This window comes from Streptomyces sp. NPDC027185 (genome assembly GCF_055567035.1).
Genome location: NZ_JBVHRF010000003.1, coordinates 354,858 through 799,313 on the forward strand (window position 1 = coordinate 354,858; position 444,456 = coordinate 799,313).

370 protein-coding genes and 8 pseudogenes are annotated in these 444,456 nt (G+C 73.2%); 175 read left to right on the plus strand and 203 right to left on the minus strand.

Translation table 11 applies throughout. The features are described 5' to 3' along the window. Positions 1-114: 114 nt before the first annotated feature. Together ACZ4M8_RS11700 and ACZ4M8_RS11705 are read right to left on the minus strand one after the other, a co-directional pair. A complete protein-coding gene (locus tag ACZ4M8_RS11700; protein ID WP_467605847.1) occupies positions 115-765 on the minus strand; it encodes a GntR family transcriptional regulator in 651 nt (216 codons plus the stop codon). Positions 766-845: 80 nt separating this feature from the next. Beyond that, positions 846-2,135, minus strand: a complete 1,290-nt coding sequence (locus tag ACZ4M8_RS11705; protein ID WP_467605850.1) for an amidohydrolase family protein — start codon at positions 2,133-2,135, stop codon at positions 846-848. Positions 2,136-2,373: 238 nt separating this feature from the next. Here ACZ4M8_RS11705 and ACZ4M8_RS11710 point away from each other — a divergent pair, with 238 nt between their 5' ends. The 3 genes from ACZ4M8_RS11710 to ACZ4M8_RS11720 all read left to right on the plus strand — a co-directional run bounded on the left by ACZ4M8_RS11710 (position 2,374) and on the right by ACZ4M8_RS11720 (position 4,045). Beyond that, complete coding sequence (locus tag ACZ4M8_RS11710; protein ID WP_467605852.1) at positions 2,374-2,967, plus strand: carbonic anhydrase; 594 nt, start codon at positions 2,374-2,376, stop codon at positions 2,965-2,967. Between the two features lie 78 nt (positions 2,968-3,045). Further along, positions 3,046-3,516: a cyanase gene (cynS, locus tag ACZ4M8_RS11715; RefSeq protein ID WP_467605854.1), complete on the plus strand. Its 471-nt coding sequence runs from the start codon at positions 3,046-3,048 to the stop codon at positions 3,514-3,516. A gap of 31 nt (positions 3,517-3,547) precedes the next feature. Further along, positions 3,548-4,045 carry a nucleoside deaminase gene (locus tag ACZ4M8_RS11720; protein WP_467605855.1) on the plus strand — a complete coding sequence of 166 codons (498 nt, stop codon included), beginning with the start codon at positions 3,548-3,550 and terminating at the stop codon, positions 4,043-4,045. 88 nt (positions 4,046-4,133) lie between these two features. Here the strand turns inward: ACZ4M8_RS11720 and ACZ4M8_RS11725 are convergent, their stop codons facing one another. The 8 genes from ACZ4M8_RS11725 to ACZ4M8_RS11760 form a co-directional block, all read right to left on the minus strand. Beyond that, a complete protein-coding gene (locus ACZ4M8_RS11725; RefSeq protein WP_467605857.1) occupies positions 4,134-4,694 on the minus strand; it encodes a DinB family protein in 561 nt (186 codons plus the stop codon). A gap of 50 nt (positions 4,695-4,744) precedes the next feature. Then, the gene (locus ACZ4M8_RS11730; protein ID WP_467605859.1) at positions 4,745-5,869 is read right to left on the minus strand and encodes a hypothetical protein; all 1,125 of its coding nucleotides are present in this window, start codon (positions 5,867-5,869) and stop codon (positions 4,745-4,747) included. Between the two features lie 117 nt (positions 5,870-5,986). Beyond that, positions 5,987-6,391, minus strand: a complete 405-nt coding sequence (locus ACZ4M8_RS11735) for a VOC family protein (RefSeq protein ID WP_467605861.1) — start codon at positions 6,389-6,391, stop codon at positions 5,987-5,989. A 138-nt stretch (positions 6,392-6,529) separates the two neighbouring features. Next, complete coding sequence (locus ACZ4M8_RS11740) at positions 6,530-7,981, minus strand: MFS transporter (protein WP_467605863.1); 1,452 nt, start codon at positions 7,979-7,981, stop codon at positions 6,530-6,532. A 65-nt stretch (positions 7,982-8,046) separates the two neighbouring features. Continuing rightward, positions 8,047-9,270 (minus strand): amidohydrolase, encoded by a 1,224-nt coding sequence (locus tag ACZ4M8_RS11745; protein WP_467605865.1) that lies wholly within the window; start codon positions 9,268-9,270, stop codon positions 8,047-8,049. 178 nt (positions 9,271-9,448) lie between these two features. Then, a complete protein-coding gene (locus tag ACZ4M8_RS11750; protein ID WP_467605867.1) occupies positions 9,449-10,750 on the minus strand; it encodes an amidohydrolase family protein in 1,302 nt (433 codons plus the stop codon). A 456-nt stretch (positions 10,751-11,206) separates the two neighbouring features. After that, positions 11,207-11,845: a response regulator gene (locus ACZ4M8_RS11755; RefSeq protein ID WP_467605870.1), complete on the minus strand. Its 639-nt coding sequence runs from the start codon at positions 11,843-11,845 to the stop codon at positions 11,207-11,209. After that, positions 11,842-13,071, minus strand: a complete 1,230-nt coding sequence (locus ACZ4M8_RS11760) for a sensor histidine kinase (protein WP_467606531.1) — start codon at positions 13,069-13,071, stop codon at positions 11,842-11,844. Before ACZ4M8_RS11760 ends, ACZ4M8_RS11755 begins: the two co-directional genes overlap by 4 nt. A gap of 337 nt (positions 13,072-13,408) precedes the next feature. Between ACZ4M8_RS11760 and ACZ4M8_RS11765 the strand changes: the two genes are divergently transcribed. The 6 genes from ACZ4M8_RS11765 to ACZ4M8_RS11790 all read left to right on the plus strand — a co-directional run bounded on the left by ACZ4M8_RS11765 (position 13,409) and on the right by ACZ4M8_RS11790 (position 20,310). Beyond that, positions 13,409-13,963 carry a GlcG/HbpS family heme-binding protein gene (locus ACZ4M8_RS11765; protein WP_467605872.1) on the plus strand — a complete coding sequence of 185 codons (555 nt, stop codon included), beginning with the start codon at positions 13,409-13,411 and terminating at the stop codon, positions 13,961-13,963. A gap of 199 nt (positions 13,964-14,162) precedes the next feature. Then, the gene (locus tag ACZ4M8_RS11770; protein ID WP_467606533.1) at positions 14,163-14,759 is read left to right on the plus strand and encodes an ankyrin repeat domain-containing protein; all 597 of its coding nucleotides are present in this window, start codon (positions 14,163-14,165) and stop codon (positions 14,757-14,759) included. Continuing rightward, positions 14,756-15,853, plus strand: coding sequence for a YncE family protein (locus ACZ4M8_RS11775; RefSeq protein WP_467605874.1), 1,098 nt, complete (start codon positions 14,756-14,758; stop codon positions 15,851-15,853). Before ACZ4M8_RS11770 ends, ACZ4M8_RS11775 begins: the two co-directional genes overlap by 4 nt. A 221-nt stretch (positions 15,854-16,074) precedes the next feature. Continuing rightward, positions 16,075-17,520 carry a purine-cytosine permease family protein gene (locus ACZ4M8_RS11780; protein ID WP_467605876.1) on the plus strand — a complete coding sequence of 482 codons (1,446 nt, stop codon included), beginning with the start codon at positions 16,075-16,077 and terminating at the stop codon, positions 17,518-17,520. 43 nt (positions 17,521-17,563) lie between these two features. Then, positions 17,564-19,213 (plus strand): amidohydrolase, encoded by a 1,650-nt coding sequence (locus ACZ4M8_RS11785; protein ID WP_467605878.1) that lies wholly within the window; start codon positions 17,564-17,566, stop codon positions 19,211-19,213. After that, complete coding sequence (locus tag ACZ4M8_RS11790) at positions 19,210-20,310, plus strand: C45 family autoproteolytic acyltransferase/hydolase (protein WP_467605881.1); 1,101 nt, start codon at positions 19,210-19,212, stop codon at positions 20,308-20,310. Before ACZ4M8_RS11785 ends, ACZ4M8_RS11790 begins: the two co-directional genes overlap by 4 nt. Positions 20,311-20,426: 116 nt before the next feature. Here the strand turns inward: ACZ4M8_RS11790 and ACZ4M8_RS11795 are convergent, their stop codons facing one another. The 7 genes from ACZ4M8_RS11795 to ACZ4M8_RS11825 all read right to left on the minus strand — a co-directional run bounded on the left by ACZ4M8_RS11795 (position 20,427) and on the right by ACZ4M8_RS11825 (position 27,080). Beyond that, entirely contained in the window at positions 20,427-21,521 is a 1,095-nt protein-coding gene (locus ACZ4M8_RS11795) for a hypothetical protein (protein ID WP_467605883.1), read from the minus strand. Between the two features lie 66 nt (positions 21,522-21,587). Next, positions 21,588-21,860 (minus strand): DNA-binding protein, encoded by a 273-nt coding sequence (locus ACZ4M8_RS11800; RefSeq protein ID WP_467605885.1) that lies wholly within the window; start codon positions 21,858-21,860, stop codon positions 21,588-21,590. Next, positions 21,857-22,570, minus strand: a complete 714-nt coding sequence (locus ACZ4M8_RS11805; protein ID WP_467605887.1) for a hypothetical protein — start codon at positions 22,568-22,570, stop codon at positions 21,857-21,859. The genes ACZ4M8_RS11800 and ACZ4M8_RS11805 overlap by 4 nt, the downstream gene beginning before the upstream one ends. A 35-nt stretch (positions 22,571-22,605) precedes the next feature. After that, a complete protein-coding gene (locus tag ACZ4M8_RS11810) occupies positions 22,606-24,678 on the minus strand; it encodes a hypothetical protein (protein ID WP_467605889.1) in 2,073 nt (690 codons plus the stop codon). Further along, entirely contained in the window at positions 24,668-25,045 is a 378-nt protein-coding gene (locus ACZ4M8_RS11815; RefSeq protein ID WP_467605891.1) for a hypothetical protein, read from the minus strand. Before ACZ4M8_RS11815 ends, ACZ4M8_RS11810 begins: the two co-directional genes overlap by 11 nt. Before the next feature lie 315 nt (positions 25,046-25,360). Then, positions 25,361-26,020: a Crp/Fnr family transcriptional regulator gene (locus tag ACZ4M8_RS11820; protein WP_467605893.1), complete on the minus strand. Its 660-nt coding sequence runs from the start codon at positions 26,018-26,020 to the stop codon at positions 25,361-25,363. Positions 26,021-26,096: 76 nt separating this feature from the next. Then, a complete protein-coding gene (locus ACZ4M8_RS11825; protein ID WP_467605895.1) occupies positions 26,097-27,080 on the minus strand; it encodes a MerR family transcriptional regulator in 984 nt (327 codons plus the stop codon). A 238-nt stretch (positions 27,081-27,318) separates the two neighbouring features. Here ACZ4M8_RS11825 and ACZ4M8_RS11830 point away from each other — a divergent pair, with 238 nt between their 5' ends. The 3 genes from ACZ4M8_RS11830 to ACZ4M8_RS11840 all read left to right on the plus strand — a co-directional run bounded on the left by ACZ4M8_RS11830 (position 27,319) and on the right by ACZ4M8_RS11840 (position 29,235). After that, entirely contained in the window at positions 27,319-27,936 is a 618-nt protein-coding gene (locus ACZ4M8_RS11830; protein ID WP_467605897.1) for a DUF4232 domain-containing protein, read from the plus strand. A gap of 299 nt (positions 27,937-28,235) precedes the next feature. Next, positions 28,236-28,454 (plus strand): CbtB domain-containing protein, encoded by a 219-nt coding sequence (locus ACZ4M8_RS11835; protein WP_399082315.1) that lies wholly within the window; start codon positions 28,236-28,238, stop codon positions 28,452-28,454. A 22-nt stretch (positions 28,455-28,476) separates the two neighbouring features. Beyond that, a complete protein-coding gene (locus ACZ4M8_RS11840; RefSeq protein ID WP_467605898.1) occupies positions 28,477-29,235 on the plus strand; it encodes a CbtA family protein in 759 nt (252 codons plus the stop codon). Between the two features lie 157 nt (positions 29,236-29,392). Here the strand turns inward: ACZ4M8_RS11840 and ACZ4M8_RS11845 are convergent, their stop codons facing one another. Further along, on the minus strand, positions 29,393-29,968 hold the full coding sequence (locus tag ACZ4M8_RS11845; protein WP_467605900.1) for a histidine phosphatase family protein: 576 nt from the start codon (positions 29,966-29,968) through the stop codon (positions 29,393-29,395). 220 nt (positions 29,969-30,188) lie between these two features. Next, positions 30,189-31,463 (minus strand): tRNA uracil 4-sulfurtransferase ThiI, encoded by a 1,275-nt coding sequence (thiI, locus tag ACZ4M8_RS11850; RefSeq protein ID WP_467605901.1) that lies wholly within the window; start codon positions 31,461-31,463, stop codon positions 30,189-30,191. A gap of 956 nt (positions 31,464-32,419) precedes the next feature. On the opposite strand from thiI, the gene ACZ4M8_RS11855 reads away from it, so the two are divergent. Both ACZ4M8_RS11855 and ACZ4M8_RS11860 read left to right on the plus strand, forming a co-directional pair. Then, entirely contained in the window at positions 32,420-33,523 is a 1,104-nt protein-coding gene (locus ACZ4M8_RS11855; protein WP_467605903.1) for an LLM class flavin-dependent oxidoreductase, read from the plus strand. Between the two features lie 141 nt (positions 33,524-33,664). After that, entirely contained in the window at positions 33,665-34,657 is a 993-nt protein-coding gene (locus ACZ4M8_RS11860; protein WP_467605905.1) for a GNAT family N-acetyltransferase, read from the plus strand. A gap of 52 nt (positions 34,658-34,709) precedes the next feature. Here ACZ4M8_RS11860 and ACZ4M8_RS11865 read toward each other — a convergent pair whose 3' ends face one another. Further along, entirely contained in the window at positions 34,710-35,333 is a 624-nt protein-coding gene (locus tag ACZ4M8_RS11865; RefSeq protein WP_467605908.1) for an FMN reductase, read from the minus strand. A gap of 361 nt (positions 35,334-35,694) precedes the next feature. Further along, the gene (locus ACZ4M8_RS11870; protein ID WP_467605909.1) at positions 35,695-36,072 is read right to left on the minus strand and encodes a hypothetical protein; all 378 of its coding nucleotides are present in this window, start codon (positions 36,070-36,072) and stop codon (positions 35,695-35,697) included. Between the two features lie 811 nt (positions 36,073-36,883). Between ACZ4M8_RS11870 and ACZ4M8_RS11875 the strand changes: the two genes are divergently transcribed. Next, the gene (locus tag ACZ4M8_RS11875; protein WP_467605911.1) at positions 36,884-37,378 is read left to right on the plus strand and encodes a DUF3592 domain-containing protein; all 495 of its coding nucleotides are present in this window, start codon (positions 36,884-36,886) and stop codon (positions 37,376-37,378) included. Between the two features lie 95 nt (positions 37,379-37,473). On the opposite strand, the gene ACZ4M8_RS11880 is transcribed toward ACZ4M8_RS11875, so the two are convergent. The 4 genes from ACZ4M8_RS11880 to ACZ4M8_RS11895 form a co-directional block, all read right to left on the minus strand. After that, complete coding sequence (locus ACZ4M8_RS11880; RefSeq protein WP_467605913.1) at positions 37,474-38,094, minus strand: DUF4328 domain-containing protein; 621 nt, start codon at positions 38,092-38,094, stop codon at positions 37,474-37,476. A gap of 549 nt (positions 38,095-38,643) precedes the next feature. Then, positions 38,644-40,149 carry a transferase gene (locus tag ACZ4M8_RS11885; protein ID WP_467605914.1) on the minus strand — a complete coding sequence of 502 codons (1,506 nt, stop codon included), beginning with the start codon at positions 40,147-40,149 and terminating at the stop codon, positions 38,644-38,646. Between the two features lie 139 nt (positions 40,150-40,288). Beyond that, the gene (locus ACZ4M8_RS11890; protein ID WP_467605917.1) at positions 40,289-41,842 is read right to left on the minus strand and encodes a protein kinase domain-containing protein; all 1,554 of its coding nucleotides are present in this window, start codon (positions 41,840-41,842) and stop codon (positions 40,289-40,291) included. Positions 41,843-42,134: 292 nt separating this feature from the next. Further along, positions 42,135-42,719, minus strand: a complete 585-nt coding sequence (locus ACZ4M8_RS11895) for a helix-turn-helix domain-containing protein (RefSeq protein ID WP_467605918.1) — start codon at positions 42,717-42,719, stop codon at positions 42,135-42,137. A gap of 153 nt (positions 42,720-42,872) precedes the next feature. Between ACZ4M8_RS11895 and ACZ4M8_RS11900 the strand changes: the two genes are divergently transcribed. The 3 genes and pseudogenes from ACZ4M8_RS11900 to ACZ4M8_RS11910 form a co-directional block, all read left to right on the plus strand. After that, positions 42,873-43,706 (plus strand): EamA family transporter, encoded by an 834-nt coding sequence (locus ACZ4M8_RS11900; protein ID WP_467605919.1) that lies wholly within the window; start codon positions 42,873-42,875, stop codon positions 43,704-43,706. A gap of 73 nt (positions 43,707-43,779) precedes the next feature. Then, complete coding sequence (locus ACZ4M8_RS11905) at positions 43,780-44,493, plus strand: B3/B4 domain-containing protein (protein WP_467605921.1); 714 nt, start codon at positions 43,780-43,782, stop codon at positions 44,491-44,493. Positions 44,494-44,568: 75 nt separating this feature from the next. Continuing rightward, positions 44,569-44,921, plus strand: a pseudogene (locus ACZ4M8_RS11910) (cupin domain-containing protein); the annotation flags it as partial. Positions 44,922-44,997: 76 nt separating this feature from the next. On the opposite strand, the gene ACZ4M8_RS11915 reads toward ACZ4M8_RS11910, so the two are convergent. Both ACZ4M8_RS11915 and ACZ4M8_RS11920 read right to left on the minus strand, forming a co-directional pair. Further along, positions 44,998-45,921, minus strand: a complete 924-nt coding sequence (locus ACZ4M8_RS11915; RefSeq protein ID WP_467605923.1) for an RNA polymerase sigma-70 factor — start codon at positions 45,919-45,921, stop codon at positions 44,998-45,000. Next, positions 45,918-46,406, minus strand: a complete 489-nt coding sequence (locus ACZ4M8_RS11920) for a carboxymuconolactone decarboxylase family protein (protein ID WP_467605925.1) — start codon at positions 46,404-46,406, stop codon at positions 45,918-45,920. The genes ACZ4M8_RS11915 and ACZ4M8_RS11920 overlap by 4 nt, the downstream gene beginning before the upstream one ends. Before the next feature lie 194 nt (positions 46,407-46,600). On the opposite strand from ACZ4M8_RS11920, the gene ACZ4M8_RS11925 reads away from it, so the two are divergent. Together ACZ4M8_RS11925 and ACZ4M8_RS11930 are read left to right on the plus strand one after the other, a co-directional pair. Continuing rightward, the gene (locus ACZ4M8_RS11925; RefSeq protein ID WP_467606534.1) at positions 46,601-47,239 is read left to right on the plus strand and encodes a class I SAM-dependent DNA methyltransferase; all 639 of its coding nucleotides are present in this window, start codon (positions 46,601-46,603) and stop codon (positions 47,237-47,239) included. Positions 47,240-47,968: 729 nt separating this feature from the next. Then, entirely contained in the window at positions 47,969-48,730 is a 762-nt protein-coding gene (locus tag ACZ4M8_RS11930; RefSeq protein WP_467605926.1) for a chitinase, read from the plus strand. A 103-nt stretch (positions 48,731-48,833) separates the two neighbouring features. On the opposite strand, the gene ACZ4M8_RS11935 is transcribed toward ACZ4M8_RS11930, so the two are convergent. Both ACZ4M8_RS11935 and ACZ4M8_RS11940 read right to left on the minus strand, forming a co-directional pair. Beyond that, entirely contained in the window at positions 48,834-49,016 is a 183-nt protein-coding gene (locus ACZ4M8_RS11935; RefSeq protein WP_467605928.1) for a hypothetical protein, read from the minus strand. 77 nt (positions 49,017-49,093) lie between these two features. Further along, a complete protein-coding gene (locus ACZ4M8_RS11940; protein WP_467605930.1) occupies positions 49,094-50,602 on the minus strand; it encodes an arabinofuranosidase catalytic domain-containing protein in 1,509 nt (502 codons plus the stop codon). 436 nt (positions 50,603-51,038) lie between these two features. Here ACZ4M8_RS11940 and ACZ4M8_RS11945 point away from each other — a divergent pair, with 436 nt between their 5' ends. The 3 genes from ACZ4M8_RS11945 (at position 51,039) to ACZ4M8_RS11955 (ending at position 53,725) form a co-directional block, all read left to right on the plus strand. Next, positions 51,039-52,043 carry an LPXTG cell wall anchor domain-containing protein gene (locus ACZ4M8_RS11945; protein ID WP_467605932.1) on the plus strand — a complete coding sequence of 335 codons (1,005 nt, stop codon included), beginning with the start codon at positions 51,039-51,041 and terminating at the stop codon, positions 52,041-52,043. A gap of 99 nt (positions 52,044-52,142) precedes the next feature. Continuing rightward, complete coding sequence (locus tag ACZ4M8_RS11950) at positions 52,143-52,730, plus strand: hypothetical protein (RefSeq protein WP_467605934.1); 588 nt, start codon at positions 52,143-52,145, stop codon at positions 52,728-52,730. A 200-nt stretch (positions 52,731-52,930) separates the two neighbouring features. Then, positions 52,931-53,725, plus strand: a complete 795-nt coding sequence (locus tag ACZ4M8_RS11955; RefSeq protein ID WP_467605935.1) for an SDR family oxidoreductase — start codon at positions 52,931-52,933, stop codon at positions 53,723-53,725. A gap of 119 nt (positions 53,726-53,844) precedes the next feature. Here the strand turns inward: ACZ4M8_RS11955 and ACZ4M8_RS11960 are convergent, their stop codons facing one another. Continuing rightward, positions 53,845-54,543, minus strand: coding sequence for a nitroreductase (locus ACZ4M8_RS11960; RefSeq protein ID WP_467605938.1), 699 nt, complete (start codon positions 54,541-54,543; stop codon positions 53,845-53,847). A 105-nt stretch (positions 54,544-54,648) separates the two neighbouring features. On the opposite strand from ACZ4M8_RS11960, the gene ACZ4M8_RS11965 reads away from it, so the two are divergent. After that, complete coding sequence (locus ACZ4M8_RS11965; RefSeq protein ID WP_467605940.1) at positions 54,649-55,290, plus strand: TetR/AcrR family transcriptional regulator; 642 nt, start codon at positions 54,649-54,651, stop codon at positions 55,288-55,290. A 199-nt stretch (positions 55,291-55,489) separates the two neighbouring features. Here the strand turns inward: ACZ4M8_RS11965 and ACZ4M8_RS11970 are convergent, their stop codons facing one another. Together ACZ4M8_RS11970 and ACZ4M8_RS11975 are read right to left on the minus strand one after the other, a co-directional pair. Beyond that, a complete protein-coding gene (locus tag ACZ4M8_RS11970; protein WP_467605943.1) occupies positions 55,490-57,214 on the minus strand; it encodes a styrene monooxygenase/indole monooxygenase family protein in 1,725 nt (574 codons plus the stop codon). A 55-nt stretch (positions 57,215-57,269) separates the two neighbouring features. Then, a complete protein-coding gene (locus tag ACZ4M8_RS11975; protein ID WP_467605945.1) occupies positions 57,270-58,490 on the minus strand; it encodes a styrene monooxygenase/indole monooxygenase family protein in 1,221 nt (406 codons plus the stop codon). Positions 58,491-58,994: 504 nt separating this feature from the next. On the opposite strand from ACZ4M8_RS11975, the gene ACZ4M8_RS11980 reads away from it, so the two are divergent. The 3 genes from ACZ4M8_RS11980 to ACZ4M8_RS11990 all read left to right on the plus strand — a co-directional run bounded on the left by ACZ4M8_RS11980 (position 58,995) and on the right by ACZ4M8_RS11990 (position 62,455). Continuing rightward, positions 58,995-59,975 (plus strand): AraC family transcriptional regulator, encoded by a 981-nt coding sequence (locus ACZ4M8_RS11980; protein WP_467605946.1) that lies wholly within the window; start codon positions 58,995-58,997, stop codon positions 59,973-59,975. A 164-nt stretch (positions 59,976-60,139) separates the two neighbouring features. After that, a complete protein-coding gene (locus tag ACZ4M8_RS11985; RefSeq protein ID WP_467605947.1) occupies positions 60,140-60,673 on the plus strand; it encodes a GNAT family N-acetyltransferase in 534 nt (177 codons plus the stop codon). 252 nt (positions 60,674-60,925) lie between these two features. Further along, entirely contained in the window at positions 60,926-62,455 is a 1,530-nt protein-coding gene (locus tag ACZ4M8_RS11990) for an FMN-binding glutamate synthase family protein (RefSeq protein WP_467605949.1), read from the plus strand. A gap of 115 nt (positions 62,456-62,570) precedes the next feature. On the opposite strand, the gene ACZ4M8_RS11995 is transcribed toward ACZ4M8_RS11990, so the two are convergent. Further along, positions 62,571-63,476 carry a Rieske 2Fe-2S domain-containing protein gene (locus tag ACZ4M8_RS11995; RefSeq protein ID WP_467605950.1) on the minus strand — a complete coding sequence of 302 codons (906 nt, stop codon included), beginning with the start codon at positions 63,474-63,476 and terminating at the stop codon, positions 62,571-62,573. A gap of 640 nt (positions 63,477-64,116) precedes the next feature. Between ACZ4M8_RS11995 and ACZ4M8_RS12000 the strand changes: the two genes are divergently transcribed. Beyond that, positions 64,117-65,013 (plus strand): LmeA family phospholipid-binding protein, encoded by an 897-nt coding sequence (locus ACZ4M8_RS12000; protein WP_467605952.1) that lies wholly within the window; start codon positions 64,117-64,119, stop codon positions 65,011-65,013. A gap of 149 nt (positions 65,014-65,162) precedes the next feature. Here the strand turns inward: ACZ4M8_RS12000 and ACZ4M8_RS12005 are convergent, their stop codons facing one another. After that, on the minus strand, positions 65,163-65,852 hold the full coding sequence (locus ACZ4M8_RS12005) for a heparin lyase I family protein (RefSeq protein WP_467605954.1): 690 nt from the start codon (positions 65,850-65,852) through the stop codon (positions 65,163-65,165). Between the two features lie 589 nt (positions 65,853-66,441). On the opposite strand from ACZ4M8_RS12005, the gene rph reads away from it, so the two are divergent. Next, positions 66,442-69,039, plus strand: a complete 2,598-nt coding sequence (rph, locus tag ACZ4M8_RS12010; protein WP_467606536.1) for a rifamycin-inactivating phosphotransferase — start codon at positions 66,442-66,444, stop codon at positions 69,037-69,039. Between the two features lie 70 nt (positions 69,040-69,109). Here the strand turns inward: rph and ACZ4M8_RS12015 are convergent, their stop codons facing one another. Together ACZ4M8_RS12015 and ACZ4M8_RS12020 are read right to left on the minus strand one after the other, a co-directional pair. Next, positions 69,110-69,784 carry an HdeD family acid-resistance protein gene (locus ACZ4M8_RS12015; protein WP_467605955.1) on the minus strand — a complete coding sequence of 225 codons (675 nt, stop codon included), beginning with the start codon at positions 69,782-69,784 and terminating at the stop codon, positions 69,110-69,112. Between the two features lie 199 nt (positions 69,785-69,983). Next, positions 69,984-70,931, minus strand: coding sequence for a methionyl-tRNA formyltransferase (locus ACZ4M8_RS12020; RefSeq protein ID WP_467605956.1), 948 nt, complete (start codon positions 70,929-70,931; stop codon positions 69,984-69,986). A 257-nt stretch (positions 70,932-71,188) separates the two neighbouring features. Between ACZ4M8_RS12020 and ACZ4M8_RS12025 the strand changes: the two genes are divergently transcribed. From ACZ4M8_RS12025 to ACZ4M8_RS12060, 8 genes are all read left to right on the plus strand, one after another. Then, a complete protein-coding gene (locus ACZ4M8_RS12025) occupies positions 71,189-72,541 on the plus strand; it encodes a lysine N(6)-hydroxylase/L-ornithine N(5)-oxygenase family protein (RefSeq protein WP_467605957.1) in 1,353 nt (450 codons plus the stop codon). A gap of 225 nt (positions 72,542-72,766) precedes the next feature. Further along, positions 72,767-73,786: a FecCD family ABC transporter permease gene (locus ACZ4M8_RS12030; protein WP_467606538.1), complete on the plus strand. Its 1,020-nt coding sequence runs from the start codon at positions 72,767-72,769 to the stop codon at positions 73,784-73,786. Continuing rightward, entirely contained in the window at positions 73,783-74,850 is a 1,068-nt protein-coding gene (locus ACZ4M8_RS12035) for a FecCD family ABC transporter permease (RefSeq protein WP_467605960.1), read from the plus strand. The genes ACZ4M8_RS12030 and ACZ4M8_RS12035 overlap by 4 nt, the downstream gene beginning before the upstream one ends. Before the next feature lie 53 nt (positions 74,851-74,903). Continuing rightward, the gene (locus ACZ4M8_RS12040) at positions 74,904-75,770 is read left to right on the plus strand and encodes an ABC transporter ATP-binding protein (RefSeq protein ID WP_467605962.1); all 867 of its coding nucleotides are present in this window, start codon (positions 74,904-74,906) and stop codon (positions 75,768-75,770) included. Between the two features lie 86 nt (positions 75,771-75,856). Beyond that, complete coding sequence (locus ACZ4M8_RS12045) at positions 75,857-76,912, plus strand: iron-siderophore ABC transporter substrate-binding protein (protein ID WP_467605964.1); 1,056 nt, start codon at positions 75,857-75,859, stop codon at positions 76,910-76,912. Further along, complete coding sequence (locus tag ACZ4M8_RS12050; protein ID WP_467605967.1) at positions 76,909-78,696, plus strand: ABC transporter ATP-binding protein; 1,788 nt, start codon at positions 76,909-76,911, stop codon at positions 78,694-78,696. The genes ACZ4M8_RS12045 and ACZ4M8_RS12050 overlap by 4 nt, the downstream gene beginning before the upstream one ends. 58 nt (positions 78,697-78,754) lie before the next feature. Then, positions 78,755-89,683, plus strand: a complete 10,929-nt coding sequence (locus tag ACZ4M8_RS12055) for an amino acid adenylation domain-containing protein (protein ID WP_467605969.1) — start codon at positions 78,755-78,757, stop codon at positions 89,681-89,683. After that, positions 89,670-91,397 carry an ABC transporter ATP-binding protein gene (locus ACZ4M8_RS12060; RefSeq protein ID WP_467605971.1) on the plus strand — a complete coding sequence of 576 codons (1,728 nt, stop codon included), beginning with the start codon at positions 89,670-89,672 and terminating at the stop codon, positions 91,395-91,397. Before ACZ4M8_RS12055 ends, ACZ4M8_RS12060 begins: the two co-directional genes overlap by 14 nt. Before the next feature lie 78 nt (positions 91,398-91,475). On the opposite strand, the gene ACZ4M8_RS12065 is transcribed toward ACZ4M8_RS12060, so the two are convergent. Beyond that, positions 91,476-92,582: an alpha/beta hydrolase-fold protein gene (locus tag ACZ4M8_RS12065; RefSeq protein ID WP_467605973.1), complete on the minus strand. Its 1,107-nt coding sequence runs from the start codon at positions 92,580-92,582 to the stop codon at positions 91,476-91,478. Positions 92,583-92,819: 237 nt separating this feature from the next. Here ACZ4M8_RS12065 and ACZ4M8_RS12070 point away from each other — a divergent pair, with 237 nt between their 5' ends. Beyond that, the gene (locus tag ACZ4M8_RS12070) at positions 92,820-93,026 is read left to right on the plus strand and encodes an MbtH family protein (protein WP_467605975.1); all 207 of its coding nucleotides are present in this window, start codon (positions 92,820-92,822) and stop codon (positions 93,024-93,026) included. 132 nt (positions 93,027-93,158) lie between these two features. Next, entirely contained in the window at positions 93,159-93,680 is a 522-nt protein-coding gene (locus ACZ4M8_RS12075) for a GNAT family N-acetyltransferase (RefSeq protein WP_467605977.1), read from the plus strand. 61 nt (positions 93,681-93,741) lie between these two features. On the opposite strand, the gene ACZ4M8_RS12080 is transcribed toward ACZ4M8_RS12075, so the two are convergent. From ACZ4M8_RS12080 to ACZ4M8_RS12100, 5 genes are all read right to left on the minus strand, one after another. Then, positions 93,742-94,887 (minus strand): acetylornithine transaminase, encoded by a 1,146-nt coding sequence (locus ACZ4M8_RS12080; protein ID WP_467606541.1) that lies wholly within the window; start codon positions 94,885-94,887, stop codon positions 93,742-93,744. Positions 94,888-94,934: 47 nt separating this feature from the next. Continuing rightward, positions 94,935-95,861, minus strand: coding sequence for an acetylglutamate kinase (gene argB, locus ACZ4M8_RS12085; protein WP_467605978.1), 927 nt, complete (start codon positions 95,859-95,861; stop codon positions 94,935-94,937). Positions 95,862-95,872: 11 nt separating this feature from the next. Then, positions 95,873-97,024, minus strand: a complete 1,152-nt coding sequence (argJ, locus tag ACZ4M8_RS12090) for a bifunctional glutamate N-acetyltransferase/amino-acid acetyltransferase ArgJ (protein WP_467605979.1) — start codon at positions 97,022-97,024, stop codon at positions 95,873-95,875. Further along, positions 97,021-98,055, minus strand: a complete 1,035-nt coding sequence (gene argC / locus ACZ4M8_RS12095) for an N-acetyl-gamma-glutamyl-phosphate reductase (RefSeq protein ID WP_467605980.1) — start codon at positions 98,053-98,055, stop codon at positions 97,021-97,023. The genes argJ and argC overlap by 4 nt, the downstream gene beginning before the upstream one ends. A gap of 345 nt (positions 98,056-98,400) precedes the next feature. Continuing rightward, positions 98,401-99,162, minus strand: a complete 762-nt coding sequence (locus tag ACZ4M8_RS12100) for a bestrophin-like domain (RefSeq protein ID WP_467605983.1) — start codon at positions 99,160-99,162, stop codon at positions 98,401-98,403. Here ACZ4M8_RS12100 and ACZ4M8_RS12105 point away from each other — a divergent pair. Both ACZ4M8_RS12105 and ACZ4M8_RS12110 read left to right on the plus strand, forming a co-directional pair. Beyond that, positions 99,161-99,319 (plus strand): hypothetical protein, encoded by a 159-nt coding sequence (locus ACZ4M8_RS12105; RefSeq protein ID WP_467605984.1) that lies wholly within the window; start codon positions 99,161-99,163, stop codon positions 99,317-99,319. The two genes, ACZ4M8_RS12100 and ACZ4M8_RS12105, sit on opposite strands and share 2 nt — an antisense overlap. 950 nt (positions 99,320-100,269) lie before the next feature. Further along, complete coding sequence (locus ACZ4M8_RS12110) at positions 100,270-101,169, plus strand: CPBP family glutamic-type intramembrane protease (RefSeq protein WP_467605986.1); 900 nt, start codon at positions 100,270-100,272, stop codon at positions 101,167-101,169. Positions 101,170-101,202: 33 nt separating this feature from the next. Here ACZ4M8_RS12110 and ACZ4M8_RS12115 read toward each other — a convergent pair whose 3' ends face one another. Both ACZ4M8_RS12115 and ACZ4M8_RS12120 read right to left on the minus strand, forming a co-directional pair. Continuing rightward, positions 101,203-101,724 carry a hypothetical protein gene (locus ACZ4M8_RS12115; protein ID WP_467605988.1) on the minus strand — a complete coding sequence of 174 codons (522 nt, stop codon included), beginning with the start codon at positions 101,722-101,724 and terminating at the stop codon, positions 101,203-101,205. Between the two features lie 180 nt (positions 101,725-101,904). Continuing rightward, positions 101,905-103,950, minus strand: a complete 2,046-nt coding sequence (locus ACZ4M8_RS12120) for an AfsR/SARP family transcriptional regulator (RefSeq protein ID WP_467605990.1) — start codon at positions 103,948-103,950, stop codon at positions 101,905-101,907. Between ACZ4M8_RS12120 and ACZ4M8_RS12125 the strand changes: the two genes are divergently transcribed. The 4 genes from ACZ4M8_RS12125 (at position 103,949) to ACZ4M8_RS12140 (ending at position 108,012) form a co-directional block, all read left to right on the plus strand. Further along, positions 103,949-105,019: an iron-containing redox enzyme family protein gene (locus ACZ4M8_RS12125; protein WP_467605992.1), complete on the plus strand. Its 1,071-nt coding sequence runs from the start codon at positions 103,949-103,951 to the stop codon at positions 105,017-105,019. The two genes, ACZ4M8_RS12120 and ACZ4M8_RS12125, sit on opposite strands and share 2 nt — an antisense overlap. Before the next feature lie 97 nt (positions 105,020-105,116). Next, entirely contained in the window at positions 105,117-105,821 is a 705-nt protein-coding gene (locus ACZ4M8_RS12130) for a 2OG-Fe dioxygenase family protein (protein WP_467605994.1), read from the plus strand. Between the two features lie 137 nt (positions 105,822-105,958). Beyond that, positions 105,959-106,888, plus strand: a complete 930-nt coding sequence (gene dapF / locus ACZ4M8_RS12135; RefSeq protein WP_467605996.1) for a diaminopimelate epimerase — start codon at positions 105,959-105,961, stop codon at positions 106,886-106,888. Continuing rightward, complete coding sequence (locus tag ACZ4M8_RS12140; protein ID WP_467605999.1) at positions 106,885-108,012, plus strand: pyridoxal phosphate-dependent aminotransferase; 1,128 nt, start codon at positions 106,885-106,887, stop codon at positions 108,010-108,012. The genes dapF and ACZ4M8_RS12140 overlap by 4 nt, the downstream gene beginning before the upstream one ends. Positions 108,013-108,081: 69 nt before the next feature. Here the strand turns inward: ACZ4M8_RS12140 and ACZ4M8_RS12145 are convergent, their stop codons facing one another. Continuing rightward, on the minus strand, positions 108,082-109,077 hold the full coding sequence (locus ACZ4M8_RS12145) for a DMT family transporter (RefSeq protein WP_467606002.1): 996 nt from the start codon (positions 109,075-109,077) through the stop codon (positions 108,082-108,084). A gap of 46 nt (positions 109,078-109,123) precedes the next feature. Continuing rightward, a complete protein-coding gene (locus tag ACZ4M8_RS12150; protein WP_467606542.1) occupies positions 109,124-109,873 on the minus strand; it encodes a CTP synthase C-terminal region-related (seleno)protein in 750 nt (249 codons plus the stop codon). A gap of 77 nt (positions 109,874-109,950) precedes the next feature. Between ACZ4M8_RS12150 and ACZ4M8_RS12155 the strand changes: the two genes are divergently transcribed. Beyond that, a complete protein-coding gene (locus ACZ4M8_RS12155; protein ID WP_467606003.1) occupies positions 109,951-110,832 on the plus strand; it encodes a LysR family transcriptional regulator in 882 nt (293 codons plus the stop codon). 80 nt (positions 110,833-110,912) lie between these two features. On the opposite strand, the gene ACZ4M8_RS12160 is transcribed toward ACZ4M8_RS12155, so the two are convergent. Then, positions 110,913-114,776, minus strand: a complete 3,864-nt coding sequence (locus ACZ4M8_RS12160; protein ID WP_467606006.1) for an NACHT and WD repeat domain-containing protein — start codon at positions 114,774-114,776, stop codon at positions 110,913-110,915. Between the two features lie 917 nt (positions 114,777-115,693). On the opposite strand from ACZ4M8_RS12160, the gene ACZ4M8_RS12165 reads away from it, so the two are divergent. From ACZ4M8_RS12165 to ACZ4M8_RS12175, 3 genes are all read left to right on the plus strand, one after another. Then, a complete protein-coding gene (locus ACZ4M8_RS12165; protein WP_467606007.1) occupies positions 115,694-117,037 on the plus strand; it encodes an FAD-dependent oxidoreductase in 1,344 nt (447 codons plus the stop codon). A gap of 228 nt (positions 117,038-117,265) precedes the next feature. Next, positions 117,266-117,919 (plus strand): DNA alkylation repair protein, encoded by a 654-nt coding sequence (locus ACZ4M8_RS12170; protein ID WP_467606545.1) that lies wholly within the window; start codon positions 117,266-117,268, stop codon positions 117,917-117,919. A gap of 266 nt (positions 117,920-118,185) precedes the next feature. Then, the gene (locus ACZ4M8_RS12175) at positions 118,186-118,824 is read left to right on the plus strand and encodes a TetR/AcrR family transcriptional regulator (RefSeq protein ID WP_467606008.1); all 639 of its coding nucleotides are present in this window, start codon (positions 118,186-118,188) and stop codon (positions 118,822-118,824) included. 67 nt (positions 118,825-118,891) lie between these two features. Here the strand turns inward: ACZ4M8_RS12175 and ACZ4M8_RS12180 are convergent, their stop codons facing one another. Then, positions 118,892-120,181 (minus strand): glycoside hydrolase family 18 protein, encoded by a 1,290-nt coding sequence (locus ACZ4M8_RS12180; protein WP_467606011.1) that lies wholly within the window; start codon positions 120,179-120,181, stop codon positions 118,892-118,894. Between the two features lie 338 nt (positions 120,182-120,519). Between ACZ4M8_RS12180 and ACZ4M8_RS12185 the strand changes: the two genes are divergently transcribed. Beyond that, positions 120,520-121,692, plus strand: a complete 1,173-nt coding sequence (locus tag ACZ4M8_RS12185) for an acyl-CoA dehydrogenase family protein (protein ID WP_467606012.1) — start codon at positions 120,520-120,522, stop codon at positions 121,690-121,692. Between the two features lie 242 nt (positions 121,693-121,934). On the opposite strand, the gene ACZ4M8_RS12190 is transcribed toward ACZ4M8_RS12185, so the two are convergent. Then, positions 121,935-122,345, minus strand: coding sequence for a hypothetical protein (locus ACZ4M8_RS12190; protein ID WP_467606014.1), 411 nt, complete (start codon positions 122,343-122,345; stop codon positions 121,935-121,937). A gap of 218 nt (positions 122,346-122,563) precedes the next feature. Here ACZ4M8_RS12190 and ACZ4M8_RS12195 point away from each other — a divergent pair, with 218 nt between their 5' ends. The 5 genes from ACZ4M8_RS12195 to fxsA all read left to right on the plus strand — a co-directional run bounded on the left by ACZ4M8_RS12195 (position 122,564) and on the right by fxsA (position 128,395). Continuing rightward, positions 122,564-123,004, plus strand: a complete 441-nt coding sequence (locus ACZ4M8_RS12195) for an Lrp/AsnC family transcriptional regulator (RefSeq protein WP_030288641.1) — start codon at positions 122,564-122,566, stop codon at positions 123,002-123,004. Between the two features lie 140 nt (positions 123,005-123,144). After that, positions 123,145-124,785 (plus strand): amidohydrolase, encoded by a 1,641-nt coding sequence (locus ACZ4M8_RS12200; protein ID WP_467606016.1) that lies wholly within the window; start codon positions 123,145-123,147, stop codon positions 124,783-124,785. A gap of 554 nt (positions 124,786-125,339) precedes the next feature. Next, complete coding sequence (gene lnt, locus ACZ4M8_RS12205) at positions 125,340-127,007, plus strand: apolipoprotein N-acyltransferase (RefSeq protein ID WP_467606018.1); 1,668 nt, start codon at positions 125,340-125,342, stop codon at positions 127,005-127,007. Next, positions 127,004-127,762: a polyprenol monophosphomannose synthase gene (locus ACZ4M8_RS12210; protein WP_467606020.1), complete on the plus strand. Its 759-nt coding sequence runs from the start codon at positions 127,004-127,006 to the stop codon at positions 127,760-127,762. The genes lnt and ACZ4M8_RS12210 overlap by 4 nt, the downstream gene beginning before the upstream one ends. A gap of 72 nt (positions 127,763-127,834) precedes the next feature. Further along, a complete protein-coding gene (fxsA, locus tag ACZ4M8_RS12215; protein WP_467606022.1) occupies positions 127,835-128,395 on the plus strand; it encodes an FxsA family membrane protein in 561 nt (186 codons plus the stop codon). 195 nt (positions 128,396-128,590) lie between these two features. Here fxsA and ACZ4M8_RS12220 read toward each other — a convergent pair whose 3' ends face one another. The 4 genes from ACZ4M8_RS12220 to yczE all read right to left on the minus strand — a co-directional run bounded on the left by ACZ4M8_RS12220 (position 128,591) and on the right by yczE (position 132,221). Continuing rightward, the gene (locus ACZ4M8_RS12220; protein ID WP_026170122.1) at positions 128,591-128,968 is read right to left on the minus strand and encodes an RNA polymerase-binding protein RbpA; all 378 of its coding nucleotides are present in this window, start codon (positions 128,966-128,968) and stop codon (positions 128,591-128,593) included. 362 nt (positions 128,969-129,330) lie between these two features. Further along, the gene (locus ACZ4M8_RS12225; protein WP_467606024.1) at positions 129,331-130,674 is read right to left on the minus strand and encodes an MFS transporter; all 1,344 of its coding nucleotides are present in this window, start codon (positions 130,672-130,674) and stop codon (positions 129,331-129,333) included. Between the two features lie 66 nt (positions 130,675-130,740). Then, positions 130,741-131,541 (minus strand): glycerophosphodiester phosphodiesterase, encoded by an 801-nt coding sequence (locus ACZ4M8_RS12230; protein WP_467606027.1) that lies wholly within the window; start codon positions 131,539-131,541, stop codon positions 130,741-130,743. Continuing rightward, the gene (yczE, locus tag ACZ4M8_RS12235; RefSeq protein ID WP_467606029.1) at positions 131,538-132,221 is read right to left on the minus strand and encodes a membrane protein YczE; all 684 of its coding nucleotides are present in this window, start codon (positions 132,219-132,221) and stop codon (positions 131,538-131,540) included. The genes ACZ4M8_RS12230 and yczE overlap by 4 nt, the downstream gene beginning before the upstream one ends. A 100-nt stretch (positions 132,222-132,321) precedes the next feature. Here yczE and ACZ4M8_RS12240 point away from each other — a divergent pair, with 100 nt between their 5' ends. After that, the gene (locus tag ACZ4M8_RS12240; RefSeq protein ID WP_467606032.1) at positions 132,322-133,827 is read left to right on the plus strand and encodes an SCO1417 family PLP biosynthesis transcription factor; all 1,506 of its coding nucleotides are present in this window, start codon (positions 132,322-132,324) and stop codon (positions 133,825-133,827) included. Between the two features lie 86 nt (positions 133,828-133,913). On the opposite strand, the gene ACZ4M8_RS12245 is transcribed toward ACZ4M8_RS12240, so the two are convergent. From ACZ4M8_RS12245 to ACZ4M8_RS12255, 3 genes are all read right to left on the minus strand, one after another. Then, positions 133,914-135,794, minus strand: a complete 1,881-nt coding sequence (locus ACZ4M8_RS12245; RefSeq protein WP_467606035.1) for an ABC transporter ATP-binding protein — start codon at positions 135,792-135,794, stop codon at positions 133,914-133,916. A 266-nt stretch (positions 135,795-136,060) separates the two neighbouring features. After that, positions 136,061-136,237: a hypothetical protein gene (locus ACZ4M8_RS12250; RefSeq protein WP_467606037.1), complete on the minus strand. Its 177-nt coding sequence runs from the start codon at positions 136,235-136,237 to the stop codon at positions 136,061-136,063. A 511-nt stretch (positions 136,238-136,748) separates the two neighbouring features. After that, entirely contained in the window at positions 136,749-137,126 is a 378-nt protein-coding gene (locus ACZ4M8_RS12255; protein ID WP_399091591.1) for a nuclear transport factor 2 family protein, read from the minus strand. A 299-nt stretch (positions 137,127-137,425) separates the two neighbouring features. Here ACZ4M8_RS12255 and ACZ4M8_RS12260 point away from each other — a divergent pair, with 299 nt between their 5' ends. After that, a complete protein-coding gene (locus ACZ4M8_RS12260) occupies positions 137,426-137,626 on the plus strand; it encodes a hypothetical protein (RefSeq protein ID WP_467606039.1) in 201 nt (66 codons plus the stop codon). Between the two features lie 163 nt (positions 137,627-137,789). Here the strand turns inward: ACZ4M8_RS12260 and ACZ4M8_RS12265 are convergent, their stop codons facing one another. Beyond that, positions 137,790-139,475, minus strand: a complete 1,686-nt coding sequence (locus ACZ4M8_RS12265) for an FtsK/SpoIIIE domain-containing protein (protein WP_467606041.1) — start codon at positions 139,473-139,475, stop codon at positions 137,790-137,792. 222 nt (positions 139,476-139,697) lie between these two features. Next, positions 139,698-139,892 (minus strand): hypothetical protein, encoded by a 195-nt coding sequence (locus ACZ4M8_RS12270; RefSeq protein ID WP_345081089.1) that lies wholly within the window; start codon positions 139,890-139,892, stop codon positions 139,698-139,700. A gap of 225 nt (positions 139,893-140,117) precedes the next feature. Here ACZ4M8_RS12270 and ACZ4M8_RS12275 point away from each other — a divergent pair, with 225 nt between their 5' ends. After that, a complete protein-coding gene (locus tag ACZ4M8_RS12275) occupies positions 140,118-140,576 on the plus strand; it encodes a YchJ family protein (protein WP_467606043.1) in 459 nt (152 codons plus the stop codon). A gap of 13 nt (positions 140,577-140,589) precedes the next feature. Here ACZ4M8_RS12275 and ACZ4M8_RS12280 read toward each other — a convergent pair whose 3' ends face one another. Next, complete coding sequence (locus tag ACZ4M8_RS12280) at positions 140,590-140,964, minus strand: RNA-binding S4 domain-containing protein (protein WP_467606046.1); 375 nt, start codon at positions 140,962-140,964, stop codon at positions 140,590-140,592. 354 nt (positions 140,965-141,318) lie between these two features. Between ACZ4M8_RS12280 and ACZ4M8_RS12285 the strand changes: the two genes are divergently transcribed. Beyond that, on the plus strand, positions 141,319-141,609 hold the full coding sequence (locus ACZ4M8_RS12285) for a pentapeptide repeat-containing protein (RefSeq protein ID WP_467606546.1): 291 nt from the start codon (positions 141,319-141,321) through the stop codon (positions 141,607-141,609). Here the strand turns inward: ACZ4M8_RS12285 and ku are convergent. After that, positions 141,582-142,328: pseudogene (gene ku, locus ACZ4M8_RS12290) on the minus strand (non-homologous end joining protein Ku); the annotation flags it as partial. The gene ACZ4M8_RS12285 and the pseudogene ku overlap by 28 nt on opposite strands. A 27-nt stretch (positions 142,329-142,355) precedes the next feature. On the opposite strand from ku, the gene ligD (ACZ4M8_RS12295) reads away from it, so the two are divergent. Further along, positions 142,356-143,249, plus strand: coding sequence for a non-homologous end-joining DNA ligase (ligD, locus tag ACZ4M8_RS12295; protein WP_467606047.1), 894 nt, complete (start codon positions 142,356-142,358; stop codon positions 143,247-143,249). A 40-nt stretch (positions 143,250-143,289) separates the two neighbouring features. Here the strand turns inward: ligD (ACZ4M8_RS12295) and ligD (ACZ4M8_RS12300) are convergent, their stop codons facing one another. After that, entirely contained in the window at positions 143,290-144,267 is a 978-nt protein-coding gene (gene ligD, locus ACZ4M8_RS12300) for a non-homologous end-joining DNA ligase (RefSeq protein ID WP_467606049.1), read from the minus strand. Positions 144,268-144,581: 314 nt separating this feature from the next. On the opposite strand from ligD (ACZ4M8_RS12300), the gene murJ reads away from it, so the two are divergent. From murJ to ACZ4M8_RS12325, 5 genes are all read left to right on the plus strand, one after another. Continuing rightward, complete coding sequence (gene murJ / locus ACZ4M8_RS12305; RefSeq protein WP_467606549.1) at positions 144,582-146,138, plus strand: murein biosynthesis integral membrane protein MurJ; 1,557 nt, start codon at positions 144,582-144,584, stop codon at positions 146,136-146,138. A 364-nt stretch (positions 146,139-146,502) separates the two neighbouring features. Next, a complete protein-coding gene (locus ACZ4M8_RS12310; protein WP_467606551.1) occupies positions 146,503-147,309 on the plus strand; it encodes an endonuclease I family protein in 807 nt (268 codons plus the stop codon). A 143-nt stretch (positions 147,310-147,452) separates the two neighbouring features. After that, positions 147,453-148,709, plus strand: coding sequence for a D-alanyl-D-alanine carboxypeptidase family protein (locus tag ACZ4M8_RS12315; RefSeq protein WP_467606050.1), 1,257 nt, complete (start codon positions 147,453-147,455; stop codon positions 148,707-148,709). Positions 148,710-148,998: 289 nt separating this feature from the next. Then, the gene (locus tag ACZ4M8_RS12320) at positions 148,999-149,205 is read left to right on the plus strand and encodes a cold-shock protein (RefSeq protein ID WP_399095863.1); all 207 of its coding nucleotides are present in this window, start codon (positions 148,999-149,001) and stop codon (positions 149,203-149,205) included. Between the two features lie 370 nt (positions 149,206-149,575). Further along, on the plus strand, positions 149,576-149,935 hold the full coding sequence (locus ACZ4M8_RS12325; RefSeq protein WP_467606053.1) for a hypothetical protein: 360 nt from the start codon (positions 149,576-149,578) through the stop codon (positions 149,933-149,935). A 225-nt stretch (positions 149,936-150,160) separates the two neighbouring features. Here the strand turns inward: ACZ4M8_RS12325 and ACZ4M8_RS12330 are convergent, their stop codons facing one another. Beyond that, positions 150,161-150,352, minus strand: coding sequence for an antitoxin (locus ACZ4M8_RS12330; protein ID WP_467606056.1), 192 nt, complete (start codon positions 150,350-150,352; stop codon positions 150,161-150,163). 188 nt (positions 150,353-150,540) lie between these two features. Between ACZ4M8_RS12330 and ACZ4M8_RS12335 the strand changes: the two genes are divergently transcribed. Beyond that, entirely contained in the window at positions 150,541-150,756 is a 216-nt protein-coding gene (locus tag ACZ4M8_RS12335) for a hypothetical protein (RefSeq protein ID WP_467606058.1), read from the plus strand. A 62-nt stretch (positions 150,757-150,818) separates the two neighbouring features. On the opposite strand, the gene ACZ4M8_RS12340 is transcribed toward ACZ4M8_RS12335, so the two are convergent. Further along, the gene (locus ACZ4M8_RS12340; protein WP_467606060.1) at positions 150,819-152,150 is read right to left on the minus strand and encodes a glycoside hydrolase 5 family protein; all 1,332 of its coding nucleotides are present in this window, start codon (positions 152,148-152,150) and stop codon (positions 150,819-150,821) included. Between the two features lie 342 nt (positions 152,151-152,492). On the opposite strand from ACZ4M8_RS12340, the gene ACZ4M8_RS12345 reads away from it, so the two are divergent. Further along, positions 152,493-154,028, plus strand: coding sequence for an SDR family oxidoreductase (locus ACZ4M8_RS12345; RefSeq protein WP_467606062.1), 1,536 nt, complete (start codon positions 152,493-152,495; stop codon positions 154,026-154,028). A 62-nt stretch (positions 154,029-154,090) separates the two neighbouring features. Here the strand turns inward: ACZ4M8_RS12345 and ACZ4M8_RS12350 are convergent, their stop codons facing one another. From ACZ4M8_RS12350 to ACZ4M8_RS12360, 3 genes are all read right to left on the minus strand, one after another. Beyond that, complete coding sequence (locus ACZ4M8_RS12350; protein ID WP_467606064.1) at positions 154,091-154,546, minus strand: spore-associated protein A; 456 nt, start codon at positions 154,544-154,546, stop codon at positions 154,091-154,093. Positions 154,547-154,787: 241 nt separating this feature from the next. Beyond that, positions 154,788-155,699, minus strand: a complete 912-nt coding sequence (locus ACZ4M8_RS12355; protein WP_467606066.1) for a lysozyme — start codon at positions 155,697-155,699, stop codon at positions 154,788-154,790. 340 nt (positions 155,700-156,039) lie between these two features. Then, entirely contained in the window at positions 156,040-156,741 is a 702-nt protein-coding gene (locus ACZ4M8_RS12360) for a transglycosylase SLT domain-containing protein (RefSeq protein WP_467606069.1), read from the minus strand. Between the two features lie 523 nt (positions 156,742-157,264). Between ACZ4M8_RS12360 and ACZ4M8_RS12365 the strand changes: the two genes are divergently transcribed. Beyond that, positions 157,265-157,453 carry a hypothetical protein gene (locus ACZ4M8_RS12365; RefSeq protein ID WP_399095886.1) on the plus strand — a complete coding sequence of 63 codons (189 nt, stop codon included), beginning with the start codon at positions 157,265-157,267 and terminating at the stop codon, positions 157,451-157,453. A gap of 126 nt (positions 157,454-157,579) precedes the next feature. On the opposite strand, the gene ACZ4M8_RS12370 is transcribed toward ACZ4M8_RS12365, so the two are convergent. The 5 genes from ACZ4M8_RS12370 to ACZ4M8_RS12390 all read right to left on the minus strand — a co-directional run bounded on the left by ACZ4M8_RS12370 (position 157,580) and on the right by ACZ4M8_RS12390 (position 162,013). Next, positions 157,580-158,233 (minus strand): transglycosylase SLT domain-containing protein, encoded by a 654-nt coding sequence (locus ACZ4M8_RS12370; RefSeq protein ID WP_467606072.1) that lies wholly within the window; start codon positions 158,231-158,233, stop codon positions 157,580-157,582. A 594-nt stretch (positions 158,234-158,827) separates the two neighbouring features. After that, positions 158,828-159,739, minus strand: coding sequence for an alpha/beta fold hydrolase (locus ACZ4M8_RS12375; protein WP_467606075.1), 912 nt, complete (start codon positions 159,737-159,739; stop codon positions 158,828-158,830). A 43-nt stretch (positions 159,740-159,782) separates the two neighbouring features. After that, positions 159,783-161,021 carry a beta-ketoacyl-[acyl-carrier-protein] synthase family protein gene (locus tag ACZ4M8_RS12380; RefSeq protein WP_467606077.1) on the minus strand — a complete coding sequence of 413 codons (1,239 nt, stop codon included), beginning with the start codon at positions 161,019-161,021 and terminating at the stop codon, positions 159,783-159,785. Then, positions 161,018-161,251: an acyl carrier protein gene (locus tag ACZ4M8_RS12385; protein WP_467606080.1), complete on the minus strand. Its 234-nt coding sequence runs from the start codon at positions 161,249-161,251 to the stop codon at positions 161,018-161,020. The genes ACZ4M8_RS12380 and ACZ4M8_RS12385 overlap by 4 nt, the downstream gene beginning before the upstream one ends. A 282-nt stretch (positions 161,252-161,533) precedes the next feature. After that, the gene (locus ACZ4M8_RS12390; protein ID WP_467606082.1) at positions 161,534-162,013 is read right to left on the minus strand and encodes a MarR family winged helix-turn-helix transcriptional regulator; all 480 of its coding nucleotides are present in this window, start codon (positions 162,011-162,013) and stop codon (positions 161,534-161,536) included. Positions 162,014-162,134: 121 nt separating this feature from the next. Between ACZ4M8_RS12390 and ACZ4M8_RS12395 the strand changes: the two genes are divergently transcribed. Further along, positions 162,135-162,545 (plus strand): organic hydroperoxide resistance protein, encoded by a 411-nt coding sequence (locus tag ACZ4M8_RS12395; protein WP_467606083.1) that lies wholly within the window; start codon positions 162,135-162,137, stop codon positions 162,543-162,545. Positions 162,546-162,587: 42 nt separating this feature from the next. Here ACZ4M8_RS12395 and ACZ4M8_RS12400 read toward each other — a convergent pair whose 3' ends face one another. Next, positions 162,588-164,663 carry a S9 family peptidase gene (locus tag ACZ4M8_RS12400; protein ID WP_467606085.1) on the minus strand — a complete coding sequence of 692 codons (2,076 nt, stop codon included), beginning with the start codon at positions 164,661-164,663 and terminating at the stop codon, positions 162,588-162,590. Positions 164,664-165,048: 385 nt separating this feature from the next. Between ACZ4M8_RS12400 and ACZ4M8_RS12405 the strand changes: the two genes are divergently transcribed. The 5 genes from ACZ4M8_RS12405 (at position 165,049) to ACZ4M8_RS12425 (ending at position 170,496) form a co-directional block, all read left to right on the plus strand. Further along, positions 165,049-166,065, plus strand: a complete 1,017-nt coding sequence (locus ACZ4M8_RS12405) for a helix-turn-helix domain-containing protein (RefSeq protein ID WP_467606088.1) — start codon at positions 165,049-165,051, stop codon at positions 166,063-166,065. A gap of 257 nt (positions 166,066-166,322) precedes the next feature. Next, complete coding sequence (locus ACZ4M8_RS12410) at positions 166,323-166,544, plus strand: acyl-CoA carboxylase epsilon subunit (protein ID WP_467606089.1); 222 nt, start codon at positions 166,323-166,325, stop codon at positions 166,542-166,544. Between the two features lie 164 nt (positions 166,545-166,708). Further along, positions 166,709-168,352 carry an APC family permease gene (locus tag ACZ4M8_RS12415; RefSeq protein ID WP_467606091.1) on the plus strand — a complete coding sequence of 548 codons (1,644 nt, stop codon included), beginning with the start codon at positions 166,709-166,711 and terminating at the stop codon, positions 168,350-168,352. A 240-nt stretch (positions 168,353-168,592) separates the two neighbouring features. Beyond that, positions 168,593-169,429, plus strand: coding sequence for a PP2C family protein-serine/threonine phosphatase (locus tag ACZ4M8_RS12420; RefSeq protein WP_467606094.1), 837 nt, complete (start codon positions 168,593-168,595; stop codon positions 169,427-169,429). 62 nt (positions 169,430-169,491) lie between these two features. Then, a complete protein-coding gene (locus ACZ4M8_RS12425) occupies positions 169,492-170,496 on the plus strand; it encodes an MASE1 domain-containing protein (RefSeq protein WP_467606095.1) in 1,005 nt (334 codons plus the stop codon). A gap of 153 nt (positions 170,497-170,649) precedes the next feature. Here ACZ4M8_RS12425 and ACZ4M8_RS12430 read toward each other — a convergent pair whose 3' ends face one another. Beyond that, positions 170,650-171,432: a LysR family transcriptional regulator gene (locus ACZ4M8_RS12430; protein WP_467606098.1), complete on the minus strand. Its 783-nt coding sequence runs from the start codon at positions 171,430-171,432 to the stop codon at positions 170,650-170,652. 905 nt (positions 171,433-172,337) lie between these two features. Here ACZ4M8_RS12430 and ACZ4M8_RS12435 point away from each other — a divergent pair. The 4 genes from ACZ4M8_RS12435 (at position 172,338) to ACZ4M8_RS12450 (ending at position 174,698) form a co-directional block, all read left to right on the plus strand. Then, positions 172,338-172,541: a hypothetical protein gene (locus tag ACZ4M8_RS12435; protein ID WP_467606100.1), complete on the plus strand. Its 204-nt coding sequence runs from the start codon at positions 172,338-172,340 to the stop codon at positions 172,539-172,541. Continuing rightward, a complete protein-coding gene (locus tag ACZ4M8_RS12440; protein WP_467606101.1) occupies positions 172,538-173,107 on the plus strand; it encodes a sigma-70 family RNA polymerase sigma factor in 570 nt (189 codons plus the stop codon). The genes ACZ4M8_RS12435 and ACZ4M8_RS12440 overlap by 4 nt, the downstream gene beginning before the upstream one ends. Next, a complete protein-coding gene (locus tag ACZ4M8_RS12445) occupies positions 173,104-173,772 on the plus strand; it encodes a hypothetical protein (protein WP_467606104.1) in 669 nt (222 codons plus the stop codon). Before ACZ4M8_RS12440 ends, ACZ4M8_RS12445 begins: the two co-directional genes overlap by 4 nt. A 191-nt stretch (positions 173,773-173,963) precedes the next feature. Then, complete coding sequence (locus ACZ4M8_RS12450) at positions 173,964-174,698, plus strand: Mut7-C RNAse domain-containing protein (protein ID WP_467606105.1); 735 nt, start codon at positions 173,964-173,966, stop codon at positions 174,696-174,698. 146 nt (positions 174,699-174,844) lie between these two features. Here the strand turns inward: ACZ4M8_RS12450 and ACZ4M8_RS12455 are convergent, their stop codons facing one another. Further along, on the minus strand, positions 174,845-175,300 hold the full coding sequence (locus ACZ4M8_RS12455) for a cyclic nucleotide-binding domain-containing protein (RefSeq protein ID WP_467606107.1): 456 nt from the start codon (positions 175,298-175,300) through the stop codon (positions 174,845-174,847). A gap of 329 nt (positions 175,301-175,629) precedes the next feature. Beyond that, a complete protein-coding gene (locus ACZ4M8_RS12460; protein WP_467606108.1) occupies positions 175,630-176,823 on the minus strand; it encodes an MFS transporter in 1,194 nt (397 codons plus the stop codon). A 347-nt stretch (positions 176,824-177,170) separates the two neighbouring features. Between ACZ4M8_RS12460 and ACZ4M8_RS12465 the strand changes: the two genes are divergently transcribed. Next, positions 177,171-178,133: an SDR family NAD(P)-dependent oxidoreductase gene (locus ACZ4M8_RS12465; protein ID WP_467606110.1), complete on the plus strand. Its 963-nt coding sequence runs from the start codon at positions 177,171-177,173 to the stop codon at positions 178,131-178,133. 62 nt (positions 178,134-178,195) lie between these two features. On the opposite strand, the gene ACZ4M8_RS12470 is transcribed toward ACZ4M8_RS12465, so the two are convergent. The 3 genes from ACZ4M8_RS12470 to ACZ4M8_RS12480 form a co-directional block, all read right to left on the minus strand. After that, on the minus strand, positions 178,196-178,699 hold the full coding sequence (locus ACZ4M8_RS12470) for a hypothetical protein (protein WP_467606111.1): 504 nt from the start codon (positions 178,697-178,699) through the stop codon (positions 178,196-178,198). 327 nt (positions 178,700-179,026) lie between these two features. Next, positions 179,027-179,800: a 2OG-Fe dioxygenase family protein gene (locus ACZ4M8_RS12475; protein WP_467606113.1), complete on the minus strand. Its 774-nt coding sequence runs from the start codon at positions 179,798-179,800 to the stop codon at positions 179,027-179,029. A 69-nt stretch (positions 179,801-179,869) separates the two neighbouring features. Then, a complete protein-coding gene (locus ACZ4M8_RS12480; RefSeq protein ID WP_467606114.1) occupies positions 179,870-180,982 on the minus strand; it encodes an LCP family protein in 1,113 nt (370 codons plus the stop codon). Between the two features lie 898 nt (positions 180,983-181,880). On the opposite strand from ACZ4M8_RS12480, the gene ACZ4M8_RS12485 reads away from it, so the two are divergent. Together ACZ4M8_RS12485 and ACZ4M8_RS12490 are read left to right on the plus strand one after the other, a co-directional pair. Beyond that, positions 181,881-183,284, plus strand: coding sequence for a family 2B encapsulin nanocompartment shell protein (locus ACZ4M8_RS12485; protein WP_467606115.1), 1,404 nt, complete (start codon positions 181,881-181,883; stop codon positions 183,282-183,284). Between the two features lie 42 nt (positions 183,285-183,326). After that, positions 183,327-185,582: a family 2 encapsulin nanocompartment cargo protein terpene cyclase gene (locus ACZ4M8_RS12490; protein ID WP_467606118.1), complete on the plus strand. Its 2,256-nt coding sequence runs from the start codon at positions 183,327-183,329 to the stop codon at positions 185,580-185,582. On the opposite strand, the gene ACZ4M8_RS12495 is transcribed toward ACZ4M8_RS12490, so the two are convergent. The 5 genes from ACZ4M8_RS12495 to ACZ4M8_RS12515 all read right to left on the minus strand — a co-directional run bounded on the left by ACZ4M8_RS12495 (position 185,572) and on the right by ACZ4M8_RS12515 (position 190,630). Beyond that, positions 185,572-185,712: a hypothetical protein gene (locus tag ACZ4M8_RS12495; protein ID WP_467606119.1), complete on the minus strand. Its 141-nt coding sequence runs from the start codon at positions 185,710-185,712 to the stop codon at positions 185,572-185,574. The genes ACZ4M8_RS12490 and ACZ4M8_RS12495 overlap by 11 nt on opposite strands. Positions 185,713-185,929: 217 nt before the next feature. After that, entirely contained in the window at positions 185,930-186,841 is a 912-nt protein-coding gene (locus ACZ4M8_RS12500; protein WP_467606121.1) for a nitroreductase/quinone reductase family protein, read from the minus strand. A 457-nt stretch (positions 186,842-187,298) separates the two neighbouring features. Continuing rightward, positions 187,299-188,177, minus strand: coding sequence for an SAM-dependent methyltransferase (locus tag ACZ4M8_RS12505; RefSeq protein ID WP_467606123.1), 879 nt, complete (start codon positions 188,175-188,177; stop codon positions 187,299-187,301). 123 nt (positions 188,178-188,300) lie between these two features. Further along, on the minus strand, positions 188,301-189,656 hold the full coding sequence (locus ACZ4M8_RS12510; RefSeq protein ID WP_467606125.1) for an NAD(P)/FAD-dependent oxidoreductase: 1,356 nt from the start codon (positions 189,654-189,656) through the stop codon (positions 188,301-188,303). Beyond that, a complete protein-coding gene (locus ACZ4M8_RS12515) occupies positions 189,653-190,630 on the minus strand; it encodes a UbiA family prenyltransferase (RefSeq protein WP_467606127.1) in 978 nt (325 codons plus the stop codon). Before ACZ4M8_RS12515 ends, ACZ4M8_RS12510 begins: the two co-directional genes overlap by 4 nt. A gap of 506 nt (positions 190,631-191,136) precedes the next feature. Between ACZ4M8_RS12515 and ACZ4M8_RS12520 the strand changes: the two genes are divergently transcribed. The 7 genes from ACZ4M8_RS12520 to ACZ4M8_RS12550 all read left to right on the plus strand — a co-directional run bounded on the left by ACZ4M8_RS12520 (position 191,137) and on the right by ACZ4M8_RS12550 (position 197,585). Further along, complete coding sequence (locus ACZ4M8_RS12520) at positions 191,137-191,670, plus strand: EF-hand domain-containing protein (RefSeq protein ID WP_467606129.1); 534 nt, start codon at positions 191,137-191,139, stop codon at positions 191,668-191,670. 98 nt (positions 191,671-191,768) lie between these two features. Further along, a complete protein-coding gene (locus ACZ4M8_RS12525; protein ID WP_467606131.1) occupies positions 191,769-192,191 on the plus strand; it encodes a hypothetical protein in 423 nt (140 codons plus the stop codon). A gap of 25 nt (positions 192,192-192,216) precedes the next feature. After that, positions 192,217-192,747 carry an EF-hand domain-containing protein gene (locus ACZ4M8_RS12530; protein WP_467606133.1) on the plus strand — a complete coding sequence of 177 codons (531 nt, stop codon included), beginning with the start codon at positions 192,217-192,219 and terminating at the stop codon, positions 192,745-192,747. 92 nt (positions 192,748-192,839) lie between these two features. Further along, positions 192,840-194,039 carry a DegT/DnrJ/EryC1/StrS family aminotransferase gene (locus tag ACZ4M8_RS12535; protein ID WP_467606135.1) on the plus strand — a complete coding sequence of 400 codons (1,200 nt, stop codon included), beginning with the start codon at positions 192,840-192,842 and terminating at the stop codon, positions 194,037-194,039. Next, positions 194,036-195,160: a DegT/DnrJ/EryC1/StrS family aminotransferase gene (locus tag ACZ4M8_RS12540; RefSeq protein ID WP_467606137.1), complete on the plus strand. Its 1,125-nt coding sequence runs from the start codon at positions 194,036-194,038 to the stop codon at positions 195,158-195,160. Before ACZ4M8_RS12535 ends, ACZ4M8_RS12540 begins: the two co-directional genes overlap by 4 nt. Next, a complete protein-coding gene (locus ACZ4M8_RS12545) occupies positions 195,157-195,978 on the plus strand; it encodes a class I SAM-dependent methyltransferase (RefSeq protein WP_467606138.1) in 822 nt (273 codons plus the stop codon). The genes ACZ4M8_RS12540 and ACZ4M8_RS12545 overlap by 4 nt, the downstream gene beginning before the upstream one ends. Then, positions 195,975-197,585, plus strand: coding sequence for a class I adenylate-forming enzyme family protein (locus ACZ4M8_RS12550; RefSeq protein ID WP_467606140.1), 1,611 nt, complete (start codon positions 195,975-195,977; stop codon positions 197,583-197,585). The genes ACZ4M8_RS12545 and ACZ4M8_RS12550 overlap by 4 nt, the downstream gene beginning before the upstream one ends. Before the next feature lie 92 nt (positions 197,586-197,677). Here ACZ4M8_RS12550 and ACZ4M8_RS12555 read toward each other — a convergent pair whose 3' ends face one another. Beyond that, positions 197,678-198,937 carry a nucleotide sugar dehydrogenase gene (locus tag ACZ4M8_RS12555; RefSeq protein WP_467606141.1) on the minus strand — a complete coding sequence of 420 codons (1,260 nt, stop codon included), beginning with the start codon at positions 198,935-198,937 and terminating at the stop codon, positions 197,678-197,680. A 521-nt stretch (positions 198,938-199,458) separates the two neighbouring features. Between ACZ4M8_RS12555 and ACZ4M8_RS12560 the strand changes: the two genes are divergently transcribed. From ACZ4M8_RS12560 to ACZ4M8_RS12585, 6 genes are all read left to right on the plus strand, one after another. After that, positions 199,459-200,532: a Gfo/Idh/MocA family oxidoreductase gene (locus tag ACZ4M8_RS12560; RefSeq protein WP_467606143.1), complete on the plus strand. Its 1,074-nt coding sequence runs from the start codon at positions 199,459-199,461 to the stop codon at positions 200,530-200,532. After that, positions 200,522-201,460, plus strand: a complete 939-nt coding sequence (locus tag ACZ4M8_RS12565; protein WP_467606144.1) for a sugar phosphate isomerase/epimerase family protein — start codon at positions 200,522-200,524, stop codon at positions 201,458-201,460. Before ACZ4M8_RS12560 ends, ACZ4M8_RS12565 begins: the two co-directional genes overlap by 11 nt. Continuing rightward, on the plus strand, positions 201,457-202,755 hold the full coding sequence (locus ACZ4M8_RS12570) for a M20/M25/M40 family metallo-hydrolase (protein WP_467606147.1): 1,299 nt from the start codon (positions 201,457-201,459) through the stop codon (positions 202,753-202,755). Before ACZ4M8_RS12565 ends, ACZ4M8_RS12570 begins: the two co-directional genes overlap by 4 nt. Before the next feature lie 105 nt (positions 202,756-202,860). After that, on the plus strand, positions 202,861-204,030 hold the full coding sequence (locus ACZ4M8_RS12575; RefSeq protein WP_467606149.1) for an Ldh family oxidoreductase: 1,170 nt from the start codon (positions 202,861-202,863) through the stop codon (positions 204,028-204,030). Next, positions 204,027-204,959: a Gfo/Idh/MocA family protein gene (locus ACZ4M8_RS12580; RefSeq protein ID WP_467606151.1), complete on the plus strand. Its 933-nt coding sequence runs from the start codon at positions 204,027-204,029 to the stop codon at positions 204,957-204,959. The genes ACZ4M8_RS12575 and ACZ4M8_RS12580 overlap by 4 nt, the downstream gene beginning before the upstream one ends. Further along, positions 204,956-205,357, plus strand: coding sequence for a DUF6917 domain-containing protein (locus ACZ4M8_RS12585; RefSeq protein ID WP_467606152.1), 402 nt, complete (start codon positions 204,956-204,958; stop codon positions 205,355-205,357). The genes ACZ4M8_RS12580 and ACZ4M8_RS12585 overlap by 4 nt, the downstream gene beginning before the upstream one ends. A gap of 60 nt (positions 205,358-205,417) precedes the next feature. Here the strand turns inward: ACZ4M8_RS12585 and ACZ4M8_RS12590 are convergent, their stop codons facing one another. The 4 genes from ACZ4M8_RS12590 to ACZ4M8_RS12605 are packed head-to-tail and all read right to left on the minus strand — an operon-like array spanning position 205,418 to position 210,441. Next, on the minus strand, positions 205,418-206,035 hold the full coding sequence (locus ACZ4M8_RS12590) for a sarcosine oxidase subunit gamma (RefSeq protein ID WP_467606155.1): 618 nt from the start codon (positions 206,033-206,035) through the stop codon (positions 205,418-205,420). Beyond that, the gene (locus ACZ4M8_RS12595; protein WP_467606156.1) at positions 206,028-208,916 is read right to left on the minus strand and encodes an FAD-dependent oxidoreductase; all 2,889 of its coding nucleotides are present in this window, start codon (positions 208,914-208,916) and stop codon (positions 206,028-206,030) included. Before ACZ4M8_RS12595 ends, ACZ4M8_RS12590 begins: the two co-directional genes overlap by 8 nt. Further along, positions 208,913-209,212 carry a sarcosine oxidase subunit delta gene (locus ACZ4M8_RS12600; RefSeq protein WP_467606159.1) on the minus strand — a complete coding sequence of 100 codons (300 nt, stop codon included), beginning with the start codon at positions 209,210-209,212 and terminating at the stop codon, positions 208,913-208,915. The genes ACZ4M8_RS12595 and ACZ4M8_RS12600 overlap by 4 nt, the downstream gene beginning before the upstream one ends. An 11-nt stretch (positions 209,213-209,223) precedes the next feature. Continuing rightward, positions 209,224-210,441 carry a sarcosine oxidase subunit beta family protein gene (locus ACZ4M8_RS12605; protein ID WP_467606161.1) on the minus strand — a complete coding sequence of 406 codons (1,218 nt, stop codon included), beginning with the start codon at positions 210,439-210,441 and terminating at the stop codon, positions 209,224-209,226. A gap of 197 nt (positions 210,442-210,638) precedes the next feature. Between ACZ4M8_RS12605 and ACZ4M8_RS12610 the strand changes: the two genes are divergently transcribed. Next, a complete protein-coding gene (locus tag ACZ4M8_RS12610; protein WP_467606163.1) occupies positions 210,639-211,313 on the plus strand; it encodes a GntR family transcriptional regulator in 675 nt (224 codons plus the stop codon). 69 nt (positions 211,314-211,382) lie between these two features. Here the strand turns inward: ACZ4M8_RS12610 and ACZ4M8_RS12615 are convergent, their stop codons facing one another. From ACZ4M8_RS12615 to ACZ4M8_RS12640, 6 genes are all read right to left on the minus strand, one after another. Continuing rightward, the gene (locus ACZ4M8_RS12615) at positions 211,383-212,237 is read right to left on the minus strand and encodes an MIP/aquaporin family protein (protein WP_467606164.1); all 855 of its coding nucleotides are present in this window, start codon (positions 212,235-212,237) and stop codon (positions 211,383-211,385) included. A 438-nt stretch (positions 212,238-212,675) separates the two neighbouring features. Then, entirely contained in the window at positions 212,676-214,109 is a 1,434-nt protein-coding gene (locus tag ACZ4M8_RS12620) for a SpaA isopeptide-forming pilin-related protein (RefSeq protein ID WP_467606166.1), read from the minus strand. Between the two features lie 412 nt (positions 214,110-214,521). Continuing rightward, positions 214,522-214,839, minus strand: a complete 318-nt coding sequence (locus tag ACZ4M8_RS12625; protein ID WP_467606168.1) for a hypothetical protein — start codon at positions 214,837-214,839, stop codon at positions 214,522-214,524. Between the two features lie 68 nt (positions 214,840-214,907). Beyond that, entirely contained in the window at positions 214,908-215,063 is a 156-nt protein-coding gene (locus tag ACZ4M8_RS12630; protein WP_467606169.1) for a hypothetical protein, read from the minus strand. 154 nt (positions 215,064-215,217) lie between these two features. Beyond that, complete coding sequence (locus ACZ4M8_RS12635; protein ID WP_467606171.1) at positions 215,218-217,809, minus strand: ATP-dependent Clp protease ATP-binding subunit; 2,592 nt, start codon at positions 217,807-217,809, stop codon at positions 215,218-215,220. A gap of 209 nt (positions 217,810-218,018) precedes the next feature. After that, complete coding sequence (locus ACZ4M8_RS12640) at positions 218,019-218,774, minus strand: uracil-DNA glycosylase (RefSeq protein ID WP_467606173.1); 756 nt, start codon at positions 218,772-218,774, stop codon at positions 218,019-218,021. Positions 218,775-218,860: 86 nt separating this feature from the next. Between ACZ4M8_RS12640 and ACZ4M8_RS12645 the strand changes: the two genes are divergently transcribed. Beyond that, positions 218,861-219,481 (plus strand): L-threonylcarbamoyladenylate synthase, encoded by a 621-nt coding sequence (locus tag ACZ4M8_RS12645; RefSeq protein WP_399096050.1) that lies wholly within the window; start codon positions 218,861-218,863, stop codon positions 219,479-219,481. A gap of 143 nt (positions 219,482-219,624) precedes the next feature. Here the strand turns inward: ACZ4M8_RS12645 and cynR are convergent, their stop codons facing one another. From cynR to ACZ4M8_RS12660, 3 genes are all read right to left on the minus strand, one after another. Then, the gene (cynR, locus tag ACZ4M8_RS12650) at positions 219,625-220,533 is read right to left on the minus strand and encodes a transcriptional regulator CynR (RefSeq protein ID WP_467606176.1); all 909 of its coding nucleotides are present in this window, start codon (positions 220,531-220,533) and stop codon (positions 219,625-219,627) included. A 123-nt stretch (positions 220,534-220,656) separates the two neighbouring features. Next, on the minus strand, positions 220,657-221,835 hold the full coding sequence (locus tag ACZ4M8_RS12655; RefSeq protein ID WP_467606177.1) for a GDSL-type esterase/lipase family protein: 1,179 nt from the start codon (positions 221,833-221,835) through the stop codon (positions 220,657-220,659). A gap of 89 nt (positions 221,836-221,924) precedes the next feature. After that, entirely contained in the window at positions 221,925-222,494 is a 570-nt protein-coding gene (locus ACZ4M8_RS12660) for a TetR/AcrR family transcriptional regulator (protein WP_467606179.1), read from the minus strand. Between the two features lie 286 nt (positions 222,495-222,780). Between ACZ4M8_RS12660 and ACZ4M8_RS12665 the strand changes: the two genes are divergently transcribed. Next, positions 222,781-224,340, plus strand: coding sequence for an FMN-binding glutamate synthase family protein (locus ACZ4M8_RS12665; RefSeq protein ID WP_467606181.1), 1,560 nt, complete (start codon positions 222,781-222,783; stop codon positions 224,338-224,340). 121 nt (positions 224,341-224,461) lie between these two features. Here ACZ4M8_RS12665 and ACZ4M8_RS12670 read toward each other — a convergent pair whose 3' ends face one another. Next, positions 224,462-224,788, minus strand: coding sequence for a plasmid stabilization protein (locus ACZ4M8_RS12670; RefSeq protein WP_467606183.1), 327 nt, complete (start codon positions 224,786-224,788; stop codon positions 224,462-224,464). A 1,125-nt stretch (positions 224,789-225,913) separates the two neighbouring features. On the opposite strand from ACZ4M8_RS12670, the gene ACZ4M8_RS12675 reads away from it, so the two are divergent. Further along, on the plus strand, positions 225,914-228,295 hold the full coding sequence (locus tag ACZ4M8_RS12675) for a molybdopterin oxidoreductase family protein (protein ID WP_467606186.1): 2,382 nt from the start codon (positions 225,914-225,916) through the stop codon (positions 228,293-228,295). Further along, entirely contained in the window at positions 228,292-228,762 is a 471-nt protein-coding gene (locus ACZ4M8_RS12680; protein ID WP_467606187.1) for a hypothetical protein, read from the plus strand. The genes ACZ4M8_RS12675 and ACZ4M8_RS12680 overlap by 4 nt, the downstream gene beginning before the upstream one ends. A gap of 135 nt (positions 228,763-228,897) precedes the next feature. On the opposite strand, the gene ACZ4M8_RS12685 is transcribed toward ACZ4M8_RS12680, so the two are convergent. Next, complete coding sequence (locus ACZ4M8_RS12685) at positions 228,898-230,082, minus strand: zinc-dependent alcohol dehydrogenase (protein WP_467606190.1); 1,185 nt, start codon at positions 230,080-230,082, stop codon at positions 228,898-228,900. A 306-nt stretch (positions 230,083-230,388) separates the two neighbouring features. Between ACZ4M8_RS12685 and ACZ4M8_RS12690 the strand changes: the two genes are divergently transcribed. From ACZ4M8_RS12690 to ACZ4M8_RS12700, 3 genes are read left to right on the plus strand one after another with little or no spacing between them, the layout of a single operon-like run. Next, positions 230,389-231,063, plus strand: coding sequence for a HemK2/MTQ2 family protein methyltransferase (locus ACZ4M8_RS12690; protein WP_467606191.1), 675 nt, complete (start codon positions 230,389-230,391; stop codon positions 231,061-231,063). Next, the gene (locus ACZ4M8_RS12695) at positions 231,047-231,298 is read left to right on the plus strand and encodes a CDGSH iron-sulfur domain-containing protein (RefSeq protein ID WP_399096083.1); all 252 of its coding nucleotides are present in this window, start codon (positions 231,047-231,049) and stop codon (positions 231,296-231,298) included. Before ACZ4M8_RS12690 ends, ACZ4M8_RS12695 begins: the two co-directional genes overlap by 17 nt. Next, positions 231,295-232,359 carry an iron-containing redox enzyme family protein gene (locus tag ACZ4M8_RS12700; protein WP_467606192.1) on the plus strand — a complete coding sequence of 355 codons (1,065 nt, stop codon included), beginning with the start codon at positions 231,295-231,297 and terminating at the stop codon, positions 232,357-232,359. The genes ACZ4M8_RS12695 and ACZ4M8_RS12700 overlap by 4 nt, the downstream gene beginning before the upstream one ends. Here the strand turns inward: ACZ4M8_RS12700 and ACZ4M8_RS12705 are convergent. The 16 genes from ACZ4M8_RS12705 to ACZ4M8_RS12780 form a co-directional block, all read right to left on the minus strand. Then, a complete protein-coding gene (locus ACZ4M8_RS12705) occupies positions 232,308-233,285 on the minus strand; it encodes an SRPBCC family protein (RefSeq protein ID WP_467606194.1) in 978 nt (325 codons plus the stop codon). The genes ACZ4M8_RS12700 and ACZ4M8_RS12705 overlap by 52 nt on opposite strands. A gap of 5 nt (positions 233,286-233,290) precedes the next feature. Then, complete coding sequence (locus ACZ4M8_RS12710) at positions 233,291-233,851, minus strand: hypothetical protein (RefSeq protein ID WP_467606197.1); 561 nt, start codon at positions 233,849-233,851, stop codon at positions 233,291-233,293. Between the two features lie 128 nt (positions 233,852-233,979). After that, a complete protein-coding gene (locus tag ACZ4M8_RS12715) occupies positions 233,980-234,381 on the minus strand; it encodes a gas vesicle protein K (protein ID WP_467606200.1) in 402 nt (133 codons plus the stop codon). Next, complete coding sequence (locus ACZ4M8_RS12720; RefSeq protein WP_467606201.1) at positions 234,371-234,616, minus strand: gas vesicle protein; 246 nt, start codon at positions 234,614-234,616, stop codon at positions 234,371-234,373. Before ACZ4M8_RS12720 ends, ACZ4M8_RS12715 begins: the two co-directional genes overlap by 11 nt. Then, positions 234,613-235,425 (minus strand): GvpL/GvpF family gas vesicle protein, encoded by an 813-nt coding sequence (locus ACZ4M8_RS12725; protein ID WP_467606202.1) that lies wholly within the window; start codon positions 235,423-235,425, stop codon positions 234,613-234,615. The genes ACZ4M8_RS12720 and ACZ4M8_RS12725 overlap by 4 nt, the downstream gene beginning before the upstream one ends. Beyond that, positions 235,422-235,862 carry a gas vesicle protein gene (locus tag ACZ4M8_RS12730; protein WP_467606554.1) on the minus strand — a complete coding sequence of 147 codons (441 nt, stop codon included), beginning with the start codon at positions 235,860-235,862 and terminating at the stop codon, positions 235,422-235,424. The genes ACZ4M8_RS12725 and ACZ4M8_RS12730 overlap by 4 nt, the downstream gene beginning before the upstream one ends. Positions 235,863-235,893: 31 nt before the next feature. After that, positions 235,894-236,196 carry a gas vesicle protein GvpG gene (locus tag ACZ4M8_RS12735; RefSeq protein ID WP_467606205.1) on the minus strand — a complete coding sequence of 101 codons (303 nt, stop codon included), beginning with the start codon at positions 236,194-236,196 and terminating at the stop codon, positions 235,894-235,896. A gap of 9 nt (positions 236,197-236,205) precedes the next feature. Continuing rightward, a complete protein-coding gene (locus tag ACZ4M8_RS12740) occupies positions 236,206-236,919 on the minus strand; it encodes a GvpL/GvpF family gas vesicle protein (RefSeq protein ID WP_467606207.1) in 714 nt (237 codons plus the stop codon). Between the two features lie 3 nt (positions 236,920-236,922). Then, on the minus strand, positions 236,923-237,384 hold the full coding sequence (locus ACZ4M8_RS12745; RefSeq protein ID WP_467606208.1) for a gas vesicle structural protein GvpA: 462 nt from the start codon (positions 237,382-237,384) through the stop codon (positions 236,923-236,925). An 85-nt stretch (positions 237,385-237,469) separates the two neighbouring features. Beyond that, on the minus strand, positions 237,470-237,859 hold the full coding sequence (locus ACZ4M8_RS12750) for a gas vesicle protein GvpO (RefSeq protein ID WP_467606209.1): 390 nt from the start codon (positions 237,857-237,859) through the stop codon (positions 237,470-237,472). A 348-nt stretch (positions 237,860-238,207) separates the two neighbouring features. Continuing rightward, positions 238,208-238,723: a MarR family winged helix-turn-helix transcriptional regulator gene (locus tag ACZ4M8_RS12755; protein ID WP_467606211.1), complete on the minus strand. Its 516-nt coding sequence runs from the start codon at positions 238,721-238,723 to the stop codon at positions 238,208-238,210. Positions 238,724-238,823: 100 nt separating this feature from the next. After that, positions 238,824-239,564, minus strand: coding sequence for a respiratory nitrate reductase subunit gamma (gene narI, locus ACZ4M8_RS12760; RefSeq protein ID WP_467606213.1), 741 nt, complete (start codon positions 239,562-239,564; stop codon positions 238,824-238,826). Then, entirely contained in the window at positions 239,561-240,181 is a 621-nt protein-coding gene (gene narJ / locus ACZ4M8_RS12765; RefSeq protein WP_467606215.1) for a nitrate reductase molybdenum cofactor assembly chaperone, read from the minus strand. Before narJ ends, narI begins: the two co-directional genes overlap by 4 nt. Then, on the minus strand, positions 240,178-241,779 hold the full coding sequence (gene narH / locus ACZ4M8_RS12770; protein ID WP_467606555.1) for a nitrate reductase subunit beta: 1,602 nt from the start codon (positions 241,777-241,779) through the stop codon (positions 240,178-240,180). The genes narJ and narH overlap by 4 nt, the downstream gene beginning before the upstream one ends. 64 nt (positions 241,780-241,843) lie before the next feature. Continuing rightward, complete coding sequence (locus ACZ4M8_RS12775; RefSeq protein ID WP_467606558.1) at positions 241,844-245,521, minus strand: nitrate reductase subunit alpha; 3,678 nt, start codon at positions 245,519-245,521, stop codon at positions 241,844-241,846. Positions 245,522-245,860: 339 nt separating this feature from the next. Beyond that, positions 245,861-246,907: an isopenicillin N synthase family dioxygenase gene (locus tag ACZ4M8_RS12780; protein WP_467606216.1), complete on the minus strand. Its 1,047-nt coding sequence runs from the start codon at positions 246,905-246,907 to the stop codon at positions 245,861-245,863. 480 nt (positions 246,908-247,387) lie between these two features. On the opposite strand from ACZ4M8_RS12780, the gene ACZ4M8_RS12785 reads away from it, so the two are divergent. The 10 genes from ACZ4M8_RS12785 to ACZ4M8_RS12830 all read left to right on the plus strand — a co-directional run bounded on the left by ACZ4M8_RS12785 (position 247,388) and on the right by ACZ4M8_RS12830 (position 258,887). After that, the gene (locus ACZ4M8_RS12785; RefSeq protein WP_467606218.1) at positions 247,388-248,779 is read left to right on the plus strand and encodes an MFS transporter; all 1,392 of its coding nucleotides are present in this window, start codon (positions 247,388-247,390) and stop codon (positions 248,777-248,779) included. Between the two features lie 212 nt (positions 248,780-248,991). Then, positions 248,992-249,465 carry a hypothetical protein gene (locus ACZ4M8_RS12790; RefSeq protein WP_467606220.1) on the plus strand — a complete coding sequence of 158 codons (474 nt, stop codon included), beginning with the start codon at positions 248,992-248,994 and terminating at the stop codon, positions 249,463-249,465. A gap of 143 nt (positions 249,466-249,608) precedes the next feature. Next, complete coding sequence (gene fxsT, locus ACZ4M8_RS12795; RefSeq protein ID WP_467606222.1) at positions 249,609-251,900, plus strand: FxSxx-COOH system tetratricopeptide repeat protein; 2,292 nt, start codon at positions 249,609-249,611, stop codon at positions 251,898-251,900. A 262-nt stretch (positions 251,901-252,162) separates the two neighbouring features. Continuing rightward, the gene (locus ACZ4M8_RS12800; protein WP_467606225.1) at positions 252,163-252,735 is read left to right on the plus strand and encodes a GNAT family N-acetyltransferase; all 573 of its coding nucleotides are present in this window, start codon (positions 252,163-252,165) and stop codon (positions 252,733-252,735) included. Positions 252,736-253,145: 410 nt separating this feature from the next. Beyond that, on the plus strand, positions 253,146-253,382 hold the full coding sequence (locus ACZ4M8_RS12805) for an RHS repeat-associated core domain-containing protein (protein ID WP_467606226.1): 237 nt from the start codon (positions 253,146-253,148) through the stop codon (positions 253,380-253,382). A 581-nt stretch (positions 253,383-253,963) separates the two neighbouring features. Continuing rightward, positions 253,964-254,758 carry a PIG-L deacetylase family protein gene (locus tag ACZ4M8_RS12810; protein ID WP_467606229.1) on the plus strand — a complete coding sequence of 265 codons (795 nt, stop codon included), beginning with the start codon at positions 253,964-253,966 and terminating at the stop codon, positions 254,756-254,758. Between the two features lie 59 nt (positions 254,759-254,817). Then, entirely contained in the window at positions 254,818-255,903 is a 1,086-nt protein-coding gene (locus ACZ4M8_RS12815) for a hypothetical protein (protein ID WP_467606230.1), read from the plus strand. 331 nt (positions 255,904-256,234) lie between these two features. After that, positions 256,235-257,248 (plus strand): ABC transporter ATP-binding protein, encoded by a 1,014-nt coding sequence (locus ACZ4M8_RS12820; RefSeq protein ID WP_467606232.1) that lies wholly within the window; start codon positions 256,235-256,237, stop codon positions 257,246-257,248. After that, entirely contained in the window at positions 257,245-258,081 is an 837-nt protein-coding gene (locus tag ACZ4M8_RS12825; protein WP_467606233.1) for an ABC transporter permease, read from the plus strand. Before ACZ4M8_RS12820 ends, ACZ4M8_RS12825 begins: the two co-directional genes overlap by 4 nt. Further along, positions 258,081-258,887, plus strand: a complete 807-nt coding sequence (locus tag ACZ4M8_RS12830) for an ABC transporter permease (RefSeq protein ID WP_467606235.1) — start codon at positions 258,081-258,083, stop codon at positions 258,885-258,887. Before ACZ4M8_RS12825 ends, ACZ4M8_RS12830 begins: the two co-directional genes overlap by 1 nt. A 180-nt stretch (positions 258,888-259,067) precedes the next feature. On the opposite strand, the gene ACZ4M8_RS12835 is transcribed toward ACZ4M8_RS12830, so the two are convergent. Continuing rightward, the gene (locus tag ACZ4M8_RS12835) at positions 259,068-260,090 is read right to left on the minus strand and encodes a ParB N-terminal domain-containing protein (RefSeq protein WP_467606238.1); all 1,023 of its coding nucleotides are present in this window, start codon (positions 260,088-260,090) and stop codon (positions 259,068-259,070) included. 1,025 nt (positions 260,091-261,115) lie between these two features. Here ACZ4M8_RS12835 and ACZ4M8_RS12840 point away from each other — a divergent pair. The 6 genes from ACZ4M8_RS12840 (at position 261,116) to ACZ4M8_RS12865 (ending at position 268,043) form a co-directional block, all read left to right on the plus strand. Further along, the gene (locus tag ACZ4M8_RS12840; protein ID WP_467606241.1) at positions 261,116-262,096 is read left to right on the plus strand and encodes a TauD/TfdA family dioxygenase; all 981 of its coding nucleotides are present in this window, start codon (positions 261,116-261,118) and stop codon (positions 262,094-262,096) included. Between the two features lie 41 nt (positions 262,097-262,137). Next, positions 262,138-263,268, plus strand: a complete 1,131-nt coding sequence (locus ACZ4M8_RS12845) for an inosamine-phosphate amidinotransferase 1 (RefSeq protein WP_467606243.1) — start codon at positions 262,138-262,140, stop codon at positions 263,266-263,268. Positions 263,269-263,289: 21 nt separating this feature from the next. After that, positions 263,290-264,240: an ornithine carbamoyltransferase gene (locus ACZ4M8_RS12850; protein WP_467606245.1), complete on the plus strand. Its 951-nt coding sequence runs from the start codon at positions 263,290-263,292 to the stop codon at positions 264,238-264,240. After that, positions 264,237-265,484, plus strand: a complete 1,248-nt coding sequence (ectB, locus tag ACZ4M8_RS12855) for a diaminobutyrate--2-oxoglutarate transaminase (protein ID WP_467606247.1) — start codon at positions 264,237-264,239, stop codon at positions 265,482-265,484. Before ACZ4M8_RS12850 ends, ectB begins: the two co-directional genes overlap by 4 nt. A 94-nt stretch (positions 265,485-265,578) precedes the next feature. Further along, a complete protein-coding gene (locus ACZ4M8_RS12860; protein WP_467606249.1) occupies positions 265,579-266,547 on the plus strand; it encodes an NAD-dependent epimerase/dehydratase family protein in 969 nt (322 codons plus the stop codon). 269 nt (positions 266,548-266,816) lie between these two features. Further along, positions 266,817-268,043, plus strand: a complete 1,227-nt coding sequence (locus ACZ4M8_RS12865; RefSeq protein ID WP_467606252.1) for an MFS transporter — start codon at positions 266,817-266,819, stop codon at positions 268,041-268,043. A gap of 135 nt (positions 268,044-268,178) precedes the next feature. On the opposite strand, the gene ACZ4M8_RS12870 is transcribed toward ACZ4M8_RS12865, so the two are convergent. Further along, a complete protein-coding gene (locus ACZ4M8_RS12870) occupies positions 268,179-269,105 on the minus strand; it encodes a phosphotransferase family protein (RefSeq protein ID WP_467606253.1) in 927 nt (308 codons plus the stop codon). Between the two features lie 536 nt (positions 269,106-269,641). On the opposite strand from ACZ4M8_RS12870, the gene ACZ4M8_RS12875 reads away from it, so the two are divergent. From ACZ4M8_RS12875 to ACZ4M8_RS12895, 5 genes are all read left to right on the plus strand, one after another. Beyond that, positions 269,642-270,664 (plus strand): 3-oxoacyl-[acyl-carrier-protein] synthase III C-terminal domain-containing protein, encoded by a 1,023-nt coding sequence (locus ACZ4M8_RS12875; RefSeq protein ID WP_467606256.1) that lies wholly within the window; start codon positions 269,642-269,644, stop codon positions 270,662-270,664. 1 nt (position 270,665) lies between these two features. Further along, positions 270,666-271,379, plus strand: coding sequence for a SpoIIE family protein phosphatase (locus tag ACZ4M8_RS12880; protein WP_467606259.1), 714 nt, complete (start codon positions 270,666-270,668; stop codon positions 271,377-271,379). A gap of 232 nt (positions 271,380-271,611) precedes the next feature. After that, positions 271,612-273,246 carry a hypothetical protein gene (locus ACZ4M8_RS12885; protein ID WP_467606260.1) on the plus strand — a complete coding sequence of 545 codons (1,635 nt, stop codon included), beginning with the start codon at positions 271,612-271,614 and terminating at the stop codon, positions 273,244-273,246. Between the two features lie 68 nt (positions 273,247-273,314). Next, positions 273,315-274,811: a glycosyltransferase gene (locus tag ACZ4M8_RS12890; protein WP_467606263.1), complete on the plus strand. Its 1,497-nt coding sequence runs from the start codon at positions 273,315-273,317 to the stop codon at positions 274,809-274,811. Between the two features lie 308 nt (positions 274,812-275,119). Next, positions 275,120-276,166: an SAM-dependent methyltransferase gene (locus ACZ4M8_RS12895; RefSeq protein ID WP_467606264.1), complete on the plus strand. Its 1,047-nt coding sequence runs from the start codon at positions 275,120-275,122 to the stop codon at positions 276,164-276,166. A gap of 130 nt (positions 276,167-276,296) precedes the next feature. On the opposite strand, the gene ACZ4M8_RS12900 is transcribed toward ACZ4M8_RS12895, so the two are convergent. Beyond that, entirely contained in the window at positions 276,297-276,881 is a 585-nt protein-coding gene (locus ACZ4M8_RS12900) for a TetR/AcrR family transcriptional regulator (protein ID WP_467606266.1), read from the minus strand. Positions 276,882-277,093: 212 nt separating this feature from the next. Between ACZ4M8_RS12900 and ACZ4M8_RS12905 the strand changes: the two genes are divergently transcribed. After that, complete coding sequence (locus ACZ4M8_RS12905; RefSeq protein ID WP_467606267.1) at positions 277,094-278,032, plus strand: alpha/beta fold hydrolase; 939 nt, start codon at positions 277,094-277,096, stop codon at positions 278,030-278,032. A 58-nt stretch (positions 278,033-278,090) separates the two neighbouring features. On the opposite strand, the gene ACZ4M8_RS12910 is transcribed toward ACZ4M8_RS12905, so the two are convergent. Continuing rightward, on the minus strand, positions 278,091-279,038 hold the full coding sequence (locus ACZ4M8_RS12910) for a hypothetical protein (protein WP_467606268.1): 948 nt from the start codon (positions 279,036-279,038) through the stop codon (positions 278,091-278,093). Positions 279,039-279,754: 716 nt separating this feature from the next. Then, the gene (locus ACZ4M8_RS12915) at positions 279,755-280,291 is read right to left on the minus strand and encodes a hemerythrin domain-containing protein (protein ID WP_467606561.1); all 537 of its coding nucleotides are present in this window, start codon (positions 280,289-280,291) and stop codon (positions 279,755-279,757) included. A 356-nt stretch (positions 280,292-280,647) separates the two neighbouring features. On the opposite strand from ACZ4M8_RS12915, the gene ACZ4M8_RS12920 reads away from it, so the two are divergent. The 3 genes from ACZ4M8_RS12920 to ACZ4M8_RS12930 all read left to right on the plus strand — a co-directional run bounded on the left by ACZ4M8_RS12920 (position 280,648) and on the right by ACZ4M8_RS12930 (position 285,775). Beyond that, positions 280,648-281,760, plus strand: coding sequence for an enolase C-terminal domain-like protein (locus tag ACZ4M8_RS12920; protein WP_467606270.1), 1,113 nt, complete (start codon positions 280,648-280,650; stop codon positions 281,758-281,760). Positions 281,761-281,953: 193 nt separating this feature from the next. After that, positions 281,954-282,910 (plus strand): TIGR03557 family F420-dependent LLM class oxidoreductase, encoded by a 957-nt coding sequence (locus tag ACZ4M8_RS12925; RefSeq protein ID WP_467606564.1) that lies wholly within the window; start codon positions 281,954-281,956, stop codon positions 282,908-282,910. 33 nt (positions 282,911-282,943) lie between these two features. Next, complete coding sequence (locus ACZ4M8_RS12930) at positions 282,944-285,775, plus strand: FAD-binding and (Fe-S)-binding domain-containing protein (RefSeq protein WP_467606273.1); 2,832 nt, start codon at positions 282,944-282,946, stop codon at positions 285,773-285,775. A gap of 94 nt (positions 285,776-285,869) precedes the next feature. Here the strand turns inward: ACZ4M8_RS12930 and ACZ4M8_RS12935 are convergent. The 9 genes and pseudogenes from ACZ4M8_RS12935 to ACZ4M8_RS12975 all read right to left on the minus strand — a co-directional run. Further along, positions 285,870-286,688, minus strand: a pseudogene (locus ACZ4M8_RS12935) (PfkB family carbohydrate kinase); the annotation flags it as partial. Between the two features lie 40 nt (positions 286,689-286,728). Further along, positions 286,729-287,352, minus strand: a complete 624-nt coding sequence (locus tag ACZ4M8_RS12940) for a D-sedoheptulose-7-phosphate isomerase (protein ID WP_467606276.1) — start codon at positions 287,350-287,352, stop codon at positions 286,729-286,731. A gap of 85 nt (positions 287,353-287,437) precedes the next feature. After that, positions 287,438-288,676 carry a glycosyltransferase gene (locus ACZ4M8_RS12945; RefSeq protein ID WP_467606277.1) on the minus strand — a complete coding sequence of 413 codons (1,239 nt, stop codon included), beginning with the start codon at positions 288,674-288,676 and terminating at the stop codon, positions 287,438-287,440. After that, positions 288,673-289,638 (minus strand): glycosyltransferase, encoded by a 966-nt coding sequence (locus tag ACZ4M8_RS12950; RefSeq protein WP_467606280.1) that lies wholly within the window; start codon positions 289,636-289,638, stop codon positions 288,673-288,675. Before ACZ4M8_RS12950 ends, ACZ4M8_RS12945 begins: the two co-directional genes overlap by 4 nt. Next, complete coding sequence (locus ACZ4M8_RS12955) at positions 289,635-290,738, minus strand: glycosyltransferase family 9 protein (protein ID WP_467606283.1); 1,104 nt, start codon at positions 290,736-290,738, stop codon at positions 289,635-289,637. The genes ACZ4M8_RS12950 and ACZ4M8_RS12955 overlap by 4 nt, the downstream gene beginning before the upstream one ends. Further along, positions 290,735-291,358: a D-glycero-alpha-D-manno-heptose-1,7-bisphosphate 7-phosphatase gene (locus tag ACZ4M8_RS12960; RefSeq protein WP_467606285.1), complete on the minus strand. Its 624-nt coding sequence runs from the start codon at positions 291,356-291,358 to the stop codon at positions 290,735-290,737. The genes ACZ4M8_RS12955 and ACZ4M8_RS12960 overlap by 4 nt, the downstream gene beginning before the upstream one ends. Further along, a pseudogene (locus tag ACZ4M8_RS12965) lies at positions 291,355-292,425 on the minus strand (glycosyltransferase family 2 protein). Before ACZ4M8_RS12965 ends, ACZ4M8_RS12960 begins: the two are co-directional and overlap by 4 nt. Beyond that, positions 292,422-294,095 (minus strand): carbamoyltransferase family protein, encoded by a 1,674-nt coding sequence (locus ACZ4M8_RS12970; protein WP_467606287.1) that lies wholly within the window; start codon positions 294,093-294,095, stop codon positions 292,422-292,424. The pseudogene ACZ4M8_RS12965 and the gene ACZ4M8_RS12970 overlap by 4 nt, the downstream one beginning before the upstream one ends. A 70-nt stretch (positions 294,096-294,165) precedes the next feature. Then, a complete protein-coding gene (locus tag ACZ4M8_RS12975) occupies positions 294,166-295,113 on the minus strand; it encodes an NAD-dependent epimerase/dehydratase family protein (RefSeq protein ID WP_467606289.1) in 948 nt (315 codons plus the stop codon). A 593-nt stretch (positions 295,114-295,706) separates the two neighbouring features. Here ACZ4M8_RS12975 and ACZ4M8_RS12980 point away from each other — a divergent pair. Then, positions 295,707-295,937: a DUF6480 family protein gene (locus ACZ4M8_RS12980; protein ID WP_467606292.1), complete on the plus strand. Its 231-nt coding sequence runs from the start codon at positions 295,707-295,709 to the stop codon at positions 295,935-295,937. A gap of 43 nt (positions 295,938-295,980) precedes the next feature. Here ACZ4M8_RS12980 and ACZ4M8_RS12985 read toward each other — a convergent pair. From ACZ4M8_RS12985 to ACZ4M8_RS13010, 6 genes and pseudogenes are all read right to left on the minus strand, one after another. After that, positions 295,981-298,061, minus strand: a pseudogene (locus ACZ4M8_RS12985) (catalase). Between the two features lie 298 nt (positions 298,062-298,359). Further along, positions 298,360-299,001: a carbonic anhydrase gene (locus ACZ4M8_RS12990; RefSeq protein WP_467606294.1), complete on the minus strand. Its 642-nt coding sequence runs from the start codon at positions 298,999-299,001 to the stop codon at positions 298,360-298,362. Between the two features lie 152 nt (positions 299,002-299,153). Continuing rightward, positions 299,154-299,822 carry an HAD family hydrolase gene (locus ACZ4M8_RS12995; protein ID WP_467606296.1) on the minus strand — a complete coding sequence of 223 codons (669 nt, stop codon included), beginning with the start codon at positions 299,820-299,822 and terminating at the stop codon, positions 299,154-299,156. Between the two features lie 187 nt (positions 299,823-300,009). Continuing rightward, positions 300,010-300,987, minus strand: a complete 978-nt coding sequence (locus tag ACZ4M8_RS13000) for a TIGR03557 family F420-dependent LLM class oxidoreductase (protein WP_467606566.1) — start codon at positions 300,985-300,987, stop codon at positions 300,010-300,012. Between the two features lie 118 nt (positions 300,988-301,105). Continuing rightward, entirely contained in the window at positions 301,106-302,728 is a 1,623-nt protein-coding gene (locus tag ACZ4M8_RS13005; protein ID WP_467606298.1) for a phytoene desaturase family protein, read from the minus strand. A 28-nt stretch (positions 302,729-302,756) separates the two neighbouring features. Further along, positions 302,757-303,212, minus strand: a complete 456-nt coding sequence (locus tag ACZ4M8_RS13010; RefSeq protein ID WP_467606299.1) for an SRPBCC family protein — start codon at positions 303,210-303,212, stop codon at positions 302,757-302,759. 218 nt (positions 303,213-303,430) lie between these two features. Between ACZ4M8_RS13010 and ACZ4M8_RS13015 the strand changes: the two genes are divergently transcribed. Further along, entirely contained in the window at positions 303,431-304,321 is an 891-nt protein-coding gene (locus tag ACZ4M8_RS13015) for an SDR family oxidoreductase (RefSeq protein ID WP_467606302.1), read from the plus strand. 118 nt (positions 304,322-304,439) lie between these two features. On the opposite strand, the gene ACZ4M8_RS13020 is transcribed toward ACZ4M8_RS13015, so the two are convergent. Further along, entirely contained in the window at positions 304,440-305,192 is a 753-nt protein-coding gene (locus tag ACZ4M8_RS13020) for an SDR family NAD(P)-dependent oxidoreductase (RefSeq protein WP_467606569.1), read from the minus strand. Positions 305,193-305,577: 385 nt separating this feature from the next. Between ACZ4M8_RS13020 and ACZ4M8_RS13025 the strand changes: the two genes are divergently transcribed. Beyond that, positions 305,578-306,414, plus strand: a complete 837-nt coding sequence (locus ACZ4M8_RS13025; protein WP_467606304.1) for a LysR family transcriptional regulator — start codon at positions 305,578-305,580, stop codon at positions 306,412-306,414. Positions 306,415-306,502: 88 nt separating this feature from the next. Here ACZ4M8_RS13025 and ACZ4M8_RS13030 read toward each other — a convergent pair whose 3' ends face one another. The 3 genes from ACZ4M8_RS13030 to ACZ4M8_RS13040 all read right to left on the minus strand — a co-directional run bounded on the left by ACZ4M8_RS13030 (position 306,503) and on the right by ACZ4M8_RS13040 (position 308,558). After that, the gene (locus ACZ4M8_RS13030) at positions 306,503-306,994 is read right to left on the minus strand and encodes a GNAT family N-acetyltransferase (protein WP_467606305.1); all 492 of its coding nucleotides are present in this window, start codon (positions 306,992-306,994) and stop codon (positions 306,503-306,505) included. A 285-nt stretch (positions 306,995-307,279) separates the two neighbouring features. Continuing rightward, the gene (locus ACZ4M8_RS13035) at positions 307,280-308,032 is read right to left on the minus strand and encodes an SDR family NAD(P)-dependent oxidoreductase (protein WP_467606306.1); all 753 of its coding nucleotides are present in this window, start codon (positions 308,030-308,032) and stop codon (positions 307,280-307,282) included. Between the two features lie 94 nt (positions 308,033-308,126). After that, positions 308,127-308,558 carry an Rrf2 family transcriptional regulator gene (locus ACZ4M8_RS13040; protein ID WP_467606308.1) on the minus strand — a complete coding sequence of 144 codons (432 nt, stop codon included), beginning with the start codon at positions 308,556-308,558 and terminating at the stop codon, positions 308,127-308,129. Between the two features lie 340 nt (positions 308,559-308,898). Here ACZ4M8_RS13040 and ACZ4M8_RS13045 point away from each other — a divergent pair, with 340 nt between their 5' ends. From ACZ4M8_RS13045 to ACZ4M8_RS13070, 6 genes are read left to right on the plus strand one after another with little or no spacing between them, the layout of a single operon-like run. Then, positions 308,899-309,075, plus strand: a complete 177-nt coding sequence (locus tag ACZ4M8_RS13045; protein WP_467606310.1) for a hypothetical protein — start codon at positions 308,899-308,901, stop codon at positions 309,073-309,075. Next, positions 309,072-309,566 carry a monovalent cation/H+ antiporter complex subunit F gene (locus ACZ4M8_RS13050; protein ID WP_467606312.1) on the plus strand — a complete coding sequence of 165 codons (495 nt, stop codon included), beginning with the start codon at positions 309,072-309,074 and terminating at the stop codon, positions 309,564-309,566. The genes ACZ4M8_RS13045 and ACZ4M8_RS13050 overlap by 4 nt, the downstream gene beginning before the upstream one ends. Then, positions 309,559-309,828, plus strand: a complete 270-nt coding sequence (locus ACZ4M8_RS13055) for a hydrogenase subunit MbhD domain-containing protein (RefSeq protein WP_467606315.1) — start codon at positions 309,559-309,561, stop codon at positions 309,826-309,828. Before ACZ4M8_RS13050 ends, ACZ4M8_RS13055 begins: the two co-directional genes overlap by 8 nt. Positions 309,829-309,830: 2 nt before the next feature. Next, entirely contained in the window at positions 309,831-310,583 is a 753-nt protein-coding gene (locus ACZ4M8_RS13060; RefSeq protein ID WP_467606571.1) for an MnhB domain-containing protein, read from the plus strand. Further along, positions 310,580-310,927 (plus strand): sodium:proton antiporter, encoded by a 348-nt coding sequence (locus ACZ4M8_RS13065; RefSeq protein WP_467606317.1) that lies wholly within the window; start codon positions 310,580-310,582, stop codon positions 310,925-310,927. The genes ACZ4M8_RS13060 and ACZ4M8_RS13065 overlap by 4 nt, the downstream gene beginning before the upstream one ends. Beyond that, positions 310,924-312,729, plus strand: coding sequence for a complex I subunit 5 family protein (locus ACZ4M8_RS13070; RefSeq protein ID WP_467606320.1), 1,806 nt, complete (start codon positions 310,924-310,926; stop codon positions 312,727-312,729). Before ACZ4M8_RS13065 ends, ACZ4M8_RS13070 begins: the two co-directional genes overlap by 4 nt. A 156-nt stretch (positions 312,730-312,885) precedes the next feature. Here ACZ4M8_RS13070 and ACZ4M8_RS13075 read toward each other — a convergent pair whose 3' ends face one another. Further along, positions 312,886-314,283 (minus strand): isopeptide-forming domain-containing fimbrial protein, encoded by a 1,398-nt coding sequence (locus ACZ4M8_RS13075; RefSeq protein WP_467606323.1) that lies wholly within the window; start codon positions 314,281-314,283, stop codon positions 312,886-312,888. Positions 314,284-314,922: 639 nt separating this feature from the next. Here ACZ4M8_RS13075 and ACZ4M8_RS13080 point away from each other — a divergent pair. Next, complete coding sequence (locus ACZ4M8_RS13080; RefSeq protein WP_467606325.1) at positions 314,923-315,942, plus strand: SGNH/GDSL hydrolase family protein; 1,020 nt, start codon at positions 314,923-314,925, stop codon at positions 315,940-315,942. Positions 315,943-316,143: 201 nt separating this feature from the next. Here the strand turns inward: ACZ4M8_RS13080 and ACZ4M8_RS13085 are convergent, their stop codons facing one another. From ACZ4M8_RS13085 to ACZ4M8_RS13100, 4 genes are all read right to left on the minus strand, one after another. Further along, positions 316,144-316,833: an HNH endonuclease family protein gene (locus ACZ4M8_RS13085; RefSeq protein WP_467606326.1), complete on the minus strand. Its 690-nt coding sequence runs from the start codon at positions 316,831-316,833 to the stop codon at positions 316,144-316,146. 361 nt (positions 316,834-317,194) lie between these two features. Continuing rightward, entirely contained in the window at positions 317,195-317,746 is a 552-nt protein-coding gene (locus ACZ4M8_RS13090) for a transglycosylase SLT domain-containing protein (RefSeq protein WP_467606327.1), read from the minus strand. A 717-nt stretch (positions 317,747-318,463) separates the two neighbouring features. Next, on the minus strand, positions 318,464-319,375 hold the full coding sequence (locus ACZ4M8_RS13095; protein WP_467606329.1) for an SMP-30/gluconolactonase/LRE family protein: 912 nt from the start codon (positions 319,373-319,375) through the stop codon (positions 318,464-318,466). Between the two features lie 65 nt (positions 319,376-319,440). Next, the gene (locus ACZ4M8_RS13100; RefSeq protein WP_467606331.1) at positions 319,441-320,331 is read right to left on the minus strand and encodes a 3-hydroxyacyl-CoA dehydrogenase NAD-binding domain-containing protein; all 891 of its coding nucleotides are present in this window, start codon (positions 320,329-320,331) and stop codon (positions 319,441-319,443) included. A gap of 212 nt (positions 320,332-320,543) precedes the next feature. On the opposite strand from ACZ4M8_RS13100, the gene ACZ4M8_RS13105 reads away from it, so the two are divergent. Further along, positions 320,544-321,467, plus strand: a complete 924-nt coding sequence (locus ACZ4M8_RS13105) for a LysR family transcriptional regulator (RefSeq protein ID WP_467606333.1) — start codon at positions 320,544-320,546, stop codon at positions 321,465-321,467. Positions 321,468-321,669: 202 nt separating this feature from the next. Here the strand turns inward: ACZ4M8_RS13105 and ACZ4M8_RS13110 are convergent, their stop codons facing one another. After that, a complete protein-coding gene (locus tag ACZ4M8_RS13110) occupies positions 321,670-322,326 on the minus strand; it encodes a type III effector protein (protein ID WP_467606335.1) in 657 nt (218 codons plus the stop codon). A gap of 128 nt (positions 322,327-322,454) precedes the next feature. On the opposite strand from ACZ4M8_RS13110, the gene ACZ4M8_RS13115 reads away from it, so the two are divergent. The 4 genes from ACZ4M8_RS13115 (at position 322,455) to ACZ4M8_RS13130 (ending at position 324,710) form a co-directional block, all read left to right on the plus strand. Beyond that, the gene (locus ACZ4M8_RS13115; protein ID WP_467606337.1) at positions 322,455-322,886 is read left to right on the plus strand and encodes an Hsp20/alpha crystallin family protein; all 432 of its coding nucleotides are present in this window, start codon (positions 322,455-322,457) and stop codon (positions 322,884-322,886) included. 105 nt (positions 322,887-322,991) lie between these two features. Then, positions 322,992-323,387: a DUF2267 domain-containing protein gene (locus tag ACZ4M8_RS13120; protein WP_467606572.1), complete on the plus strand. Its 396-nt coding sequence runs from the start codon at positions 322,992-322,994 to the stop codon at positions 323,385-323,387. A 117-nt stretch (positions 323,388-323,504) separates the two neighbouring features. Beyond that, positions 323,505-323,900 carry a DUF2267 domain-containing protein gene (locus tag ACZ4M8_RS13125; RefSeq protein ID WP_467606339.1) on the plus strand — a complete coding sequence of 132 codons (396 nt, stop codon included), beginning with the start codon at positions 323,505-323,507 and terminating at the stop codon, positions 323,898-323,900. A gap of 267 nt (positions 323,901-324,167) precedes the next feature. Next, entirely contained in the window at positions 324,168-324,710 is a 543-nt protein-coding gene (locus ACZ4M8_RS13130; RefSeq protein WP_467606341.1) for a class I SAM-dependent DNA methyltransferase, read from the plus strand. 20 nt (positions 324,711-324,730) lie between these two features. Here ACZ4M8_RS13130 and ACZ4M8_RS13135 read toward each other — a convergent pair whose 3' ends face one another. The 5 genes from ACZ4M8_RS13135 to ACZ4M8_RS13155 form a co-directional block, all read right to left on the minus strand. Beyond that, entirely contained in the window at positions 324,731-325,468 is a 738-nt protein-coding gene (locus ACZ4M8_RS13135; protein WP_467606343.1) for a thioesterase II family protein, read from the minus strand. After that, positions 325,465-331,587 (minus strand): AMP-binding protein, encoded by a 6,123-nt coding sequence (locus tag ACZ4M8_RS13140; RefSeq protein ID WP_467606345.1) that lies wholly within the window; start codon positions 331,585-331,587, stop codon positions 325,465-325,467. Before ACZ4M8_RS13140 ends, ACZ4M8_RS13135 begins: the two co-directional genes overlap by 4 nt. Continuing rightward, positions 331,584-333,290 (minus strand): non-ribosomal peptide synthetase, encoded by a 1,707-nt coding sequence (locus ACZ4M8_RS13145; protein ID WP_467606347.1) that lies wholly within the window; start codon positions 333,288-333,290, stop codon positions 331,584-331,586. The genes ACZ4M8_RS13140 and ACZ4M8_RS13145 overlap by 4 nt, the downstream gene beginning before the upstream one ends. A gap of 74 nt (positions 333,291-333,364) precedes the next feature. Then, positions 333,365-333,964, minus strand: a complete 600-nt coding sequence (locus ACZ4M8_RS13150; protein ID WP_467606350.1) for a cysteine dioxygenase — start codon at positions 333,962-333,964, stop codon at positions 333,365-333,367. A gap of 500 nt (positions 333,965-334,464) precedes the next feature. After that, positions 334,465-335,346, minus strand: coding sequence for an SCO6745 family protein (locus tag ACZ4M8_RS13155; RefSeq protein ID WP_467606351.1), 882 nt, complete (start codon positions 335,344-335,346; stop codon positions 334,465-334,467). A gap of 304 nt (positions 335,347-335,650) precedes the next feature. On the opposite strand from ACZ4M8_RS13155, the gene ACZ4M8_RS13160 reads away from it, so the two are divergent. Next, complete coding sequence (locus ACZ4M8_RS13160) at positions 335,651-336,832, plus strand: FAD-dependent monooxygenase (RefSeq protein WP_467606575.1); 1,182 nt, start codon at positions 335,651-335,653, stop codon at positions 336,830-336,832. Positions 336,833-336,860: 28 nt separating this feature from the next. On the opposite strand, the gene ACZ4M8_RS13165 is transcribed toward ACZ4M8_RS13160, so the two are convergent. The 5 genes from ACZ4M8_RS13165 to ACZ4M8_RS13185 all read right to left on the minus strand — a co-directional run bounded on the left by ACZ4M8_RS13165 (position 336,861) and on the right by ACZ4M8_RS13185 (position 343,676). Continuing rightward, on the minus strand, positions 336,861-337,643 hold the full coding sequence (locus tag ACZ4M8_RS13165) for an SDR family NAD(P)-dependent oxidoreductase (protein WP_467606353.1): 783 nt from the start codon (positions 337,641-337,643) through the stop codon (positions 336,861-336,863). Between the two features lie 71 nt (positions 337,644-337,714). Further along, a complete protein-coding gene (locus ACZ4M8_RS13170) occupies positions 337,715-339,316 on the minus strand; it encodes an ABC-F family ATP-binding cassette domain-containing protein (protein WP_467606354.1) in 1,602 nt (533 codons plus the stop codon). A gap of 150 nt (positions 339,317-339,466) precedes the next feature. Next, positions 339,467-340,831: an MFS transporter gene (locus ACZ4M8_RS13175; protein ID WP_467606356.1), complete on the minus strand. Its 1,365-nt coding sequence runs from the start codon at positions 340,829-340,831 to the stop codon at positions 339,467-339,469. A 106-nt stretch (positions 340,832-340,937) separates the two neighbouring features. Beyond that, positions 340,938-342,359: an aldehyde dehydrogenase family protein gene (locus ACZ4M8_RS13180; RefSeq protein WP_467606357.1), complete on the minus strand. Its 1,422-nt coding sequence runs from the start codon at positions 342,357-342,359 to the stop codon at positions 340,938-340,940. A gap of 66 nt (positions 342,360-342,425) precedes the next feature. Beyond that, positions 342,426-343,676, minus strand: a complete 1,251-nt coding sequence (locus ACZ4M8_RS13185; protein WP_467606359.1) for a cytochrome P450 — start codon at positions 343,674-343,676, stop codon at positions 342,426-342,428. 855 nt (positions 343,677-344,531) lie between these two features. Between ACZ4M8_RS13185 and ACZ4M8_RS13190 the strand changes: the two genes are divergently transcribed. From ACZ4M8_RS13190 to mdlC, 7 genes are read left to right on the plus strand one after another with little or no spacing between them, the layout of a single operon-like run. Beyond that, positions 344,532-345,878 carry an aromatic ring-hydroxylating oxygenase subunit alpha gene (locus ACZ4M8_RS13190; RefSeq protein ID WP_467606361.1) on the plus strand — a complete coding sequence of 449 codons (1,347 nt, stop codon included), beginning with the start codon at positions 344,532-344,534 and terminating at the stop codon, positions 345,876-345,878. Then, a complete protein-coding gene (locus ACZ4M8_RS13195) occupies positions 345,875-346,462 on the plus strand; it encodes an aromatic-ring-hydroxylating dioxygenase subunit beta (RefSeq protein WP_467606362.1) in 588 nt (195 codons plus the stop codon). The genes ACZ4M8_RS13190 and ACZ4M8_RS13195 overlap by 4 nt, the downstream gene beginning before the upstream one ends. Then, positions 346,437-346,691 carry a hypothetical protein gene (locus ACZ4M8_RS13200; protein WP_399096442.1) on the plus strand — a complete coding sequence of 85 codons (255 nt, stop codon included), beginning with the start codon at positions 346,437-346,439 and terminating at the stop codon, positions 346,689-346,691. The genes ACZ4M8_RS13195 and ACZ4M8_RS13200 overlap by 26 nt, the downstream gene beginning before the upstream one ends. Further along, entirely contained in the window at positions 346,688-347,548 is an 861-nt protein-coding gene (locus ACZ4M8_RS13205; protein WP_467606365.1) for an FAD binding domain-containing protein, read from the plus strand. Before ACZ4M8_RS13200 ends, ACZ4M8_RS13205 begins: the two co-directional genes overlap by 4 nt. After that, positions 347,545-348,009, plus strand: a complete 465-nt coding sequence (locus ACZ4M8_RS13210) for a (2Fe-2S)-binding protein (protein ID WP_467606367.1) — start codon at positions 347,545-347,547, stop codon at positions 348,007-348,009. Before ACZ4M8_RS13205 ends, ACZ4M8_RS13210 begins: the two co-directional genes overlap by 4 nt. Continuing rightward, complete coding sequence (locus tag ACZ4M8_RS13215; RefSeq protein ID WP_467606369.1) at positions 348,006-350,390, plus strand: xanthine dehydrogenase family protein molybdopterin-binding subunit; 2,385 nt, start codon at positions 348,006-348,008, stop codon at positions 350,388-350,390. Before ACZ4M8_RS13210 ends, ACZ4M8_RS13215 begins: the two co-directional genes overlap by 4 nt. Then, on the plus strand, positions 350,387-351,967 hold the full coding sequence (gene mdlC, locus ACZ4M8_RS13220; protein WP_467606372.1) for a benzoylformate decarboxylase: 1,581 nt from the start codon (positions 350,387-350,389) through the stop codon (positions 351,965-351,967). The genes ACZ4M8_RS13215 and mdlC overlap by 4 nt, the downstream gene beginning before the upstream one ends. 77 nt (positions 351,968-352,044) lie before the next feature. Here mdlC and ACZ4M8_RS13225 read toward each other — a convergent pair whose 3' ends face one another. From ACZ4M8_RS13225 to ACZ4M8_RS13235, 3 genes are all read right to left on the minus strand, one after another. After that, positions 352,045-352,845, minus strand: a complete 801-nt coding sequence (locus tag ACZ4M8_RS13225; protein WP_467606374.1) for an SDR family oxidoreductase — start codon at positions 352,843-352,845, stop codon at positions 352,045-352,047. Between the two features lie 53 nt (positions 352,846-352,898). Next, positions 352,899-353,813, minus strand: coding sequence for a VOC family protein (locus ACZ4M8_RS13230; protein ID WP_467606376.1), 915 nt, complete (start codon positions 353,811-353,813; stop codon positions 352,899-352,901). 276 nt (positions 353,814-354,089) lie between these two features. Continuing rightward, positions 354,090-355,547, minus strand: a complete 1,458-nt coding sequence (locus tag ACZ4M8_RS13235) for a DHA2 family efflux MFS transporter permease subunit (RefSeq protein ID WP_467606377.1) — start codon at positions 355,545-355,547, stop codon at positions 354,090-354,092. A gap of 727 nt (positions 355,548-356,274) precedes the next feature. Here ACZ4M8_RS13235 and ACZ4M8_RS13240 point away from each other — a divergent pair. Then, positions 356,275-356,685, plus strand: coding sequence for a RidA family protein (locus ACZ4M8_RS13240; RefSeq protein WP_467606379.1), 411 nt, complete (start codon positions 356,275-356,277; stop codon positions 356,683-356,685). Between the two features lie 297 nt (positions 356,686-356,982). Next, the gene (locus ACZ4M8_RS13245) at positions 356,983-357,618 is read left to right on the plus strand and encodes a hypothetical protein (protein ID WP_467606380.1); all 636 of its coding nucleotides are present in this window, start codon (positions 356,983-356,985) and stop codon (positions 357,616-357,618) included. 87 nt (positions 357,619-357,705) lie between these two features. On the opposite strand, the gene ACZ4M8_RS13250 is transcribed toward ACZ4M8_RS13245, so the two are convergent. From ACZ4M8_RS13250 to ACZ4M8_RS13275, 6 genes are all read right to left on the minus strand, one after another. After that, on the minus strand, positions 357,706-359,397 hold the full coding sequence (locus ACZ4M8_RS13250; protein ID WP_467606383.1) for a flavin-containing monooxygenase: 1,692 nt from the start codon (positions 359,395-359,397) through the stop codon (positions 357,706-357,708). 200 nt (positions 359,398-359,597) lie between these two features. After that, the gene (locus tag ACZ4M8_RS13255; RefSeq protein ID WP_467606384.1) at positions 359,598-361,016 is read right to left on the minus strand and encodes a bactofilin family protein; all 1,419 of its coding nucleotides are present in this window, start codon (positions 361,014-361,016) and stop codon (positions 359,598-359,600) included. A 29-nt stretch (positions 361,017-361,045) separates the two neighbouring features. Further along, positions 361,046-364,645, minus strand: a complete 3,600-nt coding sequence (locus tag ACZ4M8_RS13260; RefSeq protein ID WP_467606385.1) for a hypothetical protein — start codon at positions 364,643-364,645, stop codon at positions 361,046-361,048. After that, positions 364,638-367,022 (minus strand): hypothetical protein, encoded by a 2,385-nt coding sequence (locus tag ACZ4M8_RS13265; protein WP_467606386.1) that lies wholly within the window; start codon positions 367,020-367,022, stop codon positions 364,638-364,640. The genes ACZ4M8_RS13260 and ACZ4M8_RS13265 overlap by 8 nt, the downstream gene beginning before the upstream one ends. Continuing rightward, entirely contained in the window at positions 367,022-371,137 is a 4,116-nt protein-coding gene (locus ACZ4M8_RS13270) for a DUF6603 domain-containing protein (RefSeq protein WP_467606388.1), read from the minus strand. Before ACZ4M8_RS13270 ends, ACZ4M8_RS13265 begins: the two co-directional genes overlap by 1 nt. Positions 371,138-371,369: 232 nt before the next feature. Then, positions 371,370-372,701, minus strand: a complete 1,332-nt coding sequence (locus ACZ4M8_RS13275) for a hypothetical protein (RefSeq protein ID WP_467606389.1) — start codon at positions 372,699-372,701, stop codon at positions 371,370-371,372. Between the two features lie 427 nt (positions 372,702-373,128). Here ACZ4M8_RS13275 and ACZ4M8_RS13280 point away from each other — a divergent pair, with 427 nt between their 5' ends. The 4 genes from ACZ4M8_RS13280 (at position 373,129) to ACZ4M8_RS13295 (ending at position 379,028) form a co-directional block, all read left to right on the plus strand. Next, positions 373,129-374,421: an Ig-like domain-containing protein gene (locus ACZ4M8_RS13280; protein WP_467606391.1), complete on the plus strand. Its 1,293-nt coding sequence runs from the start codon at positions 373,129-373,131 to the stop codon at positions 374,419-374,421. A 756-nt stretch (positions 374,422-375,177) separates the two neighbouring features. Beyond that, positions 375,178-375,840 (plus strand): (2Fe-2S)-binding protein, encoded by a 663-nt coding sequence (locus tag ACZ4M8_RS13285; RefSeq protein ID WP_467606392.1) that lies wholly within the window; start codon positions 375,178-375,180, stop codon positions 375,838-375,840. Positions 375,841-375,852: 12 nt separating this feature from the next. After that, positions 375,853-376,833, plus strand: coding sequence for an FAD binding domain-containing protein (locus ACZ4M8_RS13290; RefSeq protein ID WP_467606395.1), 981 nt, complete (start codon positions 375,853-375,855; stop codon positions 376,831-376,833). Further along, a complete protein-coding gene (locus ACZ4M8_RS13295) occupies positions 376,830-379,028 on the plus strand; it encodes a xanthine dehydrogenase family protein molybdopterin-binding subunit (protein WP_467606396.1) in 2,199 nt (732 codons plus the stop codon). The genes ACZ4M8_RS13290 and ACZ4M8_RS13295 overlap by 4 nt, the downstream gene beginning before the upstream one ends. Positions 379,029-379,250: 222 nt before the next feature. Here ACZ4M8_RS13295 and ACZ4M8_RS13300 read toward each other — a convergent pair. Continuing rightward, positions 379,251-379,421, minus strand: a pseudogene (locus ACZ4M8_RS13300) (peptidase E); the annotation flags it as partial. A gap of 377 nt (positions 379,422-379,798) precedes the next feature. Between ACZ4M8_RS13300 and dnaE the strand changes: the two are divergent. Together dnaE and ACZ4M8_RS13310 are read left to right on the plus strand one after the other, a co-directional pair. Further along, positions 379,799-383,293, plus strand: a complete 3,495-nt coding sequence (gene dnaE, locus ACZ4M8_RS13305; RefSeq protein ID WP_467606398.1) for a DNA polymerase III subunit alpha — start codon at positions 379,799-379,801, stop codon at positions 383,291-383,293. A gap of 6 nt (positions 383,294-383,299) precedes the next feature. Beyond that, positions 383,300-384,274 (plus strand): DNA polymerase Y family protein, encoded by a 975-nt coding sequence (locus tag ACZ4M8_RS13310; protein WP_467606400.1) that lies wholly within the window; start codon positions 383,300-383,302, stop codon positions 384,272-384,274. Between the two features lie 185 nt (positions 384,275-384,459). Here the strand turns inward: ACZ4M8_RS13310 and ACZ4M8_RS13315 are convergent, their stop codons facing one another. After that, complete coding sequence (locus ACZ4M8_RS13315) at positions 384,460-385,125, minus strand: DUF1345 domain-containing protein (RefSeq protein WP_467606403.1); 666 nt, start codon at positions 385,123-385,125, stop codon at positions 384,460-384,462. Positions 385,126-385,317: 192 nt separating this feature from the next. On the opposite strand from ACZ4M8_RS13315, the gene ACZ4M8_RS13320 reads away from it, so the two are divergent. Continuing rightward, positions 385,318-385,512, plus strand: a complete 195-nt coding sequence (locus ACZ4M8_RS13320; RefSeq protein ID WP_467606405.1) for a hypothetical protein — start codon at positions 385,318-385,320, stop codon at positions 385,510-385,512. A 130-nt stretch (positions 385,513-385,642) separates the two neighbouring features. Here ACZ4M8_RS13320 and ACZ4M8_RS13325 read toward each other — a convergent pair whose 3' ends face one another. The 4 genes from ACZ4M8_RS13325 to ACZ4M8_RS13340 form a co-directional block, all read right to left on the minus strand. After that, positions 385,643-386,050, minus strand: coding sequence for an FKBP-type peptidyl-prolyl cis-trans isomerase (locus ACZ4M8_RS13325; protein ID WP_467606407.1), 408 nt, complete (start codon positions 386,048-386,050; stop codon positions 385,643-385,645). A gap of 75 nt (positions 386,051-386,125) precedes the next feature. Next, complete coding sequence (locus ACZ4M8_RS13330) at positions 386,126-386,548, minus strand: FAD-dependent oxidoreductase (RefSeq protein ID WP_467606409.1); 423 nt, start codon at positions 386,546-386,548, stop codon at positions 386,126-386,128. 84 nt (positions 386,549-386,632) lie between these two features. Beyond that, on the minus strand, positions 386,633-387,364 hold the full coding sequence (locus ACZ4M8_RS13335) for a DUF6333 family protein (RefSeq protein WP_467606411.1): 732 nt from the start codon (positions 387,362-387,364) through the stop codon (positions 386,633-386,635). Positions 387,365-387,565: 201 nt separating this feature from the next. After that, positions 387,566-387,856, minus strand: coding sequence for a transposase (locus ACZ4M8_RS13340; protein WP_467606576.1), 291 nt, complete (start codon positions 387,854-387,856; stop codon positions 387,566-387,568). A gap of 104 nt (positions 387,857-387,960) precedes the next feature. Between ACZ4M8_RS13340 and ACZ4M8_RS13345 the strand changes: the two genes are divergently transcribed. After that, entirely contained in the window at positions 387,961-388,284 is a 324-nt protein-coding gene (locus ACZ4M8_RS13345; RefSeq protein WP_467606414.1) for a hypothetical protein, read from the plus strand. 128 nt (positions 388,285-388,412) lie between these two features. Here the strand turns inward: ACZ4M8_RS13345 and ACZ4M8_RS13350 are convergent, their stop codons facing one another. From ACZ4M8_RS13350 to ACZ4M8_RS13365, 4 genes are all read right to left on the minus strand, one after another. Continuing rightward, a complete protein-coding gene (locus ACZ4M8_RS13350; protein ID WP_467606416.1) occupies positions 388,413-391,142 on the minus strand; it encodes an NACHT domain-containing protein in 2,730 nt (909 codons plus the stop codon). Beyond that, entirely contained in the window at positions 391,139-391,549 is a 411-nt protein-coding gene (locus tag ACZ4M8_RS13355; protein ID WP_467606418.1) for a hypothetical protein, read from the minus strand. Before ACZ4M8_RS13355 ends, ACZ4M8_RS13350 begins: the two co-directional genes overlap by 4 nt. 130 nt (positions 391,550-391,679) lie before the next feature. Continuing rightward, on the minus strand, positions 391,680-393,017 hold the full coding sequence (locus ACZ4M8_RS13360; protein ID WP_467606420.1) for a DUF6801 domain-containing protein: 1,338 nt from the start codon (positions 393,015-393,017) through the stop codon (positions 391,680-391,682). A gap of 552 nt (positions 393,018-393,569) precedes the next feature. After that, positions 393,570-394,631: a zinc-binding dehydrogenase gene (locus tag ACZ4M8_RS13365; RefSeq protein ID WP_467606422.1), complete on the minus strand. Its 1,062-nt coding sequence runs from the start codon at positions 394,629-394,631 to the stop codon at positions 393,570-393,572. A 253-nt stretch (positions 394,632-394,884) separates the two neighbouring features. On the opposite strand from ACZ4M8_RS13365, the gene ACZ4M8_RS13370 reads away from it, so the two are divergent. Further along, positions 394,885-398,100 (plus strand): bifunctional cytochrome P450/NADPH--P450 reductase, encoded by a 3,216-nt coding sequence (locus tag ACZ4M8_RS13370; protein ID WP_467606425.1) that lies wholly within the window; start codon positions 394,885-394,887, stop codon positions 398,098-398,100. Between the two features lie 71 nt (positions 398,101-398,171). On the opposite strand, the gene ACZ4M8_RS13375 is transcribed toward ACZ4M8_RS13370, so the two are convergent. From ACZ4M8_RS13375 to ACZ4M8_RS13450, 16 genes and pseudogenes are all read right to left on the minus strand, one after another. After that, positions 398,172-398,798, minus strand: a complete 627-nt coding sequence (locus tag ACZ4M8_RS13375; RefSeq protein WP_467606426.1) for a TetR/AcrR family transcriptional regulator — start codon at positions 398,796-398,798, stop codon at positions 398,172-398,174. A 7-nt stretch (positions 398,799-398,805) separates the two neighbouring features. After that, a pseudogene (locus ACZ4M8_RS13380) lies at positions 398,806-399,338 on the minus strand (ATP-binding protein); the annotation flags it as partial. 62 nt (positions 399,339-399,400) lie between these two features. Then, positions 399,401-400,108 (minus strand): annotated as a pseudogene (locus tag ACZ4M8_RS13385) (RsbRD N-terminal domain-containing protein); the annotation flags it as partial. A gap of 239 nt (positions 400,109-400,347) precedes the next feature. Continuing rightward, the gene (locus tag ACZ4M8_RS13390) at positions 400,348-401,214 is read right to left on the minus strand and encodes a phytanoyl-CoA dioxygenase family protein (RefSeq protein ID WP_467606429.1); all 867 of its coding nucleotides are present in this window, start codon (positions 401,212-401,214) and stop codon (positions 400,348-400,350) included. A 252-nt stretch (positions 401,215-401,466) separates the two neighbouring features. After that, complete coding sequence (locus ACZ4M8_RS13395; RefSeq protein ID WP_467606431.1) at positions 401,467-401,730, minus strand: hypothetical protein; 264 nt, start codon at positions 401,728-401,730, stop codon at positions 401,467-401,469. Further along, positions 401,727-402,968: an acyl-CoA dehydrogenase family protein gene (locus tag ACZ4M8_RS13400; RefSeq protein WP_467606433.1), complete on the minus strand. Its 1,242-nt coding sequence runs from the start codon at positions 402,966-402,968 to the stop codon at positions 401,727-401,729. Before ACZ4M8_RS13400 ends, ACZ4M8_RS13395 begins: the two co-directional genes overlap by 4 nt. Before the next feature lie 28 nt (positions 402,969-402,996). After that, complete coding sequence (locus ACZ4M8_RS13405; protein WP_467606434.1) at positions 402,997-403,779, minus strand: SDR family oxidoreductase; 783 nt, start codon at positions 403,777-403,779, stop codon at positions 402,997-402,999. Positions 403,780-403,782: 3 nt separating this feature from the next. Then, positions 403,783-405,462 (minus strand): class I adenylate-forming enzyme family protein, encoded by a 1,680-nt coding sequence (locus ACZ4M8_RS13410; RefSeq protein WP_467606437.1) that lies wholly within the window; start codon positions 405,460-405,462, stop codon positions 403,783-403,785. A 42-nt stretch (positions 405,463-405,504) separates the two neighbouring features. Then, complete coding sequence (locus tag ACZ4M8_RS13415; RefSeq protein WP_467606439.1) at positions 405,505-405,945, minus strand: AMP-binding protein; 441 nt, start codon at positions 405,943-405,945, stop codon at positions 405,505-405,507. Positions 405,946-406,043: 98 nt separating this feature from the next. Next, positions 406,044-407,300, minus strand: coding sequence for an aspartate aminotransferase family protein (locus ACZ4M8_RS13420; RefSeq protein WP_467606441.1), 1,257 nt, complete (start codon positions 407,298-407,300; stop codon positions 406,044-406,046). Positions 407,301-407,317: 17 nt separating this feature from the next. Further along, positions 407,318-408,433: a Zn-dependent alcohol dehydrogenase gene (locus ACZ4M8_RS13425; RefSeq protein WP_467606444.1), complete on the minus strand. Its 1,116-nt coding sequence runs from the start codon at positions 408,431-408,433 to the stop codon at positions 407,318-407,320. Positions 408,434-408,462: 29 nt separating this feature from the next. Continuing rightward, positions 408,463-409,821, minus strand: coding sequence for an NAD-dependent succinate-semialdehyde dehydrogenase (locus ACZ4M8_RS13430; RefSeq protein WP_467606447.1), 1,359 nt, complete (start codon positions 409,819-409,821; stop codon positions 408,463-408,465). A gap of 26 nt (positions 409,822-409,847) precedes the next feature. Further along, entirely contained in the window at positions 409,848-410,552 is a 705-nt protein-coding gene (locus tag ACZ4M8_RS13435) for a transporter (protein WP_467606450.1), read from the minus strand. Then, complete coding sequence (locus tag ACZ4M8_RS13440) at positions 410,549-411,943, minus strand: flavin monoamine oxidase family protein (protein WP_467606452.1); 1,395 nt, start codon at positions 411,941-411,943, stop codon at positions 410,549-410,551. The genes ACZ4M8_RS13435 and ACZ4M8_RS13440 overlap by 4 nt, the downstream gene beginning before the upstream one ends. Further along, positions 411,927-412,862 (minus strand): alpha/beta fold hydrolase, encoded by a 936-nt coding sequence (locus ACZ4M8_RS13445; RefSeq protein WP_467606454.1) that lies wholly within the window; start codon positions 412,860-412,862, stop codon positions 411,927-411,929. Before ACZ4M8_RS13445 ends, ACZ4M8_RS13440 begins: the two co-directional genes overlap by 17 nt. Continuing rightward, positions 412,855-414,390: a flavin-containing monooxygenase gene (locus ACZ4M8_RS13450; protein WP_467606456.1), complete on the minus strand. Its 1,536-nt coding sequence runs from the start codon at positions 414,388-414,390 to the stop codon at positions 412,855-412,857. Before ACZ4M8_RS13450 ends, ACZ4M8_RS13445 begins: the two co-directional genes overlap by 8 nt. 536 nt (positions 414,391-414,926) lie before the next feature. Here ACZ4M8_RS13450 and ACZ4M8_RS13455 point away from each other — a divergent pair. The 3 genes from ACZ4M8_RS13455 (at position 414,927) to ACZ4M8_RS13465 (ending at position 419,253) form a co-directional block, all read left to right on the plus strand. Next, complete coding sequence (locus ACZ4M8_RS13455) at positions 414,927-416,375, plus strand: APC family permease (protein WP_467606459.1); 1,449 nt, start codon at positions 414,927-414,929, stop codon at positions 416,373-416,375. Positions 416,376-416,575: 200 nt separating this feature from the next. Beyond that, positions 416,576-417,640 carry a dihydrodipicolinate reductase gene (locus ACZ4M8_RS13460; protein ID WP_467606462.1) on the plus strand — a complete coding sequence of 355 codons (1,065 nt, stop codon included), beginning with the start codon at positions 416,576-416,578 and terminating at the stop codon, positions 417,638-417,640. A 179-nt stretch (positions 417,641-417,819) separates the two neighbouring features. Further along, entirely contained in the window at positions 417,820-419,253 is a 1,434-nt protein-coding gene (locus ACZ4M8_RS13465; protein ID WP_467606464.1) for an NAD(P)/FAD-dependent oxidoreductase, read from the plus strand. A gap of 27 nt (positions 419,254-419,280) precedes the next feature. On the opposite strand, the gene ACZ4M8_RS13470 is transcribed toward ACZ4M8_RS13465, so the two are convergent. Next, positions 419,281-419,889: a helix-turn-helix domain-containing protein gene (locus ACZ4M8_RS13470; RefSeq protein ID WP_467606467.1), complete on the minus strand. Its 609-nt coding sequence runs from the start codon at positions 419,887-419,889 to the stop codon at positions 419,281-419,283. 318 nt (positions 419,890-420,207) lie between these two features. On the opposite strand from ACZ4M8_RS13470, the gene ACZ4M8_RS13475 reads away from it, so the two are divergent. Together ACZ4M8_RS13475 and ACZ4M8_RS13480 are read left to right on the plus strand one after the other, a co-directional pair. Next, the gene (locus tag ACZ4M8_RS13475; protein WP_467606469.1) at positions 420,208-421,443 is read left to right on the plus strand and encodes a PucR family transcriptional regulator; all 1,236 of its coding nucleotides are present in this window, start codon (positions 420,208-420,210) and stop codon (positions 421,441-421,443) included. A 1,118-nt stretch (positions 421,444-422,561) separates the two neighbouring features. Next, positions 422,562-423,182, plus strand: a complete 621-nt coding sequence (locus ACZ4M8_RS13480; protein WP_467606472.1) for a flavin reductase family protein — start codon at positions 422,562-422,564, stop codon at positions 423,180-423,182. 187 nt (positions 423,183-423,369) lie between these two features. Here the strand turns inward: ACZ4M8_RS13480 and ACZ4M8_RS13485 are convergent, their stop codons facing one another. Beyond that, a complete protein-coding gene (locus tag ACZ4M8_RS13485) occupies positions 423,370-423,606 on the minus strand; it encodes a DUF2277 domain-containing protein (RefSeq protein ID WP_467606475.1) in 237 nt (78 codons plus the stop codon). Positions 423,607-423,688: 82 nt separating this feature from the next. Then, positions 423,689-424,384, minus strand: a complete 696-nt coding sequence (locus tag ACZ4M8_RS13490; RefSeq protein WP_467606579.1) for an alpha-ketoglutarate-dependent dioxygenase AlkB family protein — start codon at positions 424,382-424,384, stop codon at positions 423,689-423,691. A gap of 756 nt (positions 424,385-425,140) precedes the next feature. Here ACZ4M8_RS13490 and ACZ4M8_RS13495 point away from each other — a divergent pair. Further along, complete coding sequence (locus ACZ4M8_RS13495; RefSeq protein WP_467606477.1) at positions 425,141-425,884, plus strand: DUF4232 domain-containing protein; 744 nt, start codon at positions 425,141-425,143, stop codon at positions 425,882-425,884. Positions 425,885-426,208: 324 nt separating this feature from the next. Next, positions 426,209-426,982, plus strand: coding sequence for a glucose 1-dehydrogenase (locus ACZ4M8_RS13500; protein ID WP_467606479.1), 774 nt, complete (start codon positions 426,209-426,211; stop codon positions 426,980-426,982). A gap of 82 nt (positions 426,983-427,064) precedes the next feature. On the opposite strand, the gene ACZ4M8_RS13505 is transcribed toward ACZ4M8_RS13500, so the two are convergent. Continuing rightward, complete coding sequence (locus tag ACZ4M8_RS13505) at positions 427,065-428,003, minus strand: ScbA/BarX family gamma-butyrolactone biosynthesis protein (RefSeq protein WP_467606482.1); 939 nt, start codon at positions 428,001-428,003, stop codon at positions 427,065-427,067. A gap of 193 nt (positions 428,004-428,196) precedes the next feature. Between ACZ4M8_RS13505 and ACZ4M8_RS13510 the strand changes: the two genes are divergently transcribed. After that, the gene (locus tag ACZ4M8_RS13510) at positions 428,197-428,859 is read left to right on the plus strand and encodes a ScbR family autoregulator-binding transcription factor (protein ID WP_467606484.1); all 663 of its coding nucleotides are present in this window, start codon (positions 428,197-428,199) and stop codon (positions 428,857-428,859) included. A 23-nt stretch (positions 428,860-428,882) separates the two neighbouring features. Here ACZ4M8_RS13510 and ACZ4M8_RS13515 read toward each other — a convergent pair whose 3' ends face one another. The 4 genes from ACZ4M8_RS13515 to ACZ4M8_RS13530 all read right to left on the minus strand — a co-directional run bounded on the left by ACZ4M8_RS13515 (position 428,883) and on the right by ACZ4M8_RS13530 (position 432,177). Beyond that, a complete protein-coding gene (locus ACZ4M8_RS13515; RefSeq protein ID WP_467606486.1) occupies positions 428,883-429,551 on the minus strand; it encodes a ScbR family autoregulator-binding transcription factor in 669 nt (222 codons plus the stop codon). Between the two features lie 370 nt (positions 429,552-429,921). Further along, the gene (gene gntA / locus ACZ4M8_RS13520) at positions 429,922-430,590 is read right to left on the minus strand and encodes a guanitoxin biosynthesis heme-dependent pre-guanitoxin N-hydroxylase GntA (protein WP_467606489.1); all 669 of its coding nucleotides are present in this window, start codon (positions 430,588-430,590) and stop codon (positions 429,922-429,924) included. A 283-nt stretch (positions 430,591-430,873) separates the two neighbouring features. After that, positions 430,874-431,545: a DUF4232 domain-containing protein gene (locus tag ACZ4M8_RS13525; protein ID WP_467606492.1), complete on the minus strand. Its 672-nt coding sequence runs from the start codon at positions 431,543-431,545 to the stop codon at positions 430,874-430,876. Positions 431,546-431,967: 422 nt separating this feature from the next. Beyond that, entirely contained in the window at positions 431,968-432,177 is a 210-nt protein-coding gene (locus ACZ4M8_RS13530; protein ID WP_467606495.1) for a hypothetical protein, read from the minus strand. Between the two features lie 230 nt (positions 432,178-432,407). On the opposite strand from ACZ4M8_RS13530, the gene ACZ4M8_RS13535 reads away from it, so the two are divergent. Continuing rightward, positions 432,408-432,974, plus strand: coding sequence for a GNAT family N-acetyltransferase (locus ACZ4M8_RS13535; protein WP_467606497.1), 567 nt, complete (start codon positions 432,408-432,410; stop codon positions 432,972-432,974). A gap of 118 nt (positions 432,975-433,092) precedes the next feature. Here ACZ4M8_RS13535 and ACZ4M8_RS13540 read toward each other — a convergent pair whose 3' ends face one another. After that, complete coding sequence (locus ACZ4M8_RS13540) at positions 433,093-434,787, minus strand: DUF885 domain-containing protein (RefSeq protein ID WP_467606499.1); 1,695 nt, start codon at positions 434,785-434,787, stop codon at positions 433,093-433,095. Between the two features lie 542 nt (positions 434,788-435,329). On the opposite strand from ACZ4M8_RS13540, the gene ACZ4M8_RS13545 reads away from it, so the two are divergent. The 3 genes from ACZ4M8_RS13545 (at position 435,330) to ACZ4M8_RS13555 (ending at position 437,019) form a co-directional block, all read left to right on the plus strand. Next, positions 435,330-435,623 (plus strand): hypothetical protein, encoded by a 294-nt coding sequence (locus tag ACZ4M8_RS13545; protein WP_467606500.1) that lies wholly within the window; start codon positions 435,330-435,332, stop codon positions 435,621-435,623. An 11-nt stretch (positions 435,624-435,634) separates the two neighbouring features. Then, entirely contained in the window at positions 435,635-436,747 is a 1,113-nt protein-coding gene (locus ACZ4M8_RS13550) for a hypothetical protein (protein WP_467606501.1), read from the plus strand. A gap of 80 nt (positions 436,748-436,827) precedes the next feature. Then, the gene (locus ACZ4M8_RS13555; RefSeq protein ID WP_467606503.1) at positions 436,828-437,019 is read left to right on the plus strand and encodes a hypothetical protein; all 192 of its coding nucleotides are present in this window, start codon (positions 436,828-436,830) and stop codon (positions 437,017-437,019) included. A gap of 115 nt (positions 437,020-437,134) precedes the next feature. Here ACZ4M8_RS13555 and ACZ4M8_RS13560 read toward each other — a convergent pair whose 3' ends face one another. Then, the gene (locus ACZ4M8_RS13560; RefSeq protein WP_467606504.1) at positions 437,135-437,452 is read right to left on the minus strand and encodes a hypothetical protein; all 318 of its coding nucleotides are present in this window, start codon (positions 437,450-437,452) and stop codon (positions 437,135-437,137) included. Between the two features lie 333 nt (positions 437,453-437,785). Here ACZ4M8_RS13560 and ACZ4M8_RS13565 point away from each other — a divergent pair, with 333 nt between their 5' ends. Then, positions 437,786-439,270, plus strand: coding sequence for a carboxylesterase/lipase family protein (locus ACZ4M8_RS13565; protein ID WP_467606506.1), 1,485 nt, complete (start codon positions 437,786-437,788; stop codon positions 439,268-439,270). A gap of 262 nt (positions 439,271-439,532) precedes the next feature. Continuing rightward, on the plus strand, positions 439,533-440,519 hold the full coding sequence (locus ACZ4M8_RS13570; RefSeq protein WP_467606509.1) for a chitinase: 987 nt from the start codon (positions 439,533-439,535) through the stop codon (positions 440,517-440,519). A 287-nt stretch (positions 440,520-440,806) separates the two neighbouring features. On the opposite strand, the gene ACZ4M8_RS13575 is transcribed toward ACZ4M8_RS13570, so the two are convergent. From ACZ4M8_RS13575 to ACZ4M8_RS13585, 3 genes are all read right to left on the minus strand, one after another. Continuing rightward, complete coding sequence (locus tag ACZ4M8_RS13575; RefSeq protein WP_467606512.1) at positions 440,807-441,406, minus strand: snapalysin family zinc-dependent metalloprotease; 600 nt, start codon at positions 441,404-441,406, stop codon at positions 440,807-440,809. A 263-nt stretch (positions 441,407-441,669) separates the two neighbouring features. After that, positions 441,670-443,379, minus strand: coding sequence for a DUF885 domain-containing protein (locus ACZ4M8_RS13580; protein ID WP_467606514.1), 1,710 nt, complete (start codon positions 443,377-443,379; stop codon positions 441,670-441,672). Beyond that, complete coding sequence (locus ACZ4M8_RS13585) at positions 443,376-444,353, minus strand: EamA family transporter (RefSeq protein ID WP_467606515.1); 978 nt, start codon at positions 444,351-444,353, stop codon at positions 443,376-443,378. Before ACZ4M8_RS13585 ends, ACZ4M8_RS13580 begins: the two co-directional genes overlap by 4 nt. Positions 444,354-444,456: the final 103 nt, after the last annotated feature.

A 444,456-nucleotide genomic window follows, 5' to 3' on the forward strand; every position in this document is an offset into this window, starting at 1 on the left:
TGGAACGGCCGCGTGCCTGGAACGGCCGTGTGCCTGGAACGGCCGTGTGCCTGGAACGGCCGTGTGCCTGGAACGGCCGTGTGCCTGGAACGGCCGTGTGCCTGGAACGGCCGGTCAGTCGTCCTTGCGGGGTTGCCGGGCCGCGGCCGCGCGGTGGCTGGTGGCCAAATGATGGGCCGTCAGCTCCGCTACGCGGTCCGCGTCGCGGGCCAGAAGGGCGTCGTAGAGCGCCTCGTGTTCCTCGGCGATGGCGACCAGGTCGTCGTGCTGGCCCAGCAGCCACCGCATCCGGCTGCGCAGGGTGCGTTCCAGCTCGTTGAGGAGTTCGTTGTCGGCGAGCGAGATCACCGTCTCGTGGAAGTCGGCCGCCGCCCGCCGGGCCCGTACGGCGTCACCCGCGCGGGCCGCCGCCAGCTCGGCGTCGAGGTCGGCACGGAGGCGGGACAGTCCGGCGCGGGTGCGGCGCTGGGCGGCGAGGCGGAACGCCAGCGTCTCCAGCGCCGAGCGGACCTCTTCCAGATCGGCGAGGTCCGACGGCGTGAACTCCCGCACCACGGCCCATGTCCGGGGCCGCGGTGTCACCAGCCCCTCGGTCACCAGCGCCTTCAGGGCGTCCCGGATCGGCAGCCGGCTCACGCCCAGCTCCGCGGCGAGTTCCCGCTCGACGAGCTTGCTGCCCGGCGCGCGGACGCCGTCGATGATCTCGTCACGCAACTGCCGGGTGACCCGCTCCGATTCGGGCTCGAACTTCTCAGACGCTGTCATGCGGCCAATTCTCTCATCGGCGTACGCCGCGCCCGGCGCCGCGCATCCGGGGCGCGCGGCGCCCGCCGGGGCGGCCGGTGTCAGCGGCGGTCCTCCGGGGACGGAAGGGTGAGCCGCGGGTACGCGGTGCGGGGCGCGGGCCCGACGACGTGGCCGCCGTGCAGGACGAGCAGCCGCTCGGGGTGGGCGGCGACCGCCTCGGGGACACCGCCGGCGGCGATCACCACCAGGTCCGCGCGGTCGCCGGGTGCGAGTCCGTAGCCGGTCAGACCGAGGGCGGCGGCTGCCTCATCGGTGATCAGGGAGGCGGCCGCGTGCAGTTCCTCGTCGGTCATCAGGCCGCCCTGGAGGCCGATGACGGTGGCGCGTTCGAGCATGTCGGCGGTGCCGTAGGGCCACCAGGAGTCACGGATGTTGTCGGACCCGGCGAAGACCCGTACGCCGTGTTCGCGCAGCCGCAGGACCGGGGGCATGGTGTCGCGCGGCCCGTTCGTCATGATCGAGACTCCGGCGGCGGCCAACGCGGCGGCGGTGACGTCGAGTTCCGATCCCGCCACCTGGCCGAGGGCGTAGGCGTGGCTGACGGTGACCGTGCCGCCGAGCCCGAGGGCGGCGGTGCGCTCGGCGACGGCCCGCAGCTGGGCGGTGCCGCTCTCGCCGCCGTCGTGGAGATGGATGTCGATGCCCGCGCCGTGCCGTTCGGCGAGGCGGAAGACGATGTCGAGCTGGCCGTCCACGTCTCCGTCGAATCCGGCGGGGTCGAGCCCGCCGATCAGATCGGCGCCCTCGGCGAGCGCCGCGTCGAGCAGGTCCGCGACGCCCGGTGAGCTGATCACACCGCTCTGCGGGAAGGCGACCAGCTGGATGCCGAGCCGGCCTCGGAACTTCTCGCGGACGCCGAGCACCGCGTGCAGCCCGTCCAGTCCGACGTCCGGGTCCACATCGACGTGGGAGCGGACGTGGCCGGTGCCCAGGGAGATCATCCGCTCGGCGAGGGCGGTGGCGCGGGCGGCGACCGGCACCCCGATCGAGGCGCGCAGCTCCCGCTCGCCGGCGATCTGCTCGCGGAGCGTGGCGGTGGCCCGGTGCGGCTGCCACGCCGCGCCGAGCAGGGTCTTGTCCAGGTGGGTGTGGCCGTCGACGAACGCCGGGAGCAGCAGCGCGCCACCGAGGTCCACGGAGGTGGCGCCCCGTGCGGCGCCGTCGTCCGCCCGGTGGTCGGTGACGGCCGCGATCCGCCCCTCGTGCAGGGCGACGTCGGCACGGCGACCGTCGGGCAGGGTCACGTTCCGCAGGGCGGCGGGGGCGGACGGGATCGGCGGGGCGCCGACGGGGTGCGACACGGGGACCTCCAGGTGTGCGCGGCTCATCCGCCGCGCACCACCGGCAGCCGCGGCGGGGCATCGGCGGGGGACGGACGGGACGGCGGAATGGTATACCAAACTGTCCGACGGTCCGGGCGGGACGCTCCCGGGCGGCGGTCGCGGCTGGCGTATAGATGTCAGCAATGGCAAGCATCATCACCACGTCTTGGACGCTATAGGTACAGGTCGTGCAGGGTGGATCCCGTCGGCCCGCCAGGGGTCGCAGCCACTGAAGGGAGTGACCATGCCCGACCTCATGGACGGTGTCGCCAACTTCCGCCGGGACGTCTTCCCGGCGAAGGCCGGACTCTTCGCCCGGCTGGCCACCGAGCACCGGCCCACCACCTTGTTCATCGGCTGCTCCGATGCCCGGGTGGTGCCGGAGCTGATCACCCAGAGCGAGCCCGGGGAGCTGTTCGTCATCCGTACGGCGGGCAACCTCGTCCCCGCCCACAGCCCGGCGCCCGACGGCACCGCCGCCAGCATCGAGTTCGCGGTGGCCGTCCTCGGGGTCCGCGACATCATCGTCTGCGGCCACTCCGGCTGCGGCGCGATGACGGCGCTGGCCGAGGGCCACGACCTCAGCGGCGCACCCCAGGTCGCCACCTGGCTGCGCCACGCCGACGCCTCCCTCGCCCGCGCCACGGCCGGAGAAGGCGCCGGGGAGGTGACGGCCCTGGTGTGGGCGAACGTCTCCGCCCAGCTGCGGAACCTCACCACCCACCCCTCCGTGGCGCGGGCCCTCGCCGAGCAGCGCCTCACGCTGCACGGCTGGGTCTTCGACATCGGCTCCGGCTCGGTCGGCCGGCTCGAAACCCTCGATCGCGCCGGTGTCTGACCGGCCCCGCCGCCGGCCCGCTGATACCTGTACCGCACCGGGCGCACCCGCGCCCGGCCCTCCCGAAAGGAACACACCATGCCGCACGCCCAGTTCGACCCCGCCGCCCGTCAGGCCCTGGCGCTCGTCGCCGTCGAGTCCAAGACCCGTAAGGACCTGACCTGGCAGGAGATCGCGGACGCCGCCGGGCTGTCCGTCGCCTTCGTCACCGCCGCCGTCCTGGGGCAGCACGCCCTGCCGGAGAAGTCCGCCCAGGCGGTCGCCGCACTGCTGGACCTGGACGAGGACGCCGTACTGCTGCTCCAGACCATCCCGACCCGCGGTTCGATCCCCGGTGGCATCCCCACCGACCCGACGATCTACCGCTTCTACGAGATGCTCCAGGTCTACGGCACCACCCTCAAGGCGCTGATCCACGAGCAGTTCGGTGACGGCATCATCTCCGCGATCAACTTCAAGCTCGACGTGAAGAAGGTCGCCGACCCCGAGGGCGGCGAACGCGCCGTCGTGACCCTGGACGGCAAGTACCTGCCGACCAAGCCTTTCTGACCGCCGAACCGTCCCATCCACCGGAGGAACCATGGATTTCGCCCAGCGCACCATCGACCTCGCCCGGCGCAACGTCGAGGAGGGCGGCCGCCCCTTCGCCACCGTCATCGTCAAGGACGGCGAGGTCCTGGCGGAGAGCCCCAACCTCGTCGCCCAGACGTCGGACCCGACGGCGCACGCGGAGATCCTCGCCATCCGCGAGGCGTGCACCGAGCTCGGCACCGAGCACCTGACCGGCACCACCATCTACGTGCTGGCCCACCCGTGCCCCATGTGCCTGGGCTCGCTCTACTACTGCTCCCCGGACGAGGTCGTCTTCCTCACCACCCGGGACGCCTACGAGCCGCACTACGTCGACGACCGTAAGTACTTCGAACTCGCGACCTTCTACGGCGAGTTCGACAAGGAGTACCCCGAGCGCCGGCTGCCCATGACGTACGAGCCGCGGGAGGGTGCCGTCGACGTCTACCGCAGGTGGCAGGAGCGCAACGGCGGTGAGCGCCGCGTGGCCGGCACCCCCACCGCCTGACCTGCTCCGTACGCGGAACCGCCGAGAGCCGCACCCCGCCGTCCGGGGGTGCGGCCCTCGGCGCCGTACCCCGCCGGGAGCGCCCCGGCTACTGGCCCACCCGCCCGTCGACGCACTCGCGCAGCAGGTCGGCGTGGCCGCAGTGGCGGGCGTACTCCTCGATCCGGTGGATGAGCAGCTCACGGACCGATATGTGGTCCTTGCCCACCCGCTCGCCCAGATCCGGGTGGGCGGCCAGCGCCGCGTCGGTCGCCTCCTGCTCGCGCTCCAGATCGCGGTAGGCGGTGTCGACCACGGACCGCTCGCCGACGGCACCGTCGAAATCCGCGTCCCGCGCGCCGTACAGCTTCGCCGGCGGCGGCTCGTCGCCGATCCAGCCGCGCCAGTCCCGCTCCGTCTCGGCGAGATGCCGCACCAGCCCGAGCAGCGACATCGTCGACGGCGGTACGGAACGGCGCGCCAGCTGCTCCGGGGGCAGCCCCTCGCACTTCATCCGCAGGGTGAGCCGATAGCTCGTCAGATAGTCCTGGAGCGTGGCGAGTTCGCCCTCCGGTGCGGGGCCGGTGTGCTCGCGGGGGTCGTCGTCCGGGTCCGCCCACATGTCGGGGTGGACAGTGGACCGGGTCCAGCGTGCGGGTTCGTCACTCATGCGGGCATGGTGTCCCGCGGCGGACCGGACCGCCAGCGGTTTTCCGGGAGCTACGCGGCCGGGGCGGTGCTCTGCTCCGGCGCCGGGGCGGGCGCAGGGGCGGGCGGCGTGGAAGGCGTATGGAAGTGCTTCTCGATCTCTTTGTTCTTGCTCTTCACCAGGGAGACGTTCTCGACGAACAGCTGGAAGAGCAGATGGCTCGGGGTGGGGGCTTTCCGGTCTTTCTTGTTCACCGCCATGCCCAGGCTGAACGGGCCGTGCTGTTCGGGTTTCACGCCTATGTAGCCCGAATGTGTCCCCTCGCCCTGCTCCGCCTTCGGGTGGGATTTTTTCTCATCTTTGTGTGCGTGGCGGATCAGGGAGCTGTCGTACCCGTCGGCGAGGGCCATGTACTCCGGTTTGAACAGCTCCTCGTGGGCCCCTGGCTTCAGGGTGAATTTCACCTGCACCTCGTACGCCGGGCCTTGCCGCGCGTAGTAGATGTCGGCTTGTTCCTGGTCACCCAGGTGCCTGCCGAACACCATGCTCCGGTGAAGCTTGTTGAATTCCCCGCCCGTTCCCTGGCCGCCGGCAATGTAGTCCGTCAGTTTCTGCCGTTCCTCGGATTTCCCCCAATAGGTCAGGAGGTCTTTGGCTTCTTCGGCGGACATGGAGCGGAAGAGTTCCATCCTGCCGGCGTTCCGGGGTTTTTCGGCCAGCTGCCTCAGCAGTGCGGGGCCGGTCTCCTTGATGATGGTGTCTTTCGGGCGCCCCGGGGATTCCCTTTCCGGCTTGGCGCCCTTCTTTCCTTTGGTCTTCGGATGTGCCTGCTTCTTGTTGTCCAGATCGAGAAGTTTCGACTTCAGGTCGGTGTCCGCCGACCCGTCGGGCTTCGTCACCCCCGCCGCCCGCTCCCAGTACGCGGTACCCAGCATCTCCTGCGGATTCGCCGGGGCGGCGGGCGCGCGCTGGACGGCGGGGGTGGTGGCCGGTGCGGGACGGTGTTCCCGGTGCAGGGGGTGGTCCGTCCGGCCGAGGGCCCGGGTGACCGCCGCGTTGCCCGCGCTCCGTTGCAGCTGGGCCAGTTGCTGCGGGAGGGAGCGCCGCGGCTCCGGGTGCGCGGCGGGTGCCCTCCCGGCGGGGGTCTGCCGGGCCTTCGGCCCCCCGCCGGTCCTGTCGTACTCCGGTGTCCGCACGGCTCTCTCTTCCCTCGGGCGCCTCGGATCGGCGGCTGAGGTTCCTGGATACACCGGAGGGAGCCGCTTTCCCAGGTACCCGAGGGCAGCACCGAGGGGCCCGAGGGGCAGTTCAGGTCAGGCGGGTGCCTGGCCCGCGGGCCAGCCGCCGTACGGCACGGTCAGCAGCTCCATGAAGTGCCCCGCGGGGTCGCGGAAGTAGACGCCGCGTCCGCCGTCGTTGTGGTTGATCTCGCCGGGGCGTTCACCGCGCGGATCGGCGTGGTGCGCGATACCGCGGGCGGTGATCTTCGCGTACGCCGCGTCGAAGACCTCCTCGGACACGAGGAAGGCGTAGTGCTGCGGGGCGATGTCGCCGGCGGGGACGGTCGCGAAGTCCAGGGTGACGCCGTTGCCCAGCGCGACCGCGACGAACGGTCCCCATTCAGCGGTGATGTCGAGATCCAGCAGTTCCGTGAGGAACGCGGCGGAGGCCCGGTTGTCCCGGGCGTGAATGATGGTGTGGTTCAGTTCGACCTGCATGGAATGCCTCCGAAGGCATGTCCTGGCGCCTCCATGCCTCACCCGGACGGTGACCAGCACGCGATGCCGACGCGGACTGTAGCGGCCGCTGTTCCCGCCCGTCAACTTTGATTGACGTGCGGGAACAGGCGGCCCGGCTCACGCCGCCTGCTCCGCCGGGGCCGCCGCGCGCGGGGCGCGGACGAGGGCGGCGGTGACCGCGGCCGCGAGCAGCAGGACGCCCAGCGGGTACCGGACGGCGGTGGTGAAGCCGTGCAGGGTCGCCGCCGGGGCGGAGCCGGCGAAGCCGGTGGCCGCGCTCGCCGCGGCGGTGTTGAAGACCGCCGAACCGATCGAACCGCCCACCTGCTGAACGGAGTTGACGGCAGCCGAGGCGATACCGGAGTCCTGCGCCGGGACACCGGTGGTGGCGCCGTTCATGATGGCGAGGAAGCTGCCGCCCAGACCGACGCTGAACGTCGCGAGGGCCGGGAGCACCCGTGCCGCGTACGAGGAATCCGGGCCCAGCAGGGCCAGTTGGAAGAGCCCGCAGGCGGCCAGGGTCAGTCCGGCCGTCATCATCACGCGGGCGCCCAGCCGCGGCAGCAGACGGGTGCCGAGCTGGGTGGCGGTCGCCGTCGTCACCAGGCTGATCGGCAAGAACCCCAGCCCGGCGGCGAGGGCGGACCAGCCCAGCACCGTCTGGAGGTAGTACGTCAGGAACAGCGACACCGACAGCTGGGCCGTCATCAGCGCACCGCCCGCCAGCAGGGCCGACGCCCGGCCCCGGTCGCGTACCAGCGCCGGTGGCAGCAGCGGCAGCGCGACGCGCGTCTGCCACCGGGCGAACGCCGCCAGCAACGCGGCGCCGCCGCCCAGCGCGCCCAGGACCGAGGGCGACGTCCAGCCGGCCGCCTCGGCCCGGCTGCACCCGAAGACCAGCGCCGTCAGCCCGCCGCAGCCCAGCACGGCGCCGGCGACGTCGATCCGGCCCGTGACGCGCGGTGAGCGGTCGCGCGGCATCCACACCGCGCCGATCAGCGCCGCCAGCGCGATCGGGACGTTGACCAGCAGGCACCAGCGCCAGCCGAACCACTGGGTGAGGAGCCCGCCGAGGACGACGCCCAGCGAGGCGCCGGCACCGCCGAGCGCGCCGAAGACGGCTATGGCCCGGCGGCGTTCCCCCGGATCGGGAAAGGTCGTGGACACCAGGGCGAGCGCGGAGGCGGCGAGCAGCGCGGCGAACGCGCCCTGTACCGCGCGGGCGGCGAACAGCGAAGCGGCGGTCGGGGCGGCGCCCGCCCCCGCGGAGGCGACGGCGAAGCCGATCAGCCCGCAGCCGAACACCCGCCCCCGCCCCGCGTGGTCGGCGACCCGCCCGGCGAGCAGGAGGAGCCCGCCGAAGGCCACGGTGTAGGAGGTGACCACCCAGGGACGGTCGCCGTCGGCCATGTGCAGGTCGCTCTGGAGCGAGGGCATCGCCACGCTCACGATGGTGCTGTCCAGCAGGATCATCAGCTGCGCGAGGCCGAGCACGCACAGTGCCCACCAGCGCCGCGGATGCGGGGCGGGCGGGGCGGCGGAGGCGGGGGAGGTCGGTCGGGCGGTCATGGCCATTTCTCCGGACGGGGAGGAGGTGCGGGGGAGGGCCGCACCGCGGACGGCCCGGCTCTTCGTCAGACGAGCACACCGTCCCGGGCGACGACCCGGCCGCCGCGGACGACGAGGTCGCGGGCCGGCAGATCCACCACGATCTGCGGTACGCACTCGCCGTGGACCAGCAGGAAGTCGGCGGGGGAGCCGGGGGAGAGGTCGGCGCGGGGCAGGCCCGTCACGTCGGCGCCGCCGTGCGCCGCGGTCTCGTAACAGGACGTCAGTTCCGCGTCGAGGCGGTCGCCGCGGGCCTGGCCCAGCAGATGGGCGCGGTGCAGCAGGTCGGCGTTGCCGAAGGGGCTCCAGGAGTCGCGGACGCCGTCGGAGCCGAGGCCGACGCGGACGCCGTGCGCGGTGAGCCGGGCGATCGGCAGGACCAGGGCGCCGCTGGGCGCGACGGTGGTCAGCGCGATGTCCAGCTCGCGCAGCTCCGTGCCGATCGCCGCCAGCTCCGCCTCGGGCAGGCCCGGAAGACAGAAGACGTGACTGATCGTCACCTTGCCGTGCAGGGACAGCGCCCGGGTGCGGTCGAGGATGCGGCGCAGCGACGCCAGGCCCTGCTCGCCGCGTTCGTGCAGATGGAGGTCGAGCCCGACGCCGTAGCGGTCGGCGAGGCCGAAGACCAGGTCGAGCTGTTCCTCCGGCGCACCGTCGAAACCGGCCGGGTCGATCCCGCCGAGCAGGTCCACCACGCCGTCGCGCGCCGCCTGCGTCAGCAGCTGCGCCGTTCCGGGCGCCCGCAGGACACCGTGCTGCGGGAAGGCGACGATCTGCACGTCGAGGGCGTGCCGCAGCCGTTCGCGGGCCTGTGCGAGGCCCTCCGGCCCGGCCAGTCCGTACGCGGGGGCGACGTCGGCGTGCGCGCGCATCGCCCGGGTGCCGCGGGTGACGGCGTGCGCCATCAGCCCGTACGCCCGCTCGCCGACGGATCGGTCCTGACGGCGGAACAGCTCCGCGTCCTGCGCCGCGAACTCCGCGAGGGAGTGCGCCGCCCGGCGCGATTCCCAGGGCCCGCCCCACGTCGTCTTGTCGGGGTGGATGTGCGCGTCGACGAGGGTGGGCAGCGCGATCCGGCCGCCGCCGTCGATCACTTCGGCGCCCTCGGGCGCGGGGCGGTCGGTGATCAGGCCGCCGGCGACGGTGAGGTCCACCGGCTCCGGCGCCCCGTAGGGCCGGACGTTCCGGAAGACCACCGGGCGCTCGTGTCCGGCGCCGTGCCCGGACGGTTCGGTGGGCGGGGGTGTCATGGCAACTCCTCGACGGGTGCGGTGGGCCGGGCGGCCGGTGGGCCCCGGCCGGGGAGGGAGCCGGGGCCTGCGGGGGCGGTGCGCCCGGCCGGGGTGCGGGCGGCGGATCCGGAGCGGGCCGGAGGGATTCCTTCCGGCGGCGCCGGGGCGCCGCGCCGTCCGCCCGGCCCAGCTCCGCTCAGACCTTGACGGGCAGACCGGCGCGTACGACGTGCCGGGGCTCGCTGAGGACGGACAGGTCGGTGTGCGGGTCGCGGTCCACCACGAGGACGTCGCCCGCGAAGCCGCGGGCGAGCCGGCCCGCCGTGCGTTCCACACCGAGCAGCCGGGCGGCGCCGGTGGTGGCGGTGCGGATCGCGTCCAGCGCCGGCAGACCCGCCGCGCGCATCAGCTCCACCTCCCGGCCGATCGGCGTGACCTGGCCGCCGGACGAGTCGGTGCCCGCCGCCAGCGGTACGCCCAGCTCGTGCGCGGTGCGCACGGCCGCCTTGAGGATCGGCAGGTACGTCCGCCCGCGCTCGTCGAGCACCGGGTCGGCGTCGCCGATCATCCCGGCGATGGCGGTCATCGTCGGCGTGAAGTACGTGCCACGCCGCCGCATGTCGCGCAGGGTGCGCTCGCCGACGAAGACACCGTGCTCCAGCGAGCGGATGCCCGCCCGCACCGCGTCGTCGCAGCCGCGCTCGCTGTAGCTGTGGCACAGCACGCCCTTGCCGCCGCGCCGCGCCGCCGTCACGATCTCGGACAGCTGCTCGTACGAGTAGACCTGCGTCAGCGGGTCCTGCTCGGGCAGTCCGGCGCGCTCGTTGACCCGCGTCTTGACCACGTCGGCGCCGCGGGCGAGGTTGATCTCCACGACCCGGCGCAGCGCCTGTGCCGAGCGCACTCCGTCCGTCAGCCGCGCGAGCGGGGTGAGGTCGGGGTCGGCGAGGACGGTGTCACCGAGGTCGGGCGTGACGAAGATGCCCGCCGCCCGCAGCCGGGGCGCCTGCTCGGGCGCCTGCCGGGCCAACTCCCGTACGGCGATGTCCTGGTAGAAGTTGGTGGAGCCGCTGCGCGCGCCGGTGGCGCCCTTGCGGACCGCGTCCCGTGCCTCGGCGGCGGTGTTGAGGTGGATGTGCGCGTCGATCAGGCCCGGCAGCACCCAGCGGCCGTGCGCGTCCAGTCGCGGCAGGCCGTCCGGCACCTCGGTACGGGAGCGGGAGCCGGCGGCGCGCACCACACCGTCGCGGATGACGACGACGGCGTTCTCGGTGACCTCGCCGGTCGCCGGGTCGAGCAGGGTGCCGCCCTCGACGACGAGATCGCCGGTGGGTCCGCTGCCGGTGCCCGGCCGGTGGCCGGTGCCGCGTGCCGGGGCGGCGACGGCGCCCGGGGCGGCCGAGAGGGCGGCGGCCGTTCCGGCGAGGGCGGCGGCCCCGGCGAGCACGCCGCGGCGGGTGACCCGGCTGGACGGGGGCGGCACGTTCTCGACACACATGGCGGGCTCCTTCGGCATTTCTCCGGCCTGTGGCAGGGCGGCCGGTCAATGGATCGCCCAATTGGTATACCAAAATGGCCGGGCGCGACAAGGCCCGCCGCCCGGGAGGCCACCGTCACGGCCCGGAAGGCCCCTCCGGCCTCTCGGATCCGAGAGGCGGGCGGGAGCCGGGAGCGGCGGATCCGGTATGCCGGGGGAGGAGCGGGGCGCCGCGCTCGTGGGGCGCGCTTCCCGTCCCCGCCCGCGCCTGTCCGCAGGCGTCCGGCCGTGCCTTCCGTGCCCGCCTGCCCGGCGCTCGCAGTGGCGGACGGCCCGGCGCACCCGCACACGCGCCCGCGCGGCACGGCGGGCGGCGCGTCCCGTCACCGGGCGGGGAACCCTCGCGGACCGGCTCCTGACGGCGCGCCCGGACCCGGACTCCGGAGCCCGGATCGCAGTTCCCGGGCCCGGCGCACCTCACGGCAGCAGCCGCTGCTCCTTCGCCACCGCGACCGCCCCGGCGCGGGTGTCCACACCGAGCTTGCCGTAGATCCGGCCCAGGTGGGTCTTGACCGTCGCCTCGCTGATGAACAGCGCCTTGGCGATCGAGCGGTTGCCCAGCCCCTGGGCGAGCTGGGCCAGGATGTCCCGCTCCCGGTCGGTCAGTACGGGGCGCGGCCGCCGCATGTTGGCCATCACCCGGCCGGCGACCGGCGCCGACAGCGCGGTGCGGCCCTGCGCCGCCGCGCGGATCGCCGCGAACAGCTCCTCGGGCCGCTCCGCCTTCAGCAGATAGCCCGTCGCCCCCGCCTCGATGGCCCGGGTGATGTCCGCGTCCGTGTCGTACGTCGTCAGCACCAGCACATGCGGCGCGGATGCGGTGGCCGTCAGCCGGCGGGTGGTCTCCACACCGTCGATGCCGTCGCCGAGCTGGAGGTCCATCAAAACCACGTCGGGGCGGACCTTCGCGACGAGCGCGAGGGTCTCCTCGCCGGTGCCCGCCTCGCCGACGACCTCGATGCCCGGCGCGCTGTCCAGCAACGCCAGCAGCCCGGCCCGGACGACGGCGTGGTCGTCGCAGAGCAGGATCCGGACGGGGGAGGGGGCGGTGTTCACTGCGGCTGCTCCAGGGGGATCGCGGCGGTCAGGACGGCGCCCTCGCCGGGCGCCGATTCGATGGTGAGGGTCCCGCCGAGCTGGCGGACCCGGGCCCGGATCGCCGGGACGCCGTGGCCGCGTACCCCGGTCGGGGCATCGGGCAGCGCCGCCGGATCGAAACCGCGGCCGTCGTCGGCGACGTCCAGCACCACCTGATCGTCCAGGACGGTCAGGGTGAGCGCGGCGGTCCGCGCACCGGAGTGCTCCCGGACGTTGGCCAGCGCGCCCTGCGCGATCCGCAGCAGCGCCGCCCGCACCGGCTCCGGCAGCTCCGCCCCGCCCGCGTCGTCGATGTGCACCCGGACCGCGGGCCGGTCGTGGCCGCCGCGCTCCGCGAGCGCCCGCAGCGCCTGCGGCAGCCCGCCGCCGCGCGCCAGATCGGCGGGGGCCAGATCGTGGACGAAGCGCCGTGCCTCGGTGAGGTTGTGCTCGGCGATCGACGCGGCCGTACGGACGTGCCCGCGGGCCTTCGCCGCGTCCGCGTCCCAGGTGCGCTCCGCCGCCTGGAGCAGCATCCGCTGGCTGGACAGGCCCTGGGCCAGCGAGTCGTGGATCTCCATCGACAACCGCTGCCGCTCGGCGAGGGTGCCCGCCCGCCGCTCCGCCGCCGCCAGCTCCCGCCGGGTGCGGACCAGATCGTCGATCAGCGCCCGCTGCCGGGCCGCCTGCCGCTGCAGCTGGACGAAGATCGCCGTGGCGAACGCGGCGACCGCCGCCGGACCGATCACCAGATCCAGATCGAACCGCTTCGCCAGCGTCAACTGCGCGAGGATCACGAAGACGGTCAAGACCGCGACCAGCCCGTACGCGGCGGGCGGCGGCAGGGTGCGCAGCGCCGCGTAGAACAGCGGCACCGCCACCCAGCCGAAGCTCGGCGCCAGCTCCACCAGCACCGCCCACGCCACGACGACCGCGCCCAGCCACACCAGCCGCCGCACCGGCGGCCACGGCACCCGGGTGCCCGGCGGCAGCGACGGCACCGCGGGCCCGCCCCGACCGGCCCCGGCGACGTACAGCAGCGCCAGCGCCGCCGCCAGGGCCAGCACCCACGGCGCGTGCGCCTCCCCGGCGTGCCGCTGCACGAACCGCACCAGCGACGAACCGAGCAGCAGGAAGAACGTCAGATGCAGGACGGCCACCAGCCGCCGCGCTTCCGGTCCGTCGTCCGGCACCCGCTCACCCACGCTCACCGCGCACCGCCTCCCTGCCGCCGCCGGCGACCTCCGCGCCGGTCCGTATCCGCCCTGTGAGCTGCACGGACACGGGACGGCCCCTCCCATTGTTCCCCCGCCGCGGGCGGCGCGGGTCAACCGATCGGCCGACCCGCCCGTCCACCGACCCGCGCGCCGGGAGCAGCCGGTACGACGACGGGGGACGGCGGTGGGCGGTCCCAGGATGGATCACGGAAGCCGGGGGAGCGGCCCCGGCGGCACCGGCGACGACCGGAGCGCCACCGCGGCGCCCGCCCCCTTCCCGCCCGGCCTTGCCCCACCATCCCTGTGAATCCACGGAGTTGATCCCATGAAGCACCTCAAGCAGGTCTCCCGGCGTACCCGCGTCGTCACCGGTGGCGTGGCCGTCGCCCTCCTCGTCGGCGGCGCCGGCGCCTGGTCGGCCAGTGCCGCCGCCCCGGCGGGCGCGCCGGTCAAGGCCGCCGCGGCCGCCGGGAACCTCACGCAGTCCACCCATCTGACCGTCGACGCCGCCACCAAGGCGGCCCAGGCCACCCTGGACGCCGCGAAGAAGGCGAACCAGAAGGTCTCCGTCGCCGTCGTGGACCGCAACGGCAACACCATCGTCACCCTGCGCGGCGATGGCGCGGGCCCGCAGTCCTACGAGTCGGCGGTCAAGAAGGCGTACACCGCCGTCTCCTGGAACGCCCCCACCTCCGAGCTGGTCGAGCGCCTGGAGAGCGCCCCGACGCTGAAGGACATCCCCGGCACCCTCTTCCTCGCCGGCGGCGCCCCGGTCGCCGCCAAGGGCGCGCCGGTCGCCGGTATCGGTGTCGCCGGCGCCCCCTCCGGCGACCAGGACGAGACGTTCGCGCGGGCGGGCGTCGCCGCACTGGCCGGGTAGCGCCGATGCCCCCCGGCCGCACGGCCACCCGGACCCGGCGGCGCACCACACCCCCCGTACGGTGCGCCGCCGGTCCCCCTTCTCCGCCGCCCGGCTCCGCGCCGCCGTGCGCGCGGGGCCGGGCATCGCGGTCCGTACGAAGGCGGCGACCTTCCTGTCGGTGCTGCGCACCCGTATCCCCCGAGCGAGGAGCATCCCGATGAACGCCCCCGACCTCGCCCTGCTGGACGCCGCCGCCCGCGGCGACGCCGAGGGCGTCCGCGCGGCTCTCGGCGCGGGCGCCGCGGTGGACGTCCGCGACGCGCGCCGCCGCACCGCACTGCTGCCGGCCGCCCGGGGCGATCATGTCCCCGCCGCGGCGGCGCTGGTCGCGGCCGGTGCCGACCCCGACGCCCTCGACGACCGCCACGACACGCCCTGGCTGGTCACCGGCGTCACCGGCAGCGTCGCCATGCTGCGCACCCTGCTCCCGGCCGGACCGGACATGACGATCACCAACCGCTTCGGCGGCACCTCCCTCATCCCGGCGAGCGAACGCGGCCACGTCGACCACGTCCGCGCCGTGCTCCGCGCGACGGACACCGACGTCGACCACGTCAACCGGCTCGGCTGGACCGCCCTGCTGGAGGCCGTCATCCTCGGCGACGGCGGCCGCGCCCACCTGGAGATCGTCGAGCTGCTGCTCACCGCGGGCGCCACCGCGGACCTCGCCGACGCCGAGGGCGTCACCCCGCTCGCGCACGCCGAACGGAGCGGGGCCACCGGGATCGCCGCGTTGCTGCGGGCCGTCCGGTGAGGCGCGCCGCCCCGGCGCTGCTCGCCGCCGTTCTGCTGCTGGCCGGCTGCGCCTTCGAGGGGGTGAAGAGCGCCGCCCCGGAGGCCGGGCACTCGGCCTCCGCACCGTCCGGCCGCACCCCGCACGGCACCCTGCTCGTCACCGACTTCGGCGCCGACACGGTCACCTTCGTCGACCCGCGGCGCGGCGCCTTCGACTCGCTGCGGGTGGGCACCGCGCCCTACGGTCTCGCCGTCGGTGAGGACGGCCGGGCGTGGGTCGCGACCGCCGAGGGCGTCGCCGTCGTCGACACCGCCACCCGGAAGAGGATCACCCGTGTCCCGTACCGGACGAAGGGCATCGGCGCACCGGTACACGGCGAGTACCGCGGCGGCGGGATGGGCGTCGCCCTCGCCCCGGACGGCCGCCGGGTGTACGTCGGCGTCAACCGGCCCGGCACCACCGGCACCGTCGAGGTCATCGACACCCGCACCCTGAGATCCACCGGCGCCGCCGAGGTGGGCCGCCGCCCCTTCGACGTGGACGTCGCCGCCGACGGCCGCGCGGTCTACGTCACCGGCCACGACTCCTTCGACGTGACGGTGGTGACGCCCGGCTCGCTGCGCACCCGCCGGATCGAGGTCGCCCCCTACGGCACCGGGGGCGGGCTCGGCTCCTGGCTCAAGCCGCACTACGCGGCGGTCCGCCCGTCCGACGGGAAGCTGCTGCTGCCGTTCGAGGGGGAGCGGCTGGTCGTCCTCGATCCGGCGACGGGCCGCTCCCGTACCGAGCGGATGACGGCCGACACCCACCAGCACGGCGTCACGATCACCCCGGACGGCACACTGTTCGCGGTCGGCACCGGCCCGATCGACCCGGCGCGGGACAAGGGCCCGTCGCTGACGGTGCGCGCTCCCGGCGGCCGGGAGAGGGTGATCGCGCTGGACGGCCCGCACGAGAACGTCGCCGTCGCACCGGACGGCCGTACCGCCTATGTCACCGGCGGCTTCACCCGGGACGGCTACTGGAACGGCGTCTCCGTCGTCGACGTGGCCTCCGGCACCGTCCACCGCCGCGGCGCGGGACAGCGGCCGCTGGGCGTCGCCGTCCTGTGATCCGCCGCCCGCGCGCACGCGGCGCCCGTATCCCGCTCCCGGGGTGCGGGCGCCGCGCGCGTGGGCGAACCGCGTGCCGGGGGCGGCGCAACGGATTCCGTCGTCTGCCGGGTGTCTTACGGATGAACCCTTGACGTCGCGCCGTCCGGCGCTATTGGATCCCCCGTATTGGGCACGCAACCAATAGCGATGGTGCTGTTGGTGCTTCTTGGGAGGACGCGATGGCGACCAGAGACCTGACGGCCACCGCCGGGCAACCCGCGGCCACGACCGCGGACCGGGCCGGAAAGCCGGAAGCCCACGGCATCGACCACATACCCGACGGCGAACGCCACGGCCGCCCCCGGGAGCTGTTCGCGGTGTGGGCCGCCCCCAACGTCAGCTACCTCAGCCTCGTCGTGGGCGGCACGCTCGTCCTGATGGGCCTCACGCTCGGCCAGGCGCTCGCCGTCATCGCCACCGGCAACCTGCTCTGGCTCCTCACCGGCGTCCTCGCCGTCAGCGGCCCCGCCGCCGGCACCACCGGCTCGGTCATCTCCCGCGCCATGTACGGCATCGTCGGCAACAAGGTGATCATCGCCCTCACCGGCTGGCTGATCTCCGCCGCCTACCTGGCGCTCAACTGGTCCGCCGCCTCCGTCGCCGGCATCGGACTCGCCGGACAGCTCGGCCTCCCCGGCGGCCCGGTCACCGACGCCGTGATCATCTGCGCCATCGCCGCCGCCACCCTCGTCGTCGCCGTCTACGGACACGCCACCATCGTCCGGCTCTACACCGTCCTCAGCATCGCCCTGACCGTGGTGTTCGTGGTGGTCAGCGGATACGTCATCGGCCACACCGACTGGTCCTACCGGCCCGAGCACGCCCTGCACGGCGGCGCGCTGTGGGTGACCCTCGCCGGCGGCTTCGCGCTGATCGCCTCCACCCCGCTGTCGTACAGCAACAGCCCCGACCTCGCGCGCTACCTGCCGCGGGACAGCAGCCCGGTGGCGGTGGCCGGCTGGACCGCGCTCGGCGCCTACCTGCCCAGCGTGCTGTTCACCGCCGTCGGCGCGCTCGCCGCCACCAGCCTCGACATGAACGATCCGCAGCGGGCGCTGGAGGGCATCCTGCCCGCATGGTTCATCCCGGTTTTCGTCATCGCCGTCGTCGGCAACACCGTCGCCAACAACGGACTGACCGCCTACAGCGCCGGACTCACCCTCCAGTCGATCGGCGTCCGCCTCGGCCGCATCCCCGCCGTCCTCATCATCGGCGTGCTCGCCACCGCCGTGACACTCTGGGCCCTCCTCGTCTTCGACTTCCTGACCAGCGTCAACACCATGCTGGAACTGGTCGTGGTGGTCACCGGACCGGCCGTCGGCGTCTACGTCGCCGACATCCTCCTCCGCCGCAACCGCTACGATGGCCACGCCCTCCTCGACGAGAGCCGCACCAGCCCGTTCTGGTACGACGCGGGCGTCCACCGCGCGGGTGTGGCGGCGTTCCTCGCCGGCGCCGTCGCCGGGGTGCTCTGCGTCAGCACCAGCTTCTGGACCGGGCCCGTCGCCGCGCTGTGCGGCGGCGCCAACCTCTCCCTCCTCGCCGGACTGCTGGTCTCCGCCGCCGTCCACACCGCCTTCGGCCGCCCCCGGCACCCCGCCGCGCACGCCGACCCGGCCGCCTGACCCGGCCCGCGACCCCGTACCACCCACGAAGAAGAAGGCCCCCATGTACGCCGATGTCCTTGTCCGCGTGGCGCACGTCGAGACGTTCGCCGACACACCGGGCCCCGGCGCCGCCGGTGAGGCGGCCCCGCCCCGGGCCGTCGCCGTCCGCGACGGGCGCATCGTCGCCGTCGGCGGCGACGAGGTGGCCGCCGCGTACACCGGCCCCGCCACCGAGATCCACGACTTCCCCGGCGCCACCCTGCTGCCCGGCCTCACCGACGCCCACGCCCACCCGGTGTGGGGCTCCGTCGAGATCGGCAGCGGTATCGACCTCTCCGGCGCCGGCAGCCTGGCCGAGGTCCTCGACACCGTCGCCGCCGCCCTGCGCGACCGACCCGCCGACGCCTGGGTCACCGGCTACGACCTGGACCTCAACCACTTCCCCGGCGCCCCGCACGGCGCCGTGTTCGAAGAACGCTTCCCCGGCCGCGCCATCTCCCTGATGACCCGCGACGCCCACGCCCTCGTCGTCAGCCCGCGCGTGGTGGAACTGGCCGGACTCACCGGCCGCGAGACGTTCAGCGACAAGTCCTCCGTCGAGACCGGCCCCGACGGCCGCCCCACCGGCTACGTCCTCGAACTCCAGGCCATGGACCTGGTCTTCGCGCACTACCCCGAGGTCACCGTCGACGCCGCCGCCGGATACGTACGCCACCAACTCGCCCTGCTCGCCGCGAGCGGACTGACCGGGCTGCACGCCATGGACTTCACCGACCCCAGCGAAGCCGTCTACCGCCGGATCGAGGAGGACGGCGAACTGCCGCTGCGCATCCGCTGCTCCCCGCTGATCGCCGCCGACTCCGGACCCGACGTATGGGAGGACGCCGCCGCCCTCCAGGGGCGACGCGGCCGCCGCTGGCACGTCGAAGGCGTCAAGTTCATGCTCGACGGCACCGCCGACAACGGCACCGCGTGGTTCGACCACCCCGACACCCACGGCGAGAACGCCACCTCCCTCTGGCGCGACGTCGACGCCTACCGCCGCGCCGTGCGCTTCTTCGCCCGCCGCGACATCGCCACCGCCACCCACGCCATCGGCGACCGGGCCGTCCGCGTCGCCCTCGACGCCATCGAGGCGGCGGGCCCCGCCGCCCAGGGCCCGCACCGCATCGAGCACCTGGAGTCCGTCCCCGACGACCTCCTCGGCCGCTTCGCGGACCTCGGCGTCGTCGCCAGCCTCCAGCCGGTCCACGGCACCCGCCACACCCGCGCGGACGGCGACGACACCTGGTCACGGCGGATCGGCCCGGACCGCGCCGCCCGCGGCTGGCGCACCCGCGACCTGCTCACCCACGGCGCCGTCGTCGCCCTCGGCTCCGACTGGCCCATCGGCCCCGGCGACCCCCGCGTCGCCCTCGCCGACTGCCAGCTGCGCCGCCCCGTCGAATCCCCCGGCACCGCCCCCGTCCAGCCCGGCCAGGCGCTCACCGCCCGGGAGGCGTACGCGGGCATGACACGGGCCACCGCCGTCGCCGCCGGACGCCCCGGCGACCTCGGCCGGATCGCCCCCGGCCACCTCGCCGACCTCACCGTCTTCGCCGCCAACCCGCTCACCCTCGACCCCGCGGCCCAGGCCGCCAACCCGGTGCTCGCCACCGCCGTCGGCGGCCACCTGATCCACCACCCCACCCCCGCCGAAGGACGCCCGTGACCACGCCGATCGCCCGCCCCGAGAACCGCCTCCACGTCAACGCCGCCGCCCCCGACCCGTTCGAGCGCGGTCGCCTGCGCGGCGTCCGGCTGCGCGACACGCTCCCCGGCGGCGTAGCCGGGTACGACCGCTTCTTCCGGCTCGGCGGCATCTCCCCGCGGCAGGTCCGTGACGACGCCGCCCGCGCCCTCGACGTCGTCGACGCGTTCCGGCCCGCCGCCCGCGCCCAGATCGAGGGGATCGCCCACGGCGCGGGCACCGACCCGCTGACCGTCGCCGCCCTCAACGCCCGCACCGAGATCCTCGCCCGCAGCAACGCCGTACCGCCCGGCGAATGCTCCACCCTGGTCCGCCGCCTCACCGACCCGGCCACCGGCGCCCCGCGCACCTTCGGCATCCAGACCTGGGACTGGCACGTCGAGCTGAACCCGTACTGGCACACCCTGGAATCCCGCGGCGGACGTCACGACGTGGTGGGCCTGACCGAACACGGCATCCTCGGCAAGATCGGCGTCAACAGCGCCGGTCTCGCCCTGCACTTCAACATCCTCGGCCACCGCCGCGACGGCATCGGCGGCGTCCCCGTGCACGTCCTGGCCGCCGTCGTCCTGGAGGAGGCCGGCAGCGTCGCCGAAGCCGTAGAGATCATCCGCGGCGCCCCGCTCACCTCCTCGGGCTCCTTCACCCTCCTCGACCCGACCGACACCGCCCTCCTCGACCTCAGCCCCGACGGCGTCTTCCCCGTCGCACCGCAGGACGGCACCCACGTCCGCACCAACCACTTCCTCACCCCCGCCCTCGCCGCCCAGGAGAAGAGCTGGCTCTACCAGCCCGACTCCGGCGAGCGCTACGCCCTGCTCCGCACCCGCCTGGCCGAAACCGGACCCCCCACAACCCCCGCCGAGCTCCTCCCCTTCCTCGTCTCCGGCCCCGGCGAGGCCGCCCTCACCTGCCTCCCCGACATGACCCTCCCCGAAGGCCGACGCTGGGCGAGCCTCGCCACCGTCCTCCTCGAACCGGCCACCCGCACCGCCCGCGTCCTGGACGGCACACCGGCGGATGCGGGGGAGAGGGAGTGGCGGGAGCTGTACGCCTAGCCGCGGCCAGCCGCCCGACCGTGCCCGGCCGGACACCGCACTCCCGCTGAGCCGGGGCAGGGCCCGGATCCGGAACCGGTGCGGCCCGGGGCGTTCCCCGCCCCGGGCCGCACGGCTCAGCGTTCCTTCAGGGCCCTGGCCGTGACCTCCCATTCCTCGAACACGCCCACCCTGCCGAACAGCGTACGGAGCGACGCCCCGATCTTCCGGCTGGGACCACGCAGCCGGCGGCTGACACTTCCGAGCATCTCCAGCATCGGAAGGACCTCCCGCAGCCCGTCCGCCGCCCCCCGGATCTCCTGGCCCAGCGCGATCACCTGATCGAGCTGCTCGTCCACGCCCGGCGGCCACTCGTCGCGCGGCGTCTCACCGAACCACCGCAGGAACGCCCCCATCGCGCCGATCGCCACGTCCATCCGCGCGGCCATCGCCACCGCGGCCACCTGCAACTCGTCGGAAGGGCCCTCGATGGCCTTGGCGAACCGGTTGATGACCGTCAACTGGGCGCTCATCGGCTTGCCGGGCCGCGCGGCGAGGGCGAAATCCCCGCCGTACAGCTCGGAGATCGCGGCGAAATCGGCCATGGCCGCCTCCATGGCCGCCATGTCTCCGGTGACCGCCTCCATCTCCGCCTCGGCGGCGACGGCCAGATCGAAGTATCCCGGGGCGTCCGCCACCTCCTGGGGCCCGTCCTCCCCACGGTCCGCAGCGTCACCCCCGTCCGTCCCCGGACGCGGTGGCCATCCGGGCCCCGGGGCGGCACCGCCGGCCGGGCCGCCCACCGGAGCCGGCACCACCGCGGTCAGGGCCGCCGCCAGCTCCCGCCGCGCCGCGGGCGCCCCCGCGGACAGGGCCGGGAACTCAGCGGCCGGGAACAGCCCCGACGCGGACGGCGCCGTGCCCGCCTCCCGCAGTTGGACGGCGGGCCGCTCGACGGCGCGGCGGACACCGAGCGCGTACGCCACCTCGGGGCTGCTCCCGGTGAGGTCGGCGACGACGACGTCCGCCTCGACGAGATGCCGGAGCACGGCGTCGGTGGTCGCGCCGGACAGGGGGACGGCCGGCAGCAGGGCCAGCCCGAACTGCGCACAGACCGGGCGGACGACCTCCTCCCGGAACACCGCCGAGCGGGACGGCGCGGCCACCGCGCCCGACGGGCCGGGCGTGCCCGCCGGGTCCTGCGGGCCGATCACGAAGCAGGTGGGAACCATGTCTCTCCTTCAGGGAAAAGGGATCGCGCGGCGGGCGGCGCAACCGCCCGCCGCGTTCGGGACGGGTCAGTCGAAGAGCGTCAGGGCCACGCCGTCGGCGACCTCGTCCTCGAAGACGGGCCGCTCCTCGATGCCCAGGGCGCGCAGTAGCACGACGGTGACGACGCGGTGCCGGTGCCCCACGAGGACCGTCTCGCAAGGGAAGTTCTGGCGGGCGATGAGCCGGTAGCCGGTCTGCGGATGGATACCGAACGCCCGGCACGCGGTCTTCAGATCGACGCTGACCGGAAGGTCGAAGATCTCCCGGAACGTCAGAGGAGTGAGACGGCCCCCGCTCATCCGCGCCTCCTGCCGCCGCGCAGCGACAACGCCCCGACCGGGCGACCGCGGCGCAGCAGCCGGGCTTCGGTGGCCGTACCGGCCAGCCCCCATTCCTGGGCCAGCGCCCCGATCCGGATGCCCTCGGCGCGCTCCGCGGGCACGGTGATCCGTACGGACGCGGCCAACTCCCCGTCGCCGGAGGGCCAGGGCGCCTCGAACTCCGCCTGCCAGGCGCCGTCCGGGGCGTACCGCGCGGCGACGTCCACGTCCTCGACGGGCCGCTCCGGCAGCGTCCGCCGCGCCAGTTTCCACACCTGGCCGCAGACGGCCCGCAGCAGGACGTCGCCGGGGTCGGCGGTCGCCGGGCCGACCTCGGCCAGCGCCGCCAGAAAGCCGGTGACCAGCTCGGACGCGAGATCCTGCCGGTCGGTCCCGAAGCGCCGGGAGACCTTGAAGACGGTCCCGCGCAGACCGGGCAGGGCCAGCCAGACCGCGACCAGCCGCCAGCCGCTGCCGTCGGCATCCGCCCTGGCCCGCTCCGCGACCTGCCGCCACAGCGCGGCCCGTACCGCCGCGTCCGCCGACGGGTCGTACAGCACCGCCCGCGCCTCGGGCGGGGTGAGCGGACCGTCGTCGCCGTCGAGCGGCTGCCACGGTCCGCACCGTTCGTCCGCGAACCACCGCTCGATGGACCCGAACAGTCCGGACCACGGGGTGTACACCGTCATTGTTGTCTCCTCCATGCCGTCCCTCTTCCGGTGCGTCACGTGCTCCACGCGGTCTCCCGCGTCGGGTACCTGCGGCGCCATTCGGCCAGCGACCGCCGTGCCAGATCGGGGACGGGCATCGCGGTCCCGCCCCGTTCGAGCGACAGCAGCAGGCGCAACACCCCGGGCCGGCGGCCGTCGACGAGCCGGGCGAACAACTCCTCGGCCTGCGCCAGCCGTTCGGGCCGCTCCTGCGCCCAGTGGCACCACCCGAGAGCTGCGTCCCGCATCGCCGGATACGCCACGCCCTCGTCGAGTGCGTGACCGACGAGGCCGACCAGCCGGGCGGCCGTCCGCCGGCCCGCCGCGATCTCGGCGCCGAACCACGCGGGAGCACCGGAGAGCAGTGCGGGCATGCCGAGCGCGGCCAGCAGCGCCGGTACGTCCTCGGCCCCGGCCCACTCCGCCAGATGGCGCACCAGGCGGGCGCGGTCCCGCGTGCCGGCCGCCGTGAAGCGCCGCAGCACCGTCTCCCGGACCGCCAGAGCCACGGCCACCTCCGGGTCGCCGTCCCCGCGCCCCGACACCGCCCGGTGCAGCAGCGGCAGCGCCGTACCGACCGGGATGCCGCCGCCCCGCTCCGGGCGGCAGGCGTACGCCAGCGCGGTACGCGGCGCGGCCCCGCAGGCCCCGGCGCACTCCGCCAGCAACTGCCGTACGGCGTCGGCGACCGCCGGTGCCCCCGCCGCGACGCCCAGCGCCCAGCCTGCGACCTCGGTGCCCGGCCCGCTCTCCGCCAGCGCGAGCCGGCGGAGCAGCGGCAGTGTGCGGCCGCCGGTCCGGACCGCCAGGTCCGCCACCGTGCGTCCGGCGCGTTCGGCCGCCGCCTCGGTGAGGACGGCCCCGCCCAGCCAGCGGTGGAGCAGCGGCAGCAGAGCGGGGTACTCCCGGCACACCACGTCCCGGACGGCCTCACCGACGGCGGGCCACAGGAACGTGACGGGCCCCGCGTCCCCGCCCCGTGCCCCGATACGCGGCAGCAACTCGCCCAGCGGCGGCCGCCGTACCGCCGGCGCCGCGGGCCACCGCCACCGTTCCGGGCGCCGGTGGGCACCGGAACCGGCCGGCGGCGCGGCCCCGCACTCCTCCGCGAGCCCCGCCGCCAGCAGATCCGCGGCCTGCTCGGCGACGGCTGCCCCGTCCAGCCCGCCGTAGACGCACACCGCCAGCAGCACGGCCAGCATCTCCGGGGTGTCCGCCGCGCGTGCCAGCAGTTCCGGCGCCTCGGCCGCGGCCAGCCGGCCGAGCAACGCGGCACGCCCGGTCCCCGGAGCGGCCCGTGCCACGGCCTTGGCCACCTGCGCGGCGTACCCCGGCGGTAGCCCCTCGGGCAGCGCCTCGGCACGGAACCGCCTGCCGAGCGTCCGCAGCCGCCGGGCGCGCTCGTGCCCGTCCGGGCACAGCCCGCGCAGGTGCGCCGCGAACACGTCCGCCGGGCGCGGCGGTTCATGGCGCCTGACCTGGACCCCGAGATCCTGCGCCAGGAAACGCGCGAGGCCGGGCCGGTCCGACAGGACGAGGACCATCCGGGCCTGCGCGTCCGTCAACGCGCCCTCCAGACCGGCCAGTTCCCACGGCCGCAGCGCGTACGGGTCGCCGGGCTCCCGGACGAGATAGCCGTCCACCCCCTGCGGCCGGGGCCGCCACCGGGCGAAATCCACCGCCCCGTCGACCTGGACGATCGCGGGGTCCGCCCGGTCGCCGGCGAGCAGCCGCAGTGCCGCTGTGTGGCGTCCGGTGTCCGGTGCCCCGACGAGGGCGAGGAGCGCGGGGCCGTCCGGCGGCTCGGGGAGCGGCGTGAACCCGGGCGGCGCCGCGAACCGTTCCCGCACCACCGTCAGCTCCCGGGGGCGGACAGGCCCCTGCCGCATCGGCTCCGCGGGCCCGTGCCCGGTGACCGACTCGTGCCGCTGGTCGCCGTAGACCGGGCCGGTGTTGACATTGCCGCCGGGGGCCGAGAGGACGACCAAGTGGCTGCGGAGCATCGCCCGGTCGATGCCGAAGGCGTCGTCCTCGTCCGTGCGGTGCGGGGCGTCGCGCCCGCCGGACGGAGCGGTGTCAGCGCTCACCGCGCGACCCCCGGTCCCGGTCGCCGCCTCGCCGGGACGGCTGCTCCGCGCCGGAGCGGCCGCCGGTGACACGCTGTCCGCCGCGCACCGTCCCGGTGTTGAGGTTGCCCCGCTCGGCGCTGAGCAGCGTGAGGTGCGGGGTTTCGGGGGGAGCGACCGCCGAGGAGCTCGCCGCCCCCGACCGCGCGGACACCTCGTCGGCCACCCACCGGAGGGCGCCGAGGAATTCCGAAAGCGTCCCGGATTCCGCCCCGGAGCCGACAGCGCCCGCACCTCGCAACACCTCAAGGATTCCCGCCCCGAGGAGCGCCTGCGCCGCGCCGTCCTCCCACGTCTGACGCTCTTGCCGTTCTTCACTCTCTCGCATATGTCCTCCCGGACGGGTTCCGCCGGTCCCGTGGTGACCGGCATTTCCTGGCAGTCCGAGATTCCCGTACGGCGGATGCGTCGTCCGCTCCCGCAGTGCACGGAAGGCGTGGTCACCCCCACATTCCGAACGTGCGGCCCGTTCATCGAAAGGGTTGCGGGAAAACGATTCAGGGAGGAGAGAAGGCCCGGGTATTTCCGGAACGGAGAATTCCAGAGGAGGGGATTCCGGGGCGCGTTCCGCCGCCCAAAAACACGAAAAGGCGCCCCGCCCGGTGTCACAATTCACCGGCCGGAGCGCCTTTCGCGCGGAAAATCAGGGAGCCGACGCACACCCCGCCGCCACCCCGCGCAAACCACCCCCGTCGACCACATGGATCCGGGTCCGCTCGGCCCGTACCCGCTGCGGGCCGAAGCGGGTCAGCGCCTTGGTGACGGAGTTGCGGCTCACCCCGAGATGCTGGGCCAGGTCCTCGCGGGTGAGGGAGAGCGTGTCCGTCCCGCAGATCTCGACCAGGCGGAGCAGCGTCGCGGCGAGCCGCTGCTCGATGGCGCCCTCGGACGCCTGGGTCTGCTCGCGCAGCCGGTTCACCGCGTACGCGGCCAACTGCGTCGCCAGGTCGTACCGCTTGACGAAACGGTGGAAGGTGTCCGCGGGGACAACGGCGACTTCGCAGGCGCTAAGGGCCCGCACATCTGCCAGCCGGAGGCCGCCGGCCTGGACCGCCATCTCGCCCAGGACCTCGCCCGGACCGCGGAAGGCGAGCAGCCGCTCCCGTCCGTCGGCGTCGGTCCGCACCACCTTCACCATGCCGCCGAGCAGGGCGCAGACGTGTGTTCCGGTGTCACCCTGCCGCAGCAGGACCGCTCCGGCCGGATGGCGGCGGCGTGGATGGCCCGTCAGCGCCGCCCAGGCCGCCGGCGGGACGAGATCGCGCAGGACATGCGCCGGGGCGGCGCCGAACTGTTCGCTCATGCGATCACGCTAGAGCAACGCACGGCGCCGCTGGGGCGGAATCCGTGCTTCCCCCCACCGGCCGGGAAGCCACGTCCTACACGGCCCCCGGCCCGTCGCCGACCGCATCCGGACCGCCGGCCGGCAGGCCCGGGTCCGCGCCGCGCAGCGCCCGCAGGAACCAGGAGTGGACCGGCACCAACTGCGGCAGCACCGCCCACCCGTTGACGGTCCACACCAGCCGCCAGTACCGCTCGACGTCCGGATCGCACACCACCGCCAACTGCTCGGCCACCCCGGCGCGGAACTCCGCGTCCGGCGCGCGACCGCACGCCGCCGCCAACTGCCCTACGAGCGTGCCGGCGAGCGCCGCCCCCTTGGCACCGTACGGGTCCAGCTCAGCGTCCCGCGCCCCGGCGAGGGCGTCGTGGACCCGCCGCGTCACCTCCTCCCCGGCCAGCGCCTCGACGGGCAGCGGCTCTCCGGACGCCTGATGGCCGGCCGAACGCCGTATCCGCTCCCGGAAGTCCGCGTCGTCCAGCAGTCCGGCGATCTCGGTCCAGGCGGCGACCTGTTCGGCGGACGGGTCCTCGGGCAGGTCGGGCAGTGCGGTGCGCACCATCGCCGCGGCGACAGGGTCCTGGTCCGTACCGAACGTGGCATCCAGGAAGTCTTCGGCGATCCGGCGGCGTTCCGCCGCGGACAGCTGGGTGAGCCGGTGCATCAGTGAGGTCTCCTCGGGTCCGGTGCCGCGGGCGGCCGCGGCGCGCAGCACGCTCCGCCGCAGCCGCAGGGCACGGATCTGTACGTCGACGGCGTCGGCCTGCGCCCCCGCGACCTGCGCCATCGGCAGTTCCCGGCGGAGCACCCGGCGGATCGTCGCGAGGGAGATCCCCAGCTCCCGCAGGGAGCGGATGAGGTCCAGGCGCCGCAGGGCGTCGGGGGCATAGCGCCGGTGGCCGGCGTGGGTGCGGTCGGCGGGCGGGACCAGCCCCTCGTCGGAGTAGAACCGGATGGTGCGCACGGGTACGCCGGTGCGCCGGGAGAGTTCGCCGATCGAGTAGCGGGCCGTTCCGTCCATGGCGTCCATCGTGGAGTCTCCAGTGGGTGGAGAGGCAACCCGGACGGGCTGCCGGGGCGGTGCGGTGGTGCGCGTCCGGACATAGCCCGGTTTCTCGGCCACCGGCGCCGCCGCGTTTGTCAACGGAGTGTGGAGACAAGGGGGTCGGAGGCGGTGCGAACGCGGCGCCGTGGGAGTCTCGACGGGCACGTAAGGCTCACCGTCCACGGTCGAGCGGCACCACCCGCAAGGAGATTTGATGCGCGCCCACACCCTTCCTCTCGCCGGTCTGGCCCTCGTCGCCGGGCTCACGCTCACGGCCTGCGACGGCGGTGACGCCTCCACGGCGAGCGACGGCTCCTCCTCGCCCGCCGCCCAGGCTTCCCAGGGCTCGTCCCAGGGATCCTCCCAGGGCTCCGACGACGCCGCGGTCCCCGCCGAGAAGGGCAAGGAGCCGCGTCAGGACGCCGGCGCCGGCTCCGGTGACGCGTGCAAGACCGCGCAGCTGGACTTCAGCCTCTCCCACGGCATGAGCGAGAACACCTTCCTGGTCAACCTCAAGAACACCGGGTCCGCGCCGTGTTCGCTCCAGGGCTTCCCGGGCGTCGACCTCAAGGGCAAGGACGGCACCATCAGCGCCTCCCGCTCCCAGGAGGCCGGACCGAAGGTCGAGGTCAAGCCGGGCGAGGAGACCCGGTTCACGCTGCACGCCCCGGCGAACACCTCCGGCGGCAGCGGCGTGACCTTCACCTCGCTGGTCATCACCCCGCCCAACGAGACCCACTCGAAGTCGCTGCCCGCCGACATCAACCTCGCCGTCACCGACAAGTCCGACGGGTCGGGCGTCACGGTCGACCCGGTCGGCGTGGGCAAGTAGCGGCCGCGGCACGCCACCGATCCGGCCACCCCTCGCCGCTGACCTGGGACTCCAGGACACCGGCGCCCGACGGGGTGGCCGGTTCGCCGTGCGGCCCGGTCTTGGCCGGTCCTCCGCCACGCGGTACCTTCGGTCCGATATCGACGACGGCACGACGGAAGCCGGTGCAACTCCGGCACGGTCGCGCCACTGTGTGCACGCCGCCCCTCCTCACGGACGGGCGGCGTGTGAGTCAGACCCGTGGCCGTCGTCCTGTGCACCACCGAGACGGGACGCGAACTCCCAAAGGAGGCCATGCCATGGCGCACCATGTCGCCCAGCCGACCGCCACCCCTGCCATCCCCGCCAAGCTGCCGCTCAAGGCGGTCGCTCCCTGGGCGGTCTTCTTCGGCATCCTGATGCTGGTTCTGCTCTACTTCGTCGGCGCCGAGCAGGGCGCCACCTCCGTCTTCAACGGCGCGGGGGTCCATGAATGGGTGCACGACGCCCGCCACCTGCTCGGCTTCCCCTGCCACTGACGCAAGGGACGCCGCGACCTCCATGAACTCCACCACTGTCCGCGATCTGCTCGTGCGGGGCATGCTCGCCGGCCTCGGCGCCGGTGTGCTCGCCCTGATCGTGGCCTACTTCCTCGGCGAGCCGAACGTCAGCAGCGCCATCGGCTTCGAGGAGGCGGCCCACGCCGGGCACTCCCACAGCGACGAGGCCGAACTCGTCTCCCGTACCATGCAGTCCACCGCCGGTCTCGCCACCGGCATCCTCGTGTACGGCGTCGCCTTCGGCGGGATCGCCGCCCTCGGCTACTGCTTCGCCCTGGGCCGCGTGGGCCGCTTCGGTCCCCGTGCCACGGCGCTGCTGCTCTCCGGCTGCGCCCTGCTCGCGGTCTACGTCGTACCGTTCCTGAAGTACCCGGCGAACCCGCCCGCCGTCGGCGATCCCGACACCATCGGCAAGCGGACCGCCCTGTACTTCCTGATGATGCTCCTCAGCGTCCTCCTCGCCGTCGCCGCCACCCTCCTGGGCAGACAGCTCGCGCCCCGGATCGGCACCTGGTACGCGACGGTCGTGGCGGTGCTCGGCTTCGCCGTGGTCATCGGCCTGGCGTACGGGTTCCTGCCGGTGATCGACGAGGTGCCGGAGCACTTCCCGGCGGCGCTGCTGTGGCGCTTCCGGCTCTCCGCCCTCGGCATGCAGCTCACCCTGTGGGCCGGTTTCGGGCTGCTCTTCGGCGAGTTGGCCGAACGCCTGCTCCGTCCGGCACCGCCCGCACCCGCCGAGGCGGTACCGGCCGGTCCGTGAGACACCCGGGTACGCGACGGGCCCCCGGCAGCCGGCCGGGGGCCCGTCGCGTTACCGGGGCCGGGCCTCTCCCGCGCCCTCGGGGGCGTACGGGGCCGACCGTGGCAGGGCGGGGCGCCACGTTCGGCCGGGCCCGCCCCCCTGTCGGGACGCGCCCTCACTCCGCGGCGAGCGGCCCGCCGAGCCGGAGGTTCCAGCGTCCCGCCCGTCCGGTCAGTTCCGTGCGGGTCAGCGGGGGCACGTCGTACCGCCAGAACGCGGACGGGGGAGCGGCCGTCGCGTGAACGGCGGCCGCCCGCACCACCTCCGGCTCGACCACCGCCACGATCCGCCCGCCCGTCGGGCGCAGCGCGTCCAGCCAGCGCGCCACCCGCGCGCACACGTCCGCCACCGACTCACCGCCGGGCACCGCCGCCCCGGGGTCGGCCAGCCACCGCCCCACCGCCTCCGGCTCGGCCGCGCCGACCTCCTCCAGCGTCCGGCCGCGCCAGCGCCCGGCGTCCAGGGCGGCCAGCTCCGGCGGCGCGTCGTCCACGGTCAGTCCGAGCGCCTCGGCGGTCTCCCGGCAGCGCACGCTCGGCGAGACGGCCACCGCGTCCGCGGCCGGCAGCGAACCGGCCGCCGCTCGGGCCCGCGCCGCCCCCGAGGCGTCCAGCGGATCGCCGCCGTCGAACGCCGCACGCCGCAGCGAGGCGGTCATGGCCGGGGAGACGAGCAGGACACGGCTGGTCACGAGGGCTCCTTCACGGGGCGGGCGGGGTGCGCCACGGGGTACGGCGCGTGGCTGCGGCGACCCGGTCGACGGCGAGGCGTTCGCCCGCCGGGGCCGCGCCGCCCGCGAACCTAACATCCGCCCCGGACGCGTCTTCCGGGCATCCGCGGCTCCTGCCACGACGAGGAGCGGGCCACTCTGTGACGGAGCGTCAGGTAGGCAGGCCCCCGCATCAGGCCCGTCAGCTGTGCGCCGGGCACTTTCCGCCGCGCGCCGGCTCCGTCCCGTCCTCGCCGGGGCGCAGCACCTGGGCCGACGCCAGCAGCGCCTCGATCACCTCGTCCATCTCCAGCCGCCGCTCCACCGACCGCAGTCCCGGCAGCCCGGCCCGTGTGCTGACCTGCGGCGGGGCCAGCAGCGAGCAGCAGTCCTCATCCGGCAGGACCGACACCTCGGCCGTGCCGATCGTCCGCGCCTCGTCGATGATCTCCTGCTTCTCCCAGCCGATCAGCGGCCGCAGCACCGGCAGCTGCGCCGCCTCGTCCACCGCGACCATGTTCGCCAGCGTCTGGCTCGCCACCTGCCCCAGACTGTCGCCCGTCACCAGCGCCTGGGCCCCCGTCCGCGCCGCGAGCCGCGAGGCGGTACGCACCATCAGCCGCCGCTGCGCGACGACCTGGAGCCTGCCCGCCCCCGCCACCGCCAGCTGTTTCTGCGCCGAACCGAGCGCGACGACGTGCAGCGCCCCCGGCGGCTGGCTGCGGTTCAACTCCCGGGCCAGCGCGTAGGCCTTGTAAACGGACGCCGCGTTCGTGTACGGCGCCCCGCTGAAGTGGACGAAATCGCAGGCCAGCCCACGCCGCATGGCCCGGTGCGCGGCCACCGGCGAGTCGTACCCGCCGGACAGCAGCACCAGCGCCCGTCCGCTCGACCCCACCGGCAGCCCGCTCAGCCCCCGGTGCCGCTCCCACGACAGATACGTCTCCCGGTGGTCGATCTCCACCGAGAGCGTGACGTCCGGCGCCGACAGATCCACGGGCAGCTCCGGCACCGCCTCCTGGATCCGCGCCCCCAGATGCACCTCCATCTTCGACGAGGTCAACGGGAAGTCCTTGTTCCGCCGCCGCACCCGGACCGCGAAGCTGCGCACCCGCCGCGCCACGCACAGCGCACGCAGCGCCCCGACGGCCGCCGCGGTGACGTCCTCCCTCGTGGACGGCACCCGCACCGCGGGCTCGACGTAGTGGAACCCGACGACCCGCCGGACCCGCTCCACCAGCGCCTCCACCGGCACGTCACCGCCCACCACGGTGATGTTCTGCGCCCCCTTGATCCAGGTGGAGCCGCCGACACCGCGCAGCGCGATCCGCAGATTGCCGTGCAGCCGGTCGATGAACCGCTGCCGGTTACGCCCCTTGAGGAAGACCTCACCGTGCTTGAGCAGCACACAGGAGCCACCGGCCGCGGCCGCGGCGGAGGCGTCCCGGGGAGCCGGGACACAGGGGTTGCCGGTCATGTATGAACCTTTCGGAATGTCCCGGTCGGCGCCGGCGGTGTCCTCCGCCGCACCCACGAGAGGAACGAACTGAGCCGGAACGGACCCGGCACCGGCCGCACGCCGGGCCCACGGACCCGGCCACACCACGACGCCCGGCCCCCCCGGAACGCTGCCGAAGCCCCGGAACACCGAGACCCCCGGGCCCGCTCACCGCCCCTCCCGGCCCCGCGGCACTCCGGCACGCGCAGACGGAAAGGGGGAAAGCCCGGCGAACCACCGGCGCCGACAAGACTACGTCCGGGGGCGGGGTGCGCGGACGCGCCGGCCGGCGGCGGGCCGGACACCCCGGGGCCCACCGCCGGCCGATGCGGTGCCCCCGCCAGGAGCCCCCCGCCGAACGGGTGGCTCCGCCGGGCCAGCCGACCGGAGACGGAACGGCTTCCCCAGGCTGTGGCGGCGTGAGGGGCGGCGGTTCGGTGCCCGCCCCCCCGGCGACCCTCTCGCCGTGGGGCGGGGGAGCACCACCACTGGCCCTCGGCGGGCTTCGCCCGCCGGTTCGTCCGCTGCGTCTGCGCGGCCCGGCTCGGCGTCGGTGACGTCTTCGACTGGTGTGACCACCCGTTCACCGCGCCCCGCGAGCGCACCTTCGTCGCGCTCTGCCTCATCGAGTCCGGCCGGGACGCACCCGAGGTCCGCGCCGCCGCCCGGGTACCGGCCGCGGCCGTCGGTACGGAACGCCTGATCCGCTCCGACGGGGGGCGCCGGGCCCGCACACCGTTCGGCCTCGCCCGCGCCCCCGCTCCGGAATGCCGCCGTACGGGTGGCGTGGCACGCTGGCTGTGGCGTGGGCCCGGCGGCGCGGGGCCGGGGCGGGGGCCGTTCCGGTTCGGATACGGGCAGTGCGCCGCGGCGCCTGGGAGGTGGTCCGGCCAGCCCGGCCACTCCCGAGCACTCAACCGAACGAGGCGGTCACCATGGAGTTCGGCATCTTCACCGTCGGCGATGTGACGGCCGATCCGACCACCGGCCGGACGCCGAGCGAGCATGAACGCATCAAGGCCACGGTCGCCATCGCTCAGAAGGCCGAGGAGGCCGGGCTGGACGTGTTCGCCACCGGCGAGCACCACAACCCGCCGTTCGTCCCGTCGTCGCCCACCACGCTCCTGGGGTATCTGGCCGCCCGCACCGACCGGCTCACGCTGTCCACCTCCACGACGCTGATCACCACCAACGACCCGGTGAAGATCGCCGAGGACTTCGCCTACCTCCAGCACCTCGCCGACGGCCGCGTCGATCTGATGCTGGGCCGCGGCAACACCGGCCCCGTCTACCCGTGGTTCGGCCAGGACATCCGCCAGGGCATCCCGCTCGCCATCGAGAACTACGCACTGCTGCACCGGCTGTGGCGGGAGGACACCGTCGACTGGGAGGGCAAGTTCCGCAGTCCGCTCCAGGGGTTCACCGCCACGCCCCGCCCGCTGGACGGCGTCCCCCCGTTCGTCTGGCACGGCTCGATCCGCTCGCCGGAGATCGCCGAACAGGCCGCGTACTACGGCGACGGCTTCTTCCACAACAACATCTTCTGGCCCATGTCCCACACCCGGCGCATGATCCGCCTCTACCGGACGCGCTTCACCCACCACGGCCACGGCGCCCCCGACCAGGCCATCGTCGGCCTCGGCGGCCAGGCGTTCATCCGCCCCAACTCCCAGGACGCGGTACGTGAGTTCCGCCCGTACTTCGACAACGCCCCCGTCTACGGGCACGGGCCGTCCCTGGAGGAGTTCGCCGAGCAGACGCCGCTGACCGTCGGCTCACCCCAGCAGGTCATCGAGCGGACCCTCGGCTTCCGCGACGCCGTCGGCGACTACCAGCGCCAGCTGTTCTTGATGGACCACGCCGGACTGCCGCTGAAGACCGTCCTGGAACAGCTCGACCTGCTCGGCGGCGAGGTCGTCCCCGTCCTCCGCAAGGAGTTCGCCGCCCTCCGCCCGCCCGGCGTCCCCTCCTCCGCACCCCCGCACCCGGCCGTCGCCGCCCGGGAAACGGGCCCCGGCGCGGGCACGGACGCCACCTAGGGACTGCCGGGGCGGGCGGCGGATACGCCCGTCCGCCCCGGCACGCCACGCCGCCGCGGAAATCCGGTACCGCCGCCCGGCCGCCCGCCCTACGCTTCCGTGACCGACGAGAGCGCACCACCGACACCCCGGGGACCCGGCATGGACGTGACGAGCGGCGGCACCACCCCGCCGGACCGCTTCCCCGGCTACACCTTCCGCCCGTACCGAGGGCCCGGCGACCACGACGCGATGGCCGCCGTCCGCCTGGGCTGCGCGCGGCGGGACCGCACCGACGCCCGCTCGGTCATGGAAGGGCTCCCGACGGCCGCCGAGATCGCCGAGAGCACCGCCCGGCTCGACGATCCCCGCCACGACCAGCTCGTGGTCGAGCACGGCGGTGACGTCATCGGCTACGCGACGGTCCGGTGGTGGCGGGAGCGGGACGGGACTTGGCTGTACCTGCACCGCGGCCACCTGCTGCCCGCGCACCGCGGCCTGGGCCTCGGCACGGCCCTGCTGACCTGGGCGGAACGCCGTATCCACCGGCTCGCGCAGCGGCACGGAACGGTCGAGGCGGCGATGATCGGCGCCAACGCCACGGCCCGCGAACAGGACGCGACGGCGCTGCTGCTCAGCAGCGGCTACCGGCGCGTCTTCAGCCTGGTCGAGCTGGAACTCCCCGATCTGCGGCAGCTGCCCGGCGTACCGCCGCTGCCACCCGGCGTCCGCATCGGCCCCATCGGGCCGGACGATCACCACGCGGCCTGGCGTACGGTCGTCGACTCGTACGCGGACACCACCTTCACACCGGACTGGACGTTCGAGAGCTTCCGCGCCACCGCCGACCCGGCGTGCTGGCGCGCCGCCCGGGAGGGGAGGGAACTGGCCGGCGTCGCCCTCGGCTCCCTCCGCCGCCACGACCCGGCCGTGGGCGAGATCGAGGAGCTGAGCGTGCGGGCCCGCTCCAGGCGCCTGGGCCTCGGCCGGGCCCTGCTGCTGGCCGCCCTGCGCGCCCTGCACGAGCACGGCGCACGCTCCGCCCGCCTGTACACCGGTACCGCCAACCCGTACCGCTCCTACGACCTCTACGAGAGCGTCGGCTTCCGGCGCCGGAACGAGTACGTCCGGTACCGCCGGCCGCTCATGGACTGATCCGGCACGGTGACGGCACGGCTCCCGCCGGGCGCGGGACCCGGCCCGCGGGTCAGGAGGCCGCGCCGCCGCCCAGCAACTGCTCCATCGGTACGACGTCCTCGAACTCGTCCCGCCGTACCCGCGCCCCGCAGCCCTGCACCAGCCGGGCGTAGTCCGCCGCCGCGGCCTTGACCCGGCCTTGCAGCGCCGTGCCCTGCTGAGTGGTGTCCGCGCCGAAGTCGCTGGTAGCGGCGTAGACGCCCCGCGGGGAGACGACCGCGTGGAGATACGAGAACATCGGCCGCATCGCATGCTCCAGCACCAGCGAGTGCCGCTCCGTCCCGCCGGTGGCGGCCATCAGCACCGGCATGTCGGACAGCGTGTCCTCGGGCAGTACGTCGAAGAAGGACTTGAACAGCCCGCTGAACGAGGCGTTGAACGCGGGCGTCACCGCGATCACCCCGTCGGCCCGCGCCACCGTCTCGAACGCCTCCTCCAGCGGGCCGGTGGGGAAACCGGACAGCATCGCGTCCGTGATCGCCCGGCCCAGCGGCCGCAGCTCCACGAACGACGAGTCGACGTCCTGCCCCCGTGCCACCAGCTCCGCGCGGACCGCCGCCTCCAGCCGGTCGGCGAGCAGCCGGGTCGAGGACGGCTCCCGCAACCCGCCGCTGATGATCGCCAAGTTGGTCATCGCGCCACGACCCTCCGTCTCGGACGGCGCCGCACCGTATCCGCTACCCGCCACGCGACCGCGCACGGGCGCCCGTCCGCACGGCGCCGCCCGGTGCCTTTTCCTCAGGCTACGGTCCGCCGCCGCACCCGGCAGGTCCACGGCCACCGGTCCGTACGGGACGGCCGGCGGCCGTGGGGCCCGTCGGTTCAGCGGCCGTCCGGGGCCGGGCGCAGGACCAGCGTGAGGAAGCCGAAGGAGTCCCGGTAGCCGCGCAGCCACGCGGAGCGGCGGGTGGCCGCGGTGGCGAGCGCCTGCGCGCAACGCCCGGTCCGGGACCCGAAGGTCCGGACCGGGCGTGTGCTGTCGCCGTTCGGCGGTACTACGGCTTGACGAGGAGGATCGAGTTGATCGGGGTCAGGTCCTTGTCGATGTAGTAGCCGGCGCCGAGGTAGCCCTGGCAGTCGCCGGTGCCGTTGTAGCCCGTGCAGGTGCGGGCGGTGGCGCCGCCGGTCTGGTTGTTGAAGACGTAGTGCTGGCCGACCTGGTTGCTGAGGTTGTGGGCGCCGTAGCTGTAGTACACGAGCGACGGGCGGTCGTTGTTCCAGCCGGCGTTCTGCGGGTAGACGCAGACGGCGCCGGACGGGCAGCCGCGTACGGTGCCCGCGGCCTGGGCGGCGTTGGCGGTGGTGGTCAGGCCCGCCGTGGCGAGGGCGCCCGCCGCGAAGGTCAGGGCGACGGCCTTGGTGATCTTTCGCATGTTTCCCCCTTGAGGTCAGGTGAACGCGCCGCGCCACGGCCCCCACCGACCCGCGGTGCGGCGGGCGCCTCGGCGACGCACCGGAAATGTCGCATGAACGGCCGTGGGTACACCATCTCTTTCGACTTGGAGCGAAACCGGCTGTATGTCGTGATGGGGTGTGGTAAATGCCGCGTTCCTTACGGCGGTTGGAGGAACGCGGTCCGGCCGTGGCGCACGGGCCCGAGGCGGTACGGGGAAAGCGGGGCGCCGGACCGCTCCCCACCTCTGCCGCAGAGGCGGAGCGGCATGGAAATCCGCCCGCTGCGGGCCTTCGGAGGGTGTTCCGGCGTAGGCGGTGTCCTCGCCGTCCGCCGGATCCGCCCGGGGCCGGTCCGCCGACCTGCGTTCCCGGGGCGCACGGGCGCGCTCCGGTCGCCCGTCTCCCGGAGCGGGGTCTCTCCCCCTTCGCGGTAGAGGGCCGTCCGGTGTCCGCACGGGGCCCGGCGCCCGGCTCCGTCCGACGCGGTGCTTCGCGTCCACCGACGGGCGGCCGTCCGCCCGGGACCCGCCGCACCGGCCCCGCCCCGTCCGCCCGTTCCGTACCGCGTACGAAGACGGAGCCTTACCGGGCACGAAGACGGACCTTCCGCCGCATAGGGAGGGTCAGGGCGGGGACAACACCTCACAGGAGCACCGGCAGGGTGCGGGGCGGGCGGGGGCGGGCGTGGTGGACGGGCGGAAGCCGAGAGGTGTGCCGGGGCGGTGGCGCCGGCGGCGCGGCGCTGCGGGAACTGCCGGGAAGGCCCTGGTCGGGGTGGTGGTGGCGGCCTTGGCGTCGGTGCTCGCCGTCCTCGGATACGGGTTCGTGCGGCAAGGGATCGACGGTCTGGGGGAGGCGTCCGCGCTTGCCGCGCGGGGGCGTACGGCCGACGGGGTCGTGTTGGCGCGGAGCGAGCGGGCCGGGCCGCAGGGCAGCCGTACCGAGCGGATCGAGGTGAGGTTCACCGCGGGCGACGGGCGGGAGTACCGCTTCGAGCAAGGGGGCGACGCGGCGGTCGGTGACACGGTCCCCGTCCACTACGAGGCGGGGCGCCCCGGGACGGCGAGCCTCAACTCCCCCGCGACCGGCCGGTTTCTCTCCGGCATGCTGCTCTGTATCGGGCTCGCGCTCATGGTCCTGACGCCGGCGCTGCTGGTTTTGCCTGCCCGGACCGTTCTGCGTGGCGCCCTCCGCGCGGTACGGCGCCGCCGGTCGCCCGTCGGCCGGGACCGGCGGCGGGCGGCGCGCCCGGGGCGCGGAGGGCAGGCGGCCGCCCGGCGGTGAGGACCAACGGGCCGGGGCGGGCGGCGGCCGGCCGGAACCGGCCCGTCACCGCCTCGAATCCCAAGGCCCCGGCGGCCGCGGGCTCCGGCGTAGGCTCATGCCGTCCGCTGCTGTGACCTGCGGTTCTGCCAGATGGTGATGCGGGTGAGGAGGAGGATGACGAGGACGCCGGCGGCCACGTCGAGGGCGAGACAGACGGTGGAGAGCACCGCGGTGCTGCGCAGACCCGACTCGGTGATCTTCTTGGCCAGGTAGTACTGGGTCAGCGACCGGTCGAGTGCCTGCCCGACGACGTACGCCGCCCACCAGGCGGTCACCGGGCCGCGCGGGGCCGGGCGCCGTTCCGCGCTGGCCCGCCAGATGTCCGTCACGACGTGGTACGGGATCCACAGGTTGGCCACCGGCGTGAACCAGCCACCGATCGTCCACCCGCGGGCGCGGCGGTGCGCGGTACGGCCGCTCCACAGCTCGGTGTTGCACCGCGCCCGCCACAACCAGACGAGGAACACCACACCCGCGGCGGCGGACGCCACGACCGCAGGCAGCGACACCCACACCGAGAAGGTGTCGGCGGCCTCAAGGTCCGCGAGCGTCGCCGCGCCCGCCCGGAAGGCGCGGAAGACGGAGTAGTTCCGCCAGTCGGAGACCGCGTTCAGGGCGTCGCCCACGAGCACCGCGAGGATGAGCGACGCGGCGGCGAACGCGAGTCCCTTCACCGCCCTGAACCGTGGCGGGGGCACCGGGACGAAGAAGCCGCCAGGGGCCGCCGGACCTCCCGGAACCGCCGTCATTCCCTGGGGAGTCGGGGCCTCCGGGCCGCCGGGACCTGCTGCCTCCGCCGTACCTGCCGGGCCTCCCGGAACCGCCGGACACCACGCGCCGGCCGACCCTGCCCGGTCGACGGGGCCCGCCGTACCTGCCGGGCCTCCCCGGCTACCCGAAGGCGCCGGATGTACCCCGGCACCAGGAACGGCCGGGCCGGTCGGGGCCGCCGGGCCGCTCGGCCCCGCCGGACCATTCGGCCCTCCCGCGCCCGCGGTCCCGGGCGGCGGACCCGCCGCCCCGCCTCGCCCCGTATCCGCCGTCGTGTCCCGGCGCGCCTCGTCGTACGCGCCGCCACCTGCACCGTCCACGCGTTCCCCCGAAGACTCGTGTGGCCACCGGACGTTGTCCGGGGACGGAGAGCGTAGTGGGCGCGGGGGCGCCGCGTCCCGGGTCCGGCGGCGCCGGTGCGGTCCGGTGTACGGGGGCACCGCCGGGGCGGGTCAGCCGAGGAGGAACCGCAGTGTGCGGTACCCGAGCCAGGTGAACAGGCCCAGGGCTGTGACCAGGGTGAAGCCGCGCCACAGGGTGGCCTGGGCGACGAGGGTCGCCCGCCACGCCATCCGCCGGACGCGGATTCCCCTCTCCCCGAGCGCCTCCTGCAGGGTGCGGGCCAGATGATGTGTGGGGGTGCGGGGCAGCATCAATGCCAGGTAGAGGCGGCCGAGGCGGGCCATCCACCGGGTGAGCGGGCCGCGCCGCCGGGGGGCCGGCTCCGGGGTCACCGGGTGCAATCGCGGCGCCCATGTGTCGTCGAAGACGAGGACCGCGGAGGTCCAGGGGTCGGCCGGAACCACCGCGTCGAGACCGGACGGGGCGGACAGCAGGGCGTCCAGCCGCGCGGCCGTGCCCGGTTGGTTGCCGGAGGCCAGCAGGACGAGTTTCCGCGGGGGTTGCTTGCGGCGGGCCTGCTCGACCTCCCACCACAGTCCGTCGCCCGTTCCCAGACGCAACACGATGAGCTGGGAGAGCTCCATCAGCTCCAGGATCGCGGGCTGCCAGTCGTCGAGCGGCAGGTAGAACCGGGCCGCGCCCAGTCGCGGCAGCGGCTCCCCGGGCCGGCCGACCGTGATCACCGGGCCGACCGCGCCCAACGCCCCCGCGAGCTGTTCCTCACGCGAGTGCAGCTTGACGTAGGGACCGTCGTCGACCTCGGCCGCGGCGTCGTCGTCGGTGAAGCTGCGCAGGTACAGCACGGGGCGGCGGCCGTCGGCGCGCAGTGCTTGGGCGGCGCCGCGTACCACCCGCGGCCGGGTGTGACGCAGGAGCGGGACGGCGGCCCCCAGCGCGGCCAACCCGCAAAGCAGCAGCGTCAATTGCGCGGTCAGTGACAGCTTGTAGCCCTGCTGCTGTGCCGTCTGGGCGCCCAGGAGGCCCACCGCGAACAGGACGTACCCGAAGCCGTCGGCCACCAGGTACACCGGCCGCCGCCACCACGGCTGGCGCGGCGCCAGCCGGCCGACCACGGCGACGACGTCCGCCACACCCGCCCGCCGCCGCCGTCGCAGCCACAGCGCCGGAACGAGCAGCGCCACGGAGGGCACCGCCCAGCACAGTGCCGAGGTGCGGGACGCGGCGGCGTCCCGCACGAGGCGCGCCTGCTCGTGCCGGACCTCCGCCACCAGCCCTGCGGTCCGCTCCCGTGCCGCGGAACTCCGGCCCGCACCGGCGGCGTCCGCGGCGGCGAGGACCGCCGTCCGGGCCGGCCCGGACGGGGCGTGCTCCCGGAACCACGCGGCGCCGGTACGGACCCCGGCGGGCGGCGCGGCCCGGTCGGAGGACCGCTCCAGCGCGGCGGTGAACGCGGCGGCCCGCGCCGGGACGTCCCGGAAACGGTCCCGGGCGCGCAGGTCCTCGGCCGCGTCGAGCGCGAGGTGCAGGGTGACGTAGCAGACGATCAGTGTCGCCACGCCGAGCAGCCGGGCCCAGGCCCGTAACCGCGAAGACATTCCGGTACGCCCCCTCCGCCCGGTCCCGGATGCCGGGGTGCGGGCCGTGTCCCGCGCCGCCACCCCTCGGTCCGGGCGGCGCGCCGCCGTCACTCTTCCGCACCGTGGCGCGGAACGGAACCGCAGGAGCCGGGGCGGGTCAGGGCAGGGTGAACTTCTGGTCGGCGGAGCCGGTGCAGTCGCGCAGCAGCAGCCGGACGCCGTTGCGGGGCGTGCCGTCGGGCGCCAGGCAGCGGCCCGAACGCGCGTGGAAGAGGGAGCCGTCGGACCGCGGCGCCCACTTCTGCCCGTCGGCGCCGGTGCAGTCCTGCAACTCGACCGCCGTGTCGGGCGCCGCCTTGCCGCCCACCGGGCCCAGGCACCGCCGCAGCGTCTCCAGCGCTCCGTCGGGGCGCTGGGTCCAGAGCTGGCCGGCGGCCGAGGAGCGGCACCGTCCCAGTTCGGCGGCCGCGTGGTTGCCCCCGTCCGCCGTGCCGTGCACGTCGAGGCAGGTGTCGCCGGGGCCGGTGACCTGTCCCGGTTCGGCCGGGGCGGTCGCGGACGTGGTCACGGCGGGCGGCGGCTCGGACGGGCCGTCGTCCCCGGGGTGCGTCATCAGGAACGCGCCGACGGTCATGACGACGGTGAGCGACGAGACGCCGGCGAGGGTGACCGGCAGCCGCCCCGCACGCTTGCGGGCCGGGCCGTCGGAGGGGGGAGGCGGGAAGGCGCCGGCGGGGGAGTGCGGCGTGTGCGGTGGGAAGACGCTGCCGGCGGTGAGCGTCGCCCCGCCTGTGCCCGGGGAGGGGACGACGGCCGTGACGGCGGTCGTGTCGCCCGTGCGGGGCCGTCCGCCGTCCGCCGCACCGGTGGCGTCCGGTGTCCGGGGGCCCCGCCCGCCGCCGCGGAGCAGGGTGATGGCGGTGTCGATGCCGGGGCGCTGCTCCGGGTCCTTCGCCGTCAGCGCGGTGATCAGCTCCCGCAGTCCGCCGCGGGCCCGCTTCATCTCCGGGAGCGGGGCGAGCAGGACCGCGGAGAGCGTCGCGGTCCGTGAGTCGCGGCGGAACGCCGGATAGCCCTCGACCGCGTGGAACAGGGTCAGCCCGAGGGAGAACAGGTCCGAGGCCAGCCCGCCCGGACGGCCGTCGGCGCGCTCCGGCGAGGTGTACTCGAACGACCCGACGAAGGCGCCGGGCGCGGTGATCGTCTCGTCCCCGATGATCCGGGCGATCCCGAAATCCGCCAGCAGTACGCGTCCGTCGTCGGCCAGCAGGACGTTGCCGGGCTTGACGTCGCGGTGGACGAGGGCGGCGGCGTCCGCCGCGCGCAGGGCGGACAGCAGGGCGGCGGCGATGTGCGGGACGTGGTCGGGGTCGAGCGGCCCGTGCGTCAACTCCTGCCGCAGGGACCGGCCCCGCACCAGCTGCATGACCGTCCAGGGGACGCCGTCCTCGATCACCACGTCGTAGACGGTGACGACGTTGGGGTGATCGGCGAGGACGGCGGCGTTGCGGCCCTCGCGCTGCGCGCGGGTCAGTCCCTCGTCCCGCTCCTCGGGGGAGGTGGCGCGCAGCCGGACCTCTTTGACGGCCACCGGGCGGCCCAGCAGTTCGTCCTGGCCCTCCCAGACCCGCCCCATGCCGCCGGATCCGAGCTCGGCCGCCAGGCGGTACCGCCCCCCGATCAGCCGCCCCGGCGCGCCCTCCTGCGTCACAGCCCCACCCATTCGTCGCCGACCCCGTAAGTACCTGTCGTCGCCGACATCGTAGGAGTGTTGTCACATGAACTGTGCGGTGACGATACCGACTGGCTCCGGCCGCGGGGGGGCGGCGGCGCCGGGTTCCCGCACCTCCGGGTCTGTGACGCGGTGTCACGTCCGGCAACGGCCGTCTCCCGGCGGCCCGGTGAGCGCTCCGCGCCGGCCGTGCGTGACCGGGCCGGCCGTCCCGCCGGCGGCGTCCGTGGCGGAGGGGTGGTACCGCGTCCCGTGCGTACGGCGCAGGCCGTCAGGCGGGTGCTCCGCTCCCGGGCGGGAGGTGGACGGTCATGATCAGGTGGCAGGTCCCGGTGCCGGAGCCGCGGTAGGTGTGCGGGGCGTCGGCGTCGAAGGTGGCGGTCTGGCCTGCCGCGACGGGGTACTCGGTGCCGTCGACGACCAGGGTCATCCGGCCCGTGGTGACGCTGACGGTCTCGACGACCTGCGGCTGGTGCGGATGGCTGGGGTACTCCTCGCCGGGCTCCAGGCGCCAGCGCCAGACCTCGACCGGCGCGGGGCCGGAGGTCGTCAGCAGCAGCCGCGCCTCACCGCCGTGCGGTCCGGTCCACAGCGGGGTCACGGCGTCGGCGGACGCCACCCGCACCCGGTCCTCGGCGGGCCCCTCCAGCAGGGCGGAGACCGGGACGCCGAGGGTGTCGGCGAGCCGGACGAGGGTGGCGAAGTTCGGGTTGCCCTGGGCCTTCTCCAGGCCCACCAGGGCGCCCTTGCTCACCTGGGCCCGCCGTCCCAGCTCGTCCAGGGACAGACCGGCGCGGGTGCGCGCCGCCTTGACGTTCTGCGCGAGCGTCCGCAGGGCGGCCTCCGTCTCGGCCATCCGATCACCCTCCTCGTGGCCCCCGGTCTCCCCGGACGGGCCGCAGCCGGTCATGAGCGGAACGCCGTCCCGTATCGCGGTCGGTCGGTTGACACGCATCGGTCGTTTGGTTGTACGGTGCGGTCGTTCCGTTGACATAGTAAGGGAAGTACCGTGATCGCTCTGCTGCTGGCCCTGGGCAGCTCCCTCGCCTACGGCTGTGCCGACTTCCTCGGCGGTCTCGGCGCCCGCAAGGCCCATGTCCTGCGCACCGTGATGATCGCCGCCCCGGCCAGCCTCACCGTCGAACTGCTGCTGTGGCCGTTCCTCGGCGCCTCGTTCGGCCCGGCGGCCCTCGGCTGGGGCGCCGCCTCCGGCATCGCCTCGGCCGTCGCCTTCGCCCTGCTCTACCGCACCCTGGCGATCGGCCCGATGAACGTGCTGTCGCCGGTCACCGCCCTGGTCTCGGCCGCCCTGCCGGTCGGCGTGGGCCTGTTCCAGGGGGAGCGGCCGGGCACCGCCGCCCTCGTGGGACTGCCGCTCGCGCTGCTCGCGGTGGTGCTGGTCAGCGCCGGACACGGCGGCGGGGGCCGCCCGTCACGGACCGCGCTGCTGCTCGCCCTCGGCGCGGGCGGCGCCATCGCCCTCCAGCTGGTCTGCCTGCACCAGACGCCGTCCGGCAGCGGTGTCGCGCCGCTGATCGTCGGCCGGGCGGTCTCCTCGGCCCTCACCCTGACCGCGGCGGGACTGCTGCGCCACCGGCTCGGCACCGAGCGCCCCGCCTACGCGATGTCGGCGGGCGCGGGCGTCCTCGACTCGCTGGCGAACCTGCTCTTCCTCCTCGCCGCCCGCAGCGGCGACCTCACCGTCGTCGCCGTGATCACCGCCCTCTACCCGGCAGGCACCGTCCTGCTGGCCCGCGGGGTGCTCGCCGAACGCATCCACCGGGGCCAGCTCGTCGGCCTGGGCACCGCCGCCGTCGCCGTCGGACTCCTCGCCCTGACGTGACGGACCGCACCGCCCGGACCCCGCGCCCGCCGGCCCGGACCCCGAACCGCCTCCTACCGATCAGGAACCACCCATGACCGTCCTCCGCCTCGCCCCCGCCGTCGCGAACGCCTTCCCCGGCACGCTCCTCGCCCTGGTCACCGCCGCCGGACTGCGCGGCCGTACGCCGTGGCCCGGTACGGCCGCCGCACTGGACGAGCTGGAACGGAGCTGCGCCGAGGACGGCTGGCGGCCCGCCGATGAGAGCAACCCCCGCATCGCGGCATGGCACACCGCCTACCGCTCCTTCGGCACCAACCCGCGCCGGGTCCGCCCCAGCGTCGACGCGCTCGGCCGCCGCCTCGCCAAGAAGGGCGCCCTGCCGCGCATCAACCCGGCGGTCGACACGTACAACGCCGTCTCCGTCCGGCACGGACTGCCCGCGGGCGCCTTCGACCTGGAGCGCGTCACGGGCGACATCGACATCCGGTACGCGGACGGCACCGAGTCCTTCACCCCCCTCGGCGCCCCCGACGCGGTGGAGCACCCGGCGCCCGGCGAGATCGTCTACACGGACACCACCGGCGTCCTGACCCGCCACTGGAACCACCGGGACGCCCACCGCACCCGCGTCACCGAGGACTCCGCACACGTCCTCTTCGTCCTCGAAACCCTCCGCGCCCCGGACGACGGTCCCCTCGTCGAGACCGCCGCCGCCGAGCTGGCGAAGCTCCTCGCCCCGCACGCCGACCGGACCGCCGTGACGTATCTCGACCCGTCCCGGCCGCGGGCCGCCGTCCGGCTCTGACCCGTCCGGCGCCGGGACGGCCGTGCCCGCCCCGGCACGGGCACCGCCCTCACCCGTCCGCGCCGCTGCGCGCCCCTCGCCACCGCCGACGCGCCCCGCCGGGTCGACGTCGTCCGCGCCGGAGATGACCCCGGCCTGGACGGCGCCGCCCGCTGGTGCGGGGGCGTCAGCAGCTGCACGCGCTGGAGTTCACCGGCGACCACGACGGCAGCCGTGTCTTCCGGCACCGCAACGACGAGTTGCTGTACGTCGCCGACGGCAGCGCCGAGGTCGAGGCCGAGGGCCGCACCCACCACCTGGAGCGCGGCGACACCCTCTACCTCACCGGCGGGGTCCGCCACCGCTGGCGGGCGCGCGAGGAGGGCACCCGCGTCCTCGTCGTCGCCGTGGCCGACCACACCGAGATCGTGACGGATCCCGGCGCCTGACGGACCCGGCGCCTGACGGGCCCCGGCATCCGGCGGGCCGGCCGCCCGGGGCGCCGTGCGGGCGGCCGGCCCTTCGTCAGCTCTGTTGCCGGCGGAGCCGGCGCATCTCGCGGTCGACGCTCCAGGCGTCGGCGACCGGACCGAGATGGCGGAGCTTGTCCGGGTTGAGCACCCCGCGGACGGTCTGCACCCGCCCGTCGAGCACGTCCAGCACCAGCGTGTGGAGCACCTTGCCGTCCCCGGTGCGGAAGACCGCGCCCGGATGGCCGTTGATCTCGTGCGGTTCGAGGACCACCCCGACCCGGGACATCCAGGGGAAGACGGAGCCGAGCAGCCGGGCCACCTTCTCGGCGCCGATGACCGCGCGGGCCAGCTGCGGGGCCTTCCCCCCGCCGTCGCCGATCATCGTCACGTCCGTGGCGAGCAACCGCTGGAGACCGTCGACGTCCCCCTCCCGGAGCGCCGCGAAGAACCGGGACGCCAACTCCTCCTGCTCCGCGCGGACCGCGGCGAACCGCGGCCGCCCGTCCGCCATGTGCCGCCGCGCCCGCACCAGCAGCTGACGGCAGGCCGCGGGCGACCGCTCCACCGTGGCGGCCACCTCGTCGAACCCGAAGCCGAACACCTCCCGCAGTACGAACACCGCCCGCTCCAGCGGGCTGAGCCGCTCCAGCAGCAAGAGCGCCGCCATCGACAGCGAATCGGCCAGCTCCGCCGAGCGTTCCGGGTCCTGGTACGGATCGCTCAGCAGCGGCTCCGGGAACCACGGGCCCACATAGGCCTCTCGCCGTACCCGGGCCGACCGCAGCACATCGATGGCGATCCGCGTCACCGCCGCCGACAGATACGCCTTGACCGACGCGGGCCGGGTCGCCGCGCCGTCGAACCGCAGCCAGGTCTCCTGGACCGCGTCCTCCGCCTCCCCGACACTGCCCAGGATCCGGTAGGCGAGCGAGAAGAGCAGCGGCCGCAGCTCCTCGAACTCCTCGACCTTGTTCACACCGCGTCCTTCCCGTGGAGCTGCCCCGGTACGTAGTCACCGGCGGGCTGCCGGGTGAGGACGTTCAGCCGGTTCACCATGTTCATGAACGAGATCAGAACCACCAGGGCGGTGAGCTGTTCCTCGTCGTGGTGCGCGGCGGCCCGCTCCCACACCGCGTCACCGACCCCGCCGGCCGCGTCCGCGACCCGGGTGCCCTCCTCGGCCAGTTCCAGCGCGGCGCGTTCCGCCTCGGTGAAGACCGTCGCCTCCCGCCACGCCGCCACCAGCGCCAGCCGCACCGCGCTCTCCCCGGCGGCAGCCGCCTCCTTGGTGTGCATGTCGAGGCAGACCGCGCAGCCGTTGAGCTGGCTCACGCGCAGCGCCACCAACTCCTGTGTCGCGCGGGGCAACGGCCCCTCCCGCAGTGCCAGCCCCGCGGCCATCAGATGCCGGAAGGACCTCGGGGCGTCCGGGCCGGTCGTGAAGTTCAGGCGTGCGTCCATGGTGTGCTCCTCCGTACTCGTCGATCACTCCGTACCTGGGACGAGACGGTGCGGCCTCCTGTGACACGTACCGGTGTGAGCTGCGCCTCATCCGGCGGCGGTGGCCCGGACACGTGCCGCGGTGCCGGGGCCGGTCGCCCCGGGCGGCGGCCCCGGCGGGGGACACCCTAGGGTTCTCGCCTGTGACCGAATCTGTGACCGACTCCTCCCGCTACCTCGAAACGACGGCGGACGCCTACGACGCCGTCGCCGGGCTCTACGCCGACCTCGTCCGCGATTCGCTCGACGGGCTCCCGCTGGACCGCGCCGTGCTCGCCGCCTTCGCCGACCTCGCCCGGACCCCCGACCCCGGGCCCGTCGCGGAACTGGGGTGCGGTCCCGGCTACCTGACCGCGCACCTGCGGGACCTGGGGCTGGACGTCTTCGGCGTCGACCTGTCGCCGGCGATGATCGAACTGGCCCGGGAGACCTACCCGGACCTGCGGTTCGAGGTCGGCTCCATGGACGCCCTGGACCTGGCCGACGGCACGCTGCGCGCCCTCGTCTCCTGGTACTCGGTGATCCACACCCCGCCCCATGAACTGCCCCGGTACTTCGCCGAGTTCCGGCGGCTGCTGGCGCCGGGCGGCCATCTCCTGCTCGGCTTCTTCGAGTCGGAGGGCGGGCCGGTCACCCCGTTCGACCACAAGGTCACGACCGCCTACCGCTGGCCGATCGACGGTCTCGCGGAACTGGCCGACGGAGCCGGCTTCAGCGAAGTGGGCCGGATGCTGCGCGAACCGGGCGAGGGTGAACGGTTCCGCCGCGGCCATCTGCTGCTCCGCAAGGGCTGAGCCCGGACCGGGCGCCCGGCCCACCTGACCGGCGTACGGCACCGCGTGCCGTCCGGGGCCGGGCCCCGGGCCCTCCCGGGACGCTCAGCTCCCGCCCCTTCCACGGCCGTCCGGCCTGCCGTCTGCTTCCCGGCCGGACGGCCCGCCACCGCCTGTATCCCGACCGGATGGCCCACCACCCTCCCCGCCGGACGGCCCGCCGTCGCGCCCCGGGGCGAGGACGCTCCCGCGTGCACCGGCCGGGCCCACGCGTCCCCGCCCGCCCAGGCCGGGCCGGGGCGCCTGCCGGGCCGCACCGCCACGCCGGTCGACGGCCCCGACGTCGGTGAATTCCCTTACCTGGAAGCTGAGTTGTCCGGCCCGCGCGCCCGGTTCCGCGTCGCTCCGGGCCCCGTCGCCCCGGACGCGCTCCGCCGCGCGGCCTCCCTCGCTGCCGTCCGGGCTGCTTCCGTCACCCCGCCGCGCACGGGTTCGCGCTTCCCGGTGACGCGGTATGGACGCGCCGAGCGCCACAGCTCTAGCCTGAGGTTGGTCTAGACCGCAGCTGGTTCCGCGGTCCCTTTCGCGTGCCGTGGTGTTCCAACGGCCTGTGTGGCGGCGCCGCCCGACAGGCCCGCTCGGTAAGGCAATTCCCCCACAGCGGCTGTCCGCTGCCCGGTGTTCCGGCGTCCGGTGTGTCCGTCCGGCCCCGCCGCCCGGCGACGGCGCGGCCGCGCGAAGGAGTTCCGGATGAGATCACGTATCGCCGCCCTGCTCAGCGCCGCCACCCTGGCCGCGGGCGTGGCCGTACTGGCCCCCGCCGCCCCCGCGGGCGCCGCGCCCGGGTGCGCCCCGACCGCCCTCACCTGCACGAAAGCCGCCACCAAGGCCGAGGGATTCGTTGTCAGCGAGGCGCAGTTCAACCAGATGTTCCCGAACCGGAACGCGTTCTACACGTACCAGGGACTGACCGACGCGCTCAGCGCCTACCCGGCGTTCGCGAACACCGGGAGCGACACGGTGAAGCGGCAGGAGGCCGCGGCCTTCCTCGCGAACGTCAGCCATGAGACCGGCGGTCTCGTCCACGTCGTGGAGCAGAACACCGGCAACTACCCGCACTACTGCGACGCCACCCAGCCCTACGGCTGCCCCGCGGGCCAAGCCGCCTACTACGGACGCGGCCCGATCCAGCTGAGCTGGAACTTCAACTACAAGGCGGCCGGTGACGCGCTCGGCATCGACCTGCTGAACAACCCGTCGCTGGTGGAGAAGGACCCGGCCGTCGCCTGGAAGACCGCCCTTTGGTACTGGAACACGCAGAAGGGTCCGGGCACGATGACGCCGCACGACGCGATGGTCAACGGCGCCGGTTTCGGCGAGACGATCCGTGCCATCAACGGGACCCTCGAATGCGACGGCGGCAACCCCGATCAGGTGCAGAGCCGGATCAACAGCTACCGGAGCTTCGTCGAGATCCTGGGAACCGTGCCCGGCGACAAGCTGAGCTGCTGAGCGCGCGAGCGGCGCCGCCCAGGCGGTGAGCGGCCCGTGCGCCGGGCCGGGACCCGCAGGTCCCGGCCCGGCGCACGGACCCGCGGCATCCGCCGCTCTCCCGTCAACTCCCGCTGGATCCCGTTAACTTCACCGACAAGGCCGTGAAGTCGTACGCGCCCTGCGGCACGCTGCTGCACGTACCGGACGTCTTGCCGTTGTTGTCCGGCAGGGTGCACGGGCGGTTCCGGTTGACCGACCAGTTCGTCAGACGCGCCATACGGTGGGAGACCGCGAAGTCCAGCACCTTCTGGAAGTCCTTCCGGGTGAAGAGCGTCCGCCTCGCGGGCCCGTGCCCGTGCCCGCGCCCGTGAAAGCCTCTCCTCAGGATTTCGCCTCTCCCAGCCGGAACCTCTGTGCGGCGGAGCCGTCGCAGTCCGCGAGGTGTAGCCGGGTGCCGTTGGCGGTGGCGCCGCCGGGGGCCTCCAGGCAGCGGTCGGACCGCGGGTTGCGCAGCGAACCGTCGGCGCGCTGCTGCCAGACCTGCCCGCCGGCGCCGTTGCAGTCCCACAGCTGGACGGGGGTGCCGTCGGCCGTGCCGTCGCCCTCGATGTCCAGGCACCGGCCGATCGTGCTCAGCGAGCCGTTGTCGTGGTGGTGCCAGTGCTGGTCCTCGGCGTAGGTCTGGCAGTCCCAGAGCTGGACGGCGGCGCCGTTGGTGCCGGTGTCGTCCGCGGCCACGTCCACGCACCGGCGACCGGGACCGGTGATCGTGGACCGGGGGCCGTTGGGCTCGTCCGTCCGGCCCAAGTAGCCGACGGAGACGATGTTGGCCTGGACCGCCTTCTCGGCCGCGTCGGTCGGGTAGCCGGCGACCATCACGCCCTCGAAGAAGGTGCCCCGGTTCCCGTTGCTGTTGTCGCCGCCGGTGCCGAGGATGATGCCGCCCTCCTGCCGCATCGGTTTGTAGCCGCCGCGGTCGGGCAACGGCCCGTCCCACCAGGTCGACAGTGCGCCCTTCTGCGCGTCACCGCCCTTCAGGGCGTACGTGGTGTGCCCGTCGTTCTTCAGCACGGCCGTCACGAAGGGGCTCGCGTTCCCGGCGTTCGCGGGGTTGGAGCCGTTCGCGCCCTGGAGCATGCCGTTCTCCAGATCCGCCTCGACCCACGGGCCCACACCGCTGCACGGCGCGAAGTAGCAGGTCGTGGCGATGCTCACGGCGTCCATATGGCCGTTGCCGGTGTCCGCCGGGGTGGCCTCGGCGTTGCCGTAGTCGAAGCAGCAGGCGGACCCCACATGGGTGCCGCTGGCCACCATGTAGGCGCCTTCGGACTGCCCGTTGACGGCGGTGCCCGAGCCCGCGCCGTGGTTGCGGTAGCCGACACCCGGCGAGATCCAGATGCCGTAGACCTTGTGGCCGCCGGCCCGCACCGCGATCTCGTCGGCGTCGGCGCCGCGGTCGGGCCCCGTACCGGCGGTGCCCGCCGGCCCCGGATCGAGATCGTTGTGGCGCGCGGTCTGGTCGTAGACCCGGGTGATCGCACAGGTGGTGTCGGAGCAGAACGCGTCCTGGCGGGCGGCGTCGGCGTAACCGCCCCGGGACAGCGGACCGATGTCAAAGGTGGCGCCGTCCGACGCCCGGGTCACCTGGTAGAGCGGCCCGTCGTAGGACGCCAGCAGGGCGCGGGTGGTGCTGTGTGCGGCGACGCACGGCGTGCCGGTCCCGCCGTAGATGTCGCACGGCAGCGGGGCTGCCGCCTGCGACACCGACGGCAGCCCGATCAGCGCGACGACGATCCCCAGGGCCGCCAGCGCGGTCAGCAGATGCCGTCGGCGACTGCGCCCCGGCGGCCTGAGGAGGGTGTGCGGGGCGGCGGATTTCCTGGTGCGCATGGTGTCTCCCCGGTGAGCCGGTACGGAGTCGGAGCGCAACCAGCCTACGCAGCACGGGAGTTCACCGACCGCGCGATGTCGGCCGGAGTCACCGGCCGCCGTCCGTCACCCGTCCGGTCACGTGCGGTCCGGGCCTGCGGCCGGCGCCCGGGGGCCGCCCGTTGCGCACCGCCAGGAGTCACCGTGCGGCTCCCCGTTTCCGTAAGCCCGTGCCGGCGGCGGTCGGCGGTGTGGTGGCCGTGACCGCCGCGCGGCGGAAGGGCGGCGGCGTGGAACCGTTCCGTGGCGCGAGTGCTCATATAGGGGGAACGGGTGTGCGGATGCGGGCATGTCTGCATGCGTCCTCACGCACACCGCGAGTCATGCACGACCTGAACACGACGCACGTCAACTGGTGCCTTTTCTCACGGTACTTGGGATACGAAAGGTCTGCTCGATGAAGATTCGCCGTGCCCTGACGGCCGCCGCCGCGGCGGCCGTGATAGGGCCCGCAACCGTACTGGCCGCGCCCGCCGCGTCCGCCGCGGAACCGGTGTCCGGGGCCGGTCCCCGGACGACCGCCTCCCCCTCCCCGGACGGTGACGGGGCCGACCGGCCCGCCCCGGGGACGTCGCCGACCGCCACGCCGACCGCCGGGGAAACACCCGCGGGGAACGGCGGCGCGGGTGAGGACACCGGCTCCGGCGAGGACACCGGCGGTTCCGGAGGGACGGACCGGTCCTGCGCTTTCGAGTCCGACCAGCTGAAGGTGGCCGCCGAGGGGCTGCCGCGTGAACTGGTCGCGGGCGGCGCCTGGTCCTCCTTCACCCTGAAGGTCAGCAACACCACCGGCAAGGCCCTGGAACAGGTCCAGCCCTACCTGGAGATGGCCTCCTCCGAACAGGTCGACCGGCCGGCCTGGGAGATGGAGATCGAGTACCACGACGCCAGGACCGGGAAGTGGGAGTCCTTCCACGACAAGACCTCCGGGGAGGTGTTCGGCACCTTCGCCCTCGGTGCCCACAGCACCCGCACGCTCGAACTCCGCACCCACATGGTCAAGACCGCCAAGCCCGGCGCCGGATACGCGGTCGTCGCCGGTGACTTCCGCAACGGCGACGGCTCCTGCGGTTCGTCCAAGGAAGCCTGGTCCGACCTCAAGCTCCTGCCCGCGGGCACCGGGCCGACGCAGTCCCCGACCGGCAAGCCCGGAAACCCGGACGAGCCGGGCGCCACGGCCACCCCCGGCCAGGGCGCCGGTTCCGGCGGCGGGACGGGCGGCGGCTCCGGCTCCACCGGCGGCGGCCTCGGCGCACAGGGCGGCGGCCACCTCGCCGTGACCGGCTCCTCGTCCGCGCTCCCGCTCGCTCTCGCCGGCGCCGCCGCGGTGGCCGCCGGTACCGGCGCGGTCATCGCCGTACGCCGCCGCCGGGTCGCGTCCGCCCCGGGCGCCGCCGCGTAGCCCGACCGGGCACCGGACATCTGACAACCCGAGGACCTCACGGCCTTCCCCCGCACCGGAGGCGGAGGCCCGGGGCCCGACGAACGAGAAGAGAGCTTCATGAAACTGCGCCGCGCACTGCCGGCCACGGCCGCCACGGCCGCCCTGATCCCCGTGGTGCTCGCCGCCGCGCCCGCCTCCCAGGCGGCCCCGGCCGGGGAACTGCCGTCCTGCAACGAGGTCGGGAGGCCCTACGACAACTCCCTCGTGGGCCGCGCGTTCGGCATCCCCGCCCGGGTCGGTCTCGGCGAGTGGACGACGTACACCGCCACGGTCTCCAACTCCTCCGCGCGGGAGCTGAAGTCGTTCCAGCTCCAGGGCGACCTGGGCAGTTACGTCTACAACCCGGGCGAGCAGGACCTCACCAGGTACAGCGACATGCAGTACTGGGACACCTCGGAGAACGCCTGGAAGACCCTGCGCAAGGCCAACGGCGACGCCGGCGGCCCCATCCCGGGCCCGGCAACGCTGAAGCCCCGCGAGTCCGTCCACATGAAGCTGCGGTTCCGGGTGCACAAGGACCTGCCTCTGGACCACGCGTACGACGGGCACACCGCCCTCCAGGGCACGTTCGTCGAGAACTACAAGGGCACGGACTGCCAGGTCACCAGTGGTGCCGGCGGCGGCTTCTCGCCTCCCACCGCCTGATACCCGCGGGAGCCGCCGCCGTCAGGGCCGGGCGGCGGCTCCCCGGGGCGGAACGGGAGGCCGGGGCCGGGGCCGGTGCCGTCAGGCCGGGTTCCGCTTGCTTGAAGCGCACTTCAAGGTCATAGCGTTGCGAGGGCCGGACCGGAGATCCCACGCGTCGACGCGTCATTTCCGCACGACCAACTGAAAAAAGGGGGTAAGTGGTGGACAACCACTTCGCCACGAACGCAGAACTTTTCGATCTGAGGGGGAAACGCGCGCTCGTCACCGGTGGCACCCGAGGCATCGGAATGATGATCGCGCGTGGCCTTCTCCAGGCGGGCGCCCGCGTGGTCATCAGTTCACGCAACGCAGAAGCGTGCGCTCAGGCGCAGGAGCGGCTCGCCGCATTCGGTGAGGTGCGGGCCATCCCCGCCGACCTGTCCCGTCACGACGAGTGCCGGCGGCTGTCCGACCTCGTCACCGCCGACTCGGAGCGTCTCGACATCCTCGTCAACAACGCGGGCGCCATCTGGGACGAGCCGCTGGAGACATTCCCGGACGCGGCCTGGGACACGGTCGTCGACCTCAATCTGAAGGCGCCGTTCTGGCTGGTCCAGGCGCTGCTGCCCGCACTCCGCGAGGCGGGCACCGCCGACGATCCCGCGCGGATCATCAACATCGGCAGCATCGCCGCCATCCACATCCCCCAGCGGCCCAACTACTCGTACTCCAGCAGCAAGGCCGCACTGCACCAACTCACCAGAGTGCTCGCCAAGGAACTGGGACCGCAGCACGTCACCGTGAACGCCGTGGCGCCGGGACCGTTCCCGTCGGAGATGATGGCGGCAGTCCTCGACGAGTTCGGCGAGGCGATCGCGGAGTCGGCTCCACTGGGCCGGATCGGCCGCGACGACGACATGGCGGGTGTCGCCGTGTTCCTCGCCGGCCGGGCAGGCGCATACCTGACGGGCACCGTGATCCCCGTCGACGGCGGCATCGCCACCACCGCGTAGGCCGCCGAGGGTCTGTTGACGAGAGCTGACCCCGATCGTTGGTGATCACGCCCGGTGGGAGGCGAGGGCCTGACGGACGGCCAGTGGGCCGGCTCTGACCAGCACTTTCGCAACAGGCCCTAACCGTGGAAGGCGGTGGTCGACCTGAGCGGGGCCCGCTCGGTCCGCACCCGGTTCACCGGCGCCGCCTCGTCGGCGTACCCGAAGGAGACGCCGACGAGCAGCTTTCCTCCGGTGACGTCGAGTTCGGCGCGGACGGTGTCGGCGTAGAAGCTCAGCAGTCCCTGCGGGCAGCTGTCCACGCCGTACGCGGTCATCGCCAGGAGCAGCGTCTGGAGATAGGCGCCGGCGTCCGCGGCCAACCGGGCCTCTCCGTCACCGTGGACGAAGAGGAAAGCCGCGTGGGGAGCGCCGTAGAAGCGCAGGCTCTCCGCGTCGTAGGCCGCGCGTGCCGTGTGATCGTCGGGGCCGATGCCCAGCGCCCCGTACAGCTCGGCGCCGAACGCCGCCCGGCGTGCCCGGTGCACCGGCGCGTACATCCCCTCGGAGTACGGGAGGTCCACCGAGGTGCGCCGTTCGGCGTGGGCCGTCCGCAGCGCGCGGGCCAGGCGCCGGCGTGCCGCGCCGCTCACCACTTCCACCTGCCACGGCTGGGTGTTGGAGTTGGACGGCGCGGCCCCGGCCAGCGAGAAGATCGCGCGCATCGTGTCCTCGGGCACGGGCTCCGGACGGAACGCGCGGGTCGCGTGACGGCCGCGGATCAGCTTCTCCGCGCAGCCGCTCAGCTCGGTGGGGACGCATCTGCTCGATCCGCTCATGGCACTCCTCGGTGACGAAAGGCTCAGGTAAACGATGACGTTTACCTACGGAGTCACAGTAGCGCACCGTGCCGACCCGGGTAAACGGACCCGTATACTTACTTCATGAATACGACCGTGAGTACGGCGACCGCGGCGTCCCGGCGGCGAGGGCGCGGCGGACGGGAGCGCGTTCTGGCGGCCGCCGCCCGGCTGTTCGCGACCCAGGGCATCAGCGCGACCGGCATGGAACAGATCGCCGAGGAGGCGCCGGTGTCCAAGCGGACGCTCTACGCGCACTTCCGGACCAAGAACGATCTCGTCATCGCCCATCTGCGGGGCCTCGCACTGTCGGGGGCCACCCTGGAAGCCGTGCTGACCCGCGAGGGCATCCCGCCGCGCGACCGGATCCGCCGGTTGTTCGACCCGCCGGTGGCGGACGCGGCTCCGGTGCGCGGGTGTCCGTTCATCGACGCCGCCGCGGAGTTCCCCGACCCGGAGAGCGCGGTGCACTCCTACGCCCGGGAGCAGAAGCTGCGCATGGTACAGCTGATCGTCGCGGTGGTGACGGAACTGGGCTGCCGCGACCCCCTCCCGCTCGCCGAGCAACTGGCCACCCTCGCGGACGGGGCGGCCAGCCGCGCCATGGTGCTGGACGAAGCCGACTACGGCCGGCACGCGCGAGCGGCGGCGGAAGTCCTCCTCGACCAGGCCCTGACGGGAGACAGGGGAGAGGTGACAGAGGCAGGAGAGTCAGGAAAGGGCTGACGGGAAGGTGTTGCCGGCCCCGAGTGCTCCCGCCCGGGGGCCGGCGACACCTCTCAGCGCACCCCGAACGATGGATGCGGGCCGGACACGTCAGCCGCGTGGACGCGGGGAGGCCGGGTACTTGGCGAACACGCCACCCGGGGAGCCCGCGGTGGCGCTCCCCGTGAGCGTGCCCGCCAGGACCGGTGCGGGCGTCCGCTCACAGATCCGGATGCTTCGTCGCCACGTGGTAGTAGCCGGAGTGGAAGACCAGCGGGGCACCGCCGTCCGCCTCGTACTGCTCGACCTCGCCGAGGAAGATGACGTGGTCGCCGGCGTCGAGGCGCCGCACGGTGCGGCACTGGAAGCGGGCGACCGCACCGTCCAGCAGCGGGGTGCCGGCGAGGCCCGGGGTGGTGGGGACGCCGTGGAACTTGTCGTCGGCGGGGGTGGCGAACTGGCGGGAGAGATGGTGCTGGTCCGCGGCGAGGACGTGGACGGCGAAGTGGGTCGCGTCGGTGAAGTCCGGCAGGCTCGGGCTGTTCTTGCCGGGGCACCACAGGACGAGCGGCGGGTCCAGGGAGACCGAGGTGAAGGAGTTCGCCGTCATCCCGATGGCGCGGCCGTCGGGGGCGCGGGCCGTCACCACCGTCACGCCGGTGGCGTACTGGCCCAGCGCGCGGCGCAGTTCACGGGCGTCGAAGCGGGCGGCGTGCCGGGTGCGCCGCTCGGCGAGGAAGCGGTGGGCCTCGGCCTCCTCGAACCACCAGCGGTAGAGGGTGCGCGGATCGTCGAACCCGGCGGCGAGGGCGGACGCGACCGAGGGGATGCCGGCCGCCGCCGTCAGAAGCTCGCGGTGGTGCGGACGCAGGTCGGTCAGCAGGGAGTTGGTCCAGCCGACGGCCCACTGCGCCCAGCCGCGCCAGAAGGTGTCGAAAGTGCGCTGCATCCACTGCGGGGTGAACGCCGCGTCGCCGTGGCGGAGGATGCTGTCGAGGTAGTGGGCGGCGGCCTGCGCCGCGTTGTTCGCCCCCTGGCCGGTGACCGGATCGTTGAGGACGACGGCGTCGGCCATCCCGAGGACGTGCCGGCCGGACGCCAGCCGGGCGACGGGGTGCCGGACGGTCGGGGTGACCCGGCCCCGCAGCACCCCGCCCTCGTCGGTCAGCCGGGCGTGGCGGTGCCGCTCGTACGCGTCGGGGAAGAAGCGGTGGAGGAGCTCCAGCGAGCGGGCGAGGTGTTCCTCGGGGGTGCGGATGTCGTCCCAGCAGTCCATCGGGCCGCCGGGGACGCCCTCGAAGACCAGGATCTCGCAGGGGCCGGTGGTGGTGAGGGCGGGGAAGGAGAAGAACTCACCGATGCCGGGGACCATCCGGTAGTGGACGGCGGCCTCCGCCTCCCGCGGCGCCGACCCCGTGAGGTACGTCAGCGCCAGCGCGCGGCGCGGCCGGTCGTACGGGGAGTGCTCGGCGTCGCGCGGGAAGAGGCGGCTCAGCTCGCCCTTGCCGGTGGAGACCACGACGAGGTCGTGGGTACGGGCGTACCACTCCAGGTCGTGGACGCGTGCCTCGTGCAGGACGAGTTCGCCGCGGCCGTCCGCGGCGAACCGCTCCAGCCAGGCGGCGCACTTGACCCGCTGGTCGACGGAGCGGGCGGGGGCCTCCAGCGGCGCGTGCCAGGTGACGTCCGGTGTGCCGTGCGGGCCGATCAGGGAGAACGTGATGCCGCCGATGTCCGGGGCCCGGCCTTCCCAGTCGTGCAGGCCGAGTTCGCGCTCGCTCTGCAGCGCGGTGTCGAACATGCACTGACTGGACATGACCGGGCCGCGGCGTATCTCGTCGGGGCCGCGATCGGTGACCAGGGTGACGTCGTAGCCGTGTGCCTGGAGCCCGAGGGCCAGTTGGGCACCGGCCTGCCCGGCGCCGATCACCGCGATCCTTCTCATGTTCCGCTGTCCCGCTCTCGTTCCCCGGTGCCGTTGTGCTCGTTCCGGCGATCGCTCAGGAAGCCGTCTCCGCGAGGTAGCGCTGCGCCGCGGCCGGGTCCATGAACCAGTGGAAGAAGTCCCGCGGGTCGTCGAAGCCGTTGACGAAACGGGAGGCGACACGGGGGTTGGCGCTCGCCGCGCCGAACAGCTCCAGGACGTGCTGCGGCGGGGCGCCGAGCATCGCGTTGGTCCAGGCGGTCGAGGACTGCGCGTTGTCCCAGAAGCGGCCGAAGGCCAGCTCCATGAAGGCCGCGTCGTACGGGCGCTCGCCCTGGTCCAGGATGGCGGCGAGGTAGGCGGCCGCGCACTTGGCGGCGTTGTTGGACCCCTGGCCGGTCACCGGGTCGTTCAGGACGACGACGTCGGCGAGGCCGAGCACCCGCGCGCCGGAGGGCAGCGTGGCGACGGGCTTGCGGACGGTCGGGGCGAAGCGGCCCGCGAGGGTGCCGTTGGGGTCGGTGAGCGCGACGCCGGTGCAGCGCTCGGCCTCCCACGGGACGTAGGCGCGCAGCAGCTCCTGGAACGTCGCCAGCTGCTGTTCGGGGGCGAGCCCGCCGAAGCGGTCGAGCGGGCCGCCCGGGATGCCCTCGAAGAACATGATGTCGCAGGGGCCGCTGGTGGTCAGGCTGGGCATGGTGAAGTACTCGCCCGCGCCCGGCACGACGTTGAAGCTGACGCCGGGCCGGTCGGGCAGCGGCTCCATCCCGGTGACGTACGCCAGGGCCAGCGCGCGCTGCGGGGCGTCGTACGGGGAGCGGCGGGCGTCCCGCTCGAACAGCTTGGCGATCTCGCCCTTGCCGGCCGCGACGATCACCAGGTCGGACTCGGCGGCGTAGCGCTCCAGATCCGCGATGCCGGCCTCGCGGAATTCCAGCCGGCCGCCGCGGCGCGCGAACTCGCCCATCCAGAGCGGCATCTTGACCCGCTGGTCGACGGAGCGGGCGGTGGCGTCGAGGCGGGCGCTGAAGGACAGCGCCCGGCCGCCCTGTCCGTCGGCGATGTTCACGCCGAGTCCGGCGATCGGCGGGCAGGCGTCGCCCCAGAAGTCGAGGCCGAGGCTGCGCTCGTGGGCCAGCGCGGTGCCGAACATGGCCTGGCTGGACATGACCCGCCCCTCGCGGATCTGGTCCCCGGTGCGGTTCGAGACGAGGGTGACGTCGTAGCCGTGGGAGATCAGGCCGATGCCGAGCTGGAGACCGGCCTGACCGGCTCCGACGATGGTGATCTTGCGCATGAGGGGCCTCCGGGGCGGGGTGTGCGGTGGGACGGGGCCGCGCCGGGCGGGCGTGGCGGCGGTCGGGGACGGGATGCGGCTGCCCGCCGGAGGGGTGGGCGGGCAGCCGCGGGCGGCCGGGCGACCCGGGGGACCGGGGGGGACGGGCCCGGGGTGTCCGGCCGGTCGGCGGGGCTCACCGGCGTGGCGGTGCGGCCTCGGGTACGGGCGAGGTGCCGGGCGGGGGAGCGGCGTCGGGCGGTGGCGCGGCCCCGCCCGGGACGGCGGTCCGGGCGACGGCGGTGACGCGGGGCCCGCGGCGCGCGAGGGCGGCGGACCGCCCGCCGGGCGTGGTCCGGTCGCCGCGCGGGGCGGTCCGGCCCGGCACTGCCTGCATCGTTGCTTCCCTGCTTCTTCTCGGATCCGCGGCGGTCAGGGATCCACCTTGGTATGGCAAGATCATCGGCGCTATCCGGATTACGCGGGTCGCTGTCCCGAACGCGCATCTCGGCGGTGGAGGTCCACATGCCCGTTGCGGAGCCCCTGCTCGCAAACCATCAGCGTTTCCACACGGCGGACATATGGGAGGCGCGGGCCGAGGTCGGCCGCGCCTTCTGCCCGCACGAACTGCGCATCACGCAAGCCTCGGCGACGCTCGACGCCCGCCTGCACGGCACCTCCTTCGAACGCACCGGGCTGTACTACCTCGACTACGGGACCGAGGTCCGGATCACCCCGGGCGATCTGGAAAGCTTCTTCCTCGTCCAGATCCCGCTCGCCGGGTACGCCGAGATCACCTGCGGCCGCGAGGAGATCGTCTCCTCACCGGAACTCGCCTCCGTCCCCTCTCCGACCGGAAAGCTGGACATGCGGTGGGGGAGCGGAAACCCGCAGCTCATCGTCTGGTTCGACCGCACGGCCCTCGAAGCGCACCTGGGCAGCCTGCTCGGCCGCACCGTGCGCCGCCCGATCCGTTTCTCCCTCGGCATGGACCTCACCGCGGCGGGCTCCCGCTCCTGGCTCAACGTCGTCGACCTCATGCGCCGGGAGGCGGAGGGGCCCGGCGGGATGACGGACCAGCCCCTCGTGATGCGGCAGCTGGAGGCGCTGTTGATGACCCAGCTGCTGATGGCCCAGCCGCACACCTACACACCCGCGCTCCTCGGCGAGCAGCCGCGCGTCGCGCCGCTCGCGGTCCGCCGCGCCATGGAGGTCATCGAGGGGCACGCCGCCGAACCGCTCACCGTCGCGGAGATAGCGGAGTACGTCGGCGTCGGCGTCCGCGCCCTCCAGGACGGCTTCCGCCGCCACCTCGACACGACGCCCCTCGCCTATCTGCGCGAGGTCCGCCTCGACCGGGTACGCAAGGAACTCCTCGCCTCCGACCCGGGCACCACGACCGTCACCGCCGTCGCCTCCCGCTGGGGCTTCCTGCACCCGGGACGCTTCGCACTCGCCTACCGGCGGCAGTTCGGGGAGCCGCCGTCGGAGACGTTGCGTGCGTAGGGGCGCGCCGAGGGCCGGACGGAGCCGGGCACCCGGCGCCGGACCGCAACGGAAAGAATCACCTGCGACCGGTCCGGGGCCGATCGTCCCAGGAAGGGGGGCGACATGAGGACGCACAGCCGTACAACCGTGGCTCCGCCCCGCTGACCTGGAAGGACCGAACGATGGTGATCACCACCGAACGCCTCCGGCTGCGCCCGCTCACCTCCGCCGACGCCGACTGGTGGGTGCGGCTCCACGCCGACGAGGAGGTCAGCCGGTACGTCGGCAGCTACACCCCGGAACGGGCCGCCGCCCGGCTGCACGCCATCCAGCAGCAGTGGGAGCGGCGCGGCCACGGCCTCTGCGCCGTCGAACTGCGCGGCACCGGCCGACTCATCGGGCGCAGTGGCCTGAACTGGTGGGAAGAGTTCGACGAGACCGAGATCGGCTGGACCTTCGCCCGTGCCCACTGGGGACACGGCTACGCCACGGAAGCCGCCCGAGCGGTCCTCACCTGGGGTTTCACAACGCTGGGGCTCGACCGGATCACCGCCATGATCCACCACGGCAACACCGCCTCCGCCACCGTCGCCCGGCGCCTGGGCTTCACCCCGCGGCGCGAGGACACGGTCCTGGACCGCCCCTGCACCGTGTACGCCCTGGACCGCGACGCCTTCCCGGCACCGCCGCCCGGAGGCGCCCGTACCGGGACCTGACCGGCCCGCGCCGCCGTGACGGTGCGCCTCCCGGGAGGCGCGCGGCCGGGCGGCGGGTGCGGCGCGGTGGCCGGGTGCCGCCGCCCGGACTCCCGCCCCCGGCCCGCGGCCCGGCCTCTACTATCGTTCGATGTTTCGTCGGCGGGCGCCGGGCCCCAGGTGCCGGTGCCCGCCGCGCCACACCCACCGCCCGACCCACCACGACGACGTGCGCCGCACGGCGAGGGCCGGGCAACGAGGAGAGGAACGATCATGCGCGCCCGGAGCATCGGCGCGGCCGCCGCGACAGCATTGGCGCTGGTGGCTGCCCGAGACCTCGTCCAGAAGAAGCACGCACTGCTCAGGAACTTCCCGGTGATCGGGCACGCCCGGTACCTGCTGGAGACGATCGGGCCGGAGCTGCGGCAGTACATCGTGACCTCCAACGACGAGGAGCGCCCGTTCAGCCGCGATCAGCGCACCTGGATCTACGCGTCGGCGAAGGAGGAGAACAACTACTTCGGGTTCGGCACCGACAACGACGTCGAGCACGTCCAGGGCCACGCGTACCTCAAGCAGCGCACCTTCGCCGGCGACCTGCCCGATCTGCACGATCCGCTGGCCCCGCTGCCCTCGGCGAAGATATTGGGCGGGCCGCGCGGCCGCGCCAAGGCGTTCCGCCCGGCGAGCGTCGTCAACATCTCGGCGATGAGCTTCGGCTCGCTCTCCGGCGCGGCGATCACCGCGCTCAACGAGGGCGCGGCGCTCGCCGGAGTGATGCACAACACCGGCGAGGGCGGCCTCTCGCCGTACCACCGCAACGGCGGTGACCTCATCCTCCAGATCGGGACGTCGTACTTCGGCTGCCGCAACGAGGACGGGACCTTCAACCTCGACAAGCTGAAGGCCGTGGTCTCCGGCGCCCCGGTCAAGGCGATCGAGATCAAGCTGTCCCAGGGCGCCAAGCCCGGACTCGGCGGGATGCTGCCGGGCGCGAAGGTCACCCCGGAGATCGCCGGGATCCGCGGCATCCCGCTCGGCGAGGACTGCGCCTCCCCCTCGCGGCACACCGCCTTCCACGACGTCGACTCGATGCTCGACTTCGTCGAACTGCTCGCCACCGAGACCGGTCTGCCGGTCGGTATCAAGAGCGCGGTCGGTGAGCTGGACTTCTGGCAGGAGCTGGCCACGCTGATGGCGCGCGGTGACCGCGGCGTCGACTTCGTGACCGTCGACGGCGGTGAGGGCGGCACCGGCGCGGCGCCGCTGACCTTCGCCGACTCGGTGTCGCTGCCGTTCCGGATGGGCTTCTCCCGGGTCTACGGCACCTTCGCCGAACGGGGGCTGACCGATGACCTGACCTTCATCGGCTCCGGCAAGCTCGGTCTGCCCGAGAACGCCGCCGTCGCCTTCGCCCTGGGCGTCGACATGATCAACGTCGCCCGTGAGGCGATGCTCTCCATCGGCTGCATCCAGGCGCAGAAGTGCCACACCGACAAGTGCCCCACCGGCATCGCCACCCAGAACCCCTGGCTGGCCCGCGGCCTGGACCCGGCCTCGAAGGCCACCCGCGCCGCCGTCTACCTGCGCACCCTGCGCAAGGAACTGCTGAAGGTCTCATCGGCCGTCGGCGTCGCCCACCCGGCGCTCCTCACCGCCACCGACATCGAGATCATGAACGGTGACTACGAGGCCCGCACCCTGGCCGGCGTCTACGGCTACAAGGACGGCTGGGGCGCCCTCGGCCCGGACCTCGCCCGGGAGATCACCGAACTCCTCACCCGCAAGCCGGACGCCGCGTAACGCGTAGCGGGACCTGCCGGGCGCCGGCGGACCGGCCGTGACGTCCGGCCCGGTCCCCGGCGTGCTGCGCGGCCGCCGCCCGGCAGCCGCTCAGCGTCCCCGCTCCGCCCGCCGCTCACCCCGCGGCGGGCGGAGCCACGCACACCTCGCCGCCCGGACGGACCATGATCCGGAAGGACGGCTGCGGCGCGGTCGCGGGGCCGCGTACCACCGCGCCGTCCACGAGGCGGAACACGCTGGCGTGCCAGGGGCACTCCACACATCCGTCGAAGAGCCGCCCGCCCGACAGCGGTCCGGCCTGGTGGCTGCACCGGTCGGCCAGGGCCAGGATCCGGCCGTCCGCCTCCCGTACGACGAGGACGGGCACCTCGCCCGCCATCCGGCGCACCGCCTGCCCGACGGGGAAGTCCTCCAATTGCCCGACCGGATGCCAGCGGTCCGCCACGAGATCGGACACCGACGCGGTCTTGTTCGTGCCCGCGCCCAGCCGGTACGCCAGATGGCCGCCCAGCATGCCGCCCGCCCCGGCCGCCGCCAGCCCGAGGAAGCCGAGCGCCTTGCCCCGCACAGCGCGGCCACGGCCGCGCTGCACCCAGGAGGCCGCGTACAGACCGGTCGCCGCGGAGCCCGCCACGGCGTGCACCAGACCGGCGCGCCGCTGCTCCGTCTGGAGCTCCGCCCAGTCCAGCCAGCCCGCCACCGCCGCGGGCGCCGCGGCCAGGACCCCGGCCCCCACCAGGAACCGCGCCTCGCGCCGCGCACCGGGCAGGGAGTCCAGCGCCGCCGCGGACAGCCAGGCGCCGAGGGGCAGTTGGACCAGCGCGGGATGCAGCGGATGGCCGATCGGCAGTCCGTGCGCGACATCCCGGAAGCGCCCCAGCCCCACGGCTCGCACCACTCGCGCGAGCGGACCGGCGACCAGATCGAGGCGGCTCATCCGCCCCAGCCGGTCGAGGGACCGCACCACGGCCGCGGAGAGCGACGGATGTCCGGGCGCCTCCACCCTGTCGCCGGTATGCACGGGCCGGTCGTGCCGAACGCTCGTCCTGCGCACTGTCGCTCACCCCTTCCGCCACGGCGGCGGACCGGGCGGGCACCGGACGGCGCATCTCCCGGCCCCGTACGGTCGTCTTCTTCCACCATAAGGACGGGTGGGGCGGCCCGCACGCCTGGCGGTCCGCACGCCCCGGCGGGCGTGCGCCTGCCGCCGCGCCACCGGCCGCGGCTGTTCCCGCCGTGTTCCGGCGACCGGCCCCGCACCCGGTCGTGACGGAGCGGCCGGGGCGCCGGTGACCCGCCCACCGGGCGCCCGGCCCGCCGCGCGCCCGCGCCGGTGCGCCCGGAGCCCGGCGCCGCGCGGACGGCCCCCGGGAGACGCGACTTGGCCCGCGCCTGGGGCCTGTGGTCGCATGGTGGCGATGCTCTCCGACGAACCTTCCGCAGACCCCGAGGCCCGCATACCGGCGGGCCGCACCACCCCGCACGACCCGGCCACGGACCCGCCCGCTGACGTACCGTCACCCCGGGTCCCCGAAGAGCCGGACACCCCGCCGGCCCGGGAAGCCCCCGTCGACGCCCCGGCGGCTTCCGCCACGGGCGCCGGCGACGCAATGGTGCCCCCGCGGGCCGGTCGCCGACCGCGCCGCCTCGTGCGGAGAACCGTGAAGACGGCCGCCGCACTCGCCGTCGTCCTGGCGTTCCTCGCCCTCGGCGACCGGTGGGCCGTGCTCTACGCGGAGAACGTGGCCGCGCAGCAGGTGCAGAAGGCGCTGAACCTGCACGCCGCACCCGAAGTGCACATCGACAGCTTCCCGTTCGTCGGACAGGTCCTCACGGGCGACATCGACCACGTCGAGGTCAACGTCCCCCACGTCGACGCCGGGCCGGTCTCCGTCGCCCAGGTCAAGGGCACGGTGGACGGCATCCGGATCGTCGGCGGCCTGCCGTCCTCCGTGAAGGGCGCGGTGCTCGGCCGGGTGCGCGGCGACATCCTGCTGGACTTCGAGGACCTCGACCGCGAAGTGGGTGCCTCACAGCTCCACCTGACGCCCGGCCCCGGCAGGAACACCGTGCTGGCCGGCGGCGCCCTGCCCGTGGGCGGCACCCGGGCCCGGGTCGAGGGACGCGCACGTCTGGAGCGCACCGGGGACCGCGGTCTGCGCCTGACCGTCCAGGACACGCGCGTGGTGGTACCCGGCCTGCTCACGTACGTACCGGGCAAGGGCGGCGGCCTGCAACTGACCGCCCCCGTCGCCGACAGGATGGACGAGGACGAGCTGCGGCAGGCCGCCGGGAGGCCCGTCAGCCCGCGGCAGCGGATGACGGGCCACATGCTCGACACCCTCGTCGAGCATCCCTCGCTGCTGAAGCCCACCGGCATCGACCCCTCGCTCGTCCGGGGCCTGCGCAAACTCCGGGAGCCGAAGGTCGCGGAGCGGATGGAGTTCTCCGCCCGGCTGCCGGACGACCTGCCGGGCGACCTCCGGCTGCGCGCGCTCTCCGTGACGAAGGACGGCATCCGGGCCCAACTCACCGGCACGGACGTACCCGTGGGCTGACGGCGGCACGCCGAGGACACGGACCCGGCCACGCACACCCGGCGCCGGCGCGGCGGACCGGAACGGGGCGGTGGCACGGACGCGGACACGGCGTCCGTGCCACCGCTGTTCTCCGGCCGCCGCCCGCCGTGAGCGCCGTACCGGCCGGATCACGGGCCGGTCGCCACCGCCGTCGTGGTCATACGGGGCGAGGTGAACCAGTGCGTGGAGTCGCCGGTCGACAGATGGTAGGAGCCCCACTTGAGGTAGCTCCTGGTGCCGTCGTAGGTGGTGCCGGTGTACCGGGTACTGCCGTCGGCGAACTTCTGCTTCTTCCCGTCGAACCACAGCTCGACGGTGCCGTCGGTGCGGCCCTCGCGGAGTCTGAGGGTGTAGGAGTGCCAGGTGCCGTTCTCGACCGGCGCGGTCCACAGCGGCACCGCGGTGTGGTCGTGGGTCCACGCCTGGAGCCGGACGCGGGCCGAGGTGGCGTCCAGCTCCACCGGATGGTTCGCCGTGCCGCTGCTCGGACTGCACTTGAGCTGGAAGATGTACCGGTTCTTGCTGTCGCGGATGTCCGTCCTGGACGACCAGCTCAGCGAGAAGACGCTGCCGGGCTCCAGGTCCGGTCCGACCGCCTCGCACCGCTCCTGACCCCCGGGCTGCCGGGCGCGCCAGACCTTCCCCTCGGCCGGATCGCGCACCACCCCGAAGCTGCCTCCGGCGCACTGGACACCGGGGAACGCGGACGGTCCGGCCTCGATGTCCGGCGTCCACAGCACCCGGCGGGGCGCGGACTCCGCCGACGCCGACCCTCCCGGAAGGGCGGTGGCCGACAGCGCCATCAGCCCGGCCGTCACCGCCGTCGTCCATAACGGTGTGCGAAGTGAGCGGGCACGTGACATGGGAACTCCCCGGGGCCGGTGGACCGTACGGCAACGGCCGGAAGTGTGACGGGCGCCCCGGGGGATGTACACCCCGCGGTACGGATTCCGTGCCGGAGGTCCGGGCGGCGGCGTGAGCGACCCGCACCGAGGAGAGACCGGGGGAAGGGCGCGAAGAGAAGGGCCGAAGGGCCCGAAGGAAAGACCCCACCGAGGAGGCTCCAAAGAGAAAGGCAAGGAGAAACGTCTCCCTGCCAGTTTCAAGATATAGCGCACAGGGGGGCTTGCGGCAAGGCCCCGGGGATGCCGCACAATCGTCGGCCACGGCCATGACCTGCGCAAACAGCGGGTCGACGGGGTGGGCCACCGCCGGCGTCAGGGATGTACGGGACGCGGCGGTGAGCCACCGGTACGGCTGCGGGCGCGCGGTCCGGCCGGCGGCCGCGGGAGAACACGGGATGGGGACGAAGGCGTGCGTGACGGACGAGGCGACGCGGACAAAGGCGCCGGTGCGGCGAGCGGTGACGGCGGTGCGGCGCGGCGCGGCCGCCCCGGGGACGGCGCGATGACCGGGCGGTACGTGAGAGATCTCGCCGGGATCGACGAGACGCAGGTCGCGGTGGTCGGCGGCAAGGGCGCGCACCTCGGCGGGCTGGCGCGGATCGACGGGGTCCGGGTGCCACCGGGATTCTGCGTGACGACGGCCGCCTTCCGGCGGGTGCTCGCGGGAACACCGGAGGCCGGCGGTCTGCTCGACCAGCTCGCGCGGGTGGACGCCGACGACCGCGAGGCGGTCCGCGCGCTCGGCGCACGGCTGCGCCGGGCCGTCGAGGAAGCCGTCGTCCCGGACGAGGTCACGGCGGAGATCACCCGCGCGCTCGCCCCGCTCGGCGAGCGGGCCGCCTGCGCTGTGCGGTCCAGCGCGACCGCGGAGGACCTGCCGACGGCCTCCTTCGCCGGTCAGCAGGACACCTACCTGAACGTCGTGGGGACGGCGGAGATCCTCCGGCACATCGGCCGGTGCTGGGCCTCGCTCTTCACCGAGCGGGCCGTGCTGTACCGCCGGCGCAACGGCATCGACCACCGCACGGTCGAGATGGCCGTGGTCGTGCAGCGGATGGTTCACCCGGAGGCGTCCGGTGTCCTGTTCACGGCCGACCCCGTCACCGGCAACCGGCGCACCGCCACCGTGGACGCCGGGTTCGGTCTCGGCGAGGCCCTGGTCTCCGGGCTGGTGAACCCGGATGTCTTCACCGTGCGGGACGGTGAGGTCGTCGCCAGGAAGATCGCCGTCAAACGGCGCGCGGTGCACGCCCTGCCCGGCGGCGGCACCCGGGAGGTGACGGTCGACGCGCGGCGGCAGGAGCAGCCCGCGCTGACGGACGCGCAGGCCGTACGGCTCGTCCGGCTCGGGCGGCGGATCGAGGCGCGCTTCGGCGGCCCGCAGGACATCGAGTGGTGTCTGGTCGGCGAGGAGTTCCACATCGTCCAGAGCCGGCCGGTCACCACCCTGTTCCCCGTCCCCGAGGCCGATGACGGGGAGAACCATGTCTACGTCTCCGTCGGCCATCAGCAGATGATGACCGACCCCATGAAGCCCCTGGGGCTGTCCGTATGGCAGCTGACGGCCATGGCGCCGATGCACGAGGCCGGCGGGCGGCTGTTCGTCGACGTCACCCGGAGGCTGGCCTCGCCCGCGAGCCGTGCCGCTCTCCTGGACCTCATCGGACGGGGAGATCCGCTGGTCAGGGACGCTCTGGAGACCGTGATCGCCCGCGACGGCTTCGTCCCGTCGCTGCCGGACCCCGCTCCCGGCGGGGCGCCGGCCGGTGCCCCGCCCGCCCCGATCCCGACCGATCCGGCCCTCGTCACCGAACTGATCGCACGCAGCCGCGCCGCCAACGCCGCCCTGGAACGGGAGCTGGCGGCGCGGAGCGGACCGGCGCTCTTCGACTTCCTGCCGGAGGCGTTCGAGGAGCACAAACGGCTCCTCGGCGACCCGCTGAGCATGCAGGTGATCACGGCGGGGATGGAGGCCACCTGGTGGCTCAACGACACATTGGGGGAGTGGCTGGGCGAGAAGCACCCGGCCGACACGCTCACCCTGTCCGCGCCCGGCAACGTCACCTCCGAGATGGGCCTCGCGCTGCTGGACGTCGCCGATGTGATCCGGCCGTGGCCGGAGGTGGTGGCGTTCCTGGAGAACGCCGGGGACGACGGTTTCCTCGACGCGCTGGTGAAGCTCCCGGGCGGGGGCGAGGCGCGCGACGCCATCGAGGACTACCTCGACCGGTACGGCATGCGCTGTGTCGGCGAGATCGACCTCACCCGGCCGCGGTGGCGCGAGAACCCCGCCGCGCTCCTGCCCGCCCTCCTCGACAACGTCCGCAACTTCGGGCCGGGCGCCGCCGGGCGGCGCTTCGAGGAAGGGCGGCGAAAGGCGCTGGAGAAGGAACGGGACGTCCTGACGCGGCTGCGGGCGCTGCCGGACGGGGAGCGCAGGGCCGAGGAGACGAAGCGGATGATCGACCGGGTCCGCACCTTCATCGGGTACCGGGAGTACCCGAAGTACGGCCTCGTCAGCCGCTACTTCCTCTACAAGAAGGCCCTGCTCAAGGAGGCCGAGCGCCTCGCCGCGGCCGGGGTGCTCGCCGAGCCGGAGGACGCCTTCCACCTCACGTTCGAGGAGTTCGGCGAGGCCGTGCGCACGCGGCGGGCCGACGCCGGGCTCATCCGGCGCCGCAAGGAAGCGTTCCGCTCGTACCGGGCGCTCACCCCGCCACGGGTGCTCACCTCGGACGGCGAGGGGGTGTCCGGGGCGTACCGGCGCGACGGTGTACCGGACGGGGCCCTGGCAGGTCTGCCGGTCTCCGCCGGGACCGTCGAGGGGCGGGCCCGGGTGATCGGGGACGTCGCGGAGGCCACGCTGGAGCCGGGTGACATCCTCGTCACGGCCTTCACGGATCCCAGCTGGTCCCCGCTGTTCGTCGGGATCGCGGGCCTGGTCACCGAGGTGGGCGGGCTGATGACGCATGGCGCGGTGATCGCCCGGGAGTACGGTCTGCCCGCCGTCGTGGGCGTGGACGGTGCCACCCGGCTGATCCGGGACGGCCAACGGATCCGCGTGCACGGGGCCGACGGGTACGTGGAGATCCTGCCATGACCGCGCGCGGCGGTACCCGGCCGGCGGACGCCGGGGGTACCGCCGCGCACCGTCGGCGGGCGGCCCGCGGTCAGTGCTGCGGGTGGGGGCGCGGGTGGAACGCCGAGCGGCGGTGCCGGGTGGCGCTGCCGGTGCCCTTGGTGCCGTGGCCGAGGGCGAGGCGCAGCCGGACCGCGTTGATCATCTCTCCGATGCCCAGGACGATCGCCATGATGCCCGTGACCAGCGTGAGCGCGGCGAGCGAGCCGAACGGCGAGATGACCGTCACGATGCCGGCGAGCAGCGTGATGATGCCGAGGAAGAGTTGCCAGCCCCGCGCGGGGGTCTCCCGGGCCGAACCGGCCGCCGCGGTGATCATGATGCCGCGCACCAGCCAGCCGAAGCCGATCCAGAGGGCGAGCAGCAGGAGCGATTGCAGGGTGCCCCGGAAGCAGACGAGTCCGAGGAGCACGCTGATCGCGCCCGTGACGAAGTGCAGCGCCCGCAGATGCCCGGGGACATGGGCGCCGAAGGCACCGGCCAGTTGGAAGACGCCGCTGACCAACAGGTAGACACCGAAGGCGATCCCGACGACGAGCAGCGTCTTGCCCGGCCAGACCAGGACGATCACGCCCAGGGCCACCGAGGCCAACCCGATGGTGAACAGCGCCTGCCAGCCCAGGTTGGCCAGGGCGCCCAGCGGGTTGCTCTCCGCGGGGGCGCCCGGGGGCGGGCCGCCGTCCGAAGCCGTGGAAGGGGTCGTCATACCTGCCACCTCTCTCATGGACAGCACGGTCGGGTACGGACGCTTCCATCGTCACCCCATCGGACCAGTCCCGCTTGGGGAGAGCGCGGCCGTACGGGGAGGCGCCCGCCCCGCGCGGTGCGGGGCGGGCGCCTCCCGGCCCGTCCGGGACCGTCCGGAGCAGACCGGCGATCGGGCGGCGCCGAGGCGCCGCCCGGACTCAGGGGCGGGCCGTCAGGTAGCCGCCCATGGAGGTGAAGTACTCGGCGGCGGGCAGTTCACGGCCGTCCTCGGTACGGACGCGGGTGACGGCCAGACCGTGGTTGCGGCCGGTGCGGGCGTCGGCGCCGGCGACGATCACCACACCGTCGCCCTCGCGGTAGAAGATGCGGCCGGGAGTGCCGCCGTACACGCCTTCGGAGACGACGGCGGTCAGGATCTCCAGCCGCTTGCCCTTGTGGAAGGTGAAGGCGGCCGGGTAGGGGGCGGACTGGGCGCGGATCAGCCGCTGAAGGACCTCGGCGGGCCAGTCCCAGTTGATCCGGATGTCCTCCTCGGACCGCTTGTGGAAGAAGCTGGCCCGGGAGCGGTCCTGCTTGGTGAACTCGGTCTCGCCGGCGGCGATCCGGTCCAGCGCGCCGATGGTGACCGGGGCGATCAGGTCGACCGTCTTGTGGAAGAGGTCGGTGGCGGTGTCGGTCGGGCCGACCTCGACCGCGCGCTGGTCGACGATGTCACCGGCGTCGAGCACCTCGTCCATCAGGTGCGCGGTGACGCCCACCTCGGACTCGCCGTTGATGAGGGCCCAGATCAGCGGCGAGAAGCCGGCGTACTTGGGCAGCAGCGAGTCGTGGACGTTGAGGGTGCCGTGCGGCGGGAGGGAGTAGACGCGCGGCGGTATCCAGGTGCGCCAGTTGTTGGCGACGATGATGTCCGGGTCGGCTTCCTTGAGCCGCTGGAACAGCTCGTCGTCGTCCGGACGGTTGCGGATGACGACGGGGACGCCGTGCTCCTCCGCCAGCTCGGCGACCGAATCGCTCCAGATCTTCTCGTAGGCGTGCTCGCTCTTGGGGTGCGTCACGACCATCACGACGTCGTGTTCGGAGTCCAGGAGCGCCTTCAGGGTGCGATGGCCCCAGGTTTGGTAACCGAACATGACGACCCGCATCAGGGTTCCTCCTCAGAAGAGCGAAACGATCAGAGGTAAGTAAAGCAAGGCTTACCTAACATCGCAACGACCTCGATTCCGCGGTCAATTGACCGGGAGGGCGGCGTAATGCCCGTTTTGACTGGTCGACAGCCGGGCCAGATCAGGTTAGCTTTACCTAAGTTCCGCTCGGCTGCCGGTCACCGGCGCGCCCGGACCCTTCTTTTCCCCACTGACAGGCGCCTGGCAGGCGGCCGTCCCGCACGAATGGGAGTGACATGTCACAGCCTCTTCCTGGCGACGCACCACTGATCCACGATCTGATCGGCATCGGCTTCGGGCCGTCGAACGTGGCCATGGCGCTCGCGCTCACCGAGCACAACGCGCGCGTCGGACGGCAGGAGGCGGTCACCGCTCACTTCTTCGAGCAGCAGCCCGGCTTCGGATGGCACCGCGGCATGCTCATCGACGACGCGACGATGCAGGTGTCCTTCCTCAAGGACCTGGTGACGCTCCGGAACCCGACCAGCGAGTACTCCTTCCTCCAGTTCCTCCAGAGCAAGGGCCGCCTGATCGACTTCGTCAACCACAAGAACCTCTTCCCGCTCCGCGTGGAGTTCCACGAGTACTTCGAGTGGGCCGCGGCGAAGGTCGACGACATGGTCTCGTACGGACACCGGGTCGTCGCGGTCGAACCCGTCGTACGCGACGGCGTGATCGAGTACCTCGACGTGACCGCCCGCTGCGGGGACGAGACCGTCGTCCACCGCGCCCGCAACCTCGTCATCGGCACCGGACTGCGCCCGGTCATGCCGGAGGGCGTGGCGCGCACCGACCGCGTGTGGCACAACTCCGAGCTGCTGACGAAGGTTGACGGTCTGACGGACGCCGCCCCCGAGCGCTTCGTCGTCGTCGGCGCCGGTCAGAGCGCCGCCGAGAACGTCGCCTACCTGCACCGCCGCTTCCCGGACGCCGAGATCTGCGCCGTCTTCTCCCGCTACGGCTACAGCCCCGCGGACGACAGCGGCTTCGCCAACCGCATCTTCGACCCCCAGGCGGTCGACGACTACTTCAGCGCGCCGGAGGACGTCAAGCAGCGGCTGATGGACTACCACGGCAACACCAACTACTCCGTGGTGGACATCGACCTCATCGACGACCTGTACCGGCAGGCGTACCGGGAGAAGGTGCTCGGCGCCGAACGGCTGCGCTTTTTGAACGTCTCGCGCCTCACGGACGTCAAGGAGACGCCCGAAGGGGTACGCGCCACCGTCAAGTCCCTGGTCACCGGCGAGGAGACACTGCTCGACGCCGATGTCGTCGTCTGCGCCACCGGGTACCTGGAGGCCGACGGTCTCGGTCTGCTCGGTGAGGTCGCCGAGCAGTGCCACCGCGACGAGCGGGGCCGCGTCCGCGTCGGGCGCGACTACCGGGTGGCGACCGACCCGCGGCTGCGGTGCGGCATCTACCTCCAGGGCGGCACCGAGCACACCCACGGCATCACCTCCTCCCTGCTGTCCAACACCGCGATACGGGTCGGCGAGATCCTGGACTCGATCGTCGGCGGTGACGCCCCGGACCGCTCCGCCGAGCTCCGGCCGGTCGCGGACGCCCGCCAGCCGGCCGCCTGACCCGCCCTCGACCGCCGTGCCGGTGACGGACGTCCTCCGCCGCCGGTACGGCATCCGCCTGCCGCAGCTCCACGAGAAAGGAACGTCCGTGCCCTCTGGTATCCGGTGCCGCGCCGGTGCTCCGTCCGGCCGTCAGCGCGAGGTCCGCGAGTGACCCGGCGTCAGACGGCGGTCGTCCCCGCCGGTACGGGCACGGCGGCGCAGGCGCGTCCGGCGCTCGTCCGGATCGCGGCGGTGCGGCGGCGCCGGATCCTGGGGCTGGGCGCCGTGCTGGCGGTCCTGGTGGTCGCCGCGGTGCTCTCGCTCGTCGTCGGCGCCCGCGCGCTCGGCCCCGGCGAGGTGTGGCACGGGCTGTTCGCGGCGCCGGGCACCGACCGGGACGGCGCCGAGATCCGGCTCATCGTGCAGACCGTGCGGCTGCCCCGGACGGTGCTGGCGATCGTGGCCGGTATCGCCCTGGGCGTCGGCGGCGCGCTGATCCAGGGCTACACGCGCAATCCCATCGCGGACACCGGTCTGCTGGGGGTGAACACCGGCGCCTCGTTCGCCGTGGTGTCGGCGATCTCCCTGCTCGGGCTCGCCGACCCGTTCCAGTACGTCTGGTTCGCCTTCCTGGGCGCCGGGCTCGCCGGCGCCGTGGTGTTCGGGCTCGCCAGCATCGGGCGGGGCGCCGGCAATCCGCTGACGCTCGCGCTGGCCGGGCAGGGCGTCACGGTCTTCCTCGCCGCGATGACGACGGCGATCGCGCTGTCCGACAAGGCGGCGCTGAACGCCCTGCGGTTCTGGAACACCGGCTCGGTGGCCGGGGTCCCGTTCTCCGTCATCGGGCCGATGGCCCTGTTCGCCGGGGCCGGGCTGGTGCTGGCGCTGATCATGCTGCCGTACCTCAACCTGCTGAACCTGGGGGACGACGTGGCGCGGGGGCTGGGCGTCAACCTCACCGTGGTCCGGACCGTCGGCATCGTCGCCATCACGTTGCTGGCGGGCGCGGCCACCGCGGCGTGCGGTCCGATCGCGTTCCTGGGGCTGATGGTGGCGCACATCGCCCGGTATCTGACCGGGCCCGACTACCGGTGGCTGGTGCCGTACGCGGGTCTGCTCGGCGCGGTCACCCTTCTGATCTGCGACATCGTGGGGCGGTTGGTGGTACGGCCGGGGGAGCTGGACGCGGGCGTGCTCGTCGCTCTCCTGGGCGCGCCGTTCTTCGCAGCCATGGTGTGGCGGGGAAAGTTCAAGAGCGCATGAACGAAACAGCGGTGCCGCGTGAGGTGGTGCCAGGTGTCCGGCTCGGCCGGGTGTCTTTCGTCTGGCGGCCCAGGATTCTGCTGGTCACGCTGGTTCTGGCAGCGGTGGCCCTGCTGCTGTTCTGTCTCTCCATCTCCCTGGGGGACTTCCCGATCGGCCTGCCGAGGGTGCTCGCGACACTCTTCGGCCAGGGCGAACAGGTCGACGAGTTCGTGGTGATGGACCTCCGTCTGCCGAGAGCCGCGGCCGGTCTCGTCGTAGGGGTCGCGCTGGGCGTCTCCGGGGCGATCACCCAGTCCGTGGCCCGTAATCCGCTGGCCAGTCCGGACATCCTGGGGATCACCGGCGGTGCCAGTGCGGTGTCGGTGTTCTTGGTGACGGTGTCGGGCGGTGCCGCGGTCGCCGGCGTCCTCGGGCTCTCCGGGGCGGCGCTGGCGGGCGGTCTGGGCACGGGCCTGCTGGTGTACTTCCTGGCGTGGCGGCGCGGGGTGGACGGCTTCCGGCTCATCCTCATCGGCATCTCGGTGAGCGCCGTGACGGAGGCGCTCACGACCTGGATGCTGGCCACCGCCGACATCCGGGACGTGGCGCGGGCCCAGGCGTGGCTGGTGGGTTCGCTGGACAACCGGTCGTGGGACGAGGTCCGTCCGGCCCTGTGGGGCACGCTCGTCCTGCTGGCCGTGGTGACCGGTGCCGCCTTCCAGTTCAAGCCGCTGCACCTCGGCGACGACGTGGCCGCGGGCCTGGGCGTGCGGTACACCCGGGTGCGGGCGGTCCTGCTGCTGTGCGCGGTGCTGCTGGCCGCGGCGGCGGTGAGCGCGGCGGGGCCGGTCCCGTTCGTGGCGATGGTGGCGCCGCAGGTGGCGATGCGTCTGACGAGGTCCCCGACGCCGCCGGCCCCGGCGTCGGGCGCGGTGGGGGCCCTGCTGCTGCTCGGAGCGGATCTGGTGGCGCGTACGGCGCTGCCGGTCACCCTGCCGGTCACCCTGCCGGTCGGCGTCGTCACCGCCGCGATCGGCGGCCCTTTCCTCATCCACCTTCTGGTGCGGGCCAATCGCCGCTAGGGGCGCCGCCCCACGTGCGGAAAAGTTAGGTAAGTCTGAATTGAGGGGGAGTCATGATGGCTCAGCACACCATCGGGACCGAGGCCGGGGCCGGTGACGCCCCCCGGTTGGCCGCCAGGGGTGTCACGGTCGGATACGGCGAGCGGACCGTCATCGACACGCTGGACGTGACGGTTCCGCAAGGGGTGGTGACCACCATCATCGGCCCCAACGGCTGCGGGAAGTCCACCCTGTTGCGGACCCTCTCGCGGCTGCTGAAGCCGTCGAGCGGCTCGGTCGTCCTGGACGGTGACGACATCGGCCGGCTCAGGACCCGGGACGTGGCGAAGAAGCTCGGGCTGCTGCCCCAGTCACCGGTCGCGCCGGAGGGCCTGACCGTGGCCGATCTGGTCGCCCGGGGGCGCCATCCGCACCAGGGCTGGCTGCGGCAGTGGTCGTCGGACGACGCCTCCGTCGTGGAGCGGGCGCTGGAGATGACCGGGGTGGCCGACCTCGCCGACCGCGCCGTCGACACGCTCTCCGGCGGGCAGCGCCAGCGCGTCTGGATATCGATGACGCTGGCCCAGGGCACCGGTCTGCTGCTGCTCGACGAGCCCACCACCTATCTGGACCTGGCGCACGCCATCGATGTGCTCGACCTGGTCGACGATCTGCACGAGGCGGGCCGCACCGTGGTCATGGTGCTGCACGATCTCAACCTGGCCGCGCGCTACAGCGACAACCTGATCGTGATGAAGGCGGGTTCGGTCCTGGCCCAGGGGCATCCGCGCGACGTGATCACCGCCGAGCTGCTGGACGAGGCGTTCGGGCTGCGGGCCAAGGTCATCGACGATCCGGTGGGGGACCGTCCGCTCATCGTCCCCATCGGGCGGACGCACGCCGGGGGAACGGCAGTTCAGACGGCCGATGCTGCAATTTAGGCTAGGCTAACCTCACTTGCTCACGCTAAGGTCTGCCTGCCCTTACGTGGGCCCGTATGTGACAGCGCGACAGCAAGGGAACCCGGATGCTCCTCGACCGAACGACACGTACGAAGCCCTGGCGGCGGGTGGCGGCGGCGGTGTCCGCCGCGGCCCTCGGGGCGGGTCTCCTCGCGGGGTGCGGCGCCGGCTCGGCGGACGAGGGCGGAAAGGGCGGCGGCGCGGCCGCCTCCGGCGCGTTCCCGGTCACCGTGGAGCACGCGTTCGGGGCCACCACCGTCCCCAAGGCGCCCGAGCGGGTCGTGACCGTGGGCTACACCGACGACCAGGACGTCCTGGCCCTCGGCGTCAAGCCCGTCGGCATGGTCGACCAGTACCCGAACCCGGGCGGCAAGAGCCCCGACATCAACACCCAGTGGCCCTGGGTCAAGGACAAGTGGGGCGGTGCCCGGCCCGAGGTCGTCATGAACAACGGTGACTCCGGCCCCAACTACGAGAAGATCGCCGCCCTGCGGCCGGACCTGATCGTCGCGGTGTACTCCGAGATCGACAAGGACGCGTACGACAAGCTCTCCCGGATCGCGCCGACGGTGGCGCGCACCAAGGCCGAGAAGGAGCCGTTCAGCGCGGCGTGGCAGGACAACGCCCGCCATATCGCCAAGGCGCTCGGCAAGTCCGGCGAGGGCGACAAGATGATCGAGGACATCCAGGACAAGCTCGCCGGCGTCCGGAAGAAGCACCCGGAGTTCGCCCGGCAGAAGGCGGTCGCGCTCTCCTGGTACAAGGACGCCGTCGCGCCGTTCACCACCAAGGACGTCCGCGGGCAGCTCCTTACGGGCATGGGCTTCAAGGGGCAGGAGGAGATCGACAAGATCGCGGGCGGCAAGTTCTCCGTCCCGCTCTCGCCCGAGCGGATGGACCTCGTCGACGTGGACCGGGTATTCGTCATCAACGACAAGGCGGACACCGACGCGTTGAAGAAGTCCGCCCTCTTCAGCAACTTGAAGGTCGCCAGGAGCGGCAAGGTCGCGTACCTCCTCGACAGTGAGGGCCCGGCGGTCGGCGCGGCGATGTCGCAGGCCACGCTGCTCTCCCTGCCGTACGCCGTCGACCAGCTCGTGAAGTCGGCCGGCCGGGAGTGAGCGCCACGCAGACGCGCACCGCCCCGGCGGCCCTGCGCACGACGACGGGCCGGGAGGCGGCCCGGTGGGTCGCGGCGCACTGCCGCGAGATGCCGTGGCTGACCGCGGCGACCGTGCTCAGCACGGTCGCCGGGGCGGCGCTCCAGATGCTCCCGGTGCTGCTGCTCAGCCGGGTGGTGGACGGGGTGACCGGCGGGGAACCGGCCTCCGCGCTGGTCGTGATCGGCGCCTGGATGGCGGGGGCCGCACTGCTCGGCGCGGCGGCCACCGCGGTGTCGACCTACCTGATCGGACGGCTCGGCGCCGATCTCCTCGCGCGGCTGCGCGAGGGCGCCGTCCGGGCCGTGCTCGGCATGCCCAGCGCCCGGATCGAACAGGTGGGCCGCGGCGATGTGCTCTCCCGGGTCGGTGACGACGTCGCCGTCCTGTCGAAGGGCATCCGGCAGGCCATCCCCACGGTGTTCTCCGCCGGGGTGCTGGTGGCCATCGCCACCGTCGGCATGTTCGGCCTCGACTGGCGGCTCGGCCTGGCGGGCGCCTGCGCGTTGCCCGCCTACGGGTTCGCCCTGCGCTGGTACCTGCCGCGCTCCGCGCCGCTCTACCGCAAGCAGCGGGCGGCCCAGGCCGAGCGCGCGCAGGCGCTGATCAGCGGTCTGGACGGGATCGACACGGTGCGCGCCTACGGTCTGGAGGCGGACTTCCGCGAGCAGGTCGCCGGCGGCTCCCGGCGGGTGCGCGACCTCGGGATCGAGGTGTTCCGCCTCTTCGGCCGGTTCGTCGGGCGGGAGAACCGCGCGGAGTTCATCGGCCTGGTCCTGATCCTCCTGGTGGGCTTCGTCCTGCTGGAGACCGGCTCCGCCACCCTCGGCGCGGTGTCGGCGGCGCCGCTGGTGTTCCACCGGCTGTTCACCCCGCTGGGCGCCATCATGTTCACCTTCGACGAGGCGCAGAAGTCGGGCGCGAGTCTGACCCGGCTCGTCGGCGTGGTGTCGGAGTCCGCGGCGGAGCGCCTGGTGGGCGACGCGGACCCGGCTCCGGAGGACGGCGCCGGGTACCCGGTGACGGTGACGGGGCTGACGTTCGCCTATCCCGGGGCCGAGGAGCCGGTCCTGCGGGACGTCGATCTGACGATCCCGGCGGGCGGTTCGCTGGCGCTGGTGGGCGCGACGGGCGCCGGCAAGTCGACGCTGGCCGCCCTCATCGCCGGTATCGGGACCCCGCAGGCCGGATCGGTGCGGATCGGCACGGCCGACCTCGCCGGGCTGGACGGGGCCGGGGCGCGGGCGCTGGTCAGCATCCTGACGCAGGAGACGCATGTGTTCTCCGGCCCGCTCGCCGACGATCTGCGGCTGGCCGCGCCGGAGGCGAGCGACGCGGAGCTGTGGGACGCCCTGCGCACCGTGGGCGCCGCCGAGTGGGCCGAGGCGCTGCCCGACGGACTGGCCACCTCGGTCGGTGAGGGCGGGGAGCGGCTGGACAGCACGAAGGTCACCCATATCGCCCTGGCCCGGCTGGTGTTGGGCCGCGCGCCCGTCGTCGTGCTCGACGAGTCGACGGCGGAGGCGGGCAGTGAGGGCGCCGCCGAGCTGGAGCGGGCGGTGCTGGCCGCCTGTGCCGGGCGTACCACGCTGTTCGTGGCGCACCGGCTCACCCAGGCGGTGGCCGCCGACCGGATCGCCGTGCTGGACGCGGGCCGTGTCGTGGAACTGGGCACGCATGACGAGTTGGTGGCCCTCGGCGGCCGGTACGCGCGGCTCTGGCGCGCCTGGAGAGAGGGTAGTTAGGTCAGCCTTACTTAAGTTAGGCTGACCTTAGTACCTTAGAAGGGTGTTGAGTCTTCAAATGATGGAACCGAGCGCTCGTCTCGTGCTGATCCCCCTCGCCCGCCTGGCCGGCGTACGCCGCCGCCTCGGCGACCACACGGACCGGACCATCGCCGAGGCGTGCGCCATCGCGCTGGCCCACTGGGCCACCGGCCGCAGCCCGGCCGGCCTGGACCTCGCCCCGGTCACGCTCTTCGCGGACGTCCTCGGCTGGGCCGCCAACGGCGGTACGGCGCCCGAGGGTTGGGGGGTCCAGGATGCCGGCGCGGACGGGATGCGGATCACCGTCCCCGAGGACGCCCGGCTCCCCGGCATCCAGCTCGCGCTGGACGACCTGACGGACTTCCCCGACCGGCCCCTCGGCACCATCGCCGCGACCGGGGCGGCCGAACGCCTCGCCACCCTGGCCGCGTGGAACGACACCGCGGCCGACCGGGACCGGCCCACCCTCGTGGAACTGTTCCTCCGCCAGGCACGGACCCGCCCGGACGCCCTCGCCGTCGTGGACGAGCGCCGCTCCCTGACCTACCGTCAGGTGGCGGGCCTCTCCGCCCAGTTGGCCCACCACCTCATCGGACGCGGACTGAGCGCCGAGCAGATCGCCGGTATCTCGCTGGGCCGCTCCGCCGAGATGGTGATCGCCCTGCTCGCCGTCCTCCGGGCCGGCGGCGCGTTCGTCCCGCTCGACCCGGAGTGGCCCGCCGCGCGCCGCGCCGTCGTCATCGACGACGCGCGGGTCGCGGTACAGCTCAACGGCGACGGCGCGCACGACGCCACCGAACCGCCCGCCGTCGCCGTCGACCTCGACAACTGGGCGTACACCGCCGAGCCCACCGACGATCCCGGCGTCACCGTCCACGGCAACGCCCTCGCCTACGTGATCTTCACCTCCGGCTCCACCGGCCGCCCCAAGGGCGCGATGATCCGGCACGAGGCGATCAGCGAACGCCTGCTGTGGCAGTCCCGGGAGATCCTCGGCTTCGGCCCCGACGACGCCTCCCTGTTCAAGGCACCGCTCTCCTTCGACATCTCCCTCAACGAGATCTTCCTGCCCCTGGTGTGCGGCGGGAAGCTCGTCGTCCTGCGGCCCGGCGGCGAACGCGACCCGCACCACCTGCTCGGCGTCATCGCCGAACAGCGCGTCACCTTCACCTACCTCGTCTCGTCCATGCTCGACGTCCTGCTGGAGATCGACGGCGACTCCGGGCGCCTCGCGAGCCTGCGGCACGTCTGGTGCGGCGGCGAGGTCCTCACCCCGGAGCTGTACGAACGGTTCCGCACCAAGCTCGACATCCCGCTGTACCACGGCTACGGACCGGCCGAGGCCACCATCGGCGTCTCCCACGTCATCTACCGGGGCGAGGCCGAACGCCTGTCGACCTCCATCGGCAAGGCCAACCCCAACACCCAGCTCTACGTCCTCGACGACGAACTGCGCCCGGTCCCGGTCGGCGTCGGCGGCGAACTCTACGTCGGCGGCTTCCTCCTGGCCCGCGGCTACGTCAACGCCCCCGGCCTGACCGCCTCCCGGTTCGTGGCCAACCCCTTCGCCTCCGACGGCTCCCGGCTCTACCGCACCGGCGACCTCGCGCGCTTCGCCCCCGACGGTTCCCTGGACTTCCTCGGCCGCGCCGACAACCAGGTCAAGGTCCGCGGTATGCGGCTCGAACTGGAGGACGTCGAGGCCGGTCTCGCCGAACACCCCGGCGTACGCCACACCTGCGTCGTCGCGAGAAAGAACAGCGCGGGCGGCACCTCCCTCGCCGGCTACGTCATCCCCGCCGCCGGCAGCGAGGACCTGCGGGCCGAGGACGTCAAGGCGTGGGCCGCCGACCACATGGTCGCGTACATGGTCCCGGCACACCTCGTCGTCCTGCGGGAGTTCCCGCTCACCCCCAACGGCAAGATCGACCGCCGCGCGCTGCCCGAGCCGGAGCGGACCACCGGTCCGTTCGTCCGGCCCGCCACCGACGACGAACGCGCGGTCTGCGCAGCCGCCGCCTCGGTGCTGCGGCTGGAAGAGACCGGCGTCGACCAGGACTTCTTCGACCTCGGCGGGGACAGCATCCTCGCGATCTCGCTGCTCGGCGCGTTGCGCGCGGCGGGCCTCCACGTCACCGCACGGCAGATCTTCACCCACAGCCGCCTGGGCGCCCTGGCCGCCGTCGCCGACCGCGCGGAGACCGCCCCCGTGGACCACGACGACGTCGCCACCGGCCCCGTCACCGGCTCGCCGATCGTCCAGTGGCTCGGCGAGACCACGGACGCGATCGACGGCTTCGTCCAGTCGGTCGTCCTCACCACCCCCGCAACGCTCACCGCCGATGCCCTCGACGCCGTCCTGACCGCCGTCGTCTCCCGGCACCCCATGCTCCGCGCCCGGCTCGTCCGCGGCGACCGCTGGAGCTTCGACATCCCGGAGACGGCCCCGGCCACCACCTGCCCGCAGGAGAGCGACCGGCCGCTGGACGACTGCGTCGCCCTCGCCACCGAAGGGCTCGACCCCGAAAACGGCGTGATGCTGCGGGCCGTCTGGCGCCGCGCCGCCCGCCAACTGGTCCTCGTCGCCCACCACGTGGTGATCGACGGCGTGTCCTGGCGCGTCCTCATGGACGACCTCGCCACCGCCTGGCGCCGCCACACCGCGGGCGAGAGCCTCGAACTGCCCGCGGCCGGCACCTCGTTCCGCCGCTGGACCCAGCTCCTTCAGGACGCGCCCTTCGACGAGGACCGCGCCCACTACGCCCGCCCGCTGCCCGGTGAGGACGCCCCGCTGGGCAGGCGGCCGCTCACCGCCGCCGACACCGTCGCCCGGGAACGGCAGACCACCCTCACGACCGGACCCCGGGCCACGGCGGCGCTGCTCGGCGAGATACCCGCGAAGTTCCACGCGGGCGTCAACGACGTCCTGCTGACCGCGCTCGCCGTCGCCCTCGCCCGGTGGCGCCGCGACCGCGGCCAGGAGCAGACCTTCGCCCACATCGAGCTGGAGGGCCACGGCCGCGAGGCGCGCCACGTGACGGACGCCTCCGGCGCCGAACCGGACCTCTCGCGGACCGTCGGCTGGTTCACCACCCTCTTCCCGGTGACCGTCGACCCCGGCTCCGCGGACGCCCTCACCGACCCCGGCCACCTGGCCGCCGCCCTCAAGGCGGTCAAGGAGGACCTCGCCCGCGTCCCCCGCAACGGCCTCTCCTACGGCGTCCTGCGCCACCTCTCCGGCGTCGCCTTCCCGGCCCCCGCACCGCAGATCCTCTTCAACTACCTGGGCCGCTTCGACGCCGGCGCCGCCGGTGACTGGCAGCTCGCCGGCGCCACCGGACAGCTGGGCGAGAAGCGCGACCCGCGGATGCGGCTGCCGCGCGCCCTGGAGTTCAACGCCATCGCCGAGCCCGCCGCCGACGGTGCGTTGGCCCTCGTCACCACCGTCTCCTGGCCCGAGGGGATGTTCACCGAAACGGACATCGACACCCTCGGCGGCTACTACACCGAGGCGCTCGACGCGCTGGCCGCGCTCGACACCGGCGGCCACTCACCGAGCGACTTCCCGCTGGTGCGCCTGACGCAGGACGACGTCGACGCGCTGGACGGCCCCGGGCTGTACACCGTCCTGCCGCTCACCCCGCTCCAGGAGGGCCTGTACTTCCACTCGGTCTTCGACGACGACTCCGCGGGCAGCTACGTCGAACAGCAGCTGCTGACCCTGGCGGGCGACGTCGACACCGAACGGCTCGCCGCCGCGGCCACCCGGCTGCTGACCCTCTACCCGAACCTCGCCGCACGGTTCACCGCCCTCGCCGACGGCCGCGTCGTCTCCGTGCTCACCACCGGCACCGAGGCACCGTTCACCGTCCTCGACCGGCCCGGCATCACCGACGCCGAGCTGCGCGCCCACGCCGAGGCCGACCGCCGCGCCGGATTCGACCTGGCCACCGGCCCGCTGATGCGCTTCACCCTGATCCGCGACCCGGAAGCCGGCCGCACCGTCCTCGTCCAGACCGTGCACCACCTCATCGCCGACGGCTGGTCCGTCCCGCCGATGCTGCGCACGCTGCTCGCCGAGTACCACGCCCCGGGCACCGTCCACCCGACCGGCGGCTTCCCCGACTACGTCGCCTGGCTCGCCGCCCGCGACGAGGAGGAGAGCGACCGCGTCTGGGCCGCCGAACTCGCCGGACTGCCCGGCCCCTCCCTCGTCGCCGAGGGACACACCCCCTCCGACCGCTTCGCCGACACCGCCGCCGAGCCCGGGTACGACCTCGACGCCGCCGTCCGGTCGGCCGGCACCACCCTCAGCGTGGCCGTGCACACCGCCTGGGCACTGACCCTGGGCGGCATCCTCCACTCCGACGACGTGGTCTTCGGCTCCACCGTCTCCGGCCGCGACGCGGACGTGCCCGGCATCGACGGCATGGTCGGCCTGTTCATCAACACCGTGCCGCTGCGCGCCCGCTGGAGCGGCGACACCACGGCCCGCGACCTGCTCACCGCGGTACGCGAGCACCAGGGCGCGGTCCTGCCCCACCAGCACGTCTCCCTGGCCCGGACCGGCCGCGCGGCGGGCACCGGCACCCTCTTCGACACCCTCGTCGTCTTCGACGTGGCCACCGACGTCGCCGCCCTGCACCGCCCCGGCGACACCCTGACCGTCACCGGGCTGGTCAACGAGGGCGCCCCCCACTACCCGCTGACCCTGGTCGTCGAGCGCTCCCTCGACGGACACCCCCGCTTCAACCTCATCCACGACGGCGCCCTGCTCGACGAGCGCGGCGCCCGGGACATCCTGCGCCGGTTCACCTCCGCCCTGGACGCCCTCCTCACCCGGCCGGACGTCCCCGTCGCCGAGCTGACACCGCCGGCGGCCACCCGGAGCCCGGCGCCGGTCGCGCCGGTGACCCTCGGGACCCTCTTCGACACCGCCGCCGGACGCGCCCCGGAGGCCACCGCCGTCACCCAGTGCGCCCTCGACGGCACCACCCGGTCCCTGACCTACGGCGAACTGGCCCGGGAGAAGGACACACTGGCGGCCATGCTGCGGGCCGCCGGGGTCCGGCCGGGCCGCCGCGTCGCCGTGGCCGTACCGCGCTCCGTGGAACAGGTCACCGCGCTGATCGCCGTTGTCACGGCGGGCGGCGCCTACGTACCGCTGGACCTGGCCTATCCGGACGAGCGGCTGGAGTACCTCCTCGCCGACGCCGCGCCGCAGGCCGTCCTCGTCGCCCCGGACCAGCGCGCCCGCTTCACGTCGCTGCTGGAGCGCGCGGGCGTGAGTGCCCGGGTGCTGGTCCAGGGCGACGCCGCGCCGCAGGACGCCCCGGACACCGCGGCGGACGACGGGCCACGGCCGGACGACCCCGCGTACGTGATCTACACCTCCGGCTCGACCGGCCGGCCCAAGGGCGTCGTCGTCCCGCACTCCGCCGTGGTCACGCTGCTCGCCCGCACCCAACCGGACATGGGCTTCGGCCCGGACGACGTCTGGGTGCAGTTCCACTCGTACTCCTTCGACTTCGCGGTCTGGGAGCTGTGGGGCGCACTGGCGTACGGCGGGGAACTGCTCGTCCCCGACTACGGGCTGACGCGCTCCCCGGTCGACTTCCACCGGCTGGTGCGGGAGCGGGGCGTGACGGTCCTCAACCAGACGCCGTCCGCCTTCCACCAGTTCGCCGAGGCCGACCGGCTCGCCGGTGAACCCCTCACCGCGCTGCGCCGGATCATCTTCGGCGGCGAGGCGCTGGACCTCGGACGGCTGCGCGGCTGGGTCGGGCGGTACGGCACCGCCACGCCCGAACTGGTCAACATGTACGGCATCACCGAGACCACCGTGCACGTCACCCACCGGATCCTCACCGACGAGGACTTCGCCTCCGGCGACGACGTCAGCCCCATCGGCGGCCCGCTGCCCGGACTCGTCACCCACCTCCTCGACGACCGGCTGCGGCCGGTGCCGCCGGGCAAGGTCGGCGCCATCTACGTCGCCGGTGACCAGGTGTCCCTCGGCTACCTGGGACGGCCGGGGCTGACCGCCGGCCGGTTCGTGGCGAACCCGTTCACCGGCGACGGCTCCCGCATGTACCACACGGGCGACCTCGCCCGCCGCACCCTCGGCGGGGAGCTGGAGTTCGCCGGACGCGCCGACGACCAGGTGCAGCTCAAGGGGTTCCGCATCGAGCTGGGTGAGGTCGAGTCCGCGATCCGGGAACTCGACGGGGTGCCCGACGTGGCCGTCACCGTGGCGGACAGCGGGGACCACCTGGTCGCCCACGTCGTGGGCCGGCTGCCCGGCGAACTCTCCGTCCTGCTCGCCGGGAAGCTGCCCGTCCACATGGTGCCGGGCCGCGTCCTGCCGGTCGACGCCCTGCCGCTCACCGTCAACGGCAAGCTGGACCGGAAGGCCCTGAGCGCGCGGGCGGCGCGGGACGACGCGCCGGTGGCCGCCACCGGCGCCGCGCCCGACGGCTCCGCGCTGGACGCCCTGGTCGGCGTCTTCGCCGACACGCTCGCCCTCCCCGAGGCGGACGCCGACACCGACTTCTTCGCCGCCGGCGGGGACAGCATCGTCGCCATCACCGTCATCAACCGGGCCCGCGCCCTCGGCCTGCCGATCGCCCCGCGCGATGTGTTCGTCCACAAGACCCCGCGGGCCCTCGCCGCGTCCCTCACCGCCACCGCGCCCCGGACCGGGCAGCCGGCGCCGGTGCCCGAGCGGCGCGCGGACGGTCCGGTGCCGCCGACGCCGATCATCCTGCGCCAGCGGGAACTGGGCGGCTCGCTCGACCGGTTCGCGCAGGCCAGGGCGGTCGAGGTGCCCGAGAACACCGGGATCGCCGAGGTGGAGCGCGCCGCCACCGCCCTGCTGGCCGCCCACCCGGCCCTGCGGCTGCGGCTGCGGACCGAGCACGGCGTGTGGAGCCTCGTCACCGAACCGGCCCGCGGCGCCACCGTCGCCCGCGCGGAGACCGCCGACGCCACGGCCGCCGCGAACGAGGCCGCCGGAAAGCTCGACCCCGCCTCCGGCGAGGTCGCGGCCTTCACCTGGCTCGCCCCGGCCCGCACCCTGGTGGTCACCGTCCACCACCTCGCGGTCGACGCGGTGTCCTGGCGGATCCTGCTGGACGACCTCGCAGCCGCCCTGCGCGGCGCCCCTCTCGCCCCGGCGACCACCTCGTACGCCGAGTACGCCGAGGCCCTGACGCTGTGCGCCGCCGAAGGCGCCGACGCGCTCGGCCACTGGATCGACACCCTCCAGGCTCCGCCGCTGCTGCCCGCCGTCGGCGCGCTGCGCGAGAGGACCGTCGTCCTCGACGCGGACCAAAGCGACCTGGTGACGCGGACCGCGCCCGCCGCGCTCGGCGTCGCTCTGACCGAGCTGCTGTGCGGCGCGCTGCGCGCCGCGCTCACCCGCGTCCAGCTCTCGCCCGGCGATCTCGCCGTCGAGCTGGAGCGGCACGGCCGCGTCCCGGCGCGGGAGGGGCACGACTACACGCGGACGGTCGGCTGGTTCACCGCCATCGCGCCCGTCCGGCTCACCGCGCACACCGACCCGGTCGCCGCCGCCCGCGAACTGGCCGCACGCCAGCCGGACGAGGCCGGGCACGCCGCATACGGCCGCCTGCGGTACCTCAACCCGCAGACCGCGCCGCTGCTCACCGCCCGCCCGCAGGTCCTCTTCAACTACCTCGGCCGCGGCGGCGAGTCCCAGGCACTGCACCTCACCGGCGGCGATCAGCCGAGCCCGTACGCCGTGGAGGTCAACGCCTGGACCGACGACGCCACCGGCGCCCTGCACGCCGCGTTCACCCTCGCCGAGGAGATACCCGACGCGCTCACCACCCACTGGCGCCAGGCGCTGGAGAGCGTCGCCGAGGCCGCGACGACGGCCGAGCGCACCGCGCCGGTCACCCCGCTCCAGCGCGGTCTGTACTTCCAGGCCCAGCTGGCCGGCGCGGCCGGACACTACGTCGCGCAGAGCTACTTCGCCTTCGACCGGCGCCTGGACCCCGACGCCCTGGCCGAGGCCATGGGCTGTGTGATGGACCGGCACCCGGTCGTCGGCGCGGGCTTCACCACCGACGCCGACGGGAACCCCGTCCAGGTCCTCAGGGCGGGCCGCCGGACCGGCGTCCGCACGGTCGAGCTGTCGGCCGACGAGGAGATCGAGGCGCTGCGGACCGAGGACCGCGCCACCGGCTTCGACCCGGCCGAACCGCCGCTGATCCGGATGACCGTCATCCGGCGGCCCGACGGCCGCGACGGCCTCCTCCTCAGCTACCACCTGCTGCTCTGGGACGGCTGGTCCCGCGAGATCGTGCTCCGCGACCTCTTCGACGCCTACCGGACCGTGCTCGGTGGCCGGCGCCCGTCCGTCCTCCCCGCCAACCCCGGCTTCGAGGAGTACGCCCGGACGCTCGCGGCCAAGGACCCCGCCGTCTCCGAACGCTTCTGGGCGGAGCACCTCGCCCCGCTCAGCGGCCCGACACTGCTCGCCGGGCCCGCGCCCGAACTGGCGGACGGTCTGCCGCCCGCCCTGGTGCACACGCTGACCGCCGAGCGGTCCGACCGCCTCCGCGAGACGGCCAAGCGGCACGGCGTCACCCTCAACTCCGTCCTGACCGGCGCGTTCGGCCTGCTCCTCGGCGCGCACACCGGCCGCGGCGACGCGGTCTTCGGCGTGACCGTCTCCGGCCGTGAGAGCGCGGGCGCGGCGGACATCGTCGGCGTGCTGCTCAACACCGTCCCGATGTGGACCCGGCCCCGGCCGGACCACACGGTGCGGGAGTACCTGACGGCCGTGCAGGCGGACCGGGTCGCGGCGATGGACCACGAACACCTCGGCCTCGGCGAGATCCAGCGGGCCGCCGGCCACGACACCCTCTTCGACAACCTCTTCGTGCTCCAGAACTTCCTGGACATGGACGCCTTCGCGGAGATGAACGCCCGCCACGGCATCACCGAGGTCAGGTCGGACGACTCCACCCACTACCCGTTCACCTGGGTCGTCACCCCGGGGGAACGGCTCACCGTCAAGCTGGAGCACCGCCACGGCACCACCGCCGGCGCCCGTCGCCTCCTCGACGACTACGTACGGATCCTGGACGACCTCACCCGCGCGAGCGGACCGGTGGGCGCCCTGCCGGGGCTCGGCGCCGTACCGGAGCCGGGGGCCCGCACCGAGATCGGCACGGACACCGTGGTCGACCGGTTCGACCGGGCGGCGGACCGTTCCCCGGAGCGGACCGCGCTCGTCGCACACGGCCGCAGCATGACGTTCGCGCAGCTCAGGGACGACAGCCGACGGCTGGCGGGGGTGCTCGCCGGGCGGGGCATCGGCCCCGAGCGGACCGTGGGCCTGGCCATCCCGCGCTCCCTCGACTCGATCGTGGCGCTCTTCGCGGTGCTGCGCACCGGCGCCGCGTACGTGCCGCTGGAGCTGGACCACCCGGACGAGCGGATCGCCTCGATCGTTGCGGACGCCCGCCCGGACGTGATCCTCACCGTCGGCGCGGTGGCACCGCGGCTCTCCGGCGACCTCATCGCACTGGACGGTCCGCTCCCGGCGGCCGAGCCGTTCGTGACATTCGCGCCGGACGACCCGCGGCGGCTGCGCCACCCCGCGTACACGATCTACACCTCGGGCTCCACGGGGAAGCCCAAGGGCGTGGTCACCGAGTACGCCGGGCTCACCAACATGCTGATCAACCATCAGCGGCGGATCTTCGCACCGGTGCTCGCCGACCACGGCGACCGGGTGTTCCGGATCGCCCACACCGTGTCGTTCGCCTTCGACATGTCGTGGGAGGAACTGCTGTGGCTCGCCGACGGCCACGAGGTCCACATCTGCGACGAGGAACTGCGCCGCGACGCGCCCGCCCTGACCGCGTACTGCCGCGAGCACGCCATCGACGTCGTCAACGTCACGCCCACCTACGCGCAGCAGCTGGTGGCCGAGGGGCTGCTCGACACCCCCGGGCGGCGCCCCGCGCTGGTGCTGCTGGGCGGTGAGGCGGTCACCCCGGCGCTGTGGCAGCGGCTCGCGGACACCGAGGGGACGGTGGGCTACAACCTCTACGGGCCCACCGAATACACCATCAACACCCTCGGCGTCGGCACCTTCGAATGCCAGGACCCCGTGGTGGGCGTGGCCATCGACAACACCGAGGTGTACGTCCTGGACCCGTGGCTGCGGCCGCTCCCGGACGGCGTCCCCGGTGAGCTGTACGTCTCCGGCACCGGCATCGCCCGCGGCTACCTCGGGCAGCCCGCGCAGACCGCGCACCGCTTCGTCGCGTCCCCGTTCGGCGCGCCCGGCGAGCGGATGTACCGCACCGGCGACCTGGTGGTCCGGCGGCCCGACGGGAACCTGATGTACCTCGGCCGCACCGACCAGCAGGTCAAGATCCGCGGCCACCGGGTCGAACCGGGCGAGGTCGAGGCGGCGTTCGCGGCACATCCGGCGGTCCGCTTCGCCGCCGCGGTCGCCCAGCCCGATCCGCAGGTCGACGGCGCGTACCGGCTGGCCGCCTACCTCGTGCTGGACGGCGCGGACCTGGCGACGGTCGCCGCCGAGGCGGGCGCCGCACTGCCGGACTTCCTGCGCCCGACGCACTACGCCCAGGTCGACCGCATCCCGCTCACGGTCAACGGCAAGGCCGACACCAAGGCCCTGCCGGAACCCCGGCCGCTGGGCGCGCTGACCTCGTCGGGGGAGCGCGGCCCGGAGACGGAGACCGAGTCCGTGGTCTGCGAGTACTTCGCCGAGGCCCTGGACCTGGACGACGACGAGGTGAGCGCGGTGAGTGACTTCGTCTCCCTCGGGGGACACTCCATGCTGGCCGTCCGGCTCGCCGGACTGCTGCGCCGTGAATTCGGCCCCGTGATCACCATCCGTGATCTGTTCACCCTGCGAACCCCGGAAGCGATTGCCCGCCATCTCGATGACAACTCCTGACACCGCAGGGCCCCGCGGACCGGGCCCCGAAGCGGCACCCGAAACGGGCTCCGGAATCCTTGGGACCGCCGTCCGCCGCAACGCCGGCGCGATGTTCCGGGGCACCGTCCTCATGGGCCTGTACCAGGCGGGCGAGACCGCCTTCCCGATCGCGCTCGGCCTGATCGTCGAGCACACGATGCAAAACCGGAGCCTTGTGGCGCTGGCCCTGTCGATCGGCGCGCTGGCCGTGCTCATCACGGTCGTGTCGCTGTCGTGGCGGTTCGGCATGCGGATCCTGCAGAAGGCCAACACGACCGAGGCCCACCGCTGGAGGGTGCGGGTCGCGGCCTGCGGCCTCCAGCCGGTGGCCCGGGACGTCGACCTCAAGTCCGGCGAGGTCCTCACCATCGCCACCGAGGACGCCGACCAGACCGCCGACATCGTCGAGGTGGTGCCGATGCTGATCAGCTCCCTGCTCTCGGTGCTGATCGCGGCGGTCGCGCTGAGCATGGCGAGCCTCCGGCTCGGCGCGCTGGTCATCGCCGGGACGGTCGCCATCCTGTCGGTCCTGAGCGTGATGTCGAAGCGGATCGGCAGCAGCACCCGGGAGCAGCAGGCCCGGGTGGCGCGGGCGGGGGCGAAGGTCGCCGACCTGATCACGGGGTTGCGGCCGCTGCACGGCTTCGGCGGCAACCACGCGGCGTTCGGCTCCTACCGGCGGGTCAGCGCGGAGGCGAGGCGGCAGGCGATCACCGTCGCCCGGGTGAACGGCACCTACGCGGGCGCCGCGCTGGGCCTGAACGCCGTCCTCGCCGCCTCGGTGACGCTGACCGCCGGCTGGCTCGCCTACCAGGGGCGGATCACCATCGGCGAGCTGGTCATGGCCGTGGGCCTGGCGCAGTTCATCATGGAGCCGCTCAAGCTCTTCTCCGACATGCCCAAGTACGTGATGATGGCGCGCGCCTCGGCGGAGCGGATGGCCCTGGTGCTGTCCGCTCCGCCGGTGGCGGAGTCCGGGACGGAGCGCCCGGAGCCGGGCGGCTCCCTGGAGGTCGACCGCGTCCGGTACGGCTGCTTGCAAGGCGTCAAGTTCCACGTGCCGCCCGGTGAGTTCACCGCCGTCGCGGCCTACCAGCCGCGGGCGGCGGCCGAGTTGGCGGCCGTCCTGGCGGTGAACGTCCCGCCGGCCGCCTATGAGGGCGCGGTCCGGCTGGGCGGCCGGGAGCTGGTGGAACTGTCCTTCGAGGCGGTCCGCGCGCAGCTGCTGGTGAACCCGTCCGACGCGGAGATCTTCGGCGGTACGCTCCGCTCCAACATCGACCCGGCGGGGACGAGCCGGATGGTGCCCGAGGCGGTGGAGGCGTCGCTGCTGACCGATGTCGTCGCCCTGCACCGCGAGGGGCTGGAGTACGAGGTCCGCGACCGCGGCTCGAACCTCTCCGGGGGCCAGCGGCAGCGGTTGTCGCTGGCCCGCGCCCTGGCGGCGGACGCCGGGGTGCTGGTCCTGCACGATCCGACGACCGCGGTGGACGCCGTCACCGAGCAGCTCATCGCGCGCAACCTCGCGGCGCTGCGGCGGGGCCGGACGACCGTCGTCCTCACCAGCAGCCCGGCGCTGCTGGACGCCGCCGACCGCGTCCTGGTCCTGGACGACGGCGTCGTCACCGCCGAGGGCACCCACCGTCAGCTGCTCGCCCGCGACGAGGCGTACCGGCGCGCGGTGACCCGGTGACCACGTGATCCGGTGACCCTGCGCCGAGGGGCCCGGACGCACGGCATTCCGCCGTGGCGTCCGGGCCCCTCGGCCGTCTCACCCCAGAGCCCAGGCGACGTCCCTGAGCAGGGCCTGCCGCCAGCCCGCCCGGTCGTGGCCGGACGCCGACCGGGACGTCCGTACGGTGGCACCGGCCGCGGCGACCAGGGACTCGACGCGTTCGCAGTGCGGCCGCATCCGCCGCTCGTGCTCTCCCAGGTCGAACGCGATCCGCAGGCCCGGCGGGGCGGGGCGCTCCGCCAGCCGCGCGGCGAGGGCGCCGCCGACCGGACCGCCGAGCGGGTCCGCCGCCTCCGCTGCCCGCGGCGTCCACCAGAAGGAGCCCGACTGGCAGGCGACGCGGGAGACCAGTTCGGGGAACTCCACCGCCGCGTACAGCGCGCTCAGCCCGCCCAGGCTCTGCCCGGCGACCACCAGCCGCTCCGGGTCCGCCGGGACCCCGCTCTCCGCCACCAGCGGCAGCAGCTCGTCCCGTACCGCCTCCCACAGCTCGGGCCGGCAGCCGAACTCCGCCGCCCGGTCCTTGGCGGGCAGGAAGACCAGCGTGACCGGGGGCATCTCACCGGCGGCGTGCGCCGCCTCGAACGCGGTCATGGCGGGGTGCAGATGGAGCCAGTCGTCCCCGTCGAGCAGCAGGACCACCGGCCCGCCGCCGCCCACCGGGTGGATCCGGACGGTGCGGCGGCCCCCGAGCCGCCCGCCGGCCCAGCGGATCCGGGTCCGCGGCAGCGGCAGTACGTCGTCCGGGCCGAGCACCGGCCAGTGCGGCTGGGGCGGTGCGTCCGGTGTGGCGGCGAGGGAGCGGTCGCCGCCGGCGCCCGCCGGGTTGCGGGGATCGGCGTACGAGACGCCGCCGACGAGGAACCGGTAGGTCACGCGGAGCCGCGCGGGCATCCGCACCTCGGCGTACCAGCAGTCCGTCTCCCCCCACCGGACCAGCGGCACGGGCTCGGACCAGCTCTCGAACTCGGCCACCGCCGGGCCGCCGCGCCACCGGAACAGCGCGGTCCAGCCGCCGTCGCCGTCCGGGACGTACGTGGGGGAGGGCGCCGCCCAGAAGGCGTCGCTCCCGGGCGCGCCGGGGAGGCCGAAGGCGGTGAAGGGGTGGGCCGCGCCGGGGGCCGGAGTGCTCCGTGTCGTCATGGCCGAACTCCCCGGTGGCTCGCCGGAATCCGGGGGAGGGGGCCGGCGCCGTTCCCGGCCCGCGCCCGTTCGCGTGGAGGCATCGGTGCTCCTTGTGAGGGAGGAGGGGAGAAGTTAAGCTCTATAATTAGGCGAGCCTAACCTAAGTGTTGAACTCTCCTCGTTCCGCACCGCCTTCACCACCGAACCGCCCCGCGGGCCCGCCGGTCGCGGCCCGCCCCAGGAGGAACCCACCACATGAGCACCAACCCGTTCGACGACGCCGACGGCCGCTTCCTGGTCCTGGTCAACGACGAGGGCCAGCACTCCCTCTGGCCGTCCTTCGCCGAGGTGCCCGGCGGGTGGACGGTCGCCCTGGCGGAGACCGACCGCGCCGCCTGCCTGGAGTACATCGAGGCCAACTGGACGGATCTGCGCCCGCGTTCCCTCACGGCCGGCGCCTGAGCCGGGGCCGCCGCTCCGGCCGGACCGGGGCGCGGCGCGTGTCCGCTCCGGCGACAGCGGCCACACGCCGCCCCCGGAACCCGCCCGGAAGCCCCGCGCACCCCTGAACGGTGCGCCCCAGGAAGGAACGTCTTGACCACGGCCCCGCCGTCCCCCGCCCTTCTCGCCGCACCGCCCCGGACCGCCGTCGTCCGGGGGCGCCGCGCCCCCGGCTTCGCGGTGCGCCCGGCCCGCGAGGACGACGGACGGGCGCTCGCCTCCCTCTCCCGGCCGTTCGCCCGCAGCGGGGCGCTCCGCGCCCGTCCGCTCTCCCACTACCTGACCCGGACCGTGGACTTCCACGTCGCCGAGGCCCCCGACGGCACCCTCGAAGGCTGCCTCGGACTGCGCGAATACCCCGCCGCCGGCGTGCTGTACAACTTCTGCGTCGCCGGACACCGGCAGGGATCGGGCATGGGCGGCCGGCTGCTGCACGCGGCGCTCGCCCGCGCCCGCGCCCGCGCGTTGACGACCCTGTTCACCGCGACGACCGGCAGCGGCCGGCTCTTCCTCCGCCACGGCTTCGTCCCCGCCGACCCGGACCTGGCGCCGGCCGACTGGGCGCGCTCCCTCGACCCGCGCCGCAACGCCCGCGTCCTGGCCCGCGCCCTGTAGGAACCACGAAGGGGCGGACCCGCGCCGGGCCCGCCCCTTCGTGCCGTACGGCCGCCCGGCGTCAGGCGCCCCCGTCCCGCGCCGCGTCGAGGAGTGCCGGCACCGCCGCCACCAGGGCGTCGGCCCGCTCCTGCGGGAGGGTGAGCGCGGGGGCCAGCCGGATGACGTCCGCACCCGCGGCGTTCACCAGGAACCCGGCGTCCTGCGCCAGTTGCCGCACCCGCGCGGCGACCGGCGCCGTGAGGACGACGCCCACCAGCAGCCCCGCCCCGCGCACCTCGCGGACCAGGGGATGCCGCAGCGCCCCGATGCCGCCGCGCAGCCGCTCGCCGACCCGCGTGACATGGGCGAGGAGCCCGTCCCGCTCGATGGTCTCCAGGACCGCGAGTGCGGCCGCGCACGCGATCGGGTTGCCGCCGAACGTCGAACCGTGCTGACCGGGCGTCAGCAGCCGGGCCGCGTCGCCGAAGGCGACCGTGGCGCCGATCGGCAGCCCGCCGCCCAGCCCCTTGGCGAGCGTGACCACATCGGGGTCCGCGCCCGGCTCCGCCTGGTGCGCGAACCAGTGGCCGGTACGCCCGATCCCGGTCTGCACCTCGTCCAGGACCAGCAGACTGCCGGTGGCCCGGGTGATCTCCCGGGCGGCGCGCAGATATCCGGCGGGCGCGGGGACGACGCCCGCCTCGCCCTGGAGCGGTTCGAGGACGACCGCGGCGGTGCGTTCGGTGACCGCCGCGCGCAGGGCGGCCGTGTCGCCGTACGGCACATGCGTCACCTCCGCGGGCAGCGGCAGGAACGGATCGCGCTTGGCCGGCTGCCCGGTGAGGGCCAGCGCCGCCATGGTGCGGCCGTGGAACCCGCCCTCGGCGGCGACGAGATGCGGCCGTCCGGTCCGACGGGCGATCTTGAAGGCGGCCTCGACCGCCTCGGCGCCCGAGTTCGCGAAGAACACCCGCCCCGCCCTGCCCGCCAGCGCCGGCAGCCGTTCCGCGAGTGCGACGGGCGGCTCCGCGACGAACAGGTTCGACACATGCCCGAGCCGGGCCGCCTGCGCCCGTACCGCCTCGACCAGCGCCGGATGGGCGTGCCCGAGGGCGTTGACGGCGATGCCGCCGGTGAAGTCCGTGTAGGCGCGGCCGTCCTCGTCCCACACCGTGCTGCCCTCGCCCCTGACCAGGGCCAGCGGGGGAGTGCCGTACGTGTCCATCACCGCCGCGCGCCAGCGGTCGGTGAGCGGCGGTGTACCGGTGGCCGTCACGCGCCGTCCTCCTCGTCATCGGGGCCACCGGAACGGGGCCCGGGGTCCGGCACCACCGTGGTGCCGGGGCCGTCCTCGGTGAACACACCGCGCAGCAGCGCGTGCGGCACCCGGCCGTCGACGACCCGCGCCCGGCCGACGCCGCCGCGCACGGCCCGCAGACACCCCTCCATCTTGGGGAGCATGCCGCTCGCCAACCCCGGGAGCAGGGTGTCCAGTTCGGCGGCGGTCAGCCGGCCGATCACCTCGGCGCTGTGCGGCCAGTCGGCGTACAGACCCGCGACATCGGTCATGACCACGAGCCGGTCCGCGCCGAGCGCCGCGGCCAGGGCCGACGCCGCGAGGTCGGCGTTGACGTTGTACACCTGGCCGTCCGCGCCGCGCGCGACGGGCGAGACGACGGGGATCCGGCCCGATTCCAGCAGCGCGTCGAGGAGGGTGGTGTCCACGGCCACCACCTCGCCGACCTGGCCGAGGTCCACCGGGCGGCCGTCCACCCGCGCCGGGCGCCGCACGGCCGTCATGGTGTGCGCGTCCTCGCCCGACAGGCCCACCGCGAACGGCCCGTGGACGTTGACCGCCCCCACGAGCTGCCGCTGCACCTGGCCGGTCAGCACCATCCGGACCACGTCCATCGCCTCCGGCGTGGTCACCCGCAGCCCGGCCTCGAAGCGTGTCTCCAGTCCGAGCCGGTCGAGCAGCGCGCTGATCTGCGGCCCGCCGCCGTGCACCACGACGGGCCGCAGCCCCGCCTGCCGCAGCTCCACCACGTCCTGGGCGAACGTCCGGTGCAGCGCCGGGTCCACCATGGCGTTGCCGCCGAATTTGACGACGACCGTGCGGCCCTGGAGCTCCGCGCGCCACGGCAGGCCGGCCTCCCTGGGTATCGCGACCGGCGTCCGTACCGGTTGTACCGGTGTCATCCCCACCCCGCTCATGAGCGCTGCGCGCTGTTCTCGTGGACGTACGCGGCCGTCAGATCATTGGTCCACACGGTGGCCGCGGCGTCACCGGCGCGCAGATCCACGGTGACGACGATCCGGCGGCCGGACAGATCGGCCGCCTCCCGGGGCTCGCCCTCGGCGCCGTCGCGGCAGAGCCAGACGCCGTTGACCGCCACGTTCAGCCGGTCCGGGTCGAAGGCGGCGGAGGTCGTGCCGACCGCCGACAGCACCCGGCCCCAGTTCGGATCCTCGCCGTGCAGGGCGCACTTGAGGAGGTTGCTGCGGGCGACGGCGCGGCCCACCTCGACGGCGTCCGGCTCCGACGCCGCGCCGACGACCGCCACCGCGATCTCCTTGGTGGCGCCCTCCGCGTCGCCGATGAGCTGCCGGGCCAGATCCGCGCAGACGGCATGGACGGCGGCGGCGAGAGCGGCGGCGGGCGGGGTGACGCCGGAGGCGCCCGAGGCGAGCAGCAGCACGGTGTCGTTGGTGGACATACAGCCGTCCGAGTCCACCCGGTCGAAGGTGGCCGCCACCGCGTCGCGCAGGGCCGCGTCGAGGACGTCCGCGCCGGCGTCGGCGTCGGTGCTCAGGACGGCGAGCATGGTGGCGAGCCCCGGGGCGAGCATGCCCGCGCCCTTCGCCATCCCGCCGACCGTCCAGCCGTCGCCGCCGGCCACCGCCGTCTTGTGGACCGTGTCCGTCGTCCGGATCGCGACGGCCGCGTCCTCGCCGCCCTCGGAGGAGAGCCCCTGCGCCGCGGCGGCTATCCCGGCCGTCACCCGGTCCATCGGCAGCCGCACCCCGATCAGGCCGGTGGAGCACACCGCGACCTCGTCGGCGGGGGCGCCCACGGCTCGCGCCGTCAGGTCGGCCGTCGTCCGCGCGTCGTCGGCGCCGCCGGGGCCGGTGCAGGCGTTCGCGCCGCCGGAGTTGAGGACGACGGCGGAGAGCCGGCCGCCGGCGAGGACGGAGCGGGACCAGCGCACGGGCGCGGCCTGCACCCGGTTCGAGGTGAAGACCCCGGCGGCGGCGCGCGCCGGCCCCCGGTTCACGACCAGGGCCAGGTCGAGGTCGCCGGATTCCTTGATACCGGCGGGCACTCCGGCGGCGAGGAATCCCAGCGGTGCGGTCACACTCACGGGGCCACTCCATTCGTGGGCAGGCCCAGCCGTTCCGGCAGGCCGAGGGCGATGTTCATGCTCTGCACCGCGCCACCCGCGGTGCCCTTGGTGAGGTTGTCGACGGCGCTCACACAGATCAGCCGGCGGGCCTGCGCGTCCACGGCCAGCTGCACCTGCGCGGTGTTCGAGCCGAGGACGGCGCCGGTGGCGGGCCACCGCCCGGCGGGCAGCAGCCGGACGAACGGCTCCTCGGCGTACGCGTCGGCGTACACGGCGCGCACCGCCTCCTCCGCCGCCGCGACCTCGGGGCGCAGCCGCGCGGAGCAGGTCGCGAGGATGCCCCGGGGCATGGGCGCGAGGGTCGGGGTGAAGGAGACGGTGACGTACTCGCCGGCGACCCGGGACAGGTTCTGGACCAGCTCCGGGGTGTGCCGGTGGCCGCCCCCGACGCCGTACGGGCTCATGGAGCCCATCACCTCCGAGCCGAGGAACCGCGGGGTGACGGCGCGTCCGGCGCCGGAGGTCCCGGTGGCGGCGGTGATCACGGCCTCGGGCTCGACGAGCCCCGCGGCGTACGCGGGGAACAGCGCCAGGGTGATCGCGGTGGGGTAGCAGCCGGGGACCGCGATCCGGGTGGCGCCCCGCAGCTCCTCGCGCGCGCCGGGCAGTTCCGGCAGCCCGTACGGCCAGGTCCCGGCGTGGGCGGAGCCGTAGAAGCGCTGCCAGGCGGCCGCGGACCGCAGCCGGAAGTCGGCGCCGCAGTCCACCACCAGGGCGCCGGTGTCCAACTCCCCGGCGAGGGCGGCCGACTGCCCGTGGGGCAGGGCCAGGAACACCACGTCATGGCCGCGCAGGGCGGCGGCGGAGGTGTCCAGGAGCGGCCGGTCGGCGAGTTCGGGCAGGTGCGGCTGGACATCGCCCAGCGGCCGGCCGGCGCTGCTGTGCGCCGTCACCGCGCCGATCTCCACACCGGGATGCGAGGTCAGCAGGCGGAGCAGTTCCCCGCCGGCGTAGCCGCTGGCGCCGGCCACCGCGACCCGTACGGTCATGTTCTTCCGTTCTCTCGGTGTGCGTGGGGCGGGGCGGCGCGCCCGGGTGACGCCCGGTCGGGCGGCGGGTGCGCGCCACCGCTGCGGGCGGCCCACCGCAGGCCACTGCGACTTAGCTTAGCCTAACCTAATCACGACGTCGGTGAGGTGCGGTGTACGGGCCGCCGGAGGCCCCAGCAGGGCAACTGCCGCGCGTCGGAAGGCCGGTGAGCGTCTCCCGTACGGCGGGTCGCCCTCCCTCCCCGCGCCGCACCACCGGCCCGTGGGGCCCCGGCACGCCGAAAGGCGCCCGGCCTGAGCGGAAAGCCCAGGCCGGGCGCCTTGCGGAAGGGTGTCGCCGTGCGGTCAGCCCGCGTGCGGGAAGAGCGCGGTGAAGGAGTCGACCCCGGCGGCCAGCCCGCGGCTGAACGGCGCGTCGAGATCCCAGACCAGGAACAGCAAGAACGCGATCAGCGCACTGAACAGACCCGCCATCAGCAGCTCCTTGCCCGACCGCCGGATCTGCAGGGTGAAGATCAGCCCGACGGTCACCACGGCACCGGTGATCAGCCCGAACCACACGACGGACGGCAGGGTCGAACCGGCCGCGTCCGCACGGGCGTTACGCGCCCCGTCCGCCACCGCGACCTGATCGGTCAGCGGCTGGTAGGACTGCTCCTCGAAGGCGTCACGGGCCCGGTGATCGGTGACGTCGGCGCGGATCTTCCCCAGCAACGCGGTGCCGCGCTCGGTCACCTCACCCCGGTCGGCCATCACCGGCCACTCCTCGCGCACCACGTACGTGACATACCGGTCGACGTCCGTACGGATCCGGTCGCGCACCGCCGGTTCGTAGACCCGCGCCCGCTCGCTGATCTCGTGCAGGGCCTGCGCCTCGGTACGCACGGTGTCCTCCGCGGCGCCCCGGGCCTCCCAGACCCCGGCGATCGCCAGACCCAGGACGATCGCGTAGACGACGCCCACCATCATCGTCATGTACTCGATGACGTCAGGGGTTTCGGACGGGTCGTCGTCCTCACCGATGCGGCGCTGCTTGAGCACCGTGATGGCCAGGACGACGCCACAGGCAGCGGCCATGGCGATCGCCAGTACCAGCCATTGGGACATGGATATCTCCTACGAGGAACGGCGTCCGGCGGAACCGGACGAGGGGCGCGAACGGGGACGGAGCGCGACCCCGGCCAGCACGGCCGGGGTGGTGATCAGCAGCGTCCGGGTCACCATCGAGCTCCCGCCGGCGGACGCGTGCACCGCCGGTGCGTAACTGCGCGGAGGCGCCGGGGAGGCGGCCGGAGCCGGCGAGGGACGCTGAGGGTCGGGGGCGGGCGGCGCCGGACGGGGCGGTGCGGGCGGCGGCGGTGGTGCGGGCGGCCGCGCGGGCGCCCGGGTCGCGGGGGCGGGGCTCGGGGCGGACTTCGTCGGGCGGGGCCGCGGTGACGGCTCGTGCGGGGGAGTGGGTGTCGGCCGCGCACAGGGGAAGCGCCAGTCGGACGGCATCGGGAAGCCGGCCGGTATCCCGGCGGGCGGCCACGTCCCGGCGTAGGCGCAGCTGTCGCCGTCGGACGCGTACGCCCCGCCGTCCCCGGCGTGCGCGGTGGCGTCGCCGGAGGAGGCATGGGCGGAGTGGCGGCCGGTGGCGGCGTGTTCCCCGCCGTGCCCGGGGCCGCCCGACGTACGGTGCACAGCGTCGCCGCCGGTGGGACGTGTCTGATCAGCCGCCGCGGAGGAGACCAGGACCGGCACCGAGATGCCCCCGGCGAGCAGCAGGAAAGTGGTGAGGCCGGTTATCGACCGGGGTAATCCGTGGAGTTGGCACACGGGCAGAGTCTGCGCGACGCGCGGCCGCTCCAGCCGCGAAGATCAACGAGTTCCCTCAATGGTGGGAAAAGCGGATAGTGCACACGTCCGATCAGGGTACGTACGTGGGAACGGCCCGGCCCCGCAGCAGGTCGGCGCCCCGGCAGGCACGGCGCCGTCCGTGGTGTGACGGGTCGAACCCGCCGGTGCGGCAGGGGCGTTGGGCGCCGGTGATGGTGGGTGGAGAGGGCGACGGCACCGACCCGCGGGTAGAGGGACGAACGCGACGGCGAACGCGACGGGGACGAACGCGACAGGCGCCCCGCCGGGGCGCCCCTCCTACCGGAGGACGGATCCGCTCCGGTGTATCCCTCCAAGGACGGGTACCGGCGAAGGGCCGCTGCCGTGGAGCGTGGAGTGCGACGTCCGCACCTGATCGAGGAGACCGCCGTGGTCCTGACCGGCACCGCGTCACCGCCCCGCCCCGGGCCGCTGGTCCGCTCGCTCCGGAGGCGGCCGCTGCTCGGCTTCTTCGCGCTGGCCTTCGTCCCGGCCTGGAGCTACGAACTGGTCGGCATCCTCGTCCTGCGGCTCCCGCTGGTGCCGTGGATGTGCGCCGCGCCGTTCCTCGGCCCCTCTCTGGCGGCCTTCGTGGTGACCGCGGCCACCGGCGGCCGCACCGGCGTGCGGGCGCTCCTGCGCGACCTGACCCGTTGGCGCGCCGGAATCCGCTGGTACCTGCTGGTCCTGGCCGGGGTCCCGGCCCTGCTGATGCTCTGCGTGCTGCCCCTGCCCGGCGCGGCGGCGGCGTTCCGCCCCACGCCCGGGTTGCTGGGCGGGTTCGCCGCCGGGTTCGCCGCCGTGCTGCTGGTGGGCGGGCCGCTCGGGGAGGAGCCGGGATGGCGCTGCTTCGCCACACCGCGCCTGGAGGAGCGCTGCGGTCCGGCGCTCGGCACCTTCGTCCTGGGCCTGCTGTGGGGCCTGTGGCATCTGCCGCTGTTCTTGATCCGGGGCTACCACCACGCCGGATCCCGCCCGGCCGGGCTCCTCGTCCCCTACCTGGTCTTCCTCGTCTTCACGGTCGTCGTCTCGTACCTGTTCACCTGGGTCTACCACCACACGGACGGCAGCGGTCCCGTCGCCGTCCTGCTCCACACCTTCCTCAACGCCTCCCTCCTGCCGGTGCTCTTCCCCGGCGTCGCCGACTCCCTGCGGTACGAGGTCGTGCAGGACGCCGTCTTCGGGCTCCTGGCCGTCGTCCTGCTCCTGACGACGCGGGGGCGGCTGGGGTACCGGGGGCCGCTCGCCGGTCCGTGAGCCTCCCGGGCGCCCGGACGGGGGCGGGTCCGTTCAGTCCTCGCATCCGTCGATGTCGTCGTCGCAGCCGTCCACCTCGCCGGGGGCGAGGGCGCGCAGGCGCCAGGCGAGGAGTCCCGTGCCGTGCTCGTCGGGGTCGACGCGCGCGGTGAAGGGCTTGCCCGCCGGGAGGTGGAAATGATCCGCCTCGCGGTCCCGGCACTCCACCCCGTAGGGCTGCTCCTCCTCGCCCCGGGACAGCGTCAGGGTCAGCTCCACGACCCCGTCGGTGTCACAGGTGATCTCGAACCGGTACGACTGCCCGGCGTGCGCGGGGAAGGACCTCTCCAGACCGGAGCCGATGTAGGAGGTGCCCGAGTCGGCGATTTCCGCCTCCGTACCGTCGTCGGCGGCGGTGTCCAGCGCGCGATGGGCGCGCCGCAACGCGTCGTCCGGCTCCCAGGGGCGGGCGCTCCCGCCGGAGCCGCCGGCCCGTCCGTCCGCGCAGCCGGACAGCAGGACGGCCAGAGCGGTCAGGACGGTGGCGGACAGCGGACGGGTACGAGGCAGGCGCATGGGGCGATTCTCCCCGGGCGGTGTGGTCCGCCGGATCGCCGGGGGCCCGGCGGGGCGCCGTTCCGCCCGTTCAGCCGTGCTGTGCCGCCGCCGCCACGGCCGCGGGGAGCGCCGCGGGGGCCGCGCACGCGCGCGCGTCAGCGGCTGCCGGTCGGGCGCTCCGAGAGGCCGCCGCGGGGCTCACGGACCGTCCTGGCCGGCGGCGAACGCCTGGACCAGTTTGTGCAGCCGGTAGTGGCCGGGCGTCGGCTCCTGGAGGAGGTTGGCGTCGGCGAGGCTCTCCAGCAGGGGCTCGGCCTCCCGGGGCGTGATCCCGGCGAGCAGCGTGGCGGCCTTGATGTCGATGTCGGATTCCGGGCGCAGCGCGAGGAGATGCAGCATGCGCCGCTGCGGTACGGGCAGCCGCAGATACGACAGCTGGAGGGACCGGGCGACACCGTAGGCCCCGGCGGAAGGGCCCGAGGAGAGACGTTCCGCCAAGTGGCTCAGATTCCAGCCGGGGCGGGCCCGCAGCCGGGCGCCGGCGAGCTTGAGGGCCAGCGGCAGCCGCCCGCAGTGCTCGACGACCGACTCGACCAACTGGACCGGCTCGGCCTCGATACGGCACGCCCCGACGACCGCCGTGAACAGCTGGGACGCCTCGGCCTGGGCCAGGACGTCCAGGGTGATCAGCCGCGCGTGGTCCAGCCGGGCCAGCCGGCGGCGGCTGGTGACGATCACCCGGCAGCCGGGCGCGGTCGGCAGCAGGGGCTGGATCTGCGCCTCGTCCTCGGCGTCGTCCAGCACCAGCAACATCCGCCGGTCCCACATCAGGCTGCGGACCAGCGCGGCCCGCGCGCTCTCGTTCGGCGGCACCTCGGGACCGGGCACACCCAGCGAACGCAGCACGAGCTTCAGCACGGCGGCCGGTTGCACGGGCCGCTTGGGCTGCGCGAAACCCTGCAGATCGACGAAGAGCTGGCCGTCCGGGAAGTGCGGCGCCAGCTGATGGGCGAGGTGCACGGCGAAGGCGGTCTTGCCCACGCCCGCCATACCGTCCACCACGTGGACCGGCGCTCCGGTGAGCCGCCGCTCCTCGGTGGTCAGCAGCTCCTGCAGCCGGCTCAGCTGACCGAAGCGCCCGACGAAGGTGCAGATGTCCGCGGGAAGTTCATGGGGAACGGCGCCGGTGGGCGGCCGGGCGGGCACCGCCGGGGCGGCGCGGACGGACAGATCCAGCGCCGGGTCGTTGGTGAGGATCTGCTGGTGCAGTTGGCCCAGCTCCGCGCCGACGGCGATCCCGAGCTCGTTCCGCAGCCGTTCGCCGACCTGACGGAACGCGTCGAGCGCCTCGGCCTGGCGGCCCTGGCGGTAGAGCGCCAGCATCAGCTGCGCCCAGAAACGTTCCCGCCAGGGTGAGGTCCGCACCACGTCGTGGAGTTCGGCGACGACCTCACGGTGTGCCCCGCGTTCCAGGTCGAGGTCGATGCGCTGCTCCAGCGCGCTGTCGTGCTGCTCGGTGAGCCCCGGGACGAAATCGCGGTGCAGGGGGTCGGAGGGGACGTTCGACAGGGCGGGACCGTTCCACAGATCCAGCGCCTCGCGCAGCAGCGCGCTCCGGCGCACCTGATCGCCGTCGGCGCCCGCGCGCTGCGCCGCCGTCAGGGTGGAGCGGAAACGCAGCAGGTCGAGCTGGGAGTCGTCGGCGGTCACGAGATAGCCGCCGGACGCGGTCCGGATCAGCTCCAGCCGCTCGTCGGAGTTCTGACGCAGGACCCGGCGCAATCTCATGACATAGGAACGCAGCGTGATGTGAGCGCCTTTGGGCGGACTTTCGCCCCACAGGTGGGTGACCAGTTCATCCGCCGAAACCATGCGATTGGCCTGGAGCAGCAGCGAGGCCAGGATTATCCGTAACTTCGGGGCCGGCACGGGCACTTCCCGCCCTCTGTACAGCACGCGCAGCGGACCGAGCAAAAGGAATTCAAAACCTTCCCCTTGCGTCACCATTCGCGCCTCCTGTCGACGACTCTCCGTGATCGCGGCGTTCGGGCTCGTAGTGGCGAGAACTCGCGCCACCGCCCCGCAACGCAGATGCCACAAGCACCTGCGAGTCTTTATACATCCGGTGATCGCCAAGCGGTACAAGTCGATTTGCGGCCGTACCCCGTACGGCATGGATTTGGCCGTAAATCGCCGTGGATACCTTCCGTAACGTGCTGCACGAAACCGAAGGGTTGAGATCATGTACGACTCGTTCGCGCTGGTCGAGGAAATATCCGGCTGGCTGTCGAAGCCTGCCGACGAGGTGGACCGCGCATTCGCGGGGAAGGAGCGTGACCGAATACTGGCAGCGGTCACGGAACTCAACGAAAGGGCATTGTCCGGGGACGCGGAGAGCTTTTATCATCAGCAGCTTCTGTTGTCCCGTATGCACCACCTGATCCTGCGTATCCCGGACGCGCCGACCGCGGAGGGGTCCCTCGCGGTCCACGAGGTGACGCGCTCGCTGGAGCAGGCGACGCTGCGCGGTGAGGACCGTCAGCTGGACGCCGCGCTGCTGGACGACATGCCCGCGGAATCCGGCCAGTTCCTTTCCTGGCTCAAGCGGCAGGCACGCAGTCACCGGGTCTTCAAGCACCCGTACTACATGGATTTCATCCGTAATCACGCGACCGCGGCGGACGTACGCACGTACATGATCCAGGAGTCCGTGGTCGACGGCCGGTTCGACGATCTGCTGGCATTGATGCAGGTGGGAACCGCGGGGCCGGCGAAAATGGAGATCGCGGAAAACTTCTGGGACGAGATGGGGAACGGAAAGCCCGGTGAGGTCCACACCCACCTGTTCAACAAGATATTCGATGTCTTCGACGTCTCCGAGCAGGAACTGGAGGAGTCGCTGACCGCCACCGCTCTCCTCAGCGGAAATCTCGCGGTACTCCTCAGCCGGTACCGCCACCGGTATCCGGAGGCCGTCGGATTCCTGGGGATGACCGAATGGCTGGTGCCGGACCGTTTCGTGCAGGTGGTGGGCGCGTGGGAGCGCCTCGGCCTGCCGGACGTGGGAATCGTCTACCACCGTCTGCACATCACCGTCGACTCCCAGCACGCGGCGGGCTGGTTCCACAACATCGTGAAGCCGTCCGCACCGTCGGAGTACATGCGGCGGGGGATGGCCCGCGGAGCGCTGTGGCGGCTCAACTCCTCGGCCCGCTATCTCGACGAGCGGCTGGCCGAGGTCTCCGGGCGGATGTCCGGTGACACGGCGGGGGAGAACGGCGCCCGGGACGCCGTACCGCTGGGCAGCAGGTGACGCGCCACCACACCTGGACCGCCCGCCGGAAAAGACCGGCAAGGAAAGCCCCGGCAAGATCTCGCGGAACTCGTTCTACGGTAAGGAGTCGGCCCCGATGCCACTGACCGCTCAGCGTTTCTCCCTCATCGACATCCCGGCGGCGCAGCAGGACCTCCTGGACAGCTACGACAACTGCCCGGTCGACGATTACATGGGCAACGGCACCCGGTACAAGCGGTTCTCCCAGTACCGCATGAGCCATACGGAGAGCGCCGGCTGGTCCTTCGAACTCCTGCCGCACCGGGACTACACCGCGTACAAGAAGTTCAACAAGGTCGGCGGCGGTATCCGCCGGGAATATCTGCCGATCGAGGCGGACTTCACGCCGATCATCCGGGCCGGCGCCGAAGGTTTCCCGCTGGACACCGGCGACGACTGGCAGATCAACGTGCACCAGAACCGCACCCGGGCGACGGGAGAGAAGCCCGGCCCGCTGACCCCGGAGGGCGTCCACCACGACGGGCACGAATACGTGATGATCGCCGTCCTGCGGCGCAACAACGTCGCCGGCGGGCTGACCCGGCTCTGGCAGCCCGGCGCGGCCGAGCCGTTCTGGAACGGGACCCTGGAGGCCGGGCAGGCGGTGCTGCTGGACGACCGCGCGATCGCCCACGACGTCACCGACGTGCTCTCCGCCGACGGCGGTCCCGGGCACCGCGACATCGTCATCGTCGCCTTCTCCCGCTGGAGCGAGAAGTGGTACGGCGACGAGCACGACGAGTCGGCCCTGAAGGACGGGCCGGAGCCGTCGGCGAACTAGCCGCACCGTCCGCGGGAAGAACCGTTCGGGGCCGCACACCGCCACGCCGGTGTCCGGCCCCGAGCGCGGGACGGCACCCGGCCGGACACGGCCACGATCCCCGGAAGCCAGCAGCGACGAGCGGAAGCGGGTGGCACATGCACGACTTCGTGAAGTACCAGGCCCTGGGCAACGACTACCTGGTCGTCGATCCGCTGCGGAACGACCTGCCCGGTCCGCCCGCCACACCGGAGGCCGTGCGGCTGCTGTGCGACCGCCACTTCGGAGTCGGCGCCGACGGGGTGCTCCTGGGGCCGGCCGGCGCGGTGCGGGCCGGCGAGCCGGTCGTCCTGCGCACCTTCAACTCCGACGGCAGCGCCTGCGGCAAGAGCGCCAACGGCCTGCGGATCTTCGCCCTGTACTTATCCCGGTACCACGGAGGGGGACGGGACTTCGTCCTGCGCACGTCCGTCGGGGACACCGCGGTACGGATCGACGACCCGGACGCGGGCCTCGTCCGGGTGGACATGGGCAGGCCCACCTTCGAGGCCGCGGACGTCCCCGCCGAGGGCCTGGCCGGACCGGTCGTCGACCGGCCCCTGGACGTCGCCGGGCGCCGCCTGCGGGTCAGCTGTCTGAACAACGGCAACCCGCACACCGTCGTCCCGCTCCCGGAGGTGTCCGCCGCGTCGGCACAGGAACTGGGGCCGCTGATCGCGGGCCACCCGGCCTTCCCCGAGCGCACCAATGTGCACTTCCTGCACGTGCTCGACCGCCGCGAGGTGCGGATCGAGATCTGGGAGCGCGGGGCCGGCTACACCATGGCCTCGGGCGCCGGCGCCTGCGCCGCGGCGAGCGCGGCCCACGCCCTGGGCCTGGTGGACCGCGAGGTACGGGTGCACATGCCCGGCGGCGCCGTCGAGACGGCCATCGACCCGCGGGGCGCGGTCACCCTGGCCGGCACCGTGGAGGAGGTCGCCGCCGGGGACCTGGCACCGAGGTTCCGCGCCCGCCTCGGACTGCCACCCGCCCCGGACACGGCCCCCGCGAGGCCCGCCGCCGCGCCCGCGCACGGGGCCGCCGTATGACGCCCCCCGCCGCCACCGCGGCCGAGGTCCCCTACTCCATCGCCCGCTGGACGTTCGTCGACTCCGCGGGCCGCTACGACATCGACCTCGGCAACAGCTACGTACCGAGCCGCAGCCTCTCCGACCTGACCGTGCCCACCGCCCTCACGCTCGGCTACGGCAGCGACCGCGGCACCGTGGAACTGCGCGAGCGGATAGCCGGCCTGTACGGCGGGCGGCCCGAGTCGGTCACCGTCACCCACGGCGCGCAGGAGGCGCTGTTCCTGCTGTTCGACGTGTTGCTGCGCCCCGGCGACCAGGTGATCGCGTTCAACCCCGGCTGGCAGCCGCTCCTGGACCTGCCCGGCCGGCTCGGCGCGAGCGTGACCGTCCTGCCGTACGGACCGGACCTCGCCGTCGACGCCGCCGCCGTGACCGCCGCCGCCGGCGACAACCTCCGGCTGATCGCGCTGAACTCACCCTGCAACCCCACCGGCCGCCGGATCCCCGAGCCGCAACTGCGCGCCCTGGCCGCACTGGCCGCCCAGCGGGACGCCTACCTGCTGGTCGACGAGGAGTACGAGATCGACCTGGCGCGCTCCGCCGCCGTCGGCCAGGACCGGGTGGTCTCGGTCTCCGGCCTGTCCAAGACCTACGGCCTGGCGGGGCTGCGGACCGGCTGGGTGTACGGCGCGCCGGAGGTGGCGGCGGCGTGCGCGGAGCGCAAGTTCCTCACCTCGATAGCCAACTCCGTGCTCTGCGAGACCCTGGCCTGCTCGGCGCTGGACCGGCACGAGGAGTACGTACGCGAGTACCACCGGCTGTGCACCCCGGGCCGGCGGCTCGTCGAGGAGTGGGCGGCCCGGCACCCGGGGGCCGTCCGGCTCGTACCGCCGGAGGGGGCGCCGTTCGCCTGGGTGCGGCTGCGGACGGGCGAGCCGTCCCTGGCACTGTGCCGCCGGGCGCTGGAGGTCGGTGTCCTGCTGACCCCGGGGGAGACCATGGGCTCCGGTGAGGGCTTCCGGCTCGGCTTCGCCCGCGACACCGACACGGTGGCCGAGGGCCTGCGGCGGCTGGACACCGTCCTGCTGCCGGACGGTCCGGCGGCCGCTCCGCCGGACCGGGCCGCTGCGTCCACCGGATGAGAGCGGATGAGAGCGGTCCGGGCGGGACGCCTTTTGCGGGCGTCCCGCCCGGACCTTCGCACCGCCCGCTCAGGGCTTCGCCGGATCCACCTCCACGGACCGCGCCCCGTCGCCCGCGGGTTCCGGCCCGTCGGCCGGTTCGGGTGCGGGAGCCGGCCGGGACGGCGAGGTGCGGGTCAGCAGCACACCGCTGACGATCAGCAGGGCGCCCACCACGGTGTTCCACCCCAGCGACTCGTCGAGGAAGAACACCCCGACGATCGCCGCCCACAGCGGCGTCAGGTACGCGACGGTGGAGGCGACCGTCGAGCCGACGGCGCGGATCACCGACAGGTTCCACATGTACGCGAGGCCGGTGCCGATGCTGCCGAGCAGCACCATGGCGGCCAGCGCCCCCCAACCGCCCCAGTGGGGCGCGCCGTTCAGCAGCGGTGCGCACAGGGCGAGTTCGAGGGCCGCCCAGCCGACCTGGATGGCGGACAGGGTGATCGCGGGGACGTCCGCATGGGAGAGGAACCTGCGGGTGTAGGTGTAGCCCAGCCCGTACGAGGTGGTGGCGACCAGGCAGATCAGACTGCCCTTCAGCAGCGTGGACTGCCCGCTGTTCCACACCCCGAGCACCACCAGGGCACCGACCAGACCGGTGGCGATGCCGATGAGCCGCCGGAGCGTCGGCTTCTCGTCCGGCAGCATGATCAGCACCCAGGCCAGCGTGAACAGCGGGATGGTGGAGTTCCACACCCCGGCCGTGACCGAGCTGATGTACTGCTCGCCCCAGGCGAACAGGGTGAACGGGAAGGCGTTGAGCACCGTCCCCACCACCAGGGCGTGCCCCCAGAGCCGCCAGTCACGCGGGATGTCGAGCCGCCGTACCAGCACCAGGGCCCACAGCACCAGCGCGCCGAAGAAGCAGCGCCAGAAGGCGACCCAGCCCGGGGCGATCCCGGCCTGGACACCGATCTTGATGAGGGCGAATCCGGACCCCCAGATCATCGAGCAGACGACGAAATGCGGAACCCACGACTTGGCCGGCACGTCGGAAAGGGCTTTTGCGGAATTTGCCACTTGAGGTCCTCTCGGGTTGCGGGCGTGGTGCGGTGGGGCGGGCCGGTCACGGTCCGGAGCCGGACGCGGAGCCGTTCGCCGCGGCTGCCGCCGCCGCGGCGAAGGCGCGGACCAGCGGATGCGGCCGGGAGGTGTCGTCGGCCAGTTCGGGCTGGAAGAGCGTGCACAGGAAGAACGGGTGTCCCGGCAGTTCGGCCATCCGGGGCCGGCCCGCGTCGTCGTGCCCGGTGAAGCGCAGCCCGTGGTCGCGCAGGGTGCCCGCGTACCGGGGGTCGAGGGTGTGTGTGCACTGGTAGCGCTCCACCGTCGTCCGGGCGCCGAGCGCCTCCTCGGCCAGCGAGCCGGGCTCGATGTGCACGGTCGCCTCGTGGCCCGCGAGGCCGTACGGGAGCGGGACGATCAGCGGGCGTCCGCTGCCGGGGGCGTGTTCGGCGTGCGCGGCGTCGTCCATCGCGCAGACGTGGCGGGCGAATTCCAGCAGGGCGTGCAGGAAACCGCCGCAGGTCGCCAGCAGCGGCAGGTTCCGCTCCCGCGCGGTGCGCACCGCGGTCAGCGCCCCGGCCTCGCTCCGGTACGGGCTGCCCGGCACCAGCCAGACGCCGTCGAACCCGGCCAGATCCCGCGCGCCCGCCAACTCGGCGGTCGACATCCAGTACGCGTCGACCAGCAGCCGTTCCCGCCGCCAGAGCGCGTCCAGCATCGGGGTGTAACGGGTGTGGGCGGGCACGCCCGCCGACCGTTCGCCGACGAGCGCGATGCGGGCGGGCCGTACGGCGGGCGGGGCGGTGATCGTCAGCACGCTGGAATCATCCAGGGCACCCGGGAAAAGCTCAAACGATCGTTTCTGATTGCTTGATAAGCGATACTGATGCGATGGATCCGCGACTGCTCCAGACGTTCTCGGCCGTCGTCACCCAGGGCTCCTTCTCCAAGGCCGCCGGCCAACTGGGCTACACCCAGTCCGCGGTCTCCCAGCAGATCGCCTCGTTGGAGGCGGAGCTGGGCGTCGAACTGATCCGCCGCCGGCCGGTCGGCCCGACCGAGGCGGGCGCCCGGCTGCTGGACCACGTGGCCCCGATCCTGTTGCGCATCAACACCGCCCGCGCGGAGATCCAGCGGATGACGAGCGGACCCACCGGCCGACTGAGCATCGGCGTCTGTCCGCTGGCGGCCACCGCGCGGACGCTGCGGATCGCCGGCGAGGTGGCCCGGCGCGCCGGGGTCCACGCGTTCACGGTGCGCACCCTGCCCCGGCGGGCGGTCGCGGAGGGCGTCGCCACCGGCACCCTGGACCTGGGGCTGGTCGACGGCTTCGCCCTGCCGGACGACCCCCTGCGCCCGTTCCGGACGGCCCGGCTGCGCACCGTACCGGTCTGCCGGGAGCCGGTGGTGGTGGCCCTGCCGCCCGGCCACCCCCTGGCGCACCGCGCGGGCCTGCGGCTGACGGACCTGGTGGACGCCCGGTGGATCGACGCGCCGGACGTGAGCGCCCCCCTGGCGGATCTGCGCGCCGTGCTCGGGGACGGCCCGGAACTGCGCGTGGCCCTGCGCTACGACGGCCCCGACGTGCGGACGTACGCGGAACTGCTCGCCGGAGGACAGGGCCTGGGCCTCCTCCCGCGCTCCGTCCTCACCGGGCGGCAGGACCTGACCGGCGTCCCGCTGACGGCACCGGAACTGACCCACCGCGTCGAGGCGCTCCACCTCGCGGGCGGCCCCCCGGTCGTCGACGATCTGGTCGCGTCACTCAGGTGAGGCGCGCAGCGGCCCGCGCCCGCGCCGTCCGTGCCGCCGCGCACCTCCGGCAGGCCGCGTGCCGCGACCGCGCACCCGTATCAGCCGGCGCCGCAGGGGGGATCGTAGGGCAGGTCCGGTGAGACGTACTTCGTCCACCGGGCGGGGGTCAGGGCCTGGCGGGTGGCGGCGCACAGGGCGGTGCGGGCGTGCGCGGGGTCGGTCTGCCAGAGGCGTACGGTGCCGTCCTGGCCGCCGGTGATCAGCAGCCCGGCGCGGGGGCCGAACAGCAGCGCGCTGACCCTGCCGGAGTGGCCGGTGACGGGGTCCCCGTAGGCCGTGGCCCGGGACGGGTCGGCGGTGTCCCACAGACGGATCTGCCCATGGGCGGTGCCACCCGCGAGGAATCGGCCGGACGGGGCGAAGCCGACGCCGGTCACCATGGCGCCGGCGGCCAGCGGTTGCCCCACGGCGGCCGGGAAGCGTGGCCGCGACACGTCCCACAGCCGGACGGTGGCGTCGCCGTTGCCCGCCGCGAGCAGCGGCGCGCGCGGGGCGGCGGCGAGGGCGAAGATCTGCTGCCGGCCCGCGGCCCGGCCCATCAGGGCGGGCACCGTTCCCTCACCCGTGCGCCAGACACGGATGTTCCCGAAGTAGTCGCCGGTGTAGACGTACCCGCCGCGCGGCGCGGCGGCCGTGCCGAGGACCGGCAGGCGCTGATCGGGCAGTTCGCCGCCGCCGAGCGGCGCGGGGCGCTCCGGCCGCCGGACGTCCCAGGCGCGTACGCCGCCGTCGTAGCCGCCCTGGAAAACCGCCGACGCCGCGAGGAGGGTGTGCCCGCCGGCGGCGAAGGCCAGGGAGCCGACCGGCTTGTGCCCTCCGGGCAGCGCCCCGCCGATCGCCGCCGGGCGGGCCGGCGCCGAGACGTCCCACAGCCGCACGCCGCCGCCGGACTCACCGGTGGCCAGGACGGTCCTGCCGGCCGCTCCGGGCCGGAAGGCCAGCGCGTTCACGACCGTACGGAAGCGGGGGAGGGCGCCGAGGCGTCTCAGGCGCGTGGGGTCCGAGACGTCCCAGACGGTGACCTCGGTGCCGGCGGAGACCGCGAGCAGCCGTCCGTCGGCGGAGAGCGCCAGGACATCCGCGTTCAGCCCGCCGCCCGTGACGGCCAGGGTGGGCGGCAGCCGCCACAGCCGTGCCGTACCGTCGGCGCTGCCGCTGGCCAGCGTCGTTCCGGTGGCGTCGAAGGCCAGGCTGCTGATGATCGAGGTGTGGCCGCGCAGCGGGGGGCCGAGCGCCCGGGTCAGGGCCGGCGACCCGGCGTTCCAGAGGGTGATCTTCCCGCTCTGGTCCCCGGTGGCGAGGATGCGGCCGTCCGGGCTGAACGTGACCGCGTTGGCCGGGTCGTCGAAGGACAGCTGCCGCACCGTCCTCGGCCGGCGCGGATCCGACACGTCCTGGAGCAGGACCTTGTTGTCGGCGCCGGCGCTCGCCAGCACGTGCCCGGTCGGGCTGAACGCCACCTGGTTGACGATGCCGGTGTGGCCGCTGACCGGGCCGCCCAGCGCGGTCGGGCGGGCGGGGTCCGAGACGTCCCACAGCCGCAGCAGTGACGCGTCGCCGGTCCAGCCGACGGTGCCGCCGGAGGCGGCCAGCACGGCGCCGTCCGGGCTGAACGCGACGGACGAGACGCTCTGTTGCCGGACCGACAGCACGGTCGCCAGATGACGCGGGTGCCGCGGATCGGTGACGCTCCACAGCTGCACGGTGCTGGGGCCGGGATCGGTCAGGCCCCCGTAGGCGCTGACCGCCAGCGTCCGGCCGTCGGGGCTGAACCTCACCCCCGACACCGGGCCCCGTGCCACCGGCACCGGAGCCGAGAGCGCCGCCGGGTGCCGCGCGTCGGAGACGTCCAGGATCCGTACCGTGCCGTCCGAGCCGCCCCGGGCCAGCAGACCGCCCCGCGCGCTGTACGCGACCGGCCGCACCTCGACACCCTTCCCGGCACCGAGCGCGGGGGTCAGCGGGGCCGGCCGCGCCGGGTCCGCGCGGTCCCAGAACCGCAGCGTCCGCGCCCCGGTGGCCAGTTCGCCGCGGGGGCCGAAGGCGACCGCGTGGACGGTGCCGAACCGCTCCGGCAGCGTCGTGGGCTGCACGGCCCCCGCCTGGGTCGTCAGCCGGGTGCGCAGCGCGGCCGTCGGGCGCATCCGGTACGCGACGAGGTCGAGCTGGGCGGCGAGCGCGGGGTCGGCGTCGCGCTGCCGGTCCGCCTCGGCGGTGATCCGCTCGAAGACCGCGTTGTCCCGCTGTTCCAGGGCGCTGCGGCTGCGGTCGAGCGCGAACACCGCCAGCCCCGAGGCGAGCAGCGCCAATGCCGTCACGGCGACGACCGCGCCGCGGCCGAGCACCTGGGCACGGCGCTGCTGCCGCCCGGAGGCGTCGAGGAAGTCGGAGATCAGCGGGGTGAGGTCCTCCGGGGCGGCGTCCGCCGCCCAGGCGCGGGCCACCTCCAGCTTCGCCCCCCGGTGCAGCGCCGCCGCGTCCTTCCGCCCGCCGTGTTCCCAGGCGACGGCCGCCTCCTCCAGCTCCTGACGGACGGCCTCCCCGCCAGGGCCCGCGCCGGTCAGCGAGTGCCACAACCGGGGCCAGGCCCGCAGCAGCGCCTCGTGGGTGATCTCGACGGTGCCTTCGCCCCGCTCCACCCCCTGGGTGAGCAGCCGCGCCCGGGTGAACCGCTCGGTGACCTCCGGTACCGCCTCCGGGTCGGCGGCGGTCAGCAGCAGATCCCGGCGGGTGCGCCGGCGCCGGGTCACCTCACCGTTCTCATTGACCCTGGCGAGGCTGAGGAAGAGCCGCCGCGCCGCCCGCTGCGCGGCCGGGCCGAGCTTTTCGAACTCCTCCTCGGCGGTGGCCTTCACCGCACCGTCGATGCCCCCGGTGTCGCGGTAGCTGTCCACCGTCAAGGTGTCGCCCCTGCGCTCCCGCCAGGTGGCCCGCAGCGCGTGCGCGAGCAGCGGCAACCGGCCGGCCTCGTACGCACCCCCGTCCTGCCCGGCGCCGCCGCGCAGGTCGCGCAGGACGACATCGACCAGCCCTTTGCCCAGCGTCAGTCCGGCCCGCTGCGCCGGCCGGATCACGGCGTTGCGCACCTCGTCGTCGGTCATGGGGCCGATGAAGACCTGACGGCCGCTCAGCGCGTCGCGCAGGTGCGGGAAGGCGGCGCAGGAGCCGTAGAAGTCCGCGCGCAGCCCGTAGACGGCCAGGGCCACGGGCTCCTCGCCACCGGTGAGACCGTCGAGGAGGTCCACGAAGCGGCGGCGTCCGGACTCGTCCCGGGCGAGGGTGAACACCTCCTCCAGCTGGTCCACGACGAGCACCAGCCGGCCGTCCGGCGGCAGTGCGAGCCGCTCGCGCAGCAGCGCGTGGAGCGCGCCGGGGCCGGCCGCCGCGGCCTCCCGGACCGCCGTCCGGCCGGCTCCGGTCAGCGCGGCCAGCCCGGCGACGAGCGCCGCGGTCGGATCGGCGGTCGGGGTCAGCAGGAGCTGCGGCCAGCCACGGCTTCCGGGCAGGCGGCCCTCGGACAGGGCCGGGAGCAGGCCGGCGCGCAGCAGCGAGGACTTGCCCGCGCCGGAGGGCGCGACGACGGCCAGCGGGACGCCGTCGTCCAGGCACTCCTCGAACCGGTCCAGCACCTTGCTGACCAGCGCTTCCCGGCCGAAGAACCACGCGGCCTCATCCCTGCGGAACGGGCGGAGCCCCGGATAGGGACACGCGTCGTCCGAGGCGGGGGAGAGGCCGCGGTCGTACTCCTCGCCCCCGGAGTGATAGTGCTCATGACGGTGGATCACCCCGCCGTTGACGACGATCATGTTCTCCGCCGACTGGTACACGCTGCCGCGCTCCGTGGCCCAGGCGATCTGCGCGACGGTGCGCCTGTCCGGTCCCGGTTTCTGACGGCGTTTCACCGCATCCCGGTGCTCTTCCACGTATATCCCCCGAATCCGTCGAGCGCGGCCGGTGCGCGGCCCATGGTAGGCCGCGATGCCTTACGGGGAACGGGAGTTCGCCGGCAGGCCCCCGGCGCACGTGCGGGGACGGCGGTCGGCGCCGTGCGGCGACGGGTGGCGTCAACCCTGGCCGAAAAGTTACGGATGGGTGGACTGCCCCCGGGCCTCGTTCCCGGGGGAGTTGTGTTCCCTGACGGACGGTTCCCCTGGCTCAATTGTTGGCGTATTTTCGCCGTGTGGGACCGCGCACGGCTGGCAAGATCATCAACCGTGTTCGATTTCTTGATTGCGTGCTGCGATCGGCGCGGGCCAGCTGCCGCACGGAAGCGGCGGCCTGTGACCGGCAACGAGCAGCGGCGGTCGGAACGGGGAAAACGGCGATGACCTCAGCGGATGCTGCCGGCCGTTCGGACACGGCAAGGCTGTGGCGCTCCACCGAAGGGACCCTCGGGGCCTTCCGGAAGCGGAGCGCGCCGACCGCGCGTACGGGCCTCACGGTGAGGTCATGTAGGTGCGGTGGGAGTTCCACACCGGCGGGAGCAAACAGATCCGGCCGGTGCGCCGCGCGGCGGGCTGACGGACCGGTGGCGAGGAAGAGCCACCGGAGACCGCCGTGCGGACGGGCACGGCTCCGGAGGCGTGCCGCCTCTACGGGCTGAATCACGACAGCGGCACGGGCGCATCGGACCAGCGCCGCGGAGAACCCGCCGACCATCGGGACTTCGCCGCGGCGCCTTGCGGCCGGCCTTCTCCCCGCAACCGGCCGTTCACGGCCGGAGGGGACGCGCACAGCGGAAGAGTGGATCTTGCTGTGCGGTGGACATCGGAATCGACCTTCGACGTGTGTACTTCATGTGCGGAAAGGCAAGGCGGGGATGCTCACGCAGCGGTGGGGGCGTGCGGTAGTTGTCGGAAGCAGCATCGCCGGGCTGTTGGTGGCCAGGGTGCTCGGCGAGCACTTCCGGGAGGTGGTGCTCGTGGAGCGGGACCGGCTGCCGGAAGGGGACGGGCGCAGGCCGGGCACACCGCAGGCGCGGCACGTCCACGGACTGCTGGCCCGAGGGGCCGGCTACCTGGAGGAGTTCTTCCCCGGGCTGGGGGAGGAGCTCAGCGCGGCCGGGGCACCCCGGATCGACCACGGTCTCGGGGCCCGCACCCAGGTGGTGGCCGGCACCTTCCCCGCCACCGAGACCGGGATCACGGTCCAGACCGTGCACCGGGACACCCTGGAGGCCGCGGTACGCCGCCGGGTGACGGCCCTGGAACAGATCACCGTCCTGGACGGCACCCGGGTGGAAGGGCTGCTCTGGGACGCCGACGGCCGCCGGGTCACCGGTGTGCGGCTCAGCGGCGCCACCGCCGGGCGCCAGGCGCAGGTGGAGGGCGCCGACCTGGTGGTCGATGCCTCCGGGCGGTTCTCCCAGCTGCCGGAGTGGCTGGAGCGGGCCGGGTACCCCGCCCCGTCCCGGACGGTGGTGGACCCCCACCTCGCCTACGTGAGCCGCCTGATCGCCGTACCGCAGCCGTTCGAGGGCATACACGGCTTCCAGCAGATGTGCCAGGCTCCCGACGAGCCCGGTGGCGCCTACGCGGCCGATGTCGGCAACGGGCGCTGGCTGGTCACCCTCTTCGGAGCCGGGAACCAGCACCCGCCCACGGACGAGGCGGGCTGGCTCCGCTTCGCCGCGTCGCTGAAGAACGAGCACCTGGACACCCTGCTGAAGAACGCCACGCCACTGGCCCCGCTGCACCAGTTCAAGCAGACCCACAACCAGCGGTACGACTACGCCGCTCTGCGTCGCTGGCCGGACCGGCTGCTGGCGGTCGGGGACTCCGTGTGCGCGTTCAACCCGGTCTTCGGCCAGGGCATGGACATCGCCGTGCGCGAAGCCGTGGAGGTGGGCCGTGAGCTGACGAAGTGCCGGGAGCTGAACGGGACGACCCGCCGGCTGCAGCGCCGGATCGCCCGGCTCACCCGTATCCCCTGGGCCATGTCCACCAGCGAGGACTGGATGTGGCACTACGCGGTGCAGGGCCGGCGCGCCCCGCTGCCGCTGCGCGCCGCCGCCTGGTACAAGGCCCGGCTGCTGCGCCTGGCGGTCCACGACCCGGCCGTGGTGCGGGTGTTCGTACGGGTCTTCCACCGCCTGGCCTCCCCGGTGGCGCTGGCCCGCCCCAGCATTCTCGCCAAGGTGCTGCTGCGGCCGCGCGACGCGTAGCCACCCCGCACGCCAGGAATCCTGGTGCCCCCGGAGCGCCGCTTCGGGGGCACCGCGGCCACGGCCCGGTCCCGGCTGTCCGGCCGCCTCCCCGCCACCGCTGCCGTGCCTCCCGGCCCACCGCGGACGAACTGCGAGGCGCGGCGGGTGAACGTCGGCATAGGGTGCATTCCGTACGTACGTGACGGACGGGAGGCTGACGTGGCCGGGACGACACTCGCCGAGGTGATGGCCGAACTGGCCGAACTCGACGACCCGAAAACCCGCGCGGTGAACGCGAAACACGGCGACGACCACGGAGTGAACCTCGGCAAGCTCCGCGCGTTCGCGAAGCGGCTGAAGACACAGCAGGACCTCGCCCGCCGGCTGTGGGAGACGGACGACACCGCGGCGCGGCTGCTGGCCCTCCTGATCTGCCGCCCGAAGGCGTTCGGCCGCGACGAACTGGACGCCATGCTGCGCCAGGCCCGCACCCCCAAGGTGCAGGACTGGTTCGTGAACTACGTGGTGAAGAAGAGCCCGCACGCCGAGGAGCTGCGCCTGGTCTGGTCCGCCGACGCCGATCCGGTGGTGGCGAGCGCCGGTTGGGCGCTGACCGCCGAACGCGTCGTGAAGAAGCCCGAGGGCCTCGACCTTCCCGGACTGCTCGACGTCATCGAGGCGCGGATGGCGGACGCCCCCGACCGGCTCCAGTGGGCGATGAACACCTGCCTGGCCCATATCGGCATCGAGCACGCCGCCCACCGGCCACGCGCCCTCGCCATCGGCGAGCACCTGGGGGTCCTCAAGGACTACCCGACGTCCCCGGGCTGCACGTCTCCCTACGCACCCGTCTGGATCACCGAGGCGGTGCGCCGCCGAGGCGGTACGACACCGGCCTGACCTGCGAAGACGGCTGTCCGGGACGAAAGGGCCACCACGCACCCGGGCCCGGTTCGCCGACGCGCCGCGGGGGACCGTCCGCGCGGGGCCCGCCGCCTCCAGCCCTTGACGCCGGCGGCGAGGCTCCGGCGTCCCCGCGGCCTCCGTCCCGGCCCCGCCCACCGGCCCCGAAGCGCAGGTGACCGCACCCGTCACTCGCCCCGCCCGGTGAAGTGACGGAGTGTCATACTGCGGAAAAATAAGGCAGTTGGAGAAACAGGCAGACTTTGAACAGGACACAGCAGCGTGGGCGGAACGCTCGTGGCACCGAACGTTCGCAGGCGCGGCGGCGGGAACTCATAGCCATCGGGCGGACGTTGTTCGCCAACACCTCGTACGACGCCCTCTCCATGGACGACATCGCCCGGCACGCGGGCGTCGCCAAAGGATTGATCTACTACTACTTCACCAACAAACGCGGCTACTACCTCGCGATCATCGAGGACGCCGTCGCCCAGCTCGCCGAACGGGCCGACGCCACCCCCGGCCTGCCCACCTACGACCGCGTACGCCGCACCGTCGACGGCTATCTGCGCTACGCCCAGCACCACCAGGCCGCCTACCGGGCGATCATCACCGGCGGCGTCGGCTTCGACGCGGAGGTGCAGGCGCTCCGCGACACGGCCCGCGCCCGGATGCTCACCGCCTTCGCCCGCGGCGCCTGGGGCCGCGACGATCTGCCCGTCCTCGCCCGCACGGCGCTGATCGGCTGGCTGAGCGGCGTCGAGGGCGTCACCCTGCACTGGATCGAGGAGCAGCGGCTGCCCCGCGAGACGGTCTGCGCGCTGCTGGTGCGCGGGCTGGAGGACACCCTGCGCCTGATCGCGGAGCACGAGCCGGACTGCCCGGCGCCGCCCGCGGGCTGAACCCGGCGGAACGCGTGCGAAGGGCGGGAGGCCGCAGCCTCCCGCCCTCGTCCGTGCCCGGCGAGTCCTACTTGATCGCCTTGATCAGTTCGCCGTTCGCGGTGTCACCGCTCAGCTCCCAGAAGAACGTGCCGCCCATGCCCTGCTCGTTCTTGAAGGCCATCTTCCCGGCGATGGTCTCGGGGGTGTCGTAACTCCACCACTGGTCCCCGCACTTGGCGTACGCGGTACCGGCGACCTTGCCGGTGGCCGGGCAGCGCTCCTTGAGGACCTTGTAGTCGTCGATGCCCGCCTCGTACTTGCCCGGGGCGGCTCCGGTCGCGGTGCCGCCCGGCTTGTCGTCGCTGACGCCCTTCCAACCGCGGCCGTAGAACCCGATGCCCAGCAGCAGCTTGTCCGCCGGGACCCCGAGCTTCTTCAGCTTGGCGGTGGTGTCGGTCGTGTTGAAACCGGCCTTCGGGATGCCGTCGTACGAGGTCAGCGGGGAGTGCGGGGCGGTCGGCCCCTTGTCGTCCCACGCGCCGAAGTAGTCGTACGTCATCGGATTGTACCAGTCGACGTACTGGGCGGCTCCGGCGTAGTCGGCCTTGTCGAGCTTGCCGCCGTCCGAGGCGTCCGCGCTGATGGCCGCGGTCACCAGCTCGTCCTTGCCGAACTCCTCACGCAGCGCCTTCAGTACGTTGGTGAGGGCGTCCTTGCCGCTGGTGTCGCAGGTCAGGCCGCAGTCGTTGGGGTACTCCCAGTCGATGTCGATGCCGTCGAAGACATCGGCCCACCGGGGGTCCTCGACCATGTCGTGGCAGGACTTGGCGAACGCCGCCGGGTTCTTGGCCGCCTCGCCGAAGCCGCCGGACCAGGTCCAGCCGCCGAACGACCAGACCACCTTGAGGTTCGGGTGCAGCTTCTTCAGCTTGCGCAGCTGGTTGAAGTTGCCGCGCAGCGCACCGTCGTCCCAGGTGTCGGCCTTGCCGTCGACGCTCTGGTCGGCGGTGTACGCCTTGTCGTAGTCGGCGTAGGAGTCGCCGATGGCGCACTTGCCGCCGGTGACGTTGCCGAAGGCGTAGTTGATGTGCGTGAGCTTGTCGGCGGAGCCGGACGTCTCGATGTTCTTGACGTGGTAATTGCGGTCGTAGACACCCCAGTTGGTGAAGTATCCGACGACCTTGTCGCCTGCCGAGGTGGCGGGCTTCGCCGTCACCGTCTTCGCCGTGGCGGCCGCCGGGTGCGCGGCGGCGGGGGCGTCGGCCGGGGCGGCGAGGGCCTGGCCCGCGAGCAGGGAGCCGGAGAGCGCCACCGTACACAGGGCGGTGGTGACGCCGAGGGCTCGGCGTGATCGTCCACGGTGCGGTCTGAGCATGTCTTCTCCTCGGAGGGGGGACGAGGGACGGGATGCGACCTGCGTTCCGAACGGTCCAAAACGCGTGGGGCGTTGGGGAGAAGCTAGATGGACTAGACCAGTGCGTCAATGGTTCGGACCAATTTCGCGGCGGCTTCATCTTGCTCCGCGAAGATCGTTCCCCATCTGTCAACCCGTGACGCCTGGCCGCCGATCGGGCATACTCCTAGCGCCGCAGTCGCAGGTCATCGCGTTCCGAGACCCGGAAGGCAATCATCGGCTGGGCACCCGGAAGACGGCGCCGCCGCCCACCCCACGCGCGCGGTGCCGCCAGCGCCCGAGACGGAGGAGAGCGCCGCATGACCGAGCACGGCCCCCGCCCGGTGGACCGCAGTCTGCCCACCGAGGAAGCCCGCGATCTGCTGACACTCGTCAGGGATCTCGCCGATCGGGAGATCGCCCCGAGCGCCGCCGAGGAAGAGGAAGCCGGCCGCTTCCCGCGCGCCGCCTTCACCCTGCTCTCCGAATCCGGCCTGCTCTCCCTGCCGTACCCGGAGGAGTTCGGCGGCGGCGCCCAGCCGTACGAGGTCTACCTCCAGGTCGTGGAGGAGCTGGCCGCCGCCCGGCTGACCGTCGGCCTCGGCGTCAGCGTGCACACCCTTGCCTGTCATGCCCTCGCCGGGTTCGGGACCGACAAGCAGCGCGCCGAACATCTGCCGGCCATGCTCGGCGGCGGACTCCTCGGCGCCTACTGCCTCTCCGAACCCTCCTCGGGCTCGGACGCCGCCTCCTTGACCACCCGCGCCGTCCGCGACGGCGACGACTGGATCATCGACGGCACCAAGGCATGGATCACCCACGGCGGCATCGCCGACTTCTACACCGTCCTCGCCCGCACCGGCGACAGCGGCGCCCACGGCATCACCGCCTTCCTCGTCCCCGGCGACGCCGAGGGCCTGACCGCCGCCGCCCCCGAACGCAAGATGGGCATGAAGGGCTCACCCACCGCCCAGCTGCACTTCGACGGCGTACGGATCGGCGACGACCGGCGCCTGGGCGACGAGGGTCAGGGCTTCACCATCGCGCTCTCCGCCCTGGACTCCGGCCGCCTCGGCATCGCCGCCTGCGCCGTCGGCGTCGCCCAGGCGGCCTTGGACACCGCGCTCGGATACACCGCCGAGCGGCGGCAGTTCGGCCGCCCGATCGCCGACTTCCAGGGCCTGCGCTTCCTGCTCGCCGACATGGCCACCCAGATCGAGGCGGGGCGCGCGCTCTACCTCGCCGCGGCCCGGCTGCGCGACGCGGGCAAGCCGTTCTCCAAGGAGGCGGCGATGGCCAAGCTCTTCTGCACCGACGCCGCGATGCGGGTGACCACCGACGCCGTCCAGCTCCTGGGCGGCTACGGCTACACCCAGGACTTCCCCGCCGAGCGTTACCTGCGCGAGGCGAAGGTCCTCCAGATCGTCGAGGGCACCAACCAGATCCAGCGGATGGTCATCGCCCGCCACCTGGCCGGTCCGGAATCCCGCTGACCGGCCGGGCGGTGCTCCGGCCCCGCACCAGGCCGCATCGGCGAAGGAGAAGGCCCGTCCCGCGAAGGGCGGGCCTTCCCCGTACGAGCGGGGAGCGGCCCGTGCCCGCGGTGCGCCGGGCACGGAAGAACCCGGACCGGAAGAGCCCGGCCCGGGGCGGTGGGGGAGGAGCGGAGGGAGCGTCAGGCTCCCTCGCTCCGGGCGCCGTCGCGGCGGGCGCCGGTCGCCGTCGTACCGTTTCCTCAGGCGCGGCGCATCCGCGGGACCCGGGGCGCGTGGGCGCCCTCGCCGCCGATGTGGGAGAACGGCTGGCGGCGCCAGTCCAGGCTCTCCGGCAGCGTCAGCAGGACGGCGGCGTCCTGCTCGTGGGCGTCCAGCGCGTCCGGCGTCTGCGCGGCGTCGCTCACCGGGCGCCCCGAACCCTGACAGACCGTCAACCCGAAGGGGTTCCACGGCGAGGGGCACAGCGCGTGCTCGGGAAGACTGTCCTCCTCGGCGAGCAGCGCGATGGGCTGCCCGCAGTCCGGGCACGCGACCCGGAAGATGTCGTACGTCCCGAACTCGTCGGGATCGTCGTCCTCGACGAAGCCGGGACTGTCGCCGTCGGTGGTGCCGGCTCGGGTCACAGAGGTGTCCTGCTTGACGCGTCGCATGGTGTGTTCATCCCCCTCGGATGGGCCGCACGGCCGCCGCTCCTGGGGCGGGCGGTCCGGGCCACCACCAGCAATTCCCCTCATGCCGCGTGCATAATCGCCACCGCCCTCCGGACAGCGGAGCGCACCTGTGGCGTTCGTCACATGAACGGCGTGCGGAGGTGTCCACGATCCGGCGCGCGGTGCGCACGGACGCGTCGGCACAGTAAGTTGAACGCGTGGAGGAGTTGGACCGACGAATCGTGGATCTGCTCGTCAAGGACGGGCGGATGAGCTACACCGACCTGGGCAAGGCCACCGGCCTGTCCACTTCGGCGGTGCACCAGCGGGTGCGCCGTCTGGAGCAGCGCGGGGTGATCCGCGGCTATGCCGCGATCGTGGACCCGGAGGCGGTGGGGCTGCCGCTGACCGCCTTCATCTCCGTCAAACCCTTCGACCCCAGCGCCCCGGACGACATCGCCGAGCGTCTCGCGGACGTCCCCGAGCTGGAGGCGTGCCACAGCGTCGCGGGCGACGAGAACTACATCCTCAAGGTCCGCGTCGCCACCCCGCTGGAGCTGGAACACCTGCTCAGCCGCATCCGCAGCCTGGCCGGCGTCTCGACCCGCACCACCGTGGTCCTGTCCACCCCGTACGAGGCGCGGCCGCCCCGCATCTGAGGCGGGTGCCGGGGCGCGGGCGGACGGTCCGCTCCCGTGCCCCCGCCGTCCCCGTTCGGCCGGGGTGCTTCGCCCGCCACGCGGTGCCTTCGCCCACCCCGCGCGCCGACCACGGCCCGGCAGGGGCGAAACTGTCCGGTATGAGCGAGCGCATCCCCGATCCGGCCCGTCCCCGTACCGTCCTGCTGCGTGGCGGGGAGGTGCACAGTCCCGCCGACCCCTTCGCCACCGCGATGGTGGTGGAGGGCGACAGCATCGCGTGGGTGGGGGAGGAGGGCGCGGCCGACTCCTTCGCCGACGGCGTCGACGAGGTCGTCCACCTCGACGGCGCGCTCGTCACCCCGGCGTTCACTGACGCACATGTGCACACCACGGCCACCGGTCTCGCCCTCACCGGTCTCGACCTCGCCCCGGCCACCCGTCTCGCCGACGCGCTCGCCCGCGTCCGCGCCCACGCGGCGGCCCGCCCGCACGACCGGGTCCTCCTCGGCCACGGCTGGGACGCCACCGCCTGGCCCGAGGGCCGCCCGCCGTCCCGCGCCGAACTCGACGAGGCCACCGGCGGCCGTCCCCTCTATCTCACCCGCGTCGACGTGCACTCCGCAGTGGTCACCACCGCCCTGCTCGACCTTGTCCCCACCGTCCGTGACCTGGCCGGATTCCATCTGGACGCCCCGCTGACCGGCGACGCCCACCACGCCGTGCGCCGGGCCGCGTACGCCACACTCACCCCCGCGCAGCGCGCCGAGGCGCAGCGCGCCGCGCTCGCCCGCGCCGCCTCGCTCGGCATCGGCAGCGTCCACGAGTGCGCGGGTCCCGAGATCTCCGGCGAGGACGACTTCACCGCCCTGCTCGCGCTCGCCGCCGAAGGCGACGGCCCGCGCGTCGTCGGCTACTGGGCGGAACTGGTCGCATCCGCAAAGGAAGCCGACCGTATCCGCGAACTGGGCGCACTCGGCGCCGCGGGCGACCTCTTCGCCGACGGCTCCCTCGGCTCGCACACCGCCCACCTCCACGCGCCCTACGCCGACGCGGACCACACCGGCACCGCCCACCTCGACGCCGAGGCCGTCGCCGCCCATGTCGCGCACTGCACCGAGGCGGGACTCCAAGCCGGTTTCCACGCCATCGGTGACGCCGCCCTGACCACCGTCACCGACGGCATCCGGACCGCCGCCGACCGCGTCGGACTCGCCCGCGTCCGCGCCGCCCGCCACCGCGTCGAACACGCCGAGATGCTCGGCGAACGCACCCTCGCCGCCTTCGCCGAGCTGGCCCTGACCGCCTCCGTCCAGCCCGCCTTCGACGCGGCCTGGGGCGGTGGCGAGGGCATGTACGCGGCCCGCCTCGGCGCCGACCGCGCCCGTACCCTCAACCCGTACGCGGCGCTGCTCAAGGCCGGGGTGCCGCTCGCACTCGGCTCCGACAGCCCGGTCACCCCGCTCGACCCCTGGGGCACGGTCCGCGCCGCCGTCTTCCACCGCACCCGGGCGCACGGCATCTCCGCCCGCGCGGCCTTCACCGCCCACACCCGCGGCGGCTGGCGCGCCATCGGCCGCGACGACGCCGGGGTGCTGGTTCCGGGCGCCCCCGCCGACTACGCGGTCTGGCGCGCCGGGGAACTGGTCGTCCAGGCGCCCGACGAGCGCGTCGAGCGCTGGTCCACCGACCCCCGCTCCGGCACCCCGGGGCTGCCGGACCTCAGCCCCGGCCGTCCGCTGCCGGTCTGCCTGGCCACCGTCGTCGCCGGACGTACCGTTTTCGCGCGGCCGAACGAGTGACGTGGTGCGGCCGCCGCCGTGCGCGGCGGCCGCACCGTACGCCCCTGCCGTGACTGGGATCGGCGGCCACCGCCGCGGCGGGGCGGCGAAAAGCGCCCGGATGTGGCAGCTGTTGACAGCAGGCGGTCGGCGGCCGGTAGGTTCGGCCGAGTCCACCACAGGACGTCCGGCCGGGAGTTCCGCGCCGTCGTCGGCCGCGGCTGGGCCACGGGCGGTGTGCCGGGACCGGACGCCGTCACTGTGAGCCAGGTCCAGCACCAGCGGCACGAGACGCGGAAAGGTTCCGGCCGGAGGGTCCCTCCCGGCTCCCTGGAGAGCCGGGAGGACGGTGCGACCCCGCCAGGGGCCCGGACGCTCAGTAGACAACGGCTCTCGGTCGACCCGCAGCCAGCGGGTCCCAGGTCGGCCCGAAGGGCACCGGGCCCCTGTCCGCACCGCCCGGCCCGGCACACCCCGGCCCCGCCGCTGCCGCCGCCCCGGCCCCCGCACCCGCCGCCCCGGCCTTCCGATGTACGGTCAGCTCACCACCCCACGACCTGCAGGAAGGCGCGACCGTGCCCCCGGGCCCCTCCGACACCACCGAAGCCGCGGACGACCGCGACGCGGCCGGCGGCCCGGTGCCGCCGTCCGCACCGGACGCGCCGCCGCGCCCCGGCCGGTGGCGCCGCCTCGGCGCCCTCGTCCGGCGCGCCGCCCCGCGCACCGCGCTCGCCGCCTGCGCCGGCATCGCCCTCGGCCTCGCCTTCCCGCCGTACGACCTGTGGCCGCTCTCCCTCGTCGCGGTCGCCGCGCTGGCGCTGCTGGTCCGCGGCCGCAGCGCCGCCCAGGGCGCCTGGCTCGGCCTCGTCCTCGGGCTGCCGTTCTTCCTGCTGCTGCTGAAGTGGCTGCACGTCGTCGGCTGGGACGCGGTGGTGGGGCTCTCGCTGGCCGAGGCGCTGTTCCTGGCGCTGCTCGGCGCCGGGCTCGCCCGCGTCTCCCGGCTGCCGTGGTCGCCGCTGTGGGGCGCTTGCCTGTGGGTCGCCGAGGAGTGCGCCCGCGACCGGCTGCCGTTCGGCGGCTTCCCCTGGGGGCGGCTGGCGTTCGCGAACACCGGCTCGCCCTTCACACCGCTCGCCGCGCTGGGCGGCGCACCCCTGGTGACCTTCGTCGTCGCGCTGACCGGCGGACTGCTGGCGGTCTGCGCCGCCGGGCTGTGGCGGCTGCGCTCCGGCGGCACCCTGCGCCGCGCGCTGCCCGCCGTGGAGGCGTTCGGCCTCGCCGCCGCGCTCACCGCGGCCGGCGTCCTGGTCCCCGTACCGACGAAGGCGGACGACACCGTGGACATCGCGGTCGTCCAGGGCAACGTCCAGCAGCCCGGTATGGACTTCCTCGGCCGTCCGATGCAGATCCTCGACAACCACGCCCGCGCCACCGAGAAGCTCGCCGCCGACGTCCGCGCCGGCAAGGCGAGGAGGCCCGACCTGGTCATCTGGCCGGAGAACGCCTCCGACCTCGACCCCTTCCGCTTCCCGCAGGCCCGCGAGCGCATCGACGAGGCGGTCCGGGCCATCGGTGTGCCGGTGCTCGTCGGCGCCCTCGTCGACCATCCGACGAAGCCCGGGTACGTCTTCAACGAGGGCATCGTCTGGGACCCGGCCAAGGGCCCCGGCGCTTCGTACACCAAGCAGCATCCGGTGCCGTTCGGCGAGTACGTGCCGTTCCGGGAACAGCTCAGCAAGATCATCACGCGGTTCCAGCGGGTGCCGCGGGACTTCTACCCCGGCGACCACACCGGCGTTCTGAAGGTCGGCCCCGCCCGTCTCGGCGACGTCATCTGCTTCGAGGTCGCCTACGACCAGATCGTCCACGACACCGTGCGCGCCGGGGCCCGCGCCCTGGTGATCCAGACCAACAACGCGACCTACGGCCGCACCGGACAGCCCGAACAGCAGCTGGCGATGTCGAAGCTGCGCGCCGTCGAACACGGCCGGGCCGTCGTCACCGCCGCCACCAGCGGGATCAGCGCGGTGGTCGCCCCGGACGGCAAGATCGTCCAGAAGATCCCGGAATTCACCCAGGGCGTCGTCTCCGCGCGCATCCCGCTGCGCGACGGAACGACGCTCGCCGACCGCGCCGGTGCGACGCCCGAGTGGACGCTCGCTATCGTGGGCCTTCTGTCCTGCGCCGCGCCCTCTGCGATCGGCCGGCGCGGGCGACCGAAGGACGAGAAGGGGCAGCAGTGACAGACGGCGGTCAGCGGCAGTACGGTCCGCTCGGCACCACCTTGGTGATCATCCCGACGTACAACGAGGCGGAGAACGTCAAGCCGATCGTCGAGCGGGTACGGTCCGCCGTCCCCGAGGCGCACGTGCTCGTCGCGGACGACAACAGCCCGGACGGTACGGGCAAGCTCGCCGACGAACTCGCGGCGGCGGACGACCACGTCCACGTGCTGCACCGCAAGGGCAAGGAAGGGCTCGGCGCCGCCTACCTCGCCGGGTTCCGCTGGGGCGTCGAGCACGGCTACGGCGTCCTCGTCGAGATGGACGCCGACGGCTCCCACCAGCCGGAGGAGCTGCCGCGGCTGCTCACCGCGCTCAAGGGCGCCGACCTGGTGCTCGGCTCGCGCTGGGTGCCCGGCGGCCGGGTGGTGAACTGGCCCAGGTCCCGCGAGTTCCTCTCCCGCGGCGGCTCCACCTACTCCCGTCTCCTGCTCGACGTGCCGATCCGCGACGTCACCGGCGGCTTCCGCGCCTTCCGCGTCGAGGCCCTCGACCGGCTCGGTCTCGACGAGGTGGCCTCCCAGGGCTACTGCTTCCAGGTCGACCTCGCCCGCCGCGCGGTCAAGGCCGGGCTGCACGTCGTCGAGGTGCCGATCACCTTCGTCGAGCGCGAGCGCGGCGACTCCAAGATGAGCCGCGACATCGTCGTCGAGGCGCTGTGGCGCGTCACGGCCTGGGGCGTCGGCTCCCGCCTGGACAAGATCCGCGGGAAGTGACGCCCGCCCCGAGGTGATCGTCACGGCGACCCTCCGGGACGGTCCGGGCGGGCGGCCAGGCACACTTGAGGCATGACGTTCGGAGCCACGCCCACGCCACCGTCCCGCCCGCCCCGGCGCTCCGCCGCCCGCCGCATCCTGCCGCTCGCGGTGATCGTCTGGCTGGTCCTGGAGTTCTGGCTGCTACGGCTGGTGGCCGAGGCGGCGGGCGGCTGGACGGTCTTCCTGCTGCTGGTCGCCGGGGTCGTCGCCGGCGGTTACGTGATCAAGCGGGCGGGCCGCCGGGCCTGGCGCCGGCTGGCCGACTCCGTGCAGTCCGGTACGGCGCCCGAGCCCGCCAAGGATGGCGGCAACACGCTGCCGATGCTCGGCGGTCTGCTCCTGATCCTCCCCGGTATGGTCTCCGACGTGCTGGGCCTGCTCTGCCTCTTCCCGCCGACCGGCAAGTTGCTCCGCCGCCGCGCCGAGAAGCTGCTGACCCGCCGCGCCGCGCGTCCGGCGCCCGGCTCCCTCGGCGACGCCTTCCAGCAGGCGCGGATGCACCGCCCGGACGGCAAGGTCGTCCAGGGCGAGGTCATCCGCGACGACGAGCCGCCCCGCCCGCCCCGCCAGGATCCGCCGCTGACCCGCTGACCCGCTGACCCGCTGACCCGCTGACCCGCTGACCTGCGGCGGAGCGCCGTCGGGAGGACGGGTCACGGGGGAGCGGGCCCGGCCCGCACGGCGCCGGACGGCCGCCCGGACATGCGGAAGGGCCGGTGCCACCGTGGGGTGGCACCGGCCCTTCCGTGCTGCTGTGGTGCGGTACTGCGTCGGGAAGTCCGGTCGTCAGGCGGACTTGCGGTTGCTGTCGCGCGGATGCACGGCGATGTTCATGGTGCCGGAGCGCAGGACGGCCAGCCGCTCGGCCAGCACCTCCTCCAGCTCCTCGCGGGTGCGCCGCTCCATGAGCATGTCCCAGTGCGTACGCGCGGGCTTACCCTTCTTTTCCTCCGGGCCGTCGCCATCCACCAGAAGCGAGGGCGCGCCACATACCTTGCACTCCCACTCCGGCGGAATCTCGGCCTCAACCGAGAACGGCATCTCGAATCGATGTCCGTTCTGGCATGCGTACTCCACCGCCTGGCGCGGGGCCAGGTCGATGCCGCGGTCGGTCTCGTAGCTGGTCACCACGAGTCGCGTGCCGCGAAGAGCTCGCTCACTCATGAATCGTGCCTCCCGGGCTTGTCGCCCACAGGACAGGTGTCGCTGTCGTCGTCATCAGGTCAACGTCCGGTCGGCGGTGAAGATTCCCGAATCCGGGATGGATGCGCCCGCCCGTCACCGACCACCGTTCCTGACGGAGGCGCCGTACGCCGCTGCTCACCTTCACCTGTCGCCCACCACCGTCCTTGACGGAGGCGCTGCGCGCCGATGCCTACCTTCGTGCCGCCCCTTGTTGTACCCACCAGCGCCCGTTTTGTCACATCTGACAGGAGATGTCACCCAGCGCTCTCGCTTCGTGAACGCGCAGTAACGGTCCGCCTGGTGAGCCAAAGGCGTATACTACCGCGCCTCGTGCGCCGAACCTAAATCCGGTCCGGTACGGGGTTCCCGGCCGCCGCCACGGCCCGCCGCATCGGGACCCGCGCCAGCAGCACGAACCCCACCACGAAGAACACTCCCAGCGACGCGATGGCCAGCCGGTAGCTCCCCGACAGCTGGTAGGCCACCCCGAAGACCAGGGGCCCCAGCCAGCTCACGCCCCGGTCGCTGATCTCGTACGCGGAGAAGTACTCCGCCTCCTTGCCGCGCGGCACCACGTGCGAGAAGAGGGAGCGCGACAGCGCCTGACTGCCGCCCAGCACCAGGCCGATGGCCGCGGCCAGGACGTAGAACCACACCGGCGCACCGGCCGGGAGCACGCACCCCGCGGCGATCGTCGCGGTCCACGCCACCAGTGAGCCGAGGACCGTGCGCCGCGCGCCGTACCTGCGGGCCAGCCGCCCCATGACCAGCGCTCCGGCCGCCGCCAGCACCTGGACCAGCAGGACCGAGATGATCAGCGTCGTCTGGTCGAGGCCCAGCTCCTGGGAGCCGTAGACGGACGCCTGGGTGATGACCGTCTGCACGCCGTCGTTGTAGACGAGGTACGCCAGCAGGAAGGCGAGGGTGAGGGGATGGGCGCGCATGTCGCGCAGCGTCGCGCGGAGCTGGGCGAGGCCCTGACCGGGCGGCGCGGATCCCTCCGTACGGGGCCGGCCGGTCCACCGGTCCCGCAGGCGCCGCAGCGGAATGACCGAGAACAGGCCCCACCACAGGCCGGCTGACGCCAGGCAGATGCGGATCGCCGTGCCCTCGGAGAGGCCGAAGGAGGCGTGCGCGCCGTAGAGCACAAGATGGGCGATGAGCGCCAGACCGGCCGCCGCGTAGCCGAAGGCCCAGCCGCGCGTGGAGACCGCGTCCCGCTCCTCGGGGCCGGCGATCTGCGGCAGATAGGAGTTGTAGAGCATCATCGACACCACGAACGCGACGTTCGCGATGATCAGCAGCGCCCCGCCCAGCAGGTACCGCGTCCCCTCCAGCCAGAACATCCCGGCCGTCGCCACCGACCCCGTCACGGCGCAGAGGCCCAGCAGCGGCTTCTTCCGGCCCGTACGGTCGGCCAGCGCCCCGGCCGGCGGCATCGCCAGCACCGACAGCAGCAGCGACGCCGAGACGGTGTACGCGAAGAACGAGCCGGGGCGCACGGGTATCCCCAGCGGATGGACGAAACCGTCCGGACCCGCGGCCGCCTGCGCGATCGAGGTGAGGTACGGGCCGAGGAAGACGGTGAGCACGGTCGTCGAATAGACGCTGTTGGCCCAGTCGTACCAGTACCAGCCGCGCTGTTCGCGGCGGAGCGCGGCGAGCCGCGCGGGCTGATCGTCCACGGTCGGTGCGTGCACCGCCCACCCCCGTATTTCCCCCGCGGCGGCGTGAGCGGGCGTCCCCGGGGGTCAGATCCAGGCGTTCCGTCCGGTCAGCACCGCACGCAGTGTGTCGATGTGATCGGTCATGATGCCATCCACCCCAAGATCCAACAGAGTTGCCATCCGGCCGGGGTCGTTCACCGTCCACACATGTACCTGGAGGCCCAGCGCGTGTGCCGCGCGGACGAAGCGCCGGTCCGCCACCGGGATGCCCGACTGCCGCTCCGGGACCTGTACGCACACCGCGCTGCGCCGTACCGCCGCGCCCAGCAGCCGGTCCAGCGGCAGCGGCGCCGGGCCCAGCGAGCGCACCCGCAGTCCGGCCACGCCCCGGGTGCCCAGCGATGTCGCCAGCCGCGGACCGGCCCGCCGCTGCGCCCGCGCCACCCGTGCCTCGGAGAACGAGCCGACGCACACCCGGTCCCACGCGTCCGTCCGCCGCACCAGCTCCACCAGCGGCTCCAGCGCCGCCTCGGCCTTCAGGTCGACGTTCCAGCGCGCCTCGGGGAATTCGGCCAGCAACTCCTCGAAGAGCGGCAGCGGCTCGCGTCCGGCGACCTTGGCGGTGCGCACCGCCCGCCACGGCAGCTCCCCGATCGCGCCCCGCCCGTCGGTCACCCGCTCCAGCGTCGCGTCGTGGAAGGCGACCAGATGCCCGTCGGACGTGGCGTGGACGTCGGTCTCCAGATAGCGGTAGCCGCCGGCGACCGCGCGCCGGAACGCGGCGGCGGTGTTCTCCAGACCGTCCGCCGCCCCGCCGCGGTGGGCGAACGGCAGCGGCGCGGGGTGGTCGAGGTACGGGTGGCGGGGGCGTATCGCAGGGGTCACTCGGCCATTGTCGCCGGTGCGGACGGTGCGCCCTCGGCCGCCACCACCCGGGACGGCTCCGGCGGCAGCCCCTTGATCGCGAACCGGCGCAGGAAGAACTGCGCCAGCGGGCCGATCGCCAGCGCGTAGAGGACGGTGCCGACGCCGACCGAGCCGCCGAGGAGGAAGCCCGCGGCCAGTACGGTCACCTCGATGCAGGTCCGTACGAGCCGCAGCGGGCGTCCGGTACGCCGGTGCAGCCCGGTCATCAGGCCGTCGCGCGGTCCCGGGCCGAAGCGTGCCGAGATGTACAGACCCGTCGCCGTGCCGTTGAGGAGGACGGCGAGGAGCAGCAGCGGGATGCGGATCGCCAGGGCGTGCGGGACGGGGACGAGCGCCAGTGTCGCGTCCATGACCAGGCCCAGCACGATGACGTTGGAGACCGTGCCGAGGCCGGGGCGCTGGCGCAGCGGTATCCACAGCAGCAGGATCAGCGCGCCGGTGAGGATGGTGGCCGTCCCCATGGAGATGCCGGCGTGCAGCGAGATGCCCTGGTTGAGCACGCTCCACGGCTCCAGCCCGAGCCCGGCGCGGAGCTGGAGCCCCATGCTCACGCCGTAGAGGACCAGACCCGCGTAGAGCTGGGTGAGACGGCGCGGCAGAAAACGCCCCGGCGTCTTGTGCGTCTCGTCGATGGACAAGGTTCTTCCCTTTCCTGGCAGGATTGGACCGATGCCTGTCACCATGTGGCAGGTCGGTATCCATGATCGAGAGCCAATCCGGGAAAGGTGGACTGCCGTCATGGCGCAGTGGACTTCGGCGGTGGGTGCTCAGCAACTCGCCCGGCTCCTCCGCTCGCAGGACTCCGGAGGGGCCGAACCGGCGGCGGCCGGGCGCCGGTTGCCCGCCTACCGCACCCTCGCCGACGGCATCCGTCTCCTCGTCCTCGAAGGGCGCGTCCCGGTCGCCGCCCGGCTGCCCGCCGAGCGCGAACTGGCCGGTGCGCTCGGCGTCAGCCGTACCACCGTCGCCGCCGCCTACGAGGCGCTGCGCGCCGAAGGCTTCCTGGAGTCCCGCCGCGGCTCCGGCAGCTGGACCGTCGTACCGGCCGGGAGCCCGCTGCCCACCCGCGGGCTGGAGCCGCTGCCGCCGGAGGCCGGCGGCTCCATGATCGATCTGGGCTGTGCGTCGCTGCCGGCCCCGGAGCCGTGGCTGACCCGCGGCGTCCAGGGCGCCATGGCCGACCTGCCGCTCTACGCCCACACCCACGGTGACTACCCCGCGGGCCTGCCGGTGCTGCGCCAGGCACTCGCCGACCGTTACACCGCCCGCGGCATCCCCACCATGCCCGAGCAGATCATGGTCACCACCGGCGCGATGGGCGCCGTCGCCGCCATCTGCAAGCTCTGTACGAGCCCCGGCGAACGCGTCGCCGTCGACTCCCCGTCGTACGCCAACATCCTCCAGCTGATGCGGGACGCGGGCGCCCGGCTGGTGCCGGTGGCGCTCGCCGAGCGGCTGGGCGGATGGGACATCCCCGCCTGGCGCCAGGTGATGCGGGACGCGGCGCCGCGCATGGCGTACGTCGTCGCCGACTTCCACAACCCCACCGGCACCCTCGCCACCGAGGACCAGCGCCGCCGCATGGTGGACGTGGCGCGCGCGGCCGGCACGCTCCTCGTCGTCGACGAGACCATGACGGAGCTGCGGCTGGACGACGATCCGGAGCCGCCGCGACCGGTCTGCGCGTTCGACCCGGCGGGCAGCTCCGTCATCACCATCGGCTCGGCCAGCAAGGCGTTCTGGGCCGGGATGCGGATCGGCTGGGTGCGCGCCGCGCCCGAGCTGATCCGCAGTCTGGTCGCCGCCCGCGCCTACTCCGACCTGGGCTCACCCGTCCTCGAACAGCTCGCCATCGCCTCGTTGCTGGAGACCGGCGGCTGGGAGGAGGCGGTCGCCCTCCGCCGCGAGGAGGCCCGGCGCAACCGCGACGCGATCGTCGGGGCGCTCCGCCGCACGCTGCCCGACTGGGAGTTCACCGTCCCGCACGGCGGTCTCACCCTCTGGGTCCGCACCGGCGGCCTGTCCGGCTCCCGGATCGCCGAGACGGGCGAGCGGCTGGGCGTCCGGGTGCCGTCCGGGCCGCGCTTCGGGGTCGACGGTGCCTTCGAGGGGTACGTACGGGTGCCGTTCACGGTCGGCGGCGCCGTCGCCGAGGAGGCCGCCGACCGGTTGGCCCACGCGGCACGCCTGGTGGCCGGCGGCCGCACCGCCGGCGTGGAGGCGGTACGGACGCTGGTCGCCTGAGCCCGGTGCGGGCCGGGCCGGTTTCCCGGCCTCCGCGGAGGCCGTCCACGAAGGCCGGGGCCCGGCTGGTCACCGCCGTCACCCGCTCACGTCCGCCCTTCGAACAGCTCCGTGTAGAGCCCGCCGCGGGCGAGGAGCTGGGGGTGGGTGCCGGATTCGGTGAGGTGGCCGTCGTCGAGGACGAGGATGTGGTCGGCGGTGGTGGCCAGGTCCAGGTCGTGGGTGATGACGAGGGTGGTGCGGCCGGCGGCGAGATGGTGCAACGGGGCCAGGATGCGCTGGGCGGCGAGGGTGTCGAGACCGGTGGTGGGCTCGTCGAGGATGAGGACCGGGGCGTCGCGGAGCATGGCGCGGGCGATGGCGATGCGCTGGAGCTGGCCGCCGGAGAGGGCCGCGGTGGACGGGGCGATGACCGTGTCGTAACCGTCCGGGAGGGCGGTGACGAAGCCGTGCGCGTCGGCGGCGCGGGCGGCCCGGACGACCTCGTCGCGGGTGGGGACGGGAACCTCGCGGCCACAGGCGATGTTGCGCTCGATGGTGTCGTGGAGGACGAGGGTCTCCTGTGGGAGCAGGGTGATGTTGCGGCGCAGGTCGGCGAGGGAGAGCCGGTCGATGGGGATGCCGTCGAGGAAGAGGGCGCCGGCGTCCGGGTCGTAGAAGCGCAGGAGGAGGGCGGCGAGGGTGGACTTGCCGGCGCCGCTGGGGCCGGTGACGACCACGAACTCGCCGGGGTGTGCGGTGAACGTGAGCGAGTCGAGGGCGTTGTGGTGGGAGGAATGCGGGTAGCGGAACGTGACGTCGTCGACGCGGAGTTCGCCGTGTGCGCGGTGCGGGAGGGGGATGATCCGGGCCGGGGGCGGATCGGCGACTGCCGGGTGGGCGTCGAGGATCTCCAGCAGCCGGTCGGCGGCGGCGGTGGCGGCGGTGGCGGTGAGACCGAGGCGGCCCAGGGAGCGGATCGGCGGATAGAGGTAGCCGATGAAGGCGGCGAAGGCGAGGAGCTGTCCGAGGGTCAGCCGGCCCGCCGAGATCTCCCAGGCACCCAGGCCGATGATGGACAGCACACAGAGGGTTTCCAGGATCTCGATGAACTGGTCGTAGAGCGCGCCGAGGCGGGCGCTGGCGACGGAGGCGCGCAGCCATCGCTGAGCTTCTCTGACCAGGCGTTCCTCCTCGTCGCGCTGGCGGTTGTACGCCTGCGTGAGGACGACGTTGACCAGCGTCTCCTCGACGACGGAGGTGAGGGCGCCGTCGGCCGCCCGCTGGCGCCGGGTGACCTGGCGGATGCGTCCGGTGAAGCGGCGGGTGGCGAAGTAGAAGAGCGGGGCGGCGATGAAGGTGGCGAGGGCCAGCTCCCAGCGCAGCCAGAGGGCGGCCGCCCCGTAGAAGAGGGTGGAGAAGAGGGCCGTGGAGGCGCCCACCACGCCGCTGACGACGAGCCGTTCGATGGCGTCGATGTCGCCGGTCAGCCGCTCCACCAGGTCGCCACGGCGGTTGCGTTGGAAGAAGTGCGGCGGCAGCTTCTGGAGATGGGAGAACACCCGGGCCCGCAGGCGCAGCAGGAAGCGTTCCGCGGTCCACGCGGCGAGGGAGTTGCCGAGGTAGCCGACGGCGGCGCCGATCACGGCGACCGCGAGCCAGGTGGCGGCGGGGCTCCAGAAGGCGCTGACCGAGCCCTTCGCGAGGGCCTGATCGGTGAGTTGGGCGAAGAGGAGGATCGCGGCGGTCTCGGCGAGGGCGGCGATGATGGCGCATGCGATCACCGTCAGCAGCCAGCGGCGGTCGCCCCGGGTCAGCGGCCAGAAGCGGTGGAACGCCTCCGCGGCGCCGACGTGGCGCGTCAGGATGGGCGCGTTGACCGGGAGTTGGGTGCGCGGCGAGGACGGGGGAGGTGCCTCCGGGGGCGGGGTGAGGGGCGGGGCGGGGGAGGTGAGCGGGTCCGCTTCGGGCAGGCGGTCATGGGCCATTCGGCGCTCCTGGCCGTTGACGGTGTTCTTCCGGCCGTCGGGGGTCTTCGCCGCGCGATGACCGGCTCTCCTCCGGCCACGGCGGTCGTCGCGGGGACGCATGGTGGCCGCGTGCAGCACCGGGAACGGGTGACGGCAGTTCACGAGGCCGGCCCGCGCGGTGCGCGCGGGCCCGCCTCGGCCCGTGCCTCAGGCCCGTGGGCCCGAAGCACCTGTCACATGGTCGTCAACGGATATCGGGAAATCCGCGACGACGGATCGGATGGTCACCTGCGGAAGCCGCCGTGGCCTCCCCATCCGCCGTGGCCGTCGTGGTCGCGTCCGTAACGTCCGTCGCGTCCGCCGTAGTCGTCGTCGCGACCGCCGTGTCCGTAGTCGTCGTCACCGCGACCGTGGCCACCACGGTCGTTGCGGATGCGGGGGAAGAACACCTTGAAGGTCATCTCCGCCTCCAGTGATCGGATGCCGTCGCGGCTTTCCCGGACCGTGCTCTGGTGGCGATTCGGCGCGTCCGTCAGGACGTTTCTCTGCGGTTCGTCCCGACGGAACGTTTCCACCGCGACACTTCCGACAGTACGACGGACATCCGGCACCAACAAGTGCATTGCGTGAAAATTGGATAAACCGCGCATGTTGCTGTGGGTGTGCGGGTGGTTGCCCAGGGGGGGCGAGGGGGCGGTTTGCCCGCGCCTGCGCCGCGCCCGTGGCCCCCGCGGCCCGTTCCGGCCGCGTCCGGTGCCGTGACCGCGCTGGTTCGCCGGGGTGGCGGCGGTGACGGACGGACGCGTGGTGACGTCCGTCCGACCGCTGGAGCGCGGTGGGTCGAGCCTGTCCCGGTACGCGAATTGACCGACACGGACGGGGTGACCGACCGTGAACCGCGGCCCCGGAGCGGCCGAAACGGACAAGTCCGCGGGAAGGGCAGAGGCAGAAGGACAGTGGCAGGAGGACGGCTCAGGAGGCGGACGACTCGATCTCCCCCGCGAAGACGATGATTTGGTCGATGAGGCTCCGCCGCAGATGGACGACGTCCGTTCCCGCCAGGCGGGGGCCTCCGTCCGGTGTGGTGAAGACCCACTGGTAGCGGGCCCACTCGCCAGGCATGTCCACCGATGAGCAGCGCACCATCGTGCCGGTCCCCGCCGGGTGGTGCCGGATGTCCAGCACGAACCGCTCGACCGCCGCGATTCCTTCGCTGCGGCCCAACGGCCCCCAGAAGACCACGTCCGAGGTCAGGGCCTGGGAGAGCAGGGCAGTCACATAGCTGTCGTCCGAGGCGTTGAACGCGGAGATGAACGTGTCGATCGCGGAACGTGCCGTCTCTTCCTGCATGCCTCAGTAATACCAGCCGTTGCGCGTGCGTTCGTCCCGCGCACCGGCCCGATCTCGGTGGGCCTTCCCGGTCACAGCACCAGGCGGTGCCCTGGTCCGCGGTGGCGGGGCGGTCAAGGGCGCGGAGCCGGTGGTCACCCTTGACGCGTACGGGCGGTACGGGCCGGTGGGGCGGGAACCCGTTGCCAGAAGGAGAGTTGGAGCGGAACGCCGCCGTGGCGCGGGGGCTTGTCGTACCTCCGTCGTACAGTGGATTCGCCAGCATGTTTGAGTGTCACCACACAGGAAACGCGAGGGTCATGTTGTCGTTCCTGAGCAAACTGAAGCAGCAGCGCGCGGAGTTGCTGGAGCAGCGCCGTATGGAGGCCGCGATGGCGGCGGGCGCGCGGGGTGCCGGTCCGGAGGAGGCCAAGCGCGCCGGGGACCGGGCGGCGAGGCGCGGCACCGATGTCGCCATAGCGGCGTCGGCCGCGTCCGGCGCCGGAGCGGGCGGCTGCTGAACGGTCCGCACCGGGTGAGGTGACGGGCCTCGTCCCGGAGGCCGCCTCCCCGGGCGCGCGGGGCCGCCGCCGGTCCGCGCCGGTCCGGCCGCGCCGGGGTTCCCGGTCCGCACCGGTCCCGTCGCCACGGGCTCCCCTCGGACGGCGGGTGCCGGTGCGCCGGTCAGCTCTCCGCGCCCGCTGCCCGCACCGTGCCGTGCACCGTGATCGCGCCGCCCCCGGGGCCGGCTCCTTGCGCCGGGTCGGCGACGGCGGTGCGCCCGGGGAGCTGCTCGCCGGTCGCGGGCTCGGCGAAGCCCTTCGTCACCCGGACCGGCCGGCCGGCCGACCGCTCCCCGGCGGGGACGGTGCGCTCCGGCAGCAGCGCCAGCACCGCCCGCCGCTCGTCCGCGCCCATCGACTCGTCGTGCGGATCCGGCGTCGCCGGGACCTGGAGGCGCAGGACCGGGCCCGCGCCCAGCAGCGCGTAGCCGCGGCCGGGCGGCACCACCGGGGTCGGAGTGGTGTGCGGCTCGGCGCCCAGCACGGCTCGGACCTCGTCCGGCGTCGCCGGGCCCAGGACGACCCGGGCGCGGGTGGTGTGCACCCGGACCGGATCGCTCAGCAGACCGGCGTTGTCGAACTGCTCGGCCACCACCACCGTGACCTGCGCCGCGCGGCCGTGCCGCAGCGGCACCTGGAGCAGCCGCTGCGGATCGTCGTACCCCTCGGCGGTGGCCAGATGGGACAGTGCGGTGGGCCGGTCGGCGAGGATCCACAGCGGGCGGCGGGCGTCGTCGGGGGCCGGTTCGCCCGCCTGCCGGGCCCGGCTCGTGGCGAGGAGGCGCCGCTCGGTCTCCTGCGCCGCCCACGCCAGCGTCGCCAGCGCGCCCGCCGGACCGTTCTCCACCCCGAGCACCCCGCTGCGCCCGGCCAGCGCGCCGAACTCGCCGGTGCCGCCGCCGTCGATGATCAGCACATCGCCGTGGGCCAGCGCCTGGAGCGCCAGCGACCGCAGCAGGGTGGTGGTGCCGGAGCCGGGCTGCCCGAGGACCAGCAGGTGCGGTTCGGTGGAGCGCGGGCCGGTGCGCCAGATGACCGGCGGCTCGTCCCGTACCGTCTCGCCGACGGTCACCGGCAGGGTGCGCTGCACCGAATCCGCGTCGGTGAAGCCGAGCACCGTCTCGCCGGGCGCGGTCACGAACCGCTGCGCGGCGATGTCGGTGGGCAGCGCGTCCAGCACGGTCAGCGTCAGCGTGTTCGCCTCCTCGTCCCAGCCGAAGCGGTACTCCCGGCCGCGCCCCGACTTCGCGTGGAGCACCTGCTCGATCCGGGCGCGGGCCGCGGCCTCCCCGTCGGTGAAGTACGCCGGGTAGCGCAGCCGCAGCCGCACGATCCGGCTGCTGTCGTCGAAGGCGTACGCGTCGAACGCCGCCTCCCAGTCACCGCCGTACGTGTAGAGCGGATCCGGGTCGCCGTCCCCGCCGAAGTACGGGACGAGCGCCTCGTACAGCGCGCGGAGCCGGGCCGACTCCGCCTCGCCGGGGCCAGTGGGCGCGGGCGTGCGGTCCCGCCCGGTCCAGGCGGCCGCGCCCATCAGGGCGAGCAGTCCGATCAGCGGGCCGTACGGCGCCAGCGCCACGACCAGGACGCAGGCGCCGGTCAAAAAGCACATCGGGGCCCGCCGCTCCTGGGGCGTGGCGCGCCAGCGCTGCCCGGCGGAGACGGCGAGGCGGCGCAGCCCGCGGCCGAGGATCAGCAGCGGATGGAAGATGTCGCCGGCGCCGTCGGCAGCGGTGCGCGCCAGCTCACGGCCGCGAAGGAGCGGCGCGCGGTCGGTCAGGATGCGGGGCAGAGGACGCCGGGCCACATCGGTCTCCTGGGTGTCGTACGTGGCGGGGGCGGCCCGGCGGGGGAGCGGGGCCGGGGAACGGCGGGGCGGGGCGCCCGCCGTGGCGGGGGAGCGGTGCCGGGGGAGTGTGGTGCCGGGCGGGTGCCTGCGGCCGTACCCGGCGGCCGGTCGTGACCTTACGGACACCGGCCGGGCCCGGCGGGCGGACACGCCATGGAGGTCCGCCCGCCGGTGCCGGAGCTAGATCCGCAGACCTCCCAGGAGGCTGGCGAGGCTCGCGCCGCCAGCCTTGATGCTCGGGGCGATGGCGGAGCCCGCGAGGTAGAAGCCGAAGAGCGCGCACACCAGGGCGTGCGACGCCTTGAGGCCGTCCTTGCGGAAGAAGAGGAAGACGATGACACCGAGCAGGATCACGCCGGAAATGGACAGAATCATGAGGGTTCTCTCCTGGGGGGTGGGGACGGTCACCATGAGTTCTTCCAACCTCACAGGACGGCTCAAGCCAGGAAAAGCCGCAAAGGAGTGATTTGTCGTTGAATCCGTCCATATGGCCGCACTGAAAATCGGCCTGGTGACCGGGTCCGGTCCGCGTATCCAGATCCGCCCCGGACCGATGCCCCCGGGGGACGGCGCCGGACGCGGGACCTGCACAATCGAAGCGTGTCGAAGAAGTCCAGGAAGCCGAGGAGCGCGCCCCGCCGCGCCGCCGTCCGCCCCGCCCGCCCCGTCCTCGGCCCCGCCGACCCGTGCCCCTGCGGCCGGGACGCCACCTACGGCGACTGCTGTGCGCCGTTCCACCGGGGGGACGCCGCCGCCCCGACCGCCGAGCGGCTGATGCGCTCGCGCTACGCCGCCTTCGCCACCGGGGACACCGCCTACCTGCTGCGCACCTGGCACTCCTCGACCCGCCCCGCCGCGCTCGACCTCGACGCCGGGCGGCGGTGGACCGGTCTGGACATCCTCGCCACCACCGGTGGCAGCGCCTTCCACACCGAGGGCACGGTGGAGTTCCGCGCCCGCTCCACCTGGCGCGGCCGGGCCGACAGCCAGCACGAGAACAGCCGCTTCGTCCGCGAGGACGGCGCCTGGGTGTACGTGGACGCGCTCGACGGCCCGTGACGCCGGGCCCCGCTCAGCGGCCGCGCAACTGCTCGATCTCGCGGCGGTCCCGCTTGGTCGGGCGGCCCGTGCCCCGGTCGCGGACCGCGACGACCGGCGCCTGGGCGCGCGGCGGCTCCGGCGGGGTGTTGTCGACGTAGCACTCCACGGCGACGGGCGCGCCCACGCGCTTGCGCACCAGCCGCGAGACCACCACGATCCGCTCCCGCCCGGCGTACCGCAGCCGCACCTCGTCGCCGGCGCGCACGGCGTGGGCGGGCTTCACCCGCTCGCCGTTGACCCGGACGTGGCCCGCCCGGCAGGCGGCCGCCGCCAGCGACCGGGTCTTGGTGAGCCGGACCGACCAGATCCAGCTGTCGATGCGGGTGGTCCCCTCGTCTGAAGCCATGGTCCGACTCTAGAACGCCGCGGTGACAGCGGGCCGCCGTGGTACGCGCGACCCGGGGTGGGCGGGGCTCCGCGGGGTCCCGGGCGCCGTGCGGCCGGGGCCACCGCCGCTCACGCCGAGGTGCGCTTCGATGTCTTCCCGGCCGTGCTCTTCGAGCCGCCGGCGGAAGCGGTCCCGGTGCTCTTCCGTGCCGAGGTCTTCTTCGCGGCGGTCTTCTTCGCGGTGCTCTTCTTCGTCCCCGCGTCCGGGCCGCCCGACCCGTCGGCCTGTTTCGTCCGGCCGCTCGACGTCTTCGCCGCCGTCCGCTTCCGGCCGGAGGAATCGGAGGGGGCCGCGGCCGTTTTCCGGCCGGAGGTGCCGCCCGAGGACCCGGACTTCGACGACGCGGACTTCGACGACGCGGACTTCGACGGGGCGGACTTCGACGGGGCGGACTTCGACGGGGCGGACTTCGACGGGGCGGACTTCGAGGACGCGGATTTCTTCGTCCCCTCCGCGCCGCTCTTCGCGCTCTTGCGGCCCCGGATCGGTGTGACGGTGGCCTCCTCGTCCCCGGATTCCCCGGCCCCCTCCGGCTCCTCGCCGCGTCCCTCGCGGGCCGCCCGTACGCTGCTCTCCAACGCGGCCATCAGGTCGATCACCTGACCGCCGGAGGTGCCCGTGGACTCGGGGGCGGCCGGTTCGCCGCCCTCCAGTTTCGCGGCGACGAGGTTCTCGACCGCCTCGCGGTAGTCGTCGTGCAGTTCCTTCGGGTCGAGGTCCCCGAGGGAGTCCATCAGCGTTTCGGCCAGCGTCAGTTCACTGTCGCGGATCTCCACGTCGTCCGGCGCCACCCCGGCCGTCGAACGGATCTGGTCCGGCCACAGCAGGGCGTGCATCACGATCGCCCCGTCGTGCGCCCGCAGCATCGCGAGGGTCTCCCGCCCGTGCATCGCCACCTTCCCGACGGCGACCTTGCCGTGGTGCTCCAGCGCCTCCCGCAGCAGCGTGTACGGCTTGGCGGCGGTGGGGCCGTTGGGGCCCAGGTAGTACGCCCGGTCCATCTGGAGCGGATCGATCTCACCGGCGTCCAGGAACGCCAGGATGGTCAGCGTCTTCGTGGTGGGCAGCGGCAGATGGGACAGGTCCTCGTCGGTGACCTGCACGATCGTGTCGTCGGTGGCCCGGTAGCCCCGGCCGATCTCCTCGTTGGGGACCTCCTCGCCGTCCAGTTCGCAGACCTTGCGGTACTGGATGCGACCGCCGTCCTTCTCGTGGATCCGGACGAAGGAGACCGAGGTGCTGCGGTCGGTCGCGCTGTAGGTCTTCACGGGGATGCTGACCAGGCCGAACGAAATGGCGCCATTCCATACAGATCGCATCATTCATCCCTTGTGTGGGATTCTCATCGTATGTCGCCGATAACGGTCGTGGAGGGGCGGCGTCTTCCGCTCACCCGTCTCGACAAGGTGCTCTATCCGGAGACCGGCACCACCAAGGGCGAGGTGCTGCACTACGTCACCACCACGGCGGGCGCCCTCCTCGCCCACCTCCACGACCGGCCCGTCTCCTTCCTGCGCTACCCCGACGGGCCCGGCGGTCAGCGCTTCTTCACCAAGAACGTGCCACCCGGTACCCCCGCATGGGTGAAGACCTGCGAGGTGCCCTCCCGCGCCGCGAAATCCGGCCGCCAGGTGCTGCTCCAGGACCTCGCCTCCCTGGTGTGGGCCGCCAACCTCGTCGTCGAACTGCACGCCCCGCAGTGGACCCGCGACGCACCGGGTACCGCCGACCGCCTCGTCCTGGACCTCGACCCGGGCGCCCCCGCCACCCTCGTCGACTGCTGCGCCGTGGCCCTGTGGCTGCGTGACCGGCTCGCCGCCGACGGGCTCCTCTGCTGCGCCAAGACCAGCGGCTCCAAGGGGCTGCACCTGCTGACCCCCATCGAACCCACCCCGTCCGAGGACGCCACCGCCTACGCCCGCGCCCTCGCCACCGAAGCCGCCGCCGCCCTCCCGGACCTGGTCACCGCGCGGATGCGCAAGGACCTGCGCCCCGGCAAGGTCTTCCTCGACTACTCGCAGAACGCCGCCGCCAAGACCACCGCCTGCGCCTACACCCTCCGGGCCCGCGCCACGCCCACCGTCTCCACCCCCGTCACCTGGGACGAGGTCGCCGCCTGCACCGAACCGGCCCAACTCACCTTCCTCTTCGACGAGATCGCCGGCCGCCGGGCCCGCCACGGCGACCTCTTCGCCCCGCTGCTCAACCCGCACCGCGCACGTCCGCTGCCCCGCACCGGATGACCGTCAGGGCGTGATGGCGACGGCAGGACCGCGCCCGGCCTCAGCCCAGCCGGGTCAGGTCCGGCCGCAGCCGCCGCCACACCGGGTGCCGCAACCGCCCGGCGCCCGTCCACGACGCCGCCGTGACCTCGGCGACCAGCCGCGGCTCGACCCAGCGGGCGCCCGCCACCGCCACCGGGCCCGCGAACGGCGGATCCGTACGCGCCAGCACCTCCAGATATCCGGCCAGCTCCCGCCGCTCCCGCAGCGACAGTCCCGAACCGACCGCACCGGCGAACCGCAGCCCTTCGGGCGCGTCCGTGCCCACCAGCACCGCGCCCGGCAGCCCCCGCAGCCCGCCGTGCCCCGGCGTCCAGCCGCCGATCACCACGTCCAGCGTCTCCACCCGCTTCGTCTTCCGCCAGTCCGCCGATCGGACACCGGGCGTGTAGATGGAATCCAGCCGCTTGGCCACCACCCCCTCAAGCCCCGCCCGCACCACCGCGTCCCACGCCTCGGCGGAGTGTCCCGGCAGCGCCGCCGGAACCGACCAGGCCCGTCCGGACAGCTCCAGGGCGTGCAGCACCCGGCGCCGCTCCCGGTACGGCTCGGCCAGCAGCGGCTGGCCGTCCAGGTGCAGCACGTCGAAGAGGACCAGCCGCACCGGTGTCTCCCGCGCCAGCCGGGCCGCCCGCCGCGCGTCGGTCACCCCCATCCGGCGTTGCAGCAGCCCGAAGTCCGGCCGCCCCGCCGCGTCCGGGGCCACCACCTCACCGTCGAGGACGAGACTGTGCTCCCGCGCGCCGTCCGCCGGGACCAGCAGCTCCGGATAGGTCGCCGTCAGCTCGTTCCCGGCCCGCGACACCGGCCGTACGGTCCCGTCGTCCGCCACCGTCAGCGTGCACCGCACCCCGTCCCACTTGGCCTCGAAGGCCCAGCCGTCGTCCGGTACCGGCAGCGGTCCCGCCGTCGCCAGCATCGGCGCGATCACCGGCGGCGCACCGTCGATGGAGCGGCCGGAACCCGTGGAAGCTGCCATACCCCGATGGTCCGGCGCCCGGCCCCGGCCCGCAGGGCGGAGCGGAGTCGCGCCCGCGCGGCCCGATCCGCCCGGCCGCGGCCCCGGCCGGGCATAGGTTGACGTCCATGAACCAGGAGCGACCTGAGGACACCCTGCCGCTGCGGATACCGCCGGCCCCCGACGGAGCCCCGGCCCCGGCCGACCCGCCGAGCGGGGCGCGGTCCGCGGGCGCCGGGCGGTCCGCGGCCCCGGAACCGGGCGCCGAGCGGTCCGCGGCGCGCGCCCGCCACGCCGCCGCGCAACCCGGCGGCGCCCGGCGCTCCTCCGCGCTGATGGCCGCGGGCACCGCCGTCTCCCGGGCCACCGGCATGATCCGCCAGACCCTCCAGGCCGCCGCCCTCGGCACCGGGCTGCTCGCCACCACGTACACCACCGCGGGCGTCGTCCCGATGAGCGTCTACACCCTCCTCATCGGCGGCGCCCTCAACTCCGTCCTCGTCCCGCAGCTGGTCCGGGCCCGCGCCGAGCACCCGGACGGCGGCCACGCCCACGAGCAGCGGCTGGTCACCCTCGTACTGAGCGTCCTCGCCGTCGGCACGGTGCTCGCGGTGTGGGCGGCACCCCAGATCGTCGCGGTCTACGCGTCCGACGGCGCGGAGAGCCACGCGGCCTTCGAACTCACCGTCGTCTTCGCGCGTTTCCTGCTGCCGCAGATCTTCTTCCACGGTCTGTACTTCATCCTCGGACAACTGCTCAACGCCCGGCAGAAGTTCGGCGCGATGATGTGGACGCCGGTCCTCAACAACCTCGTCCTCATCGCGGTGTTCGGCCTCTACCTCACCCTGCTGACCGGCCCGGACGAGGTCGCCGACATCACCTCCGGCCAGGTGCGGCTGCTCGGCATCGGCACCACCGCGGGCATCGTCGTGCAGGCCCTGGCGCTCATCCCGTTCGTGCGGGCGTCCGGCTTCCGGTTCCGGCCGCGGTTCGACTGGCGCGGCGCCGGACTCCGCAAGAGCCTCGGCGCCGCCCGCTGGACCCTCCTCCTGGTGCTCGCCAACCTCACCGCGATGACCGTCGTCACTCATCTCGCGGGCGCCGCCGACCGGGAACTTCCCACTGCCGGGGTCGGGTTCACCGCGTACTCCTACGCCCAGACGATCTGGATGCTGCCGCAGTCCCTCGTCACCGTCTCGCTCGTGACCGCCCTGCTGCCCCGGATGAGCCGTGCGGTGGCCGAACGCCGGCTGGACGATCTGCGCGGCGACCTCTCCCGCGCCCTGCGGGTCAGCGGCGTGATCATCGTCCCGGCCGGGTTCTTCTTCCTCGTCTTCGGCCCGCAGACCGCCCAACTCCTCTTCGCCCACGGCGCGGCCGACGCCGCCTCCGCCGCCCCGGCCGGGCACATGCTCCAGGCGCTGGGCCTCGGCCTGATCCCGTTCTCCGCGCAGTACCTGCTGGTCCGCGGCTTCTACGCGTTCGAGGACACCCGGACACCCTTCTGGACCGCCGCCCAGATCGCCGTCGTCAACATCGCCCTCGCCCTCGCCTGTCATCTGCTGCTGCCGCCGAGCTGGGCGGTGACCGGGATGGCCGCCGCGTACGGCGTCGCCTACGGAGCCGGGCTGCTGCTCACCGCCGTCCGGCTGCGCCGCCGGCTGCACGGCAGGCTCGACGGCAGGCGCCTGTGCCGCACCTACGGGAAGCTGGCCGCCGCCGCGGGCACGGCCGCCCTCCTCGCCCTCGCGGTCACCGCCTTCGCCGGTATCCGGGCGCCCGCCGTCACCCTGCTGGCCGGCGGCCTCACCATGACGGCGGCCTTCTGGGCCCTGGCCCGGGTGCTGCGCATCGGCGAACTGCGTGCCCTGCCGGGGCTGCGGCGCGCCTGACCGTGCGTCGGGCGGCCGTTCTTCCGGACGTCCCACGGTCCGGAGGACGGCCGCCCGGTGGCGCACAACCGCCGTTCCGGGCACCCGGCGGGCGGACGACAATCGGGGCCGTCGGGCAGGAAATGCCCGGCCATCACGGCTTGCGCACATAACTCCCCCCTGGTGTTCACACTGAGGGATTTGTTGCGGTGGAAAGCTGCCCACCGGCCGTACACGCAACGGCCGGTACCGGCCGCACCCCCACAACCGGCGGTCCGGTACCACCATTCGGGGAGAGGACACTTTCGTGGACACCACCCGCGCGACCCGCAGAGGCCGCCGCCGTATCGCGCTCGCCGTGGCCGCCGTCGCCGCGACCGCCGCGATGGCCGGTCAGATCCCGGCCACCGCCTCGGCGACGACCCCCGCCACCCCCCACCCGGCGGCCGCCGCCCGGATATCCGGGCAAGCGGCGATACCCGGGGCGGCGCACACCGCCTACGACGACACGTACTACAAGGACGCCCTCGGCAAGACCGGGCCGGAGCTGAAGGCGAGCCTGCACAAGATCATCAGCACCACCCAGACCGGCAAGCTCTCGTACGACCAGGTCTGGGACGCCCTCAAGGACACCGACGAGGACCCGGACAACAAGTCCAACGTCATCCTGCTCTACACCGGCCGCTCCCAGAGCAAGGACTCCAACGGCGGCAGCCCGGACCAGTGGAACCGCGAGCACGTCTGGGCCAAGTCCCACGGCGACTTCGGCACCGCCACCGGCCCCGGCACCGACATCCACCACCTGCGGCCCGCCGATGTCTCCGTCAACAGCGACCGCGGCAACAAGGACTTCGACAACGGCGGCACCGAGATCGGCGAGGCGCCCGGCAACTTCACCGACGACGACTCCTTCGAGCCGCGCGACGCGGTCAAGGGCGACGTCGCCCGGATGATCCTCTACATGGCCGTCCGCTACGACGGCGACGACGGCTTCCCGGACCTGGAGCCCAACGACAAGGTCGACAACGGCTCCGCCCCGAACATCGGGAAGATCTCCGTCCTCAAGGCGTGGAGCCAGGCCGACCCGCCGGACGCCTTCGAGCAGCACCGCAATCAGGTGATCTTCGACAAGTACCAGCACAACCGGAACCCGTTCATCGACCACCCCGAGTGGGTCAACGAGATCTGGTGACCCCGTTCCGGGCCGGGTTGACGCGCGTCGACCCGGCCCGGTCCACGCGCGTCGACCCGACACGCCGGAGCGGTTCGTGCCGATGAACCGTATGGAGCACTCCAGACGGCGACGCGCCCGGGGCCGTTCCTAGCGTGGGCGTCATGTCGTCAGCGAATTGGCCCTCCGTCAAAGCCGGTGCCGCAGCGGCCGTTTGCGCCGCGACCGTCGCCGTCTCCGCCCTGCCCGCCGCCGCCCACACCCCCGGGGACGGCCCCCACACGGCCGGCGACGCGCCGGCCACCGTCTCCGCCGCCCGCCTCGACCGCCCCGGCGTCCAGGTGCGCTCCGCGCCCGACGTCGACGAACCTCCCGATGTCTCCGCCCTGTCCTGGATGGTCACCGACGCCGACGACGGCCGGGTGCTCGCCGCCAAGGACGCCCACCGTGAACTGCCGCCCGCCTCCACCCTCAAAACCCTCTTCGCCCTCGCCGTGCTCCCGAAATTCGGTCAGGAGACCGTGCACACCGTCTCCGAGGACGACCTGGCGGGCATCATCCCCGGCAGCTCCCTCGTCGGCATCAAGGAAGACCTCCGGTACACCGTCGCCGACCTGTGGCGCGGCGTCTTCCTCAACTCGGGCAGCGACGCGGTCCGCACCCTCGCCGCGATGAACGGCGGCTGGGAGGCGACCTTGGACGACATGCGTGCGATGGCCGACCGCCTCGGTGCCCGCGACACCGACGTCGAGTCCGCCGACGGCTTCGACACGCCCGGCCAGCACTCCTCCGCCTACGACCTCACCCTCTTCGCCAAGGCGGGGCTCACCAACCGGGACTTCGCCCGCTTCGCCCGAACCAAGGAGGCGCAGTTCCCCGAGGCGGGCGGCCCGGACTCGTTCGGTATCCAGAACACCAACCGGCTGCTGGTCGGCTCGCACGGGGTGGAGCCGTACCCCGGTCTGATCGGCGTCAAGAACGGCTACACCTCGCAGGCGGGTAACACCCTCGTCGCCGCCGCCCGCCACGACGGCCGGACCCTGCTGGTCACCGTCATGAACCCGCAGTCCGGCAAGAACAACGCGGTCTACGAGGAGGCCCGCTCGCTCCTGGACTGGGGCTTCGACGCCGCGCCCGACATCGCGCCGGTCGCCATGCTGCCGGACCGCGTGGGACCGCCCACCGCCTCCCCGAAGCCGCACGACGACGGCCCGGACCCCCGCGAACCCGCCGCCGACCGTGCCGACCGCGCCGCCCACCGCCGCGCCGCCGACCGGGCTGCCGTGCTGCGCGCCGCCGCCGTGGGCCGCGCCTCCGGTACGGCGGACGGCCCGGGGCCGGGCGTCTGGTGGCTCACCGGAGTCGGGGCGGTGCTGGTCACCGGCTTCACGGTGGTTGTGTACCGCCGCCGCCGGAGCTGAGCCACGACCCCGGCCGGGACACCCGTACGGACGTACGACCGGTCGGGGATTCGGTGGACCGCTGGGGCGTTCCGGCAGGCGAGCCGTGACGCGACTGCCGTAACGGTGATGACTGCCGGGCACCACGCGGTGTAGCGTCCCGATCAGCTGTCGTGGTTCCGAAGTGCCGGACGCCCGTGTCGCCTTCACGGGCGTTCTTTCTGTGCGATACCTCTCCGGACCAGGGCGATCACCTCCGGCTCCCGCACCGCGGGAGCCGATACGAGCCCCTTGAACGAAGGAGACGGATATGGCCAGCGGAACCGTGAAGTGGTTCAACTCGGAAAAGGGCTTCGGCTTCATCGCGCAGGACGGCGGTGGCGCCGACGTCTTCGCGCACTACTCGAACATCGACGCCCAGGGCTTCCGGGAGCTCCAGGAGGGCCAGAAGGTGACGTTCGAGGTCACCCAGGGCCAGAAGGGCCCGCAGGCGGAGAAGATCCGCGTCGAGGCCTGAGCCCGGCCCACCACGGCGCCCGCCCCGCACACGCGGGGCGGGCGCCGTCGTGTGCGCGGGCGTGGTTCGTGCAGCGGTCCGGGGGCCCGGGAGACCGCCGGACGTACTCACCGAATGGCACATCTGCCCGCACCGGCCCCTTGGCGGGCCCGGTGGTCGTCGTACGCCGCGTGCCGGACGCCGGGCCGCCTGACCCGGGGCGGGGCCGGGCGGGGCAGGGCCCCGAGCGCTCGGGGCACCGCGGCGCGGGCGTGGCCGGTCCGCCGGACCGTGCGGTGCCCTGGGTGGCCCGGGGCCCGGAGCGCGCCACCGAGCTGCGCCGCTGTGGATAACCGCGGGCACTGTCGGACGGGTGTGCGAGGATCACGGTATGGGGATCTTCAGCAGGCGCGGCGATGACGTACCGCCGCCGGTCACAGGGCCGTTCCGCTTCACCGTCGCGGAGGTCTTCGTCGTGCCCGTGCGCGGTGTGGTGTTCACCGGGCGGGTCACGTCCGGCGCGATACGGACCGGGCAGCGCGGGCGTCTGCCGCTGCCCACGGGGCCGCGCGAGGTGACGGTCGCGTCCATCGAGGTCCGCCGCCGTCGGCGCGATCACGCCGCCGAGGGCGAGGAAGCGGGTCTCCACCTCGACGGGGTCACCGCCGCGGACCTCCCCCGCGAACTCGCCGCGGGCGGCGCCGTCCTGGACACCCGGCCGCTGCGCGGGCTGGAGATCACGGGGGAGTAGAGGTCCGGCGGGGCCGGTGCCCGGTGTGCGCGCCCCCTCGGAGCGTACGTACGCCTCAGGGCGGGCCTGTGGTCGTCACGCACGGAACGGCTGTACACGCCCTCGGGTGTTCAGCAGCCCGGCGCGCGCAGACCACCGGATGGGTGCCGCCCCGGACGGCCGCGCCCGGGGCGCCCGCTCGGGGTCACGGAAGGGGCGGGCGCGGCGCCGGGCGCGGCTCAGGGGTCAGGACTGCGGCGGCTGGCCCTTGTCGCCCCCGCCGAACTCGTCCTTCAGGCGCTGACGGCCCTTGTCGATCTGACCGCTGTACTTGCCCTGGGTCTTCTTGTCGGCGTAGTCGCCGGCCTTGTCGACGCCCTTACCGGCCTGTTCCTCGTGGCCTTTGAGCATGGACTTGAGCTTGTCGAGCATGGACATGGGTCATCCTCCCTCACGACGATCCCCGTCGGCTCCAGCATCGCCCCGGCCCCGGCGCCCCGCATCCGCGCGGCCCACGGCGCCGGGAGCCGTATCCGTCACCCGGCCGGGCCACGGATACGGCCTGGGCGGCGCAGCGGCGCCCCGCCCGGCGGGCGACCGGCCCGGCACCGGCCCAGAATGCAGCGGTGACCGATGAACACCGCACGCCCGACGGGCCCGCGCCCCGCCGCATCACACGCGACGAGGAACGCCGGCGGGCCCGGTCCGCGCTGGCCGGCCGCGCCCGGGACGCGGGAGAGCTGTCCCTCCTGCTGGACATGCTCGACCTCGACCCCGGCCACGACGGCTACCCCGAGGAGGACGACCCCGCCCCGCCCCGGAACGACGGCCCCCCACCGTGACCCCGTCCCGGCGTCACCGGCAGGAGGGCGGACAGGCGCCACCGGCAGCAGGGCGGACCGCGTCACCCGTGGGCTGAGGGGGCCACGCCACCGGCGGAACCGCTGCCGGGCCGGCCGGAGTCACGGCCGGTCACCTCCGCCGGGGTCACCACCTCCGTGATGCCACGGGCCGCCAGCCGGGCCGGGTCACCGGTGTCCCGGTCCAGTACCAGCGCGGGCCGGGCCCCGTCGGCCGCCAGACGGGCCCATGCCTCGAAGACCGGGCCGCCCGGCGCGCACACCGAGCGGTGCGGTGCCGTCCCGGGGTCGCCCACGCCGACGACGAGCGCGGTGGTACGCGGCGCCGGGGCGGGCGGCCGGGCGCGCCACGCGGCGGCCCGTCCGGCGAGGGCGTGCGCCGCGGGTTTCGCCGTGCCGTCGGTGGTGAACAGCCCGAGCCCGTACTCCAGTTCCGGGAAGTCCGCCAGCGCCCGGTCCACGTCGTGCGAGCACCACCACGTCACGCCCCACACGTCCGCGCAGTCCAGCGCGGCGTCCACGGTGGCGGCGGTGAAGCGCGCGACGCCCTCCGGCGGGATGTGCGGCGCGGGGGCGCCCACCTCCTGGAGCCACACCGGGCGGTGCGGATCGTCGGCCCACGCCTTCGACAGCTCGATCAGGTAGGCCGCGTGCTGCTCCGTCGCGGTGCCGGTGGCGCCGTGCCGCTGCGCCGTCCCGTTGAACACCCAGGAGTGCACCGCCGTCACCGCGCCCAGCCGGGCGGCGTGCGCGGGTGTGAACGGGTGCCCGTCCTGGTACCAGGCCGCGTCGTACGCGGCGTGCAGATGGGTCCGCCCCGGCGCCCCGCGCTCGCACGCCGCCAGCATCAGCTCCAGCCATGCCCCGGCCCGCGCCGCGTCGATCCGGTCCGGGTCGGGGTGCGGGCCGTCCGCGAACTGGTTGACCTCGTTGCCGACCGTCATCCCGAGGAACGCCGACCGGTCGGCGAGCGCGGCGGCCAGCGTCCGCAGGTACTCCTGCTGCCCGGCGACCACGTCCGGATCGGTGAACAGGTTCCGCCGGTGCCAGGTCCGCGTCCAGGCGGGCAGGAAGTCGAAGCTCGACAGATGCCCCTGGAGGCCGTCGACGGCCACGTCCAGGCCGCGCTCGGCGGCGGCGTCCGCCAGCGCCACCAGCTGCTCCACCGCCCGCGGCCGGATCAACGTCCGGTTGGGCTGGAACAGCGGCCACAGCGGGAAGATGCGGACATGGTCGAGACCGAGCCCGGCGACGGCGTCCAGATCGGCGCGTACCGCGTCCAGGTCGAAATCGAGCCAGTGGTGGAACCACCCCTGCGACGGCGTGTAGTTGACGCCGAAACGCGGCGGGCGGCGATCGGTGTCCTGCTCGGGCATGACGGCTCCTACGGGTCGGGGTACCTGCGGACACGGCCGGACGGAGACCGGACGCCGCCCCGCCCGGCCGTGTCCGCAGCAGCGGACCGACCCGGCCGGACGGCCCCGGACCTCCTCCCGTGCCCGCACCCTCGCCCGCCCCGCCGCGTCGGAAACACACCGGTGCCGCGACGACCGGCCGCGACGACCGGGAAGCCGGCGCCGCGCGGGGACCGCCACGGACCTGTGCCGCCCCGTCCCGCCCTGCCGCCCGCCCCGCCCGGTGCCACACTGAGCCGGGTGGGGCGGCGCAGCCGTCGCCGCCGCACGGCCCGGAACTCGCCCCGTCAGGAGGCACGGCCCATGGCCGACACCGCAGCGTCCGGCCCCGACCCCGGCGTCCGCACCCCGCCGGCGCGCCCTCTCGCGCTCGTCACCGGCGCCACCGGATACATCGGCGGACGCCTCGTACCGGAGCTGCTGGACGCCGGATACGCGGTCCGGGCCCTGGCCCGCACCCCGCAGAAGCTGCGCGACCACCCCTGGGCCGGCCGCACCGAGATCTACGCGGGCGACATCACCGACGTCGCCTCCGTCCGCGGCGCGCTCGACGGGGTGGACACCGCCTACTACCTGGTGCACGCCCTCGGCACCGGCACCACCTTCGAGGAGACCGACCGGCGCGCCGCCCGGATCTTCGCCCAGGAGGCCCGCGCCGCCGGGCTCCGCCGCCTCGTCTACCTCGGCGGCCTCACCCCGCCCGGCGTCCCGCGCGAGAAACTCTCCCCGCATCTGCGCTCTCGCGCAGAGGTCGCCGACACCCTGCTCGCCTCCGGCGTCCCCACCGCCGTCCTGCGCGCCGCGGTGATCATCGGCTCCGGCTCCACCTCGTTCGAGATGCTCCGCTACCTCACCGAACGCCTCCCGGTGATGGTCACACCCAGCTGGGTCGCCACCCGCATCCAGCCCATCGCCGTCCGCGACGTCCTGCGCTACCTCGTCGGCTGCGCCGCCCTGCCCGACGACGTCTGCCGCTCCTTCGACATCGGCGGGCCGGACGTCCTCACCTACCGCGACATGATGCAGCGCTACGCCCGCGTCGCCGGGCTGCCCGGCCGCTTCATCGTCCCCGTCCCGATGCTCACCCCCAAACTCTCCAGCCACTGGGTCGGCCTGGTCACCCCGGTCCCGAGCGGTATCGCCCGGCCGCTCGCCGAATCGCTGCGTCACGAGGTCGTCTGCCGCGAACACGACATCGCCCGGTACGTCCCGGACCCGCCCGGCTGCCCGCTCCCGCTCGACGAGGCGCTGGCCCTGGCACTGCGCCGGATCAAGGAGGCCAAGGTCGCCACCCGCTGGACCGGCGCCGCGGTCCCCGGCGCCCCCGCCGAACCGCTGCCCACCGACCCCGACTGGGCGGGCGGCAGCCTCTACACGGACCGCCGCCGGCGCTTCGTGGCCGCCACCCCCGAGGCGCTCTGGCGGGTCGTGGAGGGCATCGGCGGCGAACACGGCTGGTACTCGTTCCCCGCCGCCTGGGCGCTGCGCGGACTCCTGGACCGGCTGGCCGGCGGCGTCGGGCTGCGCCGTGGCCGCCGCGACGCCGCCCGGTTGCGGGCCGGTGACTCCCTCGACTTCTGGCGCGTCGAGGAGATCGCCCCCGGGCGGCTGCTGCGGCTGCGTGCCGAGATGCGGCTGCCGGGTCTGGCCTGGCTGGAGATGACCGTCGGCCGGGACGCCCGGGGCCGTACCGTCTACGGCCAGCGCGCCCTTTTCCATCCGCGCGGACTGGCCGGGCACGCCTACTGGTGGTCCGTCGCGCCGTTCCATGCCGTGGTGTTCGGCGGTATGGCCCGTAATATCGCCCGCGCGGCGGAGAATTCCTCCGGCGCCGGATGACGGCACGGAAACGGGGGCGGCGGATTCCGGGCACCGGCCCCGGAATCCGCCGCCCGGCTCTTTCAGCTGTGGGTGACGATTCCGGGGGCGAGCTTCCCGCAATTCGTACCGTTGACATTGACGCTGACGTTCTCGATCGCGCCGCCCCAGTCCACGCAACGGCCCTTCGCCGCCAAATAGACCGGGCCTGCGTAACTGGTGAAGAGGCCGTCGTCGAAGACCGGCTCGGAACTGCCGTCGGACGGCCCGAGATAGGTGGAGATCTCGACCGGGCTGCCGGTGGTCGTGCGGACCGTCACCACGCAGTTCTTGCCGGTCTTGCCGCTGTAGGTGAGAAAGACGGTGCCTTTGCCGGTGATCTCCGCGGAATTCACGACGCTGTATCCGCTGCCGCAGGCACCGTTGTACGTGGCGCCTTTCACGGCGGGCGCCGCGGAAGCGGTTGTGGTGGCGGCCAGGGAAGTCAGTGAGGCCAGCGCCAGAACGGAAAATCCGGCCAGGACACGGGAACGCTGCATGGGAATACCCCCGTCGGGTGGTGGTTCCTTCGCGTGGTCATTTCGCAGAGTTGGACGCCGCGCACCGGAAAAGGGTTGTACCTCCCGCGGGTGAAGCCACCGCGTATTGTTCGAAGATGAGGGCTGACGTGCGCAAAGGCCTGGGAAAAAATCCGCGGCCACCGCCCGGACACGGCGGACGGCCGGCCCCGGCGCCGTCTCGGGCGCGGGAGCCGGCCGTCCGCCGTGTCCGGTGCGGGCGTCAGCCGTTGGCGAGCGCCTGGAGCCGGCTGAGGGAGCCGTTGAAGCGGTCGCGGTCACCGACCGTCTTCCCGCTGGAGGTGTACTGCCAGATGGTCTGGAACGTCCAGCCGGCCGGCAGCGCGCCCACGGACGAGCCGTACCGCGGGACCCAGAGCGGATTGGTCTTCCCGAACTTCTTGGAGTTCCCGGTGCACTGCTTCCACCAGTTGGTGGAGGTGTAGATGACGGCGTCCCGCTTGGTCGCGGCGCGGTAGGTCTTGGTGAAGTCCGCGATCCAGTCGACCATCGCGGCGGCGCTCTTGCCGTAACAGGTCGCCCCGTAGGGGTTGTACTCCAGGTCCAGCGCCCCGGGCAGCGTCCTGCCGTCCTTCGACCAGGCGCCGCCCTGCTTCGCGAAGTACTTCGCCTGCGCCGCGCCGCTGGAGTGGTCCGGCAGCGCGAAGTGGTACGCGCCGTGGATGATCTTCGCGTCGTACGCCCCCTTGTACTGCTGGGTGAAGTACGGGTTCTTGTACGTCGTCCCCTCGGTCGCCTTGACGTACGCGAAACGCACTCCGCCCTGCCGCAGCGCGGACCAGCCCACGTTGCCGTTGTGGCTGGAGACATCGACGCCCTCGACCGACGCGAGTGAGCTGGACTCCGACGTCCCCTGATCGTCCGTGTCCTGATCATCCGTATCCTGGCCGCCGGCCCGGTCACCCCCCTCGTGGGCGGCGATGGTGGAGCCCATCCAGTCCTGGTCGGGGTGGGCCGGTTCCTTGTCGCTCCCGGCGGCCGCGGTGTCGCCGCCGGTGGTGGCGGCCGCGGCGGCGGGCAGGGCGAGCGGCAGGGCGAGCGCGGTGAGGAGGGTGAGGGTCCCGGCCGTGGCGGGGAACGCACGGCGGGCGGGTCCGGAACTGCGCAAGGGCATCGGGTGCCTCCGAAAGCCATCGGTGAGGGTCGGCTCGGCAGACTGTGAGCAGATTCCTGCCGATAACAAGACGTATACGCTCATCTGCCCACGGTGAAGACCCGATGGCCCGTCAGTCCGCCATTCAGCCGGTCGCTCTCACCCGGCCGGCCGCCGCTGACGGCGTGTCGGCCGGTGCCGTGCGCCCCGGTGTGCCAACGCCGCAGCGGGCCCCGGTCGGTCGGGGCCCGCTGCGGGCTGCGGACGAGGCGCACGCGCCAGTCGCCTCGGTCCGCGGTCCCGTCCGCGCGGTCCGGCGCGGTGCCGGTCCCCGCGTGCGTCAGCGCGGTGTCACTCCGTGTCAGTAGGCGGAGTTGACGTTGTCGATGGAGCCGTAGCGGTGGGCGGCGTAGTTGGCTGCGGCGGTGATGTTGGCGACGGGGTCGGTGAGCTTATGGGCGGTGCCCTTGACGTGGTAGGTGTCGAAGGTGGGCTGGATGACCTGGAGGAGGCCCTTGGAGGGGATGCCGTTGATGGCGTTGATGTCCCAGTCGTTGACGGCGTTGGGGTTGCCGGAGGATTCGCGCATGATGTTGCGGTGCAGGCCCTCGTAGCTGCCGGGTATGCCCTTGTTCTTCATGATGTCGAGGGACTGGCGGATCCAGCCGTCGAGGTTGTTCGCGTACGGCTTCGGGGCCTTCGGGGCGGCCTTGGGTGCCGCCTTCGGTGCGAGGGAGGCGCGCTCCATGGAGCGGTTGGCGGCTTCCTGCGCGGCCCGGTCCTGCTTCGCGACGGCGGTGACCTTCAGGCCGTCGGCGACCGACGCGGCGACATCCGCGGGCTTGGCCTCGGCGGTCGTCGCCTCACCGGTGAGGACCTTCGGCAGGCCGTTGGCGCTCACGGGCTTGACGGCGGTCGGGGCGTGCGACGCGGCGGGCTGGGCGTGGCCGGGGGTCGCGGTGGCGGTCAGGGCGCCGGTGGCACCGGCGGCGACGAGCACGGCGGCGGCGACCTTCTGGGTGCGGGTGACGCGGGCGTTGCGGAGCAGGGCGAAACGGGACATGCGGTGGTGACCTCTTCCGAGTGGGGTGCGGGGGAGCGGCCTTCGGTGGCGCGTGGAGAACCGAGGGGCCGCGCTCGCTCACCGGGTCGGGAGGAGTTTCGTCGGCACGTTCTCGGTGCTTGCGGGATCCATGGTTAGCGCTGTCCGTCAACAGTGGCAATGATGTGACGTACTACCCCTCATAGTGAGATGCGGCGATATGTCCGATGTTGTGGTCCTTTTATCCCGCGCCGGCGGGGTGGTGCGGCCACTACCGGGCCTCGTAGGTGACGTGCGTCCTGTGCCCGGGGTCACCCGGCGCCCGCTCTCCGGGGCTCGGGTATGTGGCCTGGGCCACGGCCGCGGCGGGTCCGGATCCGAGAGGGCCGCGGGCCCCGGTGTCCCGCGTCGCGGCCGTGCGGGGCGCCCGATACGGCGGAGTCGGTGGGCCGTTCGCCGCAGCGCCCGGACTGTCGCGGCCGTGCGGGGCGCGCCCTTCGCCGAGGGTGGGGGCGACCCAGCCCCGCACCGTAAGGAAGCGCCCATGTTCCGTCGTCTGACCGCCCTGGCCGCCGCCGTCTGTGTCGCAGGTGTCCTGGCCGCCGGTACGGCCGCCGCGTCCCCCGCCGACGACCACGACCTCACGCCCAAGGAGAAGGCCGGTCTGGAGTTCGCCGGAGAGGTCGTCGGCTCGCTCCTCGGTATCGGGCCGCTGGGCAACCTCGTCCGGTAGGCGGCCGCGTACGACGACGAGGGCCCCGTCCGCGGGAAGCGGAGGGGGCCCTCGTCGGTGGTGCGACCGGTCCGTGCCGGTCGCCCGTGATGTCGCCGTCAGTGGTGACGGACGTCAACTTCCGTGTCAGTAGGCGGAGTTGACGTTGTCGATGGAGCCGTAGCGGTGGGCGGCGTAGTTGGCTGCGGCGGTGATGTTGGCGACGGGGTCGGTGAGCTTATGGGCGGTGCCCTTGACGTGGTAGGTGTCGAAGGTGGGCTGGATGACCTGGAGGAGGCCCTTGGAGGGGATGCCGTTGATGGCGTTGATGTCCCAGTCGTTGACGGCGTTGGGGTTGCCGGAGGATTCGCGCATGATGTTGCGGTGCAGGCCCTCGTAGGAGCCGGGTATGCCCTTGTTCTTCATGATGTCGAGGGACTGGCGGATCCAGCCGTCGAGGTTGTTCGCGTACGACTTCGGGGCCTGGCGCTCGGCGGAGCGGGTGGCGGCCTGCTTGGCGGCGTGCCCCTGCTTCTCGACGGCGGTGACCTTCAGGTGACCGGCGGCGGACACCGTGGCGGAGGCGGACCCGTCGCTCTCGGGGGCCACGGTCTTGGGCAGACCGTTGGCGCTCACGGGCTTGACGGCGGCCGGGGCGTGCGCGGAGGCGGCCGGCGCGGCCTGGCTCGGGGCGGCCGTCACGGCGAGGGCGGTGGTGGCGCCGGCGGCGGCCAGCACGGCGGTGGCGACCTTCTGGGTGCGGGTGATGCGGACGTTGCGGAGCAGGGCGAAACGGGACATGCGGTGGTGACCTCTTCTCAGGCGCTCGTGCGGGGGTGGCCTTCGGTGGCACGGGGGAACCGAGGGTCAGGCCGCGCTCACTCACCAGGGGAGGAGTCCGCCGGCACGTTCTCGGTGCTTGCGGGATCCATGGTTAGCGCCGTCCGGAAGCGGTGACAATGATGTGACGTACTACCCCTCGTAGTGATGTGAGGAGAGATGTCCGGAGTTATCCGTGTTTTTTGGAGTGCAGTGGGCCCCGGGAACGACTAACCGCCCTCGTACGTGACGTACGTCCTGTGCCTCGCCTCACTCCGCGGCGGCCGGAACGCACGGCGCGCAGGGCGCTGAAGTGGCCCGCGCCACAGGAGAAGAAGGGGTGCGGTCCGGACGGCCGGACGGGGCCCGCCCCGGTCGTCCGGACCGCGTCCGGCCTGCGGGACCGAGGTGCGTCCGCGCTGGTGGGAGGCGTGCGGCCCGGGGGAGCGGCGGCCGGGCGCCAAGGGTGCGGCAGGGCCGGGGCGCAACGGATGCGCCGCCGGGCCCGCCGCGGTCCGCGCTCGCACCCGGGCCGGGCCCGTACCGCGGCGCGGCGTACCGGCGTACCGGTCGGGCTCAGACGTACGCCGCCGCCCCGCCCGTCGGTTCGTCGTCGCGGGGGACCGGTGCCAGGGCCGGGGCTGAGGAGAGAGGGCGGCCGGTGAAGAAGCGGGCGGTGAGGTCGGCGACCGCCTGGGGGCGCTCCAGAACGACCCAGTGGTCGGCGTCCGGGATCACCAAAAAGCGGCTGCCGTCGATGGTGGCGGCGAAACGCCGCTGGTGGGCAGGGGTGGTCACGGTGTCGTGGGCGCCGCTGAACACCAGTGTCGGCACACCGGACAGCCCGCCGGAGAAGTCCGGGCGGTCGGTCACCGCACGGCACAGCGAGTCGAGCGCGTGCGGGGAGGTCCGGGCCGCCCGGAGCATCGACCGCCGGACGTAGCGGTAGGCCAGCCGCCGCCGCGTGACGTACCGCCCCTCGTCGAGGCAGAGCAGCCCGTCAGCGGCGAGCGTCGCGAAGGCGTCCACCTCGCCCCGCCGCAGCTCGGCGGCGGCGCGCTCCCAGTGGGCGTACTGCTCCGGGCCGATCCGGGACGGGACGCCGCCCAGCACCAGCCGGGCGATACGGGAGGGGAAGCGCCGGGCGCAGCCGAAGGCGAGTCCGGCGCCGTAGGAGAAGCCGAAGAGGTTGACGCGGGTCAGGCCCAGGTCGTCGAGGACGTGCTCGATCGCCCGGCACAGCAGGTCGGCGCTCGGGCCGGGCGGCAGCGGGTCGGCGCCCCCCATGCCCGGCAGATCGGCGGTGATCACGTTCGCCACCGGCTTCAGCCGCTCCTCCATCTGCGGCCATCCGAACATGCCCTGGAGGGCGCCGCCCAGCACCATGACGGGTTCGGTGAGCGTGTCCGGACGGTCCGGGTGGCGCAGCAGCCGGTAGGCGTAGGAGATCCCGTCCACCGACAGGGAGCGGATCGTTTCCTCGGGCATGACGGTTCCTTCTCGGGAGATCCGCGGGAGGGGGAGGTGTGCCTCAGGCACGGGCCAGGACGAGTGCGGCGTTGTGGCCGCCGAAGCCGAGCGACGTCTTGGCCGCCCAGTCGAAGGGCGCGGACCGTGCCGCGCCGCGCACGATCTCCAGGGGGATCCGGGGATCGGGCGTGTCCAGATTGGCGGTCGGCGGAACCAGCTGCGACTCCAGCGCGAGGACGGTGAGCGCGGTCTCGATACCGCCGGCCGCCCCCAGGGTGTGCCCGGTCATCGCCTTGGTGGAGGTGACCAGCGCGTCCTCGCCCAGGACCCGGCGGAGCATCGCCGCCTCGATCCGGTCGTTGACGACGGTCGAGGTGCCGTGCGCGTTGACATGGCCGATCTCGCGCGGGCCGACCCCGGCGTCGGCGAGCGCGGTGCGCAGCGCGCGTTCGATACCGCGGCCCTCCGGGTCCGGGGCGACCGCGGCGTACGCGTCGCTGGACGCGCCGTACCCGGCGACGTGGGCCCGGACCGTCGCCCCGCGGGCCCGCGCGTGCTCGGGGCGCTCCAGGACGAGCAGCCCGGCGCCCTCGCCGATGACGAAGCCGTCCCGGTCGGCGTCGAACGGGCGGCAGGCGGCCGCCGGATCCTGACGGCGGGTGGAGACCGCCTTCATCTGGCAGGCGCTGGCGATCAGCAGCCGGGAGCAGACCGATTCGGCGCCGCCCGCGACGGCGATGTCGCAGGCGCCGGAGCGGAGCAGCTGATGGGCGGTGCCCAGCGCGACGGTGCCCGAGGAGCAGGCGGTGGCCACGCCCAGGCTGGGGCCCTGCGCGCCGAGATCCATCGCGACGCTGCTGGCCGCGCTGTTGATGACGGAGAGCGGCGCGAGCTTGGGGGAGATCCGGCGGGCGCCGCGCTCCAGCAGCGTGGTGTGCTGCTCGTCGTAGAACGGCAGCCCGCCGTGGGCCGAGCCGATGACGACGGCGACGCGGGTGCCGTCCCAGTCCTCGTGGTCGATCCCGGCGTCGGCCAGCGCCTCCCGGGCGGCGACCACCGCGAGCTGCGCGAAGCGGTCCATCAGCCGCTGGGCGGCGACGCCCAGGACCTCGGTGGTGTCCAGATCGTCGACGCCGTACATGAAGTCGCAGGGCAGATCGGTCAGTTCGGGGCGATGGCGGACGCCGACGGGGGTGGTCTCGCCGGTGACGGTGTGCCAGGTGGCCTTGGCGCCGACGCCCGCGGCGGTGACCAGACCGACGCCCGTCACGGCCGCGGCGAACGGCGTGTGGGCCGTCACGCGGCGACTTCGCCGTCGATGGCCGCCACCAGCGCTCCCACGGTGTCCCGGGAGGTGAGCGTGACCTCGTCGAGGTCGACGTCGAGGCGGTCCTCGATGAGCAGCCGCAGCTCCTCCAGGGCGAGCGAGTCCATCCGCAGGTGCTGGAGCGAGGTCTCGGCGGTGACGGCGGCCGGATCGACCCCGAATCGCTGGACCAGCAGGGTGTTGACGACTTCTGCCGCGTTCACGTGGCACTCCTCCGCTTTCTTAGGCGCTGTTGCCAACCGCGTCCTGGCGGGGCTCGCCGGCGGCTCCGGCTGGTTCGGCGGCACCCTTTATACGTCTTCGTCCGGAAGACTCCCCAACGCCGTTCGCTCGATGGGGTGAGGGGCTCCGCAGGGGGCGCACGCGGGGTGCGCGCCCCTGCCCGTACGGCGCGGAAGGCACTCGCCCCGTCTAACGGCGCGGGGCGACGGGAGGGTACGGGGCGTGGCCGGATCGAGGGGGGTGCGGCGGCCGGTCCGCGCGGATCACGCCTCGTCGAGGGCGTGGGTCACCCGGCTCAACAGGCCGCGCAGGGTACGCAGTTCCGCCAGCTCCAGGCCGGTGGCGGCGAGCATCCGGTGGGGGACGGGCAGGGCGCGCTCGCGCAGGGCGGCGCCGGTGTCGGTGAGGTGGACGGTGACCGAGCGTTCGTCCTCCGTGCTCCGTTCGCGGCGTACCAGACCCGCCGTCTCCAGGCGCTTGAGGAGCGGGGAGAGGGTGCCGGAGTCGAGGCGCAGCCGCTCGCCGATGGATTTGACGGGGAGCGGGCCGTCCTCCCACAGCACGAGCATCACCAGGTACTGCGGGTACGTCAGTCCGAGGTCCTTGAGGGCGTCCCGGTAGACGGCGCCGAAGGCGCGTGAGGCGGCGTGCAGGGAGAAGCAGACCTGGTGGTCGAGGCGGAGCAGGTCGGCGTCGGAGAGCGGGGCGTCGGGGGAGCCGGTGGGGCTGGAGGAGGCGGCCATGGGTCCAGGTTAGCTCGACGCGGCATTGAATGGCACACCATTGAGTTGTGTACAACTCAATTGTGTGCCATTGTTCTCTGCGGCGGCCGGGACGCGGCCGCCGGAACCGGAGGGAAACCCCATGGACGCGCTCTACACCGCCGCCGCCACCGCCAACGGCCGCGAGGGCCGCGCCGTCAGCTCCGACGGACAGCTCGACCTCGCGCTCGCCATGCCGCCCGCACTCGGCGGCAACGGCGCGGGCACCAACCCCGAGCAGCTCTTCGCCGCCGGGTACGCCGCCTGCTTCGCCAGCGCGATGGCGCAGGTCGGACGCCAGATGAAGACCGACACCGCGGAGGTGTCGGTCACCGCCGAGGTCTCGATCGGCAAGGACGACACCGGCTTCGGCCTCGCCGTCGTCATGCGCGTCGAACTGCCCGAGGCTCTCGCGGGCGAGCGGGGACGAGAACTCGTCGAGGCCACCCACCGCTTCTGCCCGTACTCCAAGGCCACCCGCGGCAACATCGACGTCGAGCTGGTCATCGAGTGAGAAGTGGGGCGGGCGGCGCCGTCGCCCGCCCCTCCCGAGCCGTCACGCGGGGGTTTTGCGCCCGGTCCGGCCCAGGTGCCGCCACAGGAAATCGACCTGGTGGCGCAGGAGGTTCGCGAAGAGCGCCGGGTCGGTGGGCGCGTGGGCCGTGCCGGGCAGCGGCAGCACCTCGTGCGGGCGGCCGGCGGCCAGCAGCGCGGCGGAGAGCCGCAGGGTGTGGGCGGCGTGGACGTTGCCGTCCGCCAGCCCGTGCATCAGCAGCAGCGGCCGGGTCAGCAGCGGCGCCTCCCGCACCAGGTCGCACGCGTCGTACCGCTCGGGGTGCGCGTCCGGATGGCCGAGGAACCGCTCGCGCCAGTGGGTGTCGTACAGCCGCGGGTCGTAAGGGCCCGCGCCCGCGACCGCCGCGTGGAAGAGGTCGGGACGCCGCACCACCGCCGCCACGGCGAGCATCCCGGAGAACGACCAGCCGCGTACGGCGACCCGGCCCGGATCCAGCTCCGGGAACCGCCGCAGCACCTCCTCCAGCGCCGCCGCCTGATCCTCCAGCGCCGCCGACAGGACATCGCCGTGGACCGCGCGCTCCCAGTCCGGGGAGCGACCCGGCGTGCCGCGGCCGTCGGTCACCAGCACCGCGAAGCCCTGCTCGGCGAACCACTGCGAGACGAACATCATCGGCGCCTGGTCGTCGGTCACCCGCTGGAGCGCCGGTCCCGCGTACGGATCGACCAGCACCGGCAGCCGCCCGCCGCCCGGACGGTGCCACGACGGCAGCAGGAGCCGGCTGCGCAGCGCCCGCCCGGTGACCGTCAGCCGCCGCTCGCGCAGCGCCAGTACGGGCCGCTCGGCGTACGAGGCCACCGGCAGGTCCGGGCGCCCGGAGCGCGCCACCACCACCGTCGCGCCGGGCCGGTGCGGCTCCCGGGCGATCCGGACCAGCGTGGGGCCGCCGCGTACCCCGGTGTGCACGCCCGCGGTGGTGGTCAGCGGACGGGCGCCGTCCCGTGGCCGCCAGCTCCACAGCGCCTGCCCGGTCACGTCCGCACCCGCCGTGAACAGCACCTCCTCGCCGCTCACCCCGAGGACCTCCCGCACCTGGAGCCCGTCGGGGGTGACGGGCGTACCGCCGACGGTCAGCCGCCGGGTGCCGCCGGGACCCCCGGTGTCGTGGTGCGCCACCAGCGCACCGGACGCGGTACGCGCCGGGGTACCCGGCACCGGCGTCACCCAGCACCGGTCACGCACGTCGGCCAGGAGCGACGTCCGTCCGTCGGCCGGGTCGATCGCGTACGTCCGCAGGGTGCGCTGGTCCCGGCTCTGCACCGCGGCGAACGGACCGTGCGCGTCCCAGCCGGCCGCCGTCAGGTACGGGAACCGGGCCCGGTCGAGGGCGACTTCGGTGCGGGGGCCGCCCGCGGCCGGGACCAGCCACAGCGTCACCTCCGCGTTGGCGGTGCCCGCGGCCGGATACCGCACCGTGCGGGGCGGCCGGTCGGGGTGGGCCGGATCGGCGAGGTACCAGCGGGCGACGGCGCTCTCGTCGACGCGCGCCACCAGCAGGCGGGAGCCGTCCGGCGCCCACCAGTACCCCCGGTCGCGGCCGATCGAGGCGGTCGCCGCGTACTCGGCGGCGCCGAAGCGGACATCGGGCCCGTCCGGCACGGCGACGACGCGGTCCCCGGTGCCGTCCGCGCCGGTCACGCGCAGCGCGCCGGCCGCGAGATAGGCGATCCGGCGGCCCGCCGGATCGGGCCGCGGGTCCGACGGACACCCGGCGACGGGCACTCTCCGCACCCGGCCGGTCGCGGTCTCCACCGCCCACAGCGCCCCGCCGCACAGGCAGACGGCGAGCGTGCCCGCGGCGTCGGTGGCGTACGCCGTGACGCCGTCGCCGGGCGGGCCCGCGCCGTACGCCGGAGCGGCCGGATCGAACAGCGGCCGCTCCCGGCCCGTCGCGGTGTCCAGCGCCCACAGAGACCGCACCGGATCGTCGCCCGCGGCGCTGCGCAGGAAAAGGACGGTGGCGCCGTCGGGCGTGACGGTGAACCGGTCGGGGGCGCCCAGCGCGAAGCGGCGGGTGCGCAGGAACTGATGCGGAAGGCTCTCGGGCGGCTGCATGGCGGACAGGGTGAGGCGCCCCGGCCGCGGAGCCCTACTGTTTCGTCCCGGTACGAAAGGCGCGCGGGGCGGACGGAGCCGCCGGAGCGCCGGTGACCTGGGCGGATGAGGCGATGAGGGCGGTGGAGCGGGGACCGGCCGCGAGGTCCGGGGAGAGAGCCCGACGGGCGCCCTTCCTCGGCGGGACGGCATCCTGGGGCCTTCCCGGACGCGGTGAACGGTCCGGTGAGACCGGTGGGCCGGCGCTCGGCGCACCGGAAACCTCCGGGACGAAAGGACGCCTTCCGGCCACGTGGCCCGGCGCGGGAGGCGGACCGACGGCGTACCGGGCCGCGCGGCGGGTGCCGAGGGCGGCGGACAGCGGTCCGGCGGGGACACCGGCCGGGTGACGGACGAGGAAGGGCAGCACCGCATGGGGGAGTGGCTGGTCGACGCGGAGGTGCTGGCGCGGAGCCGGTTCGTGCTCTCCCCGCTGATCGAGACGGTCGCGACGCTCCGGACACTGACCGCGTGCCCGCTCCCCGCCCGGCGCGGCGGGCACCCGTCGGCCCCGGAGGCGTTGCGCGCGCGGCTCGCCGCCGATCCGTTCGTCCGTGCCTGGGCGGCGGCCGGGGTCGGTGTCCGCTGGACGCCCGACTTCCTCACCCGGCCCCCGCGCCACGACGCGCCCGCCTTCGCCGGGGAACTGGCCCGGGTCCGCGCCACCCCCGCCCCCGAGGCCCGCGCCGACCTCGCCACGGCCTGCGGCGGGCGGCTGCCCCGGGCGCTGGACGTACCCGACCCGGCGGGCCGCGCCGCCGACCTCCTCGACACGGTGTGGCAGCACCTCGTCCGCCCCGACTGGCCGCGCCGCCGCCGGGTGCTGGAGGCCGACGTCATCGGGCGGGCGCACCGGCTGAGCCGTCACGGCTGGGCCGCCGCCCTCGCCGACCTCGGCCCGCGCACCCGCTGGCTCGGCAACGGCCGCCTGCGCATCAACGGCGCCGACCGCCCCGCCCGCGACCTCACCGGCGCCGACCTCGTCCTCGTCCCCGTCGGCGGTCCGAACGGCTGGGTCGCCTGGGAACTGCCCGAGCGGTACGCGATGATCTACCCCGCGTCCGGCACGGCCCGCGCGGACGATCCGCGTGCCACGCCCGCCGCCCCGCCGCCCGTACCCGAACCGCTCGCCCGCCTCCTGGGAACCAACCGCGCCACCCTCCTGACCCTCCTCGGCCCGCCCCGGAGCACCAGTCAGCTCGCCGCCCTGACCGGCCTCGGCCTCGGCTCCGTCGGCGGGCATCTGAAGATCCTGCTCGACGCCGGGCTGGTGACCCGCCGCCGGGCCGGGGCCTCGGTCCTCTACCGCCGCACCCCGGTCGCCGACGCGCTCCTCGACGCCCCGGGCACCACCGGCGGCTGACCCGGGCCAGGATCGGGCGCCCCGCACACGCGAGGCCCGACCGGCTGCCCCCGCGCCCGCGCGTGCCTCGCCCGATCGGTCCGTACGGGCGCGACAGCCCCCACCGGCGCTCCTAGGGTCGGCCGTGTGACCGCCCTGACCAGCTCAGAAGCCCTGGGGGGCGTCCGCGAAGTCCCGCCCGGCCCGCTCTCGCGGCGGACGACGGTACCGCGCGGACGCCCCCTGCCCCCGCCCGCCAGGTCCCGCGGGGGACGGCCGTGACCGCCCCGCCCGGCGCGCCGCGCGACATCGGGCTGCGCATCGAGGGCGGTGTGGCCGAACCGGAGGAGCTGGCGGCGATCACCGTGATCCTCTACGCCCGGCTCGCCGCCGGCGTCGGCGCCGACGCCGCCGACTGGGTCGTCCCCCCGGACGATTCCGAACGCCACCACCACCCACCGCGCTCCGCCTGCTGGTCCGGCTGCTGGTGCTGCGGCTGACCTGCCCGCCCGGGAAGATTTGCGGCATCCGCTGACGAACCCGCCACACCCGGAGCCCCGTTCCGCGGTCGCTTGGGGAAAACCGGCCCGCGCCCGGCAGAATCCGTACCGGGCTCCGTGTGCACGGCGCCGTACAGCCGGAAGCGGAGCGGGAGGACCGATACGTGGTGGAGCATCAGGTGACGGGCGGGGGCGGGGGCGGGGAGCCGGAGGCGCCACCGGTGGCGGCGCAGGAGCGGCGGCTCCGCCGGGACCTGGGTTTCTGGGGCCTGACCGCGATCGGCTTCTCCAACATCGTCGGCTCCGGCTGGCTCTTCGCCGCCCTCTACGCCGCGCAGACCGCGGGCCCGGCCTCCCTGCTCTCCTGGGTGGGCGCCGGTCTGCTCTGCGCGCTGGTCGCCCTCGTCATGATCGAACTGGGCGCCTCCCGGCCCGAGGGCGGCGGCACCGTCCGTTGGCCGCTGCACGCCGGCGGCCCCCTCGTCGGCACGCTCGTCGGCTGGTCGGTACTGCTGTCGGTCGGCGGCACCGCGGCCGAGATCAGCGCGATCATGCAGTACGCCGCGCACTATCTGCCCGACCTCTACAACGGGAAGACGCTCTCCGCCTCAGGCGTGGCGCTCGCCGCCGGGCTCAGCGTGGTGCTGACCGTGCTGAACTGGTTCGCGGTGCGGATGTTCGCCCGGCTCAACAACCTCATCTCGGTCTTCAAGATCGTCGTGCCGGTGCTCACCGTGGCCGCCCTCCTCGCCTCCGGCTGGCACTCCGGCCGCCTCACCGACCACGGCGGCTTCGCCCCGTACGGCTACGCCGCCTGTCTGACCGCACTCGCCGGCGGCGGCATCGTCTACTCCGTCAACGGCTTCCAGGCGCCGCTGGACTTCTCCGGTGAGACCCGCAACCCGCGCCGCACCCTGCCCGCCGCCGTCCTCGCCGGGATCGGGCTGGCCGTGCTGATGTACCTCGCGCTCCAGGTGGCGTTCCTGTTCGCGGTGCCCGAGTCGCTGCTCGGCGGCGGCTGGCACGGCGTCTCCTTCGAATCGCCCTTCGGCCAGCTCGCCCTCATCCTCAACCTGCACTGGCTCTCCAGCCTGCTCTACGCCGACGCCGTCCTCTCACCCGGCGGCTCCGCGTACGTCGGCGTGGCCCTCGACGCCCGTCACACCTACGCGCTCGCCAAGAACGGCACCATCCCGCGCTACTTCATGAAGGTGGACGCCCGCTCCGGTGTGCCCCGCCGGGCCCTGGTCGTCAACCTCGCCGTGATCGTCCTCTTCCTGCTGCCGATCGGCGGCTGGCAGCAGATCGTGAGCGTGATGGGCGACATGTACCTGCTGATCTACGCGGCGTCGGCGGTGGCCGCCGCCGTCTTCCGCGCCGACCCGGGCACCGTCACCGCCGGCTGGGTGCCGGGGCTGCGCTGGCTGGCACCCGTGAGCTTCGTGGTGGCGAGCGAGTTCGTCTACTGGTCGGGCTGGGAGGCGCTGCACCTGGCGCTCCCGATGGTCCTCGGCGGACTGCTCCTCTTCCTCCTCATGCGGCGCCCCGGCAGTGTCCCCGCCCCCGGTGAGCCGCCCCGCCGCCCGCTCGCCGCCGAACTGCGCACCGGCGCCTGGCTGGTCTGCTACCTCGCCGCGCTGACCGTCCTGTCCAAGCTCGGCTCCTTCGGCGGCACCGGCCTGCTGCCCGCCCCGTACGACTCCCTCACCGTCGCCGCCCTGTCCCTGGCGCTGTTCGTCTGGGCGGTCCGCTCCGGCCTCCGCTACCTGGCGGCCGTACCGGCCCCGGCTCCGGTACCGGTGGACTGAGCGGTACGCAGCGGTACGCAGCGGGACCGGCGGCACGGGCGCGGGGCGGTCGTACGTCCCGCTCGCGCCGGGCCCCGGCGGCGCCACCGCCCGCCGGGCGGGAACGGGCATACCGGCCTATCCTGACGGGAGCTTCCGCACCGGCCCGCCCGGTCGGCCGGCGGGGGCACCAGGAGGCGGCAACCGAGCGCCGCGTGCGCCTCCCGCGGCGGACCCGAGACCCGCACCACGGAGGCGTCCATGTTCCGGCGGCGTCCCGCGCGGGAGGCGAGCGCCGACGATCTGCTGTCGACGCTCGGCCGGCTCACCGCCCAGGCCAGGGCCGGGGCCGAACTCCAGCGCGCCCGGGTCGAACTGGCCGAGGCGCTCCAACGGGAGATGCTGCCGGCCGTCCTGCCCGGCGTCCCCGGGGTACGGTCCGCCGCCGCGTACGCACCGGCCCGCAACGGCCTGGACATCGGCGGCGACTGGTACGACGGGTTCCCGCTGCCCGGCGGGCGGCTGGCGTTCTGCATCGGCGACGTCCAGGGGCACGACGTCGAGGCCGCCGCGTTCATGGGGCAGATCCGCATCGGGCTGCGCGCCGTGGCGGGCGGCGGCGCCGACCCGGGTGTCGTCCTCGCCCGCGCCAACGAACTGCTGCTCTCCGTGGACAGCCCGCTCTTCGCGACCTGCACCTTCCTCACTTTCGACCCGGTGACCTGGGAGGTGGCCGCCGCCCGCGCCGGTCACCCGCCGGGCGTGTGGGCCACCGGCGACGGCCGCTGCGGTATCGCCGAGGAGACCGGCGGCGCACCGCTGGGCGTCCTGCCCGGTGAGACGTACCCGGTCACCTACTGGCGGCTCGCCCCGCGCGGCGCCTTCGCGCTGCTGACCGACGGGGTGGTGGAGGGCCCGTCGTTCCCCATCGAGGCGGGCCTGGCGGAGGCGGTCCGGCGGGTGCGCGACCGCGCCCCGACCGGCGATCCGGCCGTCGTCGCCGCGGCGGTGATGGACGTCGCGGAACTCACCGGCCACACCGACGACGCCGCGGTCGTCGCCCTCTGCTACGACCGGGCGGACCGCGGCGACGGGTGACCGGCTGCGCCGTCCGTGGCGGTGGCCGAGCGGCGCCGGGGCCGATGTCCGATGCTGGGGGGATGCGCACCGGGAAAGTGCCCCCTCTCGCTGCCGACGTCCTGAAGATCCTCGCCCTGGCCGTCGCCTACTTCGCGGGCGCCCGGATCGGCCTGCTGGAACAGGTGGTCATCGACGGGACGGTGGTCACCCCGATGTGGCCGCCCACCGGCATCGCACTGGCCTGCCTCCTCGTCTTCGGGCTGCGCACCTGGCCGGGCATCCTGCTCGGCACCTTCTTCGTCATCGCGGACATCGGCCCGGTGGACGCCGGGATCCTCGGCAACCTCGCCGGGAACACCCTCGCCCCGGTCTGCGCCGCGCTGCTGCTGCGCCGGGCCGGGTTCCGTACCGAGCTGGACCGGCTGCGGGACGGGGTGGCGCTGGTGGTCCTCGGCGCGCTGGCCGGGATGCTGATCAGCGCGACGTTCGGCGCCGGGAACCAGGTGCTGATCGCCCACCTCCCGGCCGCGCAGTTCTGGCCCGCGTGGGCCGCCTGGTGGGCGGGCGACGCGATGGGCGTACTGATCGTCACCCCGCTGCTGCTGGTGGCGTGGCACGCCCGCCGGCCGCGCGGTGTCCGTCCGGCGCGCGCCGTGGAGGCGGTGGCGCTGCTGCTCGCCGCCGTCGGCGTCGCCCTGCTGTGCACCCGCAGCTCGATGTCGCTGCTCTTCCTGGTCTTCCCGCTGATCGTGTGGGCGGCGGTACGGTTCCAGCTGGCCGGGGCCGCGCCCGTCGCGCTGGTCGTCTCCGTCCTGGCGATCGTGGCGGCCAACGACCGGTCGGGGCCGTTCGCCGGGCACAGTTTCCTGCTGGTGATGGTCAACCTCCAGGCCCTGAACGGCGCGGCGGCGCTCACCGCGCTCCTCCTCGCCGCGCTCGTCGCCGAACAGAACGCCGTCCGCGCGAAGATCGAGGACGCCTGCCGGGAACTGGCCGAGGTGGTGGACCGCCTCGCCCCCGGCGAGGCCGCACACCGCTGGCCACCGGGCGCGACGGCCCCCCGCAGGCGTAAAAGGGGCCGCTGACCGGGTGCGACGCCCGGGGGACGGCATCCGCGCCACGGGTCGGTGCCCGCACCTAACCGGCGTGCCCGGCCCCGGAGCGCTCTCCCAGGTGCGCCGCGGCGGTCGCCGCCGGCGGGCGCAGCGCCGGGTGCCAGGGGCCGGTGCCGGGGCCGCTCAGGACGAGGCGGCGGGCGGGTCGAGCGGCAGCAGGACCAGGTCCGGTCCGAGCAGCGGCCGGGACGCCTCCGACAGCACGGTCACCCCGAGCCCCGCCTGCACCATGCTGATCAGCGTGGTCAGGTCGCGTACCCGCCGGGCGGGCGCGAACCGTACACCGGCCGGGGCGTGCAGCTCCCGCACCCGTTCCTCGCAGCCGTGCGGCGAGACCAGGAACGGGTCGTCGGCGAGGTCCGCGAGGGCGAGGCGTTCCGCACCGGCCAGCGGATGGTCGCGGGGGAGCAGGGCGCGGTAGCCGTCCGTGGTGAGGGGCAGGCCCGGTCCGGGCGGCGGGTCGACGAGGACGGCGGCGTCCGCCGTACCGTTCGCCGGCCAGTCGGCCAGGTCACCGCTGTCGCCCTCGAAGACCCGCACCGTGACGCCGGGCAGCTCCGCGCGCCAGTGCCGCAGCAGGTCCGGGAGGAGCCCCCGGCGGACGGTGGGGGTGGCCGCCAGCCGGACGGTGCCGCGCGGTGCCCCGGCGCCGTCGGCCGCGAGCCGCTCCGGCGAGCCGACCGCCGCCGGCGCGGCGCGGGCGTGCGGCAGTGCCCGCCGCCCGAGCACGGTGGGCCGCGCCGGAGCCGCCCGTACCAGGAGCGGACCGCCCAGCGCCCGCTCCAGGGCGGCGACCGCGTGCGAGACCGCCGACCGGCTCACCCCCAACTCGTCCGCCGCCGCACCGAACCCTCCCGTGTCCACGACCGCGAGAAAGGCTCTGAGCTGGGGAAGGTTCACGGACATGCGGCGGCCTCATGGAGCGATGACAGGGATGCGTGGCTTTCTGATGCCGGGCGGGTGAGGCTGGGCGCGTCCACGGCCGGGGCGGAGCCCGCCGGCCACCGCCTCCCCGGGAGAGCCATGCCGTACTTCCGTGTCACCGTCACCGACCCCGCACTGCCCGCCGGTACGTAACGCGCCCTGGCCGAGGGGCTGACCGACCTCGCCGTCCGCGTCCTGCGCGAGTCCGCCGCGCGCACCCTCGTCCACCTCGACCTCGACCTCGTCCCGCCCGGCCGCTACCACCTGGCCGGCGCCCCGCTGACCGGCGGCCGGGACGCGTACGTCGAGGGCAATCCGACGCGGGGGACGAACACCGCCGAGGAGCGGGCGGCGTTCATCGCCGCGGCGGGTGCGCCGCTCGCGGACGTCCTCGGCCCGCTGGCCCGGCGCGGCGTCGCACTCCACGAACCGGACCCGGACAGCTACGGCTACGGCGGCGAGACACAGCGCGTCCACTACCGCCGCCTCGGCCTGGAGCCCGTCGGCGCCTGAGTTGCCGGGCGATCCGGTTTCCGGTACCCGCCGGAATCATGCGGCGACGGTCAGTGATCTGCCTCACATGGCGAAGAGGTGGAGATGTCCGCGTCATGTGCCCGGCGGGCAGTCAACTTGCCAGCCCGTAGAGGCATTTGAAAGATCGCGCAGGTCGGCGTGGCGGCGGCCGTCCGCCCGGCGGCGGTCCGGGGGCGCATGCCCGGCCGTGGCGTGCGGACGCCCCCGGTCACCGGATGATCGCTTTCCGTATTTTTCCGCGCACCGCGTTGCACGTTTGCCCACCCCCTTCCGAAATCCTGCGGAGAGGACAGCGAACCCCGGTGTCCGCCGCACCGCCGTGGCGGACACCGGACCGGAAGGAGGACACAGACGTGACGCTCAACGACGCACTCGCCCTGCTCCTGCTGCTCACCGCGGTGCGCGTCTTCGCCCCGGACCTGCGCCATCTGACCCGGCGTCTGCTGCGGGCGGGAGTCCGCGTGGGCGCGGCGGCACTGGTCGAGGACCGCCCGCCCGCCCCCGGGTGGCACACCGACCGGGTACCTGCCGCCCGGGAAGAGGAGGTCTCCCCGTGAACGCCGACCTACCGCCGGTGCAGCACACCCTGCCGACGGCCCTGGAAGCCTTCCACGACCTGTACGTCAAGGCGTACCTCAACTACGCGTACACCATGCTCGGCGACAAGGACGCGGCCCAGGCGGTCGTCCGCCGCTGCTTCTCCCACCTCGCCCTCAACTGGGCCCACGTCATCCAGGAGGAGAGCCCCGAGGCGTACGCCTGGGCGCTGCTCAAGGTCCGCGTCGACACCCACCTCCGGCTCACCGGCGCCTCGTCGCGGATGGTGGAGACCACGGCCTTCCAGCGCACCGCGCGCGCCGCCCTCGAATCGGTCCGCCGCCAGTTCGAGGTCATGGAGACCTCGCTCGGCCTCTACGCGGCCATCGCCTCCCTCCCCGAGCGGCAGTACGACGTGATCGTGCTGCTGTACGTCCTCGGCTACCCCTCGGACCGGGTCGCCGACATCATGGGCGTCACCCGTGACACCGTCCGGTCCCACCGGTGCCTCGCCCGGCGCCGTATCGCCAGCAGACTCGGTCTGCCGCTGACCGCGGCCACCGGCGACGAGAAGGAAGAGGAGTGACCGTGCGGTCCTCGCGCAGCATCCACGAAGTCCTCGACGACGCCGCGATCCCCGACGCCTTCGCCGACTTCGACCTCGCCGCCTCCAAACGGCACCTGGCGTACGACCTCGCCGCCGCCGACGCGGTACGGCGGGACGCGGCCCCGTGCCCGTCCCGCCGCGCCCCGGCGCCGGTGACGCGCACGGCCCACGACCGGGCCGGGGCCGATCTGCGGGGCCTGTGCGCCCAGACGCTGCACCGCGGCGACGCCGCCGACCTCCTCGCCGAACTGGTCAACAGCCGCCGCATCGACCCCGACGGCGCCCTGTACTTCGGCTGCCTCCTCCATCTCGCCGGATTCCCCGAAGGCACCCAGTTCTGGTGGCAGTTCGCCGCCGGGGCGGGCAACGCCGCGGCCGCCTCCTGCCTGCACCTGCTCCACCTCGCCCGCGGGGAACTCCGCGACGCCGAACACTGGGCGGGACAGGCGGCCGCCCTCGCCGGCGGCCCGGCCGTGCTCACCCGCCCCCGCACCGCCCCGCTCCCCGCCGCCCGGCAGCCCCGCGCCGCCCTCCGCGCCGTGCTGGGGCTGCTCACCGTCGACGAGGACGACGAGTTCGGCCGGGTCCCGCACCCCGACCCCTGCCTCGCCGACCGCCTCAGAGAACTCGCCGACGCGCTCTGAGGAGCGGGCCGCCCCCGGGAACGGCGCACGCTGCCGACCGGCGCTCCCGGGGCCGGCCGCACCCGGGGCCGGTGCGGTCCCGCGGCGCACCGGGGCCTGCGGCCGACCGGCGCTCCCCGGCCCGGCCGCACCTGTCCCCACCAGCGGAAATTCCCTGGCTCACGGGGTGCGGCCGGTGCCATGCTGGAGAGGTGAACGGACCCGAGATCCCCTTCAGCTTCGCCCCCGCGCTGCACCTCTTCCTCCCGGCGGGCCGCTCCGGCGAGCACACCCGCGTCGTCACCGACGGCGCCGCCTCGCTCGGCCATGTCGTCGAGTCGCTGGGCGTCCCGCTCACCGAGGTCGGGGAACTGCGGGTGGACGGCGTCCCGGTCACCCCGGCGCATGTGCCGCACGCGGGGGAGCGCGTCACGGTGCACGCCGTCGCCCGCCCGCAGACCGTCCCCGGCGCACCGCTGCGCTTCCTCCTCGACGTCCATCTCGGCACCCTCGCCCGCCGGTTGCGGCTGCTGGGCATCGACGCCGCGTACACCGCCGAGGACCCGGGCGACGCCGCGCTGGCGGCACGCTCGGCGGCGGAGCGCCGGGTCCTGCTCACCCGCGACCGCGGTCTGCTGCACCGCCGCGAACTCTGGGCCGGCGCCTACGTCTACAGCCACCGCCCCGACGAACAACTCACCGATGTCCTCGGCCGGTTCGTCCCCGAGGCGGCGCCCTGGACCCGCTGCACCGCCTGCAACGGCCCGCTCACCGACGCCGGTAAGGACACCGTCGTCGAACGCCTCCACCACGGCACCCGCCGCACCTACGACGTCTTCGCCCGCTGCGCCGACTGCGACCGCGTCTACTGGCGCGGTGCCCACCACGCCCGCCTCCAGTCCCTCGTCGACCGCGCCCAGGACGCCCTCGCGGCCGCCCGGGGCTGAGGCCGGCGGCCGGTGTCTCCCCGGGAGGACCGGGACGTGCGGGGGCGGCGGGCCGGCGCCGCCGGGCTCCCCGCGCCGTGCGGCGCCCGGCTCCTGCGCGGTGCCCCGTACGGCGGGGCGACCCCAAGCGTGGCGGTGGCTCTACGTCACGTCGTCACCGAGTGCGGGACCGCGTACTGGTCGATCAGCTTCGCCCGGGTCGCCTCCAGCCGGTGGGCCAGAACCTGCGTGATGGTGCTGACCAGCGCCAGCCCGAGCGCCGGGTCCGCGTCGCACAGGGCCCGTACGCTGCGGGCGTCGAACTCGTGGGCGCGCACCGGGCTGAACGCCTCGGCGCCGAAATCCCATTCGTGCGGCGGGAAGAGCCAGGACCAGCCCAGCAGATCGCCGGGCCCGAGGGTCGCCACCGTCACCCGGCGGCGGCCCGGGACGCGCAGATCGAGCGTCACCGACCCCGAGCGCAGTACCCAGAACCGGTCGGCGCGGCCCCGTTCCTCGAAAATGCGGGTGTCCTGCTCGAACGACACCTCGCGCGCCAGCGCCATCAGCCGGTCACGGTACGCGCTGGGAAGTGCGGGCAGCAGCCGCGTCGCGATGGTCATCTCCGGTGCCCTCCTCGCCGTAGGCGGGTGCCCGCCCCCGCAGCGGCGCGGGCGTACGGCCGTTCTCCCTCCATTGGAACCGCGCCGGGCGACCACGGCACCCCGGGGCCGCAGACGCGGACCCGGGCACCCCGGCCCTCCGGGCTCGTGACGCCGGAACCGCGCCGGGCGTCGCGGCTCTCCCGGCTCGCCACGCCCGTGGAACCCGGAGCGCACCGCTCGGCCGGGCCCGGCCCGTCGGCCGCGGTCCGGCCCCGCCCTGCCCGTCCCGGCGGGCCCCGGCGGATCCCCCTCCCGGGCCGGTCGCCGCTCCGCCCGCCCCGCCGTCCTCAGCCTTCGCGCGGCGGGTGCCGCAGCACATAGCCGCCCACCAGCACCGCGACCACGATGACGCACCCGGCGAACACCAGCGCCGCGCCGCGCAGCCCCAGCGGCACGGTGAGCGCGCCGATGCCCACCACCGGCAGGGAGATGCCGACGTACGCCACGAGGAAGTACGCGGAGATCGTGCCGCCCCGGTGCGCGGGCGGCGCCGCCGCGCCCACCGACGTCAGCCCGGCGCGGAAGGCGAGCCCCTGCCCGGCGCCACCGCACACCGCCCCGGCGACCAGCAGCGGCAGCGACCGCACCACCAGCGACGCGCCCACCAGCAGCAGTCCGGCGACCAGCACCAGACATCCCGCGGGCAGCGCCCTTCGCACCCCCAGCCGCCCGGACAGCGTCTGCCCGGCCGTCGAGCCGAGGAAGACGGTGAAGACCACCGCGCCCGAGACGGCGAGATCCCGCACGCCCAGCGTCTGCCCGACGAAGCTCGGCGCCACCGCCGTGAACAGCCCCAGCAACGAGAACCCGGCGAACGCCGCGACCGCCGACGGCACGAACACCCCCCGCACCTCCGGCGGCGGCACCAACCGCCCCGGCCGCGGGCGCGACGGCCGTCCCGGCGCCGTCACCGTCTCCGGCAGCACCCGGACCACCAGGGCCGCCGCCACCGCCAGCAGCGCCAGATGCACCACGAACGGCAGCGTCAGCGGCCACGGCGCGTACTGCGCCAGCACCCCCGCCAGCAGCGGGCCGCACCCGAGCCCGCCCATGTTCGCCGCCGTCGCCGCGAATCCGGCCCACGCCTCACCACCGGGCCGCGCCAGCTCCAGCACCGCCGCCGTCGCCGCCCCGCTGAACAGCCCCGCCGCGAACCCCGAAAGCACCCGCCCCGACAACAGCAGCGGCAGTCCGCCCTCGGCCACGAAACACAGTGCGCTCGCCGCCGACAGGCCCAGCGCCACCAGCAGCACCGGCCGCCGCCCCACCTCGTCCGAGACGTTCCCGGCAAGGAGCAGCACCGTGATCACCCCCAGCGCGTACGCCGCGAAGACCACGGTCACCATCAGCTCCGACAGCCCCAGCTCACGCCGGTAGAGCCCGTACAGCGGCGTCGGCAGGGTGGTCCCCGCCATGCCGACGGCGAACACCGCGGCCGCCACGAGAGGCCCGGGGCGGCGGTCGGTACGTCCGGTGATCACGCTGGTCACGCTAGAGGGCGGCCGCCCGCTCTTCGAGGGCTCGGCCGCCGCGCTCCGCCGACCGGGCGGCGGAGCCCCGCACCGGTCGGGGCCGCCGCGCCCCGGTGGTCGCCCCGTCGGGCACCGCCCGCCCGAGGCAACCCGTCCCCGCGCCCGCAGGCGACTCGTCACGGACGGAGCGGCTCCAGCCTGCCCGCCCGGTCGCCGCGGCTCGTCCCCGCCCTGTCGGCGCCCTGTCGGCTTCGCCCCGTGCGGCCCGCGCCCCGTCGGCGGCCTGTCGGCGGCATCCGTGATCTTGGACGGACCGGTGCCCCCGTGGGTACGCCGCCGAGCCGAGGAGTTCCGTCATGCGTTCCGCCCCGTCCTCCGTCCCCCGTGGCCGTCCGTGGGACGTGCGTCGGCCGCCGTCCGCCGAGGGCCGGAACATCCTGGTCACCGGCGGTAACGCCGGGATCGGCTACTTCGTCGCGGAGCAGCTCGCCGCCGCCGGTGCCACGGTCGTGCTCGGCAGCCGGGACGCCGCGAAGGCCGCCGCCGCCCTGGACGCGCTCCGTACGCGCGTCCCCGGCGCCCGCGCGCGGCACCTGCCGCTGGACCTCGCCGACCTGCCGTCCCTCGAAACGGCCGTGGCCGGACTGGAGCTCGACCGGCTCGACGCGGTCGTCCACAACGCCGGGGTCGCCCTCGACCACCCGCCGCGCCGGGAGACCGCGGACGGCCACGAGCTGATGTTCGCCACCCAGCACCTCGGCCACTTCGCGCTCACCCGGTGGCTGGGCCCTCTGCTGTCCGCCGCCCCGGCGGGCCGCGTCGTGACGGTGGGGAGCTACGCGGCGCGCTCCGAACGGCTGGACGTGGACGATCTGCAATCCCGGCGCGACTACCGGCCCGCCCGCGCCTACGGCCGGTCGAAACTGGCACAGATGAGTTTCGGCTTCGCTCTCGACCGCCATCTGCGCGCCATCGGCAGCACCGTGCTCAGCGTGGTCGCCCACCCCGGTGGCGCCCTCGACGGCCTCACCCCCGCCCGGCCGCCGGTCCACACGCCCACCCCCGGCGCACGGCTGCGCGCCCTGCCCGCCGGAGTGCTCGTCCAGGGCAAGGAGGCCGGGGCGTGGCCCCTCGTCCGTGCCGTCCTCGACCTGGGGGTGGCGGGCGGTGACCTGTGGGGACCGAGGGTCTTCGGTCTGCGCGGCGTGCCCCGGCGCGAACCCGTGCCGCCGCACATGGCCGACCGCGCCGTCGCCGCCCGCCTGTGGGCCGAGAGCGCCGAGCTGACCGGCACCGACCCGCGCCTCGGCTTCGGCTGACCGCCGCGCCGGGGCCGTCCGTGCGCGGCGAAGGGCCGCCCGCGCACGGACGGCCCCGCACCTCACCCGCCCAACTGCTGGTACAGCGCCAGTGGCGTCACGTACCCCGGCCACCGGCCGTCGTCGAAGAGATGCACCCCGCCGTCCTGGTAGCACTGGTCGACGAGTTGGGAGCAGATCATGTGGCCGGTCGCCGCCACATAGCTCCGCAGCCCCGGCACCGGCAGCCGCAGCCGGTGCGTGGCGATGGCCAGATAGTCGAGGAAGCTGTACGGCACGCCCTCGTACGCGAGGGCCGCGGCGCAGATCCGGTCCCGGTCCGCGTCGGTCAGTCCGGACGGGCAGACGTACAGCACGTCCGCGCCCGCGTAGGAATCGAGGGGGACGATCCGCGCGCCGCCGGGCTCGGCCTCGATCAGCCGGTCACCGGGCAGGACGAGGAACGCGTGCTGGTAGTCGGCGAAGCCGTTGCCGTTCAGCCACTGGCCGAACCGGATCAACCGGCCCACGGTGCCGTTTATCTGAGTCAGACCTATGTCGCCGGGTTGCGGACGGGCTTGGATCATCTGCGGCTCCGGGAGACGCGAAGGAATGCCACCGGACCCCCGGCTGATACCCGCCCCGGACCCTGACGGACCGTCATCACCGATGACGGAAAGGGAAAAACGGGGGTACGCGGGCGCACCCGCCCGGCCCTCGCCCGTCCGCACGCCCCGCCCGTACCCCCACGCCCTGCGGATGCGCCCCCGAAGCCGCCGCGCCGCGCTCCCGCCACGGCCATCGGCAGGCGCCCCGGTCACGGGGTGCGGGAAAGCGCCGCGCGTACCGGCCCCCGAGGCGGAGGGCACGGCGCACGGCTTCGCCGGGGCCGTGGCCCCGGCGGCACGCTCCGCTCAGCGGGGCGCGAGGGTGGTGACGAGCACGTCCCGGCAGGCGGGGCGTGCGGCGTCCAGCGGGCGGACCGGCGACACCTCGTGCAGCGTCGCCCGGTCGTCCCCCAGGAGAAGGGTCCCGGGGCGGCTGAGCGTCGCCCTCATCGCCTCCGTACCGTCCGGGCTGTACACCGTGCTCTCGCCTCCCGCGGCGTTCACCCGGTCGATGAGCAGGGAGGTGACCAGGGTGACGCCGTCGCGGTGGCGGCCTTCAGGCGTGGGCTGTCCCGTGCCGCCGGCTTCGGCCACGACTCGGAAAGGGTGCACCTTCACGGTCCACTCGTCCGCCTCCTCCAGACAGGCGGCGATCCGGCCGAGCATACGGATCAACGACGCCAGGGCGGGGTCGGCCTCGAAAGCGACGGTCAGCGGTTCGAAACGGCGGTCCACCGCCACGTACAGCGGGTTGCTCTCCTCCGGCTGGACGAAGGACCCGACCGGCCTCGCCACGATCTCTCCCGTCCGGGACAGGGAGAAATGCCCGTACCGCCGCAGCCGCCGCGTCCCCGTTTCGGCCGCGTACGGATCCGGCACCAGATCCTCCCAGTGCCGGGCGAACCGCGGCCAGGACGCCTCCGCCACGCCCAGATGCCGCGCCACGGCGGCCGGCGGCATCAGACACGAGCCCGACGAGACGAGGGCCTCGCCGACCTCATCGAGCGATTCCCGCGTCCGGCCGGCCGCCCCGCGGCCGTCCCCGTCCCGGCCCGTCCCGGCGGCGCTTGCCTCATCCATGAGCCCATGCTCCGGCGTCGCGCGGCACTTTGCATCCGCTGCCCGGCCGGACCCCGTCCGGGAGCCCGCTCAGGACTGCGCCACCACCGGGGACGCGCCCTTGTCACCCACCGAGTCGCGCCCCGCGGACGCCGGTATCGGCCGGTCGTCCTTGAGCGCCCGCCACACCTGCGCGGACGCCGTCCGCAGCGGCACCACCCGGTCCGGGTTCCGCGGGTCGTAGGTGACCGGCATCGTCACCATCTTCATGTTCTTCGGGCCGATGCCCTTCAACTCCTCGGCCAGGCCCAGCAGCTTGCCGGTGGAGGCCAGCTGGGAGTCGGCGCGCACCGTCCGCGTCGCGGTGTCCGCGAGGGAGTACAGCTTCGCCGGGTTGCTCAGCCCGACATCGTCGATCCGGTGCGTGAGCGCCTTGACGAACGCCTGCTGCAACTGGATCCGCCCCAGATCGCTGCCGTCCCCGACACCGTGCCGGGTCCGGACCAGACTCAGCGCCTGCTCACCCTTGAGCGTGTGCTTCCCGGCCGGCAGGTCCAGCTTGCTGTGGACGTCCTTCACCGCCTGCTTGGTGGTGATGTCCACCCCGCCAAGCTCGTCGATGATCTTCTTGAAGCCGGTGAAGTCGACCTCCAGATAGTGATCCATCCGCACCCCGGACAGCGACTCCACCGTCTTCACCGTGCACCCCGGGCCGCCCACCTGGTACGACTCGTTGAACATCACCTGATGCGCGGCGGGCGCCGAACCGCCCCCCGGCTTCGGGCACACCGGCCGGTCCACCATCGTGTCCCGCGGAATGCTCACCACACTCGCCGTGCGGTGGTCCTTGTCGACGTGCAGCACCATCGTGGTGTCCGACCGCGCCCCGCTGATGCCCTTGCCGTACGCGCCGCCCGTCCCCGCCCGCGAGTCGGAGCCCAGCAGCAGGATGTTCATCGCGCCGTCCCGGGACCCGCCCGGCCGGTCCTTGCCGAGCGCCGCGTCGATGTCGACGCCCTGGAGATTGCCGTTCAGATGCGACCAGAGGTACGCGGTCCCGGCGCCGCCCACGGCCACCACACCCACCGCGGTCCACACGGCGATCCGCAGCCCCCGACGGCGGCGGCGCGGCGGCCGGGGCCCGGCCCCGTCCGCGGGGAGGTCCGCCGGATACGGCCCGTTGTTCCCGCTGTCCTGCGGCATCTGCACTCCGTCCTCCGCCCGCCCGGACACGGCTGCGCCCGGCGTGCGTCGTCGATGGCCCGGACACTCGCCCGCGGTCGGCGTACGCCGGACCGGCCGGGGGCCCACACGGGCCCGGCGCCCTGGCACGCGGGAGGACCGTCCGGCGCTCCCGCCCCGCCGGCGCGCTCCGTGCGCGCTCCGGCGGCCCGGTGGACGCGGCGGTCCGCCCGGGGCCCGACCATCCTGGGCGGCCGCCGCCTCGCGGGCAACGACGTCCCGTACTACCCCGCCGCGTAGACCTCCGGCTCCGGACCCCGCCGACCGCCCTGCGTATGAGGCCCGCGGCCCCGGCACGTCCACTAACCGGCGTCGTACGTGACGGAGGACCTATGGCCGGGGTCACAGCCGCCCCCGGGATCCCGCGTCCGCAAAATGCGCAATGCACTTTTTGTCGCGGGTCGGGTGGCGCGGCGCGCGGCCGCCCTCCGGCGCCGCGTTGCCGGAGCGCCCGACCTCCCGGCAGGGGCGGAACCTCACCCTCCGGCCGACAACAACACGCCATGATCGAGATGACCCGGCCGCCCGCACCCGCTCCGGGACAACGCTCACGAGGGCGCGGAAGGGGCCGCACCCCCGCATCGGCAGGGAGGAAAACCAGCCAGCCGAGGCCGGTCTCACGTTTGCCGGGCGCCCTGTCACTCGTCCGGGCGTACCGGGTCGGCCGGGCACCGGAATCGGCCTCCGCCCCCGCGACCCGGCCTTAGTGTGATCAACGGATCCCCCGAACGGCCCGGCCACCGTCCGCCCGACCGCTCCGGGGTCACCTTCCCCCACTCAATCCCCGCCCACCGACGCCGGGTTGCCGCACGCCCGGCGACCGCGCGGACCGGGCGTCCACCACGATGAGGAGCGCCGGATGACGATCGACGCCGGTACCGAGCAGAGCGCCGCCGCACAGCAGAGCCTGAGTACCGCCGCCGCGCGGAATCTCGCGAGCACCACCAAGTCCGCCCCCCAGATGCAGGGCATCACCTCCCGTTGGCTGCTGAAGACGCTCCCCTGGGTCGAGACGAAGGGCGGCGCCTACCGCGTCAACCGCCGCCTGACCTACACCGTCGGCGACGGCCGCATCGACTTCGACCAGACCGGCTCCCGCGTCGCCGTCATCCCCCAGGAACTGGGCGAACTCGCCCCGCTGCGCGGCTTCGCCGACACCGGCGTCCTCACCGCCCTCGCCGGCCGCTTCACCCAGCGCGAGGTCACCCCCGGCGAGGTCCTGGCCGAACAGGGCACCCCCGCCGACCAGGTCTTCCTGCTGGCCCACGGCCGCATCGCCCGTACCGCCGACGGCCGTTACGGACAGGCCGCCGGCCTCGACGCCCTCGCCGACGGCGACCACTTCGGCGCCGAGGCCCTGACCGACGCCGACGCCGTGTGGGAGTACACCGCCAAGGCCGAGACCGCCGGCACCGTCCTCGTCCTGACCCGCCGCGACTTCGCCACCGTCCTGGACACCGCGCCCGCCCTCCGCAGCCACCTCCAGGACTTCGCCGCCCTGCCCCAGCAGGCGCAGAACAAGCACGGCGAGGCCGAGATCGCCCTCGCCTCCGGCCACACCGGCGAGCCCACCCTCCCCGGCGCCTTCGTCGACTACGAGCTGAAGCCCCGCGAGTACGAACTGAGCGTCGCCCAGACCGTCCTGCGCATCCACACCCGCGTCGCCGACCTCTACAACGAGCCGATGGACCAGATCGAGCACCAGCTCCGGCTCACCATCGAGGCGCTGCGCGAACGCCAGGAACACGAGCTGATCAACAACCCCGAGTTCGGTCTGCTGCACAACGCCGACTACCGCCAGCGCCTCCAGACCCACTCCGGCCCGCCCACCCCGGACGACCTCGACGAGCTGATCAGCCGCCGGCGGGGCACGAAGTTCCTTCTCGCCCACCCGCGCACCATCGCCGCCATGGGCCGTGAGATGAACGCCCGCGGCCTCTACCCCGACCACGCCGACCTCGGCGGCCAGCAGGTCCCCGCCTGGCGCGGCGTCCCGATCCTGCCCTGCAACAAGATCCCGGTCACCAAGGAGCGCACCAGCTCGATCCTGGCGCTCCGCACCGGCGAGGACAACCAGGGCGTCATCGGCCTGCACCAGACCGGCCTGCCCGACGAGTACGAGCCGGGCCTGTCCGTCCGCTTCATGGGCATCGACGACAAGGCGATCATCTCGTACCTGGTCTCCACCTACTACTCCGCCGCCGTCCTGGTCCCCGACGCGCTCGGTGTACTGGAGAACGTCGAGATCGGCCGCCGGGACTGACCGGGAGCCGGACCGGACACGACGAGACGAGGTGAGGCGCAGATGACACAGCCCTTCGTACTTCCGGAGTTCTACGAGCCGTATCCCGCACGGCTCAACCCGCACCTGGAGGCGGTCCGTGACCACTCCAAGGCGTGGGCCCGCGAGATGGAGATGATCGAGGGGTCGGGGATCTGGGACGAGCGGGACTTCGACGCCCACGACTACGCCCTGCTCTGCGCCTACACCCACCCCGACGCCCCGGCCGCGGAACTGGCCACCGTCACCGACTGGTACGTATGGGTCTTCTTCTTCGACGACCACTTCCTGGAGAGCTTCAAACGCGGCCAGGACATGGCGGGCGCCAAGGCGTACCTCGACCGGCTGCCCGCCTTCATGCCGGTCGACCCGTCCGGACCGCCGCCCGAGCCGGTCAACGCCGTCGAGAAGGGCCTCGCCGACCTGTGGCGGCGCACCGTCCCGGCGATGTCCCGCGACTGGCGGCGCCGCTTCGCGGAGTACACCCAGCACCTCCTGGAGGAGTCGCTGTGGGAGCTGGCCAACATCAGCACCGGCCGCGTCGCCAACCCCGTCGAGTACATCGAGATGCGCCGCAAGGTCGGCGGCGCCCCCTGGTCCGCCGGGCTCGTCGAGTACGCCGCGGGCTCCGAGATCCCCGCGTCGGTGGCCACCAGCCGCCCGCTGCGGGTCCTCAAGGACACCTTCTCCGACGCCGTCCACCTGCGGAACGACCTCTTCTCCTACCAGCGTGAGATCGAGGAGGAGGGCGAACTCTCCAACGGCGTCCTGGTCTTCGAAACCTTCCTCGGCTGCACCACCCAGGAGGCCGCCGACTCCGTCAACGACCTCCTCACCTCCCGCCTCCACCAGTTCGAGCACACCGCGCTCACCGAGGTGCCCGCCCTCTGCGCCGAACACGGCCTCACCCCCTCCGAGTGCGCCGACATCGCCGCGTACGTCAAGGGGCTCCAGGACTGGCAGTCCGGCGGCCACGAATGGCATCTGCGCTCCAGCCGCTACATGAACGAGACCGCGGGCCGGGGCCACGGCGCCCTCGCCGCCGCGCCCGTCCTCGGCGGACCGACCGGCCTCGGCACCTCCGCCGCCCGCATCGCCGCCTCCCTGACGGCCACCCTCCCGGCCCGCGTCCGGCAGCACAGCCACGTCCCGTTCCAGGTCATCGAGGAGGTACGGCTCCCCGAGCTGTACCTGCCGTACACCACCCGCCTCTCCCCGCACCTGGCGGGCGCCCGGGAGCGGGTCGTCGCCTGGGCGCACCGGATGGGGATGCTGGAGCAGTCGCCGCGGCTGCCCGACGGCGCCGCCGCACCGACCGCCGTCTGGGACGAGCACAAGATCCGCGCCTTCGACCTGGCCCTGTGCGCCGCCGGAATCCACCCGGACGCCACCCCCGAAGCCCTCGACCTGACCACCGGCTGGCTGGCCTGGGGCACCTACGGCGACGACTACTACCCGGTGGTCTTCGGCCGCACCCGCGACGCGGTCGGCGCCAAGACCTGCACCGAACGGCTCGCGGCCTTCATGCCCGTCGAATCCGGCGCGGACACCCCCGAACCGCTGGGCCCGCTGGAGCGCGGTCTGGCCGATCTGTGGCGGCGCACCGCCGGCCCCATGACCCCCGCCGCCCGCCGCACCTTCCGCCGCACCATCGAGGACATGACCGGAAGCTGGCTGTGGGAGCTGGACAACCACTGGGCGAACCGCATCCCGGACCCGGTCGACTACATCGAGATGCGCCGGCAGACCTTCGGCGCGGACCTCACGATGAGCCTCTCCCGCCTCGGCCACGGCCGCTCCGTGCCGCCCGAGGTGTACCGCTCCCGCCCCGTCCAGGCCATGCAGAACGCGGCCGCGGACTACGCCGGACTCCTCAACGACCTGTTCTCCTACCGCAAGGAGATCCAGTTCGAGGGCGAGATCCACAACGCCGTCCTCGTCGTCCAGCACTTCTTCGGCGTCGGGGTCCAGGAGGGGCTGGAGATCGTCAACGATCTGATGACCTCCCGGATGCGGGAGTTCGAGCACGTTCTCGCCGTCGAACTCCCCGCTCTCTTCGACGAATTCGGCCTCGACGCGACCGCTCGTGCCACGCTCACCGGCTACGCGGAAGAGCTGAAGCGCTGGCTCGCCGGGATCCTCATCTGGCACGAGGGCTGCCGCCGCTACGACGAGGCGGAGCTGCGCCGTCCCGTCACCGTCCACGGCCGGCGTCTCGGCGGGCCCACGGGGCTGGGCACCGCCGCGGTCCGGCTGCGGCCCCGGGCTGTCACGGGGTGAGCGGCGCGGACGCCGGGCGCTCCACGGGGGCGTCCGGCGTCCGCGCGACGGCGGCCGACCAGGCCGCGAGCAACTGCTCGTACTCGGCCTGCTCCTCGGGACCGAGTGAACGCCCGGCCCGTGCCGTCATGAACGCCCTTATGGCGGCGTTCACCTCGGTCAGGGATCGGGCGTGAAACGCCCCAGGTGCAGAAGTTGAGCACATGATGTGCATGATATGTGCAGATGCGTCAGGTGCCCAGCGATTTCGCGTCGCCCGCTCGAAGGACCGACGTACCCTCCGCCGCCCCTGACCAGTCCCTGCGGCCCGGCAATGACCGGAAACCGGCTGCCACCGGCCGGGCCCGTCACCCCTTCCCGCCCGGCGGCGGCCACGCCACCTCCGCCAGCAGCGGCACGACCGTCTCCTCCTCGTACGCGAGATGGGCCAGCAACTCCGCCGACATCCGCTCCAGTTCGCCGCGGAACCGCTCCGGATCGGCCACCCCGGCACCGGCCAGCAGCGCCGCCAGCCGCTCCTGCACCCCGGCGATCACCCGGTGCTCCGCGCCCAGCCGCGCGAAGACTTCGGCCAGCTCCGGATGGTGCCCGGCCATCACCGGGAAGACATGGCCGTCCTCGCCGTCATGGTGGAACCGCAACGTCTGGCAGAACGCCAGGCACCGCTGCCGGATCTGCAACCCGAGCCCCGGAACCGGCGGCGCACCGTCACCGCGATGAGCGTCCCGCGCCGCGAAGTACGCCTCCGTCTCCGCCGCCACCTGCCGCAACTGCCCCCGCAGCCAGGCATGCACCTGAAGGATCTTATCGGCCAGCGTGCGGACCTCCCGCGGCCCGGCCCAGCCGTCGGGCTCCGCCGAAGCCAGCTCCACCACCGGCAACTCCCGCGCGGTGGCCGCCTGGTGATCGCCGTACCCGGGAGCCACCCGCACCACCTCCCGGAACAGCTCCGCCCGCCGCGCCCCCTCGGCGGGCACCGCCAGCGCCTCGAAGGCGTCGGCGCCGAGCTCCACCCGGACGAGAGGGCGAGCCAGCAGATCGCGGTACCAGGCCGGATGACGCGGCGCGCCCATGTTGGAGGCGACGACCAGGAGCGCGCCGCCGTGCCGGACGTAGCCGAGCGGCGTCGTCCGGGGCCGGCTCGAGCGGACGCCGGTGGTGGTCAACAGCAGCAGATCGGCCCCTGCGATGGGGCCACCGACGCGCCCGCCGTGGGCGCGGAACTCCTCGATGACGGACAGGTTGAAGGACGAGGACATACGGATGTGACTCCGGGGGAGTGGGCGGCTTCAGCCGCGGTGACGGAGACCGGGCGCCCCGGATCACAGCGGGGACGGACCGGCCGGGAACACGACGCGGCGGCATGGGACACGGCCCGTGCGGACGCGCCGCGGCGGAGAAGGAAGAGACGGCTCGACGCAGCGACCGCACGGCGGACACCGCGGAACGGTGCCGCCCGGCGGCGGTACTTACGTCACGGACAGGGCGCGGAGTACATGCTCACGGCAGGCCCCTCACGATCGGGGTGCACGCCCGGTCACCGGCCGGCCCACTGCTCTTTGGCCGGTGCCACGCGCCACCGGGCCTATTAACGGACAGCCGTCCGCCCGCTGTCAACGCGCGGCCTCCCGTCACCCGGCCGCACACGCCGACCGGCGCCGCCGCACAAGGCGACGACGCCGGCCGGAACGGGCCCGGCCCACCGGCCGGACCGGGTCAGCCCACCCGCTCACACCCGATCACCAGATAGTCCATGCTGCCCTCCCGGTAACCCTCCAGGAACGGCTTCTCGACCCCGGTCCGCCGCTCCGAGTGATCGCGCAGCTCCCAGTACGGGATCGCCTCGGCGGTGTGCCGCCCCACGTGGTACGGCACCAGCCCGTTGGCCGCCATCGCCTCGAAGTACGTACCGCGCCGGTGCATCCGGCTCACGTAGTGCTCATCGATCCGCCGGGAGGCGTCGGAGCGGTCCGCGACCGTCTCGTTGCGGCACCAGGTGACACAGACGTACCGGCCGCCGGGCCGCAGCAGTCGGGCGAACTCCGCGAAGAGGTCGTGCAGATCGACGTACATCGTCGTCTCGTTGCTGACGATGAAATCGAGGGAACGGTCGGCGAACGGCGTCTGGAGCATGTTCGCGTAGTGGAACTGCACCCGGTCGTCCCAGCCGCGCTCCTTGGCGACACGCTCCGCGAACGCGATGTGGTGGGCGCAGAAGTTCACCCCGTCCATCCGGCAGCCGAACCGCTCCGCGATCATGAACGAGGTGCCGCCGCGCCCCGAACCGGCGTCCATCCCGCGCGCCGAGGCCGGAATGTCACCCAGCGCGTCCAGGATCAGCTCCGTCTCGGCGTTCTCCATACGGTGCATCTCCCGCAGGATCAGCGCCTCGCGCCGCTCGGGCGGGGCGGCGAGCACGGCGGGGTCGTAGCCGCCGACGCCGTAGTGGTGGTGGTAGAGACCGTCCTCCGCGCCGAGGAGCAGATTGATGTCGTCGGTGGTCTTGGTGTCCCAGTAGGTCTGCAGCTGCTGCTCGTAGGAGCTGCGGATGACCGGGTTGTCTTCGCCGATGTTCGCTTCGACGGTGCTCGTCATGAAGGTCCCTCACATGGTGACGGTGGCGTCCGGCCGGCGGGAGCCGTGCGGCGGACGGGGCATCCGGCCCGGTGGCGTGCGCCGTCCGCCCGCCCCGGGCCGGAGCGGCGGGCACACGACGGATCAGCGGGTGCGGGAGCGGCCCGGCAGCGCGGGCGCGGTGCGCGGCAGCCGCGACAGGACCCGCGCCGCCGCCAACTCGGCGGACCGCACGGCCCCTTCGCTGCTGGGGCGGAGCATCAGCCAGTCACCCGCGTACTCGACGGGCGCGGCGGCGCGGCCGAGGAAGGCGTCGCGATGGGCCAGCGCCCGCGGGGTGGCCTCCGGGATGCCGTGCGGCCAGCGGTGCACGAAGGTGCGGAGGGTGGCCGCGCGCAGCTCCGGCAGATAGCGGGCGGCGGCGTCCCCGAGCCGGGCCAGGATCTCGCCCTCGGGCGCGTCCACCAGTTCCCGGGCGACGGCCGGCGCCGCCATCACCGACACCAGACCACGGCCCTCCGGCACTCGGCCGGCCTTGTTGTGCTCCATCATCAGACCGGCCAGCTCCGGCTCCCCGGCCGCCGGCAGCAGGACGCAGTACGCCGACTCGCCGGACCGCGGCGCCAGCGGTCGGTCGAGCGTGTAACTCACCTTCAGCCGCGGGACGTAGCCGCACGCGTCGAGGTACGGGACCTCGTCCTCCGGGGCGTTGACGTGCAGCCGCAGCGCCACCGGTGCCGGGACGCACAGCAGCACCGCGCGGGCGGTGAGCGTGCCGGTGTCCGTGACGACCCGGGCGTGGCCCGCGGCCGAGATCACCTCGCGGACGGTACAGCCGGTCGTCACGTCGCAGGCGCGCGCCAGCCGGCGGGCGAGGGTGTCCATCCCGTCGGCGTAGGTGCGCCAGCGGGTGGTGGAGCCGCAGGCCAGCATGTTGGTGACGAACGGCGCGGCGGCGGAGCGCGTGGTGTCCCAGCCGAAGAAACACCCGGCGATCGGCTGGAAGAGGAAGTCGTGCAGCTCGGACCGGTACCCGCGGGCGTACTCCGCCAGCGTCAGGGTGCCCAGCGGGGTGCGCTCGGGCAGATCCGGGTCGTACGCGCCCCGGCGGCGGCTCTCCGTCGCCAGGAAGCGGGCCAGCGCGGCGCGTCCGCGGAGCGAGAGGCCGCCGCCGCTGAGCAGCGCGCGCGACGCCCCGACATGCCGGTGCGCCCGGCCGTCCCGCCAGGCCGCGACGGGGTCCGGGATACGGACGGTGTCGGCCGGCCCCAGCCCGGTACGGCGGATCAGCCGCCAGGTCGCGTCGTATCCGGCGGTGGACAGCAACTCGGCGCCGGTGTCCATGACGTAGCCGTCCACCCGGTGGGAGCGCATCCGTCCGCCGACGGCGTCGGACGCCTCCAGCACCGTGACCGAGCGGCCCGCCCGCCGCAGCGTGTCCGCGGCGGCCAGGCCCGCTATCCCCGCTCCGACGACCACGACGTCATGGGCGGTGCTCACACCCCACCACCGGCAGCCGCGGTGAGCAGCACGTTGGTGACGACCAGCGCCACGACCGAGACACGGTGGGTGTACGTGCCGAGCTTGCGGGCCGTCAGGATCCGGCCGCGGACCACGCCCGTCACGAATTGCGTGGCACGCAGCGCGATGACCGGCAGCATCGCGAGCGGGAACCACCACGGCGCCAGACCGGTGGCGGTCGCCGCCGCGATCAGCACGCTCTCCAGGAGGGAGACCGCGCCGATGAAGACCTTGTTGCCGCGCTCGGAGGTCAGTACGGCCACCGTCGGACGGCCCACGGCGGCGTCCCCCGCCCGGTCGTTGGTGTTGGAGTAGACGCCGAACAGCATCGGCCCGAGGCCGAACAGCGTCCCCTGCACCAGCGCGAAGCCGGTGGCGTGGCCGTTGAGCAGCCCGTACGGGGCCACGACCAGGCCCAGGCCCAGAGCGACCATGAAGATCTCCTGCCACCCGTGGTAGCTGATCTTCAGGCCGTAGGAGTACTGCACCGAGGTGACCAGGCACAGTGCGGCGGTCAGCACCGCCCACCACGGCGCGTGCGGGGCGAGGGCCACGGCCGCACCCCACAGCAGCACACACCCGGCGGCGGTGGACCAGCCGAAGCGGATCGCCTCCCGCTCGGTGAGCGTGCCGGCGAGGAGGGGCTTGCGGCGGAGCTTGCGCAGCGGCGCGTCGGGGCCGTAGTTGGCCGCGTCGCTGCCGTCACGCAACCCCGTCACGTCGTCGAACGTGGTCATCGCGGCGACGAGACAGAGCATCCCGAGGCCGAAGAGCGCGAGCACCGCGAGGGCGGTGGAGTCCGCGCGCAGCGGCGCGGCCAGCAGGCTCCATGCCACGGCGAGGCTGAGGTAATAGTCGAAGATGTCGAGTTTGGCCAGTCTGCAATAGGCAGCGAATTTCCCCGAGGAGACGGGTGGCGCAATCGCTACGGCGCCATGGGAATCGTGGGTCACAGAACTCTCCCAGGTCACGGCGGGCCTCGAAAACGGCCCGCCGAATATCAATCGGGAGTGACCGTATGAGACGTGTCGAACCCACTGAGAGGCCAGTTGCGCATGTTCATCAGATCAGGTGATCGTTTTCAAGGCGCGGCCTCGAACGGCCCGCGCCACGCGGAGGGCCTCCGGGCGCCCAGGCCCTGCCCCGGCGGCCTGTTCGGAACGTTTCTCCAACCCATCCGCCCAGGTAAGTGACGGTGGCGGGAAACGGGTGCCGACGTCACTCGTACGGATCGTCCTTGCTCCATCCGGTGCATACCTCGGCCCGGCTGGGACATTCTTGGACTGCACGAAGCGCCGTGAGAGCGGTGGGTTTCCCAGAGGCGTCGTGCGTATCCACGACACCATCCCTTGCGTCAGCCATGCCTGTGGCGCAAGTTGTCCGCGAATTCTTATTGCGGCCGCATTTCCGGCGCCCTTCGTCGCACATTCCGCCCGTCACTCATTCCTCAAGGAGTGTCATGCCTAACACCAAGGACCTGCAGCAGGACCGCCTTCAGCAGCGCTTCGCCCTCTACGACACCGACGGCGACGGCCAGATCAGCCGCGAGGACCTGAAGAACGAGGCGCGCCGCATCGTCGAGGCGTTCGGCGAGACGGCCGACTCCCCCCGCGCACAGCTGCTGCTGCACGCCTACCCGATGCTGTTCGACTACCTCAGCGAGAAGGCCGGCGCCGGCGACACGCTGTCGAAGGAGCAGTTCCTTCAGGTGGCCGAGGAGCAGGTGCTCGCCGACGGGCCGGCCGGTTTCGCCCGCGTCCTGCAGCCCAGCATCCACGCGATGGTTCACCTGGCCGACACCGACGGCGACGGCCAGATCAGCCCGCCCGAGTTCGCGAAGTGGCTGAAGGCCATCAACGCCGACACCGACGCCGACGCCGCCTTCCGGGCCGTCGACACCAACGGCGACGGTCAGCTCTCCGTCCAGGAGATCGTCCACGCGGTCGGCCGCTACCACGCCGGTGACCTGGACGCCCCGCTGCTCGGCGCCTGACCTGGGTGGTGTTCCCATCCCGTGGTGCGGTCCGGTCCTTCCGGCCCGCACTGCGCGTGGGCCGTGGTGGCCCGCGGACGGCACGGACACGGGCGGCGTTGGTCCTCTCGGCCCTGGCCCAGGGCGTTCCGGGTGCGTGGGCGCTCCTGCTGCCCCACAGCTTCTTCCGGAACTTCCCGCTGCCCGGCCGGCATTGGGTCGCCGTCTTCGCCCCGTACAACGAGCATCTGGTCCGGGACTTCGGCTCGCTCGTGGTGGCGCTGGCGGCGGTGCTGCTCTGCGCCGCCCGCTCGCCGCACCCGCAGCTCGTACGGGCCGCGGCACTGGCCCAGCTCGTCTTCTCCGTGCCGCACCTCTTTTTCCACCTGTACCACCTCGGGATGTTCTCCCTCTTCGACGTCGTCGCGCAGTTGATCACGCTCGTACTGCCGGTCGTCGTCGCGCTGTACCTCCTGTGGGCTCCGGCCCGCGGTGGGGGCGACCACGGCACAGCCGTGCGGACGTCCGTCCCCTATCAATGACCCTCCCTTGAGAAGGAAGAAACTCATGACCAACGCCGTACAGCAAGAGCGACTCCAGCGCCGGTTCCAGCTGTGGGACCGGGACGGCGACGGCCGCATCGACCGCAGCGACTGGAACGAGGAGGCCCAGCGCATCCTCCGGGCCTTCGAGACCGCCCCGTCCTCGGAGAAGGGCGAGGCCGTGCTGAGCGCCTACCTCGGCATGTGGGACTACCTCGCCGGCCACGCCGGGATCGAGGAAGGCGGCTCGCTCGACTTCGCCCAGTTCGGTGAGCTGGCCGGCCGCCAGGTCCTCGACCGCGGTGCGGAAGGCTTCAACGAGGTGCTGCGCCCGACCATCAGCTCCATCGTCGGACTCTGCGACACCGACGGCGACGGCAAGGTCGACCCCAAGGAGTTCCGCTCCTGGATCCGCGCGATCGGCAGCCCCGAGGAGACCGCCGACACGGCGTTCGCGGCCATCGACGCCAACGGTGACGGCGTGCTGTCCGTCGAGGAACTCGTCCAGGCCGTGCACAAGTACCACGCGGGTGAGCTCGACGTCGCCCTGCTGTGACCCGCCCCGGGCCCCGCACCTCCGCCGACGGGTGCGGGGCCCGGCCCTTTCCCGCCGCCGGCCCGCCCCGCCGGCACCGACCCCGAGGACCCATGGACCACCACACCGCAACCGGCCGCACCGGGGCGCCGCCCCGCCCGGTGCCCTTCTTCACCCACGCCCGCTCCTTCGAGGAGCGCTGGCCCGCCATCCGCGACCGTCTCACCGAGGTGGCCGACGACGGCAAGTTCTCCCACGGCAGTCAAGTGGGCCGGTTCGAGCAGGCGTTGGCCGCCTGGACCGGCGCCCGCTTCGCCGTCGGCGTCAACAGCGGCACCGACGCCCTCGTCCTCGCCCTGCGCGCCTGCGGGCTGCGCCCCGGCGACGAGGTCGTCGTCCCCGCCTTCAGCTTCATGGCCACCGCGTCCTCCGTCGCCCTCGCCGGCGGCACCCCCGTCTTCGCCGACATCGACCCCGTCGGCTACGGCCTCGACCCCGCCGCCGCGGAGGCCGCCGTCACCGACCGCACCCGGATGCTGATGCCGGTGCACCTCTTCTGCCAGATGGCCGACATGGCGGGCCTGACCGGGGTCGCCGAACGGCACGGTCTGACCGTCCTGGAGGACAGCGCCGAGGCGATCGGCATGCGCTGGGGCGGTGTCCACGCCGGGCTCCTCGGCGCCGGCGGTGTGCTCTCCTTCTTCCCCACCAAGACTCTCGGCGCGCTCGGCGACGCCGGGGCTTTCCTCACCGACGATCCGCAACTTGCCGAAACCGTCGCGGCGTTGCGCCACCACGGACGCCACGGCCGCACTCTCGGCCACTTCCCGGGCATCAACCGCCCCACTGACCTCATCGGCGTCAACAGCAAGATGGACGACCTCCAGGCCGCCGTCCTCCTCGGCAAACTCCCCTCCCTCGCCGAGGACATCCGCCGCCGCGCCGCCCTCGCCGCCGCCTACACCGAACGGCTCCGCTCCACCCCCGGCGTCCTCTGCCTGCCCACCCTCGTGACGCACGCCGTCCCCACCGAACCGGTCTTCTACGTCTACCTGATCGAGGTGGAACGCCGCGACGCCCTCGTCTCCTACCTCGCCGAGCACGGCGTCGGCACCGAGACGTACTACCCCGTCCCGCTCCACCTCCAGCCCTGCTTCGCCCACCTCGGGTACCGCCGGGGGCAGTTCCCGCACGCCGAACGGGCCTGCGAGCGGACCGTCGCGCTGCCGCTCTACCCGGATCTGGGCACCGGCGACGTCGATCGCGTCTGCGACCTCATCCACCGCTTCGCCACCGGGAGGGCCGCCCGTTGATCCCGTTCTTCCCGCCGGACCTCTTCGAGCAGGACCGTGAGGTCCTCATCGACCTCGTCCACGAGATCGGCACCGCGTCCGACCAGAAGTTCATCCTCGGCACCCGCACCGCCACGTTCGAGGACGCGCTGCGCACCACCTACGGCACGGGCGACGCCATCGCCTGCTCCAGCGGCACCTCCGCCCTCACCCTCGTCCTGCGGGCCATGGACATCGGCCCCGGCGACGAGGTCGTCGTCCCCGCCTACGGCTGCGCGCCGCTCGCCAACACCGTCGCGGGGCTGGGCGCCACCCCGGTCTTCGCCGACATCGATCCCTGGACGATGGTGGCCGATCCGCAGGCGATGGCCGATGCGGTCACCGGCCGGACCAAGGCGCTGATGCCCGCCCACATGTTCTCCGTGATGGCCGACATGCCGGCGCTGCGCAAGCTCGCCGACGACCGCGGCGTGCGCCTCGTCGAGGACTCCGCCGTCGCCCAGGGCGGCGTTCTCGACGGCCGGCCCGCGGGCACCTGGGGCGACGCCGGAGTCTTCTCGTTCGTGCAGGTCAAGACGTTCGGCACGGCGGGGGAGGGCGGCGCGGTCCTCACCTCGGACCCGGTGCTGGCCCGCACCGTGCGGGCGCTGCGCAACCACGGCCAGGAAGGCCCGCGCTTCGTCCACCAGCGGCTGGGATACAACAGCCGCTTCGACGAGATCCTCGCCGCCTTCCAGCTGCACCGGTTGCCCGGACTCGCCGCCCGCCTGGAGCGCCGCGCCCGCATCGCCGCCTACTACACCGAGCGCTTCACCCCGCTGCGCGACGCCGGGGTGCTGCCCCCGCCGCCCGGACGCAACGGCCGCTGCTACTACGTCTACTCGCTCCTCGCCGAGCGGCGCGACGCCCTCCGCGACCACCTCGCCGGGCAGGGCGTGGCCTCGCACGTCTACTACCCGCAGCCGCTGCCGCACCAGCCGGCCTTCGCCCCGTACGCCCCGGCCGGACGGCGCTGGCCGCACGCCGAGCGCGCGGCGCAACGGCAGCTGGCCCTGCCGGTGTACCCGCATCTGACGGACACGCAGGTGGAGCACATCGCCGACGCGGTCTGCGCCTTCGCCACGGAAGGAGCGCTCCGGTGACCTCTGCCGACCGCTACGTCTTCGCCACCGCCTTCGCCCGCGAGGAGGAACGTCTCGCCCTGGGGGAGGCGCTCTGGGACCCGGGCACCCGCGAACGGCTCGCCGCCACCGGTGTCGGCGCCGGCTGGTCCTGCCTGGAGATCGGCGCCGGGCGCGGTTCCATCGCCGCCTGGCTGGCCGACCGGACCGGACCGACCGGCGAGGTGGTCGCCGCCGACCTCGACACCGAGCGCCTGAAGTGGCTGACCGGCCGCGGTGTGACCGTCCACCGCCACGACGTCGTCACCGACGAGCTGCCCGAGGCGCACTTCGACCTCATCCACGCCCGTCTCGTCCTCCAGCACGTCGGTGACCGGCAGCAGGCCGTGGACCGTCTCCACCGCGCCCTCAAGCCCGGCGGCCACCTCGTCCTGGAGGACACCGACACCGCCTCGCTCTTCAGCCACCCCGCGCACGGCGACTTCCTCAGCGACGTCAAACGCGCCGCCTACGAGGTGATGTGCGCGTCCGGATACCACCCGCGCTGCGGGCTGCTCGACGTGCAACTCGCCACCGACGCCGGGCTGGTGGACATCGTCGCCGAAGGCCGTTCGGCGGTGGTGCGCGGCGGCAGTGACGCGGCGCGGTGGTTCGCGCTGTGGCTGGAGCATCTGACGCCCGCGATGCTCGCCCGCGGCGCCGTCACCGAGGAACGGCTCGCCCGCGCCCAGGTGGAGCTGACCGACCCCGCCCACTGCTGGCTCTCCCAGGTGATGGTCACCGTCCACGGACGGCGCCCCGCCTCCGACACCTCCCGGAAGGGACACCCGGCACCGTGAAACCCCCCGCTCTCGGCACCCTCTTCGACGTCCTGGCCGACCGCGGCAGCCGCACCGCCGTCCACCTCAGCCGCCCCTTCGACCTGGCCCCGGAGGGTCCGACGGAGTACGGCATCGGGCAACTCGCGGATCTGGTGCGGCAGACCGCCGCCCGGCTGGCCGCCGCGGGCGTCCGCGCCGGCGACCGCGTGGCCGTCGTCAAACCCAACCACTGGGACACCGTGCTGCTGGCCTGCGCCGCGTCCCGCCTCGGCGCCGTCCCGGCGCTGCTCTCCCCGCGGCTGCGCGGGGACACCCTCCGTGACCTGCTACACCGGATCGACCCGGCGCTGCTGGTCACCACGGCCACCACCCTCACCGCCCGCCCCGGCACCGACCTCACCGCCTGCGCCGCGCGCACCCTCCTCGTCGGCGGTGTGCCGTACGACGGCCCCGCCGCCGGGGAGCTCCTCACCGCCGACGACGTCGACGGGCACACCGTCCCGCCGGTGGTCACGCGCGCGGTGGACGACACCATGATCATTCACCACACCTCCGGGACGACCGGGCTGCCGAAGCTGGTGGAGCACTCGACCCGGACGATGGTCCACCGCCTCGCCCACTTCGAGTGCCACCGCGTCCCGGTGCTCGCCAGCCGCCGCTCCGACACGGTGGCGAGCGCCGATCCGTTCACCCACGGCCGGGCCGTGCCCTGGTCGATCAGCGTGCTGCACCTGGAGCCGCGCGCCGTCGTCCTCCTCGCCGACCACGACCCGGAGACGGCGGAGCGGACACTGCTGCGTACCCCGCCCACCACGCTGGAGGCGGCCCCCGGCACCTTCGTCACCTGGCGTGAACTGGCCGCTCGCCGCAGCGACGCCTTCCGGGACGTCCGGCTCTACATCAGCACCTTCGACGCGGTCCACCCGCCGACCGTCCGCGGGTTCCTGGCGGCCTCCGGGCACCGGCAGCCGCGCTGGCTCCAGGGCTGGGGCCAGACCGAGACCGGTCCGCTGACCTTCCGGATGCTGACCCGCAAGTCCCTGGAGCGGAGTGGGGACCGTCACCCCACCACCCGTGACCTGGGGCGGCCGGTGCCGGGACGCACCCGGCTGAGGGTGGTCGACCCGAAGACGCTGCGCCCGGTGGGACGGGGCCGCTCCGGGTTGATCCTCGTCCGTACCAAGGCGCGGTGCGTGGGGTACGTGGGCGAGCCGGAGCGCTGGGCGGCGAAGGCCGACGGCCCGTGGTGGAACACCGGCGACATCGGGACGGTGACCCGCGGCGGCAGTCTGATCCTCACCGACCGGGAGGTGGACTCCGTCCCCGGCGCGAGCTGTGTGGAGCTGGAGGACGTGATCGAGGACCGGCTCGCCGATGTCGTCGAGTGCACCGTCCTGGGTGTCCCGGGGCCGGAGCTTTTGCCGGTGCTGGTGACCGCCGACGGCACGCTCGACGCGGAGGCGTGGGCCGCGGCGGTGGGTGATCTGCCGGCGATGGCGGAGCCGTTGGTGTGGGAGTGGGAGGAGATCCCGCGCACCGAGACGGGCAAGGTGCGCCGCCTCGAACTGCGCCGTCTGGTGCGCCCGCGCGGCGCGGAACCGCTGGGTACCGGCCGGTGGACGTGAGACCGGTCCACCGCGTACGGCCCGCGGGCGCTCCCCGGATGCGGATCCGGTGGAGCGCCCGCGGGCCGTACGGCCGACTCGGCGCGGCGGGCTCAGAGGGGCTGGGCGGTGGTGCCGCGGAGGCGGTCGCGGGTGTCGAGCAGCAGCGGCGCCCACCGCGGCAGTTCGTCGACGGGGATCACCCGGTGGTCCTGGAGCAGGATGGTCAGGTCCGCCTCTGTCGCGGCCCGGCGCAGATTCGGCGCGGCGGGGACGGCCGTGCCGTCCGGGGACCAGCCGTCGGCGAGCGGATCGTGGTACGTCACCCGGGCCCCGGCCTCGTCCAGCAGGCGGGCGAGCGGTGCGGCGGGTGTGGACCGCAGGTCGCGGCTGTCGCGCTTGTACGTCACGCCGACGAGCAGGACGTGGGAGCCGGCCAATTCCTTCCCGGCGCCGTTCAGAAGCTGTCCGGCGCGGTGGACGACATGGGAGGGCATGGCGGAATTGATGCGCTGGGCCAGTTCGACCAGCGGCAGCGGGGAGCCGATCTCGCGCGCCCAGTGCGTCAGATAGGCGGGGTCGACGGGAATGCAGTGGCCGCCCACGCCGGGGCCGGGGCGGAATTCCTGGAAACCGAAGGGTTTGCTGCTGGCGCAGTCGATGGCGTTGGAGACGTCGATTCCCCAGGCGCGGGCGGTCATCGCGATTTCGTTGACCAGGGCGATATTGACGCTGCGGTAGACGTTCTCCAGCAATTTGGACAGCTCCGCCTCGCGGGCGGAAGAGGCCCGTACCACGCGGTCGCACAATTTCCGGAAGAAAGCGAGGGCGGCTTCCGTGCAGGCCGGGGTGTGACCGCCGACCACGCGCGGGGTGTTGCGGACGCCGAAGTGTTCATTTCCGGGGTCGATACGCTCGGGTGAGAAGGCGAGGGAGAAATCCGGGCCGGCGGTGAGACCGGAGCATTCTTCCAGAATCGCGCGGACCGGACCGTCGGTGGTGCCGGGGAACGACGTGGATTCCAAAATGACGAGTGTGCCCGGTTTCAGATGGGTGCCCAGCGCCCGTGCCGCGTCCCGGACGTGCGTCAGATCCGGTCCGCCCGCGTCGTCCAGCGGTGTCGGGACGCAGAGGACGGCGACGGACGCCTCGGCGAGGACGCCGGGGTCGGTGGTGGCGTGGAAGCCGGCGGAGCGCATCGCCGCGATATCGGCTTCGGTGAGATCCGGCAGCGGTGAGCGGCCGGATTCCAGCGTCGCCGGCACGGCCGGATTCGTATCCACCCCGGTGACCTGCATTCCCGCGGCGCAGGCTTCGCGCGCCAGCGGGAGCCCTGTGTAACCGAGACCGATCACGGCCAGTCTTTCCACCATTTCTCCTCACGCTGCGTCCCTCGCAGGAATCCCGTACGATCCCCCGATTTTCGGCACAACCTTAAATGAGCGGAATCGTTCGAAGGGGCTTCGAGAAGAGCGGTTCACTCGGATTGGTGAAAGTGTTCAGGTTCGCTCGTGATCATTCTGAATTTGCCCGCAGGTGGTCACTGTCCGGCTTTTTTGATCGCCCTTCGTCGAATGTGATCAATTGTTTCGGTGCGGCAAGTCGCGGACGTGCGAGAGAGGTAACGTGACCGCTCGTCATGGAGTGACAACACGTTTTCCTTTCCGTCCGATGAGCTGGCCGATCCGGTGCGGATGCCGGTGCGGATTTGCGCCCTCCGGCCTTCCGGGCGGAGGTGTTCCGTCCTTCGGATCCTGGCTGAATTTCGCCGGGAAAAGGAGGGGCAAGCAGGACTTACCAGGAAAACGGCGATCGCCGGAAAAGGGAACGGCTCCGGGCTTCCTGGGCGCCGTCCGGCCGACACACCGAACATCACGAAGGAGGCACACCCACCGTGCTGCGCACCCTGCTCGTCGGGCTCGGCAGAGCCGGAACGGGGCTTCACCTGCCGGTCCTGCTGCGCGCCCGCGGAGCCGAGCCCGGTCTTCTCGCCGCGGAGCCGGTCGTGGGCGTGGACCCGGACCGGACGCCGGTCGCCCCGGACGGGCTCACCCTCGCCGCCGACCTCCGCGAGGCCCGCCGCCTCCTCGACCCCGAGCGGACCGTCGTCCACCTCTGCACCCCGCCCGCCGTCCGCGACGGCGTGCTGGAAGAGGTCGCGGCGCTCGGCTTCCGCCGCCTCGTCGTCGAGAAGCCACTGGCCGCCGACCGCACCGCACTCCACCGGGTACGTACCGCCGTCGACCGCCACCGTCTGGACGTCACCGTCGTCGCCCCCTGGCTGCACAGCGCGCTGACCGACCGTCTCGCCGCTCTCCTCGGCGACGGACACCTCGGGCCCGTCCGGCACATCGGCGTCACCCAGCACAAACCGCGCTTCCGCCGCTCCCTGACCACCGCCGGCCACAGCAGCGCCTTCGAGGTCGAGGTCCCGCACGCCGTCGGGGTGCTGCTGCGGCTGCTCGGCGACGCCCGCGCCGAGGACGCCGCCTGGAGCGATGTCCGTCTCGGCGACGCCGTCGCCCCCCGCCTGGGCACCGCCCGGCTACGCCTGGCCCACACCGCCGGCGCCCGCAGCGAGGTCCACTCCGACCTCACCTCGCCCGTCCGCCGCCGCCGTATCGTCATCGAGACCGACCGCGCCCGGCTGACCGGCGACTACCCGATCAGCGAGGACGACGACATCGCCCAGCTCCGCATCGAGCACCGGTCCGGCACCGGGCCCGCGGCCGTCACCCGGGAACTGCTCCCCGACGACGCCCTCACCCGCTGCCTGCTCCGCGCCTACCGCCACGCCGCGGGCCGCACCACCCCGGACGACGCCGCCCTCCCCGGCGGACCGGGCGCTCTCGACCTGCACATCCGCACCGTTGAACTCCTCGACGACGCCCGCCGGTTGGCCGCCGCGGCCCCGTCGCGGCCCACCCGCACCACCGACCGGAAAGAGGTGGCCGGACATGCCGGCTGAGTCCGCCCGACACACCCCCCACCCGCAGCCGGGGCCGGGCACCGGATGGGCCGCGCCCGGCATCCGCTACGCGGGCATCGGCGACGAGGCGGCGGCCGACGCCGAAGGGCAGCTCGCCGCGGTCCACGGTCTGGGCTGGCGCGCCGTCGAACTCCGCTCCGTCGACGGCACCGCCCTCGCCGACCTGCCCCCCGCCGCCTTCGACGCCCTCGCCGCACGCCTCGCCGACACCGGCACCGACGTCGTCTGCGTCGACTCCCGCATCGCCAACTGGAGCCGCCCGGCCACCGGCCCGTTCGCCCAGGACCTCGACGAACTGCGCGTCCTCGCCGCCCGCTGCGCCACCCTCGGCACCCGCCACGTCCGCGTGATGTCCTACCCCGACGGCGGACTGACCGACGACGAATGGCGCCGCCGCGTCCTCGACCGGATGACCACCCTCACCCGCTTCGCCGAGGACCACGGGCTCGTTCTGCTCCACGAGAACTGCCACGGCTGGGCCGGGACCCGCGCCGACCGGATGCTCGCCCTCCTCGACCACGTCGGCAGCCCCGCACTGCGCCTGCTGTTCGACATCGGCAACGGCGTCCCGCACGGCTACGACGCCCCCGCCCTCCTCGACGCCGTCATCGACCACGTCGCCCACGTCCACGTCAAGGACGCCACCGCCGGACCGGACGGCGACATCGTCTACACCCTCCCCGGCCACGGACAGTCCGGTGTTGCCGCCTGCCTCGCCACCCTGGCCCGCCGCGGTTGGCAGGGCACCTGGTCCATCGAGCCGCACACCCGGCTGCGCCCGCACGACGGCACCGACCACCGCGAACTGGACGGCATCGCCGCCTTCACCGCGTACGGCCGCGCCCTGGAACGCCTCGTGGAGCGCGAGGTCCGCACGGCGCCGGCGGAAGCGGGCGGCCACCCGTGACCGCACCCGCCCGCCTCCGGACCGCCGACCGCGACCTGCTGCTCCGCCTCCTCGACACGCCCACCGCCGGACCGCTGGAGAACGGCGGCGACACCACCGGCGTCCGCCTCTGGGACGCCGGACGCGCCTACGCCGCGGCGGCCGCCCCGCTCGGCCTCGCCACCGTGCGCCACGCCGCACCGCACCCGGACGAACTCGACCGGGACGACGTGCCGCTGACCGTCCGCGAGGCCGCCGCCGGGCGTCCCGACTTCCTCGCCTGCCAGCCCTCGCTCGTCCTGCGGCTGGGGCCGCCGCTGCCGCGCGCGGACACCGTCATGTTCAACGTCCACCTCGACACCGTCGGCGGCTGGTGGCCCGCCACCTTCGACGGCACCCGCTTCCACGGCCGCGGCGCCATCGACGCCAAGGGCCCGGCCGTCGCCCTCCTCGCCGGTATCCGCGCGGCCATGGCCCGCGACCCCGCCGTCGGCACCGACACCGCCGTCCTCGTCCAGGCGGTCGCGGGCGAGGAGGGCGGCGCCATGGGCACCTACGGCACCCGGCCGCTGGTCCGCGAGGGCCTGACCGGCGCGCTCAACCTCTTCTGCGAACCGACCCGGCACCGCTACCTGCCGCGCGCCACCGCCGCGATGACCGCCTGCGTCCAGGTCGACGGCGCCGACGCGGTCGACGACTGCCCGGCCGCCGGACACAACGCCACCGCCCTCCTCGGCCACCTCGCCCACCACCTCGCCACCGTCCTGCCCGGACGGGTTCCCGACGCCGGCGTCTGCGTCGCCGGACTCCACACCGGCGACCGCCACAACAAGGTCTACGGCACCGGCCGCCTGCTGCTGAACCTCTCCTACGGCAACCGCGCCACCGCCCGCGCCGCCGAAGCCGCGCTCCACACGGCCGTACGGGAGGGGATCGCCGCCTTCCGCGCCTCGGCCGCCGCCGAACCCACCCTCGCCCGCACCGTCGAGGACGCCGCCGCCCTCACCTCCGTCCGCTGGCACAAACGCGGCCTGCCGGCCCTGCACAGCCGCGCCGCCCTCGCCGACGACCTGCTGGGCAAGGACGCCGGACTCACCCGCTGGCCGGACGCCGAACCGGCCTTCACCTGCGACGCCATCTGGATGGCCGACGTCCCCGACAGCTGCACCGCCGTCCTCGGCCCCGGCGACCTCGGCGCCAACCGCGCCCACGCCGACGGCGAGTTCGCCGACCTCGCCGACCTGGACCGTTACGCCGAGGAGATCGCCCGCGTCCTGACCGCCTTCACCGCCCGGCGGCGCGCCCGCTCCGGATGAACGCCGCGCCGCCCGCCCCGGAACCCCAACGGGCGGGTGCGCCCCGGAGCCACCCCACCGCGCCCCGCCGACCGTCCCGCCCACACCGAGAGGAACCCCGCCACGATGCCCCCGACCCCCGCCGCACCGGCCACCGGCCGTGCCCCGGACACCGTCCCCGGCCCCGTCCCCGAGGTCCGCGTCCCGTACGACGCGCTGCTCGCCTTCACCGCCGGCGTGCTGCGCGCACGGGGCCTGCCCGGCGGGCGGGCCGCCACCGCCGCCGAGGCGCTGTGCCACGGCGACCTCACCGGCTTCACCACCCACGGCCTGACCAACCTCGCCCGGCTCTACCTGCCGCTCCTGGACTCCGGGCGCTGCGATCCGCACGCCGAACCGGAGACCGTCACCGACACCGGCGCCGCCGTCCTCCTCGACGCCCGCCGCGCCCTCGGACTCTGGGCCGCCGCCGAGGCGATGGACCTCGCCGTCGAACGGGCCCGCACCCACGGCATCGGCATGGTCTCGGTCCGCGGCGGCACCCACTTCGGCTGCGCCGGGTTCCACGCGCTGCGCGCCGTCGGACACGGCATGATCGGCCTCGCCGCCGCCAACTGCGGTCACCAGCGCCTCGTCCCGCCGCCCGGCGGCGCCGCCCCGATGCTCGGCACCAACCCGCTCGCCCTCGCCTCCCCGGCCGGCGATCACCCGCCGTTCACCCTCGACATGAGCACCAGCGTCGTCCCCACCGGCCGGATCCGCGCCGCCGCCCGCGCGGGCGGAACGATCCCGCCCGGCTGGCTGACCGACGCCACCGGAGGCGACGTCACCGACCCCGCGGCGTACGACCGCGGCGAGGCCCAGCTGCGGTGGCTGGGCGGTGACCCGGACCGCGGCGTCCACAAGGGCTTCGGGCTCGGGCTGCTCGTCGAGGTGCTGTCCGCGCTGGTCCCCGGCGCCGGGGTGGGCCCGCAGCCCGTCGCGGGCGGGCGGCCGACCTCCCGTCCGGACGACGACGTCGGCTACTTCCTGCTCGCCGTCGCCCCGGCCGCACTGCGCTCCCCGGACGCCTTCGCCACCGCCGCCACCGGCCTCTTCGGCGCGCTCCTCGACTGCCCGCCGCACGATCCGGACGACCCCGTCCGCTACCCGGGCTGGCACGAACAGCGCCGCAGCCGTGACCGGCGCGCCCACGGCGTCCCGCTGTCCGCCGCGCTCCACACCGAACTGCGCGCCGTCGCGGACGCCACCGGACTGCCGTTCCCCGGCGCCGTGGTGGCCGGAGGTACCGCATGACCCCGCTGCGGATCGGCATCATCGGGCTCGGTGTCATCTCCCGCTTCTACCTGGCCGCCCTCGAACGCTCCCCGGAGGCGGACCTCGTCGCGGTCTGCGACCCGGACACCGCCACCCACCGCGATCTGCCGCCGCACGTCGCCCGGTACACCGCCCACCGCGACCTGCTGGCCACCGCCGAGGTGGACGCCGTCATCGTCAACGTCCCCAACGACCTGCACTTCCCCGTCTGCCGCGACGCGCTCACCGCCGGGCGCGCGGTCTGTGTGGAGAAGCCGCTCGCCAACAGCGCCGAGGACGCCCGGCGCCTGGTCACCCTGGCGCGGGAGCGGGGCGCCGTGCTCTTCACCTCCTTCCACCGCCGCTACAACTCCGAGGTGCTCGCTCTCCGCGACCGGCTGCCCCGCGACGCGCACGTCACGGCCCTGACGGTGCGGTACGAGGAGCTGATCGAGGAGCACGCCGGGCGGGACCGCTGGTACCTCGACCCGGCGCGCTGCGGCGGCGGTTGCCTCGCCGACAACGGCCCCAACGCCCTCGACGTGGCCCGTCTCCTCCTCGGCGAGGTCCACGTCACCGGCGCGGAGCTGCACCTCGACGCCCGCGGTGTGGACCGCGCGGCGCAGCTCCAACTGGACACGCCCGCCGGGACCGCCGTCCGGATCGTGCTGGACTGGTCGTACCCGGGGGAGCGGAAGACCGTCGAGGTACGCCTCGCCGACGGCCGCACCGACCACGCCGACATGCTTGCCGGACACACCGCGTTCAAGGGCTCGCTCTGGCACGAGTACGAGGGCGTGCTGCGGGAGTTCACCCGTTCCGTACGCGCCGGCGTGAGCGGCGGTCCGACGGCGCCGGACGGCCTGGTCACCGCGGAACTCGTCGCCGACGCCTACGCCTGCGGCACCCGGCGGGAGGTCCGCGCGTGAACCCGGCGGAGGACGGCCCCAAGCGGGCGGTGCACGGACGGCTGGTGAAGGTCCTCACGCACCGCCGCGACGACCGGGGGATGACGCTGGAGCCGTTCGCCTCCCGCTGCGTCCGGGCGGGCGAGGTCCATGAGCTGGTCACCACCGACCACACCGGGACCGCGGCCGAGGGCCCCGTGGACCGGGTGGGGTTCCTGGGCTTCGTGGAGCTGGAGTGCGGCGGCGTCCTGGACCGCGGCGACACCGTCTGGGCCGACGGCCGCCGTATCGCCACCGTCCTCGGCTTCGACGCCTGCCACTTCCCCAACCACTACAACATCCTGCTGACGACACCGGCCCCCCGCACCGGCCCTGAGCTGGGCCTCGGCCCGGAGACGGAGATCGTCTTCACGCAGTGACGACGGGGGCCGGCACACCGTGGCCCGTGCGCCGGCCCCCGCGCCGGGCGGACTCGCCCCTCACCCCACCTCCGGCAGCCCGTACTCCGCCATCGCGTCCATCAGCCAGTGCGCCAGATGGTCGGCGAACGAGGAGCGGGGGAGCAGGCGGTAGGTGCCGGGGGCGGGGTGCCAGAGGAGGAGCGGGACGGTGCCGAGGGCGGTGGCCAGGGCCCGGCCCGGGGGGAAGGCGCGGGGGTGGAGGTCGAGGGCGCAGCCCTTCTCCAGGACGTCGCGGGAGGAGGGGCCGCGCAGTTCCAGGACGGTGCGTTGGGCGGAGACGTCCAGTACGTGACCGGGGGCGTCGTCCAGAGCCGTCGTCAGGGCGGCGAGCGGCGCCGGGGCGCCGTCCTCAGCGAGCAGCAGCCATTCGTCGGGTCCCAGCCAGAGCGCGGTGCCGTGGTCGCCGCGGGACGTGTCCCCGCACCGCGTGGGCAGCGGCGCGCCCAGCACCCGCGTCAGGCGGGCGGCGGCCGGGCCGTCGGGGGCGGCGCGCAGGGCGGTCATCGTCCGGCAGGGGAGTTCGCTCAGGGCCACCGCGCGCGGGCCGGTGACGGTCGCGGCGCGCAGGGCGCCGGTCAGGTGCGCCAGCGGGGAGCGGCGCAGCGCGGTGGGTTCCGGTGCGGTCGGTTCAGCCATCACGCCTGGTCCCTTCGGGGTCGTACAGCACGGGGGAGCACACCACGGCCGGTACCGGGGTGTCGCCGACGACAGCCACCACCTCGTCGCCGATCCGGGCGCGCCCGCCCGCGATCAGGGCCAGCGCGAACGGGTGGCCGAGCGCGGGGCTGTGGTAGCCGGAGGTGATGTGGCCCAGCATCGGGACCGGGCCGTTCTGCGGCGTCAGGGGGGTGCCCCGGTCGATGATCTGGGTGCCCTCCGGCAGCCGGGTGCGGCGGTCGGCGGGGACCAGGGCGACGAGTTGCCGGCGGTCCGCGCGGGCGGTGTCGGGGCGCGACAGCGACCGTTTGCCGATGAAGTCCTTGTGGGGGGAGATCACCCAGTCCATACCGGCGTCCAGCGGCGTGACGGTGCCGTCGGTGTCCTGACCGACGATGAGGAACCCCTTCTCGGCGCGGAGTACGTGCATCGCCTCCGTCCCGTACGGGGTGATGCCTTCGGGGCGGCCCGCCTCCTCGACGTGGTCCCACACGGCCTGGCCGTACCACGCCGCCACGTTGATCTCGTAGGCGAGTTCGCCGGAGAAGGAGATGCGGCAGATGCGGGCGGGGATGCCGGAGGCGAGGACGGTCTCGCGCAGGGTCATGAAGGGGAAGGCTTCCCGGCTCACGTCGAGTGCGGGGGCGAGGCGGGCGACGACGGCGCGGGAGCGGGGGCCGACGACGGCGACGGTGGCCCACTGTTCGGTGACGGAGACGCAGGTGACGTCCAGTTCGGGCCATTCGGTCTGGAGCCATTCCTCCAGCCGGTCGAGGACGGCGGCGGCGTTGCCGGTGGTCGTGGTCATGAAGTAGCGGTCGTCGGTGAGGCGGAGGGTGACACCGTCGTCGACGATCATTCCGTCCTCCCCGCACATCACGCCGTAGCGGGCGGAGCCGGGGCGCAGCTTCTTGAAGCCGTTGGTGTAGACGCGGTTCAGGAACTCCCCGGCGTCCGCGCCCCGGATCTCGATCTTGCCGAGCGTGGAGGCGTCCATGAAGGCGACGCCCTCCCGCGCGGCCCGGCACTCGCGCGCCACCGCCGCGTCCATGTCCTCACCGGGCCGCGGGTAGTAACGCGGTCGCTTCCACTGGCCGACGTCCTCGAAGACCGCGCCGCGTGCGAGGTGCCCCTCGTGCAGCGCGGTGCGGCGCGCGGGGTCGTAGAGCGCGCCGGTCTCCCGCCCGGCCAGCGCGGCGAACGCGACGGGGGTGTACGGCGCCCGGTAGGTGGTGGTGCCCAGCGCGGCCGGGGAATCCGCGCCGCGCAGCGCGGCGAGCACACCGAGCGCGGCGACGCCGGACGTCCGGCCCTGGTCGTTGGCGGTGCCCAGCGAGGTGTACCGCTTGAGGTGTTCGGCGCCACGCATCCCGGTGCCCGCCGCGCGGTACAGATCGGCGACGGTCACGTCCCGTTGGAGGTCGACGAAGTGGGTGTCCCAGGTGGCCGGGTCGCCGTCGTCGCCGGGGATCAGCCAGAGCGGCCGGACAGGGGAGGGGGGCTGCGGCCGGTGCGGCGGCGGGACGGTGGCCGCGAAGCCCGCGGCGGTCGCCGCCAGCGCCCCGGCGCGGGCGCCCTCGGCGAGACAGCCGGCGGTGTCGTACGTACCGCGCACCGCACCGGCCGTGTGCTGTCCGTCCACCGCCGCACCGGGCACGAACCCGGCGAGACCGGTGTCCCACCGCAGGGTGCCCTGCCGCTGGGAATGCAGGTGGACGACGGGGCTCCAGCCGCCCGAGACCGCCAGCAGATCGCAGGTCAGCGCCGTGCCGGGCCCGGCGGGCGCCCCCGCCGCGTCCAGCGGGCGGACGGTGACCCCGTCGACCCGTTCGGTCCCCGAGGCGGCGGTCACGGCGCTGCCGGTGCGCACCGGCACCCCGGTGCGGTCGCGGAACTCCCGTGCGGTGGCGGTCAGTTCGGGCCGGGAGTCGATGACGGCGGCGACCGCGCAGCCCGCCGCGGCCAGGGCCGAGGCGGTGGCGTACGCACTGTCGCCGGTGGTCGCCACCACCGCGCGGCGGCCGGGCAGCACCCCGTAGTGGTGCAGGTAGGTGCGTACCGCGTGGGCGAGCATGATGCCCGGCCGGTCGTTCCCGGCGAAGACCAGCGGCCGCTCGTGGGCGCCGGTCGCCAGCACCACCTGACGTGCGCGGATGTGCCACAGCCGCTGCCGGGAGACCCCGGCGGGCGCCGCCGGTCCCAGATGATCGGTGCGCCGCTGGAGCGCCAGTACGTAGTTGCCGTCGTACGCGCCGAAGGCGCAGGTGCGGGTCAGCACCCGGACGTCCGGCTCCGCCTCCAGCGCCGCGCGGGTGGCGGTGGCCCAGGTCAGGGCGGCCGCTTCCGGGCCGTCGCCGGGGGCGGCGGCGAGCAGCGCGCCGCCGGTCTCCGGCCGGTCCTCGACGAGCAGCACCCGCGCCCCGGAGCGGCCCGCGGCGGCCGCCGCGGCGAGACCGGCCGGTCCGCCGCCGATGACCAGGACGTCGGTGTGCACGTACTTCTTGTCGTACACCGCGGGGTCGGGCGTGGGGTCGAGGCGGCCGCGTCCGGAGAGGGCGGTGGCGCGCAGCCCGTCGTACAGCTCGACGGTGGTGGCGGGCAGCATGCTCTCCGCGCAGGGGCCCTCGACCCGCAGCAGGGCGTTCGGCTCCTCGACGCCCGCGGCCATGACGGCGCGCGGCCGTCCGCGGTAGAGGGACGGCGCGGCGCCGGGCAGACCGTGGGCGAGCAGCGCGGAGGCCACCGTGTCGCCCGGATGGCCGGTCAGCTCCCGGCCGTCGAGGGTGAAGCGGAGGGTGGTGGTGCGGTCGGTCCGGCCGCCGTGCGGCAGCCGGGCGGGCTGGTCGGGGCGACGGGTCATCGGGCCTCTCCGTCCGGTCGGGCGGCGGCGGGCCGCGGTTCGTCGGGGCGGTAGGTGGCGAGCACCGTGTAGCTGACGGTGTCCCGCACGGCGTGGAACCAGCGGCGGCAGCCCAGACTGTGCGCCCACCGCTCGGCGAACGGTCCGGCCGGGTTGTCGCGGAGGAAGAGGTACGCGGCCCACGCCTCGTCGTCGAGCGCCGCCGGGTCGGCGGGCCGGGCCACATGGGCCTGTCCGCCGTAGTGGAACTCGGTCTCGTCGCGCGGCCCGCACCACGGGCAGGTCAGCTGGAGCACCAGGTCTCCTCTCAGTGGGCCACGGCGGCGGCGCCGTGTTCGTCGATGAGCGCGCCGGTGGTGAACCGGTCGAGCGAGAACGGCGCGTTCAGCGGATGCGGCGCGCCGGTCGCCAGGGTGTGGGCGAAGGTCCACCCGGCGGCCGGGGTGGCCTTGAAACCGCCGGTGCCCCAGCCGCAGTTGACGAAGAGGTTCGCCAGCGGGGTGGCGCCGATGACGGGGGAGGCGTCGGGTGTGACGTCCACGATCCCGCCCCAGGTGCGCAGCACGTGCGCGCGGGCGAAGACCGGGAACAGCTCGACGGCGGCGGCCATCTGCCGCTCGATGATGTGGAAGGCGCCGCGCTGCCCGTAGCCGTTGTACGCGTCGACCCCGGCGCCCAGCACCAGTTCGCCCTTGTGCGCCTGGGAGACGTAGACGTGCACGTGGTTGGACATCACGACGGTGGGGTGGACCGGCTCGTGGAGTTCGGAGACGAGCGCCTGGAGCGGATGGGACTGCACCGGCAGCCGGAGTCCGGCCCGCGCGGCGAGGACGCCGCTGTGTCCGGCGACGGCGAGCCCCACCCGCCCGGCGCCGATCCGGCCGCGGGTGGTCGTCACGCCGGTGACCCGCCCGCCGTCGGTGGTGAAGCCGGTCACCTCGCAGCCCTGGATCAGATCGACGCCGTACGCGTCCGCGCTGCGGGCCAGTGCCCAGGCGACGTGATCGTGCTTGGCGATACCGGCGCGCGGCTGGTACGTGGCGCCGAGGACCGGGTAGCGGCTGTGCGGCGAGGTGTTGAGGATCGGGCAGACCTCGGCGACCTCGTCGGGCTCCAGCCAGTGCGAGTCGACGCCGTTGAGCCGGTTGGCGCCGACCCGGCGGGCACAGTCGCGGACGTCCTGGAGGGTGTGCGCGAGGTTGAGGACGCCGCGTTGGCTGAACATCACGTCGTAGTCCAGCTCGGCGGGGAGCGTCTCCCAGAGCTTCAGCGCGTACTCGTAGAGGGCGGTCGTCTCGTCCCAGAGGTAGTTGGACCGGATGATCGTGGTGTTGCGCGCCATGTTGCCGCCGCCCAGCCAGCCCTTCTCCAGGACGGCGACGTCCGTGATGCCGTGCACCGACGCGAGGTAGTGCGCGGTGGCCAGCCCGTGCCCGCCGCCGCCGACGATGACGACGTCGTACGAGGAGCGGGGCTCGGGGTTGCGCCACAGGTGCGCGGGGTGTTCCGGAAGGGGGGAGCTCATCCGGCGGTTCCCTTCGTGTCGCGGAGGCGGGCGGCGGGCGCGCCGGAAGCGGCCCCGGAACGCCCCGCGCACCCGCGCCGACCGCCCCGCACCTCTCCGACCTGCACGCCTTCCTGGAATGCGCTTGATGGGCAACTGATATATCAGTAGCCTGCGGTAACGTAAGGGGCCGATCGGGAGCAGGTCAAGGGGGCCGGATGACGCAGCACCGGGCGGCGGACGCCCACCCCGGAGCGGGGGAGCCCTCGCTCGCCGAACGCGCCTACCGCGCCCTGCGCGACCGGCTGATCATGCTGGAGATCCGCCCCGGCGCCCCCATCAGCGAGGACCAGCTCGCCCAGTCCCTCGGCGTCGGCCGCACCCCCGTCCGCGAGGCCCTCAAACGCCTCCAGTACGAGCGGCTGATCGCCGTCTACCCGCGCCGCGGCACCTTCGCCACCGAGGTCAACATCACCGACCTCGCCCACATCTCCGAGGTCCGGCGCGAGCTGGAGCCGATGGCCGCGGCGCAGGCCGCCCGCCGCGCCACCGACGCCCACCGCACCGCGCTCACCGCCCTCACCGCGGAGCTGGAGGGCGCCCCCGCCGCACCCCGCAGCCCCGGCGCGCTGATGCGCCTCGACCTCCAGGCCCACCGCGCCGTCTACGCCGCCACCCGCAACCCCTACCTCGAAGACACCCTCGTGCACTACGACAACCTCGCCACCCGCGTGTGGTGCCTCTTCGTCGACCGGCTGCCCGGGGTCGCCGGACACATCGGCGAGCACGGGCCGCTGCTGCGCGCGGTGGCCGGCGGGGACGCGGAGAAGGCCGCCGAACTGGCCGCCGCGCACGTCGAGGGCTTCGAACGCGCCATCCGCACGGCGCTCTGACCACCCCGCCGCGCCCGGTACGCGCCGCGGGCCCGGGGCGGCCGGTCGCCGTTCCGGACCCGCCGGGCCTCACGCCTCGTCGGTCGTGGGGATACGGCCGGGCGGCTCCGGCTCGGCCTCGATGCGATGCAGGAAGTCGCCGATGAGGAACTTGTAGACCGCGCCGCCGATCAGACCCCCGCAGAGCGGCGCGACGATCGGCACCCAGAAGTAGAAATTCCCCCACTGATCACGCCAGGCGCCCCGGTATCCGGTCAGGAAGCTGGCCAGCCGCGGACCGAAGTCGCGGGCCGGGTTGATGGCGTAGCCGGCGTCCGTGCCGAAGGCCATGCCGATCGCGACGACCACCAGGCCGATGACGAACGGCGCGAGGTTCGCGCCGGGCGGGGTGTTCAGCAGATCGGTCAGGGCGAAGATCAGGATCATCAGGACGGCGGTGCCGAGGATCTGATCCCGGAAGGCGCCCCACTCGTGGACCCCGGCGGCCGTCGAACCGTTCCCCGGCAGGGTGGAGAAGATCGTCTGGGTCTTGATGCTGTGCCCCGGATCGGCCCGCGCGATGACCTCGGTGTAGTTCCACCGCACCAGCAGCGCGGCGCAGAACGCGCCCACCGTCTGGGCCAGCGCGTACGGTGCCACCTTCGCCCACGAGAACCCCTTGAACGCGGCGAGCGCCACCGTCACCGCCGGGTTGAGGTGGGCGCCGGTCATCCGCGCCGCGACGTACGCGCCGAGGGTGACGCCGAGCCCCCAGGCCCAGGCGATGCTGTCGTGGCCGCCGAGCCCGCCCTTCGGGTCGGTCAGCGCGCCACCTGCGTTGACCTGCGCCACCACACCGCAGCCGAAAAGGATGAGCACCATCGTGCCGAGGAACTCCGCGAGGAGTTCGTGGATCAGCTTGGGCGTGCGAGGCGGTGCGCTCATCACGGCGTCTCCCCGGCGGTCGGCGGTCACGCCCCGCCGAAGTGGAACGGGACGTCGCCCGATCGTCATCAGCCCCCGGCCCTCCGCGCCACCCGGACCGCCACCCACCGCCCGGATGATGACCCGGACGGGTGAGACGCTGCTCCGTCCGGGCACGACGGCCCACGGGGCGACGGCACGGCTGCGGGGCTCACGCTCCGGGCCCGGGGCGGTGCCGCGCCGCGCACCACGACGAGGCGCTGCCGGGCCTCGCGGTGAGGCGTCTTCGTACGCGGACCGCGGCAGGCCCTGCGCGCCGCGGTCCGGCCCGTTCCCGTACGGGGCGACGGGCCCTCCGCCAGGCGCCCCGGCCCGTTCCCGGCCCCGTACGTGGCGACGGGGCGCGGCCCCTCGGGCCACGCCCCGCCACCCCGGGCTCGCGCCCCTCGATCCCGCAGGTCAGCGGCTGTCCGCCGGGCGGCGCCGCCGTGCGTACGCGACCGCGCCGCCGCCCGCCACGACCAGCGCCGCCGCGCCCGCCGCGAGATACGGCGTGCCGTCGGCGCCGGTGTGCGCCAGCGAGCCGCCGGTGACGCCCGCGGGCGCCGGACGGTTGGGCGTCGGCTGCTGCGGCGTCGCCGGGGCGGAGGGCGACGGCGACGGGCTGGGCACCGCGTTGTCCCACACCGTCACGGTCCGCCGCTCCCCGGACACCGCCTCGATCTTCCGCGGCTCCTTGTCGAGCTGGTACCCCTCGGGCGCCTTCGTCTCGACTATCCAGTACGTCCCGGCGGGCAGGTCGACCGCCTCGGACCTGCCGTCCTTCCCGGTCGTGACGGTGGTGACGACCTCGCCCGGCGCGCCCTTGTCGTCCGCCCGGATCTCGTACGTCGCCGGGGAGGTGACCGCCTCGCCCGTGGCGCGGTCCTTCTTCACCGCGATCACCACCGCGGCGGGCTGGAAGCGGATCTCACCGGACGCCGTGAGCGGCTTGCGCTCGGCCACGAAGTACACCAGCCGCTGCATCGGCTTGCCGTGCACCGTGCGGTCGGTGTGCCAGAACGTCGGCGAGTTCACCGACACCTCCGCGCCGAACGCGGCGCCCGCGTCCTTGCCCGGCTCGTCCGGCGTGAAGCGGAAGACCGCCCTGCCCCGCGCGTCGGTGGTGCCCACCGCGCCGGGCCGCGCCGGACGCGCGACGTTGGTCAGATCCGTGGTGTTCACCTCGACGCCCTCGGCGGGCTTCTTCCCCTGCGCGACCTTGACCGTCAGCTCCTTCTCCCGCGGGGTGCGCTCGTACGGGAAGGTCGTGCCGGAGCCCTCGACGCTCAGCGTGTACGGCGCCGCGTCGACCGTCAGGATCTCCTTGCGCAGCCGGTTGAACTGCGCGACGACCGGCGCGGTGTCCACCGACGCGTCGCCGCCGTAGCCCGCCACCGCGCCCTTCGGCATGCCCTTGTCCAGCCACTGCTGCCAGGGGATCTTCTCGCCGTTGTAGCCGCTCTCGTCGATGCCGTCGTGGGCGGCGAGCGCCCAGGTCACCAGCGCGGCGGCGGCCGAGGTGTTACGGCCCTCGACGGTGTCCGGCAGTGTGCCGTACCGCGAGGCCAGCTCCGCCAGCCGCGCCTTGGTGTCCTCGGAGAGCTGCTCGGGCGCGCCGGTGCGGGTGTAGCCGTTGTCCTTGCCGTCCGGGCCGTACAGCGCCAGGTCCAGGCAGAGCGCGTGGCTGCCGTCGTCCAGGACGTGGGTGCCGGTCCACATCGCGGTGTGCTTGCCGGTCCGCAGATGCCAGCCGACCGCCCGGCCCTCGTGCCCCTCCCGGTCGGCGGCCGACGCCACCGACGCCGGGAGCACCGCGCCCACCACCCCCACCACCACGGACACCGCGCCCATGGCCGAAAGTCTTCTCATCCGAGCTGTACGCATGAAAGTCGAGCCCCCTCGAAGTCCGGGCCGTCCGCGGCCCTCCCGCCCGCGCGGCCGCAGCGCGACGGGGCGGTGGCCGGCGGACCCGGCGCCACCCGGCTGCGGCGCGGACTGCCACAGAAAAGTACCGCCATCGCGGTCATGTCAAAGGAACTTGGCACAAACCCAGCACATCCCGGCCAGGGCGGGCACAACGCCGCGGCCCGCCGCGACCGGTCTCCCCGGCCCCGCGGGCCGTGGACCTCAGGTCATGCCGGGGCCGGCGCGTACCTCCGGTACGGCGCCGGGCACATGAGTGATGGCCAAATCCCCTTCTTCGTACGGGACGTGGCGTGCGGTCCGCCGTGGGCGGCTTGGCGGGAGCGGCGCCCGGGGCGGGTCAGCGGGGCGCGGTGCGGTGGCCGAAGAGGTGGCGGCGGTGCGGCTTCCCGGGTGCCGCGGGGCGGTCGTGCTGTTCGGTCCGCGCCCGCCGTGAGGAGCGGCCCGCCCCGGCCACCAGCAGTCCGAGGCCGAGTACGGCCACCCCGCCGACGATCACGCCGAAGAGGAAGAGCGCCCCGGCGGAGCCCGTCAGGTGGTAGCCGAACACCTTGAACGCCATGAGGAGTTCGTGTCCGGCACCGACGTTGCCGACGACCGCGGCGACACCGACGACGACTGCGGCGATCAGAAGGACGAGTCCGAGGAAGACGAACATGAGGTGCTCCGAAGCTGCGTTCCGCGTACGGACCGGACGGGCGGACCGCCGCCCGTCCGGGCCTTCGCCTACCAGTAGTGGCGCCGTCCGCCGACGCCCCGTCCCAGGAGGCCCAGGAGCCAGAGCGCGGCCCCGACGATCAGCAGAACGGCGCCGATGGTCCAGAGCACCGCGATGCCCGTCACCAGGCCGATGACGAGAAGGATGAGGCCGAGAATGATCACGCCAACCTCCCGGTGGCTCGTACCGGTCCGTGCCCCGTGCCCCTGTCGTACCCGGCGGCGCCAGCGACAAACAGGTCGATAACCGGGCGAATCGATGAGTTCCGGGGCGCCCGGAGGAGCGCCCTGAGGGCGCCGGCATCCGGCGCCCGGCCGCTCACCCGGCCGGCGGTCCCTCGTGGCTCCCGTCCGCCGTGGCGCCGCCCGGCGGTTCCGCGCCGGGGGCGGGCTCCTGGCCGGACGTGGTGCGGAACGCCGGGCGGTCGTCCTCGATCTCCACCCGGATCCGGTCACCTGGGGAGAGCGCCCCGTCGAGCACCAGCCGCGACAGTGAGTTGTCGATCTCCCGCTGGATGGTCCGCCGCAGCGGCCGCGCCCCGTACTCCGGACGGTGGCCGCGGCGGGTCAGCCAGTCGACCGCCTCCGGCGAGAACTCGATGGTCATGTCCTGCGCCCGCATCCGGCGGCTCGTCGCGTCCAGCAGCAGTGCGGTGATCTGCCGCAGCTGCGCGTCGGTGAGCTGCCGGAACACGATGATCTCGTCGAGCCGGTTGAGGAACTCCGGCCGGAAGTGCGTGCGCAGCGCCGCCATCGCGCGCTCGCGCGCCGCGTCGTCGCCGCCCGACGGGCCGAAGCCGAGCGTGCCCCGGCCGCCGCTGAGCGCCTCCGACCCCAGATTGCTGGTCATCACGACGACGGTGTTCTTGAAGTCGACGGTCCGGCCCTGCGCGTCGGTCAGATGCCCGTCGTCCAGCACCTGCAGCAGCATGTTGAAGACATCGGGGTGCGCCTTCTCCACCTCGTCCAGCAGCACCAGCGCGTACGGATGGCGGCGCACCGCCTCTGTCAGCTGCCCCGCGTCCTCGTGTCCGACGTATCCGGGCGGCGCCCCGACCAGCCGGCTCACCGTGTGCCGCTCCTGGTACTCGCTCATGTCGAGCCGCACCATCCGGTCCTCGCTGCCGAACAGCGCCTCCGCCAGCGCCCGCGCCAGCTCCGTCTTGCCCACCCCGGTCGGCCCCAGGAACAGGAAGCTGCCGATCGGGCGCTGCGGATCGGCCAGCCCGGCACGGGAGCGCAGCACCGCCTCCGCCACCGCGGCCACCGCGTCGTCCTGTCCGATGACCCGCGCGCTCAGCCGCTCCTGGAGGCCCAGCAGCCGCTCGCGCTCCTCCTCGGTGAGGTTGCTGACCGGGATGCCGGTCTGGCGGGAGATGATCTCCGCGATGTCCGCCGCGGTGACCTCCACGACCCGGCCGTCCCCCGTCGCCTCGCCCGCCCCCGCACCGATCCGCTCGGTCAGCGCCGTGATCCGGTCCCGCAGTTCGGTGGCGCGCTCGTACTGCTCCGCCGCCACCGCTTGGTCCTTGTCCCGCGTCAGCTGCTCGGCCTCCCGCTCCAGGTCCCGGACGCCCGCCGCCTTGGTGCCCGAGCGGAGCCGGACCCGGGCACCCGCCTGGTCGATCAGGTCGATCGCCTTGTCCGGCAGGAACCGGTCGGTCAGATACCGGTCGGACAGCTCCACCGCCGCCAGCAGCGCCTCGTCGGTGTACCGCACCTGGTGGTGGGCCTCGTACCGGTCCTGGAGCCCCCGCAGGATCTCCACCGCGTCCGCCACGTCCGGCTCCGGCACCAGCAGCGGCTGGAAACGGCGGGCCAGGGCGGCGTCCTTCTCGATGTACCGGCGGTACTCCTCCAGCGTCGTGGCGCCGATGATGTGCAGCTCACCGCGGGCGAGCGCCGGTTTGAGGATGTTGCCGGCGTCCATGCTGCCGCCGTCGGCGCCGCCGCCCGCGCCCACCACGGTGTGCAGTTCGTCGATGAAGACGATCAGCGTGTCCGAGTGCGCCCGTACCTCCTCGATGATGGCGTTCATCCGCTCCTCGAAATCGCCGCGGTAGCGGGTCCCGGCGACCACGCCCGTCATGTCGAGCGACACCACCCGCCGCCCCGCCAGCGTCTCCGGCACGTCCCCGTCGGCCATCCGCTGCGCGAGCCCCTCGACGATCGCGGTCTTGCCCACGCCCGCGTCGCCGACCAGCACCGGATTGTTCTTCCCGCGCCGCGACAGCACCTCGACGGTCTGCTCGATCTCCGTCTCCCGCCCGATCACCGGATCGATGCGCCCGGCCCGCGCCAGCTCCGTCAGATCACGGCTGTACTTGTCGAGCGTCGGCGTCTCGTGCCGGGGCGGCGCGCCCGGCTCCGGCGGAGCCGGCGGATGGCCCGGCGCCGCGCCCCGCTCCGCGTGCTGCGCGTCGATCCGGAAGACGTTGAGGATCCGCCCGGCGGCCGAGTCCGGATTGGCCGCCAGCGCCTCCAGGACGTGCTCCGGGCCGATGTACGACGCGCCGGAGCCCAGCGCCATGTCGTGCGCGCCCAGCAGCGCCCGCTTGACCGCCGGGGTCACCGCCACCCGCGCCTGCTGCGGGCCCGAGCCCGCGCTGCGGTCGATGTCCGCGGCGAGCGCGTCGGGGTCCGCGCCGGACTGCCGTACCAGGCTGCGGGTGGGCTCCGCGGTCAGCGAGGCCCGCAGCAGATGCTCGGTACCCAGCTCCGTACTGCCGTGGTCGGCGGCGTAGGTCGCCGCGGACGTCACCAGATCGCGGGCGCCGGCGCTCATCAGCCGGGCGATGTCCGCCTGCCGCGGCATCCGGCTGGAGCCGCCCGGACGGCCGAAGACGCGTCCCAGGAAGTCGCCGAACGGGTCCGGTTCGAAGCCTTCCGGGCCCATGAATCCGTCGCTCATCTGTGTCCGTTCCGCTGTCACGGTGCCGCGACTGCTGCCTGTCGGATCCGTTACCGGCCACCGCGGGCGCGCACACGCCGGACGGCGGCCCCCGCTTCAGGATCAGGGCCACCGCCGCGCTCCGCACGCGGACGGCCCGCCGCCCACCCGGCCACCGGCCCGCGCCGGCCCGGCGCCGTCCGGGATCGTGGCCGCACGCCGCCCGGCCCTCACCCCGTGCCGCCCCCGGCCAGCCGGGCGGCCCGCTCCAGGACCTCGGTGAGCATCGGCGCGGTCAGCCGCCCGGTGAAGACGTTGCGGCGGCTGGGGTGGTAGCACCCCAGGACGTGCAGCGGGCCCCGGCCGTTCGCGCCGGGCAGCGTCACCACGGCGCCGTGGCCGAACGCCGGGCGCGGGCGCGGCAGCCGCCACCCGGCCGCCGCCAGCACCGGCCACAGCGCCTGCCAGCCGAACGCCCCCAGCACCACCACCGCCCGCAGCCCAGGTGCCAGCAGCGCCAGCTCCGCCGCCAGCCACGGGCGGCAGGTGTCCCGCTCGGCCGGCGTCGGCCGGTTCTGCGGCGGCGCGCAGTGCACCGGCGAGGTGATCCGTACGCCGTACAGCTCCAGCCCGTCGCCGGGCCGCACCGCCGTCGGGCGGGAGGCGAGCCCGGCGGCGTACAACGCGGCGAACAGGAAGTCCCCGGCGTCGTCCCCGGTGAACATCCGCCCCGTACGGTTGCCGCCGTGCGCCGCCGGTGCCAGGCCCACCACCGCCAGCGACGCGTCGGCCGGACCGAACCCGGGCACCGGCCGCGCCCAGTACTCCTCGTCCCGGAACGCCGCCCGCCGTACCGCCGCGACCTCCTCCCGCCACGCCACCAGGCGCGGACAGGCCCGGCACCCGGTCACCGCCCCGTCCAGCTCCGCGACGCTCGCGCAACGCGCCGCCCGGTACGCCGGGAACCCCGCTTCGGCCTCGTCCATCCCCTCACCGTAGGACCGCCGGACGGCCCGCGCCGTCCGGCCCGCGCCGCCGGGGCCCGCGGCGCCGGGCCGCCTACACTCGCCGGATGGCGAAGTATTTCGATGTACACCCGGACAACCCCCAGCGCCGCACCCTCGGCACCGTCGCCGAACTGATCCGCTCCGACGGGCTCGTCGCGTACCCGACGGACTCCTGCTTCGCGCTGGGGTGCCGGATCGGCAGCCGGGACGGCGTCGCCCGGATCCGGTCGATCCGTCAGCTCGACGACCGGCACCACTTCACCCTCGTCTGCCGCGACTTCGCGCAGCTGGGCCAGCTCGTCCAGATCGACAACGACGTGTTCCGTACCCTCAAGGCGGCCACGCCCGGCAGCTACACCTTCATCCTCCCGGCGACCCGCGAGGTACCGCGCCAGCTCCAGCACCCCAAGAAGAAGACGGTCGGCGTCCGCATCCCCGACCACACCGTCGCGCAGGCGCTTCTGGACGAGTTGGGTGAGCCGATCCTCTCCAGCACCCTGCTGCTGCCCGACGAGGACGAGCCGCTGACCCAGGGCTGGGAGATCAAGGAGCGCCTCGACCACGTCCTCGACGCGGTCGTCGACTCCGGTGACTGCGGCACCGAACCCACCACCGTCGTCGACTTCTCCGGCGGCACTCCGGAGATCGTCCGCCACGGCGCGGGGGACCCGTCCCGCTTCGCGTAGGAACGAGCGGCATGCGCGGCGGAGCGAGCGGCAGGGGCACCGTCCGGCTCACCACATCTCCCGGACATCTCCTGGACCGGACGGGAACCCGCCCCACCCCGCCCCGGCCCCGCCGGCGGCTCTGGCCCGCGCCGTCCGGTGCGTCACGGAGCGGGCGTGTAGCCGCGGGCGCGGACGAGGTCGTGGGTGAGCCGGGTGAAGGCGCGGGCGGCGGCGCTGCGGTAGGCGCCCTCGCGGTGCAGCAGGGTCACCGTACGGGTGGGCAGCGGCGGGTCGAGGGGGACGGGCGTGAGGTGGGGGTGGTCGTCGGTGATGGCGTCGGGCAGGACGGTGGCCAGGCCGGTGCGCCGGACGATCTCGGTGAGCGCCTGGAGGGAGTTGGCCTCGACCGTGATGCGCGGGGTCGCCCGGTGGCGGGCGAAGTAGGAGTCGATATGGACGCGGGTGGCGAAGTCCGCGCTGAGCAGGGCGAGTTGCTCGTCGTTCAGGGTGTGGACCGGTACCGGGCCGGACGGGTTCCGGGTGTGCGGGGCGCCGGTGACGAGGCTGAGGGTCTCGGTGAACAGCGCGGTCGCGGTGATACCGGGCAGGTGGGTGCCGGCGAAGGCGATGCCCAGGTCCAGTTCGTCGGCGAGCAGCGCCGCCTCGGCCCGGTCCTGGGTCAGCTCCGTCAGGGTGAGGCGCACGCCGGGATGGCGGGCGTGCAGTTCGGCGGTGAGCGGGCCCACCAGATAGGCGGTGAAGGTGGGGGTGACGCCCAGGCGCAGATGGCCGCGGGAGAGGTCCTGCACGTCGTGGACGGCGCGTTCGGCGGTGGCGAGGTCGCGCAGGGCGCGCCGGGCGTGGTCGGTGTAGACGGCCCCGGCGTCGGTGAGCCGCACCGTCCGGCCGGTGCGGTCCAGCAACTGCACGCCCAGGCTCCGCTCCAACTGCTTGATCTGCTGGGACAGCGTGGGCTGCGAGATGTGCAGCTCCTCGGCGGCGCGGGTGAAGCTGCCCTGCTCGGCCACGGCGAGCAGATACCGCAGATGACGCAGTTCGACGGGGGCCATGAGGTCAAGCATAGGTACGGCCGATGAGCCCCGGGCCCGGCCTCTCGTACGCGCTGTACCTGCGGGTCACGCGGGAGAGGCCGGGGTGCCGGGGGTGCCCTCCAGCCGGTCGGGGCGTTCCTCTCAGCCGGTCGTGGCGGCGAAGGGGCCGCTGTGCGTGAACGCGAGCCGGGCGAAGTTCTCGCCGATGCGCCGGTGCGCCTCGGGGCTGGGGTGGATCCCGTCCGGCAGCGGGATCTCGTCGTGGTCGCGCTCGCCGTACAGGTCGAGTCCGTCCACGTAGTGCAGGTGCGGGTCCTCGGTGGACCGCTGTTCGGCGATCTCGGCCAGCACCTCGCGGATGATCGTGAGCGTCAGCCGCCCGGCGGCGGTCTCCGCGGGGTCGCCGGTGGCCTTGAACCGGAGCGTGCCGCCGGAGAAGTCCGGCATCAGGGGGCCGGGGGTGTGCTCCTGCGTCGGGCACAGCAGGGGGGAGACGAGGAGCAGCGGGGCCGTCGGGTGGCCGTCGCGGATCGTGTCGAGGAAACCGTGGACGGCCGGGGCGAAGGTGCGGCGGCGCATGGCGTCGCTGTTGGCGACGTTGAGACCGAGTTTGACGCTGATCAGGTCGGCGGGGGTGTCCCGCATCGCGCGCGCGGTGAACGGGTCCACCAGTGAGCTGCCGCCGAACCCGAGGTTGATCAGATCCACCCCGCCCGCGGCCGCGGCCAGGGCGGGCCAGGTGGCGCTGGGGGAGGCGGCGTTGGAGCCCTGGCTGGCGGAACTGCCGTGGTGCAGCCACACCCGGCGTCCGCCGGTCGGCGCCGGTTCGACGGGGGCGTCGGTGCGCAGCGCTATGACCTCGGTGATCTCCGTGTGCGGGAGCCAGATCTCGATGTTCTTCGGGCCCGCCGGGAGGCCGGTGAAGTGCGCGGTGCCCGCCGGTCCCGGGACGAACTCGGCGGCCTGGGTCCGCATATCGGTGATGGTGCGGAGGTTCCCGCCGTCCACGGTGGCCTGGGCGGTGAGCCGGCCGTCGACCAGCAGGTCGTACACGCCGTCCGGGAGGGGCGGGACACCCACGTAGGCGCGCTTGGTGGCCAGGGCGTCCAACGCGATGGTGGTGGCGCCGGTACGGAAGGCCAGCCGCACCCCGGAGGGCTGGGCCTCGGCCACGGCCAGCAGGTCGTCGGGGATCTGGCGGCGCGCCCGCGGCGGCAGCCGGTGCGGCAGCAGACCGTGCGCGGTCTGTTCCACGTCGAGGTGTCCGCGCAGGAATTCGGCGGTGATCGGGGTGGTGATCAGGGTCTGTTCGGTGCTCATGACTGCGAGCCTCCGGTCCGTTCGGGGGAGAGACGAGTGCGGGGGCGCGGGGCGGTATGGGGTGCGCCGGCCCGGGGGCGTGCGGAGGGTCAGGAGGCGGACCGGCTCCGCAGGGCGAGGTCGAGGGAGTCCAGGGTCCAGGCCCAGGACCGATCGGTGGCGACGTCCGTGTGGTCGAAGGCGCCGGACGCCTCCAGGGCGGCATAGCCGTGGAAGACGCTGCCCAGCATGCGGACCGCGTGCGTCTGGTCCGGCTCCGCGAGGTCGTAGCCGCGCAGGATCGCCCGTGTCATCTGCGCGTGCCGGACGCCGGCACTGGCCGCGGCGGTCTCCGGATCGAGCCGGTACCGGGCCGCTTCGTACCGGCCGGGGTGTGCGCGGGCGTAGTCCCGGTAGGCGTTGGCGAAGGCCGTCAGGGCGTCCTTGCCCGCGCGTCCGGCCACGGCGTCGGCGACCCGGTCGGCGAGTTCCTCCAGCGCGAAGAGCGCGATCCGCACCTTCAGCTCGTGGGAGTTCTTCAGGTGGGAGTACAGGCTCGCGGGCTTCACCCCGAAGCGCCGGGCGAGCGCTGACAGGGTCACCTGGCCGAAGCCGATCTCATCGGCGAGCTCCGCGCCGGCCAGCGTCAGCCGCTCCGGATTCAGTCCTGCCCGAACCACAACCATCACCTGCTCTCGATTTGCCTATTGAGAGTATGCATGTGCCTACGACCTATAGGCAAATGCCTGGGAGGGTGCGGCGCTGTCCGCGGTGACCTGCGCCGGGCGGGGCCGCGCGTGGCGGAGGGGACCCGTATGTGCGGGACCGGCCGGGCGGCCCGAGACGTGCCGGTCGGCGCGGGCGGCCCGCGCCGACCGGCACGGCAGGCCGAAGGGGCGGGAATTACGCCACCCGGTGGGGGACTTGCGATTGACTCGGCGGGTGTTCAGATTGATGAGCGTCGCGATGACCGTGTCGGCCGCGGTGGCGTCCGGAATCCTGGCTCTGGTGTTCTCGCCCTGGTGGTGGGTGCCTGCCGGACTGCTGTTGCCGCCCGCGCTGCTCGGCGTGGGAGATGTTCTGCAGCGCAAGCATTCGGTGCTGCGCAACTATCCGGTGCTGGGGCATCTGCGTTATCTGATGGAGTACATCCGCCCGGAAATGCAGCAGTATTTCATCGAGCGGAACTTCGACGGCCGCCCCTTCGACCGCGATGTCCGCAGCATCGTCTATCAGCGCGCCAAAGGCACCGAGGCCGAGGAGGCGTTCGGCACCGAACGCGATGTCTACCTCGCCGGATACGAATTCCTCGTCCCCTCGATGTCCCCGGTGCCCGTACCGCAGGAGAAGCCGGTGGTACGGATCGGAGGTCCGGACTGCACCCGCCCGTACGACATGGCGTTGCTCAACGTCTCCGCGATGAGCTTCGGCTCGCTCTCGGCGAAGGCGATCCTCGCGCTCAACCGCGGCGCGGCGCAGGGCGGATTCGCCCATGACACCGGCGAGGGCGGACTGTCGGAATACCACTTGCGGCACGGCGGTGACCTCATCTGGGAGATCGGCACCGGATATTTCGGCTGCCGCACCCCGGAAGGTGACTTCGACGCACAGGACTTCGCCGAAAAAGCGGCGTACGCCCAGGTGAAATGCGTGTCGCTGAAGCTCTCGCAGGGCGCCAAACCCGGTATCGGCGGAGTGCTCCCCGGCGGTAAGGTCAACGCCGAGATCGCCCGGGTACGCGAGGTTCCCGAGGGCCGCACCGTCATCTCGCCCCCGTACCACCGGGTCTTTCGCACACCCCGCGAACTCGTCCGGTTTCTCGCCCGGATGCGGCGGCTGGCGGACGGCAAACCCACCGGATTCAAACTCTGCGTCGGCTCCCGGCGGGAATTCCTCGCGGTCTGCAAGGCGATGTGCGAGGAGGAGATCACCCCCGATTTCATCGTCGTGGACGGCGCCGAGGGCGGCACCGGCGCGGCTCCCCTGGAGTACGCCGACCATCTGGGCACCCCGCTCACCGAAGGGCTGATCACCGTCCACAACGCCCTGGTGGGCACCGGACTGCGCGAACGCATCCGGATCGGCGCGAGCGGAAAGGTCGCCACCGGCGCCGATCTGGTCAAACGCCTGCTCCAGGGCGCCGACTACACCAACGCGGCGCGCGCCATGATGTTCGCCCTCGGGTGCATCCAGGCCCAGCGCTGCCACACCAACACCTGCCCCGTCGGCGTCACCACGCAGGACCCGTGGCGCACCCGCGCCCTCGACGTGGACGACAAGTCCGCACGGGTCCGCCGCTACCAGGAGGCCACGGTGCGCAGCGCCCTGCAGATCATGGCTTCCATGGGCGTGCGGAACCCCGGCGAACTCGCCCCGCACCAGCTGCGCCGCCGCCTGGACCCGCGCACCGTCCTGTCGTACGGGGAGCTGTACACCTGGCTCGAACCCGGGCAACTGCTCACCGGACCGCCGCCCGCGTGGCGCCGCGACTGGGAGGCGGCGGACCCGGACAGCTTCCGGGCGTGACGCGCCGCGGCGGATCGCCCGGAGGCCGGAGCGGGGGGAAGGAAGGGCGTCCCGCGCTGCGGTGCGCGGGACGTACGGCGAGGCCGCGCCCCGGTGCCGCGCTCCCGGCGGCGGCCCCGGGCTACTTTCCGACGGCCTTGCGCAGTTCGGCCTTGTTCATGTTCGAGCGGCCCTCGACGTTCTTGCGTTTCGCTTCCTCGTAGAGCTGGTCGCGCGTAGGCCCTTGCGCGCCCTTGTGCGACCGTTCGCCGCCGCGTTGGGGTGCGGATTTCGGGTCCTGGGTGGAGACCTTGCTCGCGGTCTTCGCCTCACCGGAGCGGGCGCGTTCCTTGTTGACGGTGCGCGCGGCGATCTCCTTGGCGCGCCGCGTCGAGGTGCCGCGCTCCTCGGCCTGCTCCTTGATGTGCTCGTACTGCCGCTCGCGCTTCTTGCTGGAGCCTGCGGGCATGGGTCCTCCTCGGTCGTGGGGGCGGGAACTCCTCGGTGCCGTCATCGCGTGGGGAGGCGACGGGCGCGGCGACCGGTCGCCCGGGGGCTCACGCGCCGGGCCGCGCGTGCCGCGCGTGTGCCGTGCCGGAGCCCGGCGGCGCGTTCCCGTGGTCGGGTCCGGGCGGCCGGGGCGCCTCCGGGTCGGGCGGGAAGAGCGGGCGCCGGGACGGCGGGGGCGCGCCCGGCGGCGGAGGCCGGGGCGCCTCGGGATCGGGTGGGAACGGCGGCTCGCGCGAGGGCGCGGGCCGGGAGGGCGGTTCCGGCCCGATGCCGCGCGGGGCCGGGCCGGGCGAGCCGAAACGCATGCGCATTCCTGTCCCTCGGGGGCGGTGGCAGGCACCGGACGGTGTCCGGTGTGCGGAATGTTCGGGGGCGAGGGCGGAGCGCCCGTCAAGGCGGCTCCCCGGCTCCCGGCGGTGGCTTCCGTGGCGGGAACCGACCCCTCTCCCACTCTGCGGCATCCGGCGGGCGGGCGCGACGGGGCCCGGCGCGCGTCGGGCCGGGGCCGCCGGAGCGGAGAGCGTCGGGCCGGAGGGCGGCGGCGCCCGCGGCTCCGCCCGAGGCCGGCAGCCGTGTCAGGCCCCGGGCCCGGTTGCCCCCGCCCGGGAGGGCGCCGACAGTGGAGAAGCCGGGCCGGGGCGCGGGGGAGCACAACGCCGCGGGCCCCTCACCAGCCCTACCGGGAGCCCGGCCCCGCGCACCGCGGCCCCGTCGCCGCCCGGCCGCGGACGCAGCGGGCACAACGCCGGGACCGCCGGGGACCGCCCCGCCCACGCGACGCGGAACCGTACGGCCGCGCCTCACACACCGCACCCGGGAGGGGATGTCGCCGTGCGCTGCGCCGCCTCCTTCCCGGCCCACGCGGTGCTCGTGCACCGGCGAGCGCGGGACAGGACCCGCCGGGGAGCCGCCGACCTGGCGGGTTCCGGGGCCGGATGCCCGTGCTCCGCCGTCTCCACCGGGTGGGCCGCCCCGCCCGCGAGCCGTCGACCGGCGGTGGCCCGGCCCGGCGAGGAGCCCGGCGTTCCTCCCCGGCGGCGCACCGGGGCGCCGCCGCCCCGCCCACGTCACGGAAGGACGACCGATGACCGACCGGATCGAGGACGTCTGGGGCGACCGGACGCCCTACCCCGCCGGCGGCGCCTGGCCGCTGCGCGCGGACGCCTGCCTGGCGGTGCCCCCGGAGCGCGTCGAACGCTGGGTGCCGTCCGCCTGCGTGCTCTGCTCCAACGGCTGCGGACTGGACATCGCCGTCGCCGACGGCCGCATCGTCGGGGTCCGGGGGCGCCCGGACGACCGCGTGAACCACGGGCGGCTCGGACCGAAGGGCCTGTACGGCTGGCAGGCGGGGAACGCCCCCGACCGGCTGCTGCACCCGCGGATGCGGATCGACGGGGAGCTGCGCCGCGTCGACTGGGACACCGCCATGGCAGCCGTCACCGCACGCTCGCGCCAGGCCCTCGCCGAGCACGGTCCGCTCGCCATGGCTTTCTACACCAGCGGCCAGCTACTCGCCGAGGAGTACTACACCCAGGCCGTGATCGCCCGCGGCGGCATCGGCACACCGCACCTCGACGGCAACACCCGGCTGTGCACCGCCACCGCCCAGTGGGCGCTGATCGAGAGCTTCGGCAGCGACGGCAACCCCGGCTCGTACACCGACATCGACCACTGCGACACGCTCTTCCTCGTCGGGCACAACGTCGCCGAGACACAGACGGTGCTGTGGGCCCGGATGCTCGACCGGCTGCACGGCCCGGACCGGCCCCGGCTGCTCGTCGCCGACCCGCGCCTGACACCGGCGGCGCGCGAGGCCGATGTCCACCTCGCCCTCCGGCCGGGCACCAACGTGGCCCTGCTCAACGGTCTGCTGCACGAGGTGATCCGCACCGACCGGCTCGACCACGCCTTCCTCGACGCCCACACCACCGGCTACCCGGAACTGGCCGCCACGGTCGCCGCGTACCCCGCCGAACGCGCCGCGGAGATCTGCGGCGTCCCCGCCCGCGACATCCGCCGCGCCGCCGAACTCCTCGGCGGCTCCCGGCGGCTGGTCTCCACCGTCCTCCAGGGCGTCTACCAGTCCCACCAGGCCACGGCCGCCGCCGTCCAGGTCAACAACCTGCACCTGCTGCGCGGCATGATCGGCCGGCCCGGCGCCACGGTCTTCCAGATGAACGGCCAGCCCACCGCCGAGAACACCCGGGAGACCGGCGCGGACGGCTCCCTGCCCGCCTACCTCAACTGGCAGAACCCCGACCACGTCCGGCGCCTGGCGGACCACTGGAACGTCGATCCGCAGCGCATCCCGCACTGGGCGCCGTCCACCCACGCCATGGAGATCTTCCGCCACTGCGCGGACGGCACGGTGACCTTCCTGTGGATCACCGGCACCAATCCGGCCGTCTCCCTCCCCGAACTCGCCCGGATCCGGCGCACCCTCGCCTCCGGCCGCCTCTTCCTGGTGGTGTCGGACGCCTTCCCCACCGAGACCACCGCCCTCGCCGATGTCGTGCTCCCGACCGCCCTGTGGGGCGAGAAGACCGGCTGCGCCACCAACGCCGACCGCACCGTCCACCTGACACACAAGGCCGTCGAACCGCCCGGGGAGGCCCGCAGCGACTTCGCGATCCTCCTCGACTACGCCCGCCGGATGGGCCTGACCGACCGCGACGGCCACCCGCTGCCGTCCTGGGAGCGCCCCGAGGACGCCTGGCACGACTTCATCGCCCTCACCGGCGGCCGCCCCTGCGACCAGTCCGGCCTCACCTACGCCCGCCTCCGCGACAGCGGCGGCACCCCCTGGCCGTACCCCGACGGCGCGGCCACCGGCACCGAACGCCTCTACACCGACCACACCTTCCCCACCTCCGCCGACCGCTGCGAGGACTACGGACACGACCTGACGACCGGCGCCCAGTACACCGCCGACGCCTACCGCGCACACGATCCCGCCGGGCGGGCGCGCATGCGGCCTGCGGAGTATCTGCCGCCCCACGAACCGCCGGACGAGACCTATCCGCTCCGCCTGACCACCGGCCGCCGCGTCCACCACTGGCACACCCGCACCAAGACCGCGCGGGTCCCCGAACTCGACGCCGCGGCGCCCGAGATGTGGGTGGAGCTGCACCCCGACGACGCCCGCGCCCGCGGTATCGCCGAGGGGGACACCGTGCGGGTCGTCTCCCGCCACGGCGCGGTCGAGGCACCCGCCGTCCTCCGCGGCCACCGGCCGGGCGTCGTCTTCGCCCCGTTCCACTACGGCTACGCCGACCGGCCGGAGACCACCCGCCACGAGCGGGCCGCCAACGAACTCACCCGCACCGAATGGGACCCGGTCTCCAAACAGCCCCTGTTCAAGCTCACCCCCGTACAGGTGCGCCCGATCACCGGCGCACCGCCGGACGGCCGGCCCTCCGGCGACGGCCCGCCCGCCCCTCCGGACCGCCTCCGGGAGCCGCGATGAACTCCGTCCACCCCCTCCTGCGCCACCTCCACGCCGACGTCACCGCGCTCGCGGCGGCCTACCGGGACGTCGCCGACCGCAGGGGGGACGACGCGGGGACGCACTATCCGGCCCGTACGGTCGCCGCGCAGTGCGACCGGCACACCGTGTGCCTCAGGACGTGGGCGGAGCGCTTCGGCCCCGCCCTCCCGCCGCCCGGGACCGCGCCGCCCGCCGGGCGGGAGACGGCCGGCGGGCGGACACCGCCACCGGACGGCGACCTTCTCGACGACCTGTACCTGCTCCACGCCAAGGCCCAGGCCGCGCACGTGCGGTGGACCGTTCTGGTCCAGGTCGCCCAGGCGCTGCGGGAGCCGGAGCTGCTGGCCGCGGCGACCGCCTGCCGCGACGAGACGGGCACTCAGATCGCGTGGCTCACCACCCGCGTCAAGGAGGCGGCGCCCCAGGTGGTCATCGTGGCCGGCTGAGCCGGGGACGCCCGGCCGTTCCCGCAGCGGGCCGTTCCCGCAGCGGGGCGCCGCCGCCGTCTGCTCCCGCACCCGCGGGGGCGCCGGACGAGAACGCCCGGCGCCCCCGGCCTCACGGCGTCAGGCGCCACCGCCTCACGGCGTCAGCAGCGTCTTGACCATGCCGTCCTGCTTGGCCTGGAACATCCGGTACGCCTCCGGGCCGTCCTCCAGCGGCAGCCGGTGGGTGGCGAAGCCTTCGACGCCCAGCGGGTCGCCGTCCGTGAGCAGCGGCAGGAGGGTGTCCGTCCAGCGCCGGACATTGGCCTGCCCCATGCGCACCGTGAGCTGCTTGTCGAACATCTTCAGCAGCGGCATCGGATCCACGGCGCCCCCGTAGACCCCGGCCACGGAGACCGTCCCGCCCCGCCGCACCACATCGACAGCGGTGTGCAGGGCGCCCATCCGGTCCACCCCCAGCCGCGTCATGAACCGTTCGGCCAGCGCGTCCGGCAACCGCCCGACGACGTCCTGTGCGGCCTTGACCAGCGGCGCGCCGTGCGCCTCCATCCCCACCGCCTCGACGACGGCGTCGGCCCCGCGCCCGCCGGTGAGGCGGCGGACCTCATCCGCCAACCCGTCGCCGAGGGCGTCCAGATCGAGGGCGTGGACCCCGCGCTCCCGGGCCCGCGCCAGCCGTTCGGGCACCAGATCCACACCGATCACCCGGCCCGCGCCGCGGTGCAGCGCCACCCGGGCGGCCATGTCCCCGATGGGGCCGAGCCCGAGGACGACCACACTGCCGCCCGGCGGCACATCGGCGTACTCGACGGCCTGCCACGCGGTCGGCAGCACGTCGGAGAGGTAGACGAACCGCTCGTCCGGCGGCCCGTGCGGGACCCGGACCGGGAGGGTGTCGCCGAACGGCACCCGGAGGAACTCGGCCTGCCCGCCGGGGACCTGACCGTAGAGCTTGGTGTAGCCGAAGAGGGCGGCTCCCATGCCGTGCTCGGTCACCTGGGAGGTCTCGCACTGGGAGTGCAGCCCCCGCTCGCACATCCAGCACGTACCGCACGAGACGTTGAACGGCACCACCACCCGGTCGCCGGGGGAGAGCGTGGTGACCTCCGGCCCGGTCGCCTCGACGATGCCCATCGGCTCGTGCCCGAGGATGTCCCCGGGCGCCATGAACGGCCCCAGCACCTCGTACAGATGCAGATCGGAGCCGCAGATACCGGTGGAGGTGATCCTCACCAGGATGTCGGCCGGTTTCTCGATCACCGGATCGGGGACGGTCTCCACCCGGACGTCCCGCTTGCCGTGCCATGTCAGTGCCCGCACGCTGATCGCCCCTTCGCGTGTCCGATGGTGCGGTGGGCGGCGCGGAGGGCCGTGAAGCCGCCGCGCCCTCACGATCGGGGAACCGCCCGGCGAGACGGCCGCGGGGCGCCCCCGGATCGGGCGCCGGCCGGAACGGCTCCCGGCCCCCGTACGGCCGTCCCCTCCACCATAGGGACCGGCCGCGACGCCCGCACGAACGGCCGAGTGGCCCGGGAGCGCGGCTGTCCGCACCATAGGAGGAGCGTGACCGCCGGACCGGCAGTCCTCCGGCGCAACTCTCCCCGGTCGCAGGACACGGAGGTGCAGATGAGCGCGGTGATCCGGTTTCCCTCCCTTCCGCTGGTGGCGCTGCCCGGCGTCTACACCCCCCAGGACGACACCCGCCTGCTGCTGCGGGCCCTGGACCGGGAAGGGGTACGCGCCGGGAGCACGGTGCTGGACCTGGGATCGGGCACGGGGGCGCTCGCGGTGGCGGCGGCGCGATACGGCGCCCGGGTCACCGCCGTCGACATCGCCTGGCCCGCGGTCCTCTCCACCCGCCTCAACGCCTTGCTGTGCCGCCGCCGCGTCCGCGTCCACCGCGGCGATCTGGCCACCGCGCTCCACGGCCGCACCTTCGACGTCCTCGTGACCAACCCGCCCTACGTCCCCGCGCCCGGCGGCCGGCCCGCCCGCGCCGCGGCCCGCGCCTGGGACGCCGGACGCGACGGGCGGCTGCACATCGACCGCATCTGTGACGCGGCCCCCCGCGTACTGCGCCCCGGCGGTGTCCTGCTGATGGTGCACTCCGCCCTCTGCGGCACCCCCGCGACGCTCGCCCGCCTGACCTCGGCGGGCCTTCGGGCCACGGCGGTCGACCGGACGGCGGTCCCGCTCGGCCCGGTGCTGCGCTCCCGGTACGCCTGGCTGCGCCGCGAGGGACTGCTCGGCCCCGCGCAGGAGACGGAGGAGTTGGTGATCATCCGTGCCGAACAGCGCTGAACGCCCCCGCCGCGTCACCCTCACCCGCAACGGCCCGGTCCTCGTGGAGGGCCCGGTCGAGGTGACCGGCGACGACGGGGAGGTGGCCGTCTCCGACCGCTTCACCGTCGCCCTGTGCACCTGCCGCCGCAGCCGCGACTACCCGTGGTGCGACACCAGCCACCGGCGGCAGCCGAAGCCGCCGCCCGGCACGGACCGCACCCCGCCGGCGGCGCCCGGGAGCGGCCCCCGATGACCGCCGACCCCGCCGCCCCGCCCCTGCCCCGGCCGCGCGGACCGCTGTCGGCCGCGGTCATCGCCCGCCTGCGCGAGGGACGCGGCCGCCTCCCGTCCGACGACGACAGCCGCCGCGCCGACCCTTACGGCGCCGATCCGCAGACCGCCCTGTACGTCCTCTACGAACTCCACTACCGCGGCTTCGACGGCGTCGACGACGACCTCGAATGGGAACCGGAACTCCTCGCCGTACGGCGAGGACTGGAGGAGACTTTCCTCGCGGCCCTGCGCGCCGACGTCCCCGCGACCGGCCTGTCCGCCGCACTCTCCACCCTGCTGACCGAACCGGCCACCGACGACGGCACCGACGTCTCCCGCCACCTCCACCGCCGGGGGGACCTCGGCCAGCTGCGGGAGTACGCGGCACTGCGCTCGCTGTACCACCTCAAGGAGGCGGACCCGCACGCCTGGGCGCTGCCGCGGCTGCGCGGACGGGCCAAAGCGGGCCTGGCGGCCATCGAGTTCGACGAGTTCGGCGCCGGCCGCGCCGAGGACATCCACGCCCGGCTCTTCGCCGGCCTCCTGACCGACCTCGGCCTGGCCACCCGCTACGGCCACTACGTCGATCTGGCCCCGGCGGAGGCGCTCACCACCGTCAACCTGATGTCCCTGCTGGGCCTGCACCGTTCGCTGCGCGGAGCGCTCGTCGGCCACTTCGCCACCGTGGAGATCACCTCACCGCCCGGCGCCCGCCGCCTCGCCGAGGCCATGCGCCGCACCGGCGCCGGGCCCGCCGCCGAGCATTTCTACGCCGAACACGTCGTGGCCGACGCCGTCCACGAGCAGGTGGTCCGGCGCGAGGTGATCGGCGGCCTGCTGCGGGAGGAACCCGCGCTCGAAGCCGATGTCGCCTTCGGCATCCACGCCACCGGACACGTCGAGGACCGGCTCGCCCGCCACCTCCTCACCGCCTGGCGGGCGGGCCGCAGCGCCCTGCGCGAGCCGCTGCCGCCCGCCGCGCGGCCACGTCACGACTCCTCGGAGCCGTCCCCGGTTTCACCCTCCTCTTCGTCGTCGTAGCCGGCCCCGTGGCCGCCGTCCGCCTCGGACGGCTCGTCGTCCTCCTCCGGCCCACCGGCCTCGCCGCCCTCGTCCCCCTCGTACTCCTCTTCCGCCTCTTCCTCGTCGTCCCGGAGTCCTTCCTCGTGGGTGCGGACGACCTCGCCGTCACGGATCTCGCCGCGCCAGCCCTCGGCCTCCCCGTCCCCGGCGAAGGTCACGTACCGCTGGAAGTGCTTGAGGTCCAGTCGCAGGCGGCGGCCCTGCGCGCGCCAGATGTTGCCGGTCTTCTCGAAGAATCCGGCGGGGGTGTATTCGACGACGGCGATGACCCGGGTCAAGGTCGGCGCGAGTTCATGGAAGCTGACGGCGCCGTGGGTCGTCCCCTTGGCGCCCTCGGAGGTCCACACGATCCGGTCATCGGGTATCTGCTCCGTGACCGTGGCCCGCCAACTGCGCTGGGAGAAAGCGATTTTGACCTTCCAGTCGCTGTCGGTCTCATCCTTCTGCGAAACGCCGGTGACCCCCTTGGTGAAGGAACTGAATTCCTCGATCTCGGTCCACCGGTCGTACACCGTCCGCAGGGGCACCCCGATATCGACGGACTCCACGATATTGGTCACCTTCGCATTCCCGGATTTTCCGCCACCGCCCCCGAAGGCGTTCTTGACCGAGTCCACCACCTTGTCCTTGACCGTGCCGGCCTTCTCCCCCACGAACGCCTTCACCGGATTCTCGCCACCGAGCACCCGTTTCCCGATCTCGACGAGATCACCCCCGCCGTCCCCGGCCGTGTCCTGGAGCCCCTGCGTGAGATCGGTCAGTTTCCCGGCGGCCGAATCGGCCATCCGCCGGCCCCGCGCCGTGAGATAGGCGGTCAACTGCTCCTTGAACTGATCCAGACCGGATACTTTCCCGTCCGTCGGGTTGCGCTCGTTCTTCGTCATGAGAGCTACCTCCTACGGCTGTGACGGGCCGGGGCCTTCTTCGCGGCCGGCTTTTTGGCGGCGGGCTCCCTTTCCGCGGACTTCTCCGCCGTCCCCTTCTCCGCAGCGGCCTTCCCCTTTTCACCGGCTTCGGTCCGCTTTTTCCGCGGACGTTTTCGAGCCTCCTGGGTCCTCCTCGCTCCGGCCTCCTCGCCGTTGTCCCCGGTCGTGTTCTCCGCCGCCGCCTCCTCTTTTGCGGCGTCGTCCTCCACCGGCTCCCGCAGGGCCTCGGTGCGCTGCTGCAACACGCCGGCGAGAGAAGCGAGACTGCGGTCCGCGGTGGCCGACAGGGCGGTGCGTCCGGCCTCCAGCACTTCGCCCCGGGCCTGTTCGATCAGCGGTGCGAACTGCGGGTTCTCTGCCAATTTCCGCATGCCCAGACCGACGGCCTCCCGTGGGTCGAGGGGAATGTGACGGCCCGCCACCAATGAGGCGAGGCCGATGGCCAGTTTTCCCTTCCTGGTCCTGCCCAGGAGATATCCGGCCGCGAGGGCGGCGGTGAGAGAGACTTTCGTACCGTTGTCCATGAGTGCCTCCCAAGAACGGAGGGAACGGCCTTGGGGCCTGGCGCACAGGGGCGTTCCGTCCGGCCCCGGCCCGGTTTCCGTATGCGTCCGGCCCTCCTTTCCCCGGCTGTTCCTGTGGTGGTCGCCGGCTATTCCTGCGGGGGCAGCAACGGACCGAGAGGCCCCAGATCCACATTGAGATCCCGCATCGACAGGCCGTACCGGTCGCAGAGTTCCGCCATGCGGCTGTGCAGAATCATCAGCGTCGAGCCCAGCCGTTCCTCCTGTTCCTCGGTGAGATCCCCGGCGTCCACCCGCCGCAGCGCCTGGCGCTCCATGAGCTGCCGCAGCAGTTCGACGAGGGTGAGGACGAGCCGGATCAGGTCCCGTTCGACGGTGTCGGGGTCGGCGCTGACCCGGTGGGCCGGGCGGCGCGTCCGGTCACCGGCGCCCGCGGTCTCCCCGGGCGCGGGCAGGAGCCGGAACGCGCGGGCCGCCGCGTCGGCGACATCGTCGAAGCGCTCCCGCGGACCGCGCCCTTCACCCCTCATGGCCGTCACGTACGGGCGGGAGGGGCGGCCACGGAACGGGGGTCTGTTCGCTGACGGAGGCGATCAGCGCGTTGAGCGAGACGCGGACCAGATCGATGCCGGCGATCGAGAGCACCAGATCGCCGGTGAGGACCACACCGCCGCTGAGCAGCCGGTCCAGCAGATCGATCAGCGCGACCTGCCGGTCGGGCAACGGCCCTTCCGAAGCGGTCGGCGTCCCGTCCACCGCCCTCATGGCGCCTCTCCCGCCTCCGGCCCGGCATCGGGCGAGGTGGCGAAGGAGTACGGGGCCCACGGCCCGGTGACCTCGACCCGGACGCCGGGCGCGCCTTCCGCGGCCCGCAGCACCTCGGCGGGGAAGACGTCCGCGGCCTCCCGGGGAACGAGATAGGCGTCGTTGACGACGTTCTCCCCGGGGCCGCGGGCCAGCTCGCCCTGCTGCGGCCGGTGCCGCGCCCGGCCGGCCGCGTGGCGGTGCGCGGCGGTTTCCACGTCCCGCGCCACCCGCTCGGCCTCCCGGTACGCGTCCTCACGGGCGTGCCGCTGGGCCCTGCGCCGGCTGAGGTAGGCGCGCCCCGGGCTCAGCTCCGCCCCGGCGGACGGCGCGGCGGCAGCGGCCTTGGCCGGGGCGTCGACGTAGATCTTGACGCCCCACTCGACCTGACCGGCCAGTTCGGACAGCCGCGCGGCGAACTCCTCCCGGCCGGCCGCCAGCATCAGCCGTACGCGCTCCTCGTCGAGGTAGACCGTGGCCAGCCGGAGCGGCAGGACGGTGTGCCGCAGGGCCAGCGCCTCGATGACGCGGTGGTGGGCGCGGGCGACCTCCTCCAGCCACGCCAGGTCCTCCAGACGGGCCCGGAGCGCCTCCTCGCGGAAGTCCCGGGCCGGCACCGGACTCACCGCGGCCACGGCGTCATCGCCCCGCACCGCCCGCACCAGCCGCACCGGCGCCTGAGCCACCCCCGTCACCCCGGCCAGTTCCGTCGCCAGTGTTCCGTCGGGACCCCGCGCGACGGCGTACGCGTACAGGAGGGACCCGGTCATGTCCCGCCCCGCCTTCTGCCGCGGGGCTCGGGCCCGGCCGCCCGCCGGCTGTGTGCGGCCCGGGACGGGAGCGCGTCGCGTTGCCGGGCGCGACGGCTCTCGGCGGGCTCGTCCGGCGGCAGCTCGGTCCTCTCCCGCAACGCCTCGACCTCGGCACGCAGCCGCGCGTTCTCGTCGGCGAGGGCCCGGGAGCCGCCGGAGGCCCGCGAGGAGAGCGCGGGATCGTGCTCCCACCAGTCGATGCCCATCTCCTTCGCCTTGTCCACCGAGGCGACCAGCAGGCGCAGTTTGATGGTGAGCAGTTCGATGTCGAGAAGGTTGATCTGGATGTCGCCCGCGATGACGATCCCCTTGTCGAGAACTCGCTCCAGGATGTCGGCGAGATTCGCCGACGACCCCTGTCCGTACGGGGCGGCCCGGGACGGGGATTCGCTCATCCTGCGGGGGACGGGGGCGGTCACGGCGGCATCACCCCGTATCGCGGTGCGGGTCGGCCCGGACCTGCGGATCGGTCCGGAAAGGGGCCGGGTCGGTCTGGAAATGGGCCCGGATCTCTTCGAGCCGGTCCAGCAGGTCGTCCTCACGCCGGTCGAATTCCGCCTCGTCGATCTCGCCCGCCAGGAGCTGTCGCTCCAGCGCGGCGAGTTCCCGCTCGACGGGCCCGGGGTCGTAGTAACGCTCCTCCGCGGCCTCGACCGCGCGTTCCACGACCCACACCACGCCGCGCACCGGCGCCAGCGGAAGGGTGGCGATCTGCGTCAACAGGCCCATGGGGGCTCCCTAGACGAAACTGTAGGCGGGCAGCGGGCCACGCAGCCGGAGCGCGACGTCGTCGCCCAGCTCGGCCGAGAGGTTCCGTACCGCGGTACGGAGGTCCTCCTCTTTCTCCCGGTCCACCAGGAAGGACACGCTCAGGAAGTCGTCGCCGGGCGGCGGTGAGACGTTCTCCTCGCGGGCGAGAGGACGCAGCGCCCCGAGCACGGTGGCGGCGAGCCGGTCCTGGCGCAGCCGCACCTCCCGGGCGACCAGTTCACCGAGGGCGAGCGGCAGGTCCGGGCCGCCCGTGCCGCTTCTGATCCGTTCGTTGAGCGCCCGCGCCTCGTCGGACTCCGCGAGCACCTCGCGCAGCAGCGCGTCCTCGTCCCGGGCGGCCTTGAGGTGGTACTCGACGCGGCCCTCCACCGCCCGCAGCCGTTCGGTGAACGTGTCGGCGTGTTCCCGGAGCACCGCGCGGACGGCCTCGTCGTCCTCGGCGGTGAAGCCGAACTGCAGGGGCAGGACCGGGCCTTCGGCCAGCAGGTGCTCCTGGACGTCCTGGTGCGCGGCGAGGTCGCGGCGTTTGGGGCGCAGGCCCTTTGGGGCGTCGCTGACCACGGCCGACAGTTCGCCGTCGCGCACCGTGCGCAGCGTGGCCGGCGGGTCACCCACCCCCGGCAGACCGTCCAGGCGCTGCGGATGCGCGGAGGCGACGACGGAGTAGACGTACACGGTCATGGTTCAGCCCCCTCGGCGCGGGCTCGGCCGGGGCGCCGGCCGGGAGCGCTTCCGTACGGGTTCCTTCTCCGGCTCCTCCTCGGCCTCCTCCTCGGGGTCCGCGCCGCCCTTCTTGAGGGCTCCGGTGATCGCTTCCGCGGCGCCGCTCAGGGCGCCTTTGGCCTTGCCGTGCGAGCCGCCCTCCGTGATGTCGCCGACGAGATCCGTCAGCTCCTGGGGCTTCTTGGCACCGGCCTCCAGATCGAGGCGGTTGCACGCCTCGGCGAAGCGCAGATAGGTGTCGACGCTGGCGACGACGACCCGGGCGTCGATCTTGAGGATCTCGATGCCCACCAGCGAGACGCGCACGAAGGCGTCGATGACCAGGCCACGGTCGAGGATCAGATCGAGAATGTCGTAGAGATTTCCGGAATTCGCTCCGCCTCCTCGCGCCACGGCTCCTCCGCTTTGCGGCACCACAGTCACGGTGGCTCCTTTCCGGGCCCCGTCTCCGGCCGCCCGGCGACGCCGCCCGTAGGCGTACGGATCGCCGCGGTGACCGGGCCGGGTCCTACATGTGCGGGTCGATCTGCCCTCGGGTGTAGCGGCGGACGCGCTCGTAGGCCACCAGTCCGCCCTCCTCGTCCAGCGCCACCCGGTAGCTGGCCAGCACGCTCGTGGTATCCGGCACCCGCTCCACCTCCACGACCTCCACGGCCGCCTCCCAGCCCTCCTCGGTCGGCTTGACCGTGGAGACACTTTCGGGGGCCCGCCCCAGCAGCTCCTGCAGCTGCTCGACCGCGTACCGCATGGCGCGTGCGGCCGTGACGCGGTGCGTCGTGCGGTTTTTGCCGGTGTCGTCCGCCCGCCGGCCGGCCGGAGCGTCGGCGGACTCCTCGGCGGCCCGTCCGCCGGTGGCGCGCCGGGTCCGCTCGGTCTCGTCCTCTTCTTCTGCGGCCATACTTTCCGCTCCGCTGTCGGAGACAACGGGATATTTCTCCCGTAAATGCGCAAAGCGCCATTCCATCGTACTCCGGCGTGCGCCCCGGTTCTCCGGCAGTACGATGCCGCGGGCCAGGAGCGATCTCCGTTGATTCACCGGCCAGTTCGGCACGCCCGGCATCCGCGCCGCGGGCGGCGAGCGTGATCATTTCCGACGTCTCCGGTACCGGCGGGGCCGCCCGCCAGGAGGCACGCCACAGCGGTACGGACCGGGGCGGCGGCAGGGCGCCGCGCGCCGGGGCGCGGGCGCGGAACCGGCCGCCGGTCCGCTCGACGCGGACGGGCCGGGGGAGGGGCGGAAGCGGACTCAGACCCCGCCCGCCGGGCCGGGTGCGGCGTCGGTGAGGGCGCGCAGGCCGCGGACCAGGCCGGCGCGGATGTCGGCGGGCAGCGTGCCCACCAGCGCGGCGATCTCACGGTGGCGGTACGCGAGGACCGCGCCGACCAGCTCGGTGCCGGTGTCGGTGAGGCGCAGGGCGACCTCGCGGCGGTTGTCCGGATTGATCCTGCGGTCGACGAAGCCGCCGGAGACCAGCCGGTCGATCATCCGCATCGCCGTGGAGGCGTTCACATCCAACGTGGCGGCCAGTTCGGCCAGTTTGACCGGCCCGCACTCGTCGAGGACGACGAGGGTCCGCAGCTGCGGGAGGGTGAGGGTGCTGCCCGCCCGTGCCAGGGCGCGGGCCGAGACCGCGACCAGGAGGCGGGAGGCGGCCATGACCGCCTCGGTGACCTCGTCCGCCTCCCGGGCGAGCGCCGCGCGGTCACCGCTCTCGCCGTCACCGGAAACGGCAGGCGTACGCCGCCCGGTCTCCCCGCCCATCGCTCGGCCCCCGCCCGTTCACGTCGCCGTCCCTGCCCTGACCGGCAACGTTACCGTGCGGAGGCCGCCGGCCCGTCGCGGCCGGGCGGCGGGCCCGGCGTCAGCGGCGCCGCCCGGGGCCCTTCCGGCGGACCCCGACGGCGGGGTGCCGGTAGGGGACGGCCGGGGTCCGGGAGCGGTAGACGATGTAGGGGCGGACGAGATAGCCGAGCGGTGCGGTGAAGGCGTGCACCAGACGGCTGAACGGCCAGAGCGCGAACAGCGCCATGGCGAGCAGGGCGTGCACCCGGTAGACGAGCGGGGCGTGGGCCATGGCGGCCACGTCCGGGTCGAGGGCGAAGAGGCTGCGGAACCAGACCGAGACGCCGACGCGGTAGTCGTAGGCGTGGGCGGACGCCCCGGTGGCGGTGGCCGTCAGCCCCGCCAGCAGCACCGTCGCCAGCAGCGGATACACGACCCGGTCGCTGCGGGTCGTCGCGGCCCGCACGGCCCGCACCCGCAGCCGGCGGTACAGGAGGACGGCGAGACCCGCGGCGGTGGCGAGCCCGGCGGCACCCCCGGCGAACAGCGCGTTCGCGTGGTACATCGCCTCGCTGACGTGCAGCCGCTCGGTCAGCCACTCCGGGACGAGCAGCCCGGCGACATGACCGGCGACGACGAACAGCAGCCCGTAGTGGAAGAGGGGCCCGCCGATACGGAGCAGGCGGCTCTCGTGCAACTGGCTGGAGCGGGTGGTGAAGCCGAACCGGTCGTAGTGATGACGCCAGGCCGTGCCGCCGATGAGCAGCGCCAGGGTGAGGTAGGGCAGGACGCCCCACAGGGCGATGCGGAGGTGGGTCACCGTCGGGCTCCTCGTTCGCTCGCTTCCGGCCGTGCGGGGAAGGGATCGAGGCCCACGGACTCGGCCGGCGGTCCGTTGCGGGTCAGCCGCCCGGCGGCCTCCCGGCTCGCGGCCGTATCGCCCGGCAGCCGGGCGCAGACGGCCCCGAGCAGGTCCGCGTAGGGGCTGCGGTGGGCGGTCAGGGCGTGCCGGAGGGTTTCGAGGGCGGGGCGGTGGGAGGTCAGCAGGGGGATGCCCGCACCGGGGACGCGGGCGGCGAACTCCAGCATCAGGGGCAGGAAGTCGGGGAGCTCGTCCTCCGGCGGCAGCCAGCCGTGATCGCGGTAGAGCGCCTTGAGCCGGGCGAGGGACGCGCCGCGGCGGCGGGTGTCGCCGTCCGTGTAGTACGTCAGGTACAGGCAGCGGCGCCGGCTGCGGTCGAAGGTGGTGACGTAGCGGGCGGCGAGGGTGAGCGGCGCCGTGCCGTCCGTCCGCGCGCAGAAGCCGAGCAGCAGCGGCGCCTCGGGCAGCGGCACGCGGGCGAGGGCGGCGCGGACCGCGCGTACCCGGTCCGGCCAGTCCTGTTCGGGATGGCCCAGGAGCAGCGCGACGGACTGGAAGAGGGCGGAGTCGGTCATCGCCGCCGCTCCCCGCCGCGCGGGAAGAGACCCTCGGGGCGTCCCACGCCGTTCCAGTTCAGGAGGTCGAGGCGGCCGCGCAGACCGCCGCTCGGGCCGGCGGGGGCGGTGGGCGGGGCGTGGAAGGCGCCCGCGTCGAAGCCGTCCGGCATCATCCCCGGACCGCCGTCGGTGTCGAGGCTGCATCCGCCGGGGGCACCGGCGTCGGGGACGGAGCCCTGGTAGCCGGTGGGGATGACGTAGCGCTCGTCGTACTTGGCGACGGCCAGCAGCCGGTACAGGTCGAGGACGTCGGTCTCCGTCATGCCGACGGCGGTGGCGATGGCCGGGTCCTGCTCCTCGCCGAGGTTGACGCGCCGCATGTGGGCGCGCATCGCGGCGAGCCGGCACAGGGCCGCCTCCACCGGCTGAGGGTCACCGGCCGTGAACAGGTGGGCGAGGTACTCCACCGGGATGCGCAGCGCGTCGATCGCGCCGAACAGCCCGGCCGGCTCCTCACCGTCGTGCCCGGTCGCGGTCAGCGCGTCCACCACCGGCGACAGCGGGGGAACGTACCAGACCATCGGCATCGTGCGGTACTCGGGATGCAGCGGCAGCGCCACCCGGAAACGGCTGATCAGGGCGTGGACGGGGGAGCGGCGGGCGGCCTCGATCCAGTCGTGCGGGATGCCCGACTCCTCGGCGTCGCGGGCGACTTCGGGGTCGTCGGGGTCGAGGAAGCAGCCGAGCTGTGCCTCGTAGAGATCCTGTGCGTTCTCCCGGGACGCGGCCTCGCCGACCTTCTCCGGGTCGTAGAGCATGACGCCGAGGTAGCGCAGCCGCCCCACGCAGGTCTCGGAGCAGACCGTCGGCTCGCCCGCCTCGATCCGCGGGTAGCAGAAGGTGCACTTCTCGGCCTTGCCGGTGGCGTGGTTGAAGTAGACCTTCTTGTACGGGCAGCTGCTCACGCACATCCGCCAGCCGCGGCAGCGGTCCTGGTCGACGAGGACGATGCCGTCCTCCACCCGCTTGTACAGCGCTCCCGAGGGGCAGGCCGCGACGCAGGACGGGTTGAGGCAGTGCTCGCAGATGCGCGGCAGATGGAACATGAACGCCTGCTCGTACTCCAGGCGCACCCGGTCGTTCATCGCCCGCAGTACGGGGTCGGCGGCGAGCCGGTCGGGGCCGCCGCCGAGATCGTCGTCCCAGTTGGGGCCCCCGGTGACGGCGGTCGGGGTGCCGTCGGTCAGGGAGCGGGGCGGGGCGGTGGGGACGTCGTCGCCGAGCGGGGCGGTGGTGAGGATCTCGTAGTCGTAGGTCCAGGGCTGGTAGTAGTCGTCGAGGGTGGGGAGTTCGGGGTTGGCGAAGAGCCGGGCGAGGCGGCGGGCGCGGCCTCCGGCGCGGGGGACGAGGCGGCCGTGCCGGAGCCGCCAGCCGCCCTTCCAGGTCTCCTGGTCCTCGTAGCCGCGGGGATAGCCCTGGCCGGGGCGGGTCTCGACGTTGTTGAACCAGGCGTATTCGGTGCCGGTGCGGTTGGTCCAGGTCTGTTTGCAGGTGACGGAGCAGGTGTGGCAGCCGATGCACTTGTCGAGGTTCATGACCATGGCGACCTGGGCCATGACCCGGCGGCGGGTCCCGGCGCCGGCGGTGCGTTGACGGGTACGGGTGCGGTTGCGGGCCATGTCAGTACTCCACGTTCTGGGAGCGGCGGCGGATCGTCGTGACGGCGTCGCGTTGATTGCCGGTGGGGCCGTAGTAGTTGGGGGCGAACGACAGCTGGCCGTAGCCGCCGATGAGATGGGTCGGTTTGATCAGGAGCTTGGTGAGGGAGTTGTGGACGCCGCCGCGCCGGCCGGTCGCCTCGGACCGGGGAACGTTCACCAGCCGTTCCTGGACGTGATACAGGAAGACCGTGCCGGCCGGCATGCGGTGGGAGACGACCGCGCGGGCGACGACCACGCCGTTGGCGTTGACCGCCTCCACCCAGTCGTTGTCGTCGGCGCCGATCGCCCCGGCGTCCTGCGGGCTCATCCAGATCACCGGGCCGCCCCGGGAGAGGGTCTGCATGAGCAGGTTCTCCTGGTACTCGGAGTGGATGGACCACTTGGAGTGCGGGGTGAGGTAGCGGACGGTCACCGCGCGGCCGTCCCGCCCACCGGCGCCCGGACCCGACTCGCCCAGTTCCGCGAGGTTCAGCGGCGGCCGGTAGACGGGGAGTTGTTCGCCCAGTTCGGCCATCCAGTCGTGGTCGAGGTAGAAGTGCTGGCGGCCGGTGAGGGTGTGCCACGGCTTGTGGTGCTCGGTGTTGACGGTGAAGGGCGAGTAGCGGCGCTCCGGCGCCTCCTTGCCGGACCATTCGAAGCTGGCGCCCACCTGCACCGGCCGCGCCTGGGTGTCGGAGAAGAGCACCCGGCGTTCGGCGGCCGACGCCGCGAGGTCGCCGAATCCGGCGCGGGAGCCGACGCGGTCGCCGAGCCGGCCGAAGCCCTCGGCGGCCAGCCGGCCGTTGGTCGTGCCGGACAGGGCCAGGATCGCCTCGCACATCTTGACGTCGGTGTCGAGCAGCGGCCGGCCCATGGCCGCGCCGGAGCGGGCGGTGCCGCAGCGGGCGGCCAGCCAGGACGCCTCCGGACCGGGCCGCACCGTCACGCCCTTGACCGTCATCCCGCGCTCCTCGGCGAGCGGACCGAAGGCGGCCAGCCGGTCGGCGACGGCGGTGTAGTCGCGCTCCACCAGCGTCACCTCGGGTGCGTTGCGGCCCGGTTCGGGCGGCGTCGGCCCGGTACGCCAGTCGTCGACGCGGCCGCCGGGCTGGGCCGTCTCCCCTTCCGTGTCGTGGTGCAGGGCGGTGGCCACCAGGTCGTACGCCACGTCGAGGCGGCCGCGGGCGAGATCGGCGACCTTGCGGGCCAGGCCGTGGAAGATCTCGAAGTCGGTGCGGGCCTGCCAGGGCGGGTCGATCGCGGGGCTGAAGGCGTGCACGTAGGGGTGCATGTCCGTGCTGGACAGGTCGTGCTTCTCGTACCAGGTGGCCGCGGGCAGGACCAGGTCGGAGAAGAGGGTGGTGGAGGTCATCCGGAAGTCGAGGGTGAGCAGCAGGTCGAGCTTGCCGGGCGGCGGATCGTCACGCCAGGTGACGGTGCGGGGGCGCCGGCCGGGCGGGGCCTCGTCGGCGGTGGCGGCGTCCCGGGAGCCCAGGAGGTGGCGGAGGAAGTACTCGTTGCCCTTGGCGGAGGAGCCGATGAGGTTGGCGCGCCACACGGTGAGCACCCGGGGCCAGTTGCGCGGTGCGTCGGGATCCTGGCAGGCGAAGTCCAGCTCGCCCGAGGCGAGGCGTTCGGCGACCCAGTCGCGGGCCTCGCGGCCGCTCTCACGGATCCGGCGCCCGAGGTCGAGGGGGTTGGCGGAGAACGTCGGGTACGACGGCATCCAGCCGAGCCGCGCGGACTGCGCCACCAGATCGGCGGTGTGCTGCCCGGTGAAGAGGCCGCGGCCGGTGGGCGAGGCCAGGGCGTCGGCGGCGTACGACTCGTGACGCCACTGCCCGGTGTGCAGGTACCAGTACGGGGTGCCGGCCATCTGCCGGGAGGGGCGGACCCAGTCGGCGGCGGAGGACAGCTGCTGCCAGCCGGTGTAGGGCCGCACCTTCTCCTGGCCGACGTAGTGGGCCCAGCCGCCGCCGTTGACGCCCTGGCAACCGGTGAGCAGGAGCAGGGAGAGGAACGAGCGGTAGATGGTGTCGGAGTGGAACCAGTGGTTGGTGCCGGCGCCCATCACGATCATGGCGCGGCCGCGGCTCTGCTCCGCGGTACGGGCGAACTCCCGCGCCACCCGGACCGCCGCGGCGGCCGGGACGGAGGTGATCTCCTCCTGCCAGGCCGGGGTGCCGGGCGCGGCGGCGTCCTCGTAACCGGCGGGCCACCGCCCCGCCAGACCCGGACGGGCGACCGCGTACCCGGCGAGCAGCAGATCGAAGACGGTGGTGACCGTGCGCCCGCCGATCTGCCGTACCGGCACGCCGCGGACCACGGTGCGGCCCGGCTCGTCGAACCTGGGCAGCACCACCTCGGCGCCGCTCGCCGGGCCGTCCCGGTGTCCGTGGAAGGAGAGCAGCGGGTCGATGCCGTCGAGGTCGAGGTTCCACCGGCCCTCGCCGCCCTTGGCCCACCGGTCGCCCAGTGTGCCCTTCGGGACGACGACGTCCTCGGTGTCCGCGTCGACGAGCACCGGCATCCAGCGCCGGGCCGCGGCGTCGGCGTGCGGCGCGGTCCCGAGGTCGGCGGCGGTGAGGAACTTCCCCGGCACGTACCGGCCGTCGTCGCGCTTCTCCAGGGCGACGAGGAAGGGCAGGTCGGTGAAGCGCTTCACGTAGTCGGTGAAGTAGGGGACCTGCCGCTCGACGAAGAACTCGGTGAGCACCACATGGCCCATCGCCATGGCCAGGGCGCCGTCGGTGCCCGGGTGCGGGTGCAGCCATTCGTCGGCGAACTTCGTGGCGTCGGCGTAGTCGGGCGAGACCACGACGACCTTCTGGCCCCGGTAGCGGGCCTCGGTCATCCAGTGCGCGTCCGGGGTGCGGGTGACGGGGACGTTGGAGCCCCACAGCATCAGATAGGCGGCGTCCCACCAGTCCCCGGACTCCGGTACGTCGGTCTGGTCGCCGAAGACCTGCGGGGAGGCGATCGGGAGGTCGGCGTACCAGTCGTAGAACGAGATCATGGGCGCGCCGATGAGGGAGTGGTAGCGCGCGCCGACGGCGTGGGAGGCCATCGACATGGCGGGGATGGGGGAGAACCCGGCGATGCGGTCGGGGCCGTACTCCGCGAGGGTGTGCACCTGGGCCGCGGCCGCGATCTCCAGCGCCTCGTCCCAGCCGATCCGGACGAGTCCGCCGTGGCCGCGCGCCGACTGGTAGCGGCGCCGCCGCTCCGGATCCGAGGTGACCTCCGCCCAGGCCGCGACGGGGTCGCCGCCGAGCCGCCGCTTCGCCTCGCGGTACATCTCCACGAGAACGCCGCGGGCCATGGGGTGGCGCACCCGGGTCGGTGAGTAGGTGTACCAGGAGAACGAGGCGCCGCGAGGGCAGCCGCGGGGTTCGTACTCGGGCCGGTCGGGGCCCACCGAGGGGTAATCGGTCTGCTGGGTCTCCCAGGTGATCAGACCGTCCTTGACGTAGACCTTCCAGGAGCACGAGCCGGTGCAGTTCACGCCGTGGGTGGAGCGCACGACCCTGTCGTGGGCCCAACGGTCGCGGTAGGGGCTGTCGTTGACGCTCTGGTCCGAACGGTCGACGGCGCGCAGATCGGCGGTGGCCGGCGCCCTCCGTAACAACTGCCCCGCGCGGAAGAGCTGTTCGGTCACCTCGGACACCGCGCGTGCCGCCTCGGCCTTGGCCTTTCCTCGTCCTCGTACCACGTTCACCGCTCTCTCGCGCACACGGCAGAGCAGCGCCGGCCGGAGGCGGGCGCTCTCACTTGCCCGCCCAGCATGCCGCCGTCGGCCGCTCGGAATTCACCTCATCCCGGGCATTTGGCGAGAGGTGGCCAGACCTTTCCTTGCACTTTGCAATACTTGTCATCCGCATATGTTTTGTCGTACGCACAAGCTTTCGGGAACGGGGAGCGCGTACGCCCCGCACGGCGACGGCCTCCGCCTCACCCACCGGGCGGGGCGGAGGCCGTCACCTCCTCGAAGCGCTCCTCACGCCGGCGTCAGAAGCCCCGCGTGGTGCCGCTCGGCGACCAGGGGGTGGGCGCGGAGCTTGCCCTTCAGCTCGTTGTAGCCGTACTCCGCGAAGAGCGGGTTGTCCGGCGTCTGCGCGACACCGGGAGCCGACGCGGCGTACGGGAAGACGAGGGGCCGGACACGGGCGTCCAGACGGGGGTTGTAGAAGAACGGCACGGAGAACCGCTCGGTGGTGCCGGGAGGCGAGACGACCCGGTGGTTGGTCGCCCGCAGATAGCCGTTGGTGGCGACCTCCAGCAGCTCGCCGAGGTTGACGACGAAGGCGCCGGGGAGCGGCGGTACGGCGTGGAAGAGCCCGTCCTCCCGCTGGACCTGAAGGCCCCCGATCCGGTCCTGGAGCAGCAGCGTCAAGAAGCCGTAGTCCTTGTGGGCGCCGACGCCCTGATCCGCGCCGTCCCCGGCGCCGCCCGGGTAGCGGACGAGTTTGAGATGCGGGTGGGCGTGCGCGCCGAAGATGCCGTCGTAGAAAGCGGGGTCGGCGCCGATCGCGGCGAGCAGTTCGTGCAGCAGCTTCCCGGCGACGCCGCTGAGCCGCTCGACCCACCGCAGGGCGGCCGTCCGCAACTCCGGCAGCGCGACGGGCCACTGGTTGGGCCCCTGGAGCCACCAGTACGCGGGCTCACCGGGCCCCGGTGCGCGGACCGGCCGCTCGGCGCCGATGTCCAGCTGGTCCCGCCAGTCCCGCCGCCCGCCGGTGCGCTCGTCGCCGGTCCGGGTGTAGCCGCGGAAGTGCGGTGAGTTCACGTTGTCGATCGCCAGCCGCTGCTCCTCGGGCAGCGCGAAGAACCGCCGCGCTGCGCTGAGCAGCCGCTGTGCCTCGTCGTCGCCGATCCCGTGCCCGGTCAGCTGGAAGAACCCCACGTCGTGCGCGGCACCGTGCAGCTGCGCGTGCAGCCGGGCCCGCGCCCGGGGGCCGCGGTCGGCGGCGGAGAGGTCGATGACCGGCAGTTGCCGGTGCGACGCGTGCGGGTTCGGCAGGGGCGTCGTCGATACGTTCGTCATGATGCGTCCGCAGGGTGTACGGGGCGCCCGTACACCGCCGGGGTGTGGCGGGGCCGGGGCCTGAGGAAGGTGAGGTGTACGGCTGAGGAGCGGCCGGAACGGCGCGGGAAAAAGGCGGGCCGGACCGCTCAGAAGGAGCGTCGACAGCCCGTGCTCGTGACGCGGACGTAGTCCACGTGGCGGCGGCGAACGAGCGGGATCATGCGTTCAGCGTACTGCGCACCCCGGAATCCGGACATGACGCAGGTCACCGGCGGCCCGTGACCGAGCTGTCCGACGATGCGGGAGACGCCACCGGTGCTCGGGCGGGGCGGAGGCGTACCGTACGCCCCGGCCTTCCCGCGGGCGCGCCCGCGGCGCACTCCGTTCTCCGGATCCGACGGGAACGGCACGTGGACAAGGCCGGCATTCCGGTGGACGCGACCGGCGTTCCGGCAGGATCGGCACTCCGGCAGGGGGCACGGTGAGGGGCGGTGCACGGTGAGCGTGACGCGGTGCGGGGCGGACGCGGAAGCAGGGGCGGGCGCGGGGGTCGGGCGCGAGCGGCCGGGGGCCGCCGTCGCCGCCCTGACCGCCGCCGTTCTGGGCTTCTTCGTGATCACACTCGACGTCTCCGGCGTCAATATCGCGCTGCCCGCCATGGGCGACGACCTCGGCGGCTCGATGTCCGGCCTCCAGTGGGTCGCCGACAGCTACACCCTGATGTTCGCGGCGCTGATGCTCTCCGCCGGCGCACTCTCCGACACGGTGGGCGCGCGGCGCGCGTACGGCTGGGGGCTCGGCGTCTTCGTCCTCGCCTCGCTGGTCTGCGGGGCGGCGCCGACGCTCGGGACGCTGATCGCGGCGCGCGTGGTGCAGGGCTGCGCGGCCTCCGTGATGCTGCCCGCCTCACTCGCGCTGATCCGTCAGGCCCTCCCCGACCCGGCCGCGCGGGCGCGGGGCATCGCCCTGTGGACGGTCGGCGGCGCGGTGGCCGTCGCCGCGGGTCCCGTCCTCGGCGGACTGCTCACCACGGCGTGGAGCTGGCGAGGTGTGTTCCTCCTCAACGTGCCTGCCGGGGCGGCCGGTCTGCTGATCCTGCTGCGGGCCGCGCGCTCCCCGCGCCACCGCGCCGCGTTCGACCTGCCGGGGCAACTGACGGCGGTACTGACACCGGCCGCGCTCACCTTCGCCGTGATCGAGGGCGGGCACCACGGACCCACCGGGACCGTCCTCGCCGCGGCCGGGATCGCGGTGGCGGCCGGGGCCGGATTCGTGGCCGTCGAGGCGAGGCGGCGTGCGCCGATGCTGCCGCTGGAGCTGTTCCGGCGGCGCGGTGTCACCGTGCCGGTCGCGACGGGCTTCGCCTGCAACGCGGCCTTCTACGGCGGGGTGTTCGTCCTCAGCCTCTTCTTCCAGGAACAGCGGGGTCGGTCGGCGCTCTCGGCCGGGCTGATGTTCGTCCCCATGGCGGTGGCCACCGCCCCCGTCAACTACCTCTCACCGCGGGCGGTTTCCCGCTTCGGCGCGCGGGCGGTGATCGTCGCGGGTCTGCTGACCGTCGCGCTGGGCTGCGGCGCGCTCCTCACCGTCGCCGCCGGCACGCCCCTGTGGGCGATATCCCTGGTGATGATCCCCCTGGGCGTCGGCGGCGCCCTCGCCATGCCGGCGCTGACCTCCCTGATGCTCGACAGCGTCACCGCCGAGCGGGCCGGTACGGCGGCGGCGCTGCTCAACACCGGCCGCCAGACGGGCGGAGCGCTCAGCATCGCCGTCTTCGGCACGCTCCTCACGGGACACTTCGCGTCCGGGATGCGGGTGAGCCTGCTGCTCGCCGCCGGCCTCATCGTGCTCACGGCGTCGGCCGCGGCGGCGCTGCTGCCGCGGCGTTGAGGACGCGGGCGGCGACCGCGGTGCGCTCGGAGAGTGAGGGGCACCCCGGCCCCCGCTCGGCACGAGGGACACCACCGCGGCCGCCCCGAAGGGCCAGCCGTCCGGCACCCGCCGGGCGTTCGGGAGCTGTGCGAAGGTGTCCAGGGGGCTGAGCGGACGCCGGGCGCCGCGTTACGGTGCTGCCGGGACGTTCCGGGAGGGGAGATTCGGGGATGCTGGATCAGGCGCTGGGGGCGGTGGCCGCTGCGGGCGGCGCCGCGGTGGTGCAGGCCGCGGGCACGGACGTGTGGGCCGGGCTGCGGCAGGCGGTGGCACGCTGGTTCGGCCGGGGTGACGAGCGGCGGGAGCGGGCGGAGCTGGAGCGTCTGGACCGGGCCGCGGACGACCTCGAAGCGGCCGAAGGGGCGGCGGCGGAGCGGATGCGTCTTCGTCAGGAGGCGGCATGGCAGGCCCGGATCGAGGCCCTGCTGGAGAGCCTGGACGCGTCGGAGCGCGGCCGGGCCGCCGAGGAGCTGAGCGCCCTTCTGGCCCGGCACACCGTTCATGGCGGGGCGTCGGCGGGTGACGGGGGACAAGCCGTCGCGGGTGACGTACGCATCGAGGCCGCCCACGGTTCCGCGGCCGCCTGGAGCATGGGGAACGTGTCCCTGGGAAACCCTCCCCAGCCGGGTCCGCGACAGGGCTGAGCGGTCCCGGAGCCCTTTCCCCCGCTCCCGGCCGACCCGCCGGTGTCCACGCCGACCGCGGCGGCCTCGCGGTCGGCTCCGCCACGCACGTCCACCACTTCGCCGCGCCCCGTACGGCGGTGGCCTGGCCGCACCAGGTCGGTGTGATTCCCTCCCGGGCACTGTCCTTCCAGCACCGGGCCGAGGCCGATCACCTCCGAACCGTGGTCGAAGGCGGGGGCACCGCGGTGCTGAGCCAGGTGCTGAGCGGGACCGGCGGCGTGGGCAAGACCCAACTGGCCGCCGACCACGCCCGCAGCGCCTGGGAGAACGGCACGGTGGACGTCCTGGTGTGGGTGACCGCCGGCAGCCGCCAGGCGATCATGGCCGGGTATGCGCAGGCCGCCGTGGAGCTGCTGGGCGCGGACCCCGGCACCCCGGAGCAGGCCGCGCGAGCCTTCCTGGCCTGGCTGGAGCCCAAGGGCGGCCGGCGGCGATGCCGGTGGCTGGTGGTCCTGGACGATCTGGTGGACCCGGCCGATCTGCGCGGGCTGTGGCCCCCGGACCGGTACGGCCGCACGCTGGTGACCACCCGCCGCCGCGAAGCCGCGGTGACCGGGGAGGGCCGACGCCTCGTCCACGTAGGCATGTTCACACCGCGGGAGGCCGCCGCGTACCTCGCGACCGCCCTCGCCGCACACGGCCGCCACGACCCGGCCGAGGAGATCGCCGCCCTCGCCACCGACCTGGGGTATCTGCCGCTGGCCCTCGCACAAGCCGCTGCCTACCTCATCGACACCGCCCTCAGCTGCGCCGACTACCGGCGCCTGCTGGGCGACCGGGTCGGAAGGCTGGCCGATCTGCTTCCCGAGCCCGGTGCGCTCCCCGACGGCCAGGCCACCCCCGTGGCCGCCACCTGGTCGCTGTCCGTCGAACGCGCCGACCAGCTCCGCCCCGCCGGCCTGGCCCGCCCCATGCTGCAACTGGCCGCCGTACTCGACCCCAACGGCACCCCCGGTACCGTCCTGACCGGCGCACCCGCCCTGGCGCACCTCAGCGCCCACCGCGGCCGGGGCCCGGCCCCGGCGACCGTCGCGGACGCGGTGGGCGCGCTGCGGGCCCTGCACCGCCTCAGCCTGATCGACCACACGCCCGACGACCCGTACTCGACCGTCCGCGTCCACCAGCTCATCCAACGCGCCACCTGCGACGGCCTCGCACCCGCCCGGCGCGACGCGCTCGCCCGCACCGCCGCGGACGCCCTGACCGCCGCCTGGCCCGCGGTGGAACGCGACACCGAACTCGCCCAGGCCCTGCGCGCCAACACCGACGCCCTGGACCGTCACGCGGCGGACGCCCTGCACCGGCCGAACCTCCACCCCGTGCTGTACCGGGCCGGTACGAGCGCCGGCGACTCCGGTCAGGTCGCCGCCGCCTTCGCACACTTCCACCACCTGACCGCGGCAGCGGCGCGCCGCCTGGGGCCCGACCACCTCGACGCGCTCACCTGCCGCGCCCACCTCGCGCACTGGCAAGGAGAGGCCGGCAACGTGGCCGGTGCCGCCGCCGCGGTCGAAGAGCTGCTGGACGACATGGTGCGGGTGCTGGGCCCCGGCCACCCCCACACCCTCGCCACCCGTGGCGGCGCCGCCCACTGGCGGGGCAGGAGCGGGGACGCGGCCGGTGCCGCCGCCGCGTTCACCGAACTGCTCCACGACCGCGAGCGGGTGCTGGGCCCCGACCACCCCCATACGCTCATGATCCGGAACAGCGCCGCCCACTGGCGGGGGGAGGCCGGCGATGTGGCCGGAGCCGGCGGCGCCCTGGCCGAACTGCTCGACGACGCGGTACGGGTACTGGGCCCCGACCACCCGCAGACGCGCGCCATCCGCGTCGACGCCGCCCGGTGGCGGGGTGAGGCCGGGGACATCGCCGGAGCCGGCTCCGCGTTCGCCGTCTGGCTCGACGACGCGCTCCGGGTATGGGGCCCCGACCACCCCAACACCCTCACCGCCCGCGCCAACGACGCCCATTGGCGGGGCAAGGCCGGAGACGCCGCCGAAGCCGCCACGGCCCTGGCCGACCTGCTCGACGACATGCTGCGCGTGCTCGGCCCCGACCACCCCGAAACCCTCAACACCCGCGCCGGCCTCGCCCACTGGCGAGGTGAGGCCGGGGACGCCGCCGGAGCCGCCGCGGCCCTGGCCGATCTGCTGGACGACATGCTGCGCGTGCTGGGGCCCGACCACCCCGACACGCTCAACACCCGTAGCGGCGCCGCCCGGTGGCGGGGCGAGGCCGGGGACGTGGCCGGAGCCGCCACCGCCTTCGCCGACCTGCTCGACGACCGCGAGCGGGTGTCGGGCCCCGGCCATCCCCACACCCTCGCCGCCCGGGAGGACCTCTCCCACTGGCGCGGCAGAGCCGGCAACCGTGAGCAGGCTGCCGGCACCTGAGCCTTTCCGGTGTCCGGCGGCCCCTCGCCGCCGGGCGCCCCGGGCCCGCAGACATCGCCGACCCCGCCCCCGGCAAGGGCTTGGCCCGGGGCACGGACGGGCAGGCCGGACGGTCGTACCGGGTGGCTCACCGGAGGCCCGGCCGGTGAGCGGCCGGGAGGCGCGCACGGTCCGCCGGTGGGCGGCGCCCCGGCCGTCAGGCCCGGCCCCGTTACCGGATAACCGGTGTCCGCCGGCCTCCTGAGGGCGCAGGATGAGCGGCATGATGTCTGCCACCCCCGTCCTGCACACCTCCCGCCTGCGGCTGCGCCCCTTCACCGACGCCGACGCGGACGCCCTCTTCGCGCTGCACAGCAGCGCCTCCGTGATGCGCTACTGGGATTCCCCCGCGTGGAGTGAGCGGGCCCGCGCCACGCGCTTCCTCGCGCGATGCCGGGAGATGGCGGACGACGGCACCGGGGTACGCGTGGCCGTCGACCGCGCCGCCGACGGTGCCTTCGTCGGCTGGTGCGGTCTGACCGGATGGGACCCCGACCACCGCAGCGCGTCGCTGGGCTACTGCTTCGGCGAGGCGATGTGGGGCCGCGGCTACGCGACGGAGAGCGCCCACGCCGTGCTGCGATGGGCGTTCGGCACCCCGGACCTGAACCGGGTCCAGGCCGAGACCGATACGCGCAACCTGGCATCCGCCCGGGTCCTGGAGAAGATCGGTTTCGTACGGGAAGGGACGCTGCGGGAGGAGTGCGTCGTCAACGGTGAGGTGTCCGACACCTGGGTCTTCGGCCTGCTCAGGCGGGAGTGGCGGCCGACACCTCCCCCGGTTGCGGCCCGGTGAGCGCGCGTCGATCCCGGCCGCCCTCCGCCGGCGCGCCGACCCGGAACCGGCCGACACCGACCGCGGCCAACCCGAGCCCGTTCAACGCCGACTGCAGCTACGGGTAAGGCCGTACGTTCGCCACCTGGCGCGGCGGCAGGGAGAACTTCCACCGCGACATCCACGGCTCGACGGTCCGTACCCACCGCACGCGCGCCTGGGCGCAGGCCGAGAGCTACGGGCTCTTCGGGGAGCCCGGCGGGGACGCCGCGGCCCCCCGGGCTGCTGCTGCCGGCCGCACCGGCAGCACGACGACGGGCACGGCCACGATCACGGTGACGGCCACCACCGCGACCCCGACGGGCACGACCACGACCGGTGCGCGCACCACGGGCCCTGCGACTGCGGGCGCTCCCGGCTCCCCGCGCCGCGTGCCACGCTTCGGCCACCGCGGTGAGCAGGCCCTCGGAGACACCCTCAACCTCCGGGCCCGCCGCCACCACACCGGCCTCGGCCGCTACACCTCCCGCACCCCGGTCACCACCGAGAAGGCCGGACCGGGCGGCGCCGAGAACCCGTACACCTACACCCGCAACGACCCGCTGAACCGCACCGACCCGCGCGGGCTGCTCCCCTGCCCCGGTGCGGCGCTCCAGACGCGCGCCTGAGCGGTGCGGTCCGGCGGCACTGCGGCCCGTGACCGCACGAACAGGAAGGCCACCCCGGTCCTGCCGGCGTTTCCGCGACCGTGAGCCGGGGGGCGGTGCCGTTCAGGGGTTTATTCGGCGGGAAACCGGTTCGGGGAGAGTGCGTGGCGGGGTACCCCGGAACGCGTCTACGCAGTACCGGCCTGACGGCTTGTCATGCCGGTGCTCCCGTGTGCGCGCACCGGGGCTCCTCGCGGCCCGTCCGTCGCGCTCCGCGTGCCGCAGGACTGGCATCTGGGCGCCGGTATCGACCTCGGCGGCCGGCGGGCCGTGCGGACGCACCGCTGAGGACGTCCGACGGCTGGGACGGGAGCCTGCGCCACATCCTGCGCGGCGGCGACAACGGGTCCATCAACCGTTCCCTGTTCGTCCTGCCCGCCCCGCACACCCGGGAGCGCGGTCCGACCGGGACGGCCGGACCGTCACCCCGCCCATTCGGTAGCCGCTTCAGGAATGTCAAGCGGTTTATTTCCGCCGAAAGTGTCCGGAGGGGCTCCGCCGGACACTTGACGTGCATCAGTAATGCATTCACGATCGGTGCCATGAATGAAGGCAAGGTGCGCTCCCGGAGCAAAAGAGTGGAATCCGCCCGGATAAGGGAAGGCAGTCAACTCGTACTGTCACCCCATTTCGACGATGCTGCTTTATCTGCCGCGGTGCAGGCGTTCCGTCCCGGCAGCACAGTGGTGACCGTCTTCGGCGGAGCACCTTCCGAAGGCCAGGGAGAAACAGTCTGGGACGCGTTGACCTGCGCTAAATCGGCTGCGTCACGCCATGAGGAAAGACTGGTCGAGGATGCGGAGGCGATGAACGCTATCGGCTGTTCCGTTCGGCATCTGGACGAGCCGGAAGCGCAATACCGTGCGGGGTCCGAAGTGGATATCGGCCGCCTTGCGGTTCTTATCTCGCCGTGGGTGAACAGTGCGTCGGAGGTGTGGGCGCCGGCGGCCATCGGTGGACACGCCGATCACATCGCGGTCCGGAAAGCTACGCTCGCAGCGTGCCGCGCCGCGGGAGACCACGCTCCCGAACTGTACTTTTACGCCGATCTCCCGTACTCCCTGGCGTACGGCTGGCCCAGCTGGGTAACGGGAGAGCCTTGTCCTGAATACCTCGATGTCGATTTCTGGCTCAATTCCGAAATGATCTCCCAGGGAATTGACGGGATGTGCGCCGAGCGGAAAGTTTTCCCCCTGGACGAGGACAGTCAGGAGCGTAAGCGAAGCGCCGTTCTCTCGTACAGGAGTCAGCTCCCCGCGCTCGGTCTGAGGGCGACGGACAGGGAGCGCTGGGACCAGATACTGGGGTACGAAGTCGCTTGGCGCGTACAGCTCTAGATACGGGCGGATGAACTCTGCCCGATGACCGGGCTCCTCTCGATTGCCGAGGACAAGTGGTGAAAAAGGTTCTCCTGAGCGTAACCATCATGGCGCACCCGGCCCGTTCCGCGATGGCGGGCGAGCTGGCGGGCTTGTTCGGCGGCGAAGCCGAGGTGGTCATGGATCCGGACCCCGGCGGGATACCCAGCCCGCTGCGTACCAGCGTCGAAGCGTGGGCGGCGTACGGCAAAGGCGCAACGCATCATCTCGTACTCCAGGATGACATCGCGCCCTCACCCGATCTGCTGTCCGTCGCGCGCCGGGCAGCCGCGGAATTTCCTCGATCGGCCGTGGCTTTCTATACGAATTGGGATGCACCCGACGGTGCGGCGGTCCGGTTGGGTGCGCTGGCCGGTGCCGGGTGGGTCTCGGCAATAGATGACATCTATACGCCGACCCTGGCTCTGATGCTGCCGGTGGACCACGCGGCCCAATTCTCCGAAGAGGCACGTCCCCTTGTGCCCACGCGGCGTGAGGACGATGCGGTGATGCTCGACTACCTGCAACGGCATCAAGTTCCCGTCCTGCTGGCGATTCCCAACCTGATCGAACACGAGGGAAGGAAAAGCATCGCCGGGAACTCCGCCGAGAGATGGCGGTCTGCGTGCAGGCACGGCAACTCCGATCGCCCAGGTCCGGGATTTCTCAGCGGTTTGACGGCCGTTCCATACTATCGGGAAGGCGCGGCCTACATTCTCCTGCCGGAAAACGAATCCGGCCGCCAAGTCTGGCGACGGAATCCTTGGCGGGGCGCGGAAGGTGTATTCGGTGTGGACGCCGAACAGGTTGATTCCGGCTGGGACGAGTGGTCCAGGTACGATCCCGCGGCGCGGCATGCCGAGAGCCTGATCGACCCGTCCGCGGTACGCGAACTGTGGAATGCGGCATATCTACTCGGGGTCGCCGGTGCACGATTGCGCACCCGTGACTGGACTCCGGTGGAATATATCCGTTCGGCGGCATTGAGCACCCTTGGAGTGGGCGGACTCATTCCGGTGGCGAAATGGCAGACACTTCAGGAAGCCCGCCCTCTGCTGCACCACTTGGCGATGGCTGGAGCGGACCACGGGGCGCTGACTGCGGCTGCTTCACCGGCGCGGTAGCGGTTCGGTATGCCCGCTGGTCAGGTCAGAAGATCGTGCATTCCTGGTCTGCCGTCCCCGGAGGGGGCGCTCCCGCAGACCGCGGTGCAGTCCAGGGAGAAAGCGTGCAGATGAAGGTGAGTGACGTCATTCCGTCATGCAGCTGGAGGAAAAACCCACGTTTCTGCTTACCGGACCTGAATTACCAGGTACCGGACGGCAGCCATGCAGCCGAGACCGTCATCGACGAGGTGTCCGACGGCGGGAGGGCACCAGCGGCGAAGGCATTGCCACCCGGACCCCACCGGTCCCCGGTGGCCCGCCCGCTCACCCCCGGGATCGGGGGCGCCGCATGCCGGCACTGATCAGGGCGGAGGGACTGACCAAGTACTACCGGCGCCCGCGTCGCCACGACGGCGTGCTGGGCGGTCTGCGCACCCTGCTCACCCGGCAGTACGACGAGGTCCGGGCCGTCGACGGCATCGACTTCACCGTGTCGGACGGCGAACTCGTCGGATATCTGGGGCCCAACGGCGCGGGGAAGAGCACGACCATCAAGATGATGACCGGGGTGCTCGTCCCCACCGGCGGTCTGCTCGAGGTCGGCGGCGTCGCCCCTTGGCGGGACCGGGAGAAGAACGCGATGCGCATCGGAGTCGTGTTCGGCCAGCGCAGCCAGCTCTGGTGGGACCTGCCGCTGAGGGACTCCTTCACCCTGCTGGGAAAGATGTACCGCATGTCCGCGGCGGCCTACCGCCGCAGGCTGGACGGGTTCATCGACCTGCTCGATCTGGGCCCGTTCCTCGACCGGCCGGTCCGCCAGCTGAGCCTCGGCCAGCGCATGCGCGGCGACCTGGCCGCCGCCATGCTCCACGAACCGCCCCTCCTCTACCTGGACGAACCGACCATCGGACTGGACGCCGTGGCACGGGAGCGGATGCGCGACTTCATCGCCGCAACGAACCGGGAGACGGGCACCACCATCGTGCTCACCACCCACGACCTCGTCGACGTGGAGGCCCTGTGCACCCGCGTCGTCTTCATCGACCAGGGGCGGATCCTCTACGACGGCAGCGTCGCGGATCTGAAGGCCGCGTACGCGCCGTACCGCACGCTGGTCGTGCAGCTCGCCCCGGGCCTTTCCGCGGCCCGGGGCGCCGAACTGCTCGGGCCCGGCTTCCCCGGCGACGTGATCACCGACGGGGAACCGACGCTGAGAATACGTTTCGAAGCGCACCGGATCTCGGCCCAGGAGATCATCGCGGCGGTGACCGGCCGCTGCCCCGTGACCGACCTCTCGATCGCGGAACCCGAGCTTGAGGACGTCATGCGCACCCTGTACGGCAACCGCACGGCCGCCGTATGAACGCCGACCGGGCCACGTGCTTCACCGGCCCCTTCCGTAACATGCCCGTCTACCTGCAGATCGTTCGTGGCAGGCTGCGCATAGCGGTGACCTACCGTCAGAACGCGCTCTTCATGCTGGCCGTGGTCATCGTCCAGATCTTCATCCTCCGCAAGGTCTGGACCGCCTTGTACGGCACGGCGGGAGTGGTCAACGGGGTCGCGCTGGCGGACGTGCTGGTGTACCTGACGATCGCCAACCTCCAGAACTGGGCGATGCAGGACCACGCCGTCGGGTCCCACCTGTACGCGCTGGTCAGGGAAGGACGCATCGTCTTCGACATCCTGCGGCCCGCCGGCTTCGTTCCGCAGATGCTGGCCCACCTGGTGGGGGGAGCCCTGGCCATGGTGCTGTTCGCGACAGCGGCGCTGCCCCTCGTCGCGCTCGTCGGGACGCTCGGGCCGCCCGCCTCACCGGCGGCCTTCGGCTACTGGCTGATCAGCCTGTTGTGCGCGTTCGGCATCTCCGTGCTGCTCAACCTGATCGTCGGTCTCAGCGCCTTCTGGACGACCGAGATCGGTGCCTTCAGCATGCTTGTCACCCTCGTCAGCCAGTTCCTGGCCGGCGCGCTCATCCCGCTGTACTTCTTCCCGGACGCGCTGCGGGCGGTCGCCGAACTCCTGCCCTTCCAGGCGACCACGTTCACCCCCGTCGCCATCTACGGAGGGCAACTGGCGGGCGGCGGAGCGGTCCGGGCGATCGGTGTCCAGCTGCTGTGGGTCGTCCTGCTGGCGGGGGTCGCCCGGCTGATCTGGTCACGGGCGCTGCACCGTGTCGTGGTTCAGGGAGGATGATGGCTGTGCGAAGCATGCGCATCACCTTCGCGCTCTACCGGGCGGCGATACGGGGCGAGATGCAGTACCGGCTGAACTTCGTCATGCTGTGCGCGCTGGGCCTGGTGTACCAGGGCAGCGGCATCGCTTTCGTGTGGGTCGTGCTGCGGACCTTCGACACCATCGCCGGCTGGAACTTCGGCGAGCTGGCCTTCCTCTACTCGCTGCGCCTGATGGCGCACGCCGTGTGGGTCGTCCCCTTCCACCAGCTCGAATTCATGGACACCACGATCCGCGAGGGCCGCTTCGACCGTTACCTGGTGCGGCCGCTCAATCCGTTCCTCCAGATCATCACCAGCCGGTTCCAGATGAACGTGATCGGCGACGTGACGGCAGCGGCCGTCCTGTTCACGATCGCCGTGAACCTGGTCGACATCGACTTCTCCCCGCTCAGCGTCGTGTACCTGGTGCTCGCGGTCATCGGGGGCGCGCTCGCCGAGGGAGCGGCCGCGGTCGTCGTCTCGTCGCTGAGCTTCCGCTTCGTGCAGACCTGGGCGGCCGGCCAACTCATCGACAACATCTACCTCATGTTCGGCTCCTACCCGACGCGCGTCTTCGGCGGTGTCCTCACGTGGGGGCTGACCTGGGTACTCCCCGTGGCCGTCGTGGCGTACATCCCGTCGAGCGTTCTCCTGGGCAAGGCCGACACCCTGCACATCCCGGCACCGTTGGCCGTCGCCGCGCCGCTCATCGGCGTGCTGTGGTTCGCCGCCGCGTACAAGTGGTGGCGTCGGCAGATGCGCGGCTACCAGAGCGTCGGTGCCTGAGCGGGGAGCCGGCAGGAGGGGGCGGGGCCCGTCGCGGACGACGTCGCTGCCGGGCTCCGCGTCCCCCGTGGGCGACCTTCGGCACAAGCCGCGCCGGGCCCCCGGGGCAGGGCGCCCGGCGCGGCCGGAGAAGGGACGCTTTCCCGCCGTCCACACGCGGCCTGCTGTCACACGGAGGCGTCAGTGCTCCGCGTTGTCGAGCCTGTCGGCGAGCTGTTGCCAGGCGGCCGCGCATTCCCGTGCGGCGTCGGCCACGCCCTTGACGCAGTGGCGCGGAATGGCCTCAATTATCTTGTCCCAGGTATCAGCGTTGATCGCGTTCAGGCTCAGGCTCCGGAGCAGAAATCTTCCCGCCTCCGTCGACCGTATGGAGGGATCGCTTTTGAGCTGAACCCACGTCGTGCCCCCTCCCGCCGCCGGAACCGATGAGATGGTCTTGGCCAGGGGGCGGGAGAACCTTTCCCGGATTCCGGCTCTTTCCAGAGAATCGGCGCCCGCGGACACCGCCTCCAGCAGCGGGTTCTGTCCCTTCTGCAGGCTGTTACGCACTTTCCTGGCGGTGTTGGGGGAGATGCCTGCGGCTTTCGCGATTTCGCGCAGTGAAGCGTCCGGGTGGGCGATGATGGTCTGGCTCGCCCGCAGCCGCCCGTCGTTGATGTTCACCGGGCGACACTTCCCATCCTTGCCTATTCTGTGCTTCCGCTTCTCGGGTTCGCCCGATGTTTGGCTGCGGAGCTTGGCGACTGTTTTGTCGGACAGGTTGGCCACCTCGGCGATGGCCCGGTTCGACCACTCCGGGTGCATTCTGATTATTTGTGAGGCGGCGAGGCGCCGGTCCGCCAACTGCAGAGGTAATCCATGCGTGGTGTTCATCTTTATTGCCAATAAATATGCTTCGTCGTGGCTTCCTTCGAAAAGCCGGGCCTGGATTCTCTGCATCCCTTTCAGGATGGCCACCTGGACCCGGTGCATTCCGTCGATCACGCGCATGGAGGAGTGGTGCACCAGGATCGGGGGGAGCGTGGCGTCCGTCTCCTTGAGGATATGGACGTGGGATGAGGAGATGCCTTTTGAGCGAGGCGATTCGGCGAGGACCAGCTCGGCGACCGGAAGCTCCACCACGGGCGCATCCCCATCGGCCGAAAATCGCCGCAACATGATTTCGGTATCGTGCCCGTTAGGTCCGGTTTCACGCATATCCATGACGTAACTCCCTCTAGGGCGTCCGCCGGTGACCATCACCGCAAATCCGTGTGCTTTTCTTTCGGTGTATCATGCACGCGAGTTGGATCTATGGGAAGGTGTCGTCCGTACTTCCGGTCACCCTCCTTCCGCTTGCCATATTTTTGCGGTCCGGTGCCGGGCGTGTATACCCCGGAAGACACATCTGCCTGGTACGCGGCGCGCTCTTCGCGGTCCGGTCCGGGACTCGGCGGCCCCCGCTCCCCGCGTACCGCTCGCCGGGCGGCGTGGAGGGGGCTCGCAGGAGACGCCGCGGGCGTCCAGCGCGGTGAGAACACGCCCGGAACGGGCAATTCCCTCACAACCCTCTTGAAACTGTCCGAAGTGCTGGGGCCGGCCGTGCAAGCGCGGAAAATCCGCAGCTGCACATGCCACGCTGGTATGTCGGAACCCCGGCTGACCAGGCCCCTTCCCGTCCAGCCCGGCGGCCTGCGGAGCGCGGCCGCCGCTCGCGGAGGATCTTTGAGCGGGCTCGCCCGGGGCGCGACGAGGCCACGTCGGCGGGCGAGGTGGAAGCGCCGGGGACCCGGGCCGGCATCCCGGGCCGATACCGAGGAGACAGCCGCACCGGGACGGACGTCCGCTCTGGACGGCTCCGCAGCCCATCCGGGATGATCCACGGCAGCGTCCCGTACCGGACCGCCGTGACGAACACGGCAACCGGTGCCGACCCCTTCTCCCATTACGGGAAGACGTAGGAACTTGCCGTCTCCGGTGACGTTCCGCAGGGTTTGTACGGTGAAGACCGGGGGGAAATGTGCCGTCGCCACCGGCCGTTTTCCGAAAACGATACGGATGGTCGGACAGTGGCCGGCGGAAGGCGGCGGCGGTGACGGCGGGTGTTCCTTCTCCGTGGCAGCGCGCACCGGACTCACCGGCCCGGCTCATGTCCCGCACGTGTTCCTCGGGGTGCGCCATCGCCTTCCTTTTGTGAGCGCCGGGTATCTAGGCTTGAGGGTGAAACGCTGAAAAGAGAGGGGACTGGAGTGGAATCCACTGCGAAACCGTCCACATCGGCGATCAAGTTACAGCCGCACGAAGCTGAAGAGCTGTGGTCCGCCATCGGAAAGATGGTGGGCAACAGGGACCTGGAAACCTTGACCCCGGACGAATTCGTCGATCTGGCGCTTGCCGCGAATTCGCTCCTGCCGGCCTTTTTGCGCCGCCACGTCACCGAATACCGGCGTTACGCACCGGCGGGCGACGTGATCCTCCTGCGCGGACTTCTGCCGGACAGCGCGGAGCTTCCCGCCACGGCACCGGCCCCGTACGCGCCGCCGCCCCCCGGCCCCGCCCAGCGGGCCTCGCTGCTGCTCGCCTCCGTCACGGTCATGCTCGGGGAGCCCTTCAACTACGCGAGCCTTTACCACGGCCGCATCGTCCAGAACATGGTGCCGGTGCGGAAGATGGAATTCACCCAGACCAGCCAGAGCAGCACCGGCATGCTCGACTGGCACTGCGAGGACAGTTTCCGCGAGGACCGCTGCGACTACGCCGGGCTGCTGTGCCTGCGGGGCGATCCCTCCGGCGCGTCCAAATACTCGCAGGCCAAGGACGTCGATCTCGCGCCCGAGCTCATCGCGGTGCTCCGCCAGCCGCGCTATCACGTCCGGCCGGACCCCGCGCACGTACTTCCGGACGATGTGCCGATGCGCCCCCTCGCGATCCTGTCGGGGTCACAGTCCTCACCGGAAATCGCCTACGACACGCACCACCTGGAACCCCTCGACAAGGCCGACACCGAGGCGGCGGACGCGTTGCGCGAACTCGGTGTGGCGCTGGACAAGGCCGCCATCTCCCACGTGATGGAGAAGGGCGATCTGCTGATCTTCGACAACAAGCGGGTCGTCCACGCCCGCACGCCGTTCACCGCGCGCTTCGACGGAACGGACCGCTGGCTGATGCGGACCATGATCTGCGGATCCGCCCTGACGTTCCGTCGCTGGGGCACGCGCGTACCGGAGTAGTCAGGCCAGAACAGCCGACGAGGGCACAGGAGGACACACACATGGCAGCGCTGCCCGGCACGGAGTCGACAGCAGACCTCAGCATCAACCACGCGACGGCACAGGAACACCGCTCGACGGCGGTGAACTCCTGGGACGAATTCAGCCCGCTGCGGGAAATCGTCGTCGGCGACGCCACCGGCGCGGGAGTCCCGTCACAGACCGATCTCTCGGCCTGGCTCAACGACTATCCCGAACTCACCCCGTCCGAACGGCAGCAGGTCGGCGGACAGTTCCCGAAACGGGTGATCGAGGAGACCAACGAGGACCTGGCCGATCTCGTCACGACACTGCGCGAGATGGGCGTGGTGGTGCACCAGCCGCCCGCCTCCGACCACGAGCAGGAGTTCGGTGGCCCCGGCTGGCGTACGCGGGGCCGTCACTCGTACTGCCCGCGGGATCTCGCCCTGGTCGTCGGATCGACGATCATCGAGACGCCGAGCCCGTCACGCGGCCGGTACTTCGAACTGTCGAACCTGCGGGAGCTGTTCCAGGACTACCTGGTGCGCGGCGCCCACTGGCTGGGCGCGCCGCGGCCGCAGCTGCGGGACGAGCTGTTCCTCACCGACAAGGAGGGCAACCCGACGCTGGGGGAGGCGGAGCCGGCGTTCGAGGCGGCGAACGTCCTGCGCCTGGGGCGTGACGTCTTCTACCAGGTCTCCCGCAGCGGCAACGAGATCGGTCTGCGCTGGTTGCAGTCGACGCTGGGGCTGCTCGGCGACATCCGGGTACATCCGCTCCGCGACCTGTACCAGGGCACGCACATCGACAGCACGATCTGCTTCCTGCGACCGGGACTGGTGCTGCTCAACCCCTCGCGGGTGACGCCGGACACCATCCCGGAGCCGCTGCGGGGATGGGACGTGCTCTGGTGCCCGCCGATCAACGAGCCCGTGGCGCCGCTGCTCCCGCGCACGCTCAGCACCCCCTGGGTGGGGATGAACCTGCTGATGGTCAGCCCGGAAATGGCCATCGTCGACCGCAACCAGCCGGAGCTGATCCGGCTGCTGGAGTCCAAGGGCATCACGGTCGTACCGCGCCGGCTGCGCCATTCACGGGTGCTCGGCGGCGGATTCCACTGCGTCACGCTGGACACGGTGCGCGAGGGCGGGCCCGAACGCTATCTGGACTGACCGGAGGAGTAGGTGATTTCAGTGACTGCTGGACCTTCGAACCGCCGGCCGCTGCTCAGCCTGGCGGACCTCGGCACGGAAGACATCACGGACCTCGGCGACATCGCCTTCCGCTACGGACGGACGCCGAACGCCTTCGCGGGCCGGCTGGCCCGGACGAGGGTGGGCCTGATGTTCACCGCGCCGTCCACCCGCACCCGGACCTCGTTCTGGAGCGCGGCGCTGACCCTGGGCTGCGATGTGCTGCACATGGGCCCGGCCGATCTGCAGATCTCCACGGGGGAGACGTGGGGCGACACCGGCGCGATGCTGGCCAACTACCTCGACGCCGTCGTCGCCCGGACCAACGGCCCGCAGCGCGACCTGGCCGAGCTGGCGGTGCACGTACCGGCGACGATCGACGCGCTGACCCACGAGGAGCACCCCACCCAGGCGATCGCTGACCTCTGCGCGCTGCGCGAGCACTTCGGCGACGTGGAGAACCTGCGTCTGGCCTACCTGGGCGAGGTGAACAACACGGCCCGGTCCCTGGCCATGCTCGTCTGCAAGCTGCCGTTCCGCGGCCTCGACGTGTACAGCCCGCACGGCTCGGGCTTCTCGGCGAAGGAGATCGAGTCGCTGAACGCCATGCGCGGCGAGGAGGTCGTGCGCCAGCACCACGACGTGCCTGCCGCGCCGGACCCGGTCGACGCGGTCTACACCACGCGGTGGCAGTCGATGAGCGCCGCCCGGCACGATGCGGACTGGCTGGCCCGTTTCGCGGACTTCGTCGTCACCAAGGACCTGATGCGGCGCTTCAGCGGACCGGCCGAGGCGGTGTTCCTGCACGATCTGCCCGCGGTCCGGGACCAGGAGGTGATGTCCGACGTCCTGGACGGCAACAGCGTGACGTCGCTCGTGCCGCGGCAGGCCCATCACAAGGCGTCGGCCGCCGCCGCGGCGCTGCTGTGGACGGCGGGCTTCTCGTCATGAGCACCGCGGAGCGGCTCGACTCCGGGGTGCGCAGCTACAGCCGACGGTGGCCGGTCGTCTTCGACCGGGCGGCGGGAAGCCGGCTCCACGGGGCGGACGGCAGGCCCTACCTGGATTTCTTCGCCGGGGCCGGCGCCCTCAACTACGGCCACAACAATCCCGTGCTCAAGCGGGCGCTCGTCGACTACCTGGAACACGACGGGGTCACCCACGCCCTGGACATGTGGACCGTGGCCCGCGGGGACCTGCTGGAGACGCTGGAGTCGAAGATCCTCGCTCCGCGCGGGCTGGACTACAAGGTCGTCTTCCCCGGCCCCGCCGGGACGAACGCGGTGGAGGCGGCGCTCAAACTGGCGCGGAAGGCCACCGGGCGGAAGGGGGTGGCCCACTTCGGCAACGCGTTCCACGGCATGACCCTCGGGGCCCTCTCGGTGAACGGCAACCCGGCGACCCGCCGCAGCGCCGGGACCGCGCTCGCGGACCGCGCGGAACTTCCCTACGACGACCACCACACCGACGCCGCGGACATCGAGCGCCAACTGGCGGCCTTGGCCGGCGGCCTCACCGGAACCGCCGCCGTCATCGTGGAGACCGTCCAGGGCGAAGGCGGAATCAACGTCGCCCGCGCCGAGTGGCTGCGGAACCTCGCCGCCGTGTGCCGGCGCCACGGCGTACTCCTCGTCGTCGACGACATCCAGATGGGCTGCGGTCGCGTCGGTTCCTTCTTCAGCTTCGAGGACGCCGGGATCGAGCCGGACATCGTCTGCCTGTCGAAGAGCATCAGCGGCTACGGGCTGCCGATGGCGCTCACCTTGATCCGGCCCGCGCTCGATGTGTGGGGGCCGGGGGAACACAACGGCACCTACCGAGGGTTCAGCCTGGCGTTCGTCACCGCCGCCGAGGCGATGCGCGCCTACTGGAGCGATGACCGGCTGGAGAAGTCCACCCGGGCCAAGGGAGAACGCGTCGCCGGAGGGCTGGAGCAGATCGTGGCCTCCTACCCCGGGGAGGGGCTGGCGGCCCGCGGGCGTGGCCTCGCCCTGGGCCTGCGGACCTCCTCGCAAGACCTGGCCGACCGGATCAGCGCGGCGGCGTTCGACCGCGGTCTTCTGGTGGAGACCTGCGGCCCGTCCGGTGAGGTCGTGAAACTCCTGCCGCCGCTCACCGTCTCCTCCGGCGACATCGACCACGCCCTGGAAATCCTCGACGCCTCCGTGAAGTCGGCTCTCGCCACACGCGTCTGAGCGGGCGGCGCGGCACCGGACGTGGCGCAGCGGCCCGCGCACGAAGCGCGGACCGCGACGCCGTAGACATCCCGAATTCAAGGAGAGAAGGGCCATGGCGCAACACGAGGGACGTGTAGTGGTCACGGGCGGCGGCGGCTTCCTGGGCTCGCATCTGTGCGAGCGGCTCCTACGCGAGGGCTGTGCGGTGGTGTGCGTCGACGACTTCAGCACCGGCGCCGTACGCAATGTCGAACCGCTGGCCCGCCACCGTGACTTCCAGCTGCTGGAGGCCGATGTGTCGGCCGGGCTGGAGATCGGGGGAGCGGTCGACGCGGTGCTCCACCTCGCGTCCCCCGCGTCCCCCGCCGCCTATCTGCGACGTCCGCTGGAGACGATGCGTGCCGGGTCCCTCGGTACCCAGCACGCCCTGGAACTGGCCTGCCGCAAGGGCGCGCGCTTCCTGCTCGCGTCCACCAGCGAGGTCTACGGCGACCCCCGGATCCACCCCCAGCCCGAAAGCTACTGGGGCCATGTGAACCCGGTGGGTCCGCGCGCCGTCTACGACGAGGCCAAGCGCTTCAGCGAGGCGCTGACCGTCGCCTATCGGGACGCGCGGGGGGTGGACGCCCGTATCGCCCGGATCTTCAACACGTTCGGGCCGCACATGCGCGCCGACGACGGCCGGATGATCCCCACCTTCATCCGCCAGGCCGTTGCCGGCGAGCCCTTGACGGTGACCGGCGACGGAACGCAGACCCGCTCCCTGTGTTACGTGAGCGACACCGTCGAAGGACTCCTCCGGCTCCTGCGGGCGCGCGACGAGAAGGGGCCGGTGAACATCGGCGGGACGGACGAGATGACGGTGCTCGCCATCGCCGAGATGATCCGCGGTCTCGTCGGCTCCTCCTCGGCCATCGCCTTCGTGGCCCGCCCGCAGGACGACCCGGCCGTACGGAAACCGGACATCAGCAAGGCCGAGCGGGCCCTCGGCTGGCGGTCGGTGGTTAGCCTGGAAGCCGGGATCAAGAAGACCATCGACTGGTTCCTGAAGGACAACCTCCTGAGCCCGCTCGGCCGTTGACCCCTCCCAGCGCCCCGATGGAGTGAGTACACCGTGACTTCGCAGCCAGTCGGCACCGACGCCGAGTCCGTGGTCGGGACGGGCGTTTCCCGCCGCGGCCACCGGGCCGGCGCGGCGCGGCTCCCGGCATCCCCGGCCCGCTCCTCACCGGACGCGCGCCCCCGGACCGGTCGCGATGTGTCCGTCGTGGCCGCCCCGTCCGCCCGCTCGGCCACCTCCGGGGCGTGCGCGCGGCGCGGAGTCCGGTACGTCCGAGGGTCGCTGGCCGGGTGACGGCGCGGCTCCTGATGGATCTCCGGCCGTTGCGGGAGTCGCCCGCGTTCCGCCGGTTCTGGCTGGGCAGCGGCCTGTCGGCGATCGGCGCGCAGATGACGGTGTTCGCGGTCGTGTTGCAGGTGTACACGATCACCCGGTCGTCGCTGGCGGTCGGTGGTGTGGGCCTGGCGGCCGGAGCCTCGACGGTCGTGGCCGGGCTGCTGGGCGGCCCGCTCGTGGACGCGGTCGACCGGCGCCGGCTCGTGCTGCTCACCACCGGACTGCTCGCCGTGGTGTCGGGGGCCCTGGCGGCGCAGGCGTTCGCCGGGCTCCGCCAGGTGGGGCTGCTGTACGCGCTGGTCGTGATCCAGTCGGTGATCGCGTCGGTGGACGGCACCGCCCGCCGGACGTTCGTCCCCCGGCTGCTGCCGCCTCAGTCGCTGCCCGCGGGGGCCGCGCTCACCATGCTGACGTTCCACGGCAGCCTGATCATCGGTCCGTCCGTGGCGGGACTGGTCACCGCCGGGTGGGGGCTGCGCGGGTGCTATCTGATCGATCTGGTGGGCTTCGGCGCGGCCCTGTACGGCGTCCATCGGCTGCCGCCGATGCGCCCGGAGGGCACGCCGGCCCGTCCCGGACTGCGGTCCCTGGTGGCGGGGTTGCGGTTCGTCAAAGGCAACCGTGTGATCGGCGGGGCCTTCCTCGCGGATATGAACGTGATGGTGCTCGGTATGCCCGCCGCGCTGTTCCCGGCGGTCAACGCGATGCATTTCGGCGGCGACCCCAAAACGCTCGGCCTGCTCAACGCGGCGCCGGCCGTCGGTGGGGTGGTCGGGTCGGTGCTGTCCGGTCCGGTCCGGCGCGTGACCCGGCAGGGGCTGGCGCTGCTCGTCGCAGGCGCGGGGTGGGGGCTCGGCCTGGTCGGGTTCGGGCTGGCCGGGAACTTGGCGGCGGCCCTGGGGGCGCTGGCGTTCGCCGGCGCGGCCGACGCGATCGGCGTGGTGTTCCGTAGCGCGATGGTGCAGGCCACGACGCCGGACGAGTTCCGGGGGCGGGTCGCCTCGGTCGAGATGATGATCGGCGCGGGCGGCGGGCAACTGGGGAACTTCCGGGCCGGCGCCGTCGGGTCACTGATCAGCCCGTCGGCGAGCGTGCTCATCGGCGGGGCGAGTGTGATCGGCTGCGCCGTCGTCATCGGACTCGCCGTCCCCGCGCTGACCCGCTTCCGGGCCGCGAGATGAACCGGACGGCGCCGCCGCGCGCCCGGCCGGGACAGCGCGCCCGGGGGAGTGGGCGGTCACCGTGTCCCCGTCATGTTCGACGGGGACACGGACACGATGAGTGACGAGGCGGGCCGTACTCCGGACCGCCGTGACTCAGCCCAGCGCGGTCATCAGGCCGGTGACGTAGGTGTCCAGCCGCCGTTCCAGGATGCCCGTCGTGAGGTCCGTCCTCCCGGCCTCCTGCCACGCCTGTGCCCACAGCGCCACCTCTTCGGAGCACGCCATCGCGTCCCGCACCAGCCAGTACAGGCGCTCGTTCCGCGCCGCGGCCAGCGACCCGCCCGCCTTCTCGTACGCCTGCGCGAACCGCAGGCCCCACGACGGGTCGTGCAGCAGCGCGAGGTTGGTGCAGCAGTGGGCGACATCGAGGTCCGCGGGGCCCCACGAGGGCTGTGACCAGTCGACGACGCCGGTGATCCGGGTGCGTGCCGGGTCCGAGGGCACCACGTCGAACAGCACGTTGCCGGGCTGGAAGTCCCGGTGCAGGAACCGCCCCTCGTAGGACGGTGCGGGCTTGCGGATGACGTCGATCGCTGCGGCCCACGCCGTCGCGTCGCCGCCCTCCGGAATCACGACGGTCTCGGCCGTCGTCAGCGTCTTGAATTCCTGGGGGCGCTCGGCCGGCCGCAGCGCGTGGATGGCTACGAGCTGACGGGCCAGCAGCGGAACGCGCACCTCCACGCCTTCGTCGTCGAGGACCGACCGGCCCGCCAGATGCGTCATCAGCAGTGAGGGGTACTCGCACCGCGCGGCGGTCGGGTCGACCGCGACCAGCCCGGGGGCGAGCACATCGGTCTCCGTGAGCTGCGTCAGGGCACCGGCCTCCCTGTTCAGCCACTCCTTGGCATTCTCCAGGTAGTACGGGTCGACGAAACTCCGCAGCACCAGCCGACGGGTGACTTCGTCCCGTGTGCCGATGGTGAGCTTCCGCATCTCGGCGGTCATACCGCCGTGCAGCGTCTCGATTCCGACGATCCGCTCGCCGACGTCCAGGTATTGGTTCACCCAGGCCAGGGTCATCGGTCGGACAGTCGTCTCCTCATCACAGTTAGTCACCGCACCATGTGATCACGTGCACGGGGGCCGGGGCAAACGTCCTCCGAGAGCCCAACTCCCCTTCCTGTACGCGGTGTTCAACTGACCGGAGACCCGCTCATGCCGCGCCGCCCCGGGATCGTGGCCGGACGATCCGTACGGCGCCGGCGCCGCACACCGAAGCGTGGAATGTCCGAAAAGATGGGCAGGGGAATCCCGTGCATCCGTCAACCGGCGGGGCGGAAATCGCGATGAGATCCGGGAGAAGCGGGACAGGCAGGGTTCTCAAGGTGACAGCCGTCCCTCGCCGCCGAGCGCGGAAATGGCCAACCGCCACCCGCCCGGACAGCAGATGGCCGGTATCACCCGCAACGCCGCGACCTCTGCCCGAGCGCCCTCGCCACCTGAACTCGCCTTCGCCGCAAGCGATATGAAAACTCCTCTGCTACGGTGCCGTGGAGACGCTCGGACCGGCCCGTAGAAATGCAACCCGAAGCACGAAAACGTGGACGGAGGCCATCATGGCGCATTGGGGCAATATCTTTATCGCGGCGACGGCTGTGGATTTGCCGCCCGCCATCCCGGTTTCAGAGGCCGTAGCGGACGGAATTTACCCGTCGAAACTCGCGGAACGCACAGCGCAGCGCACCGTCACAGTCGCCCCGGAGGACGAACCTCCGGGCGCGTTCGCCGCCCGCGCGGCGCGATCGGCCCTCGCCGATTCGGGATACACCTTCGACGACGTCGGGCTCTTCGTCCACACCTCCGTCCTGGACCCGTCCCCTCGTATGTCGAACCCCGCGTTGTGGCTGGAACGGGAACTCGGCGGGGGCGCCTTCCGGGACGTGGCACAGCTGATGAACGGGTGCGACGGAGTGGTGAACGGCATCCGCTGGGCTGCGGCTCACCTCACCTGCGACGCCGATCAGCCGGCAGCACTGATCACCGCCGCCGAGAGCTGGCAGCCGAAAGAGGTCATCGATCGGTGGACCGTCGACCCGGACGTACCTTTCGGGGATGGCGGAGCAGCCGTGGTGATGTCCAGGGAGCGTGGATTCGCGCGTCTGCTCGCGGCGGTGACGTATACGCAGCCGCAGCTCGAAGGGGTTCACCGCGGGCCCCGGGTGTTCGGGCACGGGGTGAGCCTTCCGGTAAGCCTTTCGGAGCGCTCCCATGCCTTTTATTCGACGTCCGGCATACCCCGCGAAGAAGCCTGGAAAATGCGTGGGGACGGAACAGGCATCGTCATTGACCGAGTATTGGCCGAAGCCGGCATCGAACGGGAACAAGTGGCCCGCATCGTACTGCCCTTCAAGGGCCGCCAGGCGATGGAGGAGGAATATCTTCCGTACATCGGGAACATCGAGTACGCGCGATCCAGCGAGGCCATAGGACGTGAGATCGGCCATATGGGCGGGGCGGACCCGATAGTGTCCCTTCATTTCGCGATCGAATCCGGCGAGCTTTCCACGGGTGATATCGCCATCGTCTACAGCGAGGGTGTGGGGATCGTCCAGTCCGCCGTGCTCATAGAGGTGGTCTGAGGTGGCCGTGACCGGCGCGGGCGGGAAGGTGCGCATAGGGAATGCCACGAGGGAAGGCACCATCGTCCCCAGCGGGGACGCGGTCGCCGTCCGTGTGCAGAAGGACGGCACCACCGCCGCGGCCTTGGTCGACGGCACCGGACACAGCCACCGTGTCGCATCCGTCGCGCAGCTGCTCGCCACGGTCATGGCCCGTACCGCGGTCCGCCGGGGCGCGCTCGCCGGTCTTCTCACCGGCACCGAATTGGTGGCCGATCCGGGCTCGGACGAAGGGCCCGAGCCGGACGCCGTCGCGGTGATCGCGACGGTGCGGGCCGAGACGGACCAGGTCCGCATCGCATGGGTCGGTGACTGCCGTGCCTACGCCCTGGAGGGCGGAGAACTCCGGCCGCTGACGGCCGATCACAACCTTGCCGAGCAGCTCACCGCGTGCGGGTACGAGGGCGAGATTCCGGGCCTGGCCGCCAAGTGGGTGCGTACGACGGTGAAGACCGCCGCCGTCGCCACGGTCGCGGAGGCGTGGACCGCTTCCCCTCTGGTGGTGCTCACCTCGGACGGAGTCCACGACCAGGTGCCGCACGGCGCGATGGAGGCACTGGCCCGCACGTACGAGGGCGAGCCACAGGCTCTCGCGGAGGCCCTGGTGGCCGCCGCCGGAATCGGGGCCGATGGTGCCAGGGACGACGCCACCGCCATCGTGATCCGCCGCACCTGACGCGGACGCCCCCCCCGAAGCCGTCGAAGACGGCGGCAGGTTGATGACGCGCCATGCCGCCAACCCGATCGGTACGCCCCGGGGCGGTCCCCGCGCGCAACGTGCTCCGCACCCGCGCCCTCGACGCGACGTGCCCACCGTCCGTCAGGCGCGCCGCCCAGGGCACGGTCGGGCCTCGTGCGCGCCGATCCCCTGGTGGCTCGTCCTCGTTCGTTCGTTTCAAGGAGTGTGTATGGCCCCCACGATCGCCCATGAGGAAGACCGGAACCTGTGGTGCTCGGTGTACACCACCGCCGACGGCTGGAGTGAGGGCGGGAGGTTCGCCGACCATCTGAGCGCGGCCACACCGGCTCTCACCCTGGACGGTGACACCCTGGTCTGTGTCCACCGCGGGGCTCGCCACGGGGTGAGGGAGGGCACCCCGCTTCGCTGGACGTCCTACACCCCGGTGGACGTCAAGGCGCTGCTGGCCAGGGTCGACGAGGTGAAGGGCCGCTACCGCGAGGACTTGGCGGACGCGGACCGGGCGGCCCTCGACGCCGACCTGGCCGAAGCCACCGCCGCGGTCGACGAGGCCACCCGGTGGACTCCCGACTCCGACGTCGGCAACGGCAACTTCGCCTTCCACACTCCCACCGTCGCCGCGTACAAGGGCACCGTCTACTCGGTGTACTACCGCTTCTGGGACGGCGGCCGGGAAGGGCTCGGCACGACGTACCGACCGGCGGGCGGCACATGGACCAAGGCGAGGAAGTACGGCGGCGACCGGGGAAACGGGCCGGGCCGCTGGCCGGGCCTGGCCGTCTACAAAGACCGGCTCCACCTGGTCTTCGCCGGCGACAGGACCGGCGAGGAACCCGAGGGCTGGGAAGGCGGGATCGTTCAGCACGCGACGCTCTCCGAGGACCACGAGTGGGTCCCCGTCCGGCAAGGGCCCGGCGGGGTGCAGCTCGCCGTGGTGAACGCCGAGCAGGAGGAGGCCGCGAGGGCGGCCAACGTGAAGTCCCCGGGCAACTATGCCCTGACCGAGCACGACGGCCTTCTCCACCTGGTCTACTGCAAGGAGTACGACCCGCGCCTGTGGCACGCCACCTACGACGGCAACACATGGAGCAAGGCCACAGCTCTGGACGGCCTCACCAGTCGCCGCGGCGCGTCCATCGCCTCCTACGACGGCAAGCTGCACGCCGTCTACCCCTCCCCGGACAGTGACCTGCTGCACCACGCCGTCTACCAGAACGGCAGGTGGAGCAAGGGCGAGGCCATCGCCGGCCACGAGAGTCGGCACACCCCCGCCCTGCTCACCTACACCGAGGCCGGCGGGAGCCGGAATCTGATCCTGGTCCACCGCGGCGTCGACACCGACGTGCCCCCGCCGCCGGAGCCCTACGTCCCGCCGAAAACCGGCCTCACCCTCCACGAGAGCGTGTCCGGACCGAAGGGCGAGGACTACTCACCGGGCGGCCTGACCCGGGCCCGCCACCGGATCACCCTGTACCGGGCCACGTCCGAGGGCGACGGCGGCCGGAGCATCGTCGCCCGCTGGACGGCCGAAACGCAGTACAGGCGGGGCCCCTTCTGGTACCACGACGGCGGCTTTATCAGCGGCGAACTCCGGCTCCGCGACATCGGCGACACGGGATCCGGCATCCTCGGCACCCGGAGCGTCCGGGGCGACGTCACCGGCGGCCGGTACGAATCCACCGGCCTGTTCGAGAACCTCGCCCCCGGCACCTACGAGGTCGCTCTGGTCAACGCCCGCAAGACCGGCGGCCACCGGCCCGGCGCCGGACGGGACGGCGCAGCCGACCACGCCGCCGAGATCGGCTTCCACCCCATCCGTGCGATCCTCACCCTTCCCGCCTGAGCCCGTTGGACAACGGCGCAGCACCTCGCGGCAACGAAACCGACCGACATCGGACCTGAGGGGAACACGTGTCGAATGACGAGGGCATTATCGTGCTGACCACCAGGGAAAAAGACTGGTGGTTGAGCCTGCAGGAAGTCGTCCCCGCCATTGAGCGCATCTGGGACGGCATCGGGCGGTCCCAGAAAAAGACCGTCAGCACGCTGTGCGTGCCCCTGCCGCCGGAGACCGAGCAGCGCCTTCATGCCCGCGCTTCGCGGTTCGAGCGCATCGTCCTGGTCACGGTGACACCCGGAACAGTGAAGGCCGCACTCCGTCTGAGGTCGAAGATGGAGGTGCCCGCGCCGATGACGCTTTACATGTTCGGCGACGGCACCGATGGGTTCGAAGCTTTCGGCGCCTTCGCGGACGTGCTCACTGAGAGAGACACATTCGTCGTCACATGCGAAGCGGAAGCGATAACGGTGCGTACCTGCTTCCCGAAAGCCCGCATTGAAACGATCCCGTTTCCGCTCGTCGACCAGTTCAAGGTGAACAGCAGAAAACGGCGTACGGAGGCCGAGACCACGCGGTTGGCCTACGTCGGGCGCATTTCGGAGCAGAAGAACTTACACACCTTGCTGTTCGCCCTGTGGATGATGCGTACGTCGTACGCCTCGGCGCCGGCGTTCACCTTGGACGTGTACGGCGGCCAAGACGGTCTCGGCAGCCCCAACATGGGTATCGAGTATCCGGACTACGGCGCCTACCTACGGGGGCTCGCCGCGTCGTTGGGCTTGGAAGATGTGGTGACGTGGCACGGACTCAAACCTCGGGACTGGCTCTTCTACGACGTGCACCAGGAGCCTCATGTCCTGGTGTCGCCGACGTTGCACTCCGATGAGAATTTCGGCTCATCCGTGCTGGCGTCGCTGGTCAACGGCCATCAGGTGGTGACGACAGCCTGGGGCGGTCACCACGCGTTCCAGGAGTGGTTCCCCCAGCAGCTGACGCTGGTCCCCGTCCGCCGGTCCACCATGGGTCCGGTCGTGGATCCCGGCTCGCTGGTGAAGGCCCTCCTGTCGGGGAGGGACAGGGCCTTGAGCGTACGGGTGGCGGAAGCCGCCCTCGACCGCGGGCGGGCGGCGTTCTCGGAGGCCGCTGTGACCGCACTGACTTTGGAGATGCTCAGCCGGCCCGACCGCGCCCCCGAGCCGCTGAAGAAGTCGCCGGTCCAGCGGCAGATAGATGAGAACAGGGCCCGGTTCGGCAGCGCGCGCCGGATCTACGCGGACTACGAGGACCCCACCGCGCAGATCTTCTTCGAGGCCTACGGAATGGAGAAACCGCTCACCTTCGACGAACGGTCCCGGTACGTCCTTGCGCCGTGGGTGAACTGCTCCGGTCACCTCCTGCACATCGTCGACCCGCACCGCGGGATTCAGAGTTTCCGCGTGGACGAACGGCTCCCCGAAATGCGGGACGTCGTGATGTGCCCCTCCATGGAAACGCGCCGGCTACCGGAAAGCCTCGTCAGGAAACTGGTGGCCCAGGGGTATGCGTTTCCCCTTCCGCCGGAGGGCTGAGCTAAAGCTGGCCGTATGCCTCGACGGCGTATGGCCGCCGAGTATTGCGGTACCGGCAGCGGTGGTGGCCGTGTCTCCTTCGGTGACCGGCCACCACCGGCTTCTTTTCCGCATTCGCGGACATCGGTGGCCGGTGTGCCGCCGATACATCAGCGCGAAGTGAACACGGCAGAGCCATAATGAATTCTGAACATGTTTGCTATGCTCCGACAATGGTCGCTAAGAATCGGCGAGTTGAGGCGCAAGGATCTGAGTCACCTCTGACGGTCCAATACATCGAAGGTACCGGCTGGCGCACCGGAGTCCTGGTGGATTCATCCGCCGGCCCGGAAACCGCACCGGCGTTGATGCCGACCCACGGCGAGTACCCGATCTATGACACCGAGCTGTACGACGCGATGATGGCCGACACGGAACGCAATTGGAGGTTCCGCGAAGCGCTGGAGAAGCACGCGCGCGATCGCATCGTCCTCGACATCGGTACGGGACCGGAGATCTTCTGGGCCGGGGAGGCGCTGCGGTCCGGTGCCCGCCGGGTTTTCGCCATGGAGGCGATGGAGGAGTCGTTCCGGACCGCGTCGCAGACACTGGCGGGCCGCGCCGACGGGCACCGGGCGACCCTGCTGCACGGTGAGTCGACCGCGCTCGACATCGAGCCCAGAGCAGAGGTCTGCGTCGCGGAGATCCTCGGCTCCCTCCCGAGCGCCGAGGGCGCGGCGGCTGTTTTCGCCGATGCGAAGCGACGCCTTCTGACGCCGGACGCGGTCATCGTTCCGGACCTGTGCCTGACACGGGCGGCGGCGGTCAACTTCACCGACCTGCTCGCAGGCCGCACACCGGCTTTCTCCGGTGCCGCACTCCCGCAACTCCAGCGGCTCTTCGAATGGAACGGCGGGCCGTTCGACGTCCGGCTGCGGGTCGTGAACCCGGCGCAGGAGGCCCTCCTCTCGGACAGTGCGCCGGTGGAGCGGCTCGAATTCAACGGTGACCTCCAAGTGGAGCAGGACACCGAGGTGCGCCTCACCATGACGCGGTCAGGCACGGTGGACGGTGTGCTCACCTGGCTGGTGGTGCGGTGCCTCCCCGAGCAGGAGCCGCTCGACGCCATGCGGGGAAAGACCAACTGGGCGTCGATCTACCTGCCGTTGTTCGAAGACGGCATCCCGGTCGAAGCGGGCGACGTCCTGCGTCTGACCTTCCGGACCATCTTGAGCGAAGACGGCATCCACCCGGAATACGACCTCTCGGGCGAGCTGCACACCGCCGGGGGAATCCATCGCGCGCACCACTTCTCCCCGTACCGAGGCCGCGCCCCGCACTCCCACCCGGTCTACCGGTCGTTGTTCCCCGAGTAGATCCGGCGCCCGCGCACCGCACCGGCGTCCTGGCCACGTCCGTGAACCGGCCCCGCCGTGACGGACGTCCCGTTCGAACAGCCGGCCCCGTCCCGCTCCGGGGCGGGGCCGGCTGCCCATATCGGACGCGTTACGCGCGCACCGCCTGCGACAGCGCGTCAACGGTCACGCCCACGACGGCCAGGAGCTGCGCCGGGGTTGCTCCGGCCCGGCTCATCACGGCGAGGGACTGGTTCACGGCCGCCGCGTGGACGGCGAAGGTCTCGGCGTCCCGGTCGGTCAGTCCGCCGGCCTTCAGCGCGGCGCGCAGGCGCAGGCGCTGGGAGCCGAGCGCCTGCCGGGTGTGGTCCGCGACGGCCGGGCTCAGTACGGGAACGGCCATGGCAGACTGGGCGACCAGGCATCCGTCGGGCAGTTCGGGGTCGGCGACGCGGTCGAGGGTGACGTCGAAGAACGCGCGGATCGCGGCGACGGGTTCGGTGGCCGCGCACGACAGGGCGGTGTCGTACTTCTCGCCGTAGCGCGTGGCGTAGCGGTCCAGGCAGCGCAGGAAGAGCGTGTCCTTGCTGCCGAAGGAGGAGTAGAGGGAGCTGCGGTTCAGGCCGGTCGCCCGGGACAGGTCGTCCAGGGAGGTGTCGGCGTAGCCGGCGCGCCAGAACTGCAGCATCGCGGCGTCGAGCGCCGTGTCCACGTCGAACTGCTTCTTGCCTGCCACGCGGCACTCCCTTTGTCGATGCGTCGATGGACCGGACCGGGTCGCACACCATTCTATCTTGAACCGATCGGTTCAAGATGTGTTAGCTTTCCCGTGGGGCCCTGGCCCGGCACACCGCGCACTCCGCGACCGCGCGGGCAACGCACCACGTGGTCCCCGCCGCCGGCCGGCCCGTGCCCCCCCCCGCATCCCCGACACCGACGGAGGCCCTCGTGACCGGCCCGGCGACCAGCGCTTCGCATCTCTCCGACCGCAACCCCGTCCGCGATCTGCCCCTGCGGCATCTGACCGGGTTCGCCCACCGCTGGGTCGACGGGGGCGGCGTTCGCCTGCACGCCGTCGAAGGCGGACGGCCGGACGGCCCGGCCGTCGTCCTGCTCGCCGGTTTCCCGCAGACCTGGTGGGCCTGGCGCGAGGTGATGCCCGCACTCGCCGACCGGTTCCGCGTCATCGCGATCGATCTGCCGGGCCAGGGCCACTCCGAGCGCCCGGAGCACGGCTACGGCACCCGCACGGTCGCCGCGTACGTCCACGCCGCCGTGCAGGCGCTCGGCGTGCCGGACTACTGGCTGGCCGCCCACGACATCGGCGCCTGGGTCGCCTTCTCCCTCGCCCTCACCTTCGAGAGCCGGCTGCGCGGGGTCGCCCTGCTCGACGCCGGGATCCCCGGCATCACCCTCCCGGAGTCGATCCCCACCGACCCGGATCGCGCCTGGAAGACCTGGCATTTCGCGTTCCACACCGTGCCCGGCCTGCCCGAAACGCTGCTCGCCGGCCGCGAACGCGAATACGTCGGCTGGTTCCTGAAGGCGAAGGCCCTCGCCCCCGGGACGTTCGACGACGCCGAGGTCGACCACTACGCGGCGGCGCTCGCCGCCGACGGTGGCCTGCGCGCCTGCCTCGCGTACTACCGGGACGCCGCCGGGTCGGCGCGCGAGAACCGCGAGGCGCTCGACGGGCGTCGCCTGACCGTGCCCCTCCTCGGCGTCTCCAGCAGCCACGGCTCCATCCCGGACATGGCCGCCGCCCTCCGCCCATGGGCCGGCAACACCACCGGGATCGTCGTGCCCGACGCCGGGCACTTCATCCCCGACGAGCAGCCCGAAGCCGTCGCGGCCGCGATAGCCGGTTTCCTCACCGACGGCGGATGACGTCCGCCGGCCCCGGCCGGCCGCGCCGCCCGGGGCCACACGGATCCCGGCCCACGCGTCAAGCGCTCTCGCGGGCGCGGGCGTAGTGGCGCGCGAAGCCCGCCAGCGGTTCGTCCTCCGCGTTCCACGGCCAGGGTGTCGCCACGCCGCCGGTGGCGCGCAGCACGGCCGCGGCGTCGCTCGGCCGCGTGGCCTTGATCAGTGCGTAGGCCAGCAGATTCAGGTCGGCGAGCGCCTGCGCGTGCCGGAGGAATCCGGGGCTCGGCCAGTAGTGGGCCGCGCGGTCGAGCACGGTGACGGCGTCATGGCGGCGCCAGAACTCTCCGGCGCCGAGGGCGTTCACCCCTCCGGACGCCATGGCGCGCTGGTGGCTGCGGACGAGCGCGGTGAGTTCCAGGCCGGCCGCGGGGGCGTTCGCCGGCATGGCGCGGACGCTGTCGAGCAGGTCGAGCACGTGGCCGCTGGAGCCGCACTCGTCGGGCGAGAGGTAACCCAGGGCCTGGAGGTGGGCCTCCCGGTTCCACGGGTCACGGGCCTTGATCTCGCGCCAGACCGCCGACAGTTCGCCGGACGGGCGGCGCTCGCGGCGCAGCGTCGCGAGGTACACCGTCCAGGGTGTGGGGTCGGCGGGCAGCAGTTCGGCGGCGAGCAGGCAGGACTTCCGGGTCGCGCCGAGGTCGACCGGGGAACCCTCCCGACCGGCCTGGAGCAGATCCGACCAGGCGTGCAGCAGCACGGCGGACTGGCTGTCCGGGTTCCGTTCCCGCCAGATGCCGGGCAGCGCCCGCCCCGCGGAGCCGGCGAGCACCCTCAGGCGATGCGCCTTGCGGTCCCAGTCCGTACCCGCGTCGTCCAGGACGTCCGCCATCAAGGCCATGACCGGCGTATCGAGGGAGCCGCGGTCCCAGCACGACTCGACGCGCCGCCGGACCTGCCCGAGAGCGGCGTCGTCGAGTTCGGGCAGCAGACGGGCGTGACTGCCTTTGCGGCGTTTGAATACGGGCATTTCCGCGATGGCCTTCCCGAGGAGATACGGGCGGGACGAAGTTCCGGCATCGTACGGGCGCGGGTGCGCTGCGCAATGGGGAGCCCGTAATCCGAGACGTGTTCGGTGCCCAAGTACGCGCAGGAGCCGCGGAATTGCCCTTTTATGAGCGGCCGTATCGGATTTATTCCATCATTTGCTGCTTGCCGGTATTGCTCGCCCTCGTGCCGTTCACCGGACGGGCGGGCCGGCCGGCAACCCGGAGTTCGTGCCCGGGGTTCGTGCCGGCCCGGCATCCGGCCGGGCCGGCACATGGCGCTCGGCGTTCAGTGCGGACGCGCGTTGCCCGCGGCGGAACCGCCACCCACCCCAGCCCTCACGCGGACAGGGCCCGCGGGGAGCGCCCGTGCGGGAATCCCTCGGCCCCCGTATTCCCGGCCACCCGCACAGGGCTGAAGCCGAAGTCACGCTGGAGCTGCTCCAGTTGCCTTTCCGCAGTGGCCTTCACTTTCCCCGGAACGTCCCCGAGTTCCTCGATCAAGCCCTCGTATATCGGAGTGTTGCTCCCGCTCACGTGTCCCTCGCATCTGGCGTTGCGCGTGCAATTGTTCATCTACGACGATTCGCAGAACTCAGGAGTGTACGGGGTGCCGGCTGCCGGGCTCGTCGCCGGTCATCGGCGCACTGGCAAACGCGATCGCCGCCCGCCACGGCCGGGCCGGGCGCCGTGCGCCCCTTCAGGCGCCGCGGCCCGTGAGCAGGTCGCGGGCGCGGTCGACGAGGCCGAGGCCGGGGGCGAGCAGTTTGTTGGCGGGCGGGGTGCTGGGGGCGCCGGGGTGCGGCCGGGTGGGGGCGGTGCGCTTCGCCTCGCGGACCTTCTCACCCAGGAGTTCGAGGATGTAGGGGTGGGTGGCGTCCCGGAGCCGGACGAAGAGGTTGTCCTCCTCGTCGCGGACATGGCCGGTGACCTCTGTCCGCAAGGTGGCGACGAGGCGGTCGAAGCCGTCGTCATCGGGCGCCTTGCCCTCCAGCTCCTTCAGCAGTTCCTCGACGCGGGCGTGATCGGACAACTCCTTGTCCGCCAGCGCGTCGCCGCCGTCGACGTGCTCGCGGACCGCGGGATAGAGGTGTTCCTCCTCGGCCACGAAGTGGCGTACCAGCTCGATGGTGAGGGCGTCGGCGAGTTGCCGACGGCGTTCGCCGCCGCTCGGTGCCGCGGTGAACCGGTCGAAGAGTTCGTCCACCTCACGGTGATCAACCGTCAGTTCCGCGATGACGTCTCAGCCGTGGGACACGGTCCTCACTCCTTCGCTGCAGAGCGCGATCGGTTGCGGATGCGCGTGCCCGCGCGGGGCGGGAGCGGCGCGAGGAGGCCGGCGCGGGGTCCGCGCCGGCGGCTCGTGCGGCGGCGCCCGGGTGGCTCCCGGCGCGCCCGCGCGGCTCCCGTGCGGGCGCGGGCTCTTCCTCCACTGTGCGGCATCCGGCGAGCGGCCGCGACGGGACGGGAGCGGCCCGGCGGGTGCGCGGCGGAAGGGCAGGGGGAGCAGGAGGTTAGCCGCGGGCCCGTGCCGGGAACCCGGCGTCACGCGGGCCCGCCCGGCCCGTACCCGAGGCAGGAGGGCGGAATCGGATGTGTGCCCCGGACGACACCTCCGCGGTCGTGGACGCGATCGGAACGGAGGTCCACACCGTGCCCACCGACGCTCCGGAGCAAGACGCGACACTGACCTGGGACTCCACGACACTCGTGCTGGTCACGGCGGTGTCCGGCACCAGCACCGGCCTGGGCTACACCTACGGCGCCCCGGCCACCGCGGCGGTCGTCGACGATCACCTGGCGGCGCTGGCGCGGGGCCGGAGCGTGTGGGACGTCCTCGGCGTCCACGAGACGATGGCCCGCGCGGTGCGCAACGCGGGGCGGCCCGGTTTGATCGCCGGGGCCCTCTCCGCGGTGGACATCGCGCTGTGGGACCTCAAGGCCCGCCTGCTGGACCTCCCGCTGACGAGCCTGCTGGGCACCTGCCGGGAAGCGGTTCCGGTGTACGGCAGCGGCGGCTTCACGACGTACGACGACCGGCAGCAGGACGCGCAGCTGCGGGGCTGGGTCGAGGGGCAGGGCATTCCGCGCGTGAAGATCAAGATCGGTGAGTCGCGGGGCGGCCGTCCCGGCCGCGACCGTCTCACCCGCGCCCGCCGCAGCATCGGCCCCGACGCGGAGCTGTACGCCGATGCCAACGGCGGCTACACCCGCAAACAGGCGGTCCGCATGGGCGGCCACCTCGCCGCCGAGGGCGTCACCTGGTACGAGGAACCCGTCCCCGCCGACGACCTGACGGGACTGGCGCAGATCCGGGCGGCGCTCACCGCGGACATCGCCATCGGCGAATACGGCTACACCCTGCCCGACTTCGGGCGGATCCTCGCCGCCGGCGCCGTGGACTGCCTGCAGGCCGACGCCACGCGCTGCGGCGGACTCACCGGCTGGCTCCGGGCCGCGGCGCTCGCCGAGGCCGCCGGGCTGGAGATCTCCGCGCACTGCGCCCCGCACCTCCACGCCGCCGTCGGCGCCAGCGTCCCCAACCTCCGCCACCTGGAGTGGTTCCACGACCATGTACGCATCGAGAACATGCTCTTCGACGGGGTGCTCGCCCCGGACGGCGGTGCCGTGCACCCAGGGGCGGACGGCAGACCCGGACACGGCCTCACCCTGCGTGCCGGCGGTCCGGCCCGCCACGGCGGGTGATCCGGACGGCGGGCCCCGGACATCTCGCGTACCGTCCCTTGGGGGGCCGCGTACAGTCCCGCGCCCCGCGCCGGGACCGCCCCCACGCCCGAACGGACGGGACTCCCGGCGGCCCGTCGGCCGCCCGCACCTCTCTCACCTCGCGGTACCGCATTCCCCATGGCACACGCCGATGACGAACGCGGAGGATTTGATGACGGAGTACGGCTACTTCCTCTCCAGCGAGGAGCACGGGCCGAAGGCCCTGGTGGAGCAGGCGCGCATGGCCGAGCAAGCGGGATTCACCTCGCTGTGGATCTCCGATCACTTCCACCCCTGGAACGACGCGCAGGGCCACGCGCCTTTCGTCTGGTCGGTGATCGGGGCGCTCTCCGAAGCGACCTCGCTGCCCGTCGAGACGGCCGTGACCTGCCCGACCGTCCGCATGCATCCGGTGATCAACGCCCAGGCCGCCGCGACCGCCGCGGTCCAGCTGGAGGGCCGCTTCCGGTTCGGTATCGGCAGCGGTGAAGCCCTCAACGAGCAGGTCACCGGCGCGCGCTGGCCACAGGCCGCCGTCCGCCTGGAGATGCTCGAAGAGGCGGTACACGTGATGCGCCGGCTCTTCGAGGGCGGCGAGGTCAGCCACCACGGCAAGCACTACACCGTCGAGAACGCCCGGCTGTACACCGTTCCGGACGAGCCGGTGCCGATCGAGATCTCCGGCTTCGGCCCCGCGGCGACGGAACTGGCGGGCCGGATCGGCGACGGTTTCATTGCCATGGGACCCGACGCCGAGGCCGTGGAGCGGTTCCGCCGCGGCGGCGGGGGCACGAAGCCGGTCCGCGGCGGCCTCAAGCTCTGCTGGGGCACCGATCGCGACGAGGCGGTACGCACCGCGCACCGGCTGTGGCCCAACGAGCAACTGCCCGGCGAACTCCCGCAGATTCTGCGCACCCCGCGCCACCTCGAACAGGCGTCCTCGCTGGTCGGCGTCGAGCGCATCGCGGCGAACGTGGTCTGCGGCGACGACGTGGACGCCCACCTCGACGCCGTCCGGGCGTACGAGAAGGCGGGCTTCGACACCGTCCACATCAGTCAGATCGGCCCGGACCAGCGCGGCTTCTTCGACTTCTACCGCACCGAGGTGCTGCCCCGGCTGGCGGGCTGAACGGCCCGCCCGCCGGGCGGAGGGACAGCGGCGATGACCCACACCACCGGCAACAGCTCACCTGCGGACCTCGGAAGGCTGGAGCGGGCGCTGCGGCGGCGCGTCGACGGCGAGGTCCGGTTCGACGCCGGCACCCGCGGCGCCTACGCCACCGACGCGTCCAACTACCGCCAGCCCCCGCTCGGCGTGGTCCTGCCGCGGAGCGTAGCGGCGGGGGAGACGGCGGTCGCGGTGTGCGCCGAGTTCGGCGCGCCCCTGCTCTCCCGGGGCGGCGGCACCAGCCTGGGCGGGCAGTGCACCAACACCGCCGTGGTCATCGACTGGACGAAGTACTGCCACCGCCTGCTCACCGTCGACCCCGAGCGGCGCCGCTGCACCGTCGAACCCGGCATCGTCCTCGACGACCTCAACCGCCAACTCGCCCGGTACCGCCTCAAGTTCGGGCCCAAGCCGTCGACGCACAGCCACTGCGCCCTGGGCGGCATGATCGGCAACAACTCCTGCGGGGCCTCGGCGCAGGCGTACGGCAAGACGGCCGACAACGTGCGGCGTCTGGAGGTGCTCACCTACGACGGCACCCGGCTGTGGGTGGGCCGTACCTCGGACGCGGAGTACGCGGACGTATGTGCCGCGGGCGGCCGCGCGGCCGCGCTGTACACGGGCCTGCGGGACCTCGCCGACCGCTACCGCGCCGACATCCGGACCGGGTTCCCCTCCCTGCCCCGCCGGGTGTCCGGATACAACCTCGACGCCCTCCTGCCGGAGAACGGCTTCGACCTCGCCCGCGCTCTCGTCGGCTCCGAAGGCACCCTGGTCACCGTCCTGCGGGCGGAACTGGAGCTGGTCCCCGTCCCGGCGGCCGAGGCCCTCGTGGTCCTCGGCTACCCCGACATCTGCGCCGCGGCCGACGACGTGCCGCGGCTCCTGGAACACAGCTCACCGACCCAACTGGAGGCGCTGGACGGACGGATGGCGCAGCTGATGCGCGAGGAGGGCGCCTACCTCGACTCCCTCGACACCTTCCCGGAAGGTGAGAGCTGGCTGCTGCTCCAGTTCAGCGGCGACACCCGGCGGTCCGTCGACGACCAGGCCCGCGCCCTGCTGCGTTCCCTCGGCCGCGGGGAGAGCGACCGGACCGTCACCCTCTCCGACGATCCGGCGCGCGAACAGCGGATGCTGCGGGCCCGCGAGGCCGGCCTCGGCGTCACCGCCCGGCCCCCCGACGACCGGGAGACGTGGGAGGGCTGGGAGGACTCCGCGGTACCCCCCGAACACCTCGGGGCGTACCTGCGCGACCTCAAGGCGCTCTTCGACGAGTTCGGCTACGACCACCCCTCCCTCTACGGGCACTTCGGGCAGGGCTGCGTGCACACCCGGATCCCCTTCGACCTGACCAGCACCGACGGTGTCGCCGCCTTCCGCGCCTTCCTGCTGCGCGCCGCCGACCTGGTGTGCTCCTACGGCGGTTCGCTCTCCGGGGAGCACGGTGACGGGCAGGCCCGCGGCGAACTGCTGCCGAAGATGTTCGGCGACCGCCTCATCACGGCCTTCGGCGAACTGAAAGCCCTCTTCGACCCCGGCAACCGGATGAACCCCGGCAAAGTGGTGGCGCCCCACCGCAGCGACACCCACCTCCGCCTGGGCCCCGGCTGGCGGCCCGACCCCGGCCCACCGCACTTCGGCTACCCCCACGACAAGGGCTCCTTCACCCGGGCGGTCATGCGCTGCGTCGGCATCGGCAACTGCCGCGCCCCGACGGGCGGTGTCATGTGCCCGTCGTACCGCGCCACCGGCGAGGAGGAACACTCCACCCGGGGCCGGGCCCGCCTGCTCTTCGAGATGCTGAACGGCCACCGGGACGGGCCGGTCACCGACGGCTGGCGCTCCACCGAGGTGCGCGACGCCCTCGACCTCTGCCTGGCCTGCAAGGGCTGCAAGTCCGACTGCCCCGTCGGCGTCGACATGGCGACGTACAAGGCGGAGTTCCTCTCCCACCACTACGCCGGACGCCCGCGGCCCGCCGCGCACTACAGCATGGGCCGCCTCCCGCTCTGGGCCCGCGGCGCGAGCCGCGCGCCCCGCCTGGCCAACGCCTGCCTCGCGGCCCCCGGCCTGGCCCGGGTCGCGAAGCGGGCCGCCGGGGTGGCGGCCGAACGCCCCGCCCCCGTCTTCGCTGCCGAGACCTTCCTGCGGTGGTGGGCCCGGCACGGCGGATGCGCACCCGACCCGTCCGGCGAGCGCACCGTCCTGTTGTGGCCGGACACCTTCGGCACGTACTTCCATCCGGAGATCCCCCAGGCCGCCGTGCGGGTGCTGCGCGACGCCGGCTTCGACGTCGCCGTCCCGCCCCGGCCCGTCTGCTGCGGGCTGACCTGGCTCACCACCGGCCAACTCGGCGCGGCCACCCGTGTGCTGCGCCGCTCCCTGGACACCCTCGGCCCGTGGCTGGACGCCGGTACCCCGATCATCGGCCTGGAGCCGTCCTGCACCGCCGTCCTGCGCGGCGACGCCCCCGAGCTGCTCCCCGACGACGACGGGATCCAACGCCTGTCCCGGCAGGTGCGGACCTTCGCCGAACACCTCGTCGGGTACGCCGGCGAGGACTGGCGGCCCCCGGCCCTGGCCCGCGCGGCCACCGTGCAGACCCACTGCCACCAGCACGCGGTACTGGGCTTCGGCCCCGACCGCGAGCTGATGGACCGCGCCGGAGGCAGTCGCCGACGCGCCGGGCGCTCTCCAGCAGGCCCACGTGACCGGCGTGCAGGAGGTCGAAGCAGCCACCGGCGGCGACCACGACGCCCCCGCGGGCCCGCACCGTCCCGGCGAGGGCGAACGGATCCGCGGCGGCCGCCGGGCCCGTGGTGACGGGCGCCTCGCCGTCCGGCCGTCCCCACAGGGACGGGGCGCCCACGCCGCCGTCGGCGACGAAGGCCGCGGCCTCGGCGACCGCCAGTTGTACGGCCTCCTCGGGCAGCGCGCCGTCCGCCAGCGCCCCGGCCGCCGTCGCGGCGAAGCAGTCACCGGCGCCACACGGATCGCCGCCCGCCCGGAACGGTGCGGGCACCACCATGGGCGCCTCGTGCCCGGCCCGCGCCAGCAGCGCGCCGCGGGCACCGAGCGTCACCGCGACGGCGGCCGCCCGCCACCGGGCCGCGAGCCGCGTCGCACACCGCGCCTCGGCGCGCAGCGACCGGCCGTCCCCTCCGGCGAAGGCCCGCGCCTCGGCGCCGTTGGGGGTCACCAGCCGCGCCCCGGCCACCGGCCGCTCACCCCTGGGATGCGGATCCCACACCAGCGGCGCCCGGCGCGCGGAACCGGCGAGGTGGCGGCGGAGCACGGCCGCGGTACCGCGCCCGTAGTCGGCCACCAGCACCGCCCCGGCGTCCTCCAGCGCGGCGCGCGCCCGCGGGCCGGGCGGCCCCGGACGCCCACCGCCGCGGTCGTAGCGGACCAGGGGGCGCCCGCCGGCCAGGACCCGGGTCTTCTCCGGCAGGGTCCCGTCGAGCGGGATCTCCACCAGCCGGACCCGGCCGCGCAGCGCCCGGCGTACCTCCTGGCTGGCGCGGTCCGTGCCGAGGGCGGTCACCAGTGTCACCGGCCGGCCGCCGCGGGCCGCGAGGACGGCGGCGAGCCCCGCGCCGCCGGGCCGCGCGCGGTCGTGTGCCACCTCGACGACGGGCGCCGGCGCGTCCGGGGCGAGGCGGGTCGAGGGGCCGTCGAGATCCCGGTCGAGGAGCGTGTCGCCGACGATGACCAGCGGTCGGCCGCGGCCGGTCACGACGGGTCCCGGCGGGCCGGTACGGACGGGAGCGGGCGGGTCATACGGCGTCCTCCAGATCGGCGGGGCGACGGCCCGGCGCGGCCGGTCCGGCGAGTGCGGCGTCGAAGTTCTCGCAGAGGATGTGCACGGCGATCAGATGGGCCTCCTGCACGGTGGCGGCGCTGGCCGAGGTGATGCACAGCGCCTCGTCGGCGGCGTCGGCCAGCGGATTGGGCCGCGGCCCGGTCAGCGCCCACACCCGCATCCCGGCCCGGCCCGCCGCCTCGGCCGCGGTGAGGAGGTTGCCGCTCCGGCCGGATGTGGACAGCAGGACCAGGACGTCACCCGGCCGCCCGTGGGCCGTGACCTGCCGGGCGAAGACCTGGTCGAAGCCGTAGTCGTTGCCGATGGCGGTGACGGCGGAGGTCTCCGCGTGGAGGGCGACCGCCGAATAGGCGGGCCGGTCCAGGGCGTAGCGGCCGACGAGTTCGGCCGTCAGATGCTGGGCCTGGGCGGCGCTGCCTCCGTTGCCCGCCGCCAGCAGCCGGCCGCCCCGGGACAGGGCGGTCCGCAGCTCCGACGCCCACCGCCCCAGCAGCGGCAGTCCGTCCTGCCGCAGGCCGTCCAGGGCCCGGTGCAGGGACCGGCAGTGTTCGTGGGCGCGGTCCAGGGAGTGGTTCATGACACTACGTCCCTTCCATACGGGCGGGAGCCGGCCGTGCGGGTACCGCGACCGGTCGGTGACGGTCTGTCTCGGTGACGCGTTGTCAGGCGGCGGTCTCGGACGCGGTGGGCCGCGGTGCGAGCAACGACCGGTAGACGGACTCGGTGGCGGCGGCGACCGACGCCCAGCCGTAGTGGTCCAGGACCCGCCGCCGCCCCGCGGCGCCGTACGCCGCCCGCAGGGCCGGATCGGCGAGCAGCGCGGCCACCGCGTCGGCCAGTGCCACCGGGTCGCCGGGCGGCACCAGCCGTCCGGTCACCGTGTCGATGACGGTGTCCAACTGCCCGCCGACGGCGGTGGCCACCACCGGGCGGCCGCATGCCATCGCCTCCAGCGGCACGATGCCGAACGGCTCGTAGTCCGCCGGGCACAGCACCACGTCCGCCGCGCGCAGCAGGGCCGGGACCTCTCCGGTCGCCACCCCGCCGGTGAACCGCACCCGGTCGGCGACGCCCGCCCCCTCGGCCACCGCCCGCAGCCTCCGTACCTCCGGGTCGGCGTCGAGCCGCTCCGGCGGCGGGCCCCCGGCGATCACCAGGCGGGCGCGCGGCAGCCGGGCCGGCGCCGCGATGGAGACGACCGCGCCCTTGCGGGGGACGAGGCGGCCCAGCTGGAGCAGCAGGGGCCGGTCGTCCTCGCGGGGCGCGACCGGCCCGTGCGGGGTGAAGACCTCGGGGTCCACCCCGCACGGCACCACGGAGACCTTCTCCGGCGGGACGCCCATCAGCCGCAGCTCCTCGACCTCGTCCCGGCAGGTGGCGATCACCTGGCCGCACCCCGTCCCCACGCCGATCTCGGTGGCGATCCGGCCGGGCGGTGAGGTGTCGCGCTCCTTCTGGTGCCGGCGCTTGACGCTGCCCAGCGCGTGGTACGTGTGCGCCAGCGGCAGCGCCGAGGCGCGCGCCGCGGCGAGCGCGGCGACGCCGGACATCCAGAAGTGCGAATGCGCCACGTCCGGCGGGCGCCGCCGCCAGTCCGCGGCCAGCTGCCGGCCGAACTCCGCCATGTGCGGCAGGAGTTCGTCCTTGGGCAGGTGGCACGGCGGCCCCGCGCTGACGTGCCGCACGGTCACGCCCGGCCGCAGCGGTACCTCGCCCGGCAGGCCCGGATCGTCGCGCCGGGTGTGGACCACGACCCGGTGGCCGCGGTCGGCCAGCGCCCCGGCGAGCCGGGCCACGTGGATGTTCTGGCCCCCGGCGTCCACACCACCCAAGGTCGCGAGGGGACTCGCGTGCTCCGAGACGAGCGCGAGGGTCAGCCCGGCGGACTGCTCGGCGGTCATGCGGCCACCTCCGTGATGAGGGAATCCCAGTCGTCGAGAAAACGCTTCAGGCCGTACCGGTCGAGTGCCGCGGCCCGTGCCCGCGCCCCGTCCCGGGCCGCGGTCTCCGGCTCGTCGAGGTAGCGGCGCAGCCCTTCGGCCAGGACCTCGGGCCGGGTGGAGAGCACCCCGCAGCCCGCCGGCACCGCCTCCACCGCCTCGGTGGTGGCCGGCGCCACCACCGGCATGCCCAGGTGCATCGCCTCCAGCAGGGACAGCCCCAGCGAGGTCCAGCGGATCGGGTGCAGATACACCCGCCGCCGGGCCATCTCCCCGTGCAGGGCCCCCTGGGGAAGATCGGCGGTGCGGCACTCCTCCTCCGTCAGCCCCAGCCGCCCGGCCAGCGCCTCGGTGCGCATACCGAACACGTCCAGGGGCGCCGCGCGGGCCAGCTCGGGCAGCAGATCGGTGCCGACCGTACGGCCGCGGCGCACGGGCTCGTTGACGACCACGGCGGCGCGCGCCAGTTCACCGGTGTAGCGGTGGCCGGGATCGACGATGCCGTGCTCGATCACTTCTGTACGGGTGTGCCCGTTGTCCCAGAAGAGCCGGTTGAAGTGGGTGACGTGCACCAGCACCAGGTCCTTTTGCCCCGCGCACGGGTGCCGGGTGCCGGGCACGTCGCCGTGCGGCGCGTTGTGCTCCAGGTACACGGCGGGGACGTCCCGCCCGGGGCGGCGCCCGCCGAGCCAGCGTTCGGCCAGTTCGGCCTCGTGCGGCCGCTGGAGGACGACGAGGTCGACCGGGTCCGTCCGCAGCTCCTGCGGCGTTCTCTCCCGGACCGACTCCGGCCAGGGGAACGTCCGCGCGCGTCCGCGTCCGTCCGCTCCCCGGTCCGGGGTGACCGGCACCAGGTAGGTGTGCGGGCCCTGGACGAACGCCGTTGTCCACGAGCCGTGTACGTGCCACAGCAGGATGTTCATACCGTCGCCCCTCTGTCGTCGCTGGGCAGCTCCCCGGCCGGGGGCGGCCGGTGCTGTGCGCCGCCGTCGGGCCCGGCGCGTGCCGTCGGGCCGCCCGTCAACCGGCCGAGGGCGGCGAGCACCGCGGCGTCCGTGACGGAGTCCAGGCACGGGTGTCCCGGCACCGGACAGCGGCGCGCCCTGGTCCCCGCGCACTCCGCCCCCTGGTCGCCGAGGATCACGGACGCGACGCCGTACGGCCCCCACCGGTCCACCGGGACGACCGGTGCGAAGACGGAGACGACGGGGGTGCCCACCGCGGCGGCCAGATGCGCCGGTCCGGTGTTCCCGGCCACGACGGCCCGTGCACCGGCCAGGACGCCGGAGAGTCCGCGCAGGTCGGTACGGCTGCCGAGATCGACGCCGCGCGCCCCCGCCACCTCGGCGGTCAGCGCCCGCTCCCCGGGCCCGCCGGTGACGACGACCCGGTACCCGGCGGCGGTGAGGGCGTCCACGGCCCGTGCCGCCCGCCGCGCGCTCCACGCCCGTGCGGGCACCGCCGCGCCGGGATGGAGCACCACGTACGGGTCCGCACCGGTCAGCGCACGGGCGTCCGGCGGCGGCAGTACCCGCAACCGCCCGTCGTCCCCGGGCGGCGGGCCGTACCCCGCGGCCCGTGCGAGATCCACGGCGGCCTCGGCCTCGTGGCGGTCGGGTGCGCGTCCGTGCCGCAGGTCCAGCAGGGCGCCCGGGTAGTCCACGCAGTCCGCCGCCGTCCAGCCGACACCGGCGAGCTTCAGCAGCAGCGCCGCGGGGAGCGGGCTCTGGTGGAAGGAGGTCAGGACCAGGGCCCGGTCGAAGCGGCCGGCGGCGATCCGGTCGACCAGGTCCGCCGTGGCGCGCCGGTCGACCGGCGCGGGCCGCAGGCCGACCCAGGGCGCGTCGTGGACCAGCACCTCGTCCACGCCGGGCAGCAGCCGGGCGGCGGCCTCGCCCCTGGGCCCGCACAGCAGCGCGGTGTACGACGACCCGGCGGCGACCGCCCGGACGGCCGGGCCGGCCAGCAGCACATCGCCGGCGCTGTCCAGACGCACCACCAGCGTGCGGGGCGGCGTGGTCATCGCGCCACCTCCCCGGAGCCGGCGTGGTCCAGCAACTGCCGGACCGCGTCGCGGAGATCGGCCGCCCGGCACGGGGCGGCGGCGATCTCCGCCGGCCGGGTCACCGGAGTCGGCACCAGCACACCCCGCGCCCCGGCGGCGCGGGCCGCCGCCATGTCCGCGCCGATGTCGCCGACGACCGCCGTCCGCGCGGGCACGACGCCCAGGCGGCGGCAGGCCGCCAGGACGAGGCCGGGCGCGGGTTTACGGCACCGGCACCGGTCCGACGGCCCGTGCGGGCACACCGCCCAGACGTCGAACGGCCCCAGCAGCTCCGCCACCCGGCGCTGCACCGCGAGCACCTGACCACGGGTCAGCAGTCCGCGCGCCACACCGGACTGGTTGGTCACCATCCCCACCGCGAGCCCCCGCGCCCGCACCGCGTCCAACGCCTCGCGGGCCCCGGGCACCGGCGCCACGAGATCGGGGTCGCCGTTGTACGGCACGTCCACCACGAGCGTCCCGTCACGGTCGAAGAGCACCGCGGCCAGGGCGCCGCCGCCCGGGGCGGCCCGGCGTCCGGTGGTGGCGGGCCCGTGCAACCAGGGCCCGCCGCCCGGCTGTTCGGTGGGCAGCGTCATGTCCGCTCCCGGGGCCGGTCGGCGGTGACCGAGGGCACCGCACCGGCGGGGCGCGGCGCCGGTGGCACGCTCCGGTGGCGGACCAGCCCCCGCAGCCAGTGCGCCGTGGCCACCGGGGGGATCAGCCCGCTCGTCACCGCCATGGTCGTCACTTCCGCCCGGGAGCGGGGGCCGGGCGCGATACGGGCCCACGCGAACTCCGCGGTCCCGGCGAGCCAGCCGGCCGCCAGCGCCAGCGCGGCGCGCCGCCTGCCCAGCGTCGCGCAGACCAGCGCCGTGCCACCCGCCGCGGTCACCGCGAGATGACCGGGAAGACGCCCGCGGTACTCGCGCGCCCGCCGCCGCCAGCCCCGCCCGTGCAGCCGGGTCATCAGTACGTCGTCGGCGTTGCCCGCCTGGACACGGACGGAGACTCACCGGTCGGCCGGCCGGACCGGATGGGTGGTCCGCCGGCTGCCCTCGGCCAGTTCTCAGCCGGCGTCCAGCAGCCGCAGGGCGAGATCGGCGTCCTCCCGGAACGCCCGGCGGAACCGTTCGTCGAAACCGTCCACGCAGGTCAAAGCCGTGCGCCGGTACGCCATGTCCGCGGTGATCCACCGGGCGGTGGCCAGGCCCGCGGTGTTGCGCTCCCAGTCGGTGGGAGGCCGGCCGTCCGGCAGCGGCACACTGATCCGCGCGGCGATCCCGGCGGTCCGCGGGGTGGCGGCGCGCAGATCCGCGGCGAGCTCCTCCGCCCAGCGGGGGCCGGGGACGACGTCGTCGTCGAGGAAGACGATCCAGTCGGCGTCTTTTGCCGCCCGCCAGCCGGCGTTGCGCGCCGCCGCCGGGCCGTCACCGTAGCCGGAGACGGTCACGGTACGGTCGCGCAGCTCCGCCGGGACGCCGGCGTCGAGCGGGGCGCAGTCGTCCAGCGGACGGTCGTCCACCAGCACGATCTGCCGGGGCCCGGGGCCCCGCGCCTCGGCCAGTGCCCGCAGGCACACGATGAGACCGGGCCGCCCCAGGGTCGGGACGACAACGGCGTGATCGGGGTCCTGGTGCGGGCCCTCGGGACCGGTGCGGATCATCGGGCGGCCTCCTGTGCTCCGGTGGGGTCCGCGCCGAAGAGGTCGCGGCGGTGGACCGCGAAGGGTCCCAGGGCCAGGAGGTCGACAGGGGTCGAGCCGAAGCACTCCAGGGCGTCGCGGGGGTCGTCGACCATCGGCCGGCCCGCTGTGTTGAGACTGGTGTTGACGACGACGGGCACGCCGGTGAGCTCCTCGAAGGCGGTCAGCATCCGGGCGGTCAGCGGCTCGGCGTCCGCGTCGACCGTCTGGATCCGGGCCGTGCCGTCCACGTGCACGACCGCGGGGATGCGCTCCCGCCACTCGGGCGCCACGCGGTGCACGAAGAGCATGTAGGGGCTGGGGAGCTGACCGTCGAAGATCTCACCGGCGCGTTCGGCGCGCACCATCGGCGCCACCGGCCGGAACTGCTCGCGGCCCTTCACGTCGTTGAGCCGCTCCAGATTGCCCGGGTGGCCCGGGTGCGCCAGCAGGGAGCGGTGGCCCAGCGCCCGCGGACCGTACTCGGAACGGCCCTGGAACCACGCCACGATCGCGTTGTCCGCCAGCGCGCGGGCCACCGTGGCGGCGATGTCGGGCGGCCGTTCGTAGGGCACGCGCGCGGTGCGCAGCCACTCCTCCAGTTCCCGGTCCGTCCAGTCCCGGCCCAGGGCCGCCCCCGGCATGGGCAGCGGCTCGTCCCCGCGTTCCGCGCTGACCAGCAGCGCGGAGCCGAGTGCGGTACCGGCGTCCCCGGCGGCCGGCTGGACCCACACCCGCTCGAACGGCCCGTCACGGGCGATACGGGCGTTGGCCACGCAGTTGAGCGCCACTCCGCCGGCCAGGGTCAGTGTCGTGTCAAGGGTGCGGCCGTGCAGCCAGCGCACCAGGTCGAGCATCGTCTCCTCCAGGCACTCCTGGGCGCTCGCCGCGAGGTCGGCGTGGTCTTGCGTCCACTCCTGGCCGGGGCGGCGCGCAGGGCACAGCTCGCGCCAGGGCACGCCGGTGGCCCGGAAGCCGCCGTCCGTCGTCGGATGGATGTACCGGCGCAGGGCCCCGAGCATCCGCGGCCGGCCGTACGAGGCGAGCGCCATGACCTTGAACTCGTCGCTGGAGCGCAGGAATCCCAGGTGTTCGGTCAGCTCCTCGTACATCAGGCCCAGGGGGTGCGGCAGTTCCTGGCCGTGGAGCGGTTCGAGCTTGCCCTGGACGCGGCGGGCCGCGAGGTGGGAGGTGGCCTCGCCGCGGCCGTCGAGGACGAGGACGGAGGAGGTGTCGGCGGCGGGCGCGGCGAAGGCGGCGGAGGCCGCGTGGGCCATGTGGTGCGGGACGAAACACACCTTCTCCGGGTCGAGGCCGGGCAGCGCCGTCGCGAGGAAGGCGGGGGCGAGGCGGGTGTAGGTCAGCCGCAGGTGGTCCCACGGGTCGTCCAGCCCCATCAGATCGGCGGACCGGGCGAGTGCGGGATCGAAGGAGTACGCGACCGCGTCGATGTCCTCGATCCGCAGTCCGGCGTGGTCCAGACACCAGCGGGCGGCGTGCTCAGGGAGTTCCCAGGCGGAGAACGGCACCGGCCGTTTGCCGTGTTTACGGCGTGAGAAGCGTTCCTCCTCCGCCGCGGCCACCGTCGTGCCGTCGATGACCAGCGCGGCGGCCGGATCGTGGAAGAGCGCGTTGATTCCGAGGATGCGCATGACGGGGACGCGGCCTTTCGGACGGGGACAGGGGCGGGGGCACTGTGTGCGGGAACGGGAAGGGCCGGGCTCAGAGACCGGGGTGGTCGCGGAACCAGGCGATGGTCCGGATCAGTCCCTCCCGGGCCGGGACCCGCGGCTCCCACTGGAGCTTGTCGCGGGCCGGCGAGATGTCCGGACAGCGCACCGCGGGGTCGTCGGTCGGCCGTTCCACGAACCGCACCGCGGACCGGGAACCGGTCAGCTCCACCACCAGGTGGGCCAGCTCCAGCATGGTCAGCTCGTCGGGGTTGCCGAGATTGACCGGGCCGCGCAGGTCGGACGCGGCCATGTGGAGGACACCGCGGACGGTGTCGTCCACATGGCACAGCGAACGGGTCTGGAGGCCGTCACCGGTCACGGTCAGCGGTTCGCCCGCCAGCGCCTGCCGGATGAAGGTCGGCACCGCACGCCCGTCGTGCCTCCGCATCTGGGGACCGTAGGTGTTGAACAGCCGCACGATGCCGCTGTTGGTGCCGTGCACGGCGGCCTCCGCGGACGTCAGCGCCTCCCCGAAGCGTTTGGCCTCGTCGTAGACGCTGCGGGGGCCGACCGGATTCACATGGCCCCAGTAGCCCTCACTCTGCGGATGCTCCTGGGGGTCGCCGTACACCTCGGAGGTGGAGGCGAGGACGAAGCGCGCGCCGCTGGGCCGGGCCAGGCGCAGGACGTTCCGGGTGCCGAGGCTGCCGGTCTCCAGGGTGTGCAGGGGCAGCCGCAGGTAGTCGGCGGGGGAGGCGAAGTGCAGGACGAGGTCCGGGGGTTCGCCCACGTCGAACGGCCCGGTCACATCGGCGACGAGCGTGCGGAATCCGGGACGGTCGCGAAGGCGCGCGACGTTCTGCGGCCTGCCGGTGCTGAAGTCGTCGACGCAGAGGACCGAGATGCCCTCGGCGAGCAGCGCCGCGCACAGGTGCGAGCCGACGAAACCGGCCCCGCCCGTCACCACGGCGCGCCGCCACCGGCGCGGATGAGTCATGTCGATCGTCTCCTCACACCACTCGGGTGGACGGCGCGCTCCGGGGGCCCGGCGCTCCTCGAACAGCGTGGGTGAGCCACCCGAGGCGGGCGACACGGACTTCCCCGGCCGGGTGGGCACGGAGAGTGGGGGAAGCGGCGAGGCGCGTCATATCCCGCGCGCCGCACAGTGATCGCGGTCTGCGTCTGCCCACGGGCGCGCCGGCCGAGGGGAGCACCCGCGCGGGTGCCCGGGGCGCGGCGCGGGGCAACGGCGGTCATCGCCAGGGGAGTTGGCCGACAGGCCGGTCCCCGGGCGGTGTTCACCCGGGGCGGCAGCCTCCCCCGGTCCGGGCACGGGCGCGCCCGCCGTGCTCCGGTTGCCGCGTCCGTCCCGGGGGCCGACAGTGGGAAGAGCGGTCCGGCCCCGGGGGAGCCGATGACGCCGCGGAGAACCACCGGGCACCTCGCCCCGGCTCCGTCCTGCCGTACGACGCGTGAAGACACGGCCGCGCCCCGCCCGAACCGCACGGGGCGCGATCGGTGACGTACCCGGCCCCGGGCACCGCGAGCCGGGCGAGGGCTCCCGGACAGAACCCAGAGAGGCGGGCCCGCATGAGCGGACACAGCCCTGACCCCGACCCCGGGGAGAGCACGGGTCTGGAACCGGGGGGCGGCGTCCCCCCTGGGGAGACACCGCCCGCGGAATCCGGCACCGGCCCGGAGACAGGGCCCCCGCACCTGCCGGGGCGCGGCTGGTCACGGGGGCCGGTCGTCGTCATCGGTCTCGTCGTCGTCCTCTGCGCCGCCTTCTTCCTGGCCTACGCGGTACTCGTCCACCGATGAGAACCGCGTAGGCCGGTGCGACCCTCCGCGTCGACCGCGGGTATCAGGTCCGGGCCGGAGGCCGCTGGTGGTGGCGGTGGCGGGCGAGCGCCGCCGCCACGGCTTCGACAAACGTGTCGCCGGTCTCCGCCGCGGTCACCACCCCGTGGTCGGTCACGGGGCCGTCGCCGTCGCCCGCGGTGCGGATCCCGTCGGGCAACACCGCGCGCAGGACGCCCACGCCGGTGCCGAGCGCGGCGACGGGTTTGCCGTGCCGGTAGGCGTCCGCGACGAACCGGCGGGCCGCCGCGTCGGCCGGTGTGTCACCCGACCCGAGAGCGCCGTCCGGGAGGAACACCGCGTCGTAGAGGACGGACGCCACCGTCGGCAGCGCCCGGTCCGCCTCCAGACTCCCGGAGTCGCCGGAGACCTCCCCGTCCGTCGGGGCCAGTGCCTCCACGACGGCCCCCTGTTCCGCCAGCGCCTCCCGCACACCGGCGAGTTGCGTCGCGTCGACCCCGTCGGTCACGAGAGCGGCGATCTGCCGGGTCCGGATCGAACCGTCGCCCAGGTTGTTCTCCAGACTCAGCGCCGGGGAGGGCGTCGGACGCGGGGTGCCGACGGCCTCCGGTACGCCAACTCCGATCCCCTCGGCCACCGCCTGGGCCAACTCGGTGTCCACGTGGGCGAGTTGGCCGACCGTACGGGCGCGCACCTCCTTGGCGCCCACCTTGCCCAGCTCGAACCGGAAGGCGTCCACGATGTGCCGCTGCTCCCAGTCGGCCATGCTGTGCCAGAAGAGCGCCGCCTGGGAGTAGTGGTCGGTGAAGCTCTCACTGCGCTTGCGGATCTTCCGCCCCTCGACGCGCTCCGTCAGATGCCGGAAGGCCGGGTCCGACGCGTCGGCGAGCGCCGGGCAGCCACCGCCGAGGGAGTTGGGGGAGTAGCTGGTGCCGTGGTGGATGCTGCCCTGGTGGTATCCGTCGCGTTGGTTGTTGCGGACGGGCACCGTCGGCCGGTTCACCGGGATCTGCGCGAAGTTGGGACCGCCGAGCCGGATCAGCTGGGTGTCCAGATAGGAGAAGTTGCGCGCCTGGAGCAGCGGGTCGTTGGTGAAGTCGATGCCCGGTACGACGTTGGCGGTGTGGAAGGCGACCTGCTCGGTCTCGGCGAAGAAGTTGTCGGGATTGCGGTCGAGGACCATACGGCCGATCGGCTGGACCGGGACCAGCTCCTCCGGGATGATCTTCGTGGCGTCGAGCAGGTCGAAGTCGAAGGAGTGCTCCTCGCTCTCCGGTACGAGCTGCACACCCAGCTCGTACTCCGGGTACGCGCGGCTTCGATGGCCTCCCACAGATCACGCCGGTTGAAGTCCGGGTCGCGGCCCATCGTCTCCTGCGCTTCGTCCCAGACCAGGGAGTGCACACCGAGCTTCGGCTTCCAGTGGAATTTCACGAAGGTGCCCACGCCGTCGGCGTTCACGAAACGGAAGGTGTGGACGCCGAACCCCTGCATCATGCGGTAACTGCGCGGAATGGCCCGGTCGGACATGAGCCACATGATGGTGTGGAGCGTCTCCGGCTGGAGGGAGGCGAAATCCCACAGGGTGTCGTGTGCGGACGCGCCGGTGGGGATCTCGTTGTGCGGCTCCATCTTCACCGCGTGTACGAAGTCCGGGAATTTGATGCCGTCCTGGATGAAGAAGACCGGAAAATTGTTGCCGACCAGGTCGTAATTCCCCTCCGAGGTGTAGAACTTCGTGGCGAACCCCCGGACGTCCCGCACGGTGTCGGCGGAGCCGCGCGGTCCCTGCACGGTGGAGAACCGCACGAACACCGGCGTCCGTACGGACGGGTCCTGGAGGAACGCCGCCTTGGTGAACGCGGCACACGACTCGTACGGCGTGAAATGGCCGTAGGCGCCGGCGCCCCGTGCGTGGACGACGCGCTCCGGGATCCGTTCGTGGTCGAAGCGTGTGATCTTCTCCCGGAAATGGAAATCCTCCAGGAGGGTCGGACCACGTTCGCCGACGGAAAGGGAATCGTCGGTGTGGTCGACGGCCACCCCCTGATCGGTGGTGAGCGGCCCGCCGGCCGGATCCGCCGCGTAGTATTTCTCGCGCTGTTCCTGCTTTTTGTCGGTCACCTCATGCCTCCGGAATTTTCGGCTGTCTTCGGTGCGCGGCTGCGGATGCGCAGAGCAAAGAAAGAGGCGGGGGCTGAAGAATGCCCCCGCCTGCCGGCCGGACGTACCGGCTCTCTCCGTAGGCTCCCCGAGCGGCGGCGCGGCTAACGTCCTCGCCGCGGGAACTACCCGGATGCCGTGGCGGGCCGGGCCATCGGGGCGGCTGGGCAGCCCGCGCACAGGGCCGGTCGCGCCCGCCGGTCAGCCGGCGAGAGGGCATCGGCCCCTGGCGCGTCCCGGCCCGGTGGCATGAGGCGGGTCAGGAACGTGTGTCCGCGCAGGTCTCCAGGCCGCGGGCGGTGACCAGGCGGGCCGTGCCGTCGACCAGCCGGTACGACAGTCCCACCACCGCGACTCGCCCGGCGTCGACCGCCTGCGCCAGGGCGCGGGAGCGGTCGAGCAGCAGGTCGACGGTGTGCCGGATGTGCTCGTCGATGAAGTCGGAGTCCTCGGTGAACCCTGCGGAACGGGCGGCCAGCACACTGGGCGCCACCCGCTCGATCACATCCCGCACGTAGCCGCCCGCCGCCTTCCCGTCCTCGACCGCGGAACGGGTGGCCGCCACCGCGCCGCACGCGTCGTGCCCGAGGACCACGACGAGGGGCGTGCCCAGCACACTCACTCCGTACTCGATGCTGCCCAGCACCTCCGGCCCCTGGACGTGTCCGGCGGTGCGGACCACGAACAGGTCACCCAGCCCGCGGTCGAAGATGATCTCGGCGGCCAGCCGGGAGTCGGAACAGCCGAACAGCACGGCGAACGGATTCTGCACCGGCACGAGCTCGGTACGGCGGGCGGCGTCCTGGTTCGGGTGTTCCGACGAGCCGCCGACGAACCGCTGATTCCCCTCCAGCAGCAGGTCGAAGGCTTCACGGGGCGTAAGAGTCTGAGCGTCAGCCATGCCCGCATCCTATGAGCCGGCCTCTCCGGGCGCGCTGCCAGGATGACGGGAGTGTCTTCCGGGCGGGGCGGGCGGCGGGCTCGCGCACGGTGGCCGCCCGGGGCGCCGCCGCGGAAGGCCGGTCCCGTGACCGTTCCGGCGGGCACCTCCGCTCAGCTCAGCAGGGAGTCCCCGATCCGGCTGTGCAGGGCGGCCGGGCCGTCGTAGATCTCACGGGCCCCCGCCGCGCTCAGCTCCGAGCGGGCGTAGCCGCCCGTGAGCACGCCCACGCACGGCACCCCGGCCCGGCCCGCGGCTTCGACGTCCCACACCGTGTCACCGACGAACACCGCCTGCGCGGCCGCCGCACCGGCCTCGCGCAGCGCCTGTACCACGAGGTCGGGTGCGGGTTTGCCGGCCGCGACGTCGTCCGAGCCGGTCACCGCGGTCAAGGCGTCCTCGGCGTCCAGCGCCCGGCGCATCGCTGCCAGCTCCGGGCCCTTCGCGGAGCTGGCGAGGACCACCGTCCACCCCCGGTCGGCACAGGCCCGCAGCAACGCGGCCGCCCCCTCCAGCGGCGCCAGCCGCGTCCAGTACTGGGCGAAGAGGGTGTCGTGGGCGGCGCTGACGGCGGCGTCGCCGTCCCGGTCGCGGCCGGCGGGCAGCAGACGGTCCAGCAGCTGATCGCCGCTCATGCCGATCGTCCGGTGGACCGACGCCATGGGGACGGTGTGACCGGCCTGCCGGAACGCCTCCCACCAGGCGACGGCGTGCAGGTACACGCTGTCCACCAGCGTGCCGTCCATGTCGAACAGCGCGGCCCGCGGCCGCCCGGCGCTCATCTGCCGCCTCCGGCCGGAGAACCGGACGGCCGCACCGGGCCGAAGGGGCGGAACATGTCACATCTCATGGGACTGACCTCCTGGACGAAGCAACGTTCCGGCACGCGCCCGCTCCGGGCACCCGGCCCGCGCACCACCCGCCGGGACCGAAGCGGCGCGTCGCAGCGGCGTGGGCCGGGCCGGCCGCTCAGGCGCCACCCGCCGGGGTGAGGGCGCGGAGCGGACCGTCCAGCTCCCGCCGGTGGAAATCGATGAACCCCTCCGGATCGGGACCGGCGTTCTGCAGGACCAGGTGGTCGAAGCCGGCGTCGACGAAGGGCTGCGCGACCTCGGCGTACCGCGCCGGGTCGCTGCCGCACGCGAACAGCGACCGGATGTCCTCCTGCCGGACGGTGGCCGTCGCGGCCTCGAAGTTGGCCGGGTTGGGCAGTTCACTCATCACCTTCCAGCCGGTCACCGCCCACCGCGAGGTCTCCCACGCCGCCCGCACGGCGGTGTCCTCCTCCGCGGCCCAGGCCACGGGCACCTCGCCGTAGCGCGGCCCGTCGCCCCCGGCGGCGCGGAAGGCGTCGACGATCTCCCCCTCGGGCCCCGTCGCGAACAGACCGTCGCCCAACTCGGCCGCGATACGGGCCGACAGCGGGCCGCCCGCGGCCACCGCGATCGGCGGCGGCTCGGGCGGCAGGTCGAAGACCCGGGCGTCGTCCAGCCGCAGGTACCGGCCGTCGTACGAGCGGTAGCCGCCCCGCCACAGCAGCCGGATGATCTCCAGCGCCTCCCGGAGCCGCGCGTGCCGCTCCGGTACGGAGTTGGGGAAGCCCTCGCCGGTGACATGTTCGTTGAGCCGCTCCCCGGAGCCCGCCCCGAGCGTGAAACGGCCGCCGGAGAGCAGCGCGAGCGTCGCGGCCGCCTGGGCGATGACCGCCGGGTGGTAGCGGACCGACGGGCAGGTCACACCGGTGGCCAGTCCGATCAGCTCGGTCTTCGCCGCGATCGTGCCGAGTACCGTCCAGACGAACGGCGAATGCCCCTGCACGTCCAGCCACGGGTGGTAGTGGTCGCTCATCTCCACGAAATCGAAACCGGCCCGCTCCGCGAGCACCGCCTGCCGTACCAGCTCGTCCGGCCCGTACGCCTCGGCGGCCAGTTTGTAGCCGATCCGCACCGTCCTCATCTCCCTTCCGTGTCCGTGCCGTACGCTCCCGCCCGCCGGCGGGGCCAGACTGTCCGCCGCTCCCGCGCGGCGTGCACCGGCCCGGCGTGCGGCCCCTCACCCATGGATCTCAGGGCCGGCCCGTGCGGCCGTCCCGGCGGGCGAGGGCGCGCCGGGCCCGGCTCATGACCGCGGGCGGCGGCCAGGCGCGCAGCGCCGCGCGGGCGGCGTTGGCGCCGGGCGCGCCGTGCACCCCGCCGCCCGGATGGGCCCCGGCCGACGCCAGGTACAGCCCCTTGACGGGTGTCTCCGGGCGTCCCGTGCCGGGCACCGGACGGAAGACGAGCTGCTGGTGCAAGGAGGCCGTACCACCGTTGATCGCCCCGCCGTGCAGATTGCCGTCCAGCGCCTCCAGCGTGGGCGGGGCCAGCACCCGGCGCGCGCGGACGCGGGCGCGGAACCCGGGTGCGTACCGCTCCACCTGGCGCTCCACCCGGTCCGCCATGCTCTCCTGCTCGGACCGGTCCCACGCCCCCGTCAGCCCGGTATCGCCCGCGTCGCCGCGCACCCGCTGCGGGACGTGGGTGTACGCCCAGGCGGATTCCGTACCGGCGGGGGAGCGGGTGACGTCGGCGGTGGTCATCTGCCCGAACAGCGCGAACGGACGGTCCGGCACCCGGCCCATGGCGAGTTGGGACGCGAACCGTGTCAATCCGTCGACCCCGTCGGCCAGATGGACCGTGCCCGCCGCGGCGGCCTGCTCCGCCGTCCACGGCACCGGACCGTCCAGCGCCCAATCGACCTTGAAGGTGGCGAAGTCCCAGGCGAAGCGGCGCAGATCGGCGAGGAGCTGCCCGGGTACGTGCCGGGCGTCGAGGAGCGCACCGTACAGCGCCGGAGGGGAGACGTCCGCGAGGACGGCCCGGCGGGCGGGCACCTCCTCGCCGCCCGCCGTGCGCACCGCCACCGCCCGCCCGCCGCGCACCACGATCTCGGTGACGCGCTCCCCGCACCGCACCACGCCGCCGCGCCGCGCCAACCGCCTCACCAGGGCCGCGGTCAGCTCCCCGGCGCCGCCGACGGGAACGGGGAACCCCACCGACTGGCCGAGCATCGACATCAGCCAGCCGAAACCCCCGCTGCCCGCCGCCTCCGGCGCGAGATCGGCGTGCAGGGCGTTCCCGGCGAGGAGCAGCCGGCCCGCCTCACCGCGGAACTCCTCCTCACCCAGCCGCCGCACCGGCAGCAGCAGGGTCCGCGCCAGCCGCAACCCGCCCGCCACCCGCAGCCGGGCCAGCAGCCGTGCCCCGGCACGCACCGGAGGGAACGGCGCGAACAGGGCGCCGATCAGGTCCTGGCCGACGTGGTCCCAGATCCCGCACAGCCGGCGCCAGGCCGCCCCGTCACCGGCGGCGAAACCGTCCAGTGCCCGTGCCGTGTCCGCCACCTCCCGCTCCAGCACCGCGCACCGGCCGTCCGGCAGAGGATGGGCGAGCACCCGCGGGGCGTGGCTCCAGCGCAGGCCGCAGGCGTCCAGGCGGAGCGCGCGGAGCACCGGCGAGGCGGCCGCCAGGGGGTAGAAGGAACTGCACAGGTCGTTGACGTAGCCGGGGTGGACGCCGCGGTCGCTGCGGACCGCGCCGCCCGGCTCCGGCTGTGCCTCCAGCACCTCGACCGTCCACCCGCCGTCCGCCAGCAGATTCGCGGCCACCAGACCGTTGGGACCCGCGCCGATCACCACCGCGTCGGGCATCGCTGCTCCCTCCTGCGCACCCGGAGGCTCACGGCCGGCGGCCGGTGTCCGGCGGACATCCTTCGACCACCGCGGCGAGCCGGGCCAGCATGGGGCGGTGACGCAGTTGGACACAGGCGTCGACGGCGGCGTTGTGCAGGAAGCCGCCGGGCCCGGCCAGGGGATGTTCGTCGACGATGACGAGGGTGTCGGCACCCCACGGGCGGACGTCGATGGCGATCCGGGCCGTCCCCAGCGCGCCGCTGTCCACCTCCAGTTCCAGCTCCCGGGGCGGTACGCAGCGGCGCACGGTGGTCCGGCCGCGCAGGGTCCACGGCCCGAGCCGGACGGTGTAGGCCAGGCGTGCGCCCTCCTCGGGCCAGTCGCCCGTGTCGGGCCGCGAGGTGTCCGTTCCGACGACCCAGTCCGCGTACCGGTCCCGGTCCGAGAGGACCGCCCAGACCGTCTCCGGGGCCCGTCTGATCAGCCGATGCCGCACCGCCATGCGTCCCGCCTCCGTCCCTCGTCGATCGGTGGAGCCGTTCGTCAGCCGTCGTTCCAGCGTAGGGCGGACGACCGGACCCGGCCGCCCGGGACCGCGAAGACCCCGGCGCCCCCGCCGTGCACAGGCACATCCGGCCCCCGGGCCGTACGGTGGACCCGGAGTGCCCCCGTCCCCCGCGCGGCCACCGGCCGCGCCGCGCAGAGAGGCACGACCGGAAGATGACCGCAGAACGGCCGCTCCGCGGACGCGTCGCCGTGGTCACCGGAGCCGCCCGAGGCGTGGGTGCCGCCCTGGCGCACGCGCTCGCGCGGCGCGGCGCCACCGTGGCCCTGCTCGGCCTGGAGGAGGACGAACTCGCCCGGGTGTGCGCCGCGTTGCCCGGCGCCCACGTGTACTGGCCGGTCGACGTCACCGACGGGGCCGCGATGGCGCGGACCGCCGCCGAGGTGACCCGGCGTCTCGGCCCGCCGTCCGTGGTCGTCGCCAACGCCGGGGTGGCGGAGGGCGGCCCGTTCCTCGCGACCGCCCCCGAGACGTGGAACCGCACCGTGGAGGTCAACCTCCTGGGCACCGCCATGACCGCCCGCGTCTTCCTGCCGGGGCTGCTGCGCACCCGCGGCTACTACCTGCAGATCTCCTCCCTGGCCGGTATCGCCGCCGCACCGCTGCTGTCGGCGTACTGCGCCGCCAAGTCGGGCGCGGAGGCGTTCGCGCACGCGCTGCGCGCGGAAGTCGCCCACCGCGGTGTGGCCGTCGGGATCGCCTACCTCAGCTGGACCGCCACGGAGATGATCCGGGCCGCCGACGCGTACCCGGCCACCCGGCTGCTGCGCACCGCCCTGCCGTGGCCCGCCTCGACCACGCACCGCGTGGAGCCGGTGGCCGCCCGCCTGGCCGGAGCCGTCGAACGGCGGGCCCGCGCCGTCTACACGCCGCCCTGGCTACGCGCCGCGCAGGCCGTTCGGGCGGCCCTGCCGGGGCTCGTCACCCGCGGCGCACGGCAGGTGTGCGCCCGCCTCACCGACCGCCCCGCCCTGGCCGCCACCGGTCTGCTCGGCGCGGGCGGAAAGGCGGCGGAACGGCCTCCGGAGCGCGGGCGCCCCGGCTGAACGGCCCGGGACCGCCCGGGACCGCCCGGGACCGGGCCCGCCCGAGCGGAGCGGGCCCGGCGGCGGGGCAGCCCGGGAGCAGGTCCCGGATGACGCGGTCGCCGACGCCGTCGAGAGGTCAGGCGCGGCGTCCGCCGTCCACGGCGAGTGTGGTGCCGGTGATGTAGGCGGACTCGTCCGAGCACAGCCAGATCGCGGCGTCGGCGACCTCCTCGGGGGTGGCGAGGCGGCCGAGCGGGGTGAGTGCCTCGTGGCGGGCGATCATGTCGGTGCCCCCGGCGACCTGTTCCAGCCGCGAGGTCCGGGTCATCCCGGGGGCGAGCGCGTTGACGCGGATGCCGTCGGCGGCGTGGTCGACGGCGGCGGACTTCGTGAGCCCGATGACGCCGTGCTTGCTCGCCACGTACGCCGGGGATCGCGGGATGGCGTACAGGCCGCCGCCGGAGGCGATGTTGGCGATCGCCCCGCCCCCGGCCCGGCGCAGTACGGGGATCTCGTGCTTGAGGCAGAAGAACGTGCCGGTGAGGTTGGTCCGCAGGACCCGTTCCCACTCCGGCCCGGTCATCCCGGTCAGCGGCTGCCCGCCGGAGGTGACGGCGGCGTTGTTGACGGCCAGGTCGAGCCGTCCGAACTCCGCCGCGGCCCGGCCGACCGCCGACCGGACGGCGTCCTCGTGGGTGATGTCGGCCGGGACGGCGACCGCGTGGCCGCCCGCCGCGGTGATCTCCCCGGCGGTCTCCCGTGCCGCGGCCTCGTCCAGGTCGAGGACGGCCACCGCCGCGCCCCGGCGGGCGAGACCGCGGGCGACGGCGCGTCCGATCCCGCTGCCGGCCCCGGTGACCAGGCCGGCCCGGCCGGTGAGGTCGCTCATACCAGCGCCTCGTGGTTCGCCCAGGCCGCCGTGAACGGGTGGCGGGCGCGCCAGGTTGCCGAAGGCCTCGCCGACCTCCGGCGCGGCGAACAGGGTCCCCAGCGCTTCCAGGTCGGCGGCGCCGAGCTGGACTACGGCGGTGGCGATGAACGCCGGGATCTGCTCCTCGCCGGGGACCCGGAGGTGGCGCCGCGCGGCGAACGTCCGGAGTACGCCGGTGCCCGCGGCGGCTTCTTCGAGGTCCGCCAGGAAGTGCTCCAGATCGGCCTCGGGAATCGGTTCGGTGAACTGAACGAACAGGGTGTGGTGCAACATGCCCCCATCCGACCACCAGTTCGCCGCCTGCGTCCAAGACCTGTGCTGCCTCGATCGATAACCTGTAGGCATGGATCACTTGGAGGTCAGGGAGCTGCGGTATTTCGTCACGGTCGCGGAGGAGCTGCACTTCGGCCGTGCCGCGGCCCGGCTCGCCGTCGCGCAGCCCGCACTGTCGAAGACCATCCGGCGCATCGAGTCCCGGCTGCGCGTCACGCTCTTCGACCGCACCAGCCGCAGTGTGGCGCTGACCCCCGCCGGCGCCGCTCTGCTGGAGCACGGACGGCATGCGCTGAACGCGATGACCGTCGCCGTGCGGAACGCGCAGCGGGCCGCCGCCGGTGAACCGCTCAGGCTCGTCATCAAGCCCGGCGGCGACGCGAACCTGCTCTCCGGCATCCTCGGCGCCTACGCGCGGTACCCCGCGGCGCGGCAGGTCGACATCCTCTTCAGCGGCGCCGCCGACCGCACCGAGCTGCTCCTCGACGGGCGGGCCGACGCGGGCCTGCTCTACGCCCCGTTCGACGACCTCACCGGGCTCGCCGCCGAGACGCTCCACGTCGAGGACCGCGTGGCCGTCCTCCCGGAGGGGCATCGTCTCGCCGCCCGCGACAGCATCGCCATGGCCGAACTCGACGGCGAGGTCTTCCCGCGCTGGCCGGGGGTGCCCGGTGGCGGGAGCGGACCCGAGGTCTCCGAGGGGGCCGGGCTCGTCGCGCTGGTCCGGATCGGCCGCGTCGTCGCCGTGCTGCCGCGCTCACTCATCACACCCGTGCCCCCGGGCATCGTGTGCGTTCCGGTTCCCGACGCGGGACCGAGCCGGATCGTCATCGCCCGCCGGGACGACGACCACCGCGCGCACGTCACCGCGCTGCTCGCCGCCGCCGTATCGCTGCGACGGGGCTGAACCCGCCCTCGGCCGGCCACCCTCGGGGAAGCGGCCCCGCACGGCCGAGGCCAGGGGCGAGCCCCGGCGGGGAGCAGACGCGGGCCGGTCAGCCGGCCCGGCCGAGATCCTTGCCGTACCAGACCTCCATGTACGGCCCCGTGCGGTACGGCGGGATCTCGCGGTAGCCGTGGCGGACATACAGGGAGCGGGCCTCGACCAGGTCCAGACGGGTGTTGAGGACCATCCGGGCGGCGCCGAGCAGGCGCGCTTCGCTCTCCAGCCGCTCCAGCAGGAGGCCGGCGCCCTTCCTTCCGCGGAAGGCGGGCCGCAGGTAGATCCGGGTGAGCTCGGCGCGCCCGGAATCCAGCATCAGCACTCCGCCGCACGCCGCGGCCGCGCCGCCGAAACGGCCCACGAGGAACTGGCCCGTGGGCGGGGTGAGCAGTTCCACGCCGTCGCCGGCCAGGCCCTGATCGATCTCTTCGCAGGTCGCGGGCCGCTTCCAGTAGCGGCTGGCGACCTCGTCGTAGTAGTCCCGCCGCAGGCTGGTCGCGTCCGTCGTGTCGAAGGCTTCGGGGGTCAGATGCCACGAGGTCATGAGAGCTCTGTAGCCGAGGGGCGGGGTCTGCGCCAACCGGTTTCGAAAGGTGACACCCCGTCACCCGGCCCGTGCCCGGCCGCCTCCCGGTGTGTCCGGCTGGTGGAGGCGCCGACCGGGCGGACGAGGGCGCGGTGCGGCCCCGTCCTTTGCCCGTCGTCCTTGGGCCTCCCGGTCCTCCCGAGGCGCCGGGCGGGCCGCGGCCCCCGGGGGGCTTGACCTCGGCGGCCCGCCGAGCCTCGTGAGCGTTCCGTCGGGCTGTAGGAGCGCCTGCCGGTTCGCTGTCTAGAGCTGTGTGGAGCCGCCGTCGGCGAACAGTTCCGCGCCGGTGGTGAACGTGCTGTGGTCGCCGGCGAGGTAGAGGGCGGCGGAGGCGATCTCGTCGGGGCGGCCGATGCGGCCGAGCGGGGTCGGCGGGGCGGCTTCGGCCGCGGTGGGCCGGTCGCCGGACGGGAAGGCGGCGAGGAGCTCGTTCAGGCCCGGGGTCTCGACGGGGCCGGGGGTGAGGGCGTTGACGCGGATTCCGCGGTCGGCGAGTTCGGCGGCCCAGGTGCGGGCGAGGCTGCGGATCGCTGCCTTGGTGGCGGCGTAGACGCTCAGGCCCGGGGTGGCCCGCAGGGCCGAGCTGGACGAGAGCAGGATCACCGAGGCGCCGGCCGTCAGCAGTGGCAGTGCCTTCTGGACGGTGAAGACCGTGCCCTTGAAATTGATCGATACGGTGCGTTCGAACTCCTCCTCGGTGATCGCGCCGAGCGGGCTGTAGTCGCCGACCCCGGCATTGGCCACGACGATGTCCAGGCGGCCGCTGCGGTGGGTGATCTCGGTGTAGAGCCGGTCGAGGTCGGCGGGGTCCGAGATGTCGCCCTGGACGGCGTGGCCTCGGGGGCCGACCTGTGCGACGGCGGCGTCCAGCTCGGCCTTGCGGCGGCCGGTCAGGTGGACGGACGCGCCCTCGGCGGCGAAACGGCGGGCGATCGCCAGACCGATGCCGCTGGAGGCACCGGTGACGAGGGCGGTCTTGTTGTCCAGCTGTCCCATGAGAATCTCCCGTTCTCATCAATGTAACTGTTATTGTTACGTCAATGGGTGTGAAAGGCGGCCCCCTCCGGACGGGGGAGGCCGAGGGCCGAGGTCAGGCGGCTTTGAGGACGTCGCGCAGTACGTCCTCCAGCGTCGTCCTGGTCAACTCCTCGCGCAGCGCCGCCTCCACGCCGTCGTACACGGCGGTCATCGCCGGCCCGATGCCGTGGCCCACGACGCACTCGGGGTTCGGTGCCGCGCGGTGCAGGGCGAAGACCGGTCCCGGCTCGATCGCCCGGTACACATCGAGCAGGGTGATCGCCGCCGGGTCCCGCGTGAGCGTCCAGCCCGCGCCCGCGCCCCGCCGCGAAGTGACCAGCCCCGCCTTGTGCAACTCGCCCAGCAGGCGGCGGATCACCACCGGGTTGGTGTTGACGCTCCCCGCGATCTGCTCGGAGGTGGCGACCTCGTGCCCCCGCCGCTGGTACAGCCCGATCCACGTCAGAGCGTGCGCCGCGATGGTCAGCCTGCTGTTGGCGCTCACGTCGACCTCCACCTCCCTCGCCGTGCCGGTGACGCCGGATAGTCGTAACAATAATTATTACAACGGGGTCCGGCAACCCCTGCCGGCCACCTGTACCGGTTCGCCGAACGGAGCGGAGAGCGGCGGCGCGCCGGTGGCCGGGCAGGGAAACCTCGGCCACCCGCACAGCCGTGGTCCTGCCGGACCTGCCCGCACCGCGGCCCGCGGGGGGGCGCACCCGCGTCGGCGTCGCCGCGGTCCGCGACCCCCAACGGAGTACCCCGCGGCGCGCTGACCGGACCCGCGTGGCCCCGCGTGTGAGCCTGGGGCCGGGTTCCCGGGCGGCGAGAGGTGGTACGCGGTGGCCCGATGGCTGTGCGCAGGGGGCGAACTCCTCGGCTGGTGGACGGCGTTGACGCTGCTGTGGGCCGTGCTGGTCGGACCGCTGGACACCCTGGAGTGGCTGGTCGGCGCCGGTGCCGGCGCGGTGGCGTCGGTCGCCGCCCGCGGGACGCGGCGGGTGGCCGGTGGCCGGTGAACGCCTGGACCGGCGCGGCCACCGCACTGCTCCTCTGCGGTGTGGCACCGGCCGCGTGGGGAGCGGCCACCGGCCCGATCCACCGCCGGATCCCGGCACAGAATCTGGCCTGCACGTTGCTGTGCCTGGTCTTCCTCCTGCTCGCCCAGGGGTTCCACCGCCCGGCCTACACCGATACGGCGCTGGTCCTCTCGGCACTGGGACCGGCCGGCACCCTGCTCTACGTCCGGCTGCTCGCCGACGAGTTGGCGGCCCACCCGCCGCGCACCGGCGCGCTGCGCTCGGTCACGGCGGTGAGCTACCTGGCGGTGCCGGTGGCGCTGCTGCCCCTGTGCCTCGCCGCCGGCCCCGGCCGAGCCCTGGTGAAACTCCTGGTCATCGGCGCCCTGTTGCTGCTCGGCAGCGGGAGCGCGACCCGCGCGGTGACCGCCCCCGGCACCACCGGACACGCACTCGGCAGCCCGGCGGAAACCAGGGGCGGCGATGTCTGACGGGCTCCCCCTGCTGCTCGGGCTGCTGCTGGTGACCGTGGCGGGAACCGGCACCGTCCTGGTACGCGACCCGGTGCGGCAGTCCTTCGTGATGTCGATGTTCGGCCTGGCCCTCGCCACGCTGTTCCTGCTGCTCCAGGCACCCGACGTCGCCCTCTCCCAGCTCGCGGTCGGCTCCGCGCTGACGCCGCTGATGGTGCTGCTGTCCGTGCGCAAGGTGCGCCGCCGGGCCCGCGGCGGGCGCCGGGAGGGCCGCCGGTGACCATGCGGACGCGCCTGTGGGTGCTGGCCCTCGGCGGCCTGGGCACCGCCGTGCTGTATCTGCTGGCCTTCCGCGACCTGCCGGCCTTCGGCGGGGCGTGGCACCCCTACGGCGACCGGGCGGTGCGCGCCGCGCTCGCCCGCCACACCGCCAACACCGTCGCCGCCGTCAACTTCGACCAGCGGGCGCTGGACACCCTCGGTGAGGAATCCATCCTCTTCGGCTCCGTCCTGGGCACCGTCGTCCTGCTGCGGCAGTCACGCGACGAGGACCGGCTGCCGCCGCAACCGGTCCGGGTGGCGCCCCCGGTGCGCCGCTACGCCCTGCTGGTGCTGCCCGTCACCCTGCTGATCGGGCTGTACCTCGTCGCCCACGGCCAACTCAGTCCGGGCGGCGGCTTCCAGGGCGGCGTGGTGGCGGCGACCGCGCTCCACCTGCTCTACATCGCCGTGGACTACCGGGCGCTGGAGCGCATCCGCCCGATCGGACTGTACGAGGTGGCGGACGCCGCGGGCGAGGCCGGCTACCTCCTGCTGGGCGCGGCCGGACTGCTGACCGGCGCGGCGTTCCTGACGAACTTCCTGCCCCACGGCACCTTCAACACCCTCGCCTCCGGCGGCACCGTACCGCTGCTCAACGCCGCCATCGGCGTGGAGGTCGCGGCCGGTGTGGTGGTCCTGCTGGCCCGCTTCCTGGACCAGGCCGTGGAGATCGAGGACGAAGGACCGGGCCCGGCCACGGAGGGCGGAGCATGAGCGTGCTGCCGTACCTGAGCGCGGGGTGGCTGTTCCTGGCCGGCTGTTACGGGCTGGCCACCAGCCGCAATCTCCTCCACGCCGTGGGCTGCCTCTCCGTCTGCCAGGCGTCGACGTACGTCCTGCTGCTCGCCATCGGCTACCGCGGGGGCGCAACCGCCCCGGTCTTCGGCGACATCGCCCCCGGCTCGCGCCCGGTCGTCGACCCCGTCGTCCAGGCCCTCACCCTCACGGACATCGTCATCGGGGCGACGGTCACCGCACTGCTGCTCTCCCTGGTCGTACAGATCGCCAAGCGCCACGGGACGGTGGACCCCGATCAGCTGTCGGAGCTGCGGGGATGACCGTCGCGCGGCTCCTGCCGCTGATCGTGGCCACTCCGCTGTCCGGCGCCGCGGTGCTGGCCGGGGCGACCCGCCGGTTGCCGAGGCCCGCCGCCGAACTGCTGGCCTGCCTGTTCGCGGCGGGGACCGCGGCGCTCGCCCTGGGCGCGGCGGCGGCCACCCCGCCGTCCGTCGAGCGGCCCGTCGAGTGGGTGGGGGGCTGGCGGCCGCACCACGGGCAAGGCGTCGGCATCGTCCTGGTCGGGGACCGCACCGGTCTCGGGCTCGCAGCCCTGGTCTCGCTGCTGGTGCTGGCGTCCCTCGCCTACGCCTGGCGGTATTTCGACGAACCGCCCCGGAGCCGGGCGGGCTCCTTCCCGGCGCTGGTCCTGCTCTTCCAGGCGGGCATGTGCGGTTTCGTCCTGACCGGCGACCTGTTCAACGCGTTCGTCTTCTTCGAGCTGATGAGCGTGGTCGCCTACGCGCTCACCGGCTACCGCGTCGAGGAGGCCCGCGCCGTCCACGGCGGCCTGGTGTTCGGGATCGTCAACTCCCTCGGCGCCTACGCCACGTTGTCGGGCATCGCCCTGCTCTACGCCCGCACCGGCGAACTCGGCCTCGCCCAGACCGGTCAGGCCCTCGGCGCCCGGACCGGCGGGCGTCCGGACGCGCTGGTGACCGCCGCCTTCGTACTCGTCGTCGCCGGACTGCTCGTCAAGGCCGCCGCGGTGCCGTTCCACTTCTGGCTCGCCGACGCGCACGCCGTGGCACCGACCCCCGTCTGCATACTGCTGTCCGGGGTGATGGTCGAACTGGGCGTGTACGGGACGGCCCGGGTGTACTGGACGGTCTTCGCCGGCCCCGGCGGCATCCCGGCGCCCGCCGCGCACCGCGTGCTGCTGACCCTGGGCGCGCTGACCGCGCTGGTGGGCTCGGTGATGTGCTGGCAGCAACGGCACCTCAAGCGGCTGCTCGCCTACTCCACGGTCGCGCACACCGGACTGTTCCTCATCGGCCTGGCGCAGCTCGACGCGGCCGGCGTCGGGGGAGTGACCCTGTACGTCCCGGCCCACGCCGGGATCAAGGCGGCGCTCTTCGCCTGCGTGGGCATCCTGCTGGACCGCTACGGCAGCGTCGACGAGCGGGAGCTGCACGGCCGCGGACGGGAACTGCCCGGCGTCGGGGCGATGTTCGGGCTCGGCGCCCTGGCCCTCGCCGGACTGCCGCCGTTCGGCACCGCGCTGGGCAAGGCCGTCACCGAGGAGGCCGCGGGCGGCTGGGGGACGGCACTGTCCCTGGTGGCGTCGGCGGTCACCGGCGGTGCGGTGCTCCGGGCCGGCGGCCGGGTGTTCCTCGGCCTCGGCTCCCGCCCGCCGGACGCGCCGGAGGAGACGACCGGAGAGGCGGAGGAGCCGGAGACCCGGGGCGGGCCGCTGTCCCGCATCCCGGACTCGATGCTCGCGGTGCCCGCCCTCCTGCTGGCCGGCGCGCTGGTGGTCGGAACGGCCCCCGGCCTGCACACCGCGGCCGGGCACGCCGCCGACGCCTTCACCGACCGCCCCGGCTACCTCGCCGCCGTCCTGTCCGGCCGGCAACTGCGTCCGCCGCCCACCGCCGCGCCGCGGTGGACGCTCGCCGGTGTGCTCTGGGACCTCCTCGGCACCGCCGCGGCCCTGGCCCTGGCCGCGTGGGCCGTACGGCGCCCGGCCACGGAACCGGCCCGCTGGTTCACCCCGCTGCGGCGGCTTCACTCCGGCCACGTCGGCGACTACGTCGCCTGGTTCCTGGCGGGCGTCACCCTCCTGGGCGCCCTGGTGGCCTGACCGCCCGGTGCCCCTGCCCGCCCGGGGGACACCGGCCCCGCGCTGCCGCGGTCGCACGGGCTCCGCCCGGCGCGGGCCCGCGCCGGGCGGTCGCTTCACGGAGGGCGGGCGCCCCGCTCGGTCCGTGCCGGGAACCGCGGGCCGGCGGGAGGCGCCTCAGCCGTCGGTGGCGCAGGGATTGCAGCAGGCGGGCGCCGGTTCCACGCAGACGGCGACGGTGTCGGTGTTGTTTCCGGTGTCGGGGTCCGTCTCGGTGGCGTGGGCGGTGGCGGTGTTGGTGATCCGGCCGGCCCGGGTGGCCTTGGCCCGCAGGACGAGCGTGGCGGTGGCGCCGTCGGCGAGGTCGCCCACCGTCCACCGTCCGGTGACCGGGTCGTACGCGCCGGGGCCGTCGGCGGACAGGAAGGCGAGGCCGTCGGGGAGCCGGTCGGTGACGGTGGTGCCGGTGGCGTCGTTCGGACCGGTGTTGCGGACGGTGATGCGGTAGGTCACCGTCCGGCCGACGGTGACGGTGGTCGCGTCGGCCGCCTTCACCACGGACAGGTCGGCGGCCGGATTGATCTGCGTGGCTTGGGTGTTGGAGGTGGCGGTCAGGGGCTCCGGCGTGGGGCCGAGACGGTTTTCGTAGGTGGCGGTGGCGGTGTTGCTGATGAGCTTGCCGCCACTGGCCCGGTCGACGCGCACCCGGTACTCGACCGTGGTGCCTCCGGGCAGGGCCCCGGTGTTGGGCAGGCTGCCGCCCTCCGCGGCGGTGGCGCCGTTACCGAGGCGGAAGACGACCGCGTTCGTCCCGGTGTCGTAGGACGCCTGGTCGTCGCCTTCGGCGTCGGTCTTCGCCCCGGCGTTCGGCCCGTCGACGACCCGCAGGGAGCCGGGCACGTAGGTGGTGCCCGGCGGGACGGTGTCCGTCAGGACGAGGCTCTCGGCCGCGCCGCCGCCCTCGTTCCTGGCGGTGATGCGGTACGTGAGGACGTCGCCGACCTCCAGCGGCCCGGTGGGGGCCGCGGTCTTGTCGAGGACGACGTGCGGGGCCGTGCCGAAGAAGATGCCGTCCAGGAAGTTGCCGATGCTCTGGTTGCCGCCCGCGGCGGAGACGGAGCGGAAGGCGAAGCGCGTCAGTGTCTGGCCCGCCGGGACGGTGTACGTGCCGGTGTAGTAGCCCCAGGCGGTGTTGCCGTCGGTGAAGCGCCGCTGTTCCACCGCCGCACCGGGCCTGCCGATGTCCAGCGCCATGGTGTCGTCGCCCTGGCGGCCGCGGTGGTACAGCTTCCAGTACAGCTTCGTGCCGGGGGTGGTCGGCAGGTCCTGGTAGAGCGTGGAGACCTGATTGGCGTTGAGTTCGGCGAACTGCGCGCCGTCGGCCGCGGGGACGCCCTGGAAGCCGGAGTGCCACAGTTCGATCATGTGGTCGGTTGCGGTCGTGAGCCAGCCCGGGACGTGCTTGGCCGCCTGCGTCTGCGAGGCGTCCGGCAGGATCTCCACACCGGCCACACCGGGCTCTTCGAAACTGCCGTTGGCCAGGGAAACCCGGAGCGGAGGAGGAGGCGTGGTCATGTTCTTCCCCTTCTGAACCGACACTGCGACGCACCGCCGATCAGCCGTCCTTCGAGCCGTCGCGACGGTGCCGGACACCTGTCAGAGCAGCGGAAGCACACCGGCACGTAAAGCGCCGGAGGAACAGGCCCGGCCGATCCGCCGCGGCAGGTTTGCGCAGGCTGCCGCCGGACGGCTCGCGCCCCGCTGCCCCCGCCGCCCGCCGCGGAACGCCGCTTCCACCACATCCGCCTCCCGCCTCCCTCCGGCCCGTGAGAGCCGGGGCCGGAAGTCTTCGCGGCGTCCGCCCCGTTCACCCCGCTCCGGGGTGGATCGCCGCCCGGCCGGTTGACGCTCCTGGTCCGGCCCCGGCCCCCGGCGTCCGTGCGGCCCGTCCGCGTGCGGCCTCGCCGTCCGGTTCGTACGGGCGCACCGGCTCTCCCCGTTCGGCCCCGATCGCGCCCGGCGCCGCCGGCCACTTCGCCTCGGCACCCGGCTGACCAGGTGGGACGCCCCGGCGGGAAGTGGGCGCCCAAGATCGCCCGGTTGCGGCGCCCGCCCGCCGGGCCATCGGGGCATGTACGTGTGAGCGTACGGACCATCAGAGCGCGCCCGCTTCTCCCGTGGACCCGACGAAAGGGCACAGGTATGCCGTCAACCATGCGTAGGACAACTCCAGGGCTGCGGCGGCCGGTCGCCGCAGCCGTCGCGCTGGGCAGTTGCCTGGCGCTCGCCGTCCCGGCGGGGCCCGCCGCCGCGGCGCCCGCGGACCCGGTGCCGACCGTCTTCTTCGGCGATTCGTACACCGCCAACTTCGGCATCGCTCCCGTGAACGACCTGGACGGCCCCAGGGGCTGGTGCTTCCGGACGACGGAGAACCACCCCGCCGTCGCCGCCCGGCGCCTGGCGGACAAGGGCATCACGCTCGACGTCCGGTCGGACGTCTCCTGCGGCGGCGCGCGCATCGACAACTTCTGGAAGGAACAGCAGCTGCCCTTCGGCACCGGGACGGTCCCGGCGCAGCAGGACGCGCTCAAGGAAGACACCAGGCTGATCGTCGGCGGCCTGGGCGGCAACACGCTGGGCTTCACCAGCATCCTCAAGCAGTGCTCCGCCAAGCTCCGGGAGCCCTCTCTCCTGCCCGCGGAGCCGGTGGATCCGGACAAGCCGGCGGCCGAGTGCCGGAGCTTCTTCGCGTCGGACGACGGAAAGGCATGGCTGGACGACCGGTTCCGGCACGTGGAACAGGAACTGGACGAGATGTTGCAGCGCATGAGCTTCTTCGCCCCGGACGCCGAGCGTGTCCTGGTCGGCTATCCCAGGCTCGTGCCCCAGGACACCGCCAAGTGCCTGACCCCGGCCCCCGGCCAGACGGAACTGCCGCTCGCCGACACCCCCGAGGACGCGCTGCCGTTCCTGGACCAGGTCGAAAAGCGGCTGAACGCCCTCATGGAGAAGGCCGCCGCGGACGACGGCGCCGCCTTCGTGGACCTCTACGACCACACCGGGGGCAACACGGCGTGCGACGGCGCCGACCGGGGCATCGGCGGCCTGCTGGAGAACTCCGAACTCGAATTCCTCGGACAGCCGATCCCGTGGTACGCCCACCCCAACGCGAAGGGCCGCGACATCCAGGCCGAACGCGTGGCCGCCGGGGTCGAGGCGGTCCTCAACGGCTGACGGACCACCCGGCCCCGCCCTCCCGTGCGAACAAAAGCCCCGGGATCCCGGCATGAACGGAGCCCCGGGGCCGTCCTCGGCCCGGGGCTCCGTGGCGCGGCGGACTCCGGGGCCCTCACCCCGACCGGGCCGTCACCCCGGCCGGCCCGAGGGGCCCCGGGGCGCCGTCGTCCCGGTACGAGGGGGTGTCCGGGCCGCCGGTCATGCGGGGCAGGTGTCCAGCATCTCGTCCAGCTTGTTCTTCTCCGCCTCGGTGATGTTGAGGGTGTAGACGTACTTCACATGGGTCCAGGCCCGTGCGTAGGTGCACCAGTAGGAGTGCAGCGGCGGGGCCCACCGGTCGGGGGACTGATCGCCCTTCGACCGGTTGGACGAGGCGGAGACCGCCACCAGCTGCGGGTCGGTGAGGTCGTTGGCGAACTTCTTGCGCCGTGTGGTGTCCCACTCGTCCGCGCCGGAGCGCCAGGCGTTGGCCAGGGGCACCATGTGGTCGATGTCGAGCTGGCGGGCGCTGGTGACGTCCTTGCCGTCGTAGACGCTGGTCCAGGTACCGGACACGGCGCGGCACTGGTCGTCCTGGACGACGTCGCGGCCGTCGCGTTGCAGGACGACCTCGCGGGTGTCGCAGGTGCCGTACTGGATGATCCAGTGCGGGAACTTCGCGCGCGAGTAGCCGTCCATCGAGTGCGGCGCGGCGACGTTCAGTTCGCCGAGTTCCTTCCGTACGGCATCGGCCGACGGCGGCTCGGGAAGGTCCCGGCGTGTGGGCGCGGCGCCGGGCGCGTGACGGGCGGTGTGCGGGGTGGCGGAGGCGGAAGCCGTGGTGACGGGGGCGAGCAGTACGGTCGCGGTGGCCGCGGCCAGGACAACCTTCACGTGGATCGGGCGCATGCGTTCATCCCTCTCGACCGGCGGTGATGCGGGCAGTCAAGAGAGATAGCGGTCGGCGCACGCGTGGGGAGATGTCCCGGGGCGGCATCACCCGGATGGCGGCCGGAAGTTCACCGCAGAAACGGCACACCGCCGCCGCGGACCGCGCGTCCGTACGAGTCTGGTCCCGCCGCGTGCTCATGGCGCCGGCGGGGCCGGCGCCTTCCGCGGGCCGGGGCAGAGCGCGGCGAGGCCGGGCAGGAGGTGTGTCCTGCCCGGCCTCGCCGGTGTCCTGAGCCCCGCCGCTCCCGGTGGGGAGCGGCTGTCCCCGGGGCCCAGGCGGGCTGTGTCTTCCGCCGGGACGCTCGGATGACCGGGTGGGTCAGTAGGCGGAGTTGACGTTGTCCATCGAGCCGTAGCGGTCGGCGGCGTAGTTGGAGGCCGCGACGATGTTGGCGACGGGGTCGGTGAGCGAGTCCTTGGTGCCGTCGACGTGGTACGTGTCGAAGGTCGGCTGGATCACCTGGAGCAGACCCTTGGACGGGCTGCCGTTCTGGGCGTTGACGTCCCAGTTGTTCTGGGCCTGGGGGTTGCCGCCGGACTCGCGCATGATGTTCTTCTTGACGCCCTCGTAGGAGCCGGGGATGTTCTTGGCGTCCATGACGTCGAGCGCGGTGCGGATCCAACCGTCGAGGTTGTCACCGTGCTCCTTCTTGCCCTGTTCGACCAGCTTGGCGACCTGCTGGGCGTCCCCGCCCTGCGCGTCCGCCTGGTGCGCCACGGTGGCGGCGGAGACGGCGGCGGTGGTGTGGGCGGGGGCCGGGGCGGCGTGCGCCGGGGTCGGGGCCAGGGTGGCGGCGGCCGCGGCGGCGCCGACGGTGGCGAGACCGGCGATCGTGTACTTGCGGAAGCGGGTGGCGGTGGTGGCAGTCATGGGGGTACCTCTCCATTCGGGGGACATCTCGTGGGGAGGCCGACAGAGGGTCGGCGGCACGCACGCTGCGGTGCGTGCTCGACGCGGCTGTCGCGTCGTGGGGCCGGGTCAGGCACGGGCGGAATCCGGTTCGTCCGCCCGGTCCGGCGCTCGGCTCCCCGGTACGTCCACCACGTTGCGAGACGCCTGCCGCCCGGCGCAAACATGTGACCTACGACCGCGGGTAGCAGGAAACGGCGGACGGGGGCGCACGGGGTGCTCGTGGTGCCGGTGTCGGCTACTACCGGGCTTCCGGTGTGACGGGGGCCCCGTGCCCGTCCTCACACCGGCACGGCAATTCGGGCGATATCGGACTACTCGGGGTGAGCGTGAACCCTCGCGCCGGTCACCGTCCGACCGGCCTCGCCCGCGTCGCCGGGCCGGGGATCACCACCGGCGTCCACGCCGGCTCCGGGCCGCAGCCACCGGTCCCGCCGAAGCGGACCGGGGCCGCGCCCACGCCCGCCCTGAACGATCACGGGTCCCCGTCCGGGCAGGTGCGTCAGGACGGCCCGCACTGCAGGCGCGCGCCCGGCCGCTCCGGCGCCCACGCCCGCCATTTCCCCCGAGTCCAACGGCACACCACCGGGGCAACGGCCGCCGCACCGGTCACCGCACCGAGAACCGCCGCGCCGGAGAGGGCAGGACCGCGGAGAGGGGCGGCTGATGCTCCGGGGGCTAGCGCTCCAGCAGGCACAGGCCGGTCAACGGGTTCGGCAGCGTGACGATCTCGCGTGCCTCCTGTCCTGCGGAGGGGCCGTCCGGAAGCGGGACGGCGCGGATGTGGCCGTAGAGGTCGGCGACGTAGGCGATGCCCGCTTCGTCGTCGACGGCGAGGCCGATCGCCTCCTCGAAGCCGTCGGCGAGGATCTCGGGCGGCCGTCCCGCCGCGCCGGCCGCCGGGACGGGCGCGCGGTTGAGCGTGTTGCCCGTGGGCGGGGCGCCGCGGTCGGTCCAGTACAGCCGGTCCCCGCTGAGGTGCAGGTCGATGGGCTCGGGCAGACCGCTCCAGAGCACCTCGATGTCGGAGCGGTCCGCGGCGCTCTCACCGGCCGGGATCTCCAGGCCCGCACGGAAGATCCGGCCCTTGCCGCCCTTGGCCGGCCCCTTCTGCGTCCAGTACAGGTGGCCGCGGCCGGGGTCCACGGCGATGCCGACGCACTCGCCCATGATCCCGTCCTCGGCGGGGTTCACCACGAGATCGGTCAGACCGCTGCCGTCCACCCGGGCCCGGCTGATCCGGCGCCCCTCGCGGTCACTCCAGTACAGCGTGCCGGCCCCGTCGGAGGTCAGCTGCTTGCCGGTCGTCAGCGCTCCGCTCGGGACCACGTCGTACCGCGGCCCGCCGTCGAGGCTCCGGGCGTGGACACCGCCGTTGCGGCGGCTGAAGTCGAAGCCCTCCTCGCCGGGTATGCCGGGGTCGACCGCCGGGGCGCCCATGGTGGTCCAGAAGGCGGTTCTGGAATCCGTCACGATGCCGTCCGGGCAGTCCCCGGCATCGTCGAACAGGGTGCGCACCTGTCCGTCCGGAAGGCTCACCCGCAGCACTTCGGCGGGCAGGAACTGCAGTGCCAGCAACTCTTTCGGCATGGCCGTCGTCCTCGTTCTCGGTATTTCTCGATCTGTCGGGGCTCCGCCCCGGTGGGGGCGGACGGTCACCGCTGCCGGGTGTCCTCGGACGCGGGTTCCGGCCAGCCCAGCGGCCCCAGCACGGCGCGGGTCCGTTCGTCGCGCAGTGCGGCGAGGCGTGCGTAGGCCGGCTCACCGGTGCCGTAGGCCCGCTCGACCGCGTCGAGGACTTCGCCCGTCCGGGCCGGGTCGGGTTCGCCGATGTCGAAGGTCAGCTGGGAGCCGACGTGCTCGACCAGATGGCGCATACCGGCGGGCCCCCCTCCGAGGGCCCCGCTCCCGAACGGTCCGGTCACGGCCCAGCGCAGGCCGAGCGAGGAGCGGACGAGGTCGTCGAGGTCCCGCACGTCGATCACGCCCTGCTGCACCAGATGGATCGCCTGGTCGGTGAAGACCTTCTGCAGACGGTTGCCGACGAAGCCGGGGATCTCCTTCTTCAGGCGGATCGGCAGCTTGCCCAGCTCGCGGTAGACCTCGACCGCCCGGTCGACGGTGCGGGCGGCGGTGTGCTCCCCCGGCACCACCTCCACCAGCGGCATCAGCTCCGGCGGGTTGAACGGGTGGCCGATCACGATCCGGTCGGCCGCCGGGTTGCCCCGGGCGATCACCGAGGGCACCAGGGACGAGGAGGACGAGGCCAGCACCACGTCGTCGCGGGTGTGCGCGGCCAGCGTGGCGAACATCTCCTCCTTGACCTCGATGCGCTCCGGTCCGGCCTCCTGTACGAAGTCCGCACCGGTCGCGGCGGCGGCCAGGTCATGGGTGGCCGTCACCGACGTGCCCGCCAGTTCCCGCCGGACGAGTTCCGGCAGATCGGGCCGCGGGTCGCTGATGCGTACCTCCCAGCCGGCCGCGTCGAAGAGACGCGCCCAGGAGATGCCGATGACGCCGGCACCGACGATCGTCACGATCGCCATGAAAATCACCCCACAGGTACGAGAGCGGATAGCCCGGGAAGGCCCGTCGTCGCCCCTGTCCGCGGAGGTCTCCGGAGGATGTCCTCCGAGAGAGGGGGAGGGCGGCGGATCGGCCGGGCCGGATGAGGGGAACGGGCTCCGCGCGTCGGCGGGCGGTTCCGGAATCCAGTCGACACCCGAGAGGGCAAGTCTGTCCAATATATGGTTTAGTCATGGTTGATAGGGCAGACGATATGAACCTCTCCCGGCGCCTGCTGGAACAGTTCCTGGCGGTGGCGCAGGAGAAGCACTTCGGCCGGGCCGCCGAGCGGCTCGGCATGAGCCAGCCGCCGCTGAGCCAGTCGATCCAGCGCCTGGAGCGGACGGTGGGTGTCCGCCTGCTCGACCGTGGCCCGGGTGGCGTGCGGCTGACTCCGGCCGGGCAGGCGTTCGCCGCCGACGCGCAGCGGCTGCTCGATCTGCAGACCGCCGCGGTCGCCCGCGCCCGGCGGGTCGCCTCCGGACTGGAAGGCGGCATCCGCGTCGGCTATGTGAGCCTCCTGAGCCACCTCTACCTGCCCGCGATGCTGCGGGCGGCGGCCGAACGCCTGCCGGGGCTCCGCGTCCACCTCCAGCACGGCTCATCGGCAGGGGTGGTCGAGCAGGTCCGCGACGGAATGCTCGACCTCGGATTCCTGCGCGATCCGGGGCGGCTCTCCGGTGACCTCGTCAGCGAGGTCGTCGTCACCGAGCGCATCGGTGCCGCGGTGCCGATGCGCCACCGGCTCGCCGACGCCCCCGGGATCGACCTCGTCCAGCTGGCCGACGAGGACTTCGTCCTCCCGGACCCCGCCGCGCTCCCCGTCCTCGCCGGGCAACTCCGCACCGCCTGCCGTGAAGCGGGTTTCACCCCCCGCCAAGCGGCCGTCGCCGACGACCTCAGCGGTCTGTTCAGCTACGTGGCCGCCGGTCTGTGCGTGAGCCTCGCGCCCGAGAGCCTGCGGCATCTCGCCGTTTCCGGCGTGGCGCTGGTCCCGCTCCTGGGGGAGGCGAGCCATCTGGACACCGCCGTGTACGCCATCCACCGCCCGGACGCCGATCCCGCGGTGATCCGTCTGCTGGAGATGACGACCGCCCTGAAGGACCGGCACAACTGACCCGGCGCCCCGTCCCGCCACCGGGTGACGGCTCCGTCGGGCCCGGTGCGGGGCGCGTTCGTGCTCACGCTCCGCGCCCGGAACCGGTCGCCTCCGGCCCGAAGGCGACGGGGAGTGGAGCCCCGCTGTGCGGGCGGGGCCCGGCGGTGCGGCTCCGCTCGGGCCGCTCGAAGGCCGGGCCCCGCCGCTGTGCGGGCTCTGGTCAGTCGGGGGGTGCCGGGAGGGCGGCGGAGTCCGTGAGGGTGTCGAGTTCGGCGGCGAGATCGGGATGGGTGGCCGCCAGGTGGGGCCGGGCGGCGGCGAGGGGAGGGAGGAGTTCGGCGGGGTCGTTGTGGGCGAGGGCCGCGTGGAGTTGGTCGAGCGGGTGGCGGGCGGCGGTGGGGAGATCGGCGAGGGCGGTGATCCGGCCGGCGAGGCGGCGCAGGTCGGCGGCGTTGCGACGGGCCCAGGTGGCGGTGGTGCGCCGCGCCGCGCGGCGTTCGCGGGTGGCCTGGACGCGCTGTTCGCCGGTCGTGCCCGCGGCGCCCGGCCTGCCCCGCAGGTAGCGGCGTTCGGCGGCCTGACGGCTGGCGACACCGAGGGGGCGGGCGAGGTCGGCCCAGCTGGCGCCCGCGTGGCGGGCGGTTTCGATCAGGCCGGTCTCCCATCCGGCGAGCTGCTCGCGCACCTGCCGCAGCAGCAGGAGGGAGGCCAGCGCCTGCTCCGGGCCGACCTCGGGGGTTTCCGCGGCGTCGGGTGCGTCGTGCCGGGCGGCGTACAGGGCGTCGTCTATGGCTTCCAGCGCCGCCGCGGCGGCGAGGAACGAGGCCGGACTCGGGGCGTCGGCGCGGGAAGAGGCCGGCTGGTCGGCTGCTGTCACGGGCGCCTCCCTCGGGCTTGTCATCGTATCGACGACATCAGGTTTGTCATCCATTGGATGACATGTTACAACGGTTTCAGTGCAGCGCATTGGCAGCAACTGCCCGAACCTGCTGGAGGTGTTCCGTGATGTTGATGCGCACCGACCCCTTCCGAGAGCTCGACCGGCTGGCTCAGCAGCTGATGGGCCCGGGTACGTGGTCGCGCCCGTCCGCGATGGCGATGGACGCCTACCGCGAGGGCGACGCATACGTGGTCGCCTTCGACCTTCCCGGCGTCAGCGCCGACGCGATCGACATCGACGTCGAGCGCAACATGCTGACCGTCAAGGCCGAGCGCCGCCCGGTCGCGAAGGCCGACGACGTGCAGATGGAACTGTCCGAGCGGCCGCTGGGTGTCTTCTCCCGGCAGATCGTGCTGGCGGACACCCTGGACACGGAACGCATCAAGGCCGACTACGACGCGGGCGTGCTCACCCTGCGCATCCCGATCGCCGAGCGCGCCAAGCCCCGCAAGATCTCCATCGGCGCCGGTTCCGACCGCAAGGAGATCTCCGGCTGAACCGGACGAGGAAAGGCCGGACAGCGGCGGAGGACGGGGCCCCGGTCTTTCCCCCCGCCCCGTCCTCCGCGCCCACGGACGGATCGAAGAAGGGTGGCGGCCGAGGTGACCCTGCGATGGGAAGCGTTCCTCGACCACGTGAAGGAACGCGGTGAGTACAGCACCCTCCGGGAGGCGGAGCGCGCGGCCCGCGTAGTGCTCGGCCTGCTGGGCGCGCACCTGGTCGGCGAGGTCCGCGCACAACTGGCGGCACGTCTGCCGGAAGGCTTCGCCCTGAACCTCCTCAACCCGCTCCAGAGCGCCGAACCCCTGTCGCCGGAGCGGTTCGTACGAGCGGCGGCGGCCTGGATGGAGGGGGCCACCGAACAGACCGCCACCTGGGACGTCAGCGCCGTCCTCAGCACGGTCGCCGACGCCGCCGGTGACGACCTGCTGGGGCAGATCCTGCTCCAGCTCCCCGCGGGCTACGACCTCCTCTTCGGCCGCCCCCAGCCCGCCTGACCACCACACACCGGGGCCCGCGCACCCGCGCGGGCCCCGGCACCCGAACCCGGCTACGGAAAGGCAACCACCGCAGTGATGTCCGACCGGTGTGCACCGCTGCAGCACTCACCCGCGATGACGTACGAGCAGCTGCTGGAGAAGGTCCGCTACGAAGGCGCGTACCCCACCCGGGAGAAGGCCGAAGAAGTCGTCCGCCTGGTCCTCGCGGGGCTCGGACGCCAGCTGACCGGCGACGAACGCGTCGAACTGGCCGCCCGCCTCCCCTTCGAGGCCGCACGCATCCTCACCGCGCAGATCCCCGACACCCGGCCGCTGACCGGCTGGGCCTTCGTCAAGGACCTCGCCGCCGGCACGGGCGCCTCCCTGGGCACCACCCGCTGGGACACCGGGTCCGTCCTCGGAGTCGTCGCGGCCCTGGCCGGCCCCGACCTCCTCACCGGCATCCTCCGCCAACTCCCCACCGGCTACGCGCTGCTGTTCGGCCGCGCCGAACTCACCCGGGCCGCCTAGGGACCCCCGGGAAGAAGAAACCCGCCGACGAGGCTGCCGGCCGGGGGAGCCGGTGGCGGCGGGGCGGCGGACGAGCCCCGGGGCCGCCGGCGGTGCGCTCGCGGTCCGTCCCGCCGGAGACTCCCCTTGACCAGGTCCCTGTCCGGACGGTTTCCGGGCCCGGCCGAGCGGCGGATCCGCCGCTGTGGCCGGGCGCCGGACCGGCCTGCGGCCGAGGCGGGAAAGGCACCCTGGGGCGGCGGGTGACGGTGTGCCAAGGTGGGCCGTATGACGTGGAACGGTGACGAGTACCAGGCCCGGTTCGATCGGATGGCCGCCGAGGGGGCGGACGTGCACGGGGAGGCCGTGTTCGTCCGGGCCTTCGGGCCGGCCAGCGTGCTCGACGCGGGGTGCGGAACGGGGCGGGTGGCTGTGGAGTTGGCCCGGCACGGGATCGAGGTGACGGGGGTGGACGCCGACGCCTCGATGCTGGAAACCGCTCGGCGCCGGGCACCGGAGGTCGACTGGCACCGCCGGGACCTGGTCGGTCTCGACCTGGGGCGGACCTTCGACCTCGTGGTGATGGCGGGCAACGTCCCGCTGTTCACCCCGCCCGGGACGGAGGCCGAGCTGGTGGCCGGGGCGGCCCGGCACGTCCCGGCCGGCGGCCGTCTCGTCGCCGGGTTCTCCCTGGACCGCGGTTACGGACTCGACGACTACGACGCGCACTGCCGCGCGGCGGGGCTCGACCTGGAGGCCAGGTACGCGACGTGGTCGCGCGAGCCCTACGCCGGCGGGCCGTACGCGGTCTCCGTGCACCGCAGGCCCTGACCGCCCGCGGTGCACGGCGGTCAGGGCAGCGCCTGCCGGAGGACGCCGGCCAGCTGTTCCGGGCAGTCGCGCAGCAGGTTGTGTCCGGCGGCGAGCGCCGCGGTCGTGTGGCCACCCGTCGTCAGCGCCGACCACGCCGCGAGGTCCGCCGCCGCGACGGTGCGGTCCTCCGTACCGCGGACGGTGAGGACCGGTGCCGCCAGCGGCGTCCAGCGGGCCGTCCCGCTGAGGTACTCGTGCGTCGCCCGGTAGTCGGCGCGCAGCGCCGGGGCCACCATCTCCAGGACGTCGGGGGCTTCGAGCAACTCGGCGGGCAGGTAGCCGTCGGCGACGACCTGGGCGAAGAACTCCTCGTCGGGCAGGTCCCAGCAGCCGGCGGCCGTGCGGACGGCCGTCCCCGGCGCCTGCTGCGCCGAGACCGCGAGCAGCGCGGGGCCCGCGGGCGCGAGGACACGGGCCGTCTCGTACGCGAGGACCGAGCCCGACGAGTGGCCGTAGAGGATGATCTCGGCGCCGTCCGCGTGGGCGAGGATGGCGGTGGCCAGCCGTGCGGCCAGCGCCGGGAGATCGTCGAGCGGTGCCTCGTCGAGCAGCGCCTCCCGGCCGGGCAGGCGGACCGCCACCGGATGCGGGTCCGGTCCCAGGGCGCGGCCCAGCGCCAGCACCGCGGCGACGCCCGCGCCCGCGTGCGGGAAGAGGTACACCACCCGCCGCGGCCGCCCGGCGGGCACGAGGTCCACCAGCCACTGTCCGCTCATCGCGCCGCCTCCCGCTCCGCCCGGTCCAGGGCCCCGGCGAGGTCCCGGAGGTAGTCGCAGGCGGCATCCATCAGGCGCTCCGCCCGGTCCGTGCCGTCCGCGTGTGCCAGCCGCAACCGCAACTCGTCCTCTTCCGTGTGGGCGCTGAACTCCCAGTGGAACGGCCGGGGGTTGTCCGGCCCCCGGTCGCCCCGGTCCGGCAACGCGGTCTCCGTCAGGCCCGCGCCGCCCGCCGCGCCCGCGAAGAGCGAGCCGAGGGCACCCAGATAGTTGACGCTCAGCCACGGCCGGTCCGCGCCCGTGGGAGGGGCGGCGCCGTGGCCGTCCCCGGCGTCCACGCGGGCCGCCCGAGCGGCGTCGAGCACCGTACGCGGATCGGTGTCGGGCGCCGCGGCGATCCGCACGGGCGCCAGCGCGGTGAACCAGCCGACGGTCCGCGACAGGTCCGCACCGCCGGCCTTCTCCTCGTCCCGGCCGTGCAGTTCGGTCACGGCGCGGACCGTGCGGCAGCCCAGCCCGGCGGCGGCCGCGGTGGCCGCGGCGGCCAGGACGGCGTCGGCCGGGTGCGCGCCGCGGGCCCGCACACCGCCGAGCAGCCGCCCGGTGTCCGACGGGCCGAGCGCGCGCTCGATGACACGGGTGGCGCCCTCGTACGTCGTGGGCGGCTCCCCGGGCTCCCCGGGCTCCCCGGGTGGCGCGCCGCGCGAGGCGCCCTCCCCGGTGTCCTCGCCGCCGTGGTCCCGCAGGGACCGGGCCCACCGGTCGTAGGTGACGGGCACCGGGGGCAGCCGGACGGGTTCGCCCGCCGTGCCGTGGGCGCAGGCCGTGCGCAGGTCGTCCAGCAGCACGCCCCACGACAGCACGTCCACCACCAGGTGATGCGCCGTCAGGACCAAAAGCCGCCGCTCCGGTCCGGAGCGGATCAGCGTGGCGCGCAGCAGCGGACCCGCGGCGATGTCGAAGCCCCGCCGGGCCTGTCCGATCGCGGCGCGGACGGCCGCGTCGCCGTCGGCCTCGGCGTCCTCGACGGCCACGGACTGCGCGGTCGGATCGATGACCTGCTCCCAGCTCGCCCCGCGGTGGCGGAAGCGGTGGCGCAGGACGGGATGGTGGTCGGCCACCGCCCGTACGGCGTCCGTCAGCACCTCCGCGGACAGCGCGGGGGGTACGGTCACCGCGACCGACTGGTTCCAGTGGCCCGGGTCCGGCAACGCCAGCGCGAAGAACCAGCGTTGCACCGGCGTGAGCGGGAGGGACCGGCGCCGGGCGAAACTGGCCCGGACCGTGGTCGCGGCGGCGGCCGAGGTGGTGACCTCGGCCAGGGAGCGGACGGTCGGGTGGGTGAACAGATGGCGTCGGGTGAGCTGGAGGCCCGCCTCCGCGGCCTTGGTGGCGATGCGTACCGCCTGCACCGAGTCGCCGCCCAGCGCGTAGTAGTCGTCGTCCAAACCGACGTGGGCGACGCCCAGCACCTCGCGCCACACCCGCGCCAACGCCGCCTCGACCTCGGTCAGCTCCTCGGCGGGCGCGGACGCCCGCGGGCCGGTCTCCGGCTCCGCCGGCGGCGTACGCCGGGCCTTGCCGTCCGGCGTACGGGGCAACTGCGCCTCGCACCACAGCCGTTCGGGCAGCAGATGGGCGGGCATCGCACCGTGCAGCAGCTTCCGCAGCGCGCTCACGGACACGCTGCCGTCCGTCTCCGCCACGGCGACGGGCCCTTCCGCGCCGTCCGCGACCACGGCCGCCCGTACGGCGGGATGGCGCCGCAGCGCGCACTCGACCCGCGCCGGGTCCCGGCGGTAGCCGTGCTCGGGGCGGATCTGCGTGAGCCGGCCGAGGACGACCAGTCTGCCGTCCGGGAGGAGAAGACCGGCGTCCCCCGTGCGCCGCACGCGGACCCCGGGGTCCGACGGGTGCGGGAGCGCCGCGTCCTGCCCCGGGGATCCGAGCGGCGCCGCGCGCTCCCCGGTGGCGGCGCAGATCTCCCCGGGCACCCCGGCCGGGCAGGCGCGGCCCCACGGGTCCACCACGCACAGCGCCGTCCCGGGCGCGGGCCGGCCCACCGGCACGACGCCGTCGGCCGGCTCCGCGTCCCCGTCGCCCACCACCTCTTCCTCGGCCAGCACGAGCCCCCACTCGGCGCCGCCGTAGGTGTGCACGAGGCGGCCGCCCGGGACGCCGGAGCGCCACCGCTGTACGAGGTCCGCGCCGAGAGGTTCACCGCCGACCACCAGTTTCCGCACCGCGGGAGCGGTGGCGCCGTCCCGGCGGGAGACGAGGAGGGCCAGTTCGGTGGGGGTGAGCGTGGCCACGGCGGCGGCCCGGCCGCGCGCCAGCTCCGCCAGCCGGACGTCGGGCGCGAGGGGCACCGCGATATTGCCTGCCGCGAGGGTGGTGAGCAGTTCGCACGCGAGCCGGTCGGCCGCTCCGTGGGCCAGGAGGACCTCGCCCCGCTCGTCGTCACGCACCGCGTCGGCCAGCGCCCGGTGCCCGAGCACCACGGGGCGCCGGGGGCCGGTCGTGCCGCTGGTGCGGACCACCAGCGCGGGATCCGGTAGGCCGCCGGGGTGCCGGTGCGGCGGCCCGGACCGGACCTCGACGGGCACCGCCGCCGCGTCCGGGGCGTCCGCGCATCCCGCCGCGTCCACCAGCACCGTGGCCCCCACCTCGGCCGGCTCGGCGGACTCGGCGCCGCCCTCGCCCGTGAGGGGCGCGCAGACCAGCCCCGCGCGCAGCACGCCCAGGCACGCGGCGGCCAGATCGGCGGCCCGCCCGGCCCGTACGGCCACCACGGCGGGCGGCGCCGTGCCGGTGTGCGCGGCGAGCGTGGCCGCCACCCGGTCCGCGGCCCGGTCGAGCGCGCCGTACGTCACCGTGCCGGTTCCGTCGACGACCGCGGGTGCCTCGGGCTCCGTCGCGGCCCATCGGCGCACCCGGTCGGCGACCGGCTCGCCCGGAGGCGGCGCGGCGGGCCCAGGGAGGGCGGGGGACGGGGGCGCGACGGTGCCCAACGCGGCGTCGGGCGCGGCGAGCAGGGTGTCCACGAGGTCCGCGAAGCGGTCCGCCAGCCCGGCCACCGTGGCGCGGGTGAAGAGGTCCGTGTCGTACTCCCAGGTGACCGCGAGCGCGTCGCCGTTCTCGGTCACCACCCCGGCCAGGTCGTAGACGGCGCCGGTGCGGGGCAGTGCGACCGCCTCCAGGGTCAGCGGCCCCAGGGGCACGCGGGCGCCGTCGCGGTCGGTGGTCAGCAGCGCGCCGAGGGGGCCCAGCGCCGGGTCGTGCGCGGTGTTCTGCCCGAACCCGACCTCCACCAGCGGCGCACGGCCCCGGTCGCGCTCCACGCCCAGCGGGCCCAGGAGCTGATCGACGGTGATGTCGCTGTGGTCGAGACCCGCCAGCAGCCGCTCGCCGACCGAGCCGACGAGGGCGGCGAACGACTGCTGCGGGGAGAGCCGCACCCGGTGCACGACGATGTTGGTGAAACACCCCGGCACGTCGGCGAATTCGGGCCGGTCACGGTTGGCGGTGTTCACCGCGACGGCGCTGTCGGCGTGTCCCGTGCGCTCGTGCAGCAGCACATGGAAGACCGCGAGCAGCACGGCGTACGGCGTCGTGCCCGCGCCCCGGGCGTACGCGCGCACGGCGGCGGCCCGCGCCCGGCTCAGGTCCGTGCGCAGTGTCGCCCCGCGCTGTCCGCGCACCGCGGGCCGGGGCCGGTCGGTGGGCAGGTCCGCGGGCGGGGGCGGTGGCGTCAGCTCCCGCCTCCAGTGGTCGAGGCCGGCCGCGCCGAGCGGGGAGCGGGCCCGCGCCAGGGACCATGCCGCGAAGTCGGCGTAGCTGTGCGCGGGCACCGGCAGATACGCCTCGTCGCCGGTGGCTTCCGCCGCGTAGAGCACCGCCAGCTCCCGCAGCAGCAGGACCGTGGACCAGTGGTCGGTGATCAGGTGGTGCTGGGAGACCACCAGCACCGGGCCGTCGGGATCCCCGGTGTGCAGCCGGACGCGCAGCGGCGGCCCGGCGGTCGGATCGAACGGCGCGAACGCCGAACGGGTCAGCTCCTCGCGGGACGTGCGGCCCCCACCGGGCGCCCCCGGTACGACCGTGAAGTCCACCCGTGCCTCGGCGGCCACCCGCTGCACCGGCACCCCGTCGCGCAGCGGGAAGGAGGTGCGCAGCACCGGGTGCCGCTGGGCCAGCGCCGTCCACGCGCGCCGCAGTGCCGCCACGTCGCAACCGCCGGTCAGCCGCGCGGCGACGGCCACCACATAGGCCGATCCGCCCAGATGGAGCTGGTCGGCGTGCCACAGCGACAGCTGGTTCGGGGCGAGCGGGAAGTGCCCGTCGGCCGGTCCGTGCGGCACCGGGTCGGCGTCGTCGCCCGGTCCGCCGAGCCGCCGGGCCAGCTCGTCGGCCACCTCCCGCAGCGGGCGGGGGCCCAGCAGGACGGGGAGCGGCAGCCGTACGCCCAGCTCGGCGTGGACGGCCGTGCGCAGCCGCAGGGCGGCCAGTGAGTCCACACCGGTGGACCGGGCCGGGGCGTCGGGGGAGACCGCCTCCGGGTCCGTCCCGGCCACCTCGGCCACCGCGCGGCGCAGACGGGCGAGGGCTGCGGCGCGCCGCCGGTCCGGCGTCAGCGCCGCCAGCCGCTCGCGCGCCCCGGGGTCGGGGCCGCCGTCCGCGCCGTCCGCGAGCAGCGCGGCCAGCTCCGTGCGGCGGACTTTGCCCAGTCGGGTGCGCGGGATGCCCGCCACCACGCGCACCCGTTGGGGCACCGCGTGCGCGGGCAGCCGGCGCGCGCAGTGGGCGAGCAGCACGGCGGGTTCGGCCGTCGCGCCCTCGCGCGGGCGGACCGCGGCCACCAGCAGCGCGCCCCGTCCGGGCAGCGGTATCCCGGCCACGCCCGCGTCGGCGACCGACGGGTGGGCGGCCAGGACGCGTTCGACCTCGACCGGATTGACCTTGTGCCCCCCGGTGTCGATCAGCACGCGGGAGCGCCCGACGACGGTCAGCCGGCCCTCGGCGTCCAGGCTGCCCAGGTCGCCCGTGCGGTGGTGACCGGTGCCGGGATCGGTGACGACGGCGGGGCCGGACACCACGATCTCGCCGGTGACACCCGGCGGCAGCGGAGCGCCGCTCTCGCCGACCACCTCGACCCGTACACCGTTCAGCGGGGTGCCGACCGTGCCGGGGGAGGGCTCGGCGCCGACGTCCCAGCAGACGCTGCCCGCCTCCGTGGAGCCGTAGGTCTGGCGTACGGGCAGGCCGAAGCGGGCCGTGAAACGGCGCGCCACGGCAGGGTCGAGGAAGTTGCTCCCGGACAGGCACAGGCGGACCGCGCCCAGGTCCACCGGCACGTCCGCGGGCAGGTCGGCCAGGGCGTCGAAGAGCTGGGGCACGGCGATCAGCAGCGTGACGGGGTGCCGGGCCAGCGCCGCCACCAGGGCGTCCACGGCGGAGGCGTCCGCGCCCCGGTCCGTGAGCACCAGCGTGGCGCCGGAGCGCACTGCCGCCAGCAGACAGCAGAACTGCCCGAGCGCGTGGAAGAGCGGCACCGGGCAGAGCAGGACGTCCCCGGCGGTGATCCGGGCCGTCGTGGTGATGTTGCCGGCCTCGGCGACCTGATGGGCCTGCTCGCGTACGACGCGCTTGGGCTCGCCGGTGCTGCCGGAGGAGAGCGCGGTCACCCACGGGCCGCCCGCCCGCGCGGGCCGGGGCGCGGCCTCAGGGGGCCGGGGGAGGGGCTGGTCCACGCACAGGGCCGGGCGGTCGGTGAGCGTGGCCACCGGGTGGCCGGACGTGGTGACCACGACGGCCGGGCTGCTGTCGGCCAGCCGCCGCCGCAGTACCTCCGGCGGCTGGTCCGGATCGATGGCCTCCACCGTGCAGCCCGCCGCCGCCGTGGCGAAGTAGGCGACCGCGAACTCGGGCCGGTTGTCCAGGGCCAGCAGCACATGCGCCCCCGGAGAGGCGCCCCGGGCGGCCAGCGCCACGGCGAACCGGGACACCTCCGCCGCGAGCTGACGGTAGGTCAGCGACACTCCGCCCTGGACGACGGCCGTCGCGTCGGGGTGGGCGGCCGCGGTGGCCTCGATCATGTCGAGTACGGGGCTTGCGCTCACCGGATCTCCTCCGTCAGTCGCCGGGCGAGCCGGGCAGGGGTGGGATGGACGAAGACATCGCGCGCGGTGACCCGCAGCCCGAGCCGCAGGCCGATCTCGGTCACCGCGCTCACCGCGCGCGCGGAGTCCCCGCCGTGCAGGAAGAAGTCCGCGTCGGCGGTGAGGCCGCTGACCCCCAGCACCCGCTCCCACACCCCCACCAGCGCCTCCGGTGTCGGCGCCGGGTGGGCGGTGCCGGGCCGGGCGCCGAGCAGGGCCCGCCGGTCGACCTTGCCCGCCGGGGTCGTGGGCAGCCGGTCGACCGTGTGCACCTCGGACGGCACCATGTGGGCGGGGAGCGTGCGGCGCAGATGGGCCAGGAGCCCGTCGGTCTCGCCGTCTCCGTGGCCCGGGTGCCATTCCACGAAGCACACCAGCCGCTCCGCGCGCCCCGCCGCGTCCGTAGGGGCCGCCACCGCCGCCCGCCGGACCGCGGGGTGGGCGCCCGCGGCGGTCTCCGCCTCGCCCAACTCCACGCGTTTTCCCAGAAGTTGAACCTGGTCATCGAGGCGCCGCAGGAACTCCAGGTCGCCGGAGGGGAGTTCGCGGACCAGGTCACCGGTGCGGAAGCAGCGCTCCCCGTCCACCTCGACGAACTTGCGCGCGGTCCGCTCCTCGTCGCCGAGATACCCGATGCCGACGGTCGGGCCGCCCAGGTACAGCTCGCCGGGCGTCCCCGGTGCCACCGGCCGTCCCGTCTCGTCGCGGACGCGGGCCCGGATGTGCGGCAGCGGCCTGCCGATCGGCGGCAGTATGCCGTGGTCGGGCCAGGCGGACACGTCGCAGAAGACCGCCCCGGCCACCGTCTCCGTCGGCCCGTACTCGTTCAGGACACGGCTGGGGAAGCCCGGCGGCGGGTAGGCGGCGAGGCGCTCACCGCCGGTGCGGATGAGCCGTACGTCCCCCAGCTCCGCGCCGTCCAGGGTGAAGACCGACTCCAGCAGCAGCGGCGGGATGTAGGTCTGGGTGATCCGGTTCGCGCGCAGCCAGTCCACGAGCGCGCGGGGCGAGGCGCGGTCGGCGTCGGACGCGAGGTGCACCGACGCGCCGGTGGTCAGGAAGGGCCACAGTTCGTCGATGGTGACGTCGAACCCCGGTGAGCCGAGCTGCGCCCCGCGCTCCCTCGGTGAGGCACCGACCAGCCGCGCGTACGCCGCCACGTAGACGTCCAGCGCGGCGCGGCTGATCAAGGTGCCCACCGGTGTCCCCGTCGAACCCGAGGTGAAGAGGCAGTAGGCGGGGTCCTCGGGGCGGGCGGCCCGCGGGCGGGGGGCGGCGGGGTCCGCGGGGGGCAGCGCGCCGGGCCGCACCGCGCGGACACCGGCGTCCCGTGCCAGCTCCGCGTCGTCGGTGAGCAGCACGGCCACCGCGGCGCGGTCCAGCAGCAGGCGCAGCCGGTCCGGCGGCTGGGCGGTGTCCAACGGGGTGAAGCAGGCGCCGGCGAGCAGTACGGCGAGTTCGAGCACGAACAGCTCCGCCGTGCGGGGCAGCACCAGCCCCACCCGGTCCCCGGGCCGCACGCCGAGCGCGGTCAGCGAATCCGCCGCCGCGCGGGCGCGGGCCCGGAGCCCGGCGTAGGTCAGACGGGTTCCGCGGTGATCGGTCAGCGCCACGGCGTCCGGGGTCCGGCGCGCCTGGCGGGCCACGGCGTCCAGCAGATCCATCGCTACCTCTCTCTACGGGACCGGGCACCGTCCTCGCGGCGTGTCCCGGCGGCCGGGCGGCGTGCTCCGGTGGGTCAGGTACGGGTGCTCGCGGGCATCCGGCGTCCGACGTCCGACTCGTCGAACCACAGCTGGGTCTCGGTCGGCCGGTAGGTGCCGTCCGGTGCCACCGTGTACTGCCGGTAGCGGTGGATCGCGGTGAGGTAGACGTGGACGGTGGCCGACCAGTGGTCGCGTTCGTTGACCATCAGGTGCAGCTGCTTGTCGCGTTCGGGCAGTATCGGGGTGACCCGGCCCGGGGCCAGGAGGAACTCGTCCGCGGCGGTGAGTTCGACGTGCCCCTCACGCCGCGGGGTGAGGACGTACTTGATCTCCCTCGTCTCGCCGGTGAGCGCGCTGACCACGCCGACCGTGTCGTCGTGGTCGTGGACGGGGCTGCCCTGTCCCGGCCCCCAGAACACGAGGACGACCTGGTAGGCGTCGTGCGGGGAGTTCAGCAGCAGCCGCGTGTAGTTGCCGCTGGGTCGGTACTCCTCGGCGAAGTGCTGGTTCGCCGGGGAGGTGGTGAACGCGGTGAGCGCGCGGGAGAGCCGGTCGGTGATTTCCTCCTGGGTGAGCTGGTCGGCTCGGCTCCTGGTCCGCGAGACCGCATCGATGAGTGCGGTGACGTCCATGGGTCACCTCCGCTGGGGGTGGTCGGATGGCGAGGTGCGGGAGTGCGGGGGTGCGCGCCGGGTCTGACGGCGCGCACGGGCCGGCGCCGGACACCGCGAGGGCGCGGCCGGTCGGCGCCGCGGGGCGGGGACCGGTGCGCGGGCGTACGCGGGTGACACGTGCCCGCGGCGTCAGGTCCGGCGAAGAGGGTCCGCGATGCCGTCGCGGAGGCGGTGGTGCCGGTCGGGCCCCGGCGGACCGGGGACGGGATCCGGTGTCCGTGCCGCGGGACGCCCGCGGCCGGATGGCGGTCCGGACACGGCGTCCCGCGGCGGGACGGGAACGAAGGGCCGAGCGGCCCGCGACACGGACGGGCGCTCGCCGGACGGTCCCCCGGACACGTGGGACACGCGCACGGGGGCTTACGGAATCTGAAGGCGCCTGGCGTGCGGCGCGGGCATCGCTCCTTCCACGGCCGGACCGGAGGCCGGCGGAAGCCACCGGTGGGAAGCGGGCGGTCTCACCCTTGGACGGACCCGTCCGCGGCGTCGTGGCCCGGCAGTTCGCCGGAGGCGGCCACCGCGTCGCGCAGCGGTGTGCACAGCGCGATCAGCCGCTCGGCGCGCTCCGCGCCCAGCGAGCGGTACGGGGCAGCCGCGGCGGCGTCGGTCGCGGCCTCGATCCGCGAGCGCAGGTGCTTGCCCTTCTCCGTCAGCTGCCCGGCGGTGTCCAGGACGCCGGCCTCGGTCAGCGCCGCGGTCTCCGCCTCCCAGACGGCGGTGGACCAGTCGCGGTGCCGGCGGGCCTGCTCCGCGGTGAAGAGGCTCTGCCCGGTGGCGGTGTCGGTGATCAGCGCGGCGACGGCGCCGACACCGTGGCCGACCAACGCGGCGATATGACCGTCGCCGCGGTGTTCACGCAGGAGCGTGAGGGCGTGCCACAACACCAGATGCGGCTCGCGGGGCCACTCCAGCTCCGCGTGGGCCGCGTACAGGGGCCGGCCCTCCGGGGCGCACGCCTCGGCGGCCGTCCGCGCGAGCCGGGCCGCCTCGGCGACCTCCGGACCGCGCACCGTCTCCTCGCCGAGGACCCGGCGCAAGGCCCGGTCCACGGCGGTCAGACGGGCCTGGGTCACCCGCTCGGGCGGGGCCAGATCCCACGCCCGGGGCAGATGGCGGGCGATGAGCGCGGGGTTGAAGTTGAAGAACGCGGCTGCCACCGCGGCGGAGGAGGCGCGCCCGAGCGGGGCGGCGCGGCCGGCGAAGTACCCCATGTGACCCGGCTCCAGCCCGGCCGAGGTGAACTCCTGGTCGACCTCGGGGGCGAAATAGCAGAGGAGATGTACCGGGTCCCCCACCTCATGGCAGCGCGATGCAATTAACAGGATCGAATCGCTGAACATGAAGGGGATGCTAGGTCTGTCCGCAGAGGGCTGTCAATGTTCCTGAAAAGAACCGGCAAGGTGGGCTTAATACTGGGCCCGGCGGGCAGGAAAAACACACGGCGCCCCGCTTTACGGTCGCAATTCGGCCAGGCGATAAAGTCTTCCAACAGTCCGAAAGTCACTCGTCGCGCCACGCGCCGGATGTCATACTCGACGCTACTTCCCCGCACTCCGAACCACCGTACGACCTGCGCAAACTCCGAGTTCGAGAGTGCATTTCCCACAGTGAGGCGGAGGTGTTTCGGTGAATGCTGAAATAGATGTGGCAGGCGGATTTTGTGATGTCGTCATCGTGGGCGCGCGGTGTGCGGGCGCGCCGCTAGGAATGCTTCTCGCCGCGCAGGGGCACACCGTCGAAATCGTTGACCGAAACCCCGTGGGAGCCGACACGCTATCCACCCACTGGATAAGGTGGCCCGGTGTCCGGCAACTGCACGATTGGGGTCTCATTCCGGCACTGGAGAAATCCGGATGCCCGCCCGTCCGCAGTGTCTCCCTCGATTTCGAGGGCCAGGTGCTGGCGGGCGTACCGAAAGCCGGCCGGACGCAGGCGGTGACCTACGCGCCCCGGCGGACCGAACTGGACGCGCTGCTGGTGGCCGCCGCCCGCGCCCGGGGCGCACGGCTACGGGAACGCTTCTCGGTCACCGGCCTCCTCGTCGAGAACGGTCGTGTCGCGGGGGTGCAGGGGTCCGGACCGGACGGCCCCGCCACCGTGCGCGCCCGGCTCGTCGTCGGCGCCGACGGCCGCAACTCCACCGTCGCGCGCCTGGCGGGCTCCCCCGTCACGGAGGACCGCGGCACCCTCGCCCGCAGTCTCTACGGCTACTGGTCGGGCCTGGCCGAACCCGGGGTGAGGGTGGTGTTCCGCGGCAGGCGCGGCATCTCCCTGTGGCCCACGCACGGCGGCCTCACCGTGGTGTCGCTGATCTTCCCGCCCGAGGAGGCGCCCGGCCCCGGCCGCGCGGCGGAGTTCTACACCGCCGCACTGCGGGCGGTCCCCGAGGCCGAACAGGCCCTCAAGGGCGGGACGCTGGTGACCGGGCCCCGGGCCGCCGCCGTCCGCAACGCCCGGCGGCGCGCCCACGGCCCGGGATGGGTTCTGGCCGGGGACGCCGGCCACCACAAGGACCCCGTCTCGGCGCAGGGCATCTCCGACGCCTTCGCCGACGCCGCCGTCCTCGCCGACGCCCTCGGCCCCGCCCTCCCCGACGGCGCCGCGCTCGACGAGGCGCTCGCCGGTTACGCGGCGACCCGCGACGCCCAGCGGCTGGCGGCCTTCGCCTACACCTGCGAACAGGCCGAACTGCGGCCCTTCGGCGCCGACTTCCTGGCCGATCTGGCCCGTACCGCCGGCGACGCGCGGGCCACCGAGGCGTTCGTGAACACCTTCGTCGGCTGCGACGCGCCGTCGGACGCGGGCTGGTTGGGCGAGTCCCACTAGGGCGCCTCCTCCACGTGGCCGGGTGCGGTCACTGCGTCAGCCCCGGGGGGAGGCCGAGGAACAGGCCACCGCTGCTCTCGATGAGCTGACCGGTGACCCACCTCGCGTCGTCCGAGGCGAGGAACGCCACGACGCCGGCGACATCGGCGGGGGTGCCGATCCGGCCGAGCGCGGTCATGTCGATCACGACCTGCCTCGCCTCCGGCTGCTCCCGCCGCTCCGCCGCGGTCAGATCGGTGTCCACGGCGCCCGGGGCCACCGTGTTGACCGTGATGCCACGCTCGCCCAGCAGATGCGCCAGCGTCCGGTTCATCGCCACCACCGCCGCCTTGGCCATCGTGTAGGCCACGTCGGCGACCGCGACCCGGACCGCCGCGGAGGAGACCGACACCACCCGGCCGCCGTCGGCGAGCAACGGCAGGGCGCGCTGGACCAGGAAGAACGGCGCCCGCGCGTTCACCGCGAACAGCGCGTCGAAGATCTCCGGCGTGGTGGCCTCGAAGAACGTCCTGCTGAACCCCGCGTTGTTGACCAGCACATCGAGCCGGTCCCGGCCCCCCTCGGCGAACCGGGCGGCCGCCTCGGCCAGCAACTCCTCCGCCCCGGCGACCGTCGACAGATCGGCGCCCACGGCGAACGCCGCGCCACCGCGGTCGCGGATACCCGCCACCGTGTCGTGCGCCGCCTGTGCGTCGTGTCCGTAATGGACCGCCACGCGCGCGCCGTCCGCCGCCAGCCGTTCGGCGATCCCGCGGCCGATGCCGCGCGAGGAACCGGTGACGAGTGCGGTGCGGCCTTGCAGATCGGGCATGGTGCTCCTCAGCTTGTCGGCCGGTCCACCGGGACCGGGAAGGGCTGGTGCGCCGCGGCGCGCGGGCGTGATCAGGCCAGGGAGACCAGATCGGCGTAGGCGTCGCTCCACAGGTCCTCGTCCCCGTCGGGGAGGAGGAGGACGCGGTCGGGACGGAGCGCCTCCACCGCGCCGCGGTCGTGGGTGACCATCACGACGGCGCCCGGATAGTCGCCCACAGCGGCCAGGACCTCATCGCGCGAGAGCGGGTCCAGGTTGTTCGTGGGCTCGTCGAGCAGCAGGACGTTCGCACCGGAGTGGACCAGACAGGCCAGTGCCAGCCGGGTCTTCTCGCCGCCGGAGAGCACGCCGGTGGGCTTGTCGGCGTCGTCACCGCGGAACAGGAACGCGCCGAGCACCTGCCGCACCTCGCCGTCGGTCAGCTCCGGCGCCGCGGACGCCAGCGACCGGAAGACCGTCGCCTCGGGGTCGAGGGTCTCGTGCTCCTGCGCGAAGTACCCCAGACGCAGGGCGTGTCCGGGTACCACCCGGCCCCGGTCGGGTTGTTGCTCACCCGCCAGGAGGCGCAGCAGCGTGGTCTTCCCGGCACCGTTGAGCCCGAGGACGACCACCCGGCTGCCCCGGTCGACGGCGAGGTCGATCCCGTCGAAGACCGTGTGGTCGCCGTAGGACTTGGAGAGGCCGACGGCGGCCAGCGGGATGCGTCCGGACGGCTGCGGGGAGGGCAGCCGCACCCGGGCCACGCGCGGGGCCCGGTGGACCGGCTCCAGCTCCCGCAACAGGGTGTCGGCGCGGCGGGCCATGTTCTTCGCCGCCACCGCGGTCGCCACGTGCGAGCGCATCTTGTCCGCCTGGGTGCGCAGCGCCGCCGCCTTGCGTTCGGCGTTCGCCCGCTCCCTGGTGCGCCTGCGCTCGGCCGCGTCGCGGTCGGCCAGATACCGCCGCCAGCCGGTGTTGTAGACGTCGATCGTGAGCCGCTCGGCGTCGAGGTGGAAGACGCGGTTGGCCACCGCCTCGACTAGCTCGTTGTCGTGGCTGATCATCAGTACGCCGCCGGGGAAGCCGGCCAGGAACTCCCGCAGCCACGCGATGGAGTCGGCGTCGAGATGGTTGGTGGGCTCGTCGAGCAGCAGTGTGTCCTGCTCGGCGAAGAGGATGCGCGCCAGCTCCACGCGGCGGCGCTGCCCGCCGGACAGCTCGCCCAGCCGCTGCGTCAGCACCCGGTCCGGCAGCCCCACACCGGCGGTCACCCGCCCGGACAGCGCCTCGGCCGCGTAGCCGCCGCGGACCTCGAACTCGTCCTGAGCCCTGGTGTAGGCGCGCATGGCGCGATCCCGCTCCGCGTCGGTGCGCGCCTCGGCCATGGCGGTCTCGGCGGCGCGCAGCGCGGCGTTGGCGCGGTCCAGCCCGCGGGCGGCCAGCACCCGGTCGATGACGGTCTGGTCCTCGTCGGCGCCGCGCGGATCCTGGGCGAGGTAGCCGAGGGGGCCCGTGGTGGTGATGGTCCCGGCGGCGGGGCGCAGGTCGCCCCCCATGGTGCGCATCAGCGTCGTCTTGCCCGCGCCGTTGCGGCCGATCAGGGCGACGCGGTCGCCGGGGGCGATGTGGAAGTTGACGTCCGACAGCAGCAGACGTGCGCCGACACGCACATCGACGTTACGTACAGTGATCAATTTGTGCTCTCCGTGAGTTCCTGACGACAGACCTGTCCCCTGAAGCGGGAGGCGGTCGCTAGGAAACGCGCGGAGTGGACATGCGGGTCATGCTAGCGACCGGCGAACCGGGAGTGCCACGTAATTTCGGCTCGGGGGCGGGCAGGGCGCTCACGCCGCCACGGCCCGCCCCGGAGTTGTCCGCGAGGCGCCGGCCGCCCCCGCGGCGCAGACGGCCGCGGCCAGCAGGCCCAGCGACGCCATCCCGACGCCGAACCCCGGGCCCGCGGTGGCGCCCACGAGCACCCCCGCCGCGCCCGTGCCCAGACCGGCCGCCGTCACATCGCTGATCTGGAGCGCCGAGGCGTTGCCGCCCGTCTCGTCCGCGGCGGACTGGTCCAGGACGAGCACGCCGGTGGTCGGCACGCACACCCCCATGCCCAGGCCGCCCACGATCCACAGCGGGTACACCGGCCACGCCGGTACGCCCGGCAGGCAGGTGACCGCCACGCCCGCGAAGCAGCACGCCAGGGCGGCCAGCCCGCACCGCAGCAGCGCCGCCCGGCCCGGCGCGGTGAGCCGGCCCTGCGCCTGGGCCCCCGCCCACCAGCCGACGGCCCCGGCCAGCAGCGGCAGGCCGGAGGCCACGGCCCCGAGCCCGTGCAGCGTGGCCAGGGTCAGGGGCACGACCGACTCCACGGCGTAGAAGGCGCCCGCCAGCAGGCCGCGCAGCGCGACCACGGCGGGGACGCCGCGCCGCAGCCGCGCCGCGCCCGGCGGCAGCAGCGCGCGCAGCCCCGCCCACAGCGCCGCCAGCCCCGCCGCCGACAGGAGCACGGCGGGAGCGGTCCGTCCGGCGGCCACGGCGCCGCCGCCCGACTGGAGCGCGACGACCCCGGCACCGGCGAGCAGTGCGAAGAGCGGTGTGCGGGAGCGGCCCGCCGTCTCCCGGCCCGGGGGCCGCGCCGTCCGCAGCGCGGGCCGCAGCGTCAGGCCGCCGCCCAGCACCAGGGGCACCAGACCGAGGAAGACCCAACGCCACCCGGCGTGCGTGGTGACCGTGCCCGCGACGACCGGTCCGACCAGCGCCGGGAGCACATAGGCCGCGGAGATGATGGCCAGCGCCCGGGGGCGCAGGTCGGCCGGGTAGACGAGGGCCACGAGCTGGAAGACCGCGATCGAGGCGAGGCCGACGCCGAGCCCCTGCGCGCCCCGGCCCGCCACGAACACCGCCATGTGCCCGGCGGTCCCCGCCAGCAGCAGTCCGGCGGTGAACACGGCGATGCCGGTGAGCAGCGGGCGGCGCGGCCCGGCGCGGTCGCACCACTGGCCGGCCAGGCCGAGGCCCACCAGGTTCATGACCAGAAAGGTGCTGAACGGCCAGCCGAAGAAGGCCAGTCCGTGCAGTGCGCGTACGGCGGCGGGCATGGCGGTGGCGACCGCGATGCCCTCGAAGGCGAACAGGCTGATGGCGACGGCGATACCGATGCTGGTGAGCCGCCACCGCGGCGCGAGGACCCCTGGAGACCGAGCCACCGTCTTCCCCTCTCGATGCCGGGCGGGCCGGCCGGGCGGGGCGCGAACCCGGCCCGCCCGGCCGCCCGCTGCGGATATCCGTAGGACAGACCCGTGCGGCGGTCCGCTACAGGCGGTGGGTGACCTGCTTGATGCGGGTGTAGGCCTCGAATCCGTACCGGGACAGGTCGTTGCTGTGGCCGGAGCGGCGGAAGCCGCCGTGCGGCAGTTCCGAGGGGAACTGCAGATGCGTGTTGACCCATACGGTGCCGTAGTCCAGCTCCGCCGTGAGCCGCATCGCCCGCCGGTGGTCGGCGGTCCACACCGCCGAGGCGAGGCCGTACGGCGAGGAGTTGGCCCGCCGCAGCGCCTCCTCCTCGTCGGCGCACCGCTCGACGGTGAGGACCGGCCCGAAGACCTCGGCGCCGGTGATGGCGTCGTCCGCCCGCACTCCGGCGACGACGGTCGGAGCGTAGAAGAAGCCCCGGTCCCCGGCCCGGTGGCCGCCGGTGACCACCTGCGCGTGCGGCGGCAGCGTGTCGATGTGCTGCTGGACCCGCGCCAGCTGCTCGGGGTTGTTCAGCGGCCCGTAGGCGCTTTCGGGGTCCGACGGCGGGCCGGGGCGCCGGGCCGCCGCCTCGGCCGCGAGTGCCTCGACCAGCCGGTCGTGGACGGCGTCGACGGCCAGGACCCGGGTGGCGGCGGTGCAGTCCTGCCCCGCGTTGGCGACCGCGCCGGAGACGATGGTCCGCGCGGCTTCCGCGAGATCGGCGTCGGCACAGACCAGCACCGGTGTCTTGCCGCCCAGTTCGAGGTGGGTGCGCTTGAGCGTGGCGGCGGCCCGGGTGGCGACGTCCACCCCGGCCGCGACCGATCCGGTCAGCGAGACCGCGGCCGGCACCGGATGCTCGACCATGAGCCGCCCGGTCGCGGGGCCGCCGCAGACGACGTTGAACACGCCGGGCGGCAGCACCCGCGCGGCCGTCTCCGCGAGCAGCAGCGCCGACGAGGGCGTGGTCAGCGCGGGTTTGAGCACCACGCTGTTCCCCGCCGCGATCGCCGGGGCCGACTTCAGCACCGCCATGAGCAGCGGGAAGTTCCACGGGGCGAGCTGCGCGCAGACGCCCACCGGCTCCCGCCGGGTGTAGGAGGTGTGACCCGGTGCGTACTCGCCGCCCGCCACGCCGTCGAGCAGCCGCGCGGCACCCGCGAAGAAGCGGATCTCGTCCACGACCCCTCCGATCTCCTCCGCGGCGTCCCGGCTCCCGGTGTCGCCGAGTTCGGCGTCGCGGAACTCGGCGGCCCGGCCGAGGACGGCGTCGGCCAGCTCCAGCAGCGCGGCCTGGCGCTCGCCCGGCGTGGTCCGCGACCACGCGCCGAACGCCGCCTCCGACGACCGCATCGCGCGGTCGACGTCGGCGGCTTCGGTACACGGCACCCGCAGGCGGGGGTCGCCGGTACAGGGATCGAGGATTTCGGCGTACTCGGTATCGGCCGCGGGTGCGGTCCGTTCGCCGTCGATGAGGTGGTGCGCGAGGGGTGTGGTCACAGGTGTTCTCCTGCCGCTCGGCCGGTCCGGTGCCGGGATGTCATGGATGCGCGGTCGTCGCGTGGCTCACTCGCCGCCGGTGACGTTCAGCGACGTGAAGCCGTGGAAGCCGAGGTTGTTGTTCCAGTTGGGCTCCTGCCGCGGGACGCGCAGCTCCGGCCACCTGCGGTACAGGGAGGTGAGGGCGATCCGCGTCGTCTGGCGCACCAGCGGGTCGCCGAAGCACAGGTGCCTGCCGATACCGAACGTCAGATGCGGGTTGGGCAGCGGCCGGTCCAGGACCAGTTCGTCGGCGCGGTCGAAGACGTCCGCGTCGCGGTTGGCGGAGGCGACGTACAGCAGCAGGGGCTGCCCCTTGCGCAGCGGTACGACGGTGCCGTCGGAGGCGGTGTACTCGAAGTCCTCGGCGGCGATGCGCCCGACGAACGAGACCGGCGTGCACATCCGCAGCAGTTCCTCGACGGCCGGCGCGACCGTCTCCGGGCTCTGGAGCAGGTCCCGTTCGGCGCGGGGGACCGAGGCCAGGGCGTGCACGCTGTTGCCTATGAGGTAGCGGATGGACGCCACGCCCGCGAACAGCAGCAGCGCCGCCTGCGCGACCACGTCGCGCTCGGTGAAGCGGTGCCCGCGGACCTCGATCTCCCGCAGCTGGTGCAGGAGTCCGCCCGCGTCGCGGGAGCGGCGCGCGTTCTCCTCGGACGCCAGGAAAACGGCGAGCTGCCGGGTGCTCTCCCGGGTCCGCCGCAGGTGATCGACGGAGACCGAGGTGGAGCCGAAGAGATGCGCGATGTCGTCGGTCCAGCGGTTGAGGTCGGCGTGCGCCTCGACCGGGACGCCGAGGACGTCGGCGATCACCATCGCGGGCAGGGGGAAGGCGAACTCCGAGATGAGGTCGAACCCGGCGGGGTCGACCCGGTCGAGCAGCCGGTCGACCAGCCCCTGGATACGCGGTTCGAGGACCTCGTCGGTGAATGGCACGTAGCCGCGGTTGGCCTGGCGGCGGTTGCGGGTGTGCTCGGCGCCGTCGTGGAACGCCAGCCAGCGGCGGTAGATGTCGAGCATGTCCGCGAACTCCTCGCGCTGCTCGTCCGGCAGGAAGCGCAAGGGGACCGCGGAGCGCGCGTTGGACAGCCGCTCGTCCTTCATCAGACGCGCGCAGTCGGCGTACCGGAACATCAGCCAGGTGCCGCCGAAGATCTTCCCGGACAGGTGGGCCGGTCTGCGCTCGCGCATCAGCGCGTAGAAGGAGAACGGATCCTCGATGTATTCGACGTGGTTGTGGGAGAAGTCTTCGATGGATACGAGATCGATTGACACGGATGCAGCTCCCGGAAAGTCGGTGGGAGATAGGAGAGGCGCGGCCGCTATGGGCGCAGGGAGAATCAATGGCTCTCTCGGCGTCACCGTAAGGCACTTTTCTCCGGCGGATCAAGGCGCCCGCCGAAGCGTTCTCCGGCGAGGCCGAGATCCGGAATCTTCAGGGTGATGCGGCCATTTTTTCGGCCAGGTGCGGGGGCGCCGGACGGTGTTTGTGTGGCCTGCCGGTGCCAGGTGGAATGCGGTGGTGGCGCCGACCGGGCCGCGGTGCGCGCACTCGGAAAGGATTCTCCGGGCGTGCCGAGCGGCAGGGTGCGGGGGGCCGGATATTGCCACCTCCCTGCCCGGTTTTCTGTCCGGATGACGGGGCGTCACTTTCCGGCCGCATTACCGAGGTGCCGTTGTTTCGGCGCGGGCGGCGGGGCAGTGTTCGGGGCGGTACGCGAGGTCGTCGCCGCCGCCGGCACGGGGCGGTGCGCGGGAGGGCCGCTGCGCCGCGCGGTGGCGCCGGTGCCCCGCCCGGGGCTGCCGGTACGCCTTCCGGCAGCGGCGGGAGAGGGCCTTGCGTGCCGGGATGGCCACGCTTAGCGTGGGAGCGTCACCGGCCCGCGGGAAGCGGTGCGCGCCCCAGGGCGCGGCGCCCCGCGGGGCCGGCCGGCCGACGCATGGCAATTCCGGGTCTGGCGGGACCCGGTCGCCGCTCCGGCCGCATTTTCCGACATTGTCGCCCGGCAGGTCCGCGGGCGCGTGCCGTCCGTACGGCACGGTCGCACTCCGCGTTTTTCCGGTGCGGGAGTTCCTGGTGTGCGCAGTGCGGTTGAGTATGTCCTTGCATTCTCCGGGGGAAAGGGGCGTGTGTTGTCATCAGCAGCTGATCGGCCAACCTCGATCGAGCGTCGCGCATTTATCGACAGTGACGTTCTCGATATCGAGTGGGAGCGTGTATTTCGGCCTTCCTGGCAACTCATCGGATTCGCCGGAGAGGTGCGCGAGCCGGGCGACTACATCGTGCGCACACTCGGCCGGGACGAGGTCGTCGTCATACGCGGGGAAGACGGCACGGTCCGCGCGCTGCACAATTCCTGCACCCATCGCGGCACTCGGTTGTGCCGCGCGAGCCTGGGCAACACCGCACATCTGCGGTGCAGTTATCACGGGTGGACCTTCGCCAATGACGGCCGTCTGGCAGGAGTTCCCGCGCTCCGGTCGGCCTATCCGCCCGGCTTCGACCGTGCCGCCCACGACCTGCCCGCCGCACGCGTGGTCTCCCGGCGCGGCTTCCTCTTCGCCACCTGGGACGCGCGGGCACCCGGACTGGAGGAGTACCTCGGCGAGATCGCCTGGTACCTCGACGCCCTCCTCGACTGCGGGGCGGGGGAGTGGGAGGTGTGCGGCCCGCCGCAGCGGGTGCGCACCCGGGGCAACTGGAAGATCCCCACGGACAACTTCGCCGGCGACGGCTACCACATGCGCACCACCCACCGGATAGCGCTCGACCAGGGCATCTACGGCGACACCCTCGCCGACGGCACCCGCGGGCGGGCCGGCACCGACCTCATCGCCGTCAACATCGCCACCGCGGGCGGCCACAGCGTGCGCGCCGGCTACGTCGTCGAGGACGGGCACTGCCTCGACGACCGCGATCCGGCCGCCCCGCAGTTCCCCGGCTACCCGCCGGAACGCTGGACGGAACTGGCCGCCGCGCAATCCCCGGAGCAGGTGCGGTTCACCTCGCACTGCGAGGTCGCACACGGTGTGGTGTTCCCCAACACCGCCTTCCTCAGCGTCGCCCACGACCGCGCCGTCGGCGCCGACGACGACCCGCTCACCCGCTACCTCGTGGTCCGCTCCCATGTCCCGGTCAGCGCCCGCGAGACCGAATGCCTGTACTGGACACTGGTGCCCACCGCCATGGACGCGGCATGGCGCCGCCGCTCCTACCGCTTCCAGGCCCGCACCCAGTCCGCGGGCGGCATCCTCTTCGAGATGGACGACTTCGAGAACTTCGCCCGCATCGACGCCGCCCTCGCCCGCTCGGCACCGGACCGCGCGGACCCCGTGGACCTGACCCTGGGCACCGGCCGCACCACCCCCGCGCCCGGCTTCCCCGGACCGGGCCGGGCCGAGACCGGCACCCTCAGCGAACACAACCAGCGTGCCTTCTACCGGCGTTGGTCTCAGCTGGTGGGGGAGTTGCCGTGACCGGACCGCAGCACCCGCGCCGCCCGGAGCGGCCCGCCCCGCGCCCGGAAGACCTCGCGGACGGCCCGTTCCCCGACCGCGGCCCCCGCCTCCCCGCCCTCGACGCGGAGATCACCTCCCTCCTGGCCGAGGAGTGCGCCGCCCTGGACGAGGGGGAGTACCGGCGCTGGCTGGACCTGCTCGACCCCGCCTTCCGCTACGAGATCCCCGTACCGCTGCTGCGGGAGGACCCCGCGCTGCCCCGGCACAGCGGGTCGGCCGTGCTGTTCGAGGCCACCAAACGGGTGCTGGAGCTGAAGCTCGGGCGGACCGGGCTCCTCCAGGCGTGGTCGGACCGGCCCGCCACCACCACCCGGCACTTCCTCGGCCCGGTACGGGTGTTCGGCACGCCCGCCCCCGAAGTCGTCCGGGCCGACGCCAATCTGCTGGTCACCGGCGCCCGGGGCGTCGAGCACCCGGTACTCGTCACCGCCGCGCGCCAGGACCTCCTCCGGGAGTGCCGCGGGCGCCGGACGCTGCTGCGCAGGCGTGTCCTGATCGACGTGGAGGTCGCCACCCATGAACAGCTCTCCGTCATCTTCTGATCCCGGCCGCCGCGAGGACGCGCTGCTGTGCCGGGTCTCCGGCGAGTCGGCGTCGGTCGCCGTCCTGCTGCACCCGACCGGCAACGGACGGCGGCTGCGGCTGGTCTCCGAACGCACCGGCCTGAGCACCCTGCTCGACGCCACCGTCCTGGACGCACTGTGCGCCCTGACACCGTCGGCGGCCACCGCGCTGGTGCGCGCCGCCGTGCAGCGGGAGGTACGCGGATGACGGCCGTCGCCTTCGAACACACCGCACCGCCCACCCTCGACGGCGCCCTGCGCGCGCTGGCCGCCCCCGGCCGGACGGCGACACCGCTGGCGGGCGGGCAGAGCCTCGTCCCGCTGCTCATGGCACGGCAGGTCCGCCCGGACGTCGTCGTGGACCTCACCGGGATACCCGGCCTCGCCCGGATCACCGTCGGCCCCGACCGCGTCCGGATCGGCGCGATGACCACCCTGCGCACCCTGGAGCGGCACGCGGAACTCGCCGCCGCGCTGCCCGTACTGGGCCGGGCGGCGGCCGCGGTGGCCCATCCGCACATCCGCCGCCGCGCCACACTGGGCGGGTCCCTGTGCCACGCGGCGCCGGCCGCGGAACTGCCCGCCGTCGCCGTCGCGCTCGGCGCCGAGGTGGTGCTGCGATCGCCGCGGGGCACCCGGTCGGTCCCCGCCGACCGCTTCGCCACCGGCGCCCACGCCACGGTCCGCGCCCCGGACGAGGTGGCGACCGAGATCGCCTTCCCCCGTGCCACGGGACTCACCCACGAGTTCCACGAGCTGTGCGCGCGGGGGGACACCGGCTACCCGGTCGCCGGAGTGTGCCTGGGGCTGCGGAGCGGCGACGGGCGCGTGCGGGCCGCACGGGTGGTGGTCACCGGATGCGGTCACATCCCCGCCCGGCTGCCCGGCGTCGAGGCCCGCCTGACGGGCCGTCCCGTCGCCGGACCGCACCCGGGCCTGATCGCCGCCGTCGTCGCGGAGGCGGCCGGACACCCCGGCCCCCCGGACGGCGCGTACCGCGCCGAGGTGGCCGGCGTCCTGCTGCTGCGGGCCCTGACGGCCCACGCGGAAGGGGCGGCCCGGTGAACGTCCGGAGGATCACGATGCGCGTCAACGGCACCGTCCGCACCGCGGACGCCCCGCACCACACCACACTGGCCGACCATCTGCGCACCGCACTGCGGCTGACCGGCACCCACATCGGCTGCGGCACCGGCGACTGCGGAGCCTGCGTCGTCCTGCTCGACGGCGAGCCGGTCTGCTCCTGCCTGCTGCTCGCGGTGCAGGCCGACGGCCGGGAGGTCGACACCGTCGAGGGCCTCGCGGACGGCGACCGCCCGACCCGGGCCCAGCGCGCCCTCGTCGAGGAACACGGCCTGCAATGCGGCTTCTGCACCCCCGGACTGCTGGTGCGGATGGCCCACGCCGCCCGCCACGGCGGCGGCGAACGCGACGTCCTCGCCGGGCACCTGTGCCGCTGCACCGGATACGAGGGCATCCGCGCGGCCTGGCGCAAGACCGCCGCCGGCCCGGAGGACGACCGGTGACCGCGGCCCACCGCCACATCGGCGCGAGCGTGCCGCCCCGCCACCACGACCGGCTGGTCCGCGGCCACGGCCGCTTCACCGCCGACCTGCGCGCCGACGGCATGCTGTACGCAGCTCTCGTCCGCAGCCCGCTCGCCCACGCCGAGCTCACCGGCTTCGACGCCACCGCCGCCCGCCGCGACCCGCGCTGCGCCCTGGTCCTCGGCCCCGACGACCTCGCGGCCCGCACCGCCGCGATCCCCACGGCCTGGCGGCTGCCCGGCCGGCCCGAGGACACCGTCCCCGTCGTCGTCCGCACCGCCCGCTACGCCGGGCAGCCGCTGGGCGTCGTCGTCGCGGAGACCCCGACCGCGGCGGCGGACCTGGCCGAGGCGGTACGGCTCGGGCTCCGGCCGCTGCCGCCGGTCACCACCGTCGCCGACGCGCTCGCCGAGGGCGCCGCGCCCGTCGTACCCGGCACGACGGGCAACGAGGCCGGGCGCATCCGCTTCGGCTCCCCGCCCGGGGAACTGGCCGCCGCGCTCTCCCGGGCCGCGGTGGTCGTGGAGCGCACGTTCACCCTGCCGCGCCTCCACCACACCCCGCTGGAGCCGCGCGCCGTCCTCGCCGCGTACGACGTGGGCACCGAACTGCTCACCGTCCACGCCTCCACCCAGTCCCCGCACGCGATGCGGCAGGACCTCTGCGCCGTGCTGGGACTGCGCGCGGACCGGGTGCGTGTCATCGCGCCCGACGTGGGCGGCTCGTTCGGCGGCAAGGTCCTGCTCCACCCGGACGAGGCCATGGTCTGCGCCGCGGCCCTCGCCCTCGGCGCCCCGGTGCGCTGGACGGAGTCCCGCGCGGAGAACTTCACCGCCGCCTACCAGGGCCGCGGCCAGCAGGCCACCGCCCGTCTCGCCGTCGCCGCGGACGGGCGGTTCCTCGCCTTCGACGCCGACATCCTCGCCGACCTCGGCGCGTACGCCACCCAGGCGGGCAGCGGCCCGGCGCAGGTGACCGGCCTGACGCTCCAGGGCCCCTACCGCGCGGACGCCGCCGCGGCCACCGTCACCGGCGTCCACACCACCCGCGTCCCGACCGGCGCCTTCCGCGGGTACGGCATGCAGGAGGCGGCCTTCCTCCGCGAACGCCTCATCGACGAAGCGGCCCGCGAACTCGGCCTGCCCGCGACCGAGTTGCGCCTGCGCAACCTGCTTCGCCCCGAGGAGCTGCCGTACACCACCCACACCGGACTCACCTACGACAGCGGCGACTACGGCGCCGCCCTGCGCCGCGCCGCCGCCCTCGCCGACCGGCCGCGCCCACCGGACGCGCCATGGGTGCGCCGGGGCACCGCCGTCGTCGCCGCGGTGGAGATCGGCGCCTTCGCGCCCACCGCCCTGCTGGAGGCGTTCGGCATCGCGTGGAGCGGCTGGGAGGGGGTACGGCTGCGGATCAACCACGACGGGACCGTCACCGTGTACGCGGGCGTGATCGCCGTCGGCCAGGGCATCGAGACGAGCCTGGCGCAGATCGCCGCGGAGGGACTGGGCATCCCCCTGGACTGGGTACGCGTCGAACTCGGCGACACCGACACCGCCCCGCACTCCGACCTGTCCGCCCAGGCGAGCCGGGCGCTGACCCTCGCGGGCGGCGCGCTGATCACCGCCGCGCGACGGCTCGCCGACCGGATGCGGCAGCTCGCCGCCGCCTTCCTGGAGACCGAACCCGAACGGGTCCGCACACGGATCGCGGCCACCGCCGCCCCGTCTTCACCCGACGCCGTCTTCCACACCCCCGACGGCGCCCGCATCGCCTGGCGCGAGGTCGCCCACCGCGGCTACCGGGGCTGGGGACGGCGCCGGAGCACCGACCCGATCCGGCTGGAGGAGTCGGTGGACTTCGATCCGCCGCAGCTCACCTTCGCCCACGGCGCGCACGCCGCCGAGGTCGCGGTCGACCTCGGCACCGGCCGGACCACCGTCACCGGCTACTGGGCCGTGCACGACAGCGGCGTCCTGGTCAACCCGCTGATCGCCCACGGACAGATCGCCGGCGGCATCGCCCAGGGGCTGGGCCAGGCACTCACCGAAGAGGCCACCGTGGACGCCGACGGCCTGCCCACCACCCGGTCGCTGCGCGAGTACACCCTGCCCGCGGCCCCGGACATCCCGGAGGAGTTCGTCATCGAACACACCTCGACCCCCAGCACGGTGATCCCCGGCGGATTCAAGGGACTCGGCGAGGGCGGCACCCTCCTGCCGCCCGCGGCGGTGGCCTGCGCGCTCGCCGCAGCGGTCCCCGAGATCGCCCACACCCTCACCTCGCTCCCGCTCACCCCGCCGCGCGTGCGCGCGGCACTGCGGGCGGCGGGCCTCACGGCGGAAGGCGGCATCCGATGAACACCGCGCACACGATGACGGTGCGGCAGGCGGTCTTCGACCTGCTGCGCGCCGAGGGCATGACCACCGTCTTCGGCAACCCCGGGTCGCTGGAGTTGCCCATGCTCCGCGACTTCCCCGCCGACTTCCGCTACGTCCTCGGGCTCCAGGAGTCCGTGGTGGTGGCGATGGCCGACGGATACGCGCAGGCCACCCACCGCCCCGCGCTGGTCAACCTGCACTCGGCGGCCGGGGTCGGGCACGCGATGGGCGCGCTGTTCACCGCCCGCCGCAACCGCACGCCGCTGGTGGTCGTCGCGGGCCAGCAGGCCCGCTCGCTGCTGGAGGGCCACCCCTACCTGCTGTCGGAGGACGCGGTCACCCTGCCCCGCCCGTACGTCAAGCTCAGCCGCGAGCCCGCCCGCGCCGAGGACGTCCCGGCGGCCCTCGCCCGCGCCCGGCACCTCGCCACCGCCCCGCCGGCCGGGCCGGTGCTCGTCTCCGTCCCCAGCGACGACTGGGACCGCCCCGCCGAACCCGTCGCGCCACGACGGGTCAGCACCACCGTGGCCGCGGATCCCGCCCTGCTCGCCACCGTCGGCGAGGCCCTGGCGGGGGCCCGGTCGCCCGTGCTGCTCGCGGGCGCCGGGGTCGACCGGGAGGGGGCCGTACCCGACCTCGTGGCGCTGGCCGAGGCGCACCGCGCGCCGGTCTGGGCGGAGCCGATGTCCCACCGCTGCGCCTTCCCCGAGGAACACCCGCTGTTCGCCGGTTTCCTGCCGCCGGTACGCGAGGAGATCGTGCGCACCCTGGCGGCCCACGACCTGGTGCTGTCGGTGGGCGCGCCGGTCTTCACCTACCACGTCCCCGGCCGCGGCCCGCACCTCCCGCCCGGCGCGGAACTCTGCCTTCTCACCGACGACCCCGAACAGGCGGCCTGGTGCCCCGGCGGCACGGCCGTCCTCACCGGACTGGCCCCCGCGCTGCGCGCCCTCGCCGCCCACCCGCCCCGGACGCCGCGCACCACGCCGCCCGCCCGCCGCCGCCCCGCGCCGCCCACCCCCTCCGCGACCGGGATCACCCAGGCCCACCTGGTGCACGCCCTCGCCGGGGAACGCCCCGACGGCTGCGTCCTGGTGGAGGAGGCCCCCGGGACACGGCCGCTGATGTGCGCGCACCTGCCCAACCCGGGCCCGGAGAGCTTCTACACCACCGCCAGCGGCGCGCTCGGCCACGGCCTCCCCGCGGCGGTCGGCCAGGCGCTGGGCCGTCCCGGCACCCGGGTGCTCGCCGTGGTCGGCGACGGCTCCGCCATGTACGCCGTCCAGGCCCTCTGGTCGGCCGCCCGGCTGCGCCTGCCCCTCACCGTCGTCGTGGTGAACAACCGCCGCTACGCCACGGTGGACGCCTTCGCCGAGCGGTTCGGCATGGCGAGGCCGGTCGGCACCGACCTCGACGGGCTGGACTTCGTCGCCCTCGCCACCGGCCAGGGATGCGCCGCCGCGCGGGTCGAGGCCCCCGGCGACCTCGTCCCCGCGCTGAGCACCGCCCTGACCGCCACCGGCCCCTACCTGCTCGACGTGGTGGTCGAGGAGTGAGCGGTGGCCCGGGGGAGGCCCGTGACGTCCCGCCGTCCGCCCGGAGGACGAGGCGGGCGGGACGTCACGGACCCGCCCTACCGCACGGCCAGCCCGCCGTCGGGCCGCAGCACCTCGCCGGTCATCCCCGCCGCCTCGGGGGACGCCAGGAAGCGGTAGAGCGGCGCGATCCGCTCGGCGCTGAGCATCACGCCCAGCGGGTTGAACTCCCGTACCTTGGCGGCGATGTCACCGGCGTCGGCGAAGACGGGACGGCCGTCCACGGTCCGCAGCCCGGTCACGACGCCGCCCGGGGCCACCGCGTTGACCCGCACCGCGGGCGCGAGGTCGGCGGCCAGGTGGCGCACCACCCCCAGCGCCGCGTGCTTGGCGGCGGCGTACGCCAGGCCCGCGCCGTTGCCGCGGACGAGGAAGGACGCGTCGGAGAGGGTGAAGACCATCGCGCCCCCGCTGTCGGTGAGCGGTCCGGCGGCGGCCCGCGCGCCGAGCAGATAGCCGACCACGTTGACGTCCAGGACGTGCCCGGCGAGCGCGGAGAGCGCGGCGCCGTCGAGGTCGCGCACCCCGGCCCCGCCGTCGTGCACCCCGGCGTTGCCGACGAAGAGGTCCAGCCGCCCGAAGCGGGACAGGGCGACCTTCACCACCGTGTCGTTCGCCTCGGGGTCGCGTACGTCACCGGTCACCCACCGCACCCGGTCACCGGCCGGTTCCTCGGGGGCGCCGCGGTCGAGCACCACGACGCGGTAGCCGTGCGCCGCCAGATCGGCCACCACGGCGCGGCCGATGCCGGACGCGCCGCCCGTCACCACGGCGACGGGCCCCCCTTCCGCCCCCGGGCCGCCGTGCGGCTCCGTCCGTCCGCCTTCATCCGCTGTCAATTCGCCCTCTCCCTCCGCTCGTCGCGTGCTCCGATCGACCGCTCCCCGCCCGGTCACACCGGCGGCGGCTGCCACAGTCCGGTGTCCGGGCAGCCCCGCAGGCTCGCCGAGACCGCGTCGTCACGGGGCGACGCCACGCCCCAGGTGTCGCTGGTCTGGGCGTTGGCGGGGTAGACGCGGGGCGTCCACGTGTGGTCCGGGTCGATTCGCTGCATTCCCGTCGTGTATTCGGCGACGAACCGGGAAGTCGGCTCCTGGAAATAGGTGAAGGTGTTCATCCCGACCCCGTGCCGTCCAGGACCCCACAGTGGCGCGTAGCCCTTTTTCGTCATGGTGCCGGTCGCCCGCATGAATTCGTCGATCCCGCGTAATTCGAAGGCGACGTGATTCAGTGAAACATGCGGGGCCCGGGTGAAAGCGAGCATATGGTGGGCCGGGCCGGAGCGGAGGAATACCATGATGTCCTCCACCCAGTCGGTGACCTGGAGGTCGAAAACCGAGCGGTAGAACGCCAGGGCGGCCGGCATATCGGCCGAGTTGAGCACGACATGGCTGATGCCGGTCGGTCGGCTCTCGCCCGCCTCGACGGGCCGAAACGCCCGCACCGCCGCCCCGCAGGCCACCTCGACCGTACGGCCCTCGCAGTCGAGGCACCGGAAACCGTAGCCGCCACCCACGTCGTCGCAGGTGGCGGGCGTGGTGAGGAGACGGCCTCGCGGGTGGGCGGCGACCCGTTCGGCGATCTCGTCCACGGCGCGTTCGTCGGTCGCGGCCAGACACAGCAGGTCCACCCGCGGTGCGGCGGTGGCCCGCAGCCGCAGGACGTGGCTGTCCTGGCAACCGGCCCCGAGGAATACCCGATCGGTATCGGTGCCGACGAGATCCAGCTGCCAGTGTTTCTCAAAGAATTCCCGGGCGGCGCTCAGGTCGGGTACGCCGAGTGCCACACTCCGGACATGGGTGATCATCGCAAATGCGCCCCCAGACTGTATCGGGTGGTTTCGATATGAGAGTACCGGCGCCCCGGGGAAAGGGAACATCTGATTCGGCCCTTCTGTGCGCGTCCCCCGTCTTTTCGGAACAGGGCGAGCGGGCCCTCGCGGCACCCTGAATTACCGTTACCGGCACGGCGTTCGGGCACGGCGCGGGGGCCGGCGCCTCGCGTAAGGGGCCGTGACTCCGGTGCCGCAGAACGCGGGAGGCGGTGGCCGCGGCCACCGCCTCCCTGTCGTCCTGACCCGGGGTCAGCTCTCCGCCGACCGGCTCCGGGACGGGAGCAGGTAGCTCAGCGCGAAGGTGACGGCGAGCAGCGCGACGCTGATCCACATGGTGGTGGCGAACGCCGGGCCCGCGTCCCGGGCGAGTTGATGGGTGCGGTCGGGCTGCGGGTGGAAGTAGAGGGTCCCGAAGAGGGCGACGCCGAGGGAGGCGGCGACCTGGATGACCGTGTTGAACAGCCCGGACCCGCTGCCCACATGCCGCTCGGGGACGTCCTGGAGGGTGAGCTGGGCCAGCGGCGCCACGGCCAGACCCGCGCCGGAACCGGCGACGAACACACCGGGTACGAACGCCGCCCACGGGGTGTCAGGGGTGGCCGCGTGCGCGGTGGCGCCGAGGACGCCCAGCCCCGCGGCCATGACGACGAGGCCGATCTGCACGGTCCCGCGGCCGATGCGCGGCATGAGGACGGTGGCGCCGAGCGTGGCGAAGCCCGCGTTGGCGACCGGCCAGGCCAGCATCAGCACACCGACCGTCAGCGGGGTGAACCCCAGTGCGGCCTGGAGGAGTTGGAGCAGGGTGAAGAAGAATCCCATCATCGGCAGGAAGATCAGGAACTCGACCAGCAGTCCGCCGCCGACCGAGGGGATACGCAGCAGCGAGACCTCCACCAGCGGCGACCGGTCCGCGGCCGAGAGCGCGCGCTGAGCGCGGTGGAAGAGCGCCAGGGTGAGCACACCGAGGGCGAACGCGGCGTAGGACCACGCGGGCCAGGTGCCGCGGTCGCTGGCGAGCGTCAGCGGGTAGAGCAGGAGCAGCAGCCCGATCCCGGAGAGGACGACACCGGGCAGGTCGAGGCGGGGCCGCGTGGTGGCGCGGGCCTCGGGCAGGACGCGCCAGGCGGCGAACACCGCCACGACACCGACCGGGACATTGATCAGGAAGACCGCACGCCAGCCGAGGCCCGGCAGGCTCGACTCCAGCAACAGGGCACCCAGGATGGGACCGAGGGCGGCGGCGAGGCTGGAGAGCGAGGAGAACGCGGCCATGGCCCGACCACGCTCGTGCGGTGCGTACAGCAGCTGGACCTGGGAGAGGACCTGCGGGATCATCGCCGCCCCGAACAGTCCCTGGAGGACGCGGGCGGCGACCAGCAGCCCGGGTGTGGGGGCGGCGCCGCACAGTGCGGAGGCGGCCGTGAACCCGGCCATGCCGATGAGGAAGACGCGCTTGTAGCCGTAGAGGTCGCCCAGCCGGGCGCCGGTGACGACGCCCAGGGCGAAGGCCAGCGTGTAACCGGCGAGCACCCATTCGATCTGGGCGGCGGAGGCGCCCAGATCGGTGCGGATGGTCGGGAGCGCGATGTTGGCGATCGTCGCGTCCAGCAGGTCCATGAAAGCGGCCAGCAGCACGATGATCAGCGTGAGGGTGCGCCGGCGTCCGGCGGGAGCCGGCCGGGTCGGGGCGGATGTGGTGACGGACAACGTGGTGCCCTTCGGAATGTCGCAGAGATCGGTGGAATGGCGGCACGTCCGCGGTGCGCGGTCGTGCCGCAGGGGGCGGGGCGGCCCGCAGGCCCCCGCCCGCGAGGGCCGAACCGTCGAACGGGTCCGGCCGGGAGGAGCCGGTGGTCAGTCAGGGACGACCGGCCGCCCGCGCGGCGCCGCAACGACGCTCGGGCAACAGGAGGAAGGGGGCTTCGGCCGGCACATGGCCGCGCGCGGCCCGACGTGAGGAGTCATCACGAGGAAACGCTCCGAGAGGCGAAAAGGACACACTTGTGGCGTGAAAGCGGGTCCGCAGCTAGGAAACTCGGGGCGTAGACACGCCTCTACGGTAGCCGACCGCCGCCCGGAGCGGCCCGTTGCCACCCACATCGGCACCGCCGGTCCCCGCACCGACGCCGCCCGGTCCGGGGCGGGGGCCGTACTTGAGGACGGGCGCGGATCCTTGCGGCTCACTGCCGTGACGTGCGGCCCGGCGCGCCCCTTCGGGTGCTCAGCGGCGTCCCGGCCCAGCGCTGCCCGCAGCCGGCCGGAGGCTGGGCGGCCCGTACCCGAGTCGGTCGGTGGGGGCGCGCTCACCCGGCCCGCGGGTGGCGACCAGAGATCACGGCGCCGCCGGGGGGCGCCGGGAAAAGGGCAGGCGCGTGCCGACGGGGCGTTGGCAGGATGTCCGCGCTCCGTACCCGAGGGAAAGGACCCCACGACCGTGGCTCGTGCCATCACCCTGATCCGATCCGCTTCCCTGTCCGACGTCGCCGAGTACGCCTACGCGGCCACGGCGCCCGCCGACTCGCGCCTGATCTTCCTCGCCGGGGCGTGCCCCCTCAACCGTGACGGCTCGACGGCGGCGATCGGGGACTACGCGGGTCAGGCGCGGAAGGCCGTCGAGAACATGCGGGCGGCCCTCGCTGCCTCCGGCGCCTCCCTCCAGGACGTCATCAGCACAAGGGTTCTTGTCGCATCCGACCGGCGGGAGGACCTGGTGGCAGCCTGGGCGGTGGTCCGGGACTCGTTCGCCGATCACGACGTTCCCAGCACCTTGATGGGCGTCACGGTGCTGGGCTACGAGGACCAACTCGTCGAGATCGAGGCGGTGGCCGCCGTACTCGACGCCTGAGGGGCGTCGGCCCGCCACAGGGCCCGCGGGGAGAGGCCGGCCGGTCCTGGTGGGCTCCTCGTCCGTGCCTCGGCGACCGGTGACACCCGCTCCCGCGCCCGGCGAGGGGAGAGGGGCGCGCCGCGCCGGGGGCCGGCGCTGCTCAGCCGCGTGGGGAGATGCCGAGCGCGGCGCGGGACGCGACGGGCCGAGACATCTCCGTCACCTGATGCGCACCGAACATCCACACCTGCCTGACAAACTACGCGGGCTCCGCCGCGTCGGCGGACCATTCACCACCTAGCAAGGGCTTGACACATGCACAAGGCACGTATCGCACTGACGGCCGTTCTGATCACGACGCTCGGCCTCGGACTCACGGCGTGCGGCGGCGACACGGAGACGACGGGCAAGGAGTCGCCGGCGACGAAGGCGGCCGGGGCGGAGAAGGAGAGCCCGAGCGCCGACAGCGGCAAGAACGAGGGCGGCGACGCCCGGCCCGCGGGCGAGGTCACCGCGCCGGGCACCGGGCTCAAGGTCGGCGACAAGGCGGTCCTGCCCTTCGAATACGCCAAGAAGAAGGGCACCCTCGCCGTCACCGTCACGGCGATCGACAAGGGCACGGCGGCCGACCTGTCCCGGTTCGGCGAGCGGGCGAAGAGCCTGACGCCGTACTTCATCAAGATGAAGGTGGAGAACGTCGGCGACACCGACCTCCCGCGCGCGTACGTGAAGCTGCGGGGCCTTCTCGACGGCGGCCGGAGCACGGGCGTCTCGCTGATCGGTGACATCCCGGGCAAGTGCGACAAGGAATCCGCGCCCGCCGAGTTCGGCAAGGGAGTGTCGTTCGAGACCTGCTCGCTCGCCGCGTCGCGCGATGGCGACGTCACGGGCGCCGAATTCGACGAGGGCGACGCGTACAGCGACAAGCCGGTCGTCTGGACCGCCGGCTGATCCCTCACCGGCGTCCCCGCGCCTGAGCCCCTCGGAGGCGGGCCCGTTTGGGCCCTCCGGGGGGCTCAGAGGCGAGTTCGGCGGTTCTCACGGGCGAGTTGGCCTACCCGCCCTCCCCGCGGGCGCTCGGTGCCCGCCGGCCGCGGTGGAGAGGGTGAAGCCGTGGTAGCCGTCCCGGGCGGCGGCGTCGCACTCGGCCCGGTACCGGTCGGCGCCGCCCGTATAGGCGAGGAACACCCGGGGTTTGCCCGGTACGTTCGCCCCCGTGTACCAGGAGGCGACGGCGGGATAGAGGGTGCGGGAGGCGAGGTCGGCGACGTGGGCGCACCAGTCGTCCTCGGCGCGCGAGGTGGCGTCGATCTCCGTGGCACCCACCCGCCGCAGGTGGGCGATGCACTCGGTGATCCACTCCACATGCTGCTCGATGGACACCACCGCGTTGCTGAGCACCGAAGGGCTGAGCGGGCCGAGGACGGTGAAGAGGTTGGGGAACCCGGCGGAGAGCAGACCGAGGTGGTTCCGGGGGCCTTCGGCCCACTTCTCCTTCAGGGTGGTGCCGCCCTTGCCGACGATGTCCACGGCGACCTGTGAGCCGGTGAGGGCGTCGAAACCGGTGGCGAAGACCAGGACGTCGACGGGGTGTTCCCGCTCCGTGGTCCGGATGCCGGCCGGTGTGATCTCCACGATCGGGGTCCTGTTGAGGTCCACGACACCGACGTGCGGCTTGTTGTAGGTGGCGTAGTAGCCGGTGTCCAGGCAGGGGCGCTTGGTGCCGAACGGGAAGGTGCGCGGGGAGAGCGTCTCGGCCGTCTCCGGGTCGGTGACGATCGACCGGATCTTGGCGCGGACGAACTCGGCGACGGTCTCGTTGGCGGCGCGGTCGGCGAGGATGTCGGTGTAGGTGCGCAGCAGGCCGCTGAGCACGCCGGAGTCCCAGCCCGTCTCGTACGCGGCGGTGCGCTCGGCGTCGTCCGCCTCCAGGGCCGACCGGGTCGGCGGCTCGAAGACGGTGCCCCCGCGTGAGGCCCGCTGAGCGGCGCGGAACTGTGGGTAGCGGGCCTTGAGTTCGGCTTGCTCCGCTGCGGACAGCGGGCGGTTTCTGGCGGGCAGGGCGTAGACCGGGGTGCGCTGGAAGACGGTGAGTTCGGCGGCCTGCTCGGCGAGGAGCGGTATCGCCTGGACGCCGGAGCATCCGGTCCCGATCACCGCGACCCGGCTGCCGGTGAGGTCGACGTCCTCGTGCGGCCAGTCCGCGGTGTGCAGGGCCCGGCCCGCGAACGTGCCGGCCCCGGGTATGTCCGGTTTCTTGACGGCGGACATACAGCCCGTGGCCAGTACGACGAACCGGCTGGTGACCGTCGCCCCGGTGTCGGTGGTGACCTGCCAGCTGTGTGCCTCCTCGTCGTACACCGCCCCGGTCACGCGGGTGCGCAGGATGATGTCCTTGCGCAGGTCGAAGCGGTCGGCGACGTGATGGAGGTAGCGGAGGATCTCCGGCTGTGTCGCGTACCGCTCGCTCCACTCCCACTCCTGGTCCAGTTCGGGTGAGAAGGAGAACGAGTAGGCGGTGCTCTCGATGTCGCAGTGGGCCCCGGGGTAGCGGTTCCGGTACCACGTACCGCCGATGTCGTCACACGCCTCGTACACCCGTGTGCGCAGGCCCAGTTCGCGCAGCCGGTGCAGTTGGTAGAGACCGGCGAAGCCGGCTCCGACGACGACGGCGTCGAGTTGCGGGGTGCGGCGGGCGGACGGGGCGGGGTGCCGCGGGGCGGTGTGCATCCGTTCTCCTGACAGGTGTTCTCGCGCTGGGTGGTGCGGGATGGACGGGCAAGGGCATCCTGATCCACCACGCGGCCTTCCGGGAAGAGCGTTCGCCGCGCCGCCCCTGCGCGAGGACCGCGGTGAGGCCGAGGCCGGGCCGCGCAGTGAACTGCCGAAGCCGGTCACCGCGGCCGGTATCGGAGGTGATTTTCTCCGCCTCAACCGGAGTTCTTGCAATGGAACCATTTGATGAAGTGCACCGCAGTGCCCTTGCTGTAGGACCAGGTGTCTCCTTTCCGGATGGGGACGGTGTAACTGCTCCACTCGTTGAATCCGATTCTCGCTCCCTCTCCCCATCCGTTGACCAGGATCGAACCCGACTGGCCTTCTACGGTCTGGATGTAGAGGAAGCCGTCCGTCTCGGCGGGTCCGAGCCATTTGAGGTCCACGGAAAAGGGCGGGTGGAACAGCGTGAAGAGCGTGACCGTGCCGTCGACCCGCAGGTTCCTGGGCGCCTTCACTCCGTCGAAGTCACTGGTGGTGAGCTTGGTGACACCCCCTTGGCTGACGGTCAGGTCGGCCGCCGCTGTCACCAGTCCCTTGAAGACGCCGGTCCCGTCGACGGTCAGACCGCCTTCTGCGTCGACTTCCTTCTTGAAAGTCGCCTTCTTCTCGCACGTCAAGGTTCCGGTGGTGAGAACACCTTTTTCGAGGTCGAAGCCGGCCGATTCCCCTTCGAGGGACAGGGGCGGGTCCAGGCGGTACGCACGGAGCGTCCTGGCCGTGATCTCCTTGCCGCCGGCGTCGATTCCTTCCCTCGCCCGGATTTCTCCCGTGCTGGTGAGTCCGGTGAATTCGGGGTTCTTGACGGTGGCGGTGGTGCTCAGATGGTAGGTGCTGTTGCCGATGGTGTAGGTGAGGACGAAGGTGGTGTCCCGACGGAGCTTGTAGGTGAGGGGCCCGCCCGGCTCCGTTTCCACCTCTTCCGCGCCGCTTCCGGCGAGCACCTTGTACGCGAGGGTGCTCGGTCCGCGCCAGTGGAGGGTGACCTCCTGACCGCATGCGACGTCGGGGGCTCCTTCCACGGCGCCGCTTCTGGGCTTGGCGTAGAAATCGCGGACCACATTGGCAGGCAGTTCGGGCGTGGGGAATTTAGGGATCTTGTGGGAGGTGAATCTGGGGCTCTCGGGCCAATTCCCCTGGTCCATGGTGGACGTCTCGCGGATCTCGATGCGCGCGGTGCCGGGGAACCTGCTGATGCTCAGGTCGGTGAGGACGAACGTCACGCCCGTCTCGTCGATGGGGACGATCTCGCTCTTGGGAACGGCACGGAACTTGGCGTAATCGCCCGCCGGGAGGGCGGTGTGGACATCGTCCGTGAGGCGCGTGACGGTCCAGGTGTCCGTGGTTTCTCTGCCGTGCCCGCTCCTCTCCCGCAGCAGGCTCTGGGCGTAGTCGCCGATGGGCAGGTGGAAGAGGATCTCGCGGCAGTAGACGGTGCTGCCACCGCCGTTGGAGACGGTGACGGTCAGTGTGGTCGGCGGGGTCGTGCTGTCGACGGCGGCGTAGAGGGGATAGGGGTCGCTGATGACGGCGTAGTCCAGCAGGGCAGAGCTGACGGCGTCGATCACGGTCACCGCGGTTCTCCTTCGCAGGTCGGGCGCGTTCAAAGGGTGCCGAAACCGCCGGTGAGGCGGAGGTACCCGGTGCGCACCGTGGGGTCGTCCTCGTCGAGGCGGGCGTTCTGGTCCGGTTCGACGAGAGGCAGATCGCTCCAGACGGGGGTGGCCGGGTCGCTGCCGTCCGGCTGCGGCAGGACGAGTTCGGACCAGTTCCAGGTGCCGCGCGGGGTGGTGGGGTGGGCGACGGCGAGCGCGGTGGTGAACCGCGGACCCGGTTGCCCGGGAGGTGTGGTCGCGGGAATGGCGCGTTGGGCCGCCAGGACCGGGCTCAGGCGCAGGGAGACGGCCATCGCGGCCATGGCGGTGCGGGTGAAGCGGGTGGGGAGCCGCAGGGTGGTGACCGGAAGCAGATCGGTGGTGGCGTGGACGGCGGCCTGGGGGTCGAGCAGGAGGGTCAGATGCGCCCGGGTGAGGGAGTCGGCGGGCAGCCGGGGCCAGTTGTCCTTGCCGATCGTCTCGACGTAGCCGGTGGGCCGGGGGGTGTCCGGTGCGGTGGTGGCGTAGAAGGTGGTGTAGTCGTCGCCGTGGAAGTAGCCGATGAGCCCGTCGCCGCGTTGTCCGGCGTTGCCGAGCCGGACGGGCCAGCGGTACCCGAGGTGCTCGCGCTCCGGAGGGATGGGCTCGGTGACGGGCGCGGTGAGGCTGCGCCAGTCGAGGGCGTACTGCCATCCGGGGTCGCTGAGGGGCGGCCCGTCGAGTTCGAAGCCGAGACGGGAGCGGACCAGGGCCATGGGGCGGCCCAGGAGCGTGCCGAGGACGTCGTCGCCGTAGGGGTTGCCCGGGTCGATGCCGGTCAGGGCCCGGTCGGTGGTCGACAGCAGGTCCATGAACGCGCCGGCGCCGCGTGCGGACAGGGCCGTGGCGAACCGGTACAGGTGCGGTCTGCGGGTGCGCAGCTGTTCAAGGGTGTGGGTGCCGGAGTGCGGCAGCGCGTTCCAGCTCACGACGAGGCCGGTGCCGCTCCTGCGTCTGAGGGCGAGCTCGCCGAGGGGCGCGCCGGTGGGGGCGTAGCACAGCAGGGACCGGTCGACGTAGCTGGGGATGATCCAGGCGCAGACGGGGGTGGTCCCGGCGGTGAGGTCGACGAGGTGGTGGTCGTTGTGCTCGTTGACGAACGCGAGGTTCAGGCGGGCGGGTTGCAGCAGGCGCGGGGCGAGTTGGGCCCGCTCCGTGAGGGTGGTGGTGCCCTTCTGGGTGAGGCTCGGGGCGACGATCGGTTCGTTGGTGTTGTTGGAGAGGTAGATGTCGAAAGCCTGGCCGAACTCGTCGACGACGCAGAGGTTGAGGAAGCTGATGTGTCCGCCGCGGATCTGGGTGAAGCCCGAGGGCTGCCATGCGTTGCCGAAGGGTTTGGGCAGGGGGCCGGGGTTGGGCAGGTGGCCGCATGCGTCGCCGACGAGACGGCCGATGGTGCCGGGCGGGGCGAGGTTGGGGCCGGCGTCCCGGTTGGCGAAGGAGTCGGTGAGCCCGTCCAGTTCCTGGGAGAGGAGGTCGTCCTCCTCGGCCTTTCCGGCCGCGGTGGCGAAGGCGTCGGCGAGGGGGCCGTCGTAGTCGCCCGCGAGTCGGGTGAGCTGGGCGGCGGTGGTGTACGGGGGCAGGGGGATGAGGAAACGGCGCCCCGTCACCTGGCCCGCGTCCACGGATCTTTCGCGGGCCAGCCGGTAGCGTGTGCCGTCGAATTCCCAGTTCGGCTCGGTGAGGGTTCCGTAGCCGATTTTTTTGTGGGCGACCTTCCACTGGAACAGCAGCGGCTTCCACGGCTGATGCCAGGCTGCGGGGCGGACCCCGGCCGGGACGCCGCCCCGGGGGTGGCCGAGGACGTGGAGGAACTCGGCGAGCAGCGGGGCCACGAGCGGGGGCAGCCCGGTGGAGCTTGTGAGCTTGAGGTGCTCGAACTCCTTCGGGAGCGGGGTCTCGGGGGTGATGCCGCCGGTGAGTTGAGTGGGCATACGGCAGTGCAGGGGGCCGGTGCCGTCCAGCGGCGGGTGGGGTTTGCCGCTGTTGGCACCGGAGATCACCACGGCGGGATCGGTGGACTGCCAGAACGGTGGCAACGCCTCACGGCGCAGCTCGTGGTGGTCGGGCAGGGGCCGCTCTGCGAGATATGCGGCGATGGACTCCTGGAGGTCCTCGCCGGAGTCGTGCGGGATCTTCTTGCGGAGCCCGTCGAGTTCTTCGAGGCGGCGGGCCACTTCGGCGGCCAGGCCGTCGGGGTTGGCCGGGTCGATCTCCGCCCGTAGTCGTTCGCGCTGGTACTGCGGGGGGATGCGGGGCAGGCCGTGCATCCACCACAGCGCGTACAGGCGCCATTGCAGCGCGGCGAGGGTCCGTGCGGCCTTGTCGTAGGCGGCTTGGTCGGTGTTGAGGGTGGCCAGCATCCGCTCGTGTTGCCGGGCGACGCCGGACCAGGTGACGGATTCCTCCCGGCCGCTGGTGTTGCCCGCTTCGGCGGTGTTGACGATGCGCCATACGTGGCCGCCGGGGAGTTTCCCGAACCAGCTGCGGTGCGTCTCCTGGGAGGCGGTGATCGGTCCGTCGGGCTCGTCGAGGGTGTCGACCAGTCCCTTTCCCAAGGCGTGCAGCAGCCCCGCCTCAAGGCTGCCGGGTCCGGCGAGGCCGTCGGGGACCGGCAGGCTGTGCAGGGCGGCGTTGGCCTCGTCCGTGCTGCTGCCGACCGCGACCTTGACCTGCGTGAGGTCCGTGGGGCGGTTCGAGGCGGGGGGCCGGTGCCTGCCCGGGTCCCAGTCGACGCCCTTGATCCGGCCGCAGCAGAGGGTGGACGCCGGCCGCCAGTTCTCCGGCCGGTCCGTGACCGTCCACCTCAGGTCGGTCAGCACGCTGTCCACGGTCGCACCGGGTTCCTTCAGCAGGCGGGTGAGTTCTTCCTGCCCGGCGTCGGAATGCCAGCCGAGGACCTGGTAGTCGATGCCGGTCTTGTCGACCCCCGTGAGGGTGTCGTGGAGGCTGAAGACGTGGTGGTGGTAGGGCTGGAAGGCGTGGAAGGTGACCAGACCCGGCCCGACCGCGGTCAGGAACAGCTCCCTGCGGCGCGGCTCGGTCGTAGCCGGTTCCGTCCACGCCTCTCCCCGCTCGCCGATGTCGCTGCGGCAGCCGATCCGGGTGACGATGATCGTGGAGCGGTAGGGCGTCCGCTCGGGGTCGGTGACTCCTGGCCTCACGGGATGGATGAAGCGGGAGGTGCCCGCGGTCGGGTCGAGGAAGTCGCTCTCGACGATCCATCCGGTCGTGTGCTCACGCGAGTTCTTGACGTGACGGACGACCAGCCAGCGGTTGGGTACCAGCGGGAACTGCGGGGGGCCGTCCGCGGTGCGGGAGGCGCCGTGGCGGAGGGCCTCGGGCACGGACCAGCGCACGTAGACGCCGTCGTGCTTGCGGTACGCGTCGTCGCCGTTCCAGGCGTCCTCGCTCTCGAACGGCCGTGGTTCCGGGGAGAGGTTGTAGCGCAGGAGGTTGAAGTTGCTCTGCCAGCGGCGGAATCCTTGTTTGCGGACGCTCCGATCGACGACCAGGGCGTCCAGTTGCACCGGGACGATCAGCGTGTTCGCGGCGGTGGGCTCAGTCATCGTGCTCGTCTTTCTGCGCGGGCGCGGTGAACGGTGCGTCGGTGCGGAAGGTGCGGCGCTGGGCGTTGTTCATCATCTGGATGGCGAACTCGCTCACGGTCAGCTCGTCCTTGCCCAGCACTTCTGCGAGGTCATCGGCGAGTGCGGCGATCTTCATGACGTTCTCGCCCCGAGGACGGCGGTAGCGGTCCAGCCCGCCGCCTTCCGGGAACTGCACTCCGGTGTCCCGTCCGAGATCGAGCGGGTCCAGGGACCGCAGGCGGATGACACCCCTGCTGATCGGGGAGTGGTCGCGGTCGCGGGACGGTCGGACGTATTCGTCGATGCCGAAGTGCACACCCTGCTGAGGTTCGGCCAGTTCGACCCGGCCCGGTACCCCTTCGATCACGACGAGGAGGACGTCGTCGGCCAGGTGCTCGCGGCGCACCACGGGCAGCGTCTTCTCCCCGTCCGCGCCCTGGGCCTCGGCGTAGGGGCGCACCTCCAGCGCGGGCCAGGCGGCGGCCAGGCGGGAGCGGATGAGTACGCCGGTCAGCGCGGTGCCGGGAGCGGTCAGGGCCGGGTCCGTGCCGAAGACGACCTCGTTGGCCGCGTGGTCGAAGCGGTGCGCCAGGCCCACGCTCAGCGCCCCCTCGGCCAGGGCCCTGGTCCAGGCCGGATCGACGTGGAAGAACCGCAGGCTCTCAGCGGGAAGCATCCGCGCGTCGGGCACCAGGTGGCCGAAGGGAACGCCGGCCAGGTACCTGCGGTCGGCGAGCCACCGGCGGACGGCCAGCAGATCATCGTCGGGTGTGGGAAGACGCGACGACCCGTCGCCCGTCGCACCGGTCAGCGGGGCCGAGGCGTGGCGCAGCCGGTCGAGCAGTCCGGGGTCGTCGCGAAGGCGCTCGACCGTCAGACCGGCGGCCGCCGGCGGGACGGCCGGGTCGGGCAGGGGGGTCGCCGACGCGAGCGCCGCCCACTCCGGGCCGGTGGCCGGGGCACGGCCGGTGACCCACTCCTCAAGACGTCGGCGGGCACCGCCCTCCCACCGGCCCTGCCCGTCCGGGCGGTCGGCTTCCTCTTCGAGCGCGCGGGCGAGCTGGGGACGGAGTTTGCCGCGCAGGCGCAGCAGCGCGGCGCACAGCTCCCGGTCGGCCATGGCCAAGGAGCGGCCGGCGGTGAAGGCGGCGGCCAGGCTCACGTCGAGGATGCCGTACCGCGGCAGGTGGAGGACCGCCTCGGCCGCGCACCGCCGCAGCGGCACCGGACGCTCCTCGCCGGAGCCGGGGGGCCGCTCGGGCGGGGCGGGGACGAACGGGCCGCGGTACCAGGCGAAGGTCAGCCGGCCCTCCTCGGTACGGAAGGACACCGGGAGATATCCGGCAGCGAGCCGTTGAACGACCTCGTGCTGTTCGGGCCCGGCCACCGCCTGCGCGCCCCGCGGTACGCGCAGCAACAGGCCTCTGCCGCCGGGCCCCTGCTGGTCGACGAAGTTGCGGGTCAGGGCGGCGAAGCCGGGTGAGAGGCCGGGCAGGGTCTCGAAGGTCCAGCGGTACAGCGAGACCAGGCGCAGTTTCTCCCCGCCGTTCTGGTCCTGCCGGGCCCGCGGGGCATCGGTGTCGTCGGGGAGGTCCTCGATCCGGCCCTCCAACGACACCAGGTGGGCGACGTACCGGCCTCCGGCCGCCCGGGGGATCCGGTTGCCCATCACGACCGCGTAGTCACCGACCTTGATCAGGTCGTGGTCCACGGTGACCTGCTGGTGCTCCTCCTTGACCAGGCGCAGATGCGTCAGATAGGCAAGCTCCCGCTTGGTGGGCGCCAGTGTGCGGAACTGGTCGCGGGTGACGGTGATCGCGCGGTAGAGCCGGCCCTGTTCGTCCTCAGGGACGGGCGCCCGGGGGTTGAAAGGGACGGCCACACCGTCCTCACCGACGGCCCGATCCGCAGTGACGCGATGCTGTTCCGTCACTCCCATGCACTCCGGGTCGCCTTCGAGTTCCTTCTCCCCGAAGACCAGCAGTGCCACCCACGGCAGCCGACCGTTGTCCGCCCTCCGGAACTCGGCATCCTCACGCTCCCAGGGCAAGGTGGGGCGGGTGAGGGTGACGTGCGGCAGAACCCGGCCGTAGAAGCCGGTCTCCCCGTCCGGCGGGTAGGCGCCGTGCACCCACTCGGGCTCGATGGTGTACCGGGGAGCCCGCACCTCCACCCGCTGCTCGACCGGAGCGCCCTGGCCGGGCAGGTATGCGTTGAACGGGCCGACGTCCGTGCCGGTCACCGACTGGTGGGCGGTGAGGGTGTAGGTCCCCGCGGAGAGGGTGGGCACCAGGTCGTCGACGAACTGGACGTTCAGATCCTCGTTCGGGGTCTCGGCGTATTCGGGGTGGATCATCACACCCTCCCGGGGGCGTCATCAGCGGCCGGTGTCACCGTCGGTGCCGTGGGGGGTGCGGTGACGGCCAGGGACATGGGTACGTCGTCGAGCGGGACGGTGCGGGGCAGCAGGGCCGGGGGGCGGGCGGCGAGGTCCACCACCGCCAGGTTCTTCACGTTCCGCCGGGCGACGAACAGCCGCTTGCTGTCCGGGGAGACGGCCAACGCCACGGGGGAGGGCCCCACCCACACCGGGTCGGCGGACTCCCGCACCCTGTCGTCGGTCACTTCGCACACGGAGACGGTGCCGGGCGCGGAGTTGGCCACGAGCAGCAGCTTCCCGTCGGGCGTGGGGGCCAGGGCGACGGGGTCCGTCCCCGTACGCACGGTGCATGCCTCCTTGGCCGGGTGCAGGGCGTCCGCGGTCACCGTGCTGTGCCCGTTGTTGAGGGCGTAGAGCCATCGGCCCTTCGGGTCCGCGGCCAGCACGGTCGGGTCGGGCCCCGCGTATCGCCATGTCGCCTTGGCCCCCAGGTTGCCGGTGTCGAACACCTGGACGTTGCCGTACTGCGAGGGGACGAGCGTGCTCACGTACAGCCGTGAGCTGCGCAGCGAGGCGGCGATGCCTCCTGGGTGGAATCCGCCGAGGCCCACCCATGTCAACGGCGAGGTGTGGTTTTCGAGGTGGAGGACGATGAGCTGGTCGGACTGCTCGAAGACCATGCCCACGCGTACACCGTCGGAGAAGAGCGCCGAAGCCAGCGGCTTCTGTGTGATCCAGGGCCTCTCGTTCCCCTTGAACAAGGGGACGACAGGGCCCGGCGGGTTGGCCTTGATGTCCAGAACCTGCAGCCGGGAGCCGTAGGGGAGTTCCGGGACACACGCCCGCGTCCCGTCCTTGCCGGCCTGGAGAAATGGCTGCTGTTGTCCTGTGGACGAGGGGGTGAACGCCCTGAGGCTGCACATGTCCACCGGTGTGATGCTTCCCGGGCTGACCGCGTACAGGCGAGGCCCGCCGGGCGTCGGATCCGGGGGGCCGACCGGGCGGTGCGGGACGGTGACGTCGCCGGCCACCAGCCGGTCGTCGGGGTGCAACCGCTCGTTGGTACGGGGGCTGACGTTCAGGTACTCCATGGCGGAGAACAGCCGGTCACGGGCCCAGACCACCGCAGCGCCGGTCAGGTCGGGGACCGTCTCCTGCGGTGTGCCCGCTCCGGGCGGCGCGCCGGTCTCCTGCGGGACCTGGGGCGCGAAGGGCAGCTGTCCGTCCGGGGAAAGATCGTCGTGGGTGAGTGTTCCGGCCTTGATCTGCCCCGGCGTGCTGCCCGGTTGCGGCGGGGGGCGGCGCAGGTCGGCCCCGATGAGCTGGTCCTCGGCCCACTGGGGGCTGTCCACACCGAGTCTGCCTCCGTAGGGGGCCCACAGGGCGGCCGGGAGGTTGCTTCTCTCGCCGGGCCGTTCTCCCGGCTGCTGCGGGGGCACCCAGGAGCCGAGGTCGAGGCGGTTGCCGTGGGCGTCGGTGAGGGCGAGGACGAGTGCGGAGGCCAGATCCTTGCCGTGTGCTCGTCGTGGGCGCACATGGACCGGCCGGCCGTCGATCACCCGTTCCGTGTGGTCCGCGCCGAGCAGGCGCAAGGTGGTGACGGGGACGGCGGTGCGCAGGGCGAAGGAGAAGGTGTCGGGGCCGACCAGCCACGTCTGCGTGTCCGCGGCGTCCGGCCGCACCGGCTCGGGATTCTGCGGGACGAGCCCGTCGATCGCCAGCAGACGCACCACGTGGGCCTTGGCGGGCAGTTGGGCGATGACCTCGTCCCAGGCCACCGGCTTGTCGTCCGGGGGACGGTTCCGGGCGCCGATGGCGAGGGTGAAGCGGACGAAGGACAGGTGCACGGTGACCGTGCCGGACGTCGGCGGCCCGGAGAGCTGAAGTGTCGCCCCCACCTCGACCCGGATCGTGGTGCGTACCAGCCACAGGTTGAGGGTGAAGCACACGCCGATGCTGATGCCGATGCCGACGTCGAACCGGAAGGGGGCCCATTCGATCAGCAGGTCCGCGTACGCGGTCAGCCAGGCGTGCAGGCTGCCGGAGCGGTAGTTCACCGCGAGACGGCCGCCGGCCATGATGGCGCCCGGGGTCAGAGCGAAGTAGACACCGCCGTCGATCGTCAATCCGGTGGTGACCGGCCACACCAGCCCCAGCCGTTGGACCTGCGGATAGTGCGGGGCGGGCACGTAGCGGGGGTGGTAGCCGCCGAGGGTGAGGACGAAGTCACCGGCGTTGCCGCCCGCCGTCCACAGGGAGAACGCGAAGCCGCCGGTGAGCACGCACGCCTCGTCCAGCAGGTAGGAGCCCGGTGCGAGGGCCGCGCTGATCTTGACGACACCCTCACTGGCCCGGTACCGCGCGGACAGCCCCAACCGGGCCCTGGCGTACGGCTTCATCCCCGGCACCGGGCTGCGGGGGAACTGCGCGTCCGCGGTGCCCAGGACCGCCAGGGCGAAGTCGCGGCCCACTTCGAGGATCACCAGCACCTGGCAGTCGAGGAACTCGAACAGGGTGCAGCCCAGGCCCGCGGCGAACCAGAGCTGTCCCGTGGCGGGCCGCACCCACGCGTCCTTCCCGCTCATCAGAGCTTTGAGGACCACCAGCGGGTCGGAATCCGGCTCCTCTCCGAGGTCCTTGAGGAAGGGGAACTCCACCACCCGGTCGCCCTCCGGCACCCGCACCGTGGTGTGGTAGCCGAACCCGGCCATGATCGCGCTGATCGCCACCGGCGGGGCGCCGAACTTCCCGCCCAGCTTGCCGAAGACGAACATCGACGGCTCCGGCAGCTCCTGGTCCTTGGCGTAGCCCGCCAGCGCCGTCAGCCCGTAGCGCTGCATCGCGACGACCAAGGCACCCAGGATCAGCACATCGAACGCCGGGTCCGGCCGGTTGATCAGCGCGCCCTTGATGACCAACGGGGGACGGCCGTAGCCCACACCGAGCCCGTCCAGGCGGAACCGCACGTTCGCCGGGTCGCTCGGTGAGACCCCCACACCCAGGCCGTCCACGGCCAGGAGCAGGCCGGCCATACCCAGCGACGCCTCGAACAGCACCCACACCGTGCCGCCGGCGTACGCCACCCCGACCCGGCTCAGCCGCAGCGGCCCGACCTCCCGCTCCACGGACAGCCACGCCACGAGCGGTGCGCGGCTCTGCTCCGCGGCCAGGTCCTGCGCGGGTGTGCCGCCGCGCTGCGCGGGTCTGCGCGCGGCCCGGACCGTCACCGACGTCGGGGCCTTCTGCCCCGGCAGCAGCACCTCCACCGAAAAACCCACCCCGGCGGGCACACCTTCCGCCGGCAACAGGGGCAGCGAGGCGTCCGCGGCGGCCAGCGCCTGGTTCAGCACCGCCGTACGCTCCGCGGTCAGTCCCTTCGACCCGATCAGGACGCCGAGGCCCCGCACACCGGTGTCCAGCCCTTCGGGGATCTTCCCCTTCAGCAGCGGCACACCGGACAACGAGGCGTTCAGCCCGAGGCTGACCCGAACCGCCCAGTCCCGCTCGCCGCTGTTCTTCCGGCGCGCGGACACCGCCATCAGCGACCCGGCCCCGTCCCTGCCCGCTGCGGCCAGCACGAACGACTTCCGGACCGAGGAATACGCGAGGGTCGCCGTCGTCACCGTGCCCAGGGCGCCCAGGTCGGCCAGGACCTCGTCCTCCGCGCCGAGCAGTCGGGCCAGATCCGCCAGCGATACGCCTTCGGTGTCACTCCAGGTCGCGGTGAACTCCGCGTGCTCCGCCTTGCCGATGCCGAAGACCAATTCCCGGTAGGTCCCCGGGCTCTGCGGCACACGGAGCGTCAACGTGCCCGTATAGGTTTGGATATACCCGGGAGGCGGAGTCCGCCGGGCCAGGCCGACAGAAATACTCAACCGGGCCGTGGCGCCACCGCCCAGCGGGAGCGACCCCGCAGCCTTCAGACGGAACTCCTTGTTCCCGAAGGAGAAGACGACCTTCAAGAACTCGACCGTGATGTCCCGGAGCACCGGCGGGCCGTCGATCCCGAAGGCGTTGAACAGAGCCAGCGGATCGCCGTCGAGACCATCGGTGATGGGCTCCTGCGAACCGTCCGGAGTTACGGCACTCAACGTCATCGCTCCTCGTGTTCCCACGCGATCAGCAGCAACAAGGCGGCGGACAAGCCGGCGCCCCGCGCACGCCGGTCCTCACACCACCCGCTCGATGTGGACCGTCCTGGCCTGTGTGCGGGGACGGCGGACGCGGGCGCCGACGTCAGGGAGCGGACGGTCCGGCGATACAGACAGGTCTCACCGGCGCTTCGCCGGTCGTCGGCCGGATACGGCCACACACCACACACCTTCATGCCCATGGGGAAAGGTGATCCGTTCCGGTCGGGCTCGCGCCGGTTCCGTCTCCTGTGACAACGGGGAGTGCCGGTACGCCGCTGTCCTCGGTCCCCCATGACAAGGACAGGGACCACTGATTCTTCGTGTCTTTCGCGAGGTGGCCGTCGAGCCACATCTCGGCCCCCTGACCGCCGAGAGGAAAGCCGACCAACGTGTTCAACGAAAAACCGTGGACCGGTCCGCCCTCTCTCTTCAGCCTCGTGCAGGTGAACTGGAGGACCGACCGCACTTTCGTTCCGCTCAGTTCGAGCGTGGGAGCCACGATCAGTTTCACGTGTTGCCGGCCAGGACCGGTCGTCACTTCAACGACCAGTTCGGAAATCTCCACGCCCGACAGGTCGTCCGGGAAATCTCCGCCGAACCCCTTCACCCAGTCGACGATCGCGCGGAGCGGAATGCCTTGTGCGGTCCCCCTTTCGCTGAACCTCCGTTCCTCTTCGGCGCGGTCGACGACGGCGAGCGTGATTTTCGTTCCGCCGATGGTGATTTCCCTCATCGGCTGGTCGTCATCGGTCTCTGCCTCGTCCGCGGGGCCGGTTTCCGGCCCCGCTTGCCATACCGTGGGCATCGGGAGCTGGGTGTCGATCTGCGCGCCGGACGGCGGTGGCGGAGCAGGGTAGTAAATCCATGCATTCGGTGTCCACGGCCAGCAGGCATGCCGCCCGGCGGCCGTCTGCTGCACCACCAGCATTCCTTTCAGCGCATCAGCTGCGGTCAAAGGGGCCGTAAGAGGTGCACCGAAAAGATCGATGATGATGAACGCCTGACGGCGGACCTGGAATTCCTGCGCACTCAGCGGAGGGGCGATGACCGTCCACCGGCTGCCGTACTCGAACCCATCGCCTGGATCATCCCTCCTCGCGTCGGGTACGGGCCCGAGGAAGATGTTGGCAGGCAGCCAGCAGAGGAGCTCAACGAGATGATCGAAATGCGGGGGACTGGTCGCGGTGGGGTCGTGGTAATAAGTAGGCCAAGCAGTGGCAAGCGCCCGGAAGTTGTGCTCCTGCCCTTGCTGCGGGGTCCAGGTCAGGTTCGGCAGGTACTGGGGCAGGTTGGCGACGAGGACACCCACGAGGTCGTCCGTGAGGCTTTTGCTGTTCGCGACAGCCCAATCCCAGAAGAATTTGAACTTGCTCCAGGGAATGATGTGGTGGCGCCCCATCGGCGGCGGGTTCTGCTGCGGCGGCCAGTTCGGGATACCCGCAGCCGGCGGGAGCGGCGGGGGCGTCCTCGGGGTGATGGCTCTGGGGCGATTGGCGGGAAGTGTGAGATTGAACGGCGGCACGGCATTCCCATTCCTGTGTGATCCGGGCCTGTCCAGCCCCCGTAAGGCATGGAGGAAATCGGCTCCCTGACAGCATCAAGGCCGGTGGAAGAAGCGGCATGATGCCACTTCTTCCCCACGCTACGGCCGCTGCTGGCGCAGGGCGGGGACCGCGCACTGCACGTCACCTGACAGGTCCACCGAAAACCCCGGAAGAGTGAGTGCCTACGGCCAGTGGCACGCCCCCGCGTAACCACGCCGAAAGGTGAGCCTTTTCCCTCCCGCAACCCGGGTTCAGGACCGGCCACTGCGCGTGAATACGACCACAGTGCCCGGATGGGGGAGAAGACCGTCATGCGGTGAAGGGCAGTACTTGATCATGTGCTGCTGATCCCGTGCGGCACCGTTCTCAGGCGGCCCAGATTTCCCGATCGGAGAGGAATCCGCCATGCCCGAAGCAGCGAATCAGACCCCCCGCCCGTACACCAAGGACGGCAAGGGGAAAGACGCGTGCCCCAGCGGCTCTTTCTGCCTGTACGCCGACGTCCAGTTCAACACCTCCGGCTCCCGCACGGCGATCCTCGTCATTCCCGAGGGCGCCACGGCGAACAACTTCAGCGACTACGGGTTCGACCACAGCGGTGACGGCGTGAGCGCTGTCGTCAACAACACCACCAAGGGGAACGTCCTCTTCAACAAGATCGACCAGCAGGGCGAGAAGCTACCGGTCGACGCGGGCAAGGACATCCCGGACCTGACCAAGTGCCCCCTCAAGGGCAGCCCCGACGGCACCTGGAACGACCAGGCCCAGTCCGCCCTCGCCGCGCCCAAGCCCGTCCCCCCGCCCGTGATCACCGACCCCAAGGACGACCAGCAGGTCTCCAACCGCAAGCAACCCATCAGCGGCACCGCTGACACCACGGTGCAGACGGTCAAGCTCTTCAAGCTCAAGGCGCAGACCCCCTTCGCACAGCCCCCGGTCAAGGACGGGAAATGGAGCTACACGCCGACCGAGGACTGGTCACTCGGCAGACAGCAGATCGAAGCGGTCGCCGTCCGCGACAAGATCGACTCCGGTAGGGCCTACCGCACTTTCTACGTCACCCAGCCGAAGCCGACCGTGGAGATCCTCCACCCGGGCGAAGGCAAGAAGGCCGGTGCCCGCACCCCCGTCGAAGGCATCGCCTTCAACGCCGACAAGGTCGACCTCAAGGACAACGGCACCGCCCTGTCCCCCTCTCCTTCGGTCACCGACAACAAGTGGAGCTTCACCCCCGCGGACGGCTGGACGGTGGGTGCGCACACGGTCACCGCCGTCGCGGTCAAGAGCGGCACACAGGAGAAGTCGGACGAGGCCAAGCGCGGCTTCACGGTCGAGAAGAAGAACCTGACCGTCGGATACGAGTTCACCAGAGGCCCCTGGCAGGAGTACGGGAAGTACGTCTACTCCTACAAGATCACGATGACGGCCGACAAGACCGATGTGAAGCGATGGCGCCTCGGGTTCGAGCAACTGCCCGCCGGATGCCTGCTGTACCCGTCGTTCGTCCAGAGCTTCTGGGGCATGATCATCGAGGACGGCACCAACGGCCGGGTGCAACTCGGCTCACCCGCGAAGGGCACCTACATCGTGCCCAAGGGCCAGAGCCTGTCCGTCCAGGTCCAGGTGATGTATCCGACCGAGAGCGACGCCTACAAGAAGCTCTACGGGCTGTACGCCGAGGACTGGAGCGGCAAGTAGCCGACGTCTCCCACCGCGCTGCCCGGACGACCACCTGCTCCGGGAGGAGCCGGCCGGAACCGGAGGCCGGGCGGCGTGACGAGGCCATCGGTGCGGTGGAAGCCGACTCCAACTCCCCGGGCCACGGACCGGCTTCACCACAAGCCCTTGTCACCCAACGGGATTCGGCCAACCTTGCGTCGTTCCCTCCGCCCGTGAGCACCTCTCCCAGCCCCACGGGGCCACCTACGCATGACCAGGTGAAAGGGGCGCGACGGCGGTCGGGACGGCCGGGCGGCGACGGCTCCGCGCCGGCTGCGGGCCGCGCCGCCGGTCACCCCACCAGGCACGGAGTGACCGGCGGCGCGGCCAACAACGCTGCCTCGAACGCGGCTTCCGCGGTGTCCGGATCAACGCCGTCCGTCCCGGCACGATCAGCCCCGACGGCCGGCGCCGTGGCCGGCGGCGGAGAACTCGACCGCGGACAGGCCGGAGCGGACCGGGCCCTCGACCGGCCCGGCACCGCCGGTGAGATCGCCGAGGCCGCGTCCGTGGCGGCTGCTGTGCGATGACGGCGCCGGCTACGTCCCACCGGTATCGCTCCGCCCGCCGACGCCGGATGCGCCGCCCGGTATCCGTCCCCCTCCAGGAACCCGTTCTGGTACCAATGAACCCGCGTGAGCCTCCTGGACGCCAGGGGGCCGTCGGGCCATGCCCTCCCGCGCGGGCGCCACCGCTGTGCTGTTGACCCTGTCCACGACGCGAAGGTCTCCCCACATGCTCACCGAACCCGTCCCGCAAGAACCCGCCCCGCAAGAACCCGTCGCCGAGGAGTTAGCCGCGAAGCCGCGTACCGCGCCGACCCGGCGGACCTTCCTCGCCACCGGTACGGCCGTCGGGGCCGCCGTCGTCGCCGGCGGTGTCCTCGGCACCGGCCCGCTGTCCGAGGCCGAAGCGGCGACCGTTCCCCCGGCGCCGGCCACCCGCCTCACCGTGACGGTCAACGGCACCCGCCACACGGTCACGGTCGACAACCGCACCTCTCTGCTGGATCTGCTGCGCGAGCACCTGGGCCTGACCGGCTCGAAGAAGGGCTGCGACGCCGGTGCCTGCGGCGCCTGCACCGTCCTGGTCGACGGACGCCGGCAGAACGCCTGCCTCACCCTCGCGGTCCGGCTGGAGGGCGCCGAGGTCACCACGGTCGAGGGCCTGGCCGACGGCGACCGGCTCCACCCCTTGCAGCAGGCGTTCATCGACCAGGACGCCTTCCAGTGCGGCTACTGCACCCCGGGCCAGATCCTCTCCGGCGTCGCCTGCATCAAGGAGGGCCACACCGGCTCACGGGAGGAGATCGCCGAGTGGATGAGCGGCAACATCTGCCGCTGCGGCTGCTACCCCAAGATCGTGAAAGCCGTTCAGCAGACCGCCGGGAAGAAGTGAGGACCGCCGCCCATGCACCCCTTCACCTACCTCCGCGCCGCCGGCACCCGTGAGGCCCTGGCCGCCGGACGGCGCGGCGGCCGCTACATCGCCGGGGGCACCACCCTGGTCGACCTGATGCGCGAGACCGTTGAGCGGCCCGGGACGGTCGTCGACATCAGCGGCCTGCCGCTGGACGAGGTCACCGCCACCGGACGCGGCGGTCTGCGCATCGGCGCCCTGGTGACCATGTCCGAGGCGGCCGCCCACCCCGAGGTGCGCACCCTGTTCCCCGTCATCTCCCAGGCGCTGGAGCTGAGCGCGTCGGCGCAGCTGCGGAACATGGCCACCATCGGGGGGAACATCATGCAGCGCACCCGCTGCACCTACTTCCGGGACGTGAGCGCCGCCTGCAACAAGCGCGAGCCGGGTTCCGGCTGCGCCGCCCGGGAGGGCTACAACCGCTCCCACGCCATCCTGGGCGCGTCGGACGCCTGCGTGGCCACCCACCCCTCCGACGTCGCGGTGGCGTTCGCCGCCCTGGAAGCCCAGGTCCATGTGCTGGGCGGCGACGGGCCGCGGCAGATCCCGTTCGCCGACTTCCTGCTGCGCCCCGGCTCCACCCCGCACAGGGAACAGGCGCTGCGCGAAGGTGAACTGATCACGGCGGTGGAGATCCCGGCCCTGCCCCGCCCGCTCGCTTCCGGATACCTGAAGGTCCGTGACCGGCAGTCCTACGAGTTCGCCCTGACCTCGGTGGCCGTCGCCCTCCAGGTGCGCGGCGGAGTGATCCGCGCGGCCAAGGTCGCAGCCGGGGGCGTGGGCACCGTCCCGTGGAAACTGCCCGCCGTCGAGCGGCATCTGATCGGCGAACGTCCCTCCGCGTCCCTGTGGGCCGCGGCCGGCGCGAAGGCGGCGGACGGAGCCCGCCCGCTGGCCCACAACCGGTTCAAGACCGACTTGCTGAAGCGGTCCGTCGAACGTCAGTTGCGCGTCGTAGGAGGTACGAAGTGAGCCCCCAGCCGCAGGCAGCCGTCGGCGCCCCGCTCTCCCGCGTGGAGGGCCGGCTCAAGGTCACCGGCAGAGCCGCTTACGCCGCCGAGCACGCCGTCGAGGGCGTCGTCCACGCGGTCATCGTCGACGCGAGCATCGGCCGTGGCCGCATCACCTCCCTCGACACCGATGCGGCCCTGGCCCAGCCGGGTGTGCTGCGGGTGATCCATCACGGCAACGCACCGGAACTCCCCTACAAGGACAACCCCGCGTCGAACAACCCGCCGGGCGGGCGCAGACTGCGGGTCTTCCAGGACGACGAGATCCTCTTCCACGGTCAGCCCGTCGCCGTCGTCGTCGCCACCACCTTGGAGGCCGCGCAGCACGGCGCGAGCCTGGTCGAGGTCGCCTACGACGCACAGCAGCCGTCCACCGATCTGTCGAAGGCGAAGCCGGGCACGCCGACGGAGTACGCGCGTGGTGACGCGGCGGCGGCCCTGCGCTCGGCGCCCGTACGGATCGACGCGACCTATCACCTGGCGCGCAACCACCACAACGCGATGGAGCCGCACGCCACCATCGCCCGTTGGAGCGGCGACAACCTGACCGTGTGGGACAAGACGCAGTGGGTGACCGGCACGCGGGCCGAACTGGCCGCCGTCTTCGGCCTCTCCGCCGACGCCGTGCGGGTGATCTCACCGTACGTCGGCGGCGGCTTCGGCAGCGGACTGCGCTGCTGGCCGCACACGGTCGTCGCCGCCCTCGCCGCACGGGAGACGCGGCGGCCGGTCAAGCTGGTCCTGAAGCGCCGGCAGCAGTTCTTCGGCACCGGCTTCCGCCCCTCGTACACGTACCGGCTGAAGCTGGGCAGCGACCGGCGGGGGCGTCTGACGGCGATGGCCCACGAGATGGACGGCGAGACGTCCTCCTACGAGACGTTCACCGAGTCGGTCCTCCGCCCCGGGCAGATGCTCTACAGCACGCCGAACGTCAGCCAGGCGTACCGGACGGTGCCGCTGGATGTGAACACCCCGCTCTACATGCGCGGCCCCGGTTTCGCCTCCGCCTCGTTCGTCATCGAGTCGGCCATGGACGAACTCGCCGCCGAGCTCGGCATCGACCCGATCGAGCTGCGCCGCCGCAACGAGCCGTCCGAGGACGAGTCGAAGAACCTGCCGTTCTCCACCCGGCGGCTGCGCGAGTGCTGCACCACCGGCGCCCGCGCGTTCGGCTGGGACCGGCGCCGGGCCGAGCCGCGCTCGCGCCGCGAGGGCGACTGGCTGATCGGCATGGGCATGGCCGCCGGGGTCTACGACACCGCCCGCAGGGCCGCCCAGGCAGGCGTCCGTCTGAACGCCGACGGCACCGCGGTGGTCGAGGCCGCCACCATCGACATGGGACCGGGCACCTACACCTCCCAGACCCAGGTCGCCGCCGACGCCCTCGGCCTGACGATGCGCGCCGTCACCTTCCGTCTCGGCGACTCCCTGCTCCCGCCGGCCCCGCCGCACGGCGGCTCCATGACCATGGCGAGCGTCGGCTCCGCCGTCCTCGACGGCTGCGACCAGGTCCGCCGCCAGGCCGTCCGTCTGGCCGTCGCGGACCGCCGGTCCCCGCTGTACGGCGCGGAGCCCGAGGACGTCGTCGTACGGGGCGGGCGACTGCACATCAAGGACAACCCGGCGCGGGGCGAGACGTACCGGAGCCTGCTGTCCCGCAACGGGCGCTCCCACCTGGCGGCAGAGGGCTCCTACGCCGGCCCCGCGGCCAAGGAGCGGTACTCCTTCTACGCCTACAACGCCACCTTCGCCGAAGTCGCCGTCGACGCGGCCCTCGGCCTGGTGCGCGTGCGGCGCATGCTCGGCGTGTACGACGCGGGCCGCATCATCAACCCCGAACTCGCCAGGAGCCAGGCGATCGGCGGCATCACCGGCGGCATCGGCACCGCCCTGCTGGAACACACGGTCACCGACCACCGCGACGGCCGGATCGTGAACGCGAACCTGGCCGACTACCTCGTGCCCGTCAACGCCGACGTCCCCGACATCCGGGCCGTCTACCTCGACGGCGAGGACCGTGAGGCCGACCCGCTCGGCGTCAAAGGAATCGGCGAGGTCGTCCACGTCGGCGTCGCACCCGCCATCGCCAACGCCGTGTACAACGCCACCGGCCGCCGCGTACGCCGATTGCCCATCACCGCCGAAGCCCTCCTGTAGCCCCGACGCACGGCACGACGTCCGGCAGGCGCACGGCCCCACGCCGCCTGCCGGACCCGAGCCGCCGTCCCGGCGCCTTCGCGGCCGTCCCTCGCGTGACGCGTGCCGGAAGCCGTGTCCCCCGCCCGGTCCGGGGGCCGCTCACGGATGGAAGCGCCACCGGCCTTCCGACAGGACGTCCACCTTGCCGTCGCTGACGCGAAGGGCTGTGTCGTCGTCGATATGCAGCCGGTGCATGTCCGAGAGAAGCCATCCGTGGTCCCCGGGCTCGGCCATGGACGCCGTGGGAACGTACACGATGTTCGCCGACCGGAACGGCTTTCCCAGCATGTCCCGCAGGGCATCCCGCAGGGTCTCGTTACGCAGCCCGGCCGATGCCAGCGGAAATTCCATCGGGCGACCCCATCATGCCTGGTGGGCCCATGCAACGCACCGACCGCGGACCCGGGGCGGGCCGCACGGCCCCCGCCCACCGGGGACGTCGTCGGCGCTGGGCCGGGCGGAGAGCCCACCCCGGACACGCGGCCCGTGTGCGGTACCTCCGCAACTCGCGGGGCTGCCGATGCGGCCCCGCCGTGGCGGCGCCCGGATCCGTGCCGGGGCGTCCGGTACCGGCTCCGAGGCGCGTTCTTCGCGGCGGCCGGCGAGGCGGCGCTGAGGGACTCCCCACCCGCTTACCGAACGGATGTGCGAATATTGGGTTAGGGTGATTCCAGGGAAGAACTGCGCGAATGAGGCGAAGGGGGCTCAAGGGACTAGGAGGTGCGCACATGTCGTTCACGCATCTCCGTGCAGCGAGCGGCTACTCACTGCGTTACGGGGCCAGCCACCCGCACGTTCTGGCCGAGCGGGCCGCCGAGCGGGGGCTCGATGCGCTGGCGCTGACCGACCGGGACTCGCTCGCGGGCGTGGTGCGCTTCGCCAAGGCGTGCGCGCGGGCCGGGATCCGGCCGCTGTTCGGCGCGGACCTCGCGGTGCCCGGCAGTCTCCCGCCGCCGGCGGCCGGCCCGGCCGGGCACCGGCGGACCCCCGCCAGGGGCGGCGCCTTCGTGACGGAGGCTCCCTCCCGCGCGGTGTTCCTGGCCCGCAGCGCGCGTGGCTGGCGGGAGCTGTGCCGCCTGGTGACGGCTTCGGCGGCGTCGGGCGAGGGGTTGGCCCGGGAGGACCTGACCTGCTCCGGCGAGGAGATGTTCGTCCTCCTGGGGGCGGACTCCGAGGTGGGGCGGGCGCTGGCCGCGGGGCGCCCCGACCGGGCCGCCGCGCTGCTCGCCCCGTGGCGCGAGCGGTTCGGCGGGGCGCTGCGGCTGGAGGTGTCGTGGCACGGCAGGACCGGCACCGGGCCCGGGTCGCTGCGCCTGGCCGCGCGGCTGGCGGGCTTCGCCGCCGAGCAGCAGGTGACGGCCGTACTGAGCAACGCCGTGCGCTACGCCGACCCCGGTCAGGGCGAGGTCGCCGACATCCTGGACTCCGCCCGGCTCCTCGTACCGGTCGATGTCCGGGACGCGTCCCGGCTGGACGGCGGGCAGCGGTGGCTGAAGGATGCCGGGGAGATGGAGCGGATCGCCGCCCGGATCGCCGAGGCGGCGGGCGGCCGGAGCGCGGACGCGCGGCGGCTGCTGGCGGCGACCGAGGAGACCGCGGCCGCCTGTGAGGTCGATCCGGGGGAGGCGTTCGGGCTCGGGCGCCTGAACCTGCCCGAGCCCGCTCTGGTGGGTGCGACGGCGGAGTCGGCCGACCGGGCCCTCGCGGACCGGTGTGCGGCGGGCATGCTGAGCCGCGGCTACCACCGGCAGGCGCGGCGCTGGGACCGGCTGGAGGATGAGCTGCGGATCATCGGGGGGCACGGTTTCGCCGGGTACTTCCTGACCGTGGCCGAGGTGGCGGCACAGGCCCGGCGCCTCGGCATCCGGGTCGCCGCCCGCGGCTCGGGCGTGGGCGCGCTCGTCACGCACCTGCTGGGGATCAGCCCCATCGACCCGGTCGCGCACGGTCTGCTGATGGAACGCTTCCTGTCCGCCCGCCGCTCGACGCTGCCCGACATCGACCTGGACGTGGAAGCGGACCGGCGGCTGGAGGTCTACCGGGCGGTGCGGGAGCGGTTCGGCGCCGGCCGGGTGGCGACGCTCGCGGTGTACAAGACCTACCGCGCCCGCGGCGCGATCGAAGACGTCGCCCGCGCCCGCGGCACGGCCCCCGACGAGGCGGCGCGCCTGGCGAAGGCGTTCGGGCACATCCGGGCCAAGGACGTACGGTCCGCGCTGGCGGAGCTGCCGGAGCTGCGCGCGGTGGCCGCCGAGGACCACGGACGGCTGTGGGAACTGGTCGAGGCCCTCGACGGGCTGCCGCACGAGGCGGCCATGCACCCCTGCGGCCTGCTCGTCTCCGACGCCGGACTGCTGGAGCGCACCCCGGTGGCGCCGACCACGGTGGAGGACATCGCGATGTCCCAGTTCGACAAGGAGGACATCGAGGACACCGGGCACCCGAAGATCGACATCATCGGCGTGCGGATGCAGTCGGCGCTCGCGCATGCGGTCGCCGAGATCGAACGGGTCACCGGCGAACGCCTCGACCTGGACGACGCCGCGCAGGTGCCGCCGGACGACCCCGCCACCTACGACCTGATCTCCTCCGGAGACACCCTCGGCACCTTCCAGCTGGAGAGCCCCGGCCAACGCGAACTCGTCCGGAACCTGCGGCCGCGCTCCTTCGGCGACCTGGCGCTGGACATCAGCCTGTTCCGGCCGGGGCCGGTGGCCGCCGACATGGTGACCCCGCTGCTCCAGGCCCGCGACCGCCGCCGACCGGTCCGCTGCCCGCACCCGGACCTGAAGCCGATCCTCGCCGAGACCGAGGGGCAGGTCGTCTACCACGAGCAGGTCATCGCGATCATGGCGACGATGACCGGCTGCGACGGAGGCATGGCCGACGAGGCGCGCCGCGCCCTGTCCGTCCCCGAGCGGCGGGGCCGGGTCCGGGCCTGGTTCGCCGACCGGGCCCGCCGGCGCGGCTACCCGGCCCGGACCGTCCGGGAGGTGTGGGACGTCCTGGAGGGGTTCGGCAGCTTCGGCTTCGCCAAGGCCCACGCCGCGGCCTTCGCGCACCCCGCCTACCAGTCGAGCTGGCTCAAGGCCCACCGCATGGCGGCCCTCCTGTCCGGACTCCTCACCCACGATCCGGGGATGTACCACAAGCGCGTCCTCGTCGCCGACGCCCGCCGGCACGGAGTTCCGCTGCTGCTGCCCGACATCAACGCCTCCCGGGCCGCACACACACTCGAACTGGTGTCCGGTAAATGGGGTGTACGGATCGGCCTGTCGCAGGTCCGCGGCATCACCGAAGCCGAGAGCGACCGCATCACCTCCGGGCAGCCCTACGCCTCCCCGGAGGACTTCTGGCAACGCGCCCGCCCCAGCCGCCCGCTCGCCGAACGCCTCGCACGCGTCGGGGCGATGGACGCCTTCGGCCCGCGCCGCGACCTCCTGCTGAAGATCACCGAACTGCACCGCTCCACCCGCGGCCACGGCGCCACCGCCGGCCAGCTCCTCATGGAGAACGGCGACACCGGCCCCGCCTCGGACGACACACCGGACCCGCCCACCGGCCTCGCCGCCATGGACGGCTCCGAGCAACTCGCCGCCGAACTGGACGTCCTCGGCATGGACGTCTCCCGCCACGTCCTGGACGAACACCGGGCCCTGCTCGCCGACATCGGCGCGACCCCCGCCGCCGATCTGCCACGGCTCCGGCACGGCGCCACCGTGCTCGTCGCGGGCGTCAAGGTCGCCACCCAGACCCCGCCGATCCGCACCGGCAAGCGCATCATCTTCGCCACCCTCGACGACCCCACCGGCCTGTCCGACCTGGCGTTCTTCGAAGACAGCCACGCCCGCTGCGCCCATACGGTCTTCCACAGCACCCTGCTGCTCGTACGCGGCACCCTGACCCGGCGGCCACCGCGCGCCGTCAGCATCACCGGCACGGCCGCCTGGGATCTGGCCGAGCTGATCGACCTGCACCGCGAGGGCGGCCCCGCCGCCGTCGCCGACCGCCTCACCCTTCCCCGGACTCTTCGAGCAGGGGAGCCCCCCTCCGCGCCCACCGCACGCAGGACGACGCCGCGCCGGACCGTCCCCCGGCCGCCCGGCGGCGCCCAGGCACCCGGGGCCGACCTGAAGCCGCCCGGCACGCCGGCCACCTCGGCAGCCCTGACCGCCCTCGACGGGAGGATCTTCCACCATGCGAGTCCCGGAAGCGCGGGGTGAGCGGCAATGATCCTCTACGTCCACTTCGGCGACCCGCAGCCCGACGCCACCTACCGCCGACTCCTCGGCACACTCGGCGAGTTCACCCCCGTCGTACAGGCCCTGCCGCCCGACGCGGCGCTCGCCGACGTGTCCGGCAGCACCCGCTACTTCGACCGCGACGCCGCCGGCATCGCGGCCCTGATCCGGATGCGTACGGCCGCGCTCTTCGGCCTCGACGCGACGGTCGGCATCGGCCCCAACCCGCTGCTCGCCCAACTCGCCGCCCACCGCGGAGAACCCGGCGCCATCCGTACCGTCCCCGACGACCCCGAAGCCATCACCCGCTTCCTCACCGGGCTGCCCGCAGCGGCGCTGCCCGGCGTGGGCCCGGCCGCCGCCCGCACCCTGGCCTCCTACGGCCTGCACACCGCCGACCGGATCGCCGCCACCCCGCTGCTCACCCTCCAGCGCATCCTGGGCACGGCGACCGGCCGCACGCTTCACGAGCGCGCCGCCGGTATCGACCCCGGCCAGGTCACCACGGGCGCCCCACCCCGCACGCTCGGCGCCGAGCACCGCTTCGGCCACGACGAACTCGACCCCACCCGGCAACGCGCCGCCCTGACCCACCTCGCCGAACAACTCGGCACCCGGCTCCGGGACCAGCGCCGGGTGTGCCGCTCGCTGACCTTGACCGTCCAGTACGCCGACCGCTCCACCACCACCCGCAGCCGCACCCTGCCCGAACCCACCGCCCACAGCCCGCGACTTCGCACAGCGGCCCATGCCGTGCACCGGAGCCTCGGACTGCAGCGCGCCCGGGTCCGCTCCCTCACCCTGCGCGCCGGTGACCTCGACGACGCGGCATCGGCTCCCCGCCAGCTGACCTTCGGCCCCGACGACGACAGGACCCGCCGCATCGAGACCGCAGCCGACCGCGCCCGCTCCCGCTTCGGCCCGGACAAGGTGCGCCCGGCCAGCACCGCCGGAATGCCCTGACCGTCCCGGGGCGCGGGGAAGTCCGCGGCAGCGCCCGCAGGGGGCTGACCCGGTTCAGCGATCGAGCCCGTATCTCAGCACCGGTCCCCGTATCTCAGCAGGAGCCGCGACGGGGCCCGCGTCGCGATGGCCGGGCGGCTCACGGATCGCTCGGCCGCGCCGCGCCGCGCCGCCTTCGCCGGCGGCTAGCGGTGGCCCAGTGCGGACACCAGGCTCGCGACCGTGACGGTGTTGAAGACGAAGGCGATGACCGTGTTCGCCGCAACGGTCCGCCGCATGGCCCGTGACGTCACGTTGACGTCGGTGGTGCCGAACGTCGTCATCGCGGCCAGCGCGAAGTAGACGTAGTCGGCCCAGGCGGGGGCCTGTTCACCGGGGAAGTCGAGTGCCTCCTCGTTCTCGACGAGGTTGTCGGCCTGGAAGGTGACGGCGAAGGCCACGACCACGCAGATCCAGGCGACGACGACCAGAGCGAGAGCGACGAGTGTGCGCGGGAGGGCGGGGAAGGCGGTGCTGAGGTGACCGGGAAGCCACAACACCGCCACCACCAGCGCGGCAGCCGCGATGAAGAGCGATGCCCCGGGCCCGGGTGCGCTCCCGAGGACGTAGCGCTGGGAGAACGTGCCGCGGGCCTCGCGATGCGCCCAGGAGCGGACCTGCTCGGGAGTCACGCTCAAGAAGGCGGCCAGGGTGAGGGCGAGGTAGGGAACGAGGTAGGCGAAGAGGACGAGTACGCCGACGTCCGCCGCCGAGATCTGCGCCACGCTGTCGTTGGGCAGGACCACCGCCGCGCACACCGCGAGGACCAGGCTCACCGCCGACCGGCGCCGTTCGGAAAGCCAGTGGTGCACGGACGAGCCTCTCCGGACGGACATCATGGTGACGGGCGCCGCCGGGCGGGCGGATCCCGGCCGATGGTACGAGTGCTCCGGCCCGGCGTCGTGGCGGCGGGACCGCGGCGTGTCGGGCGCGCGTGCCACACCGCGCGGAACCGTCCGGGCCCGCCCTCCGTAACCGGTTTTTCTGCCGGTCGGCCGGGCCGGGTGCTGCGCCGCCGTTCTCCGCTCGACCGTGACGACATCCCCGCCGACCAACTCGGGGCCATCGGCGACGGCTGGATGATGATGTTCCCCATCGAGCCGGAGAGGTTCACACCGAGCCGCATCCAGGCCCTCCTCGATGCCGCCATCACCTTGACCGCCCCGCCTCCGGGCGCCCGCCGTACCCCCGATGCGTAAGTGACCTTCGGCGGCCGACGCGCCGCGGCGAAACCGTTCGGGCGCTGCGGGGCGGGAGCGGCGGGCGAGGAGCGCGGCGGCACCCGCCCGGGAGGCGACGCGGTACGCCGCGGGGGAGGGGCGGCCGGGGTCACCGGGCGTTGCTCCACCCGGTTGTGCGGGAGTACGAGTCCAGCAGGTCCACCACGAAGATGAGGGTCGAGCCCGCCGGGATCAACGGCGAGGGTGACTGCTTGCCGTAGCCGAGGCGCGGGGGAACGGTGATCTCGCGCCGGCCGCCGACCCTCATCCCCCGCACCCCTCGGTCCATGCCCTTGATGACCTTGCCACCGCCCAGGGTGAACTTGAACGGCCGGCCCTGGCCCCAGGAGGCGTCGAACTCCTTGCCGGACTCGAAGGTCACCCCGACGTAGTGGACTCTGACCACCATGCCCGGCTTCACCTCGGCACCGTCCCCGACGGTCAGGTCCCGGACGGTCAACTCGGTAGGAGCGTCACCCTCCGGAACATCGACCACGGGCTTCGTCGGTTCACTCATCGCAGCCTCAGCACTCTCCGCCGGAAGCCCTGGCACGGACCGGACTCCCGCGTGGACCCTCCACACAGCAGACGGTCACGCTACCGAGATGCCGGGCGCGGAGCCCGCCAGGGCCTGCCCGCGGCGAGCGCCACGCCTCGTCCAGCCGGTCGCCGCCAAATGTTCGGGGGCGACCGGTTCGGTCTCGACCACGCTGGTCCGGACCGGTGTGGCCATCCGCTTCGGGGCGATCGCGAGGTCGCGGGAGCAGGCGTTGGTGGCCAGAACGGCACGCTCGGCGCGGACGCGGCCGCCGGGCACGCCGACGACGGCTCCCGAGGCGTGGGGCTCGACCGCGCGTACGGCGGTCCGCTCGTACACCCGCACTCCCGAGGCGAGAAGCCCCTTGCGCAGAACGAGCGCGAACTTCCCGGGGTTCAGCAGCCTGCCGGCCCGCTCGAAGACACCGCCGAGGAACGTCTTCAGCAGGCCGAAGCTGCCGCCATCGACATGTTCCACGATGATGCGGTGATCGGCCGGTTGGCCTCGCCGGAAGCCGGTGCCGTCGCCGGCGCTCCGACCGCGTAGGTTCGCCGGGTCGATTCAAGACTGTGTCGACATGGTGAAGTAGATGTCCTCCATTCCGGACACCGCGGCTTCGGAGTGCCGCACGCGGAACAGGCTGGCCTGCATCTCATCCCAGCCCCACGGGTCCGAGTGCCCCAGCGCGAGGCCGCCCAGCCGGTACCACTCCACCTCGTTCGGGGCTGCTTTCAGGTCGAGGCCGGCGTTATCGAGTGCCCATCCCGTCAGGTTCAGCGAGGCGATCACCTGATGCGGGTCACCAAGGACGACGAACGGCTCCTCGTCGGTCCATCCGAAGGCGTGGAACATCGCACCGTCCGGCAACAGCACCACGTCCTCGGTGTGCTCCATGCCTCCGTGGTAGGAGCAGCGGCCCACGATCCGCGCGTCGGGGAACCGTTCACGCAGCCGCTCGGCCTCGGACATCACCGGGGTGCCGTTACCGTCGTCCGCGAATCGCGGACCGGAGATGCTCAGCATGGCCCCCCACGCGGCGGCCTGGACGAGGTCCAGATCGGACCGGGCGTTCGACGGCAGCGAATCCTGCACCGAGACGAGGCCCAGATCCTCCAGAACCTCCTCGATGTCGTCGAACGACTCAGCGAACGCACGTGCCTGGGCAGGGTCGTTGGGCGGCAGGTCGCGGGCGTCGATGTTGAACGGCGGCTGGAACACGGTCAGATGGCACAGACCCGTCGAGCCGCGCACTATCCGATCCGGCGGGGAAGTCCAGTAGCTGGTGTCAGTCATGCGGGCCACCGTATCGGCAAGCACGGGCCGGGATTTCAGCGAACGGGCACTGGGTCTGCACCCATGGGATGCAAGAAGAAGCAGACCCGACGGCCGCGCACCGAGCTTCCCGACACCGTCATGACCGGCACAGAAGCACCCGGTACAGCCGCCGTACTCCATACAGATCGCGGTGGTCGGAGATGAGCCGCCAGCGGCCGGTCATCGACCCGTCTCCTTGGCAAAATACGTGGCTGCCTTCCGGAGGATCCCGCGCTCCAGCTCCAGCTCACGTACCTGCTTGCGCAGCCTGCGCAGTTCATCCCGCTTCTGCGAGCTCAACGGGCCCTCACAGCCCGCACCCGCAGCCGCGGCAGCCCGAGAGCGCGCGATCCACTGGCGCAGCGACTCGGGGTTGACACCCAGCTCGCGCGCCACCGCCGGGATGCGCCGCCCTGCTGGGCTCCACCAGCGCGACCGCGTCCCGCTTGAACTCCCCCGAGTACCTCGCAGTACCCATGAGGACTACTGGTGGCGGAGTGGTGCAGCGCGCAGTCGCGCCGACTGAGACATCGTCTCAGTCGGGACAGGTCCAGGAGTTCGAGTAGCCTCGCCCCGTGGTGGATCAAGAGCAGTACGTTCGGTACCGGGAAGACTCGAAGGTGCTGGCGGCGATCGGGGAGCGGGTCGACGCCCAGGTCGGCCGTGTCACGGTGCGGCTGCCCAGGGCTGTGGCCGAGGCCGCGGTGGCCGCGTGGGAGCGTGACGAGTGGGATGACGTCGGCGAGGAGACCCATGAGCAGTACGAACTGCGGTCCCAGGCCGGTGATCTGGCACTGATCGGCCTTGCGATCTCGGAGCGCGGCCGCCGGGAGGGCGAGGAGGTCGTCGTCGACCTGCACGTCCACTCCGCGGGGGCGGCCTGGTTGGCGTCGCAGTAGTCAGGCCGCGGCGGCCACCGGCCTGCCGCCCCGGCGGACGCCCTTCTCGCCGCGGATACGGGCCCGTTCCCGGGCGTTCGCCGGTCTGACCTCCTTCAGCCGGAGGGCCGGCCTCCGCGACAACGGGCCTACGCGACGCCGAAGAACACACTTCCCGCTTCCCTCAGGTGGGGGGAGCGGACGTACGCATCGATCGCGCGGATCAGATCGGCCTCGCCGAGGAGGCCGTCGCCGTCGTCGTCCAGCCGGGCCAGCACACGTGAGACGTCGCCGGCGAGGTCCCATATGTCGAGGTACCGCCTCAGTGCCCGCTCACCGATGGAGCCGTCGCGGTGCACATCGATGACCTTGAACAACGCCGCTCCGAAGGCCGCGACGGACCTGTGCACATCCGGGTCCGTGGCGAGCGCGCGGGCAGCGGTGCGGTGCTGTTCGCGGGAGAGCCTGCCGTCGGCCTTCGCATGGCGCCGCAGACCGGCCCAGTACCCCCGGTAGAAGCGCTCCAGAGCCTTCACCTCGTCGGCGTCCGCGTCGAGTCCGTAGGCGGTGCGGCAGCGACCGGCGATCTGCAGGTAGTCGTCCTCGGTGACGTAGCCGTCGCCATCGGTGTCGGCTACGTCGAACAGGCGGTCCAGGTTGCCGGTGCGGTGGAGGATGTGCTCGGGCGGGGTGCCGACGGACGCGGCCAGGTGCTCCCGGAGCTGCGCGTGGCGGAACTGGTAGACCGCGCCGACCTTGCGCAGGATATTGCGCTCCCAGGCATCCTCCAGGAACGCGTCCAGGTCCTTCGGCAACCACCCCCACAGGGGCAGCCAGATCCGGGCCAGCACCACCCACCGCCCCCAGGCGGTCATGGTGCCGACCCCGAGCGCGATCATGGACCCGGCCACCAGCCCTGCCCCGGCACCGGCCGGGGCGCTGTCCGACACGGACCCGAACAGGGTGCCCCACCCGATTCCGATCACCAGCCCGACGGTGAGCAGCTGCTTGAGCACGGTGGCGCGGTTCGTGTTCAGCAGGTCCGGCGGGTGGGTGCTTCTCTCTCGCGGGATGGTGGTCTCGAACCCGGCCCCGAGCGCGGCGACGAGTCCCAGCACGCCCCCCAGACCGATTCCTGCCGCGAGCAGCGTCGCCGAATTCAGGGCGATCAGGGGGCCGGGATAACGCAGCCAGGCCGTCACCGCCGCAGCTCCGAGCGCCCACAGGATGCCGAACAGGAGGCCACCGGCGAGCCCGCCCGTGACTCTGGGGCGGAAGCTCTCCCGCAGTCTGTTCCCCGTCCCGTTCCTCTTCCAGCCGTGAAGCCTGATCTCCATGAGCGACGGCTCGAACTGAGGGCCACCGACCTTCATCCTGGTGACGAACCCGTGCATGAGAGCGAAGGTGATACCCATCGCGAGCCCGTTCGCCGGGCCGGTGATGCCGGCCGCCACGAGCCCGGTCAGGGGCCCGTACAGGAGCAGGCCCTCGGCCCCGTAGACGAGTCCGGCCACGAGTCCGCAGACCACTCCGACCGTGATCCCGACCCGCAGCATGAGCCAGCGCAACTGCACGGTGGTCCCCAGCCGCCACCATTCGATGTCGGGCGTTTTGAGTTCCGTCAGATGTGCGGCGAGGTAGCCGAGCCAGTGCCGGGCGCGTTCGGCGTCCCAGCGCCGCGGCGGCTCTTTGTCGAGAAAACGCTGGTAGGCGGTGGGGATGAAGGTGTCCAGGAGGTGCTTCTCAAGGTCTTCCCGGGTGCCGAATTTCTCGGCGTTCAGCAGGTTCGCGGGGTCGAGCTCGGATTCATGGACGAACCGGGCAAGCGTGACCATCAGGGGGGTGGTCAGTACGGCGGCGAGGTTGGCGCCGGCCGGTGTGTGCCGCCGGCTGCGCAATTCACGCAGAACGGGGTCCCATCCGGTCCGGCGGGGGGCGCCGGTATCGCCGGAGAGGGTGGTACCGGTGGTCTTCTGCAGATAATCGACGGCGTCGTCCAAGGTGACGTCGATCAGTTCGACAGCGACGGCGTAGGGAACAACACGGGTTTCTTCCCCGGCGGCTTCGATTTCGGCGCGGCGACTGGTCACGATCCGCGGCAAGAGGAAGCTGTTGAGCTCCTTCAGCGCTTCTTCGCGCAAACCGGTGGCCATCTCGTCGAAACCGTCCAGGATCGGCAGCACATACTTCTCACTCACCAGCGCCTCGGCCCACGTGATGCCGCCGGGGCCTTTCTCGGCGAGAAAGGTGTGGTCCCGCTCCAGTCGGCCGATCAGCCATTTCCGCAGCGACAGGGCGCCGGGATCCCAGGATCCGAGACTGAAGATCACCGGCACCGGCTCCGACGCCTTGCGTGTGGTCAGGCGGGCCAGTGCGAAACGCAGTGCCAGGGCGGTCTTCCCCGAGCCCGCCCGCCCCAGTACCACCAGCCAACGGGAATCCGACTGCTCCAGGACGTCCGCGAGGTCCACCGGGGGAGGAGGTGTTGCCTCGGTCCGGTCGTCGGGGTCGCCTTCGTGGCCGGGTGCTTTCTCCAGCACCAGTCGCCAGCGCAAAGGCAACCCCCCGTCCATCAGCCGTAGTTGCTCCACCTCAGGCTGCAGGCGCGTACGGACGGCAAGCGCGAGTGCGTCGGCATGCCCGGCCAGCTCACCGCCAACGGATTGCTGCTCGGCGCGCACTGCAGGGACGAGCCGTTCGACCAAACCGGCGAGTGCTTCCTCGGCGGGGAACTCCGCAGAGAATTGCACGATGACATTGCCGTCGCCCCGGACGGCAATGCCCGAGTTGGTCCCGATCTGGATCCGCGCCTGACCGTCCGGCTGGGGAACCGCACGGCCGGCGGGCTCCGGCTCCCCCGGATCCGGCGTGATGCTCACCGATACTGGATGATCGTCGAGTTGTCGCCCATGGAGATGATCCCGGCATTCTCCGTGACGGAAACGCTGCGCGCCCCGGGGGCCTGGGTGGCCGGGGGCTCGGACAGCATCCGCGACAATTCATCGGCGAACTCCGGGCTGTCCCTCAGCGCCTTTCCGATCTGCTCGCGCAGGGCGGCCTGCGCGTTCGGATCCTCGCTCCTCCCCGCCAGGTCGGTGACGGCGCCCTCGATCGACCTCGTACGGGTGTCGCGGTGCAGAATCCGGGCGAGCAGCCGTTGTCCCAGCCGTATCGTCGCTCCGGCCGCCTCGTCCTCGGCTCTGGTCAGCACGCCGACGCCGTATGCGCCCACTGCCGCTTCCACCGCAGGCACGACCTGGCCGAGCAGAGTGTCGATCTCCGTCACCCGAGGCACCTCCCTCTTCGCGTGAACAGTCAGCTTTCCGTGGTGGTTCCCACCGCCCGGCAGGTAGGCACCTGCTGTGCCTACCCGCCGCCTTGCTCGACCCTCCGTCACGCAGACGGTGGCCGTTTCCCTACGACAGCCGAACGTATGCGGTGCCGGACTGCTCGTCGGCCCCGGCACCGATGTCTTCACCCTCCGGCAGGCCCGGGAGTCGGCTGCGCACATCGGCGCCACCGCGGGCCCGCGCACCGAGATCCTGAGGGCCGGCCTGGTGGGGAACATGGCGCCCCCACAGCAGGTTTCGGCCCTCCGCGACCCTGCGATCCGCGCTGCAGCGCGATGCGGCCCTGCCGCCGTGCGCCCGACGCGGAGGGACGGCAGCGGTCAAGTCCCTCCTGTGGTGACCGGCAGCGGCGCTTCCGTCCTTTACGCCTTCGACGAGCGGACCCTGCTGGGGGACGAAGGGACGCTGCGCTTCTCCGCCGTCGCTGCCGGGACGGCCGTTGTTCCTCCGCCGCGCACCGAGGCCGAAGGCGGCGGCGCATGCCGCGAGCACACCCACGGCCGACAGGATGAGATTCCTGGTGTCCTGCCCGCCTGCCGAGGTCTTGCCGGCGGGCGCAGGCTCAGCCGACCCCGGCTCCGCACGGGTGGGGGCCGTCACCGTCGGGACGCCGGACACGCCGGGGCTCGGCTTGCCGGGCATGGACGCACCGTGGGTTGCGGGGGCGGCGCCCACCGAGCCGGTCTGCGGCCCGGGAGCGGCAGCGCCCACCGATCCGGTCGTCGGTCCGGGAACCGGCGCGCCCGCCGATCCGGTCGTCGGCCGCGGAGTTACGGAGTTCCCCGATCCGGGCGAAGGGTGCGGAGTGGCGGAGGCGCCCGAGCCCGGCTCCGTGACGTCGAAGGACGTGACGACATCGCTCTGGCCGGCGTTCAGGGTGCACGGCGCGTCGGCCGTCAGCCACAGATTGTCGTTCCGCGCGGTGAGGTGGAGCGTGAGGTCGCCGGCGGTGACCGTGCCCCTGCCGGGATGGTGGAAGGTGGGGGCGGTCGCGCCGGCGGTTGCGTTGATGCTGAAGGGGCCGGACGCGGGGGCGTTGGTCGTACTCAGTTGGAAGGGGACCGTGAGGTCGAAATCGTTCTGCGGCGCGGCCACATGGGCCCTCGCGTCCGCCGTGCCCCCGATGGACTTCATACCGGCCTTGGCGAGCCACTGCGTGAAGCTCGCGTCGACCTTTGCCACCGCCTTGACGGCGACGGTCCTGCTGGGCGCTCCTACGGCGACCGACTTCGGGAGGTCCGAGGTGACCGTCACCGTCATCGGCTGATCGCCGATCATCTGGGCCGAGCACGTATAGGCGAATGTGCGCGTAAGCGGTCGCGCGGAAGCCTCTCCGGCTCCGATAACGCCCACCATCCCGCTTGTTGCTCCCGAAACCGTGGCGACCGCAAGAATGATCTTCACCCTTGACCTGCCACACCTGACGTTCATGAGTAATCCCCCGTTCACTGTGCGGGCGTGCGATTACGGAACGGCTCTCCCTTTCTCCGAATCGGAGCATGCTGTTCGGATTGCGTGTGCCCGTGCCGGATCTTCGGCACCCGGCCGATTCCGAACAGCAGGGCATACACGATTACTTGGAAGACGCGATGCGTGCGTCTCTGGTTGCGTGAGAACTTAGCGCACCCCTCGGATTGCTCCAAAACGCCTTGACGGGGGCGTCTCCAGGGATCTTCTTCCTGCTGAATAGAGAGCGAAAACCGCGAACTCTCGTGCTTGCCGACGGATACTGGTCAGTATTTCTTCAGTCGCAGCAGCCGGTCAGGTGGAGGGAGAGGCGGGATCTGTGTTGTACCGGCGGCCCGTGGGCCGGACCGCCGGTACAGGAGCGGCAGCGACATCGCCGAGGGCAGGACAACGGGCGGCCCGCGCGGGGCCGGCTTCCGGCGCTCGATGATCGGGGTGCCGGACACTTCCCCCCGGGCTCCGCGGCGAGCCGGCCACCGCCCCTCCTGCTCAGGGGGTGAGCACCAGGCGGATCGGGTCGCCGACCTTCTTCTCCAGGCGGGCGACGGCGTCCGCGGCCTCGGCCAGCGGGACGTGGGCCGTGATGGAAGGGGCCAGGTCGATGCGTCCGGCCGAGGCCAGGCCGACGAGCTGCTCCACATGCTCGGGCTCGGAGCCGTAGTGGCCGCGGACCTGGTTGACGTTGAAGCAGAATCCGATGCTGTCGGCGATCGTGACCGGCTCCGGGGTGAGCCCGGCGAGGACGAGCGAACCGAACGGACCGAGGACCGACGCGGCCTGGGCGCGGGCGGCGCCCACGCCGGCGAAGTCGAAGGCGACGTCGAGGCCGCGCCCGGCCGTCGCCTCCCGCACCGCTTCCGCGAAGCCCGGGGCGAGCGGGTCGAGGGCGACGTCCGCGCCGAAGACGAGGGCTCGCTCGCGGGCCGATGGCAGTGGGTCGATCGCGATGATCGGGGCCGCGCCGACCATCCGGGCGAGCCGTACGGCGTGGGCGCCGAGGCCGCCCGCGCCCCAGATGCCGACAGCCTGGGCGGGGCGGACGGCGCCGGTGCCCACGATGGCGGCGTACGGGGTGGAGACCGCGTCGGGGATGATCGCGGCCTGGTCGAAGGGCAGGTCGTCCGGGATGGGCAGCAGCGTGCCCTCGCGGGCGATCGTGTACTGCGCCCAGCCGCCGTCGTAGTCCAGGCCGCGGGTGAGCGGTCGGTGGCACGCCATCCGGCGCAGGCAGCCGCCGCAGCCGCCGCACGCCTCGCCGGCCTGGAGAACCACGCGCTGCCCGGGCGTCCAGCCGCCCATCACGTCCGGGCCTAGGGCGTGGACGACACCGGCCACCTCGTGGCCGAGGGTGACGGCGCCCGCCTCCGTGACCGCGTCGGTGGGGAAGAAGGGGCTCAGGCTGCCGTCGATCAGGTGGACGTCCGACAGGCAGACGCCCGCCGCCCGTACCTCCACGAGGACCTCGCCCGGGCCGGGAACCGGGATCGGAACCTCCTCGACGGCGAAGGTACGGGTGTCCAGGCGCAGCCGCCCGGCCAGCATGGTGTTCATGCGGAAACCTCGATGTGCTCGGTGAAGAGAAGCGCGCGCGTAGCTCAGGCGCTCGACATGGTCGAGTGACCATGTCGGTTAACCGTGTCCATTGGCGAGGTCGCCTGTCAAGTCGTTCCCGCCAGACGTTCGCGGGGGGTTCCGAGTTCCGCCCCACGACTGTGTCATTCAATACAGTCACTCGACATGTTCACTCGACAAAGTCGCGTGTAAGTTGGCTGGTGACTGCTGGAGTGCAACGAAAGGCACGCTCATGACTCAGGTGTCCGTAGGCGCGGAGCGGGCGATCCCCGAGCGCCCCCCGCTGCCTCTCGTAGGCCATGCGTTCAACGTTCCCGCGGGCGCGGACTTCCTGGCCTACCTGCTGAAGGAGTTCAGGGAATTCGGGCCCGTATACCGGCTGCGGCTCTTCGGGAGGGACACCGTCATGGTCGGCGGCCTGGACCTCGTGACCGAACTGTCGGACGAGAGCCGGTTCCGCAAGCACGTCCATGCCGACCTGGTCGAGGTCCGGGCTCTGGCCGGGGACGGCCTGTTCACCGCCTACAACCACGAGCCGAACTGGCGCAAGGCCCACGACATCCTGATGCCCGCGTTCTCACTCGGCTCGATGCGCAGCTACCACGCCCCCATGCTCCAGGTCGCCCGGTCGCTGATCGGCAAGTGGGACCGGCTGGCCGGAGTGCAGTCGGTGGACGTGCCCGACGAGATGACCCGGCTGACCTTCGACACGATCGGCCTGTGCGGCTTCGGCTACGACTTCCAGTCCTTCCGCCGCGACGACCTGCACCCGTTCGTCGAGGCCATGTCCCGGGCCCTCGTCTTCGCTCAGGAGAAGGGCGAGTCCATCCCGGGCTCCGAACTGTTCAAGAGGAAGAAGACCGAGCAGTTCCGCGCGGACATCGACCTGATGACGGACCTCGTCGACGACGTGATCAGGGAGCGCCGGGCCTCCGGCGGCACCGGCACGGACGATCTGATGGGGCTGATGCTGCACACGAAGGACCCCGCCACCGGCGAGCTCCTGGACGACGTCAACATCCGGCACCAGGTGATCACCTTCCTGATCGCCGGCCACGAGACCACCAGCAGCGCGCTCTCCTTCGCCCTGTACTACCTGACCAAGCATCCGGAGGTGCTCGCCCGGGCCCAGGCCGAGGTGGACGCCCTGTGGGGCGACACCGAATCCCCGGACCCCCAGTACGGCGACATCGGCAAGCTCACCTACATCCGCCAGGTGCTCAACGAGAGCCTGCGGCTGTGGCCGACGGCGCCCGCGTACGCCGTCGAGCCGATCGAGGACACCGTCATCGGCGGCAAGTACCCCGTACGCAAGGGTGAATCGCTGATGGTGATCGCCTCAGCTCTGCACCGCGACGCGGCCTGGGGGGAGAACGTCGAGCTGTTCGATCCCGGGCGCTTCACGCCCGAGCGGGAGGCGGCCCGTTCGGTGCACGCCTTCAAGCCTTTCGGCAGCGGCGAACGGGCCTGCATCGGGCGCCAGTTCGCGCTGCACGAGGCCACCCTGCTGCTCGGCCTGCTGGTGCACCGCTACCGCCTGATCGACCACACCGACTACCAGATGAAGATCAAGTCGACGCTGACGATCAAGCCCGACGGCTTCAGCCTGAGGCTCGCCCGCCGCACCAGCGACGAACGGCGCCTGCCCGCCGCCGCGGCGGCGGACCCCGCCGCGGGCCGGACCGCGGCCGTGACGCGCCGGGCGAGCGGCACCGCGCTGACGCTGCTCCACGGTTCCAACCTCGGCACCTGCGCCGGCATCGCCCGCGACCTCGGCACGGACGGCGAGGAGCACGGCTTCGCCCCGACCGTCGCCTCCCTCGACCAGTACACGGAGAGGCTGGCCGACTCCAAGGGCCCCGTCGTCATCGTCGCCGCCTCCTACAACGGTCGCCCGACCGACGACGCCGCCGGGTTCGTCGCCTGGCTGGAGAACCTCGCCCCCGGCTCGCTCACCGGGCTGCGGTACGCCGTCCTCGGTGTCGGCGACCGCAACTGGGCAGCCACCTACCAGCGGATCCCCACCCTGATCGACGAGCGTCTGACCGCCGCCGGCGCCGTCCCGCTCCTGGAGCGCGGCAGCGCCGACGCCTCCGGCGACTTCGGCGGAGTGGTCGACCAGTGGACGGAAGATCTGTGGAAGGCGCTCCTGGAGGAGTACGGCGAGGCGACCGCCGGTGAAGCGGCCGGCCCCGCGCCTGAGGCGGAAGGGGAAGGACTCTACGAGCTGGAGGACACCTCGGAGTCGGTCCTCGGCGGTCTCGCCGAACGGCACGGCGTCCAGCCGATGGAGGTCCTCGAAGCGTACGAACTCGTCGACACCGACCACGAACTGGGCCGCTCCAAGCGGTTCCTGCGGCTCCGGCTGCCCGAGGGCGTCACCTATCGCACCGCCGACCACCTGGCCGTCCTGCCCAGTAACCCCGAGGCCCTCGTCCGGCGCGTCGCCGACCGCTTCGGCCTCGACCTGGACCGCACCGTCCGACTGCGCGCCCGCCGCCGCAGCCGGGGCGCCCTGCCCGTGGACCGGCCGCTGACCCTGCGCCGCCTGCTCAGCGACTTCGTCGAGCTCCAGTACGCGGCCACCCAGGAGCAGGTCGCCGTGCTCGCCGGGCACACCGCCTGCCCGCCCGAGAAGCAGCCGCTCACCGCCCTCGCCACCGCCGATCCCGAGACCTTCCGGGAGCAGGTGACCGTCGCGGGGCTCAGTGTCCTGGACCTCCTGGAGCGCTACCGCGCGTGCGAGCTGCCCTTCGAGAGCTTCCTGGAACTGCTCCCGGTCCTGCGCCCCCGGCACTACTCGATCTCGTCGTCCGCCGCGGCCCGGCCCGGCGAGGCCGACCTGATGGTGTCGCTGCTCGCAGCGCCCCACCGGTCGGGCGAGGGCACCTTCCGGGGCGTCGCCTCGCACTTCCTGCAGACCGTGGACGCGGGTGACGTGATCCAGGCCCGGGTCCTGCCGTGCAGCGAGTCCTTCCGCCTCCCCGAGGACACCTCCGTGCCGGTGATCCTGGTCAGCGCGGGCACCGGCCTCGCGCCGTTCCGCGGCGCCGTCCTGGACCGCCACCACACGGGCTCGACCGGCACCCTGCTCTGCTACTTCGGCTGCGACCACCCCGACGTGGACTTCCTGCACCGGGAGGAGTTCGAGGCGGCGGAGGCGGCCGGCGCAGTCAGCATGCGCCCCACCTTCATGCACGCGCCCGAGAGCGGCGCCCGTTTCGTCCAGGAGCGCATCGCCCGCGAGAGCGAGGAGGTGTGGTCGGTCCTGGAGGCCGGCGGACGCGTCTACATCTGCGGCGACGGCCGCCGCATGGCCCCCGCCGTACGGGAGGCGTTCATGGCGATCCACCGCGAGCGGACCGGCGCGAGCGACGAGCAGGCCGTGGCGTGGCTGGCGGAGCTCGTCGCGTCCGGACGCTACGTCGAGGACGTCTGGGCCGGCTGATTCCCGCAAGGAGGAAGAAACGGTTGTGGGCGCACCTGGAGAGGTGCGCCCACAACCGTTCTCGCGTCGTGTCAGGCCGTCGGTACGTCCGGAAGGCCGAGGTCCCCCTTGGCCAGCGCCACGGTTGCGGCCACGAGCGCCCTGAGCCCCGTCCGCTCGGTGGCGTCGTCCGGCAGGGTCTGGAGGACCTGCATGGTGAGTCCGTCGAAGCCGGAGAGGAAGAACCGGGCCACCGTCTCGGGGGACTCGGCCAGTTCCTGCCCTGCCCTTTCGGCCGTCTCCGTGATCACCTGGGCGGTCACCTCTATGACCCGCCGGTAGTGGCTCTGCCGGGCCTCGTCGAGACCGGGCACGCGCAGGGCGAACAGGGTCAGTTCGCTGAGCAACTGGTGGTGCGACGTCGGTTCGCGCACGGTGCCCCACAGGGCACCCGCCAGGGCGCTGAAGGTCTCCTCGAAGCCCGCGTTCTCCGGCGCCGCCCGCTGCACCTGCGCGACCAGCTCGTCGGTGATCTGGTCCATGACGGCTCGGTACAGGTCCTCCTTCGTGCCGAAGGTGTAATGGACGGTGGCCTGCGCGACGCCGAGCTCCGCGGCGATGGCGCGGGTGCTCCCCGCGGCGACGCCCTCCCGGGTCATGAGGTCGATGGCCGCCTTGATCAACTGGGGGCGGCGCTCCGCCGCGGAAACATGAGCCATGCGTTCACTATATCGACTTAGTCGATCGATCAAGTCGGCCCCCAGCAGGCGTTACGTCACCTCGGCGGTCGCCGCGCTGTCCCGCGGGAAGGGCCTGCTCGGCCCAGATGACCTTTCCCTCGCGACCGTGCCTCGTCCCCCCAGCGCTCCGCGCACTGGGCGACGAGGAGCAGGCCGCGGCCGCCTTCGTCGTAGATCCGGGCACGGCGCAGATGCGGGGCGGTGCTGCTGGCATCGGAGACCTCGCAGGTGAGAGTCGACTGGAGGATCAGTCGCAGCGGGATGGGGCTCTCGCCGTAGCGGATCGCGTTCGTGACCAGTCCGCTGACGGCCAGCTCTGTGGTGAAGGAAAGTTCCTCCACCCCCATGTCGTCAGGGCGTCGGAGGCGAAGCGTCGGGCCCCGGACACGGCCGCCGGATCGGGCGGGAGGTCCATCGTGGCCACGTGGTCCGGGTCGAGGGCACGGGTCCGGGCGACGAGCAGGGCGACGTCGTCGGCGGGCGGCCGGGCAGCTGAGCGGCCAAGAGCCGGTCGCAGATCTGCGATGGCGTACGAACGGCACCAGGCCGAGGATCTCCCCGCGGGCGTGCAAAGGCACGAGGAGTACGGAGTGAAGGCCGAGGTCGCGCAGTACCCGGCCGTGGGACTCCGACGGCGCCACCCACCTGGGCATTTCGGTCCCCGCGAAGTGGTGCAGGACGGATCGTCCGGTGGTCAGCGCGCGAACCGGCTCAGAGCCGTCGGGGTAGGTGTGGGTCCCACCGACGCGGAGCGGGGACTCCGGACAGTCGTCGAGGACGGAGCGCTGGGCGACGCGGCGCTGCGTCAGGGCCCCTGGCGGGCCGGCGCCGGTTTCGTCGAGTGCGGAGTCGAAGAGGTCTACGGTGACGAGATCGGCGAAGTCCTCGGTGCAGACCTCCGTCAGCTCCTCCGCGGTACGGGAGATGCCGAGCGTGGTCCCGATCCGCTTGCTCGCCCTGTCGGTGAGGGCGAGCCGACGCTGCAGCAGACGGTCGTGTTCCTCCTGGCAGGCGGCGACGACCTCTTCCGAGGAACGGTCCACGTAGTCGAAAACGATCGCGACCAGCCTCAGCGTGGCCTGGTTGCTCATGTGCCAGTCGGTGGTGAGGCGGGGGGCTTCGGCCTGCAGGTGTTCGAGCAGGCCGAGATGGCCGAGCCGGTAGGCACGGAGGAGCCGGCTCACGGGGATCCCCCGCCGGGCGTAGAGGCGGGCGATGTCCAAGGCTGCCGGAGGAGCTTGCGGCGCGCTCGCGCCGGGGCGGGCCTCCAGGAGGTCCGGCAGGGCGATGACGTGCTGGGCTGTCTCCTTCCAGGGTCAGGGCCTCGATGTCCTCGTTCTCCCGCAGCCGGGGGAGTTCGCCGTTCAGGCGCTGGAGCAGCAGGCCGGCCAGCTTCTTCACCTGTGGTCTGAGGTGCCGGGCCGGCTGACCGAGGAACGCATCGACCTCGGTTCCCATAGTGCGAAGGTACGGGAACGCCATGGTGTGCTCCTCGGACGGCTGTGGCGGCCTCTGATCGACCCGGCTCTCAGAGCCCGAGGTGGTTGCCGAGGTCGGCGTAGTCGACCTGCCACAGGCCGGGGGAGCCCGTGGGGTACTGGGAGCGGAAGCCGAGCATGCGCTGGACGCGCGGCGAGAGCGTCCTGGCGAGTTCCCTGTCGACCAGGAAGGGGTACGCCTCCTCGCCGGTGAGGAATCCCGCGTTGAACGTGAAGGCGAGGCCCCGCCGGTACTCGTCGTCGGTCCGGTTCGCCCCGCCGCCGTGCGCGGTCTTGCCGCTGATGAGAAGGACGTCTCCGGCGTTCATGACGGCGGGGAGCGTCTGCTCGGGGGTCCCGCGGTCCTCGAAGTCGCTCCAGTGGTTGCTTCCGGGGATGACGCGGGTGGCGCCGTTCTCCTCCGTGAAGTCGGTCAGGGCGACCAGGAAGTTGATGGTGACCTCCGGACCGCCGGGCCCCATGCCGATGAACGGGAACCAGTTCTCCAGGTCGCGGTGGAGCATCTGCGCCTTGTTGCCGGGGCCGATCTCGATCACCTGGGCGGTGGTCATCCAGTACGTGCCCGACTCCTGGAGGAAGACCCGGTCGCTGATCTCGTGGACCAGGGGGTGGTCGATGATCTCGCTGCGGAACGTGGCGCTGTGCGTCACCAGGTTCGTGAGGCGCTTGGTGTTGCTGCCGTGGAACGCGGCCACGATTTCGTCCTCGTGGGTGGACCCCGGGGCGAGCGCCCGCAGCGGCTGCTCGATCTCGGCGTTGAAGCGGACGATCTGTTCCTGCGTCAGGAAACCCTTGATGACGACGCCGCCGTCACGGGTCACGATCTTGAGGATCTCCTCCGTCGGCGTGTCGTTCGCCACGGACGTCAGTGCCTGGGTCTTCTTCTGTGTCGTCATGTGTGTCCTCTTTCTCGATCCGAAGCGCGGTTGATCGACCGTGTGATCAGCCGCGGGCGTTCCGTCTTCCGGGGCCTTACGCGCGTCGCCCGTGCGACGGTCAGGCGGGGTCGGTGGGCACGGCGTTTCCGCGTTGTTCCTGTGGCGGTCGTCTCACTGTCGCCAGCCGGTACCGCAGGCGAGAACGACAGCGGGCACCTGCTTCGTCCGGGCCCGGTGCACGATGCACAGTCCGGTCGCGGGCACGGCGGACTATCCGCTCACGGGGTCCTTGCCGGAGCCGATGCGAGCTCCGGGGGCGCTACGGACAGAAGCGGGTCCCGGCGCCGTGTGCCGGCGGTGTGGGGTCCGCTCCCAGGGACGCGCGCTGCCGAGCCATCCGAGGAGGAAGGCCGCCGGTACGGAGACCAGGCCGGGGATGTGGAGCGGGAACAGGTTGAAGTCCTGCTCCGGCAGCGGCGCGTATTCCGTCCCGGACACGGCGGGGGAGACGAGGGTCAGGAGGTGCGTCGTCACCACGCGCCCCCGTCCCGGCCGACGACGGCGTCGCCCAGGTAGCGCTCACCGGCCTGGACGGCAGCGCGCCGGCCGGCCGAGGCACGGCGGGCGATGGCCCACCGGTGGGTCTCGTTCGAGCCGTCGTAGATGCGGAACGGGCGGACCTCGTTCAGGTACTGGGCCAGCGGGAGTCCGTCGGAGACGCCGTCGCCGCCGCAGATCTGGACGGCACGGTCGATCACCCGGTGGATCGCCTCCGAGCAGTGGACCTTCGCGACCGAGGACATCGCCGAGCCCGCCTTCGGGGTGCTGTGCAGCAGGGCCGCGGTCTTGGTGATGATCGCGTCGGAGGTCTCGATGTCGATGACGGATTCGGCGATCAGGTGCTGTGCCAGGCCGAGCGTGTCGATCGGACCGCCGAACAGCTCCCTCTTCCCGGCCCGATCCAGCGCGATGTCGTGCGCCCGGCGCGCCAGTCCCAGCCACCGCATGCAGTGCGTGAGCCGCGCGGGGCCGAGCCGTACCTGCGCGTACCGGAAGCCGAGTCCGACCTCGCCGAGGACCGCGTCCTCGGGGACGAAGCAGTTCTCCAGGTACAGGTGCGGGTGGCCGCCGTCGATGGAGCGGTCGGCGGTGTGGATCGCCTCGCCGACCCGGATCCCGGGGTTGTCCATGTCGACCAGGAACATGGTGGCCCCCTCGGGGGCACCGCCCACGGCCGGGGTCCGCGCCATCACGATGCAGAACCCGGCACCGACGGCGCCGCTGGTCAACCGCTTGTGCCCGTCGATGATCCAGCCGCCGTCGGTGCGTACGGCGGTGGTCCGCAGCGCCGCCGGGTCGGATCCCGCTCCGGGGTGGGGCTCGGTCATGCCGAAGCAGGACCGGATGTCCCCCGCCGCCAGCGGCGCGAGGTAGTGCTTCTTCTGCTCCTCGGTGGCGATGAGGTGGAGCATGTGCATGTTGCCCTCGTCGGGGGCCATGCAGTTGAGCACGCTGGGGCCGATCGGCGAGTACCCGGCCTCCTGCAGGATCGGTGACCAGTGTTCGAGGGGCAGGCCCTGCCCGCCGTACTCCTTCGGCACGAGCGGCGCGAAGACACCGGCCTCCTTCGCCGCGGTCTGCAGCCGGTCGCGAGTGGTCCGGTCGAGACGTCCGCCCGGTACGGGCTCCGCGTCGACGACGACCTCACGGATGAACCGGCGCGTGCGCTCACGCAGCTCAGCTGTCTCCGGGGGAAGGTGAGGGAAAGTCATGGCACTCCTTTGCCGGTGGGTGCGGTCGTTACGCGGTGCCGCCGGCGACCGTGAGACCGCCGTCGACGGTGAGGACACGGCCGGTGACCCAGGAGGCGTCCTCCGAGGCCAGAAAGGCCACAGCGGAGGCGATGTCCGACGGCTCGCCCAGGCGCCGAAGGGGATAACCCCCGGCGGCCTCGGTCTCCTTGCCCTCGTACAGGGCCTCGGCGAACCGCGTCTTCACCACCGCCGGGGCCACGGCGTTGACGCGGATCTCCGGGCCGAGTTCGACGGCCAGGGTCCGGGTCAGGTGCGACACCGCCGCCTTGCTCACCCCGTAGAGACCGATGCCGGGAGCCGGGGTCTCCCCGGTCACCGAGGAGAGGTTGACGACGGTGCCATGGCGCTCGTCGAAACCGAGCTTCGGGTGGGCCACGGCGTCCTGCACCCAGGCGAGGGTGGCCAGGACGTTGACCTCCAGCACCTTGCGGGCGACGTCGAGGTCCAGGCCGACGACGGGACCGTAGGCCGGGTTGATGCCCGCGTTGTTGACCAGGACATCGAGCCCGCCGAATTCGCGTGCGACGGTGTCGAAGACCTCGCGGCGGTGCTCGGGGTCGTCCGCCTTGCCGGCGACGGTGATGACGCTGCCCGGGGGGAGGGTGGCGGCGGCCTCTTCGAGCGGTCCGGTTTTGCGGGCCGTGAGGCATACGCGCGCACCCTCCGCGACGAGCCGTTCCGCGACGGCGAGACCGATGCCCCGGCCGGCGCCGGTCACGACGGCGACCCGGCCGGAGAAACGGCCTCGGTGGGTGGAGTTCTCGCTCATTGATCAGTCCTTCGAGGGGGAATCCGGCTCGGTGCCGTCGAGGCCGCGGAGCTCGGCGCGCCGGATCTTGCCGCTCTGGGTCTTGGGCAGGTCGGAGAGGAAACGGATCGTGCGGGGGCACTTGTAGGCGGCCAGCCGGTCGCGGGAGAAGGCGATCAGTTCTTCCGCCGTGGCGTGCAGGCCCGCCTTGAGCGAGACGTAGGCGACGACGGTCTCGCCGCGGTAGGCGTCCGGCTGTCCGACGACCGCGGCCTCAAGGACCGAGGGGTGCTCGTACAGGGCGTCCTCGACCTCGCGCGGCCAGACCTTGTACCCGGACACGTTGATCTGGTCCTTGAGCCGGTCCACCAGGTAGACCCAGCCCTGCTCGTCGATGACGGCGACGTCGCCGGTACGGAGCCGGCCCTCCGGCATCGTCTGCCGGGTGGCCTCGGGCTTGCCCCAGTACCCGGGAACGACCTGCGGCCCGCTCAGCTCCAGCTCGCCCTGCTGACCACAGGGCACTGGATCGCCATGCAGGTCGACGACGCGCGCGGTGAGATGAGGCAGCGGCTTGCCGATGGACAGCGTCCCGCTCGGCAGATGCACCGGCGCCCGCTCACCCGGCGGTACGGCGATGACGGCGGACGTCGTCTCCGTCATCCCGTAGCCGTTGTGGAGGTGGACGCCGAACCGCTCCCGGAACCGCTCGACGGTGGCCGGCGGGATCGGCGCGCCACCCGAGTACAGGGCCTTCGCCGAGGCGAAGTGCTCCGGTCCGGCCTGCGGGAGCTCGTAGAGCGCGTTGTACGCGGTGATGGAGCCGATCGTGTAGGTCACCCCGTGCTCGGCGAAGGTCTCCAGGGCGACCTCGGGGTGGAAGCGGCCGGCCAGGACGAGTGTGGTGTCGGTGAGCAGGGAGATCGTCGCGTTGACCACCGCGCCGGTGATGTGGAACAGCGGGGCCATGGCGAGCACGACGTCTCCGTCGCTCACGCCCATCCACGACGCGCAGGTCGCCACCACGCTCAGGACGTTGCCGTGGCTGTTCATGGCACCCTTCGGCGGGCCCGTGGTCCCCGAGGTGTACGTCAGGAACGCGATGTCGTCGCGGGTCGGCTCCACGGGCGAGGGGCCGCGGCCCTCGAACTCGCCGATCAGGGCCACCAGGTCGCCGTCCGGCGCCGGGGCGTGGCGTTGTGTCGTCGCGAAGACCCGCGGATCGTTCCTCGACTGGTAGTCCAGCGCCGACGTGCTGATCAGCCACCGCACCGAACTCCCCGCCAGCGTGCCGAGCGTCTCGTGAACGTCCTCGTCCGCGCAGACGACGCCGACCGCCCCGGAGTCCTCGACGATTCGGCGCAGCTCCTGGCGCCGGTACATCGGATTGAGTCCCAGCGCCGTGGCCCCCAGCTTCCACAGGGCCAGCAGCACCAGCGCGTACTGCGGGACGTTCTGCAGGTACACCCCGACGCGATCACCCCGGCCGGTCCCGCGGGCCTCGAACGCGGCGGCCAGGGCGTCCGACGCCGCGTCCACCTCCCGCGCGGACAGAGCACCGTCGAAGAAGCGGAGCGCGACGCCCTCCGGGTTCTTCGCCACGCGTGCCTTCCAGGCGGCCACGAGCGAGCCGGGAACCGTGTCCGGACCCGTACCGGATCCGTCGTGGAACACGTCCCGCTGCCGGCTCTCATCCACTGTCATCTGCCGTCCTTCCCATCCATGTCGGCGCGCTTGGCGTGCCGGTCACGTGAGTTCGCGCTTGAGGATCTTTCCGGTGGACGTCATCGGCAGGGAATGCACGATCTCCACGACGCGCGGGTACTTGTAGGCGGCCATCTGCTCCTTGCCCCAGGTGATCAGCTCGTCGGGACGGCCCTCGAAGCAGAAGTACGCCTTCGCCTCCGAGCCGGCGAGGCGGTAGGCGACCTCCCGGCCCTTGAGCAGGATGTTGAGCGGTACGACTACGCTGCCGGCCTTGAGGATCCCGTAGTGGACGATCGGGGACCGGGGCACGTTCGGGCAGCTGAGCGCGACCTTGTCGCCGGGCCGGATGCCGCGGTCGACCAAGGGGCTGGCGGCGGCCTCGACCTGGGCGTAGCTCAGGCGCGTCGTGCCGAGGACGACAGCGTCTCTGTCAGGGTGCGAGCGGGCGGAGTCCTCGGGCAGGACCGAAAGGTTCAGCATGGTGTCTTCCGGGGAGGTGGACCGGGCCAGACCTCGGGGGAACAGAACACGCGGCCTGGCCCGGAGCGGGTGAGGGTTGCACGCGACGTGACAGCGCGTCACAACTTCTGCAGCAGCCGGTCGAGGATCTCGGCCGTCGCCTCGATGTCGGCGGTGGTGTGTGCCGTGCTGATGAAGACCTTGCCGGACGGCATGAACAGGAAGCCTTGACGCAGCATCCCTTCGAGGATCACGGTCCAGAGCCCGCCGGTCCCGTGCAGCCCGGTGGACCCACCGGCGGGGACGTACTGGAGGAGCGAGCCGACCCGGTTGAAGCGGCCGAACTCAGCGGATGGACCGAGAGCGCCGCCGACGAGTGCTTCGAACTCGGACGAGATCCCTTCGAGTTGCTCGTAGACCGACGGATCGGCCAGGACGCGCATCGTCGCCGCGACGGCTGCCAGCGCGATCGGGTTGGCGTTGAAGGTTCCGGCGTGCACGACGCCGGAGGTCACCTGGTCGATCAGATCGGCCCGGCCGACGACGGCGCTCTGGGTGAAGCCGCCGGCCATCGCCTTCCCGAAGACGGACAGGTCGGGCAGCACGCCGTACTTCTCGGCCGCCCCGCCCCGGGCGATCCGGAACCCGGCGATCACCTCGTCGAAGACGAGGACGACGCCGTGCCGGTCGCAGAGGGTCCGCAGCGTCGACAGGAACCGCGGTGTGGGTGCTTCGACGCCGGCGTTGCTCATCACCGGGTCGACGAGCACGGCCGCGATGTCGCGCTCAACGGCCTCGCTCAGCAAGCGCTCGGCCAGCCGCACGTCGTTGAAGCGCGCCACTACCAAGTCGTCAAGGACGCTGGCCGACTGCCCCGCCCCACCGGGGGTGGCCGGGCGGTCGCAGTCGTCCTCGGACATCCCGGCGTACACGGTGTCGTGCCAGCCGTGGTAGCTCCTGGCGAACTTGAGGACGCGGCGCCTGCCGGTGGCGGCGCGCGCGAGGCGCAGGGCCACCTGCACCGCCTCGGTCCCCGTGTTGCTCCACAGCAGCCGCTCGCCGTGCGGCACCGCTTCGAGGACCGCTTCCGCCGCGAGGTACTCCAGCGGGTGGCCGGTGCCGACGACCTGCATCTTCGTCGCGACCTCGGACACCGCTGACAGCACCCGCGGGTCACCGTGACCGAGGACGAGCGGGCCCCAGGCCATCACGTAGTCGACGTACCGGTCGCCGTCCAGGTCCCAGACGTGTGCGCCCCGCGCCTCGCGCACGAAGAGCGGATGAGGCGGCATCGCGGCGCGCAGACCCGACCCCACACCTCCGCCGACGCTGCGGCGGGCTCGCTCGAAGGCCGAGCGTGATGATTCCAGGGCCATGAGATCACCCCTGCCTTTCAGTACGTGATCACCGAGCGGATGCCGATGCCGCGCTTCATCCGGTCGAACGCCTCGTTGACGTCCTTCAGACCGATCACGCTCGTCACCAGGGAGTCGAGATCGATGCGGTGGTTCATGTAGTGGTCGATCAGCAGCGGGAAGTCGGAAGCCGGCTTGCTGGAGCCGTAGTTCGAGCCGATGAGCGAGAGTTCCTGATCGGACATGACGAAGGGATCGATGGAGACCTTCAGGCCGTCCGCCACCTGCCCGGCGACCACCGCCGTGCCGCCCCGGGCCAGGACCTCGTAGGCCGACTCGATGGTGCGGGGCAGCCCGATGGCCTCGATGGCGATCTCCACCCCGCGTCCGTCGGTGAGCTGTCGCACCCGGTCCGCGAAGTCCTCGCGGGCGTTGTTGATCAGGTCGGTCGCGCCGAAGACGCGCGCCTGCTCCAGCTTCTCGTCGGAGACGTCCGCGGCGATGATCTTCCGCGCGCCGGCGAGCCGGGCACCCTGGATCGCGTTCAGGCCGACGCCGCCGCAGCCGAGGACCAGCACGGTGTCGCTCGGACGCACGCCGGCGGTGTTGACGGCCGCGCCGACACCGGTCGTGACGGCGCATCCGACCAGAGCCGACTGCGGGAACGGGGCGTCGTCCCGGACGGCGATCGCACCCGACTCGGGCACGAGGGCGTACTCGCCGAACGTTCCGAGGCCCGCGAAGCTGAGGACGTCGTCCCCGCCGGCGGACGTGATCCGGGACCGGCCGTCGAACGACAGGTGGTTCGCCGAGTGCTCGCTCACCATGTCGCAGAGGACGGGCCTGCCACTGACGCAGTAGCGGCAGCGGCGACACGAGGGCGTCCAGGACAATACGACGTGGTCGCCCTGCTTCAGCGTCGTGACGCCTTCGCCGACACTCTCGACGATCCCGGCTCCCTCATGGCCGAGGATCATCGGCGCAGGAACCTCCCATTCGCCCAGGAGGACGTGGAGGTCGCTGTGGCACACCCCGCTCGCCCGGAGCCGCACGAGCACTTCGCCGGGCGGAGGCGTCGAGGGGATCGTCACCCGCTCGATGGCCAGCGGTTCGTTCGGCGTCCTGAAGACGGCGGCGTCGAACTCGATCGTCATGAAAGTCTCCCTTCCGTGTTCTGGGGCGGTCACGTCCGAGCGGTGCGGATGAGCTTCTTGTTGGCGAACTCGTCGATGCCCGCCCGTCCCAGCTCGCGGCCGAACCCGGACAACTTGACGCCACCGAAGGGCAGTTCCGCGCCTTCGAGGCCGACGCCGTTGATGAAGACCATGCCGGCCTCGATCCTGTCGGCGACGCGCAGCGCCTGCTCGGCATCTGTCGTGAACACGTAGGAGCCAAGCCCGTACGGCGTGTCGTTCGCCAGCTCGACGGCCTCGTCCTCGGATCCGACCCGGTAGACGGTCGCGACGGGGCCGAAGAGTTCCTCGGCGGCCGACGGCGACGTCGGCGGGACGCCGGTCAGCACGCCGGGCGGGAAGTACGCCCCTTCGCGCTGTCGTGCGGAGACGAAGGTCGCCCCTTCCTCGACGTTTCGCTCGACCTGTTCCTCGACGTACTCGGCGGCGGCGACCGAGGAGAGCGGCGCCAGGCCATCGGTCAGTGCGAGCACCTTCTCGGTGAACCTGTCGAGGAAGGCGTCGTAGACGTCCTCGGCGACGATGAAGCGCTTCCCGGCGTTGCACGCCTGGCCGGCGTTCTCGAACCGCGCCTCGACCGCCGCCTGGACCGTGGCGTCGAGGTCGTCGGTGGACAGCACGATGAAGGGGTCCGAACCGCCCAGTTCGAGCACCACCTTCTTGAGGCTGCGCCCGGCCTTCTCGGCGACCTCCGCGCCGGCCCGCTCCGAACCGGTGAAGGAGACGCCCCGCACGCGGGGGTCGGCGATGGCGCGGCCGATCTGCTCCCCGGTGGCGTGGACGTTGACGTAAGCGCCCCGGGGGAATCCCGCGTCCGTGAACAGCTGCTGGAGAGCCGCGGACGACTCCGGACACTGCGATGCGTGCTTGAGCACGATGGTGTTGCCCAGCGCGAGGTTGGGCGCGGCGAAGCGGGCCACCTGGTAGTACGGGTAGTTCCAGGGCATGATCCCCAGCAGCACGCCGACCGGCTGGCGGCGGACGAAGGCGGTGCCCTCTCCCTCCAGGAGCTCGATCGGTTCGTCGGTGAGGAACTTCTCCGCGTTCTCGGCGTAGTACCGGTAGATCGAGGCGCTGAACTCGACCTCCCCCACGGCCTCGTCCACCGGCTTGCCCATCTCCCGGTGGATGATCTCGGCGAGCTGTCGGCCGCGCTCGTCGTGCAGGGTGGCGACGGCGTGCAACAGCTGGGCGCGCTGTGCCACGGAGATCTGCCTCGACCAGCGGGCGTAGGCGTCGGCCGCCGCGTCGAGCGCCGCGCCGACGGTCTCGTCCGTCGCGGTGGGGTACTCCTTGACCAGCTTGCCGGTGGCCGGGTCCACCACCGCGTACACGTGCCTCTTCGCCATGCTGACTCCTTGTTGATGTGACGGGTTCATGCGAGGGCCCCGGTCGCGGGGGCCGGGTTCGCGTCCGAGGCCGCGTTGCGGTCGTGCAGTGCGCGGTAGGCGCGGAAGTAGACGAATCCCTGGGTGCCCCAGGTCGCCAGCGCGGCGGTGTAGAAGAGCGTGCGGTTCGCGTCGTCGAACGGCAGGGGGAAGAAGTCGTACGTGATCGCGATGGTGCTCCCGGCGGCCGTGACCAGTGCCGTCCAGACCGCCGGCCACCTCGCGCCCGCGTTCCAGAGCCGCTTGGCGAAGTACCCGAGGAAGACCGCCGTGAGGAGATTGACGACGACGTAGAACGCGGCGACCCAGAACGCGATGCCGCCGGTGTGCAGGTCCGCGCCGTGGAACTGACGGAGGAAGAGACCGGCCACGATCGCGATTCCGAACACGGCGACGTCGACGCCGAGGCTCGGCCTGTAGCGATGGGTGACCTTCATCAGGCCCATGACCAGAATGAGCGTGATGCCGATCGATCGGGAGAAGGCGTCGAAGAAGTACGCCACGTCGTACAGGACGCTGTCGCTCTTGGCGCCGAGCAGGGACCAGAGCAGGAAGTTGGTGCCCGACGTGGCGACGACCATCCACTCCAGGCCCAGGAGGTAGTTGCCATAGCGGCGGATGAACTGCCATCCGTAGAAGTAACCGGCGAAGATCATCCACAGGTCTGCCAGCAGGAACAGGATCTCCCTCATCGGGACGCCCCCTCTCGGACGGCGCGGGACAGCAGGGTGAGGACGCTCTCCGCGGTGCGCTGCCCCGTCAGCACCGCGCCGTTCATGGTTCCGGCCCATTCGCCGGCGGTTTCGGAGCCCGCCCAGTGGACGCGCCCGTGGGGCTCGGACAGCGCCTTGCCGAAGCTCGTGGTCGCGTAGGGGGCGACGGCGGGATTGGGGCCGCCCGGGGCGAACGGTTCCGCTCCCCAGCAGTGGTCCACGTAGTCGATCGGGGTGAGCGCCTGCGGACCGTAGAGGTCGGCGAGCTGCCGGACGACCCGGTCGCGCCGGGTCCCGGGGCTGAAGCCGTCGAAGACGCGCGGGTCGCAGAAGGCCATCAGGACGCCCGGTCCGCCGGGGGCGGGGGACACGTCGAAGGTGATGAACACGGTTCCGGTGTCGGTCACCGCCTCACCGGAGAATCCCTCGGCCCGCCAGAACGGCTTCTCGTAGGCCACGAACGCTTTGCTCAGCACGCCCATGCGCCAGGTCCGCGTGAGCCCTTCGCCCTGTTCGGGCAGAGCGGGCTCGAAGGTGATGGCGGCGCGGTGCGCCGGCGAGGCCGTGACGATCGCGTACCGGGCGTGGATCTCGCCGGAATCGGTGCGGACGGTGACGCCGTCGTCGTCCTGTGCGATGCGGCGCACCGGTGTCTTCAGGCGCACGCGGTCGCCGAGCCGCTCCGTCACCCGCTCGGCGATCTCCTGGGTGGTCTCGACGAACCGGTCCTGCTGCTGACCGCCCTCGACGTCCAGCATGTGATCGAGCCCGCCCGCCGAACGGATGTAGCGCATCGCGTGCAGCAAGGAGACGTCTCCCGGGGTGCACCCCCACTGCACCTTGCTGATGACGGTCATCAGCGCGCGGGTGCTGGGCAGTGCGTTCTTCCCGTCGAGCCACTCGCCGAACGAGATGGCGTCGAGCCGGCCGGCCCCGGGGGACTCCCAGGCGGCGTTCACGTCGATGGTCGCGACCAGCTTGTTCACCGCCGTCTGCATGCGGGCCATGTCCACCAGGGCCGCGGGGGAGACCTTGGGAATGGTGCCGCTGTAGGTGCGGCGCCGGCCCGCCATCCACAGCACGTTGCGTCCCTGGGCGAACTGGTCGGTGGTGGTACACCCGACCCGGCGCGCGAGGTCCCGGACGGCGGTGTGGCGCCGGGCCACCCAGGTCGCTCCGAGGTCGACCTTCACGCCGGCCACCTCGCCGGAGAGCGAGCGGCCTCCGACCCGGTCGCGGCCTTCCACGACCAGGACGGACCGCCCTGTGCTCACCAGCCGCTCCGCCGCGCTCAGACCGGCGAAACCGGCACCGACGACCACGACGTCGACCGTGGTGTCCCCGGAGCCGGGCTTACGGGATCCGGACATGGCTTCCTCCTTCGCCCACGCGGTCCGCGTGCTGCGCGATGTAGGTCGTGACGGGGCCGACGAGGGCCTCGGGGAGGTGATGGCCCATGCCGGGGATGACCACGTGCTGGGCCGAGCGGATCGCCCGTACGGTCGCGGCGCCGCCGCTCGGGTTCACCAGCGGGTCCCGGTCGCCGTTGATGACCAGCGTCGGGGCGGTGATGCTGCCCAGCTGGGCCGTCCGGTCACCGGAGCGTTGGATGGCCTGGATCTGGCGCGCCGTGCCGGCCGCCGGGTCACCGGCGCTGCGGTCCCATCCGCGAGCCGCGATGGTTGCCTCCGCCGCGTCGTCGATGGGGTGCCCCGTTCCCGCGATGTGACGGGTGAGCCTCAGGTGGGCACGGACCGCCGCGGTTCTGTTCCTCGCGGGCGGGGCGGCGAGGAGCCTGACCGTCGACAGGGCGGGCTGCCCGACCTTGCGCGCCCCGGTGGTGGAGTAGAGGGAGGTCAGGGACAGGGCCCGCTCGGGTGCTGTGGCCGCGACCGTCTGCGCGATCATTCCGCCCATCGACCGCCCGACCAGGTGAACCCGCGCGATCCCGAGATGGTCGAGTACGCCGATGGCGTCCCGGGCCATGTCGGCCAGCGCATACGCGTCGCCGCGTGGACGCGCGGCGATCTGACGCCAGAGCGCGGGCGGGGGAGTGGTGACGAACGTCGACCGGCCGGCGTCGCGGTTGTCGATCGCGACGACCCGGAAACCGCGGGCGACGAAGGAACCGACGAACGAGTCGGACCAGAAGGTGAGGTCCTCGCCCAGCCCCGCGATGAGCAGCATCGCGGGGTCGTCCTGGTCGCCGTGGTCCCGGAAGCAGATCGTCATGCCGGACGGCAGGGTCGCGTACTGGTCGACGCTCTCGGCGCCGCTCGTCTCAGGCATGGGTGGCTCGCCGCCCGTCGGATGACTGCGCGGCCGTCCGACGGGTGCCGAACTCCAGGTGCTCGTCGGCCACCGGGCCGCGCAGGGCCCTGGCGTCCTCGGGGTAGGACATCGCCATCCGCCAGGGCTTCTCGGGGCCCTGCTTGGGCAGGAGCTTCTCGCCGCGCTTGGCGTACCCGGCCTGAAGGTCCATGACCGGCCTGCGCTGCGTCCCCGCCGGCGCGACCGGAACCACCGTGTCGTATCCGCGGGCGTCCATGTGCCTGACCAGATCGATGAAGTAGCGGCACATCAGGCTCACCTTGAGCGTCCATGACGAGGTGGTGTAGCCGATCGCCATCGCCCAGTTCGGGATGCCGCTCAGCAGCATGCCGCGGTAACAGAGCGCGTCCGCGATGTCGACCTGGCGCCCGTCGACCACGAGGGGCATGCCGTCGAAGAGCCGAAGGTTCAGCCCTGTCGCGGTGACGATGATGTCGGCTTCCAGCTCCTCACCCGACTCCAGGACGATTCCGCGCTTGCTGAACCGCGCCACGGCGTCGGTGACGACGGAGGCCCTTCCGTCCTTGATCGCGTCGAAGAAGTCCCCGTCCGGTGCCACGCACAGCCGCTGGTCCCACGGGTCGTACGGCGGATTGAAGTGCTTGTCGACGTCGAATCCCTTGGGCAGGCGCTTGACGTTCTCGCGCCGGATGAACGCCCGTCCTGCCTTGGGGAACCTCCGCAGGCCCTTGACCACGGCGTGTTCCGTCCAGATGTTCTTGAACCGCGTCACGGCGTACCCGCGTTCTTCTCCGAGCAGCTTCGTGAGCGCCAGGGCGACCCTGTCGACGCGGGGGAGCGCCATGACATAGGTGGGGGTGCGCTGCAGCATCGTCACGTGCCGGGCGGCGCCCGCCCCGGTGGTCATGGCAGGCACCAGCGTGATCGCGGTCGCGCCGCTGCCGATGACGATGACCCTCTTGTCGCTGTGGTCGAGATCCTCGGGCCAGTGCTGCGGATGGACGATCCGGCCCTCGAAGTCGTCCCGCCCCGGGAACTCCGGGGAGAACCCCTCGTCGTACCGGTAGTAGCCGGTGGCGGCGAAGACCCATCCCGCGCGGATCGTCCTGGTCCGGGTGGTGCCCGTGGCGGGGTCCGAGGTCTGGACGGTGAGGGCCCACCGTGAGTCCGCCGTGGACCACTCCGAGCGGACGACCCGGTGGCCGAGCCTGAGGACGCGCTCCAGGCCGTTCTCCTCGACGGTTTCGTGGAGGTACTCCTTGATGAGGGGAGCGTCGGCGATCGCGGCCTCGTGGCGCCAGGGCTTGAACGCGTATCCGAACGTGTGGAGGTCGGAGTCCGAGCGGATGCCGGGATAGCGGAACAGGTCCCACGTGCCTCCGATGTCGTCGCGCGCTTCCAGCACGGCCAACGACTTGTCGGGCAGCTCCCGGCTGACATAGGTGGCCGCGCCGATTCCGGAGATCCCTGCTCCGATGATCACCACGTCGAACTCCTCGACGGCGTCCAACACCTCAGCTGTCATGGCGTTTCCTCGCTGTTCCTGTGGCGGTTACCTCACTGTCGCGAGCCGTGACCGCCTGCGAGAACGACAGCGGGCACCTCCTTCGCCAGGGCTCGGTGCACGATGCACAGGCGGGCCGGGCTGGTGCGCCCATACGGTGTCCGACGTTCGGGTCGAGGCCCCGGTCGAGGTTTGCCCCCGGTGTTTAGTGGTACTAAACACCGGGGTCGCGGTCGTGCGCGGAGGCCGAATCCGTCGTCGTCACGGCCTCGCCGCGTGCCGGGACCCACAGGTGTACCGAGCCGCGAGGGGATCGCCGCCGTCGCTCCCCCGATCATCGCCGTCACTCCCGCGATCGGGGCCGGGCGGAAGCGGCCGCCGACCCGGAACCGTACGGGGCCACGTCTTCCCGGGCGGGAGGAGCCGCCTCCTGCCGCTCCGGCTCAGCCGCTGCGAGGGAGCCGCACCCGTTCGTCCGCGCAGGCGTACCGCTGCGCGCACTCCTTCATCCACCCATGACGGGCCGGTACCGGCCCGTGAGCCGAAAGGTGGTCGCGATGACCGACCTCTCCGGGACAGGGCACGCCGAAGCACCCGGCGGTGAAGCCGGACCGGGCAATCCGCTCCACCGTGGGCTCGGCGTGTCGCAGATCGTTTTCATGGTCGTCGCCGCGGCGGCACCGCTCGGCCTTGTGGCCGGCGGGGTGCCGCTCGCCCTCGCCGTGAGCGGCAGCCCGGGGATGCCGCTGTACTTCGCGCTGTCCACCGTGCTGCTGCTGATCTTCGCGGTCGGCTTCACGCTGATGGCCGGACGGGTACGCAACGCGGGGGCCTTCTACGCCTACGTCCAGGCGGGGCTGGGCCGGATCCCCGGTCTCTCGGCCGCGACCCTCGCGCTCTTCTCCTACACGCTGCTTCTCGTCGGGGTGAACGCCTATGTCGGGGTCGCGACGAGCAACGTCATCGAGCGGTACGCCGACGTCGGCTCCCCGTGGTGGGCGTGGGCGCTCGTCTCACTCGGCGTCATCGCCTTCCTCGGCTATCGCGACATCGAGCTGAGCGCCAAAGTGCTCGGTGCCGTGCTGGTGCTGGAATCCCTGCTGCTCCTGGTCATGGACCTCGGCATCGTGGGCCACGGCGGCGCCCGCGGCCTGACGGCCGAGCCGGTGTCGCCCTCGATCGTGGGCACCGGTTCCCTGGGCCTCGGCATCATGTTCGCCCTCTTCGGGTTCATCGGCTTCGAGGCGACGGCCGTGTTCCGCAACGAGGCGAAGGACCCCGACGTCACGGTCCCGCGGGCGACGTACGTCGCGATCCTGGTGATCGGGGCCTTCTACGCGTTCACGGTGTGGGCGATCGTGGTGGGCGCCGGCGTCGACGCTGTGGTCGGAGCCGCGCAGGCCGACCCCGAGGGCCTGGTCCTCACGCTGACGCGGAGCTACGTGGGGTCCGTCTGGGCCGACAGCATGCAACTACTGCTGATCACAAGCCAGTTCGCCTGCGTACTGGCTTTCCACAACGTCGTGACGCGCTACCAGTTCGCCCTGTCCCGGGCCGGTGCGCTTCCGCCGCCGCTGGGCGTCGTCCACCCCCGGCACCGCGCGCCGTCGGCGTCCTCGGCCGTCGCCTCGGCGGTCGCGTTCGTCACCACGCTCGTCGTCGCCGTGCTCGGCCTCGACCCGATCGGGGACCTCTACGCGTGGTTCTCCGGCGCCGCCACCCTCGGCATCGTCCTGCTGATGGCGGCCACCAGCCTCGCGGTCATCGGCTTCTTCCGGCGCGCCGATGGGCGGCCGTCGGTGTGGCGCACGGTCGTGGCCCCGGGCGTCGCCTTCCTCGGCCTGGCCTGTGTGGTCTGCCTGATGGTCGCCAACTTCCCGCTCCTCGTCGGTACCGCCACGGGCGCCTGGGTGATCGGTGGCCTCGTCGCCCTCTCGGCCGTGGCCGGCGCGGTGCAGGCCCTGGTCCTGCGAATGCGCCGACCGGCTGTCTACGAGAAACTCTGAGCGACGTGCCGGTCAGCTCATGAGCGCAGGGGCGCGGCCGGTCTGTGCACCGTGCACCGTCCTCGGGGGAGGCCGGTGCACGGTGTCGTTCTCACCGCGGCCGTGGCCTGTGAGAGTGGAGTACGAGGCAACCGCCACCGGCGAAGTCCGGTTTCGCCGAGCACCGTGTCGTGGGCGGGCCGACCGGGGCGCCCAGAGGAGTGACGTTGAAGAACCGGACTGTGGTGGTGGGGCTCGGCGCCACCGGCCGCGCCATCGCTTCTTCCTTGCTGCGGCGCGCGGACGTGGAGATCGTGGGAGCGGCGGACCGGGATCCCCGCGTGGTCGGTCAAGACCTCGGAGTGCTACTCGGTGGCGTCGCGAACGGTGTCGTCGTCGTGAGCGACCCGGCCGAGCTGCCCGCCGCGGACCTCGCGATCATGGCGACCGTGTCGGATCTGGACAAGGCGGCCGGCGTCCTGCTGCCGCTGCTGGAGCGTTCGTACAACGTCCTGAGCATCTGCGAAGAGCTGGCCCATCCATGGCGGAGCCACCCCGATCTGGCGCGGCGGCTCGACGACACGGCGAAGGCGCACGGCGTGACCGTCATGGGGAGCGGGGCGAACCCGGGCATCCTGATGGACACCCTTCCCCTCCTCCTGACCGCACTGACTCAGCGCGTGGAGAGCGTGCGTATTCGCCGGCGGACGAACATGTCACGCTACGGCGCGATCCTGTCGAAGTTCGGCCTCGGTCTGACCACGCGTGAGTTCGCGACGGCGCGCAGCCGGGGTGAGGTGGTCGGGCACCACGGCTTCGAGCAGACCATCGGGGCGCTCGCGGCGGGGCTCGGATGGGATCTCGACTCGGTGGACGTGGGAGAGGTCGAACCCGCTGTCGTGACGACCTCGCCGCGCGTCGGCGACCACCTGCGCATCGAACCAGGGCAGATCGCGGCGGTCACTCACGCCGCCCGAGGCGTGCTCAAGGGCGATGTGGTGATCGATCTGGAGATCACGTTCGGGTTCTTCGAGCCGGCCGACGAGGTGGCCGCGGGCGACGACTACCGGATCGTCGGAGAGGAGCAGGTCGTCGACCTCCGCTCCTTCGTGGGCTTCGATTCCTTCCTCAGCACCGTCGCGGCGGCGGTCAACGCCTCCACCGCGATCGTCGAGGCGCGTCCCGGTCTCCTGTCGATGGGGGACCTGCCCGCCCGTTCGGTCGCGGCCAAGGGAGAGCGGCGAGCGGGCCGGGCCTCGCTCGGGGCCACGACTTCTCAGGACTGAGACGGAGACGCAGAAGCCGGAGAACCTCCTGTTCGCCGTCTTCACGCGTCTCGCCGAAGAGCCGCCCGTCACGGTCGATCCGCCGGACGGGAACGGGGGCTCGGGCGCGTCGCCGAGCACGCCTCGACGCGGAGTACGAAGTGGGGCGGACGCCCCACCTGGAAGGAGATCGGGACAGCATGAGGACCGACAGCACGAAGTACACCAACTTCACCGGCTGGATCGACCCGCCGGATGACGTGCAGCCCGCGCTGGACGGCGATCTCACCTGCGACATCGCCGTCATCGGCGGCGGCATGGGCGGCATGGCGGCGGCGCTGCGCCTCGCGGAGCGCGACCAGGACGTCGTCCTGCTGGAGGCCGAGTTCTGCGGCTACGGCTCGGCCTCGCGCAACGGCGGTCAGATCGCCGGGGCGCCGGGTGGCGACCTGCGGATGCTCAGCCTCCAGTCCCCGAAGAAGATGCCGGTCATGGCCAAACTGGCGGAGCACGCGGGCCGCTATGTGGAAGACCTCATCAAGACGCACGACATCGACTGCGACTACGTGGCGAACGGCCTGGTGTGGGGCGCGGTCTCACCCCTCATGATGCTCAGGGTGCGTACCCAGGCGGCGATCCTGCGCGCCTTCGGTGGGGGCGGGACCGTCGGCAGCAGGGAGGAGCTCGGCCTCCCCGCCGGCTTCGTGGGCGGGATGCGGGAATCCATCGGCGGGATGCTGAACCCGGGCAAGCTCGCTCGTGGTGTGCGTCGCGCGCTGCTCGCCTCCTCGGCCAAGGTCTTCGAACAGACGCGGGTGAGCGATGTCCGGCGGACAGGCGGCACCGTCGAGATCACGACACCGCACGGCACTGTGCGGGCCGACAAGGTGATGCTCGCGACCAGCGTCTACGGCGGTGAGTGGGACATCACGCCCAAGAACCTCGCGACGCCGCTGTACGTCATCGAGATCGAGTCGGAACCCATCGCGCCGGAGCGGCTCGCCGCGCTGGACTGGACCAGTCGGTGCGGCATCATCACGCAGCACCAGTTGATGACCCACTACCGGCTCACCGAGCGCAACACCATCGTCTGCGGGGTCCGCAAAGCGCAGCGAGGCCAGACGTACCCGCTCCCGGACCGGGTCCCGGACCCCGGTGTCGTGCGGGACATGGGGAAGGATCTGGCCAACCGGTTCCCGTCGCTGTCCGACGTGGCCATCGAGCGGGCCTGGGGCGGTTGGATCGGCATCAGCCCGGACTGGCTGTCGGTCGCCGGGCAGGTGGGCGACAACGTCTTCTACGCGATGGCCTGCAACGGCCACGGCCTCTGCCAGGTGCCGTACGTGACCCATCAGCTCGCCGACTACATCGTCGACGGTGAGATGCCGGAGGACCTCGCCGGCATCTGGTCGGACACGTCGAAGTTTTCAGGGCCGTCTGGGGGCTGGACCGGTTCAACGACTTCTTCAACGGCAGCAGGACGCTGGCTCGGCGGGCACTCCGCCGTGCCAGGCGCGGGGGTTCCTGAAGGTTGGGGCGATGCCTGCTCCGTGAGGGCGCGGTGTGAGATCGCCACCGCTATGACAAGACCGCCGGGTCCTGCGAAGCAGCCGGCGCCCTCGCATCACTTCTGATGCGGGCCCGGCGCTCGGCGCCAGGATCTAGGCGGGCCCTCGCGTGGCGCGCAGCAGGGGAGGCGACAGGACCCAGAGGACCTCGCTCACCGTCGTACCCGGATTGTCGAACTGGTGAAGCGTCCGGCCGGGGAACGAGGTGGACGCCCCTGCCGACAGCATCCGGGTCTCGCCTCCGACGATCAGACGGGTCGATCCGCTCAGTCCCATCGCGAAGATCGTGGCAGTGTCGAGCCGATAGGGGCCTCCGGTGCCCCCGCCTGGCTCGATCACGGAACGGAAGACCTGGAACGCCGTGGTGCCGGCGGGCGTGAGCAGGTACTCGGCCACGCCCTCACCGCCCATGTCGATCCGGCTTCCACCGTCCACGACCTGCTCGTCGGGGTACGCGAAGAGCTCCCCGACCCCGATCCGCAGCACCTCGCAGACGCGCAGCAACGTCGGGACGGACACGTTGGTGAGCCCACGCTCCAACTGACTCAGGAAGCCCTTGGTGACCCCTGCCCGGTGCGCGACCTCCGTCAACGACAGCCCGCGGTCGAGCCTGATCCTCCGCAGATGCCCGCCCGTGGACGCTTCGAGGGCGGCGGCACCCCTGTCCGCTCCGCCTGCTGTCCCACCGTCACCGATGGCCATGGTGTGCTCACCGCCCGTCCTGAGGCCGAGGTCGTGTGCCTGTCAGGTGACAGGCCGACCCGGACGAGTCCTCTCCGTGACACGAGGCTAAGGCATGCGCCCGGAGCAGTCCGCGCGCCCCTGTGAGGGGCGTGACGGCGTCGACCCCCTTGTGGCGCCGGCAAGGGCGTGGTAAATCTGCCGTCGTTTAGTGGTGCTAAACGACGGTCCAGGGTCTGCGTCTTCACCGTCGGCCGGGCCGCCGACGGTGACTTCGGCTGTCCGGGACACGGCATGCCGGGAGCCTCGACTCCCCGAGAGCAGAGGGACACTGAGAACATGGAAGAGCTGTGGCCCCCGCCCTCGCGTGAGGTCGCCGATGCGATCAGGTCACTGTGTCAGCGCCTGCTGACGGAGACGGACGCCTTGATCGACGCCTTCGCAAGGCCCTCCCTCGTCGCCCAGAACGATCCCGCTCTCCTCGCGGACGCATCGCTGGTCGAGGAGGATCGCGCGCTCAACCGCTCCGAGCTGGTCCAATGGCTGACCGCAAACGTTCAGCAACCGGGGCGGCGGGTGGAGCCCTACGTCAGTCCGAGGACCACGGCGTACATCAACGATCTCGTCTCCCGGGGCATCGCACCCGACTTCGCCGTTGCCTGGCGTGTGGCCCTGGGGATCGGCTGGCGGCGATGGCTGGAGGAATGCGTGGCGGACTGCGCCGACTCCGATCTTCTCGTGGGGATCCTGGACGTGACGGCGCAGTCGCTGGTGCAGTACGCCCTCGACTCCGTCGCGGCCCTGCGGCAAGCCGGCCTCGCCGCGGCGATGGGGAACACGGATGCCGAGGGGATCGCACTGATCCAGCTGATCGCCAGTGGGGCACCGATGGCGGAGGACCTCGCCGAAGGACGCCTGCGCTACCGGATGGCGCGGTGGCACGTGAGTCTCGTCCTCTGGGTCGACGATCCCCGGCAGGCCGACGCCCTGGAAGAGGCGATCGCCGCCGTGCGCTCCGCCGCCGGCGGCCGGAGCGCCCTGGTGGCGCGCGCCAGCGCCACGTCGCGGTGGATCTGGCTCTCGGGGGAAGTCGTCCCGGACCTTCACCATGTGGAGAAGGGCCTCGCGGCGACCGACGAGGTCCGCGCGGCGGTGGGAAGGCCGGGCCGCGGACTCGAAGGATTCCGCTCCAGCCACCAGAACGCCCTCGCGGCGCAGGCGCTGGTGATCCGGCTGGGTTCCGACCGGCGGTTCACCGCCTACGCCGACGTCGAGCTGATCGACGCGCTCACGAAGGACCGGCCCGGCGCGCGTCGGTTCGTCATCAACACCCTCGGGCCATTGGCCGAAGCCGACACAGCCCTGCGGCAGGCACTGCTCACCTATGTGCAGTCCGGCTTCAGCACCACCCGGGCGGCCGCCGACCTCTACGCGCACCGCAACACCGTCGAACGGCGCGTCTCACGTGCCAACGAGCTCTCGACCGTCAAGGTGGAGGACAACCCGACCCACGTGGCGGCGGCGCTCCTGGTGCTGGACATCGCGCCTGACATCGTGACGATTGCCCCGAGCTGAGCTCACACCACGCAGCCGCGGTGCTCGAGCTTCCTTGCCGAGGGAAGAGCCCGGAAGGGCGAGACGGGTAAAGGCGGGCAGAACCGCGCGGGCGCCCGGACGGTGCCTGGGCAGCCGGCCTTCGCCAGTGGCGTCCCTTCCGGAACGTCTGCGATCGACGGCGAGGGCGACACCGCCGCCCGGAGGCCGACGTCGGACGTCGGTATGCGGGCGCAGAGCGCCCCGGTGCCCTCCGCGCGTGCGTCAGGTGTCGCACGTAGCGCCCACGATGGACGTGATGCACATTGACCGTGAGCCCGTTTTATGCCATCCAGGCTACTGACCTGCGGTTTTCTACGTGCGCGTTATATGCGGTGTGGGCGTTACGGGCGATATCTTGACGCTGAATTGACGCTCGTGACGCTTATTCGACGCTCGTTCTGCTGGCCTGGCAGCTGCTCTTTTCGGCCGGTCAGGTCGTCCGTTGGCTGCGCGCGCGGCGGGGAGCCAGGGGTTTGCACCGTCAGCTGCGGCTACACGGTGCCAGCGCGTTGGACGAGCCGGGCATGGCGGCTCGCGCGGGGCCGACCCTCTCGCTCAGAGGCGGCGGCGGGACTGCGGGACACCTCCGCTCGCGCGGAGCCGACCCTGTAGGGATAGGACCGCGCCGAGCACCATCGGGGACACCTCCGCTCGCGCGGAGCCGACCCTTGCTGACCTGCGGCGTTATTCGGGCTTGGTTATCTTGCGCTTTTTGAAGGCGGAGGTGTCGTTCTCCTCGTAGATCTTGGCGAACGGGCCCCAGCGGAGCCGGGTCCGGCTGTCCTCGGCGTCTTCGAGCCGGCGGTCGACGCCGGCCTCCAGTCCGCAGCGGTCGGAGGGAGATACGGAGGTAGGCGACGGGGCGCTTCGGGGCGTACGAGGCCAGGTGGTCAGAGATTGAGGGTGACCTGTCCGCCGCGGGCGTGGGCGGGGACTTCGAAGTCCTCCCAGGCGGTGGGGAGGGCGGTGGCCGGCACGGCGTCGGCTCCTGGTGCTCGATGGTCCCGATACCAGGCGCTTTCCGACGAACTCCGCGGTTGGGCGGTGCCGTAGATCCTTTGTAGAATCCGCGGCTCCGCCCAGGGATACTGATCACCATGCGCGTTGACTTCGACCCCGCCGAGATGCCCCGCAACGACTTCTACCGGCTGCTGACCGCCACGGTCGTGCCCCGTCCCATCGCCTGGGTGTCGACGGTCACCGAGGACGGCACACCGAATCTCGCCCCGCACTCGTTCTTCACCATCGCCGCCGTCGCCCCGCCCGTCGTGCAGTTCACCTCCGTGGGGCGCAAGGACTCGCTCCGTAATGTCGAGGACACCGGCGAGTTCGTGGTCAACTTCGCGCCCGAGGGGCTCTTTTCGCAGATCAATGACACCGCGACGGACTTTCCGCGCGGAGTCAGCGAGTTCGAGGCCGTCGGGGTCACCGCCGAGCCGGGGCTGCGGGTCAAGCCGCCGCGGGTCGCCGATGCGCCGGTGGCGCTCGAATGTGTGCTGCACAGCACGCTGCGGATCGGGGACTCCACCGTCGTGTTCGGGCGCGTGGTGCACGCCGCGGTCTCCGAGGAGGTCCTGGCCGGCGGGCACCCCGAGATCGCCCGGCTGCGACCGCTGAGCCGCCTGGGCAAGGACGAGTGGGGCACTCTCGGCGAGATCCACGAGCGCTCCCGCATCCGCCACGCGGACTGGCAGGGCCCGGCCGCCCCCGGCGTCTGACCAGCCCGGACGGTCCCGCGGCCTGTCCCACTCGGCCACCGCACCCGGCAGCGGCGCTCGTCCGGAACGCGGGACACCGGATGCCCTACCCGCACCCGGAACCGGACGCGGCCGCCCCGGCCTCCGCCCCGTTTCTCCTCCAGCGCCCCGCACCCACCGCCGAACGCGGCCGCCCCGGCCCGCGCCCTTACGGCGCCCCGGCCCCGGCGCCCGGTCGGCCGCCCCGGACCTGGAGTCCGCCGAGCAGGTCCCGGGTGGCGGCCGTCACGGCGTCCACCGCCTCGTCGAACACCTCACGGTTGTGCGCGGCGGGGGCGCGGAATCCGGAGACCTTACGGACGTACTGGAGGGCCGCCGCCCTGATGTCGTCCTCGGTGGCCTCGGGCGTCATGGGCGGGCGGAGCGTCTTGATGCTGCGGCACATGCACCCAGTCTCCCTCCGCCCGGCCCCGTCCGGCGCGCGGACGGGCCGCCGCGGACGCACCGTACCGGCGACGGCCGCGCGGTCAGCTGAGCCCGGTGACCCGCATCGTGATGTTGAGCCGTCCGCCACGCAGTCCGCACGCGGGGTCGCCGGTCCCCGGATACACCTTCGGGACCCCGTGGTACGCGAACCGGGACGGGCCGCCGAACACGAAGAGATCCCCGGAGCGCAGCTCCACATCGGCGTACGGCCGACCGCGGTTCTCGGTGTTGCCGAACCGGAAGACGCAGGTGTCGCCGATGCTCAGCGACACGACCGGCGCGCCGGACCGCTCCTCCTTGTCCTGGTGCATCCCGAGCCGCGCCGCCTCGTCGTAGAAGTTGATCAGAGCCGTGTCCGGTGTGTAGCCGCCGCCCGCCGCCGCGTCCCCGTACGCCTCGGTGACCGCCCGCCGCCCCAGCGTCACCATCCACTCCGGGAAGGGCGCCACCCGCGCGCCGTTCACGTCGTCGGCGGTACGGGTGTACGCGTACGGCTGCCAGTGCCAGCCGATGCAGACCGTCCGCACCGACATCACACCGCCCCGGGGGAGTGTGGTGTGCCGGATCGGCACCGGGCCGCGCGCCCACTCCCGGCACGCCGTGACCAGCTCCCGCTGTGCCGCCGGAGCCAGCCAGTCCGGTACGTGCACCGCGCCGGGTGCGAGCTGCCGACGGGCACGCGGCGCACCGCCCACCGGGCCGCCGAGCCCCTCGAACCCGGGCAGGGGAGTCGTCATCGCCATCCCTTCACTCCTGGCGGGTCCGGCCCGCCCCTTCCAGGCTGCCACCCCGCCGGGCACCGCGCGGACGGCCCCGGCAGGGAGCGGGTGGCCCGGCCCCGCGTCGATCAGCCGGGCGCGCCCGTCGGCGGTGGTGCCCCGCATACCGCCGAGGAGCCGTGGCCCGCGAGCGCGGCGGGCCGAGGGCGCCGAGCGCGGCGAACCGGCCGTACGGGCCCGAGCCCACCGGTGCCGCCTTCCCCCGGGGCGTCATCCCGAGTCTGAGCCGCGCCCCGGCCGGGACCCGGCGGAAATCCGCCGTGGTCCCCGCTGCCGCCCGACGGCCCGTCATCCCCACCGTGGCGCCGCCACCGCCCGGCCCTGGACGCGGCCCACTCGTCCGCCGTATCGTCCCCCGGACGTATGCGACGGCGGCCACCACGGACGACGTACCCGGCCTACGCGACGGAGCCGGTCCACCGGTGGACGCACCGGGTGGTGAGCCGGTTCCGGGCCCGGCTCCGCTCCCCGCGTGGACCTGCGGTTTCGCGGGTGCCGGTGCCGAGCGAAGGCGCCGCTCGGCCGAGAGGTCCATACTGCCGTCCAGGGACGGCGCGGCCGACGGGCGACCGGACGCACCGCGCCGTCGTTAGTGAGGCGTTAGCGCCCCGTTAGCCGCCTGGCAGCGCCCCGGGGCAGGCTGGCCGGGCAGCCGATTCGACCGTGCGTACCCACGCAAGGCGGGTACCCACCCACCACCCGAGGGGGAGCCGCATGTCGCTCACCAGCAAGGCTCTCGGCCGCGGCCGCCGTCTGGCAGCCGGGTCCCTGATCGCCGTCGCCGCGCTCGCACTGACCGCCTGCCAGGACAGCTCCGGCTCCGGCTCGCACGCGGCTTCGGCCTCGTCACCCGCCGGGCAGGCCACGGACCGGCCGTCCGGCAGCCCCGCCCCGCCCTCCGCTGACGGACCGGGCGCCGGAGCGAAGGAATCCGCCGCGCCCACCGGCGCCCCCGGCACGGGGAGGACGGCTCCCGCGAACCCCGGACACGGCCCCGGCAAGGCGACCCCGGGGGCCAAGGGCGACTCCCCGTCCGCGCTCGCCGCGTCGGACCGCTGCACAGCCGACCAGATGTCCCTGAGCCTGGGTGCTCCCGACGCCGGCGCCGGGAACTTCCGCTACCCGCTGACCTTCACCAACAAGGGCAAGAAGGCCTGCACACTGCGCGGCTACCCCGGTGTCTCGCTGATCGCCCGCGACGGCTCCCGTATCGGTACGCCCGCCACCCGCGAGGGCGGCGCCGGCAGCGCCGTCCGCCTCGCCCCCGGTGCGAGCGCCCACGCCCTGCTCCACACCGTCAACGACGGTGTCTCCGACACCCCGTGCTGGAAGCGCGGCGCCTACGTGTACGTCTACGCGCCGGGCTCGAAGGAGTCCATGACGACGAGCAGCGGCAACCTCCGGGTCTGCGGCGGTGAGTTCACCGTCACCGCGGTCGAGCCCGGCACCTTCGGCTGACCCGGCCCGGTCGCCCGGTCCACCGGGAGCCGGCCCTCCTCACGGCGCGGTCACCCCACCGGTGACCGCGCCGTACGCATGCGGCGGGGGAGCGGAACGCACGCCGCCGGCGCTCATACCACCACGCCGCCCGGGAATTCCCGGAATGCGCCGGACGCGTAATTTACAAACCGTGCGGTCTGGAAATGACGGTGTCCGGGAGGGTGAGGAGGTACTCGAATACGACCTTCCGGGCCCCCCGGTCATGGTCATCGCCGGGGAAACCAGACCACGGCGTACAAAACTCCGGGAATTCGCCCGAAATGGGCGTGGCACAATCCGGCCGTGACTACCGAACACGGCCTTCTCGCCGGCAAAGTCGTTCTGATCACGGGGGCCAGCAGCGGCATCGGAGCCGCCGCGGCACGGGTGTTCGCCGCCGAACAGGCCACCCTCGTGCTCGCCGCCCGGCGCGCCGACCGGCTCACCGGCATCGCCGCCGAGCTGCGGGAGAAGGGCACGCAGGTGGTGTACGCGCCGACGGACGTCACCCGCTCCGACGAGGTGCGCCGGGTCGTGGATCTCGCGCTCGACACCTTCGGCCGCCTGGATTCGGCGTTCAACAACGCCGGGGTCGGCGGCGATCAGGACGCCATGCACCTCATGGACGACACGGTCTACGAACAGATCATGGAAACGAACGTCCGGGGCACCTGGAATTGCCTGCGGTATGAAATACGGGCGATGCTGGAAAATCCCAACGGCGGCTCCATCGTGAACAACAGCAGCGTCGGCGGCCTGCAGTCCATTCCGGCCGCCGCGCCCTACGTCGCGTCGAAACACGCCGTCGCCGGTCTGACCAAGGCCGCCGCGGCCGAATACGCCAGCCGTTCCATCCGCGTCAACAGCGTCGCACCGGGCACCACCCGCAGCGAGATCATCGCCGACTGGTTCTCCCGCAACCCGGAGCTGGAGCCCCGGCTGCACGCCGCCACCCCGCAGGCGCGCACCGCCCGCGCCGAGGAGATCGCCGAGGCCGCCGCGTGGTTGTGCAGCGACCGTTCGTCGTTCGTCACCGGAGTGGTGGTGCCGGTCGACGGCGGCTTCACGATGGTGTGACGCCGTCGGCCCGGGGGAGCGCCCCCGGGGCACGGTGTTCCGGGGGCGGCCGGAGCGCGGGCGCCGGCCGCCCCCGGCGCCGCTACGCCAAGGCGCTGTGGAAGACCTGCCGGTCGTGCTGGTAGCCGCGGACCACGGCCCGGAAGCCGTCCCCGTCGCCGGCGGTCTCCGCCTCGATCCAGCACGGCGCGTCGAACTCGACGTACTGGTCGAACGCCGTGCTGACCGTCCGCGGTACGAACGAGGCGGGCGCCGTCAGCCGCACCGCCTGATGGGCGGCCTCGATGAGCACCAGCCCCGGGGCGTGGTCGACCGGGTGGTCGTACAGCAGCCGGTTGGAGAAGTCGCACCGCAGCTGCCAGCGCCCGGGGCGCTCGGTCGGCGACAGCGCCACCTCCGCCGGGCGGCTGCGCCCCACCCGCTCGGGCGGCACCGGGGCGGGCAGCGGCGGCTGGTCCTCGACGGCCGTGCCGTGCGCCCCGCGCAACCGGCTGTAGACGTCCGGGGCGATCCACTTGAAGTCCGTGGCACCGGTGCCGATCCGGACGCCTTCCGGGGTGGTCAGCTCCATGTCCAGGCGGAGCGCGGTCAGGCAGGTGCCACGCCGCCCCCGCGCCGTACCGGACGCCGCGAGGACGAGATCGACCGGTACGCCCTCCGGGGGCTGGAAGGCGGGGTCCAGGCAGAAGTCGAAGCTGCGCAGCAGCATCGCGTGGTTGAGCGGCGCCCCGAACTCCCGGTGGGCGATCAGCAGTCCGGCCTGCCGGATGGTCTGCGCCACGACCAGCGATTCGTGCCGCACCTCGCCGCTCGTGCCGGCGCCGGTGAAGCCGGGCCAGCGTGCGGTGAGGGTGAAGTCCCACTCCCCGAGCCGTTCGCACCCCGTGAGGAAGACGGAGTCGTCGAAGCTGAGGTGGAGGAACTCCTTGCGCACCGCGGAGGTTGCCCGCTCCGGGGCGGCGGGCCGCCGTGCGCAGTGCGGCAGTTCAGGCCGGTCGGAGTGGCTCGGTATGAGCAGCATTGGGCACTCGACTCCCCTGGTGCGGCGGTCTGGTACTGAACCGGCGGTTCCGGCAAATGCTAAGATACGTACTGCCCGGTTTTCTTTGCAATGCGTCGCTGAAGATAATGACAATCCGGTGCTCGGGGCCACCGGAACCCGGCAGGTACCGATGCCGAGGACACCGGCGGCGACAGATGAGTGAGGTCTCCTGATGGCGCGGCAGGCACGGGCGCTCCAGACCCGTCGCACGATCCTGGAGGCGGCCGGCGAGGTCTTCGACGAGCGTGGCTACGACGCGGCGACCATCGCGGAGATCCTCTCCCGGGCAGGCGTGACCAAGGGCGCGCTGTACTTCCACTTCAGCTCGAAGGAAGATCTCGCCCGGGGCGTGCTCGGCGAGGCGCTGACCACCGAGGGCGTGCAGCCGCAGGACTCCAAACTCCAGGAATGGGTCGACGTCGGCATGGTGCTGGCGCACCGGCTGCCCCTGGAACCGCTGCTCAGCGCCTGCATCACGCTCTCCGCCGACCAGCACGCCCGCGCGCTGCTGGGCACCTCCTGGCCCGGCTGGATCGACTACCTCGCCGACATGCTGCGCCAGGCGAAGGCGCAGGGCGAACTGCTGCCGCACGCCGACCCGGACGAGATCGCCGAACTCTTCGTCGGCGCCTGGACCGGCGTCGAGGTGGTGAACTCCGCCATCGCCGGCGGCCGCCTGGAGAAGAAGATCGCGGCGCTCTACGACCTCATGCTGCCGGGCATGGCCGTCCCCGGCGTACTCGGCCGGCTGGACACCGCCGCCGACCGCGGCGCCCGGATGTGGCGGGCCCACCAGCGGTCCGGCGGTACGGACACCCGCGGCGGCGACGCCTGAACGGCCCCGCCGCGGCGGGCGTTTCAGCCTCCGGGTGACCGGACCGCCGCCGCGGCCCGCTGCCGCACCCGTCCTGCCGTCCGCGTACCGGACGGCTCCGGGGTCTGGGGCGCGCCGGGGCCCGCCAGCATCGGCAGGAGCGAGCGCCACAGGCCCGTCACCGCGGCCGCGGTGAGCCAGCCGGCGTCCTCGCGGGCCAGCACCTCGAACCCGGTCGTCGCCCCTACGAGCGCCGCCGCCGACTCCTCGGTGACCAGGCCCGGAAGCAGGAGTTCCCGCTCCTCGGCCCGATCGAGGAGTTCGCATACGCACACATGCCAGTGGATGCGCAGATCAGGACCTGAGCGGTAATCGGCCTGGCAGTTGAGGCGGTACCCGGCCCGTGCGACGACATCGGTGGCCAGCTGCCGTGCCAGGACGTGCGTGGTGTCGATCAGGGCCTGGAGCGGATCCGGGGTGAGGTGCCGTACGGTGCGCGCGGACTCGTGCAGGGTGCGCGCCGCCTCCTCCTCGACGGCCGCGGCGACCGCCGCCTTGGTGTCGAAATGGAAGTGCAGGGCGCCGGTACTCACCCCGGCGCCCGCGCTGATCGCGGTGAGCTTCGCCCGCGGATATCCGTGCTCGTCGAAGGTCTGGGCGGCGGACCGGATCAACGCCCGCCGGGTCTGCGCGGACCGTGGCTGCCGGCTCATCGGCCCCGACCTCCCAGGGCTCGGGCGCACCGGCCCGGACCGGGCGCCGGGCCCGGGGAGCGTCGCGCGGGGGTGGGGGGAAGATGCGGGGGGTGAGGGTGGATCATGACCCCATAAAACCAACTGACTGGTTTGATTTCCACCGCTCGGAAGAGTGGCATCAGGGCCGGAAACCGCCCGGGGAAAGGGAGTTGGGCCGGTGCCGCGCTTCCCGGCGCACGCGGTCCCGCGCCGCCCCCGCGGCATCGCGCGGGCGGTCGCCCCGCCCCGGCGCCCGGCCGTCCGGGCGCCGGGCCGCAGGCGCGGGAGGAAAGCGCGGGGCCCGGCCGGAGTCTCCTCCCGGCCGGGCCCCGCGTCATACCTTTCGGCGTCAGCCGTTCACCTGGGCGGAGAACGGGCACACCCAGTCCGCCGGCTTCGGGCGGCCCGAGTACCGGCGGGCCTCCGACAGCTTCTCGTACTCCAGCAGATTCGGGTTGATGTCGCCCTGGAGGTCGATGTCCTGCTTGCGGATCTTCTCCTGGAGCCGGTCCCAGAGCCCGGCGGCCTTTATCCGGTCGAACTGCGCGTGGGAGTTGAACGCCAGCATCGGGAACGGAGGCCGCCGGCCGACCCGTACGTGCGTCTCGTGCAGCCCGATCACGAAGAACGGGTGCCCGGCGACGCTGAAGGCGAAGCCGCCCGACTGCGGGTCGTGGTCGTACCCCTCGGCCCAGCCGTGCGTACGGCTGTCGTGGTCGTGGACGCCCTGGAGCTGCTGCCACATCAGCCGCTCGAACTCGGTCTCCGGCACCTCCAGCGGCCCGGAGAACGTCGCGACGAAGCTGGTGAAGGGCTTGGCCGTCCAGTCCACGGACGCCACGTACGCCTCAAGATCCTCCGCCAGCTGCCGCGCCGCCCCGTCGTCACCGAGCCAGGTGTAATGACGATGGGTGATCCCGCCCTGCCGCCAGGCCGAACGACCGGCCAGGCAGGCGAACGAGTCACCGAGCAGGAACTGCCCGACCACTTCGGTGGCGGAGGGGGCGTCAGCCAGCATGTTCACGACCTTCGATGAGAGGTGCCCCGTGCGGGGATGACCGTGGCAGTCAAGAACGATCACGGCCCTTACGTCAAGAAAGCGCAGGAAGCGCCTGGTCAGCCATCGTGCACGACGACGCCCGGGGCCCGCAGCCCCTTCCCGCGACGCCCGCCCCCTACTTCCCCGGCGCCACGCCCCGGCGGCCCCGGTCCGGACGGGCGGAACGACGTGCCGCGCCCCGCACACCACGGCCCCGGGCGGCAGAGGCCGGCCGGGGCCGTGACGGAGGACGGACGCCCTGCTACCTCAGCGCGCCCTCCTCGGTGCTCTGCCAGTAGGTGACCCGGGTGCTCGGGTTGATCTGCAGTCCGGCCGGGCCGGGGGAGGAGACCGCGGTGCGGCCGTCCGCGCCGGAGTTGTCCTTGGTGGCGAGGGTGACGTTCACGGTCCTGGTGCGGTGGTTCTGCGTCGACTCCCGCTGCGCCAGCGTGATCGCGGCGTAGGCGGTCCTGCCGGGCGCCAGCTCCACCACGGCCTGCGGCCGGCTGTCCTCGTCGACGGCGAGGTTGTGACCGGCCACGGGGTCCGAGACGAACGGCGCGTGGTGGAGCGAGCACGGGGTGGAACCGTTGTTGGTGGCCGTCAGCAGCACCGCCGACGGCATGCCGCCGGCCTCCTTCATGGCGATCTTCGTGGTGCCCGCCACGCAACTGCCGTCACCGGCCGCGGCGCCCGGCTTCCGGCTCTGCGCCGGGGCGGCGGACGACGGAGCCCGCTTCTCGGCCTTCTGGGCCGGCTGGGCGGGGGAGCTGTCGACGGGCTCCTCCGAGCCGGCACCGGCCTGCGCCGAAGAGGAGCCGCTCGACGGACCGGCCGCCTTCGTCCCGTCCGCACCACCGCCACAGGCGGTCAGGGAGAGGGACAGCACCGCGACGGATGCGAGGGCGGCGCGGGCGCGAAGCGTGGAGCGCATGGTGGTGGTACCTCAGGAGGAAGGGGCGGCTGGATCTTGCCCCTTACGGAATGCGATCTGTTCCCGGCGTACCACTAACAGATGGTAAATAATTCCCCAACGGTTGCTTGTGGCGGGCGCTCCGGAACCCGCCCCCGAGCCCTCGGGGGCGGCGCGCCGGAGAACGGCCGGACCCACGCGAAAACCGCCGCCCGCCTGCCGGAAAACCCGTATACGCTGCGAAGTTGTCCCTTCCCCGACCCGCGCGGATGCCCCGTCGAAGCAGCGCGGATTCCGCCGTCCCGCAGGGATCCACCGGAACTTCCGGGGCGCGTGCCCGCCTACTGTCCGTAAGGGGCGAGGCGCCCCGTTTCGCGGGCCCGCGGCTCCCCGTCCACCGGAATTCCCCGCTCGCGGGGTGCGTTACGGACGGTGAAACGCCGTCAAGGGAGCAGGCGAAGCCGTCGGGGCGGCGGGGTTCCCTCATCGGGCTGCTCGTGTGCCGGGGGCTCGGGGGTGCGCCGCTCCCCGGCGCCGGAATCGGCCTCGGGGGCCACCGGATGTCCTCGAAGAGCCGCCATCGCGGCTTCCAGGGTTTCCTTCGTCACCTGCATCCGGATCCGGGCCAGCCGTTCCAATTCGCTACTCGACACGGTGTCAGCGTAATGGTCCCACCGGCACCTGTCCGTGCTCGGGCCCTTCCCGACCGCCCCCGGGCCGCCACCGCACCAACTTCTCCCGCTCACCGCACTGTTGACGCCCCACCGGCCACCGCCTGCCGGACGGAGACGGAGACGGAGACGGGCTGCGCCCCGGGACACGCGCGCTACGCACGCCTCCCCGCCCGAGTGTGACCGTGCCCCGCCCGTGACAGCATCGGCGTATGCAGTACCGCTACGCCACCGAGACCGACGCGCCCGCCATGGCCGCGCTCTTCGCCGCCAACCACCACGACGCCCTCACCCCGGACCAACGCGCCGACCAGGGATTCGTCCAAGGAAGCCTGAACGAGGGCGGGTTGCGGGCCATGGCCGCGCACGACGGACTCCTCCTCGCCGACGACGGCGGCCACGTCGCCGGACTCCTCGCACTCTCCGACCCCGGCAGTCTGCCCGCCCCGCCGCCCCCGGTCCGGGCACTGCTCGCCGCCCAGGACACCCTCCGCTGGGAGGGACGCCCGCTGAGCGCCGTCCGCTGGCTGCTGTACGGGCCGCTGGTCGTCGACGCGGCGTACCGCGGACAGGGCGTCGCCCGCCGCCTGTTCACCATGGCGCGTACGGCCGCCGAGGGCCGCGCGGACGCCCTCGTCGCCTTCATCGAAGCCGCCAATCGCCCGTCCTGGCGCGTCCACGTCGACGGCTTCGGGATGACGCCCCTGGGCGACGTCGCCGTGGGCCCGCGCGTCTACCACGTGGTCGCGGTGGCACCGGGAACGGCGGAATCCGGCTGACGGCGGACGCGCCGGACACCACCACGCGGAACGGCCCGGCCCGGGAACGAACCCCGGGCCGGGCCTTTCACAACGGCCGGAAACCGGAGCGGACGAAGTCCGGATCCGGCCGGTCACCTCAGAGCGCGGACAGTTCCGCGAGCAGATCGTCCAGGCCCAGCGAACCCTGCGACAGGGCGGCCATGTGCCACGCCTTCAGGTCGAAGGCGTCGCCGTGCCGGGCGCGGGCGGCCTCGCGGCCCTGGAGCCAGACGCGCTCGCCCAGCTTGTAGCCGATCGCCTGCCCGGGAATGCCCTGGTAGCGGATGATCTCGCTCTCCACGAAATCGGCGGGCCGGCTGCAGTGGGCCGCCAGGAACGCGTGCGCCAGCTGCGGCGTCCACCGCTCACCGGGGTGGAACGGCGAATCCGCCGGGATCTCCAGCTCCAGATGCATACCGATGTCGATGATCACGCGGACGGCCCGCATCATCTGCGCGTCGAGGTACCCCAGCCGCCGCTCCGGATCGGTGAGGAAACCCAACTCGTCCATCAGCCGCTCCGCGTACAGCGCCCAGCCCTCCGCGTTGGCGCTGACCATGCCGACGGTGGTCTGGTAACGGGAGAGCTGGTCCGCGACGTACACCCACTGCGCGAGCTGGAGATGATGGCCCGGCACCCCCTCGTGGTACCAGGTGGTCACCATGTCGTACACCGGGAAGCGCGTCTCACCCATCGTCGGCAGCCAGGTGCGGCCCGGACGGCTGAAGTCCAGCGACGGCTGGGTGTAGTACGGCGCGGCGGCGCTGCCCGGTGGCGCGATCCGCGACTCGACCCGCCGCACCGGCTCGGACAGCGCGAAATGCGTACCGTCCAGCTCCGCGACGGTGTCGTCCATCAGCTCCTGGAGCCAGCGCCGGGTCTCCTCGACCCCCTCGATGTGCGTGCCGTTCCCGTCCAGCCAGGCCAGCGCCTCCCACGGGGTGGCCGCACCGGGCAGCACCTTCTCCGCCTCCGTACGCATCTCCGCCAGCAGCCGGTGGAACTCCGCCCAGCCGTACGCGTACGCCTCGTCCAGATCGAGATCCATACCGGTGTAGTACCGGGCCAGCCGGGCGTAACGCTCACGGCCCGCCACATCCGGAGCACCCGCGACGGCCGGGGCGTAGTGCGTGTGCAGCCACTGCCGCAGCTCCGCCAGCGCCCCCGTCGCCACGGCCGCCGCCTCCTCCAGCTCGGTACGGAGCGCCTGCGGCCCCGGCGCGACGAACTCCGCGAACCAGCTCCGCCCGTCCGCGCCGATCCACTCGTCCAACTGCCCCACGACCGTGGCGACCTGGAGCGGACCGCCGGGCAGCTCACGCCGCAGCCCCGCGTCGAGGGCGGCGCGGTACCCCTCCAGGGCGTCCGGCACGGCCCGCAGCCGCTGCGCGATGGCCGCCCAGTCCTCCTCGGTCTCGGCCGGCGTGAGGGTGAAGACCTCACGGACGCCGTGCAGCGGCGAGCCCAGATTGCTCACCGCCCGCAGGCCCTCGCCCGCCTCGTGCACCGCAAGCTCCGCCTCCAGCCGCTCCCGCAACAGCCGCGCACACCGCTGCTCGACCGGGTTCGCCGCCCCCGGCAACGCCTCGGCGGCCGCCAGCCGCTCCAGCGTCGTGCGGGCGAGCTGGGCCAGCGCCTCCTGCCCGGTGGGTGACAGATCGGGCAGCCGCCCGGAGGAGGCGGCGTCGCCGAGGTAGGTACCGGTGACCGGGTCCAGTGCGATGAGGGCGTCGACGTAGGCGTCGGCGACCTGGCGGGGCAGCGACTCGTCGGGTGTGTGGGTGTACGACATACCGCCATCCTCGTACGCCCCGACCGCCCACGTCACGGATTTTCGGCCGGGGCGAACAGACGTCACACCGGCGGACGGAGCGCCGTGACCACCACGGAACGTCCTCGCTCCACCGGTACGCAGGGGCCGGACCGCCGTGCGGGGCAGGGCGCGGTGCCGCGCTGCCGAGAGGACGGCGCTCCGGTATCGCCCGGTATTCCTTTTCCGAGGACCCCGGAAAAGGAAACCGGAGGGAAAGGGATCTCGTTCCGTGGTGTGCGGTCCAGCGGAATTTCCTTCTCCGGCCGCCGTATTCCGCGCGCCGTTTCCCGTCACCCGTATCCCGGCTTCCCGCGTGCCGGTCGGACCGAACGCGGGCTCCGCACGGCATGGCGGCGAGTGGCGGCGGGCCCCGCGCCACCCGCGCGGACCGGGGCGGAAGAGGCGGAAGGGGAGCCCGCCGCCCGGTGGCCGGTTCCCGGACCGCCCGCGGGTCAACTCGGGCCGGAATCCGGTACGGTGCCTCCGACAAAGCCGGTCGGTGGCACTGCACGGGGGTACGGATGGAAGCCGACACACGCTGGATGCGCCAATGCGCCGATGACATCGACGCCACGCAGAGCGCCGTGGCGAAACTTCTCGGAAACGCCGACGGCGCCGTGAACGCACTCAAGGGCGCGGCGCCGGGATGGACCTTCACCGCCGGCGTCGACGAACTCTCCGAACGCTGGGAGAAGCTCAACGAACTCGTCCGCGACGAGCTGTCCGACGCGGCGGAGAACATCCGCTTCAACGCCAGCGATATCGACGGCAACGAGAATTTCATCACCGAGACCCTGCACAACATCTTCGGATAGGCGGACGGCCGATGGTGGACCTGACCGGGTTGATCAACCTGGACCTCGGAAAGATGCGGAGCGCCGCCTCCGACTGGGGCTGGATCGCCTCCCGCCTGCGGCAGGCCGGCGAAGGCTACACCGACGCCGTCACCGCGCCGCTGAAAGCGGGCACGCACTGGAGCGGCGAGGACGCCACCGAGGCGACCCGCACCTGCGAGGGCATCGGCCTCGACATCGACGCGGTCGCCAAGGAGGCCCAGGGCGTCAAGGACTTCCTCGACGACATCGTCGACGGCACCGGAGACGGCTTCCGCAGCCTCGCCGAACTACAACGCCAGGCCGCGGAGCTGCAACAACAGGCGATCGGCGAGGGATACAGCGTCAACGGCGACGGTGAGGTCGCCTGGGTGGTGATGCGGGCGCCGGGCCCGCTCTCACCCGAGGAACAACGCACCGAGCAGGAACGCAACGGCCGGGCCCAGCAGCTCGGCAACCAGCTCAAGGACGTCCTCCGCCTCGCGACCGAGGTCGACGGCAGCCTGGAGCGCGGCCTGAAAGTGCTCTTCGGTACGGAGGACACCTTCCGCACCGAGAACCGCGACCGCGTCGACCGCGACGACGCCGACATGAGCGACAGCTGGAACGAGGCGCAGCTCGGCCTCGTCCGCGGTTACCTCTACACCCAGGGCTGGGGCGACGCCGGCGACCTCCTCGGCCACTTCCTCGAAGGCTCCGGCGAGCCGGTCGAGGTCGACGCGGACCGCATGCTCTCCGACATGCCGGCCTTCCGCCACGACGTGGACACCACCCTCGCCGAGGTGAGGAAGCAGCCCGACGGCACCTTCACCAGCTCCTGGCAGAGCAGCGCCCCCGACATCACCCAGGGCGACAAGAGCCTGAACTGGTACTACGCCCTCAACCACTTCCAGTACCGCCTCGTCGGCCACAAGGAGGGCGAGCACGTCACCTACCAGGTCGAGGTGCAGAAGCGGTACGACTGGGGCATCCCCAGCGAGCACCGGCGCGACCTCGACAAGGGGCCGCTCCACTTCGAGCAGGCGGATCTGGCCCGGCTGAACATGGTCGGGATGGCCAAGGACTTCGACGTCAAGGGGCGCAGCACGACGCAGACCGCCGGCTAGCGCCGCCCGCGCGCCGCGGTCGGACGCGGCGCGCGAGCGGCCCGGCGGTCCGCGGACGGCGGCCCGGATCAGGAACCGATGTGGCGCGACGGAAAACGGTCCTCTCGTGTGCGGTGCTCGCCGCCCTCGGGCTGCTGGCGGCCGGCCTGCTCAGCTGGTGGATGATCAGCGCCCTGCGCGCCCCGGTGGACGGCTGGCAGGACGGCCCGCCCCCCGCCCGCCCGAGCGCCCCGGTCACGTTCAGCGTCAGCCCGGACCCGCCGGGGCGGTAGCGGGGCACCGGGCGCACCGGGTCCGCGACCGGGCGCACCGGCCCTGTCCGTACCGTCCGCCGCCCGGCCGGGCGGTCCCGGACCGGCGCACCGCGGTCCGGGACCACCGAAGCGCTCAGCGGCGCCGTGCCTTCTCCGCGGCTTCCTGTGCCAGCTGGAGGCGGCGGGCGAGGGCCGTGGCGCTGACGGTGGCCGCGTCCGCGTACTGCACCGCCTTCTCGGCGTGATCCGGATCGCGGGTCGTCGTCTCCAGGGCCGCGGAGGCGTGTTCGAGGATGACCGGCATGCGGTCGGCCATCTCGCGCAGATACGTGTAGACGGCGGCCGCGGCCTTCGGCTCGCTGAAGGCGCCGCGGCCGCTGGTCAGCTCCTTCTCCAGACGGGAGATCTTCTCCGCGGCCTCTTTCGCCAAACCGCTGGGGTTGTACGTCATCGCTGCCCTTCACCTTCCGTAGCGCCGTCACTGTCCGGATCAACTCCCCACCCAGGTACCGGAGTTCCCCCACCGCGGCAATTGGCCGGGCCTCATCCGTCGGACGGCACCTCGGAGCCGGCCCCGCCACCCGGCACCGCGCGCCCCGAGCCGGAAGCGGCTCCTTGCCACGGATGCGCTCCGGCGCTCCGGTGTCGCTTCCGCGCGATCACGGCGGTCGGCCCGCTTCGGCCCGTGTGGCTCGACCTTCCTCCCTGATACGCGGGAGAATGCGACCGGCGCGGAGCAGCGGCGAAGGGGGACGGCGTGGGTGCGACAGGGGAATTCCCTCGGGTGGGGACGGCCGAGGGCGTGGTCGAGGGGCGTTGGCGTCCGGGGCGGGCGGAGTTCCGGGGTGTCCCCTACGCCCGGCCTCCCGTGGGTGGTCTCCGCTTCGCCGCGCCCGTACCGCCGGAGTCGTGGGACGGTACGCGGCAGGCCGCCGAGTTCGGGCCGTTGCCTCCGCAGTCCGGTCCGGTTCAGGCAGAATCGGCACACGGGACCGATTGGCTGACGCTCAACGTCTCCACCCCGGACCCCGGTGCGGCGGGCCTGCCGGTGATGGTGTGGATTCCCGGCGGGGCGTACATCACGGGGGTGGGCAGCGACCCGGTCTACGACGCGGCGCGGCTCTGCCGGGCCGGACTCGTCGTCGTGACCGTCAACTACCGGGTCGGCGTCGAGGGCTTCGGCCATGTGGCAGGCGCTCCGGACAACCGGGGACTCCTCGATCAGATCGCCGCGCTCACCTGGGTGCGGCGCAACATCGGCCGGTTCGGTGGCGACCCTTCCGTGGTCACGGTGGCCGGCCAGTCCGCGGGTGCGGGGTCGATCGCCGCGCTGCTCACGATGAGGTCGGCGCGTGAGCTGTTCCGGCGGGCCATCACCCACTCGGTGCCGGGCAGCCACATCACGCCCGCGCTGGCCGCAGAGGTCGCCGCCGCGCTCGCGGGCCGGCTCGGAGTGGCGCCGACCGCCGCCGCCTTGAGCTGCGTCGATCCGTGGCGCCTGGCCGATGAGCTCACCGCGTTCGGCGCCGTCCTTGCGGCCGACCCCGTGCGCTGGGGCCGGTTGGCCCAGCTGGGAGTGCCCGTCTGCCCTGTGGTGGGCACCGACGTCCTGCCCGGGACGCCGTGGTCCGCGCTGGCCGGAGGCCGTGCGGACGGCATCGAACTCCTCGTCGGGCACACGCGGGACGAGTTCCGGCTCTTCTCCGTGATGGCCGGGCGGCAGGGGACCTTCACCGACGACGACGCCCGGACCGCCCTCGGCCTGTTCGCCCCGAAACCGCACGGCGCGGCCGCCTACCGGGCTGCCTTCCCCGGCGCCACCGCGAGCGAGCTGCTGGAGACGGTGGAATCCGACGCGCTGTTCCGGATACCGTCCCTCCACCTGGCCCAGGCCAACACGGTGGCCGGTGGCACGTCGTACCTCTTCGAACTCTGCTTGGCCTCGACCACGTCCGGCGGTGCTCTGGGGGCTTGCCACAGTCTCGATGTGCCCCTTGCCTTCGGCACGTTGGACAGCCCCACCGGAAGAGGAGTGTTCGGCGACGCACCCGGCCCCGCGGCGCTCCGCGTCTCCCGGGAACTCGGAGACGCATGGGCCCGGTTCGCCGCCACCGGCGACCCCGGATGGGCGGCGTACCACCCCGCTCACCGCCTGACCCGCGTTCTGGACGCCGAGTCGGTGACGGTGCCCTACCCCGAAGAGTCCTCCAGGCAGATCTGGGAGGACCACACCCCGGACCCGTTCGACGTCGCCACCGGCCGGGGATGACCGGCTCCGGCACCGGCCGCCGCTGAAGGTGGCCGGTCCGGTGCGGCGGGGCGCGTGGCTCGTCCCGGTCGGCGCGACCGCCGTCCGTACCCGTCGGCACGCGGCCCGAGCACGAAGAACGGATCCGCGCCCCGGCCCTCGGCCGGTTGACGGCAGGACCTGGGGCCCCGCCGCCTACCCCTAACTTTTCCGTCCCGCTCCGTCATCGTCCGCACCACTGAGTACATTCGGACCGTCCCAAGTCCATTGGAAAGGTCTGTTCATGACTCGAATCCTGATGCGACGAGCGCTGGTCGCGTTCACCGCGGCGGGTGCGCTGTGTGCCTCGTCCACAGTCGCCGCCCCGGCAGCTCAGGCCGCCGCCCTCCCCGTCGGCATCAACGCCCCCTACCTGTACCTCGGTTGGGGGCACCCGCAGAATCCCGTCGGTGTCATGAAGGCCACGGGCATCAAGCAGTTCACTCTGTCGTTCATCACCTCCGGCGGCACCTGCAACCCGAAGTGGGACGGCTCCCGCCCGCTGAAGGGCGGGGCGGAGGAGAAGACCATCAAGAACATCCGCGCGGCGGGCGGCGATGTCGTCGCCTCCTTCGGCGGGTGGAGCGGCAACAAGCTCGGCATCTCCTGCACCAACCCCACCGCGCTGGCAGGCGCCTACCAGAAGGTGATCAGCGCCTACCGGCTCAAGGCCATCGACGTCAACATCGAGCACACGGAGGACGACAACCCCGTCGTCCGCCAGCGCATCGTCGACGCGCTGAAGAAGGTCAAGGCGGCCAACCCCTCCCTGAAGGTCTACGTCACCTTCAGCGGCCGGGCCGACGGCCCCGTCCACACCATCCGCGACCTCATCAAGCGCGCCGGCAAGGCGCACCTCGTGGTGACCGGATGGAACATCATGGCGTTCAACTTCGACACCCCGAACACCATGGGCACCACCACCATGAAGTCGGCCGACGGTCTGAAGAACGCCGTCGCCGCCGCGTACGGCGTGAAGTCCGCCACCGCCTACCGGCACATCGGCATCTCCACGATGAACGGCAAGACGGACATGAAGGGGCAGCGCATCAGCGTCCGCAACTTCCGTACGATGCTCCGCTACGCCCAGCGGCACCACATCGCCCGCTTCACCTTCTGGTCCCTCAACCGCGACCGCTCCTGCACCCGCGGTCTCGACGCGGACTCGTGCAGCGGCGTCAAGCAGGCGCAGTACGACTACACCAAGGTGGTCGCGCGCTACCACGGCTGACCCGCTGAGGCCCGCCCTTCCCGGGGCCGGCGACGCGACGCGCTCCGCGTCGCCTCGCCGGCCTCCCGGGACCTCGTCACACTCCTGCTCCCCATGACCGGCCGGGCCCGGGAGGGCGCGGGCCCGGCGGACCGCCGCGGGTACCGCCGGGCGACGAGTGCGAGGCGGACGGTCCGGCCGACGGTCGCCGCCATGGACGCCGTTCGCTCCGCCCCGCCGCCGGTCAGGTGCGCGCGCTCACCGAACCCCGCGCGCCACCGCCCCGCCGTGCACCGCGTACCGACCGGTCAGCGTGCGGAAGCGGTGGCCGGGGCACGCCAGACGTCGATCACCACCTGGTGCCCCGTCTTCCGTGCCGCCGCCACACCGGCGCCCGCGTAGTTCTGGTCGACCTGTGCCGCCTCGGCCTCGTCCGGCTTGTCGTTGGTGCACGACGGGCCGGGGCCGTGGCCGGACATGATCTCCGAGCACGGGCCCTCGTAGTCGTCCGGCAGTCCGAGGATGTGTCCGGTCTCGTGCGTCGCGACCCGCGCCAGGTCGTACCCCTCGTTCACCGCCTCCTGGCCCAGCTGCACCTCACCGCCGCCGCTGCCGGGAAGGATCGGCCCGAGCGTCGACTGCGGCCAGCCGTTGGTCGCCCGGTAGACGAAGTCCGCCGCGCCAGGCGAACCCGCCGGCTTCAGCTGCACGTTGTGCACCGCCGCGTTCCAGTTCTGCGCCGCCTTCTCGACCGCGGCCGCCCACTGCTTGCCCGCCCCGCTGGCGTCGTAGGTCAGCGTGACGGCGGCCGTCGTCTTCGGCGTGGGGGAGTGCGCCGGGACACCTCCGGCGGTGGTGCCCAGCATGACCGGTACCAGCGCCGCCACAGCAACAATGCGATTGATCATGAGCCTCGTACGCCTCCTTGAGTATCAGTTTTCCCGCAAGCGGTAGGGCACCACGCGCCAACGACGCTCACAAGGCGGCAACCAGCCGCTCTCCCACCGCCAACCACCCCGGAAAGTACGGCTATGTGACGTCCGCGGTACGCCCGTCGACGCTCCCGGAGAAGCACCGGGCACCGGCCCGCCACACGCGGCGGCGGATGGACGCGACGAGACACCCGGGGGAGGGAGGCGGTGCTGATTTGCCGTGGTGCCGTCGGCGGGGGTCAGGGGCGTGTGTGCGGTTTGGGGGAGTTCGTGCTGGGCGGGCTGGTGAGGTGGGTGTGGAGGAGGTTGAGGGGCATCGGCGGGAGGTGGAGGGCGTGGTGGTGGAAGGCGGTGAGGTCGAAGTCGGGGTGGTGTTGGGCGGTGTGGCGGGCCTGGAGCCAGGTTCTCTCGCCCAGTTTGTAGGCGAGGGCTTGGGCGGGGCGGCCGAGGTAGCGGTCGATTTCCCAGGTGAGGAAGGCCGGGGGGCCGAGTTGGCAGTGGTCGGTGAGGAAGGCGCGGGCGAGCTCGGGGGTCCAGCGTTGGCCTTCGTGGAAGCCGGTGCCGGGAGGGATGGGGAGTTGGAGGTGGAGGCCGATGTCGAGGATGACGCGGGCGGCGCGGAGTTGTTGGCCGCTGGTGAGCATGCCGAGGCGGTGGGCGGGGTCGTGGAGGTGGCCGAGTTCGTCCATGAGGCGTTCGGCGTAGAGCGCCCAGCCTTCGACGTGGCCGGGGTGGAGTTCGCTGGTGAGACGTTGGTAGCGGTTGAGGTGGGGGTTGAGGGTGGTGAGGCCGAGCTGGAGGTGATGGCCGGGAACGCCTTCGTGGAACATGGTGCTGGGGACGCGCCAGGTGGGGAGGGGCGTGTCGGAGGGGAGGCGGGGCCACCAGACGGTGCCGGGGCGGGTGTGGTCTTCGCTGGGGGCGAGGTAGAAGGCGACGCCTTGGTTGGGAGCGATGCGGCAGTCGATACGGCGGAGGGGTTCGGGGATGGCGAAGTGGGTGCCGTTGAGGTCCTTGAGGGTGCTTTCGGCGAGTTGTTGGATCCAGTCGCGGAAGGCTTCGGGGCTGGTGACGTGGTGGCGGGGATCGTTGTCGAGGGCGGTGAGGATGTCGGGGAGGGGGGTGTCGGGGGCGATGGCCGCAGCGGCTTGTGCGGTTTCTTGTTGGATACGGGCGAGTTCGTCCCAGCCCCAGGTGTAGACGTCGTGGAGGTCGAGGGGGGTGCCGAGGAATTCCTGGACGCCGAGGTGGTAGCGGTCTTCGCCCACGGCGTCGTGGTGGGGGGCGTGGGGGGCGAGGGTGTCGGTGAGGTAGGCGGCGAAGCGGGTGAGGGCGGTGTTGGCGGCGGTGGTGGCTTCGTCGAGGGCGTCGCGTAAGGGGCCGTGGCCGGGGGGCAGGGTGGCGAGGTAGGCGCGCATGTCGCGGCATTCGCGGGCGTTGCGGGTGACTTGGCGCAGGGGGGCGACGCGGTTGCGGTGCCGGGCGGCTTCGAGGCTTTCGTGGAGTCCGGCGAGGGCGGCGGGGACGGCGCTCAGGCGGGCGAGGAGCGCTTCCCAGACGGTGGCGTCGCCCTGGTCGAGGAGGCCGATGGCTTGCCGGATGCGTTGGACGGGGCCGTCGAGGGTGTCGAGGAGCGTGCCGTAGGCGTCGGCGTCGGCGAGGGCGATCTCGGTGGTGAGGCGTTGGCGCAGCACGGCTGCGGCGATGTGCTCGCGGCCCCCGGCGACGGGGGTGCGGTCCAGCGCGGCCAGAGTGCGGCGGGTGAGGTTGTGACGTTCGCCGGTGGCGTGGGGGCTGAAGTCGGTGAGGTGCTCTTCCTGGCCGGCGATGCCCATCGCGGAGGCCAGGCAGGGGTCGAGGGCGGCGAGTTCGTCGATGTAGCGGTCGGAGAGTGTGTCGAGGGCGCCGGCGGCCGGTTCGTGGTTGGTGTGGTTGGTGGGGGTGTTCATCGCTGGCCTGCGCTTTGCAGTGGGGTGTCGTCGCTGCCGTCACCGGGTTCTTCACGGTCGCTGGTTGTGGCTCGGTCGCTGGTTGTGGCCTCAGTCCCGGTTGTGGTGTGGGGGCGGGTGAGGCGTTTGCCGTAGAGGCCGATGATCAGGCCGGTGACGATGAGGGCGCCGGCGAGGAGTTTGAGGGGCGGCAGTGGCTCGTTGAAGAGCAGGACGGAGCCGAGGACGCCGAAGACGGGGACGAGGAGGGAGAGGGGGGCGACGGTGGAGACGGGGTATTCGCGCAGCAGCCAGTTCCACACGGCGTAGCCCAGGACGGTGTTGGGGTAGGCCTGGAAGAGGAGGGAAACGACCGCGGTCCAGCCGATCTGGTGCGGCAGGGCGGTGTAGCCGCCGGTGCCGTTGACGGCCAGGTCGAGGGCGAACAGGGGCAGTGGGGAGAAGAGGGAGGACCACACCAGGAAGGCGAGGGTTTCCTTGGGGGCGGCTTTCTTCATCAGAATATTGGCCACGCTCCACGCCACCGCGCCGAACAGTACGAGCGCGATGCCGGTGAGGGTGACGGTGCCGTCGGTGACGAAGGTGACCGAGAACAGTCCGGTCAGGGCGACGGCGATACCGGCGTACTGGAACCGGGAGAGTTTCTCACGGAAGACCACCGCACCCAGCAGGATCGTCAGGAAGGCGCTGAACTGCAGGACGAGGGAGGCGATTCCGGAGGACAGACCGGCTTTGATGCCGAGGTTGACCACGCCCCACAGGCCGACGCCGAACACCAGGCCGTAGCCGACGATGTAGCGCCAGGGGACCTGGGGGCGCTTGAGGAAGAACACCGCGGGCACGGCGCAGAGCGCGAATCTGATGCCGGCGAGGATGAGCGGGTCGACGCTCTCCAGTCCGATTTTGATGACGGAGAAGTTCAGTCCCCAGATCGCGGTGACTGCGATGGCGAGCAGGATGTGCTGTTTTTTCATGTAGAGACCTTTTCTGGTGTTGTGGGGGTGGGTGGGTGGGTGTGGAGGGTGAGGGTGGTGAAGAGGTGGGTGATCCAGTTGTGGGTTTGTTGGGGGGTGGGGG

Coding starts and splice junctions, on each gene's coding strand:
- ACZ4M8_RS11700 (WP_467605847.1), bottom strand. CDS start 765: ATGACAGCGTCTGAGAAGTTCGAGCCCGAATCGGAGCGGGTCACCCGG.
- ACZ4M8_RS11705 (WP_467605850.1), bottom strand. CDS start 2,135: ATGAGCCGCGCACACCTGGAGGTCCCCGTGTCGCACCCCGTCGGCGCC.
- ACZ4M8_RS11710 (WP_467605852.1), top strand. CDS start 2,374: ATGCCCGACCTCATGGACGGTGTCGCCAACTTCCGCCGGGACGTCTTC.
- cynS (WP_467605854.1), top strand. CDS start 3,046: ATGCCGCACGCCCAGTTCGACCCCGCCGCCCGTCAGGCCCTGGCGCTC.
- ACZ4M8_RS11720 (WP_467605855.1), top strand. CDS start 3,548: ATGGATTTCGCCCAGCGCACCATCGACCTCGCCCGGCGCAACGTCGAG.
- ACZ4M8_RS11725 (WP_467605857.1), bottom strand. CDS start 4,694: ATGAGTGACGAACCCGCACGCTGGACCCGGTCCACTGTCCACCCCGAC.
- ACZ4M8_RS11735 (WP_467605861.1), bottom strand. CDS start 6,391: ATGCAGGTCGAACTGAACCACACCATCATTCACGCCCGGGACAACCGG.
- ACZ4M8_RS11740 (WP_467605863.1), bottom strand. CDS start 7,981: ATGACCGCCCGACCGACCTCCCCCGCCTCCGCCGCCCCGCCCGCCCCG.
- ACZ4M8_RS11745 (WP_467605865.1), bottom strand. CDS start 9,270: ATGACACCCCCGCCCACCGAACCGTCCGGGCACGGCGCCGGACACGAG.
- ACZ4M8_RS11750 (WP_467605867.1), bottom strand. CDS start 10,750: ATGTGTGTCGAGAACGTGCCGCCCCCGTCCAGCCGGGTCACCCGCCGC.
- ACZ4M8_RS11765 (WP_467605872.1), top strand. CDS start 13,409: ATGAAGCACCTCAAGCAGGTCTCCCGGCGTACCCGCGTCGTCACCGGT.
- ACZ4M8_RS11770 (WP_467606533.1), top strand. CDS start 14,163: ATGAACGCCCCCGACCTCGCCCTGCTGGACGCCGCCGCCCGCGGCGAC.
- ACZ4M8_RS11780 (WP_467605876.1), top strand. CDS start 16,075: ATGGCGACCAGAGACCTGACGGCCACCGCCGGGCAACCCGCGGCCACG.
- ACZ4M8_RS11785 (WP_467605878.1), top strand. CDS start 17,564: ATGTACGCCGATGTCCTTGTCCGCGTGGCGCACGTCGAGACGTTCGCC.
- ACZ4M8_RS11795 (WP_467605883.1), bottom strand. CDS start 21,521: ATGGTTCCCACCTGCTTCGTGATCGGCCCGCAGGACCCGGCGGGCACG.
- ACZ4M8_RS11800 (WP_467605885.1), bottom strand. CDS start 21,860: ATGAGCGGGGGCCGTCTCACTCCTCTGACGTTCCGGGAGATCTTCGAC.
- ACZ4M8_RS11805 (WP_467605887.1), bottom strand. CDS start 22,570: ATGACGGTGTACACCCCGTGGTCCGGACTGTTCGGGTCCATCGAGCGG.
- ACZ4M8_RS11815 (WP_467605891.1), bottom strand. CDS start 25,045: ATGCGAGAGAGTGAAGAACGGCAAGAGCGTCAGACGTGGGAGGACGGC.
- ACZ4M8_RS11820 (WP_467605893.1), bottom strand. CDS start 26,020: ATGAGCGAACAGTTCGGCGCCGCCCCGGCGCATGTCCTGCGCGATCTC.
- ACZ4M8_RS11825 (WP_467605895.1), bottom strand. CDS start 27,080: ATGGACGGAACGGCCCGCTACTCGATCGGCGAACTCTCCCGGCGCACC.
- ACZ4M8_RS11830 (WP_467605897.1), top strand. CDS start 27,319: ATGCGCGCCCACACCCTTCCTCTCGCCGGTCTGGCCCTCGTCGCCGGG.
- ACZ4M8_RS11835 (WP_399082315.1), top strand. CDS start 28,236: ATGGCGCACCATGTCGCCCAGCCGACCGCCACCCCTGCCATCCCCGCC.
- ACZ4M8_RS11840 (WP_467605898.1), top strand. CDS start 28,477: ATGAACTCCACCACTGTCCGCGATCTGCTCGTGCGGGGCATGCTCGCC.
- thiI (WP_467605901.1), bottom strand. CDS start 31,463: ATGACCGGCAACCCCTGTGTCCCGGCTCCCCGGGACGCCTCCGCCGCG.
- ACZ4M8_RS11855 (WP_467605903.1), top strand. CDS start 32,420: ATGGAGTTCGGCATCTTCACCGTCGGCGATGTGACGGCCGATCCGACC.
- ACZ4M8_RS11860 (WP_467605905.1), top strand. CDS start 33,665: ATGGACGTGACGAGCGGCGGCACCACCCCGCCGGACCGCTTCCCCGGC.
- ACZ4M8_RS11865 (WP_467605908.1), bottom strand. CDS start 35,333: ATGACCAACTTGGCGATCATCAGCGGCGGGTTGCGGGAGCCGTCCTCG.
- ACZ4M8_RS11870 (WP_467605909.1), bottom strand. CDS start 36,072: ATGCGAAAGATCACCAAGGCCGTCGCCCTGACCTTCGCGGCGGGCGCC.
- ACZ4M8_RS11885 (WP_467605914.1), bottom strand. CDS start 40,149: ATGTCTTCGCGGTTACGGGCCTGGGCCCGGCTGCTCGGCGTGGCGACA.
- ACZ4M8_RS11895 (WP_467605918.1), bottom strand. CDS start 42,719: ATGGCCGAGACGGAGGCCGCCCTGCGGACGCTCGCGCAGAACGTCAAG.
- ACZ4M8_RS11905 (WP_467605921.1), top strand. CDS start 43,780: ATGACCGTCCTCCGCCTCGCCCCCGCCGTCGCGAACGCCTTCCCCGGC.
- ACZ4M8_RS11920 (WP_467605925.1), bottom strand. CDS start 46,406: ATGGACGCACGCCTGAACTTCACGACCGGCCCGGACGCCCCGAGGTCC.
- ACZ4M8_RS11930 (WP_467605926.1), top strand. CDS start 47,969: ATGAGATCACGTATCGCCGCCCTGCTCAGCGCCGCCACCCTGGCCGCG.
- ACZ4M8_RS11940 (WP_467605930.1), bottom strand. CDS start 50,602: ATGCGCACCAGGAAATCCGCCGCCCCGCACACCCTCCTCAGGCCGCCG.
- ACZ4M8_RS11945 (WP_467605932.1), top strand. CDS start 51,039: ATGAAGATTCGCCGTGCCCTGACGGCCGCCGCCGCGGCGGCCGTGATA.
- ACZ4M8_RS11950 (WP_467605934.1), top strand. CDS start 52,143: ATGAAACTGCGCCGCGCACTGCCGGCCACGGCCGCCACGGCCGCCCTG.
- ACZ4M8_RS11960 (WP_467605938.1), bottom strand. CDS start 54,543: ATGAGCGGATCGAGCAGATGCGTCCCCACCGAGCTGAGCGGCTGCGCG.
- ACZ4M8_RS11965 (WP_467605940.1), top strand. CDS start 54,649: ATGAATACGACCGTGAGTACGGCGACCGCGGCGTCCCGGCGGCGAGGG.
- ACZ4M8_RS11970 (WP_467605943.1), bottom strand. CDS start 57,214: ATGAGAAGGATCGCGGTGATCGGCGCCGGGCAGGCCGGTGCCCAACTG.
- ACZ4M8_RS11975 (WP_467605945.1), bottom strand. CDS start 58,490: ATGCGCAAGATCACCATCGTCGGAGCCGGTCAGGCCGGTCTCCAGCTC.
- ACZ4M8_RS11980 (WP_467605946.1), top strand. CDS start 58,995: ATGCCCGTTGCGGAGCCCCTGCTCGCAAACCATCAGCGTTTCCACACG.
- ACZ4M8_RS11985 (WP_467605947.1), top strand. CDS start 60,140: ATGGTGATCACCACCGAACGCCTCCGGCTGCGCCCGCTCACCTCCGCC.
- ACZ4M8_RS11990 (WP_467605949.1), top strand. CDS start 60,926: ATGCGCGCCCGGAGCATCGGCGCGGCCGCCGCGACAGCATTGGCGCTG.
- rph (WP_467606536.1), top strand. CDS start 66,442: ATGACCGGGCGGTACGTGAGAGATCTCGCCGGGATCGACGAGACGCAG.
- ACZ4M8_RS12015 (WP_467605955.1), bottom strand. CDS start 69,784: ATGACGACCCCTTCCACGGCTTCGGACGGCGGCCCGCCCCCGGGCGCC.
- ACZ4M8_RS12020 (WP_467605956.1), bottom strand. CDS start 70,931: ATGCGGGTCGTCATGTTCGGTTACCAAACCTGGGGCCATCGCACCCTG.
- ACZ4M8_RS12025 (WP_467605957.1), top strand. CDS start 71,189: ATGTCACAGCCTCTTCCTGGCGACGCACCACTGATCCACGATCTGATC.
- ACZ4M8_RS12035 (WP_467605960.1), top strand. CDS start 73,783: ATGAACGAAACAGCGGTGCCGCGTGAGGTGGTGCCAGGTGTCCGGCTC.
- ACZ4M8_RS12040 (WP_467605962.1), top strand. CDS start 74,904: ATGATGGCTCAGCACACCATCGGGACCGAGGCCGGGGCCGGTGACGCC.
- ACZ4M8_RS12045 (WP_467605964.1), top strand. CDS start 75,857: ATGCTCCTCGACCGAACGACACGTACGAAGCCCTGGCGGCGGGTGGCG.
- ACZ4M8_RS12055 (WP_467605969.1), top strand. CDS start 78,755: ATGATGGAACCGAGCGCTCGTCTCGTGCTGATCCCCCTCGCCCGCCTG.
- ACZ4M8_RS12060 (WP_467605971.1), top strand. CDS start 89,670: ATGACAACTCCTGACACCGCAGGGCCCCGCGGACCGGGCCCCGAAGCG.
- ACZ4M8_RS12065 (WP_467605973.1), bottom strand. CDS start 92,582: ATGACGACACGGAGCACTCCGGCCCCCGGCGCGGCCCACCCCTTCACC.
- ACZ4M8_RS12070 (WP_467605975.1), top strand. CDS start 92,820: ATGAGCACCAACCCGTTCGACGACGCCGACGGCCGCTTCCTGGTCCTG.
- ACZ4M8_RS12080 (WP_467606541.1), bottom strand. CDS start 94,887: ATGGACACGTACGGCACTCCCCCGCTGGCCCTGGTCAGGGGCGAGGGC.
- argB (WP_467605978.1), bottom strand. CDS start 95,861: ATGACACCGGTACAACCGGTACGGACGCCGGTCGCGATACCCAGGGAG.
- argC (WP_467605980.1), bottom strand. CDS start 98,055: ATGACCGTACGGGTCGCGGTGGCCGGCGCCAGCGGCTACGCCGGCGGG.
- ACZ4M8_RS12105 (WP_467605984.1), top strand. CDS start 99,161: ATGGATATCTCCTACGAGGAACGGCGTCCGGCGGAACCGGACGAGGGG.
- ACZ4M8_RS12100 (WP_467605983.1), bottom strand. CDS start 99,162: ATGTCCCAATGGCTGGTACTGGCGATCGCCATGGCCGCTGCCTGTGGC.
- ACZ4M8_RS12115 (WP_467605988.1), bottom strand. CDS start 101,724: ATGCGCCTGCCTCGTACCCGTCCGCTGTCCGCCACCGTCCTGACCGCT.
- ACZ4M8_RS12125 (WP_467605992.1), top strand. CDS start 103,949: ATGTACGACTCGTTCGCGCTGGTCGAGGAAATATCCGGCTGGCTGTCG.
- ACZ4M8_RS12120 (WP_467605990.1), bottom strand. CDS start 103,950: ATGATCTCAACCCTTCGGTTTCGTGCAGCACGTTACGGAAGGTATCCA.
- ACZ4M8_RS12130 (WP_467605994.1), top strand. CDS start 105,117: ATGCCACTGACCGCTCAGCGTTTCTCCCTCATCGACATCCCGGCGGCG.
- dapF (WP_467605996.1), top strand. CDS start 105,959: ATGCACGACTTCGTGAAGTACCAGGCCCTGGGCAACGACTACCTGGTC.
- ACZ4M8_RS12140 (WP_467605999.1), top strand. CDS start 106,885: ATGACGCCCCCCGCCGCCACCGCGGCCGAGGTCCCCTACTCCATCGCC.
- ACZ4M8_RS12155 (WP_467606003.1), top strand. CDS start 109,951: ATGGATCCGCGACTGCTCCAGACGTTCTCGGCCGTCGTCACCCAGGGC.
- ACZ4M8_RS12165 (WP_467606007.1), top strand. CDS start 115,694: ATGCTCACGCAGCGGTGGGGGCGTGCGGTAGTTGTCGGAAGCAGCATC.
- ACZ4M8_RS12170 (WP_467606545.1), top strand. CDS start 117,266: ATGGCCGAACTGGCCGAACTCGACGACCCGAAAACCCGCGCGGTGAAC.
- ACZ4M8_RS12180 (WP_467606011.1), bottom strand. CDS start 120,181: ATGCTCAGACCGCACCGTGGACGATCACGCCGAGCCCTCGGCGTCACC.
- ACZ4M8_RS12185 (WP_467606012.1), top strand. CDS start 120,520: ATGACCGAGCACGGCCCCCGCCCGGTGGACCGCAGTCTGCCCACCGAG.
- ACZ4M8_RS12190 (WP_467606014.1), bottom strand. CDS start 122,345: ATGCGACGCGTCAAGCAGGACACCTCTGTGACCCGAGCCGGCACCACC.
- ACZ4M8_RS12200 (WP_467606016.1), top strand. CDS start 123,145: ATGAGCGAGCGCATCCCCGATCCGGCCCGTCCCCGTACCGTCCTGCTG.
- fxsA (WP_467606022.1), top strand. CDS start 127,835: ATGACGTTCGGAGCCACGCCCACGCCACCGTCCCGCCCGCCCCGGCGC.
- ACZ4M8_RS12220 (WP_026170122.1), bottom strand. CDS start 128,968: ATGAGTGAGCGAGCTCTTCGCGGCACGCGACTCGTGGTGACCAGCTAC.
- ACZ4M8_RS12240 (WP_467606032.1), top strand. CDS start 132,322: ATGGCGCAGTGGACTTCGGCGGTGGGTGCTCAGCAACTCGCCCGGCTC.
- ACZ4M8_RS12245 (WP_467606035.1), bottom strand. CDS start 135,794: ATGGCCCATGACCGCCTGCCCGAAGCGGACCCGCTCACCTCCCCCGCC.
- ACZ4M8_RS12250 (WP_467606037.1), bottom strand. CDS start 136,237: ATGACCTTCAAGGTGTTCTTCCCCCGCATCCGCAACGACCGTGGTGGC.
- ACZ4M8_RS12255 (WP_399091591.1), bottom strand. CDS start 137,126: ATGCAGGAAGAGACGGCACGTTCCGCGATCGACACGTTCATCTCCGCG.
- ACZ4M8_RS12260 (WP_467606039.1), top strand. CDS start 137,426: ATGTTGTCGTTCCTGAGCAAACTGAAGCAGCAGCGCGCGGAGTTGCTG.
- ACZ4M8_RS12270 (WP_345081089.1), bottom strand. CDS start 139,892: ATGATTCTGTCCATTTCCGGCGTGATCCTGCTCGGTGTCATCGTCTTC.
- ACZ4M8_RS12280 (WP_467606046.1), bottom strand. CDS start 140,964: ATGGCTTCAGACGAGGGGACCACCCGCATCGACAGCTGGATCTGGTCG.
- ligD (WP_467606047.1), top strand. CDS start 142,356: ATGTCGCCGATAACGGTCGTGGAGGGGCGGCGTCTTCCGCTCACCCGT.
- ligD (WP_467606049.1), bottom strand. CDS start 144,267: ATGGCAGCTTCCACGGGTTCCGGCCGCTCCATCGACGGTGCGCCGCCG.
- murJ (WP_467606549.1), top strand. CDS start 144,582: ATGGCCGCGGGCACCGCCGTCTCCCGGGCCACCGGCATGATCCGCCAG.
- ACZ4M8_RS12310 (WP_467606551.1), top strand. CDS start 146,503: ATGGCCGGTCAGATCCCGGCCACCGCCTCGGCGACGACCCCCGCCACC.
- ACZ4M8_RS12315 (WP_467606050.1), top strand. CDS start 147,453: ATGTCGTCAGCGAATTGGCCCTCCGTCAAAGCCGGTGCCGCAGCGGCC.
- ACZ4M8_RS12320 (WP_399095863.1), top strand. CDS start 148,999: ATGGCCAGCGGAACCGTGAAGTGGTTCAACTCGGAAAAGGGCTTCGGC.
- ACZ4M8_RS12325 (WP_467606053.1), top strand. CDS start 149,576: ATGGGGATCTTCAGCAGGCGCGGCGATGACGTACCGCCGCCGGTCACA.
- ACZ4M8_RS12330 (WP_467606056.1), bottom strand. CDS start 150,352: ATGTCCATGCTCGACAAGCTCAAGTCCATGCTCAAAGGCCACGAGGAA.
- ACZ4M8_RS12340 (WP_467606060.1), bottom strand. CDS start 152,150: ATGCCCGAGCAGGACACCGATCGCCGCCCGCCGCGTTTCGGCGTCAAC.
- ACZ4M8_RS12345 (WP_467606062.1), top strand. CDS start 152,493: ATGGCCGACACCGCAGCGTCCGGCCCCGACCCCGGCGTCCGCACCCCG.
- ACZ4M8_RS12350 (WP_467606064.1), bottom strand. CDS start 154,546: ATGCAGCGTTCCCGTGTCCTGGCCGGATTTTCCGTTCTGGCGCTGGCC.
- ACZ4M8_RS12355 (WP_467606066.1), bottom strand. CDS start 155,699: ATGCCCTTGCGCAGTTCCGGACCCGCCCGCCGTGCGTTCCCCGCCACG.
- ACZ4M8_RS12360 (WP_467606069.1), bottom strand. CDS start 156,741: ATGTCCCGTTTCGCCCTGCTCCGCAACGCCCGCGTCACCCGCACCCAG.
- ACZ4M8_RS12365 (WP_399095886.1), top strand. CDS start 157,265: ATGTTCCGTCGTCTGACCGCCCTGGCCGCCGCCGTCTGTGTCGCAGGT.
- ACZ4M8_RS12370 (WP_467606072.1), bottom strand. CDS start 158,233: ATGTCCCGTTTCGCCCTGCTCCGCAACGTCCGCATCACCCGCACCCAG.
- ACZ4M8_RS12375 (WP_467606075.1), bottom strand. CDS start 159,739: ATGCCCGAGGAAACGATCCGCTCCCTGTCGGTGGACGGGATCTCCTAC.
- ACZ4M8_RS12390 (WP_467606082.1), bottom strand. CDS start 162,013: ATGGCCGCCTCCTCCAGCCCCACCGGCTCCCCCGACGCCCCGCTCTCC.
- ACZ4M8_RS12395 (WP_467606083.1), top strand. CDS start 162,135: ATGGACGCGCTCTACACCGCCGCCGCCACCGCCAACGGCCGCGAGGGC.
- ACZ4M8_RS12400 (WP_467606085.1), bottom strand. CDS start 164,663: ATGCAGCCGCCCGAGAGCCTTCCGCATCAGTTCCTGCGCACCCGCCGC.
- ACZ4M8_RS12420 (WP_467606094.1), top strand. CDS start 168,593: ATGTTCCGGCGGCGTCCCGCGCGGGAGGCGAGCGCCGACGATCTGCTG.
- ACZ4M8_RS12425 (WP_467606095.1), top strand. CDS start 169,492: ATGCGCACCGGGAAAGTGCCCCCTCTCGCTGCCGACGTCCTGAAGATC.
- ACZ4M8_RS12430 (WP_467606098.1), bottom strand. CDS start 171,432: ATGTCCGTGAACCTTCCCCAGCTCAGAGCCTTTCTCGCGGTCGTGGAC.
- ACZ4M8_RS12455 (WP_467606107.1), bottom strand. CDS start 175,300: ATGACCATCGCGACGCGGCTGCTGCCCGCACTTCCCAGCGCGTACCGT.
- ACZ4M8_RS12465 (WP_467606110.1), top strand. CDS start 177,171: ATGCGTTCCGCCCCGTCCTCCGTCCCCCGTGGCCGTCCGTGGGACGTG.
- ACZ4M8_RS12470 (WP_467606111.1), bottom strand. CDS start 178,699: ATGATCCAAGCCCGTCCGCAACCCGGCGACATAGGTCTGACTCAGATA.
- ACZ4M8_RS12475 (WP_467606113.1), bottom strand. CDS start 179,800: ATGGATGAGGCAAGCGCCGCCGGGACGGGCCGGGACGGGGACGGCCGC.
- ACZ4M8_RS12480 (WP_467606114.1), bottom strand. CDS start 180,982: ATGCCGCAGGACAGCGGGAACAACGGGCCGTATCCGGCGGACCTCCCC.
- ACZ4M8_RS12485 (WP_467606115.1), top strand. CDS start 181,881: ATGACGATCGACGCCGGTACCGAGCAGAGCGCCGCCGCACAGCAGAGC.
- ACZ4M8_RS12490 (WP_467606118.1), top strand. CDS start 183,327: ATGACACAGCCCTTCGTACTTCCGGAGTTCTACGAGCCGTATCCCGCA.
- ACZ4M8_RS12495 (WP_467606119.1), bottom strand. CDS start 185,712: ATGACGGCACGGGCCGGGCGTTCACTCGGTCCCGAGGAGCAGGCCGAG.
- ACZ4M8_RS12500 (WP_467606121.1), bottom strand. CDS start 186,841: ATGTCCTCGTCCTTCAACCTGTCCGTCATCGAGGAGTTCCGCGCCCAC.
- ACZ4M8_RS12505 (WP_467606123.1), bottom strand. CDS start 188,177: ATGACGAGCACCGTCGAAGCGAACATCGGCGAAGACAACCCGGTCATC.
- ACZ4M8_RS12520 (WP_467606129.1), top strand. CDS start 191,137: ATGCCTAACACCAAGGACCTGCAGCAGGACCGCCTTCAGCAGCGCTTC.
- ACZ4M8_RS12530 (WP_467606133.1), top strand. CDS start 192,217: ATGACCAACGCCGTACAGCAAGAGCGACTCCAGCGCCGGTTCCAGCTG.
- ACZ4M8_RS12535 (WP_467606135.1), top strand. CDS start 192,840: ATGGACCACCACACCGCAACCGGCCGCACCGGGGCGCCGCCCCGCCCG.
- ACZ4M8_RS12555 (WP_467606141.1), bottom strand. CDS start 198,937: ATGGTGGAAAGACTGGCCGTGATCGGTCTCGGTTACACAGGGCTCCCG.
- ACZ4M8_RS12565 (WP_467606144.1), top strand. CDS start 200,522: ATGCCGGCTGAGTCCGCCCGACACACCCCCCACCCGCAGCCGGGGCCG.
- ACZ4M8_RS12575 (WP_467606149.1), top strand. CDS start 202,861: ATGCCCCCGACCCCCGCCGCACCGGCCACCGGCCGTGCCCCGGACACC.
- ACZ4M8_RS12580 (WP_467606151.1), top strand. CDS start 204,027: ATGACCCCGCTGCGGATCGGCATCATCGGGCTCGGTGTCATCTCCCGC.
- ACZ4M8_RS12590 (WP_467606155.1), bottom strand. CDS start 206,035: ATGGCTGAACCGACCGCACCGGAACCCACCGCGCTGCGCCGCTCCCCG.
- ACZ4M8_RS12595 (WP_467606156.1), bottom strand. CDS start 208,916: ATGACCCGTCGCCCCGACCAGCCCGCCCGGCTGCCGCACGGCGGCCGG.
- ACZ4M8_RS12605 (WP_467606161.1), bottom strand. CDS start 210,441: ATGAGCTCCCCCCTTCCGGAACACCCCGCGCACCTGTGGCGCAACCCC.
- ACZ4M8_RS12610 (WP_467606163.1), top strand. CDS start 210,639: ATGACGCAGCACCGGGCGGCGGACGCCCACCCCGGAGCGGGGGAGCCC.
- ACZ4M8_RS12615 (WP_467606164.1), bottom strand. CDS start 212,237: ATGAGCGCACCGCCTCGCACGCCCAAGCTGATCCACGAACTCCTCGCG.
- ACZ4M8_RS12620 (WP_467606166.1), bottom strand. CDS start 214,109: ATGGGCGCGGTGTCCGTGGTGGTGGGGGTGGTGGGCGCGGTGCTCCCG.
- ACZ4M8_RS12625 (WP_467606168.1), bottom strand. CDS start 214,839: ATGTTCGTCTTCCTCGGACTCGTCCTTCTGATCGCCGCAGTCGTCGTC.
- ACZ4M8_RS12635 (WP_467606171.1), bottom strand. CDS start 217,809: ATGAGCGACGGATTCATGGGCCCGGAAGGCTTCGAACCGGACCCGTTC.
- ACZ4M8_RS12640 (WP_467606173.1), bottom strand. CDS start 218,774: ATGGACGAGGCCGAAGCGGGGTTCCCGGCGTACCGGGCGGCGCGTTGC.
- ACZ4M8_RS12645 (WP_399096050.1), top strand. CDS start 218,861: ATGGCGAAGTATTTCGATGTACACCCGGACAACCCCCAGCGCCGCACC.
- cynR (WP_467606176.1), bottom strand. CDS start 220,533: ATGGCCCCCGTCGAACTGCGTCATCTGCGGTATCTGCTCGCCGTGGCC.
- ACZ4M8_RS12655 (WP_467606177.1), bottom strand. CDS start 221,835: ATGAGCACCGAACAGACCCTGATCACCACCCCGATCACCGCCGAATTC.
- ACZ4M8_RS12665 (WP_467606181.1), top strand. CDS start 222,781: ATGACCGTGTCGGCCGCGGTGGCGTCCGGAATCCTGGCTCTGGTGTTC.
- ACZ4M8_RS12670 (WP_467606183.1), bottom strand. CDS start 224,788: ATGCCCGCAGGCTCCAGCAAGAAGCGCGAGCGGCAGTACGAGCACATC.
- ACZ4M8_RS12675 (WP_467606186.1), top strand. CDS start 225,914: ATGACCGACCGGATCGAGGACGTCTGGGGCGACCGGACGCCCTACCCC.
- ACZ4M8_RS12680 (WP_467606187.1), top strand. CDS start 228,292: ATGAACTCCGTCCACCCCCTCCTGCGCCACCTCCACGCCGACGTCACC.
- ACZ4M8_RS12690 (WP_467606191.1), top strand. CDS start 230,389: ATGAGCGCGGTGATCCGGTTTCCCTCCCTTCCGCTGGTGGCGCTGCCC.
- ACZ4M8_RS12700 (WP_467606192.1), top strand. CDS start 231,295: ATGACCGCCGACCCCGCCGCCCCGCCCCTGCCCCGGCCGCGCGGACCG.
- ACZ4M8_RS12705 (WP_467606194.1), bottom strand. CDS start 233,285: ATGACGAAGAACGAGCGCAACCCGACGGACGGGAAAGTATCCGGTCTG.
- ACZ4M8_RS12710 (WP_467606197.1), bottom strand. CDS start 233,851: ATGGACAACGGTACGAAAGTCTCTCTCACCGCCGCCCTCGCGGCCGGA.
- ACZ4M8_RS12715 (WP_467606200.1), bottom strand. CDS start 234,381: ATGAGGGGTGAAGGGCGCGGTCCGCGGGAGCGCTTCGACGATGTCGCC.
- ACZ4M8_RS12720 (WP_467606201.1), bottom strand. CDS start 234,616: ATGAGGGCGGTGGACGGGACGCCGACCGCTTCGGAAGGGCCGTTGCCC.
- ACZ4M8_RS12725 (WP_467606202.1), bottom strand. CDS start 235,425: ATGACCGGGTCCCTCCTGTACGCGTACGCCGTCGCGCGGGGTCCCGAC.
- ACZ4M8_RS12730 (WP_467606554.1), bottom strand. CDS start 235,862: ATGAGCGAATCCCCGTCCCGGGCCGCCCCGTACGGACAGGGGTCGTCG.
- ACZ4M8_RS12735 (WP_467606205.1), bottom strand. CDS start 236,196: ATGGGCCTGTTGACGCAGATCGCCACCCTTCCGCTGGCGCCGGTGCGC.
- ACZ4M8_RS12740 (WP_467606207.1), bottom strand. CDS start 236,919: ATGACCGTGTACGTCTACTCCGTCGTCGCCTCCGCGCATCCGCAGCGC.
- ACZ4M8_RS12750 (WP_467606209.1), bottom strand. CDS start 237,859: ATGGCCGCAGAAGAAGAGGACGAGACCGAGCGGACCCGGCGCGCCACC.
- ACZ4M8_RS12755 (WP_467606211.1), bottom strand. CDS start 238,723: ATGGGCGGGGAGACCGGGCGGCGTACGCCTGCCGTTTCCGGTGACGGC.
- narJ (WP_467606215.1), bottom strand. CDS start 240,181: ATGACCGACTCCGCCCTCTTCCAGTCCGTCGCGCTGCTCCTGGGCCAT.
- narH (WP_467606555.1), bottom strand. CDS start 241,779: ATGGCCCAGGTCGCCATGGTCATGAACCTCGACAAGTGCATCGGCTGC.
- ACZ4M8_RS12780 (WP_467606216.1), bottom strand. CDS start 246,907: ATGACGAACGTATCGACGACGCCCCTGCCGAACCCGCACGCGTCGCAC.
- ACZ4M8_RS12790 (WP_467606220.1), top strand. CDS start 248,992: ATGCTGGATCAGGCGCTGGGGGCGGTGGCCGCTGCGGGCGGCGCCGCG.
- ACZ4M8_RS12800 (WP_467606225.1), top strand. CDS start 252,163: ATGATGTCTGCCACCCCCGTCCTGCACACCTCCCGCCTGCGGCTGCGC.
- ACZ4M8_RS12810 (WP_467606229.1), top strand. CDS start 253,964: ATGAATGAAGGCAAGGTGCGCTCCCGGAGCAAAAGAGTGGAATCCGCC.
- ACZ4M8_RS12820 (WP_467606232.1), top strand. CDS start 256,235: ATGCCGGCACTGATCAGGGCGGAGGGACTGACCAAGTACTACCGGCGC.
- ACZ4M8_RS12825 (WP_467606233.1), top strand. CDS start 257,245: ATGAACGCCGACCGGGCCACGTGCTTCACCGGCCCCTTCCGTAACATG.
- ACZ4M8_RS12830 (WP_467606235.1), top strand. CDS start 258,081: ATGGCTGTGCGAAGCATGCGCATCACCTTCGCGCTCTACCGGGCGGCG.
- ACZ4M8_RS12835 (WP_467606238.1), bottom strand. CDS start 260,090: ATGGATATGCGTGAAACCGGACCTAACGGGCACGATACCGAAATCATG.
- ACZ4M8_RS12845 (WP_467606243.1), top strand. CDS start 262,138: ATGGCAGCGCTGCCCGGCACGGAGTCGACAGCAGACCTCAGCATCAAC.
- ectB (WP_467606247.1), top strand. CDS start 264,237: ATGAGCACCGCGGAGCGGCTCGACTCCGGGGTGCGCAGCTACAGCCGA.
- ACZ4M8_RS12860 (WP_467606249.1), top strand. CDS start 265,579: ATGGCGCAACACGAGGGACGTGTAGTGGTCACGGGCGGCGGCGGCTTC.
- ACZ4M8_RS12870 (WP_467606253.1), bottom strand. CDS start 269,105: ATGACCCTGGCCTGGGTGAACCAATACCTGGACGTCGGCGAGCGGATC.
- ACZ4M8_RS12875 (WP_467606256.1), top strand. CDS start 269,642: ATGGCGCATTGGGGCAATATCTTTATCGCGGCGACGGCTGTGGATTTG.
- ACZ4M8_RS12885 (WP_467606260.1), top strand. CDS start 271,612: ATGGCCCCCACGATCGCCCATGAGGAAGACCGGAACCTGTGGTGCTCG.
- ACZ4M8_RS12910 (WP_467606268.1), bottom strand. CDS start 279,038: ATGCCCGTATTCAAACGCCGCAAAGGCAGTCACGCCCGTCTGCTGCCC.
- ACZ4M8_RS12920 (WP_467606270.1), top strand. CDS start 280,648: ATGTGTGCCCCGGACGACACCTCCGCGGTCGTGGACGCGATCGGAACG.
- ACZ4M8_RS12925 (WP_467606564.1), top strand. CDS start 281,954: ATGACGGAGTACGGCTACTTCCTCTCCAGCGAGGAGCACGGGCCGAAG.
- ACZ4M8_RS12930 (WP_467606273.1), top strand. CDS start 282,944: ATGACCCACACCACCGGCAACAGCTCACCTGCGGACCTCGGAAGGCTG.
- ACZ4M8_RS12940 (WP_467606276.1), bottom strand. CDS start 287,352: ATGAACCACTCCCTGGACCGCGCCCACGAACACTGCCGGTCCCTGCAC.
- ACZ4M8_RS12945 (WP_467606277.1), bottom strand. CDS start 288,676: ATGACCGCCGAGCAGTCCGCCGGGCTGACCCTCGCGCTCGTCTCGGAG.
- ACZ4M8_RS12950 (WP_467606280.1), bottom strand. CDS start 289,638: ATGAACATCCTGCTGTGGCACGTACACGGCTCGTGGACAACGGCGTTC.
- ACZ4M8_RS12955 (WP_467606283.1), bottom strand. CDS start 290,738: ATGACCACGCCGCCCCGCACGCTGGTGGTGCGTCTGGACAGCGCCGGC.
- ACZ4M8_RS12960 (WP_467606285.1), bottom strand. CDS start 291,358: ATGACGCTGCCCACCGAACAGCCGGGCGGCGGGCCCTGGTTGCACGGG.
- ACZ4M8_RS12970 (WP_467606287.1), bottom strand. CDS start 294,095: ATGCGCATCCTCGGAATCAACGCGCTCTTCCACGATCCGGCCGCCGCG.
- ACZ4M8_RS12975 (WP_467606289.1), bottom strand. CDS start 295,113: ATGACTCATCCGCGCCGGTGGCGGCGCGCCGTGGTGACGGGCGGGGCC.
- ACZ4M8_RS12980 (WP_467606292.1), top strand. CDS start 295,707: ATGAGCGGACACAGCCCTGACCCCGACCCCGGGGAGAGCACGGGTCTG.
- ACZ4M8_RS12990 (WP_467606294.1), bottom strand. CDS start 299,001: ATGGCTGACGCTCAGACTCTTACGCCCCGTGAAGCCTTCGACCTGCTG.
- ACZ4M8_RS12995 (WP_467606296.1), bottom strand. CDS start 299,822: ATGAGCGCCGGGCGGCCGCGGGCCGCGCTGTTCGACATGGACGGCACG.
- ACZ4M8_RS13005 (WP_467606298.1), bottom strand. CDS start 302,728: ATGCCCGACGCGGTGGTGATCGGCGCGGGTCCCAACGGTCTGGTGGCC.
- ACZ4M8_RS13010 (WP_467606299.1), bottom strand. CDS start 303,212: ATGGCGGTGCGGCATCGGCTGATCAGACGGGCCCCGGAGACGGTCTGG.
- ACZ4M8_RS13015 (WP_467606302.1), top strand. CDS start 303,431: ATGACCGCAGAACGGCCGCTCCGCGGACGCGTCGCCGTGGTCACCGGA.
- ACZ4M8_RS13020 (WP_467606569.1), bottom strand. CDS start 305,192: ATGAGCGACCTCACCGGCCGGGCCGGCCTGGTCACCGGGGCCGGCAGC.
- ACZ4M8_RS13025 (WP_467606304.1), top strand. CDS start 305,578: ATGGATCACTTGGAGGTCAGGGAGCTGCGGTATTTCGTCACGGTCGCG.
- ACZ4M8_RS13030 (WP_467606305.1), bottom strand. CDS start 306,994: ATGACCTCGTGGCATCTGACCCCCGAAGCCTTCGACACGACGGACGCG.
- ACZ4M8_RS13035 (WP_467606306.1), bottom strand. CDS start 308,032: ATGGGACAGCTGGACAACAAGACCGCCCTCGTCACCGGTGCCTCCAGC.
- ACZ4M8_RS13055 (WP_467606315.1), top strand. CDS start 309,559: ATGTCTGACGGGCTCCCCCTGCTGCTCGGGCTGCTGCTGGTGACCGTG.
- ACZ4M8_RS13060 (WP_467606571.1), top strand. CDS start 309,831: ATGCGGACGCGCCTGTGGGTGCTGGCCCTCGGCGGCCTGGGCACCGCC.
- ACZ4M8_RS13065 (WP_467606317.1), top strand. CDS start 310,580: ATGAGCGTGCTGCCGTACCTGAGCGCGGGGTGGCTGTTCCTGGCCGGC.
- ACZ4M8_RS13070 (WP_467606320.1), top strand. CDS start 310,924: ATGACCGTCGCGCGGCTCCTGCCGCTGATCGTGGCCACTCCGCTGTCC.
- ACZ4M8_RS13075 (WP_467606323.1), bottom strand. CDS start 314,283: ATGACCACGCCTCCTCCTCCGCTCCGGGTTTCCCTGGCCAACGGCAGT.
- ACZ4M8_RS13080 (WP_467606325.1), top strand. CDS start 314,923: ATGCGTAGGACAACTCCAGGGCTGCGGCGGCCGGTCGCCGCAGCCGTC.
- ACZ4M8_RS13085 (WP_467606326.1), bottom strand. CDS start 316,833: ATGCGCCCGATCCACGTGAAGGTTGTCCTGGCCGCGGCCACCGCGACC.
- ACZ4M8_RS13090 (WP_467606327.1), bottom strand. CDS start 317,746: ATGACTGCCACCACCGCCACCCGCTTCCGCAAGTACACGATCGCCGGT.
- ACZ4M8_RS13095 (WP_467606329.1), bottom strand. CDS start 319,375: ATGCCGAAAGAGTTGCTGGCACTGCAGTTCCTGCCCGCCGAAGTGCTG.
- ACZ4M8_RS13100 (WP_467606331.1), bottom strand. CDS start 320,331: ATGGCGATCGTGACGATCGTCGGTGCCGGCGTCATCGGCATCTCCTGG.
- ACZ4M8_RS13105 (WP_467606333.1), top strand. CDS start 320,544: ATGGTTGATAGGGCAGACGATATGAACCTCTCCCGGCGCCTGCTGGAA.
- ACZ4M8_RS13115 (WP_467606337.1), top strand. CDS start 322,455: ATGTTGATGCGCACCGACCCCTTCCGAGAGCTCGACCGGCTGGCTCAG.
- ACZ4M8_RS13125 (WP_467606339.1), top strand. CDS start 323,505: ATGACGTACGAGCAGCTGCTGGAGAAGGTCCGCTACGAAGGCGCGTAC.
- ACZ4M8_RS13130 (WP_467606341.1), top strand. CDS start 324,168: ATGACGTGGAACGGTGACGAGTACCAGGCCCGGTTCGATCGGATGGCC.
- ACZ4M8_RS13135 (WP_467606343.1), bottom strand. CDS start 325,468: ATGAGCGGACAGTGGCTGGTGGACCTCGTGCCCGCCGGGCGGCCGCGG.
- ACZ4M8_RS13145 (WP_467606347.1), bottom strand. CDS start 333,290: ATGGATCTGCTGGACGCCGTGGCCCGCCAGGCGCGCCGGACCCCGGAC.
- ACZ4M8_RS13150 (WP_467606350.1), bottom strand. CDS start 333,964: ATGGACGTCACCGCACTCATCGATGCGGTCTCGCGGACCAGGAGCCGA.
- ACZ4M8_RS13155 (WP_467606351.1), bottom strand. CDS start 335,346: ATGTTCAGCGATTCGATCCTGTTAATTGCATCGCGCTGCCATGAGGTG.
- ACZ4M8_RS13165 (WP_467606353.1), bottom strand. CDS start 337,643: ATGCCCGATCTGCAAGGCCGCACCGCACTCGTCACCGGTTCCTCGCGC.
- ACZ4M8_RS13200 (WP_399096442.1), top strand. CDS start 346,437: ATGAACAGCTCTCCGTCATCTTCTGATCCCGGCCGCCGCGAGGACGCG.
- ACZ4M8_RS13205 (WP_467606365.1), top strand. CDS start 346,688: ATGACGGCCGTCGCCTTCGAACACACCGCACCGCCCACCCTCGACGGC.
- mdlC (WP_467606372.1), top strand. CDS start 350,387: ATGAACACCGCGCACACGATGACGGTGCGGCAGGCGGTCTTCGACCTG.
- ACZ4M8_RS13230 (WP_467606376.1), bottom strand. CDS start 353,813: ATGATCACCCATGTCCGGAGTGTGGCACTCGGCGTACCCGACCTGAGC.
- ACZ4M8_RS13245 (WP_467606380.1), top strand. CDS start 356,983: ATGCACAAGGCACGTATCGCACTGACGGCCGTTCTGATCACGACGCTC.
- ACZ4M8_RS13250 (WP_467606383.1), bottom strand. CDS start 359,397: ATGCACACCGCCCCGCGGCACCCCGCCCCGTCCGCCCGCCGCACCCCG.
- ACZ4M8_RS13260 (WP_467606385.1), bottom strand. CDS start 364,645: ATGACTGAGCCCACCGCCGCGAACACGCTGATCGTCCCGGTGCAACTG.
- ACZ4M8_RS13265 (WP_467606386.1), bottom strand. CDS start 367,022: ATGATCCACCCCGAATACGCCGAGACCCCGAACGAGGATCTGAACGTC.
- ACZ4M8_RS13280 (WP_467606391.1), top strand. CDS start 373,129: ATGCCCGAAGCAGCGAATCAGACCCCCCGCCCGTACACCAAGGACGGC.
- ACZ4M8_RS13285 (WP_467606392.1), top strand. CDS start 375,178: ATGCTCACCGAACCCGTCCCGCAAGAACCCGCCCCGCAAGAACCCGTC.
- ACZ4M8_RS13290 (WP_467606395.1), top strand. CDS start 375,853: ATGCACCCCTTCACCTACCTCCGCGCCGCCGGCACCCGTGAGGCCCTG.
- dnaE (WP_467606398.1), top strand. CDS start 379,799: ATGTCGTTCACGCATCTCCGTGCAGCGAGCGGCTACTCACTGCGTTAC.
- ACZ4M8_RS13310 (WP_467606400.1), top strand. CDS start 383,300: ATGATCCTCTACGTCCACTTCGGCGACCCGCAGCCCGACGCCACCTAC.
- ACZ4M8_RS13325 (WP_467606407.1), bottom strand. CDS start 386,050: ATGAGTGAACCGACGAAGCCCGTGGTCGATGTTCCGGAGGGTGACGCT.
- ACZ4M8_RS13335 (WP_467606411.1), bottom strand. CDS start 387,364: ATGACTGACACCAGCTACTGGACTTCCCCGCCGGATCGGATAGTGCGC.
- ACZ4M8_RS13365 (WP_467606422.1), bottom strand. CDS start 394,631: ATGAACACCATGCTGGCCGGGCGGCTGCGCCTGGACACCCGTACCTTC.
- ACZ4M8_RS13370 (WP_467606425.1), top strand. CDS start 394,885: ATGACTCAGGTGTCCGTAGGCGCGGAGCGGGCGATCCCCGAGCGCCCC.
- ACZ4M8_RS13375 (WP_467606426.1), bottom strand. CDS start 398,798: ATGGCTCATGTTTCCGCGGCGGAGCGCCGCCCCCAGTTGATCAAGGCG.
- ACZ4M8_RS13390 (WP_467606429.1), bottom strand. CDS start 401,214: ATGACGACACAGAAGAAGACCCAGGCACTGACGTCCGTGGCGAACGAC.
- ACZ4M8_RS13400 (WP_467606433.1), bottom strand. CDS start 402,968: ATGACTTTCCCTCACCTTCCCCCGGAGACAGCTGAGCTGCGTGAGCGC.
- ACZ4M8_RS13405 (WP_467606434.1), bottom strand. CDS start 403,779: ATGAGCGAGAACTCCACCCACCGAGGCCGTTTCTCCGGCCGGGTCGCC.
- ACZ4M8_RS13410 (WP_467606437.1), bottom strand. CDS start 405,462: ATGACAGTGGATGAGAGCCGGCAGCGGGACGTGTTCCACGACGGATCC.
- ACZ4M8_RS13415 (WP_467606439.1), bottom strand. CDS start 405,945: ATGCTGAACCTTTCGGTCCTGCCCGAGGACTCCGCCCGCTCGCACCCT.
- ACZ4M8_RS13420 (WP_467606441.1), bottom strand. CDS start 407,300: ATGGCCCTGGAATCATCACGCTCGGCCTTCGAGCGAGCCCGCCGCAGC.
- ACZ4M8_RS13425 (WP_467606444.1), bottom strand. CDS start 408,433: ATGACGATCGAGTTCGACGCCGCCGTCTTCAGGACGCCGAACGAACCG.
- ACZ4M8_RS13430 (WP_467606447.1), bottom strand. CDS start 409,821: ATGGCGAAGAGGCACGTGTACGCGGTGGTGGACCCGGCCACCGGCAAG.
- ACZ4M8_RS13435 (WP_467606450.1), bottom strand. CDS start 410,552: ATGAGGGAGATCCTGTTCCTGCTGGCAGACCTGTGGATGATCTTCGCC.
- ACZ4M8_RS13440 (WP_467606452.1), bottom strand. CDS start 411,943: ATGTCCGGATCCCGTAAGCCCGGCTCCGGGGACACCACGGTCGACGTC.
- ACZ4M8_RS13445 (WP_467606454.1), bottom strand. CDS start 412,862: ATGCCTGAGACGAGCGGCGCCGAGAGCGTCGACCAGTACGCGACCCTG.
- ACZ4M8_RS13450 (WP_467606456.1), bottom strand. CDS start 414,390: ATGACAGCTGAGGTGTTGGACGCCGTCGAGGAGTTCGACGTGGTGATC.
- ACZ4M8_RS13455 (WP_467606459.1), top strand. CDS start 414,927: ATGACCGACCTCTCCGGGACAGGGCACGCCGAAGCACCCGGCGGTGAA.
- ACZ4M8_RS13465 (WP_467606464.1), top strand. CDS start 417,820: ATGAGGACCGACAGCACGAAGTACACCAACTTCACCGGCTGGATCGAC.
- ACZ4M8_RS13470 (WP_467606467.1), bottom strand. CDS start 419,889: ATGGCCATCGGTGACGGTGGGACAGCAGGCGGAGCGGACAGGGGTGCC.
- ACZ4M8_RS13475 (WP_467606469.1), top strand. CDS start 420,208: ATGGAAGAGCTGTGGCCCCCGCCCTCGCGTGAGGTCGCCGATGCGATC.
- ACZ4M8_RS13480 (WP_467606472.1), top strand. CDS start 422,562: ATGCGCGTTGACTTCGACCCCGCCGAGATGCCCCGCAACGACTTCTAC.
- ACZ4M8_RS13485 (WP_467606475.1), bottom strand. CDS start 423,606: ATGTGCCGCAGCATCAAGACGCTCCGCCCGCCCATGACGCCCGAGGCC.
- ACZ4M8_RS13490 (WP_467606579.1), bottom strand. CDS start 424,384: ATGACGACTCCCCTGCCCGGGTTCGAGGGGCTCGGCGGCCCGGTGGGC.
- ACZ4M8_RS13495 (WP_467606477.1), top strand. CDS start 425,141: ATGTCGCTCACCAGCAAGGCTCTCGGCCGCGGCCGCCGTCTGGCAGCC.
- ACZ4M8_RS13505 (WP_467606482.1), bottom strand. CDS start 428,003: ATGCTGCTCATACCGAGCCACTCCGACCGGCCTGAACTGCCGCACTGC.
- ACZ4M8_RS13510 (WP_467606484.1), top strand. CDS start 428,197: ATGGCGCGGCAGGCACGGGCGCTCCAGACCCGTCGCACGATCCTGGAG.
- ACZ4M8_RS13515 (WP_467606486.1), bottom strand. CDS start 429,551: ATGAGCCGGCAGCCACGGTCCGCGCAGACCCGGCGGGCGTTGATCCGG.
- gntA (WP_467606489.1), bottom strand. CDS start 430,590: ATGCTGGCTGACGCCCCCTCCGCCACCGAAGTGGTCGGGCAGTTCCTG.
- ACZ4M8_RS13525 (WP_467606492.1), bottom strand. CDS start 431,545: ATGCGCTCCACGCTTCGCGCCCGCGCCGCCCTCGCATCCGTCGCGGTG.
- ACZ4M8_RS13535 (WP_467606497.1), top strand. CDS start 432,408: ATGCAGTACCGCTACGCCACCGAGACCGACGCGCCCGCCATGGCCGCG.
- ACZ4M8_RS13540 (WP_467606499.1), bottom strand. CDS start 434,787: ATGTCGTACACCCACACACCCGACGAGTCGCTGCCCCGCCAGGTCGCC.
- ACZ4M8_RS13545 (WP_467606500.1), top strand. CDS start 435,330: ATGGAAGCCGACACACGCTGGATGCGCCAATGCGCCGATGACATCGAC.
- ACZ4M8_RS13550 (WP_467606501.1), top strand. CDS start 435,635: ATGGTGGACCTGACCGGGTTGATCAACCTGGACCTCGGAAAGATGCGG.
- ACZ4M8_RS13560 (WP_467606504.1), bottom strand. CDS start 437,452: ATGACGTACAACCCCAGCGGTTTGGCGAAAGAGGCCGCGGAGAAGATC.
- ACZ4M8_RS13570 (WP_467606509.1), top strand. CDS start 439,533: ATGACTCGAATCCTGATGCGACGAGCGCTGGTCGCGTTCACCGCGGCG.
- ACZ4M8_RS13575 (WP_467606512.1), bottom strand. CDS start 441,406: ATGATCAATCGCATTGTTGCTGTGGCGGCGCTGGTACCGGTCATGCTG.
- ACZ4M8_RS13580 (WP_467606514.1), bottom strand. CDS start 443,379: ATGAACACCCCCACCAACCACACCAACCACGAACCGGCCGCCGGCGCC.
- ACZ4M8_RS13585 (WP_467606515.1), bottom strand. CDS start 444,353: ATGAAAAAACAGCACATCCTGCTCGCCATCGCAGTCACCGCGATCTGG.